Genomic DNA, 449,248 nt, shown 5'->3' with positions numbered 1-449,248 from the left:
TCATACCGGCCTTGTAGGCACCCACAGCCTCGAACATCTTGGAAAGGCTGACCTCTTCGCCGCCGTAGGTACCGGCCAGCATGGGGCCGCCGGAGCAGACCACAGCGGGCACATCCATGCGCACCGCTGCCATCACCATGCCGGGCACGATCTTATCGCAGTTGGGCACCAGCACCAGACCGTCCAGCTGGTGGGCCATGAGCATGGTCTCCACGCTGTCGCAGATCAGCTCGCGGGAAGCCAGCGAATACTTCATGCCCACATGGCCCATGGCGATGCCGTCGCACACACCGATGGCAGGGATCAGGATGGGGGTGCCGCCTGCCATCTCAACACCGGCCTTTACGGCATCGGCGATCTTGTCCAGATTCATATGACCGGGCACGATCTCGCTGTAGGCGCTCACCACGCCGATCAGCGGGCGCTCCAGCTCTTCCTTGGTATAGCCCAGTGCGTAGAACAGGCTTCGGTTCGGAGCACGCTCCGAGCCCTTGGTCACATTGTCGCTTCTCATTTCAAATCCTCTTTTCTGTCAAAAACCCTCTCCGTCACGGCTGCGCCGTGCCACCTCTCCCGAAGGGGAGAGGTTTTTGCGGAGGATCTATCTATAAGGTTCCCACTTTCAACAAAAGCTCCCCCTTTCGGGGGAGCTGGCCGCCGAAAGGCGGCCTGAGAGGGTTTTCCTCTTACTTCTTCAGCCAGCTCATCATGCCGCGCAGCTCTGCGCCGACCTTCTCGATGGGCAGCTCTGCTTCCATGCGGCGCTTTGCCAGGAAGTGCACCTTGCGGCCGCCGTTGGGGCTCATCTCGGTCAGGAACTCGGAAGCGAAGGTGCCGTCCTGGATCTCGGTCAGGACCTTCTTCATCTCCTTGCGGGTCTCGGCGGTGATCAGGCGCTTGCCGGTGCGGTAATCGCCGTACTCAGCGGTGTTGGAGATGGAGTAACGCATCTTGGAGAAGCCGCCCTCGTTGATCAGGTCAACGATCAGCTTCATCTCGTGGCAGGTCTCAAAGTATGCCATCTCGGGCTCGTAGCCAGCTTCCACCAGCGTATCGAAACCGGCGTGGATCAGCTCGGAAACGCCGCCGCACAGCACTGCCTGCTCGCCGAACAGGTCGGTCTCGGTCTCCTCCTTGAAGGTGGTCTGCAGGATGCCTGCACGGCCTGCGCCGATGCCGGAAGCGTATGCCAGAGCGATATCCTTAGCCTTGCCGGTGTAGTCCTGCTCCACGCAGATCAGAGAGGGGCAGCCCTCACCCTCGGTGTACAGACGGCGGACAATGTGGCCGGGGCCCTTGGGAGCGATCATGATAACGTCCACATTCTTGGGAGCGGTGATGGTCTTGAAGTGGATGTTGAAGCCGTGTGCAAAGGCCAGTGCCTTGCCCTCGGTCATGTAGGGAGCCACCTGCTTGTTGTAGATGTCGGCGCACAGCTCGTCGGGCACCAGCATCATGACAACGTCGCCGGCCTTGGCAGCTTCTTCCACTTCCATGACCTTGAAGTTCTCGTGAGTTGCTGCGAACTCAGAAGCCTTCTCCCAGTGAGCAGAGCCCTTGCGCAGGCCGACGACGACGTTCACGCCGCTCTCGGCCAGGTTCTCGGAATGGGCGTGGCCCTGGCTGCCGAAGCCGATGACAGCGACGGTCTTGCCGTCCAGCACGCCGAGGTTGCAGTCGGAATCGTAGTATTTCTTGATAGCCATGGTAGTTGTTCTCCTTTTTGTTTTGTGTTTATTCAGTGGCTGATTGTAAACATTTTATTTTTTCGCTCCTTGAGAGCGGAAAAGCTCAGGTCCGTTCCGGGCAGTGGGTCCCCGGCAGAGGCAGCTGTGCTTCGCGCACCTCCTGCGGAGGCTTCTGCATATGCTGATGCATCCCGCCGCGCTCCAGTGCGGTGACGCCGGTGCGGCACTGCTCCAGGATCTTATAATCCGCGAACATTTTCAGGAAGGCGTCGATCTTATCCGGCTTGCCGATCAGCTCAAACACCATGCTGTCCGGCGAAAGATCGATGATCTTTGCCTTGTAAATGCTGGCGATCTCCCGCAGCTCGCTGCGGTTGTGCACGTCGGACGCCACCTTCAGCAGCAGCAGCTCCCGTTCCAGCGATTTTTCGCCGTCCAGCACGAACACCTGACGGGTGACCTCCAGACGCTCGGTCTGCAGGATCAGCTGGCTGAGTGCCTTTTCGTCGCTGGTGATGGTAACGGTGATGCGGCTGACCGCCGGGTCGTTGGTAGCCGAAACGGTCAGGCTGTCAATGTTGAAGCCGCGGCGGCAGAACAGGCTGGACACACGGGCCAGAACACCGCTCTGGTTGTCCACCAGCAGGCTGATGACCCTGCGTTTGTTGGTTTCCATTTTGCTGTGTCCTCCTTATTCCATGATGATGTCGTTGATATCGCCGCCGCCGGGGATCATGGGCAGCACCTTTTCGTCCTTATCGATGATGCACTCGATCCATGTGGGGCCCTTCTGCTTGAGCGCATCCGCAAAAGCAGCCTGAAACTCCGGAAGGTTGGTGCAGCGGTAGCCCTTCAGGCCAAAGCCGTCTGCCAGCTTGACGAAATCCGTCTTGCGGTGGGGGTCGGTCTGGCTGTAGCGCCTGCCGTAGAAGGTGGTCTGCCACTGGCGCACCATGCCCAGCACCGAGTTGTTGAAGATCACGGTGATGATGGGCAGCTCGTAGCTCACAGCGGTGCAGGCCTCGTTCAGGTTCATGTGGAAGGAGCCGTCACCGGTGAACATGACCACCCGCTGATCCCGGCCAAGGGCCATCTGTGCGCCGATGGCAGCACCGTAGCCAAAGCCCATGGTGCCCAGACCGCCGCTGGTGATGAAGCCGCGGCTCTTGGCGTGGCGCAGATACTGCGCTGCCCACATCTGGTGCTGGCCCACATCGGTCACATACACGGCCTCCGGGCCGCACTGATTGCACACCTCTCCGATGACCTGATGGGGCATCAGGCGGGTGGGGTCGGACACCGGGTGGTAATCCTGTGCCTGCCACTCGTGGATCATGGCCATCCACTCCGGATGCTTTTTCTCCTTGATCTGGGGCAGCATGGCGTTCAGCACATAGGCCGCATCGCCCACGATGGAAAGATCGACCTCCACATTCTTGCCCAGCTCACTGGGGTCGATGTCGATCTGGATGATGGTGGCATTCTTTGCAAAGGTCTTGGGGTTCAGGGCCACACGGTCCGAGAAGCGGGTGCCCACTGCAATGAGCACATCGCAGTCGGCCACAGCGCGGTTGGAGGTGTAGCAGCCGTGCATGCCCACCATCCCGATGTTCATCGGGTCGCCGTAGGGCACGACGCCTGCGGCCATCAGGGTATAGGTCGCAGGGATCTCGGCCTTCTTCAGCAGGTCGCGCAACGGCTGGCAGGAAGCTGCGCTGCGCACGCCGCCGCCAAAGTAGACCAGCGGGCGCTGCGCCGCATTGATCAGGTCTGCCGCCCACTTCACCCGCTCTGCGTTGAAGGTGGTCACGGTGCGGATGGGCTCCGGCTTTTTGGGGGTGAACTCGCACACCGCCGCCGTCACGTCCTTGGGGATATCCACCAGCACCGGGCCCTTGCGGCCGCTCTGTGCAATGCGGAAGGCAGAGCGCATGGTATCGGCCAGCTCCTCTACCCGGCGCACCGTGAAGTTGTGCTTGGTAATGGGCATCGTGATGCCCTCAATGTAGGCTTCCTGAAAGCCGTCCTTGCCAAGGCCCGTCGTGGCTACGTTGCCGGTGAAGGCCACCATGGGCACCGAGTCCATATAGGCTGTGGCAATGCCGGTGACCAGATTGGTGGCACCCGGGCCGCTGGTAGCCAGCACCACACCGGTGCGTCCGGTGGCGCGGGCATAGCCATCTGCCGCGTGAGCCGCGCCCTGCTCGTGGGCGGTGAGCACATGGGTGATGCGGTCCGAATTCTTGTACAGCTCATCGTAAAGGTTCAGCACTGCGCCGCCGGGATAACCAAAAAGGGTGTCCACGCCCTGCTCGCACAGGACCTCTACAAAGATCTGAGAACCATTCAACTGCATGGTGTTGCTCCTATTCCTGTTCCACTTCTTATCCATTCCCTCAGGGAGAGCTTTTGAAAAAGAAAAAGAAAAAGCCCTTGTCCCCTGCTTCTTTCAAGAGACAAAGACCTTGTAACATCAAGCTCTCTGCGGTACCACTCTCGTTGGCGTGCTGTGCACACCCTCTCACGGGCTTCCAACAAAGCCCTGCACGGTAACGGCTGCAACCGGCGCTGCTTACAAGGGTTTTGCACCCGTTGGGCAGGCTGCTCCGGGATGATTTTCCGCACGAAACGCTGACTGCCTTGCACCAGACGGCAGCTCTCTGAACAGTGGGGATCGTGTGGTACTTTTTCCCATCTGCGCATTTGTTGATGTAAATTATACTATAAATCGGGCTTTTGTCAATCGATGATTTGTCTCCTGAAGCATCTCAAACATGAAGGGATTTGAACACCTCTTGCGCCTTGGCAGAAGCTGCTGTATACTTCTGATATGCGCGCCTGCGCGTTTATTTATACACGCTCAAATCAGAGGGACAGGAATATGAAACTGAGAGAATGGAATGCCCGGCTGCACGGGCTTGTTATTTTCCGCAGCCTGCTGGACGACCCCGTTGTGGCAAAGCTTGCGGATCTGACCGACCGCATGGAAGCCGGTGCGCCCGGCTGCGGCCCGGTGTGTGACGCCGTGGCACAATTTGAAGCGGCGCTGTTCGAGCACACCACCAACTGGGGCAGCTACCTCAGCGCCGCCGTGCTGGAAGCCGAGACCGTCTGCGTGCGGCAGGCTGCAGCGGGCACCCTTGCCCCGGTGCTGCAGACTGCACTGGACAGCGAGCTGGCCTTTTTGCAGGCCCTGTGCGGCCTGACGCTGGACGAGCTGCTGGCCGCAGCCGGTTCTGCTGCCGGTCAGGCACAGGAGCTGGACTTTCTTCCCCGGTGGGAGACGGCACAGCTGGATCTGCCTGCCGCCTACGCCCAGCGCATGAGCGAGGTGGGCAGAAAAGGCTACGGCATGTTTGCCAAGCACCATGTGTTCACGGTGGAAAACGGCCAGCTGGTGCCGGTGAAGTACCCCGACCCCCAGCGCCTTTCCGAGCTGCCCGGCTATGAGAAGGAGCGGGAAAAGGTCATTGCCAACACCAAGGCCCTGCTGGCCGGAATGCCCGCCAACAATGTGCTGCTGTACGGTGACGCCGGCACCGGTAAATCCAGCGCGGTAAAGGCCATTGCCAACGAGTTTGCCCCCGACGGCCTGCGGCTGGTAGAGGTGAAAAAGAACCAGCTGTACCAGATCCCGGATCTGATGGACAGGCTGGCGGCGAACCCGCTCAAGTTCATCCTGTTCATCGACGACCTGAGCTTTACCGCCAACGACGACAACTTTGCCGCCCTGAAGGCCATTCTGGAAGGCAGCGTAGGCGGCCGGGCCAAGAACATTGCGGTATATGCCACCTCCAACCGCCGCCACCTGATCAAGGAGACCCTGACCGACCGCACCGGCGATGACATCCACGAAGCCGACACCCGGCAGGAGCTGATGAGTCTTTCCGCCCGGTTTGGCCTGACCGTCACCTTCCAGCGCCCGGAGAAGGCCCGGTTCGAGACCATTCTGGCAGAGCTGGCAAAGCAGCACGGCATCGATATGCCCATGGATCAGCTGCTGGTAAAGGCCGAGGCCTTTGCCATCCGCGCCGGAGGCCGCAGCCCCCGGGTGGCAAAGCAGTTTATTGAACAGTGCGAGGCCGGGGTGCAGAAGTGACCCCCGCACCCTCACTCATTCCGCAAAAGAGCCGCGGGAACGCTGCTTTGCAGCATCCTGCGGCTCTCTTTTTGTCCGGTATTCAGAAACGGCCTGCGCGCGTTTACTCACGCACGGCGATGCACTCGATCTCCAGCTTTGCGCCCTTGGGGATGGCCGCCACCTGCACACAGCTGCGTGCGGGGAACGGCTCTGCAAATGCCTTGGCATACACGGCGTTCACGGCGGCAAAATCGTTGATGTCGGCAAGGAAGATGACCGTCTTGACCACATTTGCCATGGAAAGACCTGCCTCCGCCAGAATGGCCTTGAGATTTGCCAGACTCTGTGCAGCCTGCTCCTCCACGGTATCGGTCATCTTCCCGGTGGCAGGGTCTACCGGGATCTGGCCGGAAACGAACACCATATTGCCCAGATCGATGGCCTGACTGTAAGGGCCGATGGCGGCGGGTGCGTTGGAAGTAGAAACGACTTTCATGATAAAACGTTCCTTTCTTTTTTCTTCTATTATACTCTTTCGCTCACCAGCTGGAAACCCTCTTTTGCAAGTTCTGCACGGATCTGTTCGATCTGCGCCGCGTCGCGGGTCTCAAGGGTGAGCTTGAGGAAGCAGCTGGAGATGGGCATGTTGGGGTCAGAACCATCGTGCTGCACCGACACCACATTGCTGCCGCAGCGGGAAACGATCTCCGCCACCTTCTTCAGCTGGCCGGGCTTGTCCTCCAGTGCGATGGTCATGTTGGCCTTGCGGCCGCTCATCACCAGACCGCGGGTGATGACGCGGTTGAGGATGTTCACATCGATGTTGCCGCCGGAGACAACGCAGGCCACCTTTTTGCCCTCGACCGGCAGCTTGTGGAACAGCACTGCAGCCACCGGCACGGCTCCGGCACCCTCGGCCACCAGCTTCTGGTTCTCCATCAGGGAGAGGATGGCGGCAGCGGTCTCGTCCTCGGTGACGGTGACGATATCATCCACATACTGTTCGCAGATCTGGTAGGTCAGCTCGCCGGGCGTCTTGACCTGAATGCCGTCTGCAAAGGTGGAGGCTGCTTTCAGGGTCTGATACTTGTGCTCATGCAGACTGCGGTACATGCTGGGGGCACCCTCGGCCTGCACGCCGTACACCTTTACCTCCGGGCGCAGGCTCTTGATGGCAAAGGCCACGCCGGAGATCAGGCCGCCGCCGCCCACCGGCACAACGACCGCATCCACATCCGGCAGCTGATCCAGAATTTCCAGACCGATGGTCCCCTGCCCCGCGATGACCTGCTCATCGTCATAGGGGTGGATAAAGGTCATGCCGGTCTCTTCCTGCAGCTCCACGGCCTTGTCGTGGGCGTCGTCGTAGGTGCCGGGCACCAGACACACCTCTGCGCCAAGGTTCTTGGTGTTCTCCACCTTCATGATGGGCGCACCGTCCGGCATGCAGACGATGCTCTTGATGCCGCGGCGGGTGGCAGCCAGTGCCACGCCCTGCGCATGGTTGCCCGCCGAGCAGGCGATCACGCCCTTGGCGCTCTCCTCGGCGGAGAGCTGGCTGATCTTATAGTAAGCGCCGCGCACCTTGAAGCTGCCGGTGGCCTGCAGATTCTCGGTCTTCAGGTACAGATGGCAGTCCTTGGAAAGCTTGGATGCCTCAATGAGGTCGGTCTTGCGGGCAACGTCCTTGAGCACAAAGGCGGCGTGGTAGATCTTATCCAGAGTCAGCATGGTGATTCTCCCTCTATATGACACATTTTACTGTAATTGCATGTTTTTCAGTATAGATTAGCAAAGTTGTTTTGTCAAATGAATTTCCTTCATGATAAAAGCCGCAGAAAAGAGAGCGGCAATGTTTTCCGTCAAGACCGGCACGGCAGCTGCCTCTTGCCGCCCCGACCCCATCCGTGAAAAAGGGGTTCTGAAAAGCCCGCGGGCTTTTCAGAACCCCAAAATCTCAAATAATTCTTCCGCTGAAGCTGCTCAAAGCAACGCGGAGGGCATTTTAAATCGTCCGTTCCCCGCCATTGCCGCGCAGCGGCATTACCGTCCGCGTCCACCGCCGCCGCCATGGCTGGAGCCGCCGCCCATTCCACCGAAGGAGCCGCCGCCGAACGAGCCGCCCCCAAAGGAGCCGCCTCCGCGGGAGCCACCGAAGGACCCGCCGCCAAAGCCGCCGCCCATGGGAGGACGGGGCGGACGCCGGTTGTTGTTCCGGGGCGGGCGGGGCCGGTCATTGCGGGGGCCAGGGCCATAGCCCGGGCCGTATCCGGGACCGAAGCCGGGGCCCGGAGGAGGAGGCGGGCCGGGACGATAATGCCGACGGGCCGAGCCTGCCATGTAGCCCCATGCGAAGGGGCCCCAGTTCCAGCCCACTGCATGGCCGATGGGTGCAATGAACACCCGGAACACGAACAGCACGATGATCAGCATCACCAGCAAGGACATGAACAGGATCACGATGCCCAGAACGACATCCTCAAAGGTGGTGGGGCCATCGTCCGGCTCCGCGTAGCTGCCATTGTTGTAGCTGCCATCGTCGTAGCTGCCATTGTTCAGATTTACCCCATAAACACTTGCAATGGTGTCGGCCACATTGTTGGCACAGGTGGTCACGGCACCATCGTAGTCGCAGGCAGCAAAGTCATTTTCCATGGTCTGGGCGATGGCACTGGCCTGACTTTCCAGCGTGGTGTTGCGGAAGCCGTCGCCGTAGGTCACGTAGTAATCGCCATCCTCGTAAATGGGCGACTCCATCACCAGCAGGATCAGCACGCCGTTGTTGTTTGCGGCATCACCGATGCCCCATGCGTTGAAGGCCTGTGTTGCATAATCCTCAGTGGAATAATTGCCCGTATAATCTACAGTCAGTACGCCGATCTGTGCTCCGTTGCAGCTTTGTTCCAGCTGGTTGTTCAGATCGACGATGGTCTGGGTGGTGCTGTCGCTCAGAACGTTGGCGTCATCCACCACACACTGATCTCTGGGCAGATCCGGCAGGCTGGCGGCGGCAAATGCTGCCGGGCACAGAGCCGCTGCGCCCACCACAAGGGCCAGCACCAGAGCGCTCACGCGCTTTGCAAAATTTTTCATGCGAAGGGTTCAACCTCCTTTACCCCGGCAATGCTACCCAGCACGCTGGCCGGAAAGCCACCGGTCTCTTTCTGGTAGTCGTAAACGGCATCGTTGTACTGCAGGGTGCCGATGATGGTAGCCGCACTGTTGAACTGGCCGTACTGCCCCTGCACTGCGCCCATCTTCATGGGGTCTGCAGCCTGCTCCTGCAGCTTTGCATAGAGCTGGTCGATCCGCGAACCCAGCACCTCGTTGGCCTGATACAGTGCATGCATCGTGCTGCCCTGATAATAGGGCAGCGAGGTGAGCGCCTGCGCTTTGCCGCCGTTCTGCACCGCTTCCAGACAGGCCGAGAAGTCGTTCAGTGCGGTCTGTGCAGCCTGCACCTCGGCACTGTCGGCCCCCAGCGCGTTGCCGGCGGTGGTGATGATGTTCGCCGCCGTGTTCATGCGGGTGGTCAGCTCCTCGCTGAGGTTATAGCCATTGTCTGCCGCCACACCCACCGTATACCATTTGCGGGCTTCGTTGTACCGGCTGCGCAGCTTGGCGCTGCCAAAGCCCAAAAAGGCCGCCAGCATCACCACCACGCTCAGGGCCAGCGCCGCCGCCCGGGTGGAAAGGGTGGCTGGCAGCTTTGCTTCCAACCCTGCCAGCTTCTGCTGCAAAGGGGTCAGCGGCACAGCCTGCTCCGGCTGCTTTTGTTCACGGTAGCTGCCCGCGTCAAAACCGCCGGGAGTGCTGTTCTGTTTTTGCGAAAAATCTGCGTTTGCCATTTCAGCTCCGGATCTCCATCATTTTTGCTTTCAGTTCGTCCTCGATGCGGTTCAGCTCCTGCTCGGCGGCGGCACGCTTTGCGCGGCCCTCGCTCTGGATCTTGTTCAGCTCGTCCAGCGTCTCGATCAGGCTCTTGTTGGTCTGCTGCAGGGTCTCGATGTCCACCACACCGCGCTGGGACTCCTTGGCGGTCTCGATGGTACCCATCTTCAGGGCCTCGGCGTTCTTCTTGAGCAGGTCGTTGGTCATATCGGTAACGGCACGCTCGGCCTGCATGGCCTGCTGGCTGTGGGCCAGACCCAATGCCAGCACCATCTGGTTCTTCCACAGCGGAATGGTGTTGACGATGGTGGACTGGATCTTTTCTGCCATCATGGTGTTGTTGTTCTGCAAAAGGCGGATCTGGGGGCCCATCTGCAGGCTGATGTTGCGGGTGAGCTCCAGATCGTAGAGCTTCTTTTCAAAGCGCTCGCACTGGTCGGCCAGATCGCGGGCAGCCTGTGCGTCCTCCGGCAGGCCGGAAACCTTGGCCTTGTCCATGGCCTGCTGCAGCTCGTTTGCCCGCACATCGGCCAGCTTCTTTTTGCCGGCCAGGATATACATGCTCAGCTCCTTGAAGTAGGCCATGTTCAGATCATACATCTTATCCAGCATGGCGATGTCCTTGAGCAGCTGCACCTGATGGCCCTCCAGCATGGACTGGATCTTTTCCACATTGGTCTCGGCCTTGTTGTACTTCATCTTCATGGCATCCAGCTGGTCGCCCTTCTTCTTGAAGAAGCCCAGAATGCCTTTTTTCTCCTCCTCACCGGCATCAAAGCTTTTCAGCTCACCGATCAGGCTGGTGATCATGTCGCCCACCTCGCCCAGATCCTTGGTGGACACCTTGGAGAGCGCAGCCTCGGAGAAATCGCCGATCTTTTTCTGGCAGGCAGAGCCGTACTGCAGCACCTGCTGGCTGTTGGTAATGTCGATCTTTTCGGCGAACTGGTCCACCATGGCCTGCTCCTCCGGGGTCAGGTTCACCTGTGCCTCCGGAGCGGGGGCTTCCTGCTGGACGGGCGCAGCCTTTTCCTCCGCTGCCGGGGCGGGGTCCAGCGTCAGGGTGGGCACAGCGGGTGCATCCAGATCAAAGTTGAATGTATTGTCTGCCATAAGAGATTCCTTCCTTTCCAAATACCGGTTACCTTTTTCTTCAGCTCAGTCCCTGCCCCTTGAGCATGTTCTGCAGCACCGTGATGTCTGCAGAAAGGTCCATGCTCTCGGCGGCGTACAGGGCATCCAGCTGGTTTTCAAACGCCGTGGCAATGGAAGCAGCATTGTGCTCCACCTCGGTACGGATGGCGGCGGCATTCTCACCGCGCACGCCCTGCTTTGCCAGCTTTGCATACTGCTGCAGCACGTTCACCGCATCCGGCAGGTAGTAGTTTGCGAACCTGCGCACCTGCTTTGCCTTTTCCGGATTTGCTTCCACTGCCTCCACAATGGAGCGGCCCGCCTTTTCCATGCGGGTCATGGCGGCAGAGAGCTGCGGGTCCGGCAGCTGCTCGTTGAGGGTGTGCAGGGTATCCAGTTTCTGCTGGATGTCGGTCAGCATTGCGTCCACATCCTCCACGCCAGTGTGGAAGGGCACTTCGTGCTCCACCACCCGGGGCGGGCAGACCTTCTGCGCCGCGCCAAAGGCGATCAGGGCACCGCCCAGCGCCGCCAGCAGCGCCCACAGCTTATACACCGGCAGTACCGCGCACAATCCCAAAAAGACCAGCGCCATTGCATAAAATGGCAGAACGCTGGGCTTCTGAGTGCGGATGATCTTACTCATGAACCTTCTCCTTCTTTGGGGAAGCTTCCCCTTATGTTACCCATGATACCGCACCCGGCGAAAAACGCAAGGGTTTCACGGATAATTTACAACCTTGCAATCATTTGGAAATCCACGGGCCCAGCGCTTCGCCCCAGGCCGCGCGCAGCGTTTCCGGGCGGCAGGCGGCGTTTGCCGGGCTGGTGCTGGGCAGCTTGACGGCCGCGATGCCGGACACCGGCTGCAGATACTTTGTATAGATGCGGTAAGCCGCCGCACCGTTGCAGAACACCGCCTCGATGGGTGCCTTTGCCAGCAGTGCGGCGATATCATTCGGCACCGCATCCCGGATGGAAGCGTCCGACGCCCCGGTAATGGTGCAGCGTTCCAGCGTGTCCCAGAGGGCCAGACCATGGCGCAGGATGATCTGCTTTTTGGCTTCGATATCCTCCCGCGCGGGCGTCTGCTCCCCGGTCAGCGCGGCCAGCATGGGCCAGAAGCGGTTCTGCGGGTGGCCGTAGTAAAAGGCCATCTCGCGGCTTTTGGGGCTGGGCCATGTGCCCAGGATCAGCGCCCGGCTGTGCTCGTTATACACCGGGTCAAAGCTCATTGTCCGCCTGCACTTTCAATTTTATCCCAAGGCGAGCCAAGGTCGCGGCCGGACGGCACCGCTGTGGGGCCGTCGAACCACAGCTCCTCGATCAGTGCCGCCATGCCGTCCTCCCGCACGTCGCCAATGATGCGGTCGGCGGCAGCCTTTGCGTCCGGCGTGCCGTTTGCCATGCAACAGCCAAGGCCCGCTGCCTTCAGCATGCCCACATCGTTGGCAGAATCGCCTGCCGCTACGGCATCGGCCAGCGTCAAGCCCATTTTTTCACACAGGTCGGCAAGGCCAACCCCCTTGTCCATTCCACCGCGCACGATGTCGTAGTAGCACAGGCCGTCGGCATTCTGCGCACCCACCTGCATCCAGTGCAGGCCCAGATGGCCGTACTTTGCCGCAAAATCTGCCACGTGCTCCGGCGGCACTGCCGCAAAGGCCGCGTGGGGCATATCGATCAGGTGGCGGTCCTGATCTTCGCCATCCACGCAGTCCAGCCCGATGCTGTTCATCTGCTGGTAGCCCCTGTGCAGATATTCATACTCGCAGTAGGCGTAGCAGGCATCCCTGAAATTGAACTGCAGCGGATAGTTATAATCCTCGCAGAAATCCACCAGCGCATACATTTCCTCAGCAGTGAGCGGGTGCTCTGCCACGATGCGGCCCTCGCGGTCCACCACGCAGGCACCATTGCAGGTGATGGCGTAGTCGAACCGGATGCCGCCCAGCTGCCCCTTGAGGCTGACGCACGGATAGGCACGGCCGGTGCTGAGCACGAATCTGCCGCCTGCGGCCTGCAGCTTCTTTACCGCCTTGACCACCTTCTGGCGGGGCTTGCTCTCGCCAAAGGGCACCAGTGTATTGTCATAATCGCTTGCCAGAATCTTATATTGCATTCTTTTCTCCCCTATGGAACCAGTTTTGTACCAGTATACCATACTTTTTAAATTTTGGGGTGCATTTGTGCATAAAAATAAGGCTGTCGCACAGGATCTCATACAATAGCCTCATACGCCGTTCTTCTCAGATCGTCCAGTTCCGGCTTACCGACCGGGTACATTTTCGAGAAGGCGGGCCAGAGCGAGGATGAGATCTTCCAGAACATGAGCAAACTTTATAAGAATGTGGTCGTTCTGGACTCCGGCGCGGGCTTTTTCGCCCTTCTGGTCGCGGCGCGGACACCCGAAGTTCCCGGTGCAGCACAGTTCCAGCTGATGGAACTTCTGCAAAGCCTTGCGCAGCAGGGCCGGACGGTCGTGATGGTTTTGCATGACCTTGCCCACGCGATGCAGTACAGCGATGCCGTGGGTGTATTCGCAGACGGAAAACTTGCCGCCTTTGCGGAACCCTCCCAACTGTATGAGCAGAAGATCTGGGAGGAAGCGTTTCAGGTAAAACTCTGTAAGGCACTGGATGGAACATATTATATCAAGCCGCTGGAAAGAAACGTACTGTTTCATGCTGCTGCCCCCCTTGTTTCAAAAACGGGGCTGCTGCAAAATAAAAATGCGATAGCAGCTTGCACAAAGAACTAGTGCAAACAAAGAGAAACAGAGCGTTCCCGACTGCTGGGTATCCGTAAAACAGTTTTCGAAAAATGACACGGCAACTGCCTGTCAGGATTGGTTACGGAGTACCCGGCTAGGCCGAGGAAGCATCAAGTCCCATGTCCGCACCGTTAAGGTGTTGGGTATGGGGCTTTTTGCATTTCAGGAACGTATACACCTCTGGAAAGGTGTAACACACTAGACTTTGTACCAAAGTCGTGTGCCAAGGGTGCTGCGCCCCTTTGGAATCCCTGCTTACATCGCCTGTGGGCGATGTAGATTCGCCGCACAGAAAGCTCTCACAAAAGGCACACCCGGCTGTCTGCGGCGAGGAGAAGGCACTTCTGCGGAAGTGTAATAACCCACTATGACACTTTCATCCCTGTGGTCTGCAAAGTGTAGTGGGCTCTCCGAGGGGGAACGGCTGTATAGAGTGCGTTTCGGGCAAATCGCCGCATACGTGTATACGGAAGATGGGTACGCACGTACGCAGTAAATCGGCCAAGTTCTCCCATGTAGAGGGTGTAATTTCGATAAAGAACGTGGTATAATTGACTCAACAAATCGATTTGTGGAGGCGATTATTTATGAAAAAAGAAACCAAGAAATCTATCTTATTCTATGCAGCTTCTGCTCTGTTATATATGGCTTCACTTATTAGCTTCATAAGTGGAAATGATAATTCTATGGCTGTTGTATGGTTGTGTCTTGGTTCATCATTTCTTTGCCTTGGTTCGACGCATCTTTGTTTAGGTTTGTCTCGTAAGAAAAAGGGAAACGACAAAACCGATGCAAGCAATAAATAAATTCCTAGTATATCGCACTCACTCCTAAGCAGGGTTTGGGGCAGGCACGCCCCAACAAGAAGCTGTCCCAAAAGGGCAAGAATTTTCAAGAATTGAAAATTTGTGGCCACGGGACGATTCTTGCTCTCACGAAAACCCATACTTTTTGAAAATCCGCTTTTCGCAGCCAAAGGAGGATGCACCATGAAAAAAGAGATCGAAGCCTTCGTCAACGCAGCCAACGAGCAGGAGTTGGAAGCCGCATGGAATAACCTCTCGGCAGAGGAACAGCGAGTTTTCGAGCAGCTCATGGAGGAAGAACCACCCGAAGATGCACTGGCATTTTTCGCACAGCTGTATGATGATGCCCCGAAAGAGCAGACCAGCGAGACTGTGAACATCTCCGAAAATGAAATCTATTTCAAGCGAAAGCCCTTGACCGAAGAGCAGAAGAAACACAGCTCTTATGTGGACGAGAACGGCAACCTCCATGTCAAGAACCTGTCCGCTTTCTGGATTCCAGAACTGACCACCACGGAGAAAGTCGGTCACACCACCTACACCGTGACCGGCAGCTATGAGGGCAAGGAGTCCTTTTTGAAGAAGCTGGAGCGCATTGTTGCCAAGAACGCCCAGCAAAAATTTGAAGATGAGGGTGCAGACGAATGACAACTGCGTCCAATTCTGCTATACTTGACCCGGTAACCAATCCTGTACCGACAGTTGCTCCACAGAGTAAGGAGGACACAACAATGTCTGGAGCAACGAATAAAATCACCGCACTTTACTGCCGACTGTCGCAAGAGGACGCACGGCTCGGCGAAAGCCTGTCCATTGAGAACCAGAAGGCTATTCTTCTGGAATACGCTAAGAAGAATCACTTTCCGAACCCGGTGTTCTTTGTGGACGATGGATATTCCGGCACGAACTACGACCGCCCCGGCTTTCAGAGTATGCTGGTCGAGATGGAAGCGGGGCGTGTAGGAATCGTTATCACGAAGGATTTGTCCCGACTGGGACGCAATTCTGCCTTGACAGGTCTGTACACAAACTTCACTTTTCCCCAGTATGGCGTTCGCTACATTGCCATTAACGACAACTACGACACCATTGACCCGAACAGCGTAAACAACGATTTTGCGGGCATTAAGAACTGGTTCAACGAGTTTTACGCCCGTGATACCAGCCGCAAGATTCGGGCTGTTCAGAAGGCCAAGGGAGAGCGTGGAGTACCGCTGACGGTCAATGTGCCGTACGGCTATGTGAAAGACCCGGAGAACCTGAAACATTGGCTTGTTGATCCAGAAGCGGCTGCAATCGTGAAGCGCATCTTCTCCATGTGCATGGAAGGCCGTGGCCCGACCCAAATTGCAAACCAACTGTGGGTGGACAAAGTTTTGACTCCCACCGCCTATAAGTTGAGCCATGGCCTGAGTACGAACTCACCCGCCCCGGAAGACCCTTATCGCTGGGATAAAAGAGCAGTAAGTTCGATTCTGGAACGCCTGGAGTACACTGGCTGCACAGTCAACTTTAAGACCTATACTAACTCTATCTGGGATAAAAAGAGACATCTGAATCCCGTGGAAAATCAGGCTATCTTCCCGGATACACATGAGCGCATTATTGACGATGATGTGTTTGAAAAGGTTCAGGAGATTCGTAGCCAGCGTCACCGCATGACCCGGACAGGCAAGAGCAGCATTTTCTCCGGTATGGTCTACTGCGCTGACTGCGGTTCCAAGATGCAATATGGTTCGTCCAATCACAGGGACTTCAGTCAAGACTTCTTTGATTGCTCTCTGCACAAGAAGAACGGGAGCAAGTGCAAGGGACACTTCATCCGGGTAAAGGTTTTGGAGGGCCGTGTGCTAAGCCATGTTCAGCGGGTGACGGACTACATCCTCTGTCATGAGGACTACTTCCGCAAGGTCATGGAGGAGCAGCTTCGGGTGGAAAGCACCGAAAAGCTGACTGTCCTGAAGAAGCAGCTTGCCCGGAATGAGAAGCGGATCGCAGACCTCAAACGGCTGTTCATGAAGATTTACGAGGACAATGTTAATGGAAAGCTTAGCGATGACCGCTTCGACATGATGAGTCAGAGCTACGATGCCGAACAGAAGCAGCTGGAAGAGGAAGTTCTCTCCATCCAGCAGGAAATTGAAGTACAGGAACAGCAGATCGAGAATATTGAAAAGTTCGTCCAGAAAGCGCACAAGTACGTTCATATTGAAGAACTCACCCCTTATGCTCTCCGTGAACTGGTGTCGGCCATCTATGTGGATGCCCCGGATAAGTCCAGCGGAAAGCGGGTGCAGCACATCCATACCAAGTACGATGGGCTGGGGTACATCCCTCTGGATGAACTGGAAGCAAAAGAAAAGGCGTGACCGAAGTCACGCCAAATCTTCCCCATTTCGGGAGCTTTTGCAAATACTGTTTTATGGGAACTCTGCTACGGGGAACGCCCTGTTGTACATATCGCTATTGTCTGTGGCTTTTGGCAGGGTGCGTCCGCAGGGTGCACCCTGTTTTTGTTTTATTCCCAGTTACAATTCAGCGCCGTTTGTCTCAATGACCCGCTTATACCAGTAGAAGCTATCTTTACGCTCACGGCTCAGGTCGCCGGTGCCATCATCGAACTTGTTGACGTAGATGAAGCCGTAACGCTTTGCCATCTCGCCGGTGGAGGCGGAAACGAGATCAATGCAGCCCCACGGGGTATAGCCCATCAGATCCACACCGTCCTTGACCGCCTCAGCCATCTGCTCGATGTGCCGGCGCAGGTAGTCGATACGATAGCTGTCGTGGATCTTGCCGTCCTCGCTCTTCACATCGTAAGCACCCAGCCCGTTCTCCACCACCATCATAGGCAGGTGGTAACGGTCGTAGATTTCGTTGAGGGTGTAGCGCAGACCAATGGAGTCGATCTGCCAGCCCCAGTCGGAAGCCTTCAGGTAGGGGTTCTTCTTTCCGGCAACGATGTTGCCGCCCACATCCTCGGTATCCTTATGGGTGGTGATGCAGTTGGACATATAATAGCTGAAGGTGTAGAAGTCCACCGTGCCTTCTTTCAGGATGTCAGCGTCCTCGGGCTGCTGCAGGATGGTGATACCGTTCTCGGCGAACCAGCGCTTCATATAGCTGGGATACTCGCCGCGCACCTGCACATCGGAGCAGAACCAGTTGGTAATCTGCATCTTCTGCTGGTTGGCGATCACATCGGCAGGGTCACAGGTCAGCGGATAACTGGTGATGAAGCAGATCATGTTGCCCATCTTGAACTGGGGATAGTTGTCGTGGGCGTACTTGACCGCCTTGGCGCTGGCCACGAACTGGTGATGAAGTGCCTGAAAACGCTCCTGCTTGTTGTCGGGCACATCGGCGGTGGAGCCTTCAAAGCCTTTGATCGTGCCGGTCTCGAGGATCGCGCCCATGGGCATGGTGCCGCAGTTGATCTCGTTGAAGGTCAGCCAGTACTTTACCTTGTCCTTGTAGCGCTCAAAGATTGCCTTGCAGTAGTTCATGTAGAACTCGATCAGTTCCCGGGAAGCCCAGCCGTTGTACTTTTCCACCAGAGCATAGGGCAGCTCGTAATGGCTGATGGTAACCAGCGGCTCGATGCCGTGCTTCTTGCAGCAGTCGAACACGCGGTCGTAGAACTCCAGACCCTTCTCATTGGGTTCCTTTTCCCAGCCGTTAGGGAAGATGCGGGTCCAGTTGATGGAGGTGCGGAAGATCTTGAAGCCCATCTCAGCAAAGAGGGTGATATCCTCTTCGTAGTGATGATAGAAATCAATGGCCTCGTGGCTGGGGTACAGACGGTCGGGGCGGATGCCAGTGGTCACCCATTTCGGGCTGGTGTGGGAACCGTTGGTACACATATCCGGCACGCTGGGGCCTTTGCCGTCCACATCCCATGCACCCTCGAACTGATTGGCAGCGCAGGCACCGCCCCACAGAAAATCATCGCGGAAAATGCTCATTTTATTCTCCCTTATAATTCAGCGGCAGAGATTCCCAACGTTTTTTGAAGGTGAATGCTGCATCCTTGGGCTGACGCTGGCGCGTAAAGATGCCCTTCTTGTTTCCGTTGACGCGCATAACGCCCTCGGAAGTCTGGAAGTCTGCAAAATTCCAGACCAGTTCGCCCTGCACAAAATCGTAGCTGTCAAACACGCTGAAATTCATTGCCAGATACTCATTCTGGTATTCCTGACTCCACATGATAGCGGGCAGCTTGTGCTCAGTGGCAAGGGTGTCCGTGCCGAATTCGGTAAAGACGAACGGAACATTCAGCTTTTTTGCCGCCCACTTGTCCATTTCGGCACGGAACTTGACCTCGGCTTCCTCCATCTCGGCACCGCCGCTGATGTACCAGCCATAATACCGGTTCAGACAGATGAAATCACACAGCTGATAACAGCGGCACTTGTCGGGCGCACTGTTCTTCTCGAACGCACCGGTCAGCGGACGGTTCTGCGGGTCCAGTGTACGGGCGGTCTCAAAGACTTTCGTGAAGTAATCCTTTGCATACTCGCTGGTGGTTTCCGGCTCATTGAACAGGCTCCACGCAAAAACGCTGGGATGGTTTTTGTCGCGCGCCATCATCTCTTTGACCTGCTGAATGTGATTTTTCAGCAGCTCCGGAACGGTGGGGGTCTCAAAGAAATAGGTGTACTGTCCAGTGCCTGCCGCCGCAAAGTTATGGGTCGAACGCATCATGCCGACAGCGGGGACTTCGTCAATAATAAGGAAGCCCTCTTCATCTGCCATCTGATACCACTCTTCTGCATAAGGGTAGTGGCTGGTACGGAAACAGTTGGCATCCGTCCATTTCATACATTCAAAATCCCGCTTTGCGACGGCCCAGTTGAAGCCACGCCCCAGAATATCAAAGTCCTCGTGCTTGCCAAAGCCTTTCAGATAGACAGATTTTCCGTTGATGAGGATCTTTGTTCCGCGAATCTCCACTGTGCGGATACCAATACGTTCCCGGTACTCGTCCACAGGCAAGCCGTCCTTTTTCAGTGTGATGACGATGGTGTAAAGATAGGCGTTCCGCACCTGCCAGAGATGTGCGTTCTGCACGCAGAGAGCACTTTCCGCACCATTTGCTTCTGCCACCAGCTTGTTTTCCGCATCCAGCAGCTGTACTGAAATCTCTCCTGCACCTTCACAGAAAACCTTGTAATCCACCTGTGCATCCGCACCATCCAGCGTATAGCTTACCTCATAGTCCTGAATGCTTTCTGCCGGGAGCATGACCAAATACACACTGCGCTGGATGCCGGAGTAGTTAAAGAAGTCGAAATAAGGCTTAACGATTTTTCTGCCGCTGGAGAGGACATTGTGTGTTCCGCAAGGCAAAGTGCTCTCGTTCAGATCGTTGTTCACCCAGATACAGACCCGGTTCACCGCACCACAGCGGACAACGTCCGTGACGTCGGCAACAACGGGGAGGAAGCCGCCCTCATGCCGGGCGACCTCAACACCGTTGCAGAATACAATTGCACGGTGGGTAATGCTTCCAAAACGCAGCTGCACCTTGCTCTGCACCGTTTCAGGCACAAAAAAATCCTTCTGATCACGACTGGAAACACTCTCTACCGGGGAACGCGCAGAGCTGAACGCCGCCCTGCAAGCCCCGCAGAGTGAGCTTTTCAGCATCGGGAAAATCACCGACTTTCCCGAAAACGTGGAATATTATGTGCATCTGCCAGAGGTACGCGGGCCTGCCCAGCTGGGCGACTACTATCTGAACCGCTCCGGCATGGTGGATATGCCGGAGGAATGGAAAGGCGGCATTGACACGGCACAGTTTGGACGATATGTGGCTCAGCAGGAGCAGGGCGCGTTCACCGAGTACGGCTACCTTGTCAAAAGCGGGGATGTGTGGCAGAAAGTCCATGAGGGACAGCCCGTGCCAGAGAAATACCGGGTGCTGTCCTTTCCTGCGCCGGAAGTCCTGCGAGATTCGGCCAACATCTCGCCGCCCATCCAGAGTGAGCCGCAGCTGCAAAAGGTTCTCCCCATTATCCTGAACGGCAAAGACAGCGCAGAGCGCATGAAAGAAATCACGGACCGGCTGGAAACAGGCATTCAAGAATTATTCGACAGTGACCGCTACAAAGCCTATCTTACCACGATGGCAAAATTCCACAATTACAGTTTCAACAACACCTTGCTGATTGCCATGCAAGGCGGCCAACTGGTGGCGGGCTTCAACAAGTGGAAGGACACGTTCCACCGCACCGTGAAGAAAGGTGAAAAGGGTATCAAAATCCTTGCTCCTGCGCCCTACAAGGTCAAGCAGAAGATGGAAAAGCTGGACGAGCAGGGCAAGCCGATTCTGGACAAGGACGGCAAGCCGCTAACCGAAGAAAAAACGGTACAGATTCCGGCCTTTAAGGTGGTGTCTGTGTTCGATGTCAGCCAGACCGAGGGCGAACCGCTGCCGACCATTGCCGTGAATGAACTGTCCGGCAGTGTGCAGGACTACCAAGATTTTTTCAAGGCGTTGGAACAGGCATCCCCGGTGCCCATTGGGTTTGAGGACATCGAGGGCGGGGCGCACGGTTACTTTCATCTGCTCGACAACCGCATTGCAATTCAGGAGGGCATGAGCCAGCTGCAAACCATCAAAACGGCCATCCACGAGATTGCCCATGCCAAGCTGCACGCCATCGACCCGAACGACCCAGAACAGACTAACCGCCCGGACAGCCGCACCCGCGAGGTACAGGCCGAAAGTGTGGCCTATGCTGTTTGCCAGTACTACGGGCTGGACACATCCGAGTATTCCTTTGGCTATGTGGCCGGGTGGAGTTCTGGCCGGGAACTGGCCGAACTGAAAGCCTCTCTGGAAATTATCCGCAGCGCGGCCCATGAGCTGATCTCCGCGCTGGACGAACATCTGGCAGAACTTCGCCAGCAGCGGGAAGCAGACCTTTCCGCTACACAGGAGGCCGCATTTGCACTGGATAATGGCAATACGCTGTTCATCCAGACCTGCGATTCCGGCTATGACTACACTCTGTATGGCCCGGACCACACGGCTCTGGACGGTGGGCAGCTGGACGCGCCCGGTCTGACCCTGCCGGATGCCGGAGCGGAAGCTCTTAATCTGCTGGGGCAGACAGCCAAGGTGTCGGAAGTTTTGTTGGGTGACAAGCTGGCGGTGTTCCAAGAGGCGGCAGAAAAAGCGAATGAAATTCCCGAACCTGTTAAAATTCCAGACCCAGCCGCAGAACCTACGGTCACGATTCTATGGAGCGAAAGTGACAAGCTGCAGGACGGTGAAATCATGCCGCTGTCTGTGGCAAACCGCGTTTTTGAAGAACTGGACACCGCCCAGCACACAGACCAGGAAAAGGATGGTTACGAGGGTGGCTGGTACGACAAGACCGCGTTCCGCATTGATTTTACCCTGAACGGTCAGCCCGACAACTACGAGGGACGGCAGGATTTTGGTGACGGAGAGGGCTCTTTGGTTCAGCACATCCAGAACTACCACGAATACTACGCCAAGGACGAGAACTGGAAAAATTTTGTTCTGCACAACAAAGGCCCGGAAGTGTGGGAACAGGACAAGGCAGAGCGGGAAATGGTGCTGACCGAGTTTATCCCGTACCTCAAACAACATTGCAATCTTTCGGCCATGGAGCAGGCAGCCACCGCCGCTTTGCGGGAGGAACAGAACATTTTGCCGGAACAGACTTCCTATTACACTGCGGTTGTGGCCTATGTGCAGGACTGCCGCTCGATGCTCAACCAAGGCCGGTATGACTTGCCGGAACCGCCCAAGTTGGCCGACTTCGACCAGAGTTTGCAGGACTACGAGGCACAGGTGCAGGCCGAGATCGCGCAGGAAGCGGCCGCTGCCGGAATGACCGTAGAGGAATACGCAGCGGCAGGCTTTGAAGCACCGCAGCAGGACAGCTTTTCCATCTACCAGCTGCGCAATGAAGATTCCACCCGCGATTACCGTTTTGAGCCCTACGACCGCCTGCAGGCCGCTGGTTTGTCCGTGGACAAGGCCAACTATACGGAGGTTTACGCCGCGCCGCTGGCTGCTGGCACCACGTTGGAGGACCTCTACCGCACGTTCAACGTGGACCATCCGGCAGATTTCAAGGGGCACTCACTGTCTGTTTCGGATGTGGTGGTGCTGCACCAGAATGGGCAGGACACCGCCCACTACTGCGACAGTGTGGGCTTCCAGCAGGTGCCGGAGTTCTTGCGGGAAAATCCGCTGCGCACCGCAGAACTTTCCACCGAACAAAACGAAAACATGATTGACGGTGTTCTGAACAACGCGCCCCCTCTGGGCGAGTTGGAGGCCAAAGCAAAGGCCGGGGAACAAATTTCTTTGACAGACCTTGCCGCTGCAGTCAAGGCCGAAGAAAAGGCACCGAAAGCCAAGAAATCCCGCGCAGCCAAACCGAAAAAGCCGTCTATCCGGGCACAACTGGATGCCGCGAAAAAGGAGCAGAGCAAGCAAACACCGCCGCGGGAAAAGACAAGGGAATTGGAGGTCTGACCATGAATTTCAGCGTGGAAGAAGAAAATTTGATCTGTATGTACCACACCTCTGACCGCCGCCGGACGATGGCGCGGATGCTGGCCGCCTTGCCGGATATGGACACGGAAATGCGGCGGCTGGCAAACGGCACCATTGCAAAGTTGGAGCGCATGACCGATGTTGACTTTGACGGACAGCGGTTTGATTTTACGAGTGAATAATACCGCCAGCTTAACAATGGCACATTATTTTCAGTGAAAGTAATGTGCCATTGTCAACACAGAAATAGCCGGACACGGTGGCCTTGTGGCTGCTGTGTCCGGCTATTTTTCATGTATCAGTCTTTATCTTTTTTCTCGGTGGGATTTTCCGGCAGTTCGGCGGCATCTTCTACAATGTCGGTCACAAGCTGCTGGAAGTCAAACGCATTCTTTTCTGTGATAACAGGCTTGCCGGTTTCCGCTTCAAGAGCCTGCCGCGCAATGCCGGCCACCTTGCCGCCGCGTTTGGCAACCTGCTTGTTTTCTTCAAAGGTCTGTGGCTTTGCAGTTTTGGAAATATCCGTGGTGGAGGCTTCCGCCAGCATGGTCAGCACAAGTTCCAAATCAGTCATATTGTCCCGGAGATTTTCTTTCGTCAGACCTTTCAGCCGCTTGTACTGCCCTGTGGTCATGCCAGACCATGCGCGGGAGATTTCATCGGTCAGGATAGCATACTCCTTGCCCTTTTGTACTCCGCGCTTCTTCCATTCATCCGTCAGTTCGTTGCGGATGCGGATTGCCAAAAGCCGCTGGTGAATCCATTCTTCAGAGTAGCCTTTCTTCAAATAGGTATCAAGCGCACGGTCAATGGCCTGCTCCGGGTCGATTGTTTCCTCGATGCGTTCTTTGCCTACCATTGCCAGCCATGCCTTGAACGGTTCAGCTTTCGGAGATGGGATTGACTGGATGATGCGCAGGAGTTGTTCAGTGTTAGCGACATCCGTTTTGCGCTTTTTGCCGTCAGGAGCGGTCATTTTCAAACCATTACAATTTGTAATGGTTTCATTTCCTTCGTCTTTAAGACGCTTTTTTAGAACGCGCCAATAGTTCTGTGGGTCTGCGCTGTCAGTCAGAACAGCAATCACATCAACGATGGCAAAATACCATTCTTCCTTTTCTGCGTCCCACGCAGTACGGATTTTCTGATTTTCAAAAAGCTGGATAGAGCTATTGTCTTTTACTTCTGCCATAGAGGGTTCCTCGCTTTCGTTGTCTAGTTCTATTTTACATGATTTCGGGTGGAAACGCCACCCGGTCTAAGCGTTTGGGATTCAAAAATCCGAACAATATTTTGTGCAGATTTACCGTTCCTGCATCTGCTCCTTTCCCGGTGCTGTCCGCAGAATGCCGTCCACATTCTGCTTGATGATGTCATATTCCTGCATCTGGCGTTTGGCTTCGGCGTACTGCCGCTGCAGCTGGTCTTTCTGCTCGGCCAGTTGCTTATACTCGTTTTTCAGGGCGTAGAGGTCGGGCAGCTTTTGAAAGCCCTGCTCTTTTAGAGCTTTCGCCGCTGCTTCATAGAGAATCAAGGTTCCTTCATGCTTACGTCGGAACTGCTTTTTGTCAGCAGCCCGCTGATACTCATGCAACAGTGGGTGCAGTTCCTTACAGGTGGTGACATCCTTTATCAGCACGGCCATTTCTGCAAGCCGGCGCTCTGCTGCTTTCAATGCGGCGGCAGCTTCGGTGCTGGCGGCGGTGATCTCGGCCACCCGGCTTTCCAAATCCGGGTAACTATCAATTTCATGCTCCGTCAGGAAGTTCATCGTCCGGGCAGCCTGTTTCAAGTTGTGGAGCTTTGCCCACTTCTCGTACCCTGCGTACTGCTGGGCCTTGATGCTATTCTCCAAATCAATCCGCAGCGAAATTTTGTGGTTTTCTTTGGGCTTCCGCTCCACGAACCGCCCTTTGATGCGCTCGATGATGGCTTCCTCGGTGTAGGCTTCGCCCAGCGTTTTGCAGCGGGTGAACCGTTCCTGTCCGGGCGCACGGAACGACACATACTTGCCCCTCTTGACCTCATAGCTTTGCTCCTGCAGGAGCCGCAGAAAATCGTCAAAATCCTTGGCCTGCGGGATGGCTGCATCTATGGCAGCTTTCAGCTTCGCCTTCCAGCTCGTGCCCTTGCGGTGTGCATCCCACTCGGCATAGCTTTTGCCCCGGTCTTGACCGGGCATCACCACAGACAGACCATGTTCCTTGCACAGCCGGTCGCTGGTGCGCCGGATGTAGGCATAACTCTGTCGGTTGGAAACATACTTTCGTTGGTTCACCATGTCCACGGCACAAAAGATGACGTGGTTATGGACGTGCCCCTTGTCAATGTGCGTGGTCAGCACATACGGGTATTTGCCTTGCAGGACTTCATCTGCAAGCTGTCGGCCAATCTCGTGGGCCTGCTCCGGCGTGGTTTCGCCCGGCGCAAAAGACTGTATCAGGTGGTGGGCCAGATTGTTGCCTTTCTGCATGGCTTGTGATAGCAGCAGTTCAAATTCGATGTCGGCGGTTTCATAGGAGCAGGCAAAGGAGGACACCAGCATTTTTTCATCCGTCTTGGCTGGATTCTCGATGTAGTCCAGTGCCTTTTTCAGCGTTGACTTGATAGGATGTATCTTTGTAACTGCCATATCTGTGCCAGCGCTCCTTTGATGTCCGCAACATCTTGTGTGTACAGCGGCCCCATGCTGTTCAGCCGCCGTGCGATCTGATTGACGTTGACACCAATCTTCTGCAATTCGGCGGTCTGCGCCCGGATGTCGGTGGTGTCGATGTGGACAACATAACCATCTATCAGCATCTTCCGGGCGTAGGCAGAAAAATTCCGTGTGTTCAGCAGAGCCATCTTCTGCCGGATAAGTTCCTGTTCCTCCGGCGTCACGGGAACACGCAGAACAATTTTTCGGGTTCGATTCGTCATAGTTTCACCTCGTTTCTTGGGGGTCTGGGGTACTCCCCAGCAAGCATTTTTGCCGGGAGTGGCTACACTCCCTATGCTTGCTACGTTACCTTTCCCCACTACTATGACACCACAACACCCCCGTTTTGCCCGCAAAATGCAAGAAAAAAAAATAAGAGGACGCTTTTGCATCCTCTCAATGACCGTGCATGACAATCAGACACACGCAGGCTCTTTTTCCTGTTCATTGATTCGCAGCGCACCGTCAATGGCACCTTCTACGATGGGTAAGTATTCTTCCGGGCAAAGCTGCAGCTTGTGGCTGACCCGCTGACGTTCCGCACTTTCTTCCCGCATGAGTTCCGGGTTGAAGTACCGTTCCACCGGCAGACCACATATTTTTATCAGCTGAATCACCACCGGCAAGCTGGGCAACGTGCCTTCGTTTTCGATGTTCGCAAGATACCGGCTGTCACAATGTATCATGTCGGCCAGCGCACTGCGGGAAAGCTGTTTTGCCTTTCGTGCTGCCTTGACATCCGCTCCGAACGTTTCAAAGCCGGGACAGTCCTCGATTTTCGCCATTCTGCATCACCCATATACATTTTATAGTTCATGGACGATTGGCGAAATGATGCAAACTGCATATATGCTAAACTTTATTGTTCATATTTTGTGCATTGTATTCTTCGAGCAAGCGAAATATAATAGAACTTGGAGGTGTGCTATGGATTACATGACTTTGAAAGAGACCGCCGAAAAGTGGAACGTAACACCTCGGCAAGTCAACTACCTGTGTTCAGCTGGACGCATTCCCGGTGCGGTAAAAATGGCCAGCGTTTGGCTGGTGCCAAAAAATGCTGATAAGCCGGTGGATGGCCGGACGAAACAGGGAAAGGAATTGAAAAATGCAGAAGATACTTTACGTTGAAGATGATTTAAGCCTGATTGATGGTTTGAAGTACACGCTGGAAAACAGCGGGTATTTTGTGGATAATTTCTTACATTCAGCACGCTTGTAAATTTTATGCAAAATGCTTTTATGCCATCTGAATGGACACCAGAACTATCAATCGTTAGCGAAACAAATACTTGTTCCATTGACAGCGTTTTGTTAGAAAGTATCAAGCAGAATGAAAATGTTAAGCGGGCGTATGGGCGTATGTTTGCCTATGATGTACCTGTAAACATTGACGGAAGTAACCACAAAGCAAATGTTATTTCGTATGAGGCAAATCAATTTAAGTGGTCTGCCGATTATTTGACAGCAGGTTCAATAAGTGTTGTAGAACAAGAAGAAAATCAGGTTTTGGTTGTGAATACTGAAAATACGGATGTTCGAGTTGGAGATGTGATAACTTTATCCATCAACGGCAAGGAACAAGCGGTGACGGTAGCCGGTATTCTGTCTGACAGTCCGTTGGCACGCGAGGAGGGAACGGAAACCATTTTCTGCTCTGAAAAGACTTTTGTTGCATTAACAGGGCAAACAGGATATACAATTATTGACGTCCAGTTTCAAAATGGAGCTTCTATTGAAGATGTGAAAGATATTGAAAATATTTTTACCGATGGTGGGGTGGTATTTACAGAGCAGCTTTCACAAGTTCAACAACAAAGAAACCTGTATTCTGCTTTCGCTGTACTTGTATATGGTTTTCTCTCGATCATTGTTGCGATAACCATTTTTCACATTATGAATACAATTAACATGGGCGTTATCGCAAAAACGAAACAATATGGGACAATGCGGGCAATCGGCATGAGTAATCAGCAACTCATAAAAATGATTGTTGCAGAAGCAATGACATACGCAGTAAGCGGTATAATTTTGGGCTGTATCATTGGACTTCCTATGCACTGGGTTGTTTTTGAAAGTCTCATAACGAATTTCTGGGATACAGCATGGAGTATTCCTATCTTTCCGCTTGCATTGATAATTGGTATCGTGTTATTTACTTCTTTTCTTGCGGTACGAAGCCCCGCAAAACATTTACATGATATGGCAATCGTAGACACCATTAAATCCCAACAATAATCATCATAATGGCTGGTCTGCCACATTTGTAGCAGGCCAGCTTCTTTACCCTTACAAATGAGTAAGATGGATTTCACTTCAAAGTAAGATTGAACCTGTAAAATACACATATAGAACAACCTGCCGCACGACGGCAAAAGAAAAAAAGTCGTCGTGTAGCAGGCATATCCGTGCGTCCATTTTGGACCGGCGGCTTTTGAGAAAATCAAGGCCGCCGGTTCTTTTTGCTTATCAAAGCGTTTCATCGTCCGTATGGCGGCCATAGGAGGATGCCGCCATGCGTCTAATATTCTATCGAACGCCTAGCTTTGAACTGTCAAAAAAAGCCTTGCTCCCGCACAGGGTCAGCAGGGCTTTTACTATGTACTATACGATGTAGCTACTGCGCGTTTCGTGCTGTCATTATGCCCGGTTGGCCGTTTTCGGTCTGCTGGGCTTTTCTATTGCCGCCTGAAAAGCTGCCTGTTTCAAAAATATTTTTGGAAATTTTCAAAAAAGCGGGCAGAATCGGGTGTTTCAGGTGTCATATTAGCGGAAAGGGAAAAATCCACCCGACATCCCCACGGAAAGGGGGTGAGAAGATGGAAGCTATCCCTCGCAACGATGGCGAACAGTACCGATTCGATGCGTTCTGCAAAGCGGTGCTGCGAAATGAGGCCCGGAACTATCACCGAAATAAGAAACGTCTGCTTGACCGTGAAAAGTCATTCAGCGTTCTTTCGTTGGAAGAACTGGGGCAGCTCACGAGTGTAGACCATTATCCAAGTGAAGAATTTGTATTTTCATCCTACGGCTGTGATCTGCACATCGACAATGAACTTGTTGCCAATGCGTTTGCCGCTCTGCCAAAGCAAGAGCAAAGCATTCTGATTCTGTTTTGTGTTCTGGAACTGGGCGATGGCGAGATTGGCGACCTCATGGGAATGTCCCGGAGTGCTGTTCAACGGCACCGGGCAAAAACGCTGAACGAGCTGCGAAAAAAGCTAAAGGCGCACTTGCCGGAGGGAGGTTAGGCGTAAATGAACTCCTATGAACACACGAGCAGAGATTTTTTGCCGCTCTCGGTGATTCGTTCTGCCTGCGCCGGGGACACCGATGCAGTTGAACAGGTTTTGCGACATTACAGAGGTTATATCAACAAGCTCTGTACAGGCATTCTCTATGACAAGCACGGTCAGCCTCATGTGTGCATAGACGAGTACATGAAACGCCATCTGGAAATCAAACTTATTTCCTCTATTGTGACCAGAGCCGAAACGGTCTGACTCTTTCCACGTTTCGGGACAGCACCTTGAAAAATATGCCCGCAGGACAATGGTGGTGCATCATAGGGCAAACGGATACGTTGCTGTCTGTATCGAGCCGGACGGCGGGTGCGCCACGATGCTTTTCTTTGAAAAGTGGAGCGATCATCACCACGCCGCAATGCAAGCGCGGCTGCTTGCGGGTCATGACATACAGGCAGACTGATACTCCCTTACCGTCAAAGTCCGAGCGTTCAGAGCGTCGCAGGCAATGAGCAGGGCTGCATGAGGAATGCAGGGGTGAGATTCCCGTGGGCTGCTGCCAGCAGCCATCCGTTGGCTCATTTTTTGATTTTTAAGAAAGGGGATTTTACGATGCAAGCGAAAAAGACAAACCCTGAAAAAACAAAAAATCCAGAGATGCTTACTCTGGATTCGACTTATCGTATTGGCAATCGCTCCTTTATCGTTGAGCCGGTGTTCAAAGAAGAAAGCTCCCAGACCTTAGGAGAAGTTCTTCTCCGGCTGATGAAATCCGAAAGCGAAAAATTATAATGACCTTTCGGGAGGCAGCGGACAGAGAAAGCGGATTGTGTTATAATATAGGTGTACAAGTGAATTTGCTATTCGACTGTCCCAAGAAAGGAGCGAGTATGAAACAGTCGAGTAACAAGAAATCCCGTGAAGCAACCGCTTTTCTCTATGAGCGTCTTTCCCGTGATGATAATTTGGAGGGCGAGAGTTACAGCATCGGCAACCAAAAGAAACTGCTCACCAAAGTTGCAAAGGAAAAAGGCTATACCAATCTGGTTCACTTTCTGGATGATGGCATTTCCGGCGTGACCATGAACCGTCCCGGTTTCGTTGAAATGATGCAGCAACTTGAACAAGGGAAAGCCTCTGCTGTGTTCGTCAAAGACCTTTCCCGTCTGGGCCGAAACTATATCGAGGTCGGGCGGCTGACAGAAGAATTTTTCCCGGACCATGACATCCGACTTGTTGCCGTTTCGGACAACATCGACACGGCCGAGGGAGAAAATGAACTGGCACCCATCCGAAACCTGTTCAATGAGTGGTATGCCCGCGACATCAGCAAGAAACGCCGTATCAGTAATAAAATCAAAGGCAACTCCGGCGAACCGATGGGGCTTCCTCCCTATGGATATATCAAGGACCCGAACAATCCCAAGCATTGGGTCATTGATGAAGAAGCTGCACAAGTTGTCCGGCGCATTTTTGATATGACGTTGGAGGGCTTTGGCACGGAACAGATTGCCACCCAGTTTGAAAAGGAAGGCATCCTGACGCCGCAGGCCTACTGGATTCAGAAAGGCATCGGCCGTCCCGGAAAGACCAAGACGCGCCCCGCCACCAAGTGGAATGGCTCCACGATTACCCATCTTCTGTACCAGCAGGAGTATTGTGGTGATGTTCTGAACTTCAAAACCTACTCCAAGTCCTACAAGAACAAGAAGCGGATTCATAACGACCCGGAAAATTGGGTGGTGTTCCAAGATGTTCACGAACCCATTATTGAACGTGCCGTGTTTGAGCAGGTACAGCAGAAACGCGGAAAAATGCGCAAACGCCGTACCAGCAACGGAGAACACAATATGTTCTCTGGCTTACTTGTCTGCGCAGACTGCGGCTGCAATCTGCACTTCCACTTCAATCAGGGCAACCCGGAAATCAAGTATTTCAACTGCTCCAACTACAAGGGCAACCGTGGCACCTGCCAATCCACCCATTACATCCGTGTGGATTTTCTGGAAGAAGTGGTGCTGGGCGAGATTCAGCGGCTGACCAAGTTTGCCAGCCTCTATGAGGACGACTTTTTGAAGGCTGTTATCGGGCACTCCCAGCAGGCAGACGAAGCCGACCGCAAGCTGAAAGAGAAAGAGTTGAAAGCACTCCTTGCCCGTGATGAAGAACTGGACGGCCTCTTTGAGCGCATCTATGAGGACAATGTTTCCGGCAAGATCTCTGATGAACGCTTTTCCAGAATGTCCCGGAGATATGAGGACGAGCAAAAGGAGCTGACCGAGAAAATCAAACAGCTCCGCTCCGAAATCGAAAAGCAGAGCAGCCGCACCATGACAACGGATATGTTCATCAGTCTGGTTCGCAAGTACACCAGAGCAAAAAAGCTGACACCCCGGATGCTGAATGAACTGGTGGAAAAAATCGAAGTGTTCAATGCAGAAAAGGTCAACGGTGTATGGGAGCAGCGGCTCCGTATTCACTATAACTGTGTGGGTACCATCGAGATTCCAAGCGCACTTCCTTTGCCGACACCCGATGTATCGGTGAATACAAGAAAAGGCGTAGTTGTGAACTACGCCCCCTGTGATGTCGCTATTTAGCAAATAAAAAATGACGAATGTTCTTTGACAGCTAAATGCTGTAAGAACATTCGTCATGGTGCGGATAAGAGGACTTGAACCTCCACCGAGTTGCCCCGATTAGAACCTGAATCTAACGCGTCTGCCAATTCCGCCATATCCGCATATTCTGTTGTGTTCGTGAGCTGTGTTGCTCGGAACGATAGTTATTATACCAGATATGGCAGAATTGTCAAGCATTTTTTCAAAAAAACTTTTTCCTCACTACAAAACGTCATACTTTCGCGAAAAAGCCCTCTGCAGGCCGATTTTCCGGCGGTGCAGAGGGTCGGAGTTTCTTTGTTTTTTCTTCAGCAGACAGCCGTGTCGGAGGCCAGCAGATCAGACTCTGCCCCACACCAGCCACAGATACACAGAACCTGTCAGCACTGCAGCCAGCGTAAAGGGCACACCGATGCGCAGGAAGTCCCGGGTCGTGACGGTTTCACCGTTTTTGCGCAGCAGGCCGATGGCAGCAATATTGGCCGAAGCGCCGATCGGCGTCAGGTTGCCGCCCAGAGTGGCACCGGTGAGCAGGCCGAAGTAAAACACGTAGGGCTCCATCCCCCGGCCATCATTCATCAGTGCAGCAATGCTTTGCACCACGGGCAGCATGGCGGCTACGTATGGGATGTTATCGATGAATGCCGACAGCACGACCGAAACCACTACCAGCAGCGTAAACAGTCGGAAGGGGCTTTCTCCCGCCACGGCGTGGAACAGCCGGGCCGCTGCATCAATGACGCCCGCCGCCTGAATGCCTGCGATCACGATGAACAGACCAAACAACAGCAGCAGGGTATCGCAGTCCAGCTCACCCAGCACCCGCCCCAGCGGCTTTGCTGACTTTGCCCGCAGGCAGGCGCGCACGGTGCCAAACAGGCACAGGCCCATGCAGATAAGACCGCTGCGCAGCTCATACACCGTATGCAGCGGCCCGGCGGCGGGCTCCGGCAGGAAAGATGCCGCGATCAGCAGGCCTACCGTCAGCAGCATCAGGGCGGCGGGCACGTCGTCCTCCACTTCCGTTTCCACCTTTGCACAGACCGGCTGGGTCTCACGGCGGAACAGCCACAGCAGCACCGCCAGCGATGCCAGTGCGCCCAGCTCTACACCCCAGAAAATGCCCGGACGGCCCTGCATCCAGAAGAACTCGAAGAAGTTCATGTCCGCAAAGCTGCCCAGCAGGATGCTGGTGGTATCGCCCACCAGCGTGGCTGCGCCCTGCAGATTGGAGGATACCGCAATGGAAATGATCACCGGCACCGGCGAGATCTTCAACTTGCGGGCAATGGCAAGGCCCACCGGGGCCACCATGAGCACGGTAGCCACATTGTCCACAAAAGCACTGATGACACCGGCGAACAGCGCCAGCATACACACCGCCCGCTTGACATCCGGCACCCGGACGATGAGCATTTCCGCCAGACGGGCGGGCATTTTGCTCTCGATGAACAGCACCACCGTACCCATGGTGCCCGCCATCATCAGCAGAACGTTGTAATCCACCGCCTGCAGTGCCGCACGGAGCGAAAAGCCATATACCCCGGCCTCGCCCAGCACAATAAAGAGCACCGCACTGCACAGTGCCACCCACGGGCGGTACTGCTGCAGCCGCAGCATCAGCAGATAGGTGGCTGCAAACAGAAGCAGCGCAAGTGTCATTCCAGATTCTCCCTGTTACGGGTGTCGTTGTCCTCGTCGATCATGCGGTAGCCCACGCCCAGCTCATTGAGGATATAGGCGTTGCTGCCCGGGCGGCTGCCCAGCTTCTTGCGGATGTTGGCCATATTCACCTGCAGCTTCTTGGTGCTGCCGATGTCGGTATCGCCCCAGATGGCTTTGACGATGGCCGCATAGGTCATCACACGACCCGCGTGCTGGGAGAGGAACGCCACGATGTTGTACTCGGTCTGGGTCAGTTTGATTTCCTGCTCGTCCACAAACACCTTGCGGCGGTCATAATTGATGCGCATTCCCTGTGCGCGGAACTCCCCCGCCGGGGCATTGCCGCCGCGCAGGGCACCGTAACGGTTCAGGCGCAGGGCAGCACGCACGCGGGCCAGCAGCTCGCCGGTGCTGAAGGGCTTGGTGATATAGTCATTGGCCCCCAGATCCAGCGCTTCGATCTTATCCATCTCGTCGGTGCGGGCCGAGAGCACCACGATGGGGGTCATGTACTTCTGCCGCACGGTGCGGATGAACTCCAGACCGTCCCGGTCCGGCAGACCCAGATCCAGAATGACCAGATCCGGGTTGTGGGAGGCGAACAGGGTCAGGCCCATGGTACAGGTGTGGGCCACCAGCGCCTGATAATCATTGGTGGTCAGCAGCGTTTCGATAAAGCTGCAGATATTCGCCTCATCCTCCACAATGAGGACTTTGAATTTATTATTGCTCATCTTCTGCATCCTCCATTTCAATTTCTTCGGTCTCCAGCCAGAAGCGGATGGTGGTTCCCTCGCCCACCCGGCTCTCGGCCTTGATCTCGCCGCCGTGGGCTTTGATGATGGCTGCGCACACCGACAAGCCGATGCCCATGCCGTGCTTGCGGCTGTCTGCCGGTACATCCGGGTCGGTGCTGCCGGTGCCGGAGAACAGCGTTTTCAGCCGTTCTCTGGGGATGCCGCAGCCATTGTCCGTCACCTCGAACACCGCGCGATTGCCCACCGTGAACACCTTCAGGGTCAGTTTTGTCATGCCCTCGGCGTGCAGAGCGGCGTTTTCCAGCAGATTCATCAGCACCTGCTGGATAAGCATGGAATCCATGGGGATCACGATAAAGGCATCCGGCGTTTCCAGCTCCACCTGAATATCCGGGTATCGCTTGCGGAACTTGACCAGCACGGCATCCAGCAGTTCGTCCAGCACCGTGGGGGTCTTCTGCACCGTCACCTTCTCGCTGTCGATGCGGGTGACCGAGAGCAGGTTCTCCACCATGCGGGTCAGCCACTGGGCATCGCTGCAGGCCTCGCCCAGCAGCTTGATGGTCTTTGCCTTATCCAGCGAATCGTAGTTTTCGATCACGGTGGAGCAGGCACCATAAATGGAAGTGAGCGGGGTGCGCAGATCGTGGGAAACCGCGCGCAAGAGGTTCGCGCGCATTTTTTCCTTTTCGCTCTCCATGCGCAGCTGCTCCTGTTTTTTGATGCGGGTGGTCAGGGTGCTGGTCATGATGGACACCACAAGCATCACAAGGCCGGAAAACAGGTTTTCCGACAGAGTAAAGTTGAACGCGAAATACGGCGAGAGGAAGGCAAAATTCACCGCCAGCACGCTGATCAGGGACGCTGCCACGCCCCAGGCATATCCCTCTGTATACATTGATGTGACAAATACTGCCAGCATAAAAATCAGCATGGCGACGCCCTCAATGCGGCCCATAACGGCCTGTGTAAGCATCACCATGGCATAGGCAGCGAACAAAGCCAGCAGCATTACAGCGGCATCCCGTACAAGCGTCTGTTTTTTCATGCACATTCCCCTTCCCAAACAATATGTTTTCTCTCCTGAATTATACCATAGCTGTACTAAAGATACAGTAAAAATCCTTTGCCGTAAAGGGAGGACGGGGTTTGACACTCCCTCTTCCCCGTAGTAGAATAGCCTTATCCGCGCTTTATCTCACTGGATCAGGAGAATGACAGATGCTTTATTTTGAGAACGACTACTGCGAGGGTGCACACCCCGCGATCCTGCAAAAGCTGACCGAGACCAATTTTGAAAAGGTGTCCGGCTACGGCACCGACCCCTACTGCGCCAGCGCCAAGGCAAAGATCTGCGCCGCCTGCGGCTGCCCGGATGCAGATGTGTACTTTATCTCCGGCGGCACCCAGACCAACGCCATCGTCATTGCGTCCATGCTGCAGCGCTGGCAGGGCGTGCTGGCCGCAGCCACCGGCCATGTTGCCGCCCACGAGGCCGGTGCCATCGAGTACACCAGCCACAAGGTCATCCCGCTGCCGGCCCACGAGGGCAAGGTGAGCGCTGCCGATGTGCGCAGCTGGTGCGCTACCTTCTACGCCGATGCCAACCACGACCACATGGTGTTCCCCGGCATGGTGTATATCTCTCACCCGTCGGAGTACGGCACCCTGTACACTAAGGCGGAGCTGGAAGAGCTGCACGCCGTATGTCAGGAATACAAGATGCCGCTGTTCATGGACGGCGCACGGCTGGGCTACGGCCTGATGGCAAAGGGCACCGACGTCACCCTGCAGGACATTGCCCGCCTGACCGATGTGTTCTACATCGGCGGCACCAAAGTAGGCGCTCTGTGCGGCGAGGCCGTGGTGTTCCCTCACGGCGCACCGGCCCACTTTATGACTATGGTCAAGCAGCAGGGCGCGCTGCTTGCCAAGGGCCGTCTGCTGGGCCTGCAGTTCGACGTGCTGTTCACCGATGATCTGTACACCCGCATCAGCCGGAACGCCATCGAGACCGCAGACCGTCTGAAGGAGGGCCTTGCTGCCAAGGGCTACCGCTTCTATATGGAATCGCCCACCAATCAGGTGTTCCCCATTCTGGCAAACAGCCAGCTGGAAGCGCTGGAAGGTAAGGCGAAGTTCGGCTTCTGGGAGAAGTACGACGACACCCACACCGTGATGCGCATTGCCACCAGCTGGGCCACCCGCATGGAGGAGATCGAACAGCTGATTGCCCTGATGTGACCCTGCCGAAGATTTTCTGCCGATTTTATGCAGGATATCGATTGCAATTTTCTTCACGATATGGTATCTTTTGGGTATACCACATTAGGTTCGGAGACGGCCGGCTGCACTGCGCCGCCGCTTCCTGTAAAGTGATTGGAAGGAAGGTATTTTACCATGGGATTTTTTGATAAGCTGTTCGGCGGTAAGGCCGAGCAGGAAGAGACCGCTAAATTCTTTGGTCAGCGCAAGACCGTTTTGACCCCCATCCGCGGCAAGGTGCTGGCACAGGCCGACATCCCCGACGAGACCTTTGCACAGGGCATCCTTGGCCCCGGCTGCGGCATCGAGCCCACCGGCAAGACCGTGTATGCTCCGTTTGACGGCACCGTGGAACAGGTGGCTTCCACCCTGCACGCCGTGGGCCTGACCAGCGAGGACGGCATCGAGATCCTGATCCATGTTGGCATGGACACTGTGGAGATGCAGGGCAAGGGCTTCAAGGCACTGGTCAAGGTGGGCGATAAGGTCAAGGCCGGCACCCCGCTGCTGAAGGTGGATCTGGACGCCATCCGCGCCGCAGGCCATCCCACCGCTACTGCCATCATCGTGACCAACGGCGATGACATGGGCGAGCTGAAGATGCTGGCTGAGGGCGATGTGCTGGCAGGCACCCCGCTGTTCAAGTTCTGATCGTAATCGTAAAAGGCGTGAGCTTCCATTCGGAGGCCCACGCCTTTTTTGTTATTTCTTTTCTTGTTTATATTTCAGCATCTTCTGGGCGAAATGTCCATCGAAGAACTGGATGAAGGAGCCAAAGGCGATGATGATAACACCCACCACCATGCCGATGATGTGCCGTGCCGAGGGAGCCTGCCGGGTCTTGTTCATGACCTCCTTCTGTTTTTCACCATTCTGTTGTTTTTGTGTTGAAAATTCAGGGCTTCAGCCGTGCTTCAATGGCCGCCTTGTCCAGCCCTTCGCCAATGACGATGAGCACATCCTGCCCCTGCGGGATGGGGGCCAGCGTTTTTCCGGCGGCGGTGGCGTTCAGTTCCAGCCAGCCGGTCTGCCCGCCCGGGTCCGGCGCAAAGCCCTTCACCCGCAGCACATGGCCGCAGGCGGCATCCGCAAACAGGCGGTCTGCCGCAGCCTGCAGCTGCTGCAGCGTCAGGTGCTGTTCCAGAAAGCAGAGGGACGAAAAGGCTTTGTGCTCGTCAAAGTGCAGCTTTTCGCAGCTGGCCTGCCGGTATCCGCAGGACGCAAGGGCGGCAAGGTCGGCTTCGGTGAGCTGTGCCCAGTCCTTTGTCAGGATCTCCTCCGGCGCAAAGCGGCGGGAGCACTTGCAGCCTTCCAGCGCCCGGGTCAGGTGGGCCGCAGCGGCGGCCGTCTGGGCCTGCCCGGCCTGCCGGGTACGGCTGAGCAGCACCCGGCCCGCGTTGGCGGTCTCGGATGCCAGCAGATACTCTGCCTGCGGGGACAGGGTCTCGGGCAGCATGGCGTCCACAATGGCGATCACATTGCCCACCTGATACCAGCGGTCCAGCGGGTCGTCCCGCAGCACGTCAAAGAACTCGTCCACATCAAAGATGCCGCTGGGCTCCACCACCACCCGGTCGAACCCGCGCATGGCCATGGCAATGAGCTTGGTGCGCATCCGGCGCTGGTGAGTGTCGCAGTCACACCCGCCGCTGATGGTCTCAAGGTCGCAGCGGGGGCCCAGAAGGTCCTGCACCAGCATCGCGTCCACATTCACGGCCCCAAAGTCGTTTTCCAGAATGCAGACGTTGTGGCCCTGTTCCACCAGATACCGGACATACCGGCGCAGAAAGGTGGTCTTTCCTGCCCCCAGAAAGCCGGTGATAAGGTCTACCTGTACCATGATAAAAAGCACCTCCCATGCTGTTTTTGCTCCCGGCCGGGCATCAGCCGCAGTCCGAGCTATGGCTGTTTTCGATGATCTGCCGGGCAGCGGGCGCGATCCGGGCCGGGATGTTGGCGGGCTTTGCAAGGAAATAGCCCTGCAGGCCGTCCACGCCCAGCTCCAGCACCTTTTTCAGCTCCTCGGCCGTCTCCACGCCCTCGGCAATGATCTGCATGCTGCGCGGGTGGGCATAGGCCACGATGTTCTGCACGATCTGCTGTTTGTCGGGGTCGGTGTCGATGCCGCGGATGATGGTGAGATCCACCTTGATGAACCGGGGTGAAAGCTCCAGCAGGCTGCCCTCGTTGGAGTAGCCGCTGCCATAATCATCCAGCGCGAACACGCCGGAAGAGCTCGGCGCACGGCGCTTTGCCTCCATTGCTTCCCGGTCGATCGCCTCTTCCTCGGTGATCTCGATCACCACCTGGCGGAGCAGCTCATGCCAGCGGCTGTCCATATACTCGCAGTCCTCCTGCGGCAGGGCAATGCTTGCAATGGAGTTGATGAACAGCAGCGCGTCCCTGCGCACAAGACCCTCGCTGCGCAGGTGGTCAAAGGTCTCCAGCGACTTGAAGAAGGTCAGCCGTTCGATCTCCTGCAGTGCCCCCTGCTCCCGCGCCAGCTTCATGATGGCGGCAGGCGAACGCAGTCTCTCCATATCGGAGCGCATCAGGGCTTCGTAGGCCATCACCCGGCCATCGTGGGCCGAGAAGATGGGCTGGAACATATAGTACACCCGTTCCTCGGTAAGCAGCTGCTGGAAGTCCCGCCGCAGCTGTGCGGTCTGGGCTTCCCTGCGGTAGCTTTCCATGCTGAACTCCTGCAGGCAGCCCTTGTGGGAGTGCTTGACCTGATACAGCGCAAAGTCGGCATATTTTTTCAGGGTCTCCATGTCCCGGCTGTCCTCCGGGTACCATGCCATGCCGCCCGAGATGCTGATGCGCAGTTCGCTGCCGCCGGGCAGCACCGCCACGCTCTTCTGCATGGCGTCGCTCAGGATGCGCACCTTTTCCCGGATCTGTTCCCGCCCGGGATAGCCGTAGAACAGCAGCATGAACTCATCGCCGGACAGGCGGGCCACCACCGTGCCGGCGGGGGTATTTTCTGCCAGACAGAGGCCGGTGCGGTGGATGTACTGGTCGCCCCAGTCGTGGCCGTAGGTGTCGTTGATGTGCTTGAGGTTGTCCAGATCCATCATCAGCAGGGCTGCGGTGCCCAGCTGCTGCGGGTCCTCAAACAGCTCCCCGCACACCCGCTGGAAGGCCTGACGGTTGTACAGGCCGGTGAGGATATCGTAGTCCCGTTCGTGCTCGATGCGCAGGCGCTCCAGCGTGGCGATGGTGACATCCTCGGCCAGACCCACCTGCACGTTCCAGTCTTTGGTGACGCGCAGCAGAACGTAGCGGGTCTGGCCATCCTTGCGGATGGTCAGCAGCTTGTCTCCCCTTTCCGTGGTGGTGCAGGGGCGGGAAAGCTGGATCCGGGTCAGCGTCTCCTCAAAGCGGCGCACGCTCAGGAAGCAGTCCGCGGGCTTGGGTTCACCCAGCAGGGAAAAAAAGTTATCGGTAACATACACGCTGCCGGTGTCGAACCGCAGCTCATAGCCGCCCAGCTCCACACTGGCCATATCCATGATGCGCAGAAACTTTGTGGAGTTGTTCAGCAGCTCGCTGTTCAGGCTGGTCAGTGCATCGGCCAAACGATCCAGCTCTCGGATCTTTGTATGGGACAGCTCCGGGAACTTCTTTTTCTCCTGCCCGTCCACCACCTCGTGATACAGCAGCTCCACCGGGCGGGCCAGCTTGCGGGCGATCAGCAGGCTGCTCAGAATGCCCAGCACCAGCGTGCCCACCACCACAGCGGTGAGCACATGCCGGACATTCTGCGCAAAGGCGAACAGCGTCTTGCTGTTCACTGCACCGATCAGCAGCCAGTGCTCCTCGGAGAAGGGCGCGTTGCGGCTGTACAGGAAGATGGGCATTGCCACCGCGTAGTAATCCCGTTTGTGCAGGTTCAGCCAGCAGCCGTCTGCCCGCCTCTCGCAGCGCATCATGCTTTCCGGCGCTTCCAGTGCATAGCTATCCTGACTGGACGTGACCGACTTGCTGACCACGAATTCCTCGGCGTCCTCGTCCGCAGTGGTGGACACCAGAAAATACGCGCCTCTTTTCTCGTTCTGCAGCTCTTCATAGGGCATTTTTTCCTGCACATAGCTGGTGAGCAGCTCCACGCCCACCACGCCGTACACCGTGCCGTCCGGCAGGATCAGCGGCTGAGAGTAGGCAATGGCCGAGCGGTCATCGCCCGAGATCGTGTACACGCTGGTGGTCCAGCGGCCGTAATATTCCTCGCTCAGGCGGGCATTGTCCTCATAGGCCCGCAGGAACGGCTCCTTGAAAAAGCCCCGGCCCTTCAGGCCGTAGTAGCGCAGGACAGGCTGCCAGCTTTTATCGGTGGTGATGCCCAGCGCCTTGACCACCGCCGCGCTGCCGCGCTCGATCAGCAGATCGGCATTCTCCTCCGAGGGGCGGGCATCCGGGTCCAGATCCCGCAGGTAGATGCCGGGCACACCGCTGCCCACATCCAGAAGGCGCAGATCCTCGGTGTTCAGCACCACAAAAATACCGGTGACAGACCGTGCGCGCAGGGTGTTGACCAGCTCCGGTGCAATGGCGGCAAGCAGAGCGCTGCTCTGTTCACTGTCGGTGTTCAGGGCATCCAGATCCAGACGGCCCGTGTTCACCATGGAAAGGGTGGCCCGGTCGATGTAGTCCGAGAGATCGGTCAGGTCCTGTGCATTCTGCATCAGGTCCTGCATGTAACCGACGCGGTTGCGCACCTGCATGGCAAGCATGTCCTTTGCGTTCTGGTTCAGCCTGCCGCCCACATCGGTGACGCAGATGCTGATCACGAGCAGCAGGACCTCTGCCACCAGTACCAGCATCATCGCCCCGAAAATGGTGCGGAAGATCGGTTGCGTCTTTTCTCCGCGCCGGGGCGTCTGTGTGCCCTGCGCTGCCCGCCTGTGCAGCATCATTCCTCACCTCTTTTTCTCCGTATGTCCCGCGCAGCTCAGCCCTCGTACTGTGCAAGCTTTGCGCAGATGTCCTGATACCATGCCTCAAAATACTCGTCGGTCAAAAACTCGGCCTCTGCCTCGGCGGCACTCTGGCCCTCGGCAATGCGCTGGACCACTGTCTCGCGGTCCGCTGCGGCAAGGTCGCTCAGGCCGTATTCCAGCACCTTGCGGGCGCTGTTGCTGCCTGCAAAGGCGTGGGGCGTATACAGACGATTCCCGTTCACCGTATCCACCGCAACCGCCAGCGTCTGCTGCATGTTATCGTCCAAGGTCAGGCCGCTGGCAAGGATCTCCTGCATATCGTTGGCCTTCCGGGTGACAGGCAGATAGCCCGAGCCCACCGAGAACGCAATGTTGTTCTCCGCCCGGACGAACCATTTGAGGAACTCCACCGAGGCCTTGACCTCCTCCTCTTTGGCTGCTGTCACCACCATGCCGGCACCCTGCTGCACCGCTACCGCCTCGCCGCCTTCAAACTGCGGGGCGGGCAGTGTCTTCAGACTGATCTCATGGCTCTCGTTGGCGTCGTTCGTCACCCTGGCGGGGAAGAAGGTGGCGCTGGAGCTGGAGCCCACATAGGCCAGCACGTTGCCGGTCTTGATATCATCGCTGCGGAAGCGGCCGGTGGCGGCAAACCAGCCCCTGACAAAGGGAACATAGTAATTGTCCCACAGCCTGCGGGCCACATCGCGCTCAAAGTTAACGGTCATTCTGCCGTCCTTCACCGCAAAGATGGTGTCGCCCAGCTGCTGTGCGCCCACCAGCATATAGTTTGCCATGGCATCACGGCCGAACAGCGCCTTGCCGTCATCCGGCGCAGCGGTCTGGGCATCGGTCCAGTTGTAGTATTTTTCTGCGGCGGCCGTCAGCCCCTCCATGGTGGCAAGGTCCTCGTAGCGGACACCGGCGGCATCGGCAAAGGCCTGCCAGTCGGTATCATTGAGGAACAGCAGCTCGGTGGATTTTGCCACCGGGAAGATCTTGATGCTGTCGTCCTCCCCGAAGCCTCCCTCCGAGAGGTAGCCCTCCACGAACTGAGCCTTTTCCTCCTCGGTCAGGCAGGGGGCAAGGTCCACCACCATGCCCATCTGGTCCAGCGCATAGGCGGTGTCGGCGTAGGCCGAGAAGATATTGGGCATGGCGGCAGCGCCCACCTTGCCCTCGGCAGAGTCCATCACGCTGGTTTCCAGATCGTTGACGCTGCCCTGACTCTCGGTGGACACCTTGATGCCCTTTTGGGCACCGACGGTCTCGTTGAACTGCTCCACAAGTCTGGTAAAGCTTTCCAGCTGGTCGCCATTGTAATAGGTCCACACCATGATATTGGTCACTTTGGCGGGCACTTCTGGCCCGGCACTGTCGCTGCAGCCGGCGCAGCCCAGTGCCAGTGCCGCCGCGCACAGTCCGCACAGCAGCGACTTGATCTGTTTTTTCATTGGTTTTCTCCCTCCGGGTGCTGCACAGCAGGCTTGCCCGCCCGTGTCCAGTTTACATCCAGTTTATCATACCATCATTTTCCGCTGGCGTAAACAGAAACGCGCAAAAATCACCCACAGCGCAGAGAGAAAGGCCCCGACCAGCCGGAAAAACCGGCTTTTGGGCAGCACAAAGGGCCGTCCCCCGCATTCGGAGACGGCCCTTTGCTTTATGATAACCCTGACTTTTGGGAGAAACGCATCAGCCCTTCAGTTCCAGCAGTGCATCGCCCTGCTTCACGGTACCGGAGGCTTTGGGGGTGACCGCTGCATACTCGTCGGTGTTGCAGACGATCAGCGGCGTGGTGACGGGATAGCCCTCGGCCTTGATGGCCTCGATGTCAAAGCGGATCAGCGGCTGGCCCTTGCGCACCTTGTCGCCCTCATTGACGAGGTAGGTGAAGTACTTTCCGCCCAGCTTGACGGTGTCGATGCCAATGTGCATCAGCAGCTCCGCGCCGTCAACGGTGGTCATGCCCACCGCGTGGTGGGTGTCGAAGGTGGAAGAGATCTCGCCGTCGGCAGGAGCCACCAGCTCACCCACCGCAGGCTCGATGGCAATGCCGTCGCCCAGCGCACCGCTGGCAAAGGCCTCGTCCTTCACCTCGGCCAGCGGGACAACGGTGCCGGTGAGGCAGGCTGCAAGCACGGTATCCTTTGCGGCTGCTGCCGGAGCTGCGGGAGCCGCTGCCGGGGCGGGTGCTGCAGCCGCTGCCGGGGTCTTGGGTGCATTTTCCAGATAATCCTCCAGCTTTGCCTTGATGACTGCCACCTTGGGGCCGTACACCACCTGAACGCCATTGCCTTTGCAGATGACGCCGGAGGCACCGGAGGCCTTGAGCACATCCTGCCGGACCAGCGCAGCATCCTTGACGGTGCAGCGCAGGCGGGTGGCACAGCAGTCCACGTCGGACAGGTTGTCGGTGCCGCCCAGACCTTCCACGATCAGGGCGCTGACCGGGTCATCCCCTGCGGGGGCGTTGCTGCCGGAAGCGGCGCTGCGGGCGTTCACGTCCGCACGGGTGTACAGCTTGACCTCCTCCGCATCGTCGCGGCCCGGGGTCTTGTAGTCAAACTTGGAGATCATGAAGCGGAAGATCAGGTAGTACAGCACAAAATACACCGCACCCACAACGACCACCCAGATCCAGTGGGTCTTGGCGTTGCCCTGCATCGCGCCGAACAGCACCAGATCGATCAGACCGCCGGAGAAGGTCATGCCCACGCCCACGTTCAGGATATGCATGAGCATGAAGGACAGGCCCGCCAGCACGCAGTGCACGGCGTACATGGGCAGTGCCACAAAGATGAAGGTGAACTCCAGCGGCTCGGTGATGCCGGTGAGGAAGGCGGTCAGGGCTGCAGAAAGCAGCAGGCCGCCTGCCGCCTTTTTCTTTTCCGGCTTTGCGCAGTGGTACATTGCCAGCGCAGCGCCGGGCAGGCCGAACATCATAAAGGGGAATTTACCGGCCATGAAGCGGGTAGCGCTGACCGAGAACACAGTAGTGGACTTGGAGGCCAGCTCTGCAAAGAAGATGTTCTGGGCACCGGTCACGGTGACGCCGTCGATGATGGCGGTGCCGCCCACAGCGGTCTGCCAGAACGGCATATAGAACACATGGTGCAGGCCGAAGGGGATCAGTGCGCGCTCCAGCAGGCCGTAGATAAAGGTGCCTGCATAGCCGGAAGCCAGCACCAGTGCGCCCAGCGCAGCAATGCCGCTTTGCACCACCGGCCAGATGTAGAACATGGCGATGCCGACTACCAGATACACGATGGAGCTGATGATGGGCACAAAGCGGGTGCCGCCGAAGAAGGCCAGAACCTGCGGCAGCTCGATCTTATAGAACTTGTTGTGCAGGGCTGCCACGCCCAGACCGACCACGATGCCGCCAAACACGCCCATCTGCAGGGTGGTGATGCCCAGCATGGTGGTGGTGGAGTTGGCGGGCATTGCGTCCACGCCGCCTGCGGCGTTGATCATGGCCTGAATGGCCGTGTTCATGATGATATAGGCCACCGCACCGGACAGGGCGGCCACCTCTTTTTCCTTGCGGGCCATGCCGATGGCCACGCCCATGGCGAACAGCAGGGCCAGATTGTTGAACACAGCGCTGCCGGTCTGGCTCATCACGTCCAGAATGGTGTAGATCAGGGTACCGGGGTGGATGACGCTGTTCAGGCCATAGGCCGCCAGCATGGTCTCGTTGGTGAACGAGCTGCCGATGCCCAGCAGCAGGCCCGCCACGGGCAGCAGTGCAATGGGCAGCATAAAGCTGCGTCCGACACGCTGCAGCACGCCAAAGATCTTGTCTTTCATCTTCAATTCTCCTTTTTCCAAATTCATATCCAGCAAATATATCCACACGCAGGCGCGGCCTGCGGAGAATCAGAGGTACGGCGGTGCGGGAAAACCAATTTTTGCAGCTTGACCCGGAGCGAAAGCCTTCACCCCTTGGGGACAGATTTCTCCCGCGCCGGGGGAAAATGTCGCATAGCGACAAAAGGGGGAGCAGGTGGCGCGTAGCGCCGGATGAGGGGTATTTAGGGTAAAATGCTGTTGTCCTGCGCCCTCATCAGTCACCTGCGGTGACAGCTTCCCCCGACCGGGGGAAGCCTTTATTCGGAAAGTTGATTTCCATGTGCGGCGACCGGCTTACTTTCCCATCCGGATGCGCTTCAGGTGGATGGTGAGGAACACCAGCTCCTCGTCCGAAAGCTCCTTGTTCCATGTGTTGCGCACGTAATCCGCTAGGCAGCAGGCACATTTATAATGTTCGCTGCAGTTCCGTGCGATCAGCGCCCGGAACATCTCATCGTGGGCATCGTTCTCGCTCTCCTGTTTGCCCTGAAACACCCGCTGCGCAAAAAAGCGCAGATGCACCGTGAAGCGGCTGAAATCCAGCGCGTCCCGGTCAAAATGGCAGCCGTAGAAGCACTCCACCACCTGCACGCAGCCGTCCACAAAGCGGGTAACGTCGTTCACCACGCTCATGGTGGTGTTCAGCTCCGCATTGACGATGTGCAGGGCGATGAAGCCGCCCTCGTCGTCCGAGAGGTCTGCTTTGCAGCGCTGGCGGATGATTGCCAGACAGTCCATGCCAAGGCGGTACTCCTGCGGATAGAATTCCCGGATCGGTGCCATGAGCGGGTTAGAGAAGCGAATGCCCTGCTCACTGCGCTGGATGGCAAAGCTGATGTGGTCGGCCAGCGTGATGAGCAGGCTCTCGTTCAGCGGGTAGTTCACCCGGCTGCGGATCATTGCCACCAGCTCATCGGTGAGCAGCAGATGCTCATAGGGGATCTGTTCCAGCAGCTCCACCAGCTTCTGCTGCACGGCAGGGCTGGTCATGCGGTAGCTGCGCTCCACCTTTCCGGCGTCCAGCTTGTACCCCGGCTTTGCACCAAAGCCCAGCCCGCGCCCGGTAACGATCAGCTCGCAGCCGGTGGGGTCCACCACCCGCAGGATGTTGTTGTTGATCGGTTTTTTGACGGTATATTGCATCGTCTCTCCTCCTCAGGCCGAAAAAGGCAATAAAAAAAGACCACTCCTGACACAGCAAATAACACCGAAGGCTGAAACACGCTTTCGGCTTGTGCTGTGCAGAGTTGGTCTAGCCCGCCAAACGGTAACAATCCAACGACGCTGCTCACGTACGATTTTCTTTTGATCTGGCCCAAAGCGGCCCGCCGCATGAATGCAGACCGGCTCTGTGCTTTTTTAAAATAGCATATTTTTTGCAGGGCGTCAAGGCGGAAATGGCCTTCCGGTTCCGTTTTATCAGGCTGTCCAAATTCAGGTGATATTTTACAGCAGAATGACGAGTAAAGAGAATCTCTGCCCCCGGGTTTTTCCACCGCTTATCCCTCTCCTGTGGAAAAGCCCGCGCTCCTCCCCCGAAAAAGCAAAACAAAAAAGCATCCTGAAACTTCAGGATGCTTGGTGGTTGCGGGGGCCGGATTTGAACCAACGACCTTCGGGTTATGAGCCCGACGAGCTACCAGACTGCTCCACCCCGCGATATTTACTTTGTGCTCTCAGCGGCTCTCGCTGACTGCTCAAGTATAATACCACACAGCGGGATGGATGTCAACCCTTTTCTGAAAAAATTTTCTGGTTTTCTTCCGGGCCTGCTCACTTTCTCTTTTTGCGCCACACTGCGACGCCGCCAGCCACCGCCGCCGCGATGACCACCACCGGCCATGCGCCTGCAAGGAAAACGGCCAGCTGCTGCACGCCCTGTGCAAAGTTCTGCCAGCCGCTGGCAAATGCGTCGGCCATGCGGGAGACAAAGCTCTCGCTGGGCGGCGAGTAGGTCTTTACCTCGCTCAGGCTCACGTAGACGGTGCACTGCTCCACCTGATTGCTGTACCAGTCCATCTGGCTCTGCCAGCTCTCGATCTGGCTCTGCACCTCGGTCAGACTGGACTCGATCTCCAGCAGGTCGGAAAGGGTCTCGGCCTGCTGCTGCAGCTGCTGCAGACGGGTGCGCTGGGCCTTGAGGTTCTCAAGCCGGGCCTCCACGTCCATGTACTGGGCGGTCACGTCGTCGGCCTGCTGGTTTTTGTAGGTCACATTGCCGGCCTCGGCCACAGCCGCAAGAAAGCTGGCGTAGTTCTTCTGCGGCACCCGGAAGGTCAGGCTGACGCTGCGGCTGTCCTCGGTGCCGGAGTATTCACTGCTGGACTCCATGTAGCCGCCTGCTTCGGCAGCCGCCGCATCCAGCGCAGCGCGGGCCGCATCGTAGTCCTTGCTTTCCAGACTGAGGTTCGCAGTGTAGATGATCTTTGCGTGGTCGGTGCTGTGGGCCGCTGCCGCCGCGTCGTCCTCCGAATAAGCAGCGGTGCCGTTGTCTGCGCCGCTTTCCAGTGACAGGCTGTTCAGGCTGTAATCGGCGGCCATGGGGCTGTCCATAGCGGCGCGGTCCACGCCGCCTGCCGCCATCGCGGCCGCAGTGCTGTCCGCCGAATAATAGGCCGCCGGGCTGCTGCTCTTTGCGCCAAGGCCGATCATGCCGGTGGCAAAGGCACCGTAGCCCACCGCGCACACCGCCAGACAGGCCGCCAGTGTGCCCACCCGCTTTACAGGAAAACGGACAGGCTTTTTCCGCTGCACCGGTGCAGGCCGGGCCGGTGCCGGGGTCTTCATCATGGGCTGGTTCTTTTCCTCCTCGGTCAGCTGGTCGGTCATGGCCAGCAGCCTGGCTTTCAGGTCCTCCGGTGCACAGAGATCGTCCGTCTCCATCTTATACTCATACCACCTCATCCTCGATCTCCTCCTTCAGCATCGTATGTAACTGTGCTCTTGCGCGCCGCAGCCAGCTCAGCACCGTGTTGGACGGTGCCCCCAGCATCCGCCCGATCTCCGCCGCCGTGTAGCCCTCATAATAATGAAGGTAGATGGCGTTGCGGTAGTTTTCCGGCAGGGCGCGCACCGCATCCAGCACGCTGCCGTCCGCAAACTCATCCGGTGCGGGCAGGTTCTCGTCCAGCTCCGTGTCCTTCTGGTGCGCTGCACGGGTCAGGTCCCGGCAGCGGTTGATGGCTACCCGCAGCAGCCATGCTTTGAGGTGCTCCTCACTCTCAAAGGTGCCGTTGTAATGCAGGAGTTTTTCGTAGACATCCTGCACCACATCCTCGGCATCGGCCGCGCATCGGCTGTTGTGCATGGCAGCACGGTAGACAGCATCGCTGTACTTCTGCACTGCCAGCGTGAATACTTCATTTCTGGTCAGCTGTCCCATCATTCAAGCTCTCCTTTTACGCCTGTACAGGGCTGTGGAATCCGTATTCCACGGGGACATTCACCCTATACACGGCTGAACGCCCCCGAAGATTGCATTGCTGGAAAATTTTATGAAAAACTGCGCACACAGGCCGTTTGTGCGCATTCGTATGCGATAGTATACCATGAAACGGCAAAAAACAAAAGGGTTGCAAAAGGCCTTTTGGTCAAGAATCGTCTCCGCTTTGCCAGCTCACCCGCTGGCGCGGATGCTCCCCATAGGGAGCCAGCGTCCGCAAATGCAGTTTGCCCTTGCCGTCTCTCTCGTGAAAATGCAATAGCAGACGGCCCGCGGGACGTCTGCTATTGCTAAATTAAAAATAATATTACATTTATTGTCCGGGTTGCGGCGGCCATTCAGATCCTTCTCTCACCGACGGTAGACCCTTTGCAGCAGGGCCACCCGCCCGGCCAGAAAGGTATCCGCCTTCGGGTGATGCAGCCAGCGCTTGTGCTGTGCTGTGTGCACCAGCTTCCGGCCCAGCGCTGCGGGGTCGGCATCGATGAGCTCCACATCCTGCATGGTCAGCTGCAGCGCCAGCGCCGCAGGCGCATCCGGCACAGGCGGCAGCGGGTCCTCCCACACAAAGGGCGGCAGCAGCTGCACCGCCACGGTGGTGCGGGTGCACTCCCCGGTGAGCAGCAGCGCCGCAGGCGCGCCGTCCGGTGCCACATGCAGGGTGCTGTACAGCAGCTGCAGATTGCCCGGGGCCAGAAGACGGGTATCCCCTTCCCGCTCCGTGGGCGACAGGGTCAGATACTCCCGCGCTTCGTCCGGATCGATCCACCGCGCCGGTGCCTGCACGCGGGCATACAGCGCCGGCAGGGCAAAGCTGCCCGCCGCATCCAGTGCGTGCTGCAAAAGCAGATAGAACTCGGTCAGCGGGCAGGCCGGGTCGGGCTGCGGCATCCCGAAATCGGGGCGCGATACGTGTCCTCCACCCATAGGGGACCTCCTTGACAAATAACGCTGATGCGGTATAATAAATACAGAAGGGGCGCTGACTGCAAGGGTCAGCTTTCCATCCCGCTAGTCAAAAAGATTGACCGCACAGTTTGGAAGCAGGGCGGTCAATCTTTTTTGTTATCATCGTCTTTCTTCTGGGAAAACTTTGCCACGACCTCAACGGTCAGGCGGATCACATCCACGATCAGGCTCAACAGTGTGAGAATGAACGTGAGCAATGCGAGAGTCTCCAAAAGAGTCATCCGACATCCCTCCCTTCGCCTTCAAGGCTCCGGGCAGGGCACTTGCAAAAAAGTTTCCTCCCGGAACCTCTGCTTCATCCTAAGTAGAAAACTAGATAAGAAGAATCAGCGATAACGGGACAGAAAGCATGACCACCAACTTTGCAATCAGCGCCTTATTGACAGTATATCACATTTCCCGACTCGACACAATGTGTTTTGTCCCCCGGCCAGTGTGCCGGGAGTTTTTATTGTAAACCCCCTCGAAACTTTATTGTTGACCATCTGTCCCCCGCTGCGCTATACTCGGGCACAGATGCCTTGTAAATTTTTAACAGAGGGGAATTTCAATCTATGAAAAACAAAAAACTGACCACCTATCAGATGTCCGTCACTGCACTGATGGCCGCCGTAATGTGCGTGCTGGGCCCGCTGACGGTGCCCATCGGGGCCGTGCCCATCTCGCTGGCAAACTTTGTCATCTGCCTGACTGCATGGCTGCTGGGACCCAAGTTTGGCACCCTGAGCGTGGCGGTGTATCTGCTCATCGGTCTGGTGGGCGTGCCGGTGTTCTCCGGCTACGGCGCAGGCATTGCCAAGCTGGCAGGCCCCACCGGCGGCTATCTGGTGGGCTATCTGCTGCTGGCCTTCATCGGCGGTCTGTTCATCGAAAAGAGCAAGGGCCAGCCCGTAGTCTCCGGCATCGGCCTTGTGCTGGGCGATGCCGCCTGCTATGTGCTGGGCACTGCATGGTTCGTGTTCCAGATGCAGTGTGAGCTGAGCTATGCGCTGTCGGTGTGCGTGTATCCCTTCATTGCGCTGGACCTTGCCAAGATCGTGGTGAGCTGCATCGTGGGCGCACTGCTGCGCAAGCGTCTGGAGCAGGCCGGTGTGCTGAAACTGCAGAGTGCAGTTTCAGAATGATGTGCCGCTGCGCGGCAATTCCGGAGACAGGAACATTCAAAATGCCCTCCGCGATGCTCTGGGCATCCTCAGCGGAAAAACTTTTCAGCAGAGCAAGGGGCTGTTGCAAAATATCGAGGGCAAAAGACGTTGAAAACTTCAGCAAAGAGCACCTGAAGCAGCCCAAAAGTTGAAAAACGCATCATAGATCCAGAGAAAAAAGTACAGCAAAGCTGAGCATCTGCGAAAAAACAGGTGCTCAGCTTTTTGCATTTTCAGTTCCGAAAAATTCTTTTGGCAAAAAGAGAGAGGGCTGGACGGTGCCAGCCCTCCTGACAAGTTTTTTTCATTCCATCACGGCTTTGATTGCAGCAAGCTGCTCTTTCAGGTCACCGTCTACACCCAGTGATTTCTCCTGGATTATTTGTGGGATGTACAGATCGCCCTTGTTAAAGGTGATATAAAACGCATCCGGTTCCTGAGCAACGGTCTGCATAAAAGGTAATTTTATCATCCGGTTCCGTGAGCCAACGCCAAACTCCAGAATCAACAGCTTTTTGTTATAATCTAATAGCTATTTTTATCTCACTCCATTACAGAGACCGTCCAGCAATTGGGGTGACACTTATCCGTTCAGTCCTCTTTACGGGATGCTTCAAATGTAGACTTTGCTTCTTCTATTGTTTTATCATCAATGTAGTAAGCAATCGCAGCTTTTCCGATTGCAGAGGTTCCCAGTGCGGCGATAGATGCGCTCACAGCCGATCCAGATCCAGCCCAAAAGACATTCAGAATTTTAGAGGCTTGTTGCGCCAAAAGTCTGAAGCCATAACCTGCACCGGCAATTCCGCCCATGCTTAATACAAACTCTTTTGCTGTATCAAGTGAAATATCTCTTCCACTGAGAGATGCAATAAGGCAAACCAGAATGCCCTGTAGCAGTAGAAGGATATAAATGTCTGAAATAGGAATAGGAGAAAGTGCGACAGTTGCGGACATTGCAGAGAAAGATTTATTCAGTTGATTTGCAATTCGACGTACAACTTCTTGAAGCTTTAAGGCCATTCTTAACCCCATTCTAGCACTAAAATCAAGAATGGCCTTTTCTAAAATATTAAATAATTCCTCAATATGGTATCTTCCATCAAATGCGATTTGAAGATTTTCAATGTCAGATACGGGTAAGCTTTCAATGGAATCCGCATCGATTTCAGTTCCATCAGCTGTCATCCAGTCAATCAACGAGGAAACCGCAATGATGTCATCTATTTTCAGATTGTTTTTTACAATGATCTCTTTATAATGCTTAACTTGCTCAGCGATCTTTTTTGTTTTGCTCTCTGTATATTCATTCGGGTTTTTGAGCCGTGAAGGAGCCATCTCATCGCACTTATTAACAACCGCCACAATAGGAAGCCGCATATTGTAAGCTTGGGCATATGATTCGCTGAGTTTCTTCAAGAAGTTCACATCGGAATCAACATCATCTCGATGCGTACAGTTTAGCATAAAGATAGCAACATCTGGAGAGAATTCTTTGACTTGATTGATCAGCATATCCTCAGCCGAAATCTCTGCATTTAAATTGTCACTTTCTGCAATGCCGCGTGTATCGAGAATCTCCATTAGAGTGCGCTCGCCATCCTTGCATTGGTAGGTCTGAGCTGTCTCCGTGCAGCTTCTGGTATCACTGACAGGCGCAACGTATGCACCGCAGAGGGCATTGATCAGGCTGCTTTTTCCCACGCCTGTCCGCCCGATGAGGAAAATCCGGGGCGGACGGTGAGAATCCACGCCATCCATCAAATTTTTTAGCTCTTCATCACCAAGAATGGTATCTCTTATTTTCTGCCTGGCCTTTTCGGGAATCGCATCTGGAAGATTATCCAACAAGTCGCCTACCTTAGTGTAGAAGTTTTTCATATTCTGCAGTCGCTGTTCAATTTTCATCGAATCGTCTTTCATATTTCCTTTTCTCCTTTTTGCACGGACATCTTTAATCTCAGAACTTTTCTGCAAGATGCAATCAAAACTTTCTTTGTCAGGCGTATTTTTGAGCAAAAAGAATCAGACGGTCAAGAGCTTTTTCCATGCCGCTCAGCGTTCCCCATGCAATACGGACATCATTAGCGTTCAAAATTCTGGCATGATGTGTAAGCTGGTTTTGTTGCAGACGATACCCGTTAAACTCTGCAAGCGTTGTCCAGAACCTATGTCCTCCCATTGTCGGCGTAGGAATATTAGGCATCTCAAGTTCAGCATTCAGAACTTTCAGAGCAATTTCAGGATGCGAAGCAATGAATTTCAGTGCTTCTTCGATTGCAGACGATTGTAACATTTGAAATCACCTTTCCTTTATACAATGGTTTGCTATTACGTCCATTATACTCTGCTAAGGTGAAAACCACAAGAAGCGGTTTTGAATCATGCCACTCGCTTAAAATACCGTCCTTCAAACTTTACCCGTGCATTTCCACGTTCCAGACTGGTATGCCTGCCCCAGTTCTCATTTCGGATAACAGCTTGTTTTTGCTGATTTTCACTTTGTACCATTTGCCGGAGGCGCGCCACTGCTTTCTGTTTGTTCAGGTATTGGCTGCGCTCCTCGGTACAAACACTGGCCTGTCCGGTCGGAAGATAAATCACCCGGACACCGGTTTCCACCTTGTTCACGTTCTGCCCGCCCTTGCCGCTGCTGCGAAAGGTTTCAAACAGCACTTGTTTCGGGTCAAAAGCTTCAGTTTCGGTCTCCGCACAACTGCTAAAATCCAGAAACCAGTTCTTGCGCTTGTGACCAATGCGGTAAGGACTTGGACAGACCCACTGCACCGAACCCACAAATTGCGACAGGTCGGTATCCGTCGTGATACGCACAGAACGATAGGTATTTTCGTAGTACCCCTGTGATGTTTCCAGCACAGAAATCTTGTAATGTTTTTGCAGGTAGGCCAGAAATTTTGCCACCCCAAGTTCGCACTCGGCAGGTCCCTGGCCAGAACTAATTTGATAAATCATTTTGAAATTTCCTCACTTGCCTTAAAGTTGTAGATGGGCTTTGTCCGCTCTACAATTTTCACCGTAGGTTCAATCTGCCGGAGAATAGTTTCCATCGGCTTATAGGCCATCGGGCTTTCATCCAGTGTATTTCTATCAACGGAGCTGGTATAGATACCCTTCATCTCTTTTTTGTACTGCGACAGCGTAAAGCTGTTCCGTGCGTCTGCACGGCTCATCAGGCGGCCTGCACCGTGGGGAGCCGATTCATTCCACTCCGGGTTGCCCTTTCCGACACAAATCAGACAGCCATCCCGCATATTCATTGGGATCACGAGTTTTTCGCCCGCCTTTGCGGAAACTGCACCTTTTCGCAGAATCATGGAATCCAGATCAATATAATTGTGGATGGTGGAAATGGTTTCTTCCACATCCAGCTTCATACCTTTCACAATATCGTTTGCAATCGCTCTGCGGTTCAGTTCGGCAAATGCCTGCGTGATTTTCATATCGTGCAGATAATTTTCCATCAGGCTTCCCGTAGCATAAGCCAGCTCGAAGGGTGTACCCGCCGGGCACTGTTGAAATGCTTCGCTCTGGTAAAACGATGCCACTTCCACACCAAGCCGCCGACTGCCGGAATGGATAATGAGCCAGTATGCGCCATCCGCCGCCTTATCAACCTCGATAAAATGGTTGCCACCGCCCAATGTGCCTACAGCGCAAAGAGCTTTATCTTTCTGGACATGACGCAGACAAAGCAGCTCGTCCAGATCTGCTTTGTCTGCAAAATGATGCGGCACGGAGCGTGCCTGTTTTCCAGCCGGAATTTTATCGTGAATCAATTTATCCAGCTTTTGCAGTTCCAGCCGCTTAGCATGGAACTTGACTGCCAGCATTCCGCAGCCAATGTCCACGCCCACCAGACCGGGAGCCACACAGTCCTTGATGGTCATTGTGGTGCCGACAGCACAGCCTTTTCCAGCGTGAACATCCGGCATAATGCGGATGCTGCTGCCTTTTGAGATTAGACTGCCGCACAGTGCACGAATCAAACCCTCTGCACCAGAATCCAAAGTCTCTGCGTAAACCAGCGCAGAATTATAAGTATTTTGTATTGTAATCAAAGCAATGCCTTTCTTTTATTTCAGCCGGAATACCGGCCCTTTGGGTGGATATGGGAGCCGCTTGCCCCATGGAATCAGATAAGCGTGGTTGCGTCCCCGCAGATTAAGCCGGTCACAGTCTCCATCGGTAATGATGAGCAGCGGCGCATCTTTCGGGAAACATATATCATTTTCCAGCAGGTCGATTCCGGGCTGTAAACGGGTGCCGCCGCGCCCTTTTACCTGAACGGCTCCGGCAATCTCTTCCGGGATCATCATCCCCTGATCGTAAACAGCAGCATCACAGAAAATCACCCGGATCGCCTGCACATCTCTTGCTTCACTATAGCTGGCGATAGAGCCAAGCGCTGCTGCCAGCAGTCCACGGGACATGGAACCGGAGGTGTCCAGCAGCACCGCAAATGTCTGCTGTTTTTCCGGGTGCTCTTCCAGCCGCCATGCAGGGCGTGGAATATCCGGAGTGGAACTCTGCCGCCGACTGAGTTGCGCATAGGAACGGTGCTTTTCCATGACCGTAAAGTTTTCATCGAACCATTTGCCCAGTTTCACATCCCACGAAATGGGAGGACGGGACAGCGCATGGATTTCTTCGATCAGCCCAACAGGCAGATAGCCGCGATTCTGTTGGGTGTGATACACAAGCCCCTGCTGCAAGGCAGAACGATAGACAGAATCCAATTTGCTGCCGTTCAAATCTGCCGCTTCTGAGCCATCGCCATAAAGCAGATCACCCGGACTTTCTTTCAGGTACTGCCGGATATTCTCACAAATTTGGTCATAGACCGCTTCTGCGGACATCCCATGAAACTGGTTATCGAACAGTGCTGACTCTGGCATACAGCCCACTTTCATCTCACAGAGCCAGTCATTCACCACGTAATCACAGGCAACATTCCAGAGTTCGGGTATTCTATCTTCACAGCGCAGGTCGTGGCGCAGAGCCGCATGAAGGAATTCATGCGCCAGCACGAATTTCCACTCTTCCAGATTCAGGCGGCAGCGAGGATTGATATAGATCTCGCCCAGTTGCGGGCTGACTGCTGCAACCGGAATATTCAGCCGGGAAACAACATCTCCACTGTCTACGATACGGAACGCCGAGGCCACTGCACCCAGCAATGGAAAACTGGACAAAAACCAGTCCCGTGCCTGCAAATAGGCAGGCTGCATCCAGTAATGCTGATGTCCGGTGGAGATTCCTCTGGATTCCATCAAGGTTTTCTGCATGGATGCCTGAAGGGACTGGGCAAAAATTTCTGTATAATCCGTTTTGATGTCATCCCGATTCCACACCATATCGGGTCTGCCGCCTGTCATGGTACTGAAAATGCCTCCAGAAACCGAGGCAGTCTGTAATTGCCGGAATGCCTGTTCTTCCTCTTTGACCGGAAAAGGCAGCTCCTGCTGAAACTCCGGCGGCGGTGTGCCGATATGGCTGTCCTTCAGGAAGCGCGCAATGACCAGATCACAGGCCATATTCCAACGGGTATCTTTCATACGCGCTTTCTGAAAATGCCCGAATCCAAGATGCAATAGGCAGTGGCTTATGATATATTCCCACTCTCCAACGGATGCTTTCCGGTGCGGATTCAGATAAATGTCCCCATCGTTTGTAACATAAGCCCAGTCTGCTTTTGCCATGGGATAACGTTCAGAGCAGTATACACGCGTGCAGTATACAAGCCGGAACAGGGGGCCATCCTCAATTTTTTCAACCGCCTTTCTCCATGCGGGGATGCTGTCCTGCTGCGTTTTTTCCTCTTTTTGGCCCATATCGTCACCCCATCTTCTTTTTGGTCAGTGCGGGCAGGTCACGGGTCACTTCCACGATGAACCACGCAGGAAGCGTTTCGCCATCCTCCGGGGTAATGGCCATCTGTGCGATTTCCAGACTGATGCCCGCCAGCTCAACCAGCAGTTCCTTTGCGCGCAGAGTAAGAGTCTGCGTGGCAGAAGTGAGTTTGCTGCGGTTGTGGGGCAGTTCTTTCAGCAGCTGTGCCCGGAAGCTCTGCGCCAGAAAGTAGAGCACATCACGCTCTTCCGGTTCATCTGGCCAATTCTGCGTTCCATTGATGATTTTCGTGATAGAATATGCCTGCCGCACCTGCCGGACATAGGCGACAAACTGTGCCGCATGAGCAGCGGTCAGACAGCCGTTTGCCAGAACCGCCAGTTCCTGTTCCGAAATAGAATCGCCGTAACTGATAATGGCATCGCTGAGCATGTGCCAGCTGCGGGGAGAAGAAAAGGGCTCTTCCGTTTTGGAAGGCTGACTCCACAACTGGTCGGGGCGGAAACAAATATAATCGTATACATAAGGGTGAATGCCATGTCCTGCGGCCCATTCCAGCCAGATACGGCTGTCAGCGCGAAGCTCAACATGGAACATCCGGTTGAGCAGTGCAGAGGACATAGGCCGGGTGATGGCGTTGTCCTGCGCACGGTTGCCTGCACCGATCACGATAGAACCTTTGGGCAGGTGATATTCCCCGATGCGGCGTTCCAGAATAAGGGAATAAAATGCTTTCTGTACTTCCTGAGAACAGGCGTTCAATTCGTCCAGAAACAGGCAATAGGGTTCTTCCCGTGCAATCATTTTGGGTGGGCAGAACACGCTGCGGCCATTTACGATTTGCGGCACACCGATAATATCTTCCGGCGCAAGCTGACTGCCCAGCAGAGAAACGCAGGGCAGTCCCATATCTGCGGCGAACTGCTCTACAATGGCCGACTTGCCGATGCCGGGTGCTCCCCAGATAAAGACAGGGCGCACAATGCCAACGTTCAATAAAATATCCAGAAGCTGTTTCTGGTCAACCGATACTGCGAGATTCAAAGTAATCTTACCTCCATAATTTTTCGGATAGTTTTCTTTCTATGATTCAAAGATTTCATCTTGTTGCTTCTCCTTTCCCGTTTGTTTGAGGACAGTATAGCAAAGCAGGATGACAAAATCTGTCACCCTGCAAACTTATAATATCATTATCCTGAGATTGTTTTTTTAAGGGAAATTTCGTATACTGAACATAAGAAACGAGGGAGAAAGCATGGACTATTCTAAAAATGAGCGGATATACGATCATCCTGCTATTTTCCGTATTAACCGCATCCCATGCAGACGGTCTTTCGATTTTCAAGGTGCGGTGCTGGATTTGGCAATAAAAAATCGCCACACAACAACCTGAACCTGACCATCCCTTCCGGGATGGCCTTGGTTCGGGTTTGCTATGTAGCGATAAGAAAGTCAAAAACTTGCTCCGGCTCCTTCGGGAGCCGAGCTGGAACTCTAAGTAAATATGTTATATTAAATTGTTGGAATAGGTTACCACAAAAATCGAGCCATGTCAACGTGAACTTGTCGGGGCAAGGCCCCTCCATCTTGCTACGCAAGACCGTTCTGTCGCTTAAAAGCCCCACTGGGGCTTTCATTGCTGCGCTACGCTTCGCAAACGCGAACTTTTGAGAACACGCTGATTTCGGCAGCTTGCAAGAAAACACAAGGGAAACTTTGGCAAAAAGAGAGAGGGCCGGACGGTGCCGGCCCTCTTGACAGAATTATGAGATGCTCAAAAATTTCTGCTGCTTTTATTGCGGTTTTCAAAAATAGCGCCGAACAGAACAGCATATTTACGATATGCAGTTTGCGGATACTACTGCGGTGGGAAAATAGAATCAGGCAAAAGGATAAAGTGTCGGCAGGAAAAATACGGACACGACAATGAGGATGAGCGCCAGCGGGGTACCACACTTGAGATAATCCTTCAAGGTGTAGCCGCCCGGCTCGATGATCATGATCTGGCAGGGAGCTGCCATGGGGGTCATGATGGACACACAGCTGGCTGTGATCACGCCGACCACGGCAGCACGGGGGTCTACGCCCATGCGGATACAGGCGGAAGTGACCAGTGGGATGAAGATGGTCAGGGTAGCCAGATTGGACATGACCTGTGTCAGAATGAAGGGAACAAGGAAGAACACCAGCATAATGATGTACGGATTGGTAGTATCGCCCAGCAGGCGGATCATCCAGTCTGCCACCACATCGCCTGCACCGGTGGTCTGGATGGCGTCCGACAGAGCCAGCACACCGGCAAACAGGAAAATGGTCGGCTGGTGGATGGAGTTGAGAGCTTCCTTCTCGGTCAGCACACCCGTCAGCACCAGAGCGGCAGCGCCGATGCAGGAAGTGAGATACATCTTGACACCAATGACATTTTCCAGCAGCATCATTGCAATGGAGACCAGAACGATCAGGACAGCCAGTTTGCGCTTAAAGGGGCTGAGTTTTTCGCTCTCAGAAGCCGTATGTGCTGCATCTGAAAACTGCTCGTTGGGAATATCCGGCATCAGCTTATAGCCAACAAAGGTCATGTACAGGATAGCAATGGTCAGCATCGGGATGCGCGCAATGGTGAAATCCCAGATGTGCAGCGGTGTTGGTGCGCCGGCCTGCATCATGACATCGTTCCATGCCATGTTGGAAGCACCCTGACCGAGAAAGGTCATCTGGGTGGCAATGTTGGCACAGGCCATAGAAGGATACAGCAGCTTGCTGCGGCTCACGCCGATGTCGTTCGCAATGCCTACCAGCAGAGGGATCATGATAGCGGCAGTTGCGGTGGCACTGGTGATGGCGCCCAGAAACGCACCTGCCACACAGGAAAGAAAAATCAGCATCCGCATATTGTCCTTGTAGCGGATGACCAGACTCTGGGCTTTGTCAATCAGGGGCGTTTTGGTCAGCCCTGCACCGATGACGAACATGGCTACGAACATGACCACGTTCGTGTTGATGAAGCCGCCAAAGGCCTCGGCAGGGGTCTTGATGCCGGTGAGGATCAGCGCCAAAATGATGCCGGTAGAAATGACCGAGAACGGGACTTTACCGGATACAAAGGCGATGATCGTTACAAGCAGGATGACCAGTGTGATCTCCAATGGGTTCATTTGGGTTGTCCTCCTGTGGATTACTTCCACCTTGCAGATGCAAAGCAGTGGCAAAGGTGTGTAGAACAAAAAGAACGGTCAAGATCTTCTTTGTCTGCATTTTTTTCGTGCACATATTTGACCGCAAATAGCAACACCCCGGATTCTGATATGGCAGACAGCATCCGGGGTGTTTTGCGGAGAAGCAGGATAAACAGGGTAATGAAGATAGGAGTAAATGATAAGAAGTCTGTTGGATCTGTGAAAGCAAATATGGTTGTTAGAATTAACGTGATAGTGAGTTCATTTTAGGAGAAGAATCTTTTGATGGATGGTTGCTCTCCGCAGGGTATAGGCAACGCTGGCTTCGCAGTTGGATCTTATTTGATGAAGCCAACGTGCTTGCAAATTTCCTCGACGGCCTTATCCTTGCGCTGATTGAAGATGACCTTGTTCTCTTCGAACAGGTTGCGACCCTCAGCGTCGATGGAAACGATCAGGGGGCCAAACTCGTTAACATGGCAGTGCCACAGAGTTTCCGGCATGCCGAGGTCACGCCACTGGGCCTCGACGATCTCCTCCACCTCGGTGGCAGCCACAACGGCGTTACCGGCAGGGAAAACACAGTGGATGGCACCGAACTCCTTGCAGGCGCGCTCGGTGTTGGGGCCCATGCCGCCCTTGCCCACGATGACGCGGACACCGGACTTCTGCACGAACTCATACTCGAACTTCTCCATACGCATGGAGGTGGTGGGGCCCACAGACACCATCTCGAATTTGTCGTCCTCCAGAGGGCGAATGATGGGGCCGGCGTGGAAGATGGCAGCGTCCTTGACGTCCACAGGCAACGGGCGGCCCTCTTCCACGAGGCGGCGGTGCGCCACGTCACGGCAGGTGGTCAGGTCGCCGTTCAGGTAAACGACATCACCGATATGGATGTCCTTCAGGTCTTCTGCGGAGACCGGAGTAGTAAGGATCTTCTTTCCGTCTTTAATGGTCAGCATTACAAAGTCACCCCCGAATGAGTATCAATGGTGTAGTTCAGATCTTTATCAAAAATGATGTGGCCGCGGCGATGGCTCCAGCAGCCCACGTTGACGGCAACGCCAATGGCAGAAGGATGGCGGGCAGTGTTCTCAATGTGCACGCCCATGACGGAGTACTTGCCGCCCATGCCCTGAGGGCCAAGGCCGATGGAGTTGATGCCGTCCTCCAGCAGCTTCTCCATATAGGCTGCGCGCTCGTTCTCGTTGTGGCTGCCCAGAGGACGCATCAGAGCCTTCTTGGACAGCAGAGCGGCGGTCTCAACAGAGGTGGCAACGCCCACGCCCACCAGCAGCGGAGGGCAGGCATTGATGCCGTAGCTGGTCATGACATCCATGACGAACTTGGTCACACCTTCGTAACCTGCACCGGGCATCAGAACCATGGCCTTGCCCGGCAGGGTGCAGCCGCCGCCTGCCATATAAGCGTAGATCTCACACTTGTCGCTGTTCGGGATGATATCCCACCACACGGTGGGAGTGCCCTTGCCCACGTTCAAACCGGTGTTGAACTCATCGAAGGTCTCAACACTGTTGTGGCGCAGAGGTGCTTCAAAGGTAGACTTGACCACAGCCTCCTTCAGCAGACCCTCCACCTCACCGATGAGGGGGAAGTCCACGCCGCACTTTACCCAGAACTGCAGCACACCGGTGTCTTGGCAGCTGGGGCGGTTCAGCTCCTTGGCCAGCTTCTGGTTGCGCTTCATGGTCTCGTAGATGACCTTGGACAGAGGAGCATCCTCCTGTGCGCCCAGCTCATCCAGCTTTTTGATGATGTCGTCCGGCAGCACCTTGGCGATATGGCTCACAAAGTTGGCCATATAGGTCGTCATCTGCTGCACCTGTTCCTGTTTGTTCATTCCAATGCCTCCTTAGCTTTGGTACATTTTGCGCGTTGGTTCACTCATATTCAACGTTCCTGTCCGCTTTACTGCGGGAAGAACGGAAATGCGATGGGAAGGATCACCATGCTGACAACGGTTGCGATGAGGATGAGGGGCAGGCCAGCCTTGGCATAATCCTTGAAGGTGTAACCGCCGGCGGAGACCACCATGGTGTTGGCGGGCATACCGATGGGCGTTGCGTAAGCGCAGGAGCCGCCGATGACACAAGCCATCAGGACTGCGCGGGGGTCGGCACCCATGCCCTGTGCGATGCTCAGGCAGATGGGAACCATCAGGGCGGTAGTAGCAGTGTTGGACATGAAGTTGGTCATGACGCAGCAGAGCAGAAAGACCACCAGAGTCAGGACGTAGGGAGAGGGATTCTCGCCCAGAGCACCAATGACGATGTTTGCGATCTCTGCGCCTGCCCCGGTCTTATCCAGTGCAGAGGCCAGAGACAGCGTACCACCGAAGAGGAAGATGGTCTTGAGGTCGATGGACTTCAGGGCATCTTTCTCGGAGATGACACCGGTGAGGATCAGAGCCAGCGCACCGATACAGCCGATGATGTTGAGCTTGATGCCAATCTGCTTTTCAAAGATCATGCCCAGCAGGGTGAGCACGAGGATGACAAGGGAGAGCACCTGTTTCCACTTGGGAACATTGCTGAAGTCCTGCTCGCCGCCGAAGGAGTCATCATCGGAGACGGGGTGGTTGGGCAGCAGCTTCATGCCAAGGGTGGCGTAGAAGAGGATGCCGGCGGCGAGGATGGGCAGGCCCACAATGGCGTACTCGAAGAAGCCGAAGGACATCCCGATCTCACCCAGAGCGCTCTGGGCGATGAGGTTGCCCGGTGCGCCGATGAGGGAAAGGTTGCCGCCCATGGCAGCTGCAAACACCAGCGGCATCAGCAGCTTGGAGCGGGCATAGCCGGACTTTGCCGCAATGCCGATGACCACGGGGATCAGGACGGCGGCGGTGCCGGTGTTGGAAAGGAAGCCGCTCATCAGGCCAACGATGACCATGATAGCCACGATGAGGCTGCGCTCGGATTTGGCAAAGTGGGTAACAATGCCGCCGATCTTGTTGGCCATGCCTGTTTCAAACAGTGCACCGCCGACAATGAACATGGCGACGAACAGGATGACGTTGCTGTCGATGAAGCCCGCAAAAGCGGTCTTGACATCCAGCACGCCGGTAACGACCAGACCGATACAGACGATCATGGACGTTACGCCGAGGGGGATCTTCTCAAACACGAACATGACGACCGCGAAGAGAAGAAAGAGTAGGGTGATAGTTGCTGCTGACATACCGGGGGGCTCCTTTAATGAAATATAATGTATCTATTCCATCAGAGCAAAACAGCCCTGACTTTCGGAACGCCCCAGCTGCACCTCGTTGTGCAGAGTCTTTGCCGCCGTGCTGTGCCCTCACAGCCCTTTTTCGTTCTGGAAGGATCTGCCCGGAACCTTAGAATTCCGGGAATCTCGGCAGCGTCTTTTTAAATTTTTATATTTAATCTGTGATAATGTATCCACTTGACGACACGAGAATACACCCGAAACAGAGATTTGTCAATCCCTTTTTTCGAGTTTTGTCGCATTGCACGGATTATGTACCAATTTTTGTGCACGCCAGACAAACAGTAGGATACAAGAAAATCTCCCTCCGCCGCCTTCTGCAAAAAACGTGCGCTCTCCAAAGCAGATGGGGAGCGCACGTTTTTTCTTCTTTTATTCCAGCCGCTTTTTGAAATACCCCTCGGCACAGTAAATGGCACCACAGGGATTATGCGCCAGAACGCGATCCTTGGCCACCAGCGTTGTGACCATGGCATCCGAATACTTATAAAACATCGAGTCGTGTCCCACACAAAGTCCGACCTCAATGTTGAAATCAGTGTGCTTTTCGTTCAGAAGCTTTGCCTGTGCGATGGGGTTGCACATGGCCTCAAATTCGCCGGGGTGGATCTTGACCTCTTCCGGGATGCCCACTTCTTCTTTGGAGATGCCGCCGGTCTTGCAGATGACCGACACCACCTCAAACCCCTGCGCACGGAGCAGGTCGGCCACGATGCGGGCTTCCTTCCGCAGACCTTTGCAGAATGCAAGACCCAGCTTGTGGTAGCCCATCCGCTTGCAAAACTCCACTGTCTCCTTCAGGCGGGGCCATTGACAGTAGCCAAGCCCCTCAATGGCCGAACAGTTGACGTAGAAATCGTGATTCTCGGGCAGATCGTAGCCGGCGCGGGCGGCCTCCATCACCGAAGCATTCCGCATAGGGCAGTTTTTGGGCATCTTTTCCGGCTCGTTGTTGGCGCAGGCCAGAACCGTACAGTTCGCACAGGTATACACTGTCTTGTCCTCCCTGATCTTATAAATAATAGGTCAGCGCATCGTCCATGCTGCGCAGGATGTGCTTTTCCATTTCAGCCCGTGCGGCCATCGCATCCCGTGCTTCCAGCGCCGCATAGATCTTTTTATGCTCGCTCTGGGAGTTGAGGGCATAGTCCAACTCGCTCATTTCCACACCAATGGACAGGCCGTTCCACAGCTCCGAGAGAAGATTGCGCATTTTTTCATTGCCGGAAGCTTCCCAGATCTCAAAATGGAAGGACTGGTTGTAGTCAGTATAATTTCCGGCCTGCTGAAGAGAAAGAGCCTCCTCAGCAGTATCCACGCAGTTTTTGATCTTGGACAGGTCAGCGTTGTTCTGGCAGCAGAGCATACATGCCGTCCCTTCCAAGGCAGCGCGCAGCTGGTAGTGCTCCCGAATCGTTTTTTCCGTTACGCCCAACACAATGGCGCACTTGTTTTGCTTGACTTCCAGCAGACCGTCACGGGCAAGGATCTGAAAGGCCTCCCGCACCGGCGTGACCGACACGCCGAGTTCCTGTGCGGTGTTTTCCAGCGTGAGTTCTGCGCCCTCCGGGATGCTTTTTGAGATAATGGCTTTCCGCAAAGCGGAAGCTACCCGCTCACGGGCAGGCAGCAGCTTAATGGGTTTCAGTCCCAGCATATTGACTCCTTATCGTTAAAATCAGATACAGCAGTTCTTCTTCATAGGCGTTCCATGCACCCAGCACATCAGGGGAGCCCTGACGGTCCAGCATCAGCAGGCGGGCAAGCCGGTCGTTCACCGGCGTAGGACGTGCGCTCACGGCAAAGGCAATGTAGGTCTCCTGGATGCTCTCCAGCAGCTTGCGATGCAGCGGATATGGCTGGACGGTCCGCAGGGTACGGTGCTGCAGCATCTCGCCGCCTGCCAACATCGCATCCTGCGGCAGCGCACGCATAGCCTGCCGTTCCAACTGAGCCCCCAATGCCAGAATTTGGCGCAGTATCTCTTCGGTCAAATCTGCCGCTTTTATCCGATTGTTGGGCAGGCGGATGATAAGACCCTGATATTCAAGGATCATCAAGGCCTCCCGCACCGGCATCCGAGAGACACCGAGACTCTCTGCCAGTTCGTTCTGGGTCATTTCAGTGCCCGCCGGGATCTGCCCAGATAAAATGGCCTGCTGCAGGGCTTCCACCACACCGCCGTTTTTCTTCTGGATGCCGATATATTCCATAGAGTCCTCCGTGCAAATGTCTTTTTTATATTGTATCCAATTTTGCAATAAAAAGCAAGACTTCCTTTATGACAAACAAAAATACCCGGCAGATTCCTTATGAAAAATCTGCCGGATATAGACCGGATGCCCTTGGGGTGTTCCATTCTGAAAAATTGCAGGGCAAATGCAAGCTGTGTTAACGGTTATGTAATCTTGTCAATCAATCTTCCATTCTTCCATGGTCACAGCCAAGTGACAGGTAGTGCTCAATCTCCCCTCTCAGCACAAGCTGAGCATACTCCAGCGGCTTATTGTACAGCAGCCAGTCCAGTTCTGCCCGTTGTTTCGGGGTGTTGCCGTATTCGTCCTCCACGGCGATGCAGTCGATGGCAAGGGCAGAGCCACCCTCGAACCGGGCTTCCACCCGGTTGGTGTCCATGTTGTAGCGTCAGGAAAGCAGTTTGTTCATAAGGAAGCCTCCATGTTTTTCACATTTGCTTCTTCTGCGGTGGAAAGTTCCGGCTGTCCGTTTGCAGATCTATGAATCCGCTTTGTGATGCAGCCCTTTGCAGGTCTGCACCCATCCACCACACGCCCGATTCTTACACCAAACGCGAACTTGTCGGGGCGAGGCCCCTCCATCTTGCTTGCGCAAGACCGTTCGGTCGCTTAAAAGCCCCACTGGGGCTTTCATTGCTCCGCTTCGCTGCGCAAACGCGAACTTGTCGGGGCGGGGCCCCTCCATCTTGCTTGCGCAAGACCGTTCGGTCGCTTAAAAGCCCCACTGGGGCTTTCATTGCTCCGCTTCGCTGCGCAAACGCGAACAACGCTCTTTTTGCTCTACACAAAATCCTGCATCGTTTGGCGTAAAATTGGCGTATGGCGTAGTTTTCACTGGAAATCCATCAAAAGAAAAAGCCTGAAACTTCTCGGTACATCAAGAAGTTTCAGGCTTTGTTTTGCTTAAATTGGAAATTTACTGCTCAATCGGCTTCATCGTGGGGATGTGGCAAGAACTGGCTCTGTTATCGTCCGTCAGACTCCAACAACGTCCACGAAGTAAACCCTCTTTTCAATGAACCCTCCAACAAGCTCCAACAGCGTCCACGAAAGTTGTGTACAGTTTTGGTCACAGCCCTTTTTTGACGGAGCCTGACGGAAACCGCGATAACCGCTGTTGTTCTCTGTTAATCCATTATAAACGAGATGTGCTTCTTTGTCCAGCAGAGGAGAACATTTCAGTTATATCGCATCCGATTTTACCGCACGAGCAGCGCACTCTGCAATGCGGTCATAGATGCTTTCTTCTTTTCTTGGGTCGCTTCTGCGTACACATCCATTGTGGTGGTGATGTCCGCATGACCCATGATTTCCTGAATGACTTTCAAATTGGTTTCGTTTTCGCAGAAGCGGGTGCAGAACGTATGCCGGAGATGATGGCAGCTAAAGTTGGGCAGAAGAATCGGGTCACGATTTTCTGCATCAGCCTTGGCTGCTTCTTCCTTATTATAGTCTGCACAGATTGCATGAATCGTGCGATTGATCATTCCCGGCAGATAGACCTTGCCTTCCCCCGTACAGAACACAAATCCAGAATAGCCATCAATTTCATCCGTGGAGAATCCAATCACCTTTTGATACTGATATTCTTCCAGAAATGCGTCGAACACATCATCCAGCATCGGGATGATACGGATGCCTGCACTGGTTTTAGGGGAGTTGACATGATTCGTGCAGGAGCCATCTTCCTGAACGCGATAGACCAGATTGTGATTGATGCTGATCGTTCGATTCTTGAAGTCAATGTCCTGCCACCGCAGACCCAACACTTCGCCAATGCGACAGCCAGTACCGAGCATTACTGTAAACAGTGGATACCATCCGCGATACTCTTCGCTGTTGGCGATGTAATTGGTGAATGCTTTCTGTTCAGGAATGGTAAGCGCATGACGCTTTTTCTTTTCCCAACTATGGCTTTTCTTGATTTCGGTCATAACGCCTTCCGTAGGATTCAAACGCAGCAGTCCATCACGGACAGCCATTGTAAAGGTCGGATGCAGTAGAGTATTCACGATCTCCATGCTGTTCGGCTTAAAGCCTTTTTCCATGATCAGGGAGTAGTAGAACTTCTTCACATCCGTATATTTGATCTTGCTGATGCGCCGTTTCCCGAAATCGACCCGGACATAGTGGTTGTACATATATTTGTAGTTGGTCAGGGTGGATTGCTTCAGGTCGTACTTCTGGGAAATGTACTCGTCAAACAGTTCGTTCAACGTAATGCGCTCTGCACGGTCGGGGTCAAGACCATCTTCGATTGCTCTGCGAATTTTGACCTCTTTTTTTCTTAGTTCGCTCAACTCCTTTGCATAGACCGCTTTTTGCTCACCGCGAATCGTAGTATAGCGGAACACATAGCGACCATCTTTACGCTGGGATTCGCCTTTTTTCAAAGCGTATCCACGGGAATCTTTTCTTGCCATTCTTCTCACCTCATTTTCAGATTAGAGGAAAACAGCCATATCCTGATGGACTGCATCAGAGATTTTGCAATCGCTTTTTGCTGTCCTGCTCCAAGGATACTCTATGTTCTCCATCATTGCAAGGATGTCGGATTCTGGGGAACAAAAAATCGCCGTTTCAAATGAAACGGCGACCCGGTATGGAATATTTACTTTTGAATCTTTTCAATCAGGCACTCATGCTTCTTCGTGGTTTTGTCGTAGTTGATGCCTACCAGCAGCAGGTTTCCCTGATAGTCCTTCAACGCATCCCCATAGTTCTTGTTCTTGATTTGAGCCAATGCGCCGGATGCGCTCTTGTCCCATTTCAGTTCGATCACCACAGCGGGCTTATCCTGATGCAGCCTGCGGGGAATAAAGCACACATCCGCAAAGCCTTTGCCTGCGGGCAGTTCACGCACCAGCGTGTAATACTCCCGCGCAAAATAGAACGCAAGATTTATGGTGCAGCTCAGGGAGTTTTCATCGTTGTATTGCAGGATAGAGACTTCTTCATGTGCCTTGTCGATACCGGCTGCCACGGCATCCGCATCCATCGCCCACAATGCCTCCAACAGCTTGCGGGATGCGTCAACGGAATCCATGACTCCTTTCCAGTTCATCGTGCTGATGGCATTGACGTACTCCTGCGAAACTTCCTTGTTGGGAATCGTCACGGTTTCGCTTGAACTATCGTAGGTCAGATAGCCCAGATGCACCAGCAATGTCAGCACATCATCTTTACAGGAGAAAGTGGTCATATCGTTGCTGAACGTGCCGGTGTTGATCTTCACACGCTCACCGGCCAGCATCCGAACTACGGCATCCTGCAAACCATCCATATCCATCTGGATGTAAATTTTCAGGGCTTCGTAGGTTTCAGTCTGGTTCCAGTAGGTGCCGAACTTGTGCCGCAGCATGGCTTCCACAACCGATTTCGGACTGTACATGGAATAGTGCGCATCGCCGGACTGCCGGTGGGCAATCAGATCATAGCCATCGTACCACGCTCTGGCTTCCTCAAAGTTCATCTGATACTTGTCGCAGAGAGCAGCCACTTCCTGTTCGGTGAAACCAAAGTATTCTGCCAGATCACCGGGGTCGGTCATGGAATACTCCGTGAACATATTCAGCGCAGAATGGGAGCCATACTTTTTAATAGGAAGGATGCCCGTCATATAGGCCAGCGCAACATAGTCCTTATCCTTGAGCCACGCCCGCAGGAAATCGAGGTACTTTTTCTGCGCATCCTGATCCTGCTGATATTCACGGAACAGGCAGTCCCATTCATCGATCAGGATCACAAACGACCGTTTCGTTTTTGCGTAGATGTCCTTCATCACCTGAATGAGGTTTCCCTCATCCCGAAAACGCACTTCCTGAAAATGGTCGGTCAGGTCAAAGACCAGATACTTTTGCAGCATGGTCAGCATTTCATCCATGCTGTGTGTCATGCTCAGAAATTCCTGCATATTGACCTTGAGGACATCGTACTGGTTCCGATGCTGCTGATAAGAACCTGTCTTGCTGATTTTCAGAGGGTCAAACAGGGATGCGGTATCTTCACCACGGTCGTAGTAAGCTGCAAGCATATCCGCAGCCATCGACTTGCCGAAGCGTCTGGGGCGGCTGACGCAGATGAACTTCTGCCGGGTATTGATGACAGCGTTCGTCTTTTCGATCAGCCCGGACTTGTCCACATAGATCTCAGAGTTCAGGCTTTCCTGAAAGCCCTTGCTGCCCGGATTCAGATAACTGCCCATGCAGGAACCTCCCATCGTGCGAATATTATTATGTTCATTATACTCTAATCTGCCCGGAATCACAAGAACAGGTAACAGGGTTTTATGTAAGACCTCCGGCGGTGCGCCGGAGGTGCAAAATGCTCACATACGGAAGGTGTCCAGATACTCATCAAAAATGTCCAGATTCACCAGCACCACGCGGCGAATCTTGTAAATTGCTCCTGCTTCCTTTGCGAGCTGTTCAAATGTATGCAGACCCATCGAGTAGAGTTCTGCACCCTCCTGATAGCGGACAAAACGCTTCTTGCCCGACTTGACCATGGGTTCCAGTTCCTTGATTTCAGTTCTTGCAAATGCCATATTGTACCTCTTTTCTATTATGAGTGATTGCTTTCCAGATGCCATTGAATGCCATCCTGCTCCAAGGATATCCAGATTGCTCCGTGATTGCAAGGATGCCAAAATCATCAGATTTACTGCTTGTATCTTTTGCACTGATTATGCTGTTTGGGAATCACTTTTGACCAGATTCTCCTGATCCAGTGCCAGACTGCATTTCAGTGCTTTCTCAATTTGTGCCATTTCCCAGTCGCTTGTCAAACCCATAAAATTGTTGATGCGCTCTTTATCAATGGTGAAAAGCTGCTCCAACAGCACAACAGATGGACGATTAAACGCCGGATTCTTATCAATAAGAACATGGGTTGGCTGATTGGGCTTTTTGGAAATCTTAGAGGTCACTGCGGCTACAATGACAGTCGGAGAAAATTTGTTTCCCGTATTATTTTGAATAACAATAACAGGACGTTTACCTCCTTGCTCTGAACCATAGTGTGGGTCTAAATCCGCAAAGTAGATTTCTCCGCGACGGAATCCGAAACTTTTTGTTACATAAACGATAATGATCAAGCCCCCTTTGTAATATGTAGCAAAAGCCGACCGGCAGAACGGCTTTTGCAGTGAGAAAGGAAATCTGCCATGAGCAGGGAGATGACTTACTGTTTGATGGGAAGGCTTTTCGTTCGACTGGAGCCGTTGTAGGCTTTCAGAATCTGAAGCATATACTTCTGATAGTTCGGCCCGGTCATTGCCTGACCGCTGCGATAAATCGCCACCGGGCTGGTGCGCTGGAGCTGCCGAATCAGGCGAATGGGGTCGTATTCATGGTCGTACAGAGCAACGAACTGGGTCACGCCCTGCAACACTTCGGCGCGGAGAGAATCGATATCGCCCTCCCATGCTTCTGCCAGTACACGGAGCGCATCAGTGTAAATGCGCTCACCGTGTTTCCGATACTCGGCAAATGCCGTAGCGATGCAAGCGATTTTCCACTTTGCGTGGCTCTGAGCGAAACTCAGGCCAAAACCTGCACGGTTTGTGGCGTTCAGGAAAGCAATGGCTTCCGGGTCGCCGCCGCGAATCTTGGCGCGCATTTTTGCGCCTGCGGTCAGCGGTGCAGAGACACCGGTCTGCTGTGCAAACAGCAAGGCTTCCTGCTGCTCCGTCAATCCCGAATAAACCTTGCAGACGATGTTCAAATCGCAGTTGTTGTTCAGCAGCTTGCGGGCGGCGATGGTGTGCTGACCATCGAAAACATAGTAGTGACCGTCCCGGTAGCTGACCTTCGGGGCATTGGCGATTCGCTCATCAAACTCGGCGGCGATTCGCTTGACACGGTTGGCGTTGAGATTCCGCTGGTAGTAGCTGCGCGGAACTTCCAAAAACTTGCTGTTGATGACCATTTCGTGATGAACAAGTTTAATCATAGGCAAATTCTCCTTCCAATTTTACGATATAATCCTTTGCTTTCTGCAAAAGTCCAACGACTTTCTGACGGATTTTTGGGTTTTTGAGGAATTCCGGGTAGTGCTCAAAGCAGACATCCAGCCGATAGATCATGCTGTCTGCTGCCGATGACACTTCGCTGAGCATTCCTTCGGCATCGGCCACCTGTTCGACGGATTCCATTTTTGTAGATACAAACGCCATTTTTGCGTTGCAAAATGCTTGTTGGGATAGTCCCAAACCCTTTGTGTACTGCATCCGCTGGATGCAGGCTGCGCATTTGTGCCAAATGCTTCTATAACGCGAAAAAGACCACCGAGGACTCTCCCAAAAAGCGGGAGCAATCCTCGGTGGCCTCTGTTTATCGGGTCTGCGCTTTTTCCTCGGTAGCCTTTTCTTCGGCGAAAAACATCTCTACATTCTTCTGTGCTTTCATCAGTTCCTGCATCTCATCCCGCGCCTTGCGGTAGGCTGGATAAGCGGCTTTCTTCTGTGAAAGCAGTGCGGAGTATTCCGTGTTCAGTTCTTTTACCTTTGGCAGCTTTTTCAATTCAGCTTCATCAAAAGCAGCTTTTGCAGCCTTATGCAGCGTGATTTCTTCCCGGTGGGCTTCCAGAAATCTCTTACTGTACCCGGCTTTGCGGTAGGCGTCATAGACCGGGCGTGTCCGGGCATAATTAACGATGTGCGTCCGCAGAACGGCAATCTCGGTCATGCGCGTTTCTGCTGCCTTGATTGAATCGCCCAGTTCGTGATAGCGAGCAGTTGCTGCATCCACACGCTCCTGCATTTCCTCAATGCTTCCGATTTTGTTCTCCTGTAAGAAAATCAGCGTCTTGGACATTTCTTTCAGATTATATCGCTTTGCCCAGCGAGCATACCCCATGCTCTTTCCCTCGGCCAGCTTTGCCTGAATGTCCACCAGCATCTGAAACTTTTGTTCCGGTACGATGCGCTTCTGCTTCTGCCGGGGATGGTGTTCGGCTTCCCCAGAGATAACAGCTTTCAGTTCTTCTTCACTATATCCTGCGCCCAAAGTGCGGAACCGGATGAATCGCTTCTGCCGTGCGCCTTTGACGGAGGTGTATTTTCCACGCTTGACCTCATAACCCTGCTGCTCCAGTCCTTGCAGAAAATCTTCGTAGTCTTTGGGCTTTTCCGCCAGAATAGTGTCAATCACGCCACATAGACGGTCACGATTGCTTTCTTTGGGCGGGTAGAGTGTGCGCTTCTGCCGCTCCCGATAGGGTTTTATCTCAATGACGGAAAGCTGATGCTCTAAGCAGATCAGATCGCTCAACCGTTGCACAGCCAGCCCGGACAATAAAAAATCCCGGAATTTCCGGGTGCTGTCCAACGCAGTGGAGTTGTAGATAATGTGATTATGAATGTGTTCCCGGTCCGTGTGGGTTGCAACGATAAACGCATACTTGCCTTTGGTGAAACGCATGGCCAGTTCATAGCCCACCTTATTAGCTTCCTCTGCGGTAATCTCACCGGGCTTGAAGGACTGTCGAATCTGATAAGCGATCACATCATTTTTTTGTCTGCGCCCAGTCATCAGTTCATACTGGCGTTTGGAGAGCATAAATTCTTCGTCTGCGGTCAAGGGGCTGCACTCATAGCTGCTGACCAACTCTCCCTTGTTCGTTTTGTCAAGATTCTGCGCATAGTCCGTGCGGCTTTTCAGGCAGGCCGCAACCGACTTGCCCTTGTTTTTGTGCAGCGCGATCAAACGTGTTGCAGCCAATTCTACCACCTCCCGGCAAAAAGAAAATGCCGCACAATGGCGGCATAAAAATTTTATAATTCTGCAATCCAACCGCTGAGCCATTCTACGGCTTCCACAATGACCGTTCCGGCGGTGATGAGCAGGAAGCAGCCAAACTCTGCCACCAGCAAAATCAAAAACTGCATCCACTCCCGGCAGTACAGCGTATAAAGACCGCAGCCGAAAATATACAGCATGGGCAGCGCCAGCACAAACGCCGACAGGTTCAGCGTCCATTTCAGCATCAGCGCAAGGAAAGCCGTAAGCAGCCAAAACGGGAAAACGATCATCTTAAAAACGAACCTCATATCTAGCACCTGCCTTTCTTTCACCCCTATTATAAAGGTGGCAACCACCGCTTTGCAAGGATGTCAACCCTTATGTAGCCCCGCAGCCCTCCAACTGCGGGGAGAAATTTAGAGATCAGCCAGCCGGGAAAGGATCTGCCGACCAATCTCAATCAGTTCATCCAGCCGCTGCCGCAGGTCCTCCATGTCGGCGGCATAGACCCGACCATTTTCATTGGCGGCTTTGGCGTACTGGTTCAGGTTATTGCTGCACATTTGCAAAAGATACGCCATGCGCCGCAGTTGCGGCAGGTCAAGATTCAGGCAGTAGCCATCCAGAGCCATTTTTCGGATATAGGCGCTCAGGCTGCGGATGCCCATGCCCAACATCTTTTCATAAATGCGGCTTTTCTCAGCTTTTGTTGTTCTCAGGATAATGATTTCATCCCGCTTTTCCCTCACCGGGCATCACCGTCCTTGTCGTAATAACTGCGGAAGGGCTTCACCGGCTCCGGCTTATCGGATTTTTCCTCCAACGCCGCCAGTACCGAGGGGCGGCGAGGGGTATCCTCGTCTGGCTGTTCCTCCTGCTCCGGGTCATGGCTCTTTTCGTCTACATCCAACTGAGCATTCAGTTCCGCAAGCCGTGCGGACTTTTCGGCCAGTTCTTCTTCCTGCGGGAAGGGTTTTTCCACCTCAATTTGCGCCGCCGCCTGCTGCTGATGCAGAGTGGCTAGTTCATTCTCAGCAGAGTTAATGCGCTCCGGGAAATTGTTCAGCGAATTATCCAGACGGATAATGTTGCCCAGCGGGTCGGTGCCCAGTGCTACCGGGTACCTCCGCTGACCCTTCAAAATAGCCTGATACTCACTGCGGTAGGTGTCGAAACGCAGGGACAGTTCAAAGCCCCGGTAGCTGCCGATCACTTTTTCTTCGGCGTTGGGCAGTTCGGAGCAGGCAAGCACCAGACGCTCACCGGCGGTCTTTTTCTCATCGTAGGTCACGCCCTTGATGGTCATGCCGCAAAACTCCTCCTTGCCCTGCGGGTGGGCGGCAGCAAGCTGTGCATCAGCTTTCAGTCCGGCAATGTGGGCGTTCGTTTCCTGAATGTCAGCCGGGAACTTGGTCAGCAATTTGTCTTGCAGACGGAATTTCTGGCTTTGGTGGTCGGCTTTCAGCACCTTCAGCTTTGCAACCTGAACGTCCAAGTCCATCTTCTCCTTGATGAGCGGATTTCCGGCACACAATGCCTTGATCTCCGCATAGGAAAGTGCCTGCTCGTCCACGTCCTCGCAGGAGCGCACCGGGGATTTGGAAGTCATGATTTGGCTGATAAATCGCTGTTTGTTTTCCAAAGTTTGGAACAAATAACTGTCAAATGTCCCTTCCGTAACGTAATTGAACACCTTGACTTCCTTATTCATATTGCCCTGCCGGATGATGCGGCCATTGCGCTGGGTCATGTCGCTGGGCTTCCAGCCAACATCCAGATGATGCACCGCCACAAGTCGGGATTGGACGTTGGTGCCCGCTCCCATTTTTGCCGTACTTCCGAGTAGAATCCGCACATCGCCGGAGCGCACTTTGGAGAACAGAGCCGCTTTTTTTGCTTCGGTGTCGGCGTTGTGGATAAACTCGATCTCGTTTTCCGGCACGCCGGCGGCAATCAGCTTTTTGCGAATGTCATCGTAGACATTGAAATTGCCATCGTTTTTCGGTGTGGAGAGGTCGCAGAACAAAAGCTGTGTCAGCTTCTGGTCTTTGCCATCTTCCCAGATTTTCAGCACGTTCTGCACACAGACGTTCAGTTTGCTGTTGGGGTCGTCCGGCAGCATGGGGTTCATCAGGCGAACGTCCAAGCCGATTTTTCTGCCGTCGTTTGTGACGCAGAGCATATTGTCCACGGAGGCATCTACTGCACCGGAGTGGATTTCTGCAGCACGTTTGCTCAGTTCCTGCACCATTTCCTTTTGAATCTCCGAGGGTTTTGCCACCACGGTTTCAAACTTTGCTTCGGGCACAGGCAAGTGGAGCTGGTCAGATGTTTTAATGTCCGCAACCTCCTTGAACATGGACATCAGTTCCGGGAGGTTGAAGAACTTGGCAAATCTCGTTCTCGCCCGATAGCCTGTACCTTCGGGATGGACTTCGTCAAGAGGTTTTCGGTAATTTTTCTAAATTCATCAGGTTGTCTGCAAGGAAGTCCCTTGTGACCTCATGTCTGCACATATCCTTGAACATCTTTTCAATCGGCTTTTTGGCGGTTTCGGACTGCTTCACGCACACAATAAAGGTGGTTTTGCCAATCTGCACCGAATAACTCGAATTCTGATTCTCCATTCGATTTCTCCTTTTATCGTCATTTTCTGAATTTGGCTGGCAGACTGGCAACTGTGGGTGTACCATGATTTTCTTGCCAGCCAAAATTTTCTGCCAGTCAAATGGTTTATTCCATCCAAAAGACCTTTTTGCGGCCTTCCACGATTTTGCTTTTCAGGGCATCGCCCAGTTCACGCTTGGCATCCCGGACGGTTCTGCCGGGGATGCCCCTTTCCAGCGCCGCCTTGTCGATGTCCTCGCTGAACACTTGCTTTCCTCCGGCAAGCAGGGCGCAGATCAGGTCTTTGGCTTGCTGGGTCTTGGTTTCCCGCTGCGGCTCGATGCCGGACAGCATTTCATCTGCGGTAATGTCGTACTCGCCGACCCAGCGGAAGCCACCCTCGTCCCCCAGAGAGAACGCCAGTGACGCTCCCGGCGGGGCAAGAGAACTTTTCTCGTGGGTCAAGATGCGCATGGTGGGGTCGTGCTTCAGCTTGCCGATGAACATGACGCTGCGGACGGCGGCAGCAATGTCGATGGAGCCGAGACCCCGCTGCAGACTCTGCATTCCGGCGGCTTTGTTCAGGTGCCCAATCAGCAAAATAGCGCAGCCTGTTCGCTGCGCTACCTGTCCCAGCCGCATGAAGATGGGCCGGACTTCGTTCGCCCGGTTCATGTCCACATCGGCACCGAGATACGCCTGGATCGGATCGATGATGACCAGTCGGGCGTTGTTCTCGACAATGGCTTTTTCAATTCGTTCATCTCCACCCCGGCATCATCATAATCCATCAGGAGCGAGCCGTCAACGATGGCACGGATGTCCCCACCGTTGTTGTCCCAGTAATCCGCCACCAGTTTCCCCGCAACGTCCGCAAGCTGCTGGCTGACGCGCTCTCCGCTGATACCGTAGGTGGCGGCAAGCATTTCTGAAACCGGCTGTTTCAGGTCGTCGTTGAACTGCCATACCTCCGGGTCACGGGAATTGCGGCGCACTCCGGTATCCGACACATCAAAAACGTAATGCAGGCGCGGGAATCCGCTGGATTCGTCCAGCAGGGCGATGCCCTTGGCACCCCGGCGCACATAGCGGTTCATCCGGTTGTTCCAGATGTCAAAATCGGCGCAGGCAGTGGCATCGGGGCGCTGGGCGTAGATCATAAGTTGGTCTGCAAAGGGGTACTTGTACAGCCGGGATGCCGTAGTCAGGTAGTCTGTCCAGCTTTCCCAGTAACGTGTCAGGCCGTTGGCCGTGCGCTGGGCAAGGGCGAGATATTCTTCGGTTTTGTTTGGCATAGCGTTCCTCCTTCCAGTTTTAGGGTAAAGAAAAAGCGAGCAACCAGACGGTTACTCGCTATGTACGCCATGTGAAATTGTGTCAGTGTTTTGCTGCGACTTTTTCAGCGATTTCCAGCAGGTTCTCAAAGGTCTGCTGTTCTTCGGGCTTTTCAATCAGCTTCGCCAGAAGCACACGGAAAATGTCTGTGCTGTCATGCCCGGTGGTTGCGGAAATCTGGTCGATGAGACTATGCAGCTGTTTGACTGCGGCATCGGACGGCTTGGATTTTGTAAGGAGGTCGGATAGGTAGCTGATGAACGGGTAGGTAGAATCATCGTTGATGATCTCGTTGGTCTCGTTCAAAATTTTCTGGTTGTCCTCTGGGGTCATTTCGCCTTTTTCATCCAAAAGGTCACGAGAAGACGTGCGACCCTTCAGGAAGGTTGCAAAAAGCAGGCGGTCGATGGGAGAGCGTTTTTCGTTGTCCATTGGCTTTACTCGCTTTCTGTTTCTTGAATCTAAAACGATAAAGTAGCCTTAGTATAGCATGAATCCAACTGAGCTATCAAGCCCATATTTTTGAGGGTTTCAAAAGTAGAACCCGTTGGGCAAGCTCAATTCGGATACAATTAGAAGATTTTTCCAACGATGCCGCCCAGTATGACACCTAATAAGCAAAAGAACCAATTACTTCTTTTGGTGGAAAGCACCTCTTTTCTGTGTTCTTCTTTTTGTCGTTGTAACTCATCTTCATATACTTCTTGAGAGTAGCGCAGTTGGTCATACAATTGTTCTACCTTCTTTTCCAACCGTTCGAGAACAAGTTCGGATGATGTAGTCCCAGAAGTTTCAGAATCAGACAAGATTCGTGCTATAACATCTTTGCTTGCCAATGGAATAGTGTTAATACCGTTTCGTATATAGGCTCCTCCACCAGCAACAATGATTGATTTGGATTTTTCAACCTGAACAACAGCCAAAATTTTCTCTTTATACGGAACCGTATAAGTATAGCAGACATCTTCAAGCGAATTGGCTCTAATAACTTTTCTGAGGACTTCCAATTCATTATTGGTGATTCCATTTACAAATCTGCGACATTCGTCATAGCCCAAAATGATAACTCCGCCCTCTGCATTAGCGAAGGCACTAATAATTTTAGGTAATGAATTGGGCAAACCACTTACTCTCGTCTTAAACTCAACTGTGTTACTTTCACCAGCTTGTAGTATTAAACTGATATTATCGGTAGAAACGATATTCATGCTTTTTCTCCTTTTCCACCTTTGCTATATGTTTTTTTATCGTCGGCCTAAAATGCCTGCATAAAATCAACTTGTTGTGCTGAGTATACCACAATGCAAACCAGTAGAAAAGATATTATGTATGCCGCCCACAGACGGCAAAAATCAGCCCAGAGGAAATTCGACCTCTGCAAACTGCGCATCAGTCATAAGTTTCAGTTTTTCGATAACCCCTTCCGACAGCTCCCGCAGAGTGGTCTCATCCGGCATCAGGTAGCACTGCATGAGCCGCAGCTCCTGCATCAGCCCTAATCGGGTGCCGGTGTTGTAGAGCATCATCAACATCAGTTCTTCGTGGTCAAAGTTCATGGGCATTCCTCACTTTCCGGCAGACGGTGGGATTGCACTCCGGGGCATCGCACTTTTCTTTTACGATTGTCAGTTCCGCCAGCTTTTCCAGCGTGGAAGGGCGGCTATCCGGCCCCAGTTCTTCGGCTTCCGCAACTTTGTCCATGATGAGGTCATAGCCCTTCAGCACACGCCGACCTTTTTCCATGTGGTGCGCTTCCAGAATCTGCTCCCGGACTTCCTGAATCGTCAATTCGGATGCGACAATCTGCCCACCATCCATCACAGAATAATCGCTGTGATAGAGGGTATAATCCCAGCCATCTTCACAGGACTGGATGGCAAGATACCCCTTGCCACCCAGTTCCCATGCGCCCTGCTCGTCCTGTGTCTGGATTTCGGGATAGGCGGTCGAACCGCTGCGCTCCATCATCTCGCCGAACTGACAGATGTGATAGACGTTCCCATACTCGCCCAGATCAAAATGATAGTCATCCATATGCTCGACCCGTGCCGTGTAACTGCTGCCATCGGAACGGTCAACCTGAATCACGCCATGATTCGGCACCCGGTAGAGATCATCGTAGTGGCTGTTGATGAGCCGGACATCATCTCTGGGAATCGTGGGGTCATCCCAGATACGCCGCCTGCGGACACCGGACTGTGGGATGGTGTCGAGGTGCTGCAAGCTGACCTCCTGAATCGCCTTGCGGTCATCACTGGAAAGCTCAAACAGATACCAGTTCCGGGCGGCAGGAATAGCGTTGCGGCCATCCGGCGGCAGATTCTGCTTGGAAATCTGCCCAAACTCCTGCGGCGCACCGGTGGCACAATCATAGGTCGCAAAGCCGACCCCGGCACCATTTTCCCGCAGATGCAGGAATTTGTCCCCATTGATAAGGTAGAGAGCTTCCGTTTTCTGCTCCATCAGCATCCACCCTCAAATTCCAGAGAGAACTTGCTGCGGCCATCGACCTCCGTAGTCATCAGGACAGTGGCGTTGTAGGTCTTGCCCTTGGCACTGCGGCAGTCCTTCAGGCGGATGCGGCCATCCCGCAGCAGCTTGTCCGCCACATGAGCGTCCAGCCGTTTGCCCAGACGCTTAAAGAACGCATTGTCCTTCCACAGCACGAAACGGCACTCCCGGTTCTCGCAGAACCAGCCCTTTTCACGCTCCACAACATTTGCACCACAGTTGGGGCAGATACCAATGATTTTGTTTTTCATAAGCGCATACGCCGCAGTCTGCTCCTCTTTCAGAAGCAGGTGCATCTCGTCCATATAATACCGTGTGGACTTTCCGCTGCTGCGGTTTGCCGTGACACGCCCCCAGACCTGATCCTGCACAATGAGCATACCGAGTTTCTTCATCTGCTTGCCCAGTTCCTTGATGTCGTAGCAGACGATGCGGTTGTTGACGTTCACGTTGGTGCGGTGGTTGAACAGGTTCAGGGAGCCTTTCACATAGATTTCCAGTGCGGTGGCAACGTGGTGGGCTTCCTTCTCGTCCTGCTGATGCAGGATAGTGCGGTTGGGTGACTCAAGAGAAAGAAAAAAGAGACCTCATCTCGTCAAAAAACTAAATCATAAAAGCATCAAAGAGGGCATTCAAATGAAACAAAATCGAATTTTTGACCAGAATAGTTCTCAAAAAGCACGTTCTTGGCACTATAATATGGACACCAACCGAGCGGAAGCCCAGTTCGCTGATGGCTCTGCCATTGCCATTGACTGCCTTGCCATCGAGGACGAATACGGCAATACCCCGGCACAGCGAGCTGAACTTGATTGGCTACTATACAACAAGCCCTTGGAGTGCGTCCAGCTTGTGCTGAGTGGTGAGATTGAGCATTATCTCTCACTTGGCTGTGACCATGGCAAACTGAAAGACTAACCTCTAAATAGGCCAAACAACCCGCTACTTGCAGTCGCTGCAAATGGCGGGTTGTTTGCTTATTTTAAGTTTTTCCTTTGCTCATAGTAGTGCAAAATCAATGTAGTGCAAAATCAATGGCCCAACGGTCAAAGAAATCACAAATATCAGGCAAATCTACTGGTTTCTTATAAATGTCATTCTAAAATTCAATGGATTTTGCTATTTCTAGCACTTGTTTTTTCGACACGAAAGTCGATTTAACCCTATATTTTATGTATCTCTCGATGATTTCAAGTTTGCCATTTTGGGGGCTTGATTATTGAGAAAATTCTAAATTCCAAAAAGGTCTATCATTTTCATCAATCGCATCGTTATTGAGAATAAGCACTGCACCACCACTTAACAGAGGAGGCAGCTGTAAATAGCTTATATTATTTATTGAGAAAATGAAACGCTATTGCAACAGTTGAATACTGTATATTTTATCAAATTGATACGGATCTGATAGCAACACCTTACCGTTTGATATCACAAGAATGCTTTCGCCTTCTTTAAGATACGACAACTGAAGATTTCCTTTCAAGTAGTTTGATACGCCATAAATTATATAATTGTCATCCGTATCATATAATTGATTTTTTGCAGTCGCATAAATACAATTGTTCTTCAGGTCAACTTCTTCAATTATAAGTTCCGATTTTTTTCTTCCGAATGTATTCGATTGAAATAGAATGCAGAGAACCACTGCCACAAATGCTATGCCAACCATAATCTTCCGTTTGCATTTCATTTTATCAACCTCTGTATGAAAGGAACAGCGTATAAAGCGATTGTGTTATTCTCAATGCCCCTGTATAAGAAGTTGGATATGAAGAACCATCAATTGTGCTTCCATCTTTATGGATTCCGATAGCTACATACCCAGCTCCAGAAATATATTCTACAAGAGGACCACCACTAAAGCCACCTGTCAAATCCCAATCGCCCTTGAGATATTTTGAAGTCTGACTTCTAATATACCCAGAAGATTTACACATCCGATATCTCGCATCGGCACCATTTATTTGGCTCGGATAGCCATAAGCATACACCAACTGTGATGATGAATAATTGCTAGACTGCCAATGTAACCCAAGCCATCCCGTTTTCGTTCCTAAATTATTCTTGAGCGTAATAATCGCCCAATCCTCCGAACTTGTTCCAGCAAGATAAGAATCACTAACAATCATCGAACTTGCCGATACATTTTCGCTTCCAAAAGGTTTACTATTATCAGATCGAGCAGGTGCGACATTTACCGACTTAACGTAGGCTTTTTCCTTTATACTGTATAGATTATGTGCTGCTGTTGCAAGTGCATTAGGCCCAATCATAAATCCAGAACCATAATTTGTCCCTCCATTATTGGTCGTTATCTGTAGGCATACCGTACTACAATATGGTGTTGCCGTTGGATTATCAACAACAGTGATATCATTGCTTCCGATAATCGCATACAGATCGGATAGATCAATATCCGAAATCTTTCCATTTGGAAAATAGCCTGCAGTTGTCTCTCCATCCGTGAAGGAATTGGTTTCAACTATAATTTCCTCTATAGATTCTTCTTTTGTATCAAAATCGTATCTATGGTATCTCTCGATATGAGATTTGCTTCCATCACTTTGATTATCTGCAAAAGCAGTCAGCCCAGAGTTAAGCTCCATTGAAGAAAGAGCCACAATCCCACTTGCTTTCAAAAAAATTCTACGAGATATTTTTTCACTAGCTATTTTAATTTTCCTTCTTTACTTTTAGAGTATACACAAGATTTCTTATACATCAGTTGCTCTGCATTGGAAACACCTCCGTAAAATTTTTCATACGTTAGAGCCATCCTTATTTTAGATTTCAACTTTTACTTTCGCAAAAAAATAAATACCACTGATTTTTTATCCAATAGCCGTGCTAAGATTTATCTCTATGGGATTCAACACATGCGTCTGCTGGCACAACCAAGCCCAATTGTTCACTGTAGTAGTAAACAAGTCGTCATAGTTGTTGTCATATGCAAAATCAAATGTGTCATGAACGGTAATCAAGTAATACATTATAGAATTACCAATCATGAAGCCTGTTCCAGAGGTGCTTACCCTATGCAATGCATAGAATAAATCTGCATTATCAGACTTTTGAATTGTAAAAGACCAACTTCCTCCACTAAAATCTTTCAAGCCACTATTAAGTACTTTGTTTTTATAATTATTAAAAACTGTTGTCGTGTTTAACTTGTCAAGCAATGGCGTCGAAGAATCCGTCACACTCTCAGAATAGTCAATATTATATACAGAGAATTCAACCATAAGAGCCGCACATTCATATCCCTTATCCCGTGCAATTTGCGCAGCTGCCAACCATGCAAGCTGTGTATTATTTAACAAATTTCCAGATGCACGTGTTTGATCTTCATCTTTCATCTTATCGATAAACTTATTTAATTCATCTATCGACATTCCCGAAAAATCAACATGATACTTATCATTCATGCTTTGAATAACAGGATTGCTAGCTTTACGGCTGCTTATGTTAGCAGCATAAGACACAGTATTTATCGAAAACAAAAAACACACTGAAAGAATTAATGATACGAACCTCTTCATAACGAACCTCCTTAAATTCTGTACTCTACTATATAAATTGTGTGCTTCTCATCATCCCAGACAACGAGACTAAAATTCACATCTTCAGAATGTAAAAGCAATGTATTCATTTCGGCTTCCGAGCGTAGTTCCTTATGCTGACTATTATCATAAAGAAAAAAATTTCCACTTGCAATTTCAGGAATCACAAAATCTAATCCAAAATATGACGACACATTTTTTAATATAGAAGATATGGTTGGAGAATCATTAATTTTCTCCCATGAATCGAGTTGATGAATAATTTTGGCTGCATCCACATCGTAGTATACCGCTAACATTATCCCATCATTTTGCAATCCGCCATAAGCCTCATATATCAACGATTCAGAGTATGTTGCTTTTCCAATTTTGAATTGTTTCAAATAATCTCGTTTTTCATATTTGCTTTTTCTTCCAAGCATAAAGCCCAAAAGCAAGCACAGTGCGACTATAGCTAGGTATCGGATAACTCGCGTTGGTCTCGCCTTTATAATTACCTCACACCTTTCTAACTTGCTGAAATATATAACAAACTCCACTTATCTACTGGTACTTCCGGTAATGGTTTCGCTCCGTCCATCGGAATAGCTAAAGGTCGCAGAATACTCAAGCCTATAAGATTTTCCGGGCTTAGTGTTAAAGCTACTGCTCACCATGCAGGTTGAGGTCGTGCTGCTGTTTGAGCAGCTACTTACTTTTTGCCATGTTCCAATTGTCCCCTTTTCATAGAGAACGCCTGAAACGCTGATTTTCTTTACTCCAGTTCGAGTCTGGGCATCAACCTGATAGTATGTTTGGTAAATAGATCCGTTGACCGTACTATCGCCTACATACCGTTCAGACTTTTCAGCGGCCATTGCGGTGCAGGCAAAGCTCAAGAGAATCACCGCTGAAACAACAATGGACAACAAACGCTTTTTCGACATAGACATACACCTCCGTTTTTTTGCTCCCATCAAGAGCCTTTGTATAATCAACGCAATTCGCATTCGCTTCGTTTCAATTTTCAGGAGAAAATTTTTCAAATTTTCCATCTTTGTAAGTTCAGACAAAAAGAAAGCCAGACATTTGTGAACTCTCACAAGTGTCCAGCTTTCTTAACGGATACCTTCCGCAATTTTCATAATCTCATCGTATGGAATGTTTCCCATAACGGTATGTGTAATCCCCCGATGTTCCCAACTTAGAGTATAAACATTCTTTCCATGTTCATCCGTACTGGTTCCAAGTACACCATCTGCTTCTCCGACCTTTACGGTTTCGTACACTGTATGCTCATTATCAAACAGGGACTGCTGCCCTGGCTGGATAATTGAGCAACGGACTGTGTAGCTTTCCTCTGTTTCTTTTGACGAGTAAACATGTAAAAAGTTTTCTGCTCGCTCAAATTTCTGCACATCGTCCATTTCAAAGCCGTTCGGCACATAATGGTCGCTGTATCCATCCGGGAGCCACTCCAGCGGTTCGCCATCCACCTGATAAGTCAGCTGCATCTCAATGGGCAGAAATTTTTGAATCATCGTATAGACTGCCCTGCGGAAATCAGCGCTGACCGCAAGAGCACCAACCGTCAGCATTACGAGTGTCAATGCCGCAATTAGTACTCGTTTCAACACTGGGTGGTGCTTTTTCTTCTTTAAGGCCTCTGTCATTCGTTCGTCCCATTGGGACGTATCTGGGTAGATTTCCTCAAACTGCTTTGGCGTTGGAAGCGAATCCAGTTCTCTTTGCGCATCTGCACGAAGTGCCATCATCAAAGCCGCATCAAATGAAATGTCTGTCCGCTCACTCATGGCTGTTCATCTCCTTCCATAATAGTTTTCGTCCTCGAAAGAGCCGTGTTCGTACCACTTCATCCGTTAATCCCAGCGATTTTGCAATCTCACGGTTTGTATATCCCATTGCCAAAAGGCGTAGCGGATCACGGTACATCGGTTTCATTTGGCCAATCAGTTCTGTTAGACGTTCAATGTTATCGGTGCTAACTGCTGCATCATCCGGCACCGGAGCGGCATCTGGTTCGTTTGGGACATCTTCCAGCAATTCTTCTCGTTGTTTGCGAAGCATATCATATGCACGGCTTCTACTACAACTAACGAGATAAGCAGCGAGTTCGTGACAGTTTTCTCGATGAATTTTAGAAAAATTTTTTGCAACGTACAAAAATACCTCTTGTAGCACATCCTCTGCCAGATACGAATCATCCATGATTTTGTAAGCGGTATGGTAAACCAGCCGTTTGTATGTATTGTACACCTCGGTAAAATCTTCTTCAAAGTTTCGATCATCAAGCACACTTAGATATAACGCAAGCAACGCAGTCACCTCTATTCACATTGATTGTGTGTAGTGTACCACGAACCAATAAAAATGTCGAATACAACCAACTTTTGAAAAGGAGCGTGATGCCATTGACCCAACCGAAAACCGATCTCGCCTATCTCCGCAGCGAGAAAGCCAAAGCAGAACAGCAGCTGCGCTACTACCAGCACCGGGAGAAAATTCTGGAACACCAGATACCGGAGCTGACCCGCAAGGCCCGTGTGCATCGGCTGTGTACCCGTGCCGGAATGCTGGAAAGTTTTCTGATTGCGCCGGAAGAACTCACCAACGATCAGGTGATGGAGCTGCTGAAAATTGCGTTCCGTCAGCCGGAAGTTGCGCTGGCTCTTGCAAAGATGATTCACGACCTGCACGAAAGCCGCAGCGTTCCGCACCCTTTAGAATAAAGGGCGCAATTATACACCGTTCCGGTGAAATTGCGGTCTTGCAGACGGCTCGATGAAATCGAAGCTGGCGTTTGTGCGCCAGCCCGATTCCATCCCAAGGAAAACTGCATTTTCCTTGCGCTGCTTTGCAGCTATCCTTTTGCGGCTCCCGCCTGAGATCGAAGCGCATGGCACTCCGTTCTAAGGCGGCGAGCAAAACCGAATACAATTCCAGACCGTTCACCAAGAGCAATCTTGCTGGGCGGTCTTTTTGTTTGGGGGTGATGCCTATTCCGTGTCCGCATTTCAAAATTACCATCGTCAAGCGCAGCCAAGGGCAGTCCGCTGTTGCCGGGGCCGCTTACCAAAGCGGCGAACGGCTGTTCAGCGAGTACGACCAGAGAACAAAATTCTACAACAAGAAGAAAGAGCTTGTCCACGCTGAGATCATGCTGCCATCCTATGCGCCGCCCGGATATGCAGACCGGGCGACCCTCTGGAACGCCGTAGAAGCTGTGGAGAACCAGTGGAACTCCCAGCTTGCCCGGCGCATCGTGCTGGCGTTCCCGGTGGAGGTGCCGAAGGAACAGTATCTCTCCATGATAAAGGAATTTTGTCAGGAGCAGTTTGTTTCCAAAGGCATGATAGCCGACTTTGCCATCCACGACAAGGGAGATGATAACCCACACGCCCACATTCTGCTAACGCTCCGGGCAATGGACGAACACGGCAGGTGGCTTCCAAAAGCCCGAAAGGTCTACGACCTTGACGAGAACGGCGAGCGCATCCAACTCCCCTCCGGCAACTGGAAGTGTCACAAGGAAAACACGGTGGACTGGAACGACCAGAAGTACGCCGAGATCTGGCGGCATAGCTGGGAAACCATCACCAACCGCTATTTGGAAGCGGCTGGCCGCCCGGAACGTGTTGACCTGCGCTCCTTTGAGCGGCAGGGCATCCAGCAGATACCGACCGTCCATCTCGGTCCCGCTGCACACCAGATGGAAAAACGTGGCATCGAAACTTTTCTCGGCAATCTGAATCGTGATATTCGAGCCGCCAACAGCCTGATGCAGTCCATCCGCAGCGCCATCCGTGGGCTGCAACGCTGGATCGCAGACCTGAACGAAAAGAAGCAGCTTCTTCTGGACGCTCTGGAAAAGTCGAAGGAACCCACGTTGTCCGACCTGCTGGTGGATTATTTCAACCTTCGCAACGAGCAGCGCAGTGATTGGTCTGGCAAGGCAAAACTGAAATGCACTGTCCGGGACTTTGAGGAAGTCAAACGGGCGGTGGACTACCTGAAAGCCCATTCTCTGAACGCCATCGAGGATTTGGACACCGCAATTTCTAACCTGAACCAGACTGCCACCCCTCTCCGCAGGCAGTTGAAGCAGAACGAAAACCGTATGCGGGCAATCGCCCAGATCAAGGACGCTGCCGCCGTCCATGCCAAGCTGAAGCCCATCCATGACACCTTTATCAAGAAGAACTTCAAGCTGACCAAGGACGCTTATGCCGCCCAGCACAAGGAGGAACTTGACACCTTTAATAAAGCTGTCCGCACCCTGATGAAGCTGAACGGCCGCACAGCGGTGGACTTTTCGGCATTGGATGCCGAATTTTCTGCGCTGCAATCTGGCAGCGCAGAACTGCGTACCAAACTGGAAACCTTGCAGCCGGACATCTCTGCACTGAAAAATATCCGCAAGTATATCGACATGGTGCTGAATAAGCAGCAGCTTTCCGCACCGAACAGCAAGACCTCGGAAAAAGAATCGGTGCTGAAACAGCTGGAGCAGCTTCAGCAGAAAAAGTCCCACCACAAAGCGACTTCCACTACCCCAAACCGCGAAGAATCGCTCTAAACGATCTTTCTGTCACCGATACGCCGTTGCAATCAGTGGCAGAAATACATAATTCGTATGTTTTTTTGTTGGCCTTTGCCTGTTCTCGTCGGCTAGTGAGTAGAGGCGTACTTTTAAGGCAGAAATTTTCTCCAACACCCCCCATTTTAGGCCACTTTTTCTGTTAATAGTAGAAGCGCCTCTTTGAAAGCCGGTCATTTGTGACCTTTTTGTTAATTCTCAAAAAGATGGTTGTCTTTGGGCTGTTTTCGTTGCCTACCTATTGAGAGGATTTTTTCAAAAGCGGAGATTTGGTCTCAAGAATTACAATTCAATTACAAGTTTCTCACCAATGCTACGAAACAGGCGTTTTCGATGCCTACCAAGTGTAGGGCATCTTTTTCAAGACCATTCTTGGACTATTATGACGTTTTGTTTACAAAATTGCTTGCAATGCTACGAAATGGCCTTTTTCATCGGCTACCAAGTAGAAGGATGTTTTTGTCCGTCAAAGTCCAGAAATCTTCCATATGTTCCTTGACAAGTGAATAGTTCAATCGTCCGGTACTTCACAAAAGGTACTTCTGTAACTCGCAGCCCGGTCATAACGAAGACGGGGTGGCTGAAATGCCAATGGTGCGGTGCAAGCCCGCCGCCGGACGATTCCCCACTCCTAGGGAAGTCGAGGACCAATATGGGAGACCTTAACTTATTAACGCAGTTGAGCACTTGTTTCGTGCTTTTCTGCGACTGGAGAATTGGAACCCACCAATTCTCGTTACATACTCTTTGTTTCTGATTTCTGCTTCAGCTGGAGGTGATCAACATTTCAGAATATCTTACCACGCAAACTCTGCTGCCGCCGTTTCTCCCATACCCACGCTTCCTTTTGGAACTTGACCTGAGCCAGACTGCAAAAATGACTTATGTGCTGCTGCTCGACCGTGCCACGCTCTCGCAGAAAAATCTCTGGATAGATGAACGCGGTTTCGTGTTTGTCATTTTTACGATTTGCTCTTTGGCTGAGCAGCTAGGGCGCAGCACTGTCAGTGTTTCCAGTGCGCTTAAGGAATTGGACGCTGCAGGATTGATTGAGCGCAGACGAACGCGGTTTTCTTCGCCCAATCACATCTTTGTGAAAATTCCAAATGTTGAATAGTTCTGCGTTTTTCACGATTCAAGAACCGCCAAAATCACGATTCTGTGATGCAGATTCTTAATGGCATCTGCAAAAGAGATTTTTCCTATGCAGTATAGCAGCCTTTAAGACTGTATCGAAGAAAACTTTCACCTAACCAACGTAATAAAACAAAAAGAGAAAAACGAATAGAATCCATCCATTCCTTTCCGTATTTGCACCACATGAATGAGGAGGTCTGCCCTTGAACAAAGAAAAATCTGAGAAGAAGCCCACCACACGCAAACGTGCGCCGAGAAGTCCGAAGTCCGTGCGCCTGATCGTGGAACGCCATTATATCGGCAATGTGCCGATGAATACGCTTTTTCAGCGGCTTGCGGAAGAAGAAATTCGTAAAACTGCCGAATCGTATCTTGCCGCTGGCTAATTGGACGTTTTACTGCGGAAAAGGGCTTGCATCATCACGCAGCATCCGCTACAATGTGATTGATGAGGTCTCTTTTCCATTATGGAGGTATGCATGGAAAAGGACAAAAAAGTAACTGCTTTATACTGCCGGCTGTCAAAAGATGACGGTTCAAACAGCGAAAGCCTGAGCATCCGCACTCAAAAGGCGATGCTTATGGAGTATGCCACACGCAACGGTTTCGGGAATTGCCAGTTCTATGTCGATGATGGTTACAGCGGTACAAACTCTGACCGCCCTGCCTTTCAGGAACTTCTGGATGATATCCGGGAAGGAAAGGTGGCAACAGTCATTACCAAAGACCAGTCCCGACTTGGACGCAACCACATCGAAACCGGAACGTATATGGAAATCTTCTTTCCTGAACACGGTGTCCGCTATATTGCAATCAATGATGGTTATGATTCCAACGAGCAATCCCAGATGGATATTGCCCCGTTCCGAAACATCATCAATGAAATGTACGCCAAAGACACTTCCCGAAAAATCAAGAGTGCCCTTCGGACACGCAAGAAAAGCGGAAAGTATATCTCCAGCAACGCACCGTTTGGCTACCAGAAAGACCCTGCCGACCACAATCACCTTGTGATCGACCCGAACACCGCCCCTGTTGTTGAGTACATCTATTCAATGGCAGAGGAAGGGCTGGGGCTTCACCGCATCGCCAAGCGGCTCCACGATGAAAAAGTTCTGAAGCCGTGTTACTACAAGAAAGAGATGTTTGGCCGCTTTATTGATGATGAAAAGATGTATGATTGGGACAGTGCCTATATCAGTCAGGTTCTGCACAGCCCAGTCTACGCCGGACACATCATCTACGAAGCCAAGCCCACCGTGTCCATGAAATCCAAAAAGCGGCGTTATATTCCGTTTGAAGAACGCGCTATCGTTCCGAATACACATGAAGCAATCATCCCACAAGACCGCTGGGAAAACGTGCAGCGAATCCTTTACAGCCGTTCCGGTTGTTTTATGTGTGATAAGACCGACTACGACAATATCTTCAAGGGCATCGTCCGTTGTGCAGACTGCGGCAGAACGATGTTAGTCAAGGTCGAGCACAGGCGCAAACGCAACAGTGTTCTGGATCAGACCTTTTATTGTTGCAGCACTTATCGGAAATATGGTGCGAAAGCCTGTGACTCTCACAACTTGGAAGCCCGTGTTCTGCATGAAGCTGTCTTTGCGGACATTCAGGCACACGCAAAGGCCGCTGTGAGCAATCGGGAAGCCCTTGTGAAGAAGATTGCAAATCAGATGCACCTCCGGGTGTCCTCTGACCGGGCGCAGCACAAACGGGATTTGAAGCAGTGTAAAGCACGAATCGCAGAAATCGAAGACCTGTATGCAAAACTTTATGAGGACGTATCAAAGGGACTTCTCCCGGAGAAACGTTTTCAAATGCTTGCAGATCGCTACGACAAAGAACAGGCTGAACTGACCGAGAAGATTGAGCAGTACGAGCGGGAAGGCCGTGCTGAACACGATCAGCTGGACAAGATTCAGGATTTTATTGATGAAGTCAGCAAGTACGCTGGCATCACCGAACTGAACTATAAGATTCTGCATCAGCTGATTGACAAGATTCTGGTATCCAAAGCGGAAAAGGTCGATGGCGAATACGTCCAGAAAATCCAGATTTTCTACCGCTTTATCGGCCCATTGGATGCCATCGAGTAACAATGTCAGAAAAGTCACCTCCGAGAACTATCCTACAGAAGCAGGGCGTTGTACAAGTCCTCAAGGATGGGCATATTCTCCGGGCAGGGGTTCGCAAAATATTTGCGGTAAATCAGATGCACACAGCGGTCGATGACGGTTTTCTCCACCGGCAGCAGCCCTTCTTTGCCGCCCACCACCAGTTCACACAAAGAAAGAATAAAGTCAGCTTTCAGGGAAAGCGGATTATCTTCCTCCGAATAGTTGGCATTGATGTCCATGGGGTTGATAAACTGGGTGCTGTTGGGGCTGATTTTAATGACCTGACCCTTCAAACGATTCACCAGCGGTGAGTAATCGGCTGGGTCAGCGGTGTTACCACCGCCTTCCCGCCTAAGAACCGTACGTGACAGTTTCCCGTCATACGGCTCAAGCATTTCATCACTTTTTCAAGCGGTTCTCAGCATAAATTCTCTGACAGGCGCAATGAACGTAGCGCATATTACGAACATCTTCCACGCCAGTCTTTGCCTTTGGTGCAAGGTAGAAGATTTCTCTTTCTTCCGTTACATCCATCGGCATTCCGCAGTGGTAGCACAGCCCGTTCTGGTTTTTCCAAATCGTCTTGAATTTTCCAGTCAGCCGGTGCATTCCTTTATCGAATTTCCTTTTTTGGAAATACGCCTCCTCGAGGAACGGATTTGCAGTAGCTTTTATCTTGGTATGTCGCACAATGGCTGTGCTGTCCACCCGTATCAGCTCCTTGTTTTCCGTAGAGAACACCCAGTTCCGATTACCGACACGATGCCAGTATCTCGTGGAAATCCACCACTTGTTCTTCTTTGGGTGCCGTCTTTTAGCCCATCGCCACAGCAGTTCGTACAGGACATAGTCCAGATGCGCGAACGCATCACTTGCGCATACGGACTGGTGGTAATTAGTCCAACCTCGAATTTGTTCATTCAACTTCATAATCAGAACATCTTGCTGCCACGCTTTTCCTCTGCGGAGAATCGTGTCAGAGATATTGGAAACGATAGCCTTAACCGCCTTTTGGGAAGGCTTGATAATCAGCTTTTCGTTATACTTTCTGAAGTTCCAGCCGAGGAAGTCGAAACCATCGTCAATGTTGGTGACAACGGTCTTTTCATCAGAAAGTTCCAATCCGCGTTCAGCGAGAAACTCTCGAATCAGCTCCTTTGCTTCAAGAACCAGTTCAGGTGTTGCCGCTGTGACCACAAAATCGTCTGCATAGCGGACGAAGTTTACTTTGTGGGCATTCTTAAATCTTGAAACGACCTTACCGAGCGCGTTCGTGTGAAAGCGTTCGACCAGCTTCTTCTCGATACCATCCAGCGTCATGTTCGCCAGAATGGGGGAGATAATACCACCTTGCGGAGTTCCTTCCTCGGTAGGAAAGAGTTCGCGCTGATAGATAAATCCCGCCTTTAAGAACTGCTTCAAAATGTTCTTGTCCATGGGGATGTTCGCCAGAAGCCAATCATGGCTGATATGGTCGAAACAACCTTTGATGTCACCCTCCAAAACCCACTTCGGAGAAATGTGCTTGCGCGACAGTGCATTGAACAGATATTCGCAGGCATCCTGTGCGCATCTTCCTTTTCGGAAACCAAAGGATTTCCCATCTGCTGTTGTTTCCGCCACCGGCTCCAGTGCCAAAGCATAGAGAGCCTGCATTGCGCGGTCATACATTGTAGGAATGCCCAATGGACGCTTTTTCTTCTTGTCCTTCTTTTCGATATACACTCTACGGAGAGGACGCGCACGATACCCTTTATCTGTCAGCGATAGAACCGCTTTCATTTTCTTCGCCGGGGTGTTCCAGAGAACACCATCCACACCGGGAGTCTTGCGCCCATCGTTGGTAACGACACGCTTGACAGCCAGTGCTTTGGCGTAAAAGGAATGTGTCAGAAGATACTGAAGTCGTTTTACTGCGTTGTAGTCTTTTTGCTGAGTTGCCTTGACAATCCTGATTTGTAGCCTGTTGACTTCCTGCTCTGCCTTATGCCAGTCAATGTTTTTCCATTGGGCACTCAACATAGCTTCGTCCGACAGCTTCTCAGAAGTTTTACCTTCCGTCGTTGAATACTTATCGTTCACAGGAATACCTCCAATCTTGCCATGAAATACCCGGAATAAGTCAGCACCCTTTCAGGTCAGGGCAAATTTTGAACCCCTATGCTCACCGTTACAGTGAACCTTTCGCTTTTTATTCCATCTCATACCCTCTGCGCCATTTCTTCCTCTTGCGAGGTCGATACCTTTGTTCAAGGAACGCATAGGGTTTTCCACGTTCCACGTAATGCATAATTCTCGAATGCCTTAGCCGCCATCTTTGAACCGGGAGGATTTGTGTCCATTTGCTTCGGGGTAGCGAAAGGCCCCTCGGCCACCTCCAACACCTTTTGGTGTAGGTGTATCAGCCTTATTTCACCTATTCCCTGTAACGATCCTTACGATGATTCACATTACGTTCGACATAGCATTCTTTACCCTAACAGTACATCCGCTTTAGGCTGGCAGATTTCCCATATTGTCCTGTGAGCTTCCCAACGCCGGCTTTTGACCAGTGCAGGTCACAGTAGGGTTACTCCAAATGGATAGAGCAGTGTTTATACACAATACATTACGCGACTTCGTGTCGCACTTCGCCTTCGGGGTCGTTGATGATAATATCATCGTCCGTCACCAGAAACGCATTGGCAATTTCACGCTTTGCTGAGAAACTTTTGCCGGAGCCGGGAGTACCCAAAATCAGGCCATTGGGGTTCTTCAGCTTCTTCCGGTCCACCATGATCAGGTTGTTGGACAGGGCATTCAGGCCATAATACAGGCTTTCCTTACCGGACTGATACAATTCCTGCGTGGTAAACGGGATGAAGATAGCCGTGCTGCTGGTGGTCAGCCCTCGCTGAATCTCGATCTGGCAGTCAGCCAGCGGCAGGCTGCTCATCAGACCCTGCTCCTGCTGGAAGTCCAGTCGGCACAGGTTGCAGTTGTGCTTCTGGGCAATACTGGATGCCTGAAAAACATTGTTTTCCAGTTCCTGTTCAGTCCTGCCGGTGTTCAGCACCAAAAAAGTGACGAGGAACATCTCGACCTGTTTCGGGTACTGCCCCGGCGCGATTTGCAGGACAGAAAGAGTGTTTTCTTCCATTCCGCTTCCCCTCAGTCGATGCAGATGCAGGTCAGCGCATCCTCATCGACCATCAGCGTGACACTGGCGGTTTCCAGATACTTCTGGATGGCAAACATATCGCCCATGGTCAGGGGTGCGAACTTGCCATCGTCCGTATAGCGGTGGAAAATCACCGGCCCGGTCAGATACCGCTTGCCCATCAGCTTGATGACCTGTTTGGGATTGTAGCGGAAACCCAGCGGCTCCTCCTTGGAGATGCCGTAGCCGGCATCATCCTCGTCAAAGCAGGGCAGGATGTGCGGAGCCTCCTCCGGCTGAATTACGGTCAAATCCAGAACGGGCGACACGACGGCGAAAAAAACATCCGTACTGGCAAGCTCGTTCTGCATTGCCATGTGCATGAATGAAAAGAAGCCCGTCACCGCATCGTCGATGTGGTCGATCTTCTTGCTCATGGTGTCGATGGTCTTTGTGGTTTTGAAATCAATGGTGTTGTTCATAGGCGTTTCCTCCGTTATTTTTGCAAAATAAAAAGACCCGAATCGGGTCTCTTAGTTCAGTCTGCGCTCAACGCGCTTCTTCCTGCTTCTTCTGTTTTGCCTGCTGTTTTTTCAGCTGCCACTGGTCGAGCAGCTTGATGATGATGCTTTCCATCTGCCGGGGCGTGTAACTGCGTGGAAAGTATTTCCGCAGGGTTTCGTTTTTGATGGTCACAGTGTCCAGTTCGCTTTTCTTTTCCTCGTTCATAATGTCGTAGACAGCATCATAACTGAACTCGCTTTGCTGCGCCAGCTTCTTTATCCGTATGGCTTGCGAAAGAGAGGGCGCATTCTGGGAGGCATCCATTGCTTCTAAAAAATCTTGCTGCTGTTTTGCATCAAGATAAGACAATTCCACCGCAGGATTAAACGAGATTTTCTTCTCGTCCACCATGTCCAGCAGTTCAGGAACAAGGTTTGTCAGTCGGATAAAACGCTGGACTTGTCTGCCGCTTTCACCGCTTTCTTTTCCGATGATTTCAGCCGTTTCAAAATTCCCGACAACTTGTCGGGGATTTTCTTTTGACGGTCTACCGCTGGTTCTTCGCATTGCATCCAGCTTCATCTTGTACGCGAACGCCCGCTCACTGGGCAGGATGTGTTCACGCTGCAAGTTGGAATCGACCATCAAAATCGTGGCGGCATCATCCTCCATGTTGCGTACAATGACAGGCACGGTGTCCAGATGCGCAAGCTCTGCGGCGTGTTTCCGGCGATGCCCGGAGATGATCTCATAGCCGCCCTCTGGTCTGGGGCGGGCAATGAGCGGAGCCAGCACACCGAACTGCGAAATACTTTCCACCGTCCGGGTCATTGCATCATCATCCAGAACTTTGAATGGGTGGTTCTTAAACGGGAAAAGTTCATCCACAGGAATCTGCTGTACCTGCTCCCGCTGTTCTTCCTGCCGGGTCTCCTCCGAACTGAACAGGTCATCTAGTCCTTTCAGAGCTACGTTTAAGTCGTTTCTCGGCATCTGCCAACACCTCCTTTGCAAGAGATTGATAGGCCTCTGCCACCTTGCCCTTGGGGTCGTGCTTGAAAATGCTCTTGCCTGCGGCACTGGTTTCGGCGGCACGGACAGACCGGGGAATAGTCTGGTCGAACACCTTGATTTTACTGCCGTATGCTTGGCGTATCAGGGTGTCGATTTGCTTTCCGTAGTTGGTGCGGCTGTCCGTCATGGTGAGCAGGATACCCTCGATTTTTAATTTCGGGTTGATCTGCCGCCGCACTTTGCCGACTGTCTGCAAAAGCTGTTCCAGACCTTTGGCAGACAGATACTGTGCCTGTACAGGAATCAGTGTGGTGTCAGCCGCCGCCAAAGCATTGATGGTGAGCATCCCCAGAGAGGGCATACAGTCCAGTAGGATATAATCGTACTCCTGTTTTGCTCCGTCCAACACCTGTTTGAGCATCTTTTCTCGGTTCATGCTGTTCACCAGAGCTACTTCCAGCCCTGCCAGTTCGATGTTGGCAGGAATCAGGTCAACGCCTTCTGCATGGTGCAAAATGCCCTCGCCGGGCGGAATGGGCTGGTCGTTCATGGCTTTCTGCATCAGAGTGGACAGGGTGGTGGGAAGTTCATCGGGCTGCTGCCAGCCCATGCTAATGGTCAGCGACCCTTGAGGGTCAGCATCCACCAGCAGAACTTTCTTGCCCTCCATTGCCAGCCCGATACCCAGATTTTCACAGGTGGTGCTTTTCCCCACACCGCCTTTCTGGTTCGTGACGGCGATAACCGTTGCTTTCTTTGCGATAACATCACCCCACTTTCCGGGAACCGTGCGCAAAGTCATGGTTCGTTAAGTTCTGATAGTGTAGATTCATGGTCGTGGGCGCATTGTAGAGCGAGGCAAGCAGATACTGCTTCATGTTCCGCACGGGGGTGGCATTTTCGGCAAGGCTGTTCAGCACAAAGCGGATGTGGTCTGCATTCAGCTTTTTCAGCCGACTGCGCACCACCTCGGCGGGCTTATCGTCCCCGGCGATTCGTACCATCCTGCGCTTGGTTGCACAGGTGTCCACCAGCAAATCCACGATCTGATAGATGGTGTCCTCATCGTCCGGGAAAAGCCGAAGCAGCAGTTCAACCTCCAACACCTGATAAAAATAATCCTCAAGCTGTTCCCGAATGTCCTCTGAGTTGATAGGATCAGGTTTATTCATCTCTGTCTTATTCTTATCAGTCTTATTTGCTTGCGGTTTTTGCCGCTCCTGAACTGCGCTTTGGGCAACGCCTGAATTGCTGTTTGCGCAATTCAGATTGTGCGTTTTTGACAGCCCTGTGGTGAAGTCTTTGACGTAGATCAGGCTGGGTCTGCCCAGACCGCGCCGCTTGCGCTCGATTAGGTCGATTTGTTCCAGTTCCCGGAACAGCTTGACCGCCTTGTGTTCGGCGCAGCAGAGCGATTCCTGCACTTCCCGGACAGTGTAGATGATATACACTCGCCCCTGCTTGTCCATCCAGCCGCTTTTGACCGACAGGCTCATGCGGTCGAGCAGGATACCGTACAGCGTCCGGGCATCCGTGGAGAGCTGCCGGAAACGGCTGTCCTGAAACAATGCCTTTGGGATGCGGAAGTAGGAAAACAGTTCGCCCGACTGCCCATAGAAATAGTCGAGCGTCATTTGGTGTGTCCTCGGATTTTCAACTGTGAGTGCTTCTTCATGTGGAAACCTCCTTTGACTATTTCAGGGTAAAAGAAAAAGCGCACTTCCGGATTGGAAAGTGCGCTATGTAAGAATATTCTGATTCAGTTGCTCTTGCGATGCTGTTCCAGATAATCGTCCAGAATGTCCAGATCAATAATCGCCATCTTTTTTATGCGGAGTAGTGCGTGAGCTTCCTGTGCCAGCTTTCGGAACGAAATCTTGCCCATCGAATAGAGAGCCATTCCTTCTTCGTAGCCGACGTATCTCTTTTTCTTTTTGGCTAGAATTTTTTCCAGTTCGGGAACTTCAAACAAAGCTGTCGTATGTTCCATGACATTCTTCTCCTTTGTCAAGGGTAGTGGTATACTTGCGTTATCAGGATATAGAAAGAGGACACCTCACGGTCAGCAATCGCTGATGGTGAAATGTCCTCTTGGCTGTTTTCTCGTTTACAGTTCTCTGCTGGTAGCCAGAATGCGAGAATCTGTCTGTACTAACAGGGATTTTTCTGCATCTCCGTCAGTCCATGCGGAAATCCGTCAAGGATGTCAGCTTTCTGACACTTTCCGTGTCGGAATCCGCGATGTATTTCATTGTCGGAGACACAAAGATTATCACGTAGCTCAGTTGGATTCGGGGCGCATCGTGGGGAACAGCAGCACATCGCGGATGGAGGCGCTGTCGGTGAGCAGCATCACCAGACGGTCCACGCCGAAGCCCAGACCGCCCGTGGGGGGCAGGCCGTACTCCAGTGCGTTCACGTAGTCGTAGTCCACCTGTGCCTTGCAGTCGGGCTCGATGGCCTTGCGCTCGGCTACCTGACGCTCGAAGCGGCCCTTCTGGTCGATGGGGTCGTTCAGCTCGCTGAAGGCGTTGCCGTACTCGGTGCAGTCGATGAAATACTCAAAGCGCTCGGTGAAGGCGGGGTCGTCCGGCTTGCGCTTTGCCAGCGGGCTGATCTCCACGGGATAGTCGTAGATAAAGGTGGGCTGGATCAGCTTGTCCTCCACAAAGGCGTCGAAGAACTCGGCCAGAATGGCACCCTTGGTGGGCACCTCGGGCAGCTCCACGTGGTGCTCCTTGGCGGAGGCGATGGCGTCCTCGTCAGACTTCCAGTCGTTGAAGTCCACGCCGGAATACTTCTTCACGGCTTCCACCATGGTCAGGCGCTCCCAGTGGCTCATGTCGATCTGCTTGCCCTGATAGGGGATGACCATGCTGCCGCAGATCTTCTGGGCAAGGCGCTTGTACAGCTCCTCCACCAGATCCATCATGCCGTGGAAGTCGGTGAAGGCCTGATACAGCTCGATGCTGGTGAATTCCGGGTTGTGCTTGGGGTCCATGCCCTCGTTGCGGAAGATGCGGCCCACCTCATACACGCGGTCCATGCCGCCCACGATCAGGCGCTTGAGGTACAGCTCGGTCTCGATGCGCAGCACCATGTCCATGTTCAGGCTGTTGTGATGGGTGTAGAAGGGGCGTGCGGAGGCGCCGATCTCGAAGGGGGTCAGGATGGGGGTGTCCACCTCCAGGAAGCCCTTCTCGTCCAGATAGGCGCGGATCTCCTTCAGGATCTGGCTGCGCTTCACGAAGGTGTCCTTCACCTCGGGGTTGGCGATCAGGTCCACATAGCGCTGACGGTAGCGCATCTCGGTGTCGGTCAGGCCGTGGAACTTCTCGGGCAGGGGGCGCAGGCTCTTGGCCAGCAGGGTCAGCTCGGTGGCGCGGACGCTCAGCTCGCCGGTCTTGGTGCGGAACACCTCGCCCTTCACGCCGATGATATCGCCCACGTCCAGCTTCTTGAAGGCGGCGTAGGACTCCTCGCCCAGCTCGTCGCGGCGGACGTACAGCTGAATGTCGCCCTTATCGTCCCGCAGGTGGGCAAAGCTTGCCTTGCCCATCACGCGCTTGGACATCATGCGGCCTGCAAGGGCCACGGTCTTGCCGCTGTCGGTCTCGTTGGGCAGGGCGGCAAACTCTTCCTTCAGGTCGGCAGAGTAGGCGTCCTGCGGATACTTGGTCAGGGTAAAGGGGTCGCGGCCTGCGGCCTGCAGGTCAGCCAGCTTCTGGCGGCGCACCTGCACCTGCTCGCTCTCGGACAGGCCCTGTGCGGGGTTCTTCTTTTGCTCTTCCATGATTACTCCTACTTAGTTTGCTGCGTGGGAAATGCGCAGCACAGTGTACTCCACCGTGTGGCCGGTGGGCAGCAGAACTTCGGCCTTGGCACCCACGGCCTTGTTCAGCAGGGCGTGGCCCACGGGGCTCTCGTCGCTGATCTTGCCATTCAGGGGGTCGGCCTCGGTGCGGCCCACGATATCGTATTCTTCGGTCTCGTCCTCACCGGTCATCCGGATGACCACATGGGTGCCCACAGACACGCTGTCCACACTCAGCTCGCTCTCATCAATGACGACAGCGTTCTTGATCATCTGCTCCAGCTCGGTGATGCGGTTCTCCACCAGACCCTGGGTGTTCTTGGCCTCGTCGTACTCGCTGTTCTCAGACAGGTCGCCGTGGCTGCGTGCTTCCTTGATCTCTTCAGCCAGCTCCTTGCGGCGGACCGTTTTGAGGTATTCCAGTTCCTCCTGCATTGCCTTCAGACCGGCGGCGGACATCTTGATCTCTTGTGCCATTTTGAGAATCTCTCCTTGTCTATTTGTTTTGCACAGCCGCAAAGCCGCACAATAATGCCATTTTGACTACATTATTATAATAGCAAGCCGGGTCTTTGTCAACAAAAAAGGCGGTGCTGGGGAGGAAAAACAAAAAAGCGGCAGCGGGTACGGTATGATCGTACGCTGTCGCTTTTTGTTGTATTGGGTCAGAGCTTGTGTTATACTGGCACTGCGGCCCTTCTGGCATCCTGTACGGGTTGCGGCTCCCTGCATCTGCTTCGTGCCTTGGGCGGCACTCGCATCCTGCAGGCCGCGGCCCCAACAGCTCCTCCCTGTTTCCGCCGCTGGCGGCGGTCGTCGCCGTTGCAGCGGAAGTAGTAGCATACTATCTCTGCAAGTGGCTTGACAGCCTGATGTGCAAGGGCAGTAAGCACTAACACAAGAACCCCCTCGGAGCGGCAACTCCGAGGGGGTTTGTTTTTGCATGGAATCCCATGGAAATAGGCCTTATCGCGTTGCCTACCTTCAGTATATGCAATCCGGCGCAAAAGTCAAGCAGGCAGATAAAAATTAACAATTTGCCGTTGGAATGGCCCGCAAAAACCCCCGCTGACAGAGGGAAAAGTGTCAACGGGGGTCAGGGTGATGTCATATTTCGGTGGGAACTCCCTCAGTCAGAACCTGACGGTTCTGCCAGCTCCCTCCATGATGGAGCCTGAGGCCCCCTCTCCGAGGGGGCTGCCGCCGGTCAGGCGGCTGGGGAGTTAGCTCGCTCAGTCGTCGGCGGCTTCGTCCAGGTTGCCCAGCTTTTTGGCCTGCTCCACCACGGCGGGCACCAGCATCTCGGGCAGGGTCTCGTAGCGGGCGAACTCGGTGGTGAACCAGCCGCGGCCCTGGGTCGTCTGCCGGATAAAGGTGGTAAAGTTGGCCAGCTCTGCCAGCGGCACTTCCGCAATGATGGTCTGCATGCCGTCCTCGTCCGGCTCCATGCCCAGCACGCGGCCCCGGCGCTTGGTCACGTCGCCCATGATGTCGCCGGTGTTGTCGTTGGGCACATGGGCCTTCAGGGTGTGGATGGGCTCCAGAATGATCGGCCCGGCCTCGGGCATGGCGGCCTTGTAGGCCAGCTTTGCGGCCATGATAAAGGCCATTTCAGAGCTGTCCACCGGGTGGTAGCTGCCGTCCAGCAGGGTGGCCTTCAGGCCCACCACGGGGTAGCCTGCCAGCACGCCCTTTTCGGCGGCAAGGCGCACGCCCTTTTCCACGGCGGGGAAGAAGTTCTTGGGCACGCTGCCGCCGAACACCTTCTCCTCAAACACCACCTGCTCGCTGTCGCAGGGCTCGAAGTTGATGATAACGTCACCGAACTGGCCGTGGCCGCCGGTCTGCTTCTTGTGGCGGCCCTGCTTCTGGCAGGCCTTGCGGATGGACTCACGGTAGGCGATGCGGGGTGCTTCCAGACCGATCTCCACGCCAAACTTGTTCTTCAGCTTGGCCTTCACCACGTCCAGATGCTGCTCGCCCAGACCGCCGATGACCTGCTGATGGGTCTCGGCGTTGTTCTGGTAGCTCAGGGTGGGGTCCTCTTCCATCAGGCGGGCCAGTGCGCTGGAGATCTTGCCCTCGTCGCCCTTCTTGGCCACGGTGACGGCCATGAACAGGCTGGGCTGCGGGAACACGGGGGCCGGCAGCTTCACCACACGGTCAGCGTCGCACAGGGTGTCGCCGGTCTTGGCGCTCACCAGCTTTGCCACGGCGCCGATGTCACCGGCAATGATGCCGTCCGAGTCCACCTGCTTCTTGCCGATGACGGTGAGGGGCTTGGTGATCTTTTCCACGTCACCGGTGCGGGCGTTGGTCAGCGGTTCACCGGCGGTCACCTTGCCGCTGACCACCCGCAGGTAGCTCAGCTTGCCCACAAAGGGGTCGGCCACGGTCTTGAAGACGTAGGCGGCGGTGGGCTCGTCCACGGTGCAGTGCAGCTCCACCGGCTCGCCGTCGGCATCCTCGGCCAGCGTGCTGGCTTCGTGCTCCGGGCTGGGCAGCAGCTTGTGCATGTTGAACAGCAGCATATCCAGCGCCTGCTGGTTCACGGCGCTGCCGCAGAACACGGGGGTGATCAGGCCGTCCTTGACGCCCTTGCGCATGCCTTCCACGATCTCCTCGGTGGTAAAGGCCTCGCCGCCGAAGAACTTTTCCATCAGCTCATCGTCGGTTTCGGCGATGGCTTCGCTCATGGCCTCGATCAGGCCCTGAAAACGGTGGCCGATGTCCGGCAGGTCCACCTGGATCTGCTTGCCGCCCTCGTACTTGAAGGCCTTCTGGCTGAACAGGTTGATGTACACGGGGGTGCCGTCGTCCAACTTGGCGGGCACCACGCAGGGGCAGACGGTGGAGCCGAACTTGATCTTCATGTCCTCCAGGATCTTGAAGTAGTTGGCGTTTTCCAGATCGCACTTGGAGACGAAAACCATCGTAGCCTTGTTGTTCTTGCGGGCCAGCTGGAACGCCTTCTCGGCACCCACGGTGACGCCGCTGCGGCCGGACACCACTACCAGCACGCTCTCGGCGGCACGGATGCCCTCATACTCGCCGGCCTCGAAGTCGAACAGGCCCGGGGCGTCGATCAGGTTGTACTTGATGCCCTCGTACTCCACCGGCACTACAGACGCCGACAGGCTGGCCTTGCGCTTTGCTTCCTCGGGGTCAAAGTCCGAAATCGTGGTGCCGTCCTCGACCCGGCCCATACGCTCGGCAGCGCCCGAAAAATAGACCAGCGCCTCGGTGAGCGTGGTCTTGCCGCTGCCGGCATGACCGGCAATCAGGATATTGCGGATGTTGTTGCTTGCGTATTTCATATCGGTTTTTCCCTCATTTCCGCCGCACGGAGCATTCTCTCCGCTTTTGTGGCATATTTTACAAAGATAATACCACACTCAAAACGATTTTTAAATATATCGTTTGAAAAAAGCCGGTCAAATGCCTGCCAAACTTCAGGGCAGTGTTTTGTGCAAGTTGACACTGGGGGAGATTTCCCCGCAGAAAAAGCAAGCCCCCGGTGCCGCACACAGGTGCGATGCCGGGGGTGTTTTCGTTGCAAAGCGTATGATTTTATGGTATGCTGTAGATGCCGCTTCGGCGGCGATCAGGTGCTGTCTGCATTGCAGGTGGTCATGCTCCCGTACCAGCTCGCTGAACCATTCCATGGAGTGAATCAGGCATGAGCCGGAAAAGGAACTTTTTTGTAAAAGCAAGTCTTCCCGGTGCCTGACGGCAAAGGGGGGATGCCCAATGACGCTGCTGGAAACTCTGGCGCTGCTGACGCTCGTCGTTACCGTGATTTACGGGACGGTGAACATTACATTGCAAGTGTTACAGTACATCGAAAGCAAGCATAACAAAAAAGATTGACTGCCCAGCCTCGCAAACTCGTGCAGTCAATCTCTTTTGACAAACGGGTACGGGAGCTGACCATTGCAGTCAGCACCTTTTCTATTCGTAGTATAGTGTATTTTACCGGGTTTGTCAAGCAGCGGCCGCCGGGGGTGTTTTCGTTGCAAAGCGTATGATTTTATGGTATGCTGTAGATGCCGCTTTGGCGGCAAGGGCGTTGACCCAAAACGCAAGGCGGCTCTGTGTCCTCACTGGTTCTGCATGTTCACCCCAGAGTGAAGCAGGTGTCAGGAGGGCAGCTTTTTGAAGTGATCTCTCCGGATGCTTTCGGCGGAAGGAGGGATGTTGGATGTCGATCTCCGAGATTCTGATGCTGCTGACGCTTATCGTCACCATTGTACATGTGACTTTTGAAATCACATGGAAACTCGAGCAGAGAGAAAAACACCATGACAACGACAAAAAGAAAAAGTGACCGCCAACGCTTCCCCAAGCCGCGGTCACTTGATCTTTTGGTCATCTGATCCATGAGGAGCGGAGCCGTTTTGCCGGGCAGCGCTCTTTCTATTCGTAGTATAGTGTATTTTACCGGGTTTGTCAAGCGGCGGGCCCGCTGCCAGAACAGGAGGTTTTTCCGCGATGAAACGTACCGATTACATCAACTGGGATGAATATTTCATGGGCATTGCGCTGCTCACGGCCATGCGCTCCAAGGACCCCAACAGTCAGGTGGGCGCGTGCATCGTCAGCCCGGAAAACAAGATCCTGTCGCTGGGCTACAACGGTATGCCCATCGGCTGCAGCGACGACGAGATGCCGTGGGAGCGGGAGGGCGACCCGCTGGACACCAAGTATATGTATGTCTGCCATGCAGAGCTGAACGCCATCCTCAACAGCGCCCACAACAACCTGAAGGGGGCACGGGTGTACGTGACCCTGTTCCCCTGCAACGAGTGCACCAAGGCCATCATCCAGTCCGGCATTGCCGAGGTGGTGTACTACGGCGATAAATACCACGACAGCGATTCCAGCGTGGCGGCGCGGTTCATGTTCAAAAAGGCCGGCGTGAAGCTGACTGCCTACACCCCCACCGGACGCCGGGCCGAGCTGGAGCTGTAAAGTGTGAATTTTTTCATAGCATCTTGACTTTTGCGCCGGATCGCATATACTAAAGATAGAAAGTTGGTAAGGTTAGATCACCGGCTCACAAAAAGCGAACCCCCGCAGAGTTGCAGCTCCGCGGGGGTTCTTTGTGCTTACTTGCCCTTTCTGTGACTCTCAAGCCACTTGCACAGGTAGGTTGCAGCTACCTGCGCTGCGACAGCCACGATAAAGTTGGTAAAAATATCGATCATCCGGCTCACCTCCCTTCTGTTGCCAGAATGGAGAAGGGCAGCACGATCAGTATAACATATCCGACAGGGTATTGCAATTTTTACAGGATATCTGTATAATAGAAATACAGCTCGAATAAATATTCAATAATACTTGCATAGAGAGGGAAATATACAATGAGTCTGAAGAACCGCAGCTTTTTGAAGCTATTGGACTACACCCCTGCCGAGATGGAGGAACTGCTGGACCTTGCCGCCGACCTGAAAGCAAAAAAGAAGGCCGGCATCCGCCACAATGACCAGCTTGCGGGCAAAAACATTGCCCTGATCTTTGAAAAGACCTCCACCCGCACCCGCTGCAGTTTTGAGGTGGCCGCACACGATCTGGGCATGGAAGTGACCTACCTTGATCCCTCCGGCAGCCAGATCGGCAAAAAGGAGTCCATTGCCGACACCGCCCGGGTGCTGGGCCGCATGTTTGACGGCATCGAGTACCGGGGCTACGGCCAGCAGATCGTGGAAGATCTGGCCCGCTACGCCGGCGTCCCGGTGTGGAACGGCCTGACCAACGAGTTCCATCCCACCCAGATCCTGGCCGACTTCCTCACCATCCGGGAGCATTTTGGTCACCTGAAGGGCATCCACTTCGTTTACTTTGGCGATGCCCGCTACAACATGGGCAACAGCCTGATGGTGGGCTGCGCCAAGATGGGCCTGCACTTCACCGCCTGCGCACCCAAAAAGTACCAGCCGGACCCGGCCCTTGTGGCACAGTGTCAGGCCATTGCTGCCCAGACCGGCGCCACCCTCACCTTTGAGGAGGACCCTGCTAAAGCCGCCAAGGGTGCCGATGTGCTGTACACCGATGTGTGGGTGTCCATGGGCGAGCCGGTGGAGGTCTGGGCCGAGCGGATCAACGACCTGGCTGCGTACCAGATCAATCAGCAGCTGATGGACATTGCAGGCCCCCACGCCGTATTCATGCACTGCCTGCCCGCCTTCCACGACCACAAGACCACCGTGGGCAAGGAGATGGGCGAGCGCTTTGGCCGCGACGCCATGGAAGTGACCGATGAAGTGTTTGAAGGCCCCCAGAGCATCGTGTTCGACGAGGCCGAGAACCGGATGCACACCATCAAGGCCGTCATGGCAGCGACCCTTGGCTACGAGAAATGATGGATTCCGCTTGTGCGGAATATGAATGTGCTACGCAAACAGAAACAGGCTGTTGGAACAGGAATCCAACAGCCTGTTTTTGTATGATCTGTGCCAGACCGTCTATCTCTCGCCGCAGATCTGTATACCCGCAGGCGATGTAGATGCTTGCCTCTCCATGGAGTGCTGCGTCTCTGTATTTTTCAGACTGCTCTCAAAAACACATTTTTCCATGGTGCTATTTTCGCACTTTGGCGCGGGCGGGGAAAGACATGGTTTCATTAGGCGGGTGCTGTTCGAGCCCCTGCGTGTGATGCATGATGGCCTTTCGATTTTTAGAGCGTTAATTCGTCAAATAGATGAAATTTGCTACAGATCTGCTGCAAACGGCAGTTTTTCGACTTGCATCAGTAACCTGTTTTTTTATATTCTCACTGGCCAAACTTTCAACTCCTATACTCTCCCCTCGCTAAAAAAGTCTCAAATGTTTTGTGTGGTTTGATGATAGTATTTTCAGTTGACGTATGATACACTGAATTTTAAAGAGTTATTCAGTTGTACTGTGACTACTTATCTAAGCATTTTTACGGACACCAAATCTTGCATACAAAAATGCGAAATCTGCTTTGAAATGGGGTATTTGCTTATGTTTAAAATCAACAATCTGGCAAATCAGACAAGTCACATCGTCACCGAACAGAAGGGTATCTTCTCCATTGTTGAGCACAATGTCGATTTCTCCGTAGCGCCTTGCAATGCAATGGAAGAATACTATATGAGCCAGATGAATGTCAAACGGAAACAGGCCATTGCCAATCTCAACGGAAAAGTTGGGCTTGTTCTCCAAGCGGGCGCAATGCAGTACATTGTTGGCAACGTGCAAGCAACCACCGGATTGAAGGGTGTTGGCGACTTCTTAGGCAAAATGGTAAAAAGTTCCGTCACAAAAGAAAGCGCAATCAAGCCGGAGTACGTCGGAACGGGTGTGCTCGTGACCGAACCCACCTATAAATATCTTCTGACCGAAAATGTCGGTGACTGGACAGGCGGTCTTGTAATGGAAGACGGCATGTTCCTGGCCTGTGAATCCACTGTCAAGCACGAGATTCAGGCACGCTCCTCGCTTTCTTCTGCAGCACTCGGAAATGAAGGACTCTTCAATCTGCGGCTTGCTGGCAATGGTGTATGTGTACTGGAAAGCAATGTTCCCCGTTCGGAAATCGTAGAAATCGACCTTCAAGACGACGTTTTAAAAATTGATGGCGGCTTTGCGATTTGCTGGTCCGGCAGTCTCAGCTTTACGGTTGAACGTTCCGGAAAAACCTTGCTTGGTTCTGCCGCATCCGGTGAGGGGCTGGTAAACGTTTATAAGGGAACTGGCAAAGTATGGCTTGCTCCATTAACGCCTTCTCAATCACTGGTTAGTGCAACGCATGCAAAAAATGCAAAGTAATTGACCCCATGTTCTTATTGCTTTCACTGTTTTACTTCTTTACAGCATCATCTTTGCAAAAAGCTCTTGGCCTTTAATATAGAGGTCAAGAGCTTTTTTGCTTGCCGCTGAGCTTCTGCTTCAAAGATCGTGCTCAACTTAATTTTTCAATCATCTACATTCTTCGTTTCAGATAATTCTTCCCAGTCTTCCGGGTTTCCACACCTACGGAGATACTCATGCCCGCCATCGACTGCACACGATGCTTTTCTCCCGGAAATAGTGGAACATCCGCTTATCGCCAAAGGGAATCGGCTGATGGCTTATCATTTCTACTCCATCCGCGCTTCTCCGGTGTATGGTTCTTTTCTTTTGAATCAATGTGTGATATAGTAAAACTACACCCCGCAAGGGGACGGAAACCCGCAGGAGTCCTTGAAGAACCCCTTGATCTGGTATTGCAATTTATCCCCGTAAGGGGACGGAAACTGCTGTCCGCTGGTCTGCACGATCTGGTTAATGTATTGCAATTTATCCCCGTAAGGGGACGGAAACCTTTCTTATTATTCACATTTATAATATATCATTATTGCAACTTATCCCCGCAAGGGGACAAAAAAGCACCTCTGCCACTGGCGTTTGCCAGCAGCGGAGGTGCTTTGCTTTTTCCTATATTCTATTTTACAGGTTGGGAGCTGCGCCTGACGGGATCGTCTTTGTGACAGGCAGCGCCTTGACGCCCTGCGGGACGTTCCGCTTCAAGGGGCGGATCTCATGCAGGTAGACGGTGATCTTTCGCAGGGTCTCTTTAATGCTCTCGGTATCCAGCGGCAGAACGCGATCGCTCAACAGGCCCAAGTCACTGTCGCTGGCGTGATTGATCTGGTTGCGGTACTTCACCACGCGCTGGTAGAGCAGGGCAGCCTGCTCCAGCTGCGGGCGGATGGCAGGGTCGATGGCCAGTTGGTCAGAGGCAAGCACCATATCCAGATAATCGTGCATTTCTGCGGCATTTGCTACGCCAAGCAGCATATTGCCGCCCGCATCATCTTTACTTTTGGTCAGGCGCAAATCGGTTGTGCAAATTTCTTTCAATTTTCCATTCTGCAACAATGCCAACCAGCAGAAATGGAAATGGAACAGCGGGTACACCCACGGCTTGCCCTCGTTCTGCTTCTGATCTGCCAGATAGTCCCAGCCTCTTGCAGTGGGCTGCACAAAGAGATGCTGGCAGACATATTCCGGCATCTGCTCGCACAGCAGGGTCAGCGCCTGCTGGTACATCCCGTGCTTGGCGCACCAGCTCACCAGTGCAGGCAGCGCCTTTTCGCCGGAGGAAAGCAGCTCTGCAAACTCGGTGCTGAAACGGTCTTTCAGCAGCCGGAAGAACAGGTCGGTCAGGTTCTGGCCCTTCTTGGGCGTTTCTTTCAGCGCCTGAGCGATCTGGTTCAAATCGTCGTTCAGCTTCCGCACCCGGCACAGCGCCAGGTCATCTGAGAACTGGTTGATGCGGGTCAGCAGCGTGTGCAGCACCGGGTCTTTTTCGCCCTCGCTCCACAGATAGCTCTTCAGCTTTTGCGCGGTGCCGGTGGAGAAGAACTCGTCCATGGCGGTAACAAAGTCGAACAGATCATACAGCTGGGTGCGGTCGTGCGCGACAGGCTCTTCCCCGCGCAGCTCTGCATAAATCACCCGGCGGGTCTGCACACCGCGCAGGTCCCGCATACAGCGGGCAGCGGTCACCAGCAGCATGGCAGTGTCCCGCATACCGCCGGAAAGGTCGATGGAAAGGGTGTCCTCTTTTTCGATCTTGTCCAGCAGCTGCGAGATGGCCTGAAACTGCTTTTTCTCGTCATCCATGCTGTCCGGCACTTCGATCACCACCAGCCGCTCTGCCGGGATGCCCACCCTGCGCAACGCATCGCGGAAATATTCCAGCGTGGTGCAGGTGCTGCCGTCCGGCATTTCCACCATAGCTTTTTTGCGCACCGTCTCGCTGCACAGTGCCAGAATGCAGTCCGGGGTCTCCTTTTCCTTTATCAGATACCGCACCGCGCCCTCGTTGGTCTGGGTCTTGTAGTTCGGGTTTTTCGGGCTCATATATAAAAGTAAAACATCGCGTCCCATCTTATCCATCCTCCTGTTCCGTTTTCATCTGCACCAGTTTTTGCTGCCATGTTTTGCGCCGCTGCGATACCGCCGCCTTGCTCACGCCGAGAAACTCTGCCACGGTCTTATCCTGCGCCGGGTTGCGCTCCGGGTCCAGCAGGGCGTGGAGCGCGGCGCATTCCAGCGCTTCGGGCGCATAGGGCGGCTGAACGGTAAATTCCACATACCGGTGCAGCAGCAGGATGTCCCACAGACAGTTGTCCTGTTCCAGCGGATGCAGGTCATCGCAGTTTGCCAGCCGCGCGGGTGCATCCTCTACCGGAGGCAGCGCGTCATTGTTGCGCAGAAAGCCCATCAGCACGCTGCTCCACAACGGGCCAGCTGTCTTGCCGTATTTTTCCTTCTGCTGCAGGTTCATCAGCCCTATGCCGCGGTGCAGCCATGCCAGCATTTCACTGCTCTGCTCCACCTTTTCTTCCACGCGTTTTTCTTGGGAAACCACCCGGTCACCCAGCGCCGAATCCTCTCCGCCAGTGTCGTCCAGACTGAGCACCGACTGCTTACTGCGCAGTGCTTCCCGCAGGGTCTTTACACCCACCCCAACAATATCGGCGATCACCTGTTCTTTTTCCGGGTCACGGCAGAGCACACTCTCTGTAATTCCGTTCTTTTCCATGTACTCCAGCGCTTTTTTGATTTTACGGTTCGTCTCGCGTCCGAAACCCGTCACAGCCATTTCTTCCTGCTGCTGGTCGTGTGCCTGTGCATGACGGACGGCGGCGCGCAGATACATACTGAAGGTCTGCCCCGGCTTTGCTTCCCAAAAATCAAACGCATCCAGAAACGCCTTGCAGAAATCCACGCTGTTCCATGCATTCTCTCCCCTTCCGGGAGCCTGTGCGGTCAGAAAGCATTCCGCCCAGAACGTGCGGAACCGTTCATCATTGGCATCGTGCAGTTTTTTGCGCTGTTCCGGCGGCAGCTGCAGCAGCGGCGAAGCATCCATATCCGCCCATGTTTTCACATCATTCATCGCTGCTCAGTCCTCCCGGTGCTCGTTCATCCAGATCAGCTGATGGAACACTTGTTCGGCGGTCCTGCTGTCGCGCATGGTACCTACCAGCCCGGAAAGCTGATACAGTGCCGCCATATCGTAAAGCCGCGCGCTGAGCACCTGCCCGTTTTCCCGCTTGACCTCACCATAATACACACCGCCTACTTCCAGCTCCGTATGGGTAGCTTCGGCGCAGGTCAATGCCGTCAGCGTGACCACCGGGATGCTCTTGGAGCCGTAAGTGATGCAGGCATACACCCGGGTGACCTGCGGCAGGGCATCCACCAGATCCCGGCACAGGCCGATCAGTGTTTCCGGACACTGATCCTCCGGCAGGTCGATCTGCCGCACCTGATGTTCTGCAATGCCCAGCTGCGCCAGCTCTTCCAGCAGGCGCTGATAATTGCGGGCGGTATCGGCATTTTCCTGCCGGATGGCCAGCAGCTGCACCGTGTCCCCGGGTTCAAGGGTATCCCGCATCACCTGCACGATGGGAAAGCAAGTAGCCACTGGCGGGGTTACATGGTCCCGCTGGTACAGCATGGGGTCCAGCTTTCCCTGCAAAGGCACGGTGGTGATATAAGTCTTCAGCACAGGGCAACACTCCTTTTTATAAGATCCATTATCTGCATCATACCATAAAAAGACCGCTGCTACAATGGCTTAAAAAATTTATGCAGATTTATTTTTTTACGCCTTAACTGCGCACTTGCTATGGGCTTCTGGTAGGTGAAAGGAGGTGAAAAACATGTTTGAGCTGATCTCTACTCTGGGCTGTGCCGCAGCCGGTGCCGTCGCAGGCGCCGTGAAGGGCGCCACCATGGGCATCGCCGTGGGCGGCCCTGTCGGTGCCATTGCCGGCACCATCCCGCTGGCCATCGTTGGCGGCGTTACCGGCGCTCTGGCCGGCAACAACGTCGGCCACCGCATCGACAAGCGGTGAGCCCCGCGCCAGCGCTCCCGTCCGTTTTGTGCGGACGGGAGTCTTTTATAAAGAACCGGGAGGTACACGCTATGTTCATCAACTTTTCCAACCACCCCTACGCCCTGTGGAGCGCCGAGCAGCAGGCGGCGGCGCAGCGCTACGGCACGGTGGTCGATCTTGCGTTTCCCGCCATCGACCCCGCCGCCGATGAGGCCGCACTGGACTCCCTTGCCACGGTATACGTCGACCACATCCTGCACCTTGACCCGGACGCCGTGCTCTGTCAGGGCGAGTGCACCTTTGTGTACCGGGTAGTCCAGCGTCTGGAAGCCGCGGGCATCCCCACGCTGGCCGCCTGCTCCCGCCGCAAGAGCCAGGAGACCACCTACCCGGACGGCAGCACCCTGAAGCGCAGCATCTTCGCCTTTGCAGGCTTCCGCCGCTATGGCTCGCCCTGAAAGAGGGTTTTCTTTCTATCCTCCACGGCACAATAGTGGTTCAGGATCTATCGTTGTCCTTTTCGCGCGGTTTCACTTTATTTCAATAAAGTGAATAGTTTTCAGGCATTCAGCTCTTCCATTTTACGATCTTCTGTGATATATTTAGTGTACCATCCCCATAAGGGGGCGAAAACCCAGATTATACTGACTGGCCAGTATCTTAAAGTGTACCATCCCCGTAAGGGGGCGAAAACAGCAGAGCCAAGCCGGCGAGCTTGCGGATCATAGTACCATCCCCGTAAGGGGGCGAAAACGATGGTTTTGCCGTCTCTATCCTCAATGATGAAGTACCATCCCCGTAAGGGGGCGAAAACTGTCAGCAACCTTGTACATCTTCTTGTCATTCGGTACCATCCCCATAAGGGGGCGAAAACAACATCACGCCCTGTGTTTGGTTTGGATTTTCCGTACCATCCCCGTAAGGGGGCGAAAACGGGTGCGGACTTCTTCATAAGGTTCAGCATAAGTACCATCCCCGTAAGGGGGCGAAAACAGATTGCTCCGGGTTTGGTGTACGTCTGCGGCTGTACCATCCCCGTAAGGGGGCGAAAACGCCATAATAAAGAGTTCGGCAGTAGTATACATAGTACAATCCCCCCAAGGGGGCGAAAACGCCATAATAAAGAGTTCGGCAGTAGTATACATAGTACAATCCCCCCCAAGGGGGCGAAAACGTAAAGCTGCTTTTGGGAAGCGCATCATTTGCGATACCATCCCCGTAAGAGGGCGAAAACTCGTTCAATGCAAGACGCAGATAAGACTGAATGGTACCATCCCCGTAAGGGGGCGAAAACTTATTGTCGTATGTTAGAGTTAGGAACCATGCGGTACCATCCCCGTAAGGGGGCGAAAACAGGTTCTGGTCTCTAAACCATTCATTCCAGATCTGTACCATCCCCCGTAAGGGGACAAAAAACTCCGCATCAAAAAAAGATGCGGAGTTTTTCTTTTGCAAACCTTAACTTCTTGTTTTCCGTGGGCTGTTCCTCTATGAACGGAACGATTGCAGCTGCTGTGATATTTTCTCTGCTGCGGCTTTTCCATAGCGACAAAATGTGTTATAATAAAGCCAATTCCAAGCATCTCTTACAGAATTAACAAATACGTTTTCCGTTTATTGTGCAATTCTTCCACAATCCGTAAAGGAGATGGTATTTTGAACGTTCTCACCCTGCAGTCCACCTATGGCGGGCTGCTGCACGACACCGGCAAAGCGGTGTACCGTGCCGGTGGGCAGCGCGGCAGCCACAGTGAACAGGGCTACCAATTTTTGCACGGCGTTTTGTCCGGCGCAGACTGGGCCCCGGCGCTGGACTGTGTGCGCTACCACCACGCCGCCGCGCTGCGCGGTGCAGCGAAGGCGCTGCCAGACGATTCCCCGGCCTATATCGTTTATCTGGCAGATGATCTTTCTGCCGCCGCAGACCGCCGGGAGGTCGAAGGTGAAAGCAGTTCCTTCCGGCGGGATCTTCCGCTGGACTCGGTGTTCACCCACCTGAACGGTTCCCACCCCGGCTGGATGATGCCTGCGCAGCCGCAGGACGGCAGCCTGAAGCTGCCACGGCAGCAGCAGCCGCTTTCCGCTTCCGTCTATGCAGATGCCGTGCGCAAGCTGAGCGAGTGCCTGCCGGATCTGCAGCCGCAGCCGGAGTGGATCAACTCGCTGCTGGGTCTGCTGGAAACGCAGTTCAGCTGTTTTCCGTCCAGCACCTTTACCGGCGAAAGCCCGGATGTCTCTCTGTTTGACCACGCCAAGACCACCGCAGCCATTGCGGCGTGCATCAGCGAATATGTGCAGGCAAACAACATCACCGACCTGCGCAAGGCACTTTTTGAGCAGGAGAAGGATTTTTGCCAGAAGGACGCTTTTCTGCTCTATACCGCTGATTTTTCCCGCATCCAGAAGTTTCTTTATACCGTCCATACCGAAAACGCCCTGCGCTCCCTGCGCAGCCGGTCGTTCTTTCTGGAGCTGCTCATGGAGCACTATCTGGACGAGCTTCTGGCCGGGTGCGGCGTGTCCCGCGCCAACCTGATCTACAGCGGCGGCGGGCACTGCTATGTGCTGCTGCCCAACACTGCCGCTGTGGCCGATACTCTGACCCGGTGGAACCGGCAGTTCAACCACTGGCTGCAACAGCAGTTCGGCACCCAGCTGTTTCTGGCCAACGCATGGACACCCTGCTCCGGCAACGACCTGACCAATACCCCCGCTGAAAAAAGCCTCTACAAAGAGCTGTTCCGCCGGGTGAACCGGCTGCTGGAACAGCACAAGTTCCACCGCTATACCGCAGAGGATCTGCGGCTGCTGAACAGCACCGCCGCTTACCCGGATGGCCGGGAATGCAAGGTGTGCGGCACCAGTGCCAACCTGAAGGATGATCTCTGCCCTTGGTGCAAACTGTTTGTAGATCTTTCCTATAAGATCCAGAACAAGTGCGTTCTGGTGGTAAGCCGTCAGCCCTCGGCTGCCGATGACTGTACGCTGCCTGCACTGGACGGCGGCAGCGAGTATCTGTCCCTGACGGATCAGTTCTCTGCCCGCAAACGGCTGGCTTCCGGCGAGCCGGTCGTGCGTGTATATACCAAAAATGCACCGTTCACCGGCCTTACTTACAGCACCAACCTGTATGTTGGCGATTACGCCGCCAGCAACAGCATGGAAGAACTGGCAGGGCAGTCCGAGGGCGTGCGCCGCATTGCGGTCTGCCGCATGGATGTGGACAACCTCGGTCATGCCTTCATCTCCGGTTTTGAACAGGAAAACGAGAAAGACCCGGTCAAACGGATGCACTACGTTACCCTGTCCCGCACCTCGGCGTTCTCCCGGCAGATGTCGCTGTTTTTCAAGTGCTACATCAACGGCATTCTAGAGGGCTTGCATGTAAGCATCGTCTACGCCGGCGGCGACGATGTATTCCTTGTGGGCGCATGGAACGATGTTCTGGAAGCAGCACAGCGCATCCAGCGTAATTTCACCGCATTTTCCTGCGGTGCACTGACCCTCAGCGCAGGCATCGGCATCTTTGATGACCATTACCCCATCCGGCTTTCTGCCGAGGAAACTGCCGCGCTGGAAGAAGCCGCCAAACATCTGCCCGGCAAGAATGCGGTGGCACTGTTTACGCCGGAGCGCAAAGCAGTCCGGGATGCAAAGGGCAATCTGCTGGTGCAGCCGGAGCAGGGACATATCTATGCGTGGGATGTATTCCGTACAAAGGTCCTGACCGAAAAGGTCGGCTGCCTGCAAAGCTTCTTCGGCAAGGATAACGCCGAGCATGGAAACGCCATGCTCTACAATCTTCTGGCACTGCTGCGGGAAGCCGAAAACGACCGCATCAACCTTGCGCGGTATGCTTACCTGCTGGCGCGGCTTTCTCCCAAAAAGAATGCGCCAGATTATAAACTTTACGAGCAATTCTCTCACAGCATGATGGATTGGGCATTGGATGCCGTACAGCGTCACCAGCTCATCACCGCAATTTATATTTATGTCTATCAGAACAGAAAGGGTGGCGACACAGATGGCAGGATGGAATGATAATGGCCGGGGCGGCTATGGCGGCGGTGGCTATAACAACAACCGGAGCGGATATAGCAACAGCTACAACGGAAACCGCAGCAGTTCCGGCAGCTATAACAGCCGTAGCAGCTATGGGCAGCAGAAAGAGCTGCCGCCGGAGATCACGCCGAAAAAGGTGCCGGAAGATTATGTAGACGAAGCCGAGCGTATTATGCGCAGCCTCATGAGCGGCGGCAAGACCGTGACCACCAGCAAAATCCGCAACCTGTTGAGCCTCGTGACGGATATCTTTAATACGGAAAACATCCGCACCGAGGAAAAGCTGCGGCCAGAAAGCGTGGTCAAGCTCAACCTGATGCGGGTGCGTGTAGCTTATGAGTGCGGGCGCGATGACACCGTAAAAAGCTTTGTGGCGCAGACGAACCTGCTGGAATACCTCAAGGGCATTTCCACCGACCGTGCGGACCTGATCCGCTTTGCACACTACATGGAAGCGCTGGTCGCTTTCCACCGCTACTTCGGCGGCAAGGAGGGGTAATCATATGTATGGAAAAATTCTGATCCGGTGCGATCTGGAAGTGCGCACCGGTATGCACATCGGCGGTTCCTCTGCCTTTTCTGCCATTGGTGCTGTGGACAGCCCGGTGGTGCGTGACCCCTATACCGGTTATCCCATCGTACCCGGCAGCAGTCTGAAAGGCAAACTGCGCACCCTGCTGGCCCGCAGCACCTGTCAGGATATCGAACACATGCCTGCTTTCGACAAGGACGACGAGCGCATTCTGCGCCTGTTCGGTTCCTCGGAGCCGGTGCGCCGTTCCCGCCTGCAGTTTGCGGATGCCTTTTTGTCCAATGCAAAAGAGCTTTCCAATGTGGGTGTGACCGAGGTCAAGACCGAAAACGCCATTTCCCGTGCCAACTCTGTGGCCAATCCTCGCCAGATCGAACGTGTGATCGCCGGTGCAAAGTTCGGTGTCAGCATCGTTTACGATGTGACCGACCCGGCACAGGTCGAGGAAGATCTTTCTCTTCTGGCCAAAGGCATGAAGCTGCTGCAGATGGATTATCTGGGCGGCCATGGTTCCCGCGGCAGCGGCCGTGTCAGCCTGAAAAACTTTGCGCTGGAAGGCTATGGCGCGCAGGCGGATCTCAGCCACCTGAAATCCCTCTTTGATGAGGTGGATAGTTATGAACTATTTTCTGTTTAAGCTTCAGTTTGACACAGCTGTTCATTTCGGAGGGGCCGACTCTGCATTGTCGCTTTATACCTCCGAAGAAACCCTGCGGGCAGATACCCTGTTTTCTGCCCTCTGCCATGAGACCCTCGTCCAGCACGGAGAAGAAGCTCTGGAACAGCTTTGTGCGCAGGTCCGGCAGGGAAAATTCCTGCTCAGCGATACAATGCCCTGGTATGGCGAAACGTTTTACCTGCCAAAGCCCATTGCCGCGTCAGAATCCACCGAGGAGGTAGAAACCACCCTGCGTAAAAAGGTAAAAAAACTAGCCTGGATCCCTGTATTGGAATTCGACCGCTACGCCAGAAGCCTGCATGAAGGCCATTTTACCCCTGACGAGCAACCGGAAAGTTTTGGCACCCACTATGAGCAGACCAAGGCAGCTGTTCCCATGCAGGGGGATACCATGCCGTATCAGGTTGGACTGTTCCGTTTTGCGCCGGACTGCGGACTGTATTTCATCTGCGGATTTACCGAAGATGGTCAGGATGAAGATCTGGAGTATTTGCTGGATTGGCTGGGCGCTACCGGCATCGGCGGTAAAGTCAGCTCTGGTTACGGAAAGTTCCATGTAGTGCAAAAGCTTTGTCTAAATACACCCTCTGACGCGCAGACCAAATGGCTGCGCCGTGCACTTTCTGCCAACCGCGCACCCTATCTGCTGCTGACCACCAGCCTGCCGCAGACAGATGAACTGGATCATGCATTAGAGGGTGCCTCCTTCCAGCTGGTGCGCCGCAGCGGCTTCATGGCATCCGATCGTGTGGAAACTCCACTGAAGAAAAAAACGCAGTATGCCCTTTCGGCAGGGTCTGTCCTGCAAAATCGTTATCAGGGTGCTTTGTATGATGTTGGTTTGTCGGATGTGCATCCGGTATACCGCTATTCCAAGCCAATCTTTATGGGGGTGACATTATGATTCAGCAGGATCATCTGCAGATCTTTGACCTTACTCTGAATGTATGGGCACCTCTGTTTGTTGGCAACGGCAGCAGCTATACCAAAAAAGAGTACATGTACAACACCCGCAATGGCAAAGTCTCCTTTCTGGACGAGCAGAAATTTTTCAGTTTTCTGGTCGAGCACGATCTGGTGGACAAGTACGGACAGTTTATGCTTAGCGAGCAGTCCAATCTCTGGGCCTTTCTGACCAAAGACTGCGGCATTTCCGATGCAGAACTGAAAACGCTGACGCGCTATCAGATCGAGGTGGGAGATGCGCTGGATGCTGAGCACTCGCTGAAAGAGATCCATGCTTTCCAGCGTGATGCGCAGGGCCATGCCTACATTCCCGGCAGCAGCATCAAGGGTGCGCTGCGTACTGCATGGCTGCTGAGTGCGGTATTGGCTGACCGCAGTACCGGACACAGCCTTGCGCCAAACCGCCGGGCCACCTTTCCGGAAGAGAAATATGTCAACCAGCTGCATCTGCGCACTCTGAAAGATGGAAGCACCGCTCCGGACGCTGTCAACAGCATTTTCCGTGGCATTCAGGTTTCCGACAGCCTCTCAATCCCGGACAACTGCATGATGCTGGCCGGAAAAACAGACTCCGCCACAGATGGCGGAACCCACAGCATCAACCTCTGCCGGGAATGTGTTGCACCGGGCACAGCCATCCGGTTCAAGCTGACCCTGGATCAGTCTGTGCTGAAGGGCCGCATTACAAAAGACTCTCTGCTGGAATCCATCCAACAGTTCGATGCATCCTATCAGCAGACCTACGCTCGGCATTTTACCCTGCCGCGCGGTGCCGTTAACCTGCCGCAGCAGCCACACCTGATCCTGGGCGGCGGCTCCGGGTTCTTTGCCAAGTCGCTGGCATATCCCTATCTGGGCGAAAAAGAAGGTTTGCGCTGGACAGCAGAGCAAATGGCGCAGATGTTCCGTAAACATAAGCATGAGCGTGATGCCGAAAAAGGTATTTCCCCGCACACCATGAAATATGCTCGCTTTCGTGGTCGGCTTTATCCCTATGGATATTGCGGGGTGAATATCTTATGATCCAGCAGATTCAACTGGTTTTATCTCCGCCCAATGATGTGCGGATCCCACAGTCGTGGTCCTATCGTCTGTATGGCTGGCTGATGTCACAGATTTCTTCTGAATTTGGAGAGCAGATGCATCTGCAAGGGGAACACCCCATTGCGCATTTTCTATGTTTTTCGCCGGAAAAACAGTCTTTGATCTGGACGGTCAACCTGCTGAATGACGCTGCTCGACAGGTAGTTTTTCCCGTTTTGGAATCTGCAAAGGAAATCCCTCTGCATGAATTGACTTTCCCGGTTTCAGAGGTCCGCACCTTTCCGGCAATCTCCGCTGAAGAGCTGATCCGTTCTGGGCGCTCCCGCAGCGAAACCCGTGCCAAAATTGCTTTTCTGTCGCCTTGCGCCTTCAAGCAGTCCGGCCGCTATGCTATTTTCCCGCAGGAAACTCTGCTTTTGCAAAGTCTGATTGCGCATTGGAACGCTGCCTTTCCAGAATATGCCCTTATCGATTCTGATGCACTGCAGGCTTTACAGCAAGGGCTTCATATTGTGGATTATAATCTCCATACCACACGTTATCTGCTGAAAGAAACGCGCATTCCAGCCTTTCAAGGCAATGTGACCATCGAGGCACGCCTTGCGCCGCCGCTTCTGGAACTTTGGAACGCGTTGCTCTCTTTTGCATCCCATGGCGGAGTTGGCATCAAAACCACTCTTGGAATGGGAGGCGCTGCTACGGATTTTTATAAAAAAATGCCCGTTATATAAGCCTCATTGCTATCGAGAGACTGTTGCACTGCATCAGTCTCTTTTTATTGTAGCATCATACTATCCATCTTGACCCCCGGGCCATCTACAGCAAAAAGGTCTGCTTCAGCAGGCTGTGCGTCCGCGCAGGGGCGGCATAAGGCCAATCAGCTGGTCAATGATGAAGTTCTGACCACAACGAAGGCATAACAACTTCAAAGAGAAAAGCTGCCGATCTGTGAGAATTTTTCTCTCATGGATACAAAAAATCGCCAATGCATGAGAGAAAAATCTCTCACGTTTGGCGATTTCCTTTTTACCCTAAAAGCACTCTTGCTCTGCGCTGTACCTCTTTTTCGATCATCTTCAAGCGATTTGGCGGCAGATTATAACGTGTTGCTCTGCGGTCAAAATGGAAATCCAGCAGCTTATGGAGCATTGTACGGTGACGAGGTTTCATTGCACTCTTTGCAGCTGCAAAGAAATCATTGTATGCAAGCGGAAGCAGTGTGCGGGCATATTCATCAAACGCTTTCTGGTTGTCCCAAAGATCCGTTCCGCCCAGACTGAACAGCGAGTTTCCGTGGTCAAACAGCGGTGCGGGTGCCGCAATCGTGTTGGTCTTATTATCCACCAACACGCCAAAGTTTCCATAGTGGCGGTCAGTGTTGCAGATGATCGCATCAAAGACCAGCATATCTTCCAGCGCATCCACAAAGTTCTGACCTAACGTCTGATAATACGCAAAAATTGCTTTTATTCCGCCTTTGGACACAAGCTGTCCGATGGGAATATAAGAATACTCTTTGCTGGTGAACAGTTCACACTTGGAACAAAGCGTCTTTTTCAGATCTTTTGTCAGGGTGTAGCGAATCGCATTCACGCCCATTGCCTGCGCAACTTGATAAGCATACAGTTCCGAGTACGGTTCAAACCCCAGATTGCTGAACCCTGACGTACCCCCTTTATAAAGGTAGATTTTTCCGTTTTGTCTGCGCCAGCATTTTGGCAGCATCCCGTTAGTCGAGAACTCCGGGCAGGACGCAAGCGAAGTTCGTATGCTGCTGCCATATCCCGTAAAGGCGATTGCTGCCAGCACCTGACTGAATCGATTATCGTAAAGATTTACTTTTTCAAAGGTGTCACCGGAGCCCTCTGCATCTACCCAAAAGCAATCATTGAGTGAAAGGCCTTTATTGGCTGCAATAATTCCAAGCGGTCGATTCAAAGAAAGCCCCACCTTAGAGAGCAGAGCATCTACATACGCTCGGTTCTTCGGAATTGTGCGATGCCGCAGCCAGCGTTCCACGCCATCTTCTGATACAGTCAGGTTCAAAGGTAGAAAGGAACGGTTTTCTTCGTAGACCTTTATAATATGGAGGTCCGTATCTGCACTGTCCATGTTTGCTTCAAAGGTAAGCAGCGGCAAATCAAAATGCCGGATGGTGTAGCGCACAGCGATTTCTCCTTTCATCCATGATCTTTTTCTTTATTATACGGCATCAGAATCCGAATGAAAAGCACCACCGTCATTCTGCACAAAATTCGGTGATAAAATTTTATACTCAAAAATCTGCAAAAATCGGGTTTCTGAGGTCATTTTGCCGTTCCTCTCCGAATTTTGCTACAAACGACTGAAAAGGGGGCCTCCTACACGTTTCATTATCAATATGCAAAAGTGAATTTGTTTCACTTTTGCATATCAAAAAGCACGTAGGTACAAGAAAAGGCCGCTTACCTCTTCAGGTAAACGGCCTTACGTTTGGTGGAGAATTCTCCACAGCACTCGAACCCAACACCTCTTCACGGGAGATTGTTTTGGAATCGTCCGTGAAGTTGAAATTGAGCACGACCCGGTCGTCAAAGACGTAGACCGAGTTGACAAAGGTATCAATGATCTGCCGCTGGTGTTCCATGTCTCTCATGTCACCCTTGCGGAATTTTTCAAACCAGAACCGCATCCATTCGCGGGTCAGGACGGGCTTTTTCAGCTCTTCTTCCAGAATGCTGGTGTTCAGGGCTTCTTTCCGGGCTTCCAGCTCGTCCAACCGCTGCTTGGTGGTCGGGGTCAGGATGCCCTGTTCAATGGCTTCCAGAAGATTTGCCAGCCGCTTCTCTGTATCCCGGAGCTGGTTTTTCAGAACGGGCAGGCGGGTGTTCTCCTGCTGCTGGGCTTCCATGACCAAATCTATCAGCCGTTCGATGATTTCATCGCTGAAAATCACCTTAATGGCAGTGTCCACCACGAACCGTTCCAGCGGCTCCTTGCGGATGGCTTTCAAGTCGCAATGCGCCTTGCCGTGGCGTTTGGCGTTGCCGCACTTGTAGTAATAGTAGGTGTTTCCCATGTGGCTGGTGCCGCTTTCGCCACCCATCAGGGTGCCGCACTTGCCACAGAACAGCTTGGTGGTCAGCAGATAGCTCACATCCTCTTTTGCAGGCCGACCATGGGCGATCCTGTTCTGCTCAAAACGCTGCTGCACCCGGTCAAACAGGTCCTGGTCAACAATGGCCGGAATGCCGCCCGGCGTCACAATGTCCTTGTAGCGGTATTCGCCGATGTAGCGGCGGTTGCGGAAGATCTGGAAGAAGCTGTTTTTCATGAACGGTTTCCCGGTGCGGGTACGCAGGCCGCGCTCGTTCAGGGATTCTTTGCGGCATGATGTAAAGAAATACATTCTGGCGATGCAGGCGGTTGCAGAACACGGCGATACCAAAGAACTTCACAAGATTGCACAAGCTGCCACGGATATTTTTGAGCGTTCCACAAATGTTTCTGCTGTCGGGAACCCTGTTGTGGATGCTCTTTTGAATTATTACCTGCGAATCGCAGAGAAGAATAACATCAAGGTCAATCTAGATGTGACGATTCCTGAAGTTTTGACGATCTCATCGCTGTCTCTGAGCATCATCCTCGGAAATACATTTGACAATGCCATTGAAGCCTGTTGCGGTCTGCCAGCGGAACAACGAAGCATCCATTTACAGCTGCGCAAACAATATCGGAGCCTTTTCTATCGGCTGGAAAACCCATACAGTTATACTTCTCGCGGAATCCGCATCGGAGAACATCATGGCTACGGGCTAAAAAATATAAACCGTATCGTTCAGGAAAACCATGGTGACTTCTACACGAAGAAGAAAGACGGTGTATTTACGCTTCAAGTTCGTCTGAACTGCGAAAATTAAAACATTCTCCTAAAACATTGCTTTGCTTTCGCTTGTGCTTTGTGTGTTTCGTTCATCTAATGTATTCATTATCCTGAAGTGTTGACACACATCAATACTTATGTTATCATTCCCAACAAATCCACAGCGATTTCTGTAAAGAAACGATTCTGTGCGGTTTTATTTCTTGCGAAGAATTTACCGCCCCGCAACACATCCGATTCATTTTGCCGCCGATTCACCCGACAAAATCCATCGCTATGCTGCATGGGCGGTATTTTTCTTTTATGGGAAACGCACCTTGAAAATTTCATGAGCCGACCGGACGTGATACAGACTTTCCGTCAACGCCGCTGCACAAACAGGGGCAGGAACTTCGTTCGGAGCGAACGGTGATTCCCATCCATGAGCAGCACAACCTCTACTTATTTTTTTGCGTCTTAACAATTCGGAAACAATTACCCGGAAACGATTTTGAGCGCAGCGGTAGAGGGCAAGAACCGTCCCGTGGCCACAAATTTTCAATTCTTGAAAATGTTGTGCTCCATCGGGACTTCACTTCTTCAATGCACCTGCATTTCCGAAGTGATCTTGTTGGGGCGTGCCTGCCCCAAACCCTGCTCATGGTTCGCACCTGACGGTGCGAACAGCAACGGCGTGTCGTGCTTACATAACTTCACCGAGGAGTTATCGAACAGACAGGAGGTACAATGACCAAAACGAATGTTCAACCGATTCCTAGCAATTCCCAGCACCACGACACGCCGAACAACAAAACGCACGTCATCAAGTTCCGTGTGACAGCGGAGGAAAAAATGTCACTGGAACTCACTTGCAAACTCCTGAATCTCTCCCTCTCCACTTTTATCCGCCGTGCCATCCACAACGTCAAGATCGAGAAAACAGTCATCGTTGCAGGCGGCGGAGAAGAAACCCTGACCGCTGTTTCTACCCTGCTTGCCCAGTGCAGCAAGGTAGGCATCAACCTCAACCAACTTGCACGTCACTTCAACTCCGGCGGTGCAGACACCGAGCAGATCCGGGCGAAAATCCTTGACGAACTTGCAGACCTGACCGCATTCCGGCTACACGCCGAGAAAGTTCTGGGTGAACTGTATGGCAACGCTCAAGCATATCAGCTCTAAGAATTCGGACTACACCGCCATCGAAGCGTACCTCGTTTACCAGCACGATGAATTTTCCGGCAAGGTAATTCTGGACAAGCAAGGCCGACCCATGCTGCGAGAATCGTACATCCTCGATACCCTTGAGTGTGGCGATTTCTCATTCGCAACGGCCTGTCTGCTGGCAAACCGCAAGTATTGCAAGAACACCCAGCATGGTGATATCAAGAGCCACCAGTATATCATCAGCTTTGACCCACGCGATGCAGCCGACAATGGCTTGACCATGGAAACCGCACAGGCTCTCGGCCTGAAATTCTGCGAAGAGAACTTCCCCGGTCATCCCGCCATCGTCTGCACTCACCCGGATGGGCATAACCGTTCGGGAAACATCCACGTCCACATCGTGATCGGCAGCATCCGAACACGAGAGGTGGAGCGCAAGCCCTATATGCAGAAGCCCCGCGACTGGCTAGAGGGCATGAAACACTCCAGCACAGCCCAGACCATGCGGCATTTGCGTGTCGAGGTCATGGAGCTGTGCGAGGGTGCCGGACTGTACCAGATTGACCTTCTCAACGGCTCGAAAGAGCGCGTAAGCGAAGCGGAGTATTGGGCGCGCAGGCGTGGGCAGCAGAAGCTCGACCTTGCAAACGCCGCCCTTACCGTAGCCGGACAGCAGCCCCGGCAGAAGAAGTTTGAAACCGTAAAAGATACCCTGCGGAAACAGATTTCTTCAGTGCTGTACCGTGCCACGAGCTTTGAAGATTTTTCCGACAGGCTCTTGCAGCAGTATGGTATTGCCGTCAAGGAAAGCCGTGGGTGCCTAAGTTATCTACCTGCTGGAAGATCAAAGTTCATACGAGCGAAACATCTCGGTGACAAGTTCGATAAGGCGGCAGTGCTTGCCACGTTGCAGGCAAACGCCGAACGCAAACCTAAGGTGCAGTTCAAGCAGGATGCCATCGGGAAACTGATCGACATCCAGTCGAGGATGATCGAGGACAAGGGCATCGGCTATAAGCGTTGGCTCACGAAACACAATCTCAAAATTATGGCACAGACCGTGAAGCTTCTGCAGGAAAAGGGCTTGACCGACGAGGACACCTTGAACCAGCGCATCGCTGAACTGGAAACCAAGTATCACGACTCGCTAGCGGTGGTGAAAGACCTCGAAGGTCGCATGAAAGCCAACAATGAGCTGCGCTATCACATCGCAGCCTACACCAGCACCAAGAATGTTGCCCAGCAGTTAAAGACCGCCAAGCGCCCCGCAGTCTTTGAGGAACAGCATCGTGCAGAGCTGACAGCGTACCGGGCGGCAGCAGCCTATTTCAAGGCAAACAACCTCACCAAGCTGCCCAGCCCGAAAAAACTGGAAGCCGAGTATGCGCAGCTGGCATCCGAAAAGGCAAAGTTCTACGAGCAGTACAAGGAAGCTAAGGAAGAACTGCTCAAACTGAAAACCGCAAAGCAGAATGTTGCGTCCTTTTTCCGGGAGGAAGAACAGACGCAGCAGGAGAGATAAAGGAGTGTGCGTATGATCAATCTGAAAATCGACCCGGAGTTCCAGTCCCAGATTCCTCCTCTGACCGATGATGAATTTAAGCAGCTTGAAGAAAACATCCTCAAAGAGGGCAAGCTGATTTCTCCTTTGATCGTGTGGAACAACACACTTGTTGATGGTCACAACCGTTATGCGATTCTTCAGAAACATCCCGAAATCCGCTTTTCTACCATGCCGCTCCCGTTTGAAAGCAGAGAAGAAGTCCTCGCATGGATCTGCAAGAATCAGCTGGGGCGGCGTAATCTCACGCCGGAGCAGAAGAAGTTCCTCATTGGAAAACAGTACAGTCTGGAGCATCGGAAGCCCGGTGGAAACGGCAACAACCAGCACACGGCTGCTGCCAAGAAAACCGCCCCGGAGGAATTGTGTCAATTTGACACAATTCCTCCCACTGCCACAGAAGCAAGCGTTCGTAAGCAGATTGCAGAGCGGAACAATGTCAGCGAATCCTACGTTGCCCGTTCTGAAAAGTTCATGCGGGGCGTGGAGATCATGGAGCAGATGATGCCCGGTACAAAAGAAAAGATCCTGTCCGGGCAATTCAAAGTCCGTGATGCCGATATGCACCGCCTCGCCAGAGCTGATTTTCCGAACCGCAAGCAGATCGTGCACGAGATTCTGCACCCGGAAGACCGTCCCGCTCCGCAGTCGAGCTACTCACACTACTCTGGAATCAACTACTCTGCGCTGGAAGTCGCCGTCCGGCGGATTCAGCAGGACTTTGATTTTTTGATGAGATACTTGCCTAAGCTACCGGACGATTCCTACGCCAAAACTGAAACGCTAAAAATCCTCAAGCAGCACAAAGCGTATATGGCACAGTTTGAAGAAATGCTGAACGATGAAAAAATCGCATAACGACAGGCACTTGTAAGCCATCAACGAGCCACCAGCCGCAAGTGCAGGGCGGAAAGCATCCGCGCCCTTGCGCCTGATAAAAACTGGAACTTTGATTTTCTTGCCCGGCTTTGCTGCGGTGGGACGATCAAAGGAGCGTGCGTTTGAACAAAAAGAAAAAGTCCACAAACACTTCCCCCTATCCCGATGAAGCCATCGAACGTCTGGCACGGGCATTCTACCCGGCCATCCTTGCCTGCTGGAACAGCGAGGAAGGCCAAAGAGAATTTGCCGCATGGTAGGCAGAACAGGCTCATCACGCAAACAAAAAAGAAATCCAGGAAGTTCCCGCTGGGGAACTCCCTGGTATACATATCGCTATTGTCTGTGGTCTTTGGCAGGGTGCGTCCGGGTGGGCGCACCCTGTTTTTGTTTTATGCAGCAAGTTTATAACCTACAAGATTTTTTTCTATAACTCCAAGCATATATAACTTTTGGATTCCCTCGATAATTTCTTGTTCAGTAAACCTCTTTGCCTTTTCCTCAGACCAATTCTTAAATCCGGAAACAATTCCTTCTGCTGTTAAGCCTCCTGAATTTTCAATTAGAAAACAAATTGTTGCCAAACATTCTAGTTCATGATCAGTTTCAATAGAGTTTACAAAATCACAAGACTTTATGATCCAAGGGAGCAATGCTTGTAAAGTATTATTTACCGACTCACTCGTAAGTTTATTAAATAGAATTTTCTCAGCTTCTTTTGTAGAAGATGTTCCATGAAACTGCTGAAATTCACGAATTCCCTTACTAACTATATCAATGGAATGATCATAAGGACCGTATTTATGAGGAACAAAACGAAAATATTTTTTTGAGGAAAACAAATCCATGAAATACGCCGCTTTTTGCAAACGAAGACTGTTAAACTTTTTTAAATGCCCCTTTAATTCCATTAACACGAGTGCTGATGTGCTCAGTTTTGGCTCCTGTGTTGGCGTTGTGGCAAAGTTTCGAGAAGGCTCATAAATATAAATCGCTACCTGTTTGGCTGTGTCCTCTAGTTTTTTTGCCAAAACTTGCTTAACGTCATTCCAAATAAGACCACCATTACCACTTCCCAACGGTGGAATAGCTATACTCTTTATGTTGAGTTCTTTTATTAGTAAAACAAGCGCATCCAACCCATCCTCAATATATTCCATTCGTGATTTTTCACGCCATTTATCTTTGGTCGGGAAATTAATGATGATTTTTTCACTTTCCTTATAAACATGAAGTTTTCCGGGACGTAGTGTACCATTTTTACACGCCTTAACATAGTCTTTGTTGTTGTTTGGAAATTTAAGTTTAAATTGATAGGCGATTCCCTTTCCCATATAACCTTCACAGTTTACTGTGTTGACAAGAGCTTCCGCATCGGACTGGAGCAAATCTCCTGTTGTATAGAAAAACACTTGAATCACCTCCCAATTTAATTATCGACTTATGGGAAACATACTAGGCATAACCTGTATCCTATCCTTAATAGCTACGGCATTTTCCATTTTTAAAATCTTTTCTTTTGCCCTTTCACTATAAACATAAATATATGCAAAATCTGATACCGGAACACATCCCTTCACAACACATTCTGCCATACATGCTTTCCGGATCTCTGCATTTTTATAATCGCGATGCTCTCTATCGTCTAATATATTCCATCGAACCTTCTTGAAACCTTCTCCATAAGAATAAAGATCTGGAGCATCACTATCCAATGGATGTGATGGAATTATTTGACAATTATTATGTTCACAAATACTTCTCCAAACAGCGATGATTGCCATATTTTCTGATCCATACTTTTCGCACACTGCACCATCAAATGGATTTTTTGCAAAAAAATGAAATAAGACATATTGTGAAAGAGCTTCCTTATATCGCTCACGTTTACTTAAGATTTCTGGATCGGCAATATCAGTAAAGTGTATGTCGTGGTTTTGTAATATGCATTTTCGAGAGAGCAGACCAAACTTTAAAATCGAAGGAAGATTATCTATAGATGTTATATGATAGATTAGTTTTCCCATGCTTGGCGCAGTAGCCATGATTTCACCTCCGCACATCATCAAATCACGATATATTTACCCATATTGATTATATCATAAAAGGAAAAGCTTTTCAACATAGACTAGAAATTTTCTAACAAGGCGAAATTCCCAAACAAGCAAAAGGCAGGAGACCACCGCCACGATGATACCCTGCCTTTGCTCGTTCCTGTTTACCGTGTAGTCCTTCCGTAGAACTTGTCGGGGCGAAGCTCCTCCATCTGCTAACGCGGACCGTTCTGTTGCTCAAACACCCCACTGGGGTGTTTGTTGCTGCCGCAAACGCAAAACCTCCGATAAACAAAAAACGTACCCGAACCCTTTTTCGTAAAGAATCGGGTTCGAGTACGAACTGTATGGTGGAGAATTAGGGACTCGAACCCCAGACCCCCTGCGTGTGATGCAGGTGCTCTAACCAGCTGAGCTAATCCTCCATATTTTGTTTCGTGCGCTCCGAACTGGAACGTGATTATTATAGCACGGCCTTTGCCAAAATGCAAGCCCTAATTTTAAAAAAATCACACTTTTTCTTTTTACTTTCCGTTGCCCTTCGGGGCAAAATCGTGTATACTGGATGCGGAAACCTTTCCTTCCGGAAAAGAGGTACAGAAAAATGTTGACACTTCGTGGAATCATCACGCTGATCGTTCTGGTCATCCTGTTTGCACTGGCCGTTGTATGGATCTCCAAGCAGGGCGGCTGGAAGGGCGAAGGCTGCGGCGGCAACTGTGCATCCTGTCACAGCCGCTGCGAAAACCCGGACCCCGGCAAAAAGCACTGAAATCCATTTCGCAAGCAGGGCGCGTCAAGGCAAAAAGCCGTTCCGGCGGTGTGCCCTGCGCATGGAACCGGTATCTCAACTTAAAATGCCCTCGGATGCTGCCTGCTGGCATGCTCCGGGGGCATTCGTATTCTTCAGCTGTCTGTTTCACGGTAGAACACGCCGCGCTCGGCCGCGTACACTGCCACGGTGCTCAGCAGGTCCTGCTGGGCTTTTTTATAGGTCGTGCGCCCGATGTGCAGCCGGTCCATGACATCGTCCTCTGTGCGGTGCTGGACATAGCGCAGCTCAAACAGGTCGGCGCGCAGCGGGTCGTGCTGGCGGTAATAGGTCAGGCTCTCTTCGATCGCAGCGCACCAGCTGTGTTCCACCGGATTGCGCGCCCTCTGCCGCATCCCGTACCGATACAGCGCCAGCCGCGTTTTATTTCTCTGCTCGTTTGTCACACTCTCCCCTCCTTTTTTCATCCGCACGGCGCGCCAGTGCCTCGCGGCGGTTCTGCTCTTCAAAAAAGCAAAGGTCCCGCTCGTACATGCTCAGGCCCAGCACTGCGCTGAGCCGTTCCGCTTCGTTCAGCTTGAACTGCGTGTGGCCCTGCAGTTTTTGTCCCAGCGCGTTGGGGCTGATCTGCATTGCCCGTGCCACATACTGCAGCTTGTAGCCGCTGGCACGAATGTACTCCCGGATCATCTCTGTATTTGCCATGTTCCTCTCTCCTTTTTGTATTTGCATCGGCATGCAACAATCTTTGGTTGTAGTATATTCCTGTATTGATTTATTGTCAACACATTTTCCCAAATCCACCGAAAAAAGTTGATTTTAATGCAATTATCTGGTATACTGAGGGCAGCAGACCTTCACTTCAACAAACAACCATACGTTTACAAGAGAGGTTTTCCATGTCTGAATTATCCACCCGCCTGCGCCTGCGCCGCAAAGAGCTGGGCCTTTCGCAGGAGGAGCTTGCCCAGCGCATGGGCTACCGTTCCAAATCCTCCATCACAAAGCTGGAAAAGGGCGTCAACGACCTGCCGCAGGCCAAGCTCGAGGAGCTTGCTGCCGCGCTGGAGACCACTCCCGCCTACCTGCTGGGACTGGATGCGCCCTGTCCGCCGCCGGGTTTTGAGCCGCTGCCTGCCATGGTGCGGGTCCCGCTGATCGGGTCCATCGCCTGCGGCACGCCCATCACCGCAGAACAGAACGTTGAACGCTATATCGGCGTTCCCGCTGCGTGGCGGGCCGACTTTGCCCTGACCTGCCACGGCAACAGCATGTCTCCCACCATCTGCGATGGGGATATCGTATGCATCCGCTGCCAGCCGGAGGTGGAGCAGGGCCAGATCGCAGCGGTGCGCATCGGCAGCGAGGCCACCCTCAAGCACTTCCATCGTCAGGGGAGCACCGTGATGCTCATTGCCGACAACGCTGCCGTCTGCCCGCCGATGGTCTACACCGGCCCGCAGCTGGAAGAACTGCACATCGAGGGCCGGGCCGTCGGCCTCTGCCGGGGGCTGTGAGCCGCCTGCCGTCTTTCAGACACGTTTCATAAAAGAAGGAGGCTTCTCATGTTTTTCTCCCGCAAAAAGCCTGCCCGTTCTTACGACCCCGCCACCCAGCAGCCCGCACTGCGGTGCAGCATCTGCACCGGGGAGCAGGTGGCCGGTTTCATCTCCCCGGATGGCCATTTTGAGGACGTTCAGCTCATCCGCACGCCTCAGGAACTGGACGCATTCCGGGCACGGTACGGCATCCCGCCGGAATGCCCCCTGAAAAAGATCTATTAAAAGGAGTTCGCCATGCCAACTGCACCCGAAGAGATGACCCTGAAGGTCATTGCACATATCCACACGGCCTTTCCCACCAAGTTCGGCATCCCACGCCAGAGCGGCCTTGTAGAGGAGCTGCGCGGCGAGGTGGTGTTCACACCGGAATACCGCAGCGCCGACGCGGTGCGCGGGCTGGAAGATTTCAGCCACATCTGGCTGGTGTGGCAGTTTTCCGGTGCAGTGCGGGACAGCTGGTCTCCCACCGTGCGCCCGCCCCGTCTGGGCGGCAACACCCGCATGGGCGTGTTCGCCACCCGGTCGCCCTTCCGGCCCAACCCGCTGGGCCTTTCCAGTGTACGGCTGGAAGCCATCGAGCACCGGCCGGACGTGGGCCCGGTGCTCATCGTACGCGGGGCCGACCTGATGGACGGCACCCCCATCTACGACATCAAGCCCTATATCCCCTATGCCGACTGCCACCCGGACGCCGCCGAAGGCTTCACGGGGCAGACCCAGTCCCACCATCTGCAGGTAGCGTTCCCGCCGGAGCTGCTGGAACAGGTGCCGCAGTCCGACCGTGCCGCCCTGACCGGTGTGCTGGCGAACGACCCGCGCCCCTCCTACCAGCACGATCCCCAGCGGGTGTATGGCATGGAGTTCGGCCCGCTGGAAGTCCACTTCACCGTGGACGGGGAGCTTCTGACCGTGACCGGCGTCTGCCGCCGCTGAGGGGGCCTGTCTATGGAACTGCGGAACATCAACACCTTTTTGCACATTGCAGAGCTGCACAGCTTTTCCCGCACGGCCCGGCATCTGGGCTATTCCCAGTCTGCGGTGTCCTCCCAGATCGCCCAGCTGGAAGCCGAGCTGGGGGCCCCGCTGTTCGACCGGGTGGGCAAGACGGTGCGGCTTACCGATGCAGGCCAGACCTTTCTGGGCTACGCCCGCACCTTGCTTGCCACGGCCCAGCAGGCACAGGCCGCGCTGCAGCCCGCAAAGCAGATCAGCGGCAGCCTGCGCATCGCGCTGGCGGATTCAGTCTGCTCCACCTTTCTGCCCGGGCTGCTCAAGCGCTACCATGCCCTGTGCCCGCAGGTGGAGCTGGTGCTGTGCACCACCACGGCAGACGGGATGCTGCAGATGCTGGGCACCAATCAGGTCGATCTGGCCTACACGCTGGATCAGCCCCTTTTGCAGCCGAACCTCGTTCTTGCCGCCGACGTGCCAGAACCGGTGTGCTTCATCGCCCCCTCCGGCCATCCGCTGGCCGGGCAGGCAGAAGTCTCACTGGAAGAGCTGACGCAGCAGGAGTTTCTGCTCACCGAGCGGGGCATGAGCTACCGGGACGCGCTGGACCAGTGTCTTGCGGCCCGCGGACTTGCCGTGCACCCGTATCTGGAGCTGGGCAGCGCCGCCCTGCTGTGCCAGATGGTGGAGCAGGGCATGGGGCTTTCCTTTTTGCCGGAGTACATCGTTCGTCCGGCGCTGGCCGCAGGGCACCTTGCCCGGCTGAGCGTGCCGGACTGTGCCGTGGAGATGCACCGCCAGCTGTTCTACCACCGGGACAAATGGCTCACGCCTCAGATGAAGGCTTTTATCGAGCTGGTGCTGGAAGATACACAGGCAAAATGATCTGGAACAAACGAAAAACCGCCGAAGGTTTCTTTCCTTCGGCGGTTTCTCTTATGATAGGAGGATCAAAAATGATCGTCGCTAAAATGTTTAGTTCAGGATGGTCAGCTCGGTCTCGACGTCGAACAGGTGGACCTTGTGGGGATCGAATGCAACGCGGACGGTGTCTCCGTTGCGGGCCTTGGAGGTGGGAGCCACACGAGCGGTCATCTTGTTGCCCTTGTACTCCAGATACAGGTAGATCTCAGCGCCCATCATTTCGGAGACGTCCACCTGAGTATCCAGCTGGCAGTCAGCGTGCTTTGCCATAAACTCGGGCTCGTCGTCGATGTCCTCGGGACGGATGCCCATCTTGATCTTCTTGCCGACGTAAGCATCCAGCTTGCCGTCTGCGGTCTTCTCCTTGGGCAGGGGGATCACGTCGCCGCCCAGGTCAACACCGTACAGGTCGCCCTTCTTGATCAGGGTGCCGTCCAGGAAGTTCATCTGGGGGCTGCCGATGAAGCCGGCAACGAACATGTTGCAGGGCATATCGTACAGGTTCTGCGGAGTATCGACCTGCTGGATGACGCCGTCCTTCATAACAACGATACGGTCGCCCATGGTCATAGCCTCGGTCTGGTCGTGGGTAACGTAGATGAAGGTGGTAGCCAGCTTCTTGTGCAGCTTGATGATCTCGGTACGCATGGAGGTACGCAGCTTGGCATCCAGGTTGGACAGGGGCTCGTCCAGCAGGAAGACTGCCGGGTTACGAACCATTGCACGGCCCAGAGCAACACGCTGACGCTGACCACCGGACAGAGCCTTGGGCTTGCGGTCCAGCAGGTGCTCGATCTCCAGGATCTTGGCAGCCTCGTGCACGCGCTTGTCGATCTCGTCCTTCGGGGTCTTGCGCAGCTCCAGACCGAAAGCGATGTTCTTGTAAACGGTCATGTGGGGGTACAGAGCGTAGCTCTGGAACACCATGGCGATATCACGATCCTTCGGGGGAACGTCGTTGATCAGACGGCCGCCGATGTACATTTCGCCCTTGGAGATCTCCTCCAGACCGGCGATCATACGCAGGGTGGTGGACTTGCCGCAGCCAGAGGGGCCGACGAAAATGATGAACTCCTTATCCTGGATCTCCAGGTTGAAGTCGGTAACGGACGGGGCAGTTGCGCCCGGGTAGATCTTGTAGATGTGCTGGCAGCTGATGGAAGCCATAAGCGTTATCCTCCGTTTGATATTTTGTATTTCACGCACTTGACGGCGTGTTGTTTCGTTGGTACTATAATAGCAGATAATTTTGTGATATAAAATAGCATTTTATTGATTAGAGGTGTCAGATATTGCTGTTTGACTGGAACGTTGTCGCCGCGCCCTCTTCGGTGCAGGATCTCCAGCTTTCCGCACCCCTCACCCTGTCGGGCGAAGGGCTGTGGGTCTGCCTTGTGTCCAGCGGCAAATGCACCGCCTCCGTCCCCGGGGCCGGGCCCTCGCCGGCGGGGGCCGCGCTCGATCCTGCCGCCGCAGTCGGTGCCCGCCGGACACCTGATCCTGAGCCGCGCGCCGCTGTCTCTCGTGCCGGAAAGCGCCTGTCACCTGCTCTGCGTCCAACTCACCGGACAGGCCGCTTCTCAGTTTCTCACCGGGCTGCGGGAACTGCCCTTCCTTGCCAAGGGCGGCTCCTGCCCTGCTGCCGCCGAGCTGATGGGCCGTCTGGCCGAGGAAAAATCCTCCCACAGCCGGGCGCGCAGTCAGCTGGCCTACGCGCTGCTGTGTGAGCTTTCTGACGCCGACAGCGCCGCCCCTGCCCTGCCGCCGCTGGTACAGGCCGCCATCGAGGACATCCGCGCCAACTACGCGGGCCTGTACGGTGTGGAAGAGCTGAGCGAGCGGCTGGGCGTGTCCAAGAGCCATCTGGTGCGCACCTTTACCGCTGCCATCGGGGTGCCGCCGGGCCGGTATCTGACCACCGTGCGCATCGAGGCCGCCCAGCGGCTGCTGCTCCACCGGGAATACACGCTGGACGTGGTCGCCAGCCTGTGCGGCTTTTCCGGGGCCAACTACCTGTGCCGCGTGTTCAAAAAAGAAACCGGCCAATCTCCCGCACAGTGGCGGGCAATGGCCGGTCATGCCGCGCAGTCCGGGCTTTCCCCGGAAGAATCCCTGCGCGAACAGGAGCTTTATATCTGAGAAGCTGTATCTGTTTCCTTCATGCGGGCCTCTTTGCACGCATTTTTGGCGTGATACATGGCCTCGTCGGCGCGGCGGAAGGCTTCCTTCACGCTTTCCGTGCCGGTGTCAAAGGCTTCCCACCCGATGGAAATGCTCATCACGGGCTGGTCGCTCCCGATATGTTCCTTGTGCCACGCGTCAAATTCGGCGTTCAGCTGTTCCACCCTGTCCAGATCCCGGCGCAGCACCACGCAGAACTCGTCGCCGCCCATCCGGAAGCAGCGGCCGCTGGCGCCGTACACCTCGCGCAGGCCCTGCGCCACCGTGCACAGGCATTTGTCGCCGACCGCGTGGCCGTAGGTGTCGTTGATCATCTTGAAGTGATCCACATCAAAAAACAGGATCACACCGGCACCGCGGTACCGCTTGAGGTGATCCTCAAAGCTCCACCGGTTGCCCAGCTCGGTCAGGCCATCCACCTGCTGCAAAATGTCGCCGTAGAATTTGTACAGCATAATGGCCGAGATGGCCACCACCAGCCAGATGATCTCCACATTGTTATCGTGCAGGGTCACCGCGATGCCGTTGGCCAGAAAGACCGTGACCAGCAGCACCATCACGCTGCCGCTCTGCTGGTAGCGCCGGAAGGTCTGCAGCTCCTGCACCAGATAATATACGGCGCTGAAGCAATAGAATGCAATGTACACCGCGTACAGCGGGCCGTGGTGGTAGATGTTCTGCGCATCCACATACCAGATCTGCCCCGTGAACAGGCTCACGGTCTCCAGCATCACATGGAATGCCAGCAGGCATCGGATGCCCTTCTCCCACAAAACGCGGCTGCTGAGGCTTTTGCCGCACAAAAGGCCCAGATACGGCGCACTGCACAGCTCGACATATTTTACCAGCTTATGCAGCCCGATAGATTCTGCCGGGGTGCCGTCCAGCGCATTGCCCAGCCACTCGCACAGTGCCGCCGTGCTGATGACCAGAAACAGGACCCGGGTGATATTCTTGCGCTGCTGATCCAGCGTTGTATTGAAGCTGACCGCCGCCAGCATGATCATCATGGCCAGCACCACAAAGATGGTATTGGCTGTATAATAAGGATTCATAGCAGTTCCTTCATTTCATGATTAAGCTCCTCGATCATCCGTCCTTCTGTGTATTATACCTGTTTTTTATTTCCGTTTCAAGAAAATACTGGCATATTTTTACATTATATCCGCATCCCCGTGGGGCATTCGTGCCTTATTCTGTCTTTGTTCGCCGCAGCAGCAGGAACAGGGTCAGCAGGGCCGTCAGCAGCTCCGACACCGGGAACGCCGCCCATACGCCGTTCATGCCGAACAGGCGGCTCAGCACCAGCGAGCAAACCACGATGGCTGCCATGCCGCGGCAGATGGAGGTGATGGACGCCTCTGCCGGGCGGTCGGTAGCGCTCAGGTAGCCCGCCGCCACGATGTTGAACCCGGCAAAGAAGTAGCCGACAAAGTACAGCCGCATCCCCATGTGGGCAAACTGGGCCATCCGGACGGAGTTCTCGCTGTTGAATATGCCCACCAGCGCATCGGTGGCACCAAAGACCACGCTGTACAGCACAGCGGCCAACACCAGCGCTGTGCCGCTGCCGAGAAGCAGCAGCTTTCTGGCCCCCGCCCGGTCGCCTTTGCCGTAGCACTCGCTCACCAGCGGCTGTGCACCCTGTGCTACGCCGTTGAAGATGGCCGTTGCCACCAGCGCAAAGTTTGCCACCACGCCATAGGCCGCCACGGCCACATTGCCCGCCAGCCCCAGCAGCAGAAGGTTGAACACGGTGGTGGTAACGCCGGAGCTCATCTCGCCCACAAAGCCGGAAATGCCCAGCTGGCAGCTCTGCCCCAGCAGCTTCACCGAGGGCATCCGGCGCACGAACTCCACGCCGTTCTCCTTTTTAAAGAAGTGCCGGCTGCAGATGGAAATGCTGATGATGGGAGACACGGCGGTGGCCAGCGCCGCACCGGCCAGCCCCAGACCCATGGGGAACATAAAGATGTAGTCGAATACCACGTTGAACAGGCTGCTGCTCAGGGTAGCCACCATGGCAAGGGAGGGGTCGCCGTCGTTGCGCACAAAGGCCGACACGATGTAGTTGCACATGAAAAACGGCGTGAACATAAGGAAAATGCGGGCATACGGAATGCCCAGCGCCACGATTTCCGCGTCGCCGCCCATCAGCCGCAGCAGGCTGCCCGGCGCAAAAATGCCCGCCAGCAAAAACGGCACGCTGAGCGCGCAGGCGCAGAAGATGGCATTGGAAAAATACCGCTGACAGCGTTTATCGCCCTGTGCCCTGAGGATGGCGTAGCGGGTAGCCGCGCCAAGCCCGACCATGGCACCAATAGCAAAGATGAAGTTGTAGATGGGCAGGCAGAGATTGAGCAGGGTAACGCCGTCGGTGCCCGCCGCCTGCGAGATAAAATAGGTATCGGCCAGAATGTAGCACGAGGTGCCCAGCAGACCGAAAATGTTCTGCGATACATATTTGAAGAATTGCTTTGTCAGGTTCATCCAAGTTCCCTTTCATGGCATTTTTTACGCATACCGGCATATTTTAGCACACCCCAAAATGCAAGTCAACACAAAAACGCCCTGTACCGTGCAAAAAAGCATTGACAGCCCGGGCTCTGACCCTTACACTGGGAGCGGTCACAAAGCCATCCCCCGCGCCGGGGGAAGCCTTTTATTTCCAGCATCTTAATTTGGGAGGTTCTCTATGTCCGGCAGCACACTGTTTTCCATTGGCGAAGCACTCATTGATATGATCCCGTCCAGAGCAGGCTGCTCTTTTGACGAGGTGCCCTCGTTCAGCCCGCGCACTGGCGGCGCACCGGCCAATGTGTGCGCAGCCTTCGCCCGGCTGGGCGGCAAAAGCGCCTTTCTGAGCCAGCTGGGCGATGACCCCTTCGGCCATAAGATCGCCCGGGAGCTGGCAGACTGCGGCATCGACCTCTCCCATCTGGCCTTTACCGACAAGGCCAGCACAGCCCTTGCCTTTGTCAGTCTGGAAGAGGACGGCAGCCGCACCTTCAGCTTCTACCGCAAGCCCTCGGCGGACCTGCTCTATTCTCCGGAGCAGATCGACCCGGCATGGTTTGCCGATGCCTTTGCCCTGCACTTCTGCAGTGTCTCGCTGGTGGACAGTCCCATGCGCTACGCTCACCTTGCGGCCATCTCCGCCGCCCGGGAGGTCGGCAGCATCGTCAGCTTTGACCCGAACCTGCGCTTTCCCTTCTGGCCGGACCGCGACATGCTGCGCGGGACGGTGCTGCAGTTCCTGCCGCTTTCCAACATCCTCAAAATTTCGGATGAAGAGCTGGAATTTCTCACCGGCACGGCGGACATCGAAGCCGCCCTGCCGCAGCTGTTCGTGGGTGATGTGCAGCTGGTGGTCTACACCTGCGGCAGCAGCGGTGCCCACGCCTACACCCGCACCGCCCATGGCTTTGCCCCCTGCCAGAAAGTCCGGGCTGTGGACACCACCGGTGCGGGCGATGGCTTCATCGGCTCCTTTTTGTGGCAGCTGGAACGTGACGGCGTGACGCGGAACAAGCTGGAAAAGCTGAGCCGGGCCCGTCTTTGCGAGTACCTTGCCTTTTCCAACCAGTTCTGCGGCATCAGCGTGCAGCAGCACGGTGCCATCGACAGCTACCCCACCCTTGACCAGATGCAGTAAAGGATGCAAAAAGCCCTGCGTCCAGCACCGCAGGGCTTCTTTTCTATTTACAATTTGTAGTATTGCGTCTCTATATTCCAGTTTTGTGCTGTTTCCGACATCTTTTTTGCCGGTTTAAGATTTGTTTATCCTTTGTACAAGCCTTGTTCTTATTCTCTGCCCGGTTCCATGTTACCATAAGGGCAAGAACAACAAGCAGGGAGGCTTTATCCATGTCCTTTGAATTTACCCTTCTGGATGCCTTGCAGGCTCTGCGCTGTCCGGTGCTGGATGCACTGGCGGTGTTTTTCGATCAGGCCGGTGCCCACGGCGAGATCTGGATCGCCTTCACGGCGGTGCTGCTGGCGTTCCGGCGCACCCGCCGGGCCGGGCTGGCCATGGCGCTGGCGCTGGGGCTTTACATGCTGGCGGGCCACTGCGCCTTAAAGCCGCTGTTCGCACGCCCGCGCCCCTGCGACCTCCGGCCGGAGATGCTCACGCTGGTGGCCCGGCCGCATGGCTGGTCCTTCCCTTCCGGACACACGTCCTCCGCCTTTGCCGCTGCCTTTGCGCTCTGGCTGCAGAACCGCAGGCTCGGCGTCCCGGCTCTTGTGCTGGCCGGGTTCATCGGCTTCACGCGGATGTACCTGTATGTACATTTCCCCACCGACATTCTGGGCGGCGTGGCACTGGGCCTTGCAGTGGGGGCCTGCGGCTCCCTGCTGGCAGATAAGATCAGCAACAAATGGGCGAAACGCAGCGAAGTAAAACGAGCTGTATAAACCAATTTCATCTCGTTCTCGCTTTGCTTTTTGCATTCAGATGAAGTATCTCGCTTCGACCCTATCCGTGAAAAAGAGCCTCGGAAAAATCCGCAGATTTTTCCGAGGCTCAACTAATGATAATAGAGTTTCCGCTAAAACAGCCAAAGCGCACGCGGCGGCTATTCCCAATCGTTCTCTTGCATTCAGGCAAAAACAAAAGCAGCCAGCACCGTGGAAAGGAGGATAAAGCGGTGCTGGCTGCGGTATGGGAACTCCCGAACTTTGCGGTGGATCAGGAGGGATTTGGTAGTCTGTCCGCCGCCCGGGCTATTGCCTGGCATGGGACGGGGGACAGTGTTTTAATAAGGATCTGCTGGGTCGTGCCCAAAGCACCGGCCCCCGCAGAGGAAAGCCCTTGTCGGCTTTTGGGAGGTGTCTTTGCATCTCCCTGACTGCACCCTTATACTACCAGACAATCGTGGCATTTCTTTGTGGAGTTTTTGAACAATTTGCAAATAGATTTTCCGGTGTTTTCAAAGGGCCCCAGCTTACCGGGGCGGCGGGCCGGAAGTTTCTCCGAAGACCGTCCGCTGGGGTGGGACCCTGTTGCCCGAAGGGCAATAGGGCGGGCGATGGAATGGCCCGATTCGTGTCTGAGGAGAAAGCTTCCGGCACACCGCTCCTTCGCTCTTTTACTGCGCCCCGAAAAATTCCTTGGCGATGTCGGCGCTGCGTTTGGCGTCCTTGGCGTACCAGTCCGCGCCGATCTTCTCGGCATATTCCGGGGTCAGCACGGCACCGCCCACCATGATCTTGCAGTCCAAACCCGCTTCGTGCAGGGCGGCGATGGTCTCCTCCATGCTCTTGAGGGTGGTGGTCATCAGGGCGGAAAGGCCCACCAGATGCACATTCTTTTCCCGCACGGTGTTCACCACCGTCTCCACCGGAACATCACGGCCCAGATCGATCACCTCAAAGCCGTAGTTTTCCAGAATGACCTTGACGATGTTCTTGCCGATGTCGTGCACGTCGCCCTTGACGGTGGCCAGCACGATGCGGCCCTTGCTGGCGCTGCCCTCGCCCTTCTGGGCAATGACATTCTTGATCTCCTCAAAGGCACTCTGGGCCGCACTTGCGGCCTGCAGCAGCTGCGGCAGGAACAGCGTGCCCTTCTCGTACTTTGCGCCCACGATGTCCAGCGCCGGGATCAGTGCTTCGTCCACCACTTCCAGCGGCTGCTTTTCGGCCAGCAGTGCCTTGGTCTGGGCGGCAGCATCGCCCTTCAGGCCCTTTTCCACCGCCTTCATCAGGCCCGCATAAGGACCGGTAAGCTCTGCGCTCTCACCGGATGCCGAAGCCGCAGGCACCGCCTGCGCGGCCTGCCGGATGGCTGCGGATGCAGGCACACGGTCGGCATACCGCTCAATGTACTTGGTGCTCTGCGGATCGCGGTTGGTCAGCACGTTGTAAGCATACACCGCCGCCATCATCTCCTCGCTGGAAGGGTTCATGATGGCAAGGTCCAGCCCGGCGTACATGGCCATGGTGAGGAAGGTGGTGTTCAGATAGGGGCGGCAGGGCAGGCCGAAGCTGATGTTGGACACACCCAGAATGGTGCGCACACCCAGCTCCTTTTTGCAGGCTTCCAGTGCCTGCACGGTGGCCAGAACGTCCTTCTGCTGGGCGCTGGCGGTCAGGGTCAGGCAGTCGATGTAGATGTCCTCCCGTGGGATGCCTGCGGCAAGGGCCGCCTCCGTGATGCGGCGGGCAATGGCCACCCGGTCCTCGGCGGCAGGCAGGATGCCCCGCTCATCGATGGCAAGGCCCACGATGGCCGCACCGTACTTTTTGCACAGGGGCAGGATCGCGTCCAGCTTTTCCTGCTCGCCGTTGGTGGAGTTGACGATGGGCTTGCCGTTGTACACGCGCAGACCGTTTTCCAGCGCCTCCACATTGGAGGAGTCCAGCTGCAGCGGCAGGCTGGTGACGCTCTGCAGGGCCTTGACCACCTTGGGCATCAGGGCAGGCTCGTCCACCCCGGGCGCGCCCACGTTCACGTCCAGCACCTGAGCACCGGCCTCCACCTGACTGACCGCCTGCTCCAGAACGTAGTTCATATCCTCTTCCCGCAGTGCCTGCTGGAAGCGCTTTTTGCCCGTGGGGTTGATGCGCTCACCCACCACCGTGATGCCGTCCACGTTGACAAAGTCCACCGGCGTGCAGAGCACCGAGGGCATTTTGTGGGCCGGACGGCCGGGTACGCAGCCTGCAAAAACGCTGTTCAGCAGCTTGATGAACTCCGGCGTGGTGCCGCAGCAGCCGCCCGCCGCAAACAGATGCAGCTCCCGGTAGGGCTTCATTTCCATGGCGAAGAGCTGCGGGGTGATATCGTAGCCGCTGCCGTCGGCCCGGGGCAGGCCCGCATTGGGCTTGACGAACACCGGGAAATCGCCGGGTACAGCCTCCGCCAGACGCTTTGCCATGGGGAAGATCTCCTTGGGGCCCAGCGAGCAGTTGATGCCCACCGCGTTGGCACCCAGACCGCGGGCGGTCACGCCGAAGCTTTCCACCGTGCAGCCCGTAAAGGTGCGCCCGCCGGCTTCAAAGCTCATGCTGGCCAGAATGGGCAGGGTGCTGTTTTCCTTTGCGGCCAGCAGAGCGGCTTTCAGCTCGTAAAGGTCGGTAAAGGTCTCGAAGAAAATAAGGTCGGCCCCGGCGGCAGCGCCTGCCCGGACGATGCGGGCGTATTCACTCACCGCATCCTCAAAGGCCAGCGTCCCGCTTGGTTCCAGCAGCTCGCCCAGCGGGCCCACGTCCAGCGCGGTCAGGGCACCGTAGGGCGCACAGGCGCGCTTGCAGTTGGCGATGCCCGCCGCAATGATCTCTTCCAGACTGTAGGCGCTGCCCGCCAGCTTGTGGGCCGATGCGCCAAAGGTGTTGGCGTTGACAATGCGGCTGCCCGCAGCGGCATATTTTGCATGGATGCTCTCGATCAGCTCCGGGTTGGTGATGTTCAGTTCCTCCGGCTTTGCACCCAGCTTCAGGCCCGAAGCCTGCAGCATGGTGCCCATGCCGCCATCCAGCAGGACGGTATTGCTCTGTTTGAAAAGTTCACTCGCTTGCACAGGTCTTTCCCCTCTTTCTGTATTCGCAGCGGGTGCGCAGCACGCAGTGGCCGCACCCGGCCAGTTTTCCCTTTACCGGGTGGCCGCTGACCCCCAGAATGGCCGTCACGCTCTTGCGCGGGGTCATCAGATTGGTGTCGGTGACGCACAGGCCTGCACGGCGCACCGTGTCCAGCGCGTTTGCCACCAGCGGCTGTACCGCGATATCCCAGTCACCGTAGCCGGGCGAAAACCGCCCGGTGAGATACTTTCCCTCTTTTGCGGCCCACTGGCGCAGCTCCGCTTCTGCCGCGTCTGCGGCCTGCTCAGCCAGCGCGCTGCCCAGCGCGTCGGAGGCTACGCCCGCCGCAATATCGCCCACACCGGCGCGGCGGATCTGTGCATCCACGCCGGGGCCCAGCGTCACAGCCAGCAGCACCGCCTGCGGACATCCTTCCAGATGGCGCATCACGTCCCCACCCCGCAGGATGCCTGCTTCGGCAAGGGCAGCCGTGTCCGCTTCCAGCCAGACCGCCCGGGGCGTTGCCGCCGCCAGCAGCGGCAGGGCGCATGTTTCCAGCAGCGCCATGGTTTTTTCGTCCGGCTCACCGCGGGCACCAAAATACCGTGCGGCCTGTGCTGTATCAATGGCTGCCGGTTTTGCCAGCGGCAGCGGCCTTGGAGCACCGATCATCCACCGCACCTCCCTGCTTTTTTAAAATAAAGTGGTCTTAAGTATACCGCACCTGTGGGATTTTCGCAATCCCGCACAGAGAAAGAAAGCGATTTAAACCGACCTCCGCTGCGTTCTGACTCTCTTCAAACGGGCAAACACGCATCCGGCAGCTTTTCTGCTTTCCGGTTTTGTTCTTTTTTTATTTACAAACAGTACCTTGACACCGAAATATCCTTTTTGTAATCTGGAAGAGTATTCTGAATGTAAGTGAATGCCGTCCCGAATCAATACGGTTTTTTCGGGCAGGACGGCAGGAAGTTTCCTGATGGCCTGCCAAGTGAGCGCAAACTGACGGCAATGGGAAAGGAGCAACACACCTATGGATCATCTGCAGAACGTGATGGGATATTTCGACCAGCAGCAGCCGCTGTGTGCCGAGCATGACCGCATCGCCAAAGATCTCTACCGGGAATTTGGCGTCAAGGCGGGCCTGCGCGACGAAAACGGCAAGGGCGTGCTGGCGGGTCTGACGAATATTTCCGATATCCGCGCCTTTCAGTATGTGAACGGCGTAAAAAAGCCGGCGGACGGCCAGCTGCTTTACCGCGGCTATGATGTCAAGGACCTGATCCGGGGATCGTCCGGCAGCCGTTTCGCCTTTGAAGAGGCGGCCTATCTGCTGCTGTTCGGTGAACTGCCCACGCAGGAAAAGCTGGATGAGTTCTGCCGGGTGCTGGGCGAGTGCCGCACCATGCCCACAAACTTTACCCGGGATGTCATCATGAAGGCCCCCAGCCATGATATCATGAACTCCATGGCCCGCAGCGTGCTCACGCTGGCCTCCTACGACCCCATGGCCAACGATCTGGATATCTCCAATGTGCTGCGCCAGAGCATCCAGCTGACGGGCATTTTCCCCATGCTGGCCGTGTATGGCTACCACGCCTACAACCACTACGAAAAGGACGGAAGCATGTACATCCACCGTCCGGACCCCCAGCTTTCCACCGCAGAGAACTTCCTGCGGATGCTGCGCCCGGATATGAAGTACACCGAGCTGGAAGCGCGGGTGCTGGATGTGGCCCTGCTGCTGCATGCAGAGCACGGCGGCGGCAACAACTCCACCTTTACCACCCGTGTGGTCACATCCTCCGGCACCGATACCTACTCTGCCATGGCGGCAGCGCTGTGCTCCCTCAAGGGCCCGCGCCACGGCGGCGCCAACCTGATGGTGATGCAGATGATGCAGAACATCCGCGAAAATCTGCACGACACCGAGGACGACGAGGAACTGGAAGCCTACCTGAAAAAACTGCTGCACGGCGAGGCCTTTGACCGCAAGGGCCTGATCTACGGCATGGGCCACGCGGTCTACTCCCTCAGCGACCCCCGCGAGGTGGTGTTCAAGGGCTATGTGGAGCAGCTGGCCCACGAAAAAGGCCGGGACAAAGACCTTGCCCTCTACAACAAGATCGAGACGATGGCCCCGCAGCTGATCGCAGAAGAGCGCAAAATCTTCAAGGGCGTCAGCCCCAACGTGGACTTTTACAGCGGCTTTGTCTACGATATGCTGGGCATCCCCATGGAGCTGTACACCCCGCTGTTCGCCGTGGCACGTGTGACAGGCTGGAGCGCTCACCGCATTGAGGAGCTGCTCAGTGCCAACAAGATCATCCGCCCGGCCTACAAGAGCCTTGGCGGCGACCACGAATATATCCGCCGCAATGAACGGTAAGATGCTGCTTTTGCAAGCAGGATCGAGGACAAAAAACCGCTTTTGAAGGAGGAAACGATATGGAACTGAAACATCACCCGGAAGAATGGTTCTTTCTGCACAATTTTGATGCAGACAGGGTGTTCAATACCATCCAGCGGGCCGACTATCTGATTTTGTACTATATCAAGATGGAGGCCGACCAGCATCCGGAGCAAACGATCTATCTGGCAGATCTGGCTGCAGTGATGGGGCTGAAGATCACCGAGCTGTCCAAGGCGGTGGAAAAACTGCAGGACAAGGGCCTTGTGGCGTGGAAGACCGACCGCGAGGCGGGCCGCACCTACGTGGAGCTGTCCAGCAAGGCCGTGGAGCTGATGGCCGAAGAACGCGATTTTATGAAGCGCTGCTATGCCCGCCTGCGCACGGAGCTGGGCGACGACGAGCTGCGCCGTGCTGTGGACATCATGCAGAAGGTGACGGCTGTATTGCAGGAGGAGCGGGAGAAGAACAGCTGAACCTGTTTTGCTCTGCAATACAAAAAGCCCGCTTGACAGGCGGGCAGAAAATCACTATACTGAAAATAGAAAAGGTGCTGCCCGCAATGGTCAGCTCCCTCTGGCTAGTAAGTCAATAAGAAAATGACCGTTCACTGTTTGGAAGGCTGGGGCGGTCATTTCTTATTGTTATGGATTTCCTTGAAGATTGCCCATGTGATCTGAAATGTAATTCCGACTGTCCCGCCGATGACGACGAGCAGCTGAAGAACGTCTTCCAACTTCATGAGGCATCCCCCCTTTCGCGTTTGCGTCCGGGAGGAACAACAATAAGGCTTTCACATCCTCCCGGAAGCTTGCCGGAGGGAGCTAGACCACCTTTTATGCAGACAACACCTTAACACCGCCGAAGCGGCACTCTCAGTTTAACATACTTTTCGGCAGCAAACAAGGCCCCGCCCCTGTTCTCCACAGGAGCGGGGCCTTGCTGTTGAAAGTTTTACTTTCTGGCGATCATTTCGGTGTAGGCCAGCACCAGCGGGCCCACGCCCTTGGCGTCGTTGCAGACCACCGGCTCGCTGAAATAGTAAGCCAGAGAGCCGTCGCGGTGATCCTTGCCGCCGAGACCCGCCACCAGACAGATGCCGTCCAGCTGCAGGCTGCCGTCCGGGTTCTTGGAAAGGTATTTGTCGCAGGTGCCGTAGAAGGCCTTTTCGGCCCATGCCGCCATGCGTTTGGGCAGGTAGCCCAGACGCACGCCCTTGAGCACGGCGTAAGCGAACAGAGCGGTGCCGCTGGTCTCGAGGTAGTTGCCCTCCACACCGGGGTGGTCCATCACCTGCCAGAACATGCCGGTCTCCTCGTCCTGGAACTTGTGCACATCCTCGATGGTCTGCTTGAGCATTGCCATGATGCCGCGGTACTCATTATATAGCTGCTCGTCCATCCGCTCCAGCACGTCTACCATCGCCACCATGAACCAGCCCATGGCACGCAGCCAGAAGTTGGGGCTGCAGCCGGTGACGGGGTCGGCCCAGTACATCTGACGGCTCTCATCGTAGCCGTGGTAGTACAGGCCGGTCTTTTCGTCCCTCATGTGCTTTTTGATGTTCATGAACTGTTTGTAGCTGTCGATGCAGCCCTGCATCTTGTTGAAGCGGGTCTCGTATTCCATATAGAAGGGCTGGGCCATGTAGGTGCCGTCCAGCCACACCTGCCAGGGATAGATGTCCTTGTGCCAGAAGTTGCCCTCTTTGGTGCGGGGCTGGGTGGCCAGCTGGCTGCGGATGGTGTCAATGGCTCTGCGGTACTTCTCGTCACCAAAGATATCGTACAGGGTGAACAGGTTTTTGCCCTGATTCACGTTGTCCAGATTGTACTCCCTGGGCTCGTAGGTCTTGATGGAGCCATCCTCCTGCACGAACCAGTCGATGAAGTTCTTGGAAAAGCGCAGGTACTTCTCGTCGCCGGTGGTCTTGTACAGGCTCAGGCAGGCGGTGATCATGCAGCCGTCGATGTAGTTCCACTTGTTGGGCTTGCCGCTGCGCACCTTTTCGATGTTCCACATGGGTGCTTCGGCGCTGGAATTGGCGATCAGATAGTCCACGTAGTCGCCCAGCATGGACAGGATCTCTTCATGGGTCATGGTTTCAGTCCTCCTCAAAATGGCCGACGTTGGCAAAATGCAGGCGTTCGCCCTCGTAGCCCTCGATCTTGACGTTGTGCAGGTCGATCTCCTTGACGTTTTCGGCATAGATGGCCAGCTTCTTCACCAGCGGGCGGTTATCTGCCATGGCGGCCTGACCTTCCTTGGCGTTGGGGTCAAAGGTGATGGTGACATTCTTCATGGTAACGCGCTCAATGGGCTGCTCCGGCAGGCCGTCAAAGTAGCAGCCGGCGAACTGGGCGTCGGTGGCCACGATGTCCTCCATGGTCAGGCTGCCCAGCTTGGGGGTGTACTCGTCCACGGGCATGGCGTCGCGGCACTGCACATAGGGGCCGTGGCCGTCCGGGTCGCAGAAATAGAACATGTTGATAACGAAGGGAGCCTTGACGCCGCGCATTTCCACATTGCGGAACACCAGCCCATCGATGACGGCGGTGTTGCCGCGGCCGCGGCGGGTCTTGACCCGCAGGCCGCGGTCGGTGTGGTCCATCAGGCACTGGGTGACCACCATATCCTTGACGCCGCCGCTCATTTCGCTGCCGATGACGATGCCGCCGTGGCCCTTGTCCAACAGGCAGTTGCGGATGACGGTGTGCTCGCAGCTCTTTTTCAGCTTCATGCCAAGGAACACCTTGCTGGCCTTCATGGCGATGCAGTCGTCGCCCACATGGATGTTCACGCCGATGATGCGGATGTACTCACAGCTTTCGGGGTCGATGCCGTCGGTGTTGGGGGCGTTGTAGGGGTTGTTGATGTTGAAGTTCAGCAGGTCAAGGTGCTTGACGAAGATGGGGTGGATGGTCCAGGAGTAGCTGTTCTGCACCGTGATGCCGTGCAGGCAGACGTTCTCGCTGTCCACCATGGCCACGGCACGGGGACGCCATGCGATGCGCTTGATCTTGGGCGTCACCCACCAGTCGCCGTTCTCCGCGTCGCAGTCCAGCGTGCCCTCGCCGGTCACAACGACGTCATGCACCTGCGTGATGTTCAAAAGGCCGGCAAAGCTGCTCAGGGGGTTGCCCTCCCAGCCGGTCAGGTAGTATTCGTCCACCTCGTTCTCGCTGGGGAGCACACCGGGCAGGATGGGATAGTGGGTGCGGTCGTTGTCGCCCAGCAGCACAGCGCTCTTTTCAAGGTACAGGGTGGTGCAGCTCTTCATGAACAGGCTGCAGGTGCGGTAACGGCCCGCCGGCACATACACCGTGCCGCCCTTGGGGCAGGTGGACAGGGCAGCCTGCAGCTTGCCGGTGTTGTCCGTGGTGCCGTCGGCCACCAGACCGTAGCGGGATGCATCCACAAAGAAGGTCTCGGCCTCGGTGGTAAAGGTGCAGGTCAGGCTCTCGCCCTCAGCCTGCACGCCCACCGTGTATTCCGTGCCGGGCAGCAGGGAGAACAGGGAGAACACGTTGGTATTGCAGGCTTCGTAGACGGTCCTGCCGTTCAGGGTGACGATGAACGGATGGGCCGGACGGTAGCACAGGTCGTTTTCCAGCTCGAAAACAGCGCTGCGCGTCATGGAACGGATAAGCGACAGATTCATGAGAGAACCTCCTGATGGTTTTGTCTTGCCCAAATGCCTTGGGCATGGTATGATGAAAAAGAACCCTCTCAGTCAAACCCTTTGGGTTTGCCAGCTCCCCCGAAAGGGGGGAGCTTTTATGGAGCGGAACGGTCAAATGCATAAAACCTCGCCCTTTGGGAGAGGTGGCATCGCGCAGCGATGACGGAGAGGGTTTTCCCTCGGAAGATGATGAGAAGTGTATTATGAGATCAGAACGTGAAAAGATCACCGGCAAGGTGGCCGCTGCCACCCTGCGCCTGAATGCAAACCGCCACGAGCTGCTGCCCGACGAGGACACCTGTTATCTGCTGCTGGTGTCCGAAGGCAGCGTGATGCTGGAATCGGGCGGTCAGAGCGTACTGGTAAACCCCGGCAGCGCTGTGCTGCTGGGCCCGGGCGGCTGCAGCTTTCTGCAGACCGGCAGCGCCGTGCCCCAGATCGTGGGGTGCCATTTTCCGCTGGGGATGCTGCATGATTTGAAAAACACGGCAGGGCGGGATTTTTCGCGTCTGTTTGCGCCCGGGGAGCGCACCGTGCTGTATGCACCGGTGCAGTGGACCAGCCGGATACGCACCCTGCTGGAAATGATGAGCAGTGCAATGGATGAACAGGATTATCCCGGTCCGCTGTACCTGCTGCTGATCCTGCACTACGTGGAGCAGGAGTGCTTTGCAGAGAGCAGTGCCGTGGCACGCCCCCGCAACGAGACGGTGGAGCAGATCTGCGCCTACCTTGCGGCCAACTACCGGCAGAAGTTTTCCCTCACCGAGGTAGCGGCGCAGTTTTATCTTTCGCCCTACTACCTGAGCCGGTTGTTCCGGCGTGTGACAGGCCAGTCCATCGTGGATTACATCAACAACCGCCGCATCGAAGCGGCCCAGAAGCTGCTGGAGACCACAGAGCTATCCATCAGCTCGGTGGCAGAGCAGACCGGCTTTGCCAGCGCCGCCCATTTCCGCCGGGTATTCCGCGAGGTGATGGGCACCGGCCCGCTGCAGTACCGCAAAGGACATAAGAAATGATCATTCCGCTGCGGCGAATACATCATCAAAAACACCCCCTGTGCCATCTACGGGAACGGCACAGGGGGTGTTTGTATCAGAGATCTTATGCTTGTGCGCGGGGCTTAGCCCTTGACGGCACCGGCAGAGATACCTTCAACGAACTGGTCCTGTGCGCAGAAGAAAACGATCAGCTGCGGCAGGATGGAGATCAGCGACAGAGCAAGGATCTTGTTCCAGGCGAAACCGGTATCACCGTCCATGGACAGCTTGACGAACAGGGACATGGGATACTTGCCGGGGGTGCTGACGTAAAGCAGCGGGCCCATGAAGTCGTTGCAGCTCCACATGAACTGGAACAGTGCGCAGGACACCAGAGCGGGACCCAGCATGGGCACGATGACCTTGTACAGGGTCTGGAAGGAGGAGCAGCCGTCGATGGCGGCAGCTTCGTCCAGATCACGGGGGACATTGCGCATGAACTGCACCAGCTGGTAGACGAAGTAGGTCTCGGTGGCAAATGCGCAGTGCACCCAGATGGCCAGATAGAAGGGGCTGTCCAGCCAGCCGAACTTGTTGTACAGCAGGTACTGCGGCACGTTCAGAACGACCTGCGGCAGGAACAGGGTGGCCAGCATGATGTTGAACATCAGCTTACGGCCGGGGAAATCGAAGCGGCCAAAGCCGTAGGCAGCCACACAGGCGGAGACCACCGTGCAGATCACCTTGGGGATAACGTAGCTGTAGGTGTTCAGCATGGCCTGCAGGATGTTGATGGAACCGCCAAAGTTGTTCAGAGCGCCGCGGTAGCCATCCAGAGTGGGGTGCTTGATCCACAGGCTGATGCCTGCAAAGATCTCACTGTTGTCCTTAAAGGTAGCGCTGATCATCCACAGCAGAGGATAGATCATGATGACGCCGACCAGGATCAGGACGAAATACTTGAAGAAGGTCGCGATTTTGTTCGATGCTTTCATTCCCATACTGGTCACCTTACCTTTCGTCAGAGTAGTAGACCCACTTCTTCTGGCTGGTGAATGCAATGATCGTCAGGATGCAGACGATGATGAACATGATCCATGCCAGAGCGGATGCCATACCCATGTCATAAGACTTGAATGCGTAGTTGTAAACCAGCAGAGAGATCAGCGTGGTGGAACCACGGGGGCCGCCGTTGGTGATGATGTACGGGCCATTGAACTCCTGGAAAGCCTGGCAGATCTGAGTGACCAGGTTGTAGAAGATAATGGGGGTGATCATCGGAACGGTGATGGAGAAGAACTGACGCCACTTGCCGGCACCATCAATGGTGGCAGCCTCGTACAGGTCGGCAGGCACGCCCTTCAGAGCAGCCAGGAACAGCACCATGGCAGAACCAAACTGCCAGATGCGCAAAAAGCAGATGATCCACAGCGCGTAGCTGGGGTCAGACAGCCACTCGGGGCCCTGCACCAGACCAAAGGTGACAGCGCGCAGAACGGTGTTGAGCAGGCCGTCCACACTGAACACAGCCTTCCACAGAACGGCGATAGCAACAGAGCCGCCCAGAATGGAGGGGATGTAGTACACAGTACGGAACAGGTTGACGCATGCGATCTTGAAGTTCAGGATGTATGCGATGAACAGCGCAAAGACCAGCTTCAGCGGCACGGTGATGAAGGCGTACTTGAAGGTGATGATCAGCGCCTTGGTGATCTTGGTGGTGGTAAAGGCCGTGATGTAGTTGGCCAGACCAACGAACTTGGTGCCGCTCTCGAAGAAGTTCATATCGGTGAAGCTGTAGTACAGCGACTGACCGAAGGGAACTGCCTTAAAGACGACGAAACCGATGATCCAGGGGATCAGATAAAACAGACCCTGATATTTGTCCAGCCACTTCTGGAACGGGGTGCGCCCGATGGCGGGAGCATTGCTTTCTTTCATCTGGGAAATCCTCCTTTTTAAGGAATTTCGGAGCATGAGACGGACGAAGGGGTAACAGACTGGATACAGCTTTGTCAAGATTTTGTAATATATCCCTGACAAAAAAGGGGCATCTGCCGGTCGGGCGGCAGGTGCCCCTCGGGTTCAGTCAAAGGGTGCCCTTTTCTGTGCGTGACCGCACACAGCGGCACTCAAAAATGGAACTTAGCCGATGGTGTAGCCAACAGACTCCATGCCGTCCAGCAGGGTGTCAACAACGTCTGCGCCGGCAACGCCGTCGTAGTCAACGGTATCGAACACTTCCTGATAGATGCCGGTGCCGGAAGCCTTCAGGTCGTTGTTCTCGAACAGGGGATCCAGCTTGTTGGTGGTGAAAGCCATGACCTTGGCGTTTGCCTCAGCAACCAGATCCTTGACAGCGCCGGCAGCCTGAGCAGCAGCCAGACCAGCCTTGGAAGCAGGGATGCCGCACTCGGAACCCATGATGGAAGCGCCCTTTTCCTCGTTCAGCAGGAAGTTGATCAGGGTAGCAGCCTCGGCAACGCACTTGCTGGTCTTGGTGATGGCCAGACCCATGGAGACCTTGGAGAAGCCGCCGTTGTTGTCGCCGAACTTGATCTCTTCGCCAACGGTGAAGCCGTCCTTGTTGGCGTCATCCAGAGCGGAGGAGTACTTGGAAGCAGCGGAATCCCACTCGAAGATGCCTGCGATCTTACCGGTGATCCACTCGTTGGACTGGTGGGTAGCGGTATCGGAGTTTGCAGAGTAGTAGGTCTTCAGGTTCATCATGACGTGGCCGTCCACCAGGCTCTTGATGAAGTCGATGCCCTCAGCGATCTCGTCCTCGGTGTAGTTCAGGGTAGAGGTGACGGGGTCAGCCCAGTCCTTGCCGTACTTGGACTCGAGGTAGAAGACCATCAGGATCATACGGTCGTATGCGCCCAGGTGCATGGGGTAGTAATCGTCGCCCAGCTTCTCCTTGAATGCCTTGCCGGCAGCCATCAGATCATCCAGAGACTTGGGAACTTCGGTGATGCCAGCCTTGTTGAAGGTGGTCATGTTCCAGAAGAAGATACGGCCGGTCATGGAAACAGGCACGCACTGCTGGCTGTTTGCAACGTAGCAGGCGTCCATGGCAGCGTCATCCCACTGGGTCAGATCCAGGAACTTGGAAACGGTGTTCAGGTCCACGAACTTGCTGCCGTCGGCAGAGTAGTTGTACAGCCAGTTCCAGTTCACCTGGCACACATCCTGTGCGTTGCCTGCGATGAAGGCAGCTGCCATCTTCTCTTCCCAGCCGGACCATGCGGCAAAGGTGGGCTCGATGGTGATGTTGGTGTGCTCAGCCTGGAACTCCTTGATGGCGTTCTGGTAAGCCTCGTGACGGCTGTCGCCGCCCCACCAGCTGATGGTCATGGAAACAGGGCCGTCAGACAGTGCCAGGCTCTCGTCTGCAGAAGCAGCGGGAGCGGTGGAAGCAGCAGAGCTGGATGCAGCAGAGTTGCCGCCGCAGGCAGCCAGAAGGCCGGCAGCGCCCACAGCGCCGGTGACCTTCATGAAATCACGACGAGAAATTGCCTTGCTCATTTTCGTTCTCCTCCTAAATACAGAAAACATCATCTCGAACGGGGGTTCTGCACATACCCCGTTGTATACAATTATGATAACAAAACAACAGCCAAAAAGAAAGACGCAAATTGCAGATATCTAAACAAAAAACGTACAAATATTGCTCTTGTTTTCGCGCAAGAATTGACGCCTTCGCTGAAATGAATAAACTTGGCTCGAAAAACTGTGCAACATGTATACTTCGCTATTTTGCATAGAAAACTGGGATGCATCATAGGAGGAACGTCGAATTTTGCAATATTTTTGTAAACATTCCGTTTCAGAACGTGGAAGCGTTGCATACATTGTGGACGAACAACCGCTTAAAAAGCCCGGATGGGAGCCTTTGAACTGATATATCAATAGCGCAAAAAATGTTCACTCTGATATATCAATTGTTTGCGGCGGTCCCCCAGCACCGGTCTGCGGGCATGGAAATCGGTGTTTCTTCGCCCTTTTGGGGGGTGAAAAAGCACCGACAGCGACATATTTTGCGCTGCTGCGTGGACTGCGCCTGCAGGCCGGGGATAAAAAAGAAAGGCCGCCGTGTCGTTGGACACAGCAGCCTTGTATACAAGTTTCAGTCAGCCTGCGAAGCAGCTTTTTCGGCGTAGAACGCGCGCTTTGCCTTAAAATAGCACTGGGGGCACATGCTCACGTACTGCACATCGTTTTCCAGATCGATGGCCACCTGCTCGCCCTCAAAGACAAATCTGCCGTTCACCTTGCGGCAGTTGCAGATGGCCTTGCGGCCGCAGGTGCAGATGGTTTTCATTTCCTCGATGGTGTGGGCCAGCTCCAGCAGCCGGGTGGAGCCGGGGAAGCCCTTGAGGGAGAAATCTGCCCGCAGGCCGTAGCAGATCACCGGGATGTTCAGGTCCACCGTGACCATGAACAGCTGCTCGGCCTGCTCCGGGGTGAAGAACTGGCTCTCGTCGCACAGCACGCAGGCAAGGGCAGCGGTGCTGTTGGCCTGACGCACCGCCTCGAACACATCCGTTTCCGGCGGGATCAGCAGATCGGCCTTCCGGCGGACGCCCAGACGGCTGACCAGCTCACCACCGCCCTTGGTATCCACCTGCGGCTTGAGGATCAGCACCCGCATCCCCTGCTCCTCGTAGTTGTGGGCCACCTGCATCAGGGCGGTGCTCTTGCCGCTGTTCATCGCGCCGTAACGGAAATACAGTTTTGCCATTTGAAAAACTCTCCTTACAGAACGAACCCTCTCAGCCAAAGCCTGACGGCTTTGCCAGCTCCCCCGATAGGGGAGCTGGCGAGCGTATGCGAGACTGAGAGGGTTCGGCGGCATCTCAGGCTTTGACTGAGAGGGTTCTCTTATTACTTATAATAGGTACGTTCAGTCCTGATTGCGCAGGCGGTAGCCCAGACTCATCAGGCTGTCGCCCAGATGGACGTTCTCCACCACCACATCGGGATACGACACCGAAAGGTCATAGTGGGAGAAATTCCAGAAGCCCTCGATGCCCAGATCCACCAGACGGCCGCTGACCTGCTCCGCACCGTCCCGGGGCACACAGAGCACTGCGACCTTGGGGTGATGCTCGGCACAGAAAGACTCCAGCTCGTCGATATGGCGGATCTGGATGCCGCTGATCTCCTTGCCCACCTCGCTCTGTGCCACATCAAAGGCGGCGATCAGGCGGTAGCCGTTGGTATCGGTGGTGATAAAGCGGCTCACTGCCTTGCCCAGACGGCCGCAGCCGATCAGGATGGTGGGCAGGCGGTCGCCGTTGCCGAACAGCAGGCCTTCCAGAATGGAGAGCAGGTTTTCCACCGAGTAGCCGATGCCCTGCCGGCCATTCACATCGCCGATGCAGTTGAAGTCCTGTCGTACCTGCGAAGCAGTGGTGCCCATCTGAGCAGCCAGCTCGCGGGAGGAAATGCTGTTGATGCCGTCTTCCTGCAGAGAGCGCAGATAGCGGTAATATTTGGGAAGACGCTTGATAACGGGAAGCGAAGCCTTTGCAGGGGTGCTCATAGAATACTTTCTCCTTTCGCTCTATCGCAGTACTTGCCGCAGCTGCCTGCTTTACAGATGCGGCGCAGAGAAACCCCGATCCGTTTACGGGTTCATATTGCAGATATTACAGTTTGCAGATATTACAGTCAATTATTTAAAGTATACAGCACTGATGGAGAATGTCAAATCATTCTCAAAAAAATTTTATGAAATGTTACCGTTTTTTTGCTGCGGCGGGTCTGTATAGCCCGGCACAGGCCGGGGAATGCTGACAAAAAACGCAGGAGGAAAGCATATGAACGATGAAACGCAGCAGACCGACGCAGGTCGGCTGGAAAAAGAAGAGATTGAGGATCTGGGCACGGTCACGCTGGCCCGCGGCGGGCATGTCATCCACTGCCTGACCGTCATCGGCCAGATCGAAGGCCATTCGGAAGCACCGCAGGGCCAGAAGACCACGAAGTACGAGCATGTCATCCCGCAGCTGGTGGCCGCGCAGGAGGACCCCCGCATCGAGGGCCTGCTGGTGCTGCTGAACACAGTGGGCGGGGATGTGGAAGCGGGCCTTGCGCTGGCGGAGCTGATCGCCAGCGTATCCAAGCCCAGCGCAACGCTGGTGCTGGGCGGCGGGCACTCCATCGGCATCCCGCTTGCCGTCAGCGCCCGGCGCAGCTTCATTGTGCCCACAGCCACCATGACCGTGCACCCGGTGCGGCATTCCGGCGTCATTCTGGGGGTGCCGCAGACCATGCGCAGCTTTGAGCAGATGCAGCAGCGCATCACCGGCTTTGTGGCGGCCCACAGCGGCATGACCGAAAAGCGCTACACCGACCTGATGCTCCACACCGGCGAGCTGGTGATGGACATGGGCACCGTGCTGGACGGACGCCGGGCCGTGAAGGAAAAGCTCATCGACGAGCTGGGCGGGCTTTCGGATGCGCTGGCGTGGCTGTATAAAGAAATCGAAAAAGAGTAAGAAGACAGGACGGCAGATAGTTTCTCCAGCGAATGTCCTGGGGGTGGGACCCTGCTGCCGCAGGCAGTAGGGCGGGACTGGAGTCTTGCAACAGCGACGACCGCTGCCCGCGGCAGAAAACAGGGAGAAGCTGTTGGGGCAGCGGCCAGCAAGACGCAAGCGATAGCGAAGCGGATGCTGGGTGCCGCAACCTGTCGCTGTTCGCGGAGAAAGCTCCCTGCTGGCCTGCCGGGCTGAAGAAATTTGTACAACAATAGGTTTGCCATTTTCTTCCCTGCGTGGTACAATAATAAAATCAAATAGTGTGTCTACTACAAGTGTGGGGAACAGAGAAGAATGGCGACAAGAAAACGTAAAACAACAACACGGCGTGCATCATCGCGCAAAAAGCGTGCCGAACAGCGGCTCCCGGCAGGGCTTGGCACCCTGTTCGCAGGCCTTTTGCTGGTGGTGCTGGCCTTTGTGGAGGGAGATTCGGCATGGAAGGCCCTGCACGATGTGCTGTTCGGACTTTTTGGCTGCGGCAGCTTTGTGCTGGGCGCAGCCGTGTGCTGCCTTGCTGTGCAGTATACCCGGGGCGAAGACCTTCTGCCCCCGATCTTCAAGCTGATCCTGGGGCTGGTGTTTGCCTGCGGGACCGTGATCGTTTTTTCGGATATCCAGCCGCAGGGCATGTCTGCATTCCAGATGACTGCCGCCTGCTATGCCAACGGCGTGAATGCATGGCTGGGCGGCGGCGCGCTGGGCGCACTGCTGGGCGGCAATCTGCTGCTGCTCTGCGGCAGACCGGCGGCAAACCTGATCATGGCGGTGCTGGCGCTCTGCGTCAGTCTGTACATTTTTGACCTGACTCCGGCAGAGGTCTGGCAGTGGCTGTGTGCCGCATTCGGCGGGGTGCACGCAAAGGGTGCCGCCCTTGCCCGGCAGAGCGCGGAGCGCCGTGCGGAACGTGCGGCCGCCCGGGCGGCAGAGGCCGAGGAGGACGAGGAGGAAGCCGAAGACGAATATGAGGAAGAGGAGCCGGAGGACGAACCGGCCGGCCCTGCGTTCCATATCGGTGTGCCGGACTGGCTGAACGGCATCCGGCATTGGGGCCACAAGGTGACCGAAGAGATGGAAGCGGAGGAGCCGGAGGCAGCCCCGCAGCCGGAGCCGCCCGCAGACACTTCCGGCCAGCCGCTTGCCCAGCCGGAACCTGCCGCCCCGGCCATCACGCCGGTGCAGGTACGGGTATCCCGGCCCCGGGCTTCCTTTGACGTAGACCTTGGCCCCGACCACACTGAGGTAAAGGAGGGCGGCAGCGAGCCCATCGAGCCGCTCATCGTGGGCCCGGGCGGCACCTTTGGGCAGAACCCGCTGCGCCCGGCCCCCGGACCTGCCCCACAGCCCATCGTGGCAGATGCGGTGGAAACGGATGCGTCCGACTTCTTTGCAAAGGCCGCACAGCCGGTGCAGCCCGCGGCAGAAAGCTTTGATACACCGGTGATGCCCACCGTCCCGCCGGAAGCTCCGGCAGCGGCCATCACGCCGGAAATGCCCGCGGCACCCATCCAGCCCGCTGTGCCGACGGCACCCGCCCGTGTCAGTGCAGAAAACGCGGCGGCCATGCGCAGCGCACCGGATGAGGACGGCTGGATCAGCATTACTGCTGATCCGGTGGAGGAAAAGGACATCAGCACGCTGGTGGCAGCGGCAATGGAAAAGCCTGCCGCCTCCGAGCAGGCCGCGGCAGCGGCCCCTGTGGACGAGACCGAACCGGTGGATACCTATCAGTACCAGTACCCGCCCATCGAGCTGTTTGAAAAATCGCAGGACGAGACCGACCCCGGTGCGCAGGAAGAGCTGAAAGCCAATGCCCAGAAGCTGGTGGACACGCTGGAAAGCTTTGGCGTGCGCACCCGTGTGCTGGACATCTCCCGGGGCCCCTCCGTCACCCGGTACGAGGTGCAGCCCATGGCGGGCGTCAAGATCAGCCGCATCACCTCGCTGGCGGACGATATCGCACTGAACCTTGCGGTGGCGGACGTGCGCATGGAAGCGCCCATTCCCGGCAAGCCCGCCGTCGGCATCGAGGTGCCTAACCATAAAAAGACCCCCGTGTATATCCGCAGCGTGTTCGAGAGCCAGAGCTTTCTGCGCATGACCTCACCGTTGGGCATTGCACTGGGCAAGGACATTGCCGGTGTGGCTCAGGTGGCAGACCTGTGCAAGATGCCCCATCTGCTGATCGCGGGCAGCACCGGCAGCGGCAAATCGGTGTGCGTGAACAGCATCATCATGAGCCTGCTGTTCCGCTCCAGCCCGGAGGACGTGAAGCTGCTGCTGATCGACCCCAAGGTGGTGGAGCTGGCCGAGTACAACGGCATTCCCCATCTGCTGATGCCGGTGGTCACCGAGCCGAAAAAGGCCGCCGGTGCGCTGGGCAGCGCCGTGCAGGAGATGGAGCGCCGCTACCGCCTGTTTGCGGAGAACAATGTGCGTGACATCAAGTCCTTCAACAAGCTGGCCGCAGAACGGCCGGAGCTGGAAAAGATGCCCTACATCGCCATTATCATCGATGAGCTGGCCGACCTGATGATGGTGGTGGGCAAGGATGTGGAGGACTCCATCTGCCGCATCGCCCAGAAGGCCCGCGCGGCCGGCATGCACCTGATCGTGGCCACTCAGCGCCCCAGCGTGGACGTCATCACCGGCCTGATCAAGGCCAACATCCCCAGCCGCATCGCATTTGCGGTGTCCAGTCAGGTGGACAGCCGCACCATTCTGGACGGCTCCGGTGCCGAAAAACTGCTGGGCATGGGCGATATGCTGTTCATGCCGGTGGGTGCACCCAAGCCTACCCGTATTCAGGGCACCTTTGTGCGGGATGAGGAGATCAGCCGTGTGCTGGACTTCATCAAGCAGAGCGGCACCGTGCAGTACGATGAAGCCATGATCGAGGCCATGGAAAAGCACGCCATTCAGGACGGCAAAAAGGGCAGCAGCGGTGCGGATACGGACGAAGAGCCGGACAGCGACCCCATGTTCAAGCAGGCCGTGGAGGTGGTCATCGATGCCGGTCAGGCCTCCACCAGCCTTTTGCAGCGCCGCTGTAAGCTGGGCTACGCCCGCGCGGCCCGCATCATGGACGAAATGGAGCAGAAAGGCGTCATTGGCCCCTACGAGGGTGCCAAGCCCCGCGCAGTGCTCATCAGCCGCCAGCAGTGGATCGAACAGCAGATGAACCAGCCGGAGGAATAAAAATAAAAGAGCACTCGCCCGTGTTCAACCAAGAATGAGGATATTAGCAAATGGACAACTCTTCCCCTAAGATCTACACCGAATTTCTTCCCATCAGCCGGGCCGATATGGAGGCCCGCGGGTGGGAGCAGCTGGACTTTGTGGTGGTGGGCGGCGACGCCTATGTGGACCACCCCAGCTTTGGCACCGCCATCATCAGCCGTCTGCTGGAAGCCGAGGGCTATAAGATCGGCGTGCTGGCCCAGCCCCGCTACACCGACTGCGAGGACTTCAAGCGGTTCGGCAAGCCCAAGTATGGCTTTTTCATCGGCGGCGGCAACGTGGACAGCATGGTCAGCCACTATTCCGTGGCAAAGATCCCCCGCGCCGAGGACGAATACTCCCCCGGCGGCAAGGGCGGCGCACGCCCGGACCGCAGCGCCACTGTGTACACCCGCCTTGCCAAGCAGGCCTATCCCGACCTACCGGTGATCCTGGGCGGTCTGGAAGCGTCCCTGCGCCGCTTTGCCCACTACGATTACTGGCTGGACACCGTGCTGCCCAGCATCGCCGAGGATTCCGGCGCGGACATCATCAGCTTTGGCATGGGCGAGCACCAGACCGTGGAGATCGCCCGCCGCCTTGCCGCCGGGGAACCGGTGGAGATCATCACGGATGTGGACGGCACCTGTTACATGACCGACTTCGACCATCTGCCCGAACGCTACGTGGAGTGCGCAGGCTTTAAAAAGGTGGCGTCGGATAAGACCGCCTACGCCAAGGCCTGTCGCATCCAGATGGACAATCAGGACGTGGTCAGCGGCCAGATCATCGTGCAGAAGCAGAGCGAGAAGTATCTGGTGCAGAACATCCCCGCAAAGCCGCTGGTGCGCGGGGAGCTGGACAAGGTCTATGCCCTGCCCTACACCCGCCGGTATCACCCCATCTACGAGAGCATGGGCGGCGTGCCCGCCATCCGGGAGGTGCAGTTTTCCATCATCCAGAACCGCGGCTGCTTTGGCGGCTGCAACTTCTGCGCCATCCAGCTGCATCAGGGCCGCCGTGTCACCAGCCGCAGCGCGGACAGCATCGTGGCAGAAGCGGAGCGCATGACCCACGAGCCGGATTTCAAGGGCTACATCCACGATGTGGGCGGCCCCACCGCAAACTTCCGCTTCCCCTCCTGCCGGGAGCAGATGCTGCGGGGCATGTGCACCGGCGGCAAGCACTGTCTTGCCCCCACCACCTGCTCCCACATGATCGTGGACCACAGCGATTATCTGAAGATCCTGCGCCGGGTGCGGGAGCTGCCGGGCGTGAAAAAGGTGTTCATCCGCAGTGGCATCCGGTTCGACTACCTGATGGCCGACCCGGACGACACTTTCTTCAAGGAACTGGTGGAGTACCATGTATCCGGCCAGCTGAAGGTGGCTCCGGAGCACTGTGCCCCCAATACGCTGGCCTACATGGGCAAGCCGCCCATCGAGACCTTCAACAAGTTCAAGGATAAGTTCTATGAGCTCAGCAAAAAGGCGGGCAAAAAGCAGTATCTTGTTCCCTATCTGATGTCCAGCCACCCGGGCAGCACCCTCAAGGATGCGGTCTATCTGGCGGAATATCTTTACAAAAACCACATGCGCCCGGAGCAGGTGCAGGACTTCTACCCCACCCCCGGCACCGTGAGCACCTGCATGTTCTACACCGGTCTGGACCCCTACACCCTGAAGCCGGTGTTCGTGGAAAAGACCCCTGAGGGCAAAGCGCTGCAGCGGGCGCTGCTGCAGTACTACGAACCGCGCAACGCCGAGAAGGTGGTCAAGGCGTTGAAGATGACCCACCGGGAGGACCTGATCCCCCTGCTGGTGCCCGCCGTAGGCCGCCGCGCCGTGCAGCGCTCTGCCCGCCGGGCCGAAGCCGCCGATGTGACCATCCACAATGACGGCACCTATACGGTGCGCCCGAACCAGAAGGGCCATAACGGCAAGACTGCCCACGGCCAGAGCCGCGGCGCTGCACCGGCAGGCCGTGCGCCCAGCCCCGGCGCACGCTTTGCGCCCCATTCGGCACCCGCGCACAAGCCCAAAAACGATCAACAGAAAGAGAACGCAACGTGGAAAACTGGAAAGAAGAAAAAGTGACCCCGCATAAAAAAAGCCTGTGGCAGCGCCTTGCTGCGCTGGCCGCTGCCGCCGCGCTGGTACTGAGCCTTGCAGGCTGCAGCGGGCTGCCGTCCGTTCCGGGCGGAAGCGCCGATGTGGTGCCGAACCCGTCCTCTGCCGCTGCGGCGGTGGACACGGTGGATGCACCGCTGGAGGTGCATTTTATCGATGTCGGTCAGGCGCTAAGCGTGCTGGTGGAGTGTGACGGACAGTTCATGCTCTACGACGGCGGCAATGTGGACGACGGCAGTCTGGTGGTGTCCTACCTGCAGAGTCAGGGGGTGGAGCAGCTGGAATATGTGTTCTGCTCCCATGCCCATGAAGATCATGTGGGCGGTCTGGCTGCGGCGCTGGCCTACTTCCCGGCGTACCATGTGTACAGCCCGGTGACCGATGCCTCCACCAAGTGCTTTCAGGATTTTGTCAAGTACACCCAACAGCAGGGCCTGCAGGTAGAGGTGCCTGCCGTGGGCACCATGTGGCCGCTGGGCGGTGCCACCGTGACCATGCTGGGCCCGGTGGCACAGTACAGCGACACCAACGATACCTCCCTCGTGCTGCGCATCGACTACGGCTCCACCAGCTTCCTGCTGACCGGCGACATGGAAAAGACGGCGGAGACCGACCTTGTGAACAGCGGTGCCAACCTCAGGGCCGATGTTCTGCAGGTGGGCCACCACGGTTCCAGCACCTCCACCAGCTACCTCTTCCTGAATGCGGTGCTGCCGGAAATGGGAGTCATCTCCTGCGGTGTGAACAACAAGTACGGCCACCCCCACGAGGAGACCCTGAGCATCCTGCGGGACGCTGGGGTGGATGTCTACCGCACCGACCTGCAGGGCACCATCACCATTGGTTCCGACGGCCAGAACTACACCGTGGGCACCGAGCATTTTGCGGCAGATTCCGCGCTGAACCCCACCGACCCGGCAGCATCCAGCACAGCCCAGCAGACCTACATCGGCAATGTGAACAGCAAAAAGTTCCATCTGCCCAGCTGCCCGAACCTGCCGGCAGAGAAGAATCAGGTCCTGTTCTCCAGCTACGAGGAAGCCGTGGAAGCAGGCTATACGCCCTGCTCCAGCTGCATCAAATAAACTCGTCAGATCTGACGAGGCAAAGAAAAACCCACGGAAAGACGAATTTTGCAACGTCAGACCGTGGGTTTTATTCATATCGGAGTGGCGAGACTCGAACTCGCGGCCTCCTGCTCCCAAAGCAGGCGCGCTACCAACTGCGCAACACCCCGGCATCCGGCGGCACTGCTGCACCGCCGGGATATAGTATATCGTTTTTTGGGCCGTTCGTCAATACGGCATTGTGCACCAATGGGCAAAAACGGGCAGATCCTGCGCCTTCCCTTAATTAAAGGAGCGGAAGCCCTTGCCGATGATCTCGCTGGAGTTGACGATGGTGATAAAGCTCCGGGGATCGTTCTCGCGCAGGAAGTTGCGCAGCTGCAGTGCCTGACGGCGGGTCAGCACCGTGACAAGAACGCTGAGCTCGTGGTGGGTGTAGGCACCGTAGGCCTTTTCCACAGTAGCAGAGCGATTCATTTCCTTGATGATGAAGTCCAGAATGGGCTGCGGGTTGGCCGTCACGATGGTGCACACCTTGCGCAGGCGGATGTTCTCGATGGCACCGTCCACCACAAAGCTCTTGCCGATCAGGCCGAGGATACAGTACAGGCCGGTGCCCATGCCAAACCGCCATGCCGCCGCCAGCACGATGAGGATATCGCTGACCATCAGGGCCTTTCCGATCTCCATAGAGGTATATTTTGCCAGGATCAGGGCCACAATATCCGTACCGCCGGTGGAGGCGCCAATGTCGAACACGATGGCCGCACCAAGCGCCGGCAGGAACACTGCGAACACCAGATCCAGCATAGCGTCACCGCTCATGGAAACGTTGACGGGATAGAGCCACTCGCACACCGACACAAAAAAGGACAGCGCAAAGGAAGAGTAGATCGTCCAGCCCATGGTCTTGATGCCCAGAAAGACGAAGCCCAGCACCACCAGGATCAGGTTGATGATCCACATGAAGCCGCCCACGTTGATCCGGGGGAACAGGTCTGCCAGCAGAATGGACAGGCCCGAGGTGCCGCCAAATGCAAAATGGTTGGGATTTTTAAAGTATACGATGCCGACCGCAGTCAGGATCAGGCCAAGGTTCAGCTCACAAAAGAAATTTAAATTCTTCAGCATATTTTTCCAGCTGAACACTTCTTTTAAACTGTTCATGGGGTTCCTCCTATTTTAAACACGGCAAAATCCGCCTTGCACCATGCAAAAATATACTCTCCTTCTCTGCCGGTGTCAAGGGATAGAACAAAAGTTGTGGAAAATAACATCAATCGGAGATTTTTAGGAAGGGAGGACTCCTTCAGGCAAAGAGAGAAAGCTTTACCGTACTGCCAAGGGCCCCATCTCTGAGGGGGCTGTCACCGAAGGTGACTGGAGGAGTTAAGCTCCCCCTCTCGGGGGAGCTGGCGAGCGTATGCGAGACTGAGAGGGTTTTCTCTTGAAGAAATCGGCAGAATAGTGTATTATATAGTATTATGGAATATATAGGCACTTTGTGCCTTTGACAGGGGGAAAACATATGGCAGATAAAAACTTTCTGACCGACATCATCGACGCCGATCTGGCCGAGGGCAAGATCCGCGAGATCCATACCCGCTTCCCGCCCGAGCCCAACGGCTACCTGCACATCGGCAGTGCCAAGGCCATCTACATCAACTGGTCCATTGCAAACCAGTACGGCGGCAAGTTCAACCTGCGTCTGGACGACACCAACCCCGCCCGCGAGGGTGAGGAGTACGTCAACAGCATCATCGAAGATCTGCACTGGCTGGGTGCCGACCCCAACGGCGGCATCTTCTACGGCAGCGACTACTTTGATAAATGCTACGAGTACGCCGAAAAGCTCATCATGGAGGGCAAGGCCTACGTGGACGACCTGACCCGCGACGAAATGCGCGAGTACCGCGGTGCCGACGCCGGCAAGCCCAGCCGTCCTTCTCCGTGGCGTGACCGCACCCCGGAAGAGAACCTGGATCTGTTCCGCCGGATGCGTGCCGGTGAGTTCCAGGAGGGCGAAAAGACTCTGCGTGCCAAGATCGATCTGGCCAGCCCCAACATGAATATGCGCGACCCGGCCATCTACCGCATCAAGTACGCCGAGCATCACCGTCAGGGCAGCAAGTGGTGCATCTACCCGATGTACGACTTCGCACACCCCATTCAGGACGCCATTGAGGGCATCACCCACAGCATGTGCAGTCTGGAGTTCGAGAACCACCGTCCGCTGTACAACTGGGTCATCGAGAACATCTTCGGCACTGCCTTCCCCAAACAGCGCGAGTTTGCACGCCTGAACATGACCAACACCGTCATGAGCAAGCGCTACCTGCGTGAGCTGGTGGAAATGGGCATCGTGGACGGCTGGGACGACCCCCGTATGCCCACCCTGTGCGGCCTGCGCCGCCGCGGCTACACCCCCACCTCCATCTTCACCTTCGTGCGGGAGGCCGGTATCTCCAAGTCCGACAACCTCATCGACATGCGCCAGCTGGAAGCCTGCATCCGCAGTGAGCTGGACCTGACCGCACAGCGCCGCATTGCCGTGCTGGACCCCGTAAAGCTGATCGTGGACAACTACCCGGAGGACAAGACCGAGTACTTTGATGTGGCCAACAACCCCAACCGCGAGGCCAACGACACCACCACCCGCAAGGTGGCCTTCACCCGCGAGCTGTGGATCGAGAACGAGGACTTTGCCGAGGTCCCGCCTCCGAAGTTCAAGCGCCTGACCGTGGGCGGTGAGGTGCGTCTGATGGGCGCATACATCGTCAAGTGCGAGAGCGTGGAGAAGAATGCCGACGGCAGCATTGCGGCCATCCACTGCACCGCCGACCTCGAGACCGGCAACGGCAATCCCGCCGACGGACGCAAGGTCAAGGGCACCATCCACTGGGTGAGTGCCGCCCATGCCGTGGACGCCGAGGTGCGCCTGTACGACAAGCTGTTCACCGAGGCCAACATGAACGCCATCCCCGAGGGCAGCGACTACAAGGACTACCTGAACCCGGAAAGCGTGGTGGCACGCAAGGGCTGCAAGCTGGAAGAAAGCCTGAAGGACGCAAAGCCCGGCGATAAGTTCCAGTTCGTGCGCACCGGCTTCTTTACCCCGGACAGCAAGAACCCGGGCGTGTACAACCGCGTCGTCACCCTGCGTGACAGCTTCAAGCCCGCAAAGTAATCAAAGGAGCATCCACCTTTCATGAAAAACAAAATGACCCGGAACGTGATCCTCATGGCTGTTGTTACCGTTATCATGGCAGTTGCGCTCAGCCTGTACATCCAGAACACCGGCACCGTGCCTGCCGCCGACAACGCCGCCAGCCTGACCGATGGCACCTATACGTCCAGCGCGCAGGGCTGCCTGAGTGATGTGACTGTCAAGGTCACTGTCACCGGCGGCCGGGTGACCGGTGTGGAGATCGACGCTTCCGGCGAGACTCCCGAACTGGGCGGCACCGCTGCCGAAGCTCTGGCAGCTGCATTGCTCAAGACCGGTTCTACCGCTGGCGTGGATGCTGTTTCCGGTTCCACTATGACCAGTCAGGCCATCTTTACCGCCATGGACGACTGCCTGCGTCAGGCTCAGTAAGCGGCAAAGCGCCTGCATCCCGAATCAATCCCAGGCATAGAAAAGGCCCCTGCGCGTCCTGCGCAGAGGCCTTTTTTCTGTTTTTCAACGCGCTGCCGCGTTTTCTCATCGCTTACTGAAAAAGATTGCGGAATGCACCGCCGCTCTGCTGCTTCTGCACAGCCACAGCGCCGGTGTACACCTTGCAGGTGGCGTTCCGGCCTTCCGGAGTGGACGCCGTAATGGTGGCTTCGCCTTCGCCCACAGCCGTCACCGTGCCATTCACATCCACCGATGCCACCGCCGGGTTGCTGCTGCGCCATGTGATGGGCACTGCCGCCGGGTTTTCCACGGCCACGCTGGCGGTAAGAGCCGCCTTGCCGCCCATGTCTTCCAGATACAGGCGCGACTCGCTCAGGCTCACCCTGCCAATGTTGTTCGTCACCGTCACGGCACAGCTCAGGGTCGTGCCGCTTGCCGTATCGGCATACACGTTGGTGATGCCCTCCGCACAGGCAGTCACTACACCGTCCGGGCTTACGGTCACGATGGACGGGTCTGCACTGCGCCAGCTTACCACGCTGTCCCCTGCCGTGTCCAGCGACAGCTGCTCGTGGGGTGCGCGGTCGTTGTACTCAATGTTCAGATACAGAAACGTACGGTTCAGCCGTGCACTTTCCTCGCGGGTTGCCGGGCCGTTTTCGGCCATCCGATAGTTAGATGCAGCCGCCGCACCCAGCGGCACTGCCAGCAGAATGCCGCAGGCCAATGCTGCCGCAAACACCACAGACTTTTTGACTTTCATAAAGGTTTCCTCCCTTCGCGCTGCAATCTCTACAGCTTTCCATCCTTATAATACCCCATTTGTGTGAACTTTTCTAGTTATTTTGCGAATTTCAAGAGAAACAGCAGCAGCTTGAGCAGGCTGCCTTCGCCCAGCAGCTTGGAAAGCAGTAAAATAGCAGATAACATGAAGTTCTTCTCCTTTGCGTGATTCCGGACCAGCGCCCGCGCAAAGGACAAACCTTCAAAGCGGTCTTCCGGGCCGTTCTGCCAGAGATACGTCCGGGCCGTGCAGAAGATTGCAGGAAAAAATTGGCAGCCTTTAAACAAAAAGCACCCGTACCGCCAAAAAAGCAGTACAGGTGCCATGGGAACAGTTGGTGCGATGGGCCGCTCAGCGCTTCACGTTGAAGGCTGCCATGCCGGGGTAGACCGCGCTGCCGCCCAGCTGTTCTTCAATGCGCAGCAGCTGGTTGTACTTTGCCACACGCTCGGTACGGCTGGGAGCGCCGGTCTTGATCTGGCAGGTGTTCAGAGCAACGGCCAGATCGGCAATGGTGGTGTCCTCGGTCTCGCCGGAGCGGTGAGAGCTGATGGCGGTATAACCGGCCTTGTGGGCCATCTTGATGGCCTCCAGCGTCTCGGAAACAGAACCGATCTGGTTCAGCTTGATCAAAATGGCATTGCCGGCGCCCAGCCCGATGCCCTTGGCCAGACGCTCGGTGTTGGTCACAAAGAGGTCGTCGCCCACCAGCTGGACCTTGCCGCCCAGCTCGCGGGTCATCTCCTGCCAGCCCTCCCAGTCCTCTTCATCCAGACCGTCCTCGATGGAGATGATGGGGTACTTTTCCACCAGACTCTTCCAGTGTGCGATCAGCTCGCTGGAGGTGAACTCGGTGCCTGCCTTGGGCAGCTTGTAGAAGCCCTTGCCCTTGGGGCTCTTCCACTCGGAGGAAGCAGCGTCCATTGCCAGCATGAAGTCCTTGCCGGGCACGTAACCGGCCTTTTCGATGGCGGCCAGAATGGTCTCAATGGTCTCCTCGTCGCTGGAGAGGTTGGGCGCAAAGCCGCCCTCATCGCCCACGGAGGTAGCCAGACCCTTGGCCTTCAGGATGGAAGCCAGCGCATGGAATACCTCTGCGCACCAGCGCAGCGCCTCCTTGAAGGAGGGTGCGCCCACCGGCATGATCATGAACTCCTGCGTATCCACCGTGTTGGTGGCGTGTGCGCCGCCGTTCAGAATGTTCATCATGGGCACGGGCAGACGGTTGCCGTTTACGCCGCCCAGAAAGCGGTACAGGGGCATTTCCAGCGAAGCGGCTGCGGCGCGGCAGGCGGCAATGGAAACGGCCAGAATGGCGTTTGCGCCCAGATTGGATTTATCCTTGGTGCCGTCGGCCCGGATCATGGCGGCGTCGATGGCGTAGATGTCGGAAGCATCCATGCCCACCACTGCGTCCGCGATGACCGTGTTGATGTTCTCCACAGCTTTGGTCACACCCTTGCCCAGATAACGGCCCTTATCGCCGTCCCGCAGCTCCAGCGCCTCGAACTCGCCGGTGGATGCGCCGGAAGGTGCGCAGCCGCGTGCCACGGTGCCGTCGGCCAGCGTGATCTCCGCTTCCACAGTGGGGTTGCCGCGGGAGTCCAGGATCTCGCGGCCTACAACAGATTCAATTTCCAGATAGTTCATCTCGAAAACCTCCTGAATATCATTTCCTTCCCGGTGCTGCCCGGGTGGGCAGACGGGTGGCTGTCCGTTTGGGTAGTTGTGTCTAACTAGCCAAGAATATCCTACCACGCTTTGTGCCCCGGTGCAAGAGCCGGTGCGCATGTTTGCAGGCATAAACTTTTGACCGGACGCAAAACAGAAGTCTCGCGGCCATCAGAACGCGGCTGCGGCACCGGACAGGGGAGAAAAAGCGTATGGATAGTCTGCCCCTTTTGCAAAGCAGGGATGCGTTGTACTGACCATGTAAATTTCGTATGGCAGATATGCCAAAATTTTTCTTTACTTTTTGGCAGGGTCGTTCTATACTCTGTTTTGGTTCGGATCATGTTTTTTACAGGATAGAGGAGGATCTACATATGAATAAGGATCTGACGGTAGGCAAGCCGTCACAGGTTTTGTGGCAGTTCTGCCTGCCCATGTTCGGCAGCATCATTTTCCAGCAGCTGTACAACATTGCCGACAGCCTTGTTGCCGGCAAGTTCATCGGCGAAAACGCATTGGCTGCTGTGGGCAACAGCTATGAGATCACCCTGATCTTCATTGCATTTGCTTTTGGTTGCAACATCGGCTGCTCGGTCATCGTGTCCCGCTATTTTGGCGCCAAGGATTACGACGAAATGAAAACCTCGGTCTACACCTCGCTGATCGGCTCTGCGGTGCTGTGTGCGGTGCTGATGCTGATCGGTCTGGTGGGCTGCCACGGCCTGCTGGAGCTCATCAACACCCCGGAGGAGATCCTTGCAGATTCTTCGCTGTATCTGGATATCTATGTGCTGGGCCTGCCCTTCATGTTCTTCTACAACATTGCCACCGGCATCTTCTCCGCTCTGGGCGACAGCAAAACGCCCTTCTACTTTCTGGCAGTCTCGTCCCTGTCCAACATCGGCGTGGATATCCTGTTCGTGGCCGGTTTCAAGATGGGTGTAGCCGGTGTGGCATGGGCCACCTTCCTGTGCCAGGGCGTGAGCTGCGTGCTGGCCATGGTGGTAGTGTTCCGCCGCATCGGTGCCTTCAAGTCCACCCACAAGGTGGTGCTCTTCTCCTGGAACATGCTGGGCAAGGTAGCCATGGTCGCCATCCCCAGCATCCTGCAGCAGAGCTTCGTCTCGGTGGGCAACATCATCCTGCAGAGCGTCATCAACACCTTTGGTGCCAGCGTCATCGCCGGTTACTCCGCAGCGGTCAAGCTGAACAATATGGTCATCACCTCCTTCACCACTCTGGGCAACGGCATTTCCAACTACACCTCCCAGAACATGGGTGCCGGCAAGATGGACCGTGTGCACGAGGGCTTTGGTGCAGGCCGCAATCTGGTGTGGATCATCTGCGTGCCCATCGTGCTCCTGTACTTCTTCTTCGGCCGCTTCCTGCTGCTGCTGTTCATGAATGACCCGCAGGGCCCGGCCATCGACACCGGTATGCTGTTTTTGCACATCCTGTCTCCCTTCTACTTCGTGGTGTCGGTCAAGCTGGTCACCGACGGCATCCTGCGCGGCTGCGGCATGATGGTGCGCTTTATGATCGCCACCTTCTCCGATCTGATCCTGCGCGTCGGCATTGCCATCGTGCTCAGCAGCACCGCGCTGGGCTCCACCGGCATCTGGATGGCATGGCCTGTGGGCTGGTGCATCGGCACCGGTCTGTCGCTGGTGTTCTACTTTACCGCCATCCGCAAGGTCCTTGCAGAGTCTCCGGCCAAAGCGGAAGCAGAGGGCGAAGCTGCCGAGGCGCGTGCAGAGGCTGTGTTTGCCGCAGACGCCGAAATGGAGACCCTGTAATCCTTTTGCAATTTGTGAATTTGATTCATCTGACGCACAAATGAAATGAACAACTTGAAATAGTGCACAAAAACATCTGTGTGGTTTTAGCCATTTTGTCAACAAAGTCCACAAACGGAAGCCAAAAGTATGGACGGTTTGTGAATTGCGCATTTGCGGCGGCGGGTCTATAATATTGATAACGAAGCAAGGTCGCTTTGAGGGAAGGGGCCTTGCTTCCGTTTTTATAATTGAATCACGAATGTTCCCAAGGAGGAAATTCACTATGAAAAAGATGATTTCTCGTCGTAATTTTCTGGCCGCTGCTGGCGTTGTTGCTGCAGCCGGCGTTCTGACCGCCTGCGGCGGTTCTTCCAGCAGCACTGCTGCTTCCACTGCTGCTTCCACCGGTGCTGATGCTGCCGCTTCCGGCGACACCATCAAGGTCGGTGTTCTGGGCCCCATGACCGGCGATGTTTCCGTTTACGGTCTGGCTGTCATCAACGGTGCTACCCTGTACCTGAAGCAGGTCAACGAAAAGGGCGGCATCAACGGCAAGCAGCTGGAGATCATCACCATGGATGAGCAGGGCGATGCAACGCAGGCTGTCACCTGCTTCACCAAGATGTGCGATCAGGGCATCACCGCTCTGGTGGGCGACGTTACCACCACCCCGACTCTGGCACTTGCTGCCGAGAGCGCAGACTACAACATGCCCATGGTCACCGCTTCCGCTACCGCTGAGGCTGTCACCTACGATGCCGAGACCGACACCGTGAACGAGAATGTGTTCCGCGCAACCTTCACCGACCCGTTCCAGGGCATCAAGATGGCTGACTACGCTTACCAGAAGCTGGGCTACACCAAGGCAGCTGTCATCTTCCAGAAGGGCGCTGACTACAACGAGGGTCTGGCAGAGAACTTCGTCAACGAGTTCGAGAGTCTGGGCGGCACCATCGTCGATCAGGAGACCTACTCTGAGGGCGATGTGGACTACAAGACCCAGCTGACCACCATTCTGGGCAAGGCTCCCGAAGTGGTGTTCTGCCCCAACTACTATCAGGAAGTCGGTCAGATCCTGGCTCAGGCTGAGAGCGTCGGTCTGGCAGTTCCCTTCCTGGGCGGCGACGGCTGGGATGGTCTGGAAGGCTACGCAACGGCCGACCAGCTGAAGGACGCCTACTTCTGCGCAAACTACGCAAAGGGCTCCAACCCCGACTTTGAGAACGCCTACAAGGCTGAGTACGGCGAGGAGTACCCCAACGGCTTCGCTCCTCTGGGCTACGATGCTGCCATGACCGTTGTCTACGGCATTCAGGCTGCTGAGGATGCCGGTCTGGCTGCTGGCGATGACGACTACAAGCAGGCCGTCATCGACGCCATCGCAGGCGGCACCATCGATGGCATCACCGGCACCTTCACCTTCGATGAGCACCACAACCCCGTCAAGCAGACCGCTATCCTGTGCTTCGACGGTGCAACCCCCGTTCTGAAGGAAATGTTCTGATCTGCTTTGATCCTGCGCACCGGTGTGCGGCATGAAGGCAGCAATCAGAAATAAAAGACCCATTGCGGAGACCGCCGGAACAGGTTTTGCTCGGCTGTCTCCGCTTTTTTGGTAAAAAAGTGTATCCCAAAAGGCGGGTCCTCCGCCGCAAAGAAAGGAAGTATCAGTCCATGACAGTGTTTTTTAGCCAGCTGATCAACGGCCTGTCCCTTGGCAGCATCTATGCACTGATCGCACTGGGTTACAGCATGGTGTACGGCATCATCCTGCTGCTGAACTTTGCCCATGGCGATGTCATCATGGTTGGTGCATACATGTCCTGGTTCGTGATGAACCAGCTGGGCCTTGGCCCGGTCACCGCTGTGTGCGCCACCATCATCACCTGCACGCTGCTGGGTGTCGTGATCGAAAAGATCGCCTACACCCCGCTGCGCAACGCGCCCCGTATCTCTCTGCTGATCACTGCCATCGGCGTGTCCTTCTTCCTGGAGTACACCGCCGAGCTGATCCTGGGCTCCGGTGCAAAGGTCATTCCGGCCTACTACACCAACCAGACCTTCCGCATCGGCTCTGTGCCGCTGGGCCTCACCTCCATCATCACCCTGCTGGTCACGGTGCTGTCCATGCTGGTGCTGACCTTCCTGGTGCAGAAGACCAAGCTCGGCAAGGCCATGCGCGCCGTCTCTGAGGATATGGACGCTGCCCGCCTGATGGGCATCAATGTCAACAGCACCATTTCCTTTACCTTTGCGGTGGGTTCCGCTCTGGCCGGCATCGGCTCGGTGCTGTACTGCTGCTCTTACCCGCAGGCAACTCCCACCATGGGCTCCATGCTGGGCCTGAAGGCCTTCGTTGCAGCCGTTCTGGGCGGCATCGGCTCCATTCCCGGTGCCATGATCGGCGGCATCGCCATCGGCCTGTGCGAGTGCTTTGTTTCCGCCATCGGCCTTTCCGCATGGAAGGATGCCGTCACATTTGCGATCCTGATCATTGTGCTGCTGGTCAAGCCCACCGGCTTCCTTGGCCGCAAGGTTCAGGAAAAGGTGTAAGGAGGGCATGAAGATGAATACCAAACGCAAAACGCTCAAAATGCCCGTGCGCTACCTGATGAACGCCGTGCTGGTGGCTCTGCTGTTCGTGGGTCTGTCCTTCCTCACCCAGAACGTGCTGTCCACCTACCAGAACAAGGTGCTGCTCACCGTGGGCATCAACATCATTCTGGCCGTCTCGCTGAACATCGCCACCGGCTATCTGGGCCAGCTGCCGCTGGGCCACGCCGGTTTCATGGCCGTGGGTGCCTACACCTGCGCTTTGTTCACCAAGTACAGCAATCTGCCCTCCGGCGTTGCTTTTGTCGTGGGTCTGGTTCTGGCCTGCATCGTGGCTGCGCTGTTCGGCGTGCTGATCGGCATTCCCGCCCTGCGCCTGACCGGTGACTATCTGGCCATCCTGACGCTGGGCTTTGGCGAGATCATCCGCATCACCCTGAACAACATCGATGATGTGCTGGGCTTCAAGCTGTTCTACGGTGCCAAGGGCCTGAAGAACATTCCCAAATATTCCAACTACTGGAACGTGTTCCTGTGCGTGGTCATCACCTGCTTTGCCATCCACGCCATGATGAAGAGCCGCCATGGCCGCGCCGTGCTGGCCATCCGCGACAACGAGATCGCTGCCGAGAGCTGCGGCATCCAGACTACTTATTATAAGGTCATGGCCTTTGCCTTCTCGGCTGCCTTCGCCGGTCTGGCCGGCGGTCTGTACGCCTGCTATCTGGGCGTTCTGGACCCCTCCACCTTCGGCTTTATGAAGTCCATCGAGATCCTGGTCATGGTGGTTCTGGGCGGCATGGGCTCCATGCTGGGCTCCATCCTGTCTGCGACCGTGCTGACCATCCTGCCCGAGGCCACCCGCAGCTTTGAGAGCTACCGCATGGTGGTCTACTCGCTGGTGCTGATCCTGATGATGATCTTCCGCCCGGGCGGACTGCTTGGCAGCTATGACTTCTCCATGAGCCGCATCGTGGAAAAGATCATGAACGGCGAGCTGTTCCGCAAGAAAGCAAAGGAGGGTGCAGACCATGAGTGAGTTCCAGACCAAGTTACACAGTGTGCCCTCCGGCGGCTTCCTGACCGACCGCGACATGGACAAAAAGCCCATTCTGGACGTGCGTGAGCTGGGCATCGACTTCGGCGGTCTGACCGCCGTGGACGGCTTCAATCTGATGATCGGCCGCAACGAGATCACCGGTCTGATCGGCCCCAACGGTGCCGGCAAGACCACCGTGTTCAACCTGCTGACCAACGTCTACCAGCCCACCCGCGGCTCCATCCTGATCGATGGCATGCCCACCGCCGGCAAAAAGACCTATCAGGTCAACCGCATGGGCGTGGCCCGCACCTTCCAGAACATCCGCCTGTTCAAGGAACTGAGCGTCATCGACAACATCAAGGTGGGCCTGCATGAATCCATGAAGTACAATCTGGCCTCCTCTCTGATCCGCCTGCCCAACTACTGGAAGGAAGAGAAAAAGTGCACTGAGCGTGCTCTGGAGCTGCTGGATATCTTCCACATGGCAGACCTTGCCAATGTTCAGGCCGGCAGCCTGCCCTACGGCGCACAGCGCCGTCTGGAGATCATGCGCGCACTGGCCACCAGCCCGAAGCTGCTGCTGCTGGACGAGCCTGCTGCCGGTATGAACCCCTCCGAGACCGCAGAGCTGACCGAGACCATCCGCCGCATCCGCGACGAGTTCAACATCGCCGTGCTGCTGATCGAGCATGACATGAGTCTGGTCATGGGCATCTGCGAGGGCATCGCCGTGCTGAACTTCGGCCGCATCATCGCCAAGGGCACGCCGGATGAGATCCGCAACAACCCGCAGGTCATTGAGGCCTATCTGGGCAAGAAGGAGGGCTGACACATGGCTGATACGTTACTGAAGGTCGATAACATCAACGTTTACTACGGCAACATCCACGCCGTCAAGGACATCTCCTTTGAGGTGCATCAGGGCGAGATCGTCACCCTGATCGGTGCCAACGGTGCCGGCAAGTCCACCACCCTGAAGACCATTTCCGGCCTGCTGAAGCCCAAGACCGGCGATATCCTGTACAAGGGCAGCAGCATCAAGGGCATGCGCGCCCACAAGATCGTGGAAGCGGGCCTTGCCCACGTGCCGGAAGGCCGCCATGTGTTCCTGCACATGACCGTGGAAGAAAATCTGGATATGGGTGCCTACACCCAGCCCAACTCCACCATTGCCCCCAACAAGGAAAAGGTGTTTGAGCTGTTCCCCCGCCTGAAGGAGCGCCGCAAGCAGCTGGCGGGCACCATGTCCGGCGGCGAACAGCAGATGCTGGCTATGGGCCGCGCCCTGATGAGCAACGCCTCCATGCTGATGCTGGACGAGCCCTCCATGGGCCTTTCGCCGCTGCTGGTGCAGGAGATCTTCGACATCATCCAGAATGTGCACAAGGAAGGCATGACCATCCTGCTGGTGGAGCAGAACGCGCAGATGGCCCTTTCCGTGGCAGACCGCGCCTACGTCCTTGAGACGGGCCGTGTGGTCATGGATGGCACCGGTGCCGAACTGCTGACCAACGAGCGCGTGCGCAGCGCCTATCTGGGCGGCTGATCGCTGTAAAACAAAAAAGAGCTTCTGCACTGCAAAAGCTCATAAGACGGACCCCGGGACCGCAGGGCTGAAAAGCACCTTGCTGTTCCGGGGTCCTGTTTTTTTGCGGCGGCGGGTTCTGCACCGGGAGCAGATACTCACGGAAATCAATTTTTGTAGCTTGACCCGGAGCTAAAGCCTTCACCCCTTGGGGGGAAGGTGGCGCGTAGCGCCGGATGAGGGGTATTTAGGGTGAAATGCTGCTGGCCTGCGCCCTCATCAGTCACCTGCGGTGACAGCTGCTCCCCTCTTTGTCACCTACGGTGACATTTCTCCCCGGCGCGGGGAGAATCTGTCCCTTCCGGGGGAAGCCTTTATTCTGAAAGTTGATTTCCATGGCAGATACTTCTCCCCCATTGCCGCCCTATTTCATTTATGCTACAATAGCCCTATCAAACACTTTGGAGATCTGCTCATGAACTACTACGCTGCTCCCATGGAGGGCCTGACCGACCGGGTGTGGCGGCAGGCGCACCAGAAATGGTTCGGCCCCGCCGGTGCCGCCGACCGCTACTATGCCCCGTTTCTCTCCCCGCCGGAGAACCGGGTGCTCATCAAAAAGAAGATGGCTGAACTGGCCCCCGCAGCCAACCCCGGCGCACCGGTGATCCCGCAGCTGCTGGCAAAGGACGGGAAGCTGGCTGCATGGATGATCGGCGAACTGCGCAAACTGGGCTACACCGAGGTGAACCTGAACCTCGGCTGTCCAGCCGGCACGGTGACGGCCAAGGGCAAGGGTTCCGGGATGCTGCGGGACCTTGCAAAGCTGGATGCCTTCCTTGCTGCCGTGTTTGCCAATGCGGAGGGGCCCATCTCGGTCAAGACCCGGCTGGGTGTGGACAAGCCGGAGGAGTTTGCCGCCATTCTGGACATTTATAACCGGTATCCCATCTGTGAGCTGACCATCCACCCGCGCGTGATGCGTCAGCAGTACCGCGGACAGGCCGACCGTGCGGCCTTTTCTGCCGCCCTGCCCGGGTGCAGGATGCCGGTGTGCTACAACGGCGACGTGACCACTGCCGCCGATCTGCACATGCTGGAAGAACAATACCCGCAGCTGTCCGGCATCATGGTGGGGCGCGGCCTCATTGCGGACCCTGCCCTGTTCCGGGTGGCGCGCGGCGGTGCGCCCGCCGCACGGGAAGAGCTGCGGGGCTATCTCGATGATCTTTACCACGGCTACACCGAGCTGTTCGGCAGTGCCGGGTGTGCCGTCAGCCGGATGAAAGGACACTGGTTCTACCTGATCCACAAATTTGAGGGCTCCGAAAAGCTGGAAAAGCAGCTGCGCAAGGCCCGGGAACCGTGGGAGTATGAGGTGGTGGTGAACCAGATCTTTACGCTGCCATTCCGGCCGTAACGATCGGCATGGCCTCCGTTTCACTCTGGCCATCTTCAGCGGAAATTTTATTTTATATATTTGCGATTCAGAAAAATCTGCGGATTTTTCTGAATCGTGTTTTCACGCGTTTTCACCGGAGAGGCTGTAACGGTAAACGGCATCTGCATTCTGTTATGAAAAAGCCCCGCCATCTGAAAGACAGCGGGGCCGAAGCAGATAAGGGGTATCAGACGTTCAGATAGCTGCGCAGCATGGCCTGCAGCAGATCGTCCCGATCCACCTTACGGATCAGGGCACGGGCATTCTTGTAGGTCGTGATGTAGGTGGGGTCTTCGGACAGGATATAGCCCACCAGCTGATTGACCGGATTATAGCCTTTTTCCTTTAAAGCATCGTACACCTGCTGCACGATCTCATGGATCTCATAGTCCTTTTTGTCGTGGATCGAAAAAATAGCAGTCTCGCCACTCACGGAATACACCCCCTTAGGAAGAACTACGTTCATTGTACACGAATTGCGGGGAAACTTCAAGATAAACGGACCGGATTTGCACAGTTTGCATAAAATTTCCGGTTCAGATTTTGCAGGCTGACGGCCTGCAGCGCCGCAAATGCGGCAGAAGGAGGCCTTTTTATGCTGTATGGCATCGGCTGCGACCTGTGCGAGCTGGCACATCTGGAAAAAAGCCTTACCGGCGCACATGCTGCGGCCTTTGTCCGCCGGGTCTACGGCGAGGCCGAGCGTGCCGCTCTCGGGCTGGACGCTCCCCTCCCCGCCGGGCGCAGCGCAGCCCACCGGCTGGCCAGTGCTGCCGCCAACTTTGCCGCCAAGGAAGCCTTTTTAAAGGCAGCAGGCACCGGCCTGCGGGAGCCCTTTTCGCTTTGCGAGATCGAAGCCATCCGGCAGGAAAACGGCGCACCGGCTTATCGCTTCAGCGGAAGGACGGCAGAATGGGTGCAGGCCCGCAGCCTGACCGCCCGGCTCTCCCTGAGCCACGAAGGCGGCATGGCGCTGGCGTTCTGTACACTGGAAACGGAAACCTGAACCGTTTCTGTGCATACAATGGAATATCCCCCGTGCTTCCTGCTCATACTGAGAGCAGACGAACGATGCGCCGGACGCATCACATAGCGGGGCGCATCCTCCAAATGCAGGGAGGGAGATTCCATGGAGGTACACAGAGGAGAAGTTTTTTACGCGGATCTTTCGCCGGTGGTGGGGTCCGAGCAGGGCGGTGTGCGGCCGGTGCTGATCGTGCAGAACGAGATCGGCAACCGGCACAGCCCCACCGTCATTGCAGCGGCCATTACATCCCGGCTGGACAAAGCCCGCCTGCCTACCCATATCAACATCCGGGCGGCGGACACCGGCCTTGCCAAGGACAGCGTGGTGCTGCTGGAGCAGATCCGCACGCTGGATAAGCACCGCCTGCGGGAGCGGGCCGGGCAGATCACGCCGGAGGACCAGAAACGGGTGGATCAGGCGCTGGATGTCAGTCTCGGACTCACGTCCTATTGAGCGTCTGCCGGGAAGTGAAATCGTATACAAAGCAAAAAGACCCGGGATCTTTTCGAGCCATTTCGGCCCTGAAAGGTCCCGGGTCTTATATGATCTTTTTTCAGCAGGCAGTCCTGTGGACGGAACGCTTACAGCAGCGGAATGCCCGCCTTGGCGCAGGCCTCGCGGGTGGCAGCGTCCCAGACGCTGGCCTGCACCTCGCCGATGTGGGCGCTGCCCAGCAGCAGCATGCACAGACGGCTCTGGCCGATGCCGCCGCCGATGGAGTAGGGCAGCTCACCGTTCAGCACGGCCTTGTGGAAGGGCAGAGCACGGCGGTCATCGCAGCCGGCCATGGTCAGCTGTTTGTCCATGCTCTCGGGGCTGACGCGGATGCCCATACTGCTCAGCTCGTAGCTGCACTGCAGCGGGTCGTTCCAGAACAGCAGGTCGCCGTTCAGATCCCAGTCGTCGTAGTCGGGGGCACGGCCGTCATGGGGCTTGCCGCTCTTGAGCGGAGCGCCGATCTTCATCAGGAAGGTGGTGCCGTTCTCCTTCACAAAGGCGTTCTCGCGCTCCTTCGGGGTCAGGTCGGGATACTTGTCCTCCAGCTCCTGGGTGGTGATGAAGGTAACGTTGGGGCTGTGCAGCGGCAGCTCCTGCAGCTGGGGGAACATGGCGTGCAGGTTCATCTCGGTGGCGCAGACGGCAGACACGATGGAGCGCACCACGCTCTTCAGGTATGCTTCGCTGCGGTCTTCCAGACGGATCGCCTTTTCCCAGTCCCACTGATCCACATAGACGGAGTGCAGGTTGTCCAGCTCTTCATCCCGGCGGATGGCGTTCATATCGCAGTACAGGCCCTTGCCCACATGGAAGTCGTAGTCCTTCAGAGCTTTGCGCTTCCACTTTGCCAGCGACTGCACCACCTGTGCCTCAATGCCGCTGTCCTTGATATCAAAGGTGACCTTGCGCTCCACGCCGTTCAGGTCGTCGTTCAGGCCGGTGGACGCTTCCAGAAACAGCGGAGCGGACACGCGGTACAGGTTCAGCGTGGCGCACAGAGTGTCGGCAAACAGGCGCTTGACCGTGCCGATGGCGCGCTGGGTGTCGTACAGGTTCAGCGCAGGCGTGTAGTTTGCAGGAATGATGGTCTTGCTCATAAAGGATACCCCTCTTCTTGTTGGATTCCGGCCCTGCTTTCCCGGTACAGGGCGCAGTTTTTGAACCAAAAAATACTGGCTCCATTATGGCACATTTTCTTATGAAAGTAAAGTGAGGCGGCAAAAAAAGAGTACCCCGCGCAAGCCGTAGGAGCATCCCCGGTTTTGAGGGCACACGTTACGACTCAGAATTTAGTGATTGTGTCCGGCCCCGGAATCTGCTAGAATACAAAAAGGAAGTTTTTTCACTATATTATAAGGAGTGGGTCATTATGGGCGTATTAACCAACCTGGAACCGGCATCGGTTTTTCATTATTTTGAAGAGATCTGCAGCATCCCGCACACCTCTCATCACGAAAAGGCGCTGAGCGACTACTGCGTGCAGTTTGCAAAGGCACACGGCCTTGCCTGTCGTCAGGACGAAATGGGCAATGTGCTCATCAAGGCACCGGCCACGCCGGGCTACGAGAACCAGCCTGCCCTGATCCTGCAGGGTCATCTGGACATGGTGGGCGACAAGACCGCCGCCTGCCCGCTGGATCTGGAAAAGGATGCCATCCAGCTGGTGGTGGACGGCGATTATGTCCGCGCCGAGGGCACTACACTGGGCGGCGACGACGGCATTGCCGTGGCCTACGCACTGGCTGTGCTGGACGCAAAGGACATCCCCCACCCTGCGCTGGAGGTCGTGCTGACCGTCTGCGAGGAGGTGGGCCTGCTGGGTGCATCTGCCATGGAGCTTTCCGATCTGGAAGGTCGCCTGCTCATCAACATCGACTCGGAGGAAGAGGGGGTGCTGACCGCAGGCTGTGCAGGCGGACGCCGCGTTGAATGCCATCTGCCCGTCACCCGTGCAGCTGTGACCGGCACCGCCGTAAAGGCAGACGTGACCGGCCTTGTGGGCGGGCACTCCGGCACCGAGATCCACAAGGGCCGCGCCAACGCTATCGCCCTGCTGGGCCGCTGGCTGACCCTGCTGACCGAAAACGGCGTGGACTACACGGTGCTGGCCCTTTCCGGCGGTGCAAAGGAGAACGTCATCCCCAAGGAAAGCAGCGTCACACTGGTGCTGCCCACCGGCATTACGGAGGGCGTCCGTGCTGCCTCTGCCCAGTTTGCCGCTCAGATGAAGGCCGAATACGGCACGGCCGACCCGGAGATCTGTCTGCAGCTCACCGAACAGGGCTGCGGCGGGTATCAGGCACTGGACGGCGCTTCTGTCCAGCGGCTGCGCAAGGCCCTGCTCCTGATGCCATGGGGCGTGCAGGCCATGAGCATGGATGTGCCGGGCCTTGTGGAGACCTCGCTGAACCTCGGCGTTGCCGAACTGGACGACAGCGAAGCCATCCTGCGCTTCTCCCTGCGCAGCTCGGTGCCTTCGGCGAAGGAGCTGCTGAGCTGTAAGCTGCAGACCCTGACCGAGCTGCTGGGCGGCACCGTGCGGTTCCACGGCGACTATCCCGCTTGGACCTACGCCCGCGAAAGTGCCCTGCGCGACCGCTGCGTTGCTATGTACGAGGCACAATACGGTGCAAAGCCCCAGATCGTTGCCATTCATGCAGGTCTGGAATGCGGCATCCTCTCGGGCAAGATCGACGGGCTGGACTGCATCTCCTTTGGCCCGAACCTGCTGCATGTCCACACCCCCAATGAGCGCGCCGATATTGCATCGGTGGCCCGTGTATGGGAGTACCTGAAGGCCATTCTGGCTTACAAAGAGTAAAACCCTCTCAGTCACAGCTTGCGCTGTGCCAGATTCCCCCCTTTTGTCACCTGCGGTGACATCTTCCCCCGGAGCGGGGGAAGTCGTTCCTCTCAGGGGGAGCTTTCTTTGTGCTGACTGTAAAGATGCAAAAAGCTCCCCCTTTCGGGGGAGCTGCTGAACGAAGTGAAGCTGAGAGGGTCAGTCCAAATACTTGATCTTGCCCGGCTCGATGCCCTTGATGCCGAGGCCCGGCTCGTTGGAAACCGTGATCTCCTTTTCGTTGAACACGGCACCGCCGAGGATGGGGTCCTCGCTGCACAGCACGGGGCCGTCCAGATCCACGCGGGTGATGATCTGCTTTGCGCAGGCCAGATGCACGGCGGCATTCACGCTGATCTTTGCTTCCAGCATGCAGCCGATCATGCACTCCACACCGTACACCTCGGCGGCAGATGCGATCTTGAGGGCGTTGTACAGGCCGCCGCACTTCATCAGTTTGATGTTCACAAGGTCTGCGGCTCCCATCTGCATAATGGTCAGTGCGTCCTGCGGGGAGAACACGCTCTCGTCTGCCAGCACCGGCACATAGGAGCGCTCGGTGACGTACTTCAGGCCGTCAAAATCGTGGGCCTTGACCGGCTGCTCCACGAACTCCAGATCCAGTCCCCGCTCCTGCATCCCGTTCAGGATGCGCACGGCCTCTTTCGGGGTCCAGCCCTGATTGGCGTCGATGCGGATGCAGGTCTCCTTGGGCACGGCGGCACGGATGGCGCTCAGGCGGGCGATATCCTTTTCCGGCTCCTTGCCCACCTTGACCTTCAGGCAGTCGTAGCCGCGCTGGATGGCGTTCTGCGCGTCCCGCACCATCTCCTCGGGGTCGTTGACGCTGATGGTGATGTCCGTGACGATGGACTTCTTTGCGCCGCCCATCAGCTTGTACACGGGGATCTTGTACAGCTGGCCGTACAGGTCCCACAGGGCCATATCCACAGCGGCCTTGGCACTGGTGTTCTTCTGGATGCAGGCATTCAGGGCGATCATCAGGTCCTCAAAGTCGTCCACATCGCGGCCAATGATGGTCTTTGCGATGTGGTCGCGGATGGCACCGATGATGGCACCCGTGGTGTCGCCGGTGATCACGCCGGTAGGAGGTGCCTCACCATAACCCACAGCGCCGGTGTCGGTGTGGATCTCTACGATCACATCCTCCACGCTGCTGACCGAGCGCAGCGCCGTTTTGAAGGGCACACGCAGCGGCACGGAGATCAGACCGAGACGTACTTCCGTAATTTTCATGCAAAAACCTACCCCTTTCGATAAAAAATGTTGCCAGATTATGAAATCTATGGTAGTATTGTATACGAAGTTGTCGATATTGTAAAGACAATTGTCCGCAAAAAATTGCACAAAAAGAAAGGGGATTGGGTTCATGATCACAAACGGTTTCACCTACATCGCCGTGCTGGTGTTCATTGCCGCACTGCTGGTGTGGCTGCAACGCTACACGAAGTCGAAATTCTTCGACTATGCACCACCTATCGTTCTGCTGTACCTCGTTACCATGATTCTCTGCACGCTGGGTGCATGGGACATGGAGGCCACCAAGCCTGCCTACTCCGTGCTGAAAAACAACCTGCTGTATGCAATGATCTTCCTGATGCTGCTGCGCTGCGACATCCGCAAGATCATCAAGCTGGGTCCCAAGATGCTGGGCGGCTTCTTTGCCGCTTCCGTCTCCATCTCGCTGGCCTTCATTGCCACCTTCGCCATCATGAAGGGGCCCCTTGGCTCCGAAGCATGGAAGGCGCTGGGCGCTCTGTGCGGCAGCTGGATGGGCGGCTCCGGCAACATGATCGCCGTGCAGGCTGCGCTGGACATCGGCGAAGGTGACATGGCCTACGCACTGGTGGTGGACTCCATCGACTACTCCATCTGGGTCATGTTCCTGCTGTGGGCCATCAATCTGGCTCCCAAGTTCAACAAGTGGGTCAAGGCCGACACCACCACGCTGGACGAAGTGTCCCGCCGTCTGGAAGAGGATGCAAAGGGCAACGAGGACAAGGCCAGCTTTGTCAACCTGATCTTCCTGCTGGGTCTGGCTCTGGTGATCTCTGCCTTCGGTCAGGACATCGGCGCAACCCTGAACAGCGCAATGCCCTTCCTGGACAAGGCCACCTGGACCGTCCTGCTCATCACGTTGTCCGGCCTGATCGGCGCTGTCACCCCCGTGGGCCGCATGGCAGGCAGCACTGAACTGTCCAACCTGCTGCTGTACTCTGTGGTGGCTCTGCTTGCCTCCCGCGCAAGCTTCCTGGAGCTGACCGATGCACCCGCATGGATCCTGGCAGGCTTTATGATCCTTGCCATCCACGGCATCGTTCTGGTGCTGCTGGCAAAGATCTTCCATCTGGATATGTTCACCTGCGGCGTGGCATCTCTGGCAAACATCGGCGGTTCCGCATCTGCTCCCATTCTGGCCGGTGCCTACAGCGGCGCTCTGGTGCCCGTTGGCGTTCTGATGGCTCTGATGGGTTACGTTATCGGCACGGCAGGCGGCCTGATCACCGCAAACATCATGTCGCTGCTGGCATAATGTTCTCCGGCTTATAACGCGGCCAAGAGATCACACATCAGCTTACAACAAAAAAGAGATAGGCGGCCCCTTCCGGGGAAGCCTATCTCTTTTTTATCGGGACTGTTTTGCAGTCGTCCCTTTCATCTCGTCCACGCAGGACCGGGACGGTCCCGGAGCATCACTCTGCAAACAGCGGAGTGGAAAGATAACGGTCGCCGGTATCGGGCAGCAGGACCACGATGTTCTTACCGGCATTCTCCGGGCGCTTTGCCAGCTGCAGCGCAGCATATACGGCAGCACCGGAGGAGATGCCCACCAGAACGCCTTCCTTGCGGCCGATCAGACGTCCGGTAGCAAAGGCGTCATCGTTCTCCACCGCGATGACCTCGTCATACACCTTGGTGTCCAGCACGTCCGGTACAAAGCCTGCGCCGATGCCCTGGATCTTGTGCGCACCTGCAACGCCCCTGCTCAGCACGGGAGAAGAGGCAGGCTCCACGGCAACCACCTTGACGTCCGGGTTCTTGCTCTTCAGGTACTGGCCCACGCCGGTGACGGTGCCGCCGGTGCCGACGCCGGCCACGAAGATGTCCACTCTGCCATCGGTATCCTCCCAGATCTCGGGGCCGGTGGTCTCGATGTGTGCCTGCGGATTGGCCGGGTTCACGAACTGGCCGGGGATGAAGGAATCGGGGATCTCCTTTGCCAGCTCATCTGCCTTGGCAATGGCACCCTTCATACCCTTTGCGCCTTCGCTGAGCACCAGTTCTGCGCCATAGGCCTTCATCAGCTGGCGGCGCTCCACGCTCATGGTCTCGGGCATCACGATGATGATGCGGTAGCCCTTGGCTGCAGCCACAGCCGCCAGACCGATGCCGGTGTTGCCGGAGGTGGGCTCGATGATGACGGAGCCTTCCTTCAGCAGACCCTTTTCCTCGGCATCATCGATCATCTTTTTGGCGATGCGGTCCTTGACGGAACCGGCCGGATTGAAGTATTCCAGCTTGGCAATGATATGGGCAGGCAGCTGCTGCTCCTTTTCAATGTGGGTCAGCTCCAGCAGCGGAGTATGACCGATCAGCTGATCTGCGGCAGTATAAATCTTGCTCATTGTAGTTTCCTCCCTGATACAGTTACGGGCACATGTGCCCTGCCGGATGACCCGGTTCTAAATCCTTTATACCAACATTGTTTGTGGGTTTGATGGTATTATAGTCTCCCTTGGGTCGCTTGTCAATGGATTTTTTGAAAAAAGTGGGATTGAAATATTATTTACCCTGTTGTATAATAGGTTAAAATTCAATTTATAACCAACAAAGGAAGTACCGTATTATGATCGTGTCCACCAAAGGGCGCTATGCACTGCGCGTGATGATCGACCTTGCCGAACATCAGTCTGAAAAATATGTTCCCCTCAAAGAAGTCGCCGCCCGTCAGGAGATCTCGGAGAAGTATCTGGAAAACATCCTCAAGGTGCTGGTGCAGAACGGCTTTTTGGAGGGCCTGCGCGGCAAGGGCGGCGGCTACCGCCTGACCCGCAGCCCGGACCAGTACACCGTAGGTGAGATTCTGATGCTGACCGAAGGAAGTCTGGCCCCGGTGTCCTGTCTGACCCCCGGTGCGGCCTCCTGCTCCCGCATGGCCAGCTGCCGCACCTATGAAATGTGGAAGGGCCTGAACGACCTGATCTCCAACTACTTCGGCAATATCACTCTGGCCGATCTGGCCCTGCCCGATCAGGCCGGGAACGATTATGTGATCTGAGAAAGCTCTGCCATCGGCGCACCGTTTCTGCGGTGCGCCTTTTTTTGCACAGTTCTGGGAAAAATGTGCAATTTTTCTTATCCAGAATCACGGTTGATGGTTTGGAACTCCTGCGGTATACTTTACTTTCGATGTGACTTTTTACACTTTTACCCGAGGAAGGAGAGTTTTGCTACGAAATACATTTTTCAGTTTGCACGCATTCTTGCGTTTTGCTTTTTAGGTGAGATCCTTCACTGTGTGCTGCCCCTGCCGGTGCCGGCCAGCGTGTACGGGCTGGTGCTTTTGCTGCTGGCTTTGAACTTCCGGCTGATCAAGCTGGAGGACGTAAAAGAGGTGGGCACCTACCTCACCGGCATCTTCCCGCTGCTGTTCGTGCCCGCTGCCGCCGGTGTGATGGAGCTGTGGGCAGAAATGGGCGAAATGCTGCTGCCCATCCTTATTGCCATCATCCCGGTGACGGTGCTGGTGATGGTAAGCGCAGGCAAGACCACGCAGGCCCTGAGCGGCCGCAAAAACAAGGAGGCCGACAATGACGCAGCTGCTGAATGATTTTCTGTCCGGCTCTGCCGCATGGGGCGTACTGCTCACGCTGGCCGCTTTTGCGCTGGGCGCCCTCATCAATAAGCTGACCGGCAAGGCCATCTTCAACCCGCTGCTGCTGGGCAGCATTTTTGTCATCGTGTTTCTTTCGGTGTGCAAGATCCCCTATGCGGACTATAAGATCAGCGCAGCACCGGTGAATTACCTGCTGCTGCCCGCCACGGTGGCGCTGGCCATCCCGCTGTATGAGAAGATCGACCTGCTGAAAGAGAATGCCGCAGCCATCATTGCGGGCATTTCGGTGGGCACGCTGGTGAGCCTTGGCAGCGCGCTGGCACTGGCACTGGCGCTGGACCTGACCCGTGAGCAGTATGCCACCCTGCTGCCCAAGTCCGTGACCACCGCCATCAGCATGGACGTGGCCGCAGAGCTGGGCGGCATTGCGGCGCTGACCGGTGCCATCGTGATCGTCACCGGCATCGTGGGTGCCCTGCTGGCCGAGACCGTGTGCAAGCTGTTCCATATCACCGACCCCATTGCCAAGGGTGTGGGCATCGGCACTGCGGCCCATGCCGTGGGCACCAGCAAGGCCCTGCAGATGGGCGAGGTGGAAGGTGCTATGAGCGGCCTTTCCATTGCCGTGGCCGGTGTGCTGACCGCCGTGCTCTGCCCGGTGTTCGTAAATCTGATCAATTAAACGATTTAAAATGGCCGCCGCATTCGCTCTGCAACAGCGACGACCGCTGCCAGCGGCAGAAACAGGAAGGAGCTGTTGGGGCCGCGGCCTGCAAGATGCGAGTGCCGTCCAAGGCACGAGGCAGCTGCAGGGAGCCGCGACCCGAATACATCAGCGAAAAATTTTTTGATATTGCAGATCAGCCAGGCCTGCGGGCCTGGCTGATCTGCTTTTTCACGAAAGGGGCCGGAAAGGAAAACAGCATCTGCCTGCGCAGGCTCTCTGCCGGAGCCGCTGTGTGGAAGGAAGAAGCTGACATAAAATGGTCGCAAAGCAGAAGCCCCCGGCTGCAATTCGCAGCCGGGGGCTTCTGCTTCTCTATGAAAAGAGGTTCATCATGAGTTCTCGGAAATGGCTTATCAGAACTTGAACAGGTCCACGATGCGCTGCCACAGACGGGTGAAGATGTTGCCTTCCTTCACGGTCTCGGTCTCGGCTGCAGCAACGTCCACAGAGGCAGCCGTCTCGGCGGTCTTATAGACGAACTTGACGCTGCTCTCGGCATCATCCGGTGCACCGGCAAAGCTGGTGTAGTCGTTCAGGCGGTCGGTCATCTCGTCCAGCACGGTCTTCAGACCATGGAGCTGATCCTGATCCAGCGCGCCGGTCAGCTTGGAGATGCCTTCCTCGTTGAACTGGTTCAGACCGTCGTTCAGCCGGCCTGCGCCGTCATTCAACTGGCCTGCACCGGTGTTCAGGGTGTTCACGCCGTCATACAGGGTCTTGGTGCCTGCGGCCAGCTGTGCGCTGCCATCCTTTGCGGAGTGGGCACCGTCCGCAGCGGTCTGCACACCTGCGGTGTACTGGTTCACGCTGGAAACAAAGAACTGGATCTGAGAAAGGCTGGTCTTCAGGGCGCGGACATCGGCCATATCCTGACTGTTCTCCACCTGATACTTCAGCTCAGCCTTGGCGGTATTCTTGGCATCCTCGCTGGTCAGCAGCTGTACCAGACCGCACAGCATGGAGGGGTCGTAGTTCTGCATCAGCTTGAGGGCTGCTTCCAGATCGTGGTTCGTCTTGGTCGCGGACAGATACAGAGCCAGATCCAGCTGGCTGTCCTTGAAGCTGGGAGCCTGCTCCCACACGGTGCGCACGATCTTGCGGCGTCCGGCAGCGAGGGTCTTATCGTTCATGGTGAGGATGTTGTCGATCACAGCCTCGTAGTCCGACCACGTCATGTCCTCATCGATCAGGCCGCCTTCCTTCAGGGTCTTGTTGGCAGAAGCCAGCACACCGTCCGCCACCTGCTGGGCACCGGCATTCAGTGCTGCATTGTTGGCACTCAGGGTGTCCAGACCGTTGGTCAGCTGGCCAAGGCCGTCGTCCAGAGCGGCAGCGCCGTTGTTCAGGGTGTTGGCACCGTCCAGCAGGGCCAGAACACCGTTTGCCAGCTGAGAGGTGCCGTCCACCAGCTGGGAAGCGCCGTCCATGAGCTGGCTCATGGCGTCGTTCAGCTGGTTGATGCCGTCGGTCAGGTCGTTGATGCTGCTCAGGTCGAACACGTTGCTCGTGCCCAGAGCGGCCGTGCTGGTAGCACAGGCCACCATGACCTGCGGGCAGGTCAGCTCGGTGACATCTGCCTCAACGGTAACGGTATCCTGCAGATAGTCTTCGATGCTGTCCACCTCATCGGGCAGCAGGCCGGACAGGGAATCCTTCACGCCCGGCAGGGTGACAAAGGCGGCAACGCTGCTCTTGGCGGCGCTCTCGACCATGCCGTGTTCTGCGGTCACGTTGGAAGCATCCCCGCCCAGAATGACGCCCACAGCGGTGATCAGCGGGGTGACGATGGTGCGGTCCTTGCCGTTCACGTTCACGGTGCCGGTCTCATTGTTCTTCAGGGCAACGGTCACGGTCAGATGGCCGCTCTTACCGATGAGGTCTTCCAGCGCAGCTTCCTGCCCGTCCAGAGCGTAGGTCACCTTCACATCGATGGGCAGGGCCTTGTCGGTATTGCCCTTGTAGTAAACATCGGTGTCCTCGGTGTTCCAGACCAGCTCTTCGCCGTTCTGGGTGAACTCGGCATCGCTCTCGGTGTTCTGGATGTCGGTCAAGGTGGTCTTGTCGGTGACGCCGGACAGGCCGGAGGCGCTGTACAGGTGCTCGCTGACGGTGGTGCTCTTGATGGAGCCGTCGCCGTTCATCACAGCATAGACGGTCTCGGATTTGGAAAAGCTGCTCTTACCAGCTGCAAATGCAGGCATGGCGCAGCCTGCGGCGAGTGTCAGAGCCAGCGCCGCACTGGCGAAACGAAGCGATTTTTTCATAACGCAATTACTCCTTTTCAGACTTCTTGGCGTTGGCGGATTCGGGTATCATCCACTTGAGGGTGGTGTGGCGGATGATCCAGTCGCACAGCATCAGGGCTGCGGGCAGCACCACCAGAATGACCACCATGCTGATCAGTGCGCCGCGGGAGATCAGCAGGCAGATGCTCTTCAGCAGCTCCATCTTACTGATGGCAGCCACACCGACGGTGGCGGCAAAGAAGGTCAGGCCGCTGGTCAGGATGGACTGGCTGCAGTGCTCCAGCGACTGCTGGGCGGCTTCCTTCGGGGTGCGGCCAAAGGCGCGCTCCTCGTGGTAACGGGTGGTCATCAGGATGGAGTAGTCCACGGTAGCACCCAGCTGGATGGTGCCGATGACGATGCTGGCGATGAAGGGCAGCTGCGTACCGGTGAAGTACGGGATGCCCATGTTGATGGCGATGGCGGCTTCAATGCTGGCCACCAGCAGCGCCGGGATGGAAATGCTCTTGAAGGAAACGGCGATGATGACCAGAACGGCCATGATGGACCAGACGTTGACGTTCTTGAAGTCCACATCTGCCACTTCGATCAGGTCCTTGGTCATGGCACCCTCGCCGGTGATGACGCCCTCAGGGTCTACGTTCTTGATCAGGCCGATCATCTCGTCCAGCTGGTTGTTGATGGCATCCGTGCCGGTCTTATAGGAGCTGTTGGCCAAAATCAGCTTGTAGCCGCCGGACTGCAGGATCTCCATGATGCTGTCGGGCAGCAGCTCGGTCTGGAAGCCCGGGCCGGTGATGGAATCCAGACTCACGACCTGCGTAATGCCGTCCACGTCCTTGAGTTCATCGCACAGGTCGCTCACCTCGGTGGCGGTCAGGTCGTCATGCACCAGAATGAAGTGGCTGGTGGTCATGCCGAAGTCCTCGCCCAGCTTGTTGGTGCCCACGATGCCGGTCAGGTCCTGCGGCAGGGAGTCAAACAGGGTGTAGTACACCTCGGTCTTGTTCTGCGCGATGGCAAAGGGGATGAGGAAGAGGATAAAGACGACCACGATGGGCACCGAGTGGTTGGAAACAAAGTAGCTGAGCTTTTTCAGCTTGGGGATCACGGTGCGGTGCTTGTACTTTTCCACCCATTTATCAAAGGTAAGGATCAGGGAGGGCAGGATGACCACGGTGCAGATAACGCCGAGGGCAACGCCCTTTGCCATGACAAGGCCGATATCGCGGCCCAGCGTCAGACGCATGGCACACAGTGCAAGGAAGCCTGCAATGGTGGTCAGGCTGGAAGCGGAGATGGAAGTCATGGTCTTGCAGATGGCGCTGGTCATAGCCTCCTCGTTAGAGGAGCGCAGCTCCTTCTCTTCCTGATAGCGGTGCAGCAGGAAGATGGAGAAGTCCATCGTGACGCCCAGCTGCAGCACGGTGGCCAGTGCTTCGGTGATGTAGCTGATCTGGCCCAGAAAGATGTTGGTACCGAAGTTGTACGCAATGGGGAACAAAAGGCCCAGCATGAACAGCAGCGGGGTGATGGTGCTTTCCAGCGAAAGGAACAGCACCAGCAGGCTGGCACCCACGGCGATCAGGATGTACATGGGCATTTCCTGATTGACCAGTGCCTTGGTGTCCTGCAGGATGACGCTCATACCGCCGAAGAAGCAGTCCTTGCGCAGCAGCTTTTCGATCTGAGCGACGGCTTCCATGGTCTCGTTGCTGGCGCTGGGAGCGTCAAAGCGGACGATCAGCATGGTGGAATCGTTCTTGCCGAACATGAACTGCTGCACGTCAGCGGGCAGCATCTCGGTGGGAATGCTGGGGTCGATCACATCGCTGAGCCAGAAGGTCTGGGTGACGCCGGGAACGGCTTCAATATCCTTCTTCATGGCGATGAGCTCGTTTGTGGGCAGGCCCTCTACCGTGATCATACCGGTGGAGGCCAGATGGAAATCGTCCTCAAGGGCTACCTCGCCGATCATGGAATCCAGATCCTGCGGCAGGTAGGTGAGGATGTCATAGTTGATGCGGGTGGCGATCGCGCCGATCGCGGAAGGGATCAACAGCAGGAATGCTACTGTTAAGATCAGCTTGCGCAACCGCACGATGCCCTGTGCGATCTTTTTCATGAGAACCCTCCATAGAAAGTGGTTTGGTTAAAAAATCTTAGTAAAATGACTCTCGGTCATTTCTAAGCAAAATCTATTATAATCATGACGGACCGGGTGTCAAGAACAAAAAATGACCAGAGGTCAGTTTTCTTATCAACTGCCTGAAATTGTATAAGAATTGGCCCTTGCGCTATCCTGCCCGGACTGCTAAAATATTGATACAGCACGAACGAGCGAGAGAAAACAAGAGGAAAAGAGGAATCGTCAGGGACTATGGGTACCGTGGAGGGCAAAAAGCAGGAGAAGCGCCGGGCGCTGCTGGAGGCAGCCTATGATCTGTTTCTGGAGCGAGGTGCCACAAAAACCAGCGTGGAGGACATCACCAGCCGGGCCAAGGTGGCCAAGGGCACCTTTTATCTGTATTTTCAGGATAAAGGTGCGGTGATGCAGGCGCTGCTGGGCCGGGTGAGCTACCAGCTGCTGAGCGACGCGTGCGAAGCGGTGGAAAAGCAGACAGAGCTCGAAAACTTCCCGGACAAGATGGTGGCGGTGATCGACCACATCATCGAGGCGCTGCGGAAGGATACGCTGGTGCTCAAGTTTCTGGAGCACAACTTCATATGGCCGGGGCTGGACCAGATCGAGGCCAGCCGCGAAGCCGAACCGCTGATGCGCAAGCTGCTGAACGTGGTGCTGACCAGCCCGGAAATGGCCGGCCGCACCGAGCGGGAGATCTACCAGCGCATCACGGCACTGGGCAGCATGTGCATGTCGGTGTGCTATTCCAGCGTGCTGGAGGGCAAGCCCGATGACATCGAGGCCATGAAGCCGGTGCTGTATGATATCGTCCGCAGGTCGCTGAAGGTGGAAAAATAAAAAATCACAGAAAAGTATTGCTTTTTTGTACAGGCTGTGGTAAACTATTCAAGTCGATATGACTTATGGACGGTTAGCTCAGCTGGTAGAGCATCTGCTTGACGTGCAGGAGGTCACAGGTTCGAGTCCTGTACCGTCCACCATACAGTTCGTACTCGAACCCGATTCTTTACGAAAAAGGGTTCGGGTACGTTTTTTGTTTGCAAGAGGTTCTGAGGAAGGACTACTCGGAACGGTAAACGAGCAAAGGCAGGGTATCACTATGATAGTGGTATCCTGCCTTTTGCTTTGCGGAATCAAGTTCGCTTTGTGCGAACTTGGTTGTCACCCTATATGACGCATTGGGGCAATCGCTGTGTACGTGCGTACCGGGAGAGCGTGTACACCTCTGGCAAGGTGTAACACACTAGACTTTGTTCCAAAGTCCGTGTGCTAAGGGGTCAAGCCCCTTAGAATCCCTGCGGATCGTGTACGCACGTACGCAGAAAAATGGCAAAATTTCACTATATCGGGGTGTTCTTTCATGGTGGAGTGTGGTATACTCGGCTTAGCCCAGTAAATCGGAAGTTATGGAGGTACTTTATGAACGAGAGAGAAAAAATTATCCGATTATGGTTTGATATGTGGATTAAGAAAGCAGATTTAGGAATTGACAATATTTTTACAGATGATGTTGTATATACTGAGAGTTGGAGTCCTAAATATGAAAACCGCAAAACGGTAAAGCACTGGTTTGACGAATGGAATACACGCGGAAGTGTTCTTGTCTGGGAGATTAAGCAATTTTTTCATCAAGGCAATCAAACAATCGTGGAGTGGTATTTTAAAAGCAAAATGAATAATGGAAATGTTGAAGAATTTGACGGAATATCTTTAATTGTATGGACACAGGATAACAAAATAAAATCATTAAAAGAGTTTGGTTGCAATCTTCATAATTACAATCCATATCGAGATAGTGATATTCCCGTATTTCGAGAAGAAAAAGCAAATTGGTTTTGAGAGGACTATAAATTCCAGTTTGCCGTACTCGTTCCAGCAGGGTTTGGGGCAGGCACGCCCCAACAAGAAGCTGTCCCAAAGTGGCAAGAATTTTCAAGAATTGAAAATTTGTGGCCACGGGACGATTCTTGCTCTCCCCTTTTTCGCTGCGTTTCGCAATTTTCACATTTCAATCTGCTCGCAGATTGTTGACAAGCTGCGCTTGACCCGATACTATAAAGGCAAGTCGAATACGCGCCAAGGAGGTGCAACCATGACCGCCGTGATCTACGCCCGCTATTCATCCGACAGCCAGCGTGAAGCGTCCATTGAGGGACAGCTGCGCGACTGCAAGGACTACGCCGAGAAGAACGGCATCACCGTGGTCGGCACCTACATTGACCGTGCCTACTCTGCCAAAACGGATGACCGCCCGGACTTCCAGCGGATGATAAAGGACAGCGCAAAGAAAATTTTCGATGTGGTTCTGGTCTGGAAGCTGGACCGCTTTGCCCGGAATCGGTTCGATGCCGTGAACTACAAGTACCAGCTGGAAAAGAACGGTGTCCATCTGGTGTCTGCCATGGAACCCATCTCGCAGGGGCCTGAAGGCATTATGGTGGAGAGTATGCTTATTGGCATGGCGGAATACTATTCCGCCGAACTCGCCCTGAAAGTGGCGCGCGGTGAGCGCGAAAACGCCCTCCAGTGCAAGTACAACGGCGGTGTGGTGCCGCTGGGCTTCACCATCGGCAAGGAGGACAGGCTGTACCATATCGACCCGGAAACGGCTCCCATCGTGCAGGAGATCTTCACCCGGTACGCCGACGGCGAACCGGCTGAGAAGATTGCAGCATCCCTGAATGAGCGCGGCCTGCGTACCCGCACCGGGAAGCCGTTCGTAAAGAACAGCTTCTTCCAGATCTTCCGCAACCGCCGCTACATCGGCGAATACCGCTACAAGGACATTGTGACGCCGGGCGGCATTCCGGCCATTGTTGACAAGGATTTGTTCGACCGGGTGCAGCAGCGTTTCGAGCAGAACAGGATCACCCACGGTCGGCCTGCAAAAGAGGATGTGAGCTATCTGCTGACCACTAAGCTGTTCTGTGGCAAGTGCGGCACCCTGATGGGCGGCGAAAGCGGCACCAGCCACATGGGGAACACCTACTATTATTACAAGTGCGGCAACGCCAAACGCCACGGCAAGGCGCACTGCGACCTGAAAGCCATCCGCAAGGAGCCGCTGGAACGGTTCGTGGTAGATACCGCCATTAAGGTGATTTTCAGCGATGAAATCATCGAACGGCTGATAGATTTGGTCATGGATGCCCAGCAGAAGGAGAACACCCGGCTGCCTGTCCTGAAAGAGCAGCTCCGGGACACGGAGAAGCGGCTGGCAAACCTTCTGGAAGCCATTGAACAGGGCGTCCTGACCCCGACCACCAAGCAGCGGTTGGACGAGCTGGAAGCCCGGAAAGAAGCCCTGAACACCAGCATTCTGGAAGAAGAGCTGAAAAAGCCCGTCCTGACCCGCGAGTGGATGCGGTTCTGGTTTGAAAAATTCCGCAAGGGTGACATGAGAGACATGGAGCACCAGCGGCAGATCATTGATACCTTTGTCAACTCGGTCTACGTCTTTGACGACCGGGTCGTGCTCAATTTCAACTTCACGGACGATTCCAAAACCATCTCCCGTGAAGAGGTGTTGGGTTCGAGTGCTGTGGAGAATGCTCCACCAAAACAAGAGCCTCTGACTTTGGTCAGGGGCTTTTTTGTTGCTTCATCCACTAACCCACGTCGGAGCCGGACGGTACAGGACTCGAACAGCACGGCCACGCCGCAGGCGGGGCAACAAACACCCCACTGGGGTGTTTGTTAGTGCGCGGTTCCCAATGCGTAGGAATGTCTACCGGGATGACTGCCGTTTTGTGGTGGACGGTACAGGACGAGAACCGGGACAAGCAAAGGCAGGGTATCACCATGAGGGCGATATCCTGCCTTTTGATATTCTTAACAAGGCGTGGTATACTCGGCTCAGTTCAACAAATCGGAACATACAAACTCTTGACAGTAAAGCTCCTATATAGTATTATTAAAAAACTACTATATAGGAGCTTTTGTATGAAAACAAATGGCGGATTTCTTGTCACCAAAATAAAACAGCTTGGAGACCGGATTTTCGAGAAGATTCTCAGTGAAAAGAATATTGATGCGTTTAATGGAGCCCAAGGGCGTATTCTTTATGTGCTGTGGCAGAAGGATGGTATTTCAATCCGGTCACTCTCGACTAAATGCGGATTAGCGATAACATCTCTTACTACGATGCTGGAAAGAATGGAAAATCAAGGGCTGATAAGCCGTGTTCAGTCTGAAACGGACAAAAGGAAAACGCTCCTGTTTCTGACTGAGAAAGCACATGCCTTAAAGGGCGAGTACGATTCTGTATCTGATGAGATGGGCAGTATTTACTACAAAGGTTTTACAGAGGAAGAAATTACCCGGTTTGAGGAATGCCTCGACCGCATCAGAAAGAATCTTGAAGAGTGGCAGAAGTCATGAGTATTTGTATCAAAGATCAGATTCAGAACATGAATATCGTCATTGGCTGCACAGTGGGGTGTACATATTGCTATGCCCGCAACAACGTGAAACGTTGGCATATGATTGATGATTTCGCTGACCCTGAATTCTTTCCGAGTAAGCTCAAGATGATGGAAAAGAAACGTCCGCAGAACTTTCTTCTTACCGGCATGAGCGATCTCTCTGGATGGAAGCCGGAATGGAGAGACGAGGTATTTGCAAAGATCCGTGAAAATCCACAGCATCAGTTTCTGTTTCTGACCAAGCGCCCCGATCTGCTGGATTTTGATACCGATCTGGAAAACGCATGGTTTGGCGTTACGGTGACGAGGAAAGCAGAACTGTGGCGTATTGATGCCCTTCGGAAAAACATCAGAGCAAAACATTACCATGTTACCTTTGAACCGTTATTCGACGATCCCGGCACAGTTGACCTTTCCGGAATCAATTGGATCGTTGTCGGCACCATGACCGGGGCTCAGAGCAGAAAGATTCATACGGAGCCGGAATGGGCATGGTCTCTGACAGACCAGGCAGATAAGCTCGGCATTCCGGTGTTTATGAAGGAAGACCTTGTCCCTATCATAGGGGATGAAAATATAATTCAGGAAATGCCGGAAGAATTTAATAAAGTGTTAGAGGTACAGAAATCATGGAAGAAGTAATAAATGGAATCCTCATTCGTGAGGTGGAAACAAAGAACATCATGACTAAGTCTAGTCTGCCGGTAGGCGGTTACTCGGTCAATCCCTATGTGGGCTGTACACATGCCTGCAAGTATTGCTATGCTTCTTTTATGAAGCGCTTTACCGGGCACAAGGAGGAATGGGGCACTTTCCTTGATGTGAAGCATTGGCCGAAAATTAAAAATCCGAAGAAATATGCCGGACAGCGGGTGGTCATCGGTTCTGTGACAGATGGCTACAATCCACAGGAGGAGCAATTCGGGAATACCAGAAAACTTCTGGAGCAGCTGATCGGCAGTGACGCAGATATTCTGATCTGCACAAAGTCGGATCTTGTGGTACGGGATATTGATCTGCTGAAGAAGCTCGGACGTGTAACCGTTTCATGGTCGATCAACACACTAGATGAAAATTTCAAGAACGATATGGACTCTGCTTCGAGCATTGAGCGGCGTATCGCTGCTATGAAGCAGGTATATGAAGCAGGTATCCGTACAGTCTGTTTTGTATCCCCGGTATTTCCCGGTATCACGGATTTTGAAGCAATCTTTGAGCGGGTAAAGGATCAGTGCGATCTGTTCTGGCTCGAAAATCTCAATCTTCGAGGCGGTTTCAAAAAGACAATTATGGATTATATCGCCGAAAAACATCCTGATCTTGTACCACTTTACGACGAGATCTATAACAAGCATAACCGCAGCTACTTTGAAGCACTTGAAGTAAAAGCTGCGGAAATGGCTAAGAAGTATGATTGTGCCTTTGTGGATAATGAAATGCCTTATGGCAGAGTCCCGCAGGGACATCCGGTGATCGTGGATTATTTCTATCATGAGGAAATCCGAGGGACAGAGAATACCGGAAAAAGAAATCGCTAACTTCGCGTTTGTGGAGCGAAGCAGAACAATGAAAGCCCCAGTGGGGCTTTTAAGTGACAGAACGGTTTTGCGGCAGCAAGATGGAGGGGCCTCGCCCCGACAAGTTCAGGTTTGCCTTTCCTTGACAATGCACTGCCGCAAAAGTCCTCAGACGGTTGTCTGGGGATTTTTTATTTGTGGTGGATGGTACAGGATGGGAACCGCATCTGTTTTCCCCGCAAGGTTTTCCATTGCATTTCATAGAAAAGTGTGTTTCAATAAAAAGAGCCATACGGCGACCAGACGCAGTGAGAAGGTGGGTGCAGGATGTTCAAAATTGCGATCGTAGAGGATCAGGAAGAAACACGGGAAAGCCTGAACCGTTTCGTCCGGCAATATGCGCAGGAGCAGGGCCTGCAGGTGGAGATCAGTCTCATCACAGACGGTGCCGAGATCGCAGAGCACTATACGCCGGGATTCGACATCATTTTTATGGACGTGGAGATGCCACGGCTGGACGGTTTTGGAGCAGCCGAAGCCATCCGGGCCGTGGATGCGGATGTGGTGCTGGTCTTTGTGACCAACATGGCACAGTATGCCATCCGGGGCTACGAGGTGGATGCACTGGATTATGTGCTGAAGCCGGTGAACTATTACCAGTTCTGCACCAAGCTTTCCCGCGCCATCCAGCGGGTGCAGCGGCGCAGAGGCGGGCAGGTGGTGCTGCAGCTGGCGGGCGGCGGCATCCAGCTGCTGGACACCGCTGATATCTATTATCTGGAGACCCACAGCCGGATGCTGTACTACCACACCTCCAAAGGCGAGTTCGCGGCACGCGCCAGCCTGCAAAGTGCCGAAAAGCAGCTTGCCGAGTATCATTTTGTCCGCTGCAACCAATGCTATCTGGTCAATCTGGCCTACGTCAAGGGCATTGAAAACGACTTTGCCCTTGTGAAAAACGACCGGCTGGAGATCAGCCGGAGGCAGCGGACGGCCTTTCTTACCGCAGTAGCGTCCTACATGGGAGGTGTGCTGTGACCACATCGCTGCTGAACAGCCTGCTCCGGGCGCTGCTGCGCTGGGGCGCGGCGCTGGTTTTTTGCCTACCTTTGCGGCATCGGCCCCATTTCTGGGCCCGCGCCTGCGGGATGCTGCTCCCACTGCTTTTGTTGGCGCAGCTGCTGGACCCGCTGGCACAGTCCACAACACTGTGGCAGCAGCAGCTCCTGCTGCTGGTACTTTACGTTTCCTTTTTTGCGCTGCTGGGCTGGATGATCTATCTGTGTACGGATATCAATAAAAAAGGTGCCCTGTACTGCGCAGTATGGAGCCTGCTCATCGCGCAGTGCGCTTACGAGAGCTGGTGCTTTCTGGAGCTGCAGTTTACCCGGTATGGACACCCGCTGAACATGGCTTCCCCCTGGGCGGTTCTGGTGCAGCTGCTGTCCGGGGCGGTATTTTTTGCGGCGGTGTACATCCTGCTGGCGCGGCAGCTTCCTTATAAAGGAGAATACCACATCGGGCCCCAGCAGCTGTTCAGTGCGTTCTTCATTGGCATCCTGTTCATGGTGCAGGCCGCCGTGCTGGACAATGCCCGCGCCGAACATACTCCGCTGAGCCTTACCGTTACCATTCTGATCGGGCAGTTCTATTTTATCACCCTGCTGTATTTTCAGAGTGAGCTGTTCAAGAAGTCTGCCATGGAAAAAGAGATGAATGAACTGAACCTGCTGTACGAGCGGCAGCGCCAGCAGTATCAGGTGGCCCGGCAGAACGTGCAGATCATCAACAAGCGCTGCCATGAGCTGAAGGTGCAGATTGCCAATCTCCGCAAGCTGTCGCCCGAAGCGGTACCGCCGGAGTGCATTGATGAGGCCGAGCGCGCGGCCCGCCTGTATGACGCGAACCGCAACACCGGCAACGAGGTGCTGGATGTGGTGCTGACCGAGAAGAGCCTGCTGTGCGAGTCCCGGGGCATCCAGCTGAATGCTGTGGCAAACGGCAGCTGTCTGGGCTTTTTTGAGGCGGGGGATCTGTACGCATTGTTTGCCAATGCGCTGGATCACGCCGTGGAAAGCGCCGTGCAGGCCTCCCGGCCGGAGTGCCGGGTCATCGATCTGCTGGTCTGTGTGCGGCAGGGTTTTGTGGTGGTGAACATCATCAGTCCGCTGCGCCCGCCGGAACAGCAGGCAAACCGCTCTGCACAATACGAGCTGAAGGTGATCCGTCGCATCGTGCAGAAGTACAAAGGCACTTTGACTCTGGAAGAACAGGGAGAGTTTTTTGCGGAAAAGATCATCTTTCCACTGCAAAAATAAGTTAAGAAAACGGCAGCCGCCGCAGAAGTTCCGGAAACGGAAGGACTGCGGCGGTTTTCTTTTTGCGGTTTGTTGGATACATCTGCTTGTGAAAAACTCACAAATATATTAGTTCACATTTGGCAACCCAAAACCGAATGCGCACGCAAAACGACCGATTTTCGCACGCATCTTGCGAAATACGGTCACTCTGATAAAATAATGACAAAGAACTGAAAGCAAAAAAAAATCACTGTACCACAGCAAAAACAGGAGGAATCGGATGCGTAGTATTGCAAAGCTCATGAAGGACTGGCAGTTCACCGGCCCGAACGGCGTTACCACCGCCGTAGAGCTGCCCCATACATGGAACGCCCGGGACGGTCAGGACGGCGGCAACGATTACTGGCGGGGCTGCTGCACCTACTGCACCTGCTTTGCAGCACCGGTGTACGACCCGGCACAGCAACAGGTATGGCTGCAGTTCGAGGGCATCAACGCCAGTGCCGCCGTACTGCTGAACGGTCAGCAGCTCTGCACCCATGACGGCGGCTACTCCACCTTCCGGGCAGAGGTCACGGAACTGCTGCAGGCAGAAAACCAGCTCACGGTGCGGGTGGACAACAGCGTCAACGACCGCGTTTACCCCCAGAAAGCGGACTTCACCTTCTACGGCGGCATCTACCGGGATGTGAGCCTGCTGGTGGTGAACAAGAACCACATCGCACTGGGACACTTTGGCGATACCGGCGTGAAGATCACCCCGGCCCTGCAGGAGAACAGCGCCGACATCCGGGTGGAAACGCTGGTGGAAGGCAGCGGCACCGTGACGGTGGAGCTGCTGGACACCGAGGGCCGCACCGTTGCAAAGGGCGAAGGCGAAAATGCTTCCCTCCATCTGGATGCTCCCCACCTGTGGAACGGCGTCAAAGACCCCTACCTGTACACCTGCGTGGTTCGTCTGCTGCAGGACGGCCAGCCGGTGGACGAAGTGACCACCCGGGTGGGTCTGCGCAGCTTCTCTGTGGATGCTATGTGTGCAGCGTGCCCTTCTTCCTGCTCACCGTCCGCACCAGCCAGAAGGAAGGACAGAAGGCCAGCCTGATGAAGTACGTCAGCGTGGCACTGGTGTGCTATGTGGGCGTGCTGGTGCTGCTGCTGCTCTGGGGCCGCGGCGATGCCTTCACCCTGTCCATTCTGGGCGAGAATGGCCTTTCCATCAATCTGTACACCATCCTGTTCATTGCCTTCTTCGGCATCGGCTACGGTGCCTACTACGCCACCGCCGATATGCCCATCCCCATGGTGGCCGACTGCTCCGACTACGAGACCTACCGCAGCGGCAAGTATATCCCCGGCATCATGGGCACCCTGTTCAGTCTGGTGGACAAGCTGGTGTCCAGCCTGTCCGCCACCGTGGTGGGCATTGCGGTCAGCTTTGTGGGCCTGCAGAGCCTGCCCACCCAGTATGATCCCTACACCCCGGGCATGAACTGGGTGGTCATCGTGCTGTTCTGCATCATCCCCATGGTGGCATGGGCGGCTACCCTCATCGCCATGAAGGGCTACACCCTGACCGGTGCCAAGATGAAGGAGATTCAGGCCGTCAACGCCTGCCGCCGCGATGCAGTGGCCAAGGGCATGAAGCTGGAAGAGGCCATGGACAAGTGGCAGACCATGGATCAGCTGCCGGCGGAATACCGGAGCTGAGGCCCTGCCTGCCGGGTTGCAGCAGGTGGTGATGGACGATGCTGCCCACCCTGACCGACAGCCAGAAAAAGCTGTACGATAAGATCGCAGCTCTTGCCTGAACTGCTTTCATCCCTGATGCAAACCAGATGAAAAATCCGACGGGCCCCATCCCTTGACTTTGCCTTTGCGGAAGAGTATACTGCGGGGCAGTGAAATATTCGGCTATGACGAGAAAGAGTACCCGGAAAGAATGCCGCAGAGAGCTGCCGGATGGTGCAAGGCAGTGCAGGGCGTCCGTGGGAAGATCCTCTCCGAGCTTTCCGGCTGAATGGGCGGCATCTGCGCCCCAGTAAGCGGGAACGGCAGGCCCCCGTTATCACGGGCCGCGCATTGTTGGATGCGCACTGAGGGGCCGGGCTTTGCACCGGCAATAAGAGTGGTACCGCAGAGGAATTTTTACGCCTTTGTCTCTTACGAACCGTAAGGGGCAAAGGCGTTTTTATTTGCGGGAAAGCCATTTTCCGGATGTTTCATTGTCTTTGCATCCGCAAAAATAAAGTGTTCAGAAAAAAGGAGAGTTCATCATGAAAACACTGGAAAAAGTAAGCGACTTTGTGGGCAAGTACATGGCCGCCATCGTCATCGTGGTGGCGGCACTGGCCCTGTTCTTCCCGGGTACCTTCAGCGTGGTCAAGACCGCATGGGTCAACACCCTGCTGGGCATCGTCATGTTCGGCATGGGCCTTACCCTGAAGCCGGAGGACTTCAAGGTGGTGTTCAGCCGCCCGAAGGACGTCGTCATCGGCTGCATTGCACAGTTCACCCTGATGCCCTTTCTGGCATGGGCACTGACCCAGGTGTTCCACCTGCCCACCGAGCTGGCCATCGGCGTCATCCTCGTGGGCACCTGCCCCGGCGGCACCTCCTCCAACGTGATGACCTATCTGTCCAAGGGTGACGTTGCACTGTCCGTTGGCATGACCGCCGTTTCCACCGTGCTGGCTCCATTCCTTACCCCGCTGCTCACCCTGCTGTATGCCGGTCAGCGTGTGGATGTGAACCCCATGAACATGTTCCTGTCCATCGTCAAGGTGGTGCTGGTGCCCATCGCACTGGGCTTTGTGGTCAACCACTTCTTCCATGCCTTTACCCAGAACGCCGTCCGCGTGCTGCCGCTGGTCTCCACCACTGCCATCGTGCTCATCATCTGCGCCGTTGTGTCCGCAAACTCCGCCAAGATCATGACCAGCGGCCTGCTGATCCTTGCTGTGGTCATCCTGCACAACCTGCTGGGCTACCTCACCGGCTTTGGCGTGGGCAAGCTGCTGAAGCTGGATTCCACCAAGTGCCGTGCAATTTCCATCGAGGTCGGTATGCAGAACTCGGGCCTTGCCACCTCTCTGGCCGCTGCCCACTTTGCACAGTATCCGCTGGCGACCATCCCCGGCGCTGTGTTCTCGGTGTGGCATAACATTTCCGGTGCCATCCTCGCCAACTTCTTTGCCCGCACCGCAGAGAAGAAGGACTGATCTTTCATAAAGCAGCAGGACCCCCGGCAGAGCATTGCGTTCTGCCGGGGGTCCTGCTGTATTTTTTTGAAAAGCCGCTGTAACACTGGTTATTTTCACCAGAAAATGTTATAATTTTCGGTAGACAGACTGCGCTTTTGCTGCGCAGCAGATGCAGGTTTTATAATGAATAGTACGGAGGGTTAAGCGTATGATCATCCAGAGCAAGAAGGTATGGCTTGCCGACCAGTTTGTGCCGGCTGCATTGGAGCTGGAGCAGGGCCGGATCACCGGCATCTTCCCCTATGGGGAAAAGCAGACCGATGTGGACTACGGCTCCAAGCGCATCGTTCCCGGCTTTATGGACATCCACTGCCATGGTGCCTATGAGTTCGACACCAACGACGCAAAGCCGGAGGGCCTGCGCTACTGGGCCAAGCATATCGTCTCCGAGGGCGTGACCAGCTTTCTGGCCACTACCGTCACCCAGAGCGTGGAGGTGCTGACCAATGCCGTGGCCAATGTGGCCGACGTGATGGAGAGCGGCTACGAGGGTGCCGAGATCCTTGGCATCCACTTTGAGGGCCCCTACCTCGATATGAAGTACAAGGGCGCACAGCCGCCGGAGTACATTGCAAAGCCCAGCGTGGAGCAGTTCAAGCACTATCAGGAGGCCGCCCGCGGCCACATCCGTTATGTGACCCTTGCACCTGAGCACGACGAAGGCTTTGCCCTGACCCACTACCTGACCGAGCACGGCGTGGTGGTCAGCATCGGCCACAGCGCCGCCACCTACGAGCAGGCTGTGATGGCATGGGCCAACGGTGCCCGCTCCATGACCCATGTCTACAACGGCATGTCCCCCTTTGCCCACCGTGCAAACGGTCTGGTGGGCGCAGCCTACCGCATCCGCACCATGTACGGTGAGATCATCTGCGACGGTTGCCACTCCACCCCGGCTGCCCTGAACAACTACTTTATGAGCAAGGGCCCGGACTACGCCATCATGATCTCGGACGCACTGATGGCAAAGGGCACCCCCATCGGCAGCGAGTATATCTTTGGCGGCAACCATATCACCATCTACCCGGACGGCAGCGCGCATCTGGACAACGGCACGCTGGCCGGTTCCACCCTGAACATCAACAAGGGCCTGCGCATCCTTGTGGAAGAAGCCATGGTGCCCTTCAACTACGCACTGAACGCCTGCACCATCAACCCGGCCCGCTGCCTGCATCTGGATGACCGCAAGGGTTCCATTCAGGTGGGCAAGGACGCCGACCTTGTGGTGCTGGACGACAACTACGATGTGCTGCAGACCTACTGCATGGGCAAAGCCCAGCTGTAAGTGCCCGGCCAACACGAACAAAGGATGTGGAAACCGCTATGATCCAAATCGCATTCTGCGACGACGACCAGACTGTTCTGGATCAGCTGTCTGCCCTGCTGGAAAAATACCGCACTCAGCGCTGCATCCAGATCCAGTGCACAGCATTCCGCAGTCCGCTGGATCTGCTGGCCGAGATCGAAAAGGGTGTGCGGTATGATATCCTGTTTCTGGATGTCATCATGCCGGCTGAAAACGGCATTACCGTCGCCAAGGAGATCCGCCAGTACGACACTGCAGTCGAGATCATTTTTCTCACCTCTTCCACCGAGTTTGCGGTGGAATCCTATATGGTGGGTGCCTACTTCTATCAGCTCAAGCCCATCTGGGAGGAAAGTTTTTTCCGACTGACCGACTCGGTCATTGCCGAGTGCCGCCGGGCCGACCAGCGCAGTCTGGTGCTGCGGTGCAAGACCGGCATTTCCCGCGTCGAGCTGGATCGGCTGCTGTACTGCGAGGTGCTGGGCCGCACCCTGCTGTTCCACCTTTCAGACGGCGGCGTTCTGGAGAGCACCGGCAGCATGGACGAGCTGGCCCGGCAGCTGGCCCCCTATGAGATCTTTCTGCGCCCGCACCGCTCGTTCCTTGTCAACATGGAATATGTCCAGAACATTTCCAGCCGGGCCGTCACCCTGACCAATCTGGTGCAGATCCCCATTCCCCACGGCAAATCCTCCGACATCCGCCGGCAGTATCTGGAATACGCCTTCCGCCGAAAGCAGGTGATGCTGTGAGCAGCCTCCTGACGGAAGCTCTTTCCCTGTGCAACCTTGCCGCGGTGGGCATTTTCGGCATCGTGCTGTCTGCCGCCTTCTGTGAGATCGAATGGACCCGCCGCCACAAACTCCTGCTTGTGGGATGCACCATCCTGATGCTGGCGCTGCAGGGCGTGGTCAGCCTGCGCTGGGGCACCGGCCTTGCCCGGTATCTCTACCCGCTCATCACCCATCTGCCGCTGTGGCTGCTGCTGGCCGCCATGACCCGCCGTGCGCTATGGCCGCTGGTATCCGTGCTGACAGCCTATCTGTGCTGCCAGCTGCGGCGCTGGGCCGCGCTGCTGGTCATTGCGCTGTTCCCGGCGGGCGGCACCGTACTGCAGGACGCCACCGAGCTGATCGTCACCCTGCCGATCCTTCTGGTGCTGATCCGCTGGATCGCACCGTCGGTGCGGGCGCTGTCCCGCTCCCCGCTTTTGCTGCAGCTGCAATTCGGCATGATCCCGCTGCTGAGCTATCTCTTTGACTACTTTACCCGCATCTACACCGACCTGCTTTCCAGCGGCAACCAGGCGGCGGTGGAGTTCATGCCCTTTGTGTGCAGTCTGGCCTATCTGGGCTTTGTGCTGCACACTACACAGGAGCAGCAGCTGCGCAGCCAGCTGGAACAGACCCGAAACAGCCTGAACCTGCAGGTGGCTCAGGCCGTGCGTGAGATCGAAGCCATGCGGGAGAGCCAGCGCAAGGCCAGCACCTACCGCCACGACCTGCGCCATCATCTGCAGTATCTTTCCGCCTGCATCGAGAACGGCCGCACGGAAGCCGCACAGGAGTACATCCACAGTGTGTGTGCCGAGATCGAAGCCAGCAAGGTAAATGTTTACTGCGAGAACGAGGCTGCCAATCTCATCCTCTCCTCCTTTGCTGCCCGCGCACAGCACGATGGCATCGATTTTCGGGTCCATGCAGCCATCCCGCTGGTGCTGCCGCTGCCGGACAGCGATCTGTGCGTGCTGTTTTCCAACGCGCTGGAAAACGCCCTGCACGCCGGGCAGCGCCAGAAGCAGGCCGGAAAGCCCGCTGTTGTGGAGACCACCGCCTACGAAAAGAACGGCAGGCTGTTTGTGCAGATCGCGAACTCCTGCTCTTTCCCGGTCCAGTTCGACGCGCAGGGCGTTCCAACCACCAGCCAGCCCGGCCACGGCCTTGGCGTGCGCAGCATCTGCGCCATTGTGGAGCAATACGGCGGCATGTACAGCTTTGCCCGGCAGCAGGATCAGTTCGTGCTGCGCATTTCCCTGTAAAAGGTCGATTCAATGCATTTTATGGGCGGTTCATGCCAAATACCCTTCTGCCGCACATTTTGTGTTATAGTAAGCTCAGACGACTGTACTGCCGCCCGATTTTACTTCTTTGAAGGGAGGTCTCCTGTATGATATACGTACTCATCCCATTGCTGCTTCTGCTTGCAGTCTGGGTCGGCGCAGTATATCGCCGTCTCCGTGAACTGGACGATAACATCAAAATTGCCATGGAACAGATCGGCCTGCAGCTTTCCTCCCGCTTCCGCGCACTGGAAGCGCTTCTGGAACTGCTCCGGAGCTATGGCCCTTCGGCCCAGCTGGTGCTGCCGCCGCCCTCCATCCATGCGCTTTCCACACCGGCACAGGTGCTGGAACAGGAACAGCGGCTTGCGCAGGCCATGAGCTATGTGACCGCCGTGGCCGAGAGCCGCCCGGCCATCAAGGCAGACAAGACCTACCAGCGCTGCATCGAAGCGGCCAACTGCTACAACCGCATGATCTATACCAGCAGCCTGATCTACAACGATTCGGTCACACGGTTCAACAACACCCTGAAACAAAAGCATTTTGCCCCGCTGGCCGGGCTTCTGGGCTTTGCCCCGCGGGAATATCTGCAGTTTGCACCGGACGCCCCGGTGGTCTGCTCTGCCCAGCCCACCCCGCCCACTCAACCGCCCACTCAACCGCCCACTCAAAAAGAACCCGCCTGAGATCGTTCCGGCTGTGAGCCCACAAAAACAAAAACAAAAGCAAGTGCCGCACTCTTTTCAAAAACCAGCGTTTTTGATGGAGATGTGTGCACTTGCTTTTTTATGTCGTTTGGTCTTTCAGCTGCCGTTCCTGCTGACCGGGCAAAATGTCCTGTCTATTCACGCAGCTTATGGGAAGCAGCTTCTTATTTATTCGTGATCCGGTTGAAGCGCTGCCTGTCCTCTTCGTCCTTCTTCGGCTCCGGCTTATCCGCCGGGGTCAGACGCACTTCGGTCACGCGGCGCTTGGCCGTGCGGGTAACGACACCGTCGTACTCGCCCAGCGTGAACCGGTCGCCCACCTTGGGCAGATGGCAGGTTTTTTCCTGCACCAGACCGTTCACCGTATTGGAATCGATATCCTCATCCTCCGGCAGGCCCAGCCTCTCATACAGGTCGTCCACACCGGCACTGCCCAGCACGATCCAGCTGCCATCCGACTGCCTGCGGAAGTCCTCGGTCGCTTCGTCGTGCTCGTCCCAAATCTCGCCTACCAGCTCTTCCAGAATATCTTCCAGCGTGATGATGCCCTCGGTGCCGCCGTACTCGTCCACCACCACCGCCATGTGATGGTGCTGCTCGCGCAGGGTGCGCAGCAGCTGGGAGATCTGGGTGGAGCCGGTGGTATAAAGGGTGGGCTTCACAAGGTCTTCCAGCGTTGTATCCTTGCGCAGACGGCCAAGGTAAAAGTCCTTTTCATGTACCACACCAATGATGTTGTCAATGGTGCCGTGGTAGACGGGCAGACGGGAATATCCCGATTCCGCAAAGGTATCGGCCACCTCATCCAGCGAGAGGTCGTCCTCCACCGCGATCACATCCACGCGGGGCGTGAGGATCTCCTCCACCTCCACATCGTCGAACTCAATGGCGCTGCGGATAAGCTGGCTTTCCCGGTCGGTCAGCTCGCCGTCGTTCTCGGCCTCGCTGACCATGGTCATCAGCTCACCCTCAGTGATGGTGTCCTCCTCGGTGCTGTGGATGAAATGCCCCAGCAGGCGCTTCCACTGGGTGAACAGCCAGGTCAGCGGGGTGAACAGGATCAGCAGCAGGTTCAAAAAGGGCGAAACCGCTGTGGCAACTGTCTCCGGCATCTCCTTTGCAAGGCTCTTGGGAGTCACCTCGCCAAAGATCAGCACCACAATGGTCAGCACGAAGGTGGACACCGTCGCGCCCCGCTCCGGGTCCAGCAGGCGGGTGAACAGCACTGTGCCAATGGATGCTGCGGCAATGTTGACGATATTGTTGCCGATGAGGATGGTGGAGAGCAGCTTGTCGTACTTTTCCGACATGGCCAGCACGCGGGCTGCTGCTGAATCGCCGTCCTCAGCACGGCTTTTCAGGCGGATCTGGTTCAGGGAAGAAAATGCGGTCTCAGAGGCGGAGAAAAAGGCGGAAAATGCCACCAGAATGATCAACGCCGCCAAAAGCGTAATACTGCCATCGTCCATAAAAAGGGAAATCACACTCAACTTTCTGTTTTTTTATTAAAGAACAGACTCCCTCAGTCTGCTTCGCAGCCAGCTCCCTCAAAGAGGGAGCCTTGCCGCGCGATGACGGAAGGAGTTCTTTCCGTATACAAAAATGTGCTCCCCATCGTTGCTGTTCCGCGATGAAAAGCACATCAATGTTATTTGTAATCATACCATATTCTGTACGGTGGTGCAAGCTTTCTGGCCGCAAAGTCCGTACAAAACAGGTAAAATCCGCGTTATCGCAGGGTCAAAGCGCCATTCTCGCAGTCTACCGTCAGGGTGTTGCCCTCGGTATAGCTGCCCTGAATGATGGCCTTGGCGATCAGGGTCTCCACGCGGCTCTGGATGAACCGCTTGATGGGACGTGCACCATAGACGCTGTCGTAGGCAGAATCGATGATGAAGTCCTTGGCGGCGGTGGTGACCTCCAGCTTGAGGTGCTTGCCCTCCTCCATGCGCTTGCGCAGATCCTGCAGCTGCAGATCCACGATCTTGCGCATCTCGTCCTTGGTCAGGCTCTTGTAGTAGACGATCTCATCCAGACGGTTCAGGAATTCGGGGCGGAACTTGCTCTTCAGCAGCTGGTCGATCTGGTGCTTTGCTTCCTCGCTCAGCTCGTTGGAGCCGTTGGCACGGCGCTGCTCCAGATCGTTCAGGATGATGTCGCTGCCCAGATTGGAGGTGAGGATGATGACCGTGTTCTTGAAGTCCACGGTGCGGCCCTGACTGTCGGTGATGCGGCCATCGTCCAGCACCTGCAGCAGGATGTTGAACACATCGGGATGGGCTTTTTCCACCTCATCGAACAGCACCACACTGTAGGGCTTGCGGCGCACAGCCTCGGTCAGCTGGCCGCCCTCTTCGTAACCGACGTATCCCGGAGGCGCGCCGATCAGACGGCTGACGCTGAACTTCTCCATATACTCGGTCATATCGATTCGCACCATGTTGCGCTCGTCGTCAAACAGTGCCTGTGCCAGTGCCTTGGCCAGCTCGGTCTTGCCCACGCCGGTGGGGCCGAGGAACAGGAAGCTGCCGATGGGGCGGTTGGGGTTGGCGATACCGGCGCGGCTGCGCAGGATGGCCTCGCTCACCTTGGTCACAGCCTCGTCCTGACCGATGACCCGCTGGTGCAGCACATCGTCCAGATGCAGCAGCTTCTCGCGCTCACCCTCCACCAGCTTCTCCACCGGGATGCCGGTCCAGCGGGCCACGATGCGGGCGATCTCCTCGTCGGTCACGCGGTCACGCAGCAGGCTGTCCTCTTTCTTGGCGGCGGCGATCTTCTCTTCCTCTTCCAGCTGTTTCTGCAGCTGCGGCAGCTTGCCGTATTTCAGCTCAGCAGCCTTGTTCAGGTCGTACTCACGCTGAGCCTTTTCAATGTCGGCATTGGTCTGCTCGATCTGCTCACGCAGGGATTGCACCTTGCCGATGGCGTTCTTCTCGTTCTCCCACTTTGCCTTCATGCTGCGGAACTTGTCCTGCAGCTCGGCCAGCTCCTTTTCCAGATCCTTCAGGCGGCTCTGGCTCAGGGCGTCGGTCTCCTTTTTCAGGCTCACCTGCTCGATCTGCAGCTGGGTGATGCGGTGGGCCAGATCGTCCATCTCGCTGGGCATGCTGTCCATCTCGGTCTTGATCATGGCACAGGCTTCATCCACAAGGTCGATGGCCTTATCCGGCAGGAAACGATCGGTGATATAGCGGTCGGACAGGGTGGCAGCGGCGATCAGGGCGCTGTCGTTGATCTTGACGCCGTGGAACACCTCGTACCGTTCCTTCAGGCCACGCAGGATGGAGATGGTGTCCTCCACGGTGGGTTCATCCACCTGTACCGGCTGGAAGCGGCGCTCCAGAGCGGGGTCTTTCTCGATATACTGGCGGTACTCGTCCAGCGTGGTAGCACCGATGCAGTGCAGCTCGCCCCGGGCCAGCATGGGCTTGAGCAGGTTGCCCGCGTCCATGGCGCCGTCTGTCTTGCCGGCGCCCACGATGGTGTGCAGCTCATCGATGAAGAGGATGATCTTGCCCTCGCTCTTCTTCACCTCGTTCAGCACGCTCTTCAGGCGCTCCTCGAACTCGCCGCGGTACTTTGCACCGGCCACCAGAGCGCCCATGTCCAGACTGAACACGATGCGGTCCTTCAGGTTTTCGGGCACATCGCCGCGCACGATACGCTGTGCAAGACCCTCTGCAATGGCGGTCTTGCCGACGCCGGGCTCACCGATCAGGCAGGGGTTGTTCTTGGTCTTACGGGACAGGATGCGGATCACGTTGCGGATCTCCTGATCGCGGCCAATGACGGGGTCCAGCTTCTGCTTGCGGGCAAGGTCTACCAGATCCTGACCGTATTTCTGCAGGGCATTGTAGGTATCCTCCGGGTTGTCATTGGTGACGCGCTGGTTGCCGCGCACTGCTGTGAGCTGCTGCAGGAACTTATCCTTGGTGATGCCAAAGGCGCGGAACAGTTCTGCCGTGTTCTGATCCTGCTCATTCAGCAGGCCCAGAAACACATGCTCTACGCTGACATAGTCGTCCTTCATGGCCTTTGCCTCGCGGGCTGCGGCGCTGAGCACCTTATCGGTGGCCTGCGAGATATAGACCTTGTCGGGGTCACGGCCGGAGCCGGACACCCGGGGCAGAGTCGAAAGCTTTTCGGCCACGGCGGCAGAAAAGCTGCCGGGGTCCACGTTCATCTTTTGCAGCAGCTGCGGGATCAGGCCCTGCTCCTGCGAAGCCAGTGCGTGCAGCAGATGTTCGGGTTCCAGCTGGTTATGCTGATACTCCACAGCCAGCTGCTGCGCTGCCTGCAGAGCTTCCAGCGTTTTCTGCGTATATTGATTGGTATTCATAAAGTCAAGCCTCCATTCATACCGGAAGGTTTATTTTAGCGGACATGACAGCCGTTTGCTAAAATCCCGGCGCAGAGATGCTGCCAAACGGGAAGCAGCAGCTATTCTTCAGTTGTTTCACGGTTTCGTGCACCTCCTGCCGAACTGGTTTTGCTTGTTTTAGCACTCTATCTGTTCGACTGCTAAAACTATACTCCTGTTTTCCCACTTTGTCAATAGGGTTCATAAAAAGTTTGCAAATCACAATTTTCCCATTCAAAAGAATCTGCCACGGTCAGTGGGTCGGGAGTTTCTCTGAGGACCGTCCGCTGGGGTGGGACCCTGTTGCCGCAAGGCAATAGGGCGGGCGATGGAATGGCCCGACTCGTGTCCGAAGAGAAAGCTGCCGACACGCGGGCCGATTCTACGATAGCAGTTTTATGTAAAAAAGTAAGGCACCGTACAGCTTTTTAGCCATACGGTGCCGTTCTTATTTTATAATGGTATCAGCCCTGCTTTTTCCAGCGGCGCATTACGCCCATGCCCAGCGCATAGGGGCCGGTGTGCACGGCAATGGTGCAGCCGATCTGCAGCAGGCCCACTTCGCACTGTGCGCCGGGGTACTTTGCACGCAGAGCCGCGCGCGTCTGCATCCACAGGCGCTTGCCCTCGTCGGCATCGTAGCCGTAGCCTACGGTGATGCGGTAGTCGTCCGGGGTGCCGCCGTGGGCATCCAGATAGTTCATCAGCTGGTCCAGTGCTTTTTCAAAGCTCTTCTGGCGTCCGCGGGCCACGCCGCCGGAGAAGATCTCGCCATCCTTGAACAGGATCATCGGCTTGATGCCCAGCATGTTGGCTGCACGGCCCGTCACCTTGCCGATGCGGCCGCCCTTGATGAGATAGTCCAGATTGCCTACCGTGAAGAAGATCTGGTTGGTGGCCTTCTCTGCTTCCAGCCATGTCACGGTCTCGTCCAGCGAGCAACCTGCGTCCCGCATGGCCACGGCGTTTTCCACCATGGTGGACTCGGTAACGGTAGCTGCCGCGCTGTCAATGACCTCAATGCGGGCATCGGGGAAATCTTCCAGCACCAGATCCCGGGCATTGCGGGCGCTGCCCACGCAGCCGCTCATCTTGCTGGTAAACACCAGACACAGCACAGCCCGGCCCGCCTCAGCATGGGCACGGAAGATCTGTTCAAAGTCCTCGATGGAGGCAAGGCTGGTCTTGGGGTAGGCCGAGGGGTTGTCCACCATGAACTGGTAAAAATCCCGCACGGCGATCTCGGTGCCCTCCTTGCGGTAGTGCTCGCCGTCCAGCGAGACGTAGAAGGGCACGACCTCAACACCAAGCTGCCGGGCCGTATCCGGCGTCAGGTCGCATGCGCTGTCGGTAATGATATCAAACATCTGTGACGCTTCCTTTTCTGCAACATTCGGGGCTGCCGGGAACATCAGACGCGATGGATGTAAGCCTCACGCTCGGCACCCACCGAGATATAGGTGATCTTGCAGCCAACAGCCTTTTCCAGATATTCCACATAGTCCTGCGCTTCCTTGGGCAGGTCTTCCCACTTGCGGGCCGCGGTGATATCGCAGTGCCAGCCGGGCAGGTACTCCACCACGGGCTGTGCGGTATCCAGAGCTTCACCCATGGGGAAGCGGGTAGTGGTGCTGCCGTCGGTCAGCTTATAAGCGGTGACCATGGGGATCTTTTCCATGTAGTCCAGCACGTCCAGCAGGGTCAGAGCAACTTCATCGCAGCCCTGGCAGAACACGCCGTAGCGGCTTGCCACCAGATCGATGGGGCCCACGCGGCGGGGACGGCCGGTGGCTGCGCCGTACTCGTGGCCAGCCTCACGCAGGTCGTGCTTTTCCTCTTCGGTCATTGCCAGCTCGGCAGCGAAGGGGCCGTCGCCCACGCAGGAGGAGTAAGCCTTCATGACGCCGATGGAGTTGTGCAGCTTGTGGCCCGGGATGCCTGCGCCGATGGGAGCGTAGGCACCGATGACATTGGAAGAGGTGGTGTAGGGGTAGATGCCGAAATCGATGTCGCGCAGAGCGCCCAGCTGTGCCTCAAACAGCACCTTCTTGCCCTCGGCGTCGGCATCGGCCAGATACTGGCCCACATCGCAGATGTAGTCCTTGAAGATGGCGGCATACTTTTCGAGCCATGCCCACATCTCATCCACGCTGATGGGAGCGGCGTTGTAGCTGCCCTCCATCACCAGATTCTTGGAGTCCACCATGGTGACCAGGCGCTTCTTCACCGCGTCGTCCAGATGCAGCAGGTCGCCCATGCGCAGGGTCTTCTTCATGTACTTATCACCGTAAGCGTAGGCAATGCCGCGCTTGGTGGAGCCGAACTGTGCGCCGGTCTTGGACAGACGGGCTTCTTCCAGACCATCCTGCTCCACATGGTAGGGCATGGTGATGGTTGCACGGTCGGAGATCTTCAGGTTTGCCGGGCTGATCTCAACGCCCTGCTCCCGCAGCTTGTTGATCTCGCCATCCAGATGATGCGGGTCGATGACCATACCGTTGCCCATGACGCAGACGACATTGGGGCGCAGGATGCCGGAGGGCAGCAGGTTCAGCACGAACTTGCCGCGCTCGTTCTTCACCGTGTGACCGGCGTTGTTGCCGCCCTGATAGCGTGCAACGATGTCATACTCCTGGCTGATGAGGTCGACCATGCGGCCCTTGCCTTCATCGCCCCAGTTGATACCCGTAATTGCAGTAAGCATAATAAATGACCTCTTTATCATTTTTTCAAAAGACAGCCTTTTCCGTGCACCTTGCCCGGGATACGCCACCTTGGGAAAGCGCACCGGCGCATCATGCACGCACCAATGCTAGTATAGTATAGCACAGTTTCCCGCGCAAAAAAAGAGGAAAGCGCAGCTTTGAGCTGCGTTTTCCTCCAAAAAAGTGCGCGTAAAATTGTGCGTTCAGCTGCGGGGCTTCTCAAGGTCGGCACGGAGGGTCACCTTGTGGATGGTGCCGTCCGGCTCCTGAATGGAGGTGTTGGCCAGCTGTGCGCGCAGGCTGGCCTTCATATCATCGATGTACTCGCGGCGCAGGGCCTGCTGCTCTGCCTTTTCGGCCTCGGTCAGGCCGGTGGTCTTGCTCTTTTTTGCCAGCTCGTTGATGCGGGCGATCTTTTCCTGTGTCATGGGGCCTCCTGTATTTTCAAGCAGAATATGTTATAATAAGAAAATAAACCCTCTCAGTCATTGCTATGCAATGCCAGCTCTCCCGAAGGGGCGAGCTTTTTAAGGAATTTTCTCAATCAGTATAGCAAAGGATGATAAAAATGGCAACTCAATTGAATTTTGCACAGCAGATGGATGCCGTGCTCAAGGAGCTGGGCGGCACCCGTCCGCGCCTGCTGCTGCACGCCTGCTGCGGGCCCTGTTCCAGCGCCGTGCTGGAACAGCTGTGCCAGTATTTTGAGATCACGGTGCTTTACTATAACCCCAACACCTGGCCTGCGGAAGAATACCACCGCCGCGGCGAGGAACTGAAGAAATTCGTGGCGGCAGCCCATCCTCTGGGTGTGACCGTGGTGGAGGACCACTACGACCCGCAGGAGTTCTACTCCGCCGTCACCGGCCTTGAAAACGAGCCGGAGCGGGGCAGTCGGTGCACGGTCTGCTACCGGCTGCGGATGCGCCGGGCGGCACAGTACGCCAGTGAAAACGGCTTTGACTGGTTCACCACCACGCTGTCCATCAGCCCCCACAAGGACGCCAAGCGTATCAACGCCATCGGGCAGGAGCTGGAGGCAGAATTTGGGGTCAAGCATCTGCCCTCAGACTTCAAAAAGCACAACGGCTACCTGCGCAGCCTGCAGCTTTCGGAGGAATACGGCCTGTACCGGCAGGACTACTGCGGGTGCGAGTTCAGCGCAAAAGCACGTGGCATTGAGAAATAACCCTCTCAGTCATTGCTGCGCAATGCCAGCTCCCCCGAGAAGGGAGCTTTTTCTACTTCCCAACGGTTATTTTCTTTACTGAAAAGAGAATACCAAACGGTTTTAGCGCATAAAGCTCCCCCCCCCTTCGGGGGAGCTGGCGCGATAGCGCCTGAGAGGGTTTATTCCTCCGGCAATCTAGCTACCAGCAGGGTGAAAATAATCAGCCCCACACAGGGCACGATATTGGACGCCATACCGGCGGCAAGGCCCGCCTTTTCGGCCACGATGCCGATGATCCACGGCATGAGGATGGCACCGCTGGACGCCGCCGGCAGCATGATGCCCATGCTGGTAACGCTGGTCATGCGGCCTGCACTGGCGACCGCAGTGGGGTTCAGACCTGCCATCGAGAATGCAAATGCAAACAGCAGCACAATGGCCATGCCCTGCGTGTCGGCCCGCACCAGCAGCACATAGAAGAAGGTGCACAGCACGCTCATGCCCACCATGGCCTTACGCGGGTTCCTGAACGGGAACACGAACGCAATGAGCAGGCGTGCCACCAATGTGGCACCCCACATCACCGTGACGGTGTAGGCCGCCAGCGAACCAGCAATGATGCCGCTGCCCTTAAAATAGGTCACCATCCAGCCGGTAACGCTCTGCTCCGCCGCGTTCTGGCAGAACAAAAGGCCGGTCAGCAGCCAGAAGCGCGGCGCGTGCAGAAAGCTCCAGTCGATGACCTCTTTCGTCCGGGCTGTTTTCTGACTCCCGCCGCCCAGCGGAGTAAATCCATACACCAGCCAGAGCATCAGGCCCAGCACTGCCAGCAGGAATACTGCCAGCGCGGTGCTCACCCTTGCCGCCGCTGCAATGAGGAAAGGGCACAGCAGCGCACCGCAGGCGTAGCAGCTGTGCATCAGGTTCATGCCCCGGGTGCGGTTGGCCGAGTTATCGCTGACCAGAATGGTGCAGGTGTTCATGACGCTGCCCTTGGCGATGCCCACCAGAAAAAACGCCAGCGCCAGCACCGCCACGGCACCCGTCAGGCCCATCAGGCTGTAGCCCACCGCGTAGCCGATGGTCAGCAGCAGCACGCTGCGTTTCATGCCCAGCGCACCGGGCAGCACGCCCACCAGAAACCCGGCGATCAGGTTGCCGATGCTCATGAGCGAGAGCAGGGTTCCGGTCATGCCGTAGGCAAAGCCGTACTCTTCCTGCAAAAGGCTGACCACAACGCCCGCACTGATGGCGCAGATGCCGCTGAAGAAGAAGGTAAGAAAGCCTGTATTCCGCAGGCGTGCAGACTGTTGTTCCATAATCGTCCTCTTTCTGTGAAAATATCCTCCTTCTATTTAACCATAATTCCGCCTCATTGCAACCGGATTTTCTTACAAAAAGTTGCAAAAAGCCCGCCGGGGCATGGACGATTTAAAATGCCCTCCGCGTTGCTCTGGGCATAATTCAAGGAAATATTACTCTGGATTTCGGTAGAACGGAACGCCTGCGGGCGTTCCGTTCTACCATTTTCACAAGAAAGGTCGCAGAGATGAGATGCATTTTCCCGTCACAGCCCCTCTCGTGAAAAAAGCGTTTGGAGCGCTCCGCAGAGCTTGTCGGGGCAACACCCCTCCATCTGCTTACGCAGACCGCTCTGCCGCTTAAAAGCCCCACTGGGGCTTTCATTGCTGCGCAAATGCGGTCACTCCAAACGCGAAATTAAAAATGATTTTTCCGCTGAAGATGCCCAGAGCAACGCGGAGGGCATTTCCAATCATTTTCTATGCAAAAAGCCCGCCGGGCATCGCTGCACGGCGGGCTTTGGTTTTTACAGTTTACTCTGCCTTGGTCTCGGGCTTTGCCTCAGCCTTAGCTTCCGGCTTTGCTGCGGGGGCAGCAGCGGGAGCGGCGGGCTTCACCACCGGCTTCGGGGGATTGGGGTCATCCTTCAGCGGGAAGAGGATGATGTGCTTGGGGCACTTCTGGGCACACATGCCGCAGCCCTTGCACTTGTCATAGTCGATGCGGGCCACGCCGTCCACCACGTGGATAGCGTCAAACTTACAGGTGCGCTCGCACATACCGCAGGCAATGCAGGAGGTGGTGCAGGCCTTCATGGCCACAGGACCCTTGTCCTTGTTGGAGCACATGACCACCGGCTTGCGCGGGCCGCCCACGTCGATCATAATGACCTGCTTGGGGCAGATGTTTGCGCAGGCACCGCAGCCGGTGCACTTGTCCTTGTCCACCTTGGCAACACCGTCCACAATGTGGATGGCATCGAACTTACACACCTTGGTGCAGTCGCCCAGACCAACGCAGGCAAAGGAGCAGGTCTTGGGGCCGCCGTACAGCGCAGCAGCGGCTGCACAGGTCTGGATGCCCTTGTAATCGTAAGCAGGCTTGCAGTGCTCGGAATTGCCCTGGCACTGGACAACCGCCTTCTTTTCCACGGCGCTAGCCGTGCCGCCCATGATCTTGGCAATGGCAGCGGCAGCCTTGGGGCCGCCGGGTGCGCACTTGTCGCAGGGCACGCCGTCCATGACCACAGCCTTTGCGTAGTCCGCACAGCCTGCGTAGCCGCAGCCGCCGCAGTTTGCACCGGCAAGGCAGTTGGTAACTTCTTCAATGCGGGGGTCTTCCTCCACCGCCATGAACTTGGCCGCTGCGACCAGAACGATCGCGCCGACTGCGCCCACGATGGTACACAGGATAACAGCAGATACAATATTCATAATCCTGTTCCTCCCTTACAGCGTGACATTGAACAGGTTTTCGACGATACCGCCGAAGCCCATGAAGGACAGGCTGGTGATTGCTGCTGCGATCAGGGTGATGGGCAGGCCCTTGAAGGGTGCCGGGGGATCGCAGGCTTCCACGCGCTTGCGCACGCCGCTGAACATGACCATGGCCAGCATGAAGCCGCAGCCTGCGCCGATGGCACAGACCAGAGCCTCAATGTAAGCAACACCGAAGCCCATAGCAGCCACATCTGCGCCGTAGTCGCCCACGACCAGAATGGTGACAGCCAGAACACAGCAGTTGGTGGTGATCAGGGGCAGGTAAACGCCCAGAGAGTTATACAGTGCAACCACGTACTTCTTGAGGAAGATCTCGATGAACTGCACCAGAACAGCAATGACCAGAATGAACACGATGGTCTGCAGGTAGCTCAAACCAGCCGGGTCCAGAATGAAGATCTGGATGGGGAAGGTAACGGCCGTTGCCATGAACATGACGAAGATGACAGCGCCGGACATACCAACCGCAGAATCCAGCTTTTTGGAAACGCCCAGGAACGGGCAGATACCGTAGAACTTCACCAGCACGTAGTTGTTGACCAGGATCATGCTGAAGAAGATCGCAGCGAGTTTTACTAACATCTTATTCTGCCTCCTTCTTCAGGTTATCAAGGTCGCAGCAGCTCTTGCGCTCGATGCGGGCGTCCAGCTTGCCTTCCAGCCACACACAGCCGGCCATCAACAGGCCAAAGCAGAAGAATGCGCCGGGAGCCTGCGTCATGATGGAGACCTTGGCAACGCTTTCCGGGATCACCTGGAAGCCCAGCCAGGTGCCGCTGCCCAGGATCTCACGGATGGAGGCCATCAGGGTAGCGGTGAGGGTGTAGCCAACGCCCATGCCCACGCCGTCCAGTGCGGAGTCCACGATGCTGTTCTTGCAGGCGAACATCTCGGCACGGCCCAGAATGATACAGTTGACAACGATCAGGGGCAGGAACACGCCCAGAGCGTTGTACAGGCTTTCCATGTAAGCCTGCATGAACATCTGAACGATGGTCACGAAGCTTGCGATAATGACGATGTAGCAGGGCAGATGCACCTTGCCGGGGATCACCTTGCGCAGCAGGGAGATCATGATATTGGAGCACACCAGCACGAAGGTGAAGGCGGCACCCATGCCCAGAGCGCTGGAAACTGCGGTGGTAACTGCCAGAATGGAGCAGGTACCCAGAACCAGACGCAGAACGGGGTTTTCTTTGATAATGCCGTTGGTAAGGATGCTTACCTTGGACTTATTTTCTTGTGCCATTTCTTACCAACCTCCTTTACGCCAGCTCGTTGTAGCAGTTGACACAGTCATTGATGGCAGCAAACAGAGCGGTGGACGAAATGGTTGCGCCGCTGTAGGCATCGTAATCCTGATTCATCACAATGTTCTGGGTACCATCCATGCCATCGAACTGCGCCAGGAAGTCGTCACTGCTCACGTTGGAGCCGATGCCCTTGGTCTGGGTAGAAGCGTCCACCCAGATGCCGGTCTCGGCACCATTGGCATCAAAGCCCATGATAACGGTCAGGATACCGCCGTCAAAGCCCTTTTCCTCGGCCTTGATTGCAGTGCTGCCGTCCGGAGTCTTGACCACGCCGGTGATGCCGGCGGTGGTGTAATCGGTCACTTCTTCCAGCTCGCTGGCGTCCGAAACGGAGGGCAGCACGCCGACATAAGCGGCCAGAGTGGTGCGCTTGGTGTTCTCGGCAATGACCGGGGCGGTCATGCCGTTCACCAGTGCCAGCAGCAGGCTGGCGATCAGGGAGATAACACTCAGCACAACGATGGGCTTGATGGTGCTCTCCCAGTTGGAAGACTTACTCATTTGCCAGCACCCTCCTTTGCTTTCTTTGCAGGCTTGATGTAGCCATACGGGGTCTGACGGGTCAGATCGTTGATGTAGGGAACCCACAGGTTCATGAACAGCAGTGCGAAGGACACGCCCTCGGTGTAGCTGCCCCAGTAACGGATGGCAAAGGTGACGATGCCCAGTGCCACGCCGTACACCAGCTTGCCCTTCAGGGTGAAGGGGCTGGTAACGTAGTCGGTAGCCATGAACACGGCACCGAACAGCAGGCCGCCGCTCAGCACGGCAACCAGAGCCTCGTGCACGCTGTGGGTAGCAATGAGGTAGAACACGAACATGCTGCCGACGTAAGAAGCCGGGATGGCGATGCTGATGGTCTTGGTGGCCACCAGATAGACAAGGCCCAGCACGATGGCCAGTGCGCAGGTCTCGCCCAGCACACCGCCGTGGATGCCCATGAACAGATCCAGCAGGCTCAGCTTGGACTTATCGGCCACAGCCAGCGGGGTAGCGCTGGACAGCTGATCCACCGCTGCATCCGGGAACACCCACTTGTTCATGGAACCGGCAAAGCTGATGAACAGCACGATACGGCCCACCAGAGCGGGGTTGGCAAAGTTCATGCCGATGCCGCCAAACAGCTGCTTGACGATGACGATGGCCACCAGATCACCGATGATGAGCTGGCCGATGGGCATGCCCACGGGCACGTTCATGGCCAGAATGATGCCGGTGACGACGGCGGACAGGTCGCTGATGGGGTTGGGCTTCTTGAGCAGCTTGCAGTACAGCCACTCAAAGGCCACGCAGGCCACCACGGACACGGCTGTTACCAGCAGTGCACGCACGCCAAAAATGATGGCAGAGGCCACCACGCAGGGGCACAGGGCGACGATCACGTTGGCCATCAGGCTCTGGGTGGTCTCTTCGCTGCGCACATGCGGGGAAGCCGAAACAATAAGCTTCGTATCCATTACTTATTGCCTCCTTTTTTGATTTCACCAAGGTAGAACGCCTTTGCCAGACTCATCATCTGGGTAACAGGGCGCTTTGCCGGGCAGACGAACGAGCAGCTGCCGCAGTTGAAGCAGTAGTCTGCATGCAGCTTGCCCAGCTCCTGCACATCGCGTGCAGCGTAAGCCTGATTGACCTCCACAGGCTCCAGACCCATGGGGCAGTACTCCACGCAGCGGCCGCAGCGGATGCAGGGATTCACCGGTGCAGGCTCTGCAGCGGCCTTGCTCAGGAAGATCAGGCCGGAGGTGGTCTTGGTGGTGGGGTAGTTCAGGTTCTCCACAGCGGGGCCCATCATGGCACCGCCGGCAACCACCTTGCCCAGCTCGCCCTTGACGCCCGCAAAATCGATGATGTCCTGATAGGCAGTGCCCACGGGGACAACGATGTTCTGGGGCTTTGCGCAGGCGTCGCCGTCCACGGTGATGGTGCGCTCGACCACCGGCATACCGGTAGCCAGATACTTGCCAAGGGTGGAGACGCTGGTCACGTTCATGACGATAGCGCCGGCATCTGCGGGCAGACCGCCGTGGGGCACTTCGCGGCCCAGACACTTTTCAATGAGGATCAGCTCTGCGCCGGTGCCGTAGACACTGGGCAGGGGCTTGACCTCGATGGTGCTGTCGCCATTGGTCTTTTTGCACAGCAGGTCGATGCACTCGGGCTTGTTGTTCTCAATGCCGATGACGCACTTCGGGATGCCGGTGTACTGCAGCACGGCCTTGATGCCGCGGATGATATCATCGCTGCAGTTCAGCATCTCCTGCGTATCGCTGGTCAGCCACACTTCACACTCGGAAGCGTTGATCAGCAGGGTATCCACCTGCTGCTTGGGCTGCAGCTTTACGTCGGTCGGGAAACCTGCGCCGCCCAGACCGACCAGACCGCACTCACGCACAGCCTTGAGGAAGCTGGCCTTATCGGTCACTTCCGGTGCCTTGACAGCCGGGTCCACGGTCTGTTTGCCATCGGTCTTGATAACGACAGAGTCGCACATGCGGCCATTGGACAGACGGAAGGGCTCCACCGCGGCAACCGTGCCGGAAACGCTGGAGTGAATGTTTGCAGAGACGAAGCCGCCAGCCTCGCCGATCTTAGTGCCAACGAACACTTCGTCGCCCTTTTTGACCAGAGCTTTGGCGGGAGCGCCGATATGCTGGCTCATGAGGATGCGTACCTGCGCGGGCAGAGGCATCGGGATCGGTTTGCTTGCAGCAGTTGCCTTGTCATGCGGCGTATGCGCGCCAAGCGCCGCACGTTTCAGCTTGTTCAACATGGAATTCAAATCCCCCATTCTGCTTGAATTGCCGCCCCCACGCCCATGCAGGCGCACTGGTACAGGGACAGCAGCTGCTTAACACACTTATTGTATCATTTTGGCGTGGGAAGTCAACGACAATGGCGCAAAAATGATGGATTTTCCTGAACTTTCTTTTCATTTTTTCGTAGTTATATACAACTAACCACCGTATTTTTCTTCCTGCATCCGGTGTTTGCCTTTGTATGCGGATTATGTTATACTAAAGGCAACCAAAAACTGCGGAACGTCCCCCGCTCCGCGCCAGACTTACCAAGGAGGCTTGAAACGATGAAGGTTCTCAAAGCACTGCTCGCCGTCCTCACTGCTCTGGCGGTGGCCCTGACCGCCGCGCTGCTGTTCATTCAGGATAAGAACGCACCCCGTTATATCCAGATCTACGAGAACGAGCAGTAACCCCGCGTCCTGCACAAAAGCATCCCCCAGCCTGAGCGGCACGCCGCTGCCCGGGCTGGGGGATTTGTGGTTTTTTGTGGAAATAATCGGCGCAAAAACTCCCGGCACGCGGAAGGGGTTTTCCATGTGCCGGGAGTTTTACTTAACAGTTTATTCCTTTGGCAAAAAATCAGAACATGACCATAACAACATAGGTCTTGTCACCGAGTTTGCCGCTTGCAAAGCCAACCTTGACATCCTTCGTATCGTTTTTCTTAGCCCCACTGTTAACAATAGCCTGATTAGGCTTCAAATGAATCTGATTGTTCCCATCATAACTAGGCGTCAGGCTCTCCATCATCATCGCATACTTATACTGATTGCCAAAGTTGCTCACAAGGTTCGGGTTCTCAACAAAGGACACAAAGCAGCACTTGTCCTTCAGGCCAGTTGCCTTTGCCACAGCAGCCTCAGCGGTCAGCCAGCCGGTGATCTGGCGGTTCGATACAGCCTTCTGCTGATCGGCAGTAAGCTTACCATATTCGGTCTGTGCATTTGCCAGCAGCACCTGAGCTGCGTTGTCCAGCTCTGTCGTATTTTCAACAGTAGCCCCTGTGCCATACACGCTGTCTTTCAGCATGTTGGTCAGTTCGGTCTTGTAAGCAGCACCAACCTCTGCTTTACCGCAGCCCACCATAGACAGGGCCAGAACAGCTGCCAGAGCGGCTGCTGCCAGTTTCTTGAACAGTTTCATTTTGCATTTCCTCCTGATTATCAGAGTTTTTTCACACCCAAGCGGAACCCCTCCGGCTTGGATGAGTTAAGTTTACCCCCCCCCGTACCCTTTTGTCAATTCGCGGATGCCACAAAAAATGACATGTATTTTTTGCAGTCCCGCGTGATAGCCAACTAGAGTGGTTTTATGTTTTTTCATGGCATACAAAAAACACCGCCGGGTCTCCCTCAGCGGTGTTTTCAGAATTCTTATTTATTTCTGGGCCCTTGCAGCAGGATAATACATCCGGTATAATGTCGTGTATTTTTTGCAGTAAAGCGCACCATCGAAAACGCGGCAGCGCCCTGCCGGAGGGAAAGCCCGGCAGGGCGCTGCACTTGGAGAACTTATGAGGAAAGCAAAAATGCTGAGGTCAGCTGTTTTCAGCAGGGATCTCGGTAATGCGCAGGTAGACGATCGACATCTTGCCGTCCTTCACGGCAATGCCCACGCTGTTGCAGCGGTAATCCACCAAGCCCGCAATCATAGTATCGGTATAGCGTTTGTTCAAACTATAGTTGGTTTCTTCCAGATCGCTGGTCCACACAGCATCGGGACCAGAAAACTTGCTCAGGCTGGATGCTTCAGCGGTATCCTGTGCATTGGAAATGCGCAGGCCCTGCTGGGCCAGAGCGGCTTTCAGCTCGTTAAATGCTTTGGTCTTATCGCCGCCGTTCAGATATGCTTCTGCCAGTGCTGAAGCTTCTTTGCTGTAGGCCGGGGCGGAAACGAAGTTCATCTTTGCGGTTTTCTGCTCGATCACTTCATATACAGCCTGCACGGCCGGGTCTTCCGGGCGGGGACTGGTAGGCACAGGGCCGTTCACACTGCCGCCAGAACAGCCAGCCAGCATCCCTACCGCCAGCACACCGGCCAGCATTGCGGACATCAGTTTTTTAAACAGTTTCATCGTTTTTTCCTCCTGTCCGGTTTATTCCTGTGCAGCTGCATCCGGGAAACGGACATACACGGTGCACTCGTACTTTACTTCTTCCTTGGTATCGGCATTCGTCAGGGTGACGATTGCAATACCCACACGGTTTGCACCCTTCTGGATGATCGTGTTCTTCATGCTATTGACGGAGAGCGGAGCTTTGGCTGCAGTGTCATAAGGGTTCAACTCATACACCAGATACTCTGCACCATCCATCAGAGCAGACACATCCATTTTAGCCTTGTTGATCACAGCAGCAGACGGTTGCGTGGTGTAGTACCGGTGAATCACAGCCGCCTTGGCAATCTCCTGCGCGATGGGTTCCAGTTCAGCACAGTAAACCGGCGTCTTTACATTATATTTTTTACAGGTTTCCGAGACGCCCTGATACAGTGCCAGAGCTTCGGCGTCATTGGGCAGCGGAGTGTTCGGGGCAGCCGGTGCGCCGCTGCATCCGGCCAGCATCCCCATCGCCAGCACACCAGCCAGCAGAGCAGTCATCAGGCGCTTGAACAATTTCATAACAAAATTCTCCTTCCATCGTTGAATGTTTCGGAGCGGATGTTCTCCGACTCCCTTCCTGCTTTTATTGTACCCTCCCCCGGAGATTTTTCCATGGAAGAACTTTTGTTTGATCTGCTCTTTTTTCACGGTTTTTCAGTGAAAAATATCTTTTCTTTTTTGGCACCTGCACTTTCTTTTCGGATACTTTTTTGAATGCATTTTTGTACTCAAATCCCTGATTTTTTCAACAAAAAAACACCGCCGGGTCTCCCTCAGCGGTGTTTTTAAACAAAATATTCCTTTTAGTAATCTTTTTCGCAGCCCAGCAGGTATTTCATGTGCTCAAAGGTGCGGTCATGCCCAAGGTCGCGCACCATCTTCAGCAGCTCTTCCAGCAGGGCGCGGGTCTCCGGATGGAGCAGGTAGTGGGTCTTGCTGCGCTCGTAGTATTCCCACGGGGAAGCATCCGTGTACCTGTCGCCCAGATAGATCTGGCTGGCGGCCACGCGGTCGCACACCATTTCGCACACATAGCGCAGGGGCATCTTCATGCCGGCAAGGCCCGCCTTCCGGGTGCTGTAGTCGATCCAGTATTCCAGATGGTGCTTGTTGCGGCCCTTGTGGTGCAGCCACGCGGAGGAGTAGCCCCGCGCCGCGCGCTCGGCCTCGTTGGGGCTGTGGTCGCCCTGATAGTAGATGCAGCCCGGAATGAACTCGGTAGGGCTGTACTTGCTCAGGTCGTGGGCAAGGCCCTGCTCATAGAGCCCGCAGGCAAAGCAGTATTTCATCACCAGCAGCTTGTGCCGGGTGATGGTCTCAAAATGGCCTTTGATGTTCATGCTGTTATTTCCTCCACTGCACCGTGATGCGTCCCTCTTTCAGCCCGCGCAGATCATTGCTTTCGGAAAAATCCTCCCGGTCCATGGTCAGGTTGGGGTTATAGTAGGGGTCGTGCAGGATGTTCGCCTTGCCGTGCACGGCATACAGCCGCTGCTGCTCGGCGGCAAAGCGCCGGGCCTTCACCGGGTCTTTTTCGTCGCCGCCGCGGCTCTTGCTTTCGTAATGGGTCAGCCGGGCGTAGGGTGTCCATGCAATGCGGTACCCTGCATCCCGCACCCGCAGGCAGAAGTCCACATCGTTGAAGGCCACCGCAAAGGCTTCGTCCAGACCGCCCACTTCGTCCCATACGCTGGTCTTTACCAGCAGGCAGGCACCGGTGACGGCGGAAAAGTCCTGCACCGTGGCAGCGCGGAACATGTAGCCGCTGCCGCCTGCCTTGCGGTATTTGTGGCTGTGGCCCGCGTAGCCGCCAAGGCCGGTCACGACGCCCGCATGCTGCAACGTCTCGTCCGGGTAAAGCAGCTCCGCGCCGCAGATGACCGCGCCGCCGGGGTGGGCGCACTGCCGCAGCAGCTCGGTGAGCCAGTCGGCATTGCGCACCTCCACGTCGTTGTTCAGCAGCAGCAGGTAATCCCCGCTGGCGTACTGTCGGCCAAAGTTGTTGATGCCGGAGAAGTTGAAGCCCTTCTGCGGGTAGTTGACCACCTGCAGGCCGTCGTAGCGCTGCCGGGCTTCCTTATAATAGGTAAAGGTGGCCGGGTCGGTGGAGTTGTTCTCGATGACGATGACCTCAAAGTTCTCCCAGCCGGTTTTGGTCCAGATGCTGTGCAGGCACTTTTCCAAATCCTCGGTGTGGTCCTTATTGGGAATGAGGATGCTCACCTTCGGTTCGCCCACAATGTCCCACTTCACCCGGTAGGTGCTGGGGAACAGGCCGTCCTCCACGGTGCCGGTGCGTCCGGTGCGGGCCAGATGGTCGGCCAGCGCCTTTTTTGCCGCCGCCGCCACATAGGGCTTGGCGTCCGCGCCGCCGGAGGTGGAGCCTGCGTGCACCCGCCAGTAGTACAGCACCTGCGGCACATGGGCCGCGCCGCCGGTCTTTTCGGCAAGGCGCAGGAACAGGTCGTGGTCCTGACTGCCGTCGCACTCCGGGCGCTCGCCGCCAATGGCGTCCCACAGGGCTTTCCGGAACACCGCCAGATGGCAGATGTAGTTGCAGCACAGCAGGTAGTCCGGGGCGTAGTCCGGCTTGAAGTGGGCCACCATGGGCCGCTGGATGCTCTTGGTGAACAGTGCCTCGTCGCTGTACAGAAAGCCGTCCGGCTCGCCGCGCTGCCGCAGCTGCAGAATGGCTTTACCCATGGTGTACAGGGCGTGGGGTGCAAGGATGTCATCGTGGTCGGCAAGGGCCAGATATTCCCCTGCGGCAAGCTCTGCCGCAGCGTTGGTGTTGGCCGCGATGCCCTTGTTTTCGATCTTTTTGTATACGATACGTTGATATTTTGCCTGATATTCCTCTGCGATGCGCTTCACATCGGCATGTTCTGCATCGGAAGCATCCGCAAGGCAGAGCTGACCGTTGGGGGACGTCTGGTTCACAAAGGAATCCAGAAATTCCCGCAGGTATTTTTCCGGTGTGTTATACAGCGGGGTCAGGATGCTGATGGTGGGCAGGCCGCAGTCTGCCGCCGTTTTGCCGGCCATTTCTGCTTTTTGGGCTTCCAGCACCTTTTTTGCGGGCAGATAGCGGGCACGCTTGCCAAAGCAGCGGCGCTTGACAAAGCCCGCGCCCCGTTTGAGCATGGTGGGCAGGCCCTCGTCCCTCGTCAGCTGCACCGCATAGCCTGCCAGCTCTCGGGCTCGTTTCAGTCGTACATTCATATCAGGCCTCGCCGCGCTGCGTTGCCTTGTAGGCTGCGCAGACCGTTGCCGTATCGCCGTTCATTTTCAGGTGGCCGTGGCTCAGCCATGCCACCTTGCTGCACATGCGCTCGATCTGCTCGATGGAGTGGGACACCAGAATGACCGTGGTGCCGCCTGCCATCAGCTCCTGCATCCGCTTTTCGCACTTCTGCTGGAACAGGAAATCGCCCACCGAAAGCACCTCGTCCGCAATGAGGATATCGGGCTTGGTGATGGTGGCAATGGCAAAGCCGATGCGGGCCACCATGCCGGAGGAGTAGTTCTTCAGCGGCACATCCAGAAAGTTCTGCAGCTCGCTGAACTCCACGATCTCATCAAATTTTTCGTCCAGATACTTGGGCGAGAAGCCCAGCACCGTGCCGTTGAGGTAGATGTTCTCGCGGGCGGTCAGGTCCATATCAAAGCCCGCGCCCAGCTCGATGAGCGGGGCGATGGAGCCGCGGACCGTCACCTTGCCCTTGCTGGGCTTGTACACGCCCGCAATGGTCTTGAGCAGGGTGGATTTGCCCGAGCCGTTCAGGCCCACAAGGCCGTAGAAATCGCCGGGCATGATGTCCAGACTCACGTCCTTGAGGGCGTAAAATTCGTCGTACTGCAGGCGGCCCTGCACCATGGCAAGGAAGTATTCCTTCAGGCTCTCATGCTTTTCCTTGGAGAGGTTGAAGCACATGGAAACATTGTCCACTTTGATGATCGGTTCCATTGTTCTTCCTCCTTAAATATGCAGCACAAAGCGGTCCTGCGTTTTGCGGAACACCCACACGCCCACCAGCATGGAGAGCACGGCGCAGCAGCCGCACACCGCGAACATGTTGAAATCCAGCGGGATGCCCCACATCACGGTACGGCGGAAGCCTGTGATGTACCAGTACATGGGGTTCAGCTTGATGATCTGCTGCATGTTGAACCCGCCGATGGAAAAGGTCATCTGGGTGGGATCGTAGAAGATGGCGGAAAAATACAGCAATGCGGTGATGAACACGCTCCAGATGTGCATGATATCCCGGAAGAACACGGTGGCCGCTGCCAGAAGCAGGCCCACGCCCAGACTGAAGAAGAACAGCGTCACCAGCGGGTAGACCGCCTCGATGAGGGTCAGGTGGAAGGGTGCACCGGTGAAGATCATCACCAGCAGCAGTGCCACAAAGCTGAACACGCAGTTCACCATGGCAAAGCAGCACTTTTCCAGCGGGAAGATATACTTGGGGATATACACCTTTTTGAGCAGGGGCGCTGCGCCCAGCACGCTGCTCATGCCGGTGGAGGTGGCCTCGTTGAAGAAGTTGAACAGCAGCTGGCCGCACATCAGGAACACGGCAAAGTTGTCGATGCCGCTGCCCCGCATGTCCATCAGACTGCTGAACACGGCCCAGTACACAAGGCACATGAGCAGCGGGTTCAGAACGCTCCACACCACGCCCAGCACGCTGCGGCGGTATTTGAGCTTGAAGTCACGGCTGACCAGATTCCACAGCAGGTAGCGGTAGCACCAGAAGCCGTTCCACATTGCTTTGAATTTTGCCACAGGCGATCACCACTTTTCAAAATATTCAAACTTCTGTGCAGCAAAGGGCTCGTGCAGCTTGTCCTTTGCGCTGGTCTTGTGCTCACAGCCGCAGTCCGGCCACTGCACGTTCACGGTGGGGTCATCGTAGGGGATGCCGCCCTCGCTGGTGGGGTCGTAGACATCGGTGCACTTGTAGCAGAACTCTGCCACATCGCTCAGCACCAGAAAACCGTGTGCAAAGCCCTCCGGGATATAGAACATCTTCTTGTTCTCCTCGGACAGGGTCACGCCCACCCACTTGCCGAAGGTGGCGCTGTGGGGGCGGCAGTCCACGGCCACGTCGAACACCTCGCCCTTGGTCACACGCACCAGCTTGCCCTGCGTGTGGTTCTTCTGGAAGTGCAGGCCGCGCAGCACACCGCGGGTGGAGCGGCTCTGGTTGTCCTGCACGAACTCCTTATCGATGCCGGCTTCGGCAAACTGATCCTTCTGGTAGGTCTCCATAAAGTAGCCGCGGTCGTCGCCGAACACCTGCGGCTCGATGACCACAACACCGGGGATCTCGGTCTGAGTAAACGTAAACTTGCCCATAGTTTTGTACCTCTCTTTTTGTAAAGCGATTTTGGAAGCGGTCTTTTTCGCGGTGTTCGTCCGCATAAAAGCCGCTTCTCATTTTTATCTGGAAAAGTCTGCTCCTGTGCAGGCTTTTGCGCATGATCACCGGCGGCCGGCCCGGCGCTTTTTCCGCTTTGCCAGCAGCCGCACCACCACAATGGTCACTGCCGCTGCCGCCGCCGTGGACCCCAGCGAAATGCCCAGCAGCCACAGCACCCGGCTTTTGGGCTTTACCGCTTTGGCCGCTTCCAGCTCTACGCCGGTGCTGCCGTCCAGCAGCTGGGCAAGGCCGGTCACTTCGGCTTCCACCCGGACGCTGGTCTTTTCCTGCTTTGTGCCGCCCTTGACGGTGTACACTGCGTACACCTCCGGCTCGGTGCCCAGCAGATAGGTCTCCGGCAGCTCCAGCGCCACTTCCACATCCTCCGCGGTCAGGCCGTCAGCCAGAAGCAGCCGCACGCCGGGGTCGGAGACGGTCACGGTGCCAAGGCTCCCGCCGCCGCCCATCACCGGCAGCTGCGCGGTCACGCCCCGGGCGGGCAGGTCGGTGTAGCCGGTAAAGGTGCTGAAGGCGTAGTCCAGCAGGGTGCGGACATCGTTGTATTTATCGGTGCTCAGCTCGCTCTGCATGGTCACGCAGATGAGCCGGACGCCGTTCTGCTCCGCCAGACAGGCGTAGCTGTAGCGGGCCGTGTTGGTATAGCCGAGCTTGGAGCCCTTGACCGATGTGATATGGTACCGGCTGGAGCCGATGCGCAGCTTGTCCTGCTGGGAAAAGTAGCGGGTCACGGGCTGGATGTTGGTGGGGTCCATGGTGTACATCTCATTGCGGGTGAACACCTGCTCAAAGCCCGGCTGCTCCAGTGCCCAGCGCAGGATCTGCGCCATATCGTAGCAGCTGGTGTAGTGGTCCTCGTCGCTGATGCCATGGGGGTTGGAAAAGTGGGTGTGCGCAAGGCCCAGTTCCTTCACCTTTGCGTTCATCTTCTCCACGCCGTCCGCGATGGTGCCGCCGCCGAAATATTCGGCCAGCAGGTTGGCGCCGTCGTTGGCGCTGGCCATCTGGGTGGCATACAGCGCATCCGTCAGGGGGACCTCTTCGCCTTCAAGCAGGGCGATGTGGCTGGAATCGGTGCCTGCCAGCGAGTACACATCCTCGTGGCTCACGGTCAGCTTTGTATCCTCCCAGCTTCCCTGCGCCTTTTCGCAGGCAAGACCCAGCGTCATCACCTTGGTGATGGACGCCGGGTGCAGCTCTTCGTTCATATTCTGCTGTGCCAGCACAAGGCCGGTGTCTGCATCGATGATGCAGTAAGCGCGGGTGGCACCAAGGGCAGGGCCAGCCGCCGCAGCCCCCGGCACGAACATACAGAACACAAGCAGCACAGCACACAGCGCTGCGGTCAGTTTTTTCATCTGGTTTTCTCCATCGAAGCTTATTCTGCCCGGCCGTACTGCACCGGCAAAGCATCAAATTCAGTATACCACATTTTGTCCCGGCTGAAAAGCCATTCAAACGTTGTTTTGCAGCAGAACGGGCTGCAGCTGCCGCCCGGCCAGCGCAGCGTCCAGTGCAGCGGGCAGACGGGCAAAGTCCGCCTTCAGGCTGCTGGGCTTGGCAATGGGGTCATCCTGCCCGTAGGGCACAAAATAGTAATGCTTGCGCTGGAAAAGCCGGGCGATGTTTTCCCCCGACGCTCCCAGCCCATCGTTGGTGGAAATGCCCACCAGCACCGGGCACCCCACCCGCAGCAGGCTCTTTGCCGCCAGCGTCACCGGCGTATCGGAAAGGCCCGCCGCCAGCCTTGCCAGCGTGGCCCCGGTGCAGGGCGCAATGACCAGCGCCTGCGCCATCTGTCTGGGGCCCAATGGTTCCACGGCCTGCAGGGTATCCAGCACCGGGTGCCCGGTAAGGGCCTCCAGCCGTTCCTTCCAGAACGTTCCGGTGCCAAAGCGGGTGTCCTGTCCGGCCGCAAAGCTCATGATGGGCAGCAAGTCCCAGCCCTGCAGCGTCAGCATCCGCGCTGCTTCCAATGCTGTTTCCAGCGTGCAGAAGCTGCCGCACACTGCAAATGCGGCGCTTCCCCTTTTCTGTGTGGTCATGTGCATTCCTCCCGCTCCCGCAAAATGGCCAGCACCGTGCGTGCCACCGCTTCGCCCGCTGTTTCCGGCGCGCAGACCGCCGGCAGGCTCAGTGCATGGATGGCACGGAGGCCCAGCCGCTGCGCTGCCGCAAAATCCGTTCCGCCGGGCTTCGAGGCCAAATCCACGATCAGGCTTCCGGGCCGCAGGGCCGTCAGCACCGGCTCTGTCAGCACCGGTGCAGGGATCGTGTTCACCACCCGGTCAAAGGCCGGGGCCAGAGCGCCCAGCCGGGCCAGCTCTGCACCGCGCAGGCCAAGGCTCTCGGCCAGAGCACGCTGTTCCGGACGCCGGGCGCAGACGGTCACATCTGCTCCCAGCGCTGCCAGCCGTACCCCCAGCGCCTGCCCCACCGGGACAAAGCCCAGCAGCAGGATGTTTGCGCCCCACAGGGTGCGGGTGCTCTCCCGCAGCAGGATGCCGATGCACCCTTCCGCCGTGGGGATGGCATTGTAGATGGCCAGCTCCGGCCGCGCGTAGTAATCCACCAGCTCCACGCCCGCTTCCTGCGCGATGGTCTTTGCCTGCGCCGAGAGCCTGCCGCCCAGCGCCACCGCGCCGGGCTTTGCGGCACGCAGCAGCTCTGCCAGCGGGGTGCGGCTCTCGTCCAGCGGGAGCGGCAGCAGGATGCAGTCTGCCCGCGCCACCTGTTCGGCTCCGCTCACCGCACAGCCCGCCCGTTCCAGTGCCCGGCCTGCCGCCGCCTGCCGGGCATCGGTGCCCACGATCGCAAACCGCTTTGTCTCCATGCCGTTCCCTCCCCTTTTCCGCTGTGCGCCATCCTATGCAGGAAGATGGAAATACGTGAGAGGGACGATTTTGAATGCGCTCCGCGCTGCTCTGCGCATCTTCAGCGGAAAAAAGATTTTAAATTTCGGGTTTCACGGGAAGGGGCTTGGGCGGTGAACAACATGTGCCGGTTCCCGCAAGGTCAAGCCCCCTTTTTGAAGCAGAGCGAGCGGAGCGTTCCCAGCAAAAAGCTCCCCCGGCAGCCGCCGGAGGAGCTTTGGATTTTATTCATAACACGGATGCGCCGCCCTGACATTCGGCACATCTTTTATTTTACGAACTTTGCCACGGCACGGGCTACGATGCCGCCCAGAATGCCGGAGACAAGGAACTCGGCCACGCCCTGCACGCCGACCAGCAGCACCACGAACATAAAGGGGTTCGCAGCGCCCTTGACGGACACCAGGTTCTGCACGTAGTCGCAGCCATAGAAGGCCAGCACGATCCAGCCCATAAAGAACACGGTGTTCAGGAAGGGTGCACTCATGGCGCTGAGGATGTAGCTCCAGGTGCCGGGCTTGTCAAAGCGCTTCAGACCGCTGAAGATCAGGCCGCAGCACAGGCCCATCAGCACACGCATACCCACACACAGGATAAAGGTGTTGACGGGGCTCACCTGAAACAGTGCGCCGGTCATGGCGGAAGCACCGGTGATGGCGTCATAGAAGCTCACTGCGCCGAACACGCCGCCCAGCAGCGCACCCACCGCCGGGCCCATGGTGATGGCGCCCACTGCGATGGGAAGGGTCAGGAAGCTCATGTACAGCGGGCCCACAGGCACACTGCCCAGACCCACCATCTTCATGACCAGCTCAATGGCAACCAGCAGTGCCACACGGGTAAGAGTTTTCGTATTTTTCATATTCAGTTTTCCTCCTGCTGCCGTTCCGCCCGATACGTCGGATACGGCGCAAACCTGCCCGCTCTATGCGGGTTTTGAGTAAATATTCAAACAGATCGGAGCGCGTTTTGTCAGGGCGTGTTCCAATGGAAATGGCTGTTTTGAGGGTCAGCGGTCGCACGGGAAGCGGATGCCCGCACTGCGGCGGGCCACCGTCAGCACACGGCTGACCGCGATGGTGGTATCCTGCATCCGGGTGCACAGCTCCTGATCGCCGTTTTCCAGCGCACGGGCAAAAGCTTCAAACTCTGCCGCCTGCCGTGGCCTGCCGCCGTTCAGATTGTAGTGCTCCTCCTTGCCCTCGTTGGGGTGGAAGGTGACGCCGCCGCAGCAGTTGGCGGTGGATTTCTGCAGGATATAGCCCTTCGTGCCCTGAATGATGTACCGGGCCGGGGCCGCGCAGTCTTTGGCGGCGATGCTCACAGCCTTGAAGCCGCTGTAATCCATCGTCAGGATGCCGCTGGTGTCGATGCCGCGCTCCATGTTGGCGGTATATTTTACCTGATTCGGTTCGCCGAACAGGCCCACGATATAGCTCACATTGTACACGCCCAGATCCATCAGGGCACCGCCGGCACAGGCCGGGTCAAAGGCAGGTTGCACATCGCCTGCACAGAAGGCATCGTACCGGCTGGAATACTGGCTGAAATTGCACTGTACCAGCTTCACGGTGCCGATGCGGGGCAGCAGCTCCCGGATCTTTGCGTAATTTTCAAGATACTGGGTGGTCACGGCCTCGAACAGAAACACCTTTTTGCGCCGCGCCAGCTCCACCAGCTCTTCGGTCTGTGCTGCCGAGGGGGCCAGCGGCTTTTCCACGATCACGTGTTTGCCTGCCTCCAGCGCCACGCGGGCGTAGCGCACATGCTGCAGGTTCGGCACTGCGATGTACACCACATCCACCCACTGCAGCAGCTCCAGAAAGTTGGTGGTGTGCTGCGGCACGCCATACTGGCCGCAAAGGCTTTGGGCCAGCTCGGCGCTGCGCTCGGTGCTGCAGATGGCCTGCACCGCAAAGGGCGTGTGCTCCACCAGCCAGGGCAAAAATTCCCGCACGATCTTTCCCGTGCCAAGAATGCCTAATTTCATCTGTTTTTTCTCCCTATCCTATCGTCCCGCATCAGCCTGCCAGTGCTTCCGGCTCGCGGCGGGTGCGCTTTTTGCTGTAGGCGCGCTGTTTCGCGTGGCCGTGCTGGTTCTGCTTGGCATAATGCCTGCCGCCGCCCGCACTGTGGTGCTGCGGCTGGGACGCATTGAGCTGGTACAAAAGGGCAAGTCCCTTCATCAGCAGCTCCGGGTCGTAGGTCAGCGGGTGGCGGCACAGCGGTGTCACATACTTTGCCAGTCCTCCTGTTACCACCAGAGTGGCCGGACGGCCAAGCTCTTCCTCAATGCGCTGCACCATGCCGTCAATGAGCACAGCCGTGCCCATCACGGAGCCGGACAGCATGCATTTTTCGGTGTTGGTGCCAATGGCGCTTTTGGGCGAGCCAAGATGCACCTGCGGCAGCTGGGCACAGCGGTCGCCCAGTGCCCGCAGCCCGGTGGAAAGCCCCGGGCAGATGACACCGCCCCGGAACACGCGGTTCTCGTCCACCACATTAAAGGTCGTGGCAGTGCCAAGATCCACCGTGACCACCGGCAGCGGAAAATTTGCCGCCGCATAAGCCGCATCCACAAGGCGATCCTTGCCCACGGCGTGGGGTTCATCCACGCCCATGGTCAGTCCGGTTCGGATCTCCGGCGAGACGATGACCGGCTTCCTGCCCGTATAATAGCGGGCGCACTCCGCCAGCGCCCCCGTGATCTGGGGCACCACGCTGGTGAGCACAGCGCCCTCAAACCGCATGGGCCGTTCCGGGTGGCGGCGATGCGCAAAAATTTTATCCATTTCGGCACGATATTCTGCAGCCGTGCGGGTGCGCACCGTGTCCATGCGCGCCACAAAGCATACACGTCCGTCCCGAATGCCCCCAAGGGCGACGGTGGTGTTGCCTATATCAATGGCTAAGATCATAATTCTGTTTTCCCTTTATAACGCGGCAGTATCCGGCAGGACGGCGGAGAAAGCTCCCCGATGGCCTGCCCCTCACCGCAGTCTGTCTATTCTTTGTCAAGCTGTATTTTACCGCATTTTGTCCCCAGTTACAAGCCTGTACAAAGATTTTGTTGTGCTGGCGGAACTTTTGCATTATACTAAAGGAAGATATGTGGAAACAGTACGTTTTTGCAGGAGGTTTTACCAATGGATCTGAAAGGGAAATGCGTCCTTCTGGGCGTAAGCGGCGGCATTGCCGCCTATAAAATGGCTAACGTGGCCAGCGCACTGCGCAAGCTGGGAGCCGATGTGGAGGTCATCATGACCAAAAATGCGACCCAGTTCATCACCCCTGTTACATTTGAAACGCTTACCGGCCACAAGTGCATGGTGGATACCTTTGACCGGGATTTCAAGTTTGAAGTCACCCACATCTCGCTGGCAAAAAAAGCCGATGTGATCCTTGTCGCCCCGGCCACTGCCAACGTCATCGCCAAGATGGCCCACGGCATCGCCGATGATATGCTCACCACCACAGTGTTGGCTGCAAAGTGCCCCAAGCTCGTTTCTCCGGCCATGAATACCGGAATGCTGGAAAACCCCATCACGCAGGATAATATCGCCACGCTGGAACGCTACGGCTTCACGGTGATCCCCTCCGAGAGCGGCGTGCTGGCCTGCAAGGATGTTGGCAGCGGCCGTCTGCCTAAGGAAGATGTGCTGATCGAGTATATCCTGCATGCCATTGCCCGGCCCAAAGATCTTGCCGGTCTGCGCATTGCCGTCACCGCCGGCCCCACGCAGGAGGCCCTGGACCCGGTGCGGTACCTGACCAATCACTCCACCGGTAAGATGGGCTACGCCCTTGCCCGGGCTGCCGCCATGCGCGGCGCGGATGTCACCCTCATCCACGGCGAGACCGCTCTGCAGCCGGTCCGCTTCACCACCGATGTGCCCGTGACCACCGCCCAGCAGATGTACGAGGCCGTCACCAGCCGCTTTGAGGACACAGATGTTCTCATCATGGCCGCTGCCGTAGCCGACTACCGCCCCGCTGCCGTAGCAAACGACAAGATCAAGAAAAAAGACGGCGACATGTCCATTCCTCTGGAACGCACGCCGGATATTCTGGGCACCATCGGTCCCCGGAAGGCCCACCAGTTCCTGTGTGGTTTTTCCATGGAGACCCGCGACCTTGTGGAAAACTCCTCTGCGAAGCTCACCCGAAAGAATCTGGATATGGTGGTGGCAAATAATCTCAAGGTGGCCGGTGCCGGTTTTGGCGTGGACACCAATGTAGTCACCCTCATCACCCCGGACGGTGCCCGGGAGCTTCCGCTGATGAGCAAGGCGGATGTGGCCGACGCCATTCTGGACGAAATTTTAAAACGCCGCTCCCAGTGAGAAAAAGTGGCTGTCGCATGTGCAACAGCCACTTTTTTATTTTTCCTTCCGTGCAAACACGATGCCAATGGTACCCGGGCCGGAATAGCCGCCGATGGTGGTGCCGATGTCTGTCTCGTGGCATTCCTTGAAGCTGCCGTATTTCTTCAGCCCCGCCTTCACTGCGTCCATGCAGCCGGGCTTCGGCTGGCAGGAGGAGATGAACACAAGGCTGTCCTCGATGTCGTCGCGTTCCACCAGACGGTCGGTGATGTACTTGCCCACGCAGATGGGCAGGCTGCCGCGGTATTTTTTGACTACCTTCAGCTCGCCGTCGATCACTTCCAGTGCGGGCTTGATGCCCAGCAGGTTTGCCCCGAAGGCCAGCACACCGGAGCAGCGGCCGCTCTTGGCCATAAAGTCCAGCCGGTCCAGTACAAAGCTCAGCTCTACCCGTTTGGCAAGGCTCTGCAGCCGCATCGTAATGTTGCGGGGGGGCAGGCCATCTGCAGCCCACTTGGCCGCTTTCAGCACCAGATAGCCCTGCCCGGTACAGATATTCTGGCTGTCCACCACATAGACATTCTCGAATTCGCCTGCCGCCAGCTTCGCATTCTGGAAGCAGGACGAAAGCTTGCTGCTGACCGAAATATGGATCACCGCATCGCACTCTTTGGCAAACGGCTCAAAAAATTCGGTATATTCCACCAGATTTGCGGCGGCGGATTTGGGCATTTTGCCGCCCGCATTCACATAGGCAAACACATCTGCCGGGTAGATCGTTACGCCGTCCAGATAGCTATCCTCGCCCATCAGAATGTGCATGGGCATCAGGGCAATGTCCCACTGTGCCAAAAGCTCTTCGGACATGTCGCAGGTGCTGTCCGCTGTGATCTTGATTCTCACATTATTTCTCCTTTTATAAAACCGTTCTGCATCCTCTGTCGGCCGCACCGACGATCCCTTAAAAAATTGTCCTTTTCTATTTTACCACAGATGATTCAAAGTTGTTAAGTATTTTGCAAAGGCAAATGTAAATCTTTTATGAAGAAGTTGCCGGTTTCGGTTTTCTTGTACACTTATCACAAATTCCGAATTGGATTTATGGTTCTTTCCGAAAATTCGGGTTTACCTGTTTATTTTGTCCGCCAAAAATTATATAATAAGATGTATCCTAATAGAATGGATTGAATCGGTCTGCTCTGCGGCCGTTATTTATTTGGAGGTTGCCTTACTATGTTCATGTACACCGATTACAACCAGCACCTGCTGGACAATGTAAAAAAGATCCACTTCATCGGCTGCGGCGGCAGCGGCATGTATCCGCTGATTCAGATCCTTGCGGCCAAGGGCTACCAGATCTCCGGCAGCGATGTGCTGGATGGCAGCATCATCCGCTACGAGCGGGAGATGGGCGTCAAGGTCAGTCTGGGCCACAGTGCAGACAATGTCATCGGCACCGATATGGTGGTTTATTCCGCCGCTATTTCCAAGGATAACGTGGAGCTGAATGCCGCTGCCTCCTACGGCATCCCCACCATCGAGCGCAGCGTGCTGCTGGGCTATGTGAGCCGCCTGTACAAGCAGAGCATCTGCGTCTCCGGCACCCACGGCAAGACCACGACCACTTCCATGATCACCACCGCGCTGGAGCTGGCAGGCCGCGACCCGTCCGCTGTCATCGGCGGCAAGCTGCCCCTCATCAACGGCTACGGCAAGGCCGGCAAGGGCGACGACATCGTGATCGAGTCCTGCGAGTTCGCCGAGACCTTCCTCAAGCTGACCCCCTATCTGTCCGTTGTGTTGAACATCGACAACGACCATCTGGATTACTACGGCAGCATGGGCGAGCTGAAGTTCGCCTTCAAGCGCTTTGCCCTGATGACCAAGTTCATGATCTTTGCCAATGCGGACGACAAGAACACCATGGATGTCATGTACACGCTGGACCGCCGCGTGCGTACCTTTGGCATCCAGAACGACGGCGATTATCAGGCATTGAACGTGAACGAATACAAGCCCGGCTTCTTTGAGTTCGACCTGAAGGAGTGGAGCAAGGTCACCGGCCATATCCGTCTGGCTGTGCCCGGCTACCACAACATTTACAATGCGCTTGCCATGTGCGCCGTCTGCCGCTTCATCGGTCTGACCGTGGAGCAGTGCGCCGATGCCGCCCTGAACTTCAAGGGTGCCGGCCGCCGCTTTGAGGTCTACGGCGAATGCAACGGTGCGTTGGTCGTGGACGATTATGCCCATCACCCCACCGAGCTGCGCGCCACCCTGACCACGGCCAAGGAAATGGGTTATAAACGGCTGATCGCCGTCCACCAGCCGTTTACATACAGCCGCACCAAGATGCTGTTCAACGACTTTGTGGATGTGCTCAAGATCCCCGACATCACGGTGCTCACTCCCATCATGGGCAGCCGTGAGCCCAACGACCCCAGCATCACCAGCGCAAAGCTGGCTGCCCAGATTCCCGGCTCTGTTCTGGTGAACAGTCTGGAGGAGGCCGCTGATTGGGTCAAGCAGAACGCCCGGGAAGGCGATCTGGTCATCACCCTCGGCTGCGGCGACATCTACAAGGCCAGCAAGATGATGGTGGCTGAGCAGCCGTAATTTTCGCTTATCACAGCAGACAGCCCGGTGCGAAAGAGTTTCGCACCGGGCTGTTTTCATTTTCTCTGTCGATACTTCAAAGGGGTCTGCACCTCGGCACGGATCTTTCCCAGATAGGTGCGGGTCTGCTCTGCACCCTGCAGAATCGCTTCCACCTGCGCCCGCTGTTCCTCAGTCAGGTCATCCTCCGCCAGTAGCTCCGCGTTGCCCTCGATGATGGTCAGCGGCGTTTTCAGCTTGTGGGACAGCCGAATGATCTGCTCCCGCTGCCGCTGCTCCATGTCCCACTGCTTCTGCAGGCTACCGGTCAATTCATCGCCCATGGTCTGCAATGCCTGCAAAGCGCTCTCGTACTCCCGCACCTTCGCACCGGAAAACACGGCGCTGTCCAGATCCTTCCGCGCCACCGCCTGCGCGGCGGCGGTCAGCTTTTCGGTCTCCCGGGTCAGGAAGCGCCCTGTCCTGTGGGTGCTCCACACCACTGCCCCTATCAGCAGCAGAATGCCCAGAATGCAGTGCACGGTCTGCATATCCGGCAGCACACCCCGCAGCGCAGGGTCGGAGTAGGGCACGGCATAGTCAAATTGCAGCAGGCAAACCGTTCCGTCCTGCAATTTCGACGTCATATAATACTGTGTGTAACCAAAATGCCAGTGGGTTTTCCCCTGCCGGTTCTCCATTGCCCGCTGCAAGTGCCCGGCATCCATGTTGGTGGCCAGCACCTCGCTGCTGTCCGGCGCGGCAAACAGGGCGTACCGGCACAAGGAGTCCAGCTGCGTCTCGTCAAAAGTAGCGGCGGTCATGCCCGGTAAAACGTCCTGTGCGGCTTTCTGGCAGGCCTGTGCAGCTTGATTCGCGGGAAGAAACAACCCGCTGTTCTGGATCCACAACAGCAGCACCAGCAGCCACCCCACCGCGACCAGCAGGCAGGCCAGCGCCGTGCGCACCAGATATTGCAGCAGCACACTGCGCAGAGAAATCAGTCTTCGCTTTTCCATCGGTACCCCACGCCCCATACGGTATTAAGCAGCTTTTCCGGCTCCGGCACGCCCGCCGCCCGCAGCTTTGCCCGGATATTCTTGATGTGCTGGGTCACGGCGGTGTCGTCCGCAGTGCCGTCAATGCCAAAAACTGCTTCGTAAATTTGTTCCTTGGTAAAGGTCTGCCCGGCGTGCAGCGCCAGATACTCGCAGATGGCATACTCTGAGCGGGTCAAGGGCAGCGCCTTCCCCTCTACCGCCGCGCTCCGGGCGGTCAGGTCAAAGGCCACGCCGCTGCGCACCATCCGGTGTGCCGGGGTGCGGCTCTGCCGCCGCAGATGTGCCGCCACCCGCGCCCTCAGCTCAGCCACCCGGAAGGGCTTAGACAAAAAGTCGTCTGCTCCGATGCCCAGTCCCTCCAGCACAGCGGCCTCGTCGGTGCGGGCGCTCAGAAACAGAATGGGTGCTTCGGTCAGGCTGCGGATGCGCCGACAGACCGCAAAGCCGTCCTCCCCGGGCATCATCACATCCAGCAGGATGCAGTCTGCCCAGCGGCATAGCGGTTCGGTCAACGCCCCGCCCGCCTGCCGCGTTTCTACCCGGTGGCCGTCCCGCTCCAAAGTGGTGCGGATCAGCTTGCAGAGCTCCAGATTGTCGTCCACGGCCAGAATATTCGCCACAAGATCACCTCAACACGTTATAAACAAGGCAGGATGCTCCATACAGCAGATACACATGGGCGGGGTAGAACCAGTAGAACAGCTGCTTATGTCCGCTGCCACGCTGCCCATTGTACAGCAGCATCAGCAGCACCGCCGCTACGCCGAACCACTCGTAGTAATCGGTGAACATCTGCGTCCACACAAAATCCGCCTGTCTGCAAAGCATCCCAAAGGTCGGCACAAAATCACATAGGAAAATGAGCACGGCCCATGCCGTCAGCTGTACGCGGCGATGCCCCCGCAGGGCATACAGCAGCACACCGCCCAGCAAAAAGCTCCAGCCGCCGTCCGTGATGGTTGTCCACATGGGCAGCGGACTTGTAATGACAAAGGCTACGATCGTTGAAGCAATGGGCATCTCCTGTACCCCGGGGAAGAGCAGCAGAAATACTACCACCACATACGGCCAGCACAAAACGGCGGCAATGGTGCCAATGCCCTTTGCAAATTTCTTTTCCCGCAGCCAGTCAATGCCCTGCCAGACGATGCACAGCACCATCAGGTCCTGAAAAATGGCATTCTGCGGGTAGAAGCCATCCCCGCGCCGGAAGGCCTTGGCGTAAATCATTAAAAATTCCAGCGCCGCCATGGCTGCACCGATAGCCCAGATGCGGATAAAATACCGCCTGCGGTCATGGGTATGGGCAAAGCCCTCCACCGTGCAGAACAGAAACAGCGGCGCACTGAGCCGCCCCAGCATACTGAACACCGTCGGGATGCAGCCGGTGAACTCGAAGAAATAATGAATGTGGTCCAGTACCATCATCACCAGTGCAATGGTCTTGAGCTGGGTACCGTCCAGCCCTTTTTTCGTCAATTTTTCCATACAGACTCTCCTTTCCTTGTGCATTCAGTGTAACAGGAAAATCTGTAGAAAGTATAAGGTTCTGCCTTTTATGATACTATTTTTTGCCCCGAAACGCAACAAAAAAACGCTTCAGAATTTCTTCTGAAGCGTTTCTGTTCAAGTCGGCGACTACCTATTTTCACGCGCCGTTTCCAGCGAACTATCTTCGGCACAAGTGAGCTTAACTTCTGTGTTCGGAATGGGAACAGGTGGAACCTCACCGTCATCGACACCGACCGATCTGACTGGTTCAGTATACCATAACTGGTCTACTTTGTCCAGTGTTTCTTAGAAGGACGTGCCTTCAAAACTGAATAATCACTGCTGACATTTTTTCGTTGACTCTCAGAGTCTCAAGCGAATTGTGGTCAAGCCCTCGACCTATTAGTACACGCTTGCTGAATGGATCGCTCCACTTACACATCGTGCCTATCAACCTTGTAGTCTTCAAGGGGTCTTACTTGTTTGAAACAATGGGATATCTTATCTTTGGGTCGGCTTCACGCTTAGATGCTTTCAGCGTTTATCCGATCCGTACATAGTTGCCCAGCTATGCTCTTGGCAGAACAACTGGTGCGCCAGAGGTACGTCCGCTCCGGTCCTCTCGTACTAGGAACAGCTCCCATCAAATATCCTGCGCCCACGACAGATAGGGACCGAACTGTCTCACGACGTTCTGAACCCAGCTCGCGTACCGCTTTAATTGGCGAACAGCCAAACCCTTGGGACCGAATACAGCCCCAGGATGCGATGAGCCGACATCGAGGTGCCAAACCTCCCCGTCGATGTGGACTCTTGGGGGAGATCAGCCTGTTATCCCCAGGGTAACTTTTATCCGTTGAGCGATGGCATTTCCACTCACATACCACCGGATCACTAACTCCAACTTTCGTTACTGCTCGACCCGTCAGTCTCGCAGTTAGGCTCGCTTCTGCGTTTGCACTCTTTTGCTTGATTTCCGTTCAAGCTGAGCGAACCTTTGAACGCCTCCGTTACTCTTTAGGAGGCGACCGCCCCAGTCAAACTGCCCACCTAACAATGTCCCCCGCCTTGATTCAAAGGCGCAGGTTAGAATTCCAATATCGCAAGGATGGTATCCCAACGGCCTCTCCACAAGCGCCAAAGCACCTGCTTCCCAGAGTCCCATCTATCCTGTGCATGCAACATCGAAACCCAATATTAGGCTACAGTAAAGCTCCATGGGGTCTTTCCGTCTTGTCGCGGGTAACCGGCATCTTCACCGGTACTACAATTTCGCCGGGCGGGCTGTTGAGACAGTGCCCAAATCATTACGCCTTTCATGCGGGTCAGAACTTACCTGACAAGGAATTTCGCTACCTTAGGACCGTTATAGTTACGGCCGCCGTTCACTGGGGCTTCGATTCAATGCTTGCACATCTCCTCTTAACCTTCCAGCACCGGGCAGGCGTCAGCTCGTATACGTCATCTTTCGATTTAGCACAAACCTGTGTTTTTGGTAAACAGTTGCTTGGGCCGATTCTCTGCGGCTGCATTGCTGCAGCACCCCTTCTCCCGAAGTTACGGGGTCAATTTGCCGAGTTCCTTAACAACCCTTCTCCCGTTGGCCTTAGAATCTTCTTCCTACCTACCTGTGTCGGTTTGCGGTACGGGCACCGCAGAAATACACACAGCTTTTCTCGCCATCTTCCATCCCGGACTTCGGTACTAATTTCCCTCGATCGCTACCGGAACCAACACCCGGCTCCGAGACTTCATATGTGTCCCTGTGTTTAACTCTTTTGGTGGTGACGGAATCTCTACCGTCTGTGCATCGGCTACGCCGTTAGGCCTCACCTTAGCTCCCGACTGACCTGGAGCGGACGAACCTTCCTCCAGAAACCTGAGGCTTTCGGCCATGCAGATTCTCACTGCATTCGCGCTACTCATTCCGGCATTCTCACTTCTATACACTCCACAGCCGCTTACGCTACTGTTTCACCGCGTATACAACGCTCCCCTACCCAATACATTGCTGTATTGCCTAAGCTTCGGTGTCAGGTTTAGCCCCGTTAAATTCTCCGCGCAAAGACGCTCGACCAGTGAGCTATTACGCACTCTTTGAATGAGTGGCTGCTTCTGAGCCAACATCCTGGTTGTCTGCGTATCTTCACATCGTTTTCCACTTAACCTGACTTTGGGACCTTAGCTGTAGATCTGGGCTGTTTCCCTTTTGACAATGACATTTATCTGACACTGTCTGACTCCCAAGCATCAATACTCTGGCATTCTGAGTTTGATAAGCTTCGCTAACCTCTCGGCCGCTAGGCTATTCAGTGCTTTACCTCCAGGTATCTAACTTGAGGCTAGTCCTAAAACTATTTCGGGGAGAACCAGCTATCTCCGGGTTCGATTGGAATTTCTCCGCTACCCACAGTTCATCCGCCGCCTTTTCAACGGAGGTCGGTTCGGTCCTCCATGGAATTTTACTTCCACTTCAACCTGACCATGGGTAGGTCACCCGGTTTCGGGCCCATTATATGCAACTTAACGCCCTTTTCAAACTCGCTTTCGCTTCGGCTCCAGACCTTAAGTCCTTAACCTTGCTGCATACAATCGCTCGCCGGACCGTTCTACAAAAAGTACCCTATCACGCTTTGACGCGCTCTAGGTGCTTGTAGGCACAGGGTTTCAGGTTCTTTTTCACTCCCCTCCCGGGGTGCTTTTCACCTTTCCTTCACAGTACTATACGCTATCGGTCACTGGGTAGTATTTAGGGTTGGAGGGTGGTCCCCCCGTATTCCGACCAGGTTTCACGTGTCTGGCCGTACTCTGGAATTCGCTCGGCTCTCGTCGTTTTCACCTACGTGGTTCTCACACTCTCTGACCGGCCTTCCCATGCCGTTCGGTTAACAACTTAAGTCCTAAATGCGCTCCGTACCCCGAAAGTATTTCTACTCTCGGTTTGCCCTCTTCCGCGTTCGCTCGCCACTACTTACGGAATCTCGTTTGATGTCTCTTCCTCGCCCTACTTAGATGTTTCAGTTCAGGCGGTTCCCCCGATATACCTATTTTGAAGTTCAGTATAACGTACCTGAGTATGAACCCAGGTGAGTTTCCTCATTCAGAAATCTCCGGATCAATGCTTATTTGCAGCTCCCCGAAGCTTATCGCAGCTTATCACGTCTTTCATCGGCTCCCAGTGCCAAGGCATTCGCCCTGCGCCCTTGTTCGCTTGACCTTTCAAACGTTCTTTCAAGAACATTTGGTATCCTCTTGATTCTCTCTTGCCAACGAAGATTATTGTTACCCTTCCTTTTGAAATTGCAATATTTCTTAAAAAAGAACTTACTATAATCTTTGTTTCGCAGTTATTATTCAGTTTTCAAGGTACGTCTTGGTGATGTTGCTCAAAGCCCGGTCTCCCGGAACTTTGATTTCCATCACATGGTGGGCCAAAATGGACTCGAACCATCGACCTCACGATTATCAGTCGTGTGCTCTAGCCAGCTGAGCTATTGGCCCATGTGGTGGAGATTAAGGGAATCGAACCCTTGACCCCCTGCTTGCAAAGCAGGTGCTCTCCCAGCTGAGCTAAACCCCCACATTAGGAATTGAGTTCCCTTTTCAGGGCCCTCAAAATCGAACAATATCTACTCTGCTTGTTTGTTACCTGTCCGAAAGATCGTCATCTTTGATGTCGCTCTTTCGCCTGACTCCTTAGAAAGGAGGTGATCCAGCCGCAGGTTCTCCTACGGCTACCTTGTTACGACTTCACCCCAATCACCAGTTTTACCTTCGGCGGCGTCCTCCTTGCGGTTAGACTACCGACTTCGGGTCCCCCCGGCTCTCATGGTGTGACGGGCGGTGTGTACAAGGCCCGGGAACGTATTCACCGTGGCATGCTGATTCACGATTACTAGCAATTCCGACTTCGTGCAGGCGAGTTGCAGCCTGCAGTCCGAACTGGGACGTTGTTTCTGAGTTTTGCTCCACCTCGCGGTCTTGCTTCTCTTTGTTTAACGCCATTGTAGTACGTGTGTAGCCCAAGTCATAAAGGGCATGATGATTTGACGTCATCCCCACCTTCCTCCGTTTTGTCAACGGCAGTCTGGCCAGAGTCCTCTTGCGTAGTAACTGACCATAAGGGTTGCGCTCGTTGCGGGACTTAACCCAACATCTCACGACACGAGCTGACGACAACCATGCACCACCTGTCTCCTTGCTCCGAAGAGAAATGCTGTTTCCAGCATCGTCAAGGGATGTCAAGACTTGGTAAGGTTCTTCGCGTTGCGTCGAATTAAACCACATACTCCACTGCTTGTGCGGGCCCCCGTCAATTCCTTTGAGTTTCAGCCTTGCGGTCGTACTCCCCAGGTGGATTACTTATTGTGTTAACTGCGGCACTGAAGGGGTCAATCCTCCAACACCTAGTAATCATCGTTTACGGTGTGGACTACCAGGGTATCTAATCCTGTTTGCTACCCACACTTTCGAGCCTCAGCGTCAGTTGGTGCCCAGTAGGCCGCCTTCGCCACTGGTGTTCCTCCCGATATCTACGCATTCCACCGCTACACCGGGAATTCCGCCTACCTCTGCACTACTCAAGAAAAACAGTTTTGAAAGCAGTTTATGGGTTGAGCCCATAGATTTCACTTCCAACTTGTCTTCCCGCCTGCGCTCCCTTTACACCCAGTAATTCCGGACAACGCTTGTGACCTACGTTTTACCGCGGCTGCTGGCACGTAGTTAGCCGTCACTTCCTTGTTGGGTACCGTCATTATCTTCCCCAACAACAGGAGTTTACAATCCGAAGACCTTCTTCCTCCACGCGGCGTCGCTGCATCAGGGTTTCCCCCATTGTGCAATATTCCCCACTGCTGCCTCCCGTAGGAGTCTGGGCCGTGTCTCAGTCCCAATGTGGCCGTTCAACCTCTCAGTCCGGCTACCGATCGTCGCCTTGGTGGGCCGTTACCTCACCAACTAGCTAATCGGACGCGAGGCCATCTCAAAGCGGATTGCTCCTTTTCCCTCTGCTCGATGCCGAGCCGTGGGCTTATGCGGTATTAGCAGTCGTTTCCAACTGTTGTCCCCCTCTTTGAGGCAGGTTCCTCACGCGTTACTCACCCGTTCGCCACTCGCTCGAGAAAGCAAGCTCTCTCTCGCTCGTTCGACTTGCATGTGTTAGGCGCGCCGCCAGCGTTCGTCCTGAGCCAGGATCAAACTCTTTATAAATGATATTTATCACTTAAAAGTGTTAAATCTTGTTCGCTCAGCACGCAATCGCTTGCGTCCTGTGTGAATTACTTTTGGAATTGTTTTAAGTGTTTTTCCAAACACATAAAGGTTCCTTACAAGTTTTTTCGATATTGTTCAATTTTCAAGGTCCTGTGCGCCTCAGCCTTGCGGCTGACGACCTGTTTATTATACCACCGAAGTGGTTTTTTGTCAAGCCTTATTTTTTAGAAGCTTTTGAACTTTCTGAACTTGGAGCGCTTCAAACATCTCAGTGTCAACTGGTGTTTTCTGCGTCTATTGGTTCTTTTCAAGGGCTTCCCGCTGTGGCTCCGGAAGTCATTCTTTTGCCTCAGCGCTTGGCGCTCAAGTATAATACCACACCCCCGCCTCCTTGTCAACACTTTTTGACAGATTTTTTCCATTTTCTTTGCAGAGTAAAGGATCTCCCTGTTTTTCACCCGTTTCAGGGCGTGCCTTTTTCTTGACAAGGCGGCGGGCAGAACGTATTATGGAGTCATCCCCCAGCATCCTGTATAAGGTAGCTATACTTATTCCATAAAGGAGAAGCGCCATGTCCTGTGTCAACATCCGCGGCTGCTGCATCGGTGAGGGCCGCCCTAAAGTTATTGTTCCTATTATAGAGTCCACAGAAACCGCCATTCTGGAAAAGGCCGCCGAGTTTTCCACATTGCGCGCCGATTGTGTGGAATGGCGCATCGATTGCTTTGAAGGTGCAAAAGACTTTCCCGCCATCGTGCACTGCGCTGCAAAGCTTCGCGTTGCCTTAAAGGATAAGCTGCTTCTTTTCACCTTCCGCACAAAGGCCGAGGGCGGCAAAGTCGCTCTGGCTCACGAAGAGTATCTTCATTTTATCCGCACCGTTCTTGCCACCGACTGCGCCGATCTGATCGACATTGAATTTTTCACCGCGGGCGCAGAGCTTCCTGCGCTGATCGAAGAAGCCCGCACCGCCGGGGCTGCAGTGGTGTGTTCCAGCCACGACTTCCATAAAACGCCGCCGCGCGCCGAGCTGGTGAGCCGCATGGTTGCCATGCAGCGGGCCGGGGCTGACCTGCCCAAACTGGCTGTGATGCCCCAGAGTCGCACCGACGTGCTGGAGCTTCTGGCTGCCACCGCTGAAATGGCCGACCGGCATCCGGAGACTCCCATCATCACCATGAGCATGGGAGCTCTGGGCGCGGTGAGCCGCCTTTCCGGCGAAGCCCTCGGCTCCGCCATGACCTTTGCCAATCCCGGGCAGGCCAGTGCACCGGGGCAGGTTTCGCTGGACATCGTAAATGAAGTGCTAGATGCACTGCATTTGTAACCGACAAATCGTAACTTGTCGGGGCGAGGCCCCTCCATCTTGCTGCCGCAAGACCGTTCTGTCACTTAAAAGCCCCACTGGGGCTTTCATTGTTCCGCTTCGCTCCACAAACGTGAATTTATATATAAAGGAGAATATTGATGAAACTGTTTTTATGTTCGCACTTTTCAAGTGTAGGAAGTCTGATAAAGGAAGAAATTGAAAATAAAAAAGTCGCATTTATTCCAACAGCTTCGCTGCGTGAAGGCTACACCGGTTATGTCGGCTCGGCTCGAAAATTATTCAAAAAGTTGGGAGCAATCGTAACTGAAATTGATATTTCAACGGAGGCTTATTCAACGATACAGTCTGTTTTTGAAGATGCGGATGTGATATATTTTACCGGCGGAAATTCTTTTTTCCTTATAGATCAGCTCCGTAAAACGGGAACGGATGAGCTGTTGAAGAAAGAATTGGCAAAGGGAAAACTGATGATTGGGGAATCGGCAGGTGCGATTATATGCGCTCCAAGCATCCAATATATCGAGCAAATGGATGAAAAGCCGGAGGACTACTCACAAGAAGATGATGCAGGGCTTGATTTGATTGATTTCTATGTTCTTCCGCATTATCTTACAGCACCATTTAAGAAAGTTACCGAGAAAATAATGACTGAGTTTTCGGATTTGAATCTATGCCCAATTAACAATCGTCAGGGAATTGTAATTGATGGTGAAGGTTCAAAGGTTATTTGCAAAGACTAATTTGAATATTCGCGTTTGTGGAGCGAAGCGGAACAATGAAAGCCCCAGTGGGGCTTTTAAGCGACCGAACGGTCTTGCGTTAGCAAGATGGAGGGGCCTCGCCCCGACAAGTTCCAGTTTGTCGCACATCCTGCCTAAAACACAAACCGGAACGATCTTCCCTTTTTCGGGTGGATCGTTCCGGTTTTTATGTTATATTGAAAATCGTTTTATGCCAGCTTGGCTTCCAGACGGGTGCGGATGGCCTTGATAAAGCCCTCGCTGTCCACGGCGGTGGGGGTGATGCCCTCAGCCAGACCGCACAGGTCTTTCGTCATGATGCCATCGTTCAGGGTCTGCAGGCTGGCGGCTTCCAGTGCCTCGCCAAACTTCACCAGCTCCGGCAGGCCGTCCAGTTCACCGCGCTTCTTGAACGCGCCAGACCACGCAAAGATGGTCGCCATGGGATTGGTGGAGGTCTTTTCACCCTTCAGATACTTATAGTAATGGCGGGTGACGGTGCCGTGGGCGGCCTCGAACTCGTACTTGCCGTCCGGGCTGACCAGCACGCTGGTCATCATTGCCAGAGAGCCAAAGGCAGTGGACACCATATCGCTCATCACATCGCCGTCGTAGTTCTTGCAGGCCCAGACAAAGCCGCCCTCGCTGCGAATGACGCGGGCAACGATATCGTCAATGAGGCTGTAGAAGTAGGTGATGCCTGCGGCCTCGAACTTTGCCTTATACTCGGCGTCGTACACCTCCTGGAAGATATCCTTGAAGGTGTGGTCGTACTTCTTGGAGATGGTATCCTTTGCGCCGAACCACAGGTCCTGCTTCACATCCAGTGCATAGTTGAAGCAGCTGCGGGCAAAGCTGCGGATGGAATCGTCCTTGTTGTACTGGCCCTGCAGAACGCCTGCGCCCTCAAAATCAAAGACGGTGGCACGCTGCTCAGAGCCATCGGCACCAGTGAACACCAGTTCAGCCTTGCCGGCACCCGGGATGCGGAACTCGGTGCACTTGTACACATCGCCGTAGGCGTGGCGGGCAATGGTGATGGGCTTTTTCCAGTTTTTGACCACCGGCTTGATGCTGTCGATCATGATGGGTGCACGGAACACGGTGCCGTCCAGCACCGCGCGGATGGTGCCGTTGGGGCTCTTCCACATTTCGTGCAGCTTGTACTCGTCCATGCGCTGGGCGTTGGGGGTGATGGTGGCACACTTGACCGAAACGCCGTACTTCTTGTTGGCAAGGGCGGCATCCATGGTCACCTTATCTGCGGTAGCGTCGCGGTTGGGCAGGCCCAAATCATAGTATTCGGTCTTGAGGTCCACAAACGGAAGGATCAGCTCATCCTTGATCATCTTCCACAGAATGCGGGTCATTTCGTCGCCGTCCATCTCGACGAGGGGCGTGGTCATTTTGATCTTTTCCATAGCAGGGTTCCCTTTCCTCTCTTGCGGTTTGTTTTCAGTCCCGCGCAGCCGAGCGCCGCGCCGGAGCGGTTCGGCTTGTTTATTTGCGGTAGGCCGCCGCCAGCTTTTCAAGGGCCGGCAGGCTGCGCTGTACCTTCTCGGTGTCGATGCAGTAGGCAAGGCGCACATAGCCCTTGACGCCAAAGCTGTCGCTGGGCACCAGCAGCAGGTCAAACTCCCGGGCCTTTCTGCAGAAGGCGTTGGCGTCCTCTTCCAGCGCCTTCGGGAAAATGTAGAAGGTGCCGCCGGGACGCTCCACCTCAAAGCCCAGCGCGGTGAGCTTATCGTACAGCAGGTTCATGTTGGTCTCATACACGCTCAGATCGCTGGTCACATCCTGACAGCGGCTTACGGCCCGCTGGATGATGCTGGGCGGGCAGTTGTGGCCGGTGAAGCGGGAGATCTGGGCCATCATGTCCACAAGGATGTCCTCGCCTTCACAGCCCGGACGCACCGCCACATAACCAAGGCGCTCGCCGGGCAGGCTCAGGCTCTTGGAATAGGAGAAACAGGTGAGAGTGTGGGGGTAGAAGGCTGCCGGGTAAGGCACCTTTTTGCCGTCAAATGCGATATCCCGGTAGGGCTCGTCGCTGACGAGGAAGATGTTGTGGCCGAATGCCCGGCTCTTTTCGGTCAGGATCTCTGCCATGCGGGTGAGCGTCCCGGCAGAGTAGACCACACCGGTGGGGTTGTTGGGGGTATTGATGAGCACCGCCGTCACCTTCTCGGTGAGCATCTGTTCAAAGGCATCCAGATTGGGCTGGAAGGTCGGTGCCTGCGGCGGCACCACCTTGAGCACCGCCCCGGTGCCCGCCACATAGGGGCCGTACTCCGGGAAGTAGGGTGCAAAGGTCAGCACCTCATCGCCGGGCCGGGTCACTGCGCGGATGGCATGGGCAATGGCACCCGCCGCACCGGTGGTGGGGAAGATGTGCTTCTGCTCATAGGGCAGGCCAAAGGTCTTTGTCAGGTGCGCTGCCACATCGGTGCGGAAGCCCGGGTCGCCCTGACTGGGGCAGTAGCCGTGCAGGTTTACCGGTTCCTCGTTGGCCAGCAGGTCCTGCATGGCGGCAGTAAACTCCTGCGGGCAGGGCACGCTGGGGTTGCCCAGCGAGTAATCGAACACATTCTCATATCCGATCTCTGCGGCACGCTGTTTGCCGTACATGAAGGTCTCGCGGATGACGCTCTTATTGCCGAGCATCGCGCGGTAGGTCTCATTCAGCATAATACTTCCCCCTGAGAGTTTATTTGTGGGCAGCCGTATAGCTCTGCTCCACCTTGATGATGCAGCTGTAGGCTGTATCCTGTTCCTTGATGAACTGTTCCAGCTGAGTCAGCAGCTCCACCTTATCCCCTGCATAGCCTGCCGGCAGCACCAGATCGAACAGCACGTTGGTGTGGGTCCTGCCCGGCACGATGCGCAGATCATGCAGAGAAAGCTCCGGGTCCATCTGACGCAGCTTTTCGGTCAGACGGGCACGCAGCACCCCCACTGCGGCGTCCGAGGTGACGATGGGATCGTAGTGGATGGTCACCATGAGGTTGTCGTTTTTAAAGAAGTCCCGTTCGATGTTGTCGATCAGGTCATGTGCCTCCAGCGGGTCCTGCTCGGCGGGCAGCTCCACATGCAGGGAGGCGAACTGGTGTCCCGGGCCGTAGTCGTGCACCATCAGGTCATGCATTCCCAGCACGCCGGGATAGGAGAGCACCTTCTGCTCAATGTGATCCACCAGATCCTCGCTGGGGCTTTCGCCCAGCAGCGGGCTGAGCGTGTCCATCACAAGGCCCCAGCCGGAGATCAGGATGAAGGCCGCCACGCCTACGCCCATCAGGCCGTCCAGCACATCCCAGCCGGTCACGCGGCATAGCACTGCGGCAATGAGCACCGCGCCGGTGCTCAGCACATCGTTGCGGCTGTCGGCAGCAGTGGCAATGAGGGTCTCGGAGCCGATGATGCGCCCGATGGTGCGGTTGAAGCCGCTCATCCACAGCTTGACGAGGATGGACGCCGCCAGCACTGCCACCGTGAGCCAGCTGAACAACACCGGGGTGGGGTGCAGCACCTTGACCACCGATTCCTTCAGCAGCGAAAAGCCGATGCCGAGAATGGTCACGCTGACTGCCAGACCCGCCAGATATTCATACCGGGCATGGCCGAAGGGGTGCTCTGCGTCCGGGGCCTTGGCGGCCAGCTTGAAGCCCACCAGACTGACCACGTTGGACGAGGCGTCCGACAGGTTGTTCAGGGCATCTGCCATGATGGCAATGGAGCCGAACAGGGTGCCCACGGTCAGCTTGCCCAGACACAGCAGCAGGTTGCACGCCATACCCACCCAGCAGGCAAGGTTGCCATAGGCGGCGCGCACCTTAGGGTCCTGCGCATGGTCGGGCTGGCGAATGAAAAGACGGATCAAAAACTGAGTCATAACGGTCCTCCATGGGCAGCGCTGGACACCTGCATACCCTGTTATCGCTTATAGTATAGCATTTCGCTTTATCGTTTTAAAGTATTTTCCGTAAACTTTTGCCCGGTATAGAAAGACCCCGGCAGAGCGGGATGCCCTGCCGGGGAGCTTTATGGGAACGGTAAACCGGGATTCTCGGATGAATTACTTCTCAGAAGGCTTGCTCAGGTCCACGCTGCGGATGATCTTGCGCACCGGCAGGATGCTCTTGGCGTTCATGGACAGCTCGTCCACGCCCATGCGCAGGAAGGTCTCGGTGAGGGCGGTGTCTGCGCCCAGCTCACCGCAGATGCCCACCCAGATGCCGTGGCGGTGGCCCGCCTCAATGGTCATCTTGATGGCGCGCAACACAGCGGGATGGTGCGGGTTGAAGAACGGCTCCAGCTTTGCGTTCTGGCGGTCCAGCGCACAGGTGTACTGGGTCAGGTCATTGGTGCCGATGGAGAAGAAGTCGCACTCGGCGGCCAGCTCGTCCGCGATGAGCACGGCGGCGGGGGTCTCGATCATGGTGCCGACCTCGATGTTCTTGCCCATCTTGACACCCTCAGCGGTCAGCTCCGCACGGCACTCTTCCAGAACAGCCTTGGCGTCCTGCAGCTCCCGCAGGCTGGTGATCATGGGGAACATGATGCTCATGTTACCGTAGGCGGAAGCACGCAGCAACGCACGCAGCTGGGTCTTGAAGAAGTCCTTGCGGGTCAGGCAGATGCGGATGGCGCGGTAGCCCAGCGCGGGGTTATCCTCGTGATCCAGCTTCATGTAATCCACGGTCTTGTCTGCGCCGATATCACAGGTGCGCACGACGACCTTGCGGGGTGCAAGGCTTTCCACTACCTGCTTGTAAGCCTCGAACTGGTAGTCCTCGGTGGGGAAGTCCTTGCAGTTCAGATAGACGAACTCGGTGCGGAACAGGCCCACACCGCCGGCATCGTTCTGCTGCACAGCGCCCACATCGCTCATGCCGCCGATGTTGGCAAAGACATTGATGGTCTTGCCGTCCAGCGTGGTATTGGGCTTGCCCTTCAGCTCCTGCAGCAGGGCCTGCTTTTTCTGATCTTCCTGCTGGCGCTTTTTCAGACTCTTGAGCAGGTCGGGGGTGGGGTCTACATACACACAGGCATTGTAGCCATCGATGACCGCCATCTTGCCGTCCCAGTCGTCCTGAATATCCTTGCACTGAATCAGGGCGGGGATGTTCATGCTGCGGGCCAGAATGGCGGTGTGGCTGTTGGAGCTGCCCTCCCGGGTGATAAAGCCCAGCAGCAGGCTTTTATCCATGCGGACGGTCTCGGAGGGAGCCAGATCCTCGGCTACCAGAATGCTGGGCTCGGTGCCCTGCAGGGAAGCGTTGTCCACCCCCTGCAGAATGTCCAGCATGGCCTGCGCAATGTCCAGCACATCGGCGCTGCGGGCCTGCAGATACGGGTCGTCCATGGCGGCAAACACCGCAGCCTGATTGTTGCCGGCGGTCTTGACGGCGTACTCGGCGCACATCTTCTGCCCGTTGATGATCTCCTTGATGGCGTCCACAAAGTCGTCGTCATCCAGCATCATGGCGTGGATGTTAAACACCTCGGCGATGTCCTCGCCGGCTTCTGCCAGTGCCTTTTCGTACAGGGCGGTCTGCTGCTCAATGGCCTTCTGGCGGGCAGCTTCAAAACGCTCCAGTTCTGCGGCAGTATCTGCCACAGGGGCGGTGGAAATAGCGGTATCTTTTTTCTTATAGATCTTCAGCTTGCCAATGGCGATGCCATTGAGTACGCTTTTGCCGGTGCCTACCTGCATTGCACACTACTCCTTCTTCATCTGTGCCGGGGCCGCACTGCTCCGACAGTCCAAAAAAAGCCCCCGCAGCTCACCCGCGAGGGCCTTCCTCATGTTAACTGCGGAATCAGACGTTCTCGGTCAGGAACTTCTGGACAGCTGCGGCTGCAGCTTCCTCATCGTCGCCCTCGACCTTGATGGTAACGGTCTCGCCCTGCTTGACGCCCATGCCCATCAGAGCCATCAGCTTGCGCATATCGCAGCTCTTGCCGTCCTTTTCAAGGGTGACGCTGCTGGCAAAGCCCTTGACGGTCTTGACGAGCAGGCCGGCGGGACGAGCGTGGATGCCGCATGCATCCTTAACGGTATACTGGAATTCCTTCATAATCATTTTCTCCTTACTTAGATCCCGTGCGGCGCTTCTGCACCTGCGCCGGACGCAGCCCAGCTGCGGCACGGTTGATACTTCTATTATAAACCCTAGTCGGAAATTTTTCACCATTTTATATTGCTAATTTTTTATGCAAAATTTTGGTACAATTGAACATACAAATGTGACAAAAATGCGCAAATTTCACTTTTTCTTCCGCTTGTGCGTAAATTTTAGGCATTTTGTCCTTTGGCTTTGCAGCAGGAGCCAAAGACATTTCCGGCTGTTCCCGGTTTTTGCGGGCCATTCCGGTGCTCATTCCACCGGGTAGCCTTCCGCATCCAGCGGCAGTTCTGTATACGGCACCGCCTGCGGGGCAGCGTCCGGCTCACCGGAGGTCTGCTGCACATCCAGCTCTTCGTCATGGCGTTCGCCCCAGTCGCCGCTGTAGTCCTCGCCAGAGGTCTGCTGTGCTTCGTCGGTCAGTTCCTCGTCGTGGCGCTCGCCCCAGTCACCGCTGTAATCCTCGCCGGAGGTCTGCTGTGCTTCTGCCTCTGCCATGGCGGCCTGCATGTCTTTCAGGCCCACCACCACGCCGGAAGGCCGTTCCAGCAGATAGGCCCCCACAGCCTTTTTCTTATACACCAGCAGCACGCCGTAGCGGCTGGTCTCGCCGCTGCTGGCTGCCGGGATCAGGGCCGTCCATTTCTCCACCGTCTTGCCTTTATAGCGGGCAAGATCCATGCCGCTCTGCTGCACCACCCCGTTGAAGGCCGAAAAGCTGTCATCCCATTTGCGGGGGATCTTTACCTTATCTGCCGTGATGGACGCGCCGTCCACATCCAGACCATAGCCGGTGAACCAGGTCTGGATATCCTGCGCGCTCTCGATCCGGTTCACCGCCGCCGAGACCGCAACAGTGCGCTGGCTGATGAACCGGCCCAGCAGGGCGCTGCACACCACCAGTGCGCAGCACATGGCGCCAAGACCCAGTTTTTTCAGGCTCGTTTTGCTCAGTGTAACTACAAACATATCCCCATGCCTCCCCAGCCTGTTTATTGCTCTGAGAACAATTTATTCAGAGTCCGGGCAGGTTATGACGATTTAAAACGCCCGCCGTATGATTCTTCCCGTGCAGGGCGCGGCCGTGTGGGGCAGGCCGGATGGCTTTTACAAAATTTTTCTCCGCCGGGTACGTTCTCTTTTGCGTGCCAAAAGAGAACCAGAAAAGACGGCGGTGCCCGCAGGGCATGAAAGCCCCAGTGGGGCTTTTAAGCCGCAGACCGGTTTGCGCAGCAAATGCCGCGTGTTCAGCGCGGCAAGGTCTCCGCTACTTTCGAGGCGCGGGAGGCGGCGGGTTGCGGCTCCCTGCGTCTGCTTCGTGCCTTGAGTGGCACTCGCATCCTGCAGGCCGCTGCCCCAACAGCTCCTCCCTGTTTCGGCCGCTGGCCGCGGTCGTCGCCGTTGCAAACTAAGGGCTGCACGCCCCTAGTAACCCCAAAGGAGTTGGGCTCCATACAAAAAATCCAAGTCGCTTCGCTAAAGGATTTTTTGTGTTGCGCCGATTTGAAGTCGCTTGCGCGACGAAACGTAAGGGCAACAGCATGTTTTCATGCTGACGCGAATGCTCCCGCAGGGAGCCAGCGTCAGCAAATACCGTTTGCCGTTACGACCCTCCCTGTGAAAAAGCAACTCCGAAACGGCCGCAGCCGTTTCGGAGTTGCAAATAAAAATACTATTTCCGCTATTTATGCTCAGAGCGAAGCGGAGAGCATTCCAAATCGTCTCTCCCGCTTTAATGCGCCTTCACAAAATCCTCCGGCGAGACTTCGCCGTTCTGGCGGAGCACCCGTTTCAGCACCTGCATCACGCCGTATTCCCGATGGGACGGTGCCAGAAACGGCACCTGCGCCCGCAGCGGTTCGCTGCCGTTCTCCATCAGGAAGCCGTACTTCGCAGTGGTGAGCATCTCGGCATCGTTGTAGGTGTCGCCAAAGGCCATCATGCTGTCGGTCGGAATGCCCAGCAGTGCGCCCACCTTTGCCAGTGCTGCGCCCTTGTGTACACCGGGGTTCATCACGTCCACCCAGTTTCTGCCTGCCACCGCCACCGAGAATGCACCGCCATTTCCGGTGTGGAATGCGCCGTAGGTCCGGTCGAAGGCTTCCTGCGAGTCGTCGTTGGGCAGATAGATGGTAAACTTATCCGCCGCCGCTTCCACAGCGGTCAGGTCATCCACGTACTCCACCCGGGTGTAGAAGTTCTTGAACACGGCATCGTATCCTTCATCCCGCTTTTCCGCGTAGGCCGCCTGCAGTCCGCACAAAAGGCCCACATCTCCGGCCTGCTTCGTGCTCCGGACCAGCTGCCGCCAGCCTTCGGCAGGCATTTCGGACACAAACAGATCCTTGCCCTTCCAGCGGGCCGCACCGCCGTTATCGCCAATGAGGATGATCTCCTCCAGCAATTCCGGGAACATGGTCTCCAACGTGTAAAGCGGTCTGCCGCTGGCGGCGGCAAACAGGATGCCCTGCCCGGCCAATGCGCGGATCGTTTCCGCAAAATCCGGCGGGAGCTGGCTGCGTTCGTCCAGAAGGGTCGCATCCATGTCCGACGCGATCAGGCGAATGTGGTCCATAGGTCCCTCCCTTATCCCTTATCCAATGTAGCTGATGTTCACATCCATATCGCCCTTATAGCCGGGCAGGCGTGCCGTGCAGGTGCCCTGCCACAGTGCGCAGTCGATGGGGCTGCTGGCAACGCCATAATGTGCGTTCCAGATGGTATACTTTTTCAGGCTGTTCAGATTGATACGCTTGCGGTACCACAGGGTAGAGGCGTACACGCCGGGCTTGTAGCCCTGTGCCTTGACCTCCTCACAGAAGGCGATGGCGCACTTGGTGCGGTCCTCCATACCCAGACCGTCTGCGCGGCCGGAGCCGTTGGAAGCGCCGGATGCCTCGGTGTCAAAGAAGATGGGGTAATCCAGCTTGCGGCCGTTCAGCACATAGGCGCAGGCAAAGGCTTCCTCCTTGGCTTCCGCTTCGGTGGTGGCCTGACTGAAGAAGTACACGCCCACCTTCAGGCCTGCGTTCTTCACATTGGTGAAATGCTCCTCGAACATGGGGTCCAGCACCAGCGTACCGGCCGCACCATAGCCGCGGTAGCCGATGCGGACGATGACAAAGCTGACGCCCGCCTTTTTGATCTTCGCCCAGTCCACATTTTTCTGATACTTGGAAACATCCACGCCGAAGGTCTTGCCCTTTTCCAGCACGCCGTCCGCATTGAAATAATAGAGTTTATTGTCGATGCACTGGATGCCGGTCACCGGCTTGTTGGTGCTCTGGCTGTAGTAGTAGGTCTTGCCGCCGGAGGTGCGCCAGCCGGAGTAGACCGGCTCCGGCTGGGACTCGTCTTTTTTGCCCAGCCAGCCAAACAGGAAATTGAACAGCCAGCTGAAAAAACCGTTCTCATCGCTCAGGTCGATGCACTGAGCTTCGGCGGCATCCATGGCACCGGCATCCAGTGCGGCACGGATCTCCTCCGGGGTCAGTACAACGCTGTTTTCCGGGGTGTGCTGATTCGTGCTGTTTTCTTCGGCTTCTGTGGCCTGTACGGGCGGTGCCTCCGGGTCCTCGGCGGCCAGCTCCGGCGTCTCCGGCTGCAGGGTGGGCATATCCGCCTCCTGCACCGTCCCGGCAGACGTTGCCGTTTCCTCCGGCTGTGCAGCCAGTGCCAGCGGTGCGCTCATCGAAAAGGCAAGTGCCGCCGCCAGAACCGCCGCCGCACTGCGGACCTTGAACTTGTTCCAGAACATTTTTTTCATGCTGTGCTCCAAACTTTCTGAATTTATCGGGATGCCGCCCTCGCAGAGGGCAGCATTTCATATTTCGGATACGGTTCCAGTATACACCCGCAGACAAGCTTCCGTCAATTGCCGCTCCTGTGCCGTGCGCCCTCTGCGCTGCCCAAGACCCCGTACCAGAAAATGCTCCAAAACAGATACGTCTGCACCGGCAAAAACATTGCACAAAGCCAAAAATTGCAGATATTTCCAGTAAAATCAGCGTTTCATCTTGCTGTCTTGACAGGTGTATGGTATTATACTTGACATACAGTTTTTGCATTGAATCAACCATCTTGAAACAGAAAGGCAGTTTCTCATGTCAAATGTGAAAGATTTCTTAAAACGCAAGGATATCGTCATCACCCCGCAGCGCTATCTCATTGAGGCGCTGGGTGCCATGGCACAGGGCCTGTTTGCCAGCCTGCTGATCGGCACCATCATCAAGACGCTGGGCCAGCAGACCGGTCTGGACGTGCTGGTGGATCTGGGCGGCTACGCCACCGCCATGAGCGGCCCCGCCATGGCCTGTGCCATCGGCTGGGCACTGCACTGCCCGCCGCTGGTGCTGTTCAGCCTGATCACCGTGGGCTACTCTGCCAACGCTCTGGGCGGCGCAGGCGGCCCGCTGGCCGTGCTCATCATCGCCATCGCGGCTTCCGAGCTGGGCAAGGCCGTGAGCAAGGAGACCCGCGTGGACATCCTCGTGACCCCGCTGGTGACCATTTTTTCCGGCGTGGGCCTTTCCATGCTGATTGCCGCCCCCATCGGTGCCGCTGCAAGTCAGGTGGGCACCCTGATCATGTGGGCCACCGAGCAGGCCCCGCTGGTCATGGGCATTCTGGTGTCCGTCATCGTGGGCGTTGCACTGACTCTGCCCATTTCCTCTGCCGCCATCTGCGCCGCGCTGGGCCTGACCGGCCTTGCCGGCGGTGCTGCCGTGGCAGGCTGCTGTGCCCAGATGATCGGCTTTGCCGTGATGAGCTACAAGGAAAACGGTGTGGGCGGTCTGGTGAGCCAGGGCCTTGGCACCAGCATGCTGCAGATGGGCAACATCGTCAAGAACCCCCGCATCTGGATCGCACCCACGCTGGCCAGTGCCATCACCGGCCCGCTGGCCACCTGCGTGTTCCACTTTGAGATGAACGGTGCCGCCGTGTCCTCCGGTATGGGCACCTGCGGTCTGGTGGGCCAGATCGGCGTGTACACCGGCTGGGTCAGCGACATTGCCGCCGGCGTCAAGACCGCCATCACCCCCATGGACTGGGCTGCAATGGTGCTGCTGTGCTTTGTTCTGCCCGCCGTGCTGAGCGTGATCTTCTGCGAGATCGAGCGGAAGATGGGCTGGATCAAAGAGGGCGATCTGAAGCTGAACTGATTTTTTAAGCAGAAAATTCTTTTTGCTTTTTGATAGAGCAAATCCCGGCAGGCTGCGGTCTGCCGGGATTTGTCTTTTCACGGTTAAACACACGACTACGCTCTGCACAGGAAGCGCTCAAACGATCCGTTTCCCGTCCAGCACCGCCTGCGTAAGGGTGTCGCCTTCATACACCAGCTTGAGGGAGAAATAAGGCCGGTCCTCATTCAGCAGCCGGAAGAAGATCTTGTCGCCCTCCCAGATGGGCAGGCCGGTCACCTTCTCCTTCGGCACCCATTCCAGCACGCCCTCTCTGCAGGCGCTGCCCCGCACCATTTCGCCTTCCCAGCGGTCGGCGGTATACAGGTGGATGAACTCGGTCATGTTGCCCCAAATAAAGGTCAGCAGGCCCCGGGCACGGAAGCGTTTCAGGGTCAGGCCAGTCTCCTCCTTCACTTCCCGCAGCAGACAGTCCTCCGGGCTTTCAAACCGCTCAAACTTTCCGCCTACACCGATCCATTTGTCGTGGTTGTAGTCGTCCTGCTTTTTGATGCGGTGCAGCATCAGGTAGGCATCCTCCCGTTCCAGATAACACAGCGTGGTGCTGAAAATGGGAAATTCCGGGTTCATGAAGGCTCCTAGATTCATTGCGTTCTCCTTTTGATCTTGTTTTTGTGGAAAATGCCGTTTTTCGCTGCGGCCCCTCCCGGGAAAAAGCACCCCGGCAAAGCCCGCAGGCTTTGCCGGGGTGCAAACCAAAAATAACTTTTTCCTCTGAATATGCCAGAGCAACGCGGCGGCAATTTAAAGTCATTGCCCCTTCCGGCTTGCTCTTCCCTTGCCCGCATTGTTCAGCTTGCGCACAAGGTCGTTCTGATGCTTGCGCTGGCTGGGCGTGGGCTGCGGGTCTTTGGCCTCCTCGGCACGGCGTCCGCTCTGGGCGGCGTCCGGGTCGATGCGTTCCAGCGTCCATTCCTGATTGCCGCCGGCCACAAAGTTCCAGATCTGGGCCTGTGCACCGTTGGCGGTGTTCATGCCCACAAGGTCGATGTATTTATCCGCCAGCACATTGCGGATGCGGGTGCGCCCGCTGCGGGTGGGCTCCAGCGCCCAGCACTGACTCAGCCCGCTGGTGCGGCCCCACTGGTGCAGCCATGTGCCCTCCACCACACCGCCAAGGGCCAGATCCATCATCTTGCCGGTAAAGCGGTTGCAGATGCGCCAGCGGCCCTCGCCTGCATCCACGAACTGCCACTGCTGCCACGGATGGCCTGCATAGCTCCACAGCTGGATGGCCGCGCCGTTCTCGGTGTTGAAGTTCTTTACTTCCAGCACCTTTCCATTGGGGGCTTTGATGATATAAAATTCATTTTCCAGAATAACTGCCTGCGATGCCTTTGCCATAGAGCACGACTCCTTTCCAGTTTGGTAGCCCTATTATAACGTATTTGTCCTTTGGCAGCAAGGATGCTTTTCCATAATCTTTTTACGTTTTATTGTGCATTTTGACATGATTCCCGCAACGATAACGTTTACGCGCAACAAAACCGTCTCTGCAGGGAATTTCTTTACACTCCGGCCCGTCTTGTGATACAATAAAGGCACACGCTTTTAGGGAGGGATTTGGAATGACCAACGAAACCTTGGAAACCATTAAGAGCCGCCGCAGCTGCCGTGCCTATAAGCCGGAGCAGATCACCGACGAAGAGCTGAATGCCGTGCTGGAAGCCGGCACCTACGCCGCCAGCGCCATGGGCCGCCAGAGCGCAAAGATCGTGGTGGTGCAGGACGCTGCCACCCGCGCCCAGCTCACCCGCATGAACGCCGCTGTCATGGGCAAGGACACCGACCCTATGTACGGCGCTCCCACCATTCTGGTGGTGCTGGCCGATGCCGGTTCCAAGAATGCCGTGCCCGACGGCAGCCTTGTCATGGGCAATCTGATGCTGGCCGCGGCCTCGCTGGGGCTGGGCAGCTGCTGGATCAACCGTGCAAAGGAAGAGTTTGAATCCGACGAGGGCAAGGCCCTGCTCCGGCAGTGGGGCATCGAGGGTGATTGGGTCGGCGTCGGTCACTGCATTCTGGGCTATCCTGCTGCAGACCCCAAGCCCGCCGCACCCCGCAAGCCGGATTATATCGTAAAAGTATAAGGAGAACTATGAAGCCTGATTACAAGCTGGTCGCCAAGGCCAAATACATCCACGCCACCGCCGACCTTGCCAGTGAGCTCTGGCACGAGGTGTACAAGCGCTATTACCCCGCAAAGCAGCTGGACACCCTTGTGGAGGAGCTGCAGAGCGCAGACGCCATCGAAGCGGACATCGACAACGATGTGAACTATTTTCTGGTCGTTCTGGGCGGCAAGACCATCGGCTACTTTGCGTGGAAGATGGAGAACACCGCCCTGCATCTGATGCATCTGTACCTCAAGCCCGAATACCGCGGCAAGGCACTGGGCCGGGACATTGTGCTCTCCTGCGAGCGGCTGGCCCGCGGCGAGGGCAAGGGCCGTGTGTGGTGCACCGTGCACGCCAAGGCCCTGCCGGTGCAGCAGTTCTTCAAGGCACTGCGCTACCGCAATTTAAAGCCTGCTGAGCAGGACACCGGCACCGTCCCCCGGGACGAAGTGGTGTTTGAGCATACTCTGGGCTGATTTTGCTGCCGGAAAACCGCAAAATGCTATTGAATTTTTTCTTCGTTTGTTCTACACTAATGTAGTGTAATAAAGTGCCTGCCTGTGGGCGGCATCTGCAAAGAAGGAGAACGACATGGCAAAAGATCATCCTACCGGTCAGTCCGGTCTGTATCAGGCATTTTTGCAGCTCAAGACCCCGGAACAGTGCTACCGCTTTTTACAGGATGTGTGCAGCTATTCCGAGCTGAGCGCAATGGAGCAGCGCTACAACATTGCCGAAATGCTGGTGGACAAACGCATCTACACCGAGATCATGGATAAGACCGGTGCGTCCAGTGCCATCATCAGCCGGGTCAGCCGGGTGCTCAGTGCCGACGACAGCGTGCTGCGCGGCCTGCTGGAAGCGGAGAAATCTGCCGGCAAAACCAAAAAATGAGAAGCTGTGCCGCGTGCCGCCCGGAGCGGCATGCGGCTTTTTTGTCATCCGACCGGGAAGCAGCCGGTTCCCGCCGCGCGGGGATCCTGCGCTGCCTTTCTCCGGAGAAAACCTTCACAGGAGGGATATTTTATGAGTAAAGCTGTTGTATTTTTTGCCGAGGGCACCGAAGAGTGTGAAGCCCTGCTGGTGGTCGATCTGCTGCGCCGCGCCAAGGTGGAGGTGACCATTGCCAGCGCCACCGGCAACCGCGCCATCACCAGCAGCCACAAGGTGCACATCACCGCCGACGCACTGGCAGAGGACATCGATTACTCGGATGTGGACATGGTGGTGCTGCCCGGCGGCATCCCCGGCACCCCGAACCTTGCCGCCAACAAGACTGTCACCGACACCTGTGTTTCCTTTGCACAGGCGGGCAAAAAGGTCGCCGCCATCTGTGCCGCCCCCAGCGTGCTGGCACAGCTGGGCCTGCTGGAAGGCAGAAAGGCCACGGCTCACGCCGGTTTTCAGGATCAGCTGGCCGGTGCCGAGGTGCTGGATGCCGAGGTCGTCGTGGACGGCAATATCACCACCAGCTACGGTCTGGGCGGTGCCATTCCCTTTGCGCTGGAGCTGGTGCGCCAGCTGGCCGGACAGGCTGAGGCCGACCGCATCCGGAACGCCATCGCCTACCGCCACTGAGGGAGGGAGTCAGTATGCGTTTTGTTACCTGCCGCCTGCCGGACGGCGTAGAGGATCCGGCCATCCTTTCTGCCGACAGCACACAGGTCTGGCCCCTGAGCTGGCTGGGCCTTTCCTATGAAACCTTGTCCGACGCCATTCCCTTTCTGACCCCGCAGGTGCGGGCCGGGCTGCAGCTTGCCATTGCAGGCATCCCGGCCCTGCCCGTGGATGCCGTGCAGCTGCAAAGCCCCATCCCCTGCCCCGCGCAGGACGTGGTGTGCCTTGGCATCAACTACATGGCCCACTCGGACGAGGCAGAGAAATACTCTGCCGATGCCTTTGCCACAAAGCATCAGGACGCCATTTATTTTTCCAAGCGGGTCAGCCGCGCTGTGCCGGACGGCGGCTTCATTGAAGCCCACACCGACCTTGTGCAGAAGCTGGACTACGAATGCGAACTGGCCGTGGTTCTGGGCAGAGACGCCCGGGACGTGCCCGCCGGGCAGACGAAGGACTATGTGTTCGGCTACACCATCCTGAACGACGTTTCCGCCCGCGATGTGCAGACCGCCCACAAGCAGTGGTATTTCGGCAAGAGTCTGGACGGCTTTACGCCCATGGGCCCCTGCATCGTTACCGCAGACGAATTTGACACCTATCCGCCCAAAATGGGCATCCGCAGCTTTGTCAACGGCGAAAAACGGCAGGACTCCAACACCGGCCTGCAGATTTTTGACATCGACCATGTCATTCACGAGCTGTCGCAGGGCATGACCCTGAAGGCCGGAACCATCATCGCCACCGGCACCCCGGCAGGCGTGGGCATGGGCATGGACCCGCCGCAGTTTCTGAAGCCCGGCGACACGGTGCGCTGCGAGATCGACGGCATTGGCAGCCTGACCAACACCGTGCGGTGAGCACTGGCATTTGTGCCAAATATCCACTGCGTTTTCCGTCTGTTTGCATGAAAATCCGCAGCGGCACTGCTCTTTTCGGAGCGGGTGTGCTATACTGGCTGTATGAATGAAAAATGCGGCCCCGGGCCGCAGAAGGGGTAAATGAACTATGAAGGAATACGCATTCGGCATCGATCTGGGCGGTACCACCGCTAAGATCGGCCTGTTCAAGACCACCGGCGAGCTGCTGGAAAAGTGGGAAGTTCCCACCGACACCTCCAACGCCGGTGAACACATTCTGGAAAATCTGGCTGCCGCCGTGCAGGGCAAGATGCAGGAAAAAGGCCTTGCCGCCGCTCAGGTGGAAGGCGTGGGCGTGGGCGTGCCCGGCCCTGTGCTGGACAGCCGCATCGTGCCCATCATCTGCGCAAACCTCGGCGGCTGGGGCAAGCACAACGTAGCCGAAGAGCTGAGCACCATGCTGGGCGGCATCCGGGTCCTGGTGGGCAATGACGCCAACGTGGCTGCTCTGGGCGAGATCTGGATGGGTGCGGCCAAGGGCTGCCGCAGCGCGGTCATGGTCACGCTGGGCACCGGCGTGGGCGGCGGCGTCATCGTCAACGGCAAGGTCATCGATGGCACCCACGGTGCCGGCGGCGAGATCGGTCACATCACGGTGGACCGCCACGAGACCGCCGCCTGCGGCTGCGGCAAGCACGGATGTCTGGAACAGTATTCCAGTGCTACCGGCGTTGTGCGCTGCATGAAGAAGCTGCTGGACGAGAACCCGGACACCCCCTGCACCCTGCGCGGCACCGAGTTTGCCGCCAAGGACGTGTTTGATGCCGCCCGCAATGGCGACGCCCTTGCCGCCCGCGAGGTGGACGAGATGACCGATACCCTCGGCATGGCGCTGGCAACCATTGCCGCCACCGTGGACCCGGAGATGTTCATGGTGGGCGGCGGCGTGTCCCGCGCAGGCGAGGTTCTGTTTGCCCCGCTGCGGGAGCACTTCAAGGTCTATGCCTTCAAGTCCTGCCGTGAGACCCCCATCGTGCCCGCCATCCTCGGCAACGATGCCGGTATCTATGGTTCTGTGCGCCTGATCGTGGGCGAATGATCCCTCTGTACGCAAAAAGCTCTGCCGTGCTTGCGGCAGAGCTTTTTTGTATGCGTGCTTTTTTACAGTGTATCTTCCCCCGGCAGCTGGTTCCACAGGCGGTAGTAGACGCCCTGCTTTGCCAGCAGCTGGTCATGGGTGCCGGACTCCACGATGCCCTCTTCGCCCAGCACAAGGATGCGGTCGTAGTCCTTGATGGTGGTCAGGCGGTGGGCGATGGTCAGGGTGGTGCGGCCATGGGCCAGCTTTTCAAGGCTCTGGCCCACCAGGATCTCGCTTTCGTTGTCCAGTGCGCTGGTAGCCTCGTCCAGAATGAGGATGGGCGGGTTCTTCAGGAACACCCGCGCAATGGCGATGCGCTGCTTCTGCCCGCCGGAGAGCTTGACGCCGCGCTCACCCACGTAGGTGTCAAAGCCGTCCTTCAGGGCCAGAATGAACTTTTCCGCACCCGCCAGACGCGCCGCTTCCATGATCTCTTCGCGGGTGGCACCGGGCTTGCCGTAGGCGATGTTCTGGGCTACCGTACCGCTGAACAGGTACACGTCCTGCTGCACGATGCCAATGTCGTTGCGCAGGCTGCGCAGGGTGACATGGCGGATATCCTGTCCGTCGATCAGGATGCGGCCGCTGGTCACCTCGTAGAAGCGGGGGATGAGGTTGCACAGGGTGGTCTTGCCGCCGCCCGAGGGGCCGACCAGCGCCAGCCGTTCGCCCGCCCGGATATCCAGACTGACGTTGTGCAGGACCTTGTTGTGGTCGTCCGGGTACTCAAAGCTGACATTTTCAAACCGGATGTCACCGGGGCCGGGCTGCAGCGGCACCGCGTCCGGGGCGTCGCCGATGGTCACAGGGGTGTCCATGATCTCGGCAAAGCGCTCGATGCCGGTCATGCCGCGCTGGAACTGCTCGGCAAACTCCACGATGCGGCGGATGGTGGCAATGAGGGTGGTGACGTACAGCATATAGGCCACCATGTCACCGGCGGTGATCCTGCCGTACACCAGCGAGAGGCCGCCTGCCAGAATGACCACCAGATACATCAGGCCGTCGAACAGGCGGGTGGAGGTGTTGAAGGCACCCATGGCGTAGTAGCCGAGGGTCTTGATCTGCTCAAAATCCCTGTTGCCCTTTGCAAACTTCTCGCGTTCCTCATCCTCGGCGGCAAAGGCCTTCACGACGCCCTGCCCCAGCAGGCTGTCCTCGATGGTGGAGTTCAGCTCGCCGATCTGCACGCGCTGCTGGCGGAACCGCGCCCGCAGCCGTCCGTTCAGGTAAACGGACACCACGCCCATCAGCGGCACGCAGGCGAACACCGCCAGCGTCAGCGGCACACTGGCCCGGCACAGGATGACAAAGGACACCACGATCTTGATGGCCGCAATGAAAAATTCCTCCGGGCAGTGGTGGGCAAACTCGGTCACATCGAACAGGTCGTTGGTGATGCGGCCCATGATGGTGCCCACCTTGGTGTTGTTGTAGTAGGTGTGGTCCAGCTTCAGCAGGTGGTCAAAGGCATCGCGGCGCATGTCGGTCTCGATGTGGACGCCCATGATATGGCCGATGCTGGACATATAGTAGCTGGCTGCACCGTCGATGATGCGCAGCACAAAATAGAGTGCCGCCAGCCGCAGCACGATGCCCGCCGTCAGGGTGATGCCCACGCCCATGGCGGCGTTGGTGATGGTGCTCATGATCTTGGGCAGCACGATATCACACAGGGTGGTCAGCGCTGCACAGAACAGATCCAGAAACAGGGTCTTTTTGTACTTTGCCAGATAGGGCAGAAACCGCCGGATCAGCGCACCGCTGCCTGCGTGGTGCGCCCCGGGGTCGTTGATCTTGGTTTTTGACATGGTTCCTCCTGTTGTAAAACCCTCTCAGGCTCACTTCGTTCGCCAGCTCCCCCTCTCGGGGGAGGTGGCATTGCGCAGCAATGACGGAGAGGGTTCATTCTCTTACTTTTTACTGTAATCCCGTTCGCCGTAGATGGCGGTGCCGATGCGCACGAGGGTGGCACCCTCACAGATGGCGTTTTCAAAGTCGCCGCTCATGCCCATGGAAAGGGTCTCCATGGACACGTTGGGATAGCCGCGTTCGCCCGCCTGTACGAACAGCTTGTACACCTCGGCCAGATAGCGGCGGTTGCGGGCATCATCGTCGTTCACGGGAGGAATGGCCATCAGCCCCTTGACCCGGATGTGCTCCTGTGCGGCAGCGGCATCCAGCAGCGGCCAGAGTGCTTCCGGTGCCACGCCGGTCTTGCTCTCCTCCCCGCCGATGTTCACCTCCAGCAGCACGTCCTGCACGATGCCGGCCCTGGCGGCTTCCTTCTCGATGGCATTCAGCAGATGCTCACTGTCCACGCTCTGGATGAGGCTGGCGCGGCCCAGCACCTTTTTGATCTTGTTGGTCTGCAGATGGCCGATAAAGTGGCTGGGCTTACCGCAGTAGGCACCGGCGTCAAAGTTTGCGCACAGCTCCTGCACATGGTTCTCGCCAAACACATCGATGGGCAGCGCGGCACTTGCGGCCACCGTCTGTGCAGTGCGGGTCTTGCAGGCAGCGCACAGCTGCACCGCTGCCGGGTCGCGACCTGCTTCACGGGCGGCAGCAGCCATTTTTTCCCGGATCTCTGCCACGGCCTCCTTCATCTGTTCCAGATTCTTTTCTGCCATGATGCTCAGTCCTCCTCGGTATACTTGGCGCGCTCGCCGCCAATGAGCTTCGGGCGGGTGCGGGCGCACAGGATGTTGGCTTCGCCGATCTTTGAAAGGCTCAGCCGCACTGGCACTGCCACCCTTCTGAGGTGCATCCCGATGAGGGTGCCGCCGATATCAATGCCTGCGTGGGCGCGGATCTCCTCCACGGCCACCGGCTCCCGGAACTTCTTCCAGCAGGTGGTGGCCCAGCTGCCGCCTGCATGGGGGCGGGGCACCACGCACACCTCTTCCCAACCGTATTTTTCGGCGGCTTCGCGCTCGATGATAATAGCGCGGTTCAGATGCTCACAGCACTGCGCGGCCAGCCAGATGCCGTTTTCGGCCAGCACTGGGGCAATGCCCGCGTACACGGCCTGTGCCGCCTCGAGGCTGGAATCCTTGCCGATGTGCCCGCCTACGATCTCGCTGGAGGAGCAGCCCACTACGAACACGTCCCCTTTTTTCAGCTTAGCCTGCGCCAGCAGCTCTGTCACGGCCTGCCGCGCCTCGGTTTCGATCTGTTTTTTGAATTCCTCTGTCATAAAAAACACCTCGTTTTTTATCAAAAATCAAAGATTTGCACTGCGCACCTTTTCGCTGCCTGCAAGGCCGAGATACAGCCTGCTTTCCACCGGGCACAGCGCTGTCACGCTGCCTGCGCCTCGGCCGGAGACCACCCGCTGCCAGCTGCCGTCTGCGGTGTCCACCGCCTCGGCGCAGGGGGCGTCCGCAGGCAGGCTGAACAGCTTCTCCTGCAGATTCCGGCCTGCACGCAGGGCGATGCCCCGCAGCAGGGTGCTGCCTGCATTTTTTTCCAGCCAGCTGCTGCGGGCCCAGCGGTAGCCGATGTACAGGGTCCCGTCCGGGTCCATCGCCAGTGCACCGGGATACCCCGGCAGGCCGGAGACCAAGCTGCTGCAGTTCTTTCCGCCTGCGGTCAGATCCTGCGCGTCAGCGCTCACCCTCCACACACAGCGGTTTGCAAGGTCGGAGACATACAGGGTGCTGCCGTCCGGGCTCAGTGCCAGACCGGCCGCACCGGCCACGCCGCCCAGCACCTTCTGCACCGAGCGTGCCGCCGGGTCGTACACATACACACAGCCGGTGCCGGTGTGGGCCAGCAGTTCGGTACGCAGGGTGCTCTCCAGCCCGTCGGCAGCACCGGCAGCGGCAGCAACCGCAAAATAGATCCGGCCGTCCGGCGCGGCTTCCACCGCCGAAACGGCCCCCAGCGGCGCGCCATCGATCTGGGTCACCACCTGCTCCACCGCCGTGCCCCAGCTGTCGTGGGCGGCACGGCACAGACTGCCGCCGCCGGGTGTGAGGATGTTCAGCCACAGGTCCCCGCTGCCGTCAAAGGCAAAGCCGGTCAGCTCTCCGTCCACCGTCAGCACCGCCGCCGTGTGACCGCCATCGGTGCGCACAAGGTCGCTCCGGCGCTTTTTCAGCGCGGCGCCATCGTAGACTGCAGCATATACAAGGCCGTCCCGGGCGCGGATGCAGTCCACGTTCTGATACTCGCCCAGGTCCAGCGTACCCTTATCGTCGGTTGCAAGGGCCGTCTGTGCTGCACCGGTATCCTGCCGTACAGCAGGGGCATCGTACGCCTGCGGCGGTGTATCGATGGGCCGGAACACCAGTGTATATACCAGCGCCAGCAGAATGCACACGCCAAACACCGTGCTGGCCGTGCGGAAGCGCTTGAGCAGGGCGTCCCGCTCGGCAGCCGCCTGCGCGGCATATTCTGCCCGGCGGCGGGCGGCTCTGGCATTGACGCGGTTTGCCCGCCGCAGCCAGCGGTCCACGAACAATGCCACCTGCGGCCCAATGGTGAGCGACGCAATGGCAAGGATGAGCAGAAATTCAACAAGTCCGATCCTCATAGGGCTATTTCCTTTGTTTGTCAGCAGTCTTGGCAGGTTTGCCTGCCCTTATCGTTTCAGTATAGCATTTGCGGCGCGGCAGTGCAAGCATCCGCCGCAGACCTTTTTCCGCATCTTTCCTGCAAAAGGCTTTTTTGCTGCACGAAAGTATGCTATAATCCGTTTGGTGATAACATCGTGCACAAACGACCGGAATCGAGGATGAAAATGGAACCATTCAAATACAACGTTCTGCCGGGCCGCTACCGGCATTTCAAGGGCAACGAATACGAGGTGCTGGGCATGGCCCGGCACAGCGAGACCGAAGAGGAAATGGTGGTGTACCGTGCTTTGTACGGTGAGCGCGGCCTCTGGGTGCGCCCGGCCGCCATGTGGTGTGAGACCGTGGAGCGGGACGGCAGGGTGCAGCCGCGCTTTGTGCGCATCGAGGAATAAGCGCCGTGCCGCAGCCGAAAATGCATACAAAAAGAGGTCCTTCCGGGTGCATCCGGAAGGACCTTTTACGTTCTGCTGCGCCACTGCACGGCGCAGCGTTCTTCATTTACCTGTAAAGCACTTATTCCTCAAAGCCCAGTACGTAGGTCACAATGGCAGCCACCACGATGGCAGTCACGATGGCGATGCTCATGGCGATGATGGTATCTTGGAAGATGGGCAGGGCCAGCACGGTGGAGTAGCCCATCACGTAAGCCTTAGCGCCCAGCAGGCCGGCCACAACGCCGCCCACAGCGCCGCCGGCCATCACGCCGTACATGGGCTTTTTGCGGGGCAGGTTGATGCCGTAGATGGCAGGCTCGGTAACACCGGCCACGATGCAGCCGAATGCGATGGACAGAGCTTCGGCACGCTTCTCAGCGCTCTTGGTGCGCAGGGCCACGCCGATGCAGGCACCGCCTTCTGCCATGTTGTGCAGAATGAATGCGGGGCGGAACACAGCGTCGTAGCCGGGGTTGGTCAGAGCCTGTGCCATGAAGGGCACCAGACCAATGTGCATACCGGTCATGACCAGCCAGGGCAGGCAGGCGGCCAGCAGGCCCACGGTGATAAAGCCGATCTTATCGCCCAGGAAGCTGAACGCGACGGCCAGATAGTTGCCCAAATAGCCGCCCAGAGGAGCCAGCACGGTGAAGCCCAGAATGGAGGTGACGGTAACGGTGCACAGGCCCACCAGCAGGGACTTGAAGATGCCCGGAACGATCTTGTTGAAGAACTTTTCCAGATAGTATGCGCACAGTGCGATCAGCAGCGCCGGCAGCAGGGAGCTGGAGTAGCTCATCAGGCGCACGGGGATGCCCAGCAGGGTAATGGGCTCACCGGCAGCCACCAGCGCGGTGTACTTGCCGTGCAGCAGGGCTGCGGCACAGATCATGGAGTAGATGGGGGTGCCGCCCAGCTTTTTGGCTGCGCCGTAGGCAACAAAGATGGGCATGAAGAAGAAGACTGCATCCGCAACGCCGCTGAGCAGGGCGTATGTAGCGGTATCGGCAAAGCCTGCATTCACCAGCGTGATGAGCAGCAGCAGCACCTTGAGCATACCGCCGGCCACCAGGCCGGTGATCATGGGCGACACGGCAGCGGAAACGTAGTTCAGCACTGCAACACCTGCGCTCTTCACGGTGAGGGGTTGCTTTTCCTTGGGCACATCCAGATTCTCGTTGATGGCTGCGCCTTCCTTGAGGTCAAAGTCCTTCACGACCGCCTCATACACGGGCAGCAGATTCTTGCCCAAAACCACCATCAGCTGGCCGCCGGCGTAGATCACGCCCAGCACGCCGGGGATCTTTTTCAGTGCTTCCTGATCCGCCTTGTTCAGATCCTTGACCACGAACCGCAGCCGGGTCATGCAGTGTGCCACGCTGGAAATGTTCTCGGTACCGCCCACCAGCTGAACCACTTCCGCAGCCGTTTTCTTTGCGTCAAATGCCATATTGTTTCTCCTTTGCTTTATTTATGATTCCTTTATTCGTTCCAGAGGCTTTCGCCGTTGGTGGCGATGACCTCTTTCATCCAATCGTAAGACAGCTTCTTGCGGCGTGCACAGGTGCCGTTGCCCTTATCGTCCATATCCACATAGATGTGGCCGTAGCGCTTCTTCATCTCACCGGTGGAAAGGCTTACCAGATCGATGCAGCCCCACATGGTGTAGCCCAGGCACGGCACACCGTCGATCACGATCGCGTCGATCATGGCCTTGAGGTGGTCGCGCAGGTAGTTGATGCGGTAGGTATCGTTGATGGTGCCGTCCTCTTCGATCTCGTCGATGGCACCCAGACCGTTCTCCACGATGAAGATGGGCTTCTGGTAGCGGTCGTAGATCTCGTTCATGCAATAGCGCAGGCCCAGCGGGTCGATGGGCCAGCCCCACGGGGTGCTCTGCAGATAGGGGTTCTGGTCTCCGCCGATCACGTTGAACTTGGTCTCGGTGCTCACGGTGCAGGAGCGATAGTAGCTGAAGGACACAAAGTCCAGCGTGCCGCTCTTCAGGATCTCGTCATCGCCCGGCTCGGTGTGCAGGGTCACACCGCGGCGGCCAAACAGGTCGCCGGTGTAGGAGGGGTAGTAGCCGCGGGCCATCACATCGATGAAGAACAGGCTTTCGCGGCGGCACTGCATCTGGCGGAACATATCCTCCGGCTTGCAGGTGGCGGGGTAGATCTCGCTCAGGGCATACATGGCACCAAACTGGGAGCCGGGCATCATCTCGTGGCCCAGCTTGACGGCCTGTGCGCTGGCAAGGAACATGTTGTGCACGGCGTTGTAGTGGGTCTGGTCGTCGGCGCTGGAGGTGCCGCAGGAGGCGTAGCCGCGCACGGCGTTGATCTCGTTGAAGGTGAGCCAGTAGCGGCACCGCATGCCGATGCGCTCAAACAGGGTGCGGCAGTAGTGCAGGTAGCAGTCGATGGTGTGGCGGCTCTCCCAGCCGTTGTACTTCTCGGCCAGAGCGGCGGGCAGCTCATCGTGATGGATGGTGATGAGTGGCTCCATGCCGTGCTTTTCCAGCTCGTCGATGAGGTCCAGATAGAACTTCAGGCCCTCTTCGTTGGGCTGCTGCTCTTCGCCGGTGGGGAAGATACGGCTCCAGCAGATGGAGAAACGGTACACATTGTAGCCCATACCGGCCATCAGCTCCACATCTTCCTTCATGTGGTGGTAGCCGTCCACAGCGTTGTGGCTGGGATAGTAGCAGTCCGGGTAGACGTGCGGCTTTGCGCCTTCCGGGAAGCTCTCGGCTGCAAAAAAGCTGCTGCGTGCCTTGGCAAAGCCGCCGTCTGCCAGCAGCAGGGTGTTGCCGCGCGGGTCCTGCACGGAGCCATCGGTCTCAAAATCGTGGGTAGAAAGGCCGCGTCCGCCCTCCTGCCAGCCGCCCTCGTACTGGAAGTCGGCGGTGGCACCGCCCCACAAAAATCCATCGGGTACTCTCATATGCGTCTCCTTTTCTTCGTCATTGTGCTTGAAAATCGCATTTGCCGTTCGTTGCTTCTATTATATTTGCCCGTAATGGATACATGGGAAATTTCGCATTTTGGAAACAAAAAGCGCGTACATTCGGCAGTTTGCTAAAATGTACGCGCTTTGATTTGTGCAGTATTCCAATATTACCGGTTTTTATGGGATTTTTCGTAGTAACGCCATGCGATCATATCCGTAACGAAGGGAAATGTCGTGCGGTGGGTGTGCACATTACCGCCCCGGTGGAACAGGATGCTGTAGGCCACGCGGGGGTCATGGGCCATTTTTTCGTCCGAGGTGATCAGCACGGTCTTTGCCTTTGTGGTGTTGAAGATTCCCTTATCATAGAAATCCTCAATGGCGTCGTACCGGTTCAGGTACTGGCCGGAATCGCTGAACACGATCAGCAACGTGTCCTCGTCCGCACGGGCAACATTGTCCATCTGCTGGATATCGTTCCGGGGTGCCACAATGAACTTGCCGCAGCGGCCCAGCTTGATCTGCAGATCCATGGCTGCGGTACCGGAGAACATCATGCCCAGCGCAAACACTTTTTTATAGTAAATCAGATCGTCCACCAGCCGGTCAACGGCATCCCAGTCCAGCTGCTGCGCTGTGAGCTGGATGTCTTTTGCGATCTCCTGCGTATACTCCTGCACCGAGTGGGATTCCAGATACCCGATTACATCCACGGAAAAATTGTAGGAGACATGATATTTGTTTTCCTCAAGCCTAGCCGCTTCCCGGAACTCGGCGTAGTCCTCGTAGCCCAGCGCCCGGATGAACTTGGAAATGGTGGACTTGGATACCCTGCACAGGTCCGCCACCTCGTTGATGGCAAGGCTGTGCAGCAGTTCCATATTTTGCAGCATGGCCAGCGCAATGTGATAAAAGGTGGAGTCGCTGCTGGATTCGTTCAGCAGGATCAGAAGTCTGTCGTACAGAATGCCCATGAGCCCGCCCTCCTGTATTCCGTTTTCCGGCAAAAAATCTTATCTTTATAGTATCATATTCCACGCTTTTGTGCAATAAAACTGTCTGTTTTATCCGCTTTGAAACTGCGGCTGTGCAGGGCCGGTTTTCTGTGGTATACTGACAGCAGGGCTGCAGGCTGGCCCGCCGATGCTTTTTGAAAAGCGTTCACGCAAACTTCACAGCTTTTTTTTATTCTTGCTGTATGATATGATAGAGATGAAGTCTATTTTCGAGGAAGGGGACTGTGTACTATGGCTAAGATCCTGATCGTTGACGATGAGCCGCGTATCCGCGAGCTGATCCGTGAACATTTACAATATTCCGGTTACATCTGTGAAGAGGCCGCTGACGGCACTGCTGCGCTGACACAGCTTTCCGGCGGGGCCTTTGATCTGGTCATTCTGGATCTGATGATGCCGTTCATGGACGGCATGACCTGCCTGCGGGAGATGCGTGCCCGCCACATCAACACGCCGGTCATCATCCTGACCGCCCGCAGCGAGGAATACGACAAGCTGGCGGGCCTTGAGGGCGGTGCAGACGACTATGTGGTCAAGCCGTTCTCGCCCCGGGAGCTGGTGGCCCGCGTGAAAGCGGTGCTGAACCGCACCATGCCCAAGCCCGCTGCCGCCTCCGACACCATGACCTTCGGCGAGCTGACCATCGACACCGCCAGCCACACGGTGCGTGTTTCCGGCGAGGAGGTCGCCCTGACCCCCAAGGAGTTCGACCTGCTGGTGTTCCTTGCTTCCAACAAGGGCATCGCCCTCAGCCGTGAAAAGATCCTGCAGAAGGTATGGAACTACGACTACTTCGGCGAGGACCGCACGGTGGATACCCATGTCAAAATGCTGCGGGGCCATCTGGGCAAGTGCCGCAGCTACATTGCTACCGTGTGGGGCATCGGCTACAAATTCGACCCCGACGCAACGCGCTGATAAAGGAGTGTAGGGTTCATGCGGCACCATCACTCTCCCGGCATCCGCGGCCAGCTGATGTGGTTTTTGTGTTGTATCTGTCTGTTCCTGCTGGCACTGGTGTGGTTTCTGTCCACCCAGCTGCTGGAACCGCTGTACACCAAGCACATTGAAAAGCAGCTGACCACGCAGGCCGAAAACATCACGGCAGATCTGGATAAAGCCCTTGCGGAGGACGAAACGCTTTCCTCCTGGTCCTTTGGCCGGCTTTCTGTAAACACGTCTTTTTTTGACCGGCTGGCCACCCAGCTGTACGCCAGCGGTTCTCTGAACAGCTTTTGCGTGGATATCTCGGATTCCACCATGCGCACCATTTACAAGATCGAGAACCAGTCCTACTGCAACCTGCACGAAACGCTGCTTTCCGACTCTGCCAACAACGACATGATCGTTTCCACCGCCGTGGCCATGCGCAAAAAATGCCGCACCACCGGCGGCTTTGTGCAGACCCTGAACCCGCCGCGGCTGTCCGGCTCCGCCCAGCTGCTGGTGGGGCGCAACACGGCCGGCGGCGAGTACACCGTGCTTGTCACTACCAGTCTTGTGCATGTGGCCGAGGCAGGCAAGATCCTGAGCACCGTGCTGCCCATGGCAGCAGCCGTGATCTTCGCCTTTGCCATGACGGCAGGGTGGCTGTTCAGCGAGTGGTTCACAAAACCGCTGCGCCAGCTTTCCAGCGCTGCCCGCCAGATGGCAATGGGCAACTACGCCGTGCAGGTGGACACCCGCCGCAGCGATGAACTGGGCGATCTGGCGCAGGACTTCAACCACATGGCAAACGAGGTGCAGCGCTCTTCACAGATGCAGCGCGACCTGCTGGCCAACGTCTCCCACGACCTGCGCACCCCGCTGACCCTCATCAAGGGTTACGCCGAGACGGTGCGCGACATTACCGGCGACGACAAGGCCCACCGCGATGAACAGATGAACATTATCGTGGATGAGACCGACCGTCTGACCGCGCTGGTCTCCAGCGTGATGGAGCTGAGCAAGGTGACCAGCGGCGCAGCAAAATGTGAGCGCGTGCACTTTGACATGGCTCAGCTGTGTGACGAGGTGAGCGAGCGCTACGACGCCATCTGCGCCCAGAACGGCTGGCAGCTGAAGCTGGAACTGCCGGACGAGGAGCTGCCGGTCTACGCCGACCCGGATATGATGCAGCGTGCACTGCACAACCTTTTGGGCAACGCCATGCACCACATCGGCAAAGACGGTATCTTCATCCTGCGGGCCCAGCGCTGCACCGAGGGCGTGCGGATCGAGGTGGAGGATCACGGCCCCGGCATTGCCGCCGACGACCTGCCCTATATCTTCGACCGGTACTACCGCTCCCGCTCCGACGCCGGAAAGCAGGGCACCGGCCTTGGCCTTTCCATCACAAAGGCGATCTTCCAGCAGCACGGCTTCCGCTTTGGCGTGCAGAGCGCCATTGGCATGGGCACCACATTCTGGTTCGTCATGAACGATCTGCCTGCCAACGAAAAGAAAACGGTGGAAGACAGAGGCGGTGAAAATCCCGGGGAAAAGATGATAGAATAAGATATCGTCAAAAGCAGGAGGAGCCTTCATGAAGCAATTTTGGAAAAGAGCGGCGGTCGCCATCGTCAGTTTGGCACTGCTGGCCGGGATGCCCCCCGCGGCAGGAGCCGCTTCGGATGAAGTGGAAGCTGCACTCGCCTCCATGACTCTGCGGGAAAAGGTAGGCCAGCTGTTTGCCGTGCGGCCGGAAGCGCTGGATTTTGAGCAGCGCTCCGGCGGCATGAAGCTGACCTGCTCCATGCGGGAGCATCTGCGCTCCTACCCGGTGGGCGGTATCGTGCTGTTTGCCACCAATATTTCCAGCCAGTCCCAGATGACCGCACTGATCCGGGATTTTCAGCGTTCCGCCGGGAACAGCCTTCTGGTCGCGGTGGATGAAGAGGGCGGCCCGGTGGCACGTCTGGCAAACAGCTCTGCCTTCGACCTGCCGAAATTCCCGAGTGCTTCCGCCATCGGCACCACCGGCGATCCCGAGCAGGCCAGGACCATGGGACGCACCATCGGCGGCTACCTGAAGCATTACGGCTTCAATCTGGACCTTGCCCCCGTCGCCGATGTCAACTCCAACCCCCTGAACCCGGTCATCGGCCGCCGCGCCTTTTCCTCCGACCCGGACGTCACCGCCGGGATGGTCCGTGCTGCGGTGCAGGGCTTCCATGAAGCCGGGATGCTCTGCACGCTGAAACATTTCCCCGGACACGGAGACACCCTTGAGGACAGCCATGCCGGGACTGCCACCAGCACAAAGACATGGGAAGAGATGAAAGCGGTGGAACTGCTGCCCTTTGAGGCCGGCATTGCGGCCGGAGCCGATGTGGTCATGGCCGCACACATCACAACCCCCAACGCCACCGAGGACGGCCTGCCGGCCTCGCTTTCCTACACGATGCTGACCGAACGTCTGCGCGGCGAGCTTGGCTTTACCGGCGTGATCTGCACGGACGGGCTGGGCATGAAAGCCATCACCGACCATTATTCTCTGGCAGAGGCTGCCATTGCCGCTCTGGATGCCGGTGCCGATCTCCTTCTGCTCCCTGCCGACCTGCAGGAAGCCTTTGACGGTGTCGTTGCCGCCGTGGAGTCCGGCCGGATCTCCGAGGAACGGCTTGACGAGAGCGTCCGTCGCATCCTGACCCTGAAGGAAAAGGCCGGTCTTTCGCTCCGGGCCAGTACACCGGCCGACACATTGCTGGACCGGCTCTCCCGGCTCTGGAACTGAGTTCTCCCAGAAAAGCCAAAACGGCCTGCTGCTCAGCTGCAGCAGGCCGTTTTTCTGTTACGGGCCGATTACGAATTGGAATCTGCTGTGTGATAAATCCCAAATGTATTATCCGGTGCGGGCATTTCCACCCGGGAGGCACGATCATTCACAGCCCACATCATCCAGCCCATTGCAGCCAGTGCCGCCAGAATGATGAGCCATTTGACAAAATTCGGCAGTTTTTTCATAGAAGATCCTTCAAATCCGTTTTATACTTTATTTTATATTTTTCGCTTTTATTCCGGTCTGCAAAGCTTCCGTGCACATCTGAGCAGCTCTTCGGCCTGCTGGCTGTCCAGCTGCTTCACCCATGCACCGCGCGCTGCTGCGCCCTCGCCGGTGCTGCCCGCTTCCGCAAAGCAGGCCAGGTCCGAGTCGGTGCGGCTCTGCCAGGGCGAAAAGCCTTCCGGTGCAATGTGGGCTCCCAGACGGCAGTCCAGCACGGCAGTCTTTCCGGTGGGCCTCCATGGCCTGCCCAGAAATACCGTGCCCGCCGGGCAGTCGTCCGAAACAAAGTCGCAGTCCCAGAACACAAACCCGAGGCCATCGGCATGGCCCGAGGGAGCCGTGACATAGCTGACGGGCAGGTGATTGTTCACCGTGCGGATGGTGCACTGCTCAAACAGGGCTTCCGCACCGCCAAAGATAAAATCAATGTCCCCTGCGATCTGGCAGTGCCGGTAATACTGGGCAGTCGGGCGGCGGGGCGCAAGGCCGCGCGGGCCCAGAAAGCCGTCCTTCTCCCGCTCCTTCTCCGGCAGAGGGGCGCAGAACAGGGTGTCCTGATTGCCCAGCAGCCGCACATCCGCAAAAAACGCGCGGGCGCTGTCCACGTAAGCCGCCACAGCCTGACCCACCTCGGCCCCGGGACCGGCATCATTCTCGATGGTCAAATTTTCCACCCGCAAATGTTCTCCGCTGAAAAACGCCGTGTAGCTGCGGAAGGTATGGGTGGGCCTTCCGTCCGAGTGCGGCAGCCTGCCGCCGTCGCCCCACACGATGCGGGTGTTGTCCATGCCTGCACCGAGCAGGGCAATGTCCTTTTTTTCGCAGACCAGCTTTTCCCGGTAAGTGCCCGGCCCGATATGGATCTCTGCCCTGCAGTCATACGGCACGGCCAGCACTGCTTCGGACACCGAAGCAAAATCGCCGCTGCCGTCCTGCGCCACGGTAATGGTAAGCATCTTTCTGTCCTCCCGTTTTGTTTCTATGCTTCCATAGTATACCTTCTTCCCTGCCGAAAATCAACGAAGTTTGTGTGAACTCAGCACTTTTCCAGCCGCAGCACCGCCGCCGTGATGTCGTCCGGCCTGCCGGTCTTTTGGGCACGCACACGGGCCGTCTCCACCAGCGTCTTTGCGATCTGCTCCGGCGGCTCCCCTGCTGCCGCCGAGAGCTCCAGCTGTTTTGCCACCCAGCCCGGGCCATCCACCAGAAGGCCGTCCGACACCAGCACTGCGTAATCTCCAGCCGTCAGATGCACCACCCGGCTCTGACCGTTCACCCCGCTCAGGATCCCTACCGGCAGACTGGCGTCCCCCACTGCCCGCACCCGCCCGCCGTGCACAAGGAACCCCGGCGCTGCCCCGGCCTTGAAGAGCCTTGCCGTACCGGTGTAAAGGTCCACGCTGATGAGATCCAGCGTAGCCCCGCTCTCATCCTCGCTCTTGAGGGCGAGAGCCACGTTGACCAGCCTTGCCGCCAGCTCCGCAGTAAAGCCTGCCTTCAGCAGCCGGGCGGTGAGCTCTGCGGCAAGGTTTCCGTCCACCGCCGCAGGCCGGCCGGTGCCCATGCCGTCGCACAGGATCATCTGTGCCGCTGCCGGGCTGCAGAACTGCTGCACCGCATCGCCGGAAATGCTGCCCCGCGCCGCCGCGCCCGCCATGCCGAACACCGCCCGCAGGGCAGGCTTTTCACAGAACAGCAGGGTGGTCATCCCCTTGCAGGAGAGCACCTGCGGCACTTCCAGCGTGCGGCGGCAGATGCGGCCCACCTCCCCGGCCAGTGCGGCCAGCTCCTGCGCGGAAAAACGGGTGCGCGGCAGCGTGACCGCCGCGTGGGTGCGGCCCAAGTCGTCCAACGTAACGGCACACTCCTGCGGCGGGGTGCCAAGGCCTGCAAAAAAGTCCGCCACCCGCCCGGAGCTGTAAGGTTCCGGGTCTCCCGGGCGGCCCAGCTGCTCCCCCAGCACGCCCAGCGCTTCGGCCACCGCGCTGTATTGCTCGGTCAGGGCGGTGCGCATGGCTTCCGCGTGCAGGCGGGCCTCCCTGCGGCTGCGGTACAACGCAAAGGAGCGGCTTGCGGCTGCACACAGTGCCGCCGGGTGGATGCAGCGGGATAATTGCCCGGGCAATTGGGCGGTTTCCAGCCCGCCGTTCTGCTCCAGCAGCGGGCGCAGTGCCTCCATCCCCTCCAGCGTGGCGGCATATTCCTGTTTCCAGCAGGTATCCCGCCGCCCACAATTAAAACAGAGGGTATCATGCGTGTTGTCGATCACCCACCGGAAATTTTCACGCCGGTGCGGCAGCGTGTCGTAGACATCGTTCACGGTCTCGGCCAGCGATGCAAGACTCTGGGATACCTGTTCCAGCCGGGTAGCGGCAGCGCTGTACTGCGGGTGCTGTGCCTGCCGGGGCGGCGTCTTGTCCTCCGGCTCCGGCACGAGCCACCGCGCCGGCATCAATGCCAACGCCGTGATGCCGATGCAGACGTTCAGCAGGTACTGGAACGCGCTTCCGGGCGGCTGGACGCAGAGTGCGCCGGTCACGCAGCCGCCCGCATAGGCCGCGGCTGCTTCCATCCGCCGCCCGGGTGCCAGCACGGCTGCTGCCGCCGTGGCACAGGCAAGGCCCGCCGCCGCAAAGCTGAGGGCAGGGTCTGCGGCGCACAGGGCTGCCCCCAGCACCGCGCTGGCGGCAAGGGCCGCCTTGACCTGCGCCTTACTGCACAGATACAGCTCCAGTGCCGCGCAGGCAATGACCCCCGGCTGCAGCTGCCACAGCTGCACACTGCCCAGCGCCGCTGCCGCTGCAGCCCCTACCAGAAGCATCCCTGCACCCGGCTTTTCGGGCGCGAACTGCCGCAGACAGAAACCGATGGCTGCAGCCAGCAGGGCATCTGCCGCACTGTAGAGCACCAGCTCCGTTCCTTCTCCGCCAAAGGCAAAGCACAGCGCCATTCCGACCAGAGTTCCGCAGCCCGCCAGCACAGCCGGGGCCAGCTTTCTGGCTCCCATCCACCGTGCCGCCACCGCAGCGCCCAATGCGCACAGCATACAGACGCTGCGCAGCGAGAATGCACCAAACCCGTGCAGCAGCATCCCCAGCGCCGCGCCTGCCGCGCAGGGGGCAAAGCAGTCCGCTGCAAAGCCCAGCACAAAGCCCAGACCAAAGGGCATCAGTGCACCGTACAGAACGGCCCAGCCGCCTGCAAATCCCACTGCCACCGCCGCCAGCCTGCGGGCTGCCGGGCGCAGCTCTGCCCGCCGTGCCAATGCCGCCGAACGCCCGTCCTGCCGCCCTGCTGTTACCAGACCCATCCGCTCTGTCATAAAAAATCCCCGCTTTCCGGCGGGGTCCTGTTGTTCTGTGCCCCGCACTTTCTGCATATACTGTAGCGCGGGGCGGCGGCGATTTTTAGCGCAGTGCAGTGTTCTGCCGCAAACCGGCCCAAAGACGCAAAAAAGCCCTGCGGCATTCAAAAACACCGCAGAGCTTTGTGTTATTTTGCAAAAAATCAGCCGTTCAGCAGAAATAGCGGACCTCGCCAAAAAAGGCTGTCCATTTTTCGATTACTTCGCCGCTGCGGGCCTCAATAACCGCCATAATGTTACGCAGCACCCGGGGTGGGATCTGGGAGTTATTATTGCACAGATAGCAGCCGCCCGCCTTGGTGATCCAGATCTTCGTGGCGTTGCTGTTGGGTGCGCCCTGCGCAACGTGCACATGGATCGGCTCCAATGGCTCATTCTCGTTGGCCCAGAAATAGACCCAGTAGGAACCAACCTTAAAAACCTGCGGCATTTTCCACGCCTCCTTCTTGGGAGAACCGCAAGATCAGATGCGCGGTAGACTCCACGATCTTCTGATACCGCGCGATCTCCTCGAGCGTGAAGCCGTGTACCTCCTGCCAGTCATAGCCCGGCAGCCAGCACACTGCTGAGTGGAAACAATCTTCTGCATCCGGTTTTTCAAGGTACACCTTTACCCGGCCATCGGGCTTCATCTCGGAATGCACGATTTCGGTATCGTCATCCAATGTCATAAACGGGTACATCATAGGTTCCACCTCCCAGATCTCTGTACTTATGCTTAACCGTTCAGCTTTTCAATTGCCGCATTGACGCGGGCAAGGGTGGTCTCACGGCCCATCATGCAGGCGAGGTCGGTGCCGCCGCCGGGGGTGCGCTGCTTGCCGGAAAGGGCAATGCCCAGCGGGTAGAGCAGCCAGCCGTTCTTTTTGCCCAGCTCTTCGGCCTTGGCCTTGCAAGCATCAAAGACGGCATCGCGATTGCCAAAATCCAGTGCTTCGTCGCTGAGCACAGGCAGCAGGGCTTCCAGTGCCTCCTTGGCGGTCTCCGGGGTGGTCTTCTGCTTTTTGTTGGCATACAGGCTCACATCATACTCCGGCATGACGTCAAAGAAATCCAGCTGCTCGGGAATCTCGCCCAGCACCTCGCAGCGGGGCTGCAGGTTTGCGCACAGCAGCTTTTTGTCAATGGGGGTGTGCACGGCCTTGTCGATCCACGGCTCCGCCTTCTTCTGGAACTCCTCGGGAGACAGGCGGCGGATATATTCCGCATTGATGGCCCGCAGCTTGAGGGGGTCGAAGATGGCGGGAGACTTGGAGATGCCGTCCGGAGACCAGATCTTGACCAGCTCCGGCAGGGAGAAGATCTCCTGCTCGGCATACTCGCCCTTGGGGCTCCAGCCCAGCAGGCAGATATAGTTCAGCACGGCCTCGGTCAGGTAGCCCTTTGCCACCAGATCCTGATAGCTGGCGTCGCCGTTGCGCTTGGACAGCTTGTTCTGGGCGTCCTTCATCACCGGCGGGCAGTGGATGTAGGTGGGGATCTCCCAGCCAAAGGCCTGATACAGCAGGTTGTACTTGGGGGTGGAGGACAGATACTCGCTGCCGCGGATGACGTGGGTGATGCCCATGAGGTGGTCGTCCACCACGTTGGCAAAGTTATAGGTGGGCATGCCGTCGGTCTTGATGAGGATCTGGTCGTCCATCTCGCTGTTGTTCACCTCGATGTGGCCGTACACCACATCGTCGAAGCCGGTCACGCCCTCGCGGGGGATCTTCTGGCGGATAACATAGGGTTCCCCGGCGGCAAGGCGCTTTTCCACTTCCTCCTTGGGCAGGTCGCGGCAGCAGCCGTCGTAGTGGGTCATCTCACCGTTGGCGCGCTGCTCGGCGTGCAGGGCTTCCAGACGCTCCTCGGTGCAGAAGCAATAGTATGCCTTGCCCTCGGCCACCAGCTGCTCGGCATACTGCTTGAACATGCCCATGCGCTCGCTCTGCACATAGGGGCCCACGGGGCCGCCGATGTCCGGGCCTTCGTCCCACAGCAGGCCGGTCTCCCGCAGGGTGTTGTAGATGACATCCACCGCACCCTCGACATAGCGGCCCTGATCGGTATCCTCGATGCGCAGGATGAAGGTGCCGTCCTCGTGCTTTGCCATCAGGTAGGTGTACAGGGCAGTGCGCAGGTTGCCAACGTGCATATAACCCGTGGGCGACGGCGCAAAACGGGTGCGGACTTTATTGCTCGGCATAGAAAAACGCTCCTTTATTCTCATGCAAAAAATTTGCGGATAGCTATGTTTTATTGTACTGATTCTGCGCAGTTTTGTCAATGCGGGATCATATCATACACCCATGCAAAAGGGCTGCTGCATCAAATGCTGTGCAGCAGCCCCTTTTTATAATATTATTCTCCGTCCTTCGGGTCATCCAGATGCTCGCGCCGTTTGCGTGTCAATGCGGCGCACAGCTGCAGCAATGCAAAGCACAGGATGCCGGTAAAAACACCGGTAAAAGCGGCACCGACCCAGTATCCACGGGAAAACCCGATGATCAGCGTAACCGCCACCGCAGCCACCAGAGACCACACGGCATTGGCCGGGGGCGTATCCGAAAAGTGGCGATCCCACAGACCATTGCGCAGACACGCGACACCCGTATAGATGCAGCCGATCATGAATACGACCCACTCTCCGGCGGCCTTGTCCGCAGCCCCGAACACCGTCTGCACGATCCACGCCGCCAGAAGGCTGCCCCACAGCAGCCAGAAGCCATGGCTTTCAATTTTGCGCATGGTCTGCTCCTGCATCTCGTCCAACTGGTTTTTCTTGCTGTATAGTGAAAATTTCATAGTTCATTCCTCCCAGAACAGTTCATCCAGTGTCTTATCCAGAATTTTACAGATACTGCGGCAAAGGTTGATGGTGGGGTTGTACTCCCCTTTTTCAATGGCGTTGATGGTCTGGCGCGAAACCCCTGCCGCCTCGGCAAGCGCGCCTTGCGTCATATCCTTTTCCGCACGGGCGGCCTTTAATTTCAGGTTCTTCGGCATTGATACGTTCCTTTCCTGCCGGGTCGGCATTTGTTTTATTCTCTGGACATATAGTAGCATTTACCATTCTAAATGTCAAGTATATATTACAAAAAGTTTTTATGAGCAGACAAAAAGCACCCCAGCTGTTTTCAGCTGGGGTGCTTTGCGGTTATGATTATTTCAGCACGACTTCGCCGTTTTCATCGGCATCCACCACAAGGGTGCCGCCGGAAGCAAGGCTGCCATCGATCAGGCGCTCGGCGGCGGGGTCTTCCACCGCCTTGCGGATCACGCGGCGCAGGTCGCGGGCGCCGAACTTGCCGCCCTGACTCTTTTGCACCAGTGCCTTGAGGGCTGCCGGGGTATAGCTGTAAGCGATGCCCTTGGCCTCCATGCCGGGCTTGTACTCGTCCAGCATCAGGGCGGCGATGCCCTGTAAGGTCTCCTCGGTCAGGGGCTTGAAGGCGATCACTTCATCCACGCGGCCAAGGAACTCCGGGCGCAGGAACTGCGCCAGCGCCTTGCGGGTCTTTTCCTCGCTGCGCTGGGCGTCGCTCTTGTTAAAGCCAAGGCTGCCCGCGCTCTGGTCGCTGCTGCCGGCGTTGGAGGTCATGCAGATGACCGTGTTGGAGAAGTCCACCGTGCGGCCCTGCGCATCGTTGATCTTGCCCTCGTCCAGAATCTGCAGCAGAATGTTCATCACATCCGGGTGTGCCTTTTCGATCTCGTCGAACAGCACCACGCTGTAGGGGCGGCGGCGCACCTTCTCGGTGAGCTGACCGGCCTCCTCGTAGCCCACATAGCCCGGAGGCGAACCGATCATGCGGGACACCGCGTATTTTTCCATATACTCGCTCATGTCCAGACGGATGAGCGGATCGGGGCCGTCGAACAGCTGATTTGCCAGCTGCTTGACCAGCTCGGTCTTGCCCACGCCGGTGGGGCCCACAAAGATGAAGCTGGCGGGACGGCGGCGGCCGGAAAGGTCGGCGCGGCTGCGCTTGATGGCCTGCGCCACCAGATGCACGGCCTCGTCCTGCCCGATGATCTTCTTTTTCAGCTCGCCCTCAAGGTTTGCCAGCTTCGCGAACTCGGTCTCGCGAATTTTTACCGCCGGGATGCCGGTCCACAGCTCGATGACCTTGGCCACATCGTCCATGGTCACCTGGATCTCGCTGGCAGCAGCCTGCTTTGCGGGCAGCTCTGCCTCCAGCTTGGCGATGCGGGTCTTGCGCTCTGCCACACGCTCGTAGTCGATGGGCTCATTGACATCCGCATTCTCCATCTCGGCCTCTTCCTGCTTCAGGGCATCCAGCTCCTTCTGCATCCCCAGATACTCGGAAATGACCGGATGGGCCAGATTGCAGCAGGCACAGGCTTCGTCCAGCAGGTCAATGGCCTTATCGGGCAGGAAGCGGTCGGTGATATAGCGTTCGCTCAGGGTGACGGTGGCCGAAAGCACATCGGCCGGCACCTGAACATGATGGTGCTGCTCGTAGTAGCGCTTGATGCCGTTCATCACGGCCAACGTGTCGGCAACGCTGGGCTCCTCCACCCGCACGGGCTGGAAGCGGCGTTCCAGCGCCTGATCCTTTTCAATGTACTTGCGGTACTCGTTGAAGGTGGTGGCACCGATGACCTGAATTTCACCCCGGGAGAGGGCGGGCTTTAAGATGTTGCCCGCGTTCATGGCACCCTCGCTCTCACCGGCCGAGGTGATGGTGTGGATCTCGTCGATGAACAAAATCACATTTCCCGCAGCCTTTACCTCGCTCAGCAGACCCTTGACCCGCTGCTCGAACTGGCCGCGGAACTGGGTGCCTGCCACAAGGCTGGTGAGGTCCAGCAGATAGATCTCCTTATCCTTCAGGCCGATAGGTACATTTCCCTTTGCGATGCGCTCCGCAATGCCCTCGGCAATGGCAGTCTTACCCACACCGGCTTCGCCGATGAGGCAGGGGTTGTTCTTCTGGCGGCGGCTCAAAATCTGGATGGTGCGGTAAATTTCGCGGTCGCGGCCAATGATATCGTCCAGCTTTCCTTCCCGGGCCTTGCGGGTCAGATTCTCGCAATAGGTATCCAGAAATTTGCGCTTGGGCGGCTTTTTGCCGTTTTTGCGGTCGGTCTTTTTATCGCCTTCCTTTTTATCGCTGCTGGTAAAGCCCAGCGGGAAGGTGGCATTGCTGCCGGGCACAAGATCCTCGTCCATGCTGTCCGGGTCGGCGTCCTCGCCGCCGTTTGCCATGTTCATCATCATGGAGAGCGGGTTCGAGTCCCCCATTTCCTCCATCATGCTTTCCATGCGGCTCTCCATGTTATCGAGATCCTGATCCGACATGCCGAATTGCTTCATCAGATCATCCACCGGCTTGATGTGCAGTTCCCGTGCGCAGTGCAGGCAGTAGCCCTCCTGCTTCATCTGACCGCCATCCATCCGCTGGATGAAGATGATCGCCGGACGTTTCTGGCATCGAATACAGAGCATAGTTCCTCCTTTATTCAAAACCCTTTACAGGAAAGGGTTGAAGAGATTGAAGATTTTGTAGTAAAGGCTCGTGCTCATCACCGTATCGTTAAGCACATTCAGGCTGCCGCCTGTAATCACGATGAGGCCCCACAGGATGCACAGCACCAGATAGACATCCAGCAGTGCCGTACCGGCTCCCACCAGCCAGCCAAGGCCGCGGTTCACCGTGCCGATGACCGGCAGCTTGTTCACAAGGCCCAGCACCGTGACCAGCATACTCACCAGCAGGCGCAGAAGCGCGTAGAACAGGAAGAACAGCACCAGTGTAATCACCGGCGTGAGCAGGGGCTGCAGCACATTCTCCACAATGGAATCGGCCAGCACCACGGCATTGTCGGCCAGAACGGCCCCAATGGAGCGCTCGCAGGCCGCCACGATGGACGCGCGGAAGCTGGCGGGCAGAAAGCCTGCATACTTTTCCGCAATGCCGGAAAGGTCCACCGCACCGCCTGCGGCGATGCTGGCGGCGATCTGGGTGCGGAAGCCGCCGGCCAGCATGTGCTCGAACACCCATCCGGCACAGGCGGCGGAAAGCTGGTGGGCACCCAGCAGGCTGAGCAGATTGCCCACCAGCCCCACCATGGACGCAAGGAAGCCCTTGCGCGCATAGCGCACCATCAGGATCACCCATACTACAGTGCATATAATATCAAAAAGAAATGACGGATTCTTGAACATACCTTGTTTTCCCTGTTATTTTTATCACTTTCCCCGCAAGAGTGCTATTTCCGCATGATTTCCCACCTAAAAAGTCACTGTCCGCTGGAAGCTGCCTGCTCCGGCGGCGTGAGCACCTGCACCGTGTTGCCGGTGAACACCAAAATCTGCCTGCCCTCGACCAGTGCCCGGGGCCGGGCCGAAAGCGGCTGGCTCCACTGGAACTCGCCCACATTGTTGAAGCGCTCCACCGTGCTGTCGGTGAGCAGATAGAAGCCATCGTTCTTTGCCCGGATGATCTGGCTGGCCGAGAGCACGCTGCCGCTGTAACCCACGGTCAGCTCCCCGTCCAGCAGCACCGCCGTGCTGGTCTGGCCATTGCTCAGCAGCAGGGCCACACCATTGTTTTCGGCAGACACGCTGACGAGGGTGCTGCCGCCAAAGTCATAGCTGGCACGCTCGCCGATGCTGCCGCCGGTGGTGTTGTACAGCACGGCGCGGTTCTCGTAGATCACCAGCAGAAAGCCGTTGGACAGCCAGCCCATCCACTGGGGCACACTGTTCTCAGTGCTCAGCAGCACCGGGTCGCCCTGTGCAAGGGGCAGCGCATACAGGTTGGTGGTCAGCTGCCCGCCCACAGCCGTCACAGCGGCTGCGGCAAGGCGGCGGCTGTCCGGCGAAAACGCCATGCGCAGGGGAATGCCCTGCTCGCTGGTCAGGTTCCAGACCAGCTGCTGCTGCATGCTGGAATTGTAAACGGTCAGCGCTGCCGCGCTGTCGGCATTGTCGGTCACAACAGCCACCTGCCCGGCGTCTGCCACGGCGCACAGGTAGATGGTGCTGTCCATGGTCTTGGTGTAAAGGTTCTGGGTGCGGCTTTCCACCCGCAGCTCACTGCCGGAGCGGTTGTACAGCACAAAGCGGGTCTTGCCGGCCGCAATGGCCGGGCGGGCGTAGCCGCTCTGGATGCTGTTGAGCCGGGTGCCGTTCATGCTGTAAACAGCACAGCTGTCCCCGCCCATCTCCACAAAGGCACCGGAAAGCTGCTGCACCGTGTCCGGGTCGGTGATGCCGGTCTGCTGCGGCCAGCCGGGCGCCGGGGCCAGCGTGATAACAGCCGTATCCACCAGATCCTTTGCCCGCGCGATGGAGGAGCCCACCGCGCCGGTGGCAAACAGGACGAGGATGGTCAGCACCGCTACGATGATGACGGTGCGGCGGATGCGCCGTGTGCGCACCCGAGCCCGGGCGGCTTCCAGATATTCGACGCGCCCGGCAGAAAGCGGCTCCCCTTCGCTGGAATGGTCGCCGCGGCGAATTTTGCTCATGGATGGTTCTCCTTACAGATCATACTCCACACATTTTAAAAACAGGCCTTTGGCGGGCAGGGTCGGCCCGGCGCGGCTGCGGTCGCGGCTTGCCAGAATGGCGGGGATTTCCGCCGGGTCCAGCCGGCCTGCGCCCGCTTCGCACAAAGTGCCCGCCAGGATGCGCACCATGTTGTACAGGTAGCCGTCGGCGGTCACTTCAATGTCGATCTCGTCCCCCTTGCGGGTAACGTGACAGTCCGTGATGGTGCGCACCGTGTCGCCATGGGCTGCAGCGGAAGAGCCCGCCGCGCACAGGGCCAGAAAATCGTGTCTGCCCACGAACTGCTGCGCCGCCGCCTGCATTCTGGCTTCGTCCAGATGCCGGGGCACCCGGGTGTAATAGGCCACATCAAAAGGCGAATCGATGGGGTGGTTGTGGATGCGGTAGAGATAGGTCTTGGTGTGGGCGGCGTACCGGGCGTGGAAATCCTCCGGCACCGGCTGCGCATCCAGCACCCGGATGTCCGGCGGCAGATGCTGGTTCAGCGCCAGCGGCAGCTTTGCTGCCGGGATGCGGGTATCGGCGTGGAAGTTGAGCCGGAAGCCCAGCGCATGCACCCCCGCATCGGTGCGGCTGCAGCCCTTGATGTCGGGCCGGGAGCCCAGCACCGCTTCCAGCGCGTCCTGAAACGCAGCGGCCACGCTGCGCCCGTTGGGCTGCACCTGAAAGCCGCAGTAGTTCGTGCCGTCGTAGGCAAGGGTAAGTAAAAAGTTCTGCATGGAACTCCTTCCGTCACGGCTTTGCCGTGCCACCTCCCTCAAAGAGGGAGGCTATAAGGCCCCCTCCTCGAGGGGGCTGTCGCCGAAGGCGACTGGGGGAGTTTTAAAAATTCGGGAACACCAGCCGGGAGGCAAGGATCACTGCAAAGCAGGCGATGCACACGGCCAGATCGATATAATCCTGCTTTTCGCAGCGCAGCACCTTCAGGCGGGTGCGGCCATCGCCGCCCCGGTAACAGCGGCATTCCATGGCCATGGCCAGCTCGTCCGCACGGCGGAAGGCCGAAATGAACAGCGGGATGAGCACCGGCACCAGGGCTTTTACCCGGTCGGTCATCTTGCCGGTGTCCAGCTGGGCACCGCGGGCCTTCTGGGCGTTCATGATCTTATCCGTCTCCTCAATGAGGGTGGGGATAAAGCGCAGGGCAATGCTCATCATCATGGCCAGCTCGTGCACCGGAAAGTGCAGTTTGCCCAGCGGCTTGAGCAGCTGCTCGATGGCGTCCGTGAGCACGATGGGGCTGGTGGTGTAGGTGAGCAGGCTGGTGCCCGCGATGAGCGCCATGACGCGCACCGCCATCAGCACCGCATAGCGCACGCCCTCGGCATAAATGGTCAAAAACCCGATATGCACCAGCGGTTCGCCCTCGCCCGACACAAAGAACAGGTTGAGCACCGCCGTGAACACCACGATGGGCAGGATGGGCTTCAGACTCTTCAGGATCATTTTGCCGGGGATCTTTGCCAGCCGGTACATCACTGCCAGAAACAGGATGGAAAGGGTAAGGCCCAGCGGATTGGAGGCTGCAAACAGCAGCACGATATAGGCGATGGTCAGCACCAGCTTCAGGCGCGGGTCGAACCGGTGCACCAGACTGTTGCCCGGGAAGTGCTGGCCAATGGTGATATCTCTCAGCATCCGGCAGCACCTCCTTTCTGCTTTGCTTCCCGCGGGAGCACAAGGCTCTCGCCTGCATCCCGGCGGCGCTTCGCCTCCAGGATCATTTTGACCGCATAGGGGATGGTGTACACATCAGCGGGCACATCCACTCCCATTTCCCGCAGCTTGAGGAAGATTTTCGTCACCTGCGGCACGGAAAGGCCCAGCTCCAGCAGCTCCGGAGCGCGGGCAAAGACTTTTTCCACCGTGTCGTACATGGCAATTTTCTTATTGCTCATCACGAGAACACGGTTGGCATACTTGGCAATGTCCTCCATGCTGTGGGACACCAGCAGCACGGTGGTGCCGGTCTTTTTGTGGTATTCCTTTACTTCGCTGAGGATGTCGTCCCGTCCCTCCGGGTCAAGGCCCGCGGCAGGCTCGTCCAGCACAAGGATGCGGGGCTTCATGGCCATGACGCCCGCCACGGCAACCCGGCGCTTCTGGCCGCCGGACAGCTCAAAGGGGCTGCGCTCCAGCAGGGCCGGGTCAAGGCCGACGAAATCGGCGGCTTCATGCACGCGGCGGTCGATCTCGGCTTCGTCCAGACCCATGTTCTTGGGACCAAAGGCGATGTCCTTATAGCAGGTCTCCTCAAACAGCTGGTATTCCGGATACTGGAACACCAGACCGGTGAGGAAGCGGAAATCCCGGATCTTCTCCGGGTCGGCCCACAGGTCGCGCCCATCGATATAGATTTTGCCGCTGGTGGGCTTGTTCAGGCCGTTCATGTGGGTGATGAGGGTGCTCTTGCCGGAGCCAGTGGCCCCGATGATGCCCACAAAGTCGCCCTCTTCCACCGTAAAGCTCACATCGTCCAGCGCAGTGACCGCATTGGGCATGCCGGGGTTGTAGACGTAGCTCAGATGTTCTACTTTGATGATATCTGCCATTTGCGTCTGCCCCCCTTACTGCAAAAGCTCGTACAGAGCCTGTGCGCATTCGCCGGTGTCGATGATGCCCTCCGGCATCGGGATGCCGGCCTTCACCAGCTCATCCCGCAGCTCTGCGGCCTGCGGCACGTCCAGATGCAGGGAACGCACCTTCTCGGTCTGGCTGAACACCTCTTTGGGGGTGCCCTCCATCACTACATGGCCCTTGCTCATCACCAGCACACGGTCTGCCTGCGCAGCTTCCTCCATGTAGTGGGTGATGGACACCACGGTGATGCCCATATTCCTGTTCAGGTAGTGGATGGTCTGCATCACCTGCTCACGGCCCCGGGGGTCCAGCATGGCGGTGGCTTCGTCTAATATCAGGCAGTCCGGCCGCATGGCAACTACGCCCGCAATGGCGACGCGCTGCTTCTGGCCGCCGGAAAGATTGTGGGGTGCGCGCTCGCGGTACTCATAGATGCCGGCCATCTTCATGGAGTCGTCCACGCGGCGGCGCATCTCCTCCGGCGGCACGCCAAGATTTTCCAGTGCAAAGGCAACGTCTTCCTCCACCACGGTGGCAACGATCTGGTTGTCCGGGTTCTGGAACACCATACCCACGGTCTGGCGGATATCATAGATCTTGTCATCGTCTGCGGTGTCCATGCCCTCCACGTAGACCTTGCCGCTCTCCGGCAGCAGGATGGCGTTGAAGTGCTTTGCCAGAGTGGACTTGCCGCAGCCGTTGGCACCCAGCACGGCCACGAATTCGCCGCGCTTTACTTCCGTTGAGACACCGTCCAGTGCGTAAACCGGCTGGTCGCTGTCGTAGCGGAATTTCAGATTTTGTGCTGTTAAAATCGTCTCTTCCATTTGTGTTTCTCTTTCTGGTGGTGCGCCCCTCTGAAAGGGGCTGTACCCCATTCTTAAGTCTTCCTGTGAAAATGTGTTTGGAGCGGCCCGCAGGCCGCGACAAACACGAAACTAAAAGATTATTTTCTTCTGAACATGGCCAAAGCGCACGCGGCGGCCATTTAAAATCGTTTTACTCTTCCCAGATGGCCGTTGCGCCGCAGGGCACCACGCCGCCGGTGGCAGAGACCGGCAGGCCGATCTCATCGCAGGAGGTCTCGCCGCCAAAGCGGGGCACCAGCGTGGTCTTGAGCATATATTCCATGACCGCCGGGGACAGGCCGGTGGTGTAGCTGTTCACCGCAAAAAACAGCGGCGTATCGCTCAGCACCTCTTCGCACTGGCTGATGAGGTCGTAGATGCAGTCCTCCAGCTTCCAGATCTCACCGCCGGGGCCGCGCCCGTAGCTGGGCGGGTCCATGATGATGCCGTCGTAGGTGTTGCCGCGGCGCTTTTCGCGGGCAACGAACTTGGCACAGTCGTCCACCAGCCAGCGGATGGGCCGGTCGGCAAGGCCGCTTGCCACGGCATTGTCCTTGCCCCACGCCACGATGCCCTTGGAGGCATCCACATGGCAGACGGTGGCACCTGCCGCCGCACAGGCCAGTGTGGCACCGCCGGTGTAGCCGAACAGGTTCAGCACCTTTACCGGGCGGCCTGCGGCACGGATCTTTTTGGCGTACCATGCCCAGTTGACGGCCTGCTCCGGGAACACGCCGGTGTGCTTGAAGCCGGTGGGGCTGACGATGAGGGTGAGCTTATCCTCGCCCTCGCCGCAGCTGATCTTCCACTTTTCGGGCAGACGGCGCTTGTACTCCCACTCGCCGCCGCCCTGATTGGAACGGTGGTACACCGCATCCGCCTTTGCCCACAGGGGGCTCTGCTTGGGCGTTTTCCACACCACCTGCGGGTCCGGGCGGATGAGGATGGTCTCCCCCCAGCGCTCCAGACGGTTGCCGTCGGTGGCATCCAGCAGTTCATAGTCTTTCCAGGTATCTGCAGGGCGCATGGCGTCCTCCCTTCTTTTACTGTCCCAGAATGCGTTTGTTGATCTTATCCACGATGCGGTCGGCGCAGCGGTGGATGGCGTCCAGATCCTGCCCTTCCACCATCACGCGGATCTTCGGCTCGGTGCCGGACACCCGCACCAGCACGCGGCCCATGCCCATGAGCTTCTGCTGCTCGTTCTCGATGAAACCGGCCAGCACCTCGTCCTCTTTGTAGGCTTTTTTCTGGGCGGCGTTGGCGGTCACATTCACCAGCACCTGCGGGTACTGGGCATAGATCCCGTTCAGTTCGCTCATCTTTTTGCCGCTCTCCGCCAGCAGCTTGAGCAGCTTGCCGGCGGTCAGCTCACCGTCGCCGGTGGTGGCATGGTGCAGCAGGATCACATGGCCGCTCTGCTCGCCGCCGATGGCAAACCCGTTCTCACGCATGTTTTCCAGCACATAGCGGTCGCCCACGGCGGTCTTTTCGGTGTTGATGCCCTGTGCCTCCATGTACTTGATGAAGCCCAGATTGGACATGACCGTGACCACAGCGGTGTCGCCGTCCAGACGGTCTTTTTCCTTCATGGTCATCGCCAGCAGGGCAATGATCTTGTCGCCGTCCATCTCCTGACCCTTTTCGTCGCAGCCAAGGCAGCGGTCGGCGTCGCCGTCAAATGCAATGCCGCAGTCAAAACCGCCTTCCACCACGGCCTTTTCCAGATTTTCCAGATGGGTGCTGCCCACGCCCTTGTTGATGTTCTCACCGTCCGGTGCAACGCCGATAAAGGTGCACTTTGCGCCCAGACGGGGGAACAGCTTCTGCGCCACAGCGGCAGAAGCACCGTTTGCACAGTCGATGCAGACGTTCAGGCCGGTCAGGTCGCCGTGGATGGACTCATACAGGTGATCCACATAGTCCTGCAGGCCGTCATCGCGGCGGTACACACGGCCCACCTCGGCACCGGTCTTCAGCTCGATGCCCGCGCAACCGTTGTCGATGTAGGCTTCGATCTGGTTCTCCACCTCGTCCGGCAGCTTATAGCCGGTACCGGCAAAGATCTTGATGCCGTTGAACTCCATCGGATTGTGGGACGCCGAGATCACGATGCCGGCATCTGCATTGTATCTGCCCACCAGATAGGCCACAGCGGGCGTGGGCAGAACGCCAAGGCTCTCCACATCCGCACCCACACTGCACAGACCGGCCGTCAGGGCTGCTTCCAGCATATCGCCGGACTGGCGGGTGTCCTTGCCGATGAGGATGCGCGGACGGTGGCCGGTGCTGCCAGTGAGCACCGCAGCCGCGCCGCGGCCGATCTTCATAGCCAGTTCACAGGTCAGGTCTGCGCCCGCTACACCGCGCACGCCATCGGTTCCAAAGTATTTTCCCATAATAAAACCCCACTTTCTATAGAAAGAAGAACCCTCTCAGTCAATGCCTTGCGGCATTGTCAGCTCCCCCAAAAGGGGGAGCTTTTGGGCATCTTTTGGTTTTTCGCTCATGAAGCTCTCCCTTCGGGAGAGCTGGACGCGAAGCGGCCTGAGAGGGTCAGAATAAACTCTGCTGCCCGTTCTCTTCGGGCGCGCCGGTCTCCGGCGCTTTCAGGCCCAGATGCTCGTAGGCCAGCCGGGTGGCACAGCGGCCCCGCGGCGTCCGGGTCAGGAAGCCCATCTGCATCAGATACGGCTCACACAGGTCTTCCAGTGTGACAGCCTCCTCACCCAGAGCCGCCGCCAGCGTTTCCAGACCCACCGGGCCGCCGTTGTACATTTCAATGATGGCGCGCAGCAGGCTGCGGTCCAGCTCATCCAGACCCAGCGCGTCCACGTCCATCCGCTTGAGGCCCATCAGGGCCACGTCCTGATCGATGATGCCATCGCCCAGCACGGTGGCAAAGTCGCGGATGCGCTTCAAAAAGCGGTTGGCCACGCGGGGGGTGCCCCGGCTGCACTTTGCCAGCTCGTACGCTCCCTCCGGCGTGATGGGCTGATCCAGAATGCCTGCCGAGCGCTGGATGATGCGGCTCAGCTCGTCCGGGCCGTACAGCTCCAGCTTGAGCAGCACACCAAAGCGGTCCCGCAGCGGGCCGGTGATCTGACCCGCACGGGTGGTGGCACCCACCAGCGTAAACCGGGGCAGATTGATGCGGATGCTCTGGGCGCTGGGGCCCTTGCCGATCATGATATCCAGCGCATAGTCTTCCAGCGCCGGATACAGCACCTCTTCCACCTGCCGGGACAGGCGGTGGATCTCATCGATAAACAGCACATCGCCCTCCTGCAGGTTGGTCAGCAGGGCGGCAAGGTCGCCGGGCTTTTCAATGGCCGGGCCGCTGGTGATACGGATCTGCACCCCCATCTCGTTGGCGATGATGCCCGCCAGCGTGGTCTTGCCCAGACCCGGCGGGCCGTAGAGCAGGATGTGATCCATGGGCTCCCCGCGCCGCTTGGCGGCTTCCAGATAGATCTTCAGGTTCTGCTTGACCTTTTCCTGCCCGATGTAGTCTTCCAGATGCTGCGGGCGGAGGTTGTTTTCCTCGCTGTCCGCCGCAGTCATGCCGGGCTGCATCATTTTTGCGCCATACAGCGCGGTTTCATCCTGCATCGTTTACCTCCTGCCTGCTGCCATGCCGCGCAGGGCCAGCTTGATGATCTCTTCCACGGGCAATGTTGCATCGATCTTGGAAACAGCCAGTGCGGCCTCGCTCTGGCTGTAGCCCAGCGATACCAGCGCCGCAATGGCCTGACTGCTGCTCTGGGCAGCGGGCGTCTGCGCGGAAGCACCCGCCACATCCTCCAGCGAAATGCCGTCCACAAAGCCCTTGGCAACCTTGTCCTTCAGCTCCAGCACGATGCGCTGGGCAAGCTTGGGGCCCACGCCGGAAGCCGCCTTGAACGCCTTGTGGTCCCCCGCCGAGATCGCCAGCGCCACCCGCTCCGGCTCCATCACGCTCAGGATGGCAAGACCCACCTTGGGGCCCACACCGGACACGGCAGTCAGCATCTCAAAGCAGGCCTGCTGCTCCTCGGTGGCAAAGCCGTAGAGGCTCACATCGTTCTCGGTGACGCTCATCACGGTGTAGATGGTGGCTTCCCTGCCAACGCCGGGCAGTGCGCCCGCCACGCTGGCCGGGCACTGGGCGTAGTAGCCCACACCGCCGCAGCTGAGCACCACAGCATTCATGCTTTTTTTGACGATTTTTCCTGTCAGACAGTAAATCATTTGAAACCCTCTCAGTTTCTGTGTCGGCCAATTCTCCTCTGTTCAGCTCTCCCTTCGGGAGAGCTCCGGCACCGCGCCGCCGCAGGCGGACGGAACCGGTGAGAGGGTCAGATCGGCCCGGCCACACGGCGGACAAAGCGGTTGAGCTGGTTGCCGTTGGTGTGGCAGAAGGTGATGGCCATTGCCAGCGCATCGGCGGTATCGTCCGGCTTTGGCACGGCGGGCAGATGCAGCAGCACACGGGTCATTTCCTGCACCTGCTTTTTCACTGCCTTGCCGTAGCCGGTGACTGCCTGCTTGACCTGCATGGGGGTGTACTCGTAGATGGGCAGGCCCGCCTGCGCCGCCGCCAGCAGAATGACCCCGCGCGCCTCGGCCACGCCGATCACGGTGGTCTGGTTGTGCTGGTAGAACAGCTTTTCGATGGCCAGCACCTCAGGCCGGGTGCGCTCGATCACCTCTTTGATGCCTGCATACACCTCGTCCAGACGGCGCTCGAACGGCACGCCCGCGTCGGTGCACACCGCACCGAAGTCCACCGGCGCAAACCGGTTGCCTGCGTAATCCACCACGCCCCAGCCCACGATGGCGTAGCCGGGGTCGATGCCCAAAACTCTCATGCTGCGATACCTTCCGATACTATTCCTATTATAACTTTATTATTATATCACAACAAAACAGTGTGAGCAACAGAAAGCCGCCGATCCTTTGCGCCGAAATCTGCGTTCCCGCGCAGAAAAGGCCTTTTTGAGACCGTAATTTCAAAAAAGTTTTATATTTTTTGCAAAAAAGGCTTGCTTTTTTGCAAAAGGTATGATAACATAAACAAGCTGATTTCGGCAAAAACGGAATATGGACGGTTAGCTCAGCTGGTAGAGCATCTGCTTGACGTGCAGGAGGTCACAGGTTCGAGTCCTGTACCGTCCACCATACAGTTCGTACTCGAACCCAATTCTTTACGAAAAAGGGTTCGGGTACGTTTTTTGTTTATCGGAAGTTCTGCGGCGAGAGTGTGCAGAGCGGTAAACGAACAAAGGCAGGGTATCACCGTGGCGGTGGTATCCTGCCTTTTTCTTTGAAATCAAGTTATCATTGTGCGAACTTGATTGCCCTTATGGAGAAAATCATTTTACTGGTCTGCGCTTTCGTACATCTGGGTCGTTGTGCCGACCTGCTCCGTACCAGCGTTCTCGTCAATGGTCACATCGGCAGTGCAGCTTTCAATGGTGCTGCCCTCGGCGCGGCCTGCAACGGTACCGGGTGTAACGGCACCGTCAATGCTGCCCTTTACCGAGCAGTTGGTGATTTTGAAAACCGTCTCCTCACCGTAGTAGTACAGACCGGTACCCACAAGGCCGCCCACATGGGTGGCACCGTTTGCCTTGATGTTCACGGTCACATTGCAGTTGTCAATGACAGAGGGATAGTTTTTAGTGGAGAAGCCTTCCGTCTCAAGGCAGATATCCGGGTTGGAATGAGTACCCGCATAGCCGCATAAACCGCCAATGGCGTGACCACCGTTTTCGCTCTCGATGGTCACATCAGCGGTGCAGTTGGTGATGGTGTCCATCATTTCCAGACAGCCACCGATGCCGCCCAGACCCACCGGCTCATTGCCGGTGGCTTTTACGGTGCCGGATGCGGTGCAGCTGTCGATGCTGCCGCCAAAGCTGCCGCCGACTACCAGACCGCCGCACTCGGCAACGTCTGCCTGGATGATCTGATCGGTAAAGTGATTGTCACCGATGACGACCACGGTAGCGCCCTCCACCGTGCAGTTGGTGATGGAGTTGTTGTTGCCGCCCACGATGCCGCCGACACAGTTGTTGCCGGTAATGGTGGAATCACCTTTCAGTGTGACGTTGTCTACAGAGCCCATGTTGTAGCCCACAACACCGCCAATGGCCATGGAAGTGCCTTCCGTTACTGTGACCGTGGCATTTTCCAGTGTCAGATTTTTCACCTCACCGCAGCTTACGCCGAACAGACCGGCACCGCAGTTGTAAACATCCGAAGTATAGTTCAGGTTGGAAATGGTATGGCCGTCGCCATCAAAGGAGCCGAGGAACAGGGTGGAGTGTGTTTCCATGTCGTTCATGTTGCCGATGGGAGCCCACTCGACGCCAGACAGGTCCAGATCACTGGTCAGCTTGAAGGAAACACCGGCATAGCCGCCCTGCGAGCCATCGTTGACGTTGGAAGCAAAGGTCAGCAGGGAATCTACGCTGTTGATCTGGTAGGGGTCTTCCTGCGTGCCGGAACCACCGTCATAGTTGGCGGAAACAGCAGTGGTGCTGATGGAAGAAGCTGCCGCAGAACTTGCGGCAGTGCTGCTTGCGGTACTCTGGGCGGAAGAACCTGCACAGCCTGACAGGAGAGCGGCGGCGAGGCATACGGCAATCACGCCAGTTTGAATTCGTCTCATAATGGAATATCCTTTCTTTGTTAGTTTCTTCTAACCAGAAAGTATAACAAAACAAAGACGGTCTGCCACTCCGAACCGTCAGGAAACATCCAATTCGGACGGCGAGTTTCGGAACAGAGTGGGGCTTATGCCGTATTCCTTTTTGAACGCTTCCGAAAATTTGCTAGGGTTATCATAGCCGAGTGTAGCTGCGATCTCGGTCACACTGCGGCTTGTATCCTGCAAAAGGACGCGGGCGGTCTGCATCCGGTAGGTTTTCATGTATTGATAAATGGAGCTGCCATAAACGGCTTTGAAGCAGAGCTTCATGGAAGTCTGCGCAATGCCGAACTGCCGGGAAAGCTCAGCCAATGTGTAATGGTGACTGAGATCTTGTATCATTGCATCGTGTATCGCCCGGACAGCCGTGACCTGACTGCGGGAGAAAAACTGCCGCTTTTCCGAGAAGGACTCCTGCGGTAGGTCGTTTAGGAGCATGAGCAGTTCCAGTACCTTGGCTTTCAGGTAGTGTGCCATCCGTTCCGGTGGGGCGGCATACAGCTCCGAGAAAATGTGCGCGACTTCCCGGTTGCTGCGCAGCACATAGCAGCTCTCTTCCCGGCAGAAACGCTCGGCGATGGCTTCCAAATGGATATCAAGATCGCCCATGATGGCTTCCAGAGAAGAAAGCGTCTGCTGCGCCCGCGGCAAGTCGATGGTGATGGAAATGCCGTGATAGTGCGCCAGTGGAAAACGGGTCTGCCGGGTGGTGTGGCTCAGCCGGTGAATGGACAGGTCGCCCGCACCGATATACTGATAATCGCCGTTCTGAAATTCGCACTCAAACCGCCCTTCCCGGCAGTGATTGATTTCGATGGTATCCGGCATGGGGCGTTTGTTCTGATTCTGCCCGTCCTTCATGTGAAAGTCATTGTAGAAAAGATCGATCCCCGACAGGATCGGATATTCAGAGATGAGCCCTTCGCCGGTGTCGTTTTGCATCCGGTAAAGTCTGCACCCGGCAGATGCGGCCAAATGCTGCACCTCCGGGTCAAAGAAATCAATGGGACACTGCTTCATTCCAGCACCTCCTCACAGCCCTATTATAATAAATGCATGAGTTTGGAACAAGCCATACCTTTATCCATTGAATCTATAAATTCCAGCTTATAGCACGCGTTCCTAGCAGGGTTTGGGGCAGGCACGCCCCAACAAGAACACTTCGGAAACTCGCAAGAGTTGAAGAAGTGAAGTCCCGGATGGACAGGAAATTTTCAAGAACTGAAAATTTGTGGCCACGGGACGATTCTTGCTCTCAGCTAATAAGCTCAAATTCGATTTTCCGTAATTGTTTCCAAATTGTTAAAACGCATAAGCGGGCAAAGAACTTTTTTCTTCTGAAGTGGTGGTGTTCACGATGAGCACCACCACTTTTCCGTTTTGTTTTTCTTGCAAACAGGTGTGAAATATGGTATATAGGTTATACGAAACATTGCGTTGATTCAATGATGTGCAAAGAGAGGTGCTACCATGACCGCCGTAATCTACGCCCGCTATTCATCCGACAGTCAGCGCGAAGCGTCCATTGAGGGACAACTGCGCGACTGCAAGGACTACGCCGAGAAGAACGGCATCACTGTGGTCGGCACTTACATTGACCGTGCCTATTCTGCCAAGACGGATGACCGCCCGGAGTTCCAGCACATGATAAAGGACAGCGCGAAGAAAATCTTCGATGTGGTTCTGGTCTGGAAGCTCGACCGCTTTGCCCGAAATCGCTACGATGCCGTGAACTACAAGCACCAGTTGGAAAAGAACGGTGTCCATCTGGTGTCTGCCATGGAACCCATTTCGCAGGGGCCTGAAGGCATTATGGTGGAGAGTATGCTTATCGGCATGGCGGAATACTATTCCGCCGAACTCGCCCTGAAAGTGGCGCGCGGTGAGCGCGAAAATGCACTCCAATGCAAATACAACGGCGGTGTAGTGCCGCTGGGTTTCACCATTGGCAAGGAGGACAGGCTGTACCATATCGACCCGGAAACGGCTCCCATCGTGCAGGAAATCTTCACCCGGTACGCCGACGGCGAACCGGCTGAGAAGATTGCAGCATCCCTGAATGAGCGCGGCCTGCGTACCCGCACCGGGAAGCCGTTCGTAAAGAACAGCTTCTTCCAGATCTTCCGCAACCGCCGCTACATCGGCGAATACCGCTACAAGGACATTGTGACGCCGGGCGGCATTCCGGCCATTGTTGACCAGGACCTGTTTGACCGGGCGCAGCAGCGTTTTGAGCAGAACAGGATCGCCCATGGTCGGCCTGCAAAAGAGGATGTGAGATATCTGCTGACCACCAAGCTGTTCTGTGGCAAGTGCGGCACCCTGATGGGTGGCGAAAGCGGCACCAGCCACATGGGAAACACCTACTATTACTACAAGTGCGGCAACGCCAAACGCCACGGCAAGGCGCATTGCGACCTGAAAGCCATCCGCAAGGAGCCGCTGGAACGGTTCGTGGTGGACACTGCCATTAAGGTGATTTTTAGCGATGAAATCATCGAACGGCTGATAGATTTGGTCATGGAAGCCCAGCAGCAGGAGAACACCCGGCTGCCTGTTCTGAAAGAGCAACTCCGGGATACGGAGAAACGACTCGCAAACCTTCTGGAAGCCATTGAACAGGGCATCCTGACCCCGACCACCAAGCAGCGGTTGGACGAGCTGGAAGCCCGGAAAGAAGCCCTGAACACCAGCATTCTGGAAGAAGAGCTGAAAAAGCCCGTCCTGACCCGTGAGTGGATTCGGTTCTGGCTTGAAAAATTCCGCAAGGGTGACGTGGGCAGCACGGAACACCAGCGGCAGATCATTGATACCTTTGTCAACTCGGTCTACGTCTTTGATGACCGGGTCGTACTCAATTTCAACTTCACGGATGATGCCAAAACGGTCACCCGTGAGGAAGTGTTGGGTTCGAGTGCCGTGGACAATGCTCCACCACAAAAATCCTCAGACTTTCGTCTAAGGATTTTTTGTTTGTGGTGGGCGGTACAGGACGAGAACAGGGCGGCTCTGCGAAGCAGAGTAAGCAATCAGCCCAGTGGGCTGTTGCTTAGCCCGCGGTTCCCAACGCCTAGGAATGTCTACCAAGAAAGATGCCGCCAGAACATTCGGTCTGGGGGACTTTTTTCGTGGTGGATGGTACAGGACGAGAACAGGAACGAGCAAAGGCAGGGTATCATCGTGGCGATGGTATCCTGCCTTTTGTTTTGATAGGTTTTATCCGTAAATCACAGCATCCGTTGCCGTATAGCCTTCGAGAGAATTCTCCTTGACCTGAATACAAATATAAGTGATTTCAGAATTGCTTGCAGCAAAGAACTGACGTTTTGCCACGGGAGAAATCTTCAGCCAGTCGCCTGCTGCAAGGCTGATTTCTTCGCCATCGATAACGACCTTGCCTTTGCCGGAAAGAACACCGTAGATTTCCTCATTTGCCTTGTGGGAGTGGACAAACGGAACATTTGCTCCCGCAGGAAGCGTATTCAGGCTGATCTCCGCACCAGTCAGGGCGAGTTTTTCATGAAGCTCCGTCCGATTTTCTTTTCCAACTGTCATTTTTGTGTAGCTTGCCATTGTAAGCACCTCCATTTTGATTCGCAATCTTTCATTGCCTGAGCTAAGTATAGAAGCTCACACATTCAAAAACAAGTACGCACCTTTTTGTAACTGTACACTCAAAAATGAATGTGCTATACTCTATACCGAGGTGACCGATATGCGTACAAAAGAAGAACTGCCGGAATGTCCGGTTGCAACAGCAGTATCCCTGATTGGCGGAAAATGGAAGCTCTTGCTTCTGCGAAATCTGAAAGAGCGTCCATGGAGATTCAATGAGTTGCAAAGAAGCATCGACGGGATCTCGCAGAAAGTTTTGACCGAGAGTTTACGGCAGATGATCGATGATGGACTTGCCTACCGCCGTGATTATCACGAGAATCCTCCCAAAGTGGAATATGGATTGACCGATCTCGGAGCGGAAATGTTGCCAATCGTCAATGCACTTGCAGACTTTGGCAATTACTATAAATCCGTCGTTGATCGGTCATGATCGATATAAGGTGGTGCTCCTATGGATATCGAGGTCAAACGAATGTCCCCTACTGCTGTCGAAATGCTCGACCAACTCAGCGCAGTCTGCAAGCGGTTCGGCGTTGATTACTATGCAGCTTCCCAAAATCAGCGCGATCTGCTGGACAGCATTGCCCTGCACGAATACCAACTGAAAAAAGCACACGAGCAAGGGCTGAAGCGTTCCGAAGTGCCGCCATTTCTTGGTTTGAAGCGCTCTGACCGCAGCAACGATATGCCCGCTTAAAAGTTCGCCTGCTGTGGACAATATTCCACCACGAAAGCATGTACAAAACCCGGAACCTTTTCAGGGCCAACGGCTCAAAAAGGGTTCCGGGTTTCTGTTTGGATGGGATGCCCTGCGGCGCGCGGGGCTTTTTATCTTCTGGTATATCCTGCCATGCCGTGCTCGGCGGGGTCGTAGTATTCCATCAGGGTGATGTAGTTTTCCGGGTAGTGGCAGAATGCCGCACGCAGAACGCTGTCTGCCGGGCTGTTCACACTCATCAGGCTGATGATGTAGTACACCAGCAGCTTCAGCACATCGGTCTCCACCTCATAGCACAGGCCCACGGCCAGCACCGGGATCACGATCTGCCGTGCCTGCAGCGGGATGATGGCCCCCACCCGCTCCAGAATGGGGCGGCTCATGGCAGAGGCCGTCATTACGCAGCGCAGCACTCTGCTCCAATCCATCTGCCGGATGTTCGGCATGCTGCGCAGACGGGCCATCACGGCCTCGTCGTCCAGGATCACGCCGTCGGCTACCTCTTCCTCCGAGCGGGTAAAGGCGCACTGGATCATATCCATGAATGCCGCTTCGTATTTCTGGTGATAGTTCTCGCGGCTCTTACAGAAACGCAGGGCCGCCGCGATCACCGAATCCACATCTTCCCGGGTCGCCAGCTGGTCGAACCGGAGCGGCACGCCGCCCATGCGGCTCTCGATGATGTTCAGATCGTCCAGCTCGTTCCGATAGGTCGTGGCGGGCAGGAAACGATCGTTGCCGTTGCGGTGATAGCCCCACTCTTCCGGCATGACCCGGGCCACTACGTCGCCGCTGGAAATGAGATTGAAGATGTTGCTCCCGTCCCAGTCTGCTTTCAGCTGGCCGCTGGCAGTGTGGTTGTTGTCGTAGTCTGCCTGCAGCTCCGGCAGGTCTGCCGCCGTCAGTGCCGCCGGGGCTGCAAAGGTGTACACATAGGTGTTCTCCTGCGCGATCTGCGGCAGCTCCCTGCGCACCCGGGCGGCGGCCAGATTTGCCACTGCCGCGCCGCGGCTGTAGCCGCCCAGCCACAATTTGATGGTGCCCAGCTCTCCGGCTGCGGCCTTTGCACTGGCCAGATAGTCCTGCAGGTCTGCAAAGAACTGCTCTGCCGCCGTGACAAAGCCGTAATGCCAGCTGTTCTCCCCCAGATGCAGGTTGCTGACCCACTCTGCGCCATAACCCACGCCGCGCAGCATCGCCGCAATGATGGTGGTACGCCGTCCCTGCTGCACCAGCGTTTTCTGGGCAAAGGCGCAGCCCGCCCGGTCTGCCGGTGTATTCAGGCTACTCTGATAGCCCACGCAGACCGGATTGGCAAAGCCCAGCTCCCGGTAGGCCGCTGCAATGTGGTCTTCGCGGCCCGCTTCCCCCTCCAGCCAATAGAGGTCATCGCTGCGGTAGGTATTGCCGCATGCCGCCACAAGGCCCAGCGTGGCCAGCGCCAGCCGATGGTCATACTTCAGCGCCGTGTTCTCAAAAAAGGCGTCGGTATAGTAAAAGTCATGGGTCAGATCGGTCTCGCTGTGGTCGCTGCGGAAGCTTATGGGATACCGGTCTTCCGGCACGATGCTGCCCACCACGGCCTGTGTTTCTTCCGGCAGCAGAGCGTCTGCCGCCGCATGGGGAGCCAGTGTGCCCGCCGCCAGCAGCGCGGCAGCCGTTTTACAGAAATCTCTTCGTTTCATGGTCTTTTCTCAAACGCCCCGGCCCTGACGGGTGATCTCGCCGTACCACTCCGGGCGGCGGTCCCGGAACACGCCCCAGCTCATGCGGTTTTCTTCCACCTTGTCCAGATCGAAGGTCGCGGTCAGCACCTGTTCGGTATCGCGGGTGCCGTCTGCCACCAGTGCACCGGTCTCGTCTGCAATGAAGGAGGAGCCGTAGAACCGCAGGGCAGACTTCTGCCCGCCGTTGGCCTCGCAGGGCTCCACCGTTTCCAGACCGATGCGGTTTGCCGCCAGAACCGGCACAAGGTTGCTGCCGGCATGGCCCTGCATGCAGCGGCGCCAGTGCCCGGCGCTGTCGCAGTCCAGAATGGGTTCGCTGCCAATGGCCGTGGGGTACAACAGCAGCTCGGCCCCCATCAGGGCCAGACTGCGGGCCGTCTCCGGGAACCACTGATCCCAGCAGATGCCGATGCCGATGCGGCCAAAGCGGGTATCCCACACCTTGAAACCGGTGTCGCCGGGGGTAAAGTAGAATTTTTCCTGATAGTAGTGGTCGTCCGGGATGTGGGTCTTGCGGTAGACGCCCAGCAGGGTGCCGTCTGCATCCAGCACTGCGATGCTGTTGAACAGCTGGGTGCCCGCCTTCTCATAGAAGCTGATGGGCAGCACTACGCCCAGCTCCTTTGCCACTGCCCGGAAGTGCTGCACTGCCGGATTCTGTGCCGTGGGGGTGGCGTAGGCGTAATATTCATACTGCCGCTCCTGACAGAAATAGGGCCGCTCGAACAGTTCCGGCAGCAGGATGATCTTGGCCCCCTTTGCCGCCGCCTCCCGCACCATGGCATCTGCCTTGGCGATGTTGGCCTCCACCTCTTTGGCGCACTGCATCTGCACCACGGCCACCGTTACGTTTCTCATACTGCTTTCCTCCTCATATCGTTTCTGTCAGCCTCTGGGGATCTGCTGGGTGACGCAGTGGATGTTGCCGCCGCCCACCAGAATACTCCGGGCCGGGATGGGGTACACCCTGCGGCCCGGGAACAGTCCGCCCAGAATGCGCACTGCCTCGGCGTCGTTCTCGTCTCCGAACTGCGGCAGGATGATGCCGCCGTTGGAGATGTAAAAATTCACATAGCTTGCAGCAAGGCGCTCCCCGGCCTCGCGGGTATCCTCGCCCTCTTCAAAGGCATAGCCCTGCAGTTCCTCTTCGGTCACGCAGATGGGCTTTGCCGGGATGGGCAGCTTGTGCACCGTGAAGTGCCGGCCCTTTGCATCGGTAGCTGCTTCCAGCGCATCCAGACTTGCCCTGCTCAGGGCGTACTGCGGGTCGTTCTCGTCCTCCGTCCACGCCAGCACCACCTCTGCCGGGCCCACATAGGCGCACACGTTGTCCACATGCTCGTTGGTCTCATCGTTGTAGATGCCCCGGGGCAGCCAGACGATCTTCTGTGCGCCGAGATAGTTTTTCAGCTCCTGCTCGATCTCGGCCCGGCTCAGCTCCGGGTTGCGGCCACGGCTCAGCAGACAGGCTTCGGTGGCAAGGATGGTGCCCTCGCCGTCCGAGTGGATGGAGCCGCCCTCCAGCACAAAGTGCTGTGCATCATAGCAGTCCATGCCCAGTGCCGCGCAGATGGCGCGGGCGGCCGCATTGTCCTTTTCCCAGTGGGCGTACAGACCGTCCACCATGCCGCCCCATGCGTTGAACTGCCAGTCCACGCCCCGCACGGTGCCGTGATCGTCCACCACGCAGGTGGGGCCCACATCCCGCGCCCATGCGTCATCGGTCTCGATGGTCAGCACATGGATGTTCTCGTCCCCGGCAAACTCCGCCTGCACGGCACCGGCATCCGCCGGGCCGGCCAGCATCCACACCGTCTCGCTCTCGGCAATGGCGCGGGCGGCCTGCGCAAAGGCAGGCTGGGCGTCCCGGCCGCCGTACAGCCAGGAACCGGGCCGCACCGGCCAGATCATCACACAGCCGCGGTGCGGCTCATATTCCGCCGGCATCCGGAAGCCCTCGGCGGCGGGCAGGGTAGAAAAAGTATGCATTGCATTCTCCTGTTGTTTTTTGTTTAGTATACCGGATTTTCCCAGCAGATACAATAGACTTGCCACCCGCACCCCTGCATCCGGGCGCATTTTGCAAAAAAATTCAGCCGGCGCACCAAACACCGGCTGAAATGTGCTATAGTAATAGGGATCCCACGTTACTGCAGCTCGACCTGCTTGCAGTAGTCCACGATGTGGTGGAACATCTGCTCCACGGCAGGAGCCATCGCGGCAGGGCGCTGGACGGCCAGACCCACCACACGGTATTCCTCCGGCTCGATGGGGTAGATCTTCACAGCGGCCTTGCAGTCCCGCAGCAGCATCTGCGGCATGATGGAAATGCCCAGACCGGCTTCCACCATGGCAATATTGGACTGGTCGTCGATGACGTGGCAGCGGCGCTCGGTGCCGACCTTGTATTTCTTCAGGAACTGGCGCATTTCTGCGTCGGTGGCGTCACACTGCACCACAAAGCTCTGACCGTTCATCAGGGCAGGGGTCATCACGCCGTTTTCCGGTTCGGGCCAGTCCTGCGGCACGATGCACAGCAGCGGCTCCCGGAACAGCTCGGTGAGGTTGAATTCCTCCCGGCAGGTGGAAGAAAGGAACGCAACATCCACCTGACCGGTGCGCAGCCATTCCTTCACATCATCGTAGGTGCCCTGATAGACCTCGATCTCGATCTGCGGGTAGTGGGTCATAAAGCTTTTCAGCAGCCCCGGCAGCAGCGACGCGCATACCGAGTTGAACACGCCCAGCCTCACCTTGCCCTTTTCAAGGCCGTTCAGGCGGGCGATGCTCTGCTTGAGGGCCTCGTCGCTGTTGAGCACATCGCGGATGGACGGGTACAGCGAGGCCCCGTAGCTGGTCATGGAAACGCCGTTCTTGCCGCGGTTGAACAGAGCAAAGCCCAGTTCCTCCTCCATTACGGCAATGGCGTGGCTGATGGCCGAGGGGGTCAGATGCAGCTGCTGTGCCGCCTTGTTAAAGCTGCCCTGGCGTGCCACTGCATCAAAGATCTCGTAGGAAAAAAGCGTCATGCCTAAAGCCTCCTTCCTTCTGATCCGGTTCGGAGACGCCCGATTCTCTGTGAATCTTTTTCATCTTTGGTTTGCGATAGTTCAATTATCTTCTTGATTGTACTATCCCGCACCTTTTCTGTCAAGCATTTTTGCCCCGATTTTGCACGCTCTGTGCAGATTTTGCCGCAGCAGACGCAGGAAACGCCGCCTTTCCTCCGTTATAGTTCCTGTAACGATTTTTTCAAACTGACCGAGGTGTTTTTATGACCGCACTTTCCCCGCGCCGCAGCTTCAGCTTCAGCGGCACTGCTCTTAAAACCATTGCCTGTATCACCATGCTGGTGGACCACATCGGCGCGTCCTGCATCGAGGCAGGTATCCTTACGCCCGGGCTGGACGTCGGCACCCTCTCGCAGGACACCCTTTCCGCCTATCCGCTGTACCGGCTGGACATGGTGCTGCGCTTCACCGGGCGGCTGGCCTTTCCCCTGTTCTGCTTTCTGCTGGTGGAGGGCTTTGTGCACACCCACAACGTCAAAGACTACCTTGGGCGGCTGGTGCTGTTCGGCCTTGTCAGCGAGGTACCCTTTGATCTGGCCTTCTTCCGCACGCCGTTCGCCCCGCAGCACCAGAACGTTTACTGGACGCTGGCGCTGGGCGTGCTGGCCATGGCAGGGCTCAAGCGCTTTGAAAAGGAAAACGGCCTGCCCGGCTGGCAGGGGCTTGTGTGGGCGGGCGGCTGCGCCGTGCTGGCGCTGGCCGCCAGCACCGACTACCACGCCATCGGCGTGCTCATCATCTGCACCCTGTACCTGACCCGCGCAGACCGCAAGCGGCAGTGCCTTGCAGGCGCAGTGCTGTTTTTGTTCGAGCTCACCGCGCCGCTGGCCTTTGTGCTGGTCTGGTTCTATAACGGACAGCGCGGCGCGTGCAGTCCGCTGCTGAAAAAGGCCTTTTACTGGTTCTACCCGGTGCATCTGCTGGTGCTGGCAATGATCACAAACCTTATGCTGTAAAAAAAGCCCGCCGTCCGGAGACAGCGGGCTTTTTACAGCTTCTCACATCGGGAACATCGCACCGGTCAGCAGCAGCATGGCAGGCACTGTGACCAGCATACACACGGTGGAGTGGGCCACCGCCTGACTGGCAAGGGTCGCCTCGGTGCCGGTCTGCTTGGCCAGCACCGCGGCAAGGCTGCCGGCCGGGCAGCAGGCGATGATGGACAGGCCGGTGCGCAGCACATTGTCCAGCGGCAGCAGCCACAGCAGTAGCATGAACAGCAGCGGGAACAGGATGCCGCGCAGCAGGGTGACCCGGTACAGAAAGCCGGTGTGCAGCAGCGCGCGGATGTCGCTGTCTGCCAGCAGCACACCCACGATCATAAGGGCCAGCGGGGTGGTGCAGCCGCCCACCGCACTGCAGAACTGCTGCACCGGTGCGGGCAGACGCCAGCCGGTCGCCAGCAGCACCAGCATGGCCACGGTGGCAATGTTGGTGGGGGTGATGAAGGTCTTGAGCCGGATCTTCTCGCCGGGGCGGAACAGGCACACCACATAGGTAAAGAACCATACATTATAAGAGGCCATTGCCATGCCTGCAAACACGGTGCCCCGTGCTGCGCCCAGCAGAGCACTGCACAGCGGCAGGCCGATAAAGCCGCAGTTGGGCATGGCCGCCGTACCCACCAGCACCGCATACTTTCCCGGCGTGTCGTGGTGCAGCCAGCTGCTCACACGGCACAGTGCCGTGGTTGCCACAAACAACAGCAGCAGCAAAACGAACAGGATGCCGGCCTGCGTGAGCAGTTCCGGCTCACCCTCCACCGCAGCGCCCGCCAGCATGGTGCAGGGCAGCAGGAGCTTCATGATGAAGTCGGACAAAAACTTGCTGTCCCGGTCCTTGATGATGCCGCTGCGGGCCCCCACATACCCCAGCAGCACCTCCAGAAAGATCACGGTGATCTGACCCGCCAAAACACCAAACGCCATTGGTTCCTCCTTTTTTGTTCCGCAAGCCGCATTTTTTCCTTTATAAAGGAAAAAGCCCATTGATTTCAACGAATCAACGAGCTTTTTCTTGGCGGAGTAGGAGGGATTTGAACCCTCGCGCCGTTGTTTAGACGACCTACGCCCTTAGCAGGGGCGCCTCTTCGACCTCTTGAGTACTACTCCAGAGCAAAGTGTGTTACACTTATTCAATAAAAAATGGCGGAGAGAGTGGGATTCGAACCCACGGTACGTTGCCGTACGGCAGTTTTCAAGACTGCTTCCTTAAACCACTCGGACATCTCTCCTTGTGGACATCCGCTTTACGCCGTGTCGAATGCCTATTTAATTTACCAGATTTGTGCCCCGCTGTCAAGCCTTTCATGCAATTTTTTTCACCAGACGCAAAAAAGAGAAATTTATCACAACCTTTTTTGGTCTCGGCCCATTCAGCCTCTTTACAAGCACACCTTTTTGTTGTATAATAATCACAAGAAAATTTCCTCGCGGTGTAAAGGAGAATATACCATGTCGTTTTCAGAACTTTTGAAGCAGTGCCGCAAAAAGCAGGGCGTCAGTCAGGCTGAGCTGGCTTCCAAACTGGGCGTGACCCAGCAGGCCGTCGGCAAATGGGAAAGCGGCAAATCCTCTCCCGACCCCACCACGGTGGCCCGCATTGCAGAGCTGCTGAACACCACCGCAGACTATCTGCTGGGCCTGTACCGTCCGGTGAGCAATGTATCTGCGCCGGAGGAGCGGTTCTTCGGCAGCTATTCCGAGAGCCTGATCCCGGTCATCGGTACGGTGAAGGCCGGCTACGGTGCCCTCGCCTTTGAGGAGGACTACGGTCAGGAATACGCCCGCGTGAAGGACCCCTCCAACTACTTCTATCTGGTGGTGCGCGGCGACAGTATGGAGCCCCGCATTCAGGACGGCGACCTTGCGCTGGTGCACCGGCAGGACACGCTGGAAAACGGCGATCTTGGCGTGCTGATCTACGGCGACGAGGGCGAGGGAACCCTGAAGCGCTACATCCAGCGCGGCAACTGTGTGGTGCTGCAGCCCTTCAACCCGGCCTACAGCGAAATGGTCATCAAGGGCGAAGACCTGAACCATCTGCACATCGCCGGGCGTGTGGTGGAAACAAAAGCGAAATGGTGAGCCATTCAACCATTTGAATGGCCTCCGTTTCACTCTGGCCATGATCAGCGGAAAATTATTTTTATTTTCGCGTTTGTCGCGCCCTGCGGGGCGCTCCAAACGCATTTTCACGAAAAAGGCCGAAACCATAAAAGCCATCTGCAATTTTGCGCATGGCTTTATTTTTTGACCCTTTTTCCCCTTTGGAGGTGTATTCTGCATGGAACAGACCCTGATGGACAAGCTTACCATTCTGGCCGACAGCGCCAAATACGATGTGGCCTGCACCTCCAGCGGCGCTTCCCGCACTGCCCGGGCCGGAACGCTGGGCAGCTGCTATGCGCCGGGCTGCTGCCACGCCTTTACCGCCGACGGCCGCTGCGTAAGCCTTTTAAAGGTGCTCATGACCAACTGCTGCGCCTTTGACTGCAGCTATTGTGTCAACCGCCGCTCCAACGATATCCCCCGGGCCACCTTTACGCCCCGGGAGCTGGCCGAGCTGACCGTGGAGTTTTACCGCCGCAATTACATCGAGGGGCTGTTCCTTTCCAGCGCGGTGCTGGGCACGCCGGACTACACCACCGAACGGATGCTGGCCGCCCTGCGGCTGCTGCGGGGCGAATACCGCTTTGGCGGCTACATCCACGCCAAGGCCATCCCCGGCACAAGCCCGGAGCTTTTGCAGCAGCTGGGATATCTGGCCGACCGTCTGAGCGTGAACGTGGAGCTGCCCAGCGAGCAGAGCCTGAATCTTCTGGCACCGGACAAGGGCCGGCACTCCATCTTCCGCCCCATGAAACAGATCGCGGTCTCCGGTGCCCAGAGCAAGCAGGAGCTGACGGTCTACCGCCATGCTCCAAAGTTCGCCCCCGCCGGGCAGAGCACCCAGATGATCGTGGGCGCTTCGCCGGAGACGGACTACCACATCCTGAAGCTCACCGAGGGCATGTACCGGAAGTACAGCCTGAAGCGGGTATTCTACTCTGCCTATATCCCGGTAGCCGAGGACAGCCGCCTGCCTGCGCTGGACACAAAGCCGCCGCTGCTGCGGGAGCACCGGCTGTATCAGGCCGACTGGCTGCTGCGGTTCTATCAGTTCGAGGCGGACGAGATCTTAGATCGGGACAACCCCAACTTCAACCCCTATCTGGACCCCAAATGCAACTGGGCCGTGCAGCACTACGGGCTGTTCCCGGTAGATGTGAACCGCGCCCCTTTTGAAATGCTGCTGCGTGTGCCGGGCATCGGCCCCAAGAGCGCCCGGCGCATCTGGCACGCCCGCAAGCTGTCCAGCCTCGGGCTGGACGAGCTCAAGCGGATGGGCGTGGTGCTCAAGCGGGCGCAGTATTTCATCACATGCAATGGTTTTTCCGGTGCGCACCCGGGCCGCGGCACCGCCGGGCGGGAGCGCATCACCCAAGCGCTCATCGACCCCAACGTGTTCGGCGGCAATTGTGAGCAGCTGAGTCTGTTCACGCCGCCTGCGGTGGACGATCTTATCACGCAGGGCGTGGCACCGCGCGCCGCCCTGCGCATGGTGCGAGAGGAGGCAGTGCAATGTCTGGCGAAGGCACTGTGAACCCGCAGAGAGCCCGCAGGCTCCACGATGCGGATGTGGTCTATCTCTACGATGGCAGCTTTGAGGGCTTTTTGTGCTGTGTATTTGAGAGCTTTGCCCAGCACGAGATTCCCTTTGCAGTGTGGACGCCCCAGCGGGAGACCTCCACGCTCTATCCGGTGAAGGACATCCCCACCGACCACGTCCGGGCGCAGCGGGTGTTCGCCAGCTTTGGCAGAAAGCTGGGGGCTGAGACCGAGTATCTTGTCAGCCGGGATTTTCTCTCCGGGCGGGAGGACAAGGAGCTGCTGCTCATCCGCTTTCTGCATCTGGCCTTCGCCCTCGGCCCCGGCACCGTAAAGCGCACCGGCCACCCGGACGTGGCCCCGCTGTACGAAATGAAAAAGAGTCTGGACTGGGAAGTGGACAAATTTCAGGGCTTCGTCCGCTTTGAGGAGCACGACGGGATGCTGGGGGCCGTCATCCACCCTAAAAACTACATCCTGCCGCTGCTGCGGCCCCATTTCTGCGGACGGTTCCCGGAAGAGGACTTTCTGATCTATGATGCCGTGCATCAGGCCGTGCTGCTGCAGCAGGAGCACAAGGCCCGGCTGCTGGAGCTGGCCGCACCGCTGGAGCTGCCGCCGCCCAGCGAGCGGGAGCAGCAGTTTCAGGCCCTGTGGACCCAGTTCTACAAAACGCTGGAAATTCAGGCGCGTCGCAACGAAAAAGGCCGCATGAGCCATTGCCCCAAGCGCTTCTGGGCCGATATGGTGGAGATGAAAGATGAATTTTAACAAAAACGTTGCATCTGCGCCGTTGCAACCCCCAAAACCTATGGTATACTATAAGAGATATCCGGCAGGCCTTCTGCCGAACACTCCCGCACTGCTGCGGGGCAACACAAAAGGAGTATTGTAGCGTTATGGTTCGCATTACTATGGAAGACGGCGGCATCATCGATATCGAGCTGAACGAAGAAGCCGCTCCTATCACCTGTGAGAATTTCAAGAAGCTGGTCAGCGAGGGCTTTTACAACGGCCTGACCTTCCACCGCGTGATCCCCGGCTTCATGATTCAGGGCGGCTGCCCGCTGGGCAACGGCACTGGCGGCCCCGGCTGGAACATCAAGGGCGAGTTTGCCGCCAACGGCGTGAACAATCCGCTCAAGCACACCCGCGGCGTCATCAGCATGGCACGCGCCATGAACCCCAACAGCGCCGGCAGCCAGTTCTTCATCATGCATCAGGATGCACCCCATCTGGACGGCCAGTACGCCGCCTTTGGCAAGGTGGTTGCAGGCATGGACGTTGTGGATAAGATCGCAGCGGTTCGCACCGACTGGAACGACAAGCCCACCACCCCGGTCAAGATGAAGACCGTGGAGCTCATTGAGGGCTGATCCCCCTCAAAAATCCACCTTGCTTCTCTTGACTTTTGCGCGTAGCTGCATATAATAGAGCTAGGCAATGTGACGAAGCCTGAACGTGGATGCCACGCAAAAAACAAAGCCCCCCGGTACTAGCACTACCGAGGGGCTCTTTTTAGTGCTTACTGCCCTTGCCGATCAAACTGTCAAGCCACTTGCACAGATAGTAGGCTACTACTTGTGCTCCGACAGTCTGAATGAATGTGACGAATCCATTCATGGGTGCCACCTCCTTTCCGCGCTTGGGGGACATGGAGAAGGGCCGCAGAGACAGTATAGCACAAAAAGCGACAGCGTGCAATTTTGACACACTGTCGCTTTTCTTTTATTTATATTTACGACGCTGCCGTTTTTCAGCAGCCTTCTTTTTCGGCCAGCTTCCGGCCCATGAGCACGCCCATGACCGAAGCCATCATCAGGCCGCGGGTCCAGCCGGAGGAGTCGCCCAGACAGTGCAGGCCCTTGATGTTGGTGTCCAGGTTCTCGTCCATCTTCACCTTGTTGGAGTAGAACTTCAGCTCCGGGCTGTACAGCAGGGTCTCGTTGGCGGCAAAGCCGGGCACCACCATATCCAGCATCTTGATGAACTCGATGATGTTGGTCATGGCGCGGTAGGGCATGGCGGCGGTGATGTCACCTGCCACGGCGTCCTTCAGGGTGGGCTTCACGTTGGACTGGGCCAGCTCCTTCTGCCATGTGCGCTTGCCGTCCAGAATGTCGCCGTAGCGCTGCACCATGATGTGGCCTGCGCCCAGCATGTTGGTCAGCTCGCCCACCTTCTGGGCGTAGGCGATGGGCTGGTTGAAGGGCTCGGTAAAGTTGTGGGAGACCAGAATGGCAAGGTTGGTGTTCTCGCTCTTTTTCTCCTTGAAGCTGTGGCCGTTGACCACGGCAAGGTCGTTGTCGTAGTTCTCCTGCGCCACAAAGCCGCCGGGGTTCTGGCAGAAGGTGCGCACCTTGTTCTTCCAGGGCTTGGGGTAGCCGATGAGCTTGGACTCATACAGCACCTTGTTCACCTTTTCCATGACCTCGTTGCGGCACTCCACGCGCACGCCGATGTCCACGGTGCCGGGCTTATGGGCGATGTGGTGCTCCGCGCAGATCTTTTCCAGCCAGTCTGCGCCGCGGCGGCCGGTGCCGATGACCACGGTATCTGCATACACGGGCCGGACCTGATCGCCGTCCTTCAGCAGCACGCCCTTGCACTCCTCGTTCTCAAGGATGATGTTCTCGCACTCGGTATTGAACAGCATCTCCACGCCGCTGTCGGCCAGATGGTTCTGGATGGCCAGATACAGCTGCTGTGCCTTCTCGGTGCCCAGATGGCGGATCGGGCAGTCCACCAGTTTCAGGCCGGCATGGATGGCGTTCTTGCGGATCTCCTTGATCTCCTCGCCGGTGTAGATACCCTCCACATGGGGGTCTGCGCCGAACTCAAGATAGATCTTGTCGGTGTAGTTGATGAGCTCCTGTGCAAACTCCTCTCCGATCAGGGTGGGCAGGTCGCCGCCCACCTCGTAGGAAAGGCTCAGCTTGCCGTCCGAGAAAGCGCCTGCACCGGAAAAGCCGGTGGTGATGGCACAGGTAGGGCGGCAGTTGACGCAGTGGCCCACCTCGGCCTTGGGGCAGTGCCGCTTTTCCACCGGCTTGCCCTTTTCCACCAGAAGGATCTTCTTTTTGCTGCCGCGGCGCAGCAGCTCCACAGCGGTAAAGATGCCGGCCGGACCGGCGCCCACGATGATCAGATCGTACTTTTCCATTTTCTCTTTTTCCTTTACTTAGTCGTTCGTATAAAACCCTCTCAGTCAACGTCTGACGGCGTTGCCAGATTCCCCTTTTTGTCACCTGCGGTGACATTTCTCCCCGGCGCGGGGAGAATCTGTCCCGGCCGGGGGAAATCTGTCCTCTCAGGGGGAGCTTTTTCCTACGGAAGAAAGGGTACACCTTCTTCACAGTATGAGGAAAACGTCATCAAAACAGCGCATTAAGCTCGCCCTTCGGGAGAGCTGGCGCGGAGCGTCTGAGAGGGTTTATTTCTCGTTCTCCTGCTCCACAGTGGCGCTCTCGTCCACCTCATCCAGCTCCACAGCACTGGCCTCGGCATCGGTGCGGGTCACATCCGGGGCAACCACGCCGTCACCGTTCAGGTCTTCGCCGGTCAGGGACTCCAGCATGGACTGGGTCTCCGGGTGCAGCTTGGTAAAGCGGCGCACGGCCAGCACCGTGTACAGGGCGCTGAGCAGGTTGATGGCCCCCTCCACGATGAGGATGATGCCAATGGCCATCACCAGCTTTTCCATGGCACCGAAGGGGTTGATGACCAGCACCACGCCCAGCACCACGCTGAGCACCGGCAGGAACAGGAACCCTTTCCAGCTGTCGTAGCCGCAGCGGCGCAGATCCAGCGCATTCTGCACCCGGCCAATGGCGTCAAAGATGACGAACAGGCCGAACACGATGGGCAGGATGCTCACCACGATGTCGCTGCGGATGATGAGGAAAGCCCCCAGCGCCAGACACACGATGCCGGAGACCAGGGTAAGCTGGCTCTGGAACACCCCGCGCTCCACCGCAAAGTAGCGAACCAGCTGCACCGCTGCGCAGGCCAGCACCACGCCGCCCAGCGCATAGCACACGATGTTGAGGGCCGTACCGGGCTTCATGACCAGAAAAACGCCCAGACCCAGATACAGCAGGCTCATGAGGACCAGATTCCACTTCAGCTTTTTTACCATAGAGTTCACGTTCCTTTCGTTTGCAGGGCCGTCTGCCCGCACCCGGGTCAGTGGTACAGGGGTGCGATGGTCGTTTTGTTGATACGGGCATAGAAGGCCAGACTCATCAGGACGCTGACGATCTCAGCGATGAAGAAGGCCCACCAGACATTGTTGACATTTCCGGTCTGTGCCAGCAGCCATGCGGCCGGCAGCAGCACGAACAGCTGACGGCAGACCGAAACGATGAGGCTGAAGATGCCGTTGCCCAGTGCCTGAAACACCGAGCTGAGCACGATGCTGGCACCCGCCAGCAGGAAATGCAGGCAGATGATGCGCATGGCCGGGACGCCGATGGCCAGCATGGCATCGCTGGCCGCAAAGATGCCCAGCACCTGCCGGGGCGCGAACTGGAAGATGCAGAAGCCCACCAGCATGATGCCTTCGGCATAGCACACCGCCAGCTTGATGGTCTTTTTCACGCGGTCCGGTCTGCGGGCGCCGTAGTTGTAGCTGATGATGGGCACCATGCCGTTGTTCAGGCCGAAAATGGGCATGAACACGAAGCTCTGCAGCTTGAAGTAGACGCCAAACACCGCCACCGCCGTAGCCGAGAAGGCCATGAGGATCAGGTTCATGCCAAAGGTCATCAGGCTGCCCACGCACTGCATGGCGATGCTGGGCAGACCCACCGTGTAGATGCGGCCAATGGCCTTGGCGCTGGGCCGGAAGCCCTTGAAGCTGATCTGGATATCCGGGTTTTTGTTCAGGTTGAAGAACAGGGTCATGCCTGCGCCGCAGAACTGGCCGATGACCGTTGCCACAGCTGCACCGGTGGTGCCGGACAGCGCCTGCCCGCAGTAGCCAAAGATGAAGATGGGGTCCAGAATGATGTTCACCACTGCACCCACCAGCTGGCTGATCATGCTCAGCTGGGTGCGGCCGGTCGCGGCCAGCAGCTTTTCGCCCATGGTCTGGGTGAAAAGGCCCAGACTGAAGATGCAGCACACCGAAAGATATTGGATGCCCTGCTGGGCAATGGCTGCATCACTGGTCTGCGCATAGAAATAGGGCTTCATGCAGGTAAGACCGATGACCAGAAACACCACAAAGCTGCACAGTGAAAGAAAAATGCCGTTCTCTGCCGTAACGTTGGCACGGTGCTGGTTCTTTTCGCCCAGACTCTTGGACAGCAGGGCGTTGACGCCCACGCCGGTGCCCACGCCCACGGCGATCATCACGTTCTGCAGCGAGAACGCCAGCGAGACGGCGGTGAGGGCGCTTTCGCTCACATGGGACACGAACACCGAGTCCACCACGTTGTAAAGTGCCTGCACCAGCATGGAGATCATCATGGGCACGCTCAGCTTGACCAGCAGAGGGTTGATCTCCATGGTGCCCATGATATTTTCCCGCGCGGCGGGAGAGGTTTGGGATTGCTTTGTTTCCACGTTTGCTCCTTTTGACTTGAGATGTTTTTTGCCAGAGACATATTGCCGCACTTGTGCAGCTGGCAAGGCTTCTGAAAACCGGAAGCGGCATCAGCGCCCGGGTTGCGGCTCCCAGCGTCCACTTCGTGACCGCCCATGCGGCACTCGTGTCCTGCTGGCCGCTGCCCCAACGGCTCCTCCCTGCATTCCCTCTTTTGTCGCTATGCGACATCTTCCCCCGGCCGGGGGAAGTCTTTGGCCGCAGGCCGCGGTCGTCGCCGTTGCCCGAAACGTGGGCAGGGCGCTTGCACACCCTACCCACGAATCATCGTTGTTTTATTTTTGAAGCGCCCCGGCGGTCAGCCGAGGTCCTTCTCCTTGGCGGCAGCTGCGTCCAGGATCATCTTCACGCAGGTCTCGCGGCCGAGAGCTGCGTTGATGGCCAGATCATAGTTGTGGGCATCGCCCCAGCGGTTCTGGGTGTAGTAGTTGTAGTAGGCAGAGCGGTTGCGGTCGGTCTTTTCCACCTCTTCCCTGATGCCCTTTTCGTCCTTGGCCTTGACCAGCGGGTTGGTCTTTGCGTATTCCAGCCGCCACTCCTTGGGTGCATACACGAACACGCGCAGCACATCCTTGCGCTCGCGCAGCACGTAGTCGCCGCAGCGGCCCAGGATCACGCAGGGGCCTTCCTCGGCCAGCTGCTTGATGATGCGGCTCTGAAGAATGAACACCTGATCGCCCAGCGGCAGCTCATTGCCCATGGTGTACAGGCTGTACAGCAGGCTGTGGGTATGCCGCTTTTCACTGGCAGCAACAGCTTCTTCCGAAAGGCCGGAATGCTTTGCTGCCATGGTGATCAGCTCTTTGTCGTAAAGCTTGATGCCCAGTGCATTTGCCACATCTTCTGCGATGTAGCGGCCGCCCGTGCAGTATTCACGTCCCAAAGTGATGATCGTCTTTGCCATAATGTGTTCCTCCTGTGTGTATGATTTCGCTCAGGTGCTGCCGGTCACTTCTCCGGCTTTGCCTGTGCTTGGGAAGCCGGTCGTGCTGTATCCGGTGCAGGCTTCGGCTTGGGCAGCCGCACCTCCGCCACCCGCATGGTGCCGGTCTGGTCCACAGCGTACACGCTGCAGCGTCCGCCCTCGGCCATCTGCGCTGCCGGAAAGCGGATGCCGCCGTCCCGGGTGCGCTCCATGCAGTGGAAATTGCGGTGGGCGGTGGTGGCATGGGCCACACCGTCGTGCACAGCGTAGGCCGTCCAGCCGGAAAAATCCTCCGGCAGCGGGTCGGCCTCACCGTGCTGTTCAAAGAAATAAACGCCCTCTTCCTTGCCGGGGACAAGCTCACAGCGCAGCCGCCGGGGGCGGTTGGCTGCCATGTCGCGGGGTTTTGCCCGCAGGGCGATGGCGCGCCCGGTAAAGTAACGCATAAAGTCCACCAGCGCCATGGTGCAGTTCACTGCGCCGTTGGAATCTGCGGTGGGGTCGTTCAGCAGCACATAATCTGCCATTACGGCATCGTCGTGGCCAAAGCCGCGCAGGCCCATCCAGACCCGCACCGGGTCCCGCTGGCCGCGGATGCGCCGCTCCACCTGCACTGCCACACAGCAGTCATCGTGGATCTGGGCACGCAGGTCGGCAAGGTCCATCCATGCCTGCCAGCAGGGGTAGCCGCAGCAGCCGGCGGCAGCAGCCGCAAAGGCCGCATTGGCGGTGGTGCTGTGGGCCATGTCCTCCATCACATAAGCCACTTCTTCGGGCAGGACATCCTCGCCCCAGCAGTTCATCAGTGCCGCCATGACCAGCGGCAGATCCATAGTGCGCCCAAAGCTGGGATCGTGGGCCGAAAGGCAGTATTCCGGCAGATAGAGCTGCCGGTTCAACGGGTGGCCGTTGTGCTTCTCCCACGCCAGCGGCCGCACTGCCGCGGCCAGCAGGCGCACTGCGGGCGAGACCTTGTCATCGTTGGTGGAAAGGTTCACCTGCAGCTGCACGCCGGTGCCGCCGCCGGGCGTTGCCACGGTCACGGTATCGCCCATGAGGAAGATCATGCCGTCGTCACTCTGGGAATTGCAGCTGCAGCGGGGGTAGCCCGGTGCCCACTTGCCAAAGCTCATCCAGCCGGTCCAGTTTCCTCCGGCATATACCCGGCAGCGCACCTCCACCATGGTGTTGTGGGGCGCAAAGGCGTTCCAGCTGACATTCAGATTGCAGAAGGCCGGCATGGCAAATTCCGGCGTGGTATAGCTGCCGTATTGCAGGCAGCGGCCCGCCACGCTGTCCAGCACCAGTGCACCGCCGTCCAGTGCCACATTGTCCAGCTGCCCGCGGGAGAAGGTCTCGGTGCCCTGCAAAACCAGATTATTCCGTTGTTCCATGGAGCACCCCTCCTTTGCGGAAGTTCAAATTTACTCTTTGGTGTCGTCGGTTCTTTCGCCGTAGTCCTCTTGGAGGGCGGCTTCCAGCTCGGCATCCTTCATTTTGCGGATGCTCTCCTCAATGTGGAACACCTTTTCAATATCGCCGTAGATGATCTGGCAGGATACTTCGGTCACGAACCAGAAGCCGAAGATCAGCATGAGCAGCAGGCCCAGCGGCATGCACAGGATCACCACGCCCCAGAACAGGATCTGCACGATGGCCGCCGCCAGTGCGTGGGGCAGGAACGCGATCATGCAGTTGATGCTGTTTTTCACGGTCAGGCTGAAGGGCTGATCCAGCAGCACCACCTGCGGCCACATGTAGGCGAACAGCATCTGGAAGATGAGCAGGTTCAGCACCGTGGCCACCCACAGCGGCACGCCCACATTGGTGCCCTGCGCCAGCATGCTGAAGCAGAAATACACAAGGAAGATCTGCATTGTGACCACGACGCAGTAGAAGATGCCCGGCGCAATGCTGGCCTTGAAGTTGCGCTTGAAGGCACGGCGATAGGTCACCCACCAGTAACCGGCTTCGTCACGCAGGGCACGCAGCACGGTATCGTACATGCCGGCCAGCGCAGGCCCGGCCAGAATGCCGCCTACCACCGCGCTTGCCAGCATGACAGGCAGGCTGTTTGCCAGAAAGCCGATGTACACCAGACAGATCACCGGCAGAAAGCCGATGCAGGCCAGCAGGTTTGCAAGGAACATGCCGTTCATATCACGGCCCACAAGCTCAAAAAAGCGGCCTATGCCGGTCTTGCGGGGAGCATCCTTTTCAACGCCCTTACCGGCCTTGAAGTCATTTGCGGAAGGAAATAAACCCATGTTCGTATGGTACCTCTCTCTTCATCCATTGGGCCGGCAGAAAGCATTTCGTGCAGAAAGTGCCATTGTGCTGGCTTTACAACTATAAATATACCCGCATTTTGTCAATTTTGCAAGACCGCAGATCCTCCGATTTGTAAAAAAAGTGTTATTTCTCCCCTTTTTACAAAAAGTGTGATACAATGACAATGGCATATTTTGCCGGAGGGAGGAAAACACAATGAGTATTTTTCGCACGATTGCGATGTTTATCTACTTATTTGGTTATATGATCGTCCATTATGGCGTGCTGCGCCGGGCGGAACGCGCTCTGGCTGCAGGCGACATGCAGCTGGTGGAAGAGCTCGTCAACAAGCATATCCCGCACTGGAGCCGGGGCATTTTAAAGGTGACCGGCGTTTTCCTGAGCGTGGAGGGCCTTGAGAATATCCCCAAAGATACGGCCTGCGTGTTCGTGGGCAACCACCGCAGCTACTACGACATCCCGCTTTTGCTGGCCAGTCTGGATAAGCCCCACGGCATCCTTGCCAAGGAAGAGCTGGAAAAAATCCCGCTGCTGAACCGCTGGATGAAGCTGCTGGGCTGTGTGTTCGTGCAGCGCGACGACCTGCGGGCATCCGTGCGTGCCCTGAACGATGCCACTGCCATTGTGGAGAGCGGCAAGAGCTTCGTCATTTTCCCGGAGGGCACCCGCTACAAGGGAGAAGAGGGCGGTGCCGGTGAGTTCAAGGCCGGTGCATTCCGCATTGCCGTCAAGACCGGCGCACCGGTGGTTCCGGTGGCCATTACCGGTGCACGTGCCCTGTTTGAGAACAATGGCAACCTGTGCCATCCGGGCAGCGTGCATATCAAGGTGCTGCCGCCCATCCGGACTGCAGGCATGAGCAAGGCCGAGCAGAAGCAGCTGCCGGACGCTGTGCGTCAGGCCATTCTGGCACAGCTGTAAATCAGAACTTGGAGGAAACTGCCCCATGGCAAGCTACCGTTACGAACGCGATATCGACCCCAAAGACCTCCAGCCCCGCAAACAGCGCCAGTACACCCGCAAGGAACGCTGGGCCAACTGGTGGGATTATAACCTCAAGTGGGTCATCATCATCGGCATCATCGTGGTGTTCTTCGGTTACAACTTCATCGGGCAGTATTTCTTTACCGTCCATGCAGACTATAACGTGGCCGTTGTGGCACCCCACTACCTGCCGGAAGCCACCCAGACCGCCCTGCAGGACGCCCTTGCCGCCTACGGCGAAGACCGGAACGACGACGGCAAGGTGGTGGTAAAGCTGAACCTCTACACCATGGACTTTGGCAACGAGGACTCGGATGCCTACCTTGACATGGCAGGCACCACCAAACTTTCCACCGACATTCAGGGCGCGCTGAGTTCCATCTTCATCCTGTACGACCCAGCCGGGTTCCAGCAGACCACCGGCACCCTGCGCTACCTCGACGGCAGCCTGCCGCAGTCCGACGCAGACAGTGACTGGTGGAACATGGTCTACCGCTGGACCGACTGCCCGGTGCTGGCGGGCCTTGATCTGGGCGATTACGCTTCTGATGCTGTGCAGAGCGAAAGCGGCTCCAGTCAGGAGCTGATGAGCCGGTACTACATCGGCATCCGCGGTGCATGGAACAAGGACACCGCCGACCTGCTGGCTGGCGGCGAGGCGCTCTGGAGCGCCCTGACCGCCGGGGCTGTTTCCACCGCCGGGGCAGAGGGGTGAGCCATGCGGTTCCGGATAACGCGCGGCGGGCCTGCCGCACAGCTCCGCTTTGACCGGACGGCAAAACCGGTGGTAAAGCCACAGCCGGAAAAGCCGGTCTCCCTTGCGCAGGCGCTGGACAATCCCTACGGGAGATATTACGGCAAGGCCCGCAGCTGGGAGGATATTTTGAAGAATAAAGCAACAGATTGACCCGGGCTGCCGCACAGCATTTTGTGCGGCAGCCTTTTTTGCAAGGTACGAACCCTCTCAGTCAAAGCCTTGCGGCTTTGACAGCTCCCCCGAAAGGGGGAGCTTTTTCCATCTGAAGGTAGACGCTAATAAAGCTCCCCCTTTCGGGGGAGCTGGCTGCGACCAACGGGAGCAGACTGAGAGGGTTCGTCTTTTCTGTTTTCTATTTTGTTCTTTTTACACATATCTGATTTGAAATATTCTCCCCTTTGAAACGCCGGAGGTCTTGTTGTTTCTCCGTCCCAGTTATGGTATACTTACTGGGTATCTGAGAATCAAATGGCCGATCTGAGCCATATAAAAGGATGTGAACCCATGGACGCACTGGAACAGGCACGCGCCGAGATCGACGCAGTGGATACCCAGCTTGCTGCACTGTTTGAGCGGCGGATGGCCGCTGTGCTGCAGGTGGCAGAATACAAAAGAGCCCACGGCCTGCCCATTTACGACGCTGCCCGCGAGACGGCAGTGCTGGAAAAGGCTGCGGCCCGCATTCAGTCTCCTGCCCTGCGGCCCTATTATAAGGACCACGTGCAGAACCTGATGGATGTGGCAAAGCAGTACGAAGCCGTGGTGCTGGGCCAGAACCGCGCCGCCTATCAGGGCGTGGAGGGTGCCTTTGCCCACATCGCCCTCCGGGCGCTGTTCCCCCACGCCGAGGCTGTGAGCTACCCCACCTGGGACGAGGTGTTTGACGCGGTGGAACGCGGCGATGCCGCCCGGGGCGTCGTTCCCTTTGAGAACAGCCATGCGGGCGATGTTTCTGCCGTGCTGGATCTGTGCTACAATCACCCGGCGCTGTGGGTGGTGGATGTGTACGATCTGCCCATCTCCCAGAACCTGCTGGTGCTGCCGGGCACAAAGCTCGACCAGATCAGAAGCGTCTACAGCCATCAGCAGGCCATCGCCCAGAGCGAGACCTTTTTAAGGCAGTTCGGCCTGCCCGCCACCGCCATGGCCAACACCGCCATGGCCGCAAAGTTCGTGGCTGAAAGCGGCGATGCCTCCAAAGCGGCCATTGCAAGCGTGGAGACGGCGGCCCTGTACGGACTGGAAGTGCTGGTGCCCAGCATCAACACCGACGGCGACAACACCACCCGCTTTATCGTGCTCAGCCGCGAAAAGCCCACCGGCGGCAACCGGTTCTCGCTGCTGTTCACGGTGGACAACAAGCCCGGCAAGCTGGGCGAGGTGATCCAGATCATCGGTGCCAGCGGCTTCAATATGGAATCCATCAAGAGCCGCCCCATGCCCCATGTGCCCTTCGAATATTACTTTTACGTCGAGCTGGTGGGCGACCCCACCGCCGATGAGACCGCCGCGCTGCTGCGCGAGCTTGACCGCACCTGCCGTACCGTGCGGCTGTTAGGAGTGTATACCAAATGAGTGAATTTATCGGAACCAAGCTGACCATGAATCTGGGTGAGCGCAGCTACGACATCATCGTCAAGAGCGGCTCGCTGGAAAACCTGTATCAGTTCGCCCGGCTGGACCGCCGGGTGGCGGTTGTCACCGACAGCGGTGTGCCCGCACAGTACGCCCAGATGGTGGCCGACCAGTGCAAGGATGCCCGCATCATTACGGTGCCCCAGGGCGAAGCCAGCAAGAGCTTTAAAATTCTGGAATCCGTGCTGCGCCAGATGCTGGAATTCGGCATGGGCCGCGGCGATCTGGTGATCGCCGTGGGCGGCGGCGTGGTAGGCGATCTGGCCGGTTTTGCCGCTTCCATCTACATGCGGGGCATCGACTTTATCAACTGCCCCACCACCACCCTTTCCATGATCGATTCCTCCATCGGCGGCAAGACCGCCGTGGATCTGGGCGATACCAAAAACATCGTGGGTGCCTTCTGGCAGCCCAAGCTGGTCATCGTGGACCCGGACACCCTTGCCACCCTGCCCCGCCGCCACTTCATCAACGGTCTGGCAGAAGCCGTCAAGGCAAGCCTGCTGGCAGACCCCGAGCTGTTCGCGATCTTTGAAAATGGCGACGTTGATGCCCAGATCGGCGAGATCATCTGCCGCAGCCTGCGGTTCAAGAAGAATATCGTGGAGCAGGACGAGACCGAGCAGGGAATGCGCAAGGCCCTGAACTTCGGCCACACCATCGGCCATGGCATCGAGGCCGTCAAGGGCATCAAGGGCCGCCGCACCGTGGGCCTTTACCACGGCGAGTGCGTGGCGCTGGGCATGCTGCCCATGATCGAATCCAAGGCATTGCAGAAGCGGGTGCGCGCGGTATACCGCCGCCTCGGCCTGCCCACCCGCACCACCTACGATAAGGAAAAGGTGCTGGCTGAAATGCTGCACGACAAAAAGGCACAGAGCGGCCAGATCACCATTATCAAGGTGCCGGGGCTGGGCTGCTGGCGCGCCGAGACCATCCCGGTGGAGGGCCTGCGTCCCCTGCTGGGCATTGAGGAGTAAGCCATGAAAAATACATTCGGCAGCGACCTTTCGCTGACCATTTTCGGCGAGAGCCACGGCCGCGCCATCGGCGCGGTGCTGGACGGCATGGCCGCAGGCCTGCCGGTGGACGAGACCTTTCTCGCCGCCTGCATGGACAAGCGCCGTGCCCGGGGCGACGGCCTGTCCACCCCCCGGGTGGAGGCAGATGCCGTGCAGCTGCTGTCCGGCGTGGTGAACGGCCGCACCACCGGCACCGCCATTGCCCTGATGATCGAAAATACCAACACCCGCAGCGGCGATTACGCCAAGACCGCAGACCTTCTGCGCCCCGGCCACGCAGACTATACCGCCTATGCCAAGTACCACGGCTTTCAGGATGCCCGGGGCGGCGGGCACTTCTCCGGCCGGGTGACGGCCGCCCTTGTGGCGGGCGGTGCCATCGTGCTGAGCGCACTGCACCGTGCGGGCATCGACATCACCACCCATATCGCGGAGTGTGCCGGCATTGCGGACACCCGCTTTGCGCTGGACGATGCCGCACAGCTGGCTGCACAGGTGGAAACCCTTGCCAGCAAGCCCGAGGGCTTTGCGGTGCTGGACGAGAGCGTAGAAGAACCCATGAAAGCCGCCATCCGTGCCGCCGGAGCCGAGGGCGACAGCGTGGGCGGGATGCTGGAAACCGCCATCCTCGGCCTGCCGGCCGGCATCGGCGAGCCCTATTTCGACAGCGTGGAAAGCGAGATCGCACATCTGGCGTTCTCGGTGCCCGCCGTCAAGGGCATCGAGTTCGGCACCGGCTTCGGCTTTGCCGGAATGCGCGGCTCCGAAGCAAACGACGCCTTCCGCATGACGCCGCAGGGAGCAGTCGTCACTGCCACCAACCACAATGCGGGCGTCAACGGCGGCATCGCCAACGGGATGCCGGTGGTGTTCCGCACCGTGGTCAAACCCACACCCAGCATCTACAAGCAGCAGGATACAGTGGACTATCTTGCCAAAAAGGACGCGCAGCTGTCCATTCAGGGCCGTCACGACCCCTGCATCGTGCCCAGAGCCGCCATCGTGCAGAGCTGCGCCGCCGCACTGGCTGTGGGCGACCTGCTCACGGCACGCTACGGCGAGGCCTGGATGACCCACCCCACCAGCTTCCGGAAGGAGGACGAGTAAAATGGAATACGGACTCATCGGCGCAAAACTCGGCCACTCCTACTCCAAGATCATCCACGAGATGCTCTGCGGCTACCACTACGACCTGTGCCCTCTGCCCACGGAGGAAGAGGCCCGGGCGTTTCTGCATCGGCGGCAGTTCAAGGCCATCAATGTCACCATCCCCTATAAGAAGCTGGTGATGGGATACTGTTCCTACATCGACCCGCGGGCTAAGGCCATTGGAGCGGTGAACACGGTGGTGAACAAAAACGGCCTGCTCTATGGATACAATACCGACTACATGGGCTTTGCCCACCTGTGCGATGCCCACGGCGTGAATTTTGCAGGCAGGACCGTGCTCATTCTGGGCACCGGCGGCACCCACAACACCACCAGCGCTGTGGCCCGGGACAAGGGTGCGGCAAAGGTGCTCACCGTCAGCCGCCATCCGGACCCGGAAAAGGGCGAGCTGAGCTATGCCGAGGCCGTTTCCAGCGGGGCACAGATCGTGGTAAACACCACCCCGGCGGGCATGTACCCGAATGCAGGTGTGTGCAATCTGGACGTTGCCGCCATGCCGGGCCTCGAGGCTGTAGTGGATGTGGTGTACAACCCCGACAAGACCGAGCTCATTCTCCGCGCCGAGGAAGCGGGCGTGCCGGTGGCTGTGGGCGGCCTTGAAATGCTGGTGGCGCAGGCGGTGTATGCCGCAGAATATTTTCTGGACCGCAAGTTCGAGGATGCGCCGGTTGAAATTCGGCGCATCACTGCCGCACTGCGCCGGGATATGCTGAACATTGCCCTGATCGGGATGCCCTCTTCCGGCAAGACCACCCTCGGCAGGATGCTGGCAAAGAGCCTTGGCCGTACCTTTGTGGATCTGGATGAGGAGATCGTAAAGACCGACGGCCGCAGCATCCCGGATATCTTTGCAGCCGAGGGCGAGGACGGCTTCCGCACAAAGGAAACTGCCGAAACACAGCGCTTTGGCAAAGAGGGCCGGCAGCTCATTTCCTGCGGCGGCGGCATTGTAAAAAAGCCGGAGAATCTGCGTGCTCTGCACCAGAACGGTGTCATTCTGTTCATCGACCGGCCGGTGGATGCGCTGGCCGTGGGCGGCGGCAGGCCGCTTTCTTCCAGCATGGACGCACTGCGCCAGATGGAAGCACAGCGCCGTCCGCTGTATCTGGCAGCGGCAGATGCCGTCATTCCCAACAACGGCACGCTGGACGATGCCCTGCATGCCGCCATGGAGGCACTGGATGAAATTTTTGATTCTTAACGGCCCGAACCTCAACATCATGCGCTGGTCGGAGCCGGGCGTACCCGGTGAGCTGGATTATAACGCCATCATGGACTATGTGCAGGCAGGCTGCGAACAGCTGGGCATTGAGACCGACTGCTGCCAGTCCAACCACGAGGGCGACCTCGTGGACGAAATTCAGGCCGCAGCGGGCCGGGTGGACGGCATCGTGCTGAACCCTGGTGCCTACGCCCACTACAGCGTGGCCATTCTGGATGCGCTGCGCCTGTGCGGCGTACCCGCCGTGGAAGTGATGCTGCACGCCCCGGACGAGCGGGAGCCCTTCCGCAAGACGGACGTGGTGTCCTTTGGCTGTCAGGGCCACTTCATCGGGGAAGGCCCGCAGGGCTACCTGCACGCCTGCATTTATCTGGCCCAGCTGCTGCGCACCGACGGCTCCAGCAAGGCGCATATCGTGATGTAAAAACGAAAGGAAATTATCACTATGATCATCTCCACCAAAAAAGGGACTCCGAAGGATGAACTGGAAAAGATCGTTGACAAATTCGAGAAGCAGGGTCTGGACGTGACCCTGATCACCGGCAAGGACTACAACGTGTTCGGTCTTGTGGGCGACACCACCAAGATCGACGAACGGGATGTGCTGGCAAACCCGTGGATCGACAACGTCACCCGCGTGTCCGCGCCCTATAAGCGTGCAAACCGCCTGTTCCACCCGGCAGATTCCGTGATCGACTGCGGCGGCGTGAAGATCGGCGGCAAGGAAAAGATCGCCGTCATGGCAGGCCCCTGCAGCATCGAGGGTGCAGAGCAGGCTCTGCGCATTGCACAGAGCGTGAAGGCCGGCGGTGCCACCCTGTTCCGCGGCGGTGCCTACAAGCCCCGCACCTCTCCCTACTCCTTCCAGGGCCTTGAGACCGAGGGCATTCTGGACATGGTAAAGGCCCGCGAGGCTACCGGCATGCCCATCGTCTCCGAGCTGATGAGCGAGGACCGCATCCCGGAGTTTGAGGAGTATGTGGACGTGGTGCAGATCGGTGCTCGCAACATGCAGAACTTCCAGCTGCTCAAGGCCGTTGGCAAGATGCACAAGCCCGTGCTGCTCAAGCGCGGCCTGTGCAACACCATCGAGGAGTGGATCATGAGCGCCGAGTACATCATGGCCGGCGGCAACGAGCAGGTCATCCTGTGCGAGCGCGGCATCCGTACCTTCGAGAAGTACACCCGCAACACCCTCGATCTCTCTGCAGTGCCCATCATCCACGAAAAGACCCACCTGCCCATCATCGTGGACCCCAGCCACGCCACCGGCAAGGCCAATCTGGTCGAGCCCATGATGATCGCTGCCGTGGCCGCCGGTGCCGACGGTCTGGAAGTGGAGGTCCACTACGACCCGCAGCACGCATGGAGCGACGGCGCACAGTGCCTGACCCCGGATTCCTTCGCACAGGCCATGGCAAAGTGCCGTCAGGTGGCATGGGCCATTGGCCGGGATATGTAAAAGGCAAGCGTCCTCGCCCTCTCAGTCTCACATTCGTTCGACAGCTCCCCCAAAGGGGGAGCCCTTGGCAAAACCAGAAACTTTGCCGTACTGCCAAAGCCTCTCGCTTTGAGGAAAGACTTCCCCCGCTCCGGGGGAAGATGTCACCGTAGGTGGCAAAAGGGGGAGTGTGGCATCGCGTAAGCGATGACGGAGAGGGCAAGCCGCCTAAAGGATTTATCTATGCTTGTAACAATAACACGATCCCCGAGTAAAATTTCCGGCACCATCACTGCCCCACCCAGCAAGAGCATGGCCCACCGTGCTGTGCTCTGCGCCGCGCTGGCCGAAGGCCGCAGCCACATCACCAATCTGGAATTCAGCAAGGACATCTCTGCCACGCTGGGCGCAGCGGCACAGCTGTGCGCCCGTGTGCGCACCGGCGCAGACGATGCCGTGGTGGAAGGGCTGGGGCATTTTGTGCCTCTTGCCGCGCCGGTGGACTGCTGCGAGAGCGGCAGCACCCTGCGCTTTCTCATCCCCATCGCCAGCCTGACCGGACAGGCAGTTTCCTTCACCGGCCGCGGGCGGCTGATGGAGCGGCCTCAGTCGGTGTATGAAGCTCTGTACCGGGAGCAGGGCCTGCGGTTTGAGCAGAGCGCTGCCGGGCTGACCGTGGAAGGGGCACTGACCCCCGGCGAATACCGCCTTGCAGGCAATGTATCCAGCCAGTTCATCAGCGGGCTGCTGTTTGCCCTGCCGCTGCTTTCCGGCAACAGCACGCTGCACCTCATCCCGCCGGTGGAGAGCCGCAGCTACATCGATATGACCCGCTCTGTGCAGGCAGCCTTCGGTGTGCAGAGCCATTGGCTGGACGAAAACACTCTTGCCATCCCGGGCGGGCAGCACTATCACCCCTGCGATTACACCGTGGAGGGCGATTACAGTCAGGCCGCGTTCCCGGCGGTGCTGGGTGCCGCGTGCGGCGGCGTGACCATCACCGGCCTTGCCCCGGAAACGCTGCAGGGCGATGCCGCCATTCTGGATATCCTGCGCCGCTGCGGCGCGGTGTTTACCCGCACGGCAGAGGGCATCTCTTTTGAAAAGGCCCCCCTGCACGGGGTGGACATCGACCTTGCGGACTGCCCGGACCTTGGCCCTGTGCTCATGGTGCTGGGCCTGCTGTGCGAAGGCACTACAGTCATCCGCAACGCAGAGCGTTTACGCCTGAAGGAGAGTGACCGCATCGCGGCCATGGAGGCCGAGCTGCGCGCCGTGGGCGGCCTAGTGGAAAGCGAGGGCGGCACCATTACGGTACAGGGCTGCGCGGACAGGCTGCACGCTCCGGCGGGTGTTCTGCATGGGCACAATGACCACCGTGTGGTCATGAGCCTTGCGGTGCTGGCCCTGAGTACGGGCATCCCCCTGACCGTGGACGATGCCGAAGCCATTACAAAAAGCTGGCCGAATTTCTTTGAAGCCATCAAGCCCTTGGGCGCGGAGGTGGAATATGCTTGATAAAACAAAACGTTATCTCGTGGTGGGCCTTGGCCTGCTGGGCGGCAAATACGCGCTGGAACTGACGAAAGCCGGCTTCCATGTGGACGGCATCAACCGCAGCGAAGGGCATTTGCAGTACGCGCTAGAGCACGGCTATATCGCCAGCGGCAAGACCCACGATTTTGAGGACCTTGTGAGCAGCGCCGACCACATCATCTTTGGTCTGTACCCCACGGCCCTCATCGAGTGGTTCCGCACCTACGGCCATCTGCTCAAGCCCGGCTGCATCTTTACCGATGTTTCCGGCGTAAAGACCGGCCTTGTGGAGCCAGTGCAGGCCATGTGCCCGGCGGGCGTGGAGTTCATTGCCAGCCACCCGATGGCAGGCCGTGAGACTTCCAGCGTGGAGCACGCCGCCGAGGTGAACTTTGCCCCGGCCAACTTCATCATCACCCCCACGGAAAAGAACACGCCCGAAGCCATCCAGTGGCTGCGAGAGCTGGCCGAAGTGCTGGGCTTCCACCACATCTGCACCCTGACGGTGCAGGAACACGACAAGATGATCGGCTATGTGAGCCAGCTGTGCCACGCCATCGCCGTGAGCCTGATGTGCGCCAACGATAACTCTTCGCTGTGCGAGTACACCGGCGACTCCTTCCGTGACCTGACCCGCATTGCACGCATCAACGATAAAATGTGGGCAGAACTGTTTTTGTGGAACAAACAGAACTTGATCAGCGAGATCGACCAGTTCGATGCCGCTCTGCTGGAAATGCGCTCTGCTCTTGTGGCCGACGACCGGGATAAGCTGGAACAGATGTTCCGTCTTTCCACCCAGCGCCGCGCGGCGTTCGACAAAAAACTGCCCGAATAAACCGGAGGTGCTCCCATGCCCAAGCAGGAAGGCCAGAAATCCAAGCTTTTGACCCTTTTGCGTATTCTGGAACAAAAGACCGACGAAGAACACCTGCTCAATGTACCGCAGCTGGTAGAGCTGCTGGAACAGCAGGACATTCTTGCCGAGCGCAAAAGCATCTACAGCGATATCGACACCCTGCGCAGTCTGGGGTATGACATCCAGCTGCGGCGCGGGCGCGGCGGCGGCTACTGGCTGGCCAGCCGCACCTTTGAGCTTTCTGAGCTGAAGCTGCTGGTGGATGCCGTACAGGCCAGCAAGGTCATCTCTGCCCGCACCAGCAGAAAGCTCATCCACAAGCTGGAAGCCCTCTGCTCCGACTACGAGGGTTCCCAGCTGCAGCGTCAGGTGTATGTGGACGGCCGCCCCAAAAGCGACAGCCACACCCTGCTGTACAGCATCGACGCCCTGCACAGCGCCATCAACGCAGGCCGGATGGTGAGCTTCCGGTACAAAAAAGACGGCACCCGCACCGTGAGCCCGTGGCGGCTGGCGTGGGACGGCGGGTGCTACTACCTCATTGCCTATCAGGACGAGAAAGAGCCTGCCGGCATCCGCAACTACCGTGTGGACCGCATGTCTGCCGTGACAGTGCTGGGCGATGCCCGCCGGGGCAAAGCCGAGTTCCGCCAGTTTGACCTGCCCGCCTACCTGCGCAAGCACTTTAATATGTTCGGCGGCACCGAATACCGGGTCACCCTGCGCTGCTCGGCTGACCTTGAAGCGGCCATGAAAGACCGTTTTGGCAAAGCGCCGGTCTTTGTTCCGGAAGAGGACGGCACCCACTTCCACTTTGATGTGCCGGTGTGCGTCAGCCCCCAGTTCTACGGCTGGGTGTGCGGCTTTGACGGCAAGGTGGAAGTGACCGCCCCCGCCGAGGTGCGGCAGGGGATGCGGGAAATGGCCCAAAAATTAGCGGAGATGCATCAATAACCGAAAAGAACGGCTCCTGCCCAATGGGCAGGAGCCGTTCTCATATATGGAAGTTATTCCTCAAATTCCAGATCGCCGGGCAGGATCAGGTCCAGCTCCGCGTCCGGCTCTGCCACAAGGCGGCGGCTCTGGTGGAAGATGGCCTTTTCCAGCGTGTTGCGGGCAAGACGGCCGTTGCCGGCGGTGCGGCTGTCCAGCGCCTGACGGCGCTTGTAGTAGCCCAAAAGCGGGAAGGTGCAGCCCTCGGCAAGGCGGTAGCCCTTGCCCTTTGCCAGCACGTTGGTGATGTCCAGCAGCTCGTCTGCCGTGTAGTCCGGGAACTCGATCTTGTTGGGGAAGCGGCTGGCAAGGCCGCTGTTGGCGGTAAGGAACACTTCCATCTCCCGGGTGTAGCCCGCCAGAACGACCACCAGCTCGTCCCGGTGATCCTCCATGCCCTTCACAAGGGTGTCGATGGCTTCGAGGCCAAAGCTGTCCTGCTCGCCGCGGTAGAGGCTGTAGGCTTCGTCGATGAACAGCACACCGCCCAGCGCACTCTCGATGACGCTATTGGTCAGCGGGGCGGTGTGGCCGGTGTAGCGCCCCACAAGGTCGGCGCGGGTCACTTCCACTAGCTGACCGCCCTTCAGCGCGCCGATAGCCTTGAGGTACTTTGCCACCAGCCGGGCAATGGTGGTCTTGCCGGTGCCCGGGTTGCCGGTGAAGATCATGTGCATGGAAAGGCTGGCAGTCTTGAAGCCTGCCGCCGCGCGGCGCTGCTGCACCTGCAGGTTATCCGCCAGACCGAACACATACTCCTTGACCGCCCCAAGGCCCACAAGGCTGTCAAGCTCTGCGCGGACCGCTTCCGCAGCCCCCGTGTACTCGGCGGGCAGCAGGGCGGACAGCGCCTGCTCCCCGCCGCCGTTCAGGCTGAACCACACACCCTCCGGCTTTGCGGTCAGGGTGACGGTGCCGGTAAGCTTTGCATCGGTCTGCAGGCAGTATTCACTCAGGGCACGGAAGATCTCATCACAGGCTTCCGCAAGGCCCGCTGCGCCCTTTTCTTTGGTGCACCGGGCTGCAACATAGTCCCGCACATCGGCCCCCGCACAGAGGGTCAGACCGAGGCGGGTGCTCACCTTCTGGGCCAGCGCATTCAGCTGCTGCGCCGCCAGCGCTGCAAGGTCCTCGCGGGCAAAGGCGCTGGTCACACACACATCCCCCACCGCCGCCACAAAGGGCGCACCGAACTTATCTGCCAGCGCGTCCCGGCCCTTGCGGGAAAAGAAGAAGAGGTACTTGCCGCAGGGGGTGATGCTGCTCACTGCGCCCGGGGCCAGCGCCGTGCCCGCATCCACAAGGATGCCCTCCTTGTTCACCAGATACCGGCTGGAAAGCGGCGCACTGCCCTTGACGGCCAGATCGGACAGCATTTTCAGGAAGCCGGGGTGGCAGCTTTCGTAGTGCTCAAAGATCACGATCTCCCCGGGTGCGTGCAGGGCCGCATACAGATCCTGCAAAAACAGCTTTTCCGCACCGGAATTGGGGTAGAGGGCAAGATCCACCACCGCGGTTTTGTCGCTCTGCAACAGGCCCCGCGCCGCCATGATGCGGGCGGTCTCTTCCAGCGCAAAGTGCCGCCCGGTGCCCGCACCTCCGCAGATCAGGATCACGTTGCGTGCCGCCGGGCGCTCGGTGCCCAGCACAAAGGGCCGGCGCATGGCGCGCACCACACTGTCCACAAAGGCGTCCTGCCCCAGCACGGTCTTTTTTACCTCGGCGGCAAGGCCCTCAAAGCTGCCCAGCTGCTCTGCGGGCAGGTCTGCCGTACCTTTGGCAAGCAGGCCGTCGGCTTCCATATCCCGCAGCATCTGGCGGCTGTCCTTCAGTGCAGACTGCACCGCGTCATCCTTCGTTCGGAGCTGGGCATTCTGCTTTTTGAGCAGGGCATCCAGCTGCTTCTGGTTTTCCAGCAGAGCAGCGTTCAGGTCCGGCACGGCTGAGGTCCCGGATTTCTGCGGCTTCGCCTCCGGCTGGGCGGTGCCGCCAAAGCGCGGCCTGCCCCCTGCACCGAACACACCGTTCATAAGGTTTTCCCAATCGTCGGTATATGCCATGGTTTGCCCTCCGTTTTTGTCGTTTTCTTCCAGTATAGTGTACCCGGACAGGTTTTGCAATTCCCTCTTGCAAAAAAGACCGCCGGTGTTTACACTTATATCTGATAGGAAATCTGCAAGAAGGAATGAAGAAACTATGACCGTCAAAACGCCCGCCGAACTGAAAACGCTATACGAGAGCATCTCCTTTGACCTTCAAACCACCTACACCGGCCCGCTGGGGCAGGAATATGCTGTTTCCGGCACCCATCTGCGCCTGTGGGCACCCACGGCGCAGAGGGTGGAGGTCAGCCTTTACCGCAAAGGCAGCGGCGGTGAGCCCATAGGCACCCTGCCGTTGGAGCGGGGGCAGCAGGGGGTGTGGAGCATCTATCTGCCCGGCGACCAGCACGGACGATACTATACCTATACGGTCACAGTGGATGGCATTTCGCGCCAGACCGGCGACCCCTACGCCCGCGCTGCCGGTGTGAACGGCACCCGCAGCATGATCGTGGACCTTGCCCGCACCGCCCCCTCCGGGTGGGAGCGGGATGTGCGTCCGGTCATCCCACCGGAGCAGCGCGCAGTGTGGGAGGTGAGCGTGCGCGACTTCTCGCAGGACGCTGCCAGCGGCGTGCGCCCGGCATGGCGGGGCAAGTTTATGGCCTTTACCCAGCAGGGCACCACCCTGCACGGGGACGGCATCCACCCCACCTGCCTGAATTATTTAAAGCGGCTTGGCGTAAAGTATGTGCAGCTGATGCCCATTTTTGATTTTGGCAGCGTGGACGAGGCAAAGCCGCTGCTGCGGCAGTACAACTGGGGCTATGACCCCACCAACTACAATGTGCCCGAGGGCAGCTATTCCACCGACCCCACCCGCGGCGAGGTGCGCATCCGGGAGTGCCGGGAGATGATCGCAGCGCTGCACGCGGCGGGCATCGGCGTGGTGATGGATGTGGTGTATAACCACATGTACCGCAATGAGAACCCGCTGAACGATACCGTGCCCTGCTACTTTTTCCGCCAGAACGAGGACGGCAGCTTTTCCAACGGCAGCGGCTGCGGCAACGAATTTGCCAGCGAGCGGCCCATGGCCCGGCGGTATATGATCGATTCCATCCTCTACTGGGCGCAGGAATACCACATCGACGGCTTCCGGTTCGACCTGATGGGCCTGTACGATGTGGAGACCATCAACGCCGTGCGCGCCGCGCTGGATGCGCTGCCCGGCGGGCGGGATATCCTGATGTACGGCGAGCCGTGGCAGGGCGGCGGCAGCCAGCTGCACCGGTACGAGGCCAACAAGGCCAATCTGTCCATGCTGAACGAGCGCATCGGCATCTTCTGCGACGACACCCGCGACACCATCAAGGGCGGCTGCTTCAGCGCCCGGGAGCCGGGCTATGTGGAGGGCAGGCCCGGCAGCTTCTGGGACATCGGCGGTGCGGTGGCGGCATGGTGCCGCAGTGACCGTCTGCCGCCCCACGCGCCCAGCCAGATCGTGAACTATGTTTCCGCCCACGACAACTTCACCCTGTGGGACAAGCTGCTTTTGGTCCGGTACGAAAAGCCGGAGTTCACGGCGGCAGACGGCACAGCCCTTGCCCAGAACCGGCTGGCGGCGGGCATTTACCTGACCAGCTTCGGCCTGCCTTTCCTGCAGGCGGGCGAGGAGTTTGCCCGCACCAAAAAAGGGAAGGGCAACAGCTACCGCTCCTCGCCTGCGCTGAACCGGCTGGACTGGGAGCGGGCCGAAAAATATCATGCACTGGTGGACTACTACCGCGGCCTGCTGGCGCTGCGGGCAAGGTTCCCGCAGCTTTCCAGCACCGACCCCCACGCGCCGGATGCCCTGCACTTTTTCTCGCTGGAGCAGCCGCTGGTGGGCTGGCTCCTGCCGGCACAGTGGGGCGATGGTGCGGCATGGCAGGCGCTGTGTGTGTTCTACAACCCCACCGATGTCGGCAGGACCGTGCCGCTGCCGGTTGGGCGCTGGCAGATGCTGAGCGATGGCATTTCTTCCAGCCTGTGGCGCGGCCCGGCAAGGGTGTACGAGCACGAGGCCGTACTGATGCCTTACAGCGCCACCATCTTCGGACAGATATAAAAAACAGGAGCGGATGGAAAACTCTCATCCGCTCCTGTTTTCTATTTTGTTCAGCTGTTGGAAGCCGTCTTTTCGCCCAGCGTCACATTGACCGTCTGCATCTGGCCTTCACGCGCAATGGTGATGGAGAGGGTGTCGCCTGCGGCATGCTTCTGCATCAGGGTGCCAAGGTCGTCTTTAGAGGCGATCTCGGTGCCGTCCACGCTCACGATGCGGTCTCCGGCCTGAAGACCCGCCTTCTCGGCAGGGCCGCCCTTGACCACCTCCACAACGTAGACGCCGTAGGCGTTCACGCCCAGCTGGGCTGCGGTCTGTGCATCCTCAACGGCCAGATAGGTGATGCCCAGATAAGGCCGTCCGGTCACATAGCCGTTCTCCAGCAGCTCCTGCGCCACCTTGATGGCGTCGTTGATGGGGATGGCAAAGCCCAGACCCTCGGCGTCGCTGGAAGAGGATTTTGCGTTCACAATGCCGATCAGCTCACCGTTCATGTTGAACAGGCCGCCGCCGGAGTTGCCGGGGCTGACCGAAGCATCCATCTGGATCAGGGACATGGTGTTCACAGAACTGCTGCCCTGAATGGTGACGCTGCGGTTCAAAGCGCTGATCATGCCGCCGGTGACGGTGCCGCCCAGCTCACCCAGCGGGTTGCCCACAGCCATCACACTCTGGCCCACCTTCAGGCCGTCGCTGTTGCCCACGGTGGCGGGGGTCAGGCCGTCGGCGTCGATCTTAATGACCGCGATATCGCTGGTGGTATCCTCGCCCACGAGGGTGGCGGTATAGTCCTTGTCACCAATGGTAACGGTGATGGTAGAAGCGCCGTCCACCACATGTGCACAGGTGAGGATGTAGCCGTCCGAGCTGATGATGACGCCGCTGCCGGCGCCGCTCTCCACCTGATTCTGGCCGTACCAGGACCACTGGGAATAGACCACCTGCTCGGTGGTAATGACCACCACGCTGGGGCTGACCAGATCGGCCACCTGCTCGGTGGTCAGGTCGGTGCCGGTGCTGGACGCTGCGGCGATGCTGCTGTCCGCACTGTCGGAGCTGCTTGCCGTGGAGGAAGGTGCCACCTGCTGGATGACCACCTTACCACTGCCGCCGAACTTTGCGCCCACAAAGCCGCCGGCAAAGCCCATGGCTGCGGCCAGCACCAGCGCCACCGCACTGCGTGCGATGCGCCTGCCGGTGCCCTTCTTCTTTTTGCGGGGCGGCTTTGCGCCGGTCTGCGGCTGCACCGGCTGTACCGGCGGCGTGGTGCCGCCTGCTCCGCCGGCCGTCTCAGGCTCTGCTGCGCGCGCCTCCGGCTGCGGGTCATTGTACTGGTTGGCGGTATTCATGCCGCTGCTGCCCACATTGGGATAGCCGGTGCCGCCTTCGGGTCTATTCTGAGAGGAATAATCATATTCCCACTTGTTCTCGTTGCCCATGTTGATACTTCCTTTCCGTAGAGGATCTGCCCACAGGAGCCATGCTCCTTTGAACTGTTCTCATTGTAGCGGACAATTGTGAAAATCAATCGCTTGCGCAGTGAAGAAACTGTGAAATAAAGACACACTTTCTGCTCTTGACAGCAGCCCCCGCACTTGCTATTTTAGAAGCAGATTCAGGAGGGAACACACCATGGAGCTGCACCGCACAAAGGAGGGCTTTGCCCTTTACAAGGAGAAAACACAGATCGGCTTTTGCACCCTGACCCCGGCCCCGAAGGGGGCCGCCATCGCCGCCCTTTGCATTCAGCCCCAGTGGCGGCGCAAAGGGTACGGTTCCTATTTTCTAAAAGAAATCTTGCGCAGCTTTGCCGGATATGACCGCGAGCAGGCCACGGTGTTCACCGCCCCGCTGCCCGCCAATGCCGCAGAGCTTGCCTTCTGGGCAAGGTTCGGCTTTGCAGCAGAGGGGCCGCAGCTGGTGCGCCGCCGCACCCCGGACCTGACAGCCGTCCGGTTCGTGCAGGACTTTTTAGCCGCACGGCTGGGCCGCCCGCGCCTTTGCATCGATGCCACCTGCGGCAACGGCGGCGACACAGCCTTCCTGTGCGGGCTCACCGCTCCGGAGGGCAGGGTGCTGGGCTTCGACATCCAGCCCGAGGCCATTGCATCCACCCGGAAGCATCTGGAGCAGCTGGGCGTGCCCGCCTCCCGGTATGAGCTGCACTGCCAAAGCCACGCAGACCTTTTACAGGTTGTGCAGCCCGGCACGGCAGATGCGGTGATGTTCAACTTTGGCTGGCTGCCCGGGGCCGACCACGCAGTGTTCTCCACCGCACAGAGCAGCATCCCCGCCCTGCAGGCGGCTTTGGAAGCCGTGCGGCCCGGCGGCGTGGTGAGCGCCATCCTCTACAGCGGGCAGGTCATCGGCACGGACGAAAAGCAGACGGTGCTGGAATATCTCCGGGCACTTCCGCTCAAAAGTTTTACCGTTCTGGTGTGTGATTTTGCCAACTGGGCCGAAACCGCGCCTCTGCCCTGCATCATCCTGAAAAAATAACGAAAACACTTGCATTATGGAGCGTTTTCGGATAAAATAGGGTACGTATGTGTAAAAATATACTCCTTCCGTCACGGCTGACGCCGTGACGGAAGGAGTTCCATCCATTTCAGGAGAAATAATAGTTTATGACAAATCGTGAAGAAATCGAGCGCCGCCGGACGTTTGCGATCATCAGCCATCCCGACGCCGGTAAGACCACTCTGACCGAAAAGCTGCTGCTGTACGGCGGAGCCATCAATCAGGCAGGCTCCGTCAAGGGCAAGCAGAGCGCAAAGCACGCCGTGTCCGACTGGATGGACATTGAGAAGCAGCGCGGTATTTCCGTCACCTCCTCTGTCCTGCAGTTCAACTACGCGGGCAAGTGCGTGAACATTCTGGACACCCCGGGCCATCAGGACTTCTCGGAGGATACCTACCGCACCCTGATGGCGGCAGACTCTGCCGTCATGGTCATCGACGCCGCAAAGGGCGTGGAGGCACAGACCATCAAGCTGTTCAAGGTGTGCACCCTGCGCCACATCCCCATCTTCACCTTCGTCAACAAGATGGACCGCGAAGCCCGCGACCCCTTTGAGCTGATGGAGAACATCGAGGAGATTTTGGGCATCAAGACCTACCCCATGAACTGGCCCATCGGCTGCGGCAAGGAGTTCAAGGGCGTGTTCGACCGCAACACCCGCAAGGTGCTGGCATTTTCCAGCGACGGCCGCGCCAACGGCGTGAAGAAGGTGGATGAGACCGAGGCCGAGCTGGGCGATCCCGCACTGGACGAGCTGCTCACCCCCTACCTGCACCAGCAGCTGGTGGATGAGATCGAGCTGTTGGACGGTGCCGCCGAGGAATTTGACCTCGACAAGGTGCTGCGCGGCGAGCTGAGCCCCGTTTTCTTTGGTTCTGCCCTGACCAACTTTGGCGTGGAGCCTTTTCTGGAGAACTTCCTGCGGCTCACTCCCACCCCGCTGGCCCGCGTGGACAGCCTGACCGGCGAGACCGTGGACCCCTGCCGCGACGAGTTCTCGGCATTCATCTTCAAGATCCAGGCCAACATGAACAAGGCCCACCGCGACCGCATCGCCTTTATGCGCATCTGCTCCGGCAAGTTCGAGCGCGGCATGGAGGCCTTCCATGTGCAGGAGGGCAAGAACATCAAGCTGGCCACCGGCACCCAGCTGATGGCGCAGGACCGCGCTATCGTGGACGAGGCCTACGCCGGCGATATCATCGGCCTGTTCGACCCGGGCATCTTCTCCATCGGCGACACCCTGTGCACCGGCAAAAAGAAGGTCCAGTTTGCGGGCATCCCCACCTTCTCCCCGGAGCACTTTGCCCGCATTGAGCAGAAGGACACCATGAAGCGCAAGCAGTTCGTGAAGGGCATGGAGCAGATCGCGCAGGAGGGTGCCATCCAGATCTTCCGCGAAGTGGGCGGCGGCATGGAAGAAGTGGTGGTCGGCGTGGTCGGCGTGCTGCAGCTGGAAGTGCTGGAGTACCGCCTGAACACCGAGTACAACGTGGAGATCCGGATGCAGCAGCTGCCCTTTGAGCAGCTGCGCTGGGTACAGAACGACCCCGACACCTACAACCTGCGGGATCTGGACCTGACCAGCGACACCAAGGCTGTGGAGGATATGAAGGGCAACCGCCTGCTGCTGTTCACTTCTGACTGGGCCGTGCGCTGGGCCGAGACCCACAACGAAACGCTGAAACTGAGCGAGTTCGGCAATATCTGAGTTGAAAGAGAGCTGCGGTGCGGGAATATCCTGCAGCTGCGGCTCTTTTTTCACAAAACACAAAAAATACAACAAAGAATGCCAGTTATGGAATGAGCTGCTCCCATTGCGGGGAACACTGCTGGCATGGAGGGAAGTATATGCAAAACATCAATATTGGCAAAAGCGGCATTCAGGTGCCGTTTCTGGGCATGGGCACCTGGGCCATCGGCGGCGGCTCCTGGTGGGGCGACAACGACGACGCCCTGTCGGTAAAGGCCATCCAGACTGCTGTGGAGCAGGGCATCCAGTGGATCGACACCGCTCCCATCTACGGCCTGTACCACAGCGAGACCGTGGTGGGCGAGGCCATGAAGCACATCGACCGCGACAAGGTGGTGCTTTCCACCAAGTGCGGTCTGGAGTGGCGGCACGAGACGCCGGTGCTGCACAAGGTCGTGGACGGCACTGCCGTCTACCGTGACCTGTCTGCCCAGAGCATCATCGAGGATGTGGAGGACAGCCTGCGCCGCCTGCACACCGATCATCTGGATGTGCTGTACACTCACTGGCAGAGCCCCGATTTCGGCATCTACCCGCTGGAAGAGACGGTGGAGGCCATGATGAAGCTAAAGGAGCAGGGCAAGATCCGTGCCATCGGTGCATCCAACGTGACTGCGGACATCATCCGCGGCTACTGCAAGTATGGTCAGCTGGACGTCATTCAGGAAAAGTACAGCCTGCTGACCCGCCGCGTGGAAAAGCAGCTGCTGCCCACCTGCAGGGAGCTGGGCGTTTCGGTGCAGGCATACTCTCCGCTGGAGCAGGGCCTGCTGACCGGCAAGGTGACCATGGACACCACCTATCCCGAGGGCAGCACCCGCAACTCCAACCCCAGCTTCCAGCCCGCCCGCCGGGCACAGGCGCTGGACATGCTGGCAAAGTGGGGCGACCTGACCGAAAAATACGACTGCTCTCTGGCACAGCTGGTCATCGCCCTGACCGCCCGCATGATCCCGGGCCTGCATGTGCTGTGCGGTGCCCGCACCCCGCAGCAGGTGATGGACAACGCCGGTGCGCTGAACATCAAGCTGGACGGTGCCGATGCCGTCCGCATGAAGTGGGACGTGGATGCTATTTCCTGAGTTTTTGATTTAAGACGCAAAAAGCCTCTGACCGCAATGGTCAGAGGCTTTTTTGCATCTCAGCCGTTCTCCTTCCAGAACAAACCGCCGGAGGTCTGGAACAGCGGCCATGGGTTCACGCTCTTGCTGCCAAGCTTGAAGTCCATGGTCAGCTCCTCGCCCAGCACACCCACGGCCTGCCCCTTTTCCACCGTCTGCCCGGCAGAGACAGAAAGTGCCTGCAGCCCGTACAGGTAGCTGCGCATCCCGCAGCCGTGGTCAATGACCACCGTGTTTCCGGTGAGGGCCAGCTCTGCGGCCAGCACCACCACGCCGTTTGCCGGGGCGCGGCAGGGCTCGCCGGGAATGGTGTAGAGCTTTGTGGAGTTGGAGCGGCTGCCCTGCCGGCCGTTGACCACCCTGACCTGACCGTAATCCACCAGCGTGGTGTAGCTTTCCGCAGGGTTCACAAAACCGCCCTGCCAGAGCTTTTCCCTGGCAGGTGCTTCGTACAGGCCCCAGACCGCATTGCGGAACTGGGTGTTCGCCGCTTCCGATGCATCCGGCTCCGGCTCCGCATCCACCGTGCCGAAATCTCTGGGCAGCACAACGATGCTGCGGCTGACCGTCTCGCCGTTCACCGTGATGTTCACCTCATGCCCGCCGGAGGAAGCGTTGTAAGCCGCCGGGATATAGGCCCGCCAGCCATCCGGTGCACGCACGCACTGCACATTGCCAAGGTCCGTTTCCACCGTGGGGGCCGCATCGCCGGTCATGCCGGAAATGCGCAGGCCCACCACGCCGCCCTGCTCCACCCGCTCGGCCGAAAGCTCTGCCTCTGCGCTGGCCTGCAGGGTGAACCGGAAGGCATAACGGTACCAGCCGGTGGGCTTTGCGGGCTTTTCCAGCCTCAGATTCCTGCGCACAGCTCCGGTGCTGCCGCCCTCGAACTGCATCACGGTACCGCCCTCCGGCACCCGCCAGACGGTCAGTTCGGCCTTGTACTCGCCATTGGCCGGGAACAGAAAGCTCTCGTATTCACTGGCTGTGCCCGTGAATACCGTCTCGCCGGAAGCCGTCCGGATGGTCAGGGTGGTATAAACGGACCAGTCCGGCAGGGTGAGGGCCGGGTGGGCCGTGTACAGGATGCCCAGCTTCTGCACCGTGAGGGTCGCCGGGCTGGCGAACACCTTATCCAGCTGTCCGCCGATCAGCGGCACCTGCCAGCAGGCTCCGTTGCTCTCCAGCGCTTCGCCGCCGAACTGCGCCGCACTGTCCGGGCAGCTGCCCTCGGTGGTAAAGGCGTAGCTCACCCCCATCACCGCCCCCAGAAACACCCCGACGCCCAGCACCACACCCACGAGCCAGAGCAGAAAACGCTTCATGATGTACTCCTTCCGCAACGCTGTTTTTCTGCATCCCGCCGATAAAAACAGCTTCTATGTAACAAAAAGGGCGCACCGAAACAGTCTTGTGCAGACTGCCGGTGCGCCCGAAAGGTCTTTTGCAGTTCAGGGATTATTCTGCGGCGTCCTCGGCAGGGGCAGAATCCTCAGCGGGAGCAGCGGGCTCAACGGTCTCAGCATCGTCCTCGCCGAACAGCAGACGCTCGTACTCGTCCAGTTCCTTCTCACGGCGGTGCAGATAAACAGCAACAGCGGCAAGGGCACCGGCAACAGCAGCCAGAACAGTGATCACAGCGACCAGGCAAGATTTCTTCATAGGTTCGTACACTCCTTTTTGATTGAAACGGTGTTTCAGCTTTTATCCAGTGCTTGTTGGCTTTTATTATACCCGTTCCTGTCAAAAATTACAACCATTCAGGTCAAAAAGGCCAAAATTTCATACCATAAGCTTCTTATATGACTTAAATGCACCGGGCAGGGTATACTCCGCCTGCAAAGCTTCCCGGCTGGCCCAGACGCAGCCCGCCGGGGCGCTCTGGGCAGGCAGATGCAGCAGGATGCCGCTCATGTACCACTCGATATGGCTGAAGATATGCTTTGCGGCGGGCAGGGCGTCCGGCGCAGCGCAGCCCGTGTCCAGTCCCATGGCCCGCAGACGGGCAAGGACCTCTCCGTCCGCAAGGGCTTCGCCCTCCCACAGCACCGGCTGCCACAGCCCGGCCAGCAGGCCTTTTGCAGGGCGCTGCTGCAAAAGAAAGCCCGCCGGGCTTTCCAGCAGGGCCAGTGTCACCGGCTCCATACGCCGGGGCTTTGGCGCAGCCTTATGGGGCAGCTCCGGCGCGGTGCCCGCCGCCCGGGCGCGGCAGACTGCCGCCAGTGGGCATTTTTCGCACAAAGGCGCACCGTTCGGCACACAGACCAGCGCCCCCAGCTCCATGAGGGCCTGATTGTAGTCGCCCGCAGCGTCCGGCGGCTGGTGCTCCATGACCCGGGCCGTAAAGGCCTTTTTCACCGCCGGTTCGGTGACGACGGCAGGGTCGTTGTACAGGCGGGAAAACACCCGCAGCACATTGCCATCCACCGCCGGCACCGGGATGCCGAAGCTGATGGAGGCAATGGCCCCCGCCGTGTAGTCCCCGATGCCGGGCAGGGCCCGCAGGGCATCGTAGTCGGCGGGCAGCTGTCCGCCGTACTGCTCGCAGACGATGCGTGCAGCCTTTTGCAGGTTGCGCACCCGGCTGTAGTAGCCAAGGCCCTCCCACAGCTTGTGCAGCTTTTCCTCCCCGCAGGCGGCAAGGGCCGGGATGTCCGGCAGGGCGGCGAGAAAGCGTTGGTAGTAGGGCAGTGCCGCCGAGACCCGGGTCTGCTGCAGCATGATCTCGCTGAGCCATACATGGTAGGGGCTGGGGTCGGTGCGGAAGGGCAGGCTGCGCTGGTTTTTGTAGAACCAGTCCAGCAGGGCAGGAGAGATATTTTCCACTTGTTTTGTGCTCCTTATCAAAAAATGGGCCGCCGCGGAATGCAGCAGCCCGGTAAAAGTATGCGCGCTTATCAGAAGCCGTATGCGGTGCGGGGGAAGGGCAGCACGTCACGGATGTTCTGGATGCCCGTGAGGTACATGATCATGCGCTCGAAGCCCAGACCGTAGCCGGAGTGCTCCACGCCGCCGAACTTGCGCAGGTTCAGGTACCAGTCGTAGCTGGACTTGTCCAGACCCAGCTCGTCCATGCGGGCTACCAGCTTGTCGTAGTTCTCTTCACGCTGGCTGCCGCCGATCAGCTCGCCGATGCCGGGCACCAGCATATCTGCAGCTGCCACGGTCTTGCCGTCGGCGTTCTGCTTCATGTAGAAGCTCTTGATCTCCTTCGGGTAGTCGGTGACAAACACAGGCTTCTTGAACACCACCTCGGTCAGGTAGCGCTCGTGCTCGGTCTGGATATCCACGCCCCACTCCACAGGGAACTGGAACTTCTTGTTGTTCTTCTTCAGGATCTCGATGGCCTCGGTGTAGCTGATGCGGCCAAACTCGCTGTTTGCCACCAGCTCCAGACGCTCGATGAGGCCCTTGTCGATGAACTGATTGAAGAAGGCCATTTCATCCGGGCAGTTGTCCAGCACGTAGCGGATGACGTACTTGGTCATGGCCTCGGCAGTGTCCATGTAGCCGGACAGGTCGCAGAATGCCATCTCCGGCTCGATCATCCAGAACTCGGCGGCGTGACGGGTGGTGAAGCTCTTCTCGGCGCGGAAGGTGGGGCCGAAGGTGTACACCTTGCCGAATGCCATGGCCATGGCTTCGGCTTCCAGCTGGCCGGAAACGGTCAGGTTGACCGGCTTCTCGAAGAAGTCCTGGGTGTAATCCACAGTGCCGTCCTCGTTCTTGGGCACATTCTCCAGATCCAGCGTGGTGACGCGGAACATTTCACCGGCGCCCTCACAGTCGGAGGCGGTCAGCAGCGGGGAGTGTGCGTAGACAAAGCCGTTCTCCTGGAAGAACTTGTGGATCGCATAAGCGGCGACGCTGCGCACCCGGAATGCAGCGTTGAAGGTGTTGGTGCGGGGGCGCAGGGTGGGCATGGTGCGCAGATACTCCATGCTCATCTTCTTTTTCTGCAGGGGATATTCCTCTGCGGGGCAGTCGCCCAGGATCTCCACGCTGTCGGCGTTCAGCTCAAAGGGCTGCTTTGCCTGCGGGGTGAGCACCAGCCTGCCCTTGATGCGCAGGCTGCTGTACAGACCGGTGTGGATGACCTCATCGTAGTTGGCCAGCTTGCCGGCTTCCAGCACCACCTGCAGGGTCTTGAAGCAGCCGCCGTCCGACAGGGCGATGAAGCCGATGTTCTTGGAGTCTCGGATGTTCTTTGCCCAGCCGCAGACGGTGATCTCGGTGCCGTCGGCGGGGGTGTTTTTGAACAGCGAAACGATCTCGGTACGTTCCATAACTTTTTCTCCTTTTCACACTTTAAGAAAGAGATGCTATTCTGGCTTGCCTGAAAGCTGCCAAGACGCTGGCTGACACAGGATTTTTGTTGTCAGGCAAAGCTTATTGAGCGCAGGAATACTTTGTGTATTTCAAGCGAGATAAGCAAAGCATGGCGGCAAAAAGACCCGTCAGACAGCGCCGGGGCGGCTCGAAGGTAAGCCCAAAAAAGAAAAGACAGCTTTTTCTCCCTGAAAGTTCAGGGCGAACAAGCTGTCTTGTAATGTCCGCGGTGCCACCTGAATTACCGGAAGTGTCCGGTCGCTCACGCGCTCAAAAAAGCGCTGTCCCCGTAACGCAGGACCTGCGGCGCACCTACTGGCGGCCCATTCCAAAAGGCCGTGTTCAGCTTGCTGCTCCCGGGTGTTCGTTCGCGCGGCGCACGGGCGCGGCTCTCAGCTGTGCCGCACTCTCTGGGCCGGACGGCCCGCGCTACTTTTCCCGATCAAGGCATTTGACCTTTAAAAAATAGCACTTTGGCGGCGTTTTGTCAAGCACCACCCAGCAGTGCGGCGGCAAGGCCCTTTGCCGCCAGCTGCCCGGCGTAGAGGGCCTCGTTCAGGTTGTTGCCGTGCCCGCCGATCTCAATGAGCAGGCTGCCGGTGGTCAGGTCCTGATTATAGAACCGGTAGCTGAACAGCACCGGCCGGGTGAACCCGGGGTACATCTCCTCCATGCTGCGCTCCCACGCGGCAGCAAAGCGCAGGTTCTGCCGCCAGCCGGGCAGCCGGACGGTGGTGCCATTGTCGCACCCGCAGATGATCATGACCTGCGCGGCCTGCCGCCCGTCCACCGTGCACACCGGGGCATAGCGGGAGCCGCTTTCGGTCTCGATGGCGTCCCGGTGGACGTCCAGCACCACCTTGATGCTGGGGTACCGGGCCAGATACTGCTGCACGACGGCCCGGCTGTTGGCATAGCTGCCGGTGTAGCTGGGGTAGTCGTTCAGGGTCTCGTCGTGCAGGGTGTTGATGCCCGCCGCATTGAGGGTGTCGGCCACCACGCGTCCCACCGCACACATGTTCACGCTGCAGTCGGTGCTGCGGGCACCGTCGCCCGGGGCGAACCACAGCCCTGCCGAAAGACGGTAGTCCTCGGTCGCGTGGGTGTGCATCACCAGCACCTGCGGGTCAGGGCTGTCCGGCTCGATGGCAAAGGGCAGCGGATTCTGGATCTCTGCCGCAATGTCCGCTGCGCTCTGCCGGGTGTTGTTCTTGATGCTGCCCGCCCCGCAGGGGATGTACTTTTCGCCGCTGCCCTGCGGATATTGCTTTTCAATGATCTTCCCCGCGTCTGCCGGGCGGGCATCCTCCCCCAGCAGGGGCACAAGATAGTCCTCGATGCTGCCCGGCAGCGCCTGCACGGCCTGCGGCAGGGAAGAAGCGGGCCCCTGCGGTACGGACTCCGGCTCTGCCTGCTCCTGCACCGAGGATGCCGTTTCTCCTGCGGCCTGCCGGCCCAGCCAGAGAAGGGTCTCGGCCATGGGCAGCGGTGCTGTGATGGCCGCTGCCAGCACCAGCGCCGCGCTGCGGGCAAAGATGCATAGTGCGGCAAACAGCACTGCCGCTTCCAGAAATGGCCTGACCTGCCCCTGTCCCCGGGCGGGCAGCGGGGTCCTGCTGCGCATGGCGGCACCTCCTTCCGGCTTGTTTTATCATTGTATGCCGGGCCGGGTGCAAAATAGCGCAGAATCCCAAAGGGGCTGTGCACTTTCAGGCTGCAGCCGCCACGCTCTGCAAAAAACGTTTTCAGCCGGTCAGCCAGCACAGCTGCGCCACGCTCAGCCGGGGCTGCAGGGCCCGGTTGATGGCTGCTGCCAGCAGAGCCGAGCCGTGGGCAATGACGCTGTCCAGCGCCCGGGGCGTCACCACAAGATCCGCCCCCTCCTCCGCTTCCATCAGGGTGGGGATGCCCGCTGCGACCACCGGCACGCCCAGCATCCCGGCGTCCAGATGCCTTGCGTGGTCTGCCTGCGCCGGGTGCAGCCCGGTGTCCGAAAACTGGATGCTGCGGCCCAGACGCGCACCCTCGGTGCTGCAAAGGCTGTCCACACAGATGAGGGCTGCAGGCCGCACCGCTTCCACCATTGCTCCGGCCAGCTGGCACAGGGTGAGCCCGGTGCTGCCCGACACCCCCGGCGCAATGGCGGCCACGGGCCGGATGCCGCGCACCGGCAGCGCATGCTGCGGCCCCATCGTGACCAGCACCTTCTGCACCGTGCGGGGGCCCAGCGCATCTGCCGTGATGCGGCGGCTGCCCACCCCCAGCACCAGCACCGGCCCCTCCGGCGGCAGCAGGGCCCGCAGCTCTGCCGCGCAGGTCTCGATGACGTCGGTGTCCCGCTCGTCCAGCACGCTGACGCTGGGCATCTCCAGCGTCACATACCGTCCCCGGGGCCGGCTGAGCCCCTCCCGCGCGATCTCCACCCGTGTAACGGTGACGCCGCCGCGTTTTGCCGTTGCCAGCCGCACCCCCGCGGGCAGGGCCCCCTCTGCCGTGCCAAACAGCTCATCGGCCATATCCGTAAAGCGCATTTTCTCGCCCCTCCTGCCTGTTTTGGGGCCAAATGCCCCCTCTGTACGCAGAAAGTATGGCAAAAATCAAACTTTTCTAAACAAAAATCAAAAAAACGCTTGCGTTAATACGACAAATATGGTATCATAAGGTGCGCTGTTATAGGTAGCCAAGGAGGTGGAACGAATGCCTAACATCAAATCTCAGAAGGACCGTGTCGTGCAGGCTGTTGCAGAGCAGGCTCACAACAAGGCCATTAAGACCAACCTGAAAACAGTCGTCAAGAAGGCAGACGCTGCCATCGATGCGAATGCCGCTGACAAGGACGCAACCGTCCTGGCTGCTGTTTCCGCGATCGACAAGGCTCGCGCTAAGGGTGTCATCAAGAAGAACACCGCCAGCCGCAAGATCAGCCGTATGGCAAAGCGTGCTAACAAGAACGCTTGATCGCTTTTTGATTGACGAACAAAACCCCTGTACCGGATCTCCGGCACAGGGGTTTTTGTTTTGCCCGCTTTACGGCACGGCAGCAGGCTGTTCCAGATCGCACAGGGCGGCAAGGTCGAACTCCGACACCGGCCCCAGAAGCCGCTCCGGCGGCAGGGGATCGGGCGGCTCGGCAAACAGCGCCCACGCAGCCCATGCCGTGGGCACCGCCGCCGCAAGGGCAAGCCCCGGCAGCACCAGAGCCGGGCATGTATGGAACCCGCTGCCCGGCGGCAGTGCTGCCGCCGCACAGACAGCCTGCGCGGCCCACAGCTCCCACAAAAGAGTGGTCCAGCGGTGCTTCATGCACATCACCTCCTGTTTTCCACAGTTTACTGCAGTGCGGTGGAAAAACAGGGCGAAGAGTGGCGGGCAAAATGACGATGTTCTGGTGTATTTCTTCAGCGGGCTCGCCCTCTCCGTCACCTCCGGTGACACCTCTCCCAAAGGGAGAGGCCTTGGCAAAAAAGATGAAGTTCGCGCGGACTGCCAAGGGCTCCCACCATGGGGGAGCTGGCATCGCGCAGCGATGACTGAGAGGGCAAGGCTGCTGCCCGCAAACGCATCCTATTCAGTTCTGGTCATGGCTTTTGCCTACCCAGCTGCACACCACGCCGCACACAAGGCTGGTGGTGATGCCCGCCGCAGCAGCGGTCAGCCCGCCGGTGAGGATGCCCACGGCCCCCTCCTCGGCAAGAGCGGTGCGGACTCCCTTTGCCAGCAGATGCCCAAAGCCCAGCAGGGGCACGGTGGCACCGCAGCCTGCGAACTCGGCCAGCGGGGCATACCACCCGATGGCGGAAAGGACAACGCCCGCCGCCACGTATCCGGTCAGGATGCGGGCCGGGGTCAGGCCGGTCAGGTCGATGAGCAGCTGCCCCGCCGCGCAGATGGCTCCGCCCACGCAGAACGCCCAGAAATAATTCATGTCCTGTCTCCTTTCTGCGGGGCGCGCAGCTCCACCAGATGGGCCACCGCAGGGATGCTCTCCTTCTGCAAAAAGGTCGTCTGGCTCATCAGGGCCCCGGTGGCTACGAACAGCACCCGTTTCTGACTGCCCCGGCGCAGGCGCGGCAGGATATGCCCGCACAGCACCGCTGCGCAGCAGCCCGGGCCGGAGCCGCCGCTCTTCACCCTCTGCTCGTTCGGGTCAAACAGGATGCATCCGCAGTCCACATGGTTCCGGATGAGCAGGCCCTCGGCGGCCAGCAGCTCCCGCAGCAGCTGACTGCCGGTCTGTCCAAGGTCGCCGGTATAGATGCAGTCGAACTCCTGCGGCTCGGTGTTGGTATCCTTGAAATAGTGCAACAGGGTCGAAGCCGCTGCGGGAGCCATGGCGGCGCCCATGTTGTTGATGTCCTTTACCTGATAATCCTGCACCCGGCCAAAAGCGGCGGCTGCAATGCCCACGCCCGCACCCTGCGGCTGCAGAAGGCAGCACCCGGCAGCGGTGGCCGTCCACTGGGCCGTAGGCGTGCGCACAGCCCCATAGCTCAGGGGCGTGCGGAACTGCCGTTCTGCCGCGCAGAAGTGGCTGGACGCCATAGCCAGCAGCGCCCGGGCCGCACCGCTCTCGCACAAGGCAGCCCCCAGCGCCAGCCCCTCGGCCATGGTGCTGCAGGCCCCGAACAGCCCGGCAAAGGGCACGCCCAGCTCCCGCATGGCGTAGCTGGACGCCGTGCACTGGGCCTGCAGGTCCCCTGCAAGGGCAAGCTGCACCTTTTCCTGCGGGAGCGCTGCTTTTTGCAGGCAGAGCCGCGCGGCACGCAGCTGCAGGTATGTTTCCGCAGCTTCCCAGCTGGACTGGCCAAAGCGGTTGTCTGCGCTCAGTTCATCGAACTCTGCAGCCAGCGGCCCTTCGCCCTCTTTTTTGCCGCCCACTGCCGCCCCTGCAGCAATGACCGGCGGCGTCTGGAACAGCAGGGTGTCCCCGCACCGGATCGACATAGGCAAAATTTCTCCTTCGTGGAAAATAGATGGAAAAAGTTCCATAAAATGTTGTATAATAACAGCATGCTGCAATCTTACGGCACACTTGCCCGTTTTTATAAAAGGACGGGCATCCCCAGCCTATCCAGCACCCACAGCACCGCGCCGTACACCACCGCCGCCAGCGTACCATATACGATGACCGGCCCGGCGATGGTGAACATCTTGGCCCCGGTGCCCAGCACCCGGCCCTCGGCCTTGAACTCGATGGCCGCGCTGACCACTGCGTTGGCAAAGCCCGTGATGGGCACCAGCGACCCGGCCCCCGCCTTTGCCGCCAGCTTCTGATACCACCCCAGCGTGGTAAGCACCGCCGAAAGGGCGATCAGGGTGCAGCTGGTCAGGGTACCGGCAAGGTCGGCTTCCATCCCCATGGCAAGATACCGCTGGCGCAGTATCTCGCCCAGCAGGCAGATGCCGCCGCCCACGCAAAAGGCCCACAGACAGTCTGTTCCCAGAGGTGAGTGTGGCCCCACACGCCGCACCCGGCGCGCATATTCCTGTGCTGTCATCTTCATATCCTGCTCCCTCCGGGCATAGTCTGCCCATGGGATGCCCATTCTATACACAATGGTACAACCCCGCCGGAAAGGAGGCTTTCCATGCATCCGACTTCCCATCACCGCCATCCTCTGCGCCCGGCTGCGCGCCGTTTGCTTGCTTTCACCCTTGCGGCCTGCGCGGCTGCGGGCGGAGTCTCTTTCCTGCTCAGCCGTCATGCCGCCGTTTCCAGTGCATCGGCGGCTTCCGTCAGCAGTACAGCAGCCGAAACCGCTCCTGCTTCCGGTGCGGCTTCGGCCGTGGAGGAAGAACCCGGCCTGCTCTCCGCTCAGCAGGCGCAGGCCATGCTGGACGACCCCCGCATGGTGCTGGTGAACCATACCAACAAGATGCCGGAGGACTACACCTTTACCACCAGAGAATGCGGTTCGGCCACCGCCGTCAATAAGACCCTGCAGACCGAAGCCGCCGACGCCTTTCTTGCCATGCAGGCCGCTGCCGCCAAAGAGGGCGTGACCATCTGGATGCAGAGCGGCTACCGCAGCGTGAAGTATCAGGAAGGGCTCTACAACAAAAAGACCCAGTATTATCTGGACAAGGGGCTGAGCCGGGCCGAGGCCCTGCAGAAGGCCGCTTCCATCGTGAATCCTCCGGGCTACTCCGAGCACAACTGCGGCCTTGCCGCCGACCTGAACAGCCCGGAGCACACCGGCCTTGACACGGGCTTTGAAAAGACGGCTGCCTTCCGATGGCTGAAGGCCCACGCCGTGGAGTACGGCTTCATCCTGCGGTATCCCAAGGACGCCGAAGCCGTCACCGAGATCACCTATGAGCCGTGGCACTGGCGCTATGTAGGGCCGGAGAATGCGGCTCTCATCCAGCAGAGCGGCCTGTGCCTTGAGGACGCCGTTGCCCTGCTGCAGAAGCTGGCCGCAGGGGAAAACACGGCCGGTTAAAAATCCGTAAAACCGGTGGTCTGCGCGTTGCATTTTGCACGCGGTTATGGTAAGATAACAATAGTCTGCCCTGATGCAGGACCGCTTTGGGCAGCTGCGAGAATGTTTTGAACAAAAGAAGGAATATTTTATGATAAATCGCACAAAAATTATTGCAATCACCCTCACCGGTGCGCTGGCTGCAGCTGCACTGACCGGCTGCGGCAGCAGCAGCTCTTCCGCTGCGCCGTCCTCCGTTTCCACCGCTGCGGCGGAATCTTCCGCTTCCAGCGCCGCTGTGTCCTCTGTGGTGGACAATGCGGAAAACGGCACCGACACACTGGACGGCATCTACAACGCCCTGCTGGAGCAGGACCCCATTTCCAACCAGTTCGAGATCGCAGCCATGAACATCGAGTACGACTTCGGCCTGAAGGCTGAGGACGTGGTGAGCTACAAGGGCGTCAAGAGCAACGACAACGGCGACGCCGGTCTGGTGCTGGTGATGGAAGCCGCCGACGGCAAGGCCGAGGATGTGGCAAACCAGCTGGCTGCCTACCAGCAGGATCAGGTGGCCTTCTACGGCAACTACGCCGAGTTCGCACAGGCACAGGACAACGTGGAGAACGCCGTCATCGCCTTCAAGGACAACACCGTGGTCATGGTGATCGCATCCAACGAGTGCACCGCTGATCTGGACAGCGCCGTGAACAACGCTCTGGCATAAACCCGAACCACCCGAAGCCGGTGCCATTTGCGGCATCGGCTTTTTTCGGTAGTGACCCTCTCAGTCAACGCCTTTCGGCGTTGCCAGCTCCCCCGAAAGGGGGAGCTTTGGAGACGCGGGCCTTGTTGTCTTGCAAAAAAGCTTCCCCCTCGGGGGAGCTGGACGCGAAGCGGCCTGAGAGGGTTTCTTCCGATTTAATTCAAAAGGAGGCTGACGCCTTGGTTTTCAGCACCATAATCTTCCTGTTCCGCTTTCTGCCCATCACGCTGGCGCTGTACTATCTTGCACCCCCGAAGCTCAAGAATACCGTGCTGTTTTTGTGCAGTCTGGTGTTCTACTGCTGGGGCGAGGTACGCTTTTTCCCGGTGATGGTGGCCCTGATCCTGATCAACTATATCAGCGGCCTTGCCATCGAGCATTTTGACCAGCGCCCGGCCCTGCGCAGAGCGTTCCTGCTTGCCGCCCTGATCGGCAGCCTTGGGATGCTGTTCTATTTCAAATACGCAAACTTCGTTCTGCGCAGCGTCAATGCCCTGCTGGGCACCGGCTTTGCCGAGATCCAGGGCATCGGTACCCTGCCGCTGGGCATCAGCTTCTACACCTTCCAGACCCTGTCCTACTCCATCGACGTCTACCGCCGGGATGTGAAGGCGGAGCGCAATATCATCGACTTCGGCGCCTACGTGGTCATGTTCCCGCAGCTCATCGCCGGCCCCATCGTCAAATACCGCGATGTCTCCAGCCAGCTGCACGTATACCGGCACCGCTACAGCCTGCAGCAGATCGAAGAGGGCATGACCCTGTTTACCTTCGGCCTTGCCAAAAAGGTGCTGCTGGCGGACGCCATCGGCGCTTTGTGGACCGACATCATCGGGGTGGCAGACAGCCCCTCCACCACCTTTGTGGGCCTTGCCAATGCCTCCACCCCGCTGGTGTGGCTGGGCATCATCGCCTACAGTCTGCAGCTCTATTTTGACTTTTCCGGCTACTCCATGATGGGCATTGGCATGGGCAAGATGCTGGGCTTCGATTTCCCCGCGAACTTCAATTACCCGTATATCTCCGCATCCATCACCGAGTTCTGGCGGCGCTGGCACATGACCCTGTCCGGCTGGTTCCGGGAGTATGTATATATCCCGCTGGGCGGCAACCGCAAGGGCCTGAAGCGCCAGATCTTCAACCTGTTCGTGGTGGAGCTGCTCACCGGCATCTGGCACGGCGCGAACTGGAACTTCATCTGCTGGGGCCTGTACTACTTTGTACTGCTGGCGGCAGAAAAGCTGTTCTTGCTGCCCCACCTGCAAAAGGGTAAAGTCTGGCCCCACATCTACACCCTGTTCCTCGTGGTGGTGGGCTGGGCCATGTTCGTGGGCAACGACACGGGCGTGAGCTTCGGCCTGCTGTTCCAGAAGCTGTTCATCCCCTCCGGCGGCGTTTCTCCGCTGTATTTCCTGCGCAACTACGGTGTGCTGCTGACGGTGAGCGTGGTGTGCTGCACCCCGCTCATTGAAAAGCTCTGGGATGTGCTGCGCAGGAACGTGGTCACCCGCTGTGCCGCCATCCTGACCTTGCTGGTGATCTCCACCGCCTATGTGGTGGGCAGCACCAACAGCCCGTTCCTCTACTTTAACTTTTAAGGAGGCGTGAAGATGGACAAGCATTCCAAACGATCTTCTTCGCTCCTGCACTACCCGGTGCTGGTGGTGTTCAGCCTGTTCTTTATTGGTCTGTTCGCACTGGACCTTATTACACCGGACCGTGCCTACAGCGAGATGGAGAACACCACCCTCAGCCAGCGCCCGGCGCTGACCCAGCTTTCCGCCAAGGGACTGAACAGCTATTTTACCGCCTACACCAAATACGTGAAGGATCAGGTGTTCGGCCGCGATAACTGGATCAGCCTGCAGAGCGTGGTGGAGACCACCCTGCTGCAAAAGGAGCAGAGCGGCGGCATCCTGCTGGGCAAAGAGCACATGATGTTCCCCCGCACCTTCGGCCTGCTGGACAGCGAGAACCGCACCCTGCCCAAAAACACCGCCGCCGTGGAAGCGCTGTGTCAGCGGTACCCGGGCAAGGTGGATGTTCTGCTGGCACCGGCGGCATCGGTGATCTACCCGGAGAAAGTGCCTGCAAATGCGCCGCTGCTGGACGAGGATGCCTATCTTGACCAGCTCTCTGCCGCCGTGCAGGCGGCAGGCGGCCGCTTTGTGGACGTGCGGCAGACCCTTGCCGAGCACAAGGACGAATATATCTACTACCGCACAGACCACCATTGGACGAGCCTTGGCGCATACTACGCCTACCAGCAGCTCTGCGGTGCGCTGAGCCTGACCCCCTTCGACCCCGCCGCGCACACCGCTCTGACGGCCGAAAATTTCTACGGCACCCACTACTCCAAGGCCCGCACATGGAACGCAGTGCCGGATACCATCACCTACTACGACCTGCCGAACACCCTGACCATCTGGAATGTGACGGCGGCAGGCCAGCCGACGGACGGCCAGACCACCGGTCTGTACGACACCGACAAGCTGAGTGTGTACGACAAATACGCCATGTTCCTGCACGGCAACAACGGCCTGAGCCGCATCGAGGGTAATGGCACCGGACGCATTCTGGTCATCAAGGACAGCTATGCCAACTGCTTTGCGCCCTACCTGACCGCAAACTACGCCGAGATCGACGTGGTGGACTTCCGCAACTACAACTACGGGCTGGACCAGCTGATCGCCGACAACGGCTACGACCAGATCCTGGTGCTGTACAGCTTTGACAGCTTCAAGAGCGACCCGTACCTCTACCGTGCCGGAGTAGCGGGGTAAGCCCCGCCTTCTCCCGCACAGGAACGCACCCCTCTGCCGACCGCCCAGCGCGGTTTGCGGAGGGGTGTATTTTATTGCAGTGCTTTTCCACAAATTTTTCCAGTTCTTTTCGGAAGTCTCTCCAGTTTTTGCGCAGACTGCCCATTCACCTCTTGAAAAAATGCAACGGGTGTTGTACAATGGCGATATAGAGCAGCTGCTCTTCACCGATGGTTCAATCTGGTGTGAACAGTGCATAGAATGTGCTGATACGATCTTTGATTCAAAGGAGTGTTATTATGGAAAACAAGATCATGATGCCTGCTTCCTACAACGTTCTTTCCTGCGAAGAGATGACCTACACCGAGGGCGGTGCTACCTTTACGGAAGCTCTGCTGAACTGGATCCCGCCCATTGGCTGGTACATGGGTGTTACCGCCATGCGCCGCTACCGCAAGAGCCACCCCAACGACTGGCTGGATACCGGTCTGGATGCTCTGAGCCGCGATATGGATTCCAGTGTGCAGAACATGCTGCGTGATCTGGGACGCATCGTCTGGGTCACTGCAACCAGCGCTACCGGCGTTGGCCTGCTGGTCAATGCTGCCATCGTCCTGCTCTGACCCTGCTCATAAGATCCGTCCGGAGAGACCAAAGACCCCTTTACCCGCGGCCTTTTCCGCCAGAGAGGGCCGCGGGCTTTTTATCAAGCAGAACTAAGAAGTCGGCTGCAAGGGCAATGTGACCAACACCTTCTACCATGCCGGCATGATCTTCTGGAATGCTGCATCGACCATCAGGCTTTTCTGCTGTTATGTCTCTGGGCATCATCTACTTCTAACTTTCAGGAGTATCCCAAAGGGCTTTTTGCGGCGGCTCTTCATGAGAAGAGCCGCTGCTTTTATTTCCATACAAAAACAAAGGAGTTTGCTTTATGACGAACACCATTACGTATCCCGCTGCATACCATGTTTTATCCTGTGATGAGATGACCTACACCGAGGGCGGCGTAGGCGTCGTGCAGGCCGTCATGGCCTGGTTCCCGCTGTACGGCTGGTATAAGGCCGTTTCCACCATCCACGATTACCGCAAGGCAAACATCAACTCCAACTGGGTGGAGAACGGCATGAACGCTCTGGTCGTCCACGCTGAAAAGAGCTCTCTGAACACCATCCACGATGCAGGATGCGGCTTCTGGTTTGCCGCATCCTGTGTGAGCATCATCGGTCTGGTGCCCAATGCACTGATCGTCTTTGGCTCCTGAGCGTCCCCTGTATCTCCCTGAACAAGCAACAAGCGGCGGCACCTCCCGGTTGGGAAGTGCCGCCGCCTGTTGTTTATGATCCTTCCTGCTCCGGCAGTTCTGTTTTGTCAAACAGTACCCGCAGGTAATCCCTGCGGCCATAGAGAACACGGTCGATCGTAACCTCCTGCTTTTCGCTATGGTAAAAAATCATATAGCTGTCGCAGACAAGGAAACGTTCTTCTCCCATCACCTCTGATACCGCAGAGAGAAGCGCCCCGCTCTGGGCAAACTCCACCAACTGATCTGCCTTATCCAAAATCCTATTGACCGTTTTTTCTGCCGCCTGCGGGTTTTGCAGTTCAAAGGAAATATAGTCCCACACTTCATCCAGATCATGGAGAGCCTGCGCTGTATATCGAACTTTATTTTTCATTCGCTCTCGCGCGGAAATGCGCCCTCACTTCCTCCAGGCTCAGCCAGCCCTCCTCTTCGCCGGAGCGGCGGCCCTTGGCGATCTCGCTCATCAGGCGGATGGTCGCCTGCGCTTTTTCGTAATCACGCAGCTCCACAATGGCGTATTTTCCGCGGCCATTTTTGGTGAGGAACACCGGCGAGCCTTCTTCTACATCGCGCAGCACCTCATTGTAGTTTCTCAGGTCAGAGATCGGTTTGATATTGGGCATGGTATCCACTCCTTTCAGCCTTAGTATACCGCAGCATGCTGTAAAATTCAACGTAAAATTTGCAGCGAATCGCGGCTGCAGCAAAAAAGCGGCGGCACCTCCCGGTTGGGAAGTGCCGCCGCTTTTGCGTTATGCCATGCTTTTTATGTTCAGCTGTTGAACATGTCCTTCAGCTTTTTGAAGAAGCCCTTGCGCTTTTCGTAGTTTTCCTCTTTCAGGGTGCCCTCAAATTTCTTCAGGGCCTCCCGCTGGGTCTTGTTCAGCTTCTTGGGGATCTCCACCTCGCACTTGACGTACATATCGCCCCGGCCGCGGCCGTTCAGATACTGGATGCCCTTGCCGCGCAGGCGGAAGGTGGTGCCGCTCTGGGTGCCCTCGGGCACGGTGTACTCCACCTTGCCGTCAATGGAAGGCACCTGCACGACGTCACCCAGCACGGCCTGACTGAAGGTGATGGGCACGGTGACCCACACATCGTAGCCATCGCGCTGGAATACCTCGCTGGGGCGCACCGTGACCATGACGATCACATCACCGGCAGGGCCGCCGTTGGCACCGGCATCGCCCATGCCGCGCAGTGCAAAGCTCTGATCGTCGTCGATGCCCATGGGGATGGACACCTCCAGCGTCTTTCTGGTAGCCACCTTGCCCGCGCCGTGGCAGACCTTGCAGGGGTTCTTGACCAGCTTGCCCTTGCCGCCGCAGCGGGAGCAGGGCTGCTGGGTCTGCATCACGCCAAAGGGGGTGCGCTGCTGGCGGATGACGAAGCCGCGGCCGCCGCAGTCCGGGCAGGTCTCGGGGCTGGAACCGGCAGCACAGCCGCTGCCGTGGCACTCGGTGCACTCCTGCTGGCGGGTGATGGTAATGTTCTTCTTGCAGCCATGCACCGCCTCGTCAAAGCTCAGGGTGATGCGTACCCGGATATCCTGACCCTTGCGCGGTGCGTTGGGGTTTGCCTGACGGGACGAGCCGCCAAAGCCGCCGAAACCGCCGCCAAAGATATCGCCGAAGATGTCGCCCAGATCCACGCCGTCGCCACCAAAACCGCCAAAGCCGCCCGCACCGGGGCCGCCGCCGTTCTGTGCTGCATAGGCAGGGTCAACACCTGCAAAGCCGTACTGGTCGTACAGCTGGCGCTTCTTCGGGTCCGAAAGCACCTCGTTTGCTTCGTTTACTTCCTTGAACTTTTCCTCGGCGTTCTTATCGCCGGGGTTATAGTCCGGGTGGTATTTCATTGCAAGCTTGCGGTATGCCTTTTTGATCTCGGCATCGGTCGCAGTCTTGGATACCCCCAGCACTTCGTAGTAATCACGCTTTTCCTGTGCCATATCCACTCACCTCTCCGGGAACGTTTGATCCGGGAAACGCCCCGGTTGGTTCCTCGCTCTATAACCAGCAAGAGCCGCTCCGGCAAAACCGGAGCGGCTTTTGCTATTCTACGCATGTGTCCGCCGGTTTGGCCGGGCACACACTGCTGTGTTTTTTATCAGACTTCCTTGAAGTCGGCATCCACAACGCCGTCATCATTAGGCTTCTGCTGGTTGTTTGCGCCTGCATCGGGGCCGGGCTGTGCACCGGCGGCCTGCTGTGCGGCAGCGGCTGCCTGATACATCTTCTCGAACACCTGGCTCAGGGCTTCCTGCTTTGCCTTGATGTCGTCCACGTTGCCGGACTGAACAGCGGTCTTCAGGTCGGCCAGCTTGCTCTCAGCCTCGGTCTTGACGTCGGCGGGCAGCTTGTCGCCGTTCTCTTTCAGCATCTTCTCGGTCTGGAACACCATCTGGTCGGCACCGTTGCGGATATCGACCTCTTCACGCTTCTTCTTATCGTCGGCAGCAAACTGCTCAGCTTCCTTCACAGCCTTGTCGATGTCCTCCTTGGACATGTTGGTGGAAGCGGTGATGGTGATGTTCTGCTCCTTGCCGGTACCCAGATCCTTTGCGCTGACCTTCACGATGCCGTTTGCATCGATATCGAAGGTAACTTCGATCTGAGGCACACCACGGGGAGCCGGAGCAATGCCGTCCAGATGGAAGACACCCAGACTCTTGTTGTCGCGTGCGAACTCACGCTCGCCCTGCAGCACGTTGACCTCAACAGAGGGCTGGTTGTCGGCAGCGGTGGAGAACACCTGACTCTTGTGGGTGGGGATGGTGGTGTTGCGGTCGATGATCTTGGTGCACACGCCGCCCAGAGTCTCAATGCCCAGGCTCAGCGGGGTGACATCCAGCAGCAGCAGGCCCTTGACGTCGCCCTGCAGCACGCCGCCCTGAATGGCAGCACCCACAGCCACGCACTCATCGGGGTTGATGCCCTTGAAGGGCTCGCAGTTCAGTTCCTTCTTGACTGCATCGTAGACAGCGGGGATACGGGTGGAACCACCGACCATCAGGACCTTCTTCAGGTCAGAGGGACGCAGGCCTGCATCCTGCAGAGCCTTGCGGACGGGGCCCATGGTGCGGTCCACCAGATCAGCGGTCAGCTCATTGAACTTTGCGCGGGTCAGGGTCATATCCAAGTGCTTCGGGCCGGTAGCGTCGGCAGTGATGAAGGGCAGGTTGATCTGGCTGCTCATTGCGCTGGACAGCTCGATCTTTGCCTTCTCAGCAGCTTCCTTCAGACGCTGAGCAGCCATCTTGTCCTTGCGCAGGTCGATGCCGTTCTCGGTCTGGAAGGCGTCTGCCATCCAGTTGATAACGCGCTCATCAAAGTCATCGCCGCCCAGATGGGTATCACCATTGGTGGCCAGAACCTCGGTAACGCCGTCGCCCATCTCGATGATGGACACATCGAAGGTGCCGCCGCCCAGGTCGTAGACCATGATCTTCTGGTCCTCTTCCTTATCGATGCCGTATGCCAGAGAAGCGGCAGTGGGCTCGTTGATGATACGCTTGACGTTCAGGCCTGCAATGGTGCCTGCGTCCTTGGTGGCCTGACGCTGGCTGTCGTTGAAGTAGGCAGGCACGGTAATGACGGCCTCGGTAACGGACTCACCCAGATAAGCCTCGGCGTCAGCCTTCAGCTTCTGCAGGATCATAGCGCTGACCTGCTGGGGAGTGTACTCCTTGCCGTTCAGGGTCACCTTGTGATCGGTGCCCATGAAGCGCTTGATGGAAGCAACGGTGTTCTCGGGGTTGGTGATGGCCTGACGCTTTGCGACCTGACCCACCAGACGATCGCCGGTCTTGGTAAAGCCGACCACAGACGGGGTGGTGCGTGCACCCTCAGAGTTTGCGATAACAACGGGCTCGCCGCCCTCCATGACAGCCACGCAGCTGTTGGTAGTACCAAGGTCGATACCAATGATCTTACTCATAATGAAAACTCCTCTCGAAAGAACAAATCGTATTGTTTATGTGATGCTCAAATGTTTGTAAGCGGATATTATATTCAAAACCCCTGCGGGTTTCTGCATTGTTACTCGGCCACCACAACGGTCGCATGGCGGACGATCTTATCGCCCAGCTTGTAACCCTTCTGGTAGACCGTGATGACGGTACCGCTCTCCTGTCCGTCCGGGGCGGGGATCTGCTGCACCGCGTTCATGAAGTTGGGGTCAAAGGGCTTGCCCAGCGCTTCGATCTCCTCTACATGGAGGACGTCCAGCGCCTTGGCGGCTTTGTCCAGCGTCATGGTCACGCCTTTTTTGTAGTTCTCGTCGGTGGTGGGGGCGTTGGCCGCCATCTCCAGCGTATCCAGAATGGGGATGATCTGGTTCACCGCAAAGGAAATGCCATCGTTGAACTTCTGGTCGGCTTCGCGGGTGGAGCGCTTGCGGTAGTTCTCGTACTCGGCAGCCATGCGCAGCAGCTGGTCTTTGGCCTGTGCAGCGTTGGCTTCGGCCGCGTCCAGCTTTGCCTTTACGGCTTCCAGCTCACGGGCCTTCTTGTTGAACCAGCCGCCATCCTTCTTCTTGTCATCCTTCGGGTCGGCAGCTTCGGCAGCAGGTTCCTGTTCGGGTGCTGCCTGCTGGGCCTTTTCCTCGGGAGCCGTTTCGGGCTGCTCAGCTTCCTGAGCCGGAGCCGTCTTTTTTGCTTCTTCGCTCATTCCAGATCCTCCTTATAGATCACAGTCCGCCGGGGTACGGCAGCCTGTGGGGTGTCTTTTCGTTTGCCGCTCATGCCCTCGCCCAGCTGGTCTGCAAAGTAATGCAGCAGCGGCATCAGTTTCTGGAAGGGCATCCGGGTGGGGCCGATCAATGCAATGGAGCCCCACAGGCCTCCGCCCACCAGATACCGGTCACTCACGATGCACAGGCCCGGGATCTGCGGTTCCAGATCCTCGCCCAGCAGCACGCTCTCGCTGCGGTCTGTCGGGGGAGCGATCAGGGCCGCTGCCTGTTCTTCGTCGTTCAGCAGGGTAAGGATGTCGCCCACCTTGCCGTCCAGCTGAGGCCAGTCCAGCAGATACTGCTCACCGCCCAGAAATACGTGGGGCTTGACGGAGTCCTGCAGGATGGCCGCCGCCGCGCTGATGACAGGCACCAGCTCCGGGTCGATCTGGCTGCACAGCTCTGCCAGCAGCCGGGGCGAAAGATCCACCGGCGCCACAAAGGTGAGGTTTCGGTTCAGCAATGCGGCAAGAGCCGCCGCATTCTCGCGGGAGAGGCCGGTGCGTACCCGCGCCACACGGGTGCGGACGTAACCGGCAGTTGTTACAGCCAGCACAGCGGCTGCGCTGCGGCCCACCTGAACGACTTCGTAATGGGCAATGCACAGATCCTCTGCACACGGGGTGCTGATGGCGGCGGTGCAGCCGCTGATGGAGGCCAGCGCCCGGGCTGCGCCCTGCGCCAGCTTTTCCGGCTCGTGGTCGAGGCTTGCGAACACCGCATCCACACGGGCGCGGCTCACGCGGTCCAGCGGCTGATCGTCGGTCAGCAGATTATCAAGGTAGTAGCGGTAGCCCTTGGCACTGGGCACACGGCCCGCGCTGGTGTGGGGCTGCTCCAGCAGGCCCAGCTTTGTCAGCGCCGCCATTTCGTTGCGGAGCGTTGCGCTGGAAACTGCCATGTCAAAGTAGTTTGCCAGCACGCTGCTGCCAACGGGCTCGCCTTCGAGACCATACAGCGCCACGATCGCCTGCAAGACTCGCTGCTTGCGTGCATCCATCGTCATAGCGCCTGCCTCCTTTTTGCGTTCGCTTTGTTTGTTTAGCACTCCTTGTTCCTGAGTGCTAAGACCATTATAGCCAATTTTCCGGTGCTGTCAAGCCCCTTGGAAAAATGTTATCAAAGATTCATAATTCTGTCATAAAAAGGGGTGTGACCTTGGCAGTACGTCAGGCTTTCCGGTTTTGCCAAAGCGTCTGAGGGGGCAAGCCCGCTTCCCGCTGCGCCGCGCTTTCGCAGAAAGCAGCGCTGCAAATGCCGTTTGCCGCCACGACCCCCACCCGTGAAAACGCAATGCCGGGCGGTCCGCAGACCGCCCGGCATTACTCTATTATAAATAATTTTTCCGCTGAATATGCAACGGCGACGACTGCGGCCTGCGGCCGAAGCAGGGAGGAGCTGTTGGGGCCGTGGCCAGCAGGATGCAAGGCCCGCTCAAGGGCCGTAGCAGCCGCTGGGTGCCACAACTCGTCCAAAGCAGCGCGGCGCGCATTCAAAATCGTCCCGCCTTACTCCTCCATCTGTCTGGCCAGAAACGCTGCCGCCACATTCACCGCCTTGAGCTGGGCGGCATCCGGCACAGCGGTGCGGTCTTCGGTCAGCAGACCCACCACGCCGATCACATCGCCCGACGCAATGATGGGTGCGGCGCACAGCACCACCCGGGGCGAGCCCTCGCAGGGCAGGATGCATTTTTCCGCAACGCCCTCGCACTGGTACAGCCTGCGGCCATCCATCAGCTTTTCCAGCGGCTGGCTGATGCTGCGGTCGGCCAGCTCCCGCCGGCCGCTCCCGCTCACCGTGAGGATGCGGTCCCGGTCTGCCACAAAGGTGGTAAGCGCAAAGCTTTTGCTCAGCACCTCGGTGTACTGGGCCGCCACTGCGTTCATTTCGCCAATGGGGGAATACTTTTTAAAGATCACCTCGCCGTCGCCTGTCGTGAAGATCTCCAGCGGGTCGCCGCGGCGGATGCGCTGGGTGCGGCGGATCTCTTTGGGGATCACCACCCGTCCCAGCTCGTCGATGCGGCGCACGATACCTGTTGCTTTCATTGTTGGCTCCTCCGTTTCCTTGAAAATGCCTGCACCTCTAGTATCTGTCAGCCCGGGCAATTTATACCTACGGAAAGCTGCCCCTTCGTTGCGTTTCCGGCAGGGTTCTGCTACAATGATACAAAAAGCCGTTTTCATAAGCACAGCACCCTGCTTATGAGGACAGCTTCTGAAATTCTGCTGAGAAAGGCAGGTGTCAGGATGCCGAACATCCTCATTCTTGGCGGCGGTGCCGCCGGGCTGGCCGCCGGGCTGGCCGCCGCACAAAGTGCACCCCGCGCGCAGGTGGTCGTGCTGGAACGCAACCCAAGGCCGGGCAAAAAGCTGCTGGCCACCGGCAACGGCCGCTGCAATCTGGACAACACCGGCATCGTGCCGGAGCGGTATTTCACAGCCGACCCGGCGGCGCTGCTCCCGCTGCTGGACGCTGTGAATGCAGCCGACCCGCTGGGCTGGTTCCGTGCGCTGGGGCTCTATACCCGCACCGACGAAGCGGGGCGCATCTATCCCTATTCCAATCAGGCAGCGGACGTGCTGGCCCTGCTGGAGCACCACCTTGCGCAGCACCATGTGCAGCTGCGCACCGGCTGCACCGTGCGCACCCTGAGCCAGAGCCGCAGCGGCTACGCTGTGCAGTTCGAGGCGGCAGAGGGCAGCACCGAGACCCTGCGCGCGGATGCCGTCATCTGCGCCATGGGCGGTGCCGCCGGGCCGCAGTTCGGCACCGACGGCTTCGGCACCCGGTTCGCCGCCCAGTGCGGCGGCAGAACGGAGCCGCTGTATCCCTGTCTGACTGCTCTGCAGTGCGCAAAGCCCAACAAGACTCTGGCCGGCATCCGCGCCAAAGCCGCGGCCTCCCTGTTGGACGGAAGCCGTGTGCTGGCCGCAGAGACCGGCGAGGTGCAGTTCACCGACTATGGCCTTTCCGGCATCTGCATCATGCAGCTGTCCGGCCTGCTGGCACCGGGCCGCAGCCCAAAGGCTCCTGCGGTGGAGCTGGATCTTTTTCCGGCACTGGACGAAGCAGAGCTGACCGCCCTGTTCCGTTCCCATGCCGCCCAGACGGCAGGGGACAGCCCTGCCGGGTTCTGGCTGGGTCTGCTGAACCGGAAACTGGGCTGCGCTGTGTGGTCTGCCGCCGGGCTGAGGGACGGCAACGCTCCCGCCGTTCTCACTGCCGGACAGTGGCAGAAACTGGCCCACACCGCCAAGCACTGGCGCTTTGAGGGCCTGACCCCCTGCGGCTGGAAGCAGGCGCAGGTGACCGGCGGCGGGCTTTCGCTGCGGGAAGTGGATGCGCATTTTCAGTTTCAGGGCTGCCCGGGCCTGTATTTTGTGGGCGAAACGCTGGACTGCGCCGGCAGCTGCGGCGGCTTCAATCTGCACTGGGCCTTCGGCAGCGGGATCGCAGCCGGGCGGGACGCCGCCCGCCGTGTTCAGCGGCAGCGGAAAAAATAGCCGTGCAGAAATGCGGAGCACCCGGAGTTCACCCGCCTGCTGTTCGCCTGAAAAAAGTATGGAAAATTCGCGTTTGCGAGCGCAGCGCAGCAATGAAAGCCCCAGTGGGGCTTTTAAGTAACAGAACGGTCTTGCGCCAGCAAGATGGAGGGACCTCGCCCCGACAAGTTCCGCCACGATGCACAGAATGCAGACAATGCAAGGAAAAACACGGCTTTCCCGCCGGTGTGCAAAAACAGTGCAGAAACCGTGCACTTACTCTGGGACAAATGAAAAATGATGATTTTTGATCCATGACTTGGTGGCGATTTGAGTGACCACAGAGGTAAATTTGATACACGGAAAGAAGAATGCCCACTCGTCTGAGGAGTTCTCAGGGGAGTGGGCATTCTGTATAATGGCATTTTGTATATGTCACTTGCCACTTTTAGCATGGAGGTTGCCATTTGGGGAATGAAGTTTCCACTTTTTATATGGCAAGTTTCTGCGCTTTCCGCATTGCTTTTCACATTTTCCGTACAACTCCGTGGTGCTGTCCGCGGTCTCTGGCGGCTGCTTTTCTCCACAAAGCATGACCTTGGCAGAGAAAACGCCATTCTGATGGGTAAATGTGCTTGCACCGCCGGTCTTTTCTGCAATATGCTGGACAGACTGGATGCCGATCCCGTTTTCCTTTCGCTTGGACGAGCGGAAGAGCCCGCTTTTTTCGTTGACTTCACCGTCAAATGCGTTTTCCACTTCGACCAAAAGAAGCCGCTCGGCATGGACATACGCGGTGACCTCGATCTTGCGCCGGGCGGGTGCGGTGCGCAGGCTGGCTTCGAATGCGTTTTCCAGAAGATTAGACAGCACCAGACACAGATCGATCTCGTCCACAGGAAGCACCTGTGGCAAGTCGAGTTTGGCACAAAAGGGAACACCCTCACGCTTTGCAAGGGCGCAATAATGGCCGACAACACTGTCCGCTGCACGGTTTTCGCAGAAATTCATATCCAGATCCGGGATCCGGGCGGCAGTTTTTGCAAGGTAGGCTTTCAGGCCGTCCAGATCTCCTGCCTCGGCCAGTGCGGAGATCTGATTCAGCTGGTGGCGCATATCGTGCCGCGCCTGCCGGGCTTCTTCAATGGCGGCTTTCAGGCTTTGATAGCGCTGCTGCTGCATGGAAAGAAACTGGTTTTCCTGCTGCAATCTCGCATTTTTGTTAAGGCTGGTTGCCATCAGCAGAAAGATCGCATTGAACATGAACATCAGAAACAAAAGCGCGATGCTCATAACGATGTAGACCTGCAAGACCCGCCCTGTCCGGAGCGTTATCTGGTAGCGCGGGGTTATAAAAAGGTTCAGCAGGATGAACACCAGCGGCAGTATCCAGAACACATACCACGTCTGCGCAAAATTGTCATCCTCCACCATCGCGCGTACTGCGTGGGTGGCGGGATAATAGGCTGCGGCAGTGATCAGCCAGCAGACCGCATTATAAAAGATGCAGGCGCCAAAGCAGAACCACGGCTTGTCCGGCGGCAGCTGCATCCGGATCACGATTGCCGTGCCGACGGCCCGGGACAGGCTGTTCAGGCACGCAAATACCGCGCAGACCGCAAGCGCGATGGTTCCGGATTTCCAGAGAGAGATCCGCAGCGTTCTGCGATACAAAAAAATTGCTGTAAGCGTAATAAGCAGCACGGAGAACGCCGTTGAAATGCCAAAATGATAGCAAAACAGCCCGCCGCCAAGGCAAAGCCCGAGCAGCAGCGGCACCGCCCCTGCTGCAAGCTTTGCGGGCGGCAGCTTCAGATAGGAACCTACCGGAAAATACGCAAGCAGCAAACCGGGAAACACGACCGTAAGTTCCAGAACCGGGCGCAGAACATCCTTCAATCCGCACGCCCCCTTTGCAGCAGAAATTCCATAAAGGCCTGTCGGGCGGCTTTCAAAAGCTCCTGACTGACATAGACGCGGCTGCCGTCCGTCATACAGAAGGCGGCAGCCTGAAAATCGGCAGCATTCTCCATATTGATGATCGCGCCGCGTCCGCAGACAAAAAAGCGCGGATCTTTTTTGAGCGGCTCGGTGAACGCTTTGAAGCTCTGGCGCGTAGCAAGCGTTTTGCCGGCAGTGGTGCGGATGTTGATCATGTGGGCGAAATGCTCGGCGGATATGATATCACGATAGCGCAAATGGATGTCGCTGCCATCCACCTTCACCGTCAAAACCGGCTCCGGGCGGGGGAGTTTTGCGAGCATTTCATCCAACAGACCGGACAACTCGGCCTCTGAAAAGGGCTTGACCAAATAATGAAATGCCCGTACCTGAAACCCCTCGAGTGCATGGTCTGTCGAGGTGGTGGTAAAAACCAGAAGGCAGTCTGCATCGGTTTTCCGAAGTTCTCTTGCCGCATCCATGCCGCTTAAACCATTCATGTAAATATCCAGAAATGCGGCGGTAAAGCGCTGCTCTTTTTCTGCCGCCAGAAAGGCTTCTCCGCTGTCAAACTCTAAAATTTCCGCATCTGCGCCGCGCTGACTCAGCTGCCGCACCAAGCGCTCCTTCAGCAGTGTGCGCTCGGTATCAAGGTCATCGACGATTGCGATCCTCATGCTGTATCAGGAAGCCGTTTTACAGCTTCCAACCTCCTTTATAAACTCTTTCATCCTGATTATAGCACAGTTGCCCGGTTATGTCGCAGCCGAAAATGGGATTTCGTGACGGAAAAGGGGCTTTCGTGCTAAATGGCTTGAAAAGACCATGCCTGTCCGTATACTGAAAGCAGAGAACGCCAACGATGGCGCAAGAGAAAGGAGGCACGCTGTGTACCGAATTGCCGTGCTGACAAGCAGCAGGGCGCAGGAAGCTTTTCTGGCAGAGCAGATCTCGCGGTTCTGCGTCGAACATTGCTTGTTCCCGAAAATGGACTGTTACCACGATCAGGAAAGCTTTTTTGAGGCTGCACGCAACGAGCCGCTGACAAATGCCGTGATTGCCCTGCCGGGGGTCGATGGATTGAATGCAGTAGAGCATCTGCGCGCGCTTTGTCCACAGACACGCATTATCTGGTGCAGCGATCTGGATTTTTCGCTCCATGCCTTCCGGTTGCGTGCAGACTATTTTCTGCTGGAGCCGGTGACCGAAGCCGCCTTGCGGCAGGGATTCCGCATCTGGCTGGATGGAAAAAATCAGGCGGAGCAGCACTGGTCTGACCGCAACGAACACAACAAGGAGAACGGTTTATGAAAAAGAGAAACATCGTCCATTCTGCGTTAAGCCTGTCGCTGACCGCAGCATTGTGCCTTTCCATGGCTGCCTGCGGCGGAACACAGACGCCGGCAGACAGTGCTGCCGCTTCGCAGCCCGCTGCCCCGTCCGCTGCGGTACAGCCCTCTTCAGCGGAACAAGCCTCTGCGGCGCTGCCGGTAAAGGCTCTGAACCCCAAGCAGGTAGAGGAAAACCCTTACATGGCCAAGAGCGATGCAAACATTCATCACGATGGCTACAACACCGACTCGACGGATGAGATCCTGCCGCTTGCGATCTATCCCGAGATCAACGTTTCCTATGAGACAACGAATGCAAATGCTTCTCCCGCTATCTATTTTGACAGCTACGGCCATGCCGTTGTGCCGCTGCTGGGCGGCATCGCCATCCGAGACCTGAACGCCGAAGAGACAAAGACGCTCGGCTATTTCTCCCCCAAACAGCATGACGGCGGCGGTTACGTTATCCAGAGCTCCTATACCTTCCTTGACGAATCCAACCGCATCGTCTGCCCCACGAGCAACAACCATGTGCTGATGCTCCGCGCAACGGATGAAAACGGCAATGTTCTGCCGGAATTTGAAAAGGTGCTGGACATTGATATCAAAGCTGCTGCCGAGGCCGCGCTTGGAAAAGAACTGACGCAGAATCTTCTGTCCGTGGTCTTTGACTATGACGGAAACCTCTGGTTTGCAACGGGAGGCTTCCGCATTTATCCGCAGCGCCAGCAGCAGGGCGTCATCGGCTATATTGCCCGCTCGGCCATTGATGCGATCCTGAACGGCGAGCAGACAGACCTTTCAAAGGCTGTTTTTGTCCACGAACTGACCCCCGGCGAGGGCGCTGAAAACGGCATCGCCGCCTCCAAGGATGGCGCGGTGGTCCTGACCAACCAGAACTGCTATCTTCTGCGCGCAGAAGAAGGCGTAGACGTTGTATGGTGCACGCCCTATGAGAGCGCGGGTGCAAAGGTGAGCGGCGAAGGCGATAAGACCACCGGCGGCGGTCTTGCGTGGGGCGGCGGTTGCTCGCCCACGCTGACACCGAACCTTGTGCTGTTCACGGATAATCAGGACACTGTAAACCTTCTTGCACTCGATATGAAGACCGGCGAGGTCGTGGCAAGCACCCCGGTGCTGGATGACCTGCCCGAGGGCTATCAGGTAGCCGTTGAGAACTCTGCCATCGTCTATGACGACGGCAATGGCACCGTCAGCACCATCGTCTGCAACTGGTTCGGTGCGGGCAATGCAGGTCTGGCTGATCCCAACAACGACTCCTCCATCCAGAGCTACGCCAATATTTACGACCAGAACTGGCTCATGAAGGGCAACATCATGATCGCCCCTGGCATCGAGCGCGTGGACACCGTAAAGACCGCAAACGGCTACGAGATGAAGAGCGTCTGGTGCCGGAACGACCTGAGCGACACTTCCATCCTGAAGCTTTCCACCGCAACGGGCTATATCTACGGCTATGTGCAGGATGTGACCACCGGGATGTGGCAGTACATCATTCTGGATTTTGAAACCGGCGAGACTGTTTTCACGATGGATGTTTCCAACAAGTACGGCTATAACAACATGGCCATTGGAATGTATGCCGGCAACAGCGGCAATGCGCTCTACTGCCCGACAGGCTATCTGGAACTGCTTCGTTTGCAGGACCGTTTCGTTTATCTGCCCGAAATGCCCTACCGCAAGGTCGATCTTGATCAGGCAGCAAGAAATGTCCTCTCGCAGGAACAGTTTGCGCAGGACGGCGGCGAAGGCACCGTTGCAAGCTGGCGCAACACTGTGACCGTCCGCAACGTACATCCCAACACCACGGTAGCTTTCCGCATGAATAACCTGTCCGGCAGCACCTCCGGTCTGACCCTCTACGCCTATGGCGTGGACGGCAAGCTGGCAAAGGTCGATCCTGCACTGTGGTCGATCACAGACGAGGACGGCGAGGCTGTAACGGAACTTACCGCCGGTACGCTCTATGAGCTGCGCGTGACCGTCGCCGATGGCGGCGCTCTTGACCTGAGCGAGACGGAAAAGGAAATCAGGCTCTCCGTTGTACTCGGAAAATAAACATAAAACGCCCGCCCACCGTGTCCAAATCTCCACGGTGAGCGGGCGTTCCGCTTCCTTTTGAAGGCAGACCGGAATGGCGATTTTGCAAAGGGTCCTCATAAAGTCTGACATGGCAGCCTCCTTGTGCTTTCCCGTTCCACCAGCTCCACCGGCAGAACGATGCCGGCATCGCAGGGGGGTGCCGTCCCGCAGGGCTTCAAGGCGGCGGATGGCAGTCCTTGCCCGGAGCGCCGCATCCTGATGAATGGTGGTCAGAGCGGGAACGCTTTCCCGGCTTGCCAGTGTATCATCAAAGCCAATGATCTGCACATCCTCCGGGACGCGGATGCCCTGTCCCTGCAAAAATCGCATAAATTCCAGCGCATAGTGGTCGGACACCGCAAATACCGCCGTGATTTTTTCAGAAAAAAGGTGGGGAAGGTTCTCACTGTAAAACGCCATTCTCTCCCTTGCCGCAGCAGGGACCTGCCAGAATGAAGTTTCTCCCGGCGCAAAGGCGCTGCGGAAACCGTCTATCCGCTCCTTGTCCATTATACCGTTTTCTATCAGTACATTCCACTACTTTATGCGGTCACATGGGTGGCATTCTCTTTCACCGAATTGATTGTCTCCATCAGCTCACTGCCTGTTTTGCCATCAAACAGGCGGGTAAACAGAATGGGCTGGTCAAAGGGTGGTTTCATCAACACCGCTTTGCTTTCCACATAACCGTTCTGCTCGATGTAATGAATGACCTTCTGCACGAATGCGATCTGCTTTGCATTCAGCGATTCGTCATTGATAAATTTTGAAAAGGCCTGCATGGCAGCATCGTGGTCCAGCTTTGCCACTTTACGCACCAGCAGACCAAAGGGTGTATCCCGAAACTCCCGTGCATAGTCCTCTTTGCTGCCCAGCTCACAGGTAAAGATATGTTCCAGCTCGGTGTAGTCGCCCTGAGAAAGTGGAATGTTCTGGGTCAGCTTGTGGATGGCCAGCGTATCGCTGCGGTGCTCCATGATGTAGCGGTTCACACGTTCCCGGTACTCGCCGAAATCGTAGCCGGAATCCAGCGCTTTGCCCTCGGTCTGTTCCAGTACCGGGTCGGCAAGGGCCGTGTAGACAGGCTTTTGCCCTTCTACACCGTCCACCAGAAACTTGATGAGTTCCCGCAGTTCCTGCCGCATTTCCTCAAAGCGGAGCAGATCATGCGAGGTCAAAAATTCGTCTGTCTGCACCTCCCGGATGAGGGGCAGCTTTGCCTGCACCTGCGGGATGGTAGCCTTCCCTTCCAGCATTGCCGCTGTATTGCGCAGCTGTTTCTGGGCGCGGCCCAGCCCCGGCAGACCTTCCAGTTCACAGAGCAGCAAGCCATACACAAAGTTATCGAACCGCTTGGCGGCTTCATCTTTGTCGTCCAGCGAGATGAGCGGTGCCACCTCTTTCATCAGCGTCCCCTTGTCCGTTTCGGTCAGGCTGACAAAGGCTTCCGGCTTCTGGTAGCGCTCCACGGCCTGTCGGTGCAGCCGCACGGATACCAGCTCCGGATTCAGCGCTCCCACTTCGGCACGGCAGGTCTCCGTTAAGATCTTGCGCCAGTTCTGGTATTTTTCGTCCCCATAGGCTCCATCCTGCAGCGCGGCGGCGATCCGCACCTGCTTGCAGAAAATGCTCTCGGACAGACTCTTGGTGTCCGCGCTCTCGTAGCCGTTGGGTTTCTGACGGAAAAATTCAAAGTTGCCGCAGTAGTCGAAGATCAGAAAACGCCGTTTGCCCGTATATTCGCCGTCGATGGCATCCACGCAGGCAAGGGATGGGCAGAGCCGTGTACCACGGCCGATCATCTGCCAGAACTTCGTTTTGCTGCGTACTTTTTTGAAGAATACCAGATTCACACACTCCGGCACATCAATGCCCGTGTCCATCATATCCACCGAGACCGCAATAAACGGCGGCTTGTCCGGCTGTTTGAAGTCGTCAATGATGGACTGCGCATAGGCGTCGTCGCAGACCACCCGCTGGATGAATCCCGGGTACTGGGTCTCCAACTGCGGGTAGAGCTTGCCGAAGCGTTCCCGAATAAACTCCGCGTGGCGCTTGTTCTGGGCAAAGATGATGGTTTTGCCGATGCGGTCGCCGCCTGCCGTCTGGATGCCCCGTTCCATCAGATCTTGCAGCACCGTGTCCACGGTGTTGGCGTTGAAGATAAACTTATTCAGCTTTTCGGATGGGATGAAGGTGGGCAGGGTGTCGTCCTCGGCAAAATCGTCCTCGTAACGAGCCTTATCCTCCGGTGAAAGCTGGTCGTAGTGGATGCCCTCTTCTGTGAATTTCGTCTTGACCTCGTAGTTGTAGTAAGGCACCAGCACATGGTCGGTGTAGACCGCCGTATCGTAATCGTAGGCGTAGGTGGGGATGCCGTGTTCCATCTCGAAAAAGTCGTAGGTGTTGCGGTCCACGTCGGTTTTCGGGGTGGCGGTCAGACCCACCAGAATCGCATCGAAATAATCAAAAATAGCGCGGTATTTCTTGAAAATGCTGCGGTGGCTCTCGTCCACGATGATAAGGTCAAAGTGGGCGGGCGAAAACAGCGGCACGCCGTCCTTGGTCTTGGCGTTGTCGATGGCGTTGAGCATGGTGGGATAGGTGGAAAACACGATGCGCGCGGCCTTATCGTCCTTAGAGGAGCAAAGGTTGCACAGCGACTGGTCCGGCAGATACTTTTTGAAGTCGTCCTTCGCCTGCTTGACCAGCGCAGTGCGGTCTGCCAGAAAGAGCACGTTGGTCACATGACCGCCCCGGCTCAGCACATCGGTCAGGCTGGATGCAGTGCGGGTCTTGCCCGTGCCCGTTGCCATGACCAGCAGATTGCGCCGGAAGCCCTGCGTAATATGGGCGCAGACTGCCCGGATGGCGTTTTTCTGATAGTAGCGGTCGGTGATTTTGTCATCAATTTCGATGGTATCCAGCGGTTTTTTCTCGGTGCGGCGGTTCATCAACTTCTGCAAGTCGTCCTTGCAGAACACCCCGCTCACGGCACGCTGCGGGCCGCTCTGCTCATCCCAGAAATAGGTGGTGTAGCCGTTGGTGTTAAACAGCATCGGACGGCGGCCGAATTTCTGCTCCAGACAGTCTGCATAAAGCTGAGCCTGCTTGCGCCCGATGTTGGGGTCTTTGGTGCTGCGCTTGGCTTCAATGACCGCCAGCGGCAAGCCGTCCTTGCCCATCAGCACATAGTCCGCATAGCCCTTCTGCCCCAGCACGCCGTTCATGTTGTCCACTTCGTACTCGGTGCGCACATCGGCGTCCGGCCCGGTGAATTTCCAACCCATGGCCTTGAGGTCGATGTCGATGATCTTCTGCCGCGTTTCGGCCTCGGTCAGGTCGGCGGCGGTGAAACTGCGGCTCTGCTGGTTCTGCTGTTTGCTGGCCGTGTATGCCGCCGAAAGGCTCTCCACCTGCTTGCGCAAGGCTTCCAATTCGGCATCCTTCTGGGACAGTAAACTTTCCTGTTCCCGGATCTTCTTTTCGTCCAGTGTTACCTTTTCGCCGGGGATGGCTGTCTCGTCAAAGGAGCGCTCCACATAGTCCGTGCCGTAGCAGTAATCCACCCATTGGATGAAATCGAACAGCCCCCGCAGGCTGAACACTGCATCCGCCGCCGACACACTATGCCCCGTATGTACCGCCAGATTGCCCGCCTTCACGATGCTGGGCAGCACGCTCCACACATTGCGGTCCACCGCGAAGCGGAAACTCGGCTCGTGCAGCAGGGATTGCAGGTTGTCCTTGTAGGGCATCGTGATGGTTTTATCTGCCGCATACACCCACTTCACCGCCAGCTCCAACGCCTTCCGACACCCCACCGCGCACATCGCCGGGGAGGTGGAGAACACTTTCTCGGCCTCGATGGCAGAATTGGCGAAGAGGGAATATTCGGGGCGGGTGGAGAGATAGGAGAAGTTGGACATAAAAGTATACTCCTTTATGTAGAATAATTATTGGCAGTATTTCAGTAATTCTGGAAATTTATCGCTGGCATCTCGGATCATCCAACGCTTAAATGCAGCAAAGGGGGCATTCCACTTTAATTTCATCATAATGGACAGTTCACAGTCTTTTTTATCCTCACCATCTGCAAGATTATAGCTTTTAACACAGTCTTGAAATTCGTCAAGCTCTTTTGATAATCTTTCTCGAATAATTTTAGCCTCTGCTTTTTTCTGCGGTGTTGTACCATAGTACACTTCATTCATCAAATCCGCCGTATTCTTTGTTTCAAGGCTATCATCCAGTGCCACGATATCCAACCGATCTTCTTCAAACAGTTCACGGTATCTGTGGAATGCAATTTTTTTGTCCACGTCTGTTCTTGTACAATCTAAGATCGGCGTATATTTATCATTTTTTATATTGTTACAATGAGCGCAGGACAGGAACAAATTATTCCAGTCAAACATCAAATCGCGATTTTGGCGATGCGGTATAAGATGCTCAATTTGAAGGTCACTCAATCCCTTCTGTTCGCATAGGTAACACTTATGCGCAAACATAAGTCCTAATGCTTTGTTCACCTCTTCCGTTCTATACGTTCCGCTTGGCCGCACTTTTTCTTTGCCCAACGATTCAACAGCTGCTCTAGCTTCTGGGCTGTCCGTCCGTTCGATTTTAACCATCAGGACACCTTCTTTTCCTCGATTTTAGCAAGAACGCTCTCTGCATTTTTCAGTTCTCTTTTCAGATCTGCGCGTTCTGCACGTTCTTCATCGGAAAGGTCTGTGCGGTCATAAAGCTCCTGATAGCGCTTGGCTTTCTTCTGCAATTCATCAGAGAACGCCGTTGCATCCAGATAACCTTCTGCAATATCATCAACTGAATACGAAGAGAAATCTGTAAACTGCACCTGCTTTTCTAAATCATAAATGCAGGCGTTGCTGATAGAATTAAGAATATAAGCCGAATGTGTAGTAATGATAAATTGGATTCTCGGGAAAAACTCCGTTAAGAAAGGCAAAATCTTACGCTGAAGCTCCACATGAAGGTGTGTCTCCAATTCATCAATGAGTACAATGCCTTCCACATCATACTGGCTCAACTCGCCCTTTAGCAACCAATTGCGATCCATGCGGAGAATCAAATCGGCTACAATTCCAATAATGGCAGAATAGCCATCAGAAAGCTCATCCAAGCTATACGGATTTCGACCTTTCTGTTCAATTAGAAAATTATAGTTTTTATAGTCATATATCAATCGGATGCTGTCATCGCTCAACAATACTTTTAGCGCATTTTCGAAGCGGGAAAACCATTCCGCGATTTTCTTCTCGACACTTAAATCATTTTCATTCTTTGCATATGCCTGTTGAGTTTTGAGATGAACCATATATTTCAGCAAAATATTTTCTGGTGTATCATCCAAACTGTATTGATTTTCTAGTTTTACATCTTGAACTCCCTTTGCGCGATGAATCACTGTCTTTCTGTCTGCCGGAAAGTAAGCAGTTACAAATTCTCCCTGGCTATATAAACGGTCTAAGCCTACTACATTTGAAACGTCTACTTCTACTCCAGAATTATACTTTGCAAATGTTTCGGCAACAATTTTTTCAAGTTCAGAAAGCTTATCATTCGATTTATAGGATCTCCGAATACACAATTTCTGATAGACCCCATCATCGATTGCCTGCAGATAATCTTTCATCGCCTGCAATACCGAAGTTTTACCGGAGCCATTTTTACCAGTCAGGATAAGATGCTGACGCTTTTCAGGGTTCAGTTTGATTTCAATGTCTTTTAGATGTCGAACCTCATTGATGTGGACACTTGTAATAAAATGTTCCATAATATCACCTCTGACCGTTGCATAATTGCTTAAATGTCTGCCACATTGCAGCATACGCTTCTGCTCCAACCAGTTCTTTTAGCAGTTGCTCCCGAAGCTCAGGTTTCAGCTTTTGAATCGAGTTCTTTGCCTTGATTGCATCAAACTTTGCATTATTGTAGTCTCTTTCTTCTTCAAAAGTCATCATCGTATGCTCCTTTCGTGGTAAAATGTTCTGTTTAACGTTATTATACCGCTAAACTCCACCATTGCACACCCTTTTACCCAAAATATTCCTGCATCAGTGCCTTTTTCATCAATTCAAGCTTTTCAAGGCTCTGCTGTACAGTCTGCTTCTGTTTGTCTACACGCTCTACAAAGGCGGCAAACTGGTTTTGTAATTCAAGCGGGGGAAGAACAACGTCGAACTGTTTAGCATCTGCCACATTAACATGAGGAACCGTTGCTCCTACATTTTTCTCATCTGCCTGTCTTTTCACACGGTCAGACAATATAGCATATAAAACATACGCGGAAATGCATTTTGTTTTATTAGGTCTAAATAGCATTACTCGTTGGCCAAGACAGAACTCATACCCATCTGGAATAATTGCCGCATTTCCATATGTTCCTTCTCTTCCATACACAATATCTCCGGGAACCGGTTTCAAGCTTTTAATTCGTTTCTGATACTCTTCTTCTGAAACATATTTCATGCTATCCCAGTCAATATACCCCTTCTTTATTTCCGTTGTTCTAATCGCAGGGTGTTCAAGATTTCCTTCGTATTTTGGCGTAGAATGCGGACAGTCAACTATCTCGGAGCAAATATCATTTAATGATGTATTTGGCCACGAACTATTTTCAAACATCTCCACAAACCGTGCCTTTACCAGCTCGTCCAGTTTATCAAGCTGCTGCTTGCGGAGAGAAATCAAACTCGTTACTTTATCAAGGATTCCTGCAATTTCGCACTGCTTTTCATACGGTGGCAAGTAAAATGGCAACGCGTCAAAAACGGGCTTGGTCAAATGCTTCATTGTTGCGCCATGTGCATCGGATGCAGCGTTTTCCAGAATCAAACCTACCTGATGTACGAAAAAATCTTTTGAGATTCTTTCTTTATCAAAAACAACCTTGAAAATATGCTGATTTAATACTGCCTTTTCTCCATACCAAACGTATACGCCAAGACTGGCAGACCATGAAATCAAAACATCTCCATCGTTTACTTCATATTTGGATGCGTATTCACCATTATAACGGTTTGCCTGATACGAATTTCCGGTCAAGTCCTGAATCCGAATAATTGGAATACCTTCGTCTGACCAATCTTGTGGTTTGAAGGCATATCCATTTATGTATGTTGCAATATCTCCCAACTTCGCCATCACACCATCTCCTCCAACTCTGCCAAACCTTTGGTGATCTCCATTTCCAGCTCATGCAGGTCGGCAAGGATCTCCGTGGTCGAGGGGTACTCCACCGGCACATACTCGGTCTCTTTGTACTTATTGATGGATAAATCGTACCCGTTGGCGGCAATTTCCGCTTTGGGCACAAAGAAGCTCTGCTCGGTGCGCTTGCGGTCAGTTTCGGCGTCGAGGTTCTGAAACCGGGCGAGGATGTCCGGGATGTCGTTTTCCTTCACCTCGGTGCGCTTGTCGTCCAGCGAGAAGCCGTCGGCTTTCATATCGTAGAACCACACCCTGTCGGTGCCGCCCGCGCCGGTCTTGGTAAACACCAGCACCGCTGTGGACACGCCTGCGTAGGGCTTGAACACGCCGGAGGGCATGGAGATGACCGCCCGCAGCTGGTGGTTTTCAATCAGTTCCTTTCGGATGCTCTGGTGCGCCTTGCTGGAACCGAACAGCACGCCGTCCGGCACGATGCAGGCACAGCGTCCGCCGGTTTTGAGCATCCGCAGGAAGAGTGCAAGGAACAGAAGCTCCGTCTTTTTGGTGTTGGTGACGGCCTTCAGGTCATCGTTGATGCTCTCGGCATCCACAGTGCCCTTGAACGGCGGGTTTGCAAGGCAAACGGTGTACTTGCTGCAAATGGAGTTTTGCTTCGACACGCTGTCCTTGTAGTCGATCTCCGGGTTCGTGATGGAGTGGAGCATCAGATTCATGGCCGAAATGCGCAGCATGGTGCGGTCCGTGTCAAAGCCGGTGAACATCGGGCCGGCAAAATGCTGCCACTGCTCCGGGGTCATGCTGTCCTCGTAGTGGGCGCGGAGGTACTGCGCACTGGACACCAGAAAGCCCGCCGTGCCGCAGGCGGGGTCGCAGATAAAGTCGTCCGGCGTGGGCTGCACCAGCTCCACCATCATGTCGCGGATGTGCTTGGGCGTGCGGAACTGGCCGTTCTGACCCGCTGTTGCCAGTTTGCCCAGCATATACTCGTACAGATCGCCCTGCATATCAAGGTCGGCGATGTCGTGGGTGTAAAGATCCTCCAGCCCGGTGATGATCTTTTGCAGTACCTGTGGCGTGGGGATCAGGAACATGGCATCGTCCATATACCGCGCAAAGGCGGTGTTGCCCTCGTCCGGACGGGTGGGGTCGTCTTCGATTTCCACCAGCTCACCGTTCGCATCAAAGTCCGGCAGACGGCCATACTTCATCTTTTTGATGGCCGGGAACACCCGCTGCTGCATGGTCAGGAAAATTTCGCGGGAGTCCTTGTCCTTGAAGCGGCTCCACCGCATAGACTGTCCTGCCGCGCTGGCCGGGAAGATGTGCTCCATCTTTTCGCCCGCCATGTTTTCAAAATCTTCGGTGGCAAGCTCTTTCTCGTCCAGTGACCGGATGAACATGAGATAGGTCAGCTGTTCAATGACGGTCAGCGGATTGGTGATGCCGCCTGCCCAGATGTCCGTCCAGATCTTGTCTACCTTATTTTTAATGGCTCCTGTTACCATGCGTTCCTCCTGAATGTTTGCCAATCGCAAACGCTTTGCATCTTGAATTTTTGTTGATAATATCACAATTTTATTATAGCAGTGTACGATTATATTTTCAATGTAGAGCGTTTAACGGAAGTGCTTTCTTGATCGCAAGGCAAAAAGTTAGTGGAACGTTAAAACAGCAATTTGCGATATGCAATTCAACGCTGTTGCTGTTGCATGAAGAAGTTGAATTGCTATAAAACGGTAAAGTGAATTTTATCTGCTTTGCCATTTTTTCTTTACGTCTGGACTCCAACATGCTTTTGTGCTATTCAGCGATTCCATCGCGCAGCCTGCGCTCTGCTTACCAACTGATGATCTCCGGCGGCGATGTGAAAGCGGTACAGGGCACAACGGGCCATGCCAGCGCTAATCTTCTGGTCAACACCTATGCACACATCCAGCAGGATTCCCGTAAAAAGCTGGGTAAAAAGTTCGAGGAAGGCTTCTACAAGCCGGGAGCAACACTTGTGCAGGCTGCCCCGGTTGAAGCAGAACCGACTATCTCCGTGTCGGCTCTGTTGGAGCTTCTGAAGGACTCAGACCCTGCCGTAAAAGCGCAGCTTCGCCTGGCTCTGCTGACCTGAATTGCAAAAAATAGCACGAATTGCAGAGTAATTCACAGACTTACTCCATCTGACACGAAAAATGCGGACCGTGCAAAAACCGTGCAGAGACCGTGCAAATGGCGTATAAAAGGAAAATCCCACGAGGAATCTTACGATTCTTCGTGGGATTTTGGTGCGCTCGAGGGAACTCGAATCCCTGGCCCTCTGATTAAAAGAATCCAAGGTGCATCATTCGTCAAATTTCAAAAGTTCGAAGAAGCATTATTTTTATCGCATCATCGCAAAACACGCCTTTGTACACACCGCATTGTTTGCATACAGTGTAATACTTCGCAACCGTTATCCAGCTATTCAGGTGTGCAAAAAGTGTGCAAAAATGTGCAGACGGGCAAAACAAAGCCCAATGGACAAATCAACCACCGGTTTTATGGCAGGGTTTAGGACATCCAAACAGACACCATTTGATGTAGAAATGAGGTTCACCATGAATAAACTGCTTACCTGCCGCTTCAATATGGACACCAACCGGGTGGAAGCCCGGTTCGAGGATAGCACCACCCTTGCCATCGACTGCATCGCCGTCGAGGATGAGTACGGCAACACCCCGGCACAGCGGGCAGAGCTGGACTGGCTGCTGTATAATAAGCCCTTGGAGTACGCCCAGCTTGTGCTGGGTGGGGAGGTGGAGCATTATCTGTCGCTGGGATGTGACCACGGCAGGCTGGAAGATTAATAGTATAAATACAAAAACGACCACCTACTACACCAAGCCGGTGCAACAGGTGGCCGTTCTTTCATTTACAGATTCTCGCTAAAGAACTTCTCCATAGCGGCAATACTCGCTTCTTCATCGCCGCCCTCGACAGTCACTGTCACGGTATCTCCTTGCTTGATCCCCAATCCCATGACTGCCATCAGCTTGGTTGCCACAGCGGACTTGCCTGCTGCATTCTCCAGCGCGACAGTGCTGTCCAGCACCTTGGCCGCTTTTACCAGCAGACCAGCTGGACGCGCATGGATGCCAGTCGCATCCTGAACTATATAACTGAACTTCTTCATTTTCTTATCCCCATCATTTTCCACACACAAAAACGATTATTTCTGCACCTTCACCGGGCGGTCCTCAAAGCCCAGTGCCGCAGTGACCAGTGCGGACACAACGATTGCAACTGCAATTGCGATAGCCATAGCCCACATGGTCTGCTGGAAGATCGGCAGAGCCAGAATCGTGGAGTAACCATATACGTAAGCCGTTGCGCCCAAAACACCAGCCACGATACCACCAGTAGCGGTGCCAGCCATGATGCCCAGCATAGGACGCTTGAGGGGCAGGTTTACGCCGTACAGAGCAGGTTCGGTAACACCGGCAACAATGCAGCCAAAGGCAAGACTCAGGCACTCAGCGCGGAACTCCTGATTCTTAGTGCGCAGCGCAACACCGAGGCAGGCACCACCCTCTGCCATGTTGTGCAGGATGTAGGAAGGACGGAAGAACACATCATAGCCGGGGTCCGCAAAAGCCTGAACCATGAACGGAGTAACAGCATGATGCATACCGGTCATGACCAGCCACGGCATAGCGGATGCCAGCAGTGCGATGGCAACGGGGCCAAAGGTGGCAGATGCCCACAGGAAGAACTTGACTACAACACCGCCGACCAGATCGCCCAGAGGTCCGAGGACAGTCACGCCTGCAATATAAGTGATGGTCATGGTGCCTGCACCGACCAGAACCGTACGCAGAATACCGGGAATGATCTTAGTCAGGAACTTTTCACAGTAGCAGGCAAAGATACCAATGAGCAGTGCCGGCAGCAGCGTGCTGCTGTAGGACACCTTAGTGACCGGCAGCATAAAGATGGTAACAGGACCTTCCTTCAGCATAGCGATGAAGTCCGGGTAAACCAACGCAGCTGCTACGCTCATGGCATACAGCGGAGTGCTGCCCAGCTTTTTGGCAACACCATAGGCCACGAACACCGGCATGAAATAGAACGGTACGTTTGCCAGCTGACTAAGTAAAGTGTATGCAGAAGCATCTTTGAACGCAGGCCATACCAGTGTTGTCAACAGCAGGAACACTTTCAGCATACCGCCCGAAACCAGACCGGGAATCAGCGGAGTGACCGATGCAGAAACAAAGCCGACAATATTGTTTGCAATGCTCTTGGCGTTCTTCTTTTCGGGCTTGGAAGCCTTCTTTGCAGGGACTTCATCCGGGACTGTGCCGCCTGCCTTATTGCCAGCAGCTTCATATAACTTGCTGGCTTCGGTATACACAGGGATCACATTTTTGCCGAAAACCATCTGAAGTTCGTCAGTGGTGAAAACAACGCCCAGAACGCCCTCGCACTTTTTGATGGCATCCACATCTACTGCGGATTTATCTTTGATGATAAAACGCAGGCGGGTAGAGCAATGAGTTACGTTGGTGATGTTCGAGGTTCCTCCGCTCAACTTAATGAGTTCGGATGCTACTTTACGGAAATCCATAAAATACTTCCTTTCGTTTTTATCTGTTGACTTTCGGGCAAATCCTTAATAGACTATAAAAAAGAGGTTTATTGCGTATAGGAGGGTTTTCTCATGATTATCGAGCAACTTTCTGATGAGAAAAAATTCACCGCAACGGAAAAGAAAGTCATCGAGTTCATTCAGGAGCATCCACGTGTTGTGACCAATCTTTCGTTGGATGACCTTGCTTCGGCTTGCTTCACTTCACAGGCTTCCATCATCCGCCTTTGCAAAAAACTGGGTGCGAAGGGGTTTGCAGAGTTCAAAGTTCAACTTGCATCGGAATTGAGCCTGTTTGCAAAGGATAATCAGGAAATTTCCGTAGATATCCCGATCGAACCGGATTCCAATAGCCAGACAGTTGCAAAGACTTTTTACAATCTTTCTCTCCGCGCCCTTGAATCTACGCTGAACTCGCTGGATCACGTTGCCTTACAAAAAGCAGCCCGGCTACTTGCCTACTCCGACATCGTTCACATCTATGGACGAGGCGAATCTCTAATTATAGCGGAAGATTTTCACTATAAGCTCATTCGTATCGGTATGAACTCCGTGCTGGAAACGCAAAACGGTTTTCAGGAAGCACGCAGCCATGTGCAGAACCCTCATATCCGGGAAAGCGCACTGGTGATTTCCCAATACTGCAACAGCCCGCAGGTACATTACATCATTGATGAACTGATGAGCGCCAATATTCCGTTTGTTCTGGTAACAGCGGCGGAAAAAGCATGGCCTTATGACAAGTTCGCACAGGTCACACTGCGCATCAGCTGCACGGAAAGCCGCTATAAGATGGGCAGTTTTGCTTCCCGGACTGCGTTTCTTTATCTGCTGGACTGTCTGTATGGTACGATGTTCTCTCTGAATTACGAACAGAACAAAGAGAATCTTTCGGCTTTCGCTCAGCGCAAAGTGGAGCGCGGCTACTATTACACCTACCTCCCGGACACAGAAACCAATTACTGAACCTCTACGCGGTTTACGCCGTCCTGCACGGCAGCTTTCTTTACAGCTTCCGCCACCGCAGTTTTTACGTTAGCATCAAAGGCCAGCGGCAGAATGTTATCCGTGTTCAGTTCGTTTTCGGGAATCATATCCGCAATGGCGTGTGCTGCTGCGATTTTCATACCCTCGGTCACACGAGAAGCACGAGCATCTAGCACACCACGGAACAGACCGGGGAAAACCAGCACGTTGTTTACTTGATTGGGGTAGTCGCTGCGGCCAGTGCTGACCACCGCTGCACCAGCTGCCTTTGCTTCTTCCGGGAAAATCTCCGGAGTAGGATTGGCGCAGGCAAAGACAATGGCATCGTGATTCATGCTCTTGACCATTTCCTGCGTCAGGCAGTGAGGAACACTGGTCCCGATAAATACATCCGCACCACGGACGGCTTCTGCCAGACCACCGCTGACCTTGCGGGGATTGGTGATCTCGGCCAGTTCTTTCTTGTGGCCTGCCAGACCAGCTGCACGTCCCGGAATCAGAATGCCGTGTTCATCTACTGCAATGATATCTTTGACGCCCATGCTCATCAGCATCTTGATGATTGCTGTACCAGCAGCACCGGGGCCATTCTGTACAACGCGGATGGTTTCCATTTTTTTGCCCGTCAGCTTCAGCGCGTTGATAAGAGCCGCACTGACTACAATTGCAGTGCCGTGCTGATCATCATGGAACACCGGAATATCACAGACTTCCTGCAATTTGCGCTCGACCTCAAAACAACGGGGCGCGCTGATATCCTCCAGATTGATGCCGCCGAAACTGCCAGCCAACAAACTGACTGTGTGTACGATTTCGTCTACATCTTTGCTGCGGATACACAGCGGAATAGCATCCACATCACCGAAGTCTTTGAACAGAATACACTTGCCTTCCATGACCGGCATACCGGCTTCCGGGCCGATATCACCCAAACCGAGAACTGCCGTTCCATCGGTCACAACTGCAACCGTGTTCCAGCGGCGGGTCAGTTCATAACTCTGTGCCGGGTCTTCTTTAATGGCAAGACAGGGAGCCGCAACGCCGGGAGTGTAAGCAATCGACAGGGCTTCCCGTGTATTGGTTTCCGTGCGGGTGTGCATTTCCAACTTGCCACGGAGCTGACGATGCAGCTCCATTGCTTTTTCTGCATAGTCCATTTTCGCTTTTCTCCTTTACAGTTCCTGTCCATTGGTACGGATCACGTTCTGATAATAAGCGAAGGAATCTTTTTTTCTGCGTTCCATGGTCCCATGTCCTTCGTTGTCACGGTCTACATAAACGAAGCCATACCGCTTCTTCATTTCGCCGGTGCCCGCGCTGACGATATCAATGGGGCCCCAGTAGGTATAGCCCATAATGTCTACTCCATCCCGCAGAGCGTCCCGCAGAGCCATCAGGTGCTGGCGGAGATAGTCAATGCGGTAATCATCGTGAACGATACCGTTTTCGTCTGGCTCATCGATCTGTCCCAGACCATTCTCCACAACAAAGAGAGGAATTTGATAGCGGTCATACAATTCATTCAACGTAAAGCGCAGCCCCAGCGGGTCAATCTGCCATCCCCAAGGCGTTGTTTTCAGGTAGGGGTTCGGTGTCCCCTGATCGCCGCCGGTATCGCCATAGAACGGTGTTCCATATTCATGGGTGGTGGTGCGGTAGTAGCTGAAGCCGAGATAATCAGCAGTGTACTTCCGCATCATTTCTTCGTCCCCCGGTTCCATCTCCACATGAACATCTTCTTTGTCCCAAATGTCCGCCATGTAGTTGGGGTAATAGCCGCGAATCATGATATCGCCGTACAGCAGAGAGCGGCGGCGCAGCTCCATAGTTTCAAACACATCTTCCGGGCGGCAGCTGTGCGGGTAAACGTTGCTCAAAGAAAGCATGCAGCCGATTTTGGCATCAGGAATGATCTCATGACACAGCTTGATGGCCAGCGCATTTGCAACAAACATATTGTGGCTCGCCTGATATACGACCTGCTGATGGTTCTCACCTTTCTTGAAGAAGATACCGCCAGCCGCACCGGGCATTCGGCGCATATTGTTGATTTCATTGAAGGTCAGCCAGTATTTGACTTTGCCCGCATAGCGACGGAACACGGTTTCGCAATACTTGGCAAAGAAGCCAATCAGCTTGCGGCTGCGCCAGCTGCCATACTTCTTGACCAGATTAGTCGGGGTCTCATAATGGCTTAAGGTCACAAGCGGCTGCATTCCGCGCTTGAGCATCTCATCAAACAGATCATCGTAGAATTGCAGTCCCTTTTCATTGGGCATCTCGTCATCGCCATTCGGGAAGATGCGTGACCAGTTGATAGAGGTACGGAACACTTTGAAGCCCATCTCCTGCATCAAGGCAAGGTCTTCTTTGTAGTGATGATAGAAGTCGATTGCTTCATGAGTCGGATAAAACTGTCCGGGAACCAATTCAGGGTCATACCTGTGCTTGATACCGTGTGGGAAACCGTCCGAGATGTCCAGACCTTTTCCATCTTCGTTGTAAGCACCTTCGGCCTGATTTGCCGCAATCGCGCCGCCCCACAGAAAATCTTCGGGAAAGCTATTTTGTAAAGATTTCATCAGACACATCCTTTCATTTGTTGTCCGCTGCCATAGCAGCTTTCTTGTCTGCATTGTACCGAACGCACGATAAAACATCAATATCGTTGACACCTTTTGTTTCTTTTCTTCACAAAATTTCAAAAAAGCGTACCATAGAGCTTTCATTTTGATACTTAAGTTGCAAAGTAAGACTTCCAATATTGATAGATTTTACGTTGTATTTTACATAAATGCGAACTGTACAATGCGATTCTCGTTAAAAAATTCTTTTTCCGTAAACAGCACCAATATAAATAAGTCTTACTATCACTGCTTTACTGCAATAAAATTTGCAAAACCATCTTGACGCGCTCCGCAATCCATGATACCCTTTATCGCAAATCCCACCAAATTTGTAGAAAAGTACAGAATGGCGAGGATTTATTCCCTATGAAGATTTTTTACCGCCCTGCAACACACCCGATTCATTTTGCCGCCGTTTCACCCGACAAAATTTTTCGCTTGACTTGCAGGGCGGTTCTTTTCTTTTATGGGACAGGAACTGCAAACCTTTCACCAAACCATGACAAGGAGGCGACCCGAAGCGTGATCTATCGAGACAATTTGTTTCTCAACGCCAGATTCCAAGAGGCTGTCCAAGCTGCCCATGACCAAGATTGGCAAACCTCTGAAAAATATTCCTTCTACGATGCCAAGATGATGGAAGACCTGCTGTACAAATGTGAGCACCTGATGCCGCTTGAGATCAAATGTCGGTACGCCTTACAACATTATTACAGTCACGGCGATCATTCTCCCATCATTCGGAAGTATGTCCGCCGAGCCAAAATCATTCGTCCTGACAACTGGCGCGATGCTCTGCCGGAGAGCGTAAGAGACATTGAGATATTTACCGTATATCGCGGCGGCATCGGCAGCATTGAGCGCGCACCGCTTTCTATTTCATGGTCGCTCTCTTACGATGTTGCTGAATGGTTTGCACACCGCAGTGAACTCTTTTACCGCTGCCCCTGCCATGTATATCAAGGAACAATTCACGCCGACAAGGTGATTGCATATCTTCCAGAGCGCAGTGAATTTGAAATTATCCAGCATCGGAACGTCAAAGACGTGCAGGAAATCACGCCGCTGAGAGGGTACAGTCCTCCATTCAATGCCTTCAAATCATCAAAAAAATGGGTTCACGATGAAGAGGAAAGCAACCGCTATTTCAATGAATGGTATCGATCGCAGAACAGCTGATTTCTGCGCGGTTTTAGATGATAAGTCCTACTATCACTGCTTTACTGCAATAAAACTTGCAAAACCATCTTGACGTGCCCTGCGATCCGTGATACCCTTTATCGCAAATCCCACCGAGCTTGTCGGGGCAATGCCCCTCCATCTTGCTTGCGCAAGACCGCTCTGCCGCTTAAAAGCCCCACTGGGGCTTTCATTGCTACGCAAACGCGGTCTTGTAGAAAAGTACAGAGCGGCGAGGATTTATTCCCCATGAAGATTTTTACCGCCCCGCAACACACCCGATTCATTTTGCCGCCGATTCACCCGACAAAATCCATCGCTGCGCTGCATGGGCGGTATTTTTCTTTTTCACAAATAAAATCTTATGTAGTTGTTCAATCTTCCAAAATTTGTTTTTAGTTGTTGACTGCACAACCTCAAAGTGTTATTCTGACGCTTGAAAGAAGCAGGCTGTAGTGTCTGCACTGCGCCCAGCTTTCTTCATACTGAACCTTGAATCTTACATAAGCCGTCTGAACGAGATACTGCGCCATGACCTCACACTTTCTGTGGGCGAGCCGGACAACGCCGCTGCAAAACAGGGGTAGGAACTGCGTTCGGCGTGAACGGTGACCACGAGCAGGGGCTTTGCCTTTTCACACGTTTTGCTCTGCAAAATTTTCAACGTGCATTGCGGTTCGACTTCTGAAATTTTCAGTGTTGCACGGAAAGGGCGAAAGCAAGTATCGACCTGTGGCCACAAATTTTCAATGCTTGAAAAATTGCTGTCCACTCAGTCATCCTTGTTGGGGAGTGCCTTCCCCAAACCCTGCTCTAGCTTCGCACCGTTGGTGCGAATGCGGCGTGTCGCATTACATAGCCCTCTCCATCCCGGAGCGGGCATTTATCATTTTCACAGGAGGTCGAATATGGCTGAAATGAAAAGTCCGAATGTACACGCAAAGAAGAACCGCAATGACACGCCGCGAAAACGAAAGACACACATCATCAAAGTCAGGGTGACCGCAGAAGAAAAACTGCGGATCGCATACGCCTGCAAAGAACTCCACCTCACCCAGTCCGAACTCGTCCGCCGCGTCCTGTACGGCGTGAACGTCAAGCACACCGTTGTGGTGGCGCAGGGCGGCGAGGATGCACTGGCGGCGCTTGCTACCTTGTCTGCCCAGTGCAGCAAGGTGGGAAGCAACCTCAACCAGCTTGCACGGCACTTCAACTCCGGCGGCAAAGACACCGAGCAGCTCCGGGCGCAAATTCTGGAGGAACTGTCCGCACTCACGAACTTTCGGCTGAAAGCCGAGGAGATGGTTGGTGAACTGTATGGCAACCATCAAGCAGTCATCCGACTTGTGGAAATAAAATCTTACTACTCTGTGATTGAGATTTTCTGTCAGGTACGCTATACTACTGTATATAAGTGTTTTACTCAATTTCTTGCCTAAAGTAGAGGATTCTATAATGCCTATCGGAAATTCTTTTCTGCAAATTCCAATAAACCACACCGATATTTCACAAAGTGAATTGAATATCGATGAGAAAGTACGTTCCAACCTTTTTCCATGGAATGGACAATTTTCACCCCAATTTATTGAAGCGTTGTTGAGTAACTACGCTTCTTCTGATTTCTTTGTTATCGATCCCTTTGCTGGATCTGGAACAGTCTTATGCGAATGTGCTAGAAAAAGAATTAGTGCATATGGTATTGAACTGAACGCTTCAGCTTACCACATGGCTAAGAATTATGAGCTAGCAAATCTCTCAGATGTTGAACGAAGCGAAATTATAAATAAAGTTGATATTTTAATTTATTCAATTGATTGTAGTACCTTTATAATTCCTACGTTAAAACATGAAATCGACTTTTCTAAAATTCCCGCATACAAAAACATTCTTTCCACACTCGTTATTCTCATGGATATACCCAATCGAGATGTTGCGCTCAATCATCTTCAAAAAAAATGGGAATCGCTAAAAAAGGCTCTCTATGAGATTCCAACTAGTGACAAGTGTATACATGTCGATAAAGGTGATGCCCGCCATTTGCACCTTTATGATTCCAGCGCAGATTTACTCATAACATCCCCACCATATATCAACGTTTTTAATTACCATCAAAAATACAGAAAGTCTGTCGAATTGCTAGGGTATGATGTTCTCTCGACTGCCAAAACGGAGTTTGGCTCTAATCGAAAAAATCGCGGAAATAGATTTTTAACAGTTATTCAGTATTGTATTGATATGGCCCTTTCTATGAATGAGGCAAGAAGAACTTGTAAGGATGCTTCCCGCATGATATATATCGTTGGTCGAGAATCGTCAGTTCTTGGATATTCATTCTGCAATAGCGAGTTGGTTTACAAAATTGGAACCGAGATTTTTTTCTTCGATTTTGTTCTTCGACAGGAACGAATGTTCAAAAATCGATTCGGACAAATAATTTATGAGGATATTCTTCACTTTTTTAACAACAAATCACAAAACTTAACCTCTTCAGAAATTATCAGTAAAGCGAGAAACATTGCCATTGACATTATCCAAGAAAAAATCAATTTATCAAATGACAATCCCAATAAGCCTTTACTGGTTGAAGCTCTAAAAAAAGTAAGTAAAGTAAAACCCTCGGAGGAAGTAGTATGACTCGTGGAACTCATGGCGACAAAATCGTTGCTGCAATTACAAGTGATAAAACCCCTACAAATGATAAATCAAGACTTCTAACAGCGCTAAATGTTTATGATAATTGGGTAACCCAATTAAAGACAATTGACGCTACCACAACAGACGAACTTATCGAAAAAATGGTAGCACTATTAAATGACTATAAACTTTATATTGACGTCGATTTAATCTTTGATAGCCCTGAAGATTTTTTATATCGCCAAAAAGGCCAATTAAAACTTGATAATACTGTAATGGAAGAGTTTTTGCCGATTTTTGTACGACGTTGCATCGAAAAGGAAACCGGCACCTGTAATTTGACTATTAGTTCTCAAACTCCAACATTTTCTTCTATTTACTTTGCTTCGAGTCTTAGCTCTCCAGAAAAGGGCGGTGGAATCTGTATAAAAACAAAGGATCAAGACTTTTCCATGAGCCGTACTTTATACTTAAAATCTTCATACTCTCCCGATTTTATTGAATCCGAAACTGTTCAATTGACAACTCATCTTGGCTACGTTTTAGCTGAGTTGAAAACTAATCTTGATAAAACTATGTTTCAAGAAGCATCTGCAACTGCACACGATATAAAGCAAGCCGTAACCGGTGCTAAATATTATCTCTTATGCGATTGGCTAGATATGACACCCATTAGTACCACTACAACCGATATAGACGAGATACTATTGGTTCGAAAAGCTAAACGAATAAGTTCCAATATCCGAAAGACTTACAGTACTTATTCCGGAAGGCAGCGGGCACGCGCTTCATACATTGCATACTTACAAGAGCACCCTTATTCCGTTGATGTTTTTAAACGTTTTATCGACCATATTATTTCGCAAATGCATAATGAAGCTTTAATTGAAGATAGCGTTTTAAATATTGGCTATTTTTAATCGCGTTGAAAATATTTATTACTAAAACGGAACCTACTTTCTGGACGAGCGGGGCTTTGTGCCGGAAAAGGAACTCTGCCTGAACCGGCTCCCCGTGGAATACCAGCCCGATGCCCCCGCACCGACCAAGTGGCTGGAATTTCTGGACGGTCTGCTCATCCCGGAGGACATTCTGACCTTGCAGGAATACCTTGGCTATCTCCTGATCCCGTCTACCAAGGCGCAGAAGATGCTGGTCATGACCGGCAAGGGCGGCGAGGGGAAGTCCCGCATCGGCTTGCTGCTGAAGAAGCTGTTCGGGGAAGCCTCTCACTCCGAATCCATCCTCCGCATCGAAACGAACCGCTTTGCCAGTGCAAATCTGGAGTACAAGCTGGTCATGGTCGATGACGATCTGAACATGGTGGCTTTGCCCGAAACACGGAACATCAAGTCCATCGTCACCGCCGAAGACCGTTTGTGCATCGAGCGGAAAAACAAGCAGGCTGTCCAAGGTCTGCTGTACGTTCGTTTCATTTGCTTCGGCAATGGCAACCTTGTGGCTGCTCACGATGACAGCGACGGCTTCTGGCGCAGACAAATCCTCATCACGGTGAAAGACCGTGACCCTGCCCGGGTGGATAATCCCTTCCTCATCGAAGAGTTGTCCGAGGAGCGACCCGGCATCCTGCTGTGGATGCTGGAAGGTTTGCACCGTCTGCTGGCGAACCGCTATCAGTTCACCATCAGCGAGCGCTCCATCCAGAACCTTGAAGCAGCCATGGCGGACAGCGACAACCTGACCCAGTTCATGCAGGCAACGGCGTATGTCCGCTTCAAGCCCGACACCGAGGAACGCTCCACCTACCTCTATCGCGCCTACACCAAGTGGTGCGAGGATAATCTGGAATCACCCGTTCCGCAAAAGAAGTTCAGCCAGTTCCTGCTGAAAAATGCAGGGAAGTATGGCCTGACCTTCTCCAAGCACATCGAGGGAAAGTTCGCGTTTGTGAAGCGCAGCGAAACAATGAAGTCCCCAGTGGGGACTTTAAGCGACAGAACGGTCTTGTGCAGCAAGATGGAGGGGCTTTGCCCCGACAAGTTCTGCGGCTTCCGGGGCGTATGCGTCCACCCCGCCTTTGCTGCGGCATAAAACACACGAAAAGTGAAAAACTCCCGCCCTACGCGCCCTAAAGCTATGGTTTTGACTTGTTATCGCTGTTTTCTCCGGGCGCGTATCTGCCCTTTCCGGGCGGATGCAGGGCGGCAACGCGCCCTTCGGGGCGGGAAAGAAACCCGGATGCGCCCCAAAAGGGCGCGTCCATCCCAGCCATGCGCCCTGTAAAATCCACGCAGAAAGGTACTTTTGTGTAGTTTGGGGCGCGTGGGGCGCGTAAATTCAAGTTCTCGCACTTTTTTGGGCTGCTGCTTCGGGTCAGGAGCGGCAGGCCCTTACATATTTACCGGCCCACAAGGGTGCAGCTCAACCGGAGCTGCACCGGGTCTGGAGAAGTGCAAAGGAGACATGCCTATGACGAATGTCCGCAAAAATTCCGCTAAACTGACCCGTGAGGACTTGAAAATCGCGCCCGAATCTCCTACAATGGAATTGTCCGAAACCCCTGCCGTAGAACCTTCTGACCAGACCAGAAAAACTGTCCGACACGCCCCGCTCGTTTACCGGGTGGAGGAGATCGCCCAACTGTTGGCGATCTCCAACCGTGCTGCGTACAATCTGTGCAACACCACGAAAGACTTCAAGGTGATCCGCCTCGGTACCAGCATCCGGGTAAGCAAGCAGAGCTTTGACGATTGGTTTGCAGCGGTCTGAGGGAGGGAACATCTATGGCATCTATTCTCAGGCGCGGAGATTCCTACTCCGTTCGTTTCAAATACAAAGACCATGCTGGCCGGATCTGTGAAGGCTGGGAGAGCTTCAAAACCAAGAAGGAAGCGCAAGACCGCAAGATCTCGGTAGAGAAAGAACTTTTGGACGGTACGTTCCTCATACCCGATGCAATGACGGTAGCGGAAATGCTGTACAAGTGGCTCCCCATCCAGTCCAGCAAGCACAAGTGGGCACCCAAAACCTACACTCACACGGTAGCCATGATCCAGAATCTTGTCGTGCCCTATCTCGGCAAGAAACAGATTCAGAAGGTTCAGACGTATGACCTCGAACAGTTCTACGCCACGCTGAGCCGGACACCGCGCGGACTGTATAAGCAGGGTGTCAAGCAAACGCTCACCGACAAACAGAAGCGGCAGTTTCTGACGGGTGCTTCCATCCGGGAAGTCCACGCCATGCTCAAGACTGCTTTTTCCTATGCCGTTGAGTGGGGTCTGCTCCTCAAGTCACCGATTCCGAGAGAAGCCCCGAAATCGACCTCGGAAGAACGTGCCATCTGGGACGAAAAGACCATGCTTGCTGCGTTGCAGACCATGACCGACCCTACGCTCCACCTTGCTGTTCATCTGAGCATGATTCTCTCGCTGCGTGTCGGAGAGATCCTTGGCTTGCAGCCGGGAGACATCGACTTCGATGCAGCGGATGGACGTGGGACCATCACGGTCGGCAGGAGCTTACAGCGCACCGAAAAGGCTGCACTGGAAAAGACCGACCCGAATCAGATCTACCACATCTTCCCCGACCAGCGTGAGGGCAGCAGCTCCGCACTGGTGCTGAAGAAGCCGAAAACCAAGAAATCCAGCCGCACCCTTTATCTGACGAGACCCTTGAAAGAGGAACTGCTGGCTTGGCTGGAAAAGCTCCGTCAGGACGAGCTTGCCATGGATGGCAGATATCGCAACTGTGGCCAGCTCTTCCGCCTGCCCAACGGTATGCCTGTTGCCCCGGAAGCCCTTTCTAAATGGTACCGCACTTGGCGTGCAGAGCACCCGGAGTTTGAGAAGATCGTGTTCCACGGTCTGCGCCACTCCAGTGCCACTTACCAGTTGATCGAATCCGGCGGCAACATCAAAGCCGTGCAGGGCAACACCGGTCACGCCACCACCGGCATCCTGATGGACACCTACGCCCACACGCAGGACAAGCCCCGGTTGGAGCTGGCTGAGAAGCTGGAAGCAGACTTCTATTCGCAGGACATCGGCTCCCCTAAATCCGGCTCTGTGCCGGTAAAAGAAAATCTGCCGGACAGCATCCAGATCACCCCGGAAGGGATGCTGAAAGTTGTCCGGCAGATGAACCCCGAGCAGCGGCGTGAGTTCACCCGCCTGCTGTTCGCCTGAAAAAAGTATGGAAAAAACGCTCACGATGCACAGAATGCAGACAATGCAAGGAAAAACACGGCTTTCCCGCCGGTGTGCAAAAAGTGTGCAAAAGTGTGCAGAGCCCCAGAAAAAAGAAAATCCCACGAGGAATCTTACGATTCCTCGTGGGATTTTGGTGCGCTCGAGGGAACTCGAATCCCTGGCCCTCTGATTAAAAGTCAGATGCTCTACCGGCTGAGCTACGAGCGCATATTTCTACAGTGAACATACTGCCGAATAATATTACCACAACTTGCGCAAAAATGCAAGGGCTCCCGGACAAAAAGGCGCAAAAAGCTCCTGCATCGGTGTGGGCTTCCGCTTTCCATCCGCACAGCAGGTCGAAGATGCTCCGGTGTCGGCAGGGGGCAGGGGCTTCATACCGATAACTTCCTCTTTACAAACGCGGGCAGAACCGTTACAATCAAATCAAATCCGTCTGCTCCACGCCGTGTTTTCTGCCCGGCAGTGCTGCACCCGTCCGCCTTTTCCGGCACCGGCGTCCTGCCGGGCCACACCGATACTGTTTTGAGCAGGAGGTTTTTCGTATGAAGCTCACTCGTCGTGCCGTTCTCCGTCTTACCGGTACTGCCGCTGCAGCGCTGGCGCTTTCCGGCTGCAGCGCTTCTGGCAGCGCCATTCTGGGCAGTAATTTCTCTGCCTGGCTCCAGCAGACTTTCGGTGCCAGCTCTTCCGGCGCCGCCTCTTCTGCTGCATCCTCGGAGGCCATGGCTGCTTCCCCGCTGCCGACAGGCGAGCAGCCCGCTGCCAGCCTTGCCGCACTGCCGGCGTACGATGCCGACCCGCTGACCGGCGAAGCCAAGCGCAGCAATGGGCGCATCGTGGGCGTGATGGTCAACAACATTTCCAACACCACCCGGCAGAACGCTCGCCCGCAGCGCGGCCTTTCCTCTGCCGACCTGCTCATTGAATGCAAGGTGGAGGGCGGCATCACCCGCTTCTGCGCGGTGTTCCACGATGCCGATTCCATCCCGGAGATCGGCCCGCTGCGCTCTGGCCGCGACCAGTTTCTGCAGCTGCTGATGCCCTATCAGGCCCTGTACTATCACGATGGCGAAAGTGCCGCCTGCACCAAGTTTATCAGTGTATACAACTACTCCGGCCTGAACATCGGCGGCAAGAGCTACTTTAATACTCCCACCCATCCGCATGTGGCTCACCGCGACAGCCGCGGCCGGGATGTGGCCTATGAACACACTGAGTTCACCTCCGGCAAGGAGATCCGGCAGGCCGCTTCCAATGCCGGCATCGGGCTGAAGTACGATTACGACGCCACCTTCTTCCGCTTTGCGGACTACCGCACCGGCGAGGAGAATGCCATGGCGGGTGCTTCCTCCGGCAAGGCGGTCAGCATCACCCACTCGGACCACTACAAGACCAGCTTCCGCTATGATCCGCAGTCCCGCACCTATAAAATGCAGATGTACAGCCGCATCTCCGGCAAATTTGAAAACACCGTGGACGAGCTGAATGCAAAGCAGCTGAGCTTTGACAATCTGCTGGTCTGCTTTGCGCCCATCGAGCGCTATCCCGGTGACTCCGGCGATGTGCAGCAGGTGAGCTACATCTCCGGCGGCGACGCTTACTTCTTCAGCCGCGGCGGCGTGCAGCATGGCCGCTGGGAGAAGGCTTCGCCGGAGCACCCGCTGCGGGTCTACGATAAGACCGGCGCTGAGATGCTCTTCAACCGCGGCAAGACCTATCTTGCCATCGTGGACGATGACGAGTGGTCTAATTTCAGCTATCAATAACGAGGAAACAGCATGAAACGCATCTGGAATCTGGCCCTTGGCACTGCGGTGCTGTGCGCTGCGCTGCTGTGCGGGTGCACCTTTAACGGCAGCACCGCACCGGCCGGCTCTGCGCCTGCCGACCCGCTGACCGGGCAGGAGCTGCAGTATCCCGGCGAGCGGGTCGCCGCTGTCGTCATCGACAATGCGCCCGCCAGCACCACCCAGTGGGGCATTGGCAGCGCTTCGGTGGTGCTGGAGGCCCTGACCGTAAACGACCGGCCCACCAGCCTGTGTCTGGCCTATCCGTCGGTGTCGGCCATGCCCACCGTCGGCCCGGTCACGCTGGGGCAGGACCTTTACTGGCGGCTGCTCAGCGGGCAGGAGGTGCTGCCCATCCAGCGGGGCGCAGGCCAGTTTGCCCGCAACTATCTGGACTACTATAACCTCCGGGCCGTAGATGCGCTGGAAGTGGGCCGCAACGCCTTTTCCTGCGATGATGTCTGGAGCGGCGCGCCGCTGTGGCACACCAGCGGCGAGGAGATTACTTCCGTGCTGGGCCGCCTGAACCTTTCCGGCGCATTGGGCGACCACGGCAGCAGCGCTTCCTCCTCGGCCAGCACTGCCGAGGACAGCTCTGCCATTTCCGCTCTGCCCGCCCTTCTGCCGCAGGCCAAAGAGCCCCGCCTGCCGGAGCCCGGTTCCCGGGACGCTGAACAGGTGCTGATAAACTTTGCCCCGCAGAGCACCACCGGCTTTGCCTACGATGCCGCCAGCGGCAGCTATGGGATGCTCCGCGCCGACGGCAGCGCCCAGCTGGACGCCAACACCGGCATGCAGGCCCGGTTCGATAATCTGCTGGTCCTCTACTCCGCATCCAGCCTGCGGGACGACGGCCTTACGCTGGACTACGACCTTTCCTTTGGCGGCGGTGTATGGCTGAACGGCGGGCGGCTGTGGCACATCACATGGACGCAGGGGACCGATTCCACTTTTGTCTTCTACGATGCAGACGGCAGGCCGCTGTCCATCTGCGCCGGCCGCAGCTACATCGCAATGGTGTCCAGCGTGACCGGGCAGGAGCTGACCGTGCTGGACTCTGCCGGGCAGAATGCGCTGAACTGACAGAACAAAAAAGACCATCTGAGGCATTCTGAATGCTTCTCAGATGGTCTTTTTGTATTTTGAGTACGCCTGAGAGGAGCCTTTTACAGGTCCACCACGCTGCCCACTTCGGCAGGAGAAGCAGGCACCATGCCCAGAACAGCCTTGTCGGTGCTGCGGTGGACGGTGAAGGCCACACTGCGGCCTGCCGCAAAGTCCGGGTGGTAGGTCAGTTCCAGCGTCTGCCAGCTCTCCGGCACAGCGCAGAAACAGTGCAGCAGCGCGCCGCGGCCCGCCGTCAGGTTCAGGGTGAACACCGAAGCGTCCGCCGCGTTCTCGCCATAGAGCGGCGCGGCAAAGCTGCCGCAGCGCACCGGCTTGCCGTCACATACGGCGGTGACGCCGGTGCCCATGCTGTACAGGTCGCTGAGGGTGCGCACCTCGCGGCTCTGCAGATAGCTTGCGCCCACCGGCAGGGCAGCGGCAGAGAGGTTTTCCACCGAGAGATACACCAGCACATTGCCCATTTCCTGCGCAGGGGCATAGCCCAGCAGCTCCACGGCCGCCTTGCCGTCCAGCAGGGCAGGCTCGCCCGCAAGATGCGGCTGCTGCGCCGCAGCAGATACACCGGTGAGCAGCGCTGCCGCAAGGCTGACCGCACCGGAACCGGCACATTTCAGGAATGACCGGCGGGAAATGGACTGGGACATGGAACTTCCTCCTAAAGCAATCGTTTCCTTATACAATAAAGGATTGTGCTGTTTCTGTCAAGGGATAGACCAAAACTGTAACTGTTTCCTTACCCGCACTTTCAACTGTAAAAGCGGCTTGTTATTCAAAGGCCTCGTTTTCCTCGGCTTCGGCCTGACCGCGCAGGGTGTCGGCATAGCCAAAGGGCACGATGTCGATGGCTTCCACCAGACGGTCCCGCATCCACAGCTGCACATCAGTCTGCACGGTGTAGCCGCAGCCGGGGTCTGCCATCCACTGCTCCGGGTGGCGGGTGGGCACGGCGCGCTGGCTGAGCATGCTCATAATGACGCCGCCGTGGGTCACGCAGGCGGCCTCGGTCACGTCCATGCGGATCATATACTCGAACAGCTTCATCAGGCTCTCGGCGCAGCGGGCGTGGAACTGGTCGGTGGGCTCTGCCCCTTCCGGCAGATAGTTGGAACCCGGCGTGATCCACTTTTTAAAGTCCTCGTCGTGCACCAGCTCCTTGACAGGCTTGTTCTCAAACTTGCCAAAACCGGCCTCCCGCAGGTCGTGGACCGTAAAGGTGTGCTTTGCATCCGGGAACAGGATGTTTGCCGTCTCCACTGCACGCAGCAGGGGAGAGGAGAACACGGTATCCACCTGCGGATACTCGAACCGCTCCTTCAGCTCCGCCAGCTGAGCGCGGCCCTCATCACACAGAGGGATGTCCGTGCCGCTGCCGATGTACAGGCCCTGCAGGTTGCCGGCAGTCATGCCGTGACGGATGAGGTGAAGCTTGAAAGTTTTCATGGGTAGTGCCTCTCTTTATCGCTGTGCGGCCTGCGCGAAAACAGGCTGCCGGTGCCGCTGCGGAGAAAAAATCTGGCAGAAAGTCATCCCGTCTGCCAGATTTTTCACCTTTTGGCGGCGGCAGCCGCTTTGCGCAGGCCACAAAATGTATGCGTTAATACCTTTAGTTTAACATAGATATGGTGTCCAGAGCAAGCCTTTTGACAAAAATGACGAAAATCAACGAAAAATATCGTCACTTTTCTTGCTTTACAAAAGGTTTTCCGTTGTGTATAATCAACCTGCTGTAAACCAAAAACAAGGATGTTCCTTTACACCGAACTTTGAGGAGCCAAAAATCATGGAATTCAACCGTATCATCAAGCTGCTGCGCAAGGAGCGCGGCATCACCCAGAAGCAGGCCGCCGAGGATCTGGGCGTTTCGCAGGCTTTGCTTTCCCACTACGAAAAAGGCATCCGCGAATGCGGTCTGGATTTTGTGGTGCGTGTGGCCGATTATTATAATGTTTCCTGCGATTATCTTCTGGGCCGCAGTGCAGAGCGCAACGGCATGATGCTCTCCGCAGAGGACATCCCGAACCCGGATAAGATGAAGGATAATATCTACCACGGCAGCGTGCTGCCCACCATGAACAAAAAGCTGATCTCCAACAGCCTGAATGTGCTGTACGCCAAGATCGGCCAGTGCCACAGCAAGGCCCTGACCACCGAGGTGAGCACCTACCTGATGATGGCGGTGGCAAAGATGTTCCGCCTGCTGTACTCGGCAGAGCCCCACAACGCCGCCAGCCTGTTCAGCATCGAGCCCATCCGCTGGCGCGGCTGCTCCGACGCCGTGATGCGCATGTCCGAGGCCAACGTGGAAGCCCTGCTCACCGGGCAGGATGTGAACGGCGGTGAGGGCGTCAAGGACCCGGCCTGCCTTTCCATGACCACCGAAAGCCTGACCCGGGAGTTCCCGCTTTATACGCCCAGCCTGTTAAATCTGGTCAAAACCAGCGAGACGCATGTGAAGGGCCTTTCTCCCGAAGGGTGATATTCCTGTGAAAAAGCTGTAAATTCAGCCCCGAAACCCTTGCATCTTGCGGGCAGAAAGGGTATAAACAAATTAGAATATTCTGGAATACGTTTTTTCCGATCGATAAGGAGGATCTCTTTATGTCGAATCCCATTTCCCGCCGTACGTTCCTCAAGTGCACCGGCGCATCCGCTGTTGCTCTGGGTGCAGCAGGCCTGCTGGGCGGCTGCCAGCAGAGTGGCGGTGACACCATCGTGGATGTCAAGGTCGGCGATAAGATCAGCAACTGGAACGGCCTTGGCGTGATGCTGACCAGCCTGTTCCGCATCGATACCGCTCCTGCACAGGAGGGTTATGAATATATCGCTGTGTTGGTCACCGTGGTCAACCGCACCAAGAACCAGACCTTCAACATCGGCGCACAGAATCTGGCCGAGATCAGCGCAGCTTACCCTGTGCCCCCGCAGGAGAACGTGGACGCCAACTTCCATGCACTGGCTGCTGCTTCCACCGACTTTGCCGCTTCCTGCGACGGTCAGGGTGTGGAGTGCGGTGCCAACATCTCGCTGTACAACTCCAACTCCCAGACCTTCTCCGAGTCCACCAACCTGCCCCCGCAGGGCAGCGGCTATCTGCAGCTGATGCTGATGGTCCCCAAGGGCTGGCAGAACCTGCAGATCACCTACATGCCCACCTTTGTGGCGGATAAGACCATCACCTTCAACATGGCCGCCGCCGACATGACCCGCGCCTGAGAGAACGGTTTCCTGAGACGAAATTTCGTCCGGAATGTACGTTGCTGCTCAAATTTTCATACTTTTATTTTGCCAAAAGCATTGACTTTTGCCCCGTTTTCGCCTATTTTATAGGTAACGCCGCAAGGCCTTATACTTATATGATTTGTTATTCAAAGGAGGAATTATTATGTCTTATACATTCTCCCGCCGTGACTTTATGAAGTACTCTGCTGTTGCAGCCGTTGCCGTTGCCGGTTCCAGCATGTTCACCGGATGTGGCAGCTTCTCCAACCCCAACCGTCCTTTCGGCACCTATAACAAAGAAGCTGACTGCAAGCTGACCTTTAGCGGCAAGTCTGGCGGCTTTTTGGGTATTGGCGGCACACAGGATTACCTCGTCCTGAATAAGGGCGGTTCGTATACTTCTAGTTCCGGCACTCTCAATCTGGAATTCACCCACTATCCTATTTCGGAAGGTACCGGTATCACAGCTCCCCACTATCAGTTGAAGTATGTTACTGATGACGGAAACCATTATGTTACCAGTGCTGACGGTTCTCTGACGTCCACCGGTGGCGATGGTCTGGAAATCAACAAAGAAGCACATGCCAAGGTAACTGTTACCATCCCGACTAATGTAAAGGCTGATGTGGAAAAAGCTAAGGCTGTTTACATCCAGTACTTCCCCCGCCACAATGCTCTGGGCAAGGATAACGACACTTATGGCGATGTTTACGCAACCTGGGACATCACCTCTCTGTTCAAACCCACCACCTGATCTGATTGATGCATCAAAGGCCCGCACCCGCAAGGTGCGGGCCTTTTTGTATCCCAGTTTTTGGAAGTTATGCTGTAAAACAGCCAAGACATTTTAGTTGTTTTGTGCCTTGTGCACAGGGCCGTTTTTCGGTACAATAGGGATATGAAAACGTGAAAGAGCATCGCAGGGATGCGGTGCTTTTTGCATTTGAGGGGCGACCCGAAGAACCTGAAAAAAGGAGTGCTGTTTCGATGATCAACATGGTAAAGCTTCCCACCAAGAAAAGCGACTTGTTCCTGCGCGTGGCAAAGGGCCACTTTGCTACCAGCCACAGCCATATCAACTATTACATCGACGTCACTACCCAGAAGTCCCGTCTTTCCGAGGCCAGAGCCGTGGCAAAGGAGCTGGTTTCCGCCTACCAGCACAGTACCATCGTGGATACCGTGCTCTGTCTGGACGGCACGCAGGTCATCGGCACCTGCCTTGCCAACGAGCTGACCAAGGACGGCTTTGCCAACATGAACGCCCACCAGACCATCTATGTCATCACACCGGAGTACACCACCGGCAGTCAGATCATTCTGCGCGACAATCTGGCCCCCATGGTCAAGGGCAAGCATGTGCTCATTCTGGCCGCTTCCCTCACCACCGGCTACACCGTGCAGGCCGCTGTGGAAGCCGTGAACTACTACGGCGGCATGGTGGCGGGCCTTTCCGCCATCTTCGCCACCACCCACGAGTGCATGGGCTATGAGGTCACCTCCATCTTTGACCCCTCCAGCCTGCCGGACTACGCCAGCTTCGACAGCCGCGACTGCCCCATGTGCAAGGCCGGTCAGCACATCGATGCGCTGGTGAACAGCTTTGGCTATTCGGCGCTGTAACCCCTCTCAGTCTGCTCACTTCGTTCGCATCCAGCTCCCCCGAAAGGGGGAGCTTTCTTTGTGCTTCCCGTAAAATGCAAAAAGCTCTCCCTTTCGGGAGAGCTGGCATCGCGCAGCGATGACTGAGAGGGTTATTTTTTCGGGAACACAAAGGGCTCGTGCAGATACACCAGCACCAGATACAGCGCCATGAAGCACCAGATGATGGGCTCGCACAGGATGACCGCATTGTACTGGAATTTCGGGATGAACACCAGCACAAAGATCACCTTGCCCACCAGCTCGATCACGCTGGAGAACAACGGCAGGACCTTCTGGCCAAGGCTCTGCAGCGCGTAGCGGGTGCACAGCAGCACCCCCAGCACCGCATAGAACGGTGCGTTCCACAGCAGGTACCGCGCACCGTTTTCCAACACGATGGGCTCCGTGGAGCCGGAGATGAGCCGCACCATCCATTCTGCGCCAAACTTCATCAGGAAGACCGCCGCGATCATCACCGCCACGGAATACAGATACATCTGCCGCATTCCCCTGCGCACACGGTCCGGCTGGTTTGCGCCGCGGTTCTGAGAGACGAAGGTAGAGCCTGCATTCGCCATGGAGATCAGCGGCATATCCGTAAAGGCGAACAGCTTACGGGCGGCGGTGTGGCCTGCGATGGTCAGGGTGCCCAGACCGTTGATGCCGTACTGCAGCACCACAGAGCCCGCCGAGACGATGCTGCTCATCAGGCCCATGGAAATGCTCTGGCTGAACAGCTCCCAATAGAGATGGGAGCCCACGGCAAGGTGCTTCTTCTCCGGGATGAGGATGCGCACCTTTGCCAGCACATACAGGATGCACAGCACCACCGAAATGCCCTGTGCAATGACCGTTGCCACCGCTGCGCCCCGCACGCCCATGCCAACACCCGCAATGAACCACAGATCCAGCCCCACGTTCAGCGCCGAGCTTATGAGCAGGAACACCAGCGGCATCACGCTGTTGCCGATGGCGCGCAGCAGACCGGCGCACAGGTTGTACAGGAACATGACGATCACGCCAAGATCAATGACGATGATGTAGCTGTAGGCCTCCTCCAGGATCTCTGCCGGGGTGTCCAGCAGCTGCAGCAGGGGACGCAGCCCCAAAAAGCCCGCCGCCGTGATGACCAGCGATGCGATCAGCCCAATGACGATGGAGCCGGTCACGGTGCGCTTGAGCAGGTCTTCGTCCTGTGCGCCGTAGGAGCGCGCCGCAACGATGGCAAGGCCGTTGCCGATGCCGATGCCAAAGCCCACCAGAAGCTCGTAGATGGAGCCGCAGGAGCCAATGGCGGCAAGGGCCGTGTCGCCCAGCACATTGCCCACGATCATGGTATCCACCGTGTTGTAGAGCTGCTGGAACAGATTGGAAACCAGAATGGGCAGCATGAAGAGCAGCAGGCTTTTTAAAATAGGCCCGTGCATCAGGTCCACATTCATGTTCCATAAACTTTTCTTTTGGGGCTGCGCGTGGGTCATAGGGTTCCTCCAAAGTTCTATTTTTACCGCAAACAAGGGACTGCACAAAAGTCAGCCCCTTGTTTTGCCGTGTGATGCTGTTGCTTTTTCCGATGAAGCTGCCCGCACGGGCTCTTCTCGTGAAAAGACAAATCTGGAAAATCCGCAGATTTTCCAGATTTGCAAAGATAAACCAATTTTCCGCTATTTATTGCCAGAGCGCAAGCGGAGGCAATTCTAAATCATTACAGCTCCTGCGTCTCAAAGCCGCTGCCGGTGAGCACCTGCACACTGGTAAAGCCTGCAGCCTTGATGGCGGCGGCAGCTTCGTCAAAGCCGAAGGTCAGGCTGTTGATATCATGAGAATCAGAAGTGATGATGACCTTGCCGCCCATCTTCTGCCACTCGCCCAGCAGCCACGGGCCGGGGTAGAAGTCCTTGCGGTAGCCGCGGTACACGCCGCCGGTGTTCACTTCCAGCAGGCAGTCGTTTGCCTTTGCGGCCTGCAGGGCCTTGAGGGCAGCGGCCTTGTAGCGGGGCGACTCTTCGTCGAAGAACTCGCCGTTGGCATTCAGCTTCTTGATCAGGTCGATGTGGGCCAGAATATCCGGCTTGAGGGCAGCAACCTTTTCCACCTCGGCAAAGTAGGCTTCCACAGCGGCAAGGGGGTCTGCGTCAAAATCATCGTTGATGCAGTCCCACAGGTCCTGCGGGCGGAAATCGATCTCGTAATACTTGCCGGTGTTCTTGCCGTACAGGTGGTGTGCGCTGCCGATCCAGTAATCGTAGCCGGTGCGCTTGTCCTCGCTCAGGATATCCCACTCGATGCCGCACAGGATATCCACCTTGCCCTTGTACTCGGCCTTGAGCTTTGCGATGGTGGCCTTGTACTGGGCGGTGCGGCTGGGGCTCATGCAGTATTCGCGGTCGCGCTGGGTGTAGCTATGGCCGGTGAAGCCCAGCGTGGTCAAGCCCTGCGCACACGCAGCACTTGCCATATCCTGCAAGGTATTTTTGCCATCGCACATGGTGGAGTGGCAATGGACACTGGACTTCTTATAATCTGCCATAGATAATTCACTGCATCCTTTCCTGTTTGACCTTGTGGTCAATGACGTGACGTTTTTCCAGTTCACGGGTCACATCCTCCACCGTGATGCCGGCGCTGACCATCAGCACCAGAACATGGTAGGCAAGATCGCTGATCTCGTAAACGGTTTCTTCCTTATCCTCTTTTTCGCCCGCAATGATGACCTCGGTGCACTCTTCGCCCACCTTTTTCAGGATCTTCTCCTTGCCCTTCTCGAACAGGTAGGTGGTGTAGCTGCCCTCCTTGGGGCTATCCTTGCGGCCCTTGATGAGCTGGTACAGGCCCTGCCAGCTGAACTGCTTCAGCTCCGGCGAGACGTATACTTCGTTGAAGAAGCAGCTCTCGGCGCCGGTGTGGCAGGCGGGGCCGGATTTGACCACTTCCACCACCAGTGCATCTGCGTCGCAGTCTGCGGTGATGGACACCACCCGCTGCACATTGCCGCTGGTCTCGCCCTTGCGCCAGATCTCCTGACGGCTGCGGCTCCAGAACACGGTGCGGCCCTCGGCGATGGTGAGTGCCAGCGTCTCGGCGTTCATGTAAGCGAGGGTGAGCACCTCTTTGGTGTAGTGGTCCTGCACGATGGCAGGGATCAGGCCCTTTTCATCAAATTTCAGATTCATAACGGTTCTCCCTCCCCGGATGGGGATATTACTAGTTTAGCGTATTCGGTGCGCAAACGCAAGAGTTTGCGGATTGTTTTTGCGGAAATCCAGTTTCGCGTTACGGCTTTTCCCCGCGCCGGGGAGAAATACCCCGGCGTTACAGCCGCATCTCCACGCCGTTTGCGTTGAGGTATTCCTTCAGATCCCGGATGGTCAGCAGCTTCTGGTGGAAGATGCCCGCGGCAAGACCTGCATCGATGCCCTTGTGGTGGAACAGCTCCAGAAAGTCTTCCTTTTTGCCTGCGCCGCCGCTGGCAATGATGGGCACGTTCACCCGCGCCGCAACCGCATCCAGCATCTCAAGGTCGAAGCCGCTGCGCACACCGTCGGTATCGATGCTGTTCAGGCAGATCTCGCCCGCACCGTGATCCACGCACCAGCTGATCCAGTCCAGTGCATCCCGGCCGGTGTCCTCGCGCCCGCCCTTGGCGAACACCCGGAACTGGCCGTCCACCCGCTTCACATCGGCAGAGAGCACCACACACTGGTTGCCGTAACGCTGTGCCGCCGCCGGGATGAGGCCGGGGTCCTTCAATGCGCCCGAGTTGACGCTGACCTTGTCCGCACCGCACTTGAGCACCCGGTCGAAGTCTTCCAGCGTATTGATGCCGCCGCCCACCGTGAGCGGGATAAAAATTTCGCTGGCGACGCGGGTCAGGATATCCGTGAACAGTGCCCGGCCCTCGAAGCTGGCGGTGATATCGTAGAACACAAGTTCATCTGCACCGGCAGCGTTGTACATGCGGGCCATTTCCACCGGGTCGGCCACGTCCCGGATGCCTTCAAAGTTCGTGCCCTTGACCACGCGGCCATTGCGCACATCAAGGCAGGGAATAATGCGTTTGGTGATCATGTCGTTTCCCCTCCGTTCACTCCTGTACCAGCTGCACGCAGCGCGCAAGGTCCAGTGCGCCGGTGTACAGGCTCTTGCCCAAAATGGCAGCGGCAGTGCCCATTTTTTTCAGTTCCAGAAGCTCTGCTTCGGACGAGATGCCGCCGCTGGCCGTAAAGGCTACGCCGGGCACTTCCTCTGCCAGCTGGCGGTACAGGCCCAGATTGGTGCCCTTCATGGCACCGTCGCAGGCAATGTCCGTGTAGATGATGGCGGTGCATCCGGCGGCGGCCAGACGCCTGCAGAAGTCCACGCCCGGCTCCCGGCTTACCTCCTTCCAGCCATGGATGGCCACATAGCCGTCCTTTGCGTCCACACCCACGGCAATTTTATCGCCGTATTTCTGCAGCATCCGGGCGGTAAAGTCAAAATCCGTCACCGCCACGCTGCCCAGAATGCAGCGGCCCACGCCGAGGGAGAGATATGTTTCAATGCGTTCCTCGGTGCGGATGCCGCCGCCCACCTCAATGTACAAACCGCCCTGCTTTGCCAGCGCGGCAATGGTATCGTAGTTGGAAAGGGTGCCGTCCTTTGCGCCGTCCAGATCAACGACATGAAGGTTTTTGGCACCCGCCGCAAGGAACTCCCGCGCCTGTGCGCAGGGGTCCTCGCCGTAGACGGTCATGCGGTCGTAGTCGCCCTGCGTCAGACGCACCACTTTGCCGCCCCGCAGGTCAATGGCTGGAAATAGCTGCATAGTTGTTTCTCCTCTGTTGTGTTCTGCTTGCGGTGCGCCCTCATTCGTCTGCTCACTTTGTTCGCAGCCACCTTCCCCCGTCCGGGGGAAGGCTTTTCCGAGATCGGCAGCGTCCTGAAGGCTTCCCCCAGTCGGGGGAAGCTGGCGAAGCCGCAGGCTGAGCCTGATGAGGGTGCTTCCTTATAGCTCCGCAAACGCCTTCAAGATCCTCAGTCCGGTGTCACCGCTCTTTTCCGGGTGGAACTGGGTGCCGTACACCCTGCCTGCCCGCACCGCGCCGGTGACCGGAATGGAATAATCGCTCACGGCCAGCGTGCTTTCGGCGCAGTTCTTGCCGTAGTAACTGTGGACGTAATAGACGTATTCGCCCTCACGGATGTACTGGAACAGCGGGTCGTCCTTTACAATGTGCAAGGCGTTCCAGCCGATCTGCGGCACCTTCAGGCTCTTGTCCGTAAGGTCGGGCTCCAGCGGGCAGACCTCGCCCTTCACAAAGCCAAGGCCTTTGTGCTCACCGTACTCGTAGCTCTTTTCAAACAGCAGCTGCATCCCGAGGCAGATGCCCAGCAGCGGCTTCTTTTCGGCTTCGGCCCGGATCACCGGCACAAGGCCCGTTGCCTCCAGCTTTGCCATGGCGTCGGCAAAAGCGCCCACGCCCGGCAGGATCAGCCGGTCGGCTTTGCGGATGGTGTCCGCGTCCGCAGTCACAACGGCTTCCAGCCCCAGCTGCTTCAGGCTGGACTTCAGGCTGAACAGGTTGCCCACGCCGTAATCGATAATTGCGATCATACCAGCAGTCCTTTCGTGGAAGGGATCTCGTCCTTGTGAGCTTCGTCGATCTTCACGGCCGCGCCCAGCGCATGGCCTGCGCCCTTGAAGCAGGCCTCAAGGATGTGGTGGGTATTTTCTCCCGCAAATTGTACAAAGTGGACAGTGGCGGGCACGCTGCGGGCAAAGCCCAGCCAGAATTCCTTGGCGCACTCCACGTCAAAATCGCCTACCTTTTCGGTGCTGCAATGGACGTCCCAGTTCAGGGTGCAGCGGCCCGAAAGATCGACGGCGCACAAAATCAGTGCTTCGTCCATGGGCAGGTAGAAGCTGCCGTAGCGCTGGATGCCGCGCATATCGCCCAGTGCCCGTGCAAAGGCCTGCCCCAGCGCAATGCCCACATCCTCGGTGGTGTGGTGGTAGTCCACCTGCACATCGCCGTGGCAGGTGAGCACTAAGTCAAAACGGCCATGGCGGGCGAACAGCTCCAGCATGTGGTTCAGAAAGCCGCACCCGGTGTCCACCTCATAGCGGCCGGTGCCGTCCAGATCAAGGGTCAGGTCGATCTGGGTCTCATTGGTGTTGCGTTCCAGCGAGATCATTCGGTTCGGCATGGTTCATTCCTCCATGATCTTATCCAGTGTGTTCACGAATATCTTCATCTGTTCCGATGCGCCAATGGTGATGCGCAGCCAGTTCTGGATGCGGGGCGCGTCAAAATGGCGCACCAGAATGCCATTTTTCTTCAACTTTTTGTAGAGTGTTCCGCCGTCTTTCCGGTCAGTACTTGCAAACAGGAAGTTGGAGCGGCTGTCCAGCACGGCAAAGCCCCGCTGTTCCAGCTGCTGTTTTGTCCATGCGCGGGTGTCCACGATGGCGGCGCGGGTCCTGTCAAAATAAGCGGTGTCTTCCAGCGCGGCCTGCCCGGCCTTCAGGGTCAGGCGGTTGATGTTGTAGGGGTTCAGGCTGAACTTGACCCGGTTCAGGTCGGCAATGAGCTTTGCATTGCCCATGGCCAGACCCAGACGCGCACCGGCCAGCTGCCGGGACTTGGAAAAGGTCTGCACCACCAGCAGGTTCTCGTACTGGTCGATGAGGGGCACGCAGCTCTCGCCGCCAAAGTCCACATAGGCCTCGTCCACAATGACCACGTTGTTCGGGTTCGCTTTCAGGATGCCCTCAATTTCCGCCCGGGGCAGTGCAATGCCGGTGGGGGCGTTGGGGTTTGCAAGGACGATGGTCTGGTTCAGGCCGTAGTAATCCTTCGGGTCAAGGGTGAAATCCTCTTTCAGCGGGATGATGTGGCTGGGAATGTGCATCAGCCCACACCACACACCGTAGCAGCCGTAGGTGATGTCGGCATAGGCCAGCGGGTGGTCTGCATCGCAGAAGGCACGCAGCGCAAAGAAGAGGTTCTCGTCGCTGCCATTGCCGGGCATGATCTGCTCCGGCTGCAAACCGAAGTGGGCTGCGGCCGCCTTGAGCAGGTCGGCACAGGCGGGGTCGGAGTAAAGGCGCAGCTTTTCCACCTCGTGCTCGCTCACGGCGGCGATCACCGCCGGGGAGGGCAGATAGGGGCTTTCGTTGGTGTTCAGTTTGATGTACTGCTGATCCTGCGGCTGCTCACCCGGGGTGTAGGGGGTGACAGCGGCCAGCGTGGGAGAAAGGAATTTACTCATGGTTCAAATCCTCACTTTTCGTACCGGATGGTCACGCTGCGGGCGTGGGCGTGCAGGCCCTCGCGCTCGGCAAAATCGGCGATGCGGGGGGCTACCTCGCCCAGCGCTTCCCGGGTGTAGTAGAGGAAGCTGGACTTCTTTACAAAGTCGTCTACGCCCAAGGGACTGGAGAAGCGGGCGGTGCCGCTGGTGGGCAGGGTGTGGTTGGGGCCTGCAAAGTAATCGCCCAGCGCTTCCGGCACGTTGCGGCCAAGGAAGATGCTGCCTGCGTTTTTGATCTCGTTCAGCACACCGAAGGGGTCCTCCACGCACACTTCCAGATGTTCCGGTGCAATGATGTTGCAGGCCTCGATGGCCTTGTGCAGGTCGGTGCAGAGGATGATCTTGCCGTTGTCGTCCACGCTGGCGCGGGCGATGGCGGCACGGGGCAGCTGCGGAATCTGCACCTCCAGCTCCGCCTGCACGGCCTTGGCCAGCTCCGGGCTGTCAGTGACGAGAACGGGGCTTGCCAGTTTGTCGTGCTCGGCCTGACTCAGCAGGTCCGCCGCCACCCATGCGGGGTTGCAGCCGCCGTCGGCCAGCACCAGAATCTCGCTGGGGCCGGCGATCATATCGATGCCTACCTTGCCGAACACCTTGCGCTTGGCGGTGGCAACGTAGATGTTGCCGGGGCCAACGATCTTATCCACCGCGGGGATGCTCTGGGTGCCGTAGGCGAGAGCCGCCACGGCCTGTGCGCCGCCGGTCTTGAAGATCTTGGTCACGCCTGCGGTGGCAGCGGCGGCAAGGATGACCGGGTTCACCCTGCCGTCCTTTCCGGCGGGGGTGGTCATGACGATCTCGGACACGCCTGCCACCTTTGCCGGGATCACGTCCATGAGCACGGTGGAGGGATAGGCCGCCGTGCCGCCGGGCACATAGACACCGGCCTTTTCAATGGGGGTATATTTCTGGCCCAGCACGATGCCGGGCTTGTCGTTCACCATAAAATTCTTGTGCACCTGCTGGCGGTGGAAGCTCTCGATGTTGGCGGCGGCTTCGCGCAGGGTCTCGAGGAAGTAGGGGTCCATGCCCGCAAAGGCCTCGTCGATCTCCTCCTGCGTCACCTGCAGGGCATCGATCTTTGCACCGTCAAATTTCAGCGCGTAATCCTTCAGGGCTTCATCGCCCCGGGCGCGCACATCGGCAATGATGCCGTCCACCACGTCCTCCACGTTCTTTTCCGCGCGGATGTCGCGGTTCAAAATCTCTTCGGGCCTGAGCTCGTCAAAGTTATACAGCTTGATCATTTTGCTTCCTCCTTGTTCTGCAGTTCCGCCCGCAGCTTTTCCAGCATGGTGTCCATTTCGGCGTGCTTGAACTGGTAGCTGGCCTTGTTGGCAATGAACCGGGCCGAGATGGGCATGAACTCGGTGACCACCTTCAGGCCGTTCTCCCGCAGGGTGGTGCCGGTCTCCACGATATCCACGATGACGTCCGAAAGGCCCAGAATGGGGGCCAGCTCAATGGAGCCGTTCAGCTTGATGATATCGATGTCCCGCCCCATGGATGCGTAATAGCTCTTTGCGATGCTGACGAATTTGGTGGCCACCCGCACCGGGCGGCTGGGGTCGTCTTGGTAATCGGCCGGGGCGGCAACGCACATGCGGCATTTGCCAAGGCCGGTGTCCAGCAGCTCGTACACATCGGCAGAAGCCTCGGTGAGGATGTCCTTTCCCACGATGCCCACATCGGCGGCACCGTGCTCCACATAGATGGCAACGTCGCTGGGCTTGACGAGGAAGTAGCGGATGCCGGCCTCCGGGTTTTCCACCACCAGCTTGCGGGTGGCGTTGTAGTCCTCCGGGCAGCCGTAGCCGATGCCCGCCAGCAGATGATACACCTTATCACCCAGACGGCCCTTGGGCAGGGCCACGTTCAGCATCACCCTGTCGGTGCTGTTCTTCTGCACCGGCGGCAGCGGGGCGCTCAGGCGGTCCAGCTCGTCCAGATAGACCGCAAAGCCGATGGCACCGGCACCGGGGGTGAACTTCTGCATCAGCAGGTCGTAGCGGCCGCCCTTGAGCAGGGGGCGGGGCAGGGCTTTCAGATAACCCTGAAACACAAGGCCGTTGTAGTATTCCATCTCACCGGCCAGGGTCATGTCCAGCCGGATGACGCCGCCCGCCTTTTCCAGCGGCACAGCCAGCGCTTCCAGCTCGGCCACAGCCGCGCGCATGGCGTCATTGCGGCACAGGGCAGCGGCCTTTGCAAGGGTATCGGCATAGCTGCCGCAGAGGCTCAGCACACTGCACAGGATGTCGGCGGCGGCATCGGCAAGACCGGCAGCTCCGGCGGCGGCCCGCAGCTCGTGGGCGTTTTTCTCCCGCAGCTTTTCCAGCAGCTTTGCGCGGGCGGCATCCGGCACGCCCAGCGCGTCGAACAGGCCGAACAGGTAGCCCATGTGGCTCACTTCCAGCACCCACTCGGCCCCCAGCGCATCCAGCGACCGCGCCGCCAGACACACCGCCTGCTGCACCTGTGCTTCGCCCACCGCGCCCAGCATCTCAAGGCCCATCTGGCTGATCTCTTTAAAGGTGTGGCTCTCGGCGGAAGGGCGGTAGACATTCTCGTGATAGTAGTAGCGCAGGGTCTCGCCGGGGGCGGGCTGCGCCGTCTTGGCAATGGAGAGGGTCACGTCCGGCTTGAGGGCCAGCAGACGGCCGTCCAGATCGGTGAAGGTGATGACCTGCTCGGACGAGAGGAAGCTGCGGTTCTCCTGATACAGGCCGTACTCCTCAAAGCGGCCCATGTGGTACTTGCGGCAGCCCGCCGCTTCGTACAAGGCGCGCAGCGCAAAGGAGGCGCGCTCCTTGGGCTGCAGGTTTGCAAGGCTGAATTCCATCGTCGGTTCCCCCTGTTTCTTACATCCATCGCCGGCGTTCTCCGGCACTTTTCGACTCCTCTATCCCATCCGCCGGACCCCACTGCCCGGCGCTCCTTTGCGCGGCACCTCCGCGCCTTTTCCATACGGAATTGGTTCTATTATTATTTTACTTTATCAAGATAAAGTTGTAAAGTAGGAAAGTGCCAGTGTTTTCTGTTTTATAACATGATTTTTCTGTGCGTTTGTACAGAGGGCAGGAAAAAAGGAGCCGCCGCACCGAATGCAGCAGCTCCTTTTCAGGCAGATTTTATCCCAGCAGGTCCAGCACACCGGCCTTCGGGCGGGCACCCACAGCCTGACGCACCAGCTTGCCCTGCTCAAACACCAGCAGGGTGGGGATGCTCATGACGCCGAACTCCCCGGCCAGCTCCGGCTGTTCGTCCACATTCACCTTGCCCACCTTCACATCGGTGCGCTCCTCGGCTACCTCGTCCACGATGGGGCTGAGCATGCGGCAGGGGCCGCACCAGCTGGCCCAGAAATCCAGCAGGACGGGCTTTGTGCTCTGCAGCACCTCCTGCTCAAAATTTTCCTTCGTGATCGTAACAACTGCCATATTTCTACCTCCTGAAAGGGTTCGTTCGTGGTTGTTCTTATGGCATCAGTATACCCCAAATGCCGGGGCTTTTCCGTAACCGGGTCACATTGGGGCGCAAAAAAGCCCGGAGCAGGAAGAAAGAATACTGCTCCGGGCGGGGAATGGTTATGTTATTGTGCTGTCAGGCTCAGACTTCCTGCATGGCGTTCTTGCCGGCAACGTAGCCGTAGTACATGGCCATGGAGTGGCTGACGCCCTTCAGGCCGATGGGGTACTCGGTGGCAAAGCGGTTGCCCTGCACGTTGCCTGCCACATACAGGCCGGGGATCACATTGCGGTCGGCGTCGAAGGTGTGGCAGTTCTCGTCGCTCTCCAGACCGCCGATGCAGACCAGCAGCAGGGCGGTGGTGAACTTGTCGGCGTAGAAGGGGCCGTTCTCCAGCGCCCACATGCGGGATGCGGGCTTGTGGAAGTCCTCGTCGTAGCCGTCCTTGGCCAGCTGGTTGTAGCGCTGGATGGACTCCAGCGCGGTCTGCTGGGCAGCGGTGTCATCCGGGTAGATCTTTGCCACCAGCTCTTCCAGCGTGTCGGCCTTGACAGCGCGGCCATCGGCCACAGCAGCCTCCAGCTGATAGGGGCTCTTGTAGTTGCGGTAAGTGGTGTTGTTCTTGGGGCCCTCTGCCTCGCTGGCGTAGTCCTCATAGTAGCAAGCACCGCCGTGGGCTGCGGGCATGTAGGGCAGCTGCTGGGGCCAGTTGGAGTCGAAGATCTGCCAGCTCTCGCGGTTCTTCTGCAGCTCGATCTGGTTTTCCAGCTGCTGGCCGGGCAGGTCCTCGTTCATGAAGCGCTTGCCGTTCAGATCCAGATTCAGGAAGCCTGCGTTGCCCATGACGCCCACACCGGACAGGTCGGCACCGCCGCCCATATGGTGGATCATGGGTGCGTGGCTCTGCTGCACCTGAGCGCCTGCCCACATGCCCAGCTGGATGCCGTCGCCCTGATTGGTGAAGCTGCCCTCCACGTCCACGTTGGTGAACAGGCACTGGATGTTGTTCTCAATGACTTCGGGGCAGAAATGCTGCAGCATCTTGGTGTTCTGGGAGTAATCGCCGGTGGACAGGATGACGCCCTTGGCGGCGTTGCACTTGATGTACTCGCCGGTGGCAGCATCGCGGGCATACAGGCCCACGCAGCGGCCGTCCTCCATGATGAGCTTTTCCACAAAGCAGCCGTAGAAGGTGTCCACGTTGCCGGTGTCAACGGCCTTCTGCATGTTGGCATTGACGGTGACGGACTGGTTGGGCAGGAACTCCACGGAGGTGGGGTAGCAGGGGAAGCGCTCCTGCTTCCAGTCGTAGTTCTCGGGCAGCGGGTAGAAAATGGGGATCAGGAAGTTGTTTGCATTCTCGTCAGGGATAGCGCTGCGGGTGGTCTCGGCGTAGTACAGATCCGGGTTTGCCTCCACCCACCAGTCAAAGGCATCGCCGATGTTGTGGGCCCACTTGCTCATAATGGAGCGCTTGCAGCGGTAGGTGCTTTCCACCATGTGAGAGTCCACGATCTCATCGATCTGCTCACGGGTCCAGGTGTTGCGGCCCCACTTGGCCTGCACATTGCCGTTGATGACGGCATACTCGCCGCTGCGGCACTGGGGACCGTCAGCCTTTTCAAAGGCTGCCACCTTGCCGCCGTCCTCGGCGATGCTGCGCACGGCTGCCACACCGGCAATGCCGCAGCCCACCACGGCCACATCCACGTCCACCGTCTTGGTGACCTTGCTCTCGTCGATCTCCGGCTCGGTGCCCAGCCAGTCGTTCTCCGAAGCGGCAGCGGAGCTGTCTGCGCCGTCTGCCTTGACGCCCATGGCCTGCTCGATGCAGCTGGCAGCCGCCTTCTTGACGGCGTTGGTGGTAACAGTAGCACCGGAGATGTTGTCGATCTCGGTGCCCTGTGCGGCCATGATGGCCTCCTGCAGGGTGGGTGCAGCCACGCCGCCGATGCTCTCGGTCTCGTTGGAGGCATCGATGACCACCTCGGTGATGGCGGTCTCGCTGAAGGTCATGGTCACCTTCACCTCACCGATGCCGGTGGCCGTGCCGGTGTAGGTGCCGGCGGTGTAGATGGCATCGCCGGAAGCGGCGGTGCTGGAAGAAGCTGCGGAGTTGCAGGCAGCCAGTGCACCGGCGGTGACGCCGCTCATGGCGGCAGCGGCGGCGACCTTCAAAAAGCCTTTGCGGGAGATCTTTTCCATTTGGAGTTCCTCTTTCTTCTCATCATTTTCTCTTCGTCTCTGCGGGAGTTTTTCCCACGCTGCACTTAGTATAAAATATAACGAAGTAAAAGGGAAACAAAAAAATTTTGCCACCCTGATAAAAAGTGTTTATAACTGTCTCCCGCCATGTTATACTGAGAGCAGACGGATCTTTCCCTGCACAGAAAGGAGCTTTTTTCGGATGAACGACCACCAGCTGCTGTGTTTTCTCACCGTGAGCCGGACCCTGAATTTTACCACAGCCGCCCGGGAGCTGTACTGCACCCAGCCCGCCCTCAGCTACCAGATCCGCAGTCTGGAAAAAGAGCTGGATCTGGCCCTGTTTGAGCGCAGCACCACCCGCGTGGCGCTGACCGAAGCGGGCCGGGCCTTTGTGCCGCAGGCGGAGGGACTCTATCGCAGCATCCTGAATGCCCGCACCGCGCTGAAGGGCTTTGCCCGGCGGCGCACGCTGACCCTGCGCCTGCCGCCGGTGCTGCTGCAGCGGGATCCCATTTATCCCATCCTGATGGCACGGCTGCACGCCGCGCTGCCGGGATATGAGTTTGCGGTGGACACTCGGCCCGTGTCACGCAACCCCCACGAAATGCTCTGCAGCGAGGCAGACGCAGCCCTCTATCTGCCCTTTGGGCCGCTGCAGCCGGAGATCGAGCGCCTCCCCATCCTGCACAACACCTTTTACCTGATCGTATCGCCGGAGCACCCGCTCACAGGGCGCAGCACTCTGGCGCTGGCCGATCTTGCCGGGCAGCAGCTGTTTTATGAGCCGCTGTATCAGGAAATGGTGGATCTTGCCGTTGTTCAGCCCGGCCTGCCGTTTTCCGCACCAAGCTGGCACATGGTGGAAAACTACGAGTGTGTTTACAACGATCTGCTTGCCGGGCGCGGCATGTTCTTGTGCCCGATGAAATACCCGGCCTTTCCGGCGGCATGGTATCTGCCGCTGCAGCTGCCGTTGCCGGACACCTGTCTGCTGACCCTGCGGGACGACCCGCGTCCCGAGATCCAACGGCTGCGGGAGGTATTTACCGCTGTATACGCCAGCCGTGCAAAGCTGCTGGGCGAAGAATGAACGCAAAAAGGGGCTGCTGCACCTCGTTTTGAACGAACGTGCAGCAGCCCCTCAGCTCTTATAATATTCCGGACAGCTTTATTTGCCCAGCATTTCGTGGGCAGTCTTGCAGATGGTGGCAGCATCCAGACCGTAGAACTTCAGCAGGTCCCATGCCGGGCCGGAGCAGCCGAACACGTCCTGCACGCCCACGCGGCGCACCGGAGTGGGCAGCTTTTCGCTCAGCACGGCGCAGACGGCCTCGCCCAGACCGCCGATGACGTTGTGCTCCTCGGCGGTGATGACCTTGCCGCACTCCTTTGCAGCCTTGAGGACGATCTCCTCATCCAGAGGCTTGATGGTGTGGATGTTGATGACCCGGGCGTGGATGCCCTCGGCGGCCAGCTGCTCCGCAGCCATGCGGGCTTCGTTGACCATCAGGCCGGTGGCGATGATGGCAATGTCGCTGCCCTCGGTGATCTGCTCGCCCTTGCCGATCTCAAAGTGATAGTTTTCGGCGTCGTGGAACACAGGAACGGCCAGACGGCCAAAGCGCAGATAGACGGGGCCTTCCATTTCGTAGGCAGCACGCACAGCGGCGCGGGCCTCCACATCGTCCGCCGGGCAGATCACGGTCATGCCGGGGATGCTGCGCATGAGGGCAAAGTCCTCACAGCACTGGTGGGATGCACCGTCCTCGCCCACCGAGATACCGCCGTGGGTGGCACCGATCTTCACGTTCAGGTGGGGGTAGCCGATGGAGTTGCGCACCTGCTCGAAGGCGCGGCCGGCGGCGAACATGGCAAAGCTGGAAACAAAGGGCACATAGCCCATGGTGGACAGGCCCGCGGCCACGCCCATCATGTTGCCCTCGGCAATGCCGCAGTCAAAGTGACGGTCCGGGTAAGCCTTGCGGAACATGCCGGTCTTGGTGGCAGCGGCAAGGTCTGCGTCCAGCACCACCAGATCCTCGTGGCCCTCTGCGGCCAGCTCCTTCAGGGTGTTGCCGTAGCTTTCACGGGTAGCGATCTTCTTCACATCTGCCATCTTAGTTTTCCTCCTGCTCCAGCGCGGCGTATGCGGCGTTCAGTTCCTCAATTGCGATCTTGTACTCGTCATCGTTGGGGCCCTTGCCGTGCCAGTCCACAGAGTTGGTCATATAGGAAACGCCCTTGCCCTTTGTGGTGTCCATGATGATGCAGGTGGGCTTTACAGTCTCTGCATGGAACGCCTGCATGGCGGCTTCGATCTGGTCGTAGTCGTGGCCGTCGATGGTGACGACATTGAAGTTGAAGGCCTTCAGCTTCTCTTCCAGCGGGGCGCTGTTCATCACGGTCTCGGTGGTGCCGTCGATCTGCAGATGGTTGCGGTCCAGCACAACGCACAGGTTGGAAAGGCCGTAGTGTGCGGCAAACATGAAGGCTTCCCAGCACTCGCCCTCTTCCACCTCGCCGTCGCCCACGATGGTGTAGACGTTGATGGGCTTGCCGGCGTGCTTGGCGCCCAGTGCCATGCCGCAGGCGGCAGAGATGCCCTGACCCAGACTGCCGGTGGACATATCCACGCCCGGGGTCTCGTTCATATTGGGGTGGCCCTGCAGATAGCTGCCGATCTTACGCAGGGTCTTGAGGTCTTCCACCGGGAAATAGCCGCGCTCTGCCAGCGCTGCATACAGTGCCGGTGCAGCATGGCCCTTGGACAGCACCAGACGGTCGCGGTCGGCCATCTTGGGGTCCTTCGGGTCAATGTTCATTTCCACAAAATAGAGGTAGCTCAGCAGCTCGGCGATATCCAGACTGCCGCCCGGATGGCCGCACTTTGCGCTGTGCGTGCCCTCGATCACGCCCATGCGGATGTGGCAGGCGTGCTTGGCCAGAGTAAGTTTTTCTGCATTTGTCATGATGGTCCTCCCGTATGAACCTCAGATTTGCACATGTTCAAAAAAGCCTTTCGTCAGCGCCGGTGCAGTCCTGCTGCCCGCAGCGCGCTCTTTTTCAAGTTTATATTAGCTATTCTATGCAAAAAGGTCAAGCTTCTTCATGCAAAATGTACACACGCGGGGAAATATTCATGGAAATCCGCCGCTTTTTGGTCAAATTGCAGGCTTTTTGCCGTATCTTGACAAAGCCAGAGGCATCTGCTATATTTTTCACAGATTCCGGCAGGAAGCCGGATGCGCAGGCAGAAGCCTGTTTTCTCCATTTGTGCGGAGCATCTGCTCCATCTGCGCGCTGCGCATGTGCGCGGCGCGGCGGGCCGGTCCAGGCCCTGCCATCTTAATTTTTTACAGACGCCACGAAGGGGTCTGCCTTTGGCTTGCAAGCCGGGCAGGCCCCTTTTTTATCTGGCAAAAGGAGGAAGCTTTTTTATGAAAACCAACCCCCGTTCCACCACCCGCAGCCTCGTGCTGGCTGCGCTGTTCCTTGCACTGGCCTTTGTGCTGCCCATGATCACCGGCCATGTGCCGCAGGTGGGCAACATGCTGTGCCCGATGCACTTTCCCATTCTGCTGTGCGGCTTTGTGCTGGGCGGCCCATGGGGCCTTGCCGTGGGCTTTATTGCTCCGCTGGTGCGGTCGGTGCTGTTCGGCATGCCGCCCATGTTCCCCATCGCCATCTCCATGGCCTTTGAGCTGGCCGCTTACGGCCTTGTGTCCGGCGTGCTCTGGCGCAAGGTGAAGCACACCGTTCCCATGATGTACGCTTCTCTCGTCACCGCCATGGTGGCGGGACGTCTGGTGTGGGGTGCCGTCCGCTTTGTGCTGGCAGGCCTGACCGGCTCGTCCTTCCCGTTCAGCGCGTTTTTGTCCGGCGCGCTGCTCACCGCCGTGCCGGGCATTGTGGCACAGCTGGTGCTCATCCCGCTGATTTTAGTGGCTTTGCAGAAGGCAAAGGTCATGGATTGACTTACTATTTAGAATGCCCTCCGCTTTGCTCTGGGCATAAACAGCGGAAATTTTATTTTTATTATTACAAAAGAGCAGCGGCTGCGGCCGCTGCTCTTCTGTTTTTTCACGGGAAGGGCCGTAATTTTAAGTTTGTTCTATAAAAAACGAACCAGCAAAGTCCGTAAGCTTTGCTGGTTCGCAATTCAAAAACAAGTTTTCAGTTCTTCTTACCGGTCAGGAACTCCGGCAGGGGCTTGCCCTGCTTGCGCCACTGATGATACTCGGCGGTGGCAGCGAACTCCACGTCACCGGCAGAGTTCAGGGCAGTCTCCACAGAGTCCTGCACCACGCCGATGATGAAGCCGACGCCTACCATCTGCATGGCGACATCGTTGGAAATGCCGAACAGGGAGCAGGCCATGGGGATCAGCAGCAGGGAACCGCCGGCCACGCCGGAAGCACCGCAGGCACCCAGAGCGCTCATGGCGCTCAGCACGATGGCTGCAGCCAGAGACACCTGAATGCCCAAGGTGTTGGCAGCGGCCAGCGTCATGATGGTGATGGTGATGGCGGCACCGTCCATGTTGATGGTAGCGCCCAGCGGGATGGAGACGGAGTACATATCCTTGTCCAGACCCAGCTTTTCGCACAGAGCCATGTTCACGGGGATGTTGGCGGCGGAGCTGCGGGTGAAGAAGGCGGTCAGGCCGGACTCACGCAGGCAGCGGAACACCAGCGGATAGGGGTTGCAGCCCAGATAGATAAACATGATGAAGGGGGAGACGATGAGGGCCATGAACAGCATGGTGCCCACCAGCAGAGCCAGCAGCTTGCCGTACTGGGTAAAGATGGCAAGGCCGTTGCCGGAAACATTGGTGTAGACCAGACCCATGATGCCGAAGGGAGCCAGATTGATGATCCAGCGCACGATCTGGGAGACCGCATCGGCGGTGTTTGCCATAAAGGTCTTGGTGGTGTCAGAGCCGATCTTCTTCATGGCCACGCCGAACATGCAGGCCCAGAACAGGATGCCGATGTAGTTGCCGCTCATGATGGCACTGACGGGGTTTGCCACAAAGTTGGTGAGCAGGGTGCCCATCACTTCGCCCAGACCCTGCGGCACCACGTCCGACTGGGCAGCGTCTGCCAGCACGACCGTGACCGGGAACATAAAGCTGGTCACCACTGCGATGGCCGCAGCCAGAAAGGTGGTGAGCATGTACAGCCAGATGACCGTGCCGAAGCGGCGGTCCAGCTTGGAAGAGCCCTGTGCCAGAGCACTTGCCACGATCACGAACACCAGCACCGGGGCGATGCCCTTCAGTGCACCAACGAACAGGCTGCCCAGTTCACCCACCCAGCCTGCACCGGGGGCCACCAGAGCCAGCACCGCACCGATGATCAGACCGATCAGGATGCGAACGATCAGGCTGATGCCGTTGTAGCGGGCAACTGCCTTGTTCAACGTTTTCATATAGACACTCCTCTTTCCTATTGTACGCCATTGGCGCACAGTTTCCTGTCTCTTACACGAGGACGGGTGTTATTATAGCACACACGGCAGAGAAATGAAAGCATTTTCAGACATTTTTCGTTCACAAATTTGCGTTCAGGTCGGTGTCCATGGGGTTTTTCCGTTGATCTGTATTTGTGACAAGGACAGATTTAACCGTTTGCGGCTTTGTTCTCTCCGTCACCGTCGAGCGGCGCAGGGCGGAGCGGGCAGGGGCAAACAAAAAAGTCTGCGTGCGCAGTCCTGCAAGGCAGGCTCTGCATCCGCAGACCGGGGCTCTTTGGGGGTGTATTCTGTTTTCAGCGCAGCGGCTGGGTGGGCGCAAGCTTCTGGTAGGCAAAGCGGGGCGAGCCATCCCGCACATGGATGACGCCGCAGCGGGTAAAGCCGTTCTGTTCCAGCAGATGCTGCATGATCTTGTTATCGGCATGGGTGTCCGCACGCAGGCTCTGGCAGTGCTCCAGACTCCAGTCCAGCACGGCCTTGCCCACCCCCTTCTGTTTACCGGCCGATGCCAGACGGTGCACCGTGCCATAGGGCAGGGTATCGTCCAGCCACTGACCGTCCTCAATGACGGCGTAGGTGGGGTCCGTTCCCAGAATAAAGGCAAACACGGCCTCGATCTGGCCGTTGACCACATAGAGGAACAACCGGTTCGAGTCGATATCCTCCTCCAGCAATTCCTGCGGCGGGAAATCATCCCCCCACTGGGTCGGGTTGCCAGATGCCTTCATGACTGCACGTGCATGGGCGTAGATCTTCAGGATCTGGGGCAGATCCCCTCTCACTGCTCCACGAAACATTCATTCCACCTCTTTCGACAGCGCCGCACCGATGCGGCTAGAATGGTTCTATTGTACTCCATTTTTCCATAAAAATCCAGTTTTTTGCATCGATCTGCCATAAAACGTTCTGAAACGACAAAACAGGGCACGGCGTCTGCTGTGCCCTGTTTTGTCTGGTCAGGCTGTGGTTCATGCACTGGTGCGGGTATGGCCCGTGCGCACCAGCCGGTATTCCCGGGGGCTGAGACCGTAGCGCTCGTGGAACAGGCGGTAGAAATAGCTGGTGTTCTCGTAGCCCACCAGAGAAATGATCTGCTGGATGTTCATGTCGCTGCGGCGCAGCAGGCGGGCAGCGGTCTCCATACGGTGCTTTTGCAGCAATTCCTTATAGGTGCGGCCGGTCTCGGCACGCACGCACTCGCTGACGTATGCCAGCGAAACGCCATACTCCCGCGCCACGTTGGAAAGGCTGGCTTCCCGGTAGTTCTGGGTGATCTCTTTCAGTGCCGCCTGCACCAGCGCTTCGCGGCTGACCGTTCCGGCCCTGACTTCCGGCAGGATAGGATTCGTCTGTGTCATCTGCGTTTCCTCCGTAAAGGGTGCGGCGGGCGGGGACTGGGGGATGTCGGACGCCCGCCGCACAGGGAATGGCGGCTCCTGCCGCCCTACACCTCAGATACGAACCGACGCACCAGAATATTGCAGAAAGCTAAAAAATTTTTAGTCAATTTTCGTCCTGCAGAAAAAGGCCGCCTCTGCACAAGGCAGAAACGGCCTTTTTCAGGAGAAATAAAGAAAACACGAACCCTCAAAAATGAGGAAGGGAAATGCTCAGAACATGCTCTCGTCCTTATAGCAGCCAGTGCGCACAAACTGCACCCACTCGGCCACATTCACAGCGTGGTCGCCGATGCGCTCCAGATACTTGATGACCATCAGCAGATCCAGCGCTGCATCCACCTTTCCGGGGTCTTCGGCGATCTCCTGCGCCAGCTGATGCTTGATGGCGTTGAAATCGTAGTCCACCGCGTCGTCTGCGGCAATGACCTTGCGCGCCGCCAGCTCATCTTCGGCCATCAGGGCGGCAAGGGCATCCAGGATCATCTGGTGAGCCTTTTTGCCCATGGCAATGGCCTGACTTACCGCCGGGTCGCCCTCTTTGCGGACGGTGACAAGGTGGGGGATGATCTCGGCGATGTCGGCGGCATGGTCGCCGATGCGCTCGATGTCCGTGACCACCTTCATGGCCGTGGAGATGCGGCGCAGGTCGCCCGCCACCGGCTGCTGACGCAGCAGCAGGGTCATGCAGCGGTGCTCGATGTCCCGCTCCATGTTGTTGATACGGGCGTCCCCCTTCACGATGGCCGCAGCTGCATCGGCGTCAGCGACGCAGAGCGCTTCCAGAACGTTCTCCACGGCATCGGCAGAGTTGCGGCCCATTTCGGTCAACGATTCTTTCAGCGATTCCAGATCGGTGTCGTACTGTTTACGGATACTCATAGCTGTTTCCTCCTTTAACCGAACCGACCGGAAATGTAGTCCTCGGTGCGTTTATCCTGCGGTGCGCTGAAGATCTGCGCCGTGGGGCCCACTTCCACCAGCTCGCCCAGCAGGAAGAAGGCGGTGCGGTCGCTGATACGGGCCGCCTGCTGCATGTTGTGGGTAACGATGACCACCGTGTAGTTCTTCTTCAGCTCACTCATCAGCTCTTCCACCTTCATGGTGGAACCGGGGTCCAGTGCGCTGGTGGGCTCATCCATCAGCAGCACTTCGGGCTTCACCGCCAGTGCACGGGCGATGCACAGACGCTGCTGCTGTCCGCCGGAAAGGCCCAGCGCGCTCTTTTTCAGGCGGTCCTTCACCTCGTCCCACAGGGCAGCGCCCCGCAGCGAGCTTTCCACCAGCTCGTCCAGCTCAGCCTTATTGCGTACGCCGTGCAGCTTGGGGCCGTAGGTGATATTGTCGTAAATGCTCATGGGGAAGGGATTGGCCTTCTGGAACACCATGCCCACCCGGCGGCGCAGGTCGGTAAGCTGCATTTCCCGGGCAAAGATGTCCTCGCCCTTCAGCCGCACATCGCCTTCAATGCGCACATTCGGCACAAGGTCGTTCATGCGGTTGAGGGTCTTTAAAAAGGTGGATTTGCCGCAGCCGGAAGGGCCGATGAGAGCGGTGATCTCCCGCTCGCCCACGTCCAGCGAGATACCTTTCAGCGCTTTGAAGTCGCCGTACCAGAGGTTCAGGTCTTTTGCCGATATCACCGGCACATTCGTGTTTTCCATAGAGTACCTCATTGTTGAATTGGAACGAACCCTCTCAGTCACGCCTGACGGCGTGCCAGCTCCCCCGAAGGGGGAGCTTTTTCCACTTTCGGCTCACTCCGCAAGAGCTCCCCCCTTTGGGGGAGCTGGCATTGCGAAGCAATGACTGAGAGGGTTTCTTCTCTTTTTTACTGTTTCTGTTTCAGCTTAGTCTTTGCCAGCCGCGCCGCAAGGTTGATGGCCAATACCAGCACCAGCAGCACTGCACCGATGCCCCAGGCCGAAGCGAAGTCGCCGTCCTCAAAGGCACGCAGGTACAGCAGCACCGACAGGGTGGCACCGTTGGAGGTGTAGGCTTTGGCCACGCTCTTGGCAATGACCTCTGCGGCACCGGCGGTGAAGAGCAGGGCGGCACTTTCGCCCACGATGCGGCCCACAGCCAGAATGCAGCCGGTCACGATGCCGTCGATGCTGCAGGGCAGCACGATGGTGCGGATGATGTGCCACTTGCCTGCACCCAGACCCATGGCACCCTCCCGGTAGCCCTGCGGCACCGTCTTGAGGGATTCCTGCGTGGTGCGGATGATGGTGGGCAGGTTCATGACCACCAGCGTGAGTGAACCGGACAGCAGACAGGTCTGGAAGCCCAGCGCCTGACTGAACACCAGCATACCCACCAGACCGTAGATGATGCTGGGGATGCCCGCCAGCGTTTCGTTGGTGAACTCGATGACCTCGATGAGCCGCCGGTTGGAGGCGTACTCGGTCAGGTAGACCGCCGCGCCCACGCCCAGCGGCAGTACGATCAGTAATGTCAGTACAATGACATACAGTGTGTTGAGGATGGCAGGCAGGATGCCATCGGTCTTTTTCAGCACACTGGCGGTGGTGGAAAGGAATTTCCAGCTGATGTGGGGGATGCCCCGCACCAGTACCATGCCGATGATACCGGCCACCAGCACCATCACCAGCACGGCGCTGGCCCAGACCAGTGCGGTCATGACCCGGTTCCACATCTGACGGGAAGGCGAAAGGCCCTTATTCATCCCGGCTTCCTCCCTTCAGCACAACATTCAGCACAACATTGATGATCATGATAAAGACGAACAGCACCAGCGCGATGCTGAACAGCGCCTGCCGCTGCAGACCGCCGGCATAGCTCATCTCCTTGGCGATGGCGGTGGTCAGGAAGGTGACGCTGCGGAAGGGACTGTCCGGCATGTTGGGGCTGTTGCCTGCCACCATCATCACCGCCATGGCCTCGCCGATGGCACGGCCGATGCCCAGCACAACGCCTGCGGCAATGCCGCTTTTGGCTGCCGGGATGCTGATCTTGAACCACGTTTCGGCGTCGGTGGCACCCAGTGCCAGACTGCCCTGCTCATACTCCGGCGGCACGGCATTCAGCGCCGTGACCGACACGGACACGATGCTGGGCAAGATCATGATGGAAAGCACCACGATGGCGCTCAGCAGGCAGGCACCGGAAGCCTTGCCGAAGGTCTTTGCCACGGCAGGCACCAGCACCTGCATGCCCAGCAGGCCGAACACCACGCTGGGGATGCCGGACAGCAGCTCGATGGCGGTGACCACCACGGTGCGCAGCTTGGGGTCGGCGGCCTTGGAGAGGAACACCGCCGTCAGCAGGCCGATGGGCACACCGATGATGGCAGCGCCCAGCGTGCCATAGATGCTGGACAGGATAAAGGGCAGGATGCCGAACAGCGGCTGGGCCGCCGTGGAGGCCCACTTTGTGCCGAACAGGAATTGGAACAGACCGATCTTGTGGATGGCCGGCACGCCGGAGATCACCATGTACACCGAGATAAGTACCACGCAGCCCACCGCCAGCATACCGCACAGGAAGAAGATGAAGTTCATCACCGCTTCCAGCCATTCGGCGGGGGTGCGGGGCAGCCGCACCCGGCTCAGATAGGATTTTTTGTTCATAGCGGAGATCCTTTATAAAAGCCGCGTCGGCCCGCAGAAACGGCAGCCCGACGCGGCAGCTCTGTGTATTTGTCAGCGGCTTTGCCCTCTCAGTCTCGGCACTTCGTGTCTCGACAGCTCTCCCAAAGGGAGAGCCTCTGGCGAAACCGGAGACTTTGCATGGACTGCCAAGGCCTCTCACTTTGGGAGAGGTGGCATTGCGCAAGCAATGACGGAGAGGGCGAGCCCGCTAACCGTTACTCGTTCACCGGCACAGCGCCTGCGGTGCGGATGAGGTCGGCAGCGTCCTTGCTGGTGGCAAAGTCCACAAAGGCCTGTGCCTGCTCCGACAGGGTCACGCTCTTGTTGGTGACGAACACGAAGGGACGCTGGATCTTGTAGCTGCCATCCTTGACGGTATCCTCGCTGCACTCCACACCCTCCACGGTGACCATGGCAACGGTGTCGCCCACAGCGGACAGGGAAGCGTAGCCGACGGCCAGAGGGTTGGCCTCCACAGCGCTGATGACAGCGCCGGTGGCGGTCAGCTCCTGTGCGTACTTGCAGCTGTCCTTCACGTCCACGATGCTCTCAAAGCCATCACGGGTGCCGGAACCGGCCTCGCGGCCCACCAGAACGATCTCGCCGTCGTCGCCGCCCACATCCTTCCAGTTGGTGATCTCGCCGGTGAACATCTGCTTCAGCTGGTCTACGGTCAGGTCTGCCACCTTGCTGGCCTTGTTGACAACGATGGCGATGCCGTCCAGAGCCACGATGGTGCCGTCCACGTCGTTCTTCTCGTCGTCCTTCAGGGCGCGGGAGGACAGGCCGATGTCCAGCGTCTTATCGGTAGCACCGGTGATGCCTGCGCCGGAACCGGTGGGGTCGTAGCTGACGGTAACACCCGGCTCCACCTCGGCAAAGCCCTCGGTCAGGGCAGCGATGACGTTCTTCATAGAGGTAGAACCGCCGGTAGCCACATTGCCGGACAGGGTGCCTGCAGCGGTCTCAGCAGCGGCAGAAGAAGAGGTGGACTCTGCAGCAGAGGATGCCACAGTGGAAGAGGCTGCGCCGCCGCAGGCGGTCAGAGCCATCGCTGCAGCAGCAGCGCCGCAGACAGTGATAAACGAACGACGAGTGATCTTTTTCATAACCCTTTTCCTCCAATAAATGCCGGAATGCAGTTCCGGCCGATGTTTTCTTGTTTCTCTGTGTTTTCCTTGGGAACGGCCTTATTGTACCGCACCGCCATGCGCGCTGCGACCATGTACGCGCAAAATGGAGGTAAAGCTTTGCACACCGTTTTTGCGGGCGTGTCAGCTCTGTGTAAAGCCGGGATGAAAAACCTGCACTCGGATTTTACAAACAGAATAAATATGCCGAAAATACCATTTTCTGGCTGGGCAAAGTGACAAAAAAAAGAAGGCGCCCTCCATGGAGCGCCTTCTGCTCAGCAGTATTTTGTTCCGTCCGGGCAGTAGAACTGCACGTACTTCTGCCACTCGGTCTCGCTGATGGTGCGGCGGTAGCAGTCCACCAGTGCATCCACGGCCTGCCGGTCCGCAAAGGTACCGGCACCCGGGCAGTCCAGCACCAGAATGCGGAACCATGCATCGAACAGATGCTCGGTGAAGCCGGAGTCCCGGGCCCCGCACCGGGCATAAAAGCCCAGCCGCCGCACCGCCATTGTCTCGTCCTCCGCCTTATCCGGGCATTCGGCCTCAATAAGGATGGCCTGTGCACCCCGCTCGTGCTGCGGCAGGTCGGCCAGCAGCTGCGCGCCCAGCCCTGCAGCACGGTATTCCGGCAGCACGGCAAAGTAATCCAGCTGGCTCACCCTGCTGCCCGCCGGGCGCACCATGAGCAGGTACGCCGCCAGTGTTTCGCCGTCGAACACGCCCCATGTGTGGGCTGTGCCGTTGGCTTCGCTGTTCAGGATCATGCTCAGGGGCTTGAGCTCCGTGGGCGGGAAGTCCCGCCGCATTTCGTCCAGATAGACCCGCGTCAGCTCTTTTTCGTTCAGTTTCCGCCAGTTGTACGTTTTGCTCATTGCTTTCTCCTCCCGGGCAGGTGCGCCCTGTTTTGCTGCTTCCAGTATAGCATACTCCGTACAGGAACGCAAAAAAGCCGCCGGGAGCGGACAGCTGAGTCCCGTCTCCCGGCGGCAGTTTTATGATGGTGCGGGATCAACCAGTCTCCCGCATCGGGTCAGATGGAATGCCTTGTGTTACAGCATCTTCTTCAGCTCGTCGTACACGAACTGGACCTTGGTGCCGATGATCACCTGGCAGGCAGTCTTGCTGGGACGGATGACACCGGCAGCACCAGCAGCCTTGACGGCCTTCTCGTCCACCTTGGCGTTATCCTTGACCTCAAAGCGCAGACGGGTTGCGCAGTAGCCAACGTCCTTCACGTTCTCCTTGCCGCCAACAGCAGCCAGAACAGCGGAAGCAACTTCGGTGTAGTTGTTGTTTGCCAGAACGACCTTCTTCTCGGACTCTTCGTCCTCGTCCTCACGGCCGGGGGTCTTCAGGTCGAACTTGGTGATGGCAAAGTAGAACACTGCGTAGAACACCACGAAGGCTGCGATGCCCAGAGGAATGATCATCCAGGTCTTGGCAGCTGCGGGCAGGGAAGCGGAGAACACCAGGTCGGTAGCGCCTGCAGAGAAGCAGAAGCCAGCACGGAAACCGGAGTAGTAGGTGATGATGGTGAAGATGCCGTACAGAGCAGCGTACACAACGTACAGCGGGAAGCACAGGAACATGAAGCCGAACTCGAAGGGCTCGGTAACGCCGCAGACGAATGCGCAGATTGCAGCAGACAGAACCAGACCGATGGCGGCCTTCTTGTTCTTAGCGGTCTTGACCATAGCCAGAGCAGCGCCCAGGACACCGAACATCATGCAGGGGAAGAAGCCGGACATGTACATACCAAGGCTCCAGCCCACATCAGCAGAGGTCTCGCCAGCCCAGAAGTGGGACAGGTCGCCCAGACCGATGGTGTCGAACCAGAACACGTTGTTCAGAGCGTGGTGCAGGCCGGTGGGGATCAGCAGGCGGTTCAGGAAGGCGTAGATGCCAGCGCCGATGCCGCCCATGCCAGCGATGCCGTTGCCGATTGCGACCAGAGCGTCGAAGATGACGGGCCAGACGAACAGCAGAACAACGGACACCAGAATGGAGATCAGACCGGTAGCGATTGCAACGAAGCGCTTGCCGGAGAAGAATGCCAGCCAGTCAGGCAGCTGGATATCCTTGAACTTGTTGTAGCAGGCAGCGCCCACAACAGCGGCCAGAATGCCGATGAAGGAGTTGCCGGCGACTTTCTGGAAGGCGATGTAGGTAGCAGTGCCTTCTTCCAGGTGACGGACCATGCCGACCACACCGGGGTTCAGCAGCTGCTGCATCATCAGGAAGCTGACCAGACCGGCCAGACCTGCGGTGCCGTCGTTATCAGCAAGGCCGACAGCGGCACCAATGGCAAACAGCCATGCCATGTTATCGATCAGAGCGCCGCCTGCCTTGACCAGCAGGAAGCCAACGGTGTAAGCTGCACCGGAGGTTGCAGCACCGGGAACGCCCATAACGCCCGGAGCAAGGGCATAACCGAGACCCATCAGGATGCCGCAGATCGGCAGGACCGCGACGGGGAGCATCAATGCTTTGCCCAGTTTCTGGAGAGACTTCATCATAAAGCACATTCCTCCTTAAGAAATGTTTGTGTTTACAGACGCCTCTGGTTGTCGGCCGTCCATAATTCCGTAATAGAATAGTAACATATTTTTGAAAGAAAAGAAAGCCCCTTTCTCATTTTTTCTATCAAAATGCGTCAAAAGTCCTTATTTACCGGCTTTATGGTCAACAATTTTTGGCTTTTCCGCACGCGCACCGTCTTTATGTTGAAAATTCTTTTCTTTTTGCGTACATTTTGCCCAAAGGCTTGCATCCCACAGCCGAATCGGGTACTATACTATTATAAGAAAAGCCGGGAACCGAAGGAGGTTTACTTTATGGAATGGACTGATATCCGCCTGACCGTGGCTAAGGCCGATGCCGACAACGCCGAAGCCGTTGCCACCATGATCGCCGAGGGCGGTATTTATATCGAAGACTACAGCGACATCGAGCAGCAGGTGGCCGAGATTGCCCATGTGGATCTGATCGAGCAGGAGCTGCTGGACAAGCCCCGCGACACCGTTATCATCCATATGTATCTGGAGCCGGGCGCTTCCCCCGTGGAGACGCTGGCCCTCATTGCCGCCCGCATGGAAGCCGCCGGCATCGCCTACACCGCAGAGACCGAGGGCGTGGAGCAGGAGGACTGGCAGAACGGCTGGCGCAAGTATTATCACCCTCTGGAGATCGGCAAACGGCTGGCGGTGGTGCCCTCGTGGCAGCAGTACGACACCGACCGGGTAAAGCTGATCCTTGACCCGGGCCTTGCCTTCGGCACCGGCGGCCACGAGACCACCAGCCTGTGCATGGAAGCGCTGGACGAGCGGGTGACCGGCGGCGAACGGGTGCTGGACATCGGCACCGGCAGCGGCATCCTTGCCATTGCGGCGCTGAAGCTGGGCGCTGCCGTGGCCGAGGGCGTGGACATCGACCCTGTGGCGGTGCGCACCGCCGGGGAGAACGCCGCCCTGAATGGCGTGCAGGACAAGCTGACCGTGCTGGTGGGCGACCTTTCGGACAAGGCCAGCGGCAAATACGACATCATCACCGCCAACATCGTGGCCAACGCCATCCTGTCTCTGGCCCCCGCCGTGCCGGGCCTGATGGCAGAGGGTGCCACCTTTATTGCCAGCGGCATCATCGACAGCCGCAGGGACGAAGTGATCGCAGGTCTGGAAAAGGCCGGCCTTGCCGTTGTGGAAGTGAAGGAGAAGCGCGGCTGGGAGTGCATCGTCTGCAAGAAAGCGTAAGGAGAACCCTCTCAGGCGCTGACGCGCCAGCTCTCCCGAAGGGCGAGCTATAAGATGTAAAAGGATTGATAAAATGCCGCACCGTTATTTTACCACCGAGATCTCTGACGGCACCGCCACCCTGCGCGGGGCCGATGCCCACCATCTTGCCCGCGTGATGCGCGCAAGGCTGGGCGATACTGTCATTCTATGCGACGGCAACGCCGTGGAATACACCGCCACCATCACCGGCTTCGGGGATGAGTGCGTAGAATTTTCGGTGGAGCCGGGCTATCCCAGCGCCGCCGAACCCGGCGTGGAAGTGACCCTGCTGGCCGGTTATCCCAAGCAGGACAAGCTGGAACAGATCATCAAGCACGGGGTGGAGCTGGGCGCAGCCCACTTCATCCCCTTCTTCAGCCGGTACTGCGTGGCCGCGCCCAAAAAAGAGGAGCAGAAGAACGAGCGCTACAACCGCATTGCAGCGGAAGCCGCCAAGCAGTGCGGCCGGGGCGTTCTGCCGGATGTGGCCCTGCCGCTGCCGAACTTCGGGGCCGTGTGCCGCACCTTTGACCAGTATGACCTTGTGCTGTTCTGCTACGAGTGCGGCGGCGCGCCCCTGCGCCAGCTGCTGGCCGAGACCGCGCCTGCCGACGGCAGAAAGCGGAAAATTGCCATCGTGACCGGAGCCGAGGGCGGCTTTGCCGCCGAGGAAGCCGAAATGGCCGCAAAGGCCGGTGCCAGAACGGTGGGCCTTGGCCCCCGCATCCTGCGGTGCGAGACCGCCCCGCTGGCGGTCCTTGCGTCCGTCATGACCCTGACCGGGGATCTGGAATAACCGGGGCTCCGGCGGGCGGCGCACCTTCCATAAAAGAAAAATTCTGACCTACGGGTTCGGGAAAGTCTGCGGGCTTTCCCGGGCCCATTTTTTTGCCCCGTATAAAGATCTCCCGGATTTTTGTGCAGCTTTGCCCTGTCATTCTGCCGCAAATTTTCAGCTTATTTTGTACTTGTTTTACAAAATTGCTACCCCCCCCCCTGAAAATTCAGCATTTTGTCTTGACATTCTCCACGGCACAGCACTATACTTGTGCCGCAAAGAGACGCCGGGCATGAAAATGCGCAGCTATGTGATTTTATGCGCCGAAATCCCGGTTTTTGCCGGTTTTCGGTATCGTTCCCGGTAACGTTCACGGCAACGTTCGCGTCTCTGTAAGTTTTTATGTTTGGAGGGTTTTGCAATGAGGAAAAACGTGAAAAAACAGCTTGCCTTGCGGGTGCTGTCCACAGCGGTTCTGATGGCCATGGTCTCGTCCATCGCCACAGCGGCGTTTGCAGAAAAATACGACCTGAACACGGGCAGTGTGACGGTAGAGACCAAAGATAACGGCACCACCTATGTGACGCAGGAGAACACAGATATAAAAGTGCGCCCAGACACTACCGGCGTCACCATCACCAGCGACGGCCGTCAGACTTCAAATACCATCACGGTGGAGACGGCAAAAGATCAGACTACCAATGTGACCTTGCAGGATGTGTTTATCAACCGGGAAAGGGCTTCTGACAGCGATGCCAAGGCTGCGCTGACCGTGAAGGGCGATGGCAAAACCAACATTGAGCTGAACGGGAACAACACGCTGTCCAGCACCGGTGCCCACGCCGGTCTGGAAAAGACCGATGCCGAATGCTCCGGCACGCTGACCATCACGGACGATAAGAATGACGATGGCTCTGAAAAAGAAGAGAAAGACAAGTACGGCTATTCTACCGGCGGCGATACCGGTACGCTGGCTGTAGTAGGCGGTGGCAATGGCGGTGCCGGCATCGGCGGACAGGGCGAAATAGAGTCTGATGCCTCCAACATCATCATCACCGGCGGAAATATTCGTGCAGGCTATATTCCCAAGGGATGCGAGTATAGTTATCATTCGGGCGCCGGTGCGGGCATTGGCGGCGGTGCTGGTATTGGAAATGGCACCAACATCACCATCACCGGCAATGCCGATGTGGATGCCTATGGCCGTTACTATGCCGCCGGGATCGGCGGTGCCTTCTACGGTCGCAAGAAAGGCGAAGACGGCAAATGGTACACTGCAGGAGGAAATGGTGAAAACATCACCATCTCCGGCAATGCCAAGGTTACCGCTCGGGGTTGGGATGCTGCCGGGATCGGCGGTGCTGAATATGGAGCCGGAAAGAACATCCAGATCAAAGACCACGCCGATGTGCATGCCTACGCAGGTGGAAACGGAGCCGGTATTGGCGGTGGTCGTGGCTGCGGCGGTGAGGTGAGCATTTCCGGCAATGCCACCGTCTTTGCACAAGGGAATAACGGCGGTTCCGGCATCGGTTCCGGCGATTACAACTGCAATGCGGTCGCCCCGGAGCGCAGGGATACTACCGTTACGATCTCGGACAACGCCAATGTGACCGCCGTTGGCGATGCTATTTCTGCAGGCATCGGAAACGGTAATGATCATAGGAATGTTGGCAAGACGGATATCATCATCACCGGCGGTACGGTCAATGCTATTTCCGGTTCTTTTTCTTCTGCGATTGGCGGCAGCAAAGACTACAAAGACGGTAGCCCGGCGCAGGATGTCACCGTTACCATCAACGGCACCACAGGCAACACCACCATCAATGCTTCCTGTGTGAATAATATAGAAAGTGCTATTTCTAAGGGCAACGGCACTGCGGACATCATCGGCTATGATGCGGACGGTGTTTCTCCTTTTGGTGAGGACCACAGTGTCGTGGTCCGGATGTATAAAAAGGGCACCTGCACGCTCGAAGACGAAGACTACGACGAGAATACCCACCGTTATAACAGAATCAATTATAACCTCGGTGAGCTTTACCAGACCGTCCACAACCGCAAGTACATGGACGAGAACCCCAAAATTGACACCAGCAACCTGAAGGATGATGACCTGCATGACTGGAAGCTGGTGGGCGAGGTCGTGGAGCCTACGCTGGAAAAGGACGGCTATGCAGACTACATCTGCCGCATTGACAAGTGCGGCCAGACCAAGCGTGTGGTGCTGCCCAAACTGACCCCGGAGGAATCCGGCAGTGTCGAAATGCGCGAGGTCGGCGTGATCTTCTGGGATGCCGCCGCACAGGCTGCCCCGGCAGCCCTGCAGGGCAAGGTGCTCTCGGCAGATGAGCAGACCGCAACGGCAGAAAAAGCACAGGTCGAGTCTCTGCTGGCAGACAAGGCAAACTGGAAGCTGGCGGAGGACGTGGGCGATTTGATGATCCACCCTGCTGCAGACGCTGCGGGCACGGTCTATGAGCAGGCCGTGAAGGCGAGCGGCTGCCAATATTACGTCATCGCCAACGTGACGGCACAGTAAACACTGCCTCCTCTGCCGTGCTGACCGCAAGCGGTGCAAACTGGCTGGCGGTGGTGGGCACTGCTCTCAGCGGCATGTTCCTGCTGGCCGCAGGCTTTGTGCCGGACCGCAAGAACCGCCGCATGAACTGAGGAACCATTTTTAAAAGCCATCTCCTCCTGCTGTGCATTCCGCAAGCTGCACGGCAGGTTCCCCAAACAAAGGGGGCTGCTGCACACATCCATGCGTGCAGCAGCCCCTGTTTTTATTTGATCTCTGCTTCCCGCAGAGCTTTCTTCACGTTCAAAAGGTTCTGCGGGCTCACCGAGAAGCTGCGCAGGCCCAGCTGCAGATACTGCACCGTGTTGGCCGGGTTGCCCACCGCAAGGCCGCAGATGGTCACCGGCACATCCCGTTCTCTGGCGGCGTCCATCACCATGGTGATGAGCTTTTTCATGGCGCTGCTGGCCGGGCGGTAGTAGTGCTCCGCGCTGGCAAGCTCACGGTCGGCGGCATGGGTGTACTGGGTCAGGTCGTTGGTGCCGACCACAAGAAAATCGACCCCGTGCGCCACGAACTCCTCCGCCGTCAGGCAGGCGGCAGGCACACTGAGCATCACGCCGAACTTGGTATCCTCCTTGAAGGGCACGCCCCGCTCCCGCAGATGCTCCCGGCAGCGCTCCACCACGCGCATGGCGGCGTCCCAGTCCTCCACCGTCGTCACCATGGGGAACATCACCTGCAGCGGGCCCCGGGCGGCGGCGCGCATCAGCGCGCAGAGCTGCGTCTCGAACTGGCGGGGCTGGCGCAGGCTGTTGCGGATGCCCCGCAGCCCCAGCTTGGAGGACTGCAGGCCCTGATAGGCATCGGAAATGGTGCGGTCTGAGCCAAAGTCGAAGGTGCGCACGGTCACCTGCCGGCCCTGCGCCGCCGCCAGACAGGAGCAGTAGAAGAAATACTGCTCCTGCTCGTCCAGAATGCGGCCCGGCAGCATCATGTAACCGGTGCGCAGCAGGCCCACGCCCTGTGCGCCGGACTGCATGGCCGTGTCGATGTCCTCCGGCCCAAAGCAGTTGGCCAGCAGCTCAAAGGGCTGGCCGTCCTTTGTCCTGTTGGGCAGAGCATACAGCTGCCCCATCTCTTCGTTCTCCCGCTGCAGCTCACAGATGCGGGTCTCGGCCTGCTGGCGGGCGGCAGCGTCCGGGTCCAGCGTGCACTGGCCCCCGGTGGCGTCCAAGATCACGGTGCGGCCGTCGCAGTCGTCCAGAAAATCCCGGCCCACCTGCACGATGCCCGGGATGTTCATTGCCCGGGCAATGATGGCCGCGTGGCTCTGGCCGCTGCCCTCTGCCGTGATGATGCCTAAAATCATGCCGGAGGGCACGCTGAACAGGTCGGTGGGCATCAGCCGCTCTGCGGCAAGGATCACCGGGTGGTCCAGCGCCAGCCACATGCGGGGGCGGTTGGTGATGATGTTGATGACCCGCCGGGTGGCGTCCAGAATATCCACGCTGCGCAGCTGCATGTAGGGGTTATCCTTCATGTTGGCCAGCTGGTCGGCGTAGCGCTGGCCCACCTGATTCATGGCCGCAGCGGCGCCAACACCCGCATTGATGCAGAAACGCACCTCGTTCATCATGCCCTCATCGTCCAGCATCATGCTCTGGAACTGGAAGATGGCCTGCTCGCTGGGCGCAGCGCGGTCTGCCATGGATTCCAGCTCGTCCTGCGCGGTGCGGATGGCATCGGTGAGCAGCTGCAGCTCCCGGGACGGTTTAAAGGGGCCAACGGTCGTGGTCTCCACATGGTGCTCCAACCGGCTCACCTGACCCAGCACAAGGCCCGGCGAGGCACAAAAACCTTTATAGATCTTCATTCTGGTTCACCTCCGGCAAAAGTTCCGCTTCCGGCGCGGTCAGGGTGTGCCAGACCAGCGCCTGCAGAAAGGTATTGGGCAGCAATGCCGCCAGCACAGCCCGCGCCGCATCGGCGCTGCCCTCAAACAGCGGTGCAAAGCTCTGCATCCGTGCCTGATCGCACTTTGCAAGGAACGCATCGCACAGGGTATGGGTGGTATAGTAGCCGGTAGGGCTCACGCCCACATCCTCGGCGGCAGCTTCCAGCGGGGCAAGGTCCGCATCCTTCATGTTGGCCAGCAGCAGGGCGGCGTCCGCCGTCAGGGTGACGGGGTATTTCTCCCGCACCTGCTTTTGCACCCGCTCAAATTTTGCATGGAAAGCAGCAGCGTCCGCGCAGCTCTGGGCGTCACAGGAGACCGCATAGGCGCACCCCCGCAGATATCCCATAGCGCGGCGGGTGTCGTAGTAGCCCAGCTCGATGTTGCGGCGGGCAGTGTCCGGGTCAAAGTGCAGGATGTCCCCCAGCTCCCAGTAGCTGCGCACCATGACGGTGGGCAGGCCGGTGAGGTTCGGGCGGGTGATGCCCACCCCCTCAAGGTCTACGCACACCAGCTCCTCTGCGCCCATCCGTTTGGCAAGGCCGGTGGGCATGTTGTCGCTGTAGCCGCCATCCAGAAACTTGACCCCGTCAATCTCCCGCGCCCGCAGAGCAGGGAAGCAGGCGGCGGAGGCCATCAGGTAGTCCTTGACCTTTCCTGCCGGGATCTCGTCCAGCGTCAGCTCCCGGGCCTTGAGGCCCCGCTGCTCCACCGTGACAAGGCCAAAGCGGGTGGGTGCGGCGCGCAGAGCATCCTCGTCCAGCACCCGCTCCACGATCTCCTCCAGCGGGGTCACGTCCATGCCGCCGGCCTTCACCACACTGCGCAGGAACTGGTGCAGGGCCGAGAGGTCGGCATCCTCTTCCGGCAGCTCCATCACGTCCTTGCTGCGGATGCTCAGCCACATGTCCCGCGCCGTTTCGTACTGGTCCAGCACGAACATGGCACCGTTCAGGCTGCCCACACTGGTGCCGGTGATGATCTGCGGGTGCCAGTCCAGCTCCATCAGCGCGCGCCACACACCCACCTGATAGCTGCCGCGGGCACCGCCGCCGGCCAGCACCAGAGCCCTGCACGGGACACTGCGTTCTTCCATTGCCTCCGCCTCCTTTGATTGGTTCCGGTTTTGTTCAGATTATAGCATATTTCCGGAGAAATTTCTCCCTTTTTTTGTAAATTGAAGGCTTTCTCCCGGCTAAGAAACATGGTATACTTGTCAGGATACTTTAAAGGAGGCATTCTCATGCACTGCAGCCAATGGATCTTTGATATGGACGGTACCCTGACCGACAGCATGACCGTGGTATGGGAGGGTGCGCCGGACGCCCTGCTGCGCCGCTACGGCCGCACGCCCCGGGCCGACCTGCGTGCCACCCTGCTGAACATGGGGATGCAGGAAGGCGCACGGTACCTGATCCGGGAATACGATCTGCCGCTGACCGAGGAGAGCTACTTTGCCGTGATGCGGGAGGTGATCGCCGAGCTGTACGAGACCGTGGAGCTCAAGCCCGGCGTGCGCACGATGCTGGCAAAGCTGCAGGCCGAGGGTGCCCGCATGTGCATCTGCTCCAACACCTGGGCCGACCAGTGCCGCACTGTGCTCACCCGCCTTGGCATTGCCGGGTATTTTTCCTTCATCGTGGAGGCGCAGGGCGCGCTGCACAAGAGCCGCCCGGAAGTGTTCTTTGAATGCATGAGCCGTCTGGGCGGTGCAGACCCCGCCCGGTGTGCGGTGTGCGAGGATGCAGTGTACGCCGCTTCCACGGCGCACGGGGCCGGATTTTACGTTGTGGGCATCGCGGACCCCGCCTCTGCCGCCGACGAGCCGGAGATGCGCCGCATCTGCAGCCAGTTCCTCCCCCGGTGGGATGCGCTGGACTGGACCGCCGTGTAATAAAAAAGGGCCGCAGAGTGCGGTTCTTTTTCATATTAAAGGGGTATTACTCTTGCTTTTTGCCGTCAAGAAGAGTATGATATTATAAACAGGACTGTCCCAAGGGGGCAGTGCCCTCATTTTCCTGTTTTTGTAAGATATGTGAGAATACACCGTTTGATTTTCAAAATATAAAGGTATAATATCCGTAAAGAGGAGACCTTCCGTCATGAACAACCCACTCGTCAGCATTATCGTGCCAGTGTACAATGTGCAGAATAGTGTTGCCCGCTGCCTGGAGAGCATCTGTGCGCAGACGTGGAAGAATATCGAGATCATTTTGGTCAACGACGGTTCCAGAGATGAAAGCTTTTCGGTCTGTGAGCAGTTCCGCGAAAAAGACCCGCGTATCGTTTTGGTGGACAAGTCCAATTCCGGCGTGTCGGACACCCGCAACTGCGGCATGACCCTTGCATCCGGCAAGTACGTACAGTTTGTGGACAGCGACGATTATATCGAGCCTGATTTTACCGAGCGGCTGGTAACGGCCGCCGAGACCAACAATGCCGATCTGGTGATCGCCCCCTATTGGATGGTGATCCCGGCAAACTCCTGCAAGGCCGGTCAGGCTCTGGAAAACCTGCAGGAGAACCTTGGCATCGAGGAAAAGCGTCCCGATGATGTGCGCGAATACGGTTTTCTGCCCGAGGGCATCTATGACCGCGACACCTTTGCCCTGCGCCTGATGGAAAAGCCCGCATCCTTCTTCTACAGCGTTCTGTGGAACAAGCTCTACCGCCGCGACATCCTTGTGGACAACCATCTGCAGTTCACCAGCGAGGTGCGCTGGGCCGAGGATCTGGTATTCAATCTGGAATACATCCTGTACGCCAACGTATTCGTTTCCATTCCCAAGGCAGGCTACCACTATGTGCAGAACCCTCAGAGCATCTGCCACACCCAGATCAATCTGGCTTCCATCGTGCAGAACAAGCTGCAGGTGTTCCGCTACTACAAAGATCTTTACACAAAGCTGGGTCTGTACGACAAGGTGCAGCCGCAGCTGTACAAATTCCTGACCGCATTCTCGGAGAATGCCTATCCCGCCGGTTCGCCCCAGAAGATCATCATGGACATGGCCAACCGCTGGGGCTTTGGCGTTCTGGATGCTTCCGACAAGGAAAAGAAACGCCACGCCAAATCAGAGGCCTGAACTTCCGTACATGAGAAAGAGCTGCACAAGGCAGCTCTTTTTTGTTTGCCATTTTACCGGTCGGTCCAGCTGCGGACGGCCTCGCGCACCATGCCCTCCCGCCCGCGGGGGATAGGGATGCGCGCACCGCTGCTCATCTGCAGCTCGCCCGCCGTCAGCAGCCGGGCCGCCGCCAGATTGACCACATAGGAGCGGTGCGGCTGCAAAAAGCGGCCGTCCGCCAAAAGCGGCCTTGCCACCTCGGCAAAGGATACCCGCAGCGAAAGGGACATCACATCCTCCCCGCTGAGCAGGTGGAAACGCACCACATGGTGGGTGCACTCCAGATACTCGAGCTGGGCATAGGGCAGCAGCCGCAGGCCCTCGGCCGTGGCCACGGTGAGGGCCGGGCCATACTCCGGCTCGGTGGCGCGGGCCAGCAGGGCCGAAAGCTCCTGCTGATGCACCGGCAGCAGCAGATACTGCATGGCGTCCACCCGGAAGGCACTGTAGGCGTGGGCCGCCGTGCGGGCCGCAAAGGCCAGCGGAGCCCTGCGGCCCCGGCGGCGCAGCTCCGCAGCCGCCGAAAGCCCGGCCGGAGCCGCCACCGCTGCCAGCTCTATGAGATACAGGTCGAACCGCTCGCCCTCGGCGTCACGGCGCAGAAGCGCATCTGCGTCCGGCAGCTGCTGCACGATGCACGCATCCTGCCGCCGGGCAAAATATTCCATGCACTGGCGTTCCAGCCCGCTGCGCAGGGCCGCATCCGTGCTGCATACCGCAATGTGAAAGACCATCCGACATTCCCCTCTCCGCCAGCCGCCCGCCTTGATTTTTGCGCAGGGCTGGAGTATGATAAATGAAACCTCGCTGCACCGAAAAAACAGAAATGGAGACCATTGCCATGCCGGAACCCCTTGTCAGCATCATTGTGCCCGCCTATAACGCCGCAGGCTGCATTGCCCGCTGTGTGGAGAGCATCGTCTCCCAGAGCTATCAGGAGCTTGAGATCCTTCTGCTGAACGACGGCTCCAGGGATGACACCCTTGCCATCTGCCGGAAGCTGGCCGAAGCCGACCCCCGCATCCGGGTGATCGACAAACTGAACACCGGCGCAGCCGACACCCGCAGCTGCGGCCTTGCGCTGGCCAGAGGCGAGTACATCCAGTTCGCGGACAGCGACGACTATCTGCTGCCGGGCTGCACGGCAAACCTTGTGGCAGCTGCCCGGCGCAGCCGTGCCGACCTTGTGCTGGCCCCCTACCGGATGATGGTGCCCCGCAGAGACGGCGGCTATGACACCCGGGAATACAGCCTGCTGCCCGCTGGGGAGTACAGCAAGGTGGATTACCTGTGGCAGCTCACCGGCCATGCCGCCGCCTTTTACTACGGCGTGCTGTGGAACAAGCTCTACCGCCGCGACCTGATCCGGATGGCGCAGATCCGGTTTGAAAATGTCGTTTTCGCCGAGGATCAGCTGTTCAACACCCGGTATCTGCAGGCGGCGCAGCGGTTCGCCGCCATCGACGAGGCCGTTTACTGCTACATCCAGAACCCGCAGAGCGTCTGTCACACACAGGTGAGGGTGGCAGACATGCTGCGCCACCGTGACCGGATGTACCGCGCCTACCGGCAGATGTGCATTCAGCTGGGCGTGTATGACCGGTTCCGTCTGCGGCTGCGGGGCATCTACCTGAGCCTGTTTGAAAGCCCCCTGCCCAACGGCCCGGTGCAGCGGCTCTCCGACGCCGCTGCACGTACCCACAGCCGCATCTGAGAAAAGGAGACGCTATGGAATTTCCCCTTGTCAGTATCATCGTGCCCATGTACAACGCCGCAGACTGCATTGCCCGCTGTGTAAAAAGCATCTGTGCCCAGAGCTACAAAAGCATTGAGATCATCCTGCTGAACGACGGCTCCAAAGACGACACCCTCTCGGTCTGCCGTGCTCTTGCCGCTCAGGACCGCCGCATCGCGCTGGTGGACAAGCCCAATTCCGGCGCGGCGGACACCCGCAATCAGGGGCTTGCGCTGGCCCATGGCCGCTACGTCCAGTTCGTGGACAGCGACGACTGGCTGGCCCCGGACTTTACCGAAAAGCTCGTCACCGCCGCCGAGACCCACACCGCCGATCTTGTGATCGCGCCCTTCTGGATGGTGTATCCGAAGGACTACATGGAACACACCCGCCCGTGGGAAAAGGCGCTGGGCACCGTGCTCCGGCGCAACCCGCCCCGCACCCGGGCCTACGGCTATCTGCCCGCCGGGGTGTACACCGGGCAGGAGTACGCCCGGCAGCTGATCAAAAAGCCCAATACCTTTTACTACGGTGTGCTGTGGAACAAGCTCTACCGCCGGGATCTCCTTGCCGGGCACGGCATCCGCTTCCGGCAGGAGCTGTTTGCGGAAGATCAGCTGTTCAACACCGAATACCTGCGCTATGTGCGCACCGCCGTTTCCATCCCGGACATCGGCTACTATTACCTGCAGTGCAGCCAGAGCGTTTCCCACTCCAGAGTGACCACCGCCGATATCCTTCGGCTGCGGCGGCGGGTGATGGGCCTGTACAAGAGCATCTATACCGAACTGGGCATCTACCCGGAGACCCGGGCCGCCATTCTGCGCTCCGCTTTTGGCGAGAACGAGTTTACCCTGCCGCCGCTGGACACCCCGCAGGCTCATTCCTGCAGGCTGTAACCGGCTGTTTCCGCGGGCAAAACGGCGCACCGCTTTTCTGAGAACCACACACCCGGACTGCCGCTGTACAGCATCCGGGTGTTTTTGTTTTTATCCGGCTCAGCAGCCGATGGAGGCGCACTTTTCGGCCAGCCAGACCCGCTCTTCCGCGTTCAGGTGCGGGGCCAGCTTTGCAAACACCCGACGGTGGTAATCGTTCAGCCATGCAAGCTCGTCTTTGTCCAGCACACCGGGCAGGATGGGCGAGGTGGCAATGGGCACAAAGGTCAGCGGCTCAAAGCCCAGAAAAGTGCCGTACTGGTTATCCGCCTTGTGGATGCACACCAGCTCGTTCTCGATGCGGATGCCCACAAGGTCGGTCTCGTAGACGCCGGGCTCATCGGTGACCACCATGCCGGGACGCATCCGGGTGGTGTTGCGGCTGTTCAGGGCATGGGGGCCCTCGTGCACATTGCCCACAAAGCTGACGCTGTGGCCGGTGCCGCAGCGGTAGTTGATGAGGTGACGCCACAGCGGCTCCCGGGCGATGGTATCGATCATCTTACACTCGCAGTAATCCAGCCAGACAGCCCTGGCAAGGTCGATATGGCTCTGCAGGGTCCATGTGTAGAGGCGCTTTTCGTCCTCGGTCAGCTCACCCAGCGGATAGGTGCGGGTGATGTCGGTGGTGCCGTCCATGTAGGTGGCACCGCTGTCCACCAGCAGAAAGCCCTTCTTTTCCAGCACAGCGTGATCTTCCGGGGTGGCGTGGTAGTGCATCATGGCCGCATTGCCGCCGTAGGCCGCAATGGTGCCAAAGCTCTCCACAAGGAATTTATCGTCCGCACTGCGGTACTTGTGCAGGATCTCGTCCACGGTCAGCTCGGTCAGGGTCTCACCGGCGGCAAGGCGGCTTTCCAGCTCCATCTGGAACCGCACCATGGCCACAGCGTCTCGGATATGGGCCTGCTTTGTGTGGGCAAGCTCCGTTTCGTTCTTCACGCCCTTCATCAGCAGCAGCGGGTCGGTGCCGTCCTTCACGGTGAGGGCTGCATTCTGTTCCAGCACCTGATATACGGCGTAGTTAACGGTGGCCGTCTCGGCCAGCACGGTCTGCGGCTCGGTCTCGGCCACAAGGCAGGGCAGCACATCATCATACTCCGCCAGCGTGACGCCGTTTGCTTCCAGCTCTGCCCGGGCTTCCGGGGCCACGCGGGCTGTGTTGATGAACAGCACCGCCCGGTCCGGGGTCACGTAGCAGTAGGCCATGGCGTAAGGGGTGCACTCGATGTCCATGGCGCGCAGATTCAGCAGCCATGCCAGATTATCCAGCTTGCCCACGAACTGCGCGGTGCAGCCCAGTTTCCGGAGCCTGCCGCGCAGCTGTTCCAGCTTTTGGGCAGGGGAGAAGCCCGCATACTCCTCCGGCAGGATCCATGCCGGGGTGTCCGGCAGGGCGGGGCGGCCCTCGGTCCACAGCTCGTCCTCAAGGCGCAGCGTCCGGATGGAAGCGCCTTTTTTCTCCAGTGCCTTTTTCAGGCCGTTCACGAGGGCCGTGCTGGCGGTCAGGCCGCACAGGCCCAGCACCTCCCCCTCGTTCAGGGCGTTGGCACAGTATTCCTCCACGGTGGGCACACCCGGTTCACCCATGCGCTGCAGCTCGATCTCGGTACCGGCAAGCTCTTTTTCCGCCTGCACGAAGTACCGGCCGTCGGCCCACAGGGCGCTCCCGGTGCGGGTGACGACAAGGTTGGAGTTCTCGCCGTGGAACCCGGAGAACCAGGTCAGACTGGTGTAGTGGGCGGGCAGGTACTCACTGGCATGGGGGTCCCCCACCGGGATCAGATAAACAGCCACGCCGTTTGCGGCCATGGCGGCACGCAGCGCGGCAAGGCGCTCGGGTACGGTATTCATGCTCATAATGACAGCTTCCTTTTTTATGGCCGGACCGCCGGAAAAGCCCCCGGCGGCAGGGAATTTTTCTGTGTCCTATTGTATCATTCCGGGAAAAAGATTGCAATGCAGGGGCGGGACGAACCCTCTCCGTCATCGCTGCGCGATGCCACCTCCCCCGAAAGGGGGAGGTTTTACTCCACTTATCGGCAGATGGCAAAAAGCTCCCCCTGCGTGGAACGACTTTCCCCGGCCGGAGGAAGATGGCGAAGCCAGAAAGGGGAACGGCTGGCGAACGCAGTGAGCCTGAGAGGGTTGGCGTCCTCTCAGCAAAACCGTCAGGTTTTGACTGAGGGAGTTCGTTCTCCCTCAAAATGCCGCCAATTTGCAAAAAAAGTTACAATTTTTTCTTGAAAAAGGCCGTTTTCCCATTGACAGCCTTGTTATAATAGGAATGTAAGATATTTGAGCCAGCACTCTGCGGCTCTTTGCGCTAAAAAGAAAGAGGCAATTGAATCATGACCAAAATCGATATTTTCTCCGGCTTCCTGGGTGCCGGTAAGACTACGCTGATCAAAAAGCTCATCAAAGAGGCCTTTGCCGGCCAGCAGGTCGTTCTGATCGAAAACGAGTTCGGCGAGATCGGCATTGACGGCGGCTTTCTGAAGGAAAGCGGCATCCAGATCAACGAGCTGAACGCCGGCTGCATCTGCTGCTCTCTGGTGGGCGACTTCCGCACCGCCCTGCAGCAGGTGGTGGAGCAGTATCACCCTGACCGCATCGTGATCGAGCCCTCCGGCGTGGGCAAGCTCTCCGACGTGACCCGCGCTGTGGAAGGCGTGGCCGAACATCTGGATGTGCAGTTGAACAGCTTTGTCACCGTGGCCGACGTGAACAAAGTCAAGATGTATATGAAGAACTTCGGCGAGTTCTACGACGACCAGATCAGCCACGCAAGCTGCATCCTGCTCAGCCGCACCCAGACCGCCAGCGAGGAGAAGATCGCCGCTGCAGTCGCCCTGCTGCGCGAGAAGAACCCCACCGCTACCATCGTGACCACCGCATGGGACGAGCTGACCGGTGAGCAGATCCTGAAAGCCATGTCCACCAAGGACGACTTCAAGGCAGAGCTGATCGCCATGGCTGCAAAGGCCAACGAAGAGCACACCCATGAGGACGAGGAAGAAGAGCATCACCACGATCACGATGAAGATGATGACCACGATGAGCACGAGCACCATCATCACGATCATGACGACCATGACCATTGCTGCTGCGGCCACCATCACGACCACGATGACGACGATGACGAGGACGAGCACGAGCATCATCACGACCATGACGGCCACTGCTGCTGCGGCCATCACCATCATCATGACCACGACGCCGACGAGGTGTTCACCAGCTGGGGCGTCGAGACGGCCCGCAAGTTCACCAAGGCAGAAGTGGAGCACGCCCTCACCGAGCTGGATACCGGCAATTACGGCATGATCCTGCGCAGCAAGGGCATCGTGAACGGCGGCGCAGACGGCTGGCTGGAGTTCGACTATGTGCCCGGCGAGTGGGAAGTGCGTGCCCGCGGTGCAGATGTGGGCGGCAAACTGGTGGTCATCGGCTCCAAGCTGAACGAAAAGGCCATTGCAGAGCTGTTCGGCTGCTGAACCCCTCTTCCGGCGCTCCGCGCCAGCTCCCGCAGCGAGGGAGCAGAGAGGACGAATCATCGATAAGGAGAAACCATTCCTATGGCAAAAGAAATTCCGGTCTACCTGTTTGTGGGCTTTCTGGAAAGCGGCAAGACCAAATTCATTCAGGAGACCTTTGAAGACCCCAACTTTGACTCCGGCGACAAGACCCTGCTGCTGATCTGCGAAGAGGGCGAAGAAGAGTATAATCCCAAAAAGTTCGCCTTTCCCGGCGTGACCGTCAAGGTGCTGGAGGACAAGGCCGAACTGAACCCGCAGAACCTGCTCAAGCTGGAAAAGGAATCCGGCGCAGGCCGTGTGGTCATTGAGTACAACGGCATGTGGTTGCTGCAGGATCTGGCCGAAGCTCTGCCCGAGAGCTGGATCGTGTACCAGTGCATCGCCACCGCTGACGGCACCACCGCCCTGACCTACGCCCGCGACAACTCCATGCGCAGCCTGCTGCTGGACAAGATCGCCCGCAGTGAGCTGATCGTGTTCAACCGCGCCGAAGCCGTGAACAACGACGCCGCCCGTCAGGAGCTGCACAAGCTGGTGCGTCAGGCTTCCCGCAAGTGCGACATCGCCTACGAGTTTGCCGACGGCAGCGTGGCCTATGACGACATCCCCGACCCGCTGCCCTTTGACATCAACGCGGATATCATCGACATTCCGGATGACGACTTCGGCATCTGGTATATGGACTGTCAGGACGAGCCCCAGAAGTACACCGGTAAAACGGTCAAATTCCTTGCACAGGTGTGCCAGACCAATCGTGCCGGCAAGAACAGCTTCGTGCCGGGCCGTTTCGCCATGACCTGCTGCGTGCAGGACATCCAGTTCGTGGGCTTCCCCTGCAGCTACGATGGCTACAAGGCGCTGGAGCAGCGCGCATGGGTGCGGGTGACCGCAAAGGTAGGCTACAAGTTCCACAACATCTACCGCGGCAAAGGCCCGGTGCTCACCGCTGTGTCGGTGGAGCCCGCCGAAAAGCCGCTGGAAGATGTAGTAACATTCTCTTGATCTGATCTTTCAAGGAGGTCCCGGCATGAAAACACTGTTCCGTATCCTTGGCACGGTTGCTGCGGTAGCCGTTACCGGTGCTGCCATCGTGGCACTGGACAAGATCCTGAACCAGAAAGACCCGCTCCACGTGGAGGACGTAGAATTCCCCGAGGACGCCGAGCTGGACCCCAAGGAGGCCGAAAAGGCTGCCGAGGCCTACGCCGAGGGCGAGGCAAAGGCGGCAGACGAGGCCAATGCAGAGGCCGCTGCCGCCGAAACCCCGGAAGCGGCTGCCGAACCTGCTGCCCAGCCCGCCGAAGAAGCCGCTGCCCCGGCAGCACCCGCAGAGGGCGGCGAGAAGCCGGTGTGCGACCCGGAGGCGCCCAACCCGAACCCGGTGGAAGCAGGCCCCGCCGTGGCGCCCAAAGACGCGAGCGGCAAGTTCGACCCCACAAAGATCGCCGAAGCCAGTGACTTTGGCGACTGGGAAGAACAGGGCTGCAAAGGATAACATATGACTAGAAAAGGGACGATGTGAACATCACATCGTCCCTTTTTGGTTATTGTCCTCTTGCCAGCTGCTGCAGCTTTTTCCGGTCCAGCACCTGCACGCCGCCCCGGAACAGCCGCACCCAGCCCTCCTGTGCAAAGTATTTCAGCATCCGGCTCACCACCTCGCGGGCGGAGCCCATATACTTTGCCATCTGGTCGTGGGTCATGCGCACCTCGTCGCCGCCGGTCTTGGCCAGCTCATCGGTGAGAAAAATGGCAAGCCTGCGGTCTGCGCTCATGAACAGCACCTGCTGCATGGTCCACATGCTGTCGGAAAAGCGCTCTGCCGTCATCTGATAGGCGTAGCAGCGCACATGCACGTTCTGCTGCATCAGCCTGCGGAAGATGCCCGCGCTGATGCAGTAGGCTTCGGTGTCCTCTTCGGCGTCGATATAGAGGTCGATGTTCACCGAGTCCATGACGCAGGAGGCCGACAGGATGCACACCTCCCCGCCGAACAGGCGGTAAAGGGTCACGTCCCGCCCGTCCTCCGAGAGCAGATAGGCCCGCAGCTGGCCCGAGCGCAGCAGCAGGATGCCCACACAGCTTTCCAGCGGGCTGTGCACCCTTGCCCCCTTTGCGTAGTGCACCGGCCGGGTGTAGCGGCAGAGCATCTCCTGCTCCTCCGGCGTCAGGTCGTTCCAGAAGGGAAAGCCTTTGGCAAGACAGCCACGGTGGTCGGTCGCTTTTTCCGTCATTCCATTCATCCTTTCCGCAGGGCCTTGGCGGCTTCGGTGCCAGCCTGTGCGCCCTCATACACGGCCTTTGCCACCTGCAGCAGGCCGCCGGTGCAATCGCCCGCCGCATACAGGCCGGGCACGGTGGTCTGCATCCGCGCATCCACAACGATGCGGTTCCCGTCCACCTCTGCGCCGATCTTCCTGGCCAGTGCGGTGCTGCCCGCCACACCCAGCGCCACAAATACACCGCTGACAGGCAGCTGCGCTCCGCCGGACAGCTGCACGCCGGTGACAACGGTTTCGCCCAGAACAGCTTCCACGGCCTGCGGACAGACTGTGACCTCCGACGGAAAGTCCGCCGTCAGCGGTGCGCCGTTGGTCAGCAGCGTGACGCTGCGCACCACCGGCAGCAGAGCCTGCGCCTCGTGCAGGGCGTACTCGCCGCTGCCCAGCACCGCCACGTCCTTT

422 protein-coding genes, 11 tRNA genes, 3 rRNA genes, 7 pseudogenes, 1 CRISPR repeat array and 2 other annotated features (2 of these 446 cut by a window edge) are annotated in these 449,248 nt (G+C 56.9%); of the genes and pseudogenes, 172 read left to right on the top strand and 271 right to left on the bottom strand.

Annotated features, from left to right (window positions below):
• The 4 genes from ilvD to ilvB all read right to left on the bottom strand — a co-directional run.
• Positions 1-514, bottom strand: the 5' end (the start) of a protein-coding gene (gene ilvD, locus ACKXF9_RS05400) for a dihydroxy-acid dehydratase (protein ID WP_097774031.1). Its footprint begins 1,145 nt before the window's first position; only the first 514 of its 1,659 coding nucleotides appear in the window; the start codon lies at positions 512-514; its stop codon lies beyond the left edge, outside the window.
• A 172-nt stretch (positions 515-686) separates the two neighbouring features.
• Positions 687-1,706: a ketol-acid reductoisomerase gene (gene ilvC / locus ACKXF9_RS05395; RefSeq protein ID WP_097774032.1), complete on the bottom strand. Its 1,020-nt coding sequence runs from the start codon at positions 1,704-1,706 to the stop codon at positions 687-689.
• Between the two features lie 85 nt (positions 1,707-1,791).
• Complete coding sequence (gene ilvN, locus ACKXF9_RS05390) at positions 1,792-2,364, bottom strand: acetolactate synthase small subunit (protein WP_418265525.1); 573 nt, start codon at positions 2,362-2,364, stop codon at positions 1,792-1,794.
• A 15-nt stretch (positions 2,365-2,379) separates the two neighbouring features.
• On the bottom strand, positions 2,380-4,044 hold the full coding sequence (gene ilvB / locus ACKXF9_RS05385; protein ID WP_249238063.1) for a biosynthetic-type acetolactate synthase large subunit: 1,665 nt from the start codon (positions 4,042-4,044) through the stop codon (positions 2,380-2,382).
• A gap of 93 nt (positions 4,045-4,137) precedes the next feature.
• Positions 4,138-4,395 (bottom strand) — a binding site (T-box leader).
• A gap of 174 nt (positions 4,396-4,569) precedes the next feature.
• On the opposite strand from ilvB, the gene ACKXF9_RS05380 reads away from it, so the two are divergent.
• A complete protein-coding gene (locus ACKXF9_RS05380) occupies positions 4,570-5,787 on the top strand; it encodes an ATP-binding protein (RefSeq protein ID WP_418265524.1) in 1,218 nt (405 codons plus the stop codon).
• Between the two features lie 103 nt (positions 5,788-5,890).
• On the opposite strand, the gene ACKXF9_RS05375 is transcribed toward ACKXF9_RS05380, so the two are convergent.
• The 8 genes from ACKXF9_RS05375 to ACKXF9_RS05340 form a co-directional block, all read right to left on the bottom strand.
• Positions 5,891-6,265: a RidA family protein gene (locus ACKXF9_RS05375; protein WP_418265523.1), complete on the bottom strand. Its 375-nt coding sequence runs from the start codon at positions 6,263-6,265 to the stop codon at positions 5,891-5,893.
• A 29-nt stretch (positions 6,266-6,294) separates the two neighbouring features.
• Positions 6,295-7,500, bottom strand: coding sequence for a threonine ammonia-lyase (ilvA, locus tag ACKXF9_RS05370; RefSeq protein WP_249238061.1), 1,206 nt, complete (start codon positions 7,498-7,500; stop codon positions 6,295-6,297).
• A 312-nt stretch (positions 7,501-7,812) separates the two neighbouring features.
• The gene (locus ACKXF9_RS05365; protein ID WP_418265522.1) at positions 7,813-8,862 is read right to left on the bottom strand and encodes a TPM domain-containing protein; all 1,050 of its coding nucleotides are present in this window, start codon (positions 8,860-8,862) and stop codon (positions 7,813-7,815) included.
• Positions 8,859-9,617, bottom strand: coding sequence for a LemA (locus ACKXF9_RS05360; protein ID WP_418265521.1), 759 nt, complete (start codon positions 9,615-9,617; stop codon positions 8,859-8,861). Before ACKXF9_RS05360 ends, ACKXF9_RS05365 begins: the two co-directional genes overlap by 4 nt.
• A 1-nt stretch (position 9,618) precedes the next feature.
• The gene (locus tag ACKXF9_RS05355) at positions 9,619-10,773 is read right to left on the bottom strand and encodes a toxic anion resistance protein (RefSeq protein ID WP_348584642.1); all 1,155 of its coding nucleotides are present in this window, start codon (positions 10,771-10,773) and stop codon (positions 9,619-9,621) included.
• A gap of 40 nt (positions 10,774-10,813) precedes the next feature.
• Entirely contained in the window at positions 10,814-11,440 is a 627-nt protein-coding gene (locus ACKXF9_RS05350) for a 5-bromo-4-chloroindolyl phosphate hydrolysis family protein (RefSeq protein ID WP_418265520.1), read from the bottom strand.
• A gap of 100 nt (positions 11,441-11,540) precedes the next feature.
• Positions 11,541-12,029, bottom strand: a complete 489-nt coding sequence (locus ACKXF9_RS05345) for a DNA-deoxyinosine glycosylase (RefSeq protein ID WP_418265519.1) — start codon at positions 12,027-12,029, stop codon at positions 11,541-11,543.
• A complete protein-coding gene (locus ACKXF9_RS05340; RefSeq protein WP_249238055.1) occupies positions 12,026-12,916 on the bottom strand; it encodes an HAD family hydrolase in 891 nt (296 codons plus the stop codon). The genes ACKXF9_RS05345 and ACKXF9_RS05340 overlap by 4 nt, the downstream gene beginning before the upstream one ends.
• 207 nt (positions 12,917-13,123) lie before the next feature.
• On the opposite strand from ACKXF9_RS05340, the gene ACKXF9_RS05335 reads away from it, so the two are divergent.
• From ACKXF9_RS05335 to ACKXF9_RS05320, 4 genes are all read left to right on the top strand, one after another.
• Entirely contained in the window at positions 13,124-13,555 is a 432-nt protein-coding gene (locus ACKXF9_RS05335) for a hypothetical protein (RefSeq protein ID WP_418265518.1), read from the top strand.
• 599 nt (positions 13,556-14,154) lie between these two features.
• Positions 14,155-14,373, top strand: a complete 219-nt coding sequence (locus ACKXF9_RS05330; RefSeq protein ID WP_080545308.1) for a hypothetical protein — start codon at positions 14,155-14,157, stop codon at positions 14,371-14,373.
• A gap of 183 nt (positions 14,374-14,556) precedes the next feature.
• Positions 14,557-15,021, top strand: coding sequence for a hypothetical protein (locus ACKXF9_RS05325; protein WP_112120869.1), 465 nt, complete (start codon positions 14,557-14,559; stop codon positions 15,019-15,021).
• Positions 15,018-16,742: a recombinase family protein gene (locus tag ACKXF9_RS05320; protein WP_418265517.1), complete on the top strand. Its 1,725-nt coding sequence runs from the start codon at positions 15,018-15,020 to the stop codon at positions 16,740-16,742. The genes ACKXF9_RS05325 and ACKXF9_RS05320 overlap by 4 nt, the downstream gene beginning before the upstream one ends.
• A 159-nt stretch (positions 16,743-16,901) precedes the next feature.
• Here the strand turns inward: ACKXF9_RS05320 and ACKXF9_RS05315 are convergent, their stop codons facing one another.
• Together ACKXF9_RS05315 and uidA are read right to left on the bottom strand one after the other, a co-directional pair.
• The gene (locus tag ACKXF9_RS05315; protein ID WP_418265516.1) at positions 16,902-18,338 is read right to left on the bottom strand and encodes a glycoside hydrolase family 1 protein; all 1,437 of its coding nucleotides are present in this window, start codon (positions 18,336-18,338) and stop codon (positions 16,902-16,904) included.
• A 1-nt stretch (position 18,339) separates the two neighbouring features.
• Positions 18,340-20,022, bottom strand: coding sequence for a beta-glucuronidase (uidA, locus tag ACKXF9_RS05310; RefSeq protein ID WP_418265515.1), 1,683 nt, complete (start codon positions 20,020-20,022; stop codon positions 18,340-18,342).
• Between uidA and ACKXF9_RS05305 the strand changes: the two are divergent.
• Positions 19,940-22,894: pseudogene (locus tag ACKXF9_RS05305) on the top strand (YodL domain-containing protein); the annotation flags it as partial. The gene uidA and the pseudogene ACKXF9_RS05305 overlap by 83 nt on opposite strands.
• 2 nt (positions 22,895-22,896) lie before the next feature.
• Positions 22,897-23,097, top strand: a complete 201-nt coding sequence (locus tag ACKXF9_RS05300) for a transposon-transfer assisting family protein (protein ID WP_418265514.1) — start codon at positions 22,897-22,899, stop codon at positions 23,095-23,097.
• 116 nt (positions 23,098-23,213) lie between these two features.
• On the opposite strand, the gene ACKXF9_RS05295 is transcribed toward ACKXF9_RS05300, so the two are convergent.
• The 4 genes from ACKXF9_RS05295 to ACKXF9_RS05280 form a co-directional block, all read right to left on the bottom strand.
• Complete coding sequence (locus ACKXF9_RS05295) at positions 23,214-24,107, bottom strand: Bro-N domain-containing protein (protein ID WP_207686304.1); 894 nt, start codon at positions 24,105-24,107, stop codon at positions 23,214-23,216.
• Positions 24,108-24,218: 111 nt separating this feature from the next.
• A complete protein-coding gene (locus ACKXF9_RS05290) occupies positions 24,219-25,547 on the bottom strand; it encodes a relaxase/mobilization nuclease domain-containing protein (protein WP_418265513.1) in 1,329 nt (442 codons plus the stop codon).
• The gene (locus tag ACKXF9_RS05285; RefSeq protein WP_078784933.1) at positions 25,508-25,837 is read right to left on the bottom strand and encodes a plasmid mobilization protein; all 330 of its coding nucleotides are present in this window, start codon (positions 25,835-25,837) and stop codon (positions 25,508-25,510) included. The genes ACKXF9_RS05290 and ACKXF9_RS05285 overlap by 40 nt, the downstream gene beginning before the upstream one ends.
• A gap of 195 nt (positions 25,838-26,032) precedes the next feature.
• The gene (locus ACKXF9_RS05280; protein ID WP_418265512.1) at positions 26,033-26,401 is read right to left on the bottom strand and encodes a helix-turn-helix transcriptional regulator; all 369 of its coding nucleotides are present in this window, start codon (positions 26,399-26,401) and stop codon (positions 26,033-26,035) included.
• Between the two features lie 142 nt (positions 26,402-26,543).
• Between ACKXF9_RS05280 and ACKXF9_RS05275 the strand changes: the two genes are divergently transcribed.
• From ACKXF9_RS05275 to ACKXF9_RS05250, 6 genes are all read left to right on the top strand, one after another.
• Complete coding sequence (locus ACKXF9_RS05275; RefSeq protein ID WP_078784979.1) at positions 26,544-26,747, top strand: helix-turn-helix domain-containing protein; 204 nt, start codon at positions 26,544-26,546, stop codon at positions 26,745-26,747.
• A gap of 111 nt (positions 26,748-26,858) precedes the next feature.
• Positions 26,859-27,854 (top strand): ABC transporter permease, encoded by a 996-nt coding sequence (locus ACKXF9_RS05270; protein ID WP_418265511.1) that lies wholly within the window; start codon positions 26,859-26,861, stop codon positions 27,852-27,854.
• A 581-nt stretch (positions 27,855-28,435) separates the two neighbouring features.
• Positions 28,436-28,867: a sigma-70 family RNA polymerase sigma factor gene (locus ACKXF9_RS05265; protein ID WP_015536578.1), complete on the top strand. Its 432-nt coding sequence runs from the start codon at positions 28,436-28,438 to the stop codon at positions 28,865-28,867.
• A 6-nt stretch (positions 28,868-28,873) separates the two neighbouring features.
• Positions 28,874-29,119, top strand: a complete 246-nt coding sequence (locus ACKXF9_RS05260) for a helix-turn-helix domain-containing protein (protein WP_117477652.1) — start codon at positions 28,874-28,876, stop codon at positions 29,117-29,119.
• Positions 29,120-29,383: 264 nt separating this feature from the next.
• Entirely contained in the window at positions 29,384-29,653 is a 270-nt protein-coding gene (locus ACKXF9_RS05255; protein ID WP_418265510.1) for a hypothetical protein, read from the top strand.
• 98 nt (positions 29,654-29,751) lie between these two features.
• Positions 29,752-31,461, top strand: coding sequence for a recombinase family protein (locus ACKXF9_RS05250; protein WP_242889266.1), 1,710 nt, complete (start codon positions 29,752-29,754; stop codon positions 31,459-31,461).
• A gap of 56 nt (positions 31,462-31,517) precedes the next feature.
• Here ACKXF9_RS05250 and ACKXF9_RS05245 read toward each other — a convergent pair.
• From ACKXF9_RS05245 to ACKXF9_RS05230, 4 genes are all read right to left on the bottom strand, one after another.
• Positions 31,518-31,604, bottom strand: a tRNA-Leu gene (locus tag ACKXF9_RS05245).
• A gap of 217 nt (positions 31,605-31,821) precedes the next feature.
• On the bottom strand, positions 31,822-33,144 hold the full coding sequence (locus ACKXF9_RS05240; RefSeq protein ID WP_418265509.1) for an SLC13 family permease: 1,323 nt from the start codon (positions 33,142-33,144) through the stop codon (positions 31,822-31,824).
• Positions 33,141-33,881 carry a response regulator transcription factor gene (locus tag ACKXF9_RS05235; RefSeq protein ID WP_339395519.1) on the bottom strand — a complete coding sequence of 247 codons (741 nt, stop codon included), beginning with the start codon at positions 33,879-33,881 and terminating at the stop codon, positions 33,141-33,143. Before ACKXF9_RS05235 ends, ACKXF9_RS05240 begins: the two co-directional genes overlap by 4 nt.
• Positions 33,871-34,953 carry a sensor histidine kinase gene (locus tag ACKXF9_RS05230; protein WP_418265508.1) on the bottom strand — a complete coding sequence of 361 codons (1,083 nt, stop codon included), beginning with the start codon at positions 34,951-34,953 and terminating at the stop codon, positions 33,871-33,873. Before ACKXF9_RS05230 ends, ACKXF9_RS05235 begins: the two co-directional genes overlap by 11 nt.
• Before the next feature lie 173 nt (positions 34,954-35,126).
• Here ACKXF9_RS05230 and ACKXF9_RS05225 point away from each other — a divergent pair, with 173 nt between their 5' ends.
• Positions 35,127-36,149 carry a threonine aldolase family protein gene (locus tag ACKXF9_RS05225; protein ID WP_418265507.1) on the top strand — a complete coding sequence of 341 codons (1,023 nt, stop codon included), beginning with the start codon at positions 35,127-35,129 and terminating at the stop codon, positions 36,147-36,149.
• A gap of 156 nt (positions 36,150-36,305) precedes the next feature.
• On the top strand, positions 36,306-36,821 hold the full coding sequence (locus ACKXF9_RS05220) for a PTS sugar transporter subunit IIA (RefSeq protein ID WP_249238039.1): 516 nt from the start codon (positions 36,306-36,308) through the stop codon (positions 36,819-36,821).
• Positions 36,822-36,872: 51 nt separating this feature from the next.
• On the opposite strand, the gene ACKXF9_RS05215 is transcribed toward ACKXF9_RS05220, so the two are convergent.
• From ACKXF9_RS05215 to ACKXF9_RS05165, 11 genes are all read right to left on the bottom strand, one after another.
• The gene (locus tag ACKXF9_RS05215) at positions 36,873-37,019 is read right to left on the bottom strand and encodes a hypothetical protein (protein ID WP_418265506.1); all 147 of its coding nucleotides are present in this window, start codon (positions 37,017-37,019) and stop codon (positions 36,873-36,875) included.
• A gap of 46 nt (positions 37,020-37,065) precedes the next feature.
• On the bottom strand, positions 37,066-38,010 hold the full coding sequence (locus ACKXF9_RS05210; RefSeq protein ID WP_418265505.1) for a GTP-binding protein: 945 nt from the start codon (positions 38,008-38,010) through the stop codon (positions 37,066-37,068).
• A 43-nt stretch (positions 38,011-38,053) separates the two neighbouring features.
• Positions 38,054-41,089, bottom strand: a complete 3,036-nt coding sequence (locus ACKXF9_RS05205; RefSeq protein WP_418265504.1) for an EAL domain-containing protein — start codon at positions 41,087-41,089, stop codon at positions 38,054-38,056.
• A gap of 35 nt (positions 41,090-41,124) precedes the next feature.
• Positions 41,125-42,567 carry an extracellular solute-binding protein gene (locus ACKXF9_RS05200; protein ID WP_418265503.1) on the bottom strand — a complete coding sequence of 481 codons (1,443 nt, stop codon included), beginning with the start codon at positions 42,565-42,567 and terminating at the stop codon, positions 41,125-41,127.
• Positions 42,568-42,808: 241 nt separating this feature from the next.
• Positions 42,809-44,926 carry a glucose PTS transporter subunit IIA gene (locus ACKXF9_RS05195; RefSeq protein WP_418265502.1) on the bottom strand — a complete coding sequence of 706 codons (2,118 nt, stop codon included), beginning with the start codon at positions 44,924-44,926 and terminating at the stop codon, positions 42,809-42,811.
• Positions 44,927-45,262: 336 nt separating this feature from the next.
• Positions 45,263-46,111, bottom strand: coding sequence for a PRD domain-containing protein (locus ACKXF9_RS05190; protein WP_249238033.1), 849 nt, complete (start codon positions 46,109-46,111; stop codon positions 45,263-45,265).
• A gap of 439 nt (positions 46,112-46,550) precedes the next feature.
• Positions 46,551-46,627 (bottom strand) — tRNA-Met (locus tag ACKXF9_RS05185).
• A 114-nt stretch (positions 46,628-46,741) separates the two neighbouring features.
• Positions 46,742-47,872 (bottom strand): DUF4349 domain-containing protein, encoded by a 1,131-nt coding sequence (locus ACKXF9_RS05180; RefSeq protein WP_418265501.1) that lies wholly within the window; start codon positions 47,870-47,872, stop codon positions 46,742-46,744.
• Positions 47,859-48,353 (bottom strand): RNA polymerase sigma factor, encoded by a 495-nt coding sequence (locus tag ACKXF9_RS05175; protein WP_249238031.1) that lies wholly within the window; start codon positions 48,351-48,353, stop codon positions 47,859-47,861. The genes ACKXF9_RS05180 and ACKXF9_RS05175 overlap by 14 nt, the downstream gene beginning before the upstream one ends.
• A gap of 408 nt (positions 48,354-48,761) precedes the next feature.
• On the bottom strand, positions 48,762-49,337 hold the full coding sequence (locus tag ACKXF9_RS05170; RefSeq protein ID WP_339395509.1) for a hypothetical protein: 576 nt from the start codon (positions 49,335-49,337) through the stop codon (positions 48,762-48,764).
• Positions 49,338-49,462: 125 nt separating this feature from the next.
• A complete protein-coding gene (locus ACKXF9_RS05165) occupies positions 49,463-49,600 on the bottom strand; it encodes a hypothetical protein (RefSeq protein ID WP_418265500.1) in 138 nt (45 codons plus the stop codon).
• 333 nt (positions 49,601-49,933) lie between these two features.
• Between ACKXF9_RS05165 and ACKXF9_RS05160 the strand changes: the two genes are divergently transcribed.
• Both ACKXF9_RS05160 and ACKXF9_RS05155 read left to right on the top strand, forming a co-directional pair.
• Positions 49,934-50,503: a biotin transporter BioY gene (locus tag ACKXF9_RS05160; protein ID WP_418265499.1), complete on the top strand. Its 570-nt coding sequence runs from the start codon at positions 49,934-49,936 to the stop codon at positions 50,501-50,503.
• Positions 50,487-50,636 carry a hypothetical protein gene (locus tag ACKXF9_RS05155; protein WP_418265498.1) on the top strand — a complete coding sequence of 50 codons (150 nt, stop codon included), beginning with the start codon at positions 50,487-50,489 and terminating at the stop codon, positions 50,634-50,636. The genes ACKXF9_RS05160 and ACKXF9_RS05155 overlap by 17 nt, the downstream gene beginning before the upstream one ends.
• 192 nt (positions 50,637-50,828) lie before the next feature.
• Here the strand turns inward: ACKXF9_RS05155 and ACKXF9_RS05150 are convergent, their stop codons facing one another.
• The 7 genes from ACKXF9_RS05150 to ACKXF9_RS05120 all read right to left on the bottom strand — a co-directional run bounded on the left by ACKXF9_RS05150 (position 50,829) and on the right by ACKXF9_RS05120 (position 57,439).
• On the bottom strand, positions 50,829-50,978 hold the full coding sequence (locus ACKXF9_RS05150) for a hypothetical protein (protein WP_418265497.1): 150 nt from the start codon (positions 50,976-50,978) through the stop codon (positions 50,829-50,831).
• 137 nt (positions 50,979-51,115) lie between these two features.
• Positions 51,116-52,447, bottom strand: coding sequence for a GTPase (locus tag ACKXF9_RS05145; RefSeq protein ID WP_418265496.1), 1,332 nt, complete (start codon positions 52,445-52,447; stop codon positions 51,116-51,118).
• Between the two features lie 76 nt (positions 52,448-52,523).
• Positions 52,524-52,820, bottom strand: coding sequence for a hypothetical protein (locus ACKXF9_RS05140; protein WP_418265495.1), 297 nt, complete (start codon positions 52,818-52,820; stop codon positions 52,524-52,526).
• Between the two features lie 86 nt (positions 52,821-52,906).
• Complete coding sequence (prfH, locus tag ACKXF9_RS05135) at positions 52,907-53,497, bottom strand: peptide chain release factor H (RefSeq protein WP_418265494.1); 591 nt, start codon at positions 53,495-53,497, stop codon at positions 52,907-52,909.
• Positions 53,494-54,603, bottom strand: a complete 1,110-nt coding sequence (locus ACKXF9_RS05130; protein WP_418265493.1) for an RtcB family protein — start codon at positions 54,601-54,603, stop codon at positions 53,494-53,496. The genes prfH and ACKXF9_RS05130 overlap by 4 nt, the downstream gene beginning before the upstream one ends.
• 15 nt (positions 54,604-54,618) lie before the next feature.
• On the bottom strand, positions 54,619-56,376 hold the full coding sequence (locus ACKXF9_RS05125) for a DUF2201 family putative metallopeptidase (RefSeq protein WP_418265492.1): 1,758 nt from the start codon (positions 56,374-56,376) through the stop codon (positions 54,619-54,621).
• 4 nt (positions 56,377-56,380) lie between these two features.
• A complete protein-coding gene (locus tag ACKXF9_RS05120; protein WP_418265491.1) occupies positions 56,381-57,439 on the bottom strand; it encodes an AAA family ATPase in 1,059 nt (352 codons plus the stop codon).
• 211 nt (positions 57,440-57,650) lie between these two features.
• On the opposite strand from ACKXF9_RS05120, the gene ACKXF9_RS05115 reads away from it, so the two are divergent.
• The gene (locus ACKXF9_RS05115; protein ID WP_339395500.1) at positions 57,651-57,788 is read left to right on the top strand and encodes a hypothetical protein; all 138 of its coding nucleotides are present in this window, start codon (positions 57,651-57,653) and stop codon (positions 57,786-57,788) included.
• 487 nt (positions 57,789-58,275) lie between these two features.
• Here the strand turns inward: ACKXF9_RS05115 and ACKXF9_RS05110 are convergent, their stop codons facing one another.
• The 26 genes and pseudogenes from ACKXF9_RS05110 to ACKXF9_RS04985 form a co-directional block, all read right to left on the bottom strand.
• Positions 58,276-59,550 carry an SLC13 family permease gene (locus ACKXF9_RS05110; protein ID WP_302277051.1) on the bottom strand — a complete coding sequence of 425 codons (1,275 nt, stop codon included), beginning with the start codon at positions 59,548-59,550 and terminating at the stop codon, positions 58,276-58,278.
• 359 nt (positions 59,551-59,909) lie between these two features.
• Positions 59,910-60,536, bottom strand: a complete 627-nt coding sequence (ttdB, locus tag ACKXF9_RS05105; protein WP_005940583.1) for a L(+)-tartrate dehydratase subunit beta — start codon at positions 60,534-60,536, stop codon at positions 59,910-59,912.
• On the bottom strand, positions 60,536-61,435 hold the full coding sequence (gene ttdA / locus ACKXF9_RS05100) for a L(+)-tartrate dehydratase subunit alpha (protein ID WP_044953528.1): 900 nt from the start codon (positions 61,433-61,435) through the stop codon (positions 60,536-60,538). The genes ttdB and ttdA overlap by 1 nt, the downstream gene beginning before the upstream one ends.
• 68 nt (positions 61,436-61,503) lie before the next feature.
• The gene (locus ACKXF9_RS05095) at positions 61,504-62,772 is read right to left on the bottom strand and encodes an SLC13 family permease (protein WP_418265490.1); all 1,269 of its coding nucleotides are present in this window, start codon (positions 62,770-62,772) and stop codon (positions 61,504-61,506) included.
• A 423-nt stretch (positions 62,773-63,195) separates the two neighbouring features.
• A complete protein-coding gene (locus ACKXF9_RS05090; protein WP_418265489.1) occupies positions 63,196-63,816 on the bottom strand; it encodes a DUF1847 domain-containing protein in 621 nt (206 codons plus the stop codon).
• Between the two features lie 19 nt (positions 63,817-63,835).
• Positions 63,836-64,480 (bottom strand): GntR family transcriptional regulator, encoded by a 645-nt coding sequence (locus ACKXF9_RS05085; protein WP_005940691.1) that lies wholly within the window; start codon positions 64,478-64,480, stop codon positions 63,836-63,838.
• Positions 64,458-65,036, bottom strand: a complete 579-nt coding sequence (locus ACKXF9_RS05080) for a GntR family transcriptional regulator (RefSeq protein ID WP_418265488.1) — start codon at positions 65,034-65,036, stop codon at positions 64,458-64,460. Before ACKXF9_RS05080 ends, ACKXF9_RS05085 begins: the two co-directional genes overlap by 23 nt.
• A gap of 202 nt (positions 65,037-65,238) precedes the next feature.
• Positions 65,239-65,457: a DUF6061 family protein gene (locus ACKXF9_RS05075; RefSeq protein WP_418265487.1), complete on the bottom strand. Its 219-nt coding sequence runs from the start codon at positions 65,455-65,457 to the stop codon at positions 65,239-65,241.
• A gap of 820 nt (positions 65,458-66,277) precedes the next feature.
• On the bottom strand, positions 66,278-67,501 hold the full coding sequence (locus ACKXF9_RS05070; protein ID WP_317331294.1) for a site-specific integrase: 1,224 nt from the start codon (positions 67,499-67,501) through the stop codon (positions 66,278-66,280).
• Positions 67,502-67,689: 188 nt separating this feature from the next.
• Complete coding sequence (locus ACKXF9_RS05065; protein ID WP_317331296.1) at positions 67,690-69,282, bottom strand: AAA family ATPase; 1,593 nt, start codon at positions 69,280-69,282, stop codon at positions 67,690-67,692.
• Positions 69,283-69,405: 123 nt separating this feature from the next.
• Positions 69,406-69,624 carry a DUF6462 family protein gene (locus ACKXF9_RS05060; protein WP_113993144.1) on the bottom strand — a complete coding sequence of 73 codons (219 nt, stop codon included), beginning with the start codon at positions 69,622-69,624 and terminating at the stop codon, positions 69,406-69,408.
• 138 nt (positions 69,625-69,762) lie between these two features.
• Complete coding sequence (locus ACKXF9_RS05055; protein ID WP_394806099.1) at positions 69,763-70,167, bottom strand: type II toxin-antitoxin system PemK/MazF family toxin; 405 nt, start codon at positions 70,165-70,167, stop codon at positions 69,763-69,765.
• A gap of 92 nt (positions 70,168-70,259) precedes the next feature.
• The gene (locus tag ACKXF9_RS05050; protein WP_317331302.1) at positions 70,260-71,030 is read right to left on the bottom strand and encodes a DUF6551 family protein; all 771 of its coding nucleotides are present in this window, start codon (positions 71,028-71,030) and stop codon (positions 70,260-70,262) included.
• Entirely contained in the window at positions 71,023-71,232 is a 210-nt protein-coding gene (locus ACKXF9_RS05045; RefSeq protein WP_418265486.1) for a hypothetical protein, read from the bottom strand. Before ACKXF9_RS05045 ends, ACKXF9_RS05050 begins: the two co-directional genes overlap by 8 nt.
• A 178-nt stretch (positions 71,233-71,410) precedes the next feature.
• Entirely contained in the window at positions 71,411-72,799 is a 1,389-nt protein-coding gene (locus ACKXF9_RS05040) for a relaxase/mobilization nuclease domain-containing protein (protein WP_418265485.1), read from the bottom strand.
• Between the two features lie 53 nt (positions 72,800-72,852).
• Positions 72,853-73,110 carry a hypothetical protein gene (locus tag ACKXF9_RS05035; protein WP_418265484.1) on the bottom strand — a complete coding sequence of 86 codons (258 nt, stop codon included), beginning with the start codon at positions 73,108-73,110 and terminating at the stop codon, positions 72,853-72,855.
• A gap of 126 nt (positions 73,111-73,236) precedes the next feature.
• Positions 73,237-73,569 carry a plasmid mobilization protein gene (locus ACKXF9_RS05030; protein WP_418265483.1) on the bottom strand — a complete coding sequence of 111 codons (333 nt, stop codon included), beginning with the start codon at positions 73,567-73,569 and terminating at the stop codon, positions 73,237-73,239.
• Positions 73,566-75,128, bottom strand: a complete 1,563-nt coding sequence (locus ACKXF9_RS05025; protein ID WP_418265482.1) for a helicase-related protein — start codon at positions 75,126-75,128, stop codon at positions 73,566-73,568. The genes ACKXF9_RS05030 and ACKXF9_RS05025 overlap by 4 nt, the downstream gene beginning before the upstream one ends.
• A 130-nt stretch (positions 75,129-75,258) precedes the next feature.
• A complete protein-coding gene (locus ACKXF9_RS05020; RefSeq protein WP_097779733.1) occupies positions 75,259-75,447 on the bottom strand; it encodes a transposon-encoded TnpW family protein in 189 nt (62 codons plus the stop codon).
• A 106-nt stretch (positions 75,448-75,553) separates the two neighbouring features.
• Positions 75,554-76,192: pseudogene (locus ACKXF9_RS05015) on the bottom strand (AAA family ATPase); the annotation flags it as partial.
• Positions 76,099-76,722, bottom strand: coding sequence for a hypothetical protein (locus ACKXF9_RS05010; RefSeq protein WP_418265481.1), 624 nt, complete (start codon positions 76,720-76,722; stop codon positions 76,099-76,101). The pseudogene ACKXF9_RS05015 and the gene ACKXF9_RS05010, both read right to left, overlap by 94 nt.
• An 82-nt stretch (positions 76,723-76,804) precedes the next feature.
• Entirely contained in the window at positions 76,805-77,194 is a 390-nt protein-coding gene (locus ACKXF9_RS05005; RefSeq protein WP_410476571.1) for a hypothetical protein, read from the bottom strand.
• A gap of 140 nt (positions 77,195-77,334) precedes the next feature.
• On the bottom strand, positions 77,335-77,970 hold the full coding sequence (locus tag ACKXF9_RS05000; protein ID WP_418265480.1) for a helix-turn-helix domain-containing protein: 636 nt from the start codon (positions 77,968-77,970) through the stop codon (positions 77,335-77,337).
• A 144-nt stretch (positions 77,971-78,114) separates the two neighbouring features.
• The gene (locus ACKXF9_RS04995) at positions 78,115-78,318 is read right to left on the bottom strand and encodes a transposon-transfer assisting family protein (protein WP_410476573.1); all 204 of its coding nucleotides are present in this window, start codon (positions 78,316-78,318) and stop codon (positions 78,115-78,117) included.
• Positions 78,308-79,225 carry an LPD16 domain-containing protein gene (locus ACKXF9_RS04990; RefSeq protein WP_410476574.1) on the bottom strand — a complete coding sequence of 306 codons (918 nt, stop codon included), beginning with the start codon at positions 79,223-79,225 and terminating at the stop codon, positions 78,308-78,310. Before ACKXF9_RS04990 ends, ACKXF9_RS04995 begins: the two co-directional genes overlap by 11 nt.
• Positions 79,225-79,818, bottom strand: a pseudogene (locus tag ACKXF9_RS04985) (hypothetical protein); the annotation flags it as partial. The gene ACKXF9_RS04990 and the pseudogene ACKXF9_RS04985, both read right to left, overlap by 1 nt.
• Positions 79,819-79,909: 91 nt before the next feature.
• Here ACKXF9_RS04985 and ACKXF9_RS04980 point away from each other — a divergent pair.
• Positions 79,910-80,191, top strand: coding sequence for a DUF6061 family protein (locus tag ACKXF9_RS04980; protein WP_015536560.1), 282 nt, complete (start codon positions 79,910-79,912; stop codon positions 80,189-80,191).
• Between the two features lie 776 nt (positions 80,192-80,967).
• Here ACKXF9_RS04980 and ACKXF9_RS04975 read toward each other — a convergent pair.
• The 6 genes from ACKXF9_RS04975 to ACKXF9_RS04950 form a co-directional block, all read right to left on the bottom strand.
• Positions 80,968-81,879 carry a trypsin-like serine peptidase gene (locus tag ACKXF9_RS04975; RefSeq protein WP_154261247.1) on the bottom strand — a complete coding sequence of 304 codons (912 nt, stop codon included), beginning with the start codon at positions 81,877-81,879 and terminating at the stop codon, positions 80,968-80,970.
• 225 nt (positions 81,880-82,104) lie between these two features.
• Positions 82,105-82,812, bottom strand: coding sequence for a hypothetical protein (locus ACKXF9_RS04970; RefSeq protein ID WP_015536562.1), 708 nt, complete (start codon positions 82,810-82,812; stop codon positions 82,105-82,107).
• An 11-nt stretch (positions 82,813-82,823) separates the two neighbouring features.
• Positions 82,824-83,216, bottom strand: a complete 393-nt coding sequence (locus tag ACKXF9_RS04965) for a hypothetical protein (protein WP_223383318.1) — start codon at positions 83,214-83,216, stop codon at positions 82,824-82,826.
• A gap of 156 nt (positions 83,217-83,372) precedes the next feature.
• Entirely contained in the window at positions 83,373-83,765 is a 393-nt protein-coding gene (locus tag ACKXF9_RS04960) for a hypothetical protein (protein ID WP_227620943.1), read from the bottom strand.
• 165 nt (positions 83,766-83,930) lie between these two features.
• Positions 83,931-84,626: a DUF4367 domain-containing protein gene (locus ACKXF9_RS04955; protein WP_005924698.1), complete on the bottom strand. Its 696-nt coding sequence runs from the start codon at positions 84,624-84,626 to the stop codon at positions 83,931-83,933.
• Positions 84,619-85,128 carry an RNA polymerase sigma factor gene (locus ACKXF9_RS04950; protein WP_005924696.1) on the bottom strand — a complete coding sequence of 170 codons (510 nt, stop codon included), beginning with the start codon at positions 85,126-85,128 and terminating at the stop codon, positions 84,619-84,621. Before ACKXF9_RS04950 ends, ACKXF9_RS04955 begins: the two co-directional genes overlap by 8 nt.
• 110 nt (positions 85,129-85,238) lie before the next feature.
• Here ACKXF9_RS04950 and ACKXF9_RS04945 point away from each other — a divergent pair, with 110 nt between their 5' ends.
• The 5 genes from ACKXF9_RS04945 to ACKXF9_RS04925 all read left to right on the top strand — a co-directional run bounded on the left by ACKXF9_RS04945 (position 85,239) and on the right by ACKXF9_RS04925 (position 90,672).
• Complete coding sequence (locus tag ACKXF9_RS04945; RefSeq protein WP_005924694.1) at positions 85,239-85,562, top strand: DUF3847 domain-containing protein; 324 nt, start codon at positions 85,239-85,241, stop codon at positions 85,560-85,562.
• A gap of 269 nt (positions 85,563-85,831) precedes the next feature.
• A complete protein-coding gene (gene mobQ / locus ACKXF9_RS04940; RefSeq protein WP_418265868.1) occupies positions 85,832-87,409 on the top strand; it encodes a MobQ family relaxase in 1,578 nt (525 codons plus the stop codon).
• An 868-nt stretch (positions 87,410-88,277) separates the two neighbouring features.
• Positions 88,278-88,547 carry a replication initiator protein A gene (locus ACKXF9_RS04935; RefSeq protein WP_162789037.1) on the top strand — a complete coding sequence of 90 codons (270 nt, stop codon included), beginning with the start codon at positions 88,278-88,280 and terminating at the stop codon, positions 88,545-88,547.
• A 223-nt stretch (positions 88,548-88,770) separates the two neighbouring features.
• Entirely contained in the window at positions 88,771-88,953 is a 183-nt protein-coding gene (locus ACKXF9_RS04930) for a hypothetical protein (protein ID WP_005924684.1), read from the top strand.
• Between the two features lie 93 nt (positions 88,954-89,046).
• Complete coding sequence (locus ACKXF9_RS04925) at positions 89,047-90,672, top strand: recombinase family protein (RefSeq protein ID WP_418265479.1); 1,626 nt, start codon at positions 89,047-89,049, stop codon at positions 90,670-90,672.
• Between the two features lie 38 nt (positions 90,673-90,710).
• On the opposite strand, the pseudogene ACKXF9_RS04920 reads toward ACKXF9_RS04925, so the two are convergent.
• From ACKXF9_RS04920 to ACKXF9_RS04870, 11 genes and pseudogenes are all read right to left on the bottom strand, one after another.
• Positions 90,711-91,019 (bottom strand): annotated as a pseudogene (locus ACKXF9_RS04920) (VirB4-like conjugal transfer ATPase); the annotation flags it as partial.
• Between the two features lie 73 nt (positions 91,020-91,092).
• Complete coding sequence (ltrA, locus tag ACKXF9_RS04915; RefSeq protein ID WP_418265478.1) at positions 91,093-92,775, bottom strand: group II intron reverse transcriptase/maturase; 1,683 nt, start codon at positions 92,773-92,775, stop codon at positions 91,093-91,095.
• A gap of 547 nt (positions 92,776-93,322) precedes the next feature.
• Positions 93,323-93,769, bottom strand: a pseudogene (locus ACKXF9_RS04910) (VirB4-like conjugal transfer ATPase); the annotation flags it as partial.
• Positions 93,770-93,843: 74 nt separating this feature from the next.
• Entirely contained in the window at positions 93,844-94,314 is a 471-nt protein-coding gene (locus ACKXF9_RS04905) for a hypothetical protein (RefSeq protein WP_317333971.1), read from the bottom strand.
• 67 nt (positions 94,315-94,381) lie between these two features.
• Entirely contained in the window at positions 94,382-95,329 is a 948-nt protein-coding gene (locus ACKXF9_RS04900) for a ParB/RepB/Spo0J family partition protein (protein WP_418265867.1), read from the bottom strand.
• Positions 95,286-96,152 (bottom strand): ParA family protein, encoded by an 867-nt coding sequence (locus ACKXF9_RS04895; RefSeq protein WP_418265477.1) that lies wholly within the window; start codon positions 96,150-96,152, stop codon positions 95,286-95,288. The genes ACKXF9_RS04900 and ACKXF9_RS04895 overlap by 44 nt, the downstream gene beginning before the upstream one ends.
• A complete protein-coding gene (locus ACKXF9_RS04890) occupies positions 96,118-96,984 on the bottom strand; it encodes a DUF6017 domain-containing protein (protein WP_418265476.1) in 867 nt (288 codons plus the stop codon). Before ACKXF9_RS04890 ends, ACKXF9_RS04895 begins: the two co-directional genes overlap by 35 nt.
• A 125-nt stretch (positions 96,985-97,109) precedes the next feature.
• Positions 97,110-97,340 carry a DUF6462 family protein gene (locus ACKXF9_RS04885; RefSeq protein WP_317332644.1) on the bottom strand — a complete coding sequence of 77 codons (231 nt, stop codon included), beginning with the start codon at positions 97,338-97,340 and terminating at the stop codon, positions 97,110-97,112.
• A gap of 291 nt (positions 97,341-97,631) precedes the next feature.
• Positions 97,632-99,143, bottom strand: a complete 1,512-nt coding sequence (gene lysS / locus ACKXF9_RS04880) for a lysine--tRNA ligase (RefSeq protein ID WP_418265475.1) — start codon at positions 99,141-99,143, stop codon at positions 97,632-97,634.
• Positions 99,144-99,155: 12 nt separating this feature from the next.
• Positions 99,156-99,641: a transcription elongation factor GreA gene (gene greA, locus ACKXF9_RS04875; protein WP_249238024.1), complete on the bottom strand. Its 486-nt coding sequence runs from the start codon at positions 99,639-99,641 to the stop codon at positions 99,156-99,158.
• A gap of 755 nt (positions 99,642-100,396) precedes the next feature.
• Positions 100,397-102,481: an elongation factor G gene (locus ACKXF9_RS04870; protein WP_418265474.1), complete on the bottom strand. Its 2,085-nt coding sequence runs from the start codon at positions 102,479-102,481 to the stop codon at positions 100,397-100,399.
• Between the two features lie 884 nt (positions 102,482-103,365).
• On the opposite strand from ACKXF9_RS04870, the gene ACKXF9_RS04865 reads away from it, so the two are divergent.
• From ACKXF9_RS04865 to ACKXF9_RS04845, 5 genes are all read left to right on the top strand, one after another.
• On the top strand, positions 103,366-103,491 hold the full coding sequence (locus tag ACKXF9_RS04865; RefSeq protein WP_256469117.1) for a hypothetical protein: 126 nt from the start codon (positions 103,366-103,368) through the stop codon (positions 103,489-103,491).
• Between the two features lie 164 nt (positions 103,492-103,655).
• On the top strand, positions 103,656-104,135 hold the full coding sequence (locus tag ACKXF9_RS04860; RefSeq protein WP_249238021.1) for a deoxycytidylate deaminase: 480 nt from the start codon (positions 103,656-103,658) through the stop codon (positions 104,133-104,135).
• 392 nt (positions 104,136-104,527) lie between these two features.
• Positions 104,528-105,526, top strand: a complete 999-nt coding sequence (gene argF, locus ACKXF9_RS04855) for an ornithine carbamoyltransferase (protein ID WP_418265473.1) — start codon at positions 104,528-104,530, stop codon at positions 105,524-105,526.
• A 52-nt stretch (positions 105,527-105,578) separates the two neighbouring features.
• Positions 105,579-106,007, top strand: a complete 429-nt coding sequence (locus ACKXF9_RS04850) for a hypothetical protein (RefSeq protein WP_418265472.1) — start codon at positions 105,579-105,581, stop codon at positions 106,005-106,007.
• Between the two features lie 144 nt (positions 106,008-106,151).
• Positions 106,152-106,958, top strand: coding sequence for an AIM24 family protein (locus ACKXF9_RS04845; RefSeq protein ID WP_339395492.1), 807 nt, complete (start codon positions 106,152-106,154; stop codon positions 106,956-106,958).
• Between the two features lie 146 nt (positions 106,959-107,104).
• Here the strand turns inward: ACKXF9_RS04845 and ACKXF9_RS04840 are convergent, their stop codons facing one another.
• The 4 genes from ACKXF9_RS04840 to ACKXF9_RS04825 form a co-directional block, all read right to left on the bottom strand.
• Positions 107,105-107,242, bottom strand: a complete 138-nt coding sequence (locus ACKXF9_RS04840; protein WP_418265471.1) for a DUF7695 domain-containing protein — start codon at positions 107,240-107,242, stop codon at positions 107,105-107,107.
• Positions 107,243-107,618: 376 nt separating this feature from the next.
• Positions 107,619-109,064, bottom strand: coding sequence for a TM1812 family CRISPR-associated protein (locus tag ACKXF9_RS04835; RefSeq protein ID WP_418265470.1), 1,446 nt, complete (start codon positions 109,062-109,064; stop codon positions 107,619-107,621).
• A gap of 1 nt (position 109,065) precedes the next feature.
• Entirely contained in the window at positions 109,066-110,079 is a 1,014-nt protein-coding gene (locus ACKXF9_RS04830) for a hypothetical protein (protein WP_418265469.1), read from the bottom strand.
• A gap of 6 nt (positions 110,080-110,085) precedes the next feature.
• Positions 110,086-110,694: a TM1812 family CRISPR-associated protein gene (locus tag ACKXF9_RS04825; protein ID WP_418265468.1), complete on the bottom strand. Its 609-nt coding sequence runs from the start codon at positions 110,692-110,694 to the stop codon at positions 110,086-110,088.
• A gap of 154 nt (positions 110,695-110,848) precedes the next feature.
• Between ACKXF9_RS04825 and ACKXF9_RS04820 the strand changes: the two genes are divergently transcribed.
• From ACKXF9_RS04820 to cas6, 8 genes are all read left to right on the top strand, one after another.
• Entirely contained in the window at positions 110,849-111,043 is a 195-nt protein-coding gene (locus ACKXF9_RS04820; RefSeq protein WP_418265467.1) for a hypothetical protein, read from the top strand.
• A 71-nt stretch (positions 111,044-111,114) separates the two neighbouring features.
• On the top strand, positions 111,115-111,483 hold the full coding sequence (locus ACKXF9_RS04815; RefSeq protein ID WP_418265466.1) for a hypothetical protein: 369 nt from the start codon (positions 111,115-111,117) through the stop codon (positions 111,481-111,483).
• Positions 111,484-111,632: 149 nt separating this feature from the next.
• A CRISPR array of direct repeats spans positions 111,633-112,138; the repeat unit is 27 nt; unit sequence GTACCATCCCCGTAAGGGGGCGAAAAC.
• A 543-nt stretch (positions 112,139-112,681) separates the two neighbouring features.
• Positions 112,682-115,066: a type III-A CRISPR-associated protein Cas10/Csm1 gene (cas10, locus tag ACKXF9_RS04810; protein ID WP_418265465.1), complete on the top strand. Its 2,385-nt coding sequence runs from the start codon at positions 112,682-112,684 to the stop codon at positions 115,064-115,066.
• A complete protein-coding gene (gene csm2, locus ACKXF9_RS04805; protein ID WP_418265464.1) occupies positions 115,050-115,586 on the top strand; it encodes a type III-A CRISPR-associated protein Csm2 in 537 nt (178 codons plus the stop codon). Before cas10 ends, csm2 begins: the two co-directional genes overlap by 17 nt.
• 4 nt (positions 115,587-115,590) lie before the next feature.
• Entirely contained in the window at positions 115,591-116,256 is a 666-nt protein-coding gene (csm3, locus tag ACKXF9_RS04800) for a type III-A CRISPR-associated RAMP protein Csm3 (protein ID WP_339395484.1), read from the top strand.
• A complete protein-coding gene (gene csm4, locus ACKXF9_RS04795) occupies positions 116,237-117,202 on the top strand; it encodes a type III-A CRISPR-associated RAMP protein Csm4 (RefSeq protein ID WP_348584551.1) in 966 nt (321 codons plus the stop codon). Before csm3 ends, csm4 begins: the two co-directional genes overlap by 20 nt.
• Positions 117,199-118,287 (top strand): type III-A CRISPR-associated RAMP protein Csm5, encoded by a 1,089-nt coding sequence (gene csm5 / locus ACKXF9_RS04790; RefSeq protein WP_418265463.1) that lies wholly within the window; start codon positions 117,199-117,201, stop codon positions 118,285-118,287. The genes csm4 and csm5 overlap by 4 nt, the downstream gene beginning before the upstream one ends.
• Positions 118,284-119,039: a CRISPR system precrRNA processing endoribonuclease RAMP protein Cas6 gene (gene cas6 / locus ACKXF9_RS04785; protein ID WP_418265462.1), complete on the top strand. Its 756-nt coding sequence runs from the start codon at positions 118,284-118,286 to the stop codon at positions 119,037-119,039. Before csm5 ends, cas6 begins: the two co-directional genes overlap by 4 nt.
• A 295-nt stretch (positions 119,040-119,334) precedes the next feature.
• Here cas6 and ACKXF9_RS04780 read toward each other — a convergent pair whose 3' ends face one another.
• Both ACKXF9_RS04780 and ACKXF9_RS04775 read right to left on the bottom strand, forming a co-directional pair.
• Positions 119,335-120,492: an XRE family transcriptional regulator gene (locus ACKXF9_RS04780; protein WP_418265461.1), complete on the bottom strand. Its 1,158-nt coding sequence runs from the start codon at positions 120,490-120,492 to the stop codon at positions 119,335-119,337.
• Positions 120,493-120,760: 268 nt separating this feature from the next.
• Entirely contained in the window at positions 120,761-121,621 is an 861-nt protein-coding gene (locus tag ACKXF9_RS04775; protein WP_418265460.1) for a recombinase zinc beta ribbon domain-containing protein, read from the bottom strand.
• Here ACKXF9_RS04775 and ACKXF9_RS04770 point away from each other — a divergent pair.
• Entirely contained in the window at positions 121,620-122,207 is a 588-nt protein-coding gene (locus ACKXF9_RS04770; RefSeq protein ID WP_418265459.1) for an ATP-binding protein, read from the top strand. The two genes, ACKXF9_RS04775 and ACKXF9_RS04770, sit on opposite strands and share 2 nt — an antisense overlap.
• 98 nt (positions 122,208-122,305) lie before the next feature.
• On the opposite strand, the gene ACKXF9_RS04765 is transcribed toward ACKXF9_RS04770, so the two are convergent.
• Positions 122,306-122,455, bottom strand: coding sequence for a hypothetical protein (locus ACKXF9_RS04765; RefSeq protein WP_418265458.1), 150 nt, complete (start codon positions 122,453-122,455; stop codon positions 122,306-122,308).
• Between the two features lie 441 nt (positions 122,456-122,896).
• Here ACKXF9_RS04765 and ACKXF9_RS04760 point away from each other — a divergent pair, with 441 nt between their 5' ends.
• From ACKXF9_RS04760 to ACKXF9_RS04745, 4 genes are all read left to right on the top strand, one after another.
• A complete protein-coding gene (locus tag ACKXF9_RS04760) occupies positions 122,897-123,331 on the top strand; it encodes a plasmid mobilization protein (RefSeq protein WP_118553933.1) in 435 nt (144 codons plus the stop codon).
• A complete protein-coding gene (locus ACKXF9_RS04755) occupies positions 123,303-124,838 on the top strand; it encodes a relaxase/mobilization nuclease domain-containing protein (RefSeq protein ID WP_418265457.1) in 1,536 nt (511 codons plus the stop codon). Before ACKXF9_RS04760 ends, ACKXF9_RS04755 begins: the two co-directional genes overlap by 29 nt.
• A gap of 12 nt (positions 124,839-124,850) precedes the next feature.
• Positions 124,851-125,735 carry a hypothetical protein gene (locus ACKXF9_RS04750; RefSeq protein WP_418265456.1) on the top strand — a complete coding sequence of 295 codons (885 nt, stop codon included), beginning with the start codon at positions 124,851-124,853 and terminating at the stop codon, positions 125,733-125,735.
• Between the two features lie 143 nt (positions 125,736-125,878).
• Complete coding sequence (locus tag ACKXF9_RS04745) at positions 125,879-126,016, top strand: hypothetical protein (RefSeq protein ID WP_418265455.1); 138 nt, start codon at positions 125,879-125,881, stop codon at positions 126,014-126,016.
• A gap of 132 nt (positions 126,017-126,148) precedes the next feature.
• Here the strand turns inward: ACKXF9_RS04745 and ACKXF9_RS04740 are convergent, their stop codons facing one another.
• From ACKXF9_RS04740 to ACKXF9_RS04730, 3 genes are all read right to left on the bottom strand, one after another.
• Positions 126,149-127,168, bottom strand: a complete 1,020-nt coding sequence (locus ACKXF9_RS04740) for a macro domain-containing protein (RefSeq protein ID WP_418265454.1) — start codon at positions 127,166-127,168, stop codon at positions 126,149-126,151.
• Between the two features lie 21 nt (positions 127,169-127,189).
• Entirely contained in the window at positions 127,190-127,801 is a 612-nt protein-coding gene (locus tag ACKXF9_RS04735; RefSeq protein ID WP_418265453.1) for a DarT ssDNA thymidine ADP-ribosyltransferase family protein, read from the bottom strand.
• 357 nt (positions 127,802-128,158) lie between these two features.
• Positions 128,159-128,235 (bottom strand) — tRNA-Val (locus ACKXF9_RS04730).
• Between the two features lie 179 nt (positions 128,236-128,414).
• On the opposite strand from ACKXF9_RS04730, the gene ACKXF9_RS04725 reads away from it, so the two are divergent.
• Positions 128,415-128,582 (top strand): FeoB-associated Cys-rich membrane protein, encoded by a 168-nt coding sequence (locus tag ACKXF9_RS04725; RefSeq protein WP_418265452.1) that lies wholly within the window; start codon positions 128,415-128,417, stop codon positions 128,580-128,582.
• Between the two features lie 134 nt (positions 128,583-128,716).
• On the opposite strand, the gene ACKXF9_RS04720 is transcribed toward ACKXF9_RS04725, so the two are convergent.
• On the bottom strand, positions 128,717-129,028 hold the full coding sequence (locus ACKXF9_RS04720) for a hypothetical protein (protein ID WP_249238002.1): 312 nt from the start codon (positions 129,026-129,028) through the stop codon (positions 128,717-128,719).
• Complete coding sequence (locus ACKXF9_RS04715; protein ID WP_249238001.1) at positions 129,006-129,287, bottom strand: helix-turn-helix domain-containing protein; 282 nt, start codon at positions 129,285-129,287, stop codon at positions 129,006-129,008. The genes ACKXF9_RS04720 and ACKXF9_RS04715 overlap by 23 nt, the downstream gene beginning before the upstream one ends.
• Before the next feature lie 194 nt (positions 129,288-129,481).
• On the opposite strand from ACKXF9_RS04715, the gene ACKXF9_RS04710 reads away from it, so the two are divergent.
• Genes ACKXF9_RS04710 through ACKXF9_RS04695 form a run of 4 tightly spaced genes read left to right on the top strand, consistent with a single transcriptional unit; the run spans position 129,482 to position 131,980 of the window.
• The gene (locus tag ACKXF9_RS04710; RefSeq protein ID WP_249238000.1) at positions 129,482-130,099 is read left to right on the top strand and encodes a LexA family protein; all 618 of its coding nucleotides are present in this window, start codon (positions 129,482-129,484) and stop codon (positions 130,097-130,099) included.
• A gap of 48 nt (positions 130,100-130,147) precedes the next feature.
• Positions 130,148-130,366: an aspartate dehydrogenase gene (locus ACKXF9_RS04705; protein ID WP_339395477.1), complete on the top strand. Its 219-nt coding sequence runs from the start codon at positions 130,148-130,150 to the stop codon at positions 130,364-130,366.
• Between the two features lie 12 nt (positions 130,367-130,378).
• Positions 130,379-131,077 carry a tRNA (N6-threonylcarbamoyladenosine(37)-N6)-methyltransferase TrmO gene (tsaA, locus tag ACKXF9_RS04700; RefSeq protein WP_418265451.1) on the top strand — a complete coding sequence of 233 codons (699 nt, stop codon included), beginning with the start codon at positions 130,379-130,381 and terminating at the stop codon, positions 131,075-131,077.
• A gap of 12 nt (positions 131,078-131,089) precedes the next feature.
• Complete coding sequence (locus ACKXF9_RS04695; RefSeq protein ID WP_249237997.1) at positions 131,090-131,980, top strand: LysR family transcriptional regulator; 891 nt, start codon at positions 131,090-131,092, stop codon at positions 131,978-131,980.
• A 90-nt stretch (positions 131,981-132,070) separates the two neighbouring features.
• Here ACKXF9_RS04695 and ACKXF9_RS04690 read toward each other — a convergent pair whose 3' ends face one another.
• Positions 132,071-133,186 carry an ABC transporter ATP-binding protein gene (locus ACKXF9_RS04690; RefSeq protein ID WP_418265450.1) on the bottom strand — a complete coding sequence of 372 codons (1,116 nt, stop codon included), beginning with the start codon at positions 133,184-133,186 and terminating at the stop codon, positions 132,071-132,073.
• A gap of 312 nt (positions 133,187-133,498) precedes the next feature.
• Between ACKXF9_RS04690 and ACKXF9_RS04685 the strand changes: the two genes are divergently transcribed.
• The gene (locus tag ACKXF9_RS04685; protein ID WP_418265449.1) at positions 133,499-134,158 is read left to right on the top strand and encodes a helix-turn-helix domain-containing protein; all 660 of its coding nucleotides are present in this window, start codon (positions 133,499-133,501) and stop codon (positions 134,156-134,158) included.
• Here the strand turns inward: ACKXF9_RS04685 and ACKXF9_RS04680 are convergent.
• Complete coding sequence (locus ACKXF9_RS04680) at positions 134,149-135,255, bottom strand: GGDEF domain-containing protein (RefSeq protein ID WP_418265448.1); 1,107 nt, start codon at positions 135,253-135,255, stop codon at positions 134,149-134,151. The genes ACKXF9_RS04685 and ACKXF9_RS04680 overlap by 10 nt on opposite strands.
• 136 nt (positions 135,256-135,391) lie before the next feature.
• A complete protein-coding gene (locus ACKXF9_RS04675; RefSeq protein WP_418265447.1) occupies positions 135,392-136,690 on the bottom strand; it encodes an MATE family efflux transporter in 1,299 nt (432 codons plus the stop codon).
• Between the two features lie 205 nt (positions 136,691-136,895).
• Between ACKXF9_RS04675 and ACKXF9_RS04670 the strand changes: the two genes are divergently transcribed.
• Positions 136,896-137,855, top strand: a complete 960-nt coding sequence (locus ACKXF9_RS04670; RefSeq protein WP_418265446.1) for a carbohydrate kinase family protein — start codon at positions 136,896-136,898, stop codon at positions 137,853-137,855.
• Positions 137,856-138,067: 212 nt separating this feature from the next.
• Positions 138,068-138,616 carry a phosphatase PAP2 family protein gene (locus tag ACKXF9_RS04665; protein ID WP_418265445.1) on the top strand — a complete coding sequence of 183 codons (549 nt, stop codon included), beginning with the start codon at positions 138,068-138,070 and terminating at the stop codon, positions 138,614-138,616.
• Between the two features lie 674 nt (positions 138,617-139,290).
• On the opposite strand, the gene ACKXF9_RS04660 is transcribed toward ACKXF9_RS04665, so the two are convergent.
• Together ACKXF9_RS04660 and ACKXF9_RS04655 are read right to left on the bottom strand one after the other, a co-directional pair.
• Complete coding sequence (locus ACKXF9_RS04660) at positions 139,291-141,723, bottom strand: homocysteine S-methyltransferase family protein (protein ID WP_418265444.1); 2,433 nt, start codon at positions 141,721-141,723, stop codon at positions 139,291-139,293.
• Positions 141,710-142,396, bottom strand: coding sequence for a methionine synthase (locus tag ACKXF9_RS04655; protein WP_249237989.1), 687 nt, complete (start codon positions 142,394-142,396; stop codon positions 141,710-141,712). The genes ACKXF9_RS04660 and ACKXF9_RS04655 overlap by 14 nt, the downstream gene beginning before the upstream one ends.
• A 361-nt stretch (positions 142,397-142,757) precedes the next feature.
• Between ACKXF9_RS04655 and ACKXF9_RS04650 the strand changes: the two genes are divergently transcribed.
• Together ACKXF9_RS04650 and ACKXF9_RS04645 are read left to right on the top strand one after the other, a co-directional pair.
• Positions 142,758-144,113 carry a citrate/2-methylcitrate synthase gene (locus ACKXF9_RS04650; RefSeq protein WP_418265443.1) on the top strand — a complete coding sequence of 452 codons (1,356 nt, stop codon included), beginning with the start codon at positions 142,758-142,760 and terminating at the stop codon, positions 144,111-144,113.
• Between the two features lie 59 nt (positions 144,114-144,172).
• Entirely contained in the window at positions 144,173-144,610 is a 438-nt protein-coding gene (locus ACKXF9_RS04645) for a MarR family winged helix-turn-helix transcriptional regulator (protein WP_249237987.1), read from the top strand.
• 478 nt (positions 144,611-145,088) lie between these two features.
• Here ACKXF9_RS04645 and ACKXF9_RS04640 read toward each other — a convergent pair whose 3' ends face one another.
• Both ACKXF9_RS04640 and ACKXF9_RS04635 read right to left on the bottom strand, forming a co-directional pair.
• The gene (locus ACKXF9_RS04640) at positions 145,089-146,234 is read right to left on the bottom strand and encodes a glycoside hydrolase family 88/105 protein (RefSeq protein WP_418265442.1); all 1,146 of its coding nucleotides are present in this window, start codon (positions 146,232-146,234) and stop codon (positions 145,089-145,091) included.
• A 4-nt stretch (positions 146,235-146,238) separates the two neighbouring features.
• Entirely contained in the window at positions 146,239-147,795 is a 1,557-nt protein-coding gene (locus ACKXF9_RS04635; protein WP_418265441.1) for a glycoside hydrolase family 28 protein, read from the bottom strand.
• A 224-nt stretch (positions 147,796-148,019) separates the two neighbouring features.
• Between ACKXF9_RS04635 and ACKXF9_RS04630 the strand changes: the two genes are divergently transcribed.
• Complete coding sequence (locus ACKXF9_RS04630; protein WP_418265440.1) at positions 148,020-148,838, top strand: helix-turn-helix domain-containing protein; 819 nt, start codon at positions 148,020-148,022, stop codon at positions 148,836-148,838.
• 104 nt (positions 148,839-148,942) lie between these two features.
• Here the strand turns inward: ACKXF9_RS04630 and ACKXF9_RS04625 are convergent, their stop codons facing one another.
• The 5 genes from ACKXF9_RS04625 to ACKXF9_RS04605 all read right to left on the bottom strand — a co-directional run bounded on the left by ACKXF9_RS04625 (position 148,943) and on the right by ACKXF9_RS04605 (position 154,347).
• Complete coding sequence (locus ACKXF9_RS04625; protein WP_005942942.1) at positions 148,943-149,800, bottom strand: carbohydrate ABC transporter permease; 858 nt, start codon at positions 149,798-149,800, stop codon at positions 148,943-148,945.
• A 10-nt stretch (positions 149,801-149,810) separates the two neighbouring features.
• Positions 149,811-150,740 carry a carbohydrate ABC transporter permease gene (locus ACKXF9_RS04620; RefSeq protein WP_418265439.1) on the bottom strand — a complete coding sequence of 310 codons (930 nt, stop codon included), beginning with the start codon at positions 150,738-150,740 and terminating at the stop codon, positions 149,811-149,813.
• Positions 150,741-150,944: 204 nt separating this feature from the next.
• The gene (locus ACKXF9_RS04615; RefSeq protein WP_339395462.1) at positions 150,945-152,327 is read right to left on the bottom strand and encodes an ABC transporter substrate-binding protein; all 1,383 of its coding nucleotides are present in this window, start codon (positions 152,325-152,327) and stop codon (positions 150,945-150,947) included.
• 601 nt (positions 152,328-152,928) lie between these two features.
• On the bottom strand, positions 152,929-153,543 hold the full coding sequence (locus tag ACKXF9_RS04610) for a thymidine kinase (protein WP_249237982.1): 615 nt from the start codon (positions 153,541-153,543) through the stop codon (positions 152,929-152,931).
• 162 nt (positions 153,544-153,705) lie between these two features.
• Complete coding sequence (locus ACKXF9_RS04605; protein ID WP_339395461.1) at positions 153,706-154,347, bottom strand: redox-sensing transcriptional repressor Rex; 642 nt, start codon at positions 154,345-154,347, stop codon at positions 153,706-153,708.
• A gap of 277 nt (positions 154,348-154,624) precedes the next feature.
• Between ACKXF9_RS04605 and ACKXF9_RS04600 the strand changes: the two genes are divergently transcribed.
• From ACKXF9_RS04600 to ACKXF9_RS04585, 4 genes are all read left to right on the top strand, one after another.
• Positions 154,625-155,305 (top strand): ClpP family protease, encoded by a 681-nt coding sequence (locus tag ACKXF9_RS04600; RefSeq protein WP_249237980.1) that lies wholly within the window; start codon positions 154,625-154,627, stop codon positions 155,303-155,305.
• Between the two features lie 336 nt (positions 155,306-155,641).
• Complete coding sequence (locus ACKXF9_RS04595) at positions 155,642-158,545, top strand: DNA translocase FtsK (protein ID WP_418265438.1); 2,904 nt, start codon at positions 155,642-155,644, stop codon at positions 158,543-158,545.
• A 50-nt stretch (positions 158,546-158,595) separates the two neighbouring features.
• Positions 158,596-160,662, top strand: coding sequence for a YgiQ family radical SAM protein (locus ACKXF9_RS04590; protein WP_418265437.1), 2,067 nt, complete (start codon positions 158,596-158,598; stop codon positions 160,660-160,662).
• The gene (locus tag ACKXF9_RS04585; RefSeq protein ID WP_339395457.1) at positions 160,635-161,780 is read left to right on the top strand and encodes a ComEC/Rec2 family competence protein; all 1,146 of its coding nucleotides are present in this window, start codon (positions 160,635-160,637) and stop codon (positions 161,778-161,780) included. Before ACKXF9_RS04590 ends, ACKXF9_RS04585 begins: the two co-directional genes overlap by 28 nt.
• Positions 161,781-161,859: 79 nt before the next feature.
• Here ACKXF9_RS04585 and ACKXF9_RS04580 read toward each other — a convergent pair.
• Together ACKXF9_RS04580 and ACKXF9_RS04575 are read right to left on the bottom strand one after the other, a co-directional pair.
• Positions 161,860-161,932: transfer RNA gene (locus ACKXF9_RS04580), tRNA-Pro, on the bottom strand.
• A gap of 112 nt (positions 161,933-162,044) precedes the next feature.
• Complete coding sequence (locus ACKXF9_RS04575; RefSeq protein ID WP_348584522.1) at positions 162,045-162,929, bottom strand: YitT family protein; 885 nt, start codon at positions 162,927-162,929, stop codon at positions 162,045-162,047.
• Between the two features lie 361 nt (positions 162,930-163,290).
• On the opposite strand from ACKXF9_RS04575, the gene ACKXF9_RS04570 reads away from it, so the two are divergent.
• Positions 163,291-164,949, top strand: coding sequence for a glutamine--tRNA ligase/YqeY domain fusion protein (locus ACKXF9_RS04570; protein ID WP_339395455.1), 1,659 nt, complete (start codon positions 163,291-163,293; stop codon positions 164,947-164,949).
• Between the two features lie 21 nt (positions 164,950-164,970).
• Entirely contained in the window at positions 164,971-165,360 is a 390-nt protein-coding gene (locus tag ACKXF9_RS04565; protein WP_418265436.1) for an FMN-binding protein, read from the top strand.
• A gap of 112 nt (positions 165,361-165,472) precedes the next feature.
• Here the strand turns inward: ACKXF9_RS04565 and ACKXF9_RS04560 are convergent, their stop codons facing one another.
• Positions 165,473-166,144 (bottom strand): Ig-like domain-containing protein, encoded by a 672-nt coding sequence (locus ACKXF9_RS04560; RefSeq protein WP_418265435.1) that lies wholly within the window; start codon positions 166,142-166,144, stop codon positions 165,473-165,475.
• 372 nt (positions 166,145-166,516) lie between these two features.
• Positions 166,517-167,815 carry a phosphopyruvate hydratase gene (gene eno, locus ACKXF9_RS04555; RefSeq protein WP_418265434.1) on the bottom strand — a complete coding sequence of 433 codons (1,299 nt, stop codon included), beginning with the start codon at positions 167,813-167,815 and terminating at the stop codon, positions 166,517-166,519.
• A gap of 395 nt (positions 167,816-168,210) precedes the next feature.
• On the opposite strand from eno, the gene ACKXF9_RS04550 reads away from it, so the two are divergent.
• The 7 genes from ACKXF9_RS04550 to ACKXF9_RS04520 all read left to right on the top strand — a co-directional run bounded on the left by ACKXF9_RS04550 (position 168,211) and on the right by ACKXF9_RS04520 (position 176,154).
• Positions 168,211-169,632, top strand: a complete 1,422-nt coding sequence (locus ACKXF9_RS04550; RefSeq protein WP_418265433.1) for an MATE family efflux transporter — start codon at positions 168,211-168,213, stop codon at positions 169,630-169,632.
• A 265-nt stretch (positions 169,633-169,897) separates the two neighbouring features.
• The gene (locus tag ACKXF9_RS04545; protein WP_418265432.1) at positions 169,898-171,118 is read left to right on the top strand and encodes an ABC transporter substrate-binding protein; all 1,221 of its coding nucleotides are present in this window, start codon (positions 169,898-169,900) and stop codon (positions 171,116-171,118) included.
• A 170-nt stretch (positions 171,119-171,288) separates the two neighbouring features.
• Entirely contained in the window at positions 171,289-172,167 is an 879-nt protein-coding gene (locus ACKXF9_RS04540; protein ID WP_339395448.1) for a branched-chain amino acid ABC transporter permease, read from the top strand.
• A gap of 13 nt (positions 172,168-172,180) precedes the next feature.
• On the top strand, positions 172,181-173,206 hold the full coding sequence (locus ACKXF9_RS04535) for a branched-chain amino acid ABC transporter permease (protein WP_249237968.1): 1,026 nt from the start codon (positions 172,181-172,183) through the stop codon (positions 173,204-173,206).
• Positions 173,199-174,038 (top strand): ABC transporter ATP-binding protein, encoded by an 840-nt coding sequence (locus ACKXF9_RS04530; RefSeq protein WP_418265431.1) that lies wholly within the window; start codon positions 173,199-173,201, stop codon positions 174,036-174,038. Before ACKXF9_RS04535 ends, ACKXF9_RS04530 begins: the two co-directional genes overlap by 8 nt.
• Before the next feature lie 3 nt (positions 174,039-174,041).
• Positions 174,042-174,755 (top strand): ABC transporter ATP-binding protein, encoded by a 714-nt coding sequence (locus ACKXF9_RS04525; RefSeq protein WP_418265430.1) that lies wholly within the window; start codon positions 174,042-174,044, stop codon positions 174,753-174,755.
• 454 nt (positions 174,756-175,209) lie between these two features.
• The gene (locus tag ACKXF9_RS04520; protein WP_418265429.1) at positions 175,210-176,154 is read left to right on the top strand and encodes a tRNA dihydrouridine synthase; all 945 of its coding nucleotides are present in this window, start codon (positions 175,210-175,212) and stop codon (positions 176,152-176,154) included.
• A 208-nt stretch (positions 176,155-176,362) separates the two neighbouring features.
• On the opposite strand, the gene ACKXF9_RS04515 is transcribed toward ACKXF9_RS04520, so the two are convergent.
• On the bottom strand, positions 176,363-176,608 hold the full coding sequence (locus tag ACKXF9_RS04515) for an IreB family regulatory phosphoprotein (protein ID WP_249237965.1): 246 nt from the start codon (positions 176,606-176,608) through the stop codon (positions 176,363-176,365).
• Between the two features lie 162 nt (positions 176,609-176,770).
• On the opposite strand from ACKXF9_RS04515, the gene ACKXF9_RS04510 reads away from it, so the two are divergent.
• Positions 176,771-177,181, top strand: coding sequence for a holo-ACP synthase (locus ACKXF9_RS04510; RefSeq protein WP_249237964.1), 411 nt, complete (start codon positions 176,771-176,773; stop codon positions 177,179-177,181).
• 123 nt (positions 177,182-177,304) lie between these two features.
• Positions 177,305-177,655 (top strand): type II toxin-antitoxin system PemK/MazF family toxin, encoded by a 351-nt coding sequence (locus ACKXF9_RS04505; RefSeq protein ID WP_005942608.1) that lies wholly within the window; start codon positions 177,305-177,307, stop codon positions 177,653-177,655.
• A 128-nt stretch (positions 177,656-177,783) separates the two neighbouring features.
• On the opposite strand, the gene asnA is transcribed toward ACKXF9_RS04505, so the two are convergent.
• Positions 177,784-178,797 (bottom strand): aspartate--ammonia ligase, encoded by a 1,014-nt coding sequence (gene asnA, locus ACKXF9_RS04500; RefSeq protein ID WP_339395444.1) that lies wholly within the window; start codon positions 178,795-178,797, stop codon positions 177,784-177,786.
• A 272-nt stretch (positions 178,798-179,069) separates the two neighbouring features.
• Between asnA and ACKXF9_RS04495 the strand changes: the two genes are divergently transcribed.
• Positions 179,070-180,521, top strand: a complete 1,452-nt coding sequence (locus ACKXF9_RS04495; protein WP_339395443.1) for an aminoacyl-histidine dipeptidase — start codon at positions 179,070-179,072, stop codon at positions 180,519-180,521.
• Positions 180,522-180,701: 180 nt separating this feature from the next.
• Here ACKXF9_RS04495 and ACKXF9_RS04490 read toward each other — a convergent pair whose 3' ends face one another.
• On the bottom strand, positions 180,702-181,799 hold the full coding sequence (locus ACKXF9_RS04490; RefSeq protein ID WP_249237961.1) for a dipeptide epimerase: 1,098 nt from the start codon (positions 181,797-181,799) through the stop codon (positions 180,702-180,704).
• Positions 181,800-181,932: 133 nt separating this feature from the next.
• Between ACKXF9_RS04490 and ACKXF9_RS04485 the strand changes: the two genes are divergently transcribed.
• Positions 181,933-183,096: a DUF819 domain-containing protein gene (locus ACKXF9_RS04485; RefSeq protein ID WP_418265428.1), complete on the top strand. Its 1,164-nt coding sequence runs from the start codon at positions 181,933-181,935 to the stop codon at positions 183,094-183,096.
• 160 nt (positions 183,097-183,256) lie between these two features.
• On the opposite strand, the gene cysK is transcribed toward ACKXF9_RS04485, so the two are convergent.
• A complete protein-coding gene (gene cysK, locus ACKXF9_RS04480; RefSeq protein WP_418265427.1) occupies positions 183,257-184,189 on the bottom strand; it encodes a cysteine synthase A in 933 nt (310 codons plus the stop codon).
• Between the two features lie 221 nt (positions 184,190-184,410).
• Here cysK and ACKXF9_RS04475 point away from each other — a divergent pair, with 221 nt between their 5' ends.
• The 3 genes from ACKXF9_RS04475 (at position 184,411) to ACKXF9_RS04465 (ending at position 186,082) form a co-directional block, all read left to right on the top strand.
• Positions 184,411-184,842: an RrF2 family transcriptional regulator gene (locus ACKXF9_RS04475; protein ID WP_418265426.1), complete on the top strand. Its 432-nt coding sequence runs from the start codon at positions 184,411-184,413 to the stop codon at positions 184,840-184,842.
• Positions 184,843-185,082: 240 nt separating this feature from the next.
• Entirely contained in the window at positions 185,083-185,394 is a 312-nt protein-coding gene (locus tag ACKXF9_RS04470) for a CidA/LrgA family protein (protein WP_418265425.1), read from the top strand.
• Positions 185,375-186,082 carry an LrgB family protein gene (locus tag ACKXF9_RS04465; RefSeq protein WP_249237956.1) on the top strand — a complete coding sequence of 236 codons (708 nt, stop codon included), beginning with the start codon at positions 185,375-185,377 and terminating at the stop codon, positions 186,080-186,082. Before ACKXF9_RS04470 ends, ACKXF9_RS04465 begins: the two co-directional genes overlap by 20 nt.
• 398 nt (positions 186,083-186,480) lie before the next feature.
• Here the strand turns inward: ACKXF9_RS04465 and ACKXF9_RS04460 are convergent, their stop codons facing one another.
• Both ACKXF9_RS04460 and ACKXF9_RS04455 read right to left on the bottom strand, forming a co-directional pair.
• On the bottom strand, positions 186,481-188,391 hold the full coding sequence (locus ACKXF9_RS04460; protein WP_418265424.1) for a hypothetical protein: 1,911 nt from the start codon (positions 188,389-188,391) through the stop codon (positions 186,481-186,483).
• A 7-nt stretch (positions 188,392-188,398) separates the two neighbouring features.
• Complete coding sequence (locus ACKXF9_RS04455; protein WP_418265423.1) at positions 188,399-190,498, bottom strand: efflux RND transporter permease subunit; 2,100 nt, start codon at positions 190,496-190,498, stop codon at positions 188,399-188,401.
• Between the two features lie 255 nt (positions 190,499-190,753).
• On the opposite strand from ACKXF9_RS04455, the gene ACKXF9_RS04450 reads away from it, so the two are divergent.
• The 17 genes from ACKXF9_RS04450 to ACKXF9_RS04370 all read left to right on the top strand — a co-directional run bounded on the left by ACKXF9_RS04450 (position 190,754) and on the right by ACKXF9_RS04370 (position 206,273).
• Positions 190,754-191,356, top strand: coding sequence for a TetR/AcrR family transcriptional regulator (locus tag ACKXF9_RS04450; protein ID WP_418265422.1), 603 nt, complete (start codon positions 190,754-190,756; stop codon positions 191,354-191,356).
• Positions 191,357-191,423: 67 nt separating this feature from the next.
• Positions 191,424-191,499 (top strand) — tRNA-Val (locus ACKXF9_RS04445).
• A 439-nt stretch (positions 191,500-191,938) separates the two neighbouring features.
• The gene (locus ACKXF9_RS04440; RefSeq protein ID WP_003864537.1) at positions 191,939-192,358 is read left to right on the top strand and encodes a nuclear transport factor 2 family protein; all 420 of its coding nucleotides are present in this window, start codon (positions 191,939-191,941) and stop codon (positions 192,356-192,358) included.
• Between the two features lie 253 nt (positions 192,359-192,611).
• On the top strand, positions 192,612-194,219 hold the full coding sequence (locus ACKXF9_RS04435; protein WP_418265421.1) for a recombinase family protein: 1,608 nt from the start codon (positions 192,612-192,614) through the stop codon (positions 194,217-194,219).
• A 242-nt stretch (positions 194,220-194,461) separates the two neighbouring features.
• The gene (locus ACKXF9_RS04430; RefSeq protein ID WP_418265420.1) at positions 194,462-194,899 is read left to right on the top strand and encodes a radical SAM mobile pair system MarR family transcriptional regulator; all 438 of its coding nucleotides are present in this window, start codon (positions 194,462-194,464) and stop codon (positions 194,897-194,899) included.
• Positions 194,896-195,585 (top strand): radical SAM mobile pair protein A, encoded by a 690-nt coding sequence (locus ACKXF9_RS04425; RefSeq protein ID WP_418265866.1) that lies wholly within the window; start codon positions 194,896-194,898, stop codon positions 195,583-195,585. Before ACKXF9_RS04430 ends, ACKXF9_RS04425 begins: the two co-directional genes overlap by 4 nt.
• Complete coding sequence (locus tag ACKXF9_RS04420; RefSeq protein WP_418265419.1) at positions 195,573-196,481, top strand: radical SAM mobile pair protein B; 909 nt, start codon at positions 195,573-195,575, stop codon at positions 196,479-196,481. Before ACKXF9_RS04425 ends, ACKXF9_RS04420 begins: the two co-directional genes overlap by 13 nt.
• 306 nt (positions 196,482-196,787) lie before the next feature.
• Positions 196,788-197,498 (top strand): LytR/AlgR family response regulator transcription factor, encoded by a 711-nt coding sequence (locus ACKXF9_RS04415; RefSeq protein ID WP_005942793.1) that lies wholly within the window; start codon positions 196,788-196,790, stop codon positions 197,496-197,498.
• Positions 197,495-198,778, top strand: coding sequence for a GHKL domain-containing protein (locus tag ACKXF9_RS04410; protein WP_418265418.1), 1,284 nt, complete (start codon positions 197,495-197,497; stop codon positions 198,776-198,778). The genes ACKXF9_RS04415 and ACKXF9_RS04410 overlap by 4 nt, the downstream gene beginning before the upstream one ends.
• A gap of 262 nt (positions 198,779-199,040) precedes the next feature.
• A complete protein-coding gene (locus tag ACKXF9_RS04405) occupies positions 199,041-199,862 on the top strand; it encodes a glycoside hydrolase family 2 protein (protein WP_418265417.1) in 822 nt (273 codons plus the stop codon).
• Positions 199,862-200,467 (top strand): MFS transporter, encoded by a 606-nt coding sequence (locus tag ACKXF9_RS04400; protein ID WP_348584500.1) that lies wholly within the window; start codon positions 199,862-199,864, stop codon positions 200,465-200,467. The genes ACKXF9_RS04405 and ACKXF9_RS04400 overlap by 1 nt, the downstream gene beginning before the upstream one ends.
• Positions 200,468-200,664: 197 nt before the next feature.
• Positions 200,665-200,918, top strand: a binding site (T-box leader).
• Positions 200,919-201,033: 115 nt separating this feature from the next.
• The gene (locus ACKXF9_RS04395; protein WP_249237946.1) at positions 201,034-201,978 is read left to right on the top strand and encodes a bile acid:sodium symporter family protein; all 945 of its coding nucleotides are present in this window, start codon (positions 201,034-201,036) and stop codon (positions 201,976-201,978) included.
• A 190-nt stretch (positions 201,979-202,168) separates the two neighbouring features.
• A complete protein-coding gene (gene nagA, locus ACKXF9_RS04390; protein WP_418265416.1) occupies positions 202,169-203,305 on the top strand; it encodes an N-acetylglucosamine-6-phosphate deacetylase in 1,137 nt (378 codons plus the stop codon).
• 38 nt (positions 203,306-203,343) lie between these two features.
• Entirely contained in the window at positions 203,344-204,078 is a 735-nt protein-coding gene (locus ACKXF9_RS04385; protein WP_418265415.1) for a LytR/AlgR family response regulator transcription factor, read from the top strand.
• Entirely contained in the window at positions 204,075-205,364 is a 1,290-nt protein-coding gene (locus tag ACKXF9_RS04380) for a sensor histidine kinase (RefSeq protein ID WP_418265414.1), read from the top strand. Before ACKXF9_RS04385 ends, ACKXF9_RS04380 begins: the two co-directional genes overlap by 4 nt.
• 128 nt (positions 205,365-205,492) lie before the next feature.
• Positions 205,493-206,074 carry a LemA family protein gene (locus ACKXF9_RS04375; protein WP_418265413.1) on the top strand — a complete coding sequence of 194 codons (582 nt, stop codon included), beginning with the start codon at positions 205,493-205,495 and terminating at the stop codon, positions 206,072-206,074.
• Positions 206,075-206,087: 13 nt separating this feature from the next.
• On the top strand, positions 206,088-206,273 hold the full coding sequence (locus ACKXF9_RS04370; protein ID WP_418265412.1) for a hypothetical protein: 186 nt from the start codon (positions 206,088-206,090) through the stop codon (positions 206,271-206,273).
• On the opposite strand, the gene ACKXF9_RS04365 is transcribed toward ACKXF9_RS04370, so the two are convergent.
• The 5 genes from ACKXF9_RS04365 to ACKXF9_RS04345 form a co-directional block, all read right to left on the bottom strand.
• Entirely contained in the window at positions 206,260-207,564 is a 1,305-nt protein-coding gene (locus ACKXF9_RS04365) for an HlyC/CorC family transporter (protein WP_418265411.1), read from the bottom strand. The two genes, ACKXF9_RS04370 and ACKXF9_RS04365, sit on opposite strands and share 14 nt — an antisense overlap.
• A 260-nt stretch (positions 207,565-207,824) precedes the next feature.
• A complete protein-coding gene (gene clpB, locus ACKXF9_RS04360; protein WP_418265410.1) occupies positions 207,825-210,437 on the bottom strand; it encodes an ATP-dependent chaperone ClpB in 2,613 nt (870 codons plus the stop codon).
• 485 nt (positions 210,438-210,922) lie between these two features.
• Positions 210,923-211,825, bottom strand: coding sequence for a DegV family protein (locus tag ACKXF9_RS04355; RefSeq protein ID WP_418265409.1), 903 nt, complete (start codon positions 211,823-211,825; stop codon positions 210,923-210,925).
• A gap of 44 nt (positions 211,826-211,869) precedes the next feature.
• Positions 211,870-213,162 (bottom strand): adenylosuccinate synthase, encoded by a 1,293-nt coding sequence (locus ACKXF9_RS04350; protein ID WP_418265408.1) that lies wholly within the window; start codon positions 213,160-213,162, stop codon positions 211,870-211,872.
• Between the two features lie 204 nt (positions 213,163-213,366).
• On the bottom strand, positions 213,367-213,591 hold the full coding sequence (locus ACKXF9_RS04345) for a DUF896 domain-containing protein (RefSeq protein ID WP_154260758.1): 225 nt from the start codon (positions 213,589-213,591) through the stop codon (positions 213,367-213,369).
• A 131-nt stretch (positions 213,592-213,722) separates the two neighbouring features.
• On the opposite strand from ACKXF9_RS04345, the gene ACKXF9_RS04340 reads away from it, so the two are divergent.
• Positions 213,723-214,352: an epoxyqueuosine reductase QueH gene (locus ACKXF9_RS04340; protein ID WP_348584484.1), complete on the top strand. Its 630-nt coding sequence runs from the start codon at positions 213,723-213,725 to the stop codon at positions 214,350-214,352.
• A gap of 161 nt (positions 214,353-214,513) precedes the next feature.
• Here ACKXF9_RS04340 and ACKXF9_RS04335 read toward each other — a convergent pair whose 3' ends face one another.
• From ACKXF9_RS04335 to rsxC, 7 genes are all read right to left on the bottom strand, one after another.
• Positions 214,514-215,653 (bottom strand): MFS transporter, encoded by a 1,140-nt coding sequence (locus tag ACKXF9_RS04335; protein WP_418265407.1) that lies wholly within the window; start codon positions 215,651-215,653, stop codon positions 214,514-214,516.
• A gap of 516 nt (positions 215,654-216,169) precedes the next feature.
• On the bottom strand, positions 216,170-217,069 hold the full coding sequence (locus ACKXF9_RS04330) for an RnfABCDGE type electron transport complex subunit B (protein ID WP_249237934.1): 900 nt from the start codon (positions 217,067-217,069) through the stop codon (positions 216,170-216,172).
• Between the two features lie 15 nt (positions 217,070-217,084).
• Positions 217,085-217,717: an electron transport complex protein RnfA gene (locus tag ACKXF9_RS04325; RefSeq protein WP_005943888.1), complete on the bottom strand. Its 633-nt coding sequence runs from the start codon at positions 217,715-217,717 to the stop codon at positions 217,085-217,087.
• Position 217,718: 1 nt separating this feature from the next.
• Entirely contained in the window at positions 217,719-218,384 is a 666-nt protein-coding gene (gene rsxE / locus ACKXF9_RS04320) for an electron transport complex subunit RsxE (protein WP_005943886.1), read from the bottom strand.
• Positions 218,385-218,400: 16 nt separating this feature from the next.
• On the bottom strand, positions 218,401-218,949 hold the full coding sequence (locus tag ACKXF9_RS04315) for an FMN-binding protein (RefSeq protein ID WP_249237933.1): 549 nt from the start codon (positions 218,947-218,949) through the stop codon (positions 218,401-218,403).
• Entirely contained in the window at positions 218,946-219,905 is a 960-nt protein-coding gene (locus tag ACKXF9_RS04310) for an RnfABCDGE type electron transport complex subunit D (RefSeq protein WP_418265406.1), read from the bottom strand. Before ACKXF9_RS04310 ends, ACKXF9_RS04315 begins: the two co-directional genes overlap by 4 nt.
• The gene (rsxC, locus tag ACKXF9_RS04305; RefSeq protein ID WP_418265405.1) at positions 219,905-221,221 is read right to left on the bottom strand and encodes an electron transport complex subunit RsxC; all 1,317 of its coding nucleotides are present in this window, start codon (positions 221,219-221,221) and stop codon (positions 219,905-219,907) included. Before rsxC ends, ACKXF9_RS04310 begins: the two co-directional genes overlap by 1 nt.
• Before the next feature lie 312 nt (positions 221,222-221,533).
• Here rsxC and ACKXF9_RS04300 point away from each other — a divergent pair, with 312 nt between their 5' ends.
• Complete coding sequence (locus tag ACKXF9_RS04300; protein WP_005943878.1) at positions 221,534-221,659, top strand: hypothetical protein; 126 nt, start codon at positions 221,534-221,536, stop codon at positions 221,657-221,659.
• Positions 221,660-221,828: 169 nt separating this feature from the next.
• Here ACKXF9_RS04300 and ACKXF9_RS04295 read toward each other — a convergent pair whose 3' ends face one another.
• From ACKXF9_RS04295 to ACKXF9_RS04230, 14 genes are all read right to left on the bottom strand, one after another.
• The gene (locus ACKXF9_RS04295) at positions 221,829-222,392 is read right to left on the bottom strand and encodes a hypothetical protein (RefSeq protein ID WP_418265404.1); all 564 of its coding nucleotides are present in this window, start codon (positions 222,390-222,392) and stop codon (positions 221,829-221,831) included.
• Between the two features lie 394 nt (positions 222,393-222,786).
• Complete coding sequence (locus tag ACKXF9_RS04290; RefSeq protein WP_249235442.1) at positions 222,787-223,323, bottom strand: hypothetical protein; 537 nt, start codon at positions 223,321-223,323, stop codon at positions 222,787-222,789.
• A gap of 21 nt (positions 223,324-223,344) precedes the next feature.
• The gene (locus ACKXF9_RS04285; protein WP_249235441.1) at positions 223,345-223,869 is read right to left on the bottom strand and encodes a hypothetical protein; all 525 of its coding nucleotides are present in this window, start codon (positions 223,867-223,869) and stop codon (positions 223,345-223,347) included.
• A gap of 284 nt (positions 223,870-224,153) precedes the next feature.
• Complete coding sequence (locus ACKXF9_RS04280; protein WP_249235440.1) at positions 224,154-224,690, bottom strand: DUF5662 family protein; 537 nt, start codon at positions 224,688-224,690, stop codon at positions 224,154-224,156.
• 4 nt (positions 224,691-224,694) lie between these two features.
• Positions 224,695-226,572 carry a glycosyltransferase family 2 protein gene (locus ACKXF9_RS04275; RefSeq protein ID WP_418265403.1) on the bottom strand — a complete coding sequence of 626 codons (1,878 nt, stop codon included), beginning with the start codon at positions 226,570-226,572 and terminating at the stop codon, positions 224,695-224,697.
• A 1-nt stretch (position 226,573) separates the two neighbouring features.
• Entirely contained in the window at positions 226,574-227,317 is a 744-nt protein-coding gene (locus ACKXF9_RS04270) for an ABC transporter ATP-binding protein (RefSeq protein WP_005943870.1), read from the bottom strand.
• A gap of 12 nt (positions 227,318-227,329) precedes the next feature.
• Positions 227,330-228,139 carry an ABC transporter permease gene (locus ACKXF9_RS04265; RefSeq protein WP_223388262.1) on the bottom strand — a complete coding sequence of 270 codons (810 nt, stop codon included), beginning with the start codon at positions 228,137-228,139 and terminating at the stop codon, positions 227,330-227,332.
• Between the two features lie 6 nt (positions 228,140-228,145).
• The gene (gene rfbC, locus ACKXF9_RS04260) at positions 228,146-228,712 is read right to left on the bottom strand and encodes a dTDP-4-dehydrorhamnose 3,5-epimerase (RefSeq protein ID WP_044953950.1); all 567 of its coding nucleotides are present in this window, start codon (positions 228,710-228,712) and stop codon (positions 228,146-228,148) included.
• Between the two features lie 126 nt (positions 228,713-228,838).
• The gene (locus tag ACKXF9_RS04255) at positions 228,839-230,152 is read right to left on the bottom strand and encodes a D-alanyl-D-alanine carboxypeptidase family protein (protein WP_418265402.1); all 1,314 of its coding nucleotides are present in this window, start codon (positions 230,150-230,152) and stop codon (positions 228,839-228,841) included.
• 96 nt (positions 230,153-230,248) lie between these two features.
• Positions 230,249-230,839, bottom strand: coding sequence for a dipicolinate synthase subunit B (locus ACKXF9_RS04250; protein ID WP_348584466.1), 591 nt, complete (start codon positions 230,837-230,839; stop codon positions 230,249-230,251).
• A complete protein-coding gene (locus ACKXF9_RS04245; RefSeq protein ID WP_418265401.1) occupies positions 230,836-231,627 on the bottom strand; it encodes a dipicolinic acid synthetase in 792 nt (263 codons plus the stop codon). Before ACKXF9_RS04245 ends, ACKXF9_RS04250 begins: the two co-directional genes overlap by 4 nt.
• 308 nt (positions 231,628-231,935) lie before the next feature.
• The gene (locus ACKXF9_RS04240) at positions 231,936-232,529 is read right to left on the bottom strand and encodes an ECF transporter S component (protein WP_005943857.1); all 594 of its coding nucleotides are present in this window, start codon (positions 232,527-232,529) and stop codon (positions 231,936-231,938) included.
• 147 nt (positions 232,530-232,676) lie between these two features.
• The gene (locus ACKXF9_RS04235; protein WP_249237926.1) at positions 232,677-233,657 is read right to left on the bottom strand and encodes a Gfo/Idh/MocA family protein; all 981 of its coding nucleotides are present in this window, start codon (positions 233,655-233,657) and stop codon (positions 232,677-232,679) included.
• A 31-nt stretch (positions 233,658-233,688) separates the two neighbouring features.
• Positions 233,689-234,585: a type III pantothenate kinase gene (locus ACKXF9_RS04230; RefSeq protein ID WP_418265400.1), complete on the bottom strand. Its 897-nt coding sequence runs from the start codon at positions 234,583-234,585 to the stop codon at positions 233,689-233,691.
• A gap of 228 nt (positions 234,586-234,813) precedes the next feature.
• On the opposite strand from ACKXF9_RS04230, the gene coaBC reads away from it, so the two are divergent.
• Positions 234,814-236,010: a bifunctional phosphopantothenoylcysteine decarboxylase/phosphopantothenate--cysteine ligase CoaBC gene (coaBC, locus tag ACKXF9_RS04225; protein WP_418265399.1), complete on the top strand. Its 1,197-nt coding sequence runs from the start codon at positions 234,814-234,816 to the stop codon at positions 236,008-236,010.
• A gap of 36 nt (positions 236,011-236,046) precedes the next feature.
• Here coaBC and ACKXF9_RS04220 read toward each other — a convergent pair whose 3' ends face one another.
• Entirely contained in the window at positions 236,047-236,895 is an 849-nt protein-coding gene (locus ACKXF9_RS04220) for a DegV family protein (protein WP_418265398.1), read from the bottom strand.
• A 330-nt stretch (positions 236,896-237,225) separates the two neighbouring features.
• On the opposite strand from ACKXF9_RS04220, the gene murC reads away from it, so the two are divergent.
• A complete protein-coding gene (gene murC, locus ACKXF9_RS04215; protein ID WP_418265397.1) occupies positions 237,226-238,608 on the top strand; it encodes a UDP-N-acetylmuramate--L-alanine ligase in 1,383 nt (460 codons plus the stop codon).
• A 56-nt stretch (positions 238,609-238,664) separates the two neighbouring features.
• Here the strand turns inward: murC and ACKXF9_RS04210 are convergent, their stop codons facing one another.
• From ACKXF9_RS04210 to ACKXF9_RS04175, 8 genes are all read right to left on the bottom strand, one after another.
• Positions 238,665-239,606 carry a histidine kinase dimerization/phospho-acceptor domain-containing protein gene (locus ACKXF9_RS04210; protein ID WP_418265396.1) on the bottom strand — a complete coding sequence of 314 codons (942 nt, stop codon included), beginning with the start codon at positions 239,604-239,606 and terminating at the stop codon, positions 238,665-238,667.
• Entirely contained in the window at positions 239,588-240,268 is a 681-nt protein-coding gene (locus tag ACKXF9_RS04205; RefSeq protein WP_348584459.1) for a response regulator transcription factor, read from the bottom strand. The genes ACKXF9_RS04210 and ACKXF9_RS04205 overlap by 19 nt, the downstream gene beginning before the upstream one ends.
• Before the next feature lie 4 nt (positions 240,269-240,272).
• The gene (locus tag ACKXF9_RS04200; protein ID WP_418265395.1) at positions 240,273-241,136 is read right to left on the bottom strand and encodes a TraX family protein; all 864 of its coding nucleotides are present in this window, start codon (positions 241,134-241,136) and stop codon (positions 240,273-240,275) included.
• 141 nt (positions 241,137-241,277) lie between these two features.
• Positions 241,278-241,394 (bottom strand): 5S ribosomal RNA (rrf, locus tag ACKXF9_RS04195).
• Positions 241,395-241,521: 127 nt separating this feature from the next.
• Positions 241,522-244,356, bottom strand: a 23S ribosomal RNA gene (locus tag ACKXF9_RS04190).
• Positions 244,357-244,563: 207 nt separating this feature from the next.
• Positions 244,564-244,640 (bottom strand) — tRNA-Ile (locus tag ACKXF9_RS04185).
• 3 nt (positions 244,641-244,643) lie between these two features.
• Positions 244,644-244,719 (bottom strand) — tRNA-Ala (locus ACKXF9_RS04180).
• A gap of 120 nt (positions 244,720-244,839) precedes the next feature.
• A 16S ribosomal RNA gene (locus tag ACKXF9_RS04175) occupies positions 244,840-246,350 on the bottom strand.
• Together the 16S, 23S and 5S rRNA genes with 2 tRNA genes alongside form the textbook arrangement of a ribosomal RNA operon.
• Positions 246,351-246,439: 89 nt before the next feature.
• On the opposite strand from ACKXF9_RS04175, the gene ACKXF9_RS04170 reads away from it, so the two are divergent.
• The 3 genes from ACKXF9_RS04170 to ACKXF9_RS04160 all read left to right on the top strand — a co-directional run bounded on the left by ACKXF9_RS04170 (position 246,440) and on the right by ACKXF9_RS04160 (position 248,423).
• Positions 246,440-246,838, top strand: coding sequence for a hypothetical protein (locus tag ACKXF9_RS04170; protein WP_418265394.1), 399 nt, complete (start codon positions 246,440-246,442; stop codon positions 246,836-246,838).
• A gap of 86 nt (positions 246,839-246,924) precedes the next feature.
• Positions 246,925-247,680: a type I 3-dehydroquinate dehydratase gene (gene aroD, locus ACKXF9_RS04165; RefSeq protein ID WP_418265393.1), complete on the top strand. Its 756-nt coding sequence runs from the start codon at positions 246,925-246,927 to the stop codon at positions 247,678-247,680.
• Positions 247,681-247,820: 140 nt separating this feature from the next.
• Entirely contained in the window at positions 247,821-248,423 is a 603-nt protein-coding gene (locus ACKXF9_RS04160; RefSeq protein WP_015563755.1) for a Type 1 glutamine amidotransferase-like domain-containing protein, read from the top strand.
• Between the two features lie 209 nt (positions 248,424-248,632).
• On the opposite strand, the gene ACKXF9_RS04155 is transcribed toward ACKXF9_RS04160, so the two are convergent.
• The 9 genes from ACKXF9_RS04155 to ACKXF9_RS04115 all read right to left on the bottom strand — a co-directional run bounded on the left by ACKXF9_RS04155 (position 248,633) and on the right by ACKXF9_RS04115 (position 258,314).
• Positions 248,633-249,844 (bottom strand): NADP-dependent isocitrate dehydrogenase, encoded by a 1,212-nt coding sequence (locus ACKXF9_RS04155; RefSeq protein WP_005937607.1) that lies wholly within the window; start codon positions 249,842-249,844, stop codon positions 248,633-248,635.
• 79 nt (positions 249,845-249,923) lie between these two features.
• The gene (locus ACKXF9_RS04150; protein ID WP_418265392.1) at positions 249,924-251,111 is read right to left on the bottom strand and encodes a pyridoxal phosphate-dependent aminotransferase; all 1,188 of its coding nucleotides are present in this window, start codon (positions 251,109-251,111) and stop codon (positions 249,924-249,926) included.
• Positions 251,112-251,130: 19 nt separating this feature from the next.
• Entirely contained in the window at positions 251,131-252,312 is a 1,182-nt protein-coding gene (locus ACKXF9_RS04145; RefSeq protein WP_418265391.1) for a cation diffusion facilitator family transporter, read from the bottom strand.
• A gap of 183 nt (positions 252,313-252,495) precedes the next feature.
• Positions 252,496-254,136 carry a phosphoenolpyruvate--protein phosphotransferase gene (ptsP, locus tag ACKXF9_RS04140; RefSeq protein WP_418265390.1) on the bottom strand — a complete coding sequence of 547 codons (1,641 nt, stop codon included), beginning with the start codon at positions 254,134-254,136 and terminating at the stop codon, positions 252,496-252,498.
• Positions 254,137-254,242: 106 nt separating this feature from the next.
• Positions 254,243-254,506, bottom strand: coding sequence for an HPr family phosphocarrier protein (locus ACKXF9_RS04135; RefSeq protein ID WP_249237914.1), 264 nt, complete (start codon positions 254,504-254,506; stop codon positions 254,243-254,245).
• A gap of 112 nt (positions 254,507-254,618) precedes the next feature.
• Positions 254,619-254,792 (bottom strand): hypothetical protein, encoded by a 174-nt coding sequence (locus tag ACKXF9_RS04130; protein WP_418265389.1) that lies wholly within the window; start codon positions 254,790-254,792, stop codon positions 254,619-254,621.
• Positions 254,793-254,800: 8 nt separating this feature from the next.
• Positions 254,801-255,517 carry a DUF4830 domain-containing protein gene (locus ACKXF9_RS04125; RefSeq protein ID WP_418265388.1) on the bottom strand — a complete coding sequence of 239 codons (717 nt, stop codon included), beginning with the start codon at positions 255,515-255,517 and terminating at the stop codon, positions 254,801-254,803.
• A gap of 763 nt (positions 255,518-256,280) precedes the next feature.
• Positions 256,281-257,123: an HAD family hydrolase gene (locus tag ACKXF9_RS04120; RefSeq protein WP_418265387.1), complete on the bottom strand. Its 843-nt coding sequence runs from the start codon at positions 257,121-257,123 to the stop codon at positions 256,281-256,283.
• A gap of 18 nt (positions 257,124-257,141) precedes the next feature.
• Positions 257,142-258,314: a GH25 family lysozyme gene (locus ACKXF9_RS04115; RefSeq protein WP_418265386.1), complete on the bottom strand. Its 1,173-nt coding sequence runs from the start codon at positions 258,312-258,314 to the stop codon at positions 257,142-257,144.
• 337 nt (positions 258,315-258,651) lie between these two features.
• Here ACKXF9_RS04115 and ACKXF9_RS04110 point away from each other — a divergent pair, with 337 nt between their 5' ends.
• Entirely contained in the window at positions 258,652-259,710 is a 1,059-nt protein-coding gene (locus ACKXF9_RS04110) for a PTS transporter subunit IIC (protein ID WP_418265385.1), read from the top strand.
• A gap of 117 nt (positions 259,711-259,827) precedes the next feature.
• Here the strand turns inward: ACKXF9_RS04110 and ACKXF9_RS04105 are convergent, their stop codons facing one another.
• Entirely contained in the window at positions 259,828-260,337 is a 510-nt protein-coding gene (locus ACKXF9_RS04105; protein WP_418265384.1) for an NUDIX hydrolase, read from the bottom strand.
• A 162-nt stretch (positions 260,338-260,499) separates the two neighbouring features.
• Complete coding sequence (locus ACKXF9_RS04100) at positions 260,500-261,093, bottom strand: RICIN domain-containing protein (protein ID WP_249237907.1); 594 nt, start codon at positions 261,091-261,093, stop codon at positions 260,500-260,502.
• Positions 261,094-261,317: 224 nt separating this feature from the next.
• Between ACKXF9_RS04100 and ACKXF9_RS04095 the strand changes: the two genes are divergently transcribed.
• The 6 genes from ACKXF9_RS04095 to ACKXF9_RS04070 all read left to right on the top strand — a co-directional run bounded on the left by ACKXF9_RS04095 (position 261,318) and on the right by ACKXF9_RS04070 (position 265,442).
• Positions 261,318-261,839, top strand: a complete 522-nt coding sequence (locus tag ACKXF9_RS04095) for a nitroreductase family protein (protein ID WP_339394658.1) — start codon at positions 261,318-261,320, stop codon at positions 261,837-261,839.
• A gap of 8 nt (positions 261,840-261,847) precedes the next feature.
• A complete protein-coding gene (locus tag ACKXF9_RS04090; protein ID WP_249237905.1) occupies positions 261,848-262,342 on the top strand; it encodes a GNAT family N-acetyltransferase in 495 nt (164 codons plus the stop codon).
• A 115-nt stretch (positions 262,343-262,457) separates the two neighbouring features.
• Positions 262,458-262,760: a YerC/YecD family TrpR-related protein gene (locus tag ACKXF9_RS04085; protein ID WP_418265383.1), complete on the top strand. Its 303-nt coding sequence runs from the start codon at positions 262,458-262,460 to the stop codon at positions 262,758-262,760.
• Positions 262,761-262,892: 132 nt separating this feature from the next.
• Entirely contained in the window at positions 262,893-263,444 is a 552-nt protein-coding gene (locus ACKXF9_RS04080; RefSeq protein WP_348584437.1) for a DJ-1 family glyoxalase III, read from the top strand.
• Positions 263,445-263,458: 14 nt separating this feature from the next.
• Complete coding sequence (locus ACKXF9_RS04075) at positions 263,459-264,343, top strand: fumarylacetoacetate hydrolase family protein (RefSeq protein ID WP_418265382.1); 885 nt, start codon at positions 263,459-263,461, stop codon at positions 264,341-264,343.
• A 148-nt stretch (positions 264,344-264,491) separates the two neighbouring features.
• A complete protein-coding gene (locus tag ACKXF9_RS04070; RefSeq protein ID WP_348584434.1) occupies positions 264,492-265,442 on the top strand; it encodes an ROK family glucokinase in 951 nt (316 codons plus the stop codon).
• A gap of 62 nt (positions 265,443-265,504) precedes the next feature.
• On the opposite strand, the gene ACKXF9_RS04065 is transcribed toward ACKXF9_RS04070, so the two are convergent.
• The 4 genes from ACKXF9_RS04065 to ACKXF9_RS04050 all read right to left on the bottom strand — a co-directional run bounded on the left by ACKXF9_RS04065 (position 265,505) and on the right by ACKXF9_RS04050 (position 270,024).
• On the bottom strand, positions 265,505-267,295 hold the full coding sequence (locus tag ACKXF9_RS04065; RefSeq protein ID WP_418265381.1) for an ABC transporter ATP-binding protein: 1,791 nt from the start codon (positions 267,293-267,295) through the stop codon (positions 265,505-265,507).
• Between the two features lie 102 nt (positions 267,296-267,397).
• Entirely contained in the window at positions 267,398-268,117 is a 720-nt protein-coding gene (locus tag ACKXF9_RS04060; protein WP_418265380.1) for a YggS family pyridoxal phosphate-dependent enzyme, read from the bottom strand.
• A gap of 5 nt (positions 268,118-268,122) precedes the next feature.
• Positions 268,123-268,683 carry a TIGR01440 family protein gene (locus ACKXF9_RS04055; protein WP_348584429.1) on the bottom strand — a complete coding sequence of 187 codons (561 nt, stop codon included), beginning with the start codon at positions 268,681-268,683 and terminating at the stop codon, positions 268,123-268,125.
• 27 nt (positions 268,684-268,710) lie between these two features.
• Positions 268,711-270,024, bottom strand: coding sequence for an SMP-30/gluconolactonase/LRE family protein (locus ACKXF9_RS04050; RefSeq protein ID WP_418265379.1), 1,314 nt, complete (start codon positions 270,022-270,024; stop codon positions 268,711-268,713).
• Between the two features lie 207 nt (positions 270,025-270,231).
• On the opposite strand from ACKXF9_RS04050, the gene ACKXF9_RS04045 reads away from it, so the two are divergent.
• Positions 270,232-270,459 carry a DUF1653 domain-containing protein gene (locus tag ACKXF9_RS04045; protein ID WP_418265378.1) on the top strand — a complete coding sequence of 76 codons (228 nt, stop codon included), beginning with the start codon at positions 270,232-270,234 and terminating at the stop codon, positions 270,457-270,459.
• A gap of 121 nt (positions 270,460-270,580) precedes the next feature.
• On the opposite strand, the gene ACKXF9_RS04040 is transcribed toward ACKXF9_RS04045, so the two are convergent.
• The 3 genes from ACKXF9_RS04040 to ACKXF9_RS04030 all read right to left on the bottom strand — a co-directional run bounded on the left by ACKXF9_RS04040 (position 270,581) and on the right by ACKXF9_RS04030 (position 274,427).
• A complete protein-coding gene (locus ACKXF9_RS04040; RefSeq protein WP_418265377.1) occupies positions 270,581-271,951 on the bottom strand; it encodes a PTS transporter subunit EIIC in 1,371 nt (456 codons plus the stop codon).
• Positions 271,952-271,983: 32 nt separating this feature from the next.
• Positions 271,984-273,447, bottom strand: coding sequence for a family 1 glycosylhydrolase (locus ACKXF9_RS04035; protein ID WP_348584425.1), 1,464 nt, complete (start codon positions 273,445-273,447; stop codon positions 271,984-271,986).
• A gap of 173 nt (positions 273,448-273,620) precedes the next feature.
• Positions 273,621-274,427 (bottom strand): MurR/RpiR family transcriptional regulator, encoded by an 807-nt coding sequence (locus tag ACKXF9_RS04030; protein WP_418265376.1) that lies wholly within the window; start codon positions 274,425-274,427, stop codon positions 273,621-273,623.
• A 273-nt stretch (positions 274,428-274,700) separates the two neighbouring features.
• Between ACKXF9_RS04030 and ACKXF9_RS04025 the strand changes: the two genes are divergently transcribed.
• Genes ACKXF9_RS04025 through nagZ form a run of 3 tightly spaced genes read left to right on the top strand, consistent with a single transcriptional unit; the run spans position 274,701 to position 278,184 of the window.
• Positions 274,701-275,387 (top strand): response regulator transcription factor, encoded by a 687-nt coding sequence (locus tag ACKXF9_RS04025; RefSeq protein ID WP_339394650.1) that lies wholly within the window; start codon positions 274,701-274,703, stop codon positions 275,385-275,387.
• 18 nt (positions 275,388-275,405) lie between these two features.
• On the top strand, positions 275,406-276,965 hold the full coding sequence (locus ACKXF9_RS04020) for a sensor histidine kinase (RefSeq protein ID WP_249237894.1): 1,560 nt from the start codon (positions 275,406-275,408) through the stop codon (positions 276,963-276,965).
• A gap of 28 nt (positions 276,966-276,993) precedes the next feature.
• Positions 276,994-278,184: a beta-N-acetylhexosaminidase gene (nagZ, locus tag ACKXF9_RS04015; RefSeq protein WP_339394648.1), complete on the top strand. Its 1,191-nt coding sequence runs from the start codon at positions 276,994-276,996 to the stop codon at positions 278,182-278,184.
• 68 nt (positions 278,185-278,252) lie between these two features.
• On the opposite strand, the gene ACKXF9_RS04010 is transcribed toward nagZ, so the two are convergent.
• The 20 genes from ACKXF9_RS04010 to ruvC all read right to left on the bottom strand — a co-directional run bounded on the left by ACKXF9_RS04010 (position 278,253) and on the right by ruvC (position 297,621).
• The gene (locus ACKXF9_RS04010; RefSeq protein WP_339394647.1) at positions 278,253-278,414 is read right to left on the bottom strand and encodes a hypothetical protein; all 162 of its coding nucleotides are present in this window, start codon (positions 278,412-278,414) and stop codon (positions 278,253-278,255) included.
• Positions 278,415-278,462: 48 nt separating this feature from the next.
• The gene (locus ACKXF9_RS04005) at positions 278,463-279,410 is read right to left on the bottom strand and encodes a pectinesterase family protein (protein ID WP_418265375.1); all 948 of its coding nucleotides are present in this window, start codon (positions 279,408-279,410) and stop codon (positions 278,463-278,465) included.
• Positions 279,411-279,490: 80 nt separating this feature from the next.
• A complete protein-coding gene (locus tag ACKXF9_RS04000) occupies positions 279,491-281,776 on the bottom strand; it encodes a SpoIIE family protein phosphatase (protein ID WP_418265374.1) in 2,286 nt (761 codons plus the stop codon).
• A 193-nt stretch (positions 281,777-281,969) separates the two neighbouring features.
• Complete coding sequence (locus tag ACKXF9_RS03995) at positions 281,970-282,248, bottom strand: DUF4160 domain-containing protein (RefSeq protein WP_418265373.1); 279 nt, start codon at positions 282,246-282,248, stop codon at positions 281,970-281,972.
• Complete coding sequence (locus ACKXF9_RS03990; protein ID WP_418265372.1) at positions 282,232-282,504, bottom strand: hypothetical protein; 273 nt, start codon at positions 282,502-282,504, stop codon at positions 282,232-282,234. The genes ACKXF9_RS03995 and ACKXF9_RS03990 overlap by 17 nt, the downstream gene beginning before the upstream one ends.
• Before the next feature lie 32 nt (positions 282,505-282,536).
• Positions 282,537-284,006: a glutamate--tRNA ligase gene (gltX, locus tag ACKXF9_RS03985; RefSeq protein ID WP_339394643.1), complete on the bottom strand. Its 1,470-nt coding sequence runs from the start codon at positions 284,004-284,006 to the stop codon at positions 282,537-282,539.
• 155 nt (positions 284,007-284,161) lie between these two features.
• Positions 284,162-284,605: a DUF6773 family protein gene (locus ACKXF9_RS03980; RefSeq protein WP_097800823.1), complete on the bottom strand. Its 444-nt coding sequence runs from the start codon at positions 284,603-284,605 to the stop codon at positions 284,162-284,164.
• Between the two features lie 3 nt (positions 284,606-284,608).
• Complete coding sequence (locus tag ACKXF9_RS03975; protein WP_015537233.1) at positions 284,609-284,806, bottom strand: helix-turn-helix transcriptional regulator; 198 nt, start codon at positions 284,804-284,806, stop codon at positions 284,609-284,611.
• Positions 284,807-284,963: 157 nt separating this feature from the next.
• Positions 284,964-287,273, bottom strand: a complete 2,310-nt coding sequence (locus tag ACKXF9_RS03970; protein WP_418265371.1) for an AAA family ATPase — start codon at positions 287,271-287,273, stop codon at positions 284,964-284,966.
• Between the two features lie 24 nt (positions 287,274-287,297).
• Positions 287,298-287,933 carry a hypothetical protein gene (locus ACKXF9_RS03965; protein ID WP_348584411.1) on the bottom strand — a complete coding sequence of 212 codons (636 nt, stop codon included), beginning with the start codon at positions 287,931-287,933 and terminating at the stop codon, positions 287,298-287,300.
• Between the two features lie 134 nt (positions 287,934-288,067).
• Positions 288,068-289,300 (bottom strand): DUF5711 family protein, encoded by a 1,233-nt coding sequence (locus ACKXF9_RS03960; RefSeq protein WP_418265370.1) that lies wholly within the window; start codon positions 289,298-289,300, stop codon positions 288,068-288,070.
• Positions 289,301-289,312: 12 nt separating this feature from the next.
• Complete coding sequence (gene truA, locus ACKXF9_RS03955) at positions 289,313-290,062, bottom strand: tRNA pseudouridine(38-40) synthase TruA (RefSeq protein WP_418265369.1); 750 nt, start codon at positions 290,060-290,062, stop codon at positions 289,313-289,315.
• Positions 290,063-290,165: 103 nt separating this feature from the next.
• Positions 290,166-290,981 (bottom strand): energy-coupling factor transporter transmembrane component T family protein, encoded by an 816-nt coding sequence (locus ACKXF9_RS03950; RefSeq protein WP_418265368.1) that lies wholly within the window; start codon positions 290,979-290,981, stop codon positions 290,166-290,168.
• Complete coding sequence (locus ACKXF9_RS03945; RefSeq protein WP_348584407.1) at positions 290,975-291,895, bottom strand: energy-coupling factor transporter ATPase; 921 nt, start codon at positions 291,893-291,895, stop codon at positions 290,975-290,977. The genes ACKXF9_RS03950 and ACKXF9_RS03945 overlap by 7 nt, the downstream gene beginning before the upstream one ends.
• A gap of 15 nt (positions 291,896-291,910) precedes the next feature.
• Complete coding sequence (locus ACKXF9_RS03940; RefSeq protein ID WP_005943468.1) at positions 291,911-292,750, bottom strand: energy-coupling factor transporter ATPase; 840 nt, start codon at positions 292,748-292,750, stop codon at positions 291,911-291,913.
• Positions 292,751-292,922: 172 nt separating this feature from the next.
• Entirely contained in the window at positions 292,923-293,798 is an 876-nt protein-coding gene (locus tag ACKXF9_RS03935) for a class I SAM-dependent methyltransferase (RefSeq protein ID WP_349935760.1), read from the bottom strand.
• 16 nt (positions 293,799-293,814) lie between these two features.
• Positions 293,815-295,170 (bottom strand): phosphoglucosamine mutase, encoded by a 1,356-nt coding sequence (glmM, locus tag ACKXF9_RS03930; protein WP_418265367.1) that lies wholly within the window; start codon positions 295,168-295,170, stop codon positions 293,815-293,817.
• Positions 295,171-295,327: 157 nt separating this feature from the next.
• The gene (ruvB, locus tag ACKXF9_RS03925; protein WP_249237880.1) at positions 295,328-296,383 is read right to left on the bottom strand and encodes a Holliday junction branch migration DNA helicase RuvB; all 1,056 of its coding nucleotides are present in this window, start codon (positions 296,381-296,383) and stop codon (positions 295,328-295,330) included.
• A gap of 3 nt (positions 296,384-296,386) precedes the next feature.
• Entirely contained in the window at positions 296,387-297,001 is a 615-nt protein-coding gene (gene ruvA / locus ACKXF9_RS03920) for a Holliday junction branch migration protein RuvA (RefSeq protein WP_339394633.1), read from the bottom strand.
• Between the two features lie 107 nt (positions 297,002-297,108).
• Positions 297,109-297,621 carry a crossover junction endodeoxyribonuclease RuvC gene (gene ruvC, locus ACKXF9_RS03915; protein ID WP_005943476.1) on the bottom strand — a complete coding sequence of 171 codons (513 nt, stop codon included), beginning with the start codon at positions 297,619-297,621 and terminating at the stop codon, positions 297,109-297,111.
• 234 nt (positions 297,622-297,855) lie between these two features.
• Between ruvC and ACKXF9_RS03910 the strand changes: the two genes are divergently transcribed.
• Positions 297,856-297,931 (top strand) — tRNA-Val (locus tag ACKXF9_RS03910).
• A 199-nt stretch (positions 297,932-298,130) separates the two neighbouring features.
• On the opposite strand, the gene ACKXF9_RS03905 is transcribed toward ACKXF9_RS03910, so the two are convergent.
• The gene (locus ACKXF9_RS03905) at positions 298,131-299,426 is read right to left on the bottom strand and encodes a GLUG motif-containing protein (protein ID WP_317332555.1); all 1,296 of its coding nucleotides are present in this window, start codon (positions 299,424-299,426) and stop codon (positions 298,131-298,133) included.
• 78 nt (positions 299,427-299,504) lie between these two features.
• Positions 299,505-300,485 (bottom strand): helix-turn-helix transcriptional regulator, encoded by a 981-nt coding sequence (locus ACKXF9_RS03900; RefSeq protein WP_249234995.1) that lies wholly within the window; start codon positions 300,483-300,485, stop codon positions 299,505-299,507.
• Positions 300,486-300,935: 450 nt separating this feature from the next.
• On the opposite strand from ACKXF9_RS03900, the gene ACKXF9_RS03895 reads away from it, so the two are divergent.
• Positions 300,936-302,675, top strand: a complete 1,740-nt coding sequence (locus ACKXF9_RS03895) for a recombinase family protein (RefSeq protein ID WP_418265366.1) — start codon at positions 300,936-300,938, stop codon at positions 302,673-302,675.
• A gap of 6 nt (positions 302,676-302,681) precedes the next feature.
• On the opposite strand, the gene ACKXF9_RS03890 is transcribed toward ACKXF9_RS03895, so the two are convergent.
• Positions 302,682-303,038, bottom strand: coding sequence for a cupin domain-containing protein (locus tag ACKXF9_RS03890; protein ID WP_418265365.1), 357 nt, complete (start codon positions 303,036-303,038; stop codon positions 302,682-302,684).
• 142 nt (positions 303,039-303,180) lie between these two features.
• Between ACKXF9_RS03890 and ACKXF9_RS03885 the strand changes: the two genes are divergently transcribed.
• Positions 303,181-303,513: a helix-turn-helix domain-containing protein gene (locus tag ACKXF9_RS03885; RefSeq protein WP_348584403.1), complete on the top strand. Its 333-nt coding sequence runs from the start codon at positions 303,181-303,183 to the stop codon at positions 303,511-303,513.
• Between the two features lie 21 nt (positions 303,514-303,534).
• On the top strand, positions 303,535-303,780 hold the full coding sequence (locus tag ACKXF9_RS03880; protein ID WP_249241181.1) for a hypothetical protein: 246 nt from the start codon (positions 303,535-303,537) through the stop codon (positions 303,778-303,780).
• Between the two features lie 131 nt (positions 303,781-303,911).
• Here the strand turns inward: ACKXF9_RS03880 and ACKXF9_RS03875 are convergent, their stop codons facing one another.
• The 4 genes from ACKXF9_RS03875 to ACKXF9_RS03860 all read right to left on the bottom strand — a co-directional run bounded on the left by ACKXF9_RS03875 (position 303,912) and on the right by ACKXF9_RS03860 (position 308,557).
• A complete protein-coding gene (locus tag ACKXF9_RS03875) occupies positions 303,912-305,486 on the bottom strand; it encodes a lipase family protein (protein ID WP_418265364.1) in 1,575 nt (524 codons plus the stop codon).
• A 9-nt stretch (positions 305,487-305,495) separates the two neighbouring features.
• Positions 305,496-306,386: an N-carbamoylputrescine amidase gene (aguB, locus tag ACKXF9_RS03870; protein WP_249237876.1), complete on the bottom strand. Its 891-nt coding sequence runs from the start codon at positions 306,384-306,386 to the stop codon at positions 305,496-305,498.
• A 27-nt stretch (positions 306,387-306,413) separates the two neighbouring features.
• Positions 306,414-307,517, bottom strand: a complete 1,104-nt coding sequence (aguA, locus tag ACKXF9_RS03865; RefSeq protein ID WP_339394628.1) for an agmatine deiminase — start codon at positions 307,515-307,517, stop codon at positions 306,414-306,416.
• A gap of 158 nt (positions 307,518-307,675) precedes the next feature.
• Positions 307,676-308,557 carry a LysR family transcriptional regulator gene (locus tag ACKXF9_RS03860; RefSeq protein WP_249237874.1) on the bottom strand — a complete coding sequence of 294 codons (882 nt, stop codon included), beginning with the start codon at positions 308,555-308,557 and terminating at the stop codon, positions 307,676-307,678.
• 245 nt (positions 308,558-308,802) lie between these two features.
• On the opposite strand from ACKXF9_RS03860, the gene ACKXF9_RS03855 reads away from it, so the two are divergent.
• A complete protein-coding gene (locus ACKXF9_RS03855; RefSeq protein WP_418265363.1) occupies positions 308,803-309,555 on the top strand; it encodes a TraX family protein in 753 nt (250 codons plus the stop codon).
• Positions 309,556-309,597: 42 nt separating this feature from the next.
• On the opposite strand, the gene ACKXF9_RS03850 is transcribed toward ACKXF9_RS03855, so the two are convergent.
• The 3 genes from ACKXF9_RS03850 to ACKXF9_RS03840 form a co-directional block, all read right to left on the bottom strand.
• Positions 309,598-310,527, bottom strand: coding sequence for an AEC family transporter (locus tag ACKXF9_RS03850; RefSeq protein ID WP_418265362.1), 930 nt, complete (start codon positions 310,525-310,527; stop codon positions 309,598-309,600).
• Between the two features lie 89 nt (positions 310,528-310,616).
• Positions 310,617-310,710: transfer RNA gene (locus ACKXF9_RS03845), tRNA-Ser, on the bottom strand.
• A gap of 34 nt (positions 310,711-310,744) precedes the next feature.
• Positions 310,745-310,832, bottom strand: a tRNA-Ser gene (locus ACKXF9_RS03840).
• 220 nt (positions 310,833-311,052) lie between these two features.
• Between ACKXF9_RS03840 and ACKXF9_RS03835 the strand changes: the two genes are divergently transcribed.
• The 4 genes from ACKXF9_RS03835 (at position 311,053) to ACKXF9_RS03820 (ending at position 314,624) form a co-directional block, all read left to right on the top strand.
• Positions 311,053-311,685 carry a LexA family protein gene (locus ACKXF9_RS03835; RefSeq protein ID WP_249237871.1) on the top strand — a complete coding sequence of 211 codons (633 nt, stop codon included), beginning with the start codon at positions 311,053-311,055 and terminating at the stop codon, positions 311,683-311,685.
• A 199-nt stretch (positions 311,686-311,884) separates the two neighbouring features.
• A complete protein-coding gene (locus tag ACKXF9_RS03830; RefSeq protein WP_418265361.1) occupies positions 311,885-313,243 on the top strand; it encodes a putative DNA modification/repair radical SAM protein in 1,359 nt (452 codons plus the stop codon).
• Positions 313,222-314,019 (top strand): TIGR03915 family putative DNA repair protein, encoded by a 798-nt coding sequence (locus ACKXF9_RS03825; protein ID WP_418265360.1) that lies wholly within the window; start codon positions 313,222-313,224, stop codon positions 314,017-314,019. Before ACKXF9_RS03830 ends, ACKXF9_RS03825 begins: the two co-directional genes overlap by 22 nt.
• A gap of 128 nt (positions 314,020-314,147) precedes the next feature.
• A complete protein-coding gene (locus ACKXF9_RS03820; RefSeq protein ID WP_005943496.1) occupies positions 314,148-314,624 on the top strand; it encodes a peptidylprolyl isomerase in 477 nt (158 codons plus the stop codon).
• 380 nt (positions 314,625-315,004) lie between these two features.
• Here the strand turns inward: ACKXF9_RS03820 and ACKXF9_RS03815 are convergent, their stop codons facing one another.
• The 6 genes from ACKXF9_RS03815 to ACKXF9_RS03790 all read right to left on the bottom strand — a co-directional run bounded on the left by ACKXF9_RS03815 (position 315,005) and on the right by ACKXF9_RS03790 (position 322,048).
• Positions 315,005-316,411, bottom strand: a complete 1,407-nt coding sequence (locus ACKXF9_RS03815) for an NAD(P)/FAD-dependent oxidoreductase (protein WP_339394622.1) — start codon at positions 316,409-316,411, stop codon at positions 315,005-315,007.
• Between the two features lie 270 nt (positions 316,412-316,681).
• Entirely contained in the window at positions 316,682-317,386 is a 705-nt protein-coding gene (locus ACKXF9_RS03810; protein ID WP_339394621.1) for an HdeD family acid-resistance protein, read from the bottom strand.
• A gap of 47 nt (positions 317,387-317,433) precedes the next feature.
• Positions 317,434-318,768 carry an MATE family efflux transporter gene (locus ACKXF9_RS03805; protein ID WP_414000792.1) on the bottom strand — a complete coding sequence of 445 codons (1,335 nt, stop codon included), beginning with the start codon at positions 318,766-318,768 and terminating at the stop codon, positions 317,434-317,436.
• A gap of 386 nt (positions 318,769-319,154) precedes the next feature.
• A complete protein-coding gene (locus tag ACKXF9_RS03800; protein ID WP_418265359.1) occupies positions 319,155-319,760 on the bottom strand; it encodes an AAA family ATPase in 606 nt (201 codons plus the stop codon).
• Between the two features lie 44 nt (positions 319,761-319,804).
• On the bottom strand, positions 319,805-321,175 hold the full coding sequence (locus ACKXF9_RS03795) for a hypothetical protein (protein WP_418265358.1): 1,371 nt from the start codon (positions 321,173-321,175) through the stop codon (positions 319,805-319,807).
• A gap of 30 nt (positions 321,176-321,205) precedes the next feature.
• A complete protein-coding gene (locus ACKXF9_RS03790; RefSeq protein ID WP_418265357.1) occupies positions 321,206-322,048 on the bottom strand; it encodes a DUF624 domain-containing protein in 843 nt (280 codons plus the stop codon).
• 244 nt (positions 322,049-322,292) lie between these two features.
• Here ACKXF9_RS03790 and ACKXF9_RS03785 point away from each other — a divergent pair, with 244 nt between their 5' ends.
• The 12 genes from ACKXF9_RS03785 to ACKXF9_RS03730 all read left to right on the top strand — a co-directional run bounded on the left by ACKXF9_RS03785 (position 322,293) and on the right by ACKXF9_RS03730 (position 333,653).
• Positions 322,293-322,994, top strand: coding sequence for a lysophospholipid acyltransferase family protein (locus ACKXF9_RS03785; protein ID WP_418265356.1), 702 nt, complete (start codon positions 322,293-322,295; stop codon positions 322,992-322,994).
• Between the two features lie 25 nt (positions 322,995-323,019).
• On the top strand, positions 323,020-323,772 hold the full coding sequence (locus ACKXF9_RS03780; RefSeq protein WP_418265355.1) for a hypothetical protein: 753 nt from the start codon (positions 323,020-323,022) through the stop codon (positions 323,770-323,772).
• Between the two features lie 3 nt (positions 323,773-323,775).
• Positions 323,776-323,964, top strand: a complete 189-nt coding sequence (locus ACKXF9_RS03775; protein ID WP_418265354.1) for a hypothetical protein — start codon at positions 323,776-323,778, stop codon at positions 323,962-323,964.
• Between the two features lie 354 nt (positions 323,965-324,318).
• Positions 324,319-325,389: a bifunctional chorismate mutase/prephenate dehydratase gene (locus tag ACKXF9_RS03770; RefSeq protein ID WP_348584384.1), complete on the top strand. Its 1,071-nt coding sequence runs from the start codon at positions 324,319-324,321 to the stop codon at positions 325,387-325,389.
• A complete protein-coding gene (aroB, locus tag ACKXF9_RS03765) occupies positions 325,386-326,429 on the top strand; it encodes a 3-dehydroquinate synthase (RefSeq protein WP_249237857.1) in 1,044 nt (347 codons plus the stop codon). The genes ACKXF9_RS03770 and aroB overlap by 4 nt, the downstream gene beginning before the upstream one ends.
• Positions 326,430-326,432: 3 nt before the next feature.
• Positions 326,433-327,578 (top strand): chorismate synthase, encoded by a 1,146-nt coding sequence (gene aroC, locus ACKXF9_RS03760; RefSeq protein ID WP_418265353.1) that lies wholly within the window; start codon positions 326,433-326,435, stop codon positions 327,576-327,578.
• Position 327,579: 1 nt separating this feature from the next.
• Positions 327,580-328,842, top strand: coding sequence for a shikimate kinase (locus ACKXF9_RS03755; protein WP_418265352.1), 1,263 nt, complete (start codon positions 327,580-327,582; stop codon positions 328,840-328,842).
• Positions 328,823-329,287, top strand: a complete 465-nt coding sequence (locus ACKXF9_RS03750) for a type II 3-dehydroquinate dehydratase (RefSeq protein WP_097774636.1) — start codon at positions 328,823-328,825, stop codon at positions 329,285-329,287. Before ACKXF9_RS03755 ends, ACKXF9_RS03750 begins: the two co-directional genes overlap by 20 nt.
• A 21-nt stretch (positions 329,288-329,308) precedes the next feature.
• Positions 329,309-330,325 carry a 3-deoxy-7-phosphoheptulonate synthase gene (gene aroF / locus ACKXF9_RS03745; protein WP_418265351.1) on the top strand — a complete coding sequence of 339 codons (1,017 nt, stop codon included), beginning with the start codon at positions 329,309-329,311 and terminating at the stop codon, positions 330,323-330,325.
• Positions 330,326-330,547: 222 nt separating this feature from the next.
• Complete coding sequence (gene aroA, locus ACKXF9_RS03740; RefSeq protein ID WP_418265350.1) at positions 330,548-331,822, top strand: 3-phosphoshikimate 1-carboxyvinyltransferase; 1,275 nt, start codon at positions 330,548-330,550, stop codon at positions 331,820-331,822.
• Entirely contained in the window at positions 331,815-332,678 is an 864-nt protein-coding gene (locus ACKXF9_RS03735; protein WP_418265349.1) for a prephenate dehydrogenase, read from the top strand. Before aroA ends, ACKXF9_RS03735 begins: the two co-directional genes overlap by 8 nt.
• 15 nt (positions 332,679-332,693) lie before the next feature.
• The gene (locus ACKXF9_RS03730; protein ID WP_418265348.1) at positions 332,694-333,653 is read left to right on the top strand and encodes a helix-turn-helix transcriptional regulator; all 960 of its coding nucleotides are present in this window, start codon (positions 332,694-332,696) and stop codon (positions 333,651-333,653) included.
• 53 nt (positions 333,654-333,706) lie between these two features.
• On the opposite strand, the gene ACKXF9_RS03725 is transcribed toward ACKXF9_RS03730, so the two are convergent.
• Positions 333,707-335,752, bottom strand: a complete 2,046-nt coding sequence (locus ACKXF9_RS03725) for an AAA family ATPase (RefSeq protein ID WP_418265347.1) — start codon at positions 335,750-335,752, stop codon at positions 333,707-333,709.
• A 136-nt stretch (positions 335,753-335,888) separates the two neighbouring features.
• Between ACKXF9_RS03725 and pulA the strand changes: the two genes are divergently transcribed.
• Positions 335,889-337,844, top strand: coding sequence for a type I pullulanase (gene pulA / locus ACKXF9_RS03720; protein WP_418265346.1), 1,956 nt, complete (start codon positions 335,889-335,891; stop codon positions 337,842-337,844).
• Positions 337,845-337,894: 50 nt separating this feature from the next.
• On the opposite strand, the gene ACKXF9_RS03715 is transcribed toward pulA, so the two are convergent.
• A complete protein-coding gene (locus ACKXF9_RS03715) occupies positions 337,895-339,280 on the bottom strand; it encodes a S1C family serine protease (protein ID WP_418265345.1) in 1,386 nt (461 codons plus the stop codon).
• A gap of 193 nt (positions 339,281-339,473) precedes the next feature.
• Here ACKXF9_RS03715 and ACKXF9_RS03710 point away from each other — a divergent pair, with 193 nt between their 5' ends.
• The 3 genes from ACKXF9_RS03710 (at position 339,474) to ACKXF9_RS03700 (ending at position 343,197) form a co-directional block, all read left to right on the top strand.
• A complete protein-coding gene (locus tag ACKXF9_RS03710) occupies positions 339,474-340,340 on the top strand; it encodes a GNAT family N-acetyltransferase (RefSeq protein ID WP_418265344.1) in 867 nt (288 codons plus the stop codon).
• A gap of 128 nt (positions 340,341-340,468) precedes the next feature.
• Positions 340,469-342,073, top strand: a complete 1,605-nt coding sequence (locus ACKXF9_RS03705) for a peptide chain release factor 3 (RefSeq protein ID WP_207698798.1) — start codon at positions 340,469-340,471, stop codon at positions 342,071-342,073.
• A gap of 140 nt (positions 342,074-342,213) precedes the next feature.
• Positions 342,214-343,197, top strand: a complete 984-nt coding sequence (locus tag ACKXF9_RS03700) for an aldo/keto reductase (RefSeq protein ID WP_249237846.1) — start codon at positions 342,214-342,216, stop codon at positions 343,195-343,197.
• 59 nt (positions 343,198-343,256) lie between these two features.
• Here ACKXF9_RS03700 and ACKXF9_RS03695 read toward each other — a convergent pair whose 3' ends face one another.
• The 6 genes from ACKXF9_RS03695 to gpr all read right to left on the bottom strand — a co-directional run bounded on the left by ACKXF9_RS03695 (position 343,257) and on the right by gpr (position 350,096).
• Positions 343,257-344,561, bottom strand: coding sequence for a murein hydrolase activator EnvC family protein (locus ACKXF9_RS03695; RefSeq protein ID WP_418265343.1), 1,305 nt, complete (start codon positions 344,559-344,561; stop codon positions 343,257-343,259).
• A 133-nt stretch (positions 344,562-344,694) separates the two neighbouring features.
• Positions 344,695-344,898, bottom strand: a complete 204-nt coding sequence (locus ACKXF9_RS03690) for a phosphatase (protein ID WP_249237844.1) — start codon at positions 344,896-344,898, stop codon at positions 344,695-344,697.
• A 120-nt stretch (positions 344,899-345,018) separates the two neighbouring features.
• Positions 345,019-346,062 carry an A/G-specific adenine glycosylase gene (locus tag ACKXF9_RS03685; RefSeq protein ID WP_418265342.1) on the bottom strand — a complete coding sequence of 348 codons (1,044 nt, stop codon included), beginning with the start codon at positions 346,060-346,062 and terminating at the stop codon, positions 345,019-345,021.
• 71 nt (positions 346,063-346,133) lie between these two features.
• Positions 346,134-347,522 carry an asparagine--tRNA ligase gene (asnS, locus tag ACKXF9_RS03680; RefSeq protein WP_418265341.1) on the bottom strand — a complete coding sequence of 463 codons (1,389 nt, stop codon included), beginning with the start codon at positions 347,520-347,522 and terminating at the stop codon, positions 346,134-346,136.
• Between the two features lie 530 nt (positions 347,523-348,052).
• Positions 348,053-349,189 carry a stage II sporulation protein P gene (gene spoIIP / locus ACKXF9_RS03675; RefSeq protein ID WP_418265340.1) on the bottom strand — a complete coding sequence of 379 codons (1,137 nt, stop codon included), beginning with the start codon at positions 349,187-349,189 and terminating at the stop codon, positions 348,053-348,055.
• Between the two features lie 121 nt (positions 349,190-349,310).
• On the bottom strand, positions 349,311-350,096 hold the full coding sequence (gpr, locus tag ACKXF9_RS03670; protein ID WP_418265339.1) for a GPR endopeptidase: 786 nt from the start codon (positions 350,094-350,096) through the stop codon (positions 349,311-349,313).
• A 166-nt stretch (positions 350,097-350,262) separates the two neighbouring features.
• Between gpr and rpsT the strand changes: the two genes are divergently transcribed.
• Positions 350,263-350,523, top strand: a complete 261-nt coding sequence (gene rpsT, locus ACKXF9_RS03665) for a 30S ribosomal protein S20 (RefSeq protein WP_149793985.1) — start codon at positions 350,263-350,265, stop codon at positions 350,521-350,523.
• A 69-nt stretch (positions 350,524-350,592) separates the two neighbouring features.
• On the opposite strand, the gene ACKXF9_RS03660 is transcribed toward rpsT, so the two are convergent.
• The 4 genes from ACKXF9_RS03660 to ACKXF9_RS03645 form a co-directional block, all read right to left on the bottom strand.
• The gene (locus ACKXF9_RS03660; RefSeq protein ID WP_249237839.1) at positions 350,593-350,868 is read right to left on the bottom strand and encodes a peptidoglycan synthetase; all 276 of its coding nucleotides are present in this window, start codon (positions 350,866-350,868) and stop codon (positions 350,593-350,595) included.
• 265 nt (positions 350,869-351,133) lie between these two features.
• On the bottom strand, positions 351,134-351,490 hold the full coding sequence (locus tag ACKXF9_RS03655; protein ID WP_418265338.1) for a SpoVA/SpoVAEb family sporulation membrane protein: 357 nt from the start codon (positions 351,488-351,490) through the stop codon (positions 351,134-351,136).
• A complete protein-coding gene (locus ACKXF9_RS03650) occupies positions 351,487-352,509 on the bottom strand; it encodes a stage V sporulation protein AD (protein WP_339394599.1) in 1,023 nt (340 codons plus the stop codon). Before ACKXF9_RS03650 ends, ACKXF9_RS03655 begins: the two co-directional genes overlap by 4 nt.
• A 98-nt stretch (positions 352,510-352,607) precedes the next feature.
• A complete protein-coding gene (locus ACKXF9_RS03645) occupies positions 352,608-353,069 on the bottom strand; it encodes a SpoVA/SpoVAEb family sporulation membrane protein (RefSeq protein ID WP_418265337.1) in 462 nt (153 codons plus the stop codon).
• An 84-nt stretch (positions 353,070-353,153) separates the two neighbouring features.
• Between ACKXF9_RS03645 and ACKXF9_RS03640 the strand changes: the two genes are divergently transcribed.
• The 5 genes from ACKXF9_RS03640 to ACKXF9_RS03620 all read left to right on the top strand — a co-directional run bounded on the left by ACKXF9_RS03640 (position 353,154) and on the right by ACKXF9_RS03620 (position 358,138).
• Positions 353,154-354,008, top strand: a complete 855-nt coding sequence (locus tag ACKXF9_RS03640; RefSeq protein ID WP_418265336.1) for a M15 family metallopeptidase — start codon at positions 353,154-353,156, stop codon at positions 354,006-354,008.
• A gap of 130 nt (positions 354,009-354,138) precedes the next feature.
• A complete protein-coding gene (locus ACKXF9_RS03635) occupies positions 354,139-354,714 on the top strand; it encodes a DUF4358 domain-containing protein (protein ID WP_418265335.1) in 576 nt (191 codons plus the stop codon).
• A 218-nt stretch (positions 354,715-354,932) separates the two neighbouring features.
• Positions 354,933-356,351, top strand: coding sequence for an MBOAT family O-acyltransferase (locus tag ACKXF9_RS03630; protein ID WP_418265334.1), 1,419 nt, complete (start codon positions 354,933-354,935; stop codon positions 356,349-356,351).
• Between the two features lie 12 nt (positions 356,352-356,363).
• Complete coding sequence (locus tag ACKXF9_RS03625) at positions 356,364-357,536, top strand: DHHW family protein (protein ID WP_418265333.1); 1,173 nt, start codon at positions 356,364-356,366, stop codon at positions 357,534-357,536.
• A gap of 278 nt (positions 357,537-357,814) precedes the next feature.
• Positions 357,815-358,138 carry a hypothetical protein gene (locus ACKXF9_RS03620; protein ID WP_418265332.1) on the top strand — a complete coding sequence of 108 codons (324 nt, stop codon included), beginning with the start codon at positions 357,815-357,817 and terminating at the stop codon, positions 358,136-358,138.
• Between the two features lie 40 nt (positions 358,139-358,178).
• On the opposite strand, the gene ACKXF9_RS03615 is transcribed toward ACKXF9_RS03620, so the two are convergent.
• Positions 358,179-358,346, bottom strand: a complete 168-nt coding sequence (locus ACKXF9_RS03615) for a hypothetical protein (RefSeq protein ID WP_418265331.1) — start codon at positions 358,344-358,346, stop codon at positions 358,179-358,181.
• Between the two features lie 103 nt (positions 358,347-358,449).
• On the opposite strand from ACKXF9_RS03615, the gene ACKXF9_RS03610 reads away from it, so the two are divergent.
• The gene (locus tag ACKXF9_RS03610; protein WP_418265330.1) at positions 358,450-358,779 is read left to right on the top strand and encodes a hypothetical protein; all 330 of its coding nucleotides are present in this window, start codon (positions 358,450-358,452) and stop codon (positions 358,777-358,779) included.
• Positions 358,780-358,852: 73 nt separating this feature from the next.
• Here the strand turns inward: ACKXF9_RS03610 and ACKXF9_RS03605 are convergent, their stop codons facing one another.
• From ACKXF9_RS03605 to ACKXF9_RS03575, 7 genes are all read right to left on the bottom strand, one after another.
• The gene (locus ACKXF9_RS03605) at positions 358,853-359,194 is read right to left on the bottom strand and encodes a type II toxin-antitoxin system RelE/ParE family toxin (RefSeq protein ID WP_418265329.1); all 342 of its coding nucleotides are present in this window, start codon (positions 359,192-359,194) and stop codon (positions 358,853-358,855) included.
• Entirely contained in the window at positions 359,184-359,444 is a 261-nt protein-coding gene (locus ACKXF9_RS03600; protein WP_418265328.1) for a type II toxin-antitoxin system prevent-host-death family antitoxin, read from the bottom strand. Before ACKXF9_RS03600 ends, ACKXF9_RS03605 begins: the two co-directional genes overlap by 11 nt.
• A 149-nt stretch (positions 359,445-359,593) precedes the next feature.
• The gene (gene dnaJ / locus ACKXF9_RS03595) at positions 359,594-360,772 is read right to left on the bottom strand and encodes a molecular chaperone DnaJ (RefSeq protein ID WP_418265327.1); all 1,179 of its coding nucleotides are present in this window, start codon (positions 360,770-360,772) and stop codon (positions 359,594-359,596) included.
• Between the two features lie 158 nt (positions 360,773-360,930).
• Positions 360,931-362,760 (bottom strand): molecular chaperone DnaK, encoded by a 1,830-nt coding sequence (dnaK, locus tag ACKXF9_RS03590; RefSeq protein WP_249237826.1) that lies wholly within the window; start codon positions 362,758-362,760, stop codon positions 360,931-360,933.
• Between the two features lie 101 nt (positions 362,761-362,861).
• A complete protein-coding gene (locus tag ACKXF9_RS03585; protein WP_418265326.1) occupies positions 362,862-363,491 on the bottom strand; it encodes a nucleotide exchange factor GrpE in 630 nt (209 codons plus the stop codon).
• Positions 363,488-364,561 (bottom strand): heat-inducible transcriptional repressor HrcA, encoded by a 1,074-nt coding sequence (gene hrcA / locus ACKXF9_RS03580; RefSeq protein ID WP_339394589.1) that lies wholly within the window; start codon positions 364,559-364,561, stop codon positions 363,488-363,490. Before hrcA ends, ACKXF9_RS03585 begins: the two co-directional genes overlap by 4 nt.
• A 502-nt stretch (positions 364,562-365,063) precedes the next feature.
• Entirely contained in the window at positions 365,064-365,606 is a 543-nt protein-coding gene (locus ACKXF9_RS03575; RefSeq protein ID WP_249237823.1) for a stage V sporulation T C-terminal domain-containing protein, read from the bottom strand.
• Positions 365,607-365,807: 201 nt separating this feature from the next.
• On the opposite strand from ACKXF9_RS03575, the gene ACKXF9_RS03570 reads away from it, so the two are divergent.
• Complete coding sequence (locus tag ACKXF9_RS03570) at positions 365,808-367,064, top strand: NAD(P)/FAD-dependent oxidoreductase (RefSeq protein ID WP_418265325.1); 1,257 nt, start codon at positions 365,808-365,810, stop codon at positions 367,062-367,064.
• Between the two features lie 414 nt (positions 367,065-367,478).
• Here ACKXF9_RS03570 and ACKXF9_RS03565 read toward each other — a convergent pair whose 3' ends face one another.
• Positions 367,479-368,942: a GHKL domain-containing protein gene (locus tag ACKXF9_RS03565; protein ID WP_418265324.1), complete on the bottom strand. Its 1,464-nt coding sequence runs from the start codon at positions 368,940-368,942 to the stop codon at positions 367,479-367,481.
• On the bottom strand, positions 368,939-369,661 hold the full coding sequence (locus tag ACKXF9_RS03560) for a LytR/AlgR family response regulator transcription factor (protein ID WP_418265323.1): 723 nt from the start codon (positions 369,659-369,661) through the stop codon (positions 368,939-368,941). Before ACKXF9_RS03560 ends, ACKXF9_RS03565 begins: the two co-directional genes overlap by 4 nt.
• Positions 369,662-369,809: 148 nt before the next feature.
• Between ACKXF9_RS03560 and ACKXF9_RS03555 the strand changes: the two genes are divergently transcribed.
• The gene (locus tag ACKXF9_RS03555) at positions 369,810-370,295 is read left to right on the top strand and encodes a response regulator (RefSeq protein WP_418265322.1); all 486 of its coding nucleotides are present in this window, start codon (positions 369,810-369,812) and stop codon (positions 370,293-370,295) included.
• On the top strand, positions 370,292-372,394 hold the full coding sequence (locus ACKXF9_RS03550; protein ID WP_418265321.1) for a hypothetical protein: 2,103 nt from the start codon (positions 370,292-370,294) through the stop codon (positions 372,392-372,394). The genes ACKXF9_RS03555 and ACKXF9_RS03550 overlap by 4 nt, the downstream gene beginning before the upstream one ends.
• 189 nt (positions 372,395-372,583) lie before the next feature.
• On the opposite strand, the pseudogene ACKXF9_RS03545 reads toward ACKXF9_RS03550, so the two are convergent.
• The 7 genes and pseudogenes from ACKXF9_RS03545 to ACKXF9_RS03515 form a co-directional block, all read right to left on the bottom strand.
• Positions 372,584-372,838 (bottom strand): annotated as a pseudogene (locus ACKXF9_RS03545) (substrate-binding domain-containing protein); the annotation flags it as partial.
• Positions 372,839-372,960: 122 nt separating this feature from the next.
• Positions 372,961-376,347 carry a DEAD/DEAH box helicase family protein gene (locus ACKXF9_RS03540; protein WP_418265320.1) on the bottom strand — a complete coding sequence of 1,129 codons (3,387 nt, stop codon included), beginning with the start codon at positions 376,345-376,347 and terminating at the stop codon, positions 372,961-372,963.
• Between the two features lie 27 nt (positions 376,348-376,374).
• Positions 376,375-377,052, bottom strand: a complete 678-nt coding sequence (locus ACKXF9_RS03535; RefSeq protein ID WP_418265319.1) for an HNH endonuclease — start codon at positions 377,050-377,052, stop codon at positions 376,375-376,377.
• The gene (locus ACKXF9_RS03530) at positions 377,052-378,218 is read right to left on the bottom strand and encodes an AAA family ATPase (RefSeq protein WP_418265318.1); all 1,167 of its coding nucleotides are present in this window, start codon (positions 378,216-378,218) and stop codon (positions 377,052-377,054) included. Before ACKXF9_RS03530 ends, ACKXF9_RS03535 begins: the two co-directional genes overlap by 1 nt.
• A gap of 4 nt (positions 378,219-378,222) precedes the next feature.
• Complete coding sequence (locus ACKXF9_RS03525; protein ID WP_154260016.1) at positions 378,223-378,405, bottom strand: hypothetical protein; 183 nt, start codon at positions 378,403-378,405, stop codon at positions 378,223-378,225.
• 73 nt (positions 378,406-378,478) lie between these two features.
• Positions 378,479-379,588 carry a restriction endonuclease subunit S gene (locus tag ACKXF9_RS03520; RefSeq protein WP_418265317.1) on the bottom strand — a complete coding sequence of 370 codons (1,110 nt, stop codon included), beginning with the start codon at positions 379,586-379,588 and terminating at the stop codon, positions 378,479-378,481.
• On the bottom strand, positions 379,588-381,120 hold the full coding sequence (locus ACKXF9_RS03515) for a type I restriction-modification system subunit M (protein WP_418265865.1): 1,533 nt from the start codon (positions 381,118-381,120) through the stop codon (positions 379,588-379,590). Before ACKXF9_RS03515 ends, ACKXF9_RS03520 begins: the two co-directional genes overlap by 1 nt.
• Before the next feature lie 236 nt (positions 381,121-381,356).
• Between ACKXF9_RS03515 and ACKXF9_RS03510 the strand changes: the two genes are divergently transcribed.
• Together ACKXF9_RS03510 and ACKXF9_RS03505 are read left to right on the top strand one after the other, a co-directional pair.
• The gene (locus ACKXF9_RS03510) at positions 381,357-381,734 is read left to right on the top strand and encodes a hypothetical protein (RefSeq protein ID WP_418265316.1); all 378 of its coding nucleotides are present in this window, start codon (positions 381,357-381,359) and stop codon (positions 381,732-381,734) included.
• A gap of 466 nt (positions 381,735-382,200) precedes the next feature.
• Positions 382,201-382,449 (top strand): DUF6061 family protein, encoded by a 249-nt coding sequence (locus ACKXF9_RS03505; RefSeq protein ID WP_418265315.1) that lies wholly within the window; start codon positions 382,201-382,203, stop codon positions 382,447-382,449.
• A gap of 65 nt (positions 382,450-382,514) precedes the next feature.
• On the opposite strand, the gene ACKXF9_RS03500 is transcribed toward ACKXF9_RS03505, so the two are convergent.
• Together ACKXF9_RS03500 and ACKXF9_RS03495 are read right to left on the bottom strand one after the other, a co-directional pair.
• A complete protein-coding gene (locus ACKXF9_RS03500) occupies positions 382,515-382,775 on the bottom strand; it encodes an HPr family phosphocarrier protein (RefSeq protein WP_418265314.1) in 261 nt (86 codons plus the stop codon).
• A gap of 36 nt (positions 382,776-382,811) precedes the next feature.
• Positions 382,812-384,209 (bottom strand): PTS transporter subunit EIIC, encoded by a 1,398-nt coding sequence (locus tag ACKXF9_RS03495; RefSeq protein ID WP_418265313.1) that lies wholly within the window; start codon positions 384,207-384,209, stop codon positions 382,812-382,814.
• A 93-nt stretch (positions 384,210-384,302) separates the two neighbouring features.
• Here ACKXF9_RS03495 and ACKXF9_RS03490 point away from each other — a divergent pair, with 93 nt between their 5' ends.
• Positions 384,303-385,196, top strand: coding sequence for a MurR/RpiR family transcriptional regulator (locus tag ACKXF9_RS03490; protein WP_418265312.1), 894 nt, complete (start codon positions 384,303-384,305; stop codon positions 385,194-385,196).
• Here ACKXF9_RS03490 and ACKXF9_RS03485 read toward each other — a convergent pair.
• Complete coding sequence (locus tag ACKXF9_RS03485) at positions 385,190-386,374, bottom strand: NAD(P)-dependent malic enzyme (protein ID WP_418265311.1); 1,185 nt, start codon at positions 386,372-386,374, stop codon at positions 385,190-385,192. The two genes, ACKXF9_RS03490 and ACKXF9_RS03485, sit on opposite strands and share 7 nt — an antisense overlap.
• A gap of 15 nt (positions 386,375-386,389) precedes the next feature.
• Positions 386,390-387,799: a glycoside hydrolase family 1 protein gene (locus ACKXF9_RS03480; protein WP_418265310.1), complete on the bottom strand. Its 1,410-nt coding sequence runs from the start codon at positions 387,797-387,799 to the stop codon at positions 386,390-386,392.
• Positions 387,800-388,210: 411 nt separating this feature from the next.
• Between ACKXF9_RS03480 and ACKXF9_RS03475 the strand changes: the two genes are divergently transcribed.
• From ACKXF9_RS03475 to ACKXF9_RS03445, 7 genes and pseudogenes are all read left to right on the top strand, one after another.
• Positions 388,211-389,023: a hypothetical protein gene (locus ACKXF9_RS03475; RefSeq protein ID WP_418265309.1), complete on the top strand. Its 813-nt coding sequence runs from the start codon at positions 388,211-388,213 to the stop codon at positions 389,021-389,023.
• A 908-nt stretch (positions 389,024-389,931) separates the two neighbouring features.
• A pseudogene (locus ACKXF9_RS03470) lies at positions 389,932-390,357 on the top strand (plasmid mobilization protein); the annotation flags it as partial.
• Positions 390,358-390,478: 121 nt separating this feature from the next.
• A complete protein-coding gene (locus ACKXF9_RS03465) occupies positions 390,479-391,657 on the top strand; it encodes a DNA methyltransferase (RefSeq protein WP_418265308.1) in 1,179 nt (392 codons plus the stop codon).
• The gene (locus ACKXF9_RS03460; RefSeq protein WP_418265307.1) at positions 391,654-392,577 is read left to right on the top strand and encodes a Bpu10I family restriction endonuclease; all 924 of its coding nucleotides are present in this window, start codon (positions 391,654-391,656) and stop codon (positions 392,575-392,577) included. The genes ACKXF9_RS03465 and ACKXF9_RS03460 overlap by 4 nt, the downstream gene beginning before the upstream one ends.
• 58 nt (positions 392,578-392,635) lie before the next feature.
• Positions 392,636-393,709 (top strand): DNA primase family protein, encoded by a 1,074-nt coding sequence (locus ACKXF9_RS03455; protein WP_418265306.1) that lies wholly within the window; start codon positions 392,636-392,638, stop codon positions 393,707-393,709.
• A 372-nt stretch (positions 393,710-394,081) separates the two neighbouring features.
• A complete protein-coding gene (locus ACKXF9_RS03450; RefSeq protein WP_113991784.1) occupies positions 394,082-394,387 on the top strand; it encodes a helix-turn-helix domain-containing protein in 306 nt (101 codons plus the stop codon).
• Between the two features lie 14 nt (positions 394,388-394,401).
• A complete protein-coding gene (locus tag ACKXF9_RS03445; protein WP_117530134.1) occupies positions 394,402-395,805 on the top strand; it encodes a site-specific integrase in 1,404 nt (467 codons plus the stop codon).
• Between the two features lie 155 nt (positions 395,806-395,960).
• On the opposite strand, the gene ACKXF9_RS03440 is transcribed toward ACKXF9_RS03445, so the two are convergent.
• Positions 395,961-396,036, bottom strand: a tRNA-Lys gene (locus ACKXF9_RS03440).
• A 338-nt stretch (positions 396,037-396,374) separates the two neighbouring features.
• Between ACKXF9_RS03440 and ACKXF9_RS03435 the strand changes: the two genes are divergently transcribed.
• Together ACKXF9_RS03435 and ACKXF9_RS03430 are read left to right on the top strand one after the other, a co-directional pair.
• Positions 396,375-397,598 carry a DUF3048 domain-containing protein gene (locus ACKXF9_RS03435; RefSeq protein WP_418265305.1) on the top strand — a complete coding sequence of 408 codons (1,224 nt, stop codon included), beginning with the start codon at positions 396,375-396,377 and terminating at the stop codon, positions 397,596-397,598.
• Between the two features lie 12 nt (positions 397,599-397,610).
• Positions 397,611-398,702, top strand: a complete 1,092-nt coding sequence (locus ACKXF9_RS03430) for a DUF3048 C-terminal domain-containing protein (protein ID WP_418265304.1) — start codon at positions 397,611-397,613, stop codon at positions 398,700-398,702.
• A gap of 83 nt (positions 398,703-398,785) precedes the next feature.
• Here ACKXF9_RS03430 and ACKXF9_RS03425 read toward each other — a convergent pair whose 3' ends face one another.
• Positions 398,786-399,391 (bottom strand): Tat pathway signal sequence, encoded by a 606-nt coding sequence (locus ACKXF9_RS03425; RefSeq protein ID WP_249237798.1) that lies wholly within the window; start codon positions 399,389-399,391, stop codon positions 398,786-398,788.
• 121 nt (positions 399,392-399,512) lie between these two features.
• The gene (locus tag ACKXF9_RS03420) at positions 399,513-400,187 is read right to left on the bottom strand and encodes a histidine phosphatase family protein (protein WP_249237797.1); all 675 of its coding nucleotides are present in this window, start codon (positions 400,185-400,187) and stop codon (positions 399,513-399,515) included.
• 340 nt (positions 400,188-400,527) lie between these two features.
• On the opposite strand from ACKXF9_RS03420, the gene ACKXF9_RS03415 reads away from it, so the two are divergent.
• The 4 genes from ACKXF9_RS03415 to ACKXF9_RS03400 all read left to right on the top strand — a co-directional run bounded on the left by ACKXF9_RS03415 (position 400,528) and on the right by ACKXF9_RS03400 (position 403,589).
• Positions 400,528-401,223: a helix-turn-helix transcriptional regulator gene (locus ACKXF9_RS03415; protein WP_348584335.1), complete on the top strand. Its 696-nt coding sequence runs from the start codon at positions 400,528-400,530 to the stop codon at positions 401,221-401,223.
• A gap of 122 nt (positions 401,224-401,345) precedes the next feature.
• On the top strand, positions 401,346-401,960 hold the full coding sequence (locus tag ACKXF9_RS03410; protein WP_348584334.1) for a twin-arginine translocation signal domain-containing protein: 615 nt from the start codon (positions 401,346-401,348) through the stop codon (positions 401,958-401,960).
• A gap of 169 nt (positions 401,961-402,129) precedes the next feature.
• Positions 402,130-402,720 carry a twin-arginine translocation signal domain-containing protein gene (locus tag ACKXF9_RS03405; RefSeq protein ID WP_418265303.1) on the top strand — a complete coding sequence of 197 codons (591 nt, stop codon included), beginning with the start codon at positions 402,130-402,132 and terminating at the stop codon, positions 402,718-402,720.
• Positions 402,721-402,953: 233 nt separating this feature from the next.
• Complete coding sequence (locus tag ACKXF9_RS03400) at positions 402,954-403,589, top strand: phosphoribosyltransferase (RefSeq protein ID WP_249237793.1); 636 nt, start codon at positions 402,954-402,956, stop codon at positions 403,587-403,589.
• A 131-nt stretch (positions 403,590-403,720) separates the two neighbouring features.
• Here ACKXF9_RS03400 and ACKXF9_RS03395 read toward each other — a convergent pair whose 3' ends face one another.
• The 12 genes from ACKXF9_RS03395 to ACKXF9_RS03340 form a co-directional block, all read right to left on the bottom strand.
• The gene (locus ACKXF9_RS03395; protein ID WP_418265302.1) at positions 403,721-405,091 is read right to left on the bottom strand and encodes an MATE family efflux transporter; all 1,371 of its coding nucleotides are present in this window, start codon (positions 405,089-405,091) and stop codon (positions 403,721-403,723) included.
• A gap of 224 nt (positions 405,092-405,315) precedes the next feature.
• The gene (locus ACKXF9_RS03390) at positions 405,316-406,140 is read right to left on the bottom strand and encodes a histidinol-phosphatase HisJ family protein (protein ID WP_418265301.1); all 825 of its coding nucleotides are present in this window, start codon (positions 406,138-406,140) and stop codon (positions 405,316-405,318) included.
• 7 nt (positions 406,141-406,147) lie between these two features.
• Positions 406,148-406,783: a bifunctional phosphoribosyl-AMP cyclohydrolase/phosphoribosyl-ATP diphosphatase HisIE gene (gene hisIE, locus ACKXF9_RS03385; RefSeq protein WP_005943640.1), complete on the bottom strand. Its 636-nt coding sequence runs from the start codon at positions 406,781-406,783 to the stop codon at positions 406,148-406,150.
• Between the two features lie 139 nt (positions 406,784-406,922).
• Complete coding sequence (gene hisF, locus ACKXF9_RS03380; protein WP_154260055.1) at positions 406,923-407,678, bottom strand: imidazole glycerol phosphate synthase subunit HisF; 756 nt, start codon at positions 407,676-407,678, stop codon at positions 406,923-406,925.
• A gap of 16 nt (positions 407,679-407,694) precedes the next feature.
• Positions 407,695-408,414, bottom strand: coding sequence for a 1-(5-phosphoribosyl)-5-[(5-phosphoribosylamino)methylideneamino]imidazole-4-carboxamide isomerase (gene hisA / locus ACKXF9_RS03375; RefSeq protein ID WP_348584328.1), 720 nt, complete (start codon positions 408,412-408,414; stop codon positions 407,695-407,697).
• Positions 408,415-408,594: 180 nt separating this feature from the next.
• A complete protein-coding gene (hisH, locus tag ACKXF9_RS03370; RefSeq protein WP_418265300.1) occupies positions 408,595-409,203 on the bottom strand; it encodes an imidazole glycerol phosphate synthase subunit HisH in 609 nt (202 codons plus the stop codon).
• Complete coding sequence (gene hisB / locus ACKXF9_RS03365; protein ID WP_118527613.1) at positions 409,200-409,796, bottom strand: imidazoleglycerol-phosphate dehydratase HisB; 597 nt, start codon at positions 409,794-409,796, stop codon at positions 409,200-409,202. The genes hisH and hisB overlap by 4 nt, the downstream gene beginning before the upstream one ends.
• Positions 409,797-409,799: 3 nt before the next feature.
• Positions 409,800-410,861: a histidinol-phosphate transaminase gene (gene hisC / locus ACKXF9_RS03360; protein WP_418265299.1), complete on the bottom strand. Its 1,062-nt coding sequence runs from the start codon at positions 410,859-410,861 to the stop codon at positions 409,800-409,802.
• A gap of 11 nt (positions 410,862-410,872) precedes the next feature.
• A complete protein-coding gene (hisD, locus tag ACKXF9_RS03355; RefSeq protein ID WP_418265298.1) occupies positions 410,873-412,150 on the bottom strand; it encodes a histidinol dehydrogenase in 1,278 nt (425 codons plus the stop codon).
• Complete coding sequence (hisG, locus tag ACKXF9_RS03350) at positions 412,147-413,745, bottom strand: ATP phosphoribosyltransferase (RefSeq protein ID WP_418265297.1); 1,599 nt, start codon at positions 413,743-413,745, stop codon at positions 412,147-412,149. The genes hisD and hisG overlap by 4 nt, the downstream gene beginning before the upstream one ends.
• Before the next feature lie 289 nt (positions 413,746-414,034).
• Positions 414,035-414,343: a thioredoxin gene (gene trxA, locus ACKXF9_RS03345; protein ID WP_249237783.1), complete on the bottom strand. Its 309-nt coding sequence runs from the start codon at positions 414,341-414,343 to the stop codon at positions 414,035-414,037.
• A 169-nt stretch (positions 414,344-414,512) separates the two neighbouring features.
• Positions 414,513-416,576, bottom strand: coding sequence for an FAD-binding protein (locus ACKXF9_RS03340; RefSeq protein WP_418265296.1), 2,064 nt, complete (start codon positions 416,574-416,576; stop codon positions 414,513-414,515).
• Positions 416,577-416,778: 202 nt separating this feature from the next.
• Between ACKXF9_RS03340 and ACKXF9_RS03335 the strand changes: the two genes are divergently transcribed.
• Positions 416,779-417,669 (top strand): LysR family transcriptional regulator, encoded by an 891-nt coding sequence (locus ACKXF9_RS03335; protein WP_418265295.1) that lies wholly within the window; start codon positions 416,779-416,781, stop codon positions 417,667-417,669.
• 78 nt (positions 417,670-417,747) lie between these two features.
• Here ACKXF9_RS03335 and ACKXF9_RS03330 read toward each other — a convergent pair whose 3' ends face one another.
• Positions 417,748-418,695, bottom strand: a complete 948-nt coding sequence (locus tag ACKXF9_RS03330; RefSeq protein ID WP_339394559.1) for a transketolase family protein — start codon at positions 418,693-418,695, stop codon at positions 417,748-417,750.
• A 1-nt stretch (position 418,696) separates the two neighbouring features.
• Positions 418,697-419,548, bottom strand: a complete 852-nt coding sequence (locus tag ACKXF9_RS03325) for a transketolase (RefSeq protein ID WP_418265294.1) — start codon at positions 419,546-419,548, stop codon at positions 418,697-418,699.
• Between the two features lie 468 nt (positions 419,549-420,016).
• Here ACKXF9_RS03325 and ACKXF9_RS03320 point away from each other — a divergent pair, with 468 nt between their 5' ends.
• Entirely contained in the window at positions 420,017-420,553 is a 537-nt protein-coding gene (locus ACKXF9_RS03320; protein ID WP_339394558.1) for an ECF transporter S component, read from the top strand.
• A gap of 199 nt (positions 420,554-420,752) precedes the next feature.
• On the opposite strand, the gene sstT is transcribed toward ACKXF9_RS03320, so the two are convergent.
• Positions 420,753-422,000 carry a serine/threonine transporter SstT gene (gene sstT / locus ACKXF9_RS03315; protein WP_339394673.1) on the bottom strand — a complete coding sequence of 416 codons (1,248 nt, stop codon included), beginning with the start codon at positions 421,998-422,000 and terminating at the stop codon, positions 420,753-420,755.
• 414 nt (positions 422,001-422,414) lie between these two features.
• Between sstT and ACKXF9_RS03310 the strand changes: the two genes are divergently transcribed.
• Positions 422,415-422,585, top strand: a complete 171-nt coding sequence (locus tag ACKXF9_RS03310; protein ID WP_418265864.1) for a hypothetical protein — start codon at positions 422,415-422,417, stop codon at positions 422,583-422,585.
• A 437-nt stretch (positions 422,586-423,022) separates the two neighbouring features.
• Here the strand turns inward: ACKXF9_RS03310 and ACKXF9_RS03305 are convergent, their stop codons facing one another.
• The 8 genes from ACKXF9_RS03305 to ACKXF9_RS03270 form a co-directional block, all read right to left on the bottom strand.
• Positions 423,023-423,412: a helix-turn-helix transcriptional regulator gene (locus ACKXF9_RS03305; protein ID WP_249237775.1), complete on the bottom strand. Its 390-nt coding sequence runs from the start codon at positions 423,410-423,412 to the stop codon at positions 423,023-423,025.
• Between the two features lie 252 nt (positions 423,413-423,664).
• A complete protein-coding gene (gene phoU, locus ACKXF9_RS03300; protein WP_418265293.1) occupies positions 423,665-424,333 on the bottom strand; it encodes a phosphate signaling complex protein PhoU in 669 nt (222 codons plus the stop codon).
• A 14-nt stretch (positions 424,334-424,347) separates the two neighbouring features.
• On the bottom strand, positions 424,348-425,115 hold the full coding sequence (gene pstB / locus ACKXF9_RS03295) for a phosphate ABC transporter ATP-binding protein PstB (protein WP_005943706.1): 768 nt from the start codon (positions 425,113-425,115) through the stop codon (positions 424,348-424,350).
• A 167-nt stretch (positions 425,116-425,282) separates the two neighbouring features.
• Positions 425,283-426,140, bottom strand: coding sequence for a phosphate ABC transporter permease PstA (pstA, locus tag ACKXF9_RS03290; RefSeq protein ID WP_097774559.1), 858 nt, complete (start codon positions 426,138-426,140; stop codon positions 425,283-425,285).
• A complete protein-coding gene (gene pstC / locus ACKXF9_RS03285; RefSeq protein WP_418265292.1) occupies positions 426,133-427,044 on the bottom strand; it encodes a phosphate ABC transporter permease subunit PstC in 912 nt (303 codons plus the stop codon). Before pstC ends, pstA begins: the two co-directional genes overlap by 8 nt.
• A gap of 236 nt (positions 427,045-427,280) precedes the next feature.
• Positions 427,281-428,174 (bottom strand): phosphate ABC transporter substrate-binding protein, encoded by an 894-nt coding sequence (locus ACKXF9_RS03280; protein WP_339394553.1) that lies wholly within the window; start codon positions 428,172-428,174, stop codon positions 427,281-427,283.
• 299 nt (positions 428,175-428,473) lie between these two features.
• Positions 428,474-429,073 (bottom strand): GNAT family N-acetyltransferase, encoded by a 600-nt coding sequence (locus ACKXF9_RS03275; protein ID WP_249237770.1) that lies wholly within the window; start codon positions 429,071-429,073, stop codon positions 428,474-428,476.
• Positions 429,074-429,250: 177 nt separating this feature from the next.
• Positions 429,251-430,717: a PTS transporter subunit EIIC gene (locus ACKXF9_RS03270; RefSeq protein WP_418265291.1), complete on the bottom strand. Its 1,467-nt coding sequence runs from the start codon at positions 430,715-430,717 to the stop codon at positions 429,251-429,253.
• A gap of 318 nt (positions 430,718-431,035) precedes the next feature.
• Here ACKXF9_RS03270 and prmA point away from each other — a divergent pair, with 318 nt between their 5' ends.
• The 3 genes from prmA (at position 431,036) to ACKXF9_RS03255 (ending at position 435,291) form a co-directional block, all read left to right on the top strand.
• Positions 431,036-431,950 (top strand): 50S ribosomal protein L11 methyltransferase, encoded by a 915-nt coding sequence (gene prmA / locus ACKXF9_RS03265; protein ID WP_418265290.1) that lies wholly within the window; start codon positions 431,036-431,038, stop codon positions 431,948-431,950.
• 73 nt (positions 431,951-432,023) lie between these two features.
• Positions 432,024-432,767, top strand: a complete 744-nt coding sequence (locus ACKXF9_RS03260; RefSeq protein ID WP_418265289.1) for an RsmE family RNA methyltransferase — start codon at positions 432,024-432,026, stop codon at positions 432,765-432,767.
• 403 nt (positions 432,768-433,170) lie between these two features.
• Positions 433,171-435,291 carry a hypothetical protein gene (locus ACKXF9_RS03255; RefSeq protein ID WP_418265288.1) on the top strand — a complete coding sequence of 707 codons (2,121 nt, stop codon included), beginning with the start codon at positions 433,171-433,173 and terminating at the stop codon, positions 435,289-435,291.
• 244 nt (positions 435,292-435,535) lie between these two features.
• On the opposite strand, the gene ACKXF9_RS03250 is transcribed toward ACKXF9_RS03255, so the two are convergent.
• On the bottom strand, positions 435,536-437,146 hold the full coding sequence (locus ACKXF9_RS03250; RefSeq protein ID WP_418265287.1) for a phosphoenolpyruvate--protein phosphotransferase: 1,611 nt from the start codon (positions 437,144-437,146) through the stop codon (positions 435,536-435,538).
• Positions 437,133-438,323, bottom strand: a complete 1,191-nt coding sequence (locus tag ACKXF9_RS03245) for a patatin-like phospholipase family protein (RefSeq protein ID WP_418265286.1) — start codon at positions 438,321-438,323, stop codon at positions 437,133-437,135. Before ACKXF9_RS03245 ends, ACKXF9_RS03250 begins: the two co-directional genes overlap by 14 nt.
• Before the next feature lie 147 nt (positions 438,324-438,470).
• On the opposite strand from ACKXF9_RS03245, the gene ACKXF9_RS03240 reads away from it, so the two are divergent.
• Entirely contained in the window at positions 438,471-439,121 is a 651-nt protein-coding gene (locus ACKXF9_RS03240) for an HAD family hydrolase (RefSeq protein ID WP_418265285.1), read from the top strand.
• A 208-nt stretch (positions 439,122-439,329) separates the two neighbouring features.
• A complete protein-coding gene (locus ACKXF9_RS03235; protein ID WP_418265284.1) occupies positions 439,330-440,313 on the top strand; it encodes a glycosyltransferase in 984 nt (327 codons plus the stop codon).
• A gap of 53 nt (positions 440,314-440,366) precedes the next feature.
• Here the strand turns inward: ACKXF9_RS03235 and ACKXF9_RS03230 are convergent, their stop codons facing one another.
• The gene (locus ACKXF9_RS03230; RefSeq protein WP_339394542.1) at positions 440,367-441,089 is read right to left on the bottom strand and encodes a LytR/AlgR family response regulator transcription factor; all 723 of its coding nucleotides are present in this window, start codon (positions 441,087-441,089) and stop codon (positions 440,367-440,369) included.
• A gap of 62 nt (positions 441,090-441,151) precedes the next feature.
• Here ACKXF9_RS03230 and ACKXF9_RS03225 point away from each other — a divergent pair, with 62 nt between their 5' ends.
• Together ACKXF9_RS03225 and ACKXF9_RS03220 are read left to right on the top strand one after the other, a co-directional pair.
• A complete protein-coding gene (locus tag ACKXF9_RS03225) occupies positions 441,152-442,069 on the top strand; it encodes a glycosyltransferase family 2 protein (RefSeq protein ID WP_418265283.1) in 918 nt (305 codons plus the stop codon).
• 14 nt (positions 442,070-442,083) lie between these two features.
• Positions 442,084-442,989 carry a glycosyltransferase family 2 protein gene (locus ACKXF9_RS03220; protein WP_418265282.1) on the top strand — a complete coding sequence of 302 codons (906 nt, stop codon included), beginning with the start codon at positions 442,084-442,086 and terminating at the stop codon, positions 442,987-442,989.
• 99 nt (positions 442,990-443,088) lie between these two features.
• On the opposite strand, the gene ACKXF9_RS03215 is transcribed toward ACKXF9_RS03220, so the two are convergent.
• Complete coding sequence (locus ACKXF9_RS03215) at positions 443,089-444,888, bottom strand: aminopeptidase P family N-terminal domain-containing protein (RefSeq protein WP_418265281.1); 1,800 nt, start codon at positions 444,886-444,888, stop codon at positions 443,089-443,091.
• A gap of 491 nt (positions 444,889-445,379) precedes the next feature.
• Between ACKXF9_RS03215 and ACKXF9_RS03210 the strand changes: the two genes are divergently transcribed.
• The 3 genes from ACKXF9_RS03210 to ACKXF9_RS03200 all read left to right on the top strand — a co-directional run bounded on the left by ACKXF9_RS03210 (position 445,380) and on the right by ACKXF9_RS03200 (position 448,059).
• The gene (locus tag ACKXF9_RS03210; protein WP_418265280.1) at positions 445,380-446,522 is read left to right on the top strand and encodes a CobW family GTP-binding protein; all 1,143 of its coding nucleotides are present in this window, start codon (positions 445,380-445,382) and stop codon (positions 446,520-446,522) included.
• An 81-nt stretch (positions 446,523-446,603) separates the two neighbouring features.
• Entirely contained in the window at positions 446,604-447,566 is a 963-nt protein-coding gene (locus tag ACKXF9_RS03205) for an outer membrane insertion C- signal (RefSeq protein WP_249237757.1), read from the top strand.
• A gap of 25 nt (positions 447,567-447,591) precedes the next feature.
• Positions 447,592-448,059 carry a hypothetical protein gene (locus ACKXF9_RS03200; protein WP_418265279.1) on the top strand — a complete coding sequence of 156 codons (468 nt, stop codon included), beginning with the start codon at positions 447,592-447,594 and terminating at the stop codon, positions 448,057-448,059.
• Positions 448,060-448,108: 49 nt separating this feature from the next.
• Here ACKXF9_RS03200 and ACKXF9_RS03195 read toward each other — a convergent pair whose 3' ends face one another.
• Together ACKXF9_RS03195 and ACKXF9_RS03190 are read right to left on the bottom strand one after the other, a co-directional pair.
• Positions 448,109-448,798, bottom strand: coding sequence for a Crp/Fnr family transcriptional regulator (locus tag ACKXF9_RS03195; RefSeq protein WP_348584288.1), 690 nt, complete (start codon positions 448,796-448,798; stop codon positions 448,109-448,111).
• Between the two features lie 5 nt (positions 448,799-448,803).
• On the bottom strand, positions 448,804-449,248 hold the 3' portion of the coding sequence (locus ACKXF9_RS03190; RefSeq protein ID WP_418265278.1) for an NAD(P)/FAD-dependent oxidoreductase. 413 nt of this gene lie beyond the right edge of the window; 445 of the gene's 858 nt are visible here — the last part of the coding sequence; its start codon lies off the right edge, out of view — the gene reads right to left on this strand; its stop codon occupies positions 448,804-448,806.

The organism is Faecalibacterium sp. 9 (genome assembly GCF_048320955.1).
In the GTDB taxonomy this organism is placed as follows: domain Bacteria; phylum Bacillota; class Clostridia; order Oscillospirales; family Ruminococcaceae; genus Faecalibacterium; species Faecalibacterium wellingii.
The sequence above is the reverse complement of the archived record's forward strand: the minus strand, read 5'-3'. Positions and strand labels throughout refer to the sequence as shown.

What these genes read in the sequence shown, in the direction of transcription:
- ilvC (WP_097774032.1), bottom strand. Translation starts at nt 1,706, where the DNA reads ATGGCTATCAAGAAATACTACGATTCCGACTGCAACCTCGGCGTGCTG.
- ilvN (WP_418265525.1), bottom strand. Translation starts at nt 2,364, where the DNA reads ATGGAAACCAACAAACGCAGGGTCATCAGCCTGCTGGTGGACAACCAG.
- ilvB (WP_249238063.1), bottom strand. Translation starts at nt 4,044, where the DNA reads ATGCAGTTGAATGGTTCTCAGATCTTTGTAGAGGTCCTGTGCGAGCAG.
- ACKXF9_RS05380 (WP_418265524.1), top strand. Translation starts at nt 4,570, where the DNA reads ATGAAACTGAGAGAATGGAATGCCCGGCTGCACGGGCTTGTTATTTTC.
- ACKXF9_RS05375 (WP_418265523.1), bottom strand. Translation starts at nt 6,265, where the DNA reads ATGAAAGTCGTTTCTACTTCCAACGCACCCGCCGCCATCGGCCCTTAC.
- ilvA (WP_249238061.1), bottom strand. Translation starts at nt 7,500, where the DNA reads ATGCTGACTCTGGATAAGATCTACCACGCCGCCTTTGTGCTCAAGGAC.
- ACKXF9_RS05365 (WP_418265522.1), bottom strand. Translation starts at nt 8,862, where the DNA reads ATGAAAAATTTTGCAAAGCGCGTGAGCGCTCTGGTGCTGGCCCTTGTG.
- ACKXF9_RS05360 (WP_418265521.1), bottom strand. Translation starts at nt 9,617, where the DNA reads ATGGCAAACGCAGATTTTTCGCAAAAACAGAACAGCACTCCCGGCGGT.
- ACKXF9_RS05355 (WP_348584642.1), bottom strand. Translation starts at nt 10,773, where the DNA reads ATGGCAGACAATACATTCAACTTTGATCTGGATGCACCCGCTGTGCCC.
- ACKXF9_RS05350 (WP_418265520.1), bottom strand. Translation starts at nt 11,440, where the DNA reads ATGAGTAAGATCATCCGCACTCAGAAGCCCAGCGTTCTGCCATTTTAT.
- ACKXF9_RS05345 (WP_418265519.1), bottom strand. Translation starts at nt 12,029, where the DNA reads ATGAGCTTTGACCCGGTGTATAACGAGCACAGCCGGGCGCTGATCCTG.
- ACKXF9_RS05340 (WP_249238055.1), bottom strand. Translation starts at nt 12,916, where the DNA reads ATGCAATATAAGATTCTGGCAAGCGATTATGACAATACACTGGTGCCC.
- ACKXF9_RS05335 (WP_418265518.1), top strand. Translation starts at nt 13,124, where the DNA reads ATGAGCAAACTTTATAAGAATGTGGTCGTTCTGGACTCCGGCGCGGGC.
- ACKXF9_RS05330 (WP_080545308.1), top strand. Translation starts at nt 14,155, where the DNA reads ATGAAAAAAGAAACCAAGAAATCTATCTTATTCTATGCAGCTTCTGCT.
- ACKXF9_RS05325 (WP_112120869.1), top strand. Translation starts at nt 14,557, where the DNA reads ATGAAAAAAGAGATCGAAGCCTTCGTCAACGCAGCCAACGAGCAGGAG.
- ACKXF9_RS05320 (WP_418265517.1), top strand. Translation starts at nt 15,018, where the DNA reads ATGACAACTGCGTCCAATTCTGCTATACTTGACCCGGTAACCAATCCT.
- ACKXF9_RS05315 (WP_418265516.1), bottom strand. Translation starts at nt 18,338, where the DNA reads ATGAGCATTTTCCGCGATGATTTTCTGTGGGGCGGTGCCTGCGCTGCC.
- uidA (WP_418265515.1), bottom strand. Translation starts at nt 20,022, where the DNA reads ATGCTGAAAAGCTCACTCTGCGGGGCTTGCAGGGCGGCGTTCAGCTCT.
- ACKXF9_RS05300 (WP_418265514.1), top strand. Translation starts at nt 22,897, where the DNA reads ATGAATTTCAGCGTGGAAGAAGAAAATTTGATCTGTATGTACCACACC.
- ACKXF9_RS05295 (WP_207686304.1), bottom strand. Translation starts at nt 24,107, where the DNA reads ATGGCAGAAGTAAAAGACAATAGCTCTATCCAGCTTTTTGAAAATCAG.
- ACKXF9_RS05290 (WP_418265513.1), bottom strand. Translation starts at nt 25,547, where the DNA reads ATGGCAGTTACAAAGATACATCCTATCAAGTCAACGCTGAAAAAGGCA.
- ACKXF9_RS05285 (WP_078784933.1), bottom strand. Translation starts at nt 25,837, where the DNA reads ATGACGAATCGAACCCGAAAAATTGTTCTGCGTGTTCCCGTGACGCCG.
- ACKXF9_RS05280 (WP_418265512.1), bottom strand. Translation starts at nt 26,401, where the DNA reads ATGGCGAAAATCGAGGACTGTCCCGGCTTTGAAACGTTCGGAGCGGAT.
- ACKXF9_RS05275 (WP_078784979.1), top strand. Translation starts at nt 26,544, where the DNA reads ATGGATTACATGACTTTGAAAGAGACCGCCGAAAAGTGGAACGTAACA.
- ACKXF9_RS05270 (WP_418265511.1), top strand. Translation starts at nt 26,859, where the DNA reads ATGCCATCTGAATGGACACCAGAACTATCAATCGTTAGCGAAACAAAT.
- ACKXF9_RS05265 (WP_015536578.1), top strand. Translation starts at nt 28,436, where the DNA reads ATGGAAGCTATCCCTCGCAACGATGGCGAACAGTACCGATTCGATGCG.
- ACKXF9_RS05260 (WP_117477652.1), top strand. Translation starts at nt 28,874, where the DNA reads ATGAACTCCTATGAACACACGAGCAGAGATTTTTTGCCGCTCTCGGTG.
- ACKXF9_RS05255 (WP_418265510.1), top strand. Translation starts at nt 29,384, where the DNA reads ATGAGGAATGCAGGGGTGAGATTCCCGTGGGCTGCTGCCAGCAGCCAT.
- ACKXF9_RS05250 (WP_242889266.1), top strand. Translation starts at nt 29,752, where the DNA reads ATGAAACAGTCGAGTAACAAGAAATCCCGTGAAGCAACCGCTTTTCTC.
- ACKXF9_RS05240 (WP_418265509.1), bottom strand. Translation starts at nt 33,144, where the DNA reads ATGACACTTGCGCTGCTTCTGTTTGCAGCCACCTATCTGCTGATGCTG.
- ACKXF9_RS05235 (WP_339395519.1), bottom strand. Translation starts at nt 33,881, where the DNA reads ATGAGCAATAATAAATTCAAAGTCCTCATTGTGGAGGATGAGGCGAAT.
- ACKXF9_RS05230 (WP_418265508.1), bottom strand. Translation starts at nt 34,953, where the DNA reads ATGAAAAAACAGACGCTTGTACGGGATGCCGCTGTAATGCTGCTGGCT.
- ACKXF9_RS05225 (WP_418265507.1), top strand. Translation starts at nt 35,127, where the DNA reads ATGCTTTATTTTGAGAACGACTACTGCGAGGGTGCACACCCCGCGATC.
- ACKXF9_RS05220 (WP_249238039.1), top strand. Translation starts at nt 36,306, where the DNA reads ATGGGATTTTTTGATAAGCTGTTCGGCGGTAAGGCCGAGCAGGAAGAG.
- ACKXF9_RS05215 (WP_418265506.1), bottom strand. Translation starts at nt 37,019, where the DNA reads ATGAACAAGACCCGGCAGGCTCCCTCGGCACGGCACATCATCGGCATG.
- ACKXF9_RS05210 (WP_418265505.1), bottom strand. Translation starts at nt 38,010, where the DNA reads ATGGTACAGGTAGACCTTATCACCGGCTTTCTGGGGGCAGGAAAGACC.
- ACKXF9_RS05205 (WP_418265504.1), bottom strand. Translation starts at nt 41,089, where the DNA reads ATGATGCTGCACAGGCGGGCAGCGCAGGGCACACAGACGCCCCGGCGC.
- ACKXF9_RS05200 (WP_418265503.1), bottom strand. Translation starts at nt 42,567, where the DNA reads ATGAAAAAACAGATCAAGTCGCTGCTGTGCGGACTGTGCGCGGCGGCA.
- ACKXF9_RS05195 (WP_418265502.1), bottom strand. Translation starts at nt 44,926, where the DNA reads ATGAAAGACAAGATCTTTGGCGTGCTGCAGCGTGTCGGACGCAGCTTT.
- ACKXF9_RS05190 (WP_249238033.1), bottom strand. Translation starts at nt 46,111, where the DNA reads ATGCAATATACCGTCAAAAAACCGATCAACAACAACATCCTGCGGGTG.
- ACKXF9_RS05180 (WP_418265501.1), bottom strand. Translation starts at nt 47,872, where the DNA reads ATGAGGTGGTATGAGTATAAGATGGAGACGGACGATCTCTGTGCACCG.
- ACKXF9_RS05175 (WP_249238031.1), bottom strand. Translation starts at nt 48,353, where the DNA reads ATGATGGGACAGCTGACCAGAAATGAAGTATTCACGCTGGCAGTGCAG.
- ACKXF9_RS05170 (WP_339395509.1), bottom strand. Translation starts at nt 49,337, where the DNA reads ATGGGTGGAGGACACGTATCGCGCCCCGATTTCGGGATGCCGCAGCCC.
- ACKXF9_RS05165 (WP_418265500.1), bottom strand. Translation starts at nt 49,600, where the DNA reads ATGACTCTTTTGGAGACTCTCGCATTGCTCACGTTCATTCTCACACTG.
- ACKXF9_RS05160 (WP_418265499.1), top strand. Translation starts at nt 49,934, where the DNA reads ATGAAAAACAAAAAACTGACCACCTATCAGATGTCCGTCACTGCACTG.
- ACKXF9_RS05150 (WP_418265497.1), bottom strand. Translation starts at nt 50,978, where the DNA reads ATGCAGACCGTTGCTCAGGAACCGGATGCGTTTTATATCACCTTTAAC.
- ACKXF9_RS05145 (WP_418265496.1), bottom strand. Translation starts at nt 52,447, where the DNA reads ATGAAAGACGATTCGATGAAAATTGAACAGCGACTGCAGAATATGAAA.
- ACKXF9_RS05140 (WP_418265495.1), bottom strand. Translation starts at nt 52,820, where the DNA reads ATGTTACAATCGTCTGCAATCGAAGAAGCACTGAAATTCATTGCTTCG.
- prfH (WP_418265494.1), bottom strand. Translation starts at nt 53,497, where the DNA reads ATGATTTATCAAATTAGTTCTGGCCAGGGACCTGCCGAGTGCGAACTT.
- ACKXF9_RS05125 (WP_418265492.1), bottom strand. Translation starts at nt 56,376, where the DNA reads ATGGGCCAAAAAGAGGAAAAAACGCAGCAGGACAGCATCCCCGCATGG.
- ACKXF9_RS05115 (WP_339395500.1), top strand. Translation starts at nt 57,651, where the DNA reads ATGGACTATTCTAAAAATGAGCGGATATACGATCATCCTGCTATTTTC.
- ACKXF9_RS05110 (WP_302277051.1), bottom strand. Translation starts at nt 59,550, where the DNA reads ATGAACCCATTGGAGATCACACTGGTCATCCTGCTTGTAACGATCATC.
- ttdB (WP_005940583.1), bottom strand. Translation starts at nt 60,536, where the DNA reads ATGCTGACCATTAAAGACGGAAAGAAGATCCTTACTACTCCGGTCTCC.
- ttdA (WP_044953528.1), bottom strand. Translation starts at nt 61,435, where the DNA reads ATGAACAAACAGGAACAGGTGCAGCAGATGACGACCTATATGGCCAAC.
- ACKXF9_RS05095 (WP_418265490.1), bottom strand. Translation starts at nt 62,772, where the DNA reads ATGTCAGCAGCAACTATCACCCTACTCTTTCTTCTCTTCGCGGTCGTC.
- ACKXF9_RS05085 (WP_005940691.1), bottom strand. Translation starts at nt 64,480, where the DNA reads ATGCTGGGACTGAAACCCATTAAGCTGCTGCCTGCCCGTGAGCGGGTA.
- ACKXF9_RS05080 (WP_418265488.1), bottom strand. Translation starts at nt 65,036, where the DNA reads ATGGAATATATCGGCATCCAGAAGAAAAACGGCGGTGTGGTGGAAGCC.
- ACKXF9_RS05075 (WP_418265487.1), bottom strand. Translation starts at nt 65,457, where the DNA reads ATGGACACCAACCGGGTGGAAGCCCGGTTCGAGGGTGGCTCTGCCCTT.
- ACKXF9_RS05070 (WP_317331294.1), bottom strand. Translation starts at nt 67,501, where the DNA reads ATGGCAAGAAAAGATTCCCGTGGATACGCTTTGAAAAAAGGCGAATCC.
- ACKXF9_RS05065 (WP_317331296.1), bottom strand. Translation starts at nt 69,282, where the DNA reads ATGGGCAGTTATCTGAATCCGGGCAGCAAGGGCTTTCAGGAAAGCCTG.
- ACKXF9_RS05060 (WP_113993144.1), bottom strand. Translation starts at nt 69,624, where the DNA reads ATGGCATTTGCAAGAACTGAAATCAAGGAACTGGAACCCATGGTCAAG.
- ACKXF9_RS05050 (WP_317331302.1), bottom strand. Translation starts at nt 71,030, where the DNA reads ATGATTAAACTTGTTCATCACGAAATGGTCATCAACAGCAAGTTTTTG.
- ACKXF9_RS05045 (WP_418265486.1), bottom strand. Translation starts at nt 71,232, where the DNA reads ATGGAATCCGTCGAACAGGTGGCCGATGCCGAAGGAATGCTCAGCGAA.
- ACKXF9_RS05035 (WP_418265484.1), bottom strand. Translation starts at nt 73,110, where the DNA reads ATGATCGTTTTCCCGTTTTGGCTGCTTACGGCTTTCCTTGCGCTGATG.
- ACKXF9_RS05020 (WP_097779733.1), bottom strand. Translation starts at nt 75,447, where the DNA reads ATGGAGAATCAGAATTCGAGTTATTCGGTGCAGATTGGCAAAACCACC.
- ACKXF9_RS05010 (WP_418265481.1), bottom strand. Translation starts at nt 76,722, where the DNA reads ATGCCAAACAAAACCGAAGAATATCTCGCCCTTGCCCAGCGCACGGCC.
- ACKXF9_RS05005 (WP_410476571.1), bottom strand. Translation starts at nt 77,194, where the DNA reads ATGGACAACGAAAAACGCTCTCCCATCGACCGCCTGCTTTTTGCAACC.
- ACKXF9_RS05000 (WP_418265480.1), bottom strand. Translation starts at nt 77,970, where the DNA reads ATGAATATCGTTTCTACCGATAATATCAGTTTAATACTACAAGCTGGT.
- ACKXF9_RS04995 (WP_410476573.1), bottom strand. Translation starts at nt 78,318, where the DNA reads ATGAACTTTGACCACGAAGAACTGATGTTGATGATGCTCTACAACACC.
- ACKXF9_RS04990 (WP_410476574.1), bottom strand. Translation starts at nt 79,225, where the DNA reads ATGGAGCAGAAAACGGAAGCTCTCTACCTTATCAATGGGGACAAATTC.
- ACKXF9_RS04980 (WP_015536560.1), top strand. Translation starts at nt 79,910, where the DNA reads ATGAAACAAAATCGAATTTTTGACCAGAATAGTTCTCAAAAAGCACGT.
- ACKXF9_RS04975 (WP_154261247.1), bottom strand. Translation starts at nt 81,879, where the DNA reads ATGGAGCTTAACTCTGGGCTGACTGCTTTTGCAGATAATCAAAGTGAT.
- ACKXF9_RS04970 (WP_015536562.1), bottom strand. Translation starts at nt 82,812, where the DNA reads ATGAAGAGGTTCGTATCATTAATTCTTTCAGTGTGTTTTTTGTTTTCG.
- ACKXF9_RS04960 (WP_227620943.1), bottom strand. Translation starts at nt 83,765, where the DNA reads ATGTCTATGTCGAAAAAGCGTTTGTTGTCCATTGTTGTTTCAGCGGTG.
- ACKXF9_RS04955 (WP_005924698.1), bottom strand. Translation starts at nt 84,626, where the DNA reads ATGAGTGAGCGGACAGACATTTCATTTGATGCGGCTTTGATGATGGCA.
- ACKXF9_RS04945 (WP_005924694.1), top strand. Translation starts at nt 85,239, where the DNA reads ATGCCATTGACCCAACCGAAAACCGATCTCGCCTATCTCCGCAGCGAG.
- ACKXF9_RS04925 (WP_418265479.1), top strand. Translation starts at nt 89,047, where the DNA reads ATGGAAAAGGACAAAAAAGTAACTGCTTTATACTGCCGGCTGTCAAAA.
- ACKXF9_RS04905 (WP_317333971.1), bottom strand. Translation starts at nt 94,314, where the DNA reads ATGAACAACACCATTGATTTCAAAACCACAAAGACCATCGACACCATG.
- ACKXF9_RS04900 (WP_418265867.1), bottom strand. Translation starts at nt 95,329, where the DNA reads ATGCCGAGAAACGACTTAAACGTAGCTCTGAAAGGACTAGATGACCTG.
- ACKXF9_RS04895 (WP_418265477.1), bottom strand. Translation starts at nt 96,152, where the DNA reads ATGACTTTGCGCACGGTTCCCGGAAAGTGGGGTGATGTTATCGCAAAG.
- ACKXF9_RS04890 (WP_418265476.1), bottom strand. Translation starts at nt 96,984, where the DNA reads ATGACGCTCGACTATTTCTATGGGCAGTCGGGCGAACTGTTTTCCTAC.
- ACKXF9_RS04885 (WP_317332644.1), bottom strand. Translation starts at nt 97,340, where the DNA reads ATGGAACATACGACAGCTTTGTTTGAAGTTCCCGAACTGGAAAAAATT.
- lysS (WP_418265475.1), bottom strand. Translation starts at nt 99,143, where the DNA reads ATGGAAGAGCAAAAGAAGAACCCCGCACAGGGCCTGTCCGAGAGCGAG.
- greA (WP_249238024.1), bottom strand. Translation starts at nt 99,641, where the DNA reads ATGGCACAAGAGATCAAGATGTCCGCCGCCGGTCTGAAGGCAATGCAG.
- ACKXF9_RS04870 (WP_418265474.1), bottom strand. Translation starts at nt 102,481, where the DNA reads ATGAAATACGCAAGCAACAACATCCGCAATATCCTGATTGCCGGTCAT.
- ACKXF9_RS04865 (WP_256469117.1), top strand. Translation starts at nt 103,366, where the DNA reads ATGTCGATCTCCGAGATTCTGATGCTGCTGACGCTTATCGTCACCATT.
- ACKXF9_RS04860 (WP_249238021.1), top strand. Translation starts at nt 103,656, where the DNA reads ATGAAACGTACCGATTACATCAACTGGGATGAATATTTCATGGGCATT.
- argF (WP_418265473.1), top strand. Translation starts at nt 104,528, where the DNA reads ATGAGTCTGAAGAACCGCAGCTTTTTGAAGCTATTGGACTACACCCCT.
- ACKXF9_RS04845 (WP_339395492.1), top strand. Translation starts at nt 106,152, where the DNA reads ATGTTTAAAATCAACAATCTGGCAAATCAGACAAGTCACATCGTCACC.
- ACKXF9_RS04835 (WP_418265470.1), bottom strand. Translation starts at nt 109,064, where the DNA reads ATGGGACGCGATGTTTTACTTTTATATATGAGCCCGAAAAACCCGAAC.
- ACKXF9_RS04830 (WP_418265469.1), bottom strand. Translation starts at nt 110,079, where the DNA reads ATGAATGATGTGAAAACATGGGCGGATATGGATGCTTCGCCGCTGCTG.
- ACKXF9_RS04820 (WP_418265467.1), top strand. Translation starts at nt 110,849, where the DNA reads ATGTTTGAGCTGATCTCTACTCTGGGCTGTGCCGCAGCCGGTGCCGTC.
- ACKXF9_RS04815 (WP_418265466.1), top strand. Translation starts at nt 111,115, where the DNA reads ATGTTCATCAACTTTTCCAACCACCCCTACGCCCTGTGGAGCGCCGAG.
- csm2 (WP_418265464.1), top strand. Translation starts at nt 115,050, where the DNA reads ATGGCAGGATGGAATGATAATGGCCGGGGCGGCTATGGCGGCGGTGGC.
- csm3 (WP_339395484.1), top strand. Translation starts at nt 115,591, where the DNA reads ATGTATGGAAAAATTCTGATCCGGTGCGATCTGGAAGTGCGCACCGGT.
- csm4 (WP_348584551.1), top strand. Translation starts at nt 116,237, where the DNA reads ATGAACTATTTTCTGTTTAAGCTTCAGTTTGACACAGCTGTTCATTTC.
- csm5 (WP_418265463.1), top strand. Translation starts at nt 117,199, where the DNA reads ATGATTCAGCAGGATCATCTGCAGATCTTTGACCTTACTCTGAATGTA.
- cas6 (WP_418265462.1), top strand. Translation starts at nt 118,284, where the DNA reads ATGATCCAGCAGATTCAACTGGTTTTATCTCCGCCCAATGATGTGCGG.
- ACKXF9_RS04780 (WP_418265461.1), bottom strand. Translation starts at nt 120,492, where the DNA reads ATGAAAGGAGAAATCGCTGTGCGCTACACCATCCGGCATTTTGATTTG.
- ACKXF9_RS04770 (WP_418265459.1), top strand. Translation starts at nt 121,620, where the DNA reads ATGAACGGTTTCCCGGTGCGGGTACGCAGGCCGCGCTCGTTCAGGGAT.
- ACKXF9_RS04775 (WP_418265460.1), bottom strand. Translation starts at nt 121,621, where the DNA reads ATGAAAAACAGCTTCTTCCAGATCTTCCGCAACCGCCGCTACATCGGC.
- ACKXF9_RS04765 (WP_418265458.1), bottom strand. Translation starts at nt 122,455, where the DNA reads ATGCAGCATAGCGATGGATTTTGTCGGGTGAATCGGCGGCAAAATGAA.
- ACKXF9_RS04760 (WP_118553933.1), top strand. Translation starts at nt 122,897, where the DNA reads ATGACCAAAACGAATGTTCAACCGATTCCTAGCAATTCCCAGCACCAC.
- ACKXF9_RS04755 (WP_418265457.1), top strand. Translation starts at nt 123,303, where the DNA reads ATGGCAACGCTCAAGCATATCAGCTCTAAGAATTCGGACTACACCGCC.
- ACKXF9_RS04750 (WP_418265456.1), top strand. Translation starts at nt 124,851, where the DNA reads ATGATCAATCTGAAAATCGACCCGGAGTTCCAGTCCCAGATTCCTCCT.
- ACKXF9_RS04735 (WP_418265453.1), bottom strand. Translation starts at nt 127,801, where the DNA reads ATGGCTACTGCGCCAAGCATGGGAAAACTAATCTATCATATAACATCT.
- ACKXF9_RS04725 (WP_418265452.1), top strand. Translation starts at nt 128,415, where the DNA reads ATGTTGACACTTCGTGGAATCATCACGCTGATCGTTCTGGTCATCCTG.
- ACKXF9_RS04715 (WP_249238001.1), bottom strand. Translation starts at nt 129,287, where the DNA reads ATGGCAAATACAGAGATGATCCGGGAGTACATTCGTGCCAGCGGCTAC.
- ACKXF9_RS04710 (WP_249238000.1), top strand. Translation starts at nt 129,482, where the DNA reads ATGTCTGAATTATCCACCCGCCTGCGCCTGCGCCGCAAAGAGCTGGGC.
- ACKXF9_RS04705 (WP_339395477.1), top strand. Translation starts at nt 130,148, where the DNA reads ATGTTTTTCTCCCGCAAAAAGCCTGCCCGTTCTTACGACCCCGCCACC.
- tsaA (WP_418265451.1), top strand. Translation starts at nt 130,379, where the DNA reads ATGCCAACTGCACCCGAAGAGATGACCCTGAAGGTCATTGCACATATC.
- ACKXF9_RS04695 (WP_249237997.1), top strand. Translation starts at nt 131,090, where the DNA reads ATGGAACTGCGGAACATCAACACCTTTTTGCACATTGCAGAGCTGCAC.
- ACKXF9_RS04690 (WP_418265450.1), bottom strand. Translation starts at nt 133,186, where the DNA reads ATGGCTTCCATCAGCTGCCAGCACATCTACAAGATCTACCCGGGCGCA.
- ACKXF9_RS04680 (WP_418265448.1), bottom strand. Translation starts at nt 135,255, where the DNA reads ATGAATCCTTATTATACAGCCAATACCATCTTTGTGGTGCTGGCCATG.
- ACKXF9_RS04675 (WP_418265447.1), bottom strand. Translation starts at nt 136,690, where the DNA reads ATGAACCTGACAAAGCAATTCTTCAAATATGTATCGCAGAACATTTTC.
- ACKXF9_RS04670 (WP_418265446.1), top strand. Translation starts at nt 136,896, where the DNA reads ATGTCCGGCAGCACACTGTTTTCCATTGGCGAAGCACTCATTGATATG.
- ACKXF9_RS04665 (WP_418265445.1), top strand. Translation starts at nt 138,068, where the DNA reads ATGTCCTTTGAATTTACCCTTCTGGATGCCTTGCAGGCTCTGCGCTGT.
- ACKXF9_RS04655 (WP_249237989.1), bottom strand. Translation starts at nt 142,396, where the DNA reads ATGATCGGTGCTCCAAGGCCGCTGCCGCTGGCAAAACCGGCAGCCATT.
- ACKXF9_RS04650 (WP_418265443.1), top strand. Translation starts at nt 142,758, where the DNA reads ATGGATCATCTGCAGAACGTGATGGGATATTTCGACCAGCAGCAGCCG.
- ACKXF9_RS04645 (WP_249237987.1), top strand. Translation starts at nt 144,173, where the DNA reads ATGGAACTGAAACATCACCCGGAAGAATGGTTCTTTCTGCACAATTTT.
- ACKXF9_RS04640 (WP_418265442.1), bottom strand. Translation starts at nt 146,234, where the DNA reads ATGACCCATGAAGAGATCCTGTCCATGCTGGGCGACTACGTGGACTAT.
- ACKXF9_RS04635 (WP_418265441.1), bottom strand. Translation starts at nt 147,795, where the DNA reads ATGAATCTGTCGCTTATCCGTTCCATGACGCGCAGCGCTGTTTTCGAG.
- ACKXF9_RS04630 (WP_418265440.1), top strand. Translation starts at nt 148,020, where the DNA reads ATGAGATCAGAACGTGAAAAGATCACCGGCAAGGTGGCCGCTGCCACC.
- ACKXF9_RS04625 (WP_005942942.1), bottom strand. Translation starts at nt 149,800, where the DNA reads ATGGGAATGAAAGCATCGAACAAAATCGCGACCTTCTTCAAGTATTTC.
- ACKXF9_RS04620 (WP_418265439.1), bottom strand. Translation starts at nt 150,740, where the DNA reads ATGAAAGAAAGCAATGCTCCCGCCATCGGGCGCACCCCGTTCCAGAAG.
- ACKXF9_RS04615 (WP_339395462.1), bottom strand. Translation starts at nt 152,327, where the DNA reads ATGAGCAAGGCAATTTCTCGTCGTGATTTCATGAAGGTCACCGGCGCT.
- ACKXF9_RS04610 (WP_249237982.1), bottom strand. Translation starts at nt 153,543, where the DNA reads ATGGCAAAACTGTATTTCCGTTACGGCGCGATGAACAGCGGCAAGAGC.
- ACKXF9_RS04605 (WP_339395461.1), bottom strand. Translation starts at nt 154,347, where the DNA reads ATGAGCACCCCTGCAAAGGCTTCGCTTCCCGTTATCAAGCGTCTTCCC.
- ACKXF9_RS04600 (WP_249237980.1), top strand. Translation starts at nt 154,625, where the DNA reads ATGAACGATGAAACGCAGCAGACCGACGCAGGTCGGCTGGAAAAAGAA.
- ACKXF9_RS04595 (WP_418265438.1), top strand. Translation starts at nt 155,642, where the DNA reads ATGGCGACAAGAAAACGTAAAACAACAACACGGCGTGCATCATCGCGC.
- ACKXF9_RS04590 (WP_418265437.1), top strand. Translation starts at nt 158,596, where the DNA reads ATGGACAACTCTTCCCCTAAGATCTACACCGAATTTCTTCCCATCAGC.
- ACKXF9_RS04575 (WP_348584522.1), bottom strand. Translation starts at nt 162,929, where the DNA reads ATGAACAGTTTAAAAGAAGTGTTCAGCTGGAAAAATATGCTGAAGAAT.
- ACKXF9_RS04570 (WP_339395455.1), top strand. Translation starts at nt 163,291, where the DNA reads ATGGCAGATAAAAACTTTCTGACCGACATCATCGACGCCGATCTGGCC.
- ACKXF9_RS04565 (WP_418265436.1), top strand. Translation starts at nt 164,971, where the DNA reads ATGAAAAACAAAATGACCCGGAACGTGATCCTCATGGCTGTTGTTACC.
- ACKXF9_RS04560 (WP_418265435.1), bottom strand. Translation starts at nt 166,144, where the DNA reads ATGAAAGTCAAAAAGTCTGTGGTGTTTGCGGCAGCATTGGCCTGCGGC.
- eno (WP_418265434.1), bottom strand. Translation starts at nt 167,815, where the DNA reads ATGAACTATCTGGAAATTGAATCTGTTGTAGGCCGCGAGATCCTGGAC.
- ACKXF9_RS04550 (WP_418265433.1), top strand. Translation starts at nt 168,211, where the DNA reads ATGAATAAGGATCTGACGGTAGGCAAGCCGTCACAGGTTTTGTGGCAG.
- ACKXF9_RS04545 (WP_418265432.1), top strand. Translation starts at nt 169,898, where the DNA reads ATGAAAAAGATGATTTCTCGTCGTAATTTTCTGGCCGCTGCTGGCGTT.
- ACKXF9_RS04540 (WP_339395448.1), top strand. Translation starts at nt 171,289, where the DNA reads ATGACAGTGTTTTTTAGCCAGCTGATCAACGGCCTGTCCCTTGGCAGC.
- ACKXF9_RS04535 (WP_249237968.1), top strand. Translation starts at nt 172,181, where the DNA reads ATGAATACCAAACGCAAAACGCTCAAAATGCCCGTGCGCTACCTGATG.
- ACKXF9_RS04530 (WP_418265431.1), top strand. Translation starts at nt 173,199, where the DNA reads ATGAGTGAGTTCCAGACCAAGTTACACAGTGTGCCCTCCGGCGGCTTC.
- ACKXF9_RS04525 (WP_418265430.1), top strand. Translation starts at nt 174,042, where the DNA reads ATGGCTGATACGTTACTGAAGGTCGATAACATCAACGTTTACTACGGC.
- ACKXF9_RS04520 (WP_418265429.1), top strand. Translation starts at nt 175,210, where the DNA reads ATGAACTACTACGCTGCTCCCATGGAGGGCCTGACCGACCGGGTGTGG.
- ACKXF9_RS04510 (WP_249237964.1), top strand. Translation starts at nt 176,771, where the DNA reads ATGCTGTATGGCATCGGCTGCGACCTGTGCGAGCTGGCACATCTGGAA.
- ACKXF9_RS04505 (WP_005942608.1), top strand. Translation starts at nt 177,305, where the DNA reads ATGGAGGTACACAGAGGAGAAGTTTTTTACGCGGATCTTTCGCCGGTG.
- asnA (WP_339395444.1), bottom strand. Translation starts at nt 178,797, where the DNA reads ATGAGCAAGACCATCATTCCTGCAAACTACACGCCTGCGCTGAACCTG.
- ACKXF9_RS04495 (WP_339395443.1), top strand. Translation starts at nt 179,070, where the DNA reads ATGGGCGTATTAACCAACCTGGAACCGGCATCGGTTTTTCATTATTTT.
- ACKXF9_RS04490 (WP_249237961.1), bottom strand. Translation starts at nt 181,799, where the DNA reads ATGAAAATTACGGAAGTACGTCTCGGTCTGATCTCCGTGCCGCTGCGT.
- ACKXF9_RS04485 (WP_418265428.1), top strand. Translation starts at nt 181,933, where the DNA reads ATGATCACAAACGGTTTCACCTACATCGCCGTGCTGGTGTTCATTGCC.
- cysK (WP_418265427.1), bottom strand. Translation starts at nt 184,189, where the DNA reads ATGAGCAAGATTTATACTGCCGCAGATCAGCTGATCGGTCATACTCCG.
- ACKXF9_RS04475 (WP_418265426.1), top strand. Translation starts at nt 184,411, where the DNA reads ATGATCGTGTCCACCAAAGGGCGCTATGCACTGCGCGTGATGATCGAC.
- ACKXF9_RS04465 (WP_249237956.1), top strand. Translation starts at nt 185,375, where the DNA reads ATGACGCAGCTGCTGAATGATTTTCTGTCCGGCTCTGCCGCATGGGGC.
- ACKXF9_RS04460 (WP_418265424.1), bottom strand. Translation starts at nt 188,391, where the DNA reads ATGAAAAAATCGCTTCGTTTCGCCAGTGCGGCGCTGGCTCTGACACTC.
- ACKXF9_RS04455 (WP_418265423.1), bottom strand. Translation starts at nt 190,498, where the DNA reads ATGAAAAAGATCGCACAGGGCATCGTGCGGTTGCGCAAGCTGATCTTA.
- ACKXF9_RS04450 (WP_418265422.1), top strand. Translation starts at nt 190,754, where the DNA reads ATGGGTACCGTGGAGGGCAAAAAGCAGGAGAAGCGCCGGGCGCTGCTG.
- ACKXF9_RS04440 (WP_003864537.1), top strand. Translation starts at nt 191,939, where the DNA reads ATGAACGAGAGAGAAAAAATTATCCGATTATGGTTTGATATGTGGATT.
- ACKXF9_RS04435 (WP_418265421.1), top strand. Translation starts at nt 192,612, where the DNA reads ATGACCGCCGTGATCTACGCCCGCTATTCATCCGACAGCCAGCGTGAA.
- ACKXF9_RS04430 (WP_418265420.1), top strand. Translation starts at nt 194,462, where the DNA reads ATGAAAACAAATGGCGGATTTCTTGTCACCAAAATAAAACAGCTTGGA.
- ACKXF9_RS04425 (WP_418265866.1), top strand. Translation starts at nt 194,896, where the DNA reads ATGAGTATTTGTATCAAAGATCAGATTCAGAACATGAATATCGTCATT.
- ACKXF9_RS04420 (WP_418265419.1), top strand. Translation starts at nt 195,573, where the DNA reads ATGGAAGAAGTAATAAATGGAATCCTCATTCGTGAGGTGGAAACAAAG.
- ACKXF9_RS04415 (WP_005942793.1), top strand. Translation starts at nt 196,788, where the DNA reads ATGTTCAAAATTGCGATCGTAGAGGATCAGGAAGAAACACGGGAAAGC.
- ACKXF9_RS04405 (WP_418265417.1), top strand. Translation starts at nt 199,041, where the DNA reads ATGCGTAGTATTGCAAAGCTCATGAAGGACTGGCAGTTCACCGGCCCG.
- ACKXF9_RS04400 (WP_348584500.1), top strand. Translation starts at nt 199,862, where the DNA reads ATGAAGTACGTCAGCGTGGCACTGGTGTGCTATGTGGGCGTGCTGGTG.
- ACKXF9_RS04395 (WP_249237946.1), top strand. Translation starts at nt 201,034, where the DNA reads ATGAAAACACTGGAAAAAGTAAGCGACTTTGTGGGCAAGTACATGGCC.
- nagA (WP_418265416.1), top strand. Translation starts at nt 202,169, where the DNA reads ATGATCATCCAGAGCAAGAAGGTATGGCTTGCCGACCAGTTTGTGCCG.
- ACKXF9_RS04385 (WP_418265415.1), top strand. Translation starts at nt 203,344, where the DNA reads ATGATCCAAATCGCATTCTGCGACGACGACCAGACTGTTCTGGATCAG.
- ACKXF9_RS04375 (WP_418265413.1), top strand. Translation starts at nt 205,493, where the DNA reads ATGATATACGTACTCATCCCATTGCTGCTTCTGCTTGCAGTCTGGGTC.
- ACKXF9_RS04365 (WP_418265411.1), bottom strand. Translation starts at nt 207,564, where the DNA reads ATGGACGATGGCAGTATTACGCTTTTGGCGGCGTTGATCATTCTGGTG.
- clpB (WP_418265410.1), bottom strand. Translation starts at nt 210,437, where the DNA reads ATGAATACCAATCAATATACGCAGAAAACGCTGGAAGCTCTGCAGGCA.
- ACKXF9_RS04355 (WP_418265409.1), bottom strand. Translation starts at nt 211,825, where the DNA reads ATGTTTGATATCATTACCGACAGCGCATGCGACCTGACGCCGGATACG.
- ACKXF9_RS04350 (WP_418265408.1), bottom strand. Translation starts at nt 213,162, where the DNA reads ATGCTTACTGCAATTACGGGTATCAACTGGGGCGATGAAGGCAAGGGC.
- ACKXF9_RS04345 (WP_154260758.1), bottom strand. Translation starts at nt 213,591, where the DNA reads ATGACACAGGAAAAGATCGCCCGCATCAACGAGCTGGCAAAAAAGAGC.
- ACKXF9_RS04340 (WP_348584484.1), top strand. Translation starts at nt 213,723, where the DNA reads ATGATAAAAATGGCAACTCAATTGAATTTTGCACAGCAGATGGATGCC.
- ACKXF9_RS04335 (WP_418265407.1), bottom strand. Translation starts at nt 215,653, where the DNA reads ATGGAACAACAGTCTGCACGCCTGCGGAATACAGGCTTTCTTACCTTC.
- ACKXF9_RS04330 (WP_249237934.1), bottom strand. Translation starts at nt 217,069, where the DNA reads ATGAATATTGTATCTGCTGTTATCCTGTGTACCATCGTGGGCGCAGTC.
- ACKXF9_RS04325 (WP_005943888.1), bottom strand. Translation starts at nt 217,717, where the DNA reads ATGTTAGTAAAACTCGCTGCGATCTTCTTCAGCATGATCCTGGTCAAC.
- rsxE (WP_005943886.1), bottom strand. Translation starts at nt 218,384, where the DNA reads ATGGCACAAGAAAATAAGTCCAAGGTAAGCATCCTTACCAACGGCATT.
- ACKXF9_RS04315 (WP_249237933.1), bottom strand. Translation starts at nt 218,949, where the DNA reads ATGAGTAAGTCTTCCAACTGGGAGAGCACCATCAAGCCCATCGTTGTG.
- ACKXF9_RS04310 (WP_418265406.1), bottom strand. Translation starts at nt 219,905, where the DNA reads ATGGATACGAAGCTTATTGTTTCGGCTTCCCCGCATGTGCGCAGCGAA.
- rsxC (WP_418265405.1), bottom strand. Translation starts at nt 221,221, where the DNA reads ATGTTGAACAAGCTGAAACGTGCGGCGCTTGGCGCGCATACGCCGCAT.
- ACKXF9_RS04300 (WP_005943878.1), top strand. Translation starts at nt 221,534, where the DNA reads ATGAAGGTTCTCAAAGCACTGCTCGCCGTCCTCACTGCTCTGGCGGTG.
- ACKXF9_RS04295 (WP_418265404.1), bottom strand. Translation starts at nt 222,392, where the DNA reads ATGAAACTGTTCAAGAAACTGGCAGCAGCCGCTCTGGCAGCTGTTCTG.
- ACKXF9_RS04290 (WP_249235442.1), bottom strand. Translation starts at nt 223,323, where the DNA reads ATGAAACTGTTTAAAAAACTGATGTCCGCAATGCTGGCCGGTGTGCTG.
- ACKXF9_RS04285 (WP_249235441.1), bottom strand. Translation starts at nt 223,869, where the DNA reads ATGAAATTGTTCAAGCGCCTGATGACTGCTCTGCTGGCTGGTGTGCTG.
- ACKXF9_RS04280 (WP_249235440.1), bottom strand. Translation starts at nt 224,690, where the DNA reads ATGAACATCAAAGGCCATTTTGAGACCATCACCCGGCACAAGCTGCTG.
- ACKXF9_RS04275 (WP_418265403.1), bottom strand. Translation starts at nt 226,572, where the DNA reads ATGAATGTACGACTGAAACGAGCCCGAGAGCTGGCAGGCTATGCGGTG.
- ACKXF9_RS04270 (WP_005943870.1), bottom strand. Translation starts at nt 227,317, where the DNA reads ATGGAACCGATCATCAAAGTGGACAATGTTTCCATGTGCTTCAACCTC.
- rfbC (WP_044953950.1), bottom strand. Translation starts at nt 228,712, where the DNA reads ATGGGCAAGTTTACGTTTACTCAGACCGAGATCCCCGGTGTTGTGGTC.
- ACKXF9_RS04255 (WP_418265402.1), bottom strand. Translation starts at nt 230,152, where the DNA reads ATGAAAAAACTGACCGCAGCGCTGTGTGCTGTGCTGCTTGTGTTCTGT.
- ACKXF9_RS04250 (WP_348584466.1), bottom strand. Translation starts at nt 230,839, where the DNA reads ATGACCACACAGAAAAGGGGAAGCGCCGCATTTGCAGTGTGCGGCAGC.
- ACKXF9_RS04245 (WP_418265401.1), bottom strand. Translation starts at nt 231,627, where the DNA reads ATGGAGACAAAGCGGTTTGCGATCGTGGGCACCGATGCCCGGCAGGCG.
- ACKXF9_RS04240 (WP_005943857.1), bottom strand. Translation starts at nt 232,529, where the DNA reads ATGAAAAATACGAAAACTCTTACCCGTGTGGCACTGCTGGTTGCCATT.
- ACKXF9_RS04235 (WP_249237926.1), bottom strand. Translation starts at nt 233,657, where the DNA reads ATGAAATTAGGCATTCTTGGCACGGGAAAGATCGTGCGGGAATTTTTG.
- ACKXF9_RS04230 (WP_418265400.1), bottom strand. Translation starts at nt 234,585, where the DNA reads ATGATCTTAGCCATTGATATAGGCAACACCACCGTCGCCCTTGGGGGC.
- coaBC (WP_418265399.1), top strand. Translation starts at nt 234,814, where the DNA reads ATGGATCTGAAAGGGAAATGCGTCCTTCTGGGCGTAAGCGGCGGCATT.
- murC (WP_418265397.1), top strand. Translation starts at nt 237,226, where the DNA reads ATGTTCATGTACACCGATTACAACCAGCACCTGCTGGACAATGTAAAA.
- ACKXF9_RS04210 (WP_418265396.1), bottom strand. Translation starts at nt 239,606, where the DNA reads ATGGAAAAGCGAAGACTGATTTCTCTGCGCAGTGTGCTGCTGCAATAT.
- ACKXF9_RS04200 (WP_418265395.1), bottom strand. Translation starts at nt 241,136, where the DNA reads ATGGAAAAATTGACGAAAAAAGGGCTGGACGGTACCCAGCTCAAGACC.
- aroD (WP_418265393.1), top strand. Translation starts at nt 246,925, where the DNA reads ATGTCCTGTGTCAACATCCGCGGCTGCTGCATCGGTGAGGGCCGCCCT.
- ACKXF9_RS04160 (WP_015563755.1), top strand. Translation starts at nt 247,821, where the DNA reads ATGAAACTGTTTTTATGTTCGCACTTTTCAAGTGTAGGAAGTCTGATA.
- ACKXF9_RS04155 (WP_005937607.1), bottom strand. Translation starts at nt 249,844, where the DNA reads ATGGAAAAGATCAAAATGACCACGCCCCTCGTCGAGATGGACGGCGAC.
- ACKXF9_RS04150 (WP_418265392.1), bottom strand. Translation starts at nt 251,111, where the DNA reads ATGCTGAATGAGACCTACCGCGCGATGCTCGGCAATAAGAGCGTCATC.
- ACKXF9_RS04145 (WP_418265391.1), bottom strand. Translation starts at nt 252,312, where the DNA reads ATGACTCAGTTTTTGATCCGTCTTTTCATTCGCCAGCCCGACCATGCG.
- ptsP (WP_418265390.1), bottom strand. Translation starts at nt 254,136, where the DNA reads ATGCAGGTAGGCACCGGCAAAAGCGTACTCAATGGCATCGCCATTGGC.
- ACKXF9_RS04135 (WP_249237914.1), bottom strand. Translation starts at nt 254,506, where the DNA reads ATGATTATGAAGGAATTCCAGTATACCGTTAAGGATGCATGCGGCATC.
- ACKXF9_RS04130 (WP_418265389.1), bottom strand. Translation starts at nt 254,792, where the DNA reads ATGGCCCGCAAAAACCGGGAACAGCCGGAAATGTCTTTGGCTCCTGCT.
- ACKXF9_RS04125 (WP_418265388.1), bottom strand. Translation starts at nt 255,517, where the DNA reads ATGTTTGTAGTTACACTGAGCAAAACGAGCCTGAAAAAACTGGGTCTT.
- ACKXF9_RS04120 (WP_418265387.1), bottom strand. Translation starts at nt 257,123, where the DNA reads ATGGACCACATTCGCCTGATCGCGTCGGACATGGATGCGACCCTTCTG.
- ACKXF9_RS04115 (WP_418265386.1), bottom strand. Translation starts at nt 258,314, where the DNA reads ATGAAAAAAATGTTCTGGAACAAGTTCAAGGTCCGCAGTGCGGCGGCG.
- ACKXF9_RS04110 (WP_418265385.1), top strand. Translation starts at nt 258,652, where the DNA reads ATGTCAAATGTGAAAGATTTCTTAAAACGCAAGGATATCGTCATCACC.
- ACKXF9_RS04105 (WP_418265384.1), bottom strand. Translation starts at nt 260,337, where the DNA reads ATGAATCTAGGAGCCTTCATGAACCCGGAATTTCCCATTTTCAGCACC.
- ACKXF9_RS04100 (WP_249237907.1), bottom strand. Translation starts at nt 261,093, where the DNA reads ATGGCAAAGGCATCGCAGGCAGTTATTCTGGAAAATGAATTTTATATC.
- ACKXF9_RS04095 (WP_339394658.1), top strand. Translation starts at nt 261,318, where the DNA reads ATGACCAACGAAACCTTGGAAACCATTAAGAGCCGCCGCAGCTGCCGT.
- ACKXF9_RS04090 (WP_249237905.1), top strand. Translation starts at nt 261,848, where the DNA reads ATGAAGCCTGATTACAAGCTGGTCGCCAAGGCCAAATACATCCACGCC.
- ACKXF9_RS04085 (WP_418265383.1), top strand. Translation starts at nt 262,458, where the DNA reads ATGGCAAAAGATCATCCTACCGGTCAGTCCGGTCTGTATCAGGCATTT.
- ACKXF9_RS04080 (WP_348584437.1), top strand. Translation starts at nt 262,893, where the DNA reads ATGAGTAAAGCTGTTGTATTTTTTGCCGAGGGCACCGAAGAGTGTGAA.
- ACKXF9_RS04075 (WP_418265382.1), top strand. Translation starts at nt 263,459, where the DNA reads ATGCGTTTTGTTACCTGCCGCCTGCCGGACGGCGTAGAGGATCCGGCC.
- ACKXF9_RS04070 (WP_348584434.1), top strand. Translation starts at nt 264,492, where the DNA reads ATGAAGGAATACGCATTCGGCATCGATCTGGGCGGTACCACCGCTAAG.
- ACKXF9_RS04065 (WP_418265381.1), bottom strand. Translation starts at nt 267,295, where the DNA reads ATGTCAAAAACCAAGATCAACGACCCCGGGGCGCACCACGCAGGCAGC.
- ACKXF9_RS04060 (WP_418265380.1), bottom strand. Translation starts at nt 268,117, where the DNA reads ATGGCAGAAAAGAATCTGGAACAGATGAAGGAGGCCGTGGCAGAGATC.
- ACKXF9_RS04055 (WP_348584429.1), bottom strand. Translation starts at nt 268,683, where the DNA reads ATGACAGAGGAATTCAAAAAACAGATCGAAACCGAGGCGCGGCAGGCC.
- ACKXF9_RS04050 (WP_418265379.1), bottom strand. Translation starts at nt 270,024, where the DNA reads ATGAGGATCGGACTTGTTGAATTTCTGCTCATCCTTGCCATTGCGTCG.
- ACKXF9_RS04045 (WP_418265378.1), top strand. Translation starts at nt 270,232, where the DNA reads ATGGAACCATTCAAATACAACGTTCTGCCGGGCCGCTACCGGCATTTC.
- ACKXF9_RS04040 (WP_418265377.1), bottom strand. Translation starts at nt 271,951, where the DNA reads ATGGCATTTGACGCAAAGAAAACGGCTGCGGAAGTGGTTCAGCTGGTG.
- ACKXF9_RS04035 (WP_348584425.1), bottom strand. Translation starts at nt 273,447, where the DNA reads ATGAGAGTACCCGATGGATTTTTGTGGGGCGGTGCCACCGCCGACTTC.
- ACKXF9_RS04030 (WP_418265376.1), bottom strand. Translation starts at nt 274,427, where the DNA reads ATGGGCATTCTGTACGACAGACTTCTGATCCTGCTGAACGAATCCAGC.
- ACKXF9_RS04025 (WP_339394650.1), top strand. Translation starts at nt 274,701, where the DNA reads ATGGCTAAGATCCTGATCGTTGACGATGAGCCGCGTATCCGCGAGCTG.
- ACKXF9_RS04020 (WP_249237894.1), top strand. Translation starts at nt 275,406, where the DNA reads ATGCGGCACCATCACTCTCCCGGCATCCGCGGCCAGCTGATGTGGTTT.
- nagZ (WP_339394648.1), top strand. Translation starts at nt 276,994, where the DNA reads ATGAAGCAATTTTGGAAAAGAGCGGCGGTCGCCATCGTCAGTTTGGCA.
- ACKXF9_RS04010 (WP_339394647.1), bottom strand. Translation starts at nt 278,414, where the DNA reads ATGAAAAAACTGCCGAATTTTGTCAAATGGCTCATCATTCTGGCGGCA.
- ACKXF9_RS04005 (WP_418265375.1), bottom strand. Translation starts at nt 279,410, where the DNA reads ATGCTTACCATTACCGTGGCGCAGGACGGCAGCGGCGATTTTGCTTCG.
- ACKXF9_RS04000 (WP_418265374.1), bottom strand. Translation starts at nt 281,776, where the DNA reads ATGACAGAGCGGATGGGTCTGGTAACAGCAGGGCGGCAGGACGGGCGT.
- ACKXF9_RS03995 (WP_418265373.1), bottom strand. Translation starts at nt 282,248, where the DNA reads ATGCCGCAGGTTTTTAAGGTTGGTTCCTACTGGGTCTATTTCTGGGCC.
- ACKXF9_RS03990 (WP_418265372.1), bottom strand. Translation starts at nt 282,504, where the DNA reads ATGATGTACCCGTTTATGACATTGGATGACGATACCGAAATCGTGCAT.
- gltX (WP_339394643.1), bottom strand. Translation starts at nt 284,006, where the DNA reads ATGCCGAGCAATAAAGTCCGCACCCGTTTTGCGCCGTCGCCCACGGGT.
- ACKXF9_RS03980 (WP_097800823.1), bottom strand. Translation starts at nt 284,605, where the DNA reads ATGAAATTTTCACTATACAGCAAGAAAAACCAGTTGGACGAGATGCAG.
- ACKXF9_RS03975 (WP_015537233.1), bottom strand. Translation starts at nt 284,806, where the DNA reads ATGCCGAAGAACCTGAAATTAAAGGCCGCCCGTGCGGAAAAGGATATG.
- ACKXF9_RS03970 (WP_418265371.1), bottom strand. Translation starts at nt 287,273, where the DNA reads ATGCTCTGTATTCGATGCCAGAAACGTCCGGCGATCATCTTCATCCAG.
- ACKXF9_RS03965 (WP_348584411.1), bottom strand. Translation starts at nt 287,933, where the DNA reads ATGGTGCGCTATGCGCGCAAGGGCTTCCTTGCGTCCATGGTGGGGCTG.
- ACKXF9_RS03960 (WP_418265370.1), bottom strand. Translation starts at nt 289,300, where the DNA reads ATGAGCAAAATTCGCCGCGGCGACCATTCCAGCGAAGGGGAGCCGCTT.
- truA (WP_418265369.1), bottom strand. Translation starts at nt 290,062, where the DNA reads ATGCAGAACTTTTTACTTACCCTTGCCTACGACGGCACGAACTACTGC.
- ACKXF9_RS03950 (WP_418265368.1), bottom strand. Translation starts at nt 290,981, where the DNA reads ATGCTGAGAGATATCACCATTGGCCAGCACTTCCCGGGCAACAGTCTG.
- ACKXF9_RS03945 (WP_348584407.1), bottom strand. Translation starts at nt 291,895, where the DNA reads ATGGCAGATATCATCAAAGTAGAACATCTGAGCTACGTCTACAACCCC.
- ACKXF9_RS03940 (WP_005943468.1), bottom strand. Translation starts at nt 292,750, where the DNA reads ATGGAAGAGACGATTTTAACAGCACAAAATCTGAAATTCCGCTACGAC.
- ACKXF9_RS03935 (WP_349935760.1), bottom strand. Translation starts at nt 293,798, where the DNA reads ATGCGCCCTGCAGATACCTGGAAAGACTATGAACTGCTGGATGCCACC.
- glmM (WP_418265367.1), bottom strand. Translation starts at nt 295,170, where the DNA reads ATGGGAAAATACTTTGGAACCGATGGCGTGCGCGGTGTAGCGGGCGCA.
- ruvB (WP_249237880.1), bottom strand. Translation starts at nt 296,383, where the DNA reads ATGCAGGATGAAACCGCGCTGTATGGCGCAAAAATGATGCAGCCCGGC.
- ruvA (WP_339394633.1), bottom strand. Translation starts at nt 297,001, where the DNA reads ATGATTTACTGTCTGACAGGAAAAATCGTCAAAAAAAGCATGAATGCT.
- ruvC (WP_005943476.1), bottom strand. Translation starts at nt 297,621, where the DNA reads ATGAGAGTTTTGGGCATCGACCCCGGCTACGCCATCGTGGGCTGGGGC.
- ACKXF9_RS03905 (WP_317332555.1), bottom strand. Translation starts at nt 299,426, where the DNA reads ATGAGACGAATTCAAACTGGCGTGATTGCCGTATGCCTCGCCGCCGCT.
- ACKXF9_RS03900 (WP_249234995.1), bottom strand. Translation starts at nt 300,485, where the DNA reads ATGAAGCAGTGTCCCATTGATTTCTTTGACCCGGAGGTGCAGCATTTG.
- ACKXF9_RS03895 (WP_418265366.1), top strand. Translation starts at nt 300,936, where the DNA reads ATGACCGCCGTAATCTACGCCCGCTATTCATCCGACAGTCAGCGCGAA.
- ACKXF9_RS03890 (WP_418265365.1), bottom strand. Translation starts at nt 303,038, where the DNA reads ATGGCAAGCTACACAAAAATGACAGTTGGAAAAGAAAATCGGACGGAG.
- ACKXF9_RS03885 (WP_348584403.1), top strand. Translation starts at nt 303,181, where the DNA reads ATGCGTACAAAAGAAGAACTGCCGGAATGTCCGGTTGCAACAGCAGTA.
- ACKXF9_RS03880 (WP_249241181.1), top strand. Translation starts at nt 303,535, where the DNA reads ATGGATATCGAGGTCAAACGAATGTCCCCTACTGCTGTCGAAATGCTC.
- ACKXF9_RS03875 (WP_418265364.1), bottom strand. Translation starts at nt 305,486, where the DNA reads ATGAAACGAAGAGATTTCTGTAAAACGGCTGCCGCGCTGCTGGCGGCG.
- aguB (WP_249237876.1), bottom strand. Translation starts at nt 306,386, where the DNA reads ATGAGAAACGTAACGGTGGCCGTGGTGCAGATGCAGTGCGCCAAAGAG.
- aguA (WP_339394628.1), bottom strand. Translation starts at nt 307,517, where the DNA reads ATGCATACTTTTTCTACCCTGCCCGCCGCCGAGGGCTTCCGGATGCCG.
- ACKXF9_RS03860 (WP_249237874.1), bottom strand. Translation starts at nt 308,557, where the DNA reads ATGACGCTTTTTTCCTACGAGATCTTTGATGCAGTGGCACGCCAGGGC.
- ACKXF9_RS03855 (WP_418265363.1), top strand. Translation starts at nt 308,803, where the DNA reads ATGACCGCACTTTCCCCGCGCCGCAGCTTCAGCTTCAGCGGCACTGCT.
- ACKXF9_RS03850 (WP_418265362.1), bottom strand. Translation starts at nt 310,527, where the DNA reads ATGGCGTTTGGTGTTTTGGCGGGTCAGATCACCGTGATCTTTCTGGAG.
- ACKXF9_RS03835 (WP_249237871.1), top strand. Translation starts at nt 311,053, where the DNA reads ATGTCGTTTTCAGAACTTTTGAAGCAGTGCCGCAAAAAGCAGGGCGTC.
- ACKXF9_RS03830 (WP_418265361.1), top strand. Translation starts at nt 311,885, where the DNA reads ATGGAACAGACCCTGATGGACAAGCTTACCATTCTGGCCGACAGCGCC.
- ACKXF9_RS03825 (WP_418265360.1), top strand. Translation starts at nt 313,222, where the DNA reads ATGTCTGGCGAAGGCACTGTGAACCCGCAGAGAGCCCGCAGGCTCCAC.
- ACKXF9_RS03820 (WP_005943496.1), top strand. Translation starts at nt 314,148, where the DNA reads ATGGTTCGCATTACTATGGAAGACGGCGGCATCATCGATATCGAGCTG.
- ACKXF9_RS03815 (WP_339394622.1), bottom strand. Translation starts at nt 316,411, where the DNA reads ATGGAAAAGTACGATCTGATCATCGTGGGCGCCGGTCCGGCCGGCATC.
- ACKXF9_RS03810 (WP_339394621.1), bottom strand. Translation starts at nt 317,386, where the DNA reads ATGGTAAAAAAGCTGAAGTGGAATCTGGTCCTCATGAGCCTGCTGTAT.
- ACKXF9_RS03805 (WP_414000792.1), bottom strand. Translation starts at nt 318,768, where the DNA reads ATGGGCACCATGGAGATCAACCCTCTGCTGGTCAAGCTGAGCGTGCCC.
- ACKXF9_RS03800 (WP_418265359.1), bottom strand. Translation starts at nt 319,760, where the DNA reads ATGGCAAAGACGATCATCACTTTGGGACGTGAATACTGCACGGGCGGC.
- ACKXF9_RS03795 (WP_418265358.1), bottom strand. Translation starts at nt 321,175, where the DNA reads ATGGAACAACGGAATAATCTGGTTTTGCAGGGCACCGAGACCTTCTCC.
- ACKXF9_RS03790 (WP_418265357.1), bottom strand. Translation starts at nt 322,048, where the DNA reads ATGGGTTTATTTCCTTCCGCAAATGACTTCAAGGCCGGTAAGGGCGTT.
- ACKXF9_RS03785 (WP_418265356.1), top strand. Translation starts at nt 322,293, where the DNA reads ATGTTTATCTACTTATTTGGTTATATGATCGTCCATTATGGCGTGCTG.
- ACKXF9_RS03780 (WP_418265355.1), top strand. Translation starts at nt 323,020, where the DNA reads ATGGCAAGCTACCGTTACGAACGCGATATCGACCCCAAAGACCTCCAG.
- ACKXF9_RS03775 (WP_418265354.1), top strand. Translation starts at nt 323,776, where the DNA reads ATGCGGTTCCGGATAACGCGCGGCGGGCCTGCCGCACAGCTCCGCTTT.
- ACKXF9_RS03770 (WP_348584384.1), top strand. Translation starts at nt 324,319, where the DNA reads ATGGACGCACTGGAACAGGCACGCGCCGAGATCGACGCAGTGGATACC.
- aroB (WP_249237857.1), top strand. Translation starts at nt 325,386, where the DNA reads ATGAGTGAATTTATCGGAACCAAGCTGACCATGAATCTGGGTGAGCGC.
- aroC (WP_418265353.1), top strand. Translation starts at nt 326,433, where the DNA reads ATGAAAAATACATTCGGCAGCGACCTTTCGCTGACCATTTTCGGCGAG.
- ACKXF9_RS03755 (WP_418265352.1), top strand. Translation starts at nt 327,580, where the DNA reads ATGGAATACGGACTCATCGGCGCAAAACTCGGCCACTCCTACTCCAAG.
- ACKXF9_RS03750 (WP_097774636.1), top strand. Translation starts at nt 328,823, where the DNA reads ATGAAATTTTTGATTCTTAACGGCCCGAACCTCAACATCATGCGCTGG.
- aroF (WP_418265351.1), top strand. Translation starts at nt 329,309, where the DNA reads ATGATCATCTCCACCAAAAAAGGGACTCCGAAGGATGAACTGGAAAAG.
- aroA (WP_418265350.1), top strand. Translation starts at nt 330,548, where the DNA reads ATGCTTGTAACAATAACACGATCCCCGAGTAAAATTTCCGGCACCATC.
- ACKXF9_RS03735 (WP_418265349.1), top strand. Translation starts at nt 331,815, where the DNA reads ATGCTTGATAAAACAAAACGTTATCTCGTGGTGGGCCTTGGCCTGCTG.
- ACKXF9_RS03730 (WP_418265348.1), top strand. Translation starts at nt 332,694, where the DNA reads ATGCCCAAGCAGGAAGGCCAGAAATCCAAGCTTTTGACCCTTTTGCGT.
- ACKXF9_RS03725 (WP_418265347.1), bottom strand. Translation starts at nt 335,752, where the DNA reads ATGGCATATACCGACGATTGGGAAAACCTTATGAACGGTGTGTTCGGT.
- pulA (WP_418265346.1), top strand. Translation starts at nt 335,889, where the DNA reads ATGACCGTCAAAACGCCCGCCGAACTGAAAACGCTATACGAGAGCATC.
- ACKXF9_RS03715 (WP_418265345.1), bottom strand. Translation starts at nt 339,280, where the DNA reads ATGGGCAACGAGAACAAGTGGGAATATGATTATTCCTCTCAGAATAGA.
- ACKXF9_RS03710 (WP_418265344.1), top strand. Translation starts at nt 339,474, where the DNA reads ATGGAGCTGCACCGCACAAAGGAGGGCTTTGCCCTTTACAAGGAGAAA.
- ACKXF9_RS03705 (WP_207698798.1), top strand. Translation starts at nt 340,469, where the DNA reads ATGACAAATCGTGAAGAAATCGAGCGCCGCCGGACGTTTGCGATCATC.
- ACKXF9_RS03700 (WP_249237846.1), top strand. Translation starts at nt 342,214, where the DNA reads ATGCAAAACATCAATATTGGCAAAAGCGGCATTCAGGTGCCGTTTCTG.
- ACKXF9_RS03695 (WP_418265343.1), bottom strand. Translation starts at nt 344,561, where the DNA reads ATGAAGCGTTTTCTGCTCTGGCTCGTGGGTGTGGTGCTGGGCGTCGGG.
- ACKXF9_RS03690 (WP_249237844.1), bottom strand. Translation starts at nt 344,898, where the DNA reads ATGAAGAAATCTTGCCTGGTCGCTGTGATCACTGTTCTGGCTGCTGTT.
- asnS (WP_418265341.1), bottom strand. Translation starts at nt 347,522, where the DNA reads ATGGAACGTACCGAGATCGTTTCGCTGTTCAAAAACACCCCCGCCGAC.
- spoIIP (WP_418265340.1), bottom strand. Translation starts at nt 349,189, where the DNA reads ATGCGCAGCAGGACCCCGCTGCCCGCCCGGGGACAGGGGCAGGTCAGG.
- gpr (WP_418265339.1), bottom strand. Translation starts at nt 350,096, where the DNA reads ATGCGCTTTACGGATATGGCCGATGAGCTGTTTGGCACGGCAGAGGGG.
- rpsT (WP_149793985.1), top strand. Translation starts at nt 350,263, where the DNA reads ATGCCTAACATCAAATCTCAGAAGGACCGTGTCGTGCAGGCTGTTGCA.
- ACKXF9_RS03660 (WP_249237839.1), bottom strand. Translation starts at nt 350,868, where the DNA reads ATGAAGCACCGCTGGACCACTCTTTTGTGGGAGCTGTGGGCCGCGCAG.
- ACKXF9_RS03655 (WP_418265338.1), bottom strand. Translation starts at nt 351,490, where the DNA reads ATGAATTATTTCTGGGCGTTCTGCGTGGGCGGAGCCATCTGCGCGGCG.
- ACKXF9_RS03650 (WP_339394599.1), bottom strand. Translation starts at nt 352,509, where the DNA reads ATGTCGATCCGGTGCGGGGACACCCTGCTGTTCCAGACGCCGCCGGTC.
- ACKXF9_RS03645 (WP_418265337.1), bottom strand. Translation starts at nt 353,069, where the DNA reads ATGAAGATGACAGCACAGGAATATGCGCGCCGGGTGCGGCGTGTGGGG.
- ACKXF9_RS03640 (WP_418265336.1), top strand. Translation starts at nt 353,154, where the DNA reads ATGCATCCGACTTCCCATCACCGCCATCCTCTGCGCCCGGCTGCGCGC.
- ACKXF9_RS03635 (WP_418265335.1), top strand. Translation starts at nt 354,139, where the DNA reads ATGATAAATCGCACAAAAATTATTGCAATCACCCTCACCGGTGCGCTG.
- ACKXF9_RS03625 (WP_418265333.1), top strand. Translation starts at nt 356,364, where the DNA reads ATGGACAAGCATTCCAAACGATCTTCTTCGCTCCTGCACTACCCGGTG.
- ACKXF9_RS03620 (WP_418265332.1), top strand. Translation starts at nt 357,815, where the DNA reads ATGGAAAACAAGATCATGATGCCTGCTTCCTACAACGTTCTTTCCTGC.
- ACKXF9_RS03615 (WP_418265331.1), bottom strand. Translation starts at nt 358,346, where the DNA reads ATGATGCCCAGAGACATAACAGCAGAAAAGCCTGATGGTCGATGCAGC.
- ACKXF9_RS03610 (WP_418265330.1), top strand. Translation starts at nt 358,450, where the DNA reads ATGACGAACACCATTACGTATCCCGCTGCATACCATGTTTTATCCTGT.
- ACKXF9_RS03605 (WP_418265329.1), bottom strand. Translation starts at nt 359,194, where the DNA reads ATGAAAAATAAAGTTCGATATACAGCGCAGGCTCTCCATGATCTGGAT.
- ACKXF9_RS03600 (WP_418265328.1), bottom strand. Translation starts at nt 359,444, where the DNA reads ATGCCCAATATCAAACCGATCTCTGACCTGAGAAACTACAATGAGGTG.
- dnaJ (WP_418265327.1), bottom strand. Translation starts at nt 360,772, where the DNA reads ATGGCACAGGAAAAGCGTGATTACTACGAAGTGCTGGGGGTATCCAAG.
- dnaK (WP_249237826.1), bottom strand. Translation starts at nt 362,760, where the DNA reads ATGAGTAAGATCATTGGTATCGACCTTGGTACTACCAACAGCTGCGTG.
- ACKXF9_RS03585 (WP_418265326.1), bottom strand. Translation starts at nt 363,491, where the DNA reads ATGAGCGAAGAAGCAAAAAAGACGGCTCCGGCTCAGGAAGCTGAGCAG.
- hrcA (WP_339394589.1), bottom strand. Translation starts at nt 364,561, where the DNA reads ATGACGATGGATGCACGCAAGCAGCGAGTCTTGCAGGCGATCGTGGCG.
- ACKXF9_RS03575 (WP_249237823.1), bottom strand. Translation starts at nt 365,606, where the DNA reads ATGAAAGCAACAGGTATCGTGCGCCGCATCGACGAGCTGGGACGGGTG.
- ACKXF9_RS03570 (WP_418265325.1), top strand. Translation starts at nt 365,808, where the DNA reads ATGCCGAACATCCTCATTCTTGGCGGCGGTGCCGCCGGGCTGGCCGCC.
- ACKXF9_RS03560 (WP_418265323.1), bottom strand. Translation starts at nt 369,661, where the DNA reads ATGAGGATCGCAATCGTCGATGACCTTGATACCGAGCGCACACTGCTG.
- ACKXF9_RS03555 (WP_418265322.1), top strand. Translation starts at nt 369,810, where the DNA reads ATGCCTGTCCGTATACTGAAAGCAGAGAACGCCAACGATGGCGCAAGA.
- ACKXF9_RS03550 (WP_418265321.1), top strand. Translation starts at nt 370,292, where the DNA reads ATGAAAAAGAGAAACATCGTCCATTCTGCGTTAAGCCTGTCGCTGACC.
- ACKXF9_RS03540 (WP_418265320.1), bottom strand. Translation starts at nt 376,347, where the DNA reads ATGTCCAACTTCTCCTATCTCTCCACCCGCCCCGAATATTCCCTCTTC.
- ACKXF9_RS03535 (WP_418265319.1), bottom strand. Translation starts at nt 377,052, where the DNA reads ATGGTTAAAATCGAACGGACGGACAGCCCAGAAGCTAGAGCAGCTGTT.
- ACKXF9_RS03530 (WP_418265318.1), bottom strand. Translation starts at nt 378,218, where the DNA reads ATGGAACATTTTATTACAAGTGTCCACATCAATGAGGTTCGACATCTA.
- ACKXF9_RS03525 (WP_154260016.1), bottom strand. Translation starts at nt 378,405, where the DNA reads ATGATGACTTTTGAAGAAGAAAGAGACTACAATAATGCAAAGTTTGAT.
- ACKXF9_RS03520 (WP_418265317.1), bottom strand. Translation starts at nt 379,588, where the DNA reads ATGGCGAAGTTGGGAGATATTGCAACATACATAAATGGATATGCCTTC.
- ACKXF9_RS03515 (WP_418265865.1), bottom strand. Translation starts at nt 381,120, where the DNA reads ATGGTAACAGGAGCCATTAAAAATAAGGTAGACAAGATCTGGACGGAC.
- ACKXF9_RS03505 (WP_418265315.1), top strand. Translation starts at nt 382,201, where the DNA reads ATGAATAAACTGCTTACCTGCCGCTTCAATATGGACACCAACCGGGTG.
- ACKXF9_RS03500 (WP_418265314.1), bottom strand. Translation starts at nt 382,775, where the DNA reads ATGAAGAAGTTCAGTTATATAGTTCAGGATGCGACTGGCATCCATGCG.
- ACKXF9_RS03495 (WP_418265313.1), bottom strand. Translation starts at nt 384,209, where the DNA reads ATGGATTTCCGTAAAGTAGCATCCGAACTCATTAAGTTGAGCGGAGGA.
- ACKXF9_RS03490 (WP_418265312.1), top strand. Translation starts at nt 384,303, where the DNA reads ATGATTATCGAGCAACTTTCTGATGAGAAAAAATTCACCGCAACGGAA.
- ACKXF9_RS03485 (WP_418265311.1), bottom strand. Translation starts at nt 386,374, where the DNA reads ATGGACTATGCAGAAAAAGCAATGGAGCTGCATCGTCAGCTCCGTGGC.
- ACKXF9_RS03480 (WP_418265310.1), bottom strand. Translation starts at nt 387,799, where the DNA reads ATGAAATCTTTACAAAATAGCTTTCCCGAAGATTTTCTGTGGGGCGGC.
- ACKXF9_RS03475 (WP_418265309.1), top strand. Translation starts at nt 388,211, where the DNA reads ATGAAGATTTTTTACCGCCCTGCAACACACCCGATTCATTTTGCCGCC.
- ACKXF9_RS03465 (WP_418265308.1), top strand. Translation starts at nt 390,479, where the DNA reads ATGCCTATCGGAAATTCTTTTCTGCAAATTCCAATAAACCACACCGAT.
- ACKXF9_RS03460 (WP_418265307.1), top strand. Translation starts at nt 391,654, where the DNA reads ATGACTCGTGGAACTCATGGCGACAAAATCGTTGCTGCAATTACAAGT.
- ACKXF9_RS03450 (WP_113991784.1), top strand. Translation starts at nt 394,082, where the DNA reads ATGCCTATGACGAATGTCCGCAAAAATTCCGCTAAACTGACCCGTGAG.
- ACKXF9_RS03445 (WP_117530134.1), top strand. Translation starts at nt 394,402, where the DNA reads ATGGCATCTATTCTCAGGCGCGGAGATTCCTACTCCGTTCGTTTCAAA.
- ACKXF9_RS03435 (WP_418265305.1), top strand. Translation starts at nt 396,375, where the DNA reads ATGAAGCTCACTCGTCGTGCCGTTCTCCGTCTTACCGGTACTGCCGCT.
- ACKXF9_RS03430 (WP_418265304.1), top strand. Translation starts at nt 397,611, where the DNA reads ATGAAACGCATCTGGAATCTGGCCCTTGGCACTGCGGTGCTGTGCGCT.
- ACKXF9_RS03425 (WP_249237798.1), bottom strand. Translation starts at nt 399,391, where the DNA reads ATGTCCCAGTCCATTTCCCGCCGGTCATTCCTGAAATGTGCCGGTTCC.
- ACKXF9_RS03420 (WP_249237797.1), bottom strand. Translation starts at nt 400,187, where the DNA reads ATGAAAACTTTCAAGCTTCACCTCATCCGTCACGGCATGACTGCCGGC.
- ACKXF9_RS03415 (WP_348584335.1), top strand. Translation starts at nt 400,528, where the DNA reads ATGGAATTCAACCGTATCATCAAGCTGCTGCGCAAGGAGCGCGGCATC.
- ACKXF9_RS03410 (WP_348584334.1), top strand. Translation starts at nt 401,346, where the DNA reads ATGTCGAATCCCATTTCCCGCCGTACGTTCCTCAAGTGCACCGGCGCA.
- ACKXF9_RS03405 (WP_418265303.1), top strand. Translation starts at nt 402,130, where the DNA reads ATGTCTTATACATTCTCCCGCCGTGACTTTATGAAGTACTCTGCTGTT.
- ACKXF9_RS03400 (WP_249237793.1), top strand. Translation starts at nt 402,954, where the DNA reads ATGATCAACATGGTAAAGCTTCCCACCAAGAAAAGCGACTTGTTCCTG.
- ACKXF9_RS03395 (WP_418265302.1), bottom strand. Translation starts at nt 405,091, where the DNA reads ATGACCCACGCGCAGCCCCAAAAGAAAAGTTTATGGAACATGAATGTG.
- ACKXF9_RS03390 (WP_418265301.1), bottom strand. Translation starts at nt 406,140, where the DNA reads ATGGCAGATTATAAGAAGTCCAGTGTCCATTGCCACTCCACCATGTGC.
- hisIE (WP_005943640.1), bottom strand. Translation starts at nt 406,783, where the DNA reads ATGAATCTGAAATTTGATGAAAAGGGCCTGATCCCTGCCATCGTGCAG.
- hisF (WP_154260055.1), bottom strand. Translation starts at nt 407,678, where the DNA reads ATGATCACCAAACGCATTATTCCCTGCCTTGATGTGCGCAATGGCCGC.
- hisA (WP_348584328.1), bottom strand. Translation starts at nt 408,414, where the DNA reads ATGCAGCTATTTCCAGCCATTGACCTGCGGGGCGGCAAAGTGGTGCGT.
- hisH (WP_418265300.1), bottom strand. Translation starts at nt 409,203, where the DNA reads ATGATCGCAATTATCGATTACGGCGTGGGCAACCTGTTCAGCCTGAAG.
- hisB (WP_118527613.1), bottom strand. Translation starts at nt 409,796, where the DNA reads ATGCCGAACCGAATGATCTCGCTGGAACGCAACACCAATGAGACCCAG.
- hisC (WP_418265299.1), bottom strand. Translation starts at nt 410,861, where the DNA reads ATGAGTAAATTCCTTTCTCCCACGCTGGCCGCTGTCACCCCCTACACC.
- hisD (WP_418265298.1), bottom strand. Translation starts at nt 412,150, where the DNA reads ATGATCAAGCTGTATAACTTTGACGAGCTCAGGCCCGAAGAGATTTTG.
- hisG (WP_418265297.1), bottom strand. Translation starts at nt 413,745, where the DNA reads ATGGAATTCAGCCTTGCAAACCTGCAGCCCAAGGAGCGCGCCTCCTTT.
- trxA (WP_249237783.1), bottom strand. Translation starts at nt 414,343, where the DNA reads ATGGCAGTTGTTACGATCACGAAGGAAAATTTTGAGCAGGAGGTGCTG.
- ACKXF9_RS03340 (WP_418265296.1), bottom strand. Translation starts at nt 416,576, where the DNA reads ATGGAAAAGATCTCCCGCAAAGGCTTTTTGAAGGTCGCCGCCGCTGCC.
- ACKXF9_RS03335 (WP_418265295.1), top strand. Translation starts at nt 416,779, where the DNA reads ATGAACGACCACCAGCTGCTGTGTTTTCTCACCGTGAGCCGGACCCTG.
- ACKXF9_RS03330 (WP_339394559.1), bottom strand. Translation starts at nt 418,695, where the DNA reads ATGGCAGATGTGAAGAAGATCGCTACCCGTGAAAGCTACGGCAACACC.
- ACKXF9_RS03325 (WP_418265294.1), bottom strand. Translation starts at nt 419,548, where the DNA reads ATGACAAATGCAGAAAAACTTACTCTGGCCAAGCACGCCTGCCACATC.
- ACKXF9_RS03320 (WP_339394558.1), top strand. Translation starts at nt 420,017, where the DNA reads ATGAAAACCAACCCCCGTTCCACCACCCGCAGCCTCGTGCTGGCTGCG.
- ACKXF9_RS03310 (WP_418265864.1), top strand. Translation starts at nt 422,415, where the DNA reads ATGACGCCGCAGCGGGTAAAGCCGTTCTGTTCCAGCAGATGCTGCATG.
- ACKXF9_RS03305 (WP_249237775.1), bottom strand. Translation starts at nt 423,412, where the DNA reads ATGACACAGACGAATCCTATCCTGCCGGAAGTCAGGGCCGGAACGGTC.
- phoU (WP_418265293.1), bottom strand. Translation starts at nt 424,333, where the DNA reads ATGAGTATCCGTAAACAGTACGACACCGATCTGGAATCGCTGAAAGAA.
- pstB (WP_005943706.1), bottom strand. Translation starts at nt 425,115, where the DNA reads ATGGAAAACACGAATGTGCCGGTGATATCGGCAAAAGACCTGAACCTC.
- pstA (WP_097774559.1), bottom strand. Translation starts at nt 426,140, where the DNA reads ATGAATAAGGGCCTTTCGCCTTCCCGTCAGATGTGGAACCGGGTCATG.
- pstC (WP_418265292.1), bottom strand. Translation starts at nt 427,044, where the DNA reads ATGAACAAAAAATCCTATCTGAGCCGGGTGCGGCTGCCCCGCACCCCC.
- ACKXF9_RS03280 (WP_339394553.1), bottom strand. Translation starts at nt 428,174, where the DNA reads ATGAAAAAGATCACTCGTCGTTCGTTTATCACTGTCTGCGGCGCTGCT.
- ACKXF9_RS03275 (WP_249237770.1), bottom strand. Translation starts at nt 429,073, where the DNA reads ATGAGCAAAACGTACAACTGGCGGAAACTGAACGAAAAAGAGCTGACG.
- ACKXF9_RS03270 (WP_418265291.1), bottom strand. Translation starts at nt 430,717, where the DNA reads ATGATGAAGTCTCTCCAGAAACTGGGCAAAGCATTGATGCTCCCCGTC.
- prmA (WP_418265290.1), top strand. Translation starts at nt 431,036, where the DNA reads ATGGAATGGACTGATATCCGCCTGACCGTGGCTAAGGCCGATGCCGAC.
- ACKXF9_RS03260 (WP_418265289.1), top strand. Translation starts at nt 432,024, where the DNA reads ATGCCGCACCGTTATTTTACCACCGAGATCTCTGACGGCACCGCCACC.
- ACKXF9_RS03255 (WP_418265288.1), top strand. Translation starts at nt 433,171, where the DNA reads ATGAGGAAAAACGTGAAAAAACAGCTTGCCTTGCGGGTGCTGTCCACA.
- ACKXF9_RS03250 (WP_418265287.1), bottom strand. Translation starts at nt 437,146, where the DNA reads ATGAAGATCTATAAAGGTTTTTGTGCCTCGCCGGGCCTTGTGCTGGGT.
- ACKXF9_RS03245 (WP_418265286.1), bottom strand. Translation starts at nt 438,323, where the DNA reads ATGGAAGAACGCAGTGTCCCGTGCAGGGCTCTGGTGCTGGCCGGCGGC.
- ACKXF9_RS03240 (WP_418265285.1), top strand. Translation starts at nt 438,471, where the DNA reads ATGCACTGCAGCCAATGGATCTTTGATATGGACGGTACCCTGACCGAC.
- ACKXF9_RS03235 (WP_418265284.1), top strand. Translation starts at nt 439,330, where the DNA reads ATGAACAACCCACTCGTCAGCATTATCGTGCCAGTGTACAATGTGCAG.
- ACKXF9_RS03230 (WP_339394542.1), bottom strand. Translation starts at nt 441,089, where the DNA reads ATGGTCTTTCACATTGCGGTATGCAGCACGGATGCGGCCCTGCGCAGC.
- ACKXF9_RS03225 (WP_418265283.1), top strand. Translation starts at nt 441,152, where the DNA reads ATGAAACCTCGCTGCACCGAAAAAACAGAAATGGAGACCATTGCCATG.
- ACKXF9_RS03220 (WP_418265282.1), top strand. Translation starts at nt 442,084, where the DNA reads ATGGAATTTCCCCTTGTCAGTATCATCGTGCCCATGTACAACGCCGCA.
- ACKXF9_RS03215 (WP_418265281.1), bottom strand. Translation starts at nt 444,888, where the DNA reads ATGAGCATGAATACCGTACCCGAGCGCCTTGCCGCGCTGCGTGCCGCC.
- ACKXF9_RS03210 (WP_418265280.1), top strand. Translation starts at nt 445,380, where the DNA reads ATGACCAAAATCGATATTTTCTCCGGCTTCCTGGGTGCCGGTAAGACT.
- ACKXF9_RS03205 (WP_249237757.1), top strand. Translation starts at nt 446,604, where the DNA reads ATGGCAAAAGAAATTCCGGTCTACCTGTTTGTGGGCTTTCTGGAAAGC.
- ACKXF9_RS03200 (WP_418265279.1), top strand. Translation starts at nt 447,592, where the DNA reads ATGAAAACACTGTTCCGTATCCTTGGCACGGTTGCTGCGGTAGCCGTT.
- ACKXF9_RS03195 (WP_348584288.1), bottom strand. Translation starts at nt 448,798, where the DNA reads ATGACGGAAAAAGCGACCGACCACCGTGGCTGTCTTGCCAAAGGCTTT.